Source organism: Buttiauxella sp. 3AFRM03 (assembly GCF_003675305.1).
GTDB classification, from domain to species: domain Bacteria; phylum Pseudomonadota; class Gammaproteobacteria; order Enterobacterales; family Enterobacteriaceae; genus Buttiauxella; species Buttiauxella ferragutiae.
Genome location: NZ_CP033076.1, coordinates 3857322 through 4318694 on the forward strand (window position 1 = coordinate 3857322; position 461373 = coordinate 4318694).

Annotated in this window: 385 protein-coding genes, 10 tRNA genes, 3 rRNA genes, 1 other RNA gene, 10 pseudogenes, 1 riboswitch and 1 other annotated feature (1 of these 411 cut by a window edge); of the genes and pseudogenes, 241 read left to right on the top strand and 168 right to left on the bottom strand. The window is 50.8% G+C overall.

What is annotated here, in order from left to right; genetic code table 11:
* A protein-coding gene (gcvP, locus tag D8682_RS19520; protein WP_121814926.1) for an aminomethyl-transferring glycine dehydrogenase crosses the window boundary here: on the top strand, positions 1-145 show its 3' end. The gene continues 2729 nt to the left of window position 1, outside the view; only the last 145 of its 2874 coding nucleotides appear in the window; the start codon falls outside the window, past its left edge; it ends in the stop codon at positions 143-145.
* Between the two features lie 191 nt (positions 146-336).
* The gene (locus D8682_RS19525; RefSeq protein ID WP_121814927.1) at positions 337-1080 is read left to right on the top strand and encodes an SDR family oxidoreductase; all 744 of its coding nucleotides are present in this window, start codon (positions 337-339) and stop codon (positions 1078-1080) included.
* A 52-nt stretch (positions 1081-1132) separates the two neighbouring features.
* Here the strand turns inward: D8682_RS19525 and D8682_RS19530 are convergent, their stop codons facing one another.
* The 4 genes from D8682_RS19530 to D8682_RS19545 all read right to left on the bottom strand — a co-directional run bounded on the left by D8682_RS19530 (position 1133) and on the right by D8682_RS19545 (position 4456).
* The gene (locus D8682_RS19530; protein WP_064543638.1) at positions 1133-2524 is read right to left on the bottom strand and encodes a cytochrome-c peroxidase; all 1392 of its coding nucleotides are present in this window, start codon (positions 2522-2524) and stop codon (positions 1133-1135) included.
* A gap of 244 nt (positions 2525-2768) precedes the next feature.
* Positions 2769-3011, bottom strand: a complete 243-nt coding sequence (locus tag D8682_RS19535) for a pentapeptide MXKDX repeat protein (RefSeq protein ID WP_121814928.1) — start codon at positions 3009-3011, stop codon at positions 2769-2771.
* Positions 3012-3046: 35 nt separating this feature from the next.
* Positions 3047-3835, bottom strand: coding sequence for a molybdopterin-dependent oxidoreductase (locus D8682_RS19540; protein WP_064543642.1), 789 nt, complete (start codon positions 3833-3835; stop codon positions 3047-3049).
* A gap of 9 nt (positions 3836-3844) precedes the next feature.
* The gene (locus tag D8682_RS19545) at positions 3845-4456 is read right to left on the bottom strand and encodes a cytochrome b/b6 domain-containing protein (RefSeq protein WP_121814929.1); all 612 of its coding nucleotides are present in this window, start codon (positions 4454-4456) and stop codon (positions 3845-3847) included.
* 143 nt (positions 4457-4599) lie between these two features.
* Here D8682_RS19545 and D8682_RS19550 point away from each other — a divergent pair, with 143 nt between their 5' ends.
* Together D8682_RS19550 and D8682_RS19555 are read left to right on the top strand one after the other, a co-directional pair.
* Positions 4600-5310 carry a response regulator transcription factor gene (locus D8682_RS19550; RefSeq protein WP_074388527.1) on the top strand — a complete coding sequence of 237 codons (711 nt, stop codon included), beginning with the start codon at positions 4600-4602 and terminating at the stop codon, positions 5308-5310.
* Positions 5311-5313: 3 nt separating this feature from the next.
* The gene (locus D8682_RS19555; RefSeq protein ID WP_064543647.1) at positions 5314-6780 is read left to right on the top strand and encodes an ATP-binding protein; all 1467 of its coding nucleotides are present in this window, start codon (positions 5314-5316) and stop codon (positions 6778-6780) included.
* A gap of 43 nt (positions 6781-6823) precedes the next feature.
* Here D8682_RS19555 and D8682_RS19560 read toward each other — a convergent pair whose 3' ends face one another.
* Positions 6824-8257, bottom strand: a complete 1434-nt coding sequence (locus D8682_RS19560) for a 6-phospho-beta-glucosidase (RefSeq protein ID WP_121814930.1) — start codon at positions 8255-8257, stop codon at positions 6824-6826.
* A 311-nt stretch (positions 8258-8568) separates the two neighbouring features.
* Positions 8569-9558: a tyrosine-type recombinase/integrase gene (locus D8682_RS19565; protein ID WP_121814931.1), complete on the bottom strand. Its 990-nt coding sequence runs from the start codon at positions 9556-9558 to the stop codon at positions 8569-8571.
* Positions 9559-10311: 753 nt separating this feature from the next.
* Between D8682_RS19565 and D8682_RS19570 the strand changes: the two genes are divergently transcribed.
* Positions 10312-12987 (top strand): tetratricopeptide repeat protein, encoded by a 2676-nt coding sequence (locus tag D8682_RS19570; protein WP_121814932.1) that lies wholly within the window; start codon positions 10312-10314, stop codon positions 12985-12987.
* Positions 12988-13376: 389 nt separating this feature from the next.
* On the opposite strand, the gene D8682_RS19575 is transcribed toward D8682_RS19570, so the two are convergent.
* Together D8682_RS19575 and D8682_RS19580 are read right to left on the bottom strand one after the other, a co-directional pair.
* On the bottom strand, positions 13377-14060 hold the full coding sequence (locus D8682_RS19575) for a DUF4875 domain-containing protein (RefSeq protein WP_121814933.1): 684 nt from the start codon (positions 14058-14060) through the stop codon (positions 13377-13379).
* A gap of 200 nt (positions 14061-14260) precedes the next feature.
* A complete protein-coding gene (locus D8682_RS19580) occupies positions 14261-14989 on the bottom strand; it encodes a MurR/RpiR family transcriptional regulator (protein WP_121814934.1) in 729 nt (242 codons plus the stop codon).
* A 171-nt stretch (positions 14990-15160) separates the two neighbouring features.
* On the opposite strand from D8682_RS19580, the gene D8682_RS19585 reads away from it, so the two are divergent.
* The gene (locus D8682_RS19585; protein ID WP_064543654.1) at positions 15161-15814 is read left to right on the top strand and encodes a hemolysin III family protein; all 654 of its coding nucleotides are present in this window, start codon (positions 15161-15163) and stop codon (positions 15812-15814) included.
* 151 nt (positions 15815-15965) lie between these two features.
* Here the strand turns inward: D8682_RS19585 and ygfZ are convergent, their stop codons facing one another.
* Entirely contained in the window at positions 15966-16952 is a 987-nt protein-coding gene (gene ygfZ / locus D8682_RS19590) for a tRNA-modifying protein YgfZ (RefSeq protein ID WP_064543657.1), read from the bottom strand.
* Positions 16953-17199: 247 nt separating this feature from the next.
* Here ygfZ and sdhE point away from each other — a divergent pair, with 247 nt between their 5' ends.
* Together sdhE and D8682_RS19600 are read left to right on the top strand one after the other, a co-directional pair.
* Complete coding sequence (gene sdhE / locus D8682_RS19595; protein WP_064513590.1) at positions 17200-17466, top strand: FAD assembly factor SdhE; 267 nt, start codon at positions 17200-17202, stop codon at positions 17464-17466.
* Positions 17447-17869, top strand: coding sequence for a protein YgfX (locus D8682_RS19600; RefSeq protein WP_064543659.1), 423 nt, complete (start codon positions 17447-17449; stop codon positions 17867-17869). The genes sdhE and D8682_RS19600 overlap by 20 nt, the downstream gene beginning before the upstream one ends.
* 7 nt (positions 17870-17876) lie before the next feature.
* On the opposite strand, the gene fldB is transcribed toward D8682_RS19600, so the two are convergent.
* Positions 17877-18398 carry a flavodoxin FldB gene (fldB, locus tag D8682_RS19605; protein ID WP_064543777.1) on the bottom strand — a complete coding sequence of 174 codons (522 nt, stop codon included), beginning with the start codon at positions 18396-18398 and terminating at the stop codon, positions 17877-17879.
* 113 nt (positions 18399-18511) lie between these two features.
* Between fldB and xerD the strand changes: the two genes are divergently transcribed.
* The 11 genes from xerD (at position 18512) to D8682_RS19660 (ending at position 29684) form a co-directional block, all read left to right on the top strand.
* Positions 18512-19408: a site-specific tyrosine recombinase XerD gene (gene xerD, locus D8682_RS19610; protein ID WP_074388528.1), complete on the top strand. Its 897-nt coding sequence runs from the start codon at positions 18512-18514 to the stop codon at positions 19406-19408.
* A 24-nt stretch (positions 19409-19432) separates the two neighbouring features.
* Complete coding sequence (gene dsbC / locus D8682_RS19615) at positions 19433-20149, top strand: bifunctional protein-disulfide isomerase/oxidoreductase DsbC (protein ID WP_064543661.1); 717 nt, start codon at positions 19433-19435, stop codon at positions 20147-20149.
* A 7-nt stretch (positions 20150-20156) separates the two neighbouring features.
* Positions 20157-21890, top strand: a complete 1734-nt coding sequence (gene recJ / locus D8682_RS19620) for a single-stranded-DNA-specific exonuclease RecJ (RefSeq protein ID WP_121814935.1) — start codon at positions 20157-20159, stop codon at positions 21888-21890.
* 109 nt (positions 21891-21999) lie between these two features.
* A protein-coding gene (gene prfB / locus D8682_RS19625) for a peptide chain release factor 2 (RefSeq protein ID WP_121814936.1) occupies positions 22000-23098 on the top strand; the annotation gives its coding sequence in 2 pieces (ribosomal slippage) (positions 22000-22074 and positions 22076-23098; 1098 coding nt in all).
* A gap of 9 nt (positions 23099-23107) precedes the next feature.
* On the top strand, positions 23108-24622 hold the full coding sequence (gene lysS / locus D8682_RS19630) for a lysine--tRNA ligase (protein ID WP_121814937.1): 1515 nt from the start codon (positions 23108-23110) through the stop codon (positions 24620-24622).
* Between the two features lie 130 nt (positions 24623-24752).
* Complete coding sequence (actS, locus tag D8682_RS19635) at positions 24753-25517, top strand: amidase activator ActS (RefSeq protein WP_064543669.1); 765 nt, start codon at positions 24753-24755, stop codon at positions 25515-25517.
* Positions 25518-25994: 477 nt separating this feature from the next.
* Positions 25995-26068: transfer RNA gene (locus D8682_RS19640), tRNA-Gly, on the top strand.
* A 164-nt stretch (positions 26069-26232) separates the two neighbouring features.
* Positions 26233-27447: a tyrosine-type recombinase/integrase gene (locus D8682_RS19645; protein ID WP_121814938.1), complete on the top strand. Its 1215-nt coding sequence runs from the start codon at positions 26233-26235 to the stop codon at positions 27445-27447.
* Positions 27448-28233: 786 nt separating this feature from the next.
* On the top strand, positions 28234-28431 hold the full coding sequence (locus tag D8682_RS19650; protein WP_121814939.1) for an AlpA family transcriptional regulator: 198 nt from the start codon (positions 28234-28236) through the stop codon (positions 28429-28431).
* Positions 28431-28862: a hypothetical protein gene (locus D8682_RS19655; protein WP_121814940.1), complete on the top strand. Its 432-nt coding sequence runs from the start codon at positions 28431-28433 to the stop codon at positions 28860-28862. Before D8682_RS19650 ends, D8682_RS19655 begins: the two co-directional genes overlap by 1 nt.
* A 12-nt stretch (positions 28863-28874) precedes the next feature.
* Positions 28875-29684 (top strand): antA/AntB antirepressor family protein, encoded by an 810-nt coding sequence (locus D8682_RS19660; protein ID WP_121814941.1) that lies wholly within the window; start codon positions 28875-28877, stop codon positions 29682-29684.
* 405 nt (positions 29685-30089) lie between these two features.
* On the opposite strand, the gene D8682_RS19665 is transcribed toward D8682_RS19660, so the two are convergent.
* On the bottom strand, positions 30090-30293 hold the full coding sequence (locus D8682_RS19665) for a YlcI/YnfO family protein (protein ID WP_121814942.1): 204 nt from the start codon (positions 30291-30293) through the stop codon (positions 30090-30092).
* A gap of 241 nt (positions 30294-30534) precedes the next feature.
* Between D8682_RS19665 and D8682_RS26805 the strand changes: the two genes are divergently transcribed.
* The 9 genes from D8682_RS26805 to D8682_RS19700 all read left to right on the top strand — a co-directional run bounded on the left by D8682_RS26805 (position 30535) and on the right by D8682_RS19700 (position 36042).
* Positions 30535-30729 carry a host cell division inhibitor Icd-like protein gene (locus tag D8682_RS26805; RefSeq protein WP_162303072.1) on the top strand — a complete coding sequence of 65 codons (195 nt, stop codon included), beginning with the start codon at positions 30535-30537 and terminating at the stop codon, positions 30727-30729.
* Positions 30722-30931 carry a hypothetical protein gene (locus D8682_RS19675; protein WP_121814944.1) on the top strand — a complete coding sequence of 70 codons (210 nt, stop codon included), beginning with the start codon at positions 30722-30724 and terminating at the stop codon, positions 30929-30931. Before D8682_RS26805 ends, D8682_RS19675 begins: the two co-directional genes overlap by 8 nt.
* Positions 30928-31209 (top strand): transcriptional regulator, encoded by a 282-nt coding sequence (locus D8682_RS19680; protein ID WP_121814945.1) that lies wholly within the window; start codon positions 30928-30930, stop codon positions 31207-31209. The genes D8682_RS19675 and D8682_RS19680 overlap by 4 nt, the downstream gene beginning before the upstream one ends.
* Positions 31206-31820 carry a hypothetical protein gene (locus D8682_RS19685; protein WP_121814946.1) on the top strand — a complete coding sequence of 205 codons (615 nt, stop codon included), beginning with the start codon at positions 31206-31208 and terminating at the stop codon, positions 31818-31820. Before D8682_RS19680 ends, D8682_RS19685 begins: the two co-directional genes overlap by 4 nt.
* Before the next feature lie 11 nt (positions 31821-31831).
* Complete coding sequence (locus D8682_RS19690) at positions 31832-34627, top strand: TOPRIM and DUF927 domain-containing protein (RefSeq protein WP_121814947.1); 2796 nt, start codon at positions 31832-31834, stop codon at positions 34625-34627.
* Between the two features lie 372 nt (positions 34628-34999).
* On the top strand, positions 35000-35167 hold the full coding sequence (locus tag D8682_RS26810) for a hypothetical protein (RefSeq protein ID WP_162303031.1): 168 nt from the start codon (positions 35000-35002) through the stop codon (positions 35165-35167).
* Complete coding sequence (locus D8682_RS26815) at positions 35157-35294, top strand: hypothetical protein (RefSeq protein WP_162303032.1); 138 nt, start codon at positions 35157-35159, stop codon at positions 35292-35294. Before D8682_RS26810 ends, D8682_RS26815 begins: the two co-directional genes overlap by 11 nt.
* Positions 35291-35731, top strand: coding sequence for a single-stranded DNA-binding protein (locus D8682_RS19695; RefSeq protein ID WP_121814948.1), 441 nt, complete (start codon positions 35291-35293; stop codon positions 35729-35731). Before D8682_RS26815 ends, D8682_RS19695 begins: the two co-directional genes overlap by 4 nt.
* 20 nt (positions 35732-35751) lie before the next feature.
* Positions 35752-36042 carry a PerC family transcriptional regulator gene (locus D8682_RS19700; protein WP_121815740.1) on the top strand — a complete coding sequence of 97 codons (291 nt, stop codon included), beginning with the start codon at positions 35752-35754 and terminating at the stop codon, positions 36040-36042.
* A 305-nt stretch (positions 36043-36347) separates the two neighbouring features.
* Here D8682_RS19700 and D8682_RS19705 read toward each other — a convergent pair whose 3' ends face one another.
* A complete protein-coding gene (locus D8682_RS19705; protein WP_121815741.1) occupies positions 36348-36932 on the bottom strand; it encodes a tetratricopeptide repeat protein in 585 nt (194 codons plus the stop codon).
* Between the two features lie 650 nt (positions 36933-37582).
* On the opposite strand from D8682_RS19705, the gene D8682_RS19710 reads away from it, so the two are divergent.
* The 3 genes from D8682_RS19710 (at position 37583) to D8682_RS19720 (ending at position 40522) form a co-directional block, all read left to right on the top strand.
* Positions 37583-38308, top strand: a complete 726-nt coding sequence (locus tag D8682_RS19710; RefSeq protein ID WP_121814949.1) for an HGGxSTG domain-containing protein — start codon at positions 37583-37585, stop codon at positions 38306-38308.
* A 539-nt stretch (positions 38309-38847) separates the two neighbouring features.
* Positions 38848-40089, top strand: coding sequence for a PAAR domain-containing protein (locus D8682_RS19715; protein ID WP_121814950.1), 1242 nt, complete (start codon positions 38848-38850; stop codon positions 40087-40089).
* Complete coding sequence (locus D8682_RS19720) at positions 40082-40522, top strand: DUF943 family protein (RefSeq protein WP_121814951.1); 441 nt, start codon at positions 40082-40084, stop codon at positions 40520-40522. The genes D8682_RS19715 and D8682_RS19720 overlap by 8 nt, the downstream gene beginning before the upstream one ends.
* A gap of 206 nt (positions 40523-40728) precedes the next feature.
* On the opposite strand, the pseudogene D8682_RS27475 reads toward D8682_RS19720, so the two are convergent.
* Positions 40729-40842: pseudogene (locus D8682_RS27475) on the bottom strand (replication initiation protein); the annotation flags it as partial.
* 373 nt (positions 40843-41215) lie between these two features.
* Here D8682_RS27475 and D8682_RS19730 point away from each other — a divergent pair.
* Positions 41216-41452, top strand: coding sequence for a hypothetical protein (locus D8682_RS19730; RefSeq protein ID WP_121814952.1), 237 nt, complete (start codon positions 41216-41218; stop codon positions 41450-41452).
* Positions 41453-41649: 197 nt separating this feature from the next.
* On the opposite strand, the gene D8682_RS19735 is transcribed toward D8682_RS19730, so the two are convergent.
* From D8682_RS19735 to D8682_RS27485, 4 genes and pseudogenes are all read right to left on the bottom strand, one after another.
* Complete coding sequence (locus tag D8682_RS19735) at positions 41650-42312, bottom strand: hypothetical protein (protein ID WP_121814953.1); 663 nt, start codon at positions 42310-42312, stop codon at positions 41650-41652.
* A pseudogene (locus D8682_RS27480) lies at positions 42312-44572 on the bottom strand (M23 family peptidase). Before D8682_RS27480 ends, D8682_RS19735 begins: the two are co-directional and overlap by 1 nt.
* Positions 44573-44670: 98 nt before the next feature.
* Positions 44671-44790, bottom strand: a complete 120-nt coding sequence (locus D8682_RS27240; protein WP_370090770.1) for a helix-turn-helix domain-containing protein — start codon at positions 44788-44790, stop codon at positions 44671-44673.
* A gap of 3 nt (positions 44791-44793) precedes the next feature.
* Positions 44794-45178: pseudogene (locus tag D8682_RS27485) on the bottom strand (recombinase family protein); the annotation flags it as partial.
* 224 nt (positions 45179-45402) lie between these two features.
* Between D8682_RS27485 and D8682_RS19750 the strand changes: the two are divergent.
* Positions 45403-45780: pseudogene (locus D8682_RS19750) on the top strand (DUF2280 domain-containing protein); the annotation flags it as partial.
* Between the two features lie 281 nt (positions 45781-46061).
* Here the strand turns inward: D8682_RS19750 and D8682_RS19755 are convergent.
* The 3 genes from D8682_RS19755 to D8682_RS19765 form a co-directional block, all read right to left on the bottom strand.
* Positions 46062-46433 (bottom strand): hypothetical protein, encoded by a 372-nt coding sequence (locus D8682_RS19755; protein WP_121814955.1) that lies wholly within the window; start codon positions 46431-46433, stop codon positions 46062-46064.
* 283 nt (positions 46434-46716) lie between these two features.
* The gene (locus D8682_RS19760) at positions 46717-47082 is read right to left on the bottom strand and encodes a DUF4440 domain-containing protein (protein ID WP_121814956.1); all 366 of its coding nucleotides are present in this window, start codon (positions 47080-47082) and stop codon (positions 46717-46719) included.
* A 2-nt stretch (positions 47083-47084) separates the two neighbouring features.
* Positions 47085-48464 (bottom strand): MFS transporter, encoded by a 1380-nt coding sequence (locus D8682_RS19765; RefSeq protein WP_121814957.1) that lies wholly within the window; start codon positions 48462-48464, stop codon positions 47085-47087.
* A gap of 106 nt (positions 48465-48570) precedes the next feature.
* Here D8682_RS19765 and D8682_RS19770 point away from each other — a divergent pair, with 106 nt between their 5' ends.
* Positions 48571-49467 carry a LysR family transcriptional regulator gene (locus tag D8682_RS19770; protein ID WP_121814958.1) on the top strand — a complete coding sequence of 299 codons (897 nt, stop codon included), beginning with the start codon at positions 48571-48573 and terminating at the stop codon, positions 49465-49467.
* A 4-nt stretch (positions 49468-49471) separates the two neighbouring features.
* On the opposite strand, the gene D8682_RS19775 is transcribed toward D8682_RS19770, so the two are convergent.
* From D8682_RS19775 to D8682_RS19790, 4 genes are all read right to left on the bottom strand, one after another.
* Complete coding sequence (locus tag D8682_RS19775; protein WP_121814959.1) at positions 49472-51727, bottom strand: EAL domain-containing protein; 2256 nt, start codon at positions 51725-51727, stop codon at positions 49472-49474.
* A gap of 125 nt (positions 51728-51852) precedes the next feature.
* The gene (locus tag D8682_RS19780) at positions 51853-53145 is read right to left on the bottom strand and encodes a diguanylate cyclase domain-containing protein (RefSeq protein WP_121814960.1); all 1293 of its coding nucleotides are present in this window, start codon (positions 53143-53145) and stop codon (positions 51853-51855) included.
* Positions 53146-53293: 148 nt separating this feature from the next.
* Positions 53294-53812, bottom strand: coding sequence for a hypothetical protein (locus D8682_RS19785; RefSeq protein WP_064543679.1), 519 nt, complete (start codon positions 53810-53812; stop codon positions 53294-53296).
* A complete protein-coding gene (locus D8682_RS19790; protein WP_121814961.1) occupies positions 53809-54594 on the bottom strand; it encodes a winged helix-turn-helix domain-containing protein in 786 nt (261 codons plus the stop codon). The genes D8682_RS19785 and D8682_RS19790 overlap by 4 nt, the downstream gene beginning before the upstream one ends.
* Before the next feature lie 627 nt (positions 54595-55221).
* On the opposite strand from D8682_RS19790, the gene D8682_RS19795 reads away from it, so the two are divergent.
* Positions 55222-55830 carry a helix-turn-helix domain-containing protein gene (locus D8682_RS19795; RefSeq protein ID WP_064543683.1) on the top strand — a complete coding sequence of 203 codons (609 nt, stop codon included), beginning with the start codon at positions 55222-55224 and terminating at the stop codon, positions 55828-55830.
* A 74-nt stretch (positions 55831-55904) separates the two neighbouring features.
* Here the strand turns inward: D8682_RS19795 and D8682_RS19800 are convergent, their stop codons facing one another.
* The 3 genes from D8682_RS19800 to D8682_RS19810 all read right to left on the bottom strand — a co-directional run bounded on the left by D8682_RS19800 (position 55905) and on the right by D8682_RS19810 (position 60922).
* The gene (locus D8682_RS19800; RefSeq protein WP_064543685.1) at positions 55905-57278 is read right to left on the bottom strand and encodes an HlyD family type I secretion periplasmic adaptor subunit; all 1374 of its coding nucleotides are present in this window, start codon (positions 57276-57278) and stop codon (positions 55905-55907) included.
* Entirely contained in the window at positions 57265-59436 is a 2172-nt protein-coding gene (locus D8682_RS19805) for a type I secretion system permease/ATPase (protein ID WP_202914349.1), read from the bottom strand. The genes D8682_RS19800 and D8682_RS19805 overlap by 14 nt, the downstream gene beginning before the upstream one ends.
* Before the next feature lie 142 nt (positions 59437-59578).
* Positions 59579-60922: a TolC family outer membrane protein gene (locus D8682_RS19810; RefSeq protein WP_121814963.1), complete on the bottom strand. Its 1344-nt coding sequence runs from the start codon at positions 60920-60922 to the stop codon at positions 59579-59581.
* 525 nt (positions 60923-61447) lie between these two features.
* Between D8682_RS19810 and D8682_RS19815 the strand changes: the two genes are divergently transcribed.
* Together D8682_RS19815 and D8682_RS19820 are read left to right on the top strand one after the other, a co-directional pair.
* Positions 61448-69904, top strand: coding sequence for a retention module-containing protein (locus D8682_RS19815; RefSeq protein WP_121814964.1), 8457 nt, complete (start codon positions 61448-61450; stop codon positions 69902-69904).
* A 58-nt stretch (positions 69905-69962) separates the two neighbouring features.
* Positions 69963-70181, top strand: coding sequence for a hypothetical protein (locus D8682_RS19820; RefSeq protein WP_064543693.1), 219 nt, complete (start codon positions 69963-69965; stop codon positions 70179-70181).
* 574 nt (positions 70182-70755) lie between these two features.
* On the opposite strand, the gene lapD is transcribed toward D8682_RS19820, so the two are convergent.
* Genes lapD through D8682_RS19845 form a run of 5 tightly spaced genes read right to left on the bottom strand, consistent with a single transcriptional unit; the run spans position 70756 to position 77337 of the window.
* A complete protein-coding gene (lapD, locus tag D8682_RS19825) occupies positions 70756-72693 on the bottom strand; it encodes a cyclic di-GMP receptor LapD (protein ID WP_121814965.1) in 1938 nt (645 codons plus the stop codon).
* Between the two features lie 9 nt (positions 72694-72702).
* Positions 72703-73380: a cysteine protease LapG gene (lapG, locus tag D8682_RS19830; protein WP_121814966.1), complete on the bottom strand. Its 678-nt coding sequence runs from the start codon at positions 73378-73380 to the stop codon at positions 72703-72705.
* Positions 73381-73396: 16 nt separating this feature from the next.
* The gene (locus tag D8682_RS19835) at positions 73397-74245 is read right to left on the bottom strand and encodes an amino acid ABC transporter substrate-binding protein (RefSeq protein WP_162303033.1); all 849 of its coding nucleotides are present in this window, start codon (positions 74243-74245) and stop codon (positions 73397-73399) included.
* 1 nt (position 74246) lies between these two features.
* Positions 74247-75152, bottom strand: coding sequence for an amino acid ABC transporter substrate-binding protein (locus D8682_RS19840; RefSeq protein ID WP_064543702.1), 906 nt, complete (start codon positions 75150-75152; stop codon positions 74247-74249).
* Entirely contained in the window at positions 75142-77337 is a 2196-nt protein-coding gene (locus D8682_RS19845; RefSeq protein WP_121814968.1) for a bifunctional diguanylate cyclase/phosphodiesterase, read from the bottom strand. Before D8682_RS19845 ends, D8682_RS19840 begins: the two co-directional genes overlap by 11 nt.
* A 1088-nt stretch (positions 77338-78425) precedes the next feature.
* Here D8682_RS19845 and D8682_RS19855 point away from each other — a divergent pair.
* The 9 genes from D8682_RS19855 (at position 78426) to D8682_RS19895 (ending at position 90519) form a co-directional block, all read left to right on the top strand.
* Positions 78426-80561 (top strand): EAL domain-containing protein, encoded by a 2136-nt coding sequence (locus D8682_RS19855; RefSeq protein WP_238392782.1) that lies wholly within the window; start codon positions 78426-78428, stop codon positions 80559-80561.
* 316 nt (positions 80562-80877) lie between these two features.
* Positions 80878-82977 (top strand): Cache 3/Cache 2 fusion domain-containing protein, encoded by a 2100-nt coding sequence (locus tag D8682_RS19860; protein WP_121814970.1) that lies wholly within the window; start codon positions 80878-80880, stop codon positions 82975-82977.
* Positions 82964-84022, top strand: a complete 1059-nt coding sequence (locus D8682_RS19865) for a chemotaxis protein CheB (RefSeq protein WP_121814971.1) — start codon at positions 82964-82966, stop codon at positions 84020-84022. Before D8682_RS19860 ends, D8682_RS19865 begins: the two co-directional genes overlap by 14 nt.
* Entirely contained in the window at positions 84019-85431 is a 1413-nt protein-coding gene (locus tag D8682_RS19870; protein WP_121814972.1) for a protein-glutamate O-methyltransferase CheR, read from the top strand. The genes D8682_RS19865 and D8682_RS19870 overlap by 4 nt, the downstream gene beginning before the upstream one ends.
* Before the next feature lie 8 nt (positions 85432-85439).
* A complete protein-coding gene (locus D8682_RS19875) occupies positions 85440-87584 on the top strand; it encodes a response regulator (RefSeq protein ID WP_121814973.1) in 2145 nt (714 codons plus the stop codon).
* A gap of 11 nt (positions 87585-87595) precedes the next feature.
* A complete protein-coding gene (locus D8682_RS19880; protein WP_121814974.1) occupies positions 87596-87958 on the top strand; it encodes a response regulator in 363 nt (120 codons plus the stop codon).
* Between the two features lie 11 nt (positions 87959-87969).
* Entirely contained in the window at positions 87970-89658 is a 1689-nt protein-coding gene (locus D8682_RS19885) for a diguanylate cyclase (RefSeq protein WP_238392783.1), read from the top strand.
* Positions 89655-90179, top strand: a complete 525-nt coding sequence (locus D8682_RS19890; RefSeq protein WP_121814975.1) for a chemotaxis protein CheW — start codon at positions 89655-89657, stop codon at positions 90177-90179. The genes D8682_RS19885 and D8682_RS19890 overlap by 4 nt, the downstream gene beginning before the upstream one ends.
* The gene (locus D8682_RS19895) at positions 90163-90519 is read left to right on the top strand and encodes a hypothetical protein (protein ID WP_121814976.1); all 357 of its coding nucleotides are present in this window, start codon (positions 90163-90165) and stop codon (positions 90517-90519) included. The genes D8682_RS19890 and D8682_RS19895 overlap by 17 nt, the downstream gene beginning before the upstream one ends.
* A 64-nt stretch (positions 90520-90583) precedes the next feature.
* Here the strand turns inward: D8682_RS19895 and D8682_RS19900 are convergent, their stop codons facing one another.
* Entirely contained in the window at positions 90584-91453 is an 870-nt protein-coding gene (locus tag D8682_RS19900; protein WP_202914350.1) for a hypothetical protein, read from the bottom strand.
* Positions 91454-91657: 204 nt separating this feature from the next.
* Between D8682_RS19900 and D8682_RS19905 the strand changes: the two genes are divergently transcribed.
* The 3 genes from D8682_RS19905 to D8682_RS19915 all read left to right on the top strand — a co-directional run bounded on the left by D8682_RS19905 (position 91658) and on the right by D8682_RS19915 (position 95007).
* The gene (locus D8682_RS19905; protein WP_121814978.1) at positions 91658-92695 is read left to right on the top strand and encodes a sensor domain-containing diguanylate cyclase; all 1038 of its coding nucleotides are present in this window, start codon (positions 91658-91660) and stop codon (positions 92693-92695) included.
* A gap of 22 nt (positions 92696-92717) precedes the next feature.
* Entirely contained in the window at positions 92718-93899 is a 1182-nt protein-coding gene (locus tag D8682_RS19910; RefSeq protein ID WP_064543728.1) for an acetyl-CoA C-acetyltransferase, read from the top strand.
* A 424-nt stretch (positions 93900-94323) separates the two neighbouring features.
* A complete protein-coding gene (locus D8682_RS19915) occupies positions 94324-95007 on the top strand; it encodes a porin (RefSeq protein ID WP_064543729.1) in 684 nt (227 codons plus the stop codon).
* 345 nt (positions 95008-95352) lie between these two features.
* Here the strand turns inward: D8682_RS19915 and D8682_RS19920 are convergent, their stop codons facing one another.
* A complete protein-coding gene (locus D8682_RS19920) occupies positions 95353-96528 on the bottom strand; it encodes an oligogalacturonate lyase family protein (protein WP_064543734.1) in 1176 nt (391 codons plus the stop codon).
* A gap of 379 nt (positions 96529-96907) precedes the next feature.
* Between D8682_RS19920 and kduD the strand changes: the two genes are divergently transcribed.
* Positions 96908-97669, top strand: a complete 762-nt coding sequence (kduD, locus tag D8682_RS19925) for a 2-dehydro-3-deoxy-D-gluconate 5-dehydrogenase KduD (protein ID WP_064543736.1) — start codon at positions 96908-96910, stop codon at positions 97667-97669.
* Positions 97670-97811: 142 nt separating this feature from the next.
* Here kduD and D8682_RS19930 read toward each other — a convergent pair whose 3' ends face one another.
* The 5 genes from D8682_RS19930 to D8682_RS19950 form a co-directional block, all read right to left on the bottom strand.
* Complete coding sequence (locus tag D8682_RS19930) at positions 97812-98942, bottom strand: oligogalacturonate lyase family protein (RefSeq protein ID WP_121814979.1); 1131 nt, start codon at positions 98940-98942, stop codon at positions 97812-97814.
* Between the two features lie 83 nt (positions 98943-99025).
* Complete coding sequence (locus D8682_RS19935) at positions 99026-100315, bottom strand: ABC transporter substrate-binding protein (protein ID WP_064543740.1); 1290 nt, start codon at positions 100313-100315, stop codon at positions 99026-99028.
* Positions 100316-100330: 15 nt separating this feature from the next.
* Positions 100331-101458, bottom strand: a complete 1128-nt coding sequence (locus D8682_RS19940) for an ABC transporter ATP-binding protein (RefSeq protein ID WP_064543742.1) — start codon at positions 101456-101458, stop codon at positions 100331-100333.
* Positions 101459-101471: 13 nt separating this feature from the next.
* On the bottom strand, positions 101472-102386 hold the full coding sequence (locus D8682_RS19945) for a carbohydrate ABC transporter permease (protein ID WP_064543744.1): 915 nt from the start codon (positions 102384-102386) through the stop codon (positions 101472-101474).
* The gene (locus tag D8682_RS19950) at positions 102379-103269 is read right to left on the bottom strand and encodes a carbohydrate ABC transporter permease (RefSeq protein WP_121814980.1); all 891 of its coding nucleotides are present in this window, start codon (positions 103267-103269) and stop codon (positions 102379-102381) included. Before D8682_RS19950 ends, D8682_RS19945 begins: the two co-directional genes overlap by 8 nt.
* A 699-nt stretch (positions 103270-103968) precedes the next feature.
* Here D8682_RS19950 and wzz(fepE) point away from each other — a divergent pair.
* The gene (wzz(fepE), locus tag D8682_RS19955) at positions 103969-105084 is read left to right on the top strand and encodes an LPS O-antigen length regulator Wzz(fepE) (protein WP_121814981.1); all 1116 of its coding nucleotides are present in this window, start codon (positions 103969-103971) and stop codon (positions 105082-105084) included.
* Positions 105085-105146: 62 nt separating this feature from the next.
* Here the strand turns inward: wzz(fepE) and D8682_RS19960 are convergent, their stop codons facing one another.
* On the bottom strand, positions 105147-105470 hold the full coding sequence (locus D8682_RS19960) for a cupin domain-containing protein (protein ID WP_121814982.1): 324 nt from the start codon (positions 105468-105470) through the stop codon (positions 105147-105149).
* 166 nt (positions 105471-105636) lie between these two features.
* Here D8682_RS19960 and D8682_RS19965 point away from each other — a divergent pair, with 166 nt between their 5' ends.
* Both D8682_RS19965 and D8682_RS19970 read left to right on the top strand, forming a co-directional pair.
* Positions 105637-106335: an aspartate/glutamate racemase gene (locus tag D8682_RS19965; RefSeq protein WP_121814983.1), complete on the top strand. Its 699-nt coding sequence runs from the start codon at positions 105637-105639 to the stop codon at positions 106333-106335.
* 204 nt (positions 106336-106539) lie between these two features.
* Positions 106540-107706: an MFS transporter gene (locus D8682_RS19970; protein WP_064543754.1), complete on the top strand. Its 1167-nt coding sequence runs from the start codon at positions 106540-106542 to the stop codon at positions 107704-107706.
* A gap of 1 nt (position 107707) precedes the next feature.
* Here the strand turns inward: D8682_RS19970 and D8682_RS19975 are convergent, their stop codons facing one another.
* On the bottom strand, positions 107708-108631 hold the full coding sequence (locus D8682_RS19975; RefSeq protein WP_064543786.1) for a LysR family transcriptional regulator: 924 nt from the start codon (positions 108629-108631) through the stop codon (positions 107708-107710).
* 233 nt (positions 108632-108864) lie between these two features.
* On the opposite strand from D8682_RS19975, the gene lysA reads away from it, so the two are divergent.
* Entirely contained in the window at positions 108865-110127 is a 1263-nt protein-coding gene (gene lysA / locus D8682_RS19980) for a diaminopimelate decarboxylase (protein ID WP_064543756.1), read from the top strand.
* On the opposite strand, the gene D8682_RS19985 is transcribed toward lysA, so the two are convergent.
* Complete coding sequence (locus tag D8682_RS19985; protein WP_121814984.1) at positions 110113-111135, bottom strand: LacI family DNA-binding transcriptional regulator; 1023 nt, start codon at positions 111133-111135, stop codon at positions 110113-110115. The two genes, lysA and D8682_RS19985, sit on opposite strands and share 15 nt — an antisense overlap.
* A 414-nt stretch (positions 111136-111549) precedes the next feature.
* Between D8682_RS19985 and D8682_RS19990 the strand changes: the two genes are divergently transcribed.
* The 5 genes from D8682_RS19990 (at position 111550) to D8682_RS20010 (ending at position 116217) form a co-directional block, all read left to right on the top strand.
* A complete protein-coding gene (locus D8682_RS19990; protein WP_064543759.1) occupies positions 111550-112887 on the top strand; it encodes a PTS sugar transporter subunit IIC in 1338 nt (445 codons plus the stop codon).
* Positions 112888-112894: 7 nt separating this feature from the next.
* Positions 112895-114322 carry a glycoside hydrolase family 1 protein gene (locus D8682_RS19995; RefSeq protein ID WP_121814985.1) on the top strand — a complete coding sequence of 476 codons (1428 nt, stop codon included), beginning with the start codon at positions 112895-112897 and terminating at the stop codon, positions 114320-114322.
* A gap of 89 nt (positions 114323-114411) precedes the next feature.
* Positions 114412-115185, top strand: a complete 774-nt coding sequence (locus tag D8682_RS20000) for an FCD domain-containing protein (RefSeq protein WP_064543761.1) — start codon at positions 114412-114414, stop codon at positions 115183-115185.
* Positions 115182-115631, top strand: a complete 450-nt coding sequence (locus tag D8682_RS20005) for a GNAT family N-acetyltransferase (RefSeq protein ID WP_064543763.1) — start codon at positions 115182-115184, stop codon at positions 115629-115631. Before D8682_RS20000 ends, D8682_RS20005 begins: the two co-directional genes overlap by 4 nt.
* A 163-nt stretch (positions 115632-115794) precedes the next feature.
* Entirely contained in the window at positions 115795-116217 is a 423-nt protein-coding gene (locus tag D8682_RS20010; protein ID WP_064543764.1) for a lysozyme inhibitor LprI family protein, read from the top strand.
* Positions 116218-116222: 5 nt separating this feature from the next.
* Here the strand turns inward: D8682_RS20010 and galR are convergent, their stop codons facing one another.
* Both galR and D8682_RS26820 read right to left on the bottom strand, forming a co-directional pair.
* Positions 116223-117230 carry an HTH-type transcriptional regulator GalR gene (gene galR / locus D8682_RS20015; RefSeq protein WP_064543766.1) on the bottom strand — a complete coding sequence of 336 codons (1008 nt, stop codon included), beginning with the start codon at positions 117228-117230 and terminating at the stop codon, positions 116223-116225.
* Positions 117231-117469: 239 nt separating this feature from the next.
* On the bottom strand, positions 117470-117865 hold the full coding sequence (locus tag D8682_RS26820; protein ID WP_064543768.1) for a hypothetical protein: 396 nt from the start codon (positions 117863-117865) through the stop codon (positions 117470-117472).
* Between the two features lie 56 nt (positions 117866-117921).
* Between D8682_RS26820 and aas the strand changes: the two genes are divergently transcribed.
* From aas to D8682_RS20030, 3 genes are all read left to right on the top strand, one after another.
* Positions 117922-120081, top strand: coding sequence for a bifunctional acyl-ACP--phospholipid O-acyltransferase/long-chain-fatty-acid--ACP ligase (gene aas / locus D8682_RS20020; protein WP_121814986.1), 2160 nt, complete (start codon positions 117922-117924; stop codon positions 120079-120081).
* Positions 120074-121267 carry a lysophospholipid transporter LplT gene (gene lplT, locus D8682_RS20025; protein ID WP_121814987.1) on the top strand — a complete coding sequence of 398 codons (1194 nt, stop codon included), beginning with the start codon at positions 120074-120076 and terminating at the stop codon, positions 121265-121267. The genes aas and lplT overlap by 8 nt, the downstream gene beginning before the upstream one ends.
* A gap of 116 nt (positions 121268-121383) precedes the next feature.
* Entirely contained in the window at positions 121384-122385 is a 1002-nt protein-coding gene (locus D8682_RS20030; protein WP_121814988.1) for a S9 family peptidase, read from the top strand.
* A gap of 71 nt (positions 122386-122456) precedes the next feature.
* On the opposite strand, the gene D8682_RS20035 is transcribed toward D8682_RS20030, so the two are convergent.
* The 4 genes from D8682_RS20035 to mutH form a co-directional block, all read right to left on the bottom strand.
* A complete protein-coding gene (locus D8682_RS20035) occupies positions 122457-123497 on the bottom strand; it encodes an NADP(H)-dependent aldo-keto reductase (protein ID WP_121814989.1) in 1041 nt (346 codons plus the stop codon).
* Between the two features lie 155 nt (positions 123498-123652).
* Positions 123653-123871 carry a YgdI/YgdR family lipoprotein gene (locus D8682_RS20040; RefSeq protein WP_064543789.1) on the bottom strand — a complete coding sequence of 73 codons (219 nt, stop codon included), beginning with the start codon at positions 123869-123871 and terminating at the stop codon, positions 123653-123655.
* A gap of 126 nt (positions 123872-123997) precedes the next feature.
* Complete coding sequence (locus D8682_RS20045) at positions 123998-124711, bottom strand: TerC family protein (RefSeq protein ID WP_121814990.1); 714 nt, start codon at positions 124709-124711, stop codon at positions 123998-124000.
* Between the two features lie 75 nt (positions 124712-124786).
* A complete protein-coding gene (gene mutH, locus D8682_RS20050; RefSeq protein ID WP_121814991.1) occupies positions 124787-125473 on the bottom strand; it encodes a DNA mismatch repair endonuclease MutH in 687 nt (228 codons plus the stop codon).
* Between the two features lie 686 nt (positions 125474-126159).
* On the opposite strand from mutH, the gene rppH reads away from it, so the two are divergent.
* From rppH to recD, 12 genes and pseudogenes are all read left to right on the top strand, one after another.
* Positions 126160-126690, top strand: a complete 531-nt coding sequence (gene rppH / locus D8682_RS20055; protein WP_034457550.1) for an RNA pyrophosphohydrolase — start codon at positions 126160-126162, stop codon at positions 126688-126690.
* A 12-nt stretch (positions 126691-126702) separates the two neighbouring features.
* Positions 126703-128949, top strand: a complete 2247-nt coding sequence (ptsP, locus tag D8682_RS20060) for a phosphoenolpyruvate--protein phosphotransferase (protein ID WP_064543797.1) — start codon at positions 126703-126705, stop codon at positions 128947-128949.
* A gap of 172 nt (positions 128950-129121) precedes the next feature.
* Entirely contained in the window at positions 129122-129997 is an 876-nt protein-coding gene (gene lgt, locus D8682_RS20065; protein WP_064543799.1) for a prolipoprotein diacylglyceryl transferase, read from the top strand.
* Between the two features lie 6 nt (positions 129998-130003).
* Positions 130004-130798, top strand: coding sequence for a thymidylate synthase (gene thyA / locus D8682_RS20070; protein ID WP_064543801.1), 795 nt, complete (start codon positions 130004-130006; stop codon positions 130796-130798).
* 184 nt (positions 130799-130982) lie between these two features.
* Positions 130983-131456: a prepilin peptidase-dependent protein gene (locus D8682_RS20075; protein ID WP_121814992.1), complete on the top strand. Its 474-nt coding sequence runs from the start codon at positions 130983-130985 to the stop codon at positions 131454-131456.
* Entirely contained in the window at positions 131447-132007 is a 561-nt protein-coding gene (locus D8682_RS20080) for a prepilin peptidase-dependent protein (RefSeq protein WP_064543805.1), read from the top strand. The genes D8682_RS20075 and D8682_RS20080 overlap by 10 nt, the downstream gene beginning before the upstream one ends.
* On the top strand, positions 132004-132438 hold the full coding sequence (locus tag D8682_RS20085; protein WP_064543807.1) for a YgdB family protein: 435 nt from the start codon (positions 132004-132006) through the stop codon (positions 132436-132438). Before D8682_RS20080 ends, D8682_RS20085 begins: the two co-directional genes overlap by 4 nt.
* Entirely contained in the window at positions 132420-132761 is a 342-nt protein-coding gene (locus D8682_RS20090; RefSeq protein ID WP_121814993.1) for a prepilin-type N-terminal cleavage/methylation domain-containing protein, read from the top strand. The genes D8682_RS20085 and D8682_RS20090 overlap by 19 nt, the downstream gene beginning before the upstream one ends.
* Before the next feature lie 7 nt (positions 132762-132768).
* Positions 132769-136149, top strand: a complete 3381-nt coding sequence (recC, locus tag D8682_RS20095) for an exodeoxyribonuclease V subunit gamma (RefSeq protein WP_121814994.1) — start codon at positions 132769-132771, stop codon at positions 136147-136149.
* Positions 136150-136359: 210 nt separating this feature from the next.
* A pseudogene (ptrA, locus tag D8682_RS20100) lies at positions 136360-139244 on the top strand (pitrilysin).
* Between the two features lie 167 nt (positions 139245-139411).
* The gene (gene recB / locus D8682_RS20105) at positions 139412-142972 is read left to right on the top strand and encodes an exodeoxyribonuclease V subunit beta (RefSeq protein ID WP_121814995.1); all 3561 of its coding nucleotides are present in this window, start codon (positions 139412-139414) and stop codon (positions 142970-142972) included.
* Entirely contained in the window at positions 142969-144804 is a 1836-nt protein-coding gene (gene recD / locus D8682_RS20110) for an exodeoxyribonuclease V subunit alpha (protein ID WP_121814996.1), read from the top strand. Before recB ends, recD begins: the two co-directional genes overlap by 4 nt.
* 155 nt (positions 144805-144959) lie before the next feature.
* Here recD and argA read toward each other — a convergent pair whose 3' ends face one another.
* Entirely contained in the window at positions 144960-146291 is a 1332-nt protein-coding gene (gene argA / locus D8682_RS20115; RefSeq protein ID WP_064543818.1) for an amino-acid N-acetyltransferase, read from the bottom strand.
* A 234-nt stretch (positions 146292-146525) separates the two neighbouring features.
* On the opposite strand from argA, the gene amiC reads away from it, so the two are divergent.
* Positions 146526-147782, top strand: coding sequence for an N-acetylmuramoyl-L-alanine amidase AmiC (gene amiC, locus D8682_RS20120; RefSeq protein ID WP_064543819.1), 1257 nt, complete (start codon positions 146526-146528; stop codon positions 147780-147782).
* Positions 147783-147902: 120 nt separating this feature from the next.
* On the opposite strand, the gene D8682_RS20125 is transcribed toward amiC, so the two are convergent.
* From D8682_RS20125 to D8682_RS20135, 3 genes are all read right to left on the bottom strand, one after another.
* Positions 147903-147979 (bottom strand) — tRNA-Met (locus tag D8682_RS20125).
* Between the two features lie 62 nt (positions 147980-148041).
* Positions 148042-148118: transfer RNA gene (locus tag D8682_RS20130), tRNA-Met, on the bottom strand.
* A gap of 62 nt (positions 148119-148180) precedes the next feature.
* Positions 148181-148257, bottom strand: a tRNA-Met gene (locus D8682_RS20135).
* A 208-nt stretch (positions 148258-148465) separates the two neighbouring features.
* On the opposite strand from D8682_RS20135, the gene mltA reads away from it, so the two are divergent.
* Both mltA and tcdA read left to right on the top strand, forming a co-directional pair.
* Positions 148466-149566 carry a murein transglycosylase A gene (gene mltA / locus D8682_RS20140; protein ID WP_064543821.1) on the top strand — a complete coding sequence of 367 codons (1101 nt, stop codon included), beginning with the start codon at positions 148466-148468 and terminating at the stop codon, positions 149564-149566.
* 83 nt (positions 149567-149649) lie between these two features.
* Positions 149650-150459, top strand: coding sequence for a tRNA cyclic N6-threonylcarbamoyladenosine(37) synthase TcdA (gene tcdA / locus D8682_RS20145; RefSeq protein WP_064543823.1), 810 nt, complete (start codon positions 149650-149652; stop codon positions 150457-150459).
* On the opposite strand, the gene csdE is transcribed toward tcdA, so the two are convergent.
* Together csdE and csdA are read right to left on the bottom strand one after the other, a co-directional pair.
* Positions 150450-150890, bottom strand: a complete 441-nt coding sequence (gene csdE / locus D8682_RS20150; RefSeq protein WP_121814997.1) for a cysteine desulfurase sulfur acceptor subunit CsdE — start codon at positions 150888-150890, stop codon at positions 150450-150452. The two genes, tcdA and csdE, sit on opposite strands and share 10 nt — an antisense overlap.
* A complete protein-coding gene (gene csdA, locus D8682_RS20155) occupies positions 150891-152096 on the bottom strand; it encodes a cysteine desulfurase CsdA (protein WP_121814998.1) in 1206 nt (401 codons plus the stop codon).
* A 194-nt stretch (positions 152097-152290) separates the two neighbouring features.
* On the opposite strand from csdA, the gene D8682_RS20160 reads away from it, so the two are divergent.
* From D8682_RS20160 to rlmM, 4 genes are all read left to right on the top strand, one after another.
* Positions 152291-152518: a YgdI/YgdR family lipoprotein gene (locus D8682_RS20160; RefSeq protein WP_064543829.1), complete on the top strand. Its 228-nt coding sequence runs from the start codon at positions 152291-152293 to the stop codon at positions 152516-152518.
* Between the two features lie 388 nt (positions 152519-152906).
* Complete coding sequence (gcvA, locus tag D8682_RS20165) at positions 152907-153824, top strand: glycine cleavage system transcriptional regulator GcvA (RefSeq protein WP_064543831.1); 918 nt, start codon at positions 152907-152909, stop codon at positions 153822-153824.
* Between the two features lie 49 nt (positions 153825-153873).
* Entirely contained in the window at positions 153874-154269 is a 396-nt protein-coding gene (locus D8682_RS20170) for a DUF423 domain-containing protein (protein ID WP_064543833.1), read from the top strand.
* Complete coding sequence (gene rlmM / locus D8682_RS20175) at positions 154262-155362, top strand: 23S rRNA (cytidine(2498)-2'-O)-methyltransferase RlmM (RefSeq protein ID WP_064543835.1); 1101 nt, start codon at positions 154262-154264, stop codon at positions 155360-155362. Before D8682_RS20170 ends, rlmM begins: the two co-directional genes overlap by 8 nt.
* A gap of 78 nt (positions 155363-155440) precedes the next feature.
* On the opposite strand, the gene xni is transcribed toward rlmM, so the two are convergent.
* Positions 155441-156211: a flap endonuclease Xni gene (gene xni, locus D8682_RS20180; RefSeq protein ID WP_064543844.1), complete on the bottom strand. Its 771-nt coding sequence runs from the start codon at positions 156209-156211 to the stop codon at positions 155441-155443.
* A gap of 220 nt (positions 156212-156431) precedes the next feature.
* Here xni and D8682_RS20185 point away from each other — a divergent pair, with 220 nt between their 5' ends.
* Entirely contained in the window at positions 156432-157616 is a 1185-nt protein-coding gene (locus D8682_RS20185; RefSeq protein WP_064543837.1) for a PLP-dependent aminotransferase family protein, read from the top strand.
* A 53-nt stretch (positions 157617-157669) separates the two neighbouring features.
* On the opposite strand, the gene kdgT is transcribed toward D8682_RS20185, so the two are convergent.
* Positions 157670-158662 carry a 2-keto-3-deoxygluconate transporter gene (gene kdgT, locus D8682_RS20190; protein WP_121814999.1) on the bottom strand — a complete coding sequence of 331 codons (993 nt, stop codon included), beginning with the start codon at positions 158660-158662 and terminating at the stop codon, positions 157670-157672.
* Between the two features lie 409 nt (positions 158663-159071).
* On the opposite strand from kdgT, the gene kduI reads away from it, so the two are divergent.
* Positions 159072-159908 (top strand): 5-dehydro-4-deoxy-D-glucuronate isomerase, encoded by an 837-nt coding sequence (kduI, locus tag D8682_RS20195; protein WP_120063204.1) that lies wholly within the window; start codon positions 159072-159074, stop codon positions 159906-159908.
* Between the two features lie 485 nt (positions 159909-160393).
* Here the strand turns inward: kduI and D8682_RS20200 are convergent, their stop codons facing one another.
* From D8682_RS20200 to queF, 4 genes are all read right to left on the bottom strand, one after another.
* A complete protein-coding gene (locus tag D8682_RS20200) occupies positions 160394-161758 on the bottom strand; it encodes an L-serine ammonia-lyase (protein WP_121815000.1) in 1365 nt (454 codons plus the stop codon).
* A 69-nt stretch (positions 161759-161827) separates the two neighbouring features.
* Entirely contained in the window at positions 161828-163126 is a 1299-nt protein-coding gene (locus D8682_RS20205) for an HAAAP family serine/threonine permease (RefSeq protein WP_064543846.1), read from the bottom strand.
* Positions 163127-163612: 486 nt separating this feature from the next.
* A complete protein-coding gene (gene ppnN / locus D8682_RS20215; protein WP_121815002.1) occupies positions 163613-164977 on the bottom strand; it encodes a nucleotide 5'-monophosphate nucleosidase PpnN in 1365 nt (454 codons plus the stop codon).
* A 115-nt stretch (positions 164978-165092) separates the two neighbouring features.
* Positions 165093-165935: an NADPH-dependent 7-cyano-7-deazaguanine reductase QueF gene (gene queF / locus D8682_RS20220; RefSeq protein ID WP_121815003.1), complete on the bottom strand. Its 843-nt coding sequence runs from the start codon at positions 165933-165935 to the stop codon at positions 165093-165095.
* A 67-nt stretch (positions 165936-166002) separates the two neighbouring features.
* Between queF and syd the strand changes: the two genes are divergently transcribed.
* The 8 genes and pseudogenes from syd to D8682_RS20260 all read left to right on the top strand — a co-directional run bounded on the left by syd (position 166003) and on the right by D8682_RS20260 (position 174414).
* Positions 166003-166551, top strand: a complete 549-nt coding sequence (gene syd / locus D8682_RS20225) for a SecY-interacting protein (protein WP_064543852.1) — start codon at positions 166003-166005, stop codon at positions 166549-166551.
* A 670-nt stretch (positions 166552-167221) separates the two neighbouring features.
* Positions 167222-167551, top strand: a complete 330-nt coding sequence (locus D8682_RS20230) for a YqcC family protein (RefSeq protein ID WP_121815004.1) — start codon at positions 167222-167224, stop codon at positions 167549-167551.
* On the top strand, positions 167551-168321 hold the full coding sequence (gene truC / locus D8682_RS20235) for a tRNA pseudouridine(65) synthase TruC (protein ID WP_064543856.1): 771 nt from the start codon (positions 167551-167553) through the stop codon (positions 168319-168321). The genes D8682_RS20230 and truC overlap by 1 nt, the downstream gene beginning before the upstream one ends.
* A gap of 27 nt (positions 168322-168348) precedes the next feature.
* Complete coding sequence (locus tag D8682_RS20240; protein ID WP_064543857.1) at positions 168349-168798, top strand: flavodoxin; 450 nt, start codon at positions 168349-168351, stop codon at positions 168796-168798.
* 337 nt (positions 168799-169135) lie between these two features.
* The gene (locus D8682_RS20245; RefSeq protein ID WP_064543859.1) at positions 169136-170497 is read left to right on the top strand and encodes an MFS transporter; all 1362 of its coding nucleotides are present in this window, start codon (positions 169136-169138) and stop codon (positions 170495-170497) included.
* Positions 170494-171861 carry an enolase C-terminal domain-like protein gene (locus D8682_RS20250; RefSeq protein WP_121815005.1) on the top strand — a complete coding sequence of 456 codons (1368 nt, stop codon included), beginning with the start codon at positions 170494-170496 and terminating at the stop codon, positions 171859-171861. Before D8682_RS20245 ends, D8682_RS20250 begins: the two co-directional genes overlap by 4 nt.
* A gap of 1 nt (position 171862) precedes the next feature.
* Complete coding sequence (gudD, locus tag D8682_RS20255) at positions 171863-173197, top strand: glucarate dehydratase (protein WP_121815006.1); 1335 nt, start codon at positions 171863-171865, stop codon at positions 173195-173197.
* 72 nt (positions 173198-173269) lie between these two features.
* Positions 173270-174414: pseudogene (locus D8682_RS20260) on the top strand (glycerate kinase).
* 51 nt (positions 174415-174465) lie between these two features.
* On the opposite strand, the gene barA reads toward D8682_RS20260, so the two are convergent.
* Positions 174466-177225, bottom strand: coding sequence for a two-component sensor histidine kinase BarA (gene barA / locus D8682_RS20265; RefSeq protein WP_121815007.1), 2760 nt, complete (start codon positions 177223-177225; stop codon positions 174466-174468).
* Between the two features lie 60 nt (positions 177226-177285).
* Between barA and rlmD the strand changes: the two genes are divergently transcribed.
* The 6 genes from rlmD to adhP all read left to right on the top strand — a co-directional run bounded on the left by rlmD (position 177286) and on the right by adhP (position 186229).
* Positions 177286-178599, top strand: coding sequence for a 23S rRNA (uracil(1939)-C(5))-methyltransferase RlmD (gene rlmD, locus D8682_RS20270; RefSeq protein WP_121815008.1), 1314 nt, complete (start codon positions 177286-177288; stop codon positions 178597-178599).
* Between the two features lie 53 nt (positions 178600-178652).
* Positions 178653-180881, top strand: a complete 2229-nt coding sequence (gene relA / locus D8682_RS20275; protein WP_064543865.1) for a GTP diphosphokinase — start codon at positions 178653-178655, stop codon at positions 180879-180881.
* 114 nt (positions 180882-180995) lie between these two features.
* On the top strand, positions 180996-181787 hold the full coding sequence (mazG, locus tag D8682_RS20280) for a nucleoside triphosphate pyrophosphohydrolase (protein ID WP_121815009.1): 792 nt from the start codon (positions 180996-180998) through the stop codon (positions 181785-181787).
* A 225-nt stretch (positions 181788-182012) separates the two neighbouring features.
* On the top strand, positions 182013-183653 hold the full coding sequence (pyrG, locus tag D8682_RS20285) for a glutamine hydrolyzing CTP synthase (protein ID WP_064543868.1): 1641 nt from the start codon (positions 182013-182015) through the stop codon (positions 183651-183653).
* A gap of 84 nt (positions 183654-183737) precedes the next feature.
* A complete protein-coding gene (eno, locus tag D8682_RS20290; RefSeq protein ID WP_064543870.1) occupies positions 183738-185042 on the top strand; it encodes a phosphopyruvate hydratase in 1305 nt (434 codons plus the stop codon).
* A gap of 170 nt (positions 185043-185212) precedes the next feature.
* Positions 185213-186229 (top strand): alcohol dehydrogenase AdhP, encoded by a 1017-nt coding sequence (gene adhP / locus D8682_RS20295; RefSeq protein ID WP_064543872.1) that lies wholly within the window; start codon positions 185213-185215, stop codon positions 186227-186229.
* A gap of 48 nt (positions 186230-186277) precedes the next feature.
* Here adhP and D8682_RS20300 read toward each other — a convergent pair.
* Both D8682_RS20300 and D8682_RS20305 read right to left on the bottom strand, forming a co-directional pair.
* A pseudogene (locus D8682_RS20300) lies at positions 186278-186490 on the bottom strand (M20/M25/M40 family metallo-hydrolase); the annotation flags it as partial.
* A gap of 98 nt (positions 186491-186588) precedes the next feature.
* The gene (locus tag D8682_RS20305; protein ID WP_064543921.1) at positions 186589-187416 is read right to left on the bottom strand and encodes a MurR/RpiR family transcriptional regulator; all 828 of its coding nucleotides are present in this window, start codon (positions 187414-187416) and stop codon (positions 186589-186591) included.
* Positions 187417-187593: 177 nt separating this feature from the next.
* On the opposite strand from D8682_RS20305, the gene D8682_RS20310 reads away from it, so the two are divergent.
* The 3 genes from D8682_RS20310 (at position 187594) to queE (ending at position 190631) form a co-directional block, all read left to right on the top strand.
* On the top strand, positions 187594-189150 hold the full coding sequence (locus tag D8682_RS20310) for a maltose/glucose-specific PTS transporter subunit IIC (RefSeq protein ID WP_064543876.1): 1557 nt from the start codon (positions 187594-187596) through the stop codon (positions 189148-189150).
* Positions 189147-189848, top strand: coding sequence for an N-acetylmannosamine-6-phosphate 2-epimerase (locus D8682_RS20315; RefSeq protein WP_121815010.1), 702 nt, complete (start codon positions 189147-189149; stop codon positions 189846-189848). The genes D8682_RS20310 and D8682_RS20315 overlap by 4 nt, the downstream gene beginning before the upstream one ends.
* A 111-nt stretch (positions 189849-189959) precedes the next feature.
* On the top strand, positions 189960-190631 hold the full coding sequence (gene queE / locus D8682_RS20320) for a 7-carboxy-7-deazaguanine synthase QueE (RefSeq protein ID WP_121815011.1): 672 nt from the start codon (positions 189960-189962) through the stop codon (positions 190629-190631).
* 184 nt (positions 190632-190815) lie between these two features.
* Here queE and queD read toward each other — a convergent pair whose 3' ends face one another.
* Positions 190816-191178 carry a 6-carboxytetrahydropterin synthase QueD gene (queD, locus tag D8682_RS20325; RefSeq protein WP_202914405.1) on the bottom strand — a complete coding sequence of 121 codons (363 nt, stop codon included), beginning with the start codon at positions 191176-191178 and terminating at the stop codon, positions 190816-190818.
* A 309-nt stretch (positions 191179-191487) separates the two neighbouring features.
* Here queD and cysJ point away from each other — a divergent pair, with 309 nt between their 5' ends.
* From cysJ to cysH, 3 genes are all read left to right on the top strand, one after another.
* Positions 191488-193293 carry an NADPH-dependent assimilatory sulfite reductase flavoprotein subunit gene (gene cysJ, locus D8682_RS20330; RefSeq protein ID WP_121815012.1) on the top strand — a complete coding sequence of 602 codons (1806 nt, stop codon included), beginning with the start codon at positions 191488-191490 and terminating at the stop codon, positions 193291-193293.
* Positions 193293-195005: an assimilatory sulfite reductase (NADPH) hemoprotein subunit gene (cysI, locus tag D8682_RS20335; protein ID WP_121815013.1), complete on the top strand. Its 1713-nt coding sequence runs from the start codon at positions 193293-193295 to the stop codon at positions 195003-195005. Before cysJ ends, cysI begins: the two co-directional genes overlap by 1 nt.
* Before the next feature lie 138 nt (positions 195006-195143).
* Positions 195144-195875 carry a phosphoadenosine phosphosulfate reductase gene (cysH, locus tag D8682_RS20340; protein ID WP_064543889.1) on the top strand — a complete coding sequence of 244 codons (732 nt, stop codon included), beginning with the start codon at positions 195144-195146 and terminating at the stop codon, positions 195873-195875.
* Between the two features lie 70 nt (positions 195876-195945).
* Here the strand turns inward: cysH and D8682_RS20345 are convergent, their stop codons facing one another.
* On the bottom strand, positions 195946-196986 hold the full coding sequence (locus D8682_RS20345) for an aminopeptidase (RefSeq protein ID WP_121815014.1): 1041 nt from the start codon (positions 196984-196986) through the stop codon (positions 195946-195948).
* 268 nt (positions 196987-197254) lie between these two features.
* Between D8682_RS20345 and cysD the strand changes: the two genes are divergently transcribed.
* From cysD to D8682_RS20405, 12 genes are all read left to right on the top strand, one after another.
* Positions 197255-198163 (top strand): sulfate adenylyltransferase subunit CysD, encoded by a 909-nt coding sequence (gene cysD, locus D8682_RS20350; protein WP_064543893.1) that lies wholly within the window; start codon positions 197255-197257, stop codon positions 198161-198163.
* An 11-nt stretch (positions 198164-198174) separates the two neighbouring features.
* A complete protein-coding gene (gene cysN / locus D8682_RS20355; protein WP_121815015.1) occupies positions 198175-199602 on the top strand; it encodes a sulfate adenylyltransferase subunit CysN in 1428 nt (475 codons plus the stop codon).
* Positions 199602-200207, top strand: coding sequence for an adenylyl-sulfate kinase (cysC, locus tag D8682_RS20360; protein ID WP_064543897.1), 606 nt, complete (start codon positions 199602-199604; stop codon positions 200205-200207). The genes cysN and cysC overlap by 1 nt, the downstream gene beginning before the upstream one ends.
* Before the next feature lie 51 nt (positions 200208-200258).
* Positions 200259-200588 (top strand): DUF3561 family protein, encoded by a 330-nt coding sequence (locus tag D8682_RS20365; protein ID WP_064543923.1) that lies wholly within the window; start codon positions 200259-200261, stop codon positions 200586-200588.
* Positions 200589-200811: 223 nt separating this feature from the next.
* Entirely contained in the window at positions 200812-201129 is a 318-nt protein-coding gene (gene ftsB / locus D8682_RS20370) for a cell division protein FtsB (RefSeq protein WP_064543899.1), read from the top strand.
* Between the two features lie 17 nt (positions 201130-201146).
* A complete protein-coding gene (gene ispD / locus D8682_RS20375; RefSeq protein ID WP_064543901.1) occupies positions 201147-201857 on the top strand; it encodes a 2-C-methyl-D-erythritol 4-phosphate cytidylyltransferase in 711 nt (236 codons plus the stop codon).
* Complete coding sequence (ispF, locus tag D8682_RS20380) at positions 201857-202336, top strand: 2-C-methyl-D-erythritol 2,4-cyclodiphosphate synthase (RefSeq protein WP_064543903.1); 480 nt, start codon at positions 201857-201859, stop codon at positions 202334-202336. The genes ispD and ispF overlap by 1 nt, the downstream gene beginning before the upstream one ends.
* Entirely contained in the window at positions 202333-203382 is a 1050-nt protein-coding gene (gene truD, locus D8682_RS20385; RefSeq protein ID WP_064543905.1) for a tRNA pseudouridine(13) synthase TruD, read from the top strand. The genes ispF and truD overlap by 4 nt, the downstream gene beginning before the upstream one ends.
* 553 nt (positions 203383-203935) lie before the next feature.
* Positions 203936-204454: a fimbrial protein gene (locus D8682_RS20390; protein WP_121815016.1), complete on the top strand. Its 519-nt coding sequence runs from the start codon at positions 203936-203938 to the stop codon at positions 204452-204454.
* Positions 204455-204504: 50 nt separating this feature from the next.
* Entirely contained in the window at positions 204505-205197 is a 693-nt protein-coding gene (locus D8682_RS20395) for a molecular chaperone (RefSeq protein ID WP_232886948.1), read from the top strand.
* A gap of 41 nt (positions 205198-205238) precedes the next feature.
* Positions 205239-207752, top strand: coding sequence for a fimbria/pilus outer membrane usher protein (locus D8682_RS20400; protein WP_121815017.1), 2514 nt, complete (start codon positions 205239-205241; stop codon positions 207750-207752).
* Positions 207753-207787: 35 nt separating this feature from the next.
* Complete coding sequence (locus D8682_RS20405; protein ID WP_232886984.1) at positions 207788-208822, top strand: fimbrial protein; 1035 nt, start codon at positions 207788-207790, stop codon at positions 208820-208822.
* A gap of 39 nt (positions 208823-208861) precedes the next feature.
* On the opposite strand, the gene D8682_RS20410 is transcribed toward D8682_RS20405, so the two are convergent.
* A complete protein-coding gene (locus D8682_RS20410) occupies positions 208862-209755 on the bottom strand; it encodes a LysR family transcriptional regulator (protein WP_121815019.1) in 894 nt (297 codons plus the stop codon).
* 763 nt (positions 209756-210518) lie between these two features.
* Here D8682_RS20410 and surE point away from each other — a divergent pair.
* The 5 genes and pseudogenes from surE to D8682_RS20435 all read left to right on the top strand — a co-directional run bounded on the left by surE (position 210519) and on the right by D8682_RS20435 (position 215766).
* Complete coding sequence (gene surE, locus D8682_RS20415; RefSeq protein WP_064543913.1) at positions 210519-211280, top strand: 5'/3'-nucleotidase SurE; 762 nt, start codon at positions 210519-210521, stop codon at positions 211278-211280.
* The gene (locus D8682_RS20420; protein ID WP_064543915.1) at positions 211274-211900 is read left to right on the top strand and encodes a protein-L-isoaspartate(D-aspartate) O-methyltransferase; all 627 of its coding nucleotides are present in this window, start codon (positions 211274-211276) and stop codon (positions 211898-211900) included. The genes surE and D8682_RS20420 overlap by 7 nt, the downstream gene beginning before the upstream one ends.
* A gap of 202 nt (positions 211901-212102) precedes the next feature.
* The gene (nlpD, locus tag D8682_RS20425; RefSeq protein WP_064543917.1) at positions 212103-213233 is read left to right on the top strand and encodes a murein hydrolase activator NlpD; all 1131 of its coding nucleotides are present in this window, start codon (positions 212103-212105) and stop codon (positions 213231-213233) included.
* Positions 213234-213413: 180 nt separating this feature from the next.
* Positions 213414-214406 (top strand): RNA polymerase sigma factor RpoS, encoded by a 993-nt coding sequence (gene rpoS, locus D8682_RS20430; protein ID WP_064543919.1) that lies wholly within the window; start codon positions 213414-213416, stop codon positions 214404-214406.
* 123 nt (positions 214407-214529) lie between these two features.
* A pseudogene (locus D8682_RS20435) lies at positions 214530-215766 on the top strand (IS3 family transposase).
* 103 nt (positions 215767-215869) lie between these two features.
* Here the strand turns inward: D8682_RS20435 and mutS are convergent.
* The 8 genes from mutS to D8682_RS20475 form a co-directional block, all read right to left on the bottom strand.
* Positions 215870-218431, bottom strand: a complete 2562-nt coding sequence (gene mutS / locus D8682_RS20440) for a DNA mismatch repair protein MutS (RefSeq protein WP_121815020.1) — start codon at positions 218429-218431, stop codon at positions 215870-215872.
* Between the two features lie 147 nt (positions 218432-218578).
* On the bottom strand, positions 218579-219544 hold the full coding sequence (gutQ, locus tag D8682_RS20445) for an arabinose-5-phosphate isomerase GutQ (protein WP_121815021.1): 966 nt from the start codon (positions 219542-219544) through the stop codon (positions 218579-218581).
* The gene (locus D8682_RS20450; RefSeq protein ID WP_064543934.1) at positions 219537-220310 is read right to left on the bottom strand and encodes a DNA-binding transcriptional repressor; all 774 of its coding nucleotides are present in this window, start codon (positions 220308-220310) and stop codon (positions 219537-219539) included. Before D8682_RS20450 ends, gutQ begins: the two co-directional genes overlap by 8 nt.
* 68 nt (positions 220311-220378) lie before the next feature.
* Complete coding sequence (gene gutM / locus D8682_RS20455) at positions 220379-220738, bottom strand: transcriptional regulator GutM (RefSeq protein ID WP_121815022.1); 360 nt, start codon at positions 220736-220738, stop codon at positions 220379-220381.
* A 63-nt stretch (positions 220739-220801) separates the two neighbouring features.
* Entirely contained in the window at positions 220802-221581 is a 780-nt protein-coding gene (gene srlD / locus D8682_RS20460; RefSeq protein WP_064543937.1) for a sorbitol-6-phosphate dehydrogenase, read from the bottom strand.
* A gap of 20 nt (positions 221582-221601) precedes the next feature.
* Positions 221602-221964, bottom strand: a complete 363-nt coding sequence (gene srlB / locus D8682_RS20465; RefSeq protein ID WP_064543939.1) for a PTS glucitol/sorbitol transporter subunit IIA — start codon at positions 221962-221964, stop codon at positions 221602-221604.
* A gap of 8 nt (positions 221965-221972) precedes the next feature.
* Positions 221973-222938, bottom strand: a complete 966-nt coding sequence (locus D8682_RS20470; RefSeq protein WP_121815023.1) for a PTS glucitol/sorbitol transporter subunit IIB — start codon at positions 222936-222938, stop codon at positions 221973-221975.
* A gap of 9 nt (positions 222939-222947) precedes the next feature.
* Complete coding sequence (locus tag D8682_RS20475) at positions 222948-223496, bottom strand: PTS glucitol/sorbitol transporter subunit IIC (protein WP_064543944.1); 549 nt, start codon at positions 223494-223496, stop codon at positions 222948-222950.
* A gap of 250 nt (positions 223497-223746) precedes the next feature.
* Between D8682_RS20475 and mltB the strand changes: the two genes are divergently transcribed.
* The 19 genes from mltB (at position 223747) to D8682_RS20570 (ending at position 238604) form a co-directional block, all read left to right on the top strand.
* On the top strand, positions 223747-224820 hold the full coding sequence (gene mltB, locus D8682_RS20480; RefSeq protein ID WP_064544056.1) for a lytic murein transglycosylase B: 1074 nt from the start codon (positions 223747-223749) through the stop codon (positions 224818-224820).
* A gap of 256 nt (positions 224821-225076) precedes the next feature.
* Positions 225077-225772 carry a metal ABC transporter ATP-binding protein gene (locus D8682_RS20485; protein ID WP_121815744.1) on the top strand — a complete coding sequence of 232 codons (696 nt, stop codon included), beginning with the start codon at positions 225077-225079 and terminating at the stop codon, positions 225770-225772.
* Positions 225769-226653 carry a metal ABC transporter permease gene (locus D8682_RS20490; RefSeq protein ID WP_121815024.1) on the top strand — a complete coding sequence of 295 codons (885 nt, stop codon included), beginning with the start codon at positions 225769-225771 and terminating at the stop codon, positions 226651-226653. Before D8682_RS20485 ends, D8682_RS20490 begins: the two co-directional genes overlap by 4 nt.
* A complete protein-coding gene (locus D8682_RS20495; protein ID WP_064543952.1) occupies positions 226650-227528 on the top strand; it encodes a metal ABC transporter substrate-binding protein in 879 nt (292 codons plus the stop codon). The genes D8682_RS20490 and D8682_RS20495 overlap by 4 nt, the downstream gene beginning before the upstream one ends.
* A gap of 128 nt (positions 227529-227656) precedes the next feature.
* Positions 227657-228166, top strand: a complete 510-nt coding sequence (gene pncC / locus D8682_RS20500; RefSeq protein ID WP_064543954.1) for a nicotinamide-nucleotide amidase — start codon at positions 227657-227659, stop codon at positions 228164-228166.
* A gap of 83 nt (positions 228167-228249) precedes the next feature.
* The gene (gene recA, locus D8682_RS20505; protein ID WP_064543956.1) at positions 228250-229314 is read left to right on the top strand and encodes a recombinase RecA; all 1065 of its coding nucleotides are present in this window, start codon (positions 228250-228252) and stop codon (positions 229312-229314) included.
* Between the two features lie 77 nt (positions 229315-229391).
* Positions 229392-229898, top strand: a complete 507-nt coding sequence (locus D8682_RS20510; protein ID WP_064543958.1) for a regulatory protein RecX — start codon at positions 229392-229394, stop codon at positions 229896-229898.
* 160 nt (positions 229899-230058) lie between these two features.
* Entirely contained in the window at positions 230059-232686 is a 2628-nt protein-coding gene (gene alaS / locus D8682_RS20515) for an alanine--tRNA ligase (RefSeq protein ID WP_121815025.1), read from the top strand.
* Between the two features lie 250 nt (positions 232687-232936).
* On the top strand, positions 232937-233122 hold the full coding sequence (gene csrA / locus D8682_RS20520; RefSeq protein ID WP_013574027.1) for a carbon storage regulator CsrA: 186 nt from the start codon (positions 232937-232939) through the stop codon (positions 233120-233122).
* Positions 233123-233447: 325 nt separating this feature from the next.
* Positions 233448-233540: transfer RNA gene (locus D8682_RS20525), tRNA-Ser, on the top strand.
* 4 nt (positions 233541-233544) lie between these two features.
* Positions 233545-233621, top strand: a tRNA-Arg gene (locus D8682_RS20530).
* Positions 233622-233817: 196 nt separating this feature from the next.
* Positions 233818-233894, top strand: a tRNA-Arg gene (locus tag D8682_RS20535).
* 61 nt (positions 233895-233955) lie between these two features.
* Positions 233956-234032, top strand: a tRNA-Arg gene (locus tag D8682_RS20540).
* A 58-nt stretch (positions 234033-234090) separates the two neighbouring features.
* A tRNA-Arg gene (locus D8682_RS20545) sits at positions 234091-234167 on the top strand.
* A 296-nt stretch (positions 234168-234463) separates the two neighbouring features.
* Complete coding sequence (yqaB, locus tag D8682_RS20550) at positions 234464-235030, top strand: fructose-1-phosphate/6-phosphogluconate phosphatase (RefSeq protein ID WP_064543962.1); 567 nt, start codon at positions 234464-234466, stop codon at positions 235028-235030.
* Positions 235027-235455 (top strand): YqaA family protein, encoded by a 429-nt coding sequence (locus D8682_RS20555; protein WP_064543964.1) that lies wholly within the window; start codon positions 235027-235029, stop codon positions 235453-235455. Before yqaB ends, D8682_RS20555 begins: the two co-directional genes overlap by 4 nt.
* 79 nt (positions 235456-235534) lie before the next feature.
* A complete protein-coding gene (gshA, locus tag D8682_RS20560) occupies positions 235535-237091 on the top strand; it encodes a glutamate--cysteine ligase (RefSeq protein WP_064543966.1) in 1557 nt (518 codons plus the stop codon).
* Between the two features lie 154 nt (positions 237092-237245).
* Positions 237246-237761: an S-ribosylhomocysteine lyase gene (gene luxS / locus D8682_RS20565; RefSeq protein WP_064543968.1), complete on the top strand. Its 516-nt coding sequence runs from the start codon at positions 237246-237248 to the stop codon at positions 237759-237761.
* An 87-nt stretch (positions 237762-237848) separates the two neighbouring features.
* Positions 237849-238604, top strand: coding sequence for a helix-turn-helix transcriptional regulator (locus D8682_RS20570; RefSeq protein WP_121815026.1), 756 nt, complete (start codon positions 237849-237851; stop codon positions 238602-238604).
* Here the strand turns inward: D8682_RS20570 and leuA are convergent.
* From leuA to D8682_RS20650, 15 genes are all read right to left on the bottom strand, one after another.
* Positions 238601-240271, bottom strand: a complete 1671-nt coding sequence (gene leuA / locus D8682_RS20575) for a 2-isopropylmalate synthase (RefSeq protein ID WP_064543972.1) — start codon at positions 240269-240271, stop codon at positions 238601-238603. The two genes, D8682_RS20570 and leuA, sit on opposite strands and share 4 nt — an antisense overlap.
* 143 nt (positions 240272-240414) lie before the next feature.
* Positions 240415-241953 carry a multidrug efflux MFS transporter permease subunit EmrB gene (gene emrB / locus D8682_RS20580; RefSeq protein WP_064543974.1) on the bottom strand — a complete coding sequence of 513 codons (1539 nt, stop codon included), beginning with the start codon at positions 241951-241953 and terminating at the stop codon, positions 240415-240417.
* Positions 241954-241968: 15 nt separating this feature from the next.
* Entirely contained in the window at positions 241969-243141 is a 1173-nt protein-coding gene (emrA, locus tag D8682_RS20585; protein ID WP_064543976.1) for a multidrug efflux MFS transporter periplasmic adaptor subunit EmrA, read from the bottom strand.
* Between the two features lie 134 nt (positions 243142-243275).
* A complete protein-coding gene (mprA, locus tag D8682_RS20590; RefSeq protein ID WP_064543978.1) occupies positions 243276-243806 on the bottom strand; it encodes a transcriptional repressor MprA in 531 nt (176 codons plus the stop codon).
* A gap of 84 nt (positions 243807-243890) precedes the next feature.
* Positions 243891-244232: an L-valine transporter subunit YgaH gene (gene ygaH, locus D8682_RS20595; RefSeq protein WP_064543980.1), complete on the bottom strand. Its 342-nt coding sequence runs from the start codon at positions 244230-244232 to the stop codon at positions 243891-243893.
* The gene (locus D8682_RS20600) at positions 244229-244969 is read right to left on the bottom strand and encodes an AzlC family ABC transporter permease (RefSeq protein WP_064543982.1); all 741 of its coding nucleotides are present in this window, start codon (positions 244967-244969) and stop codon (positions 244229-244231) included. The genes ygaH and D8682_RS20600 overlap by 4 nt, the downstream gene beginning before the upstream one ends.
* Before the next feature lie 124 nt (positions 244970-245093).
* Positions 245094-246269: an MFS transporter gene (locus tag D8682_RS20605; RefSeq protein WP_064543984.1), complete on the bottom strand. Its 1176-nt coding sequence runs from the start codon at positions 246267-246269 to the stop codon at positions 245094-245096.
* A 213-nt stretch (positions 246270-246482) separates the two neighbouring features.
* The gene (gene proX / locus D8682_RS20610; RefSeq protein WP_064543987.1) at positions 246483-247475 is read right to left on the bottom strand and encodes a glycine betaine/L-proline ABC transporter substrate-binding protein ProX; all 993 of its coding nucleotides are present in this window, start codon (positions 247473-247475) and stop codon (positions 246483-246485) included.
* Positions 247476-247529: 54 nt separating this feature from the next.
* Entirely contained in the window at positions 247530-248609 is a 1080-nt protein-coding gene (gene proW, locus D8682_RS20615) for a glycine betaine/L-proline ABC transporter permease ProW (protein WP_064543989.1), read from the bottom strand.
* Complete coding sequence (gene proV, locus D8682_RS20620) at positions 248606-249805, bottom strand: glycine betaine/L-proline ABC transporter ATP-binding protein ProV (RefSeq protein WP_064543991.1); 1200 nt, start codon at positions 249803-249805, stop codon at positions 248606-248608. Before proV ends, proW begins: the two co-directional genes overlap by 4 nt.
* Before the next feature lie 342 nt (positions 249806-250147).
* Complete coding sequence (gene nrdF / locus D8682_RS20630; RefSeq protein ID WP_121815028.1) at positions 250148-251110, bottom strand: class 1b ribonucleoside-diphosphate reductase subunit beta; 963 nt, start codon at positions 251108-251110, stop codon at positions 250148-250150.
* Between the two features lie 9 nt (positions 251111-251119).
* Entirely contained in the window at positions 251120-253267 is a 2148-nt protein-coding gene (gene nrdE, locus D8682_RS20635; protein WP_121815029.1) for a class 1b ribonucleoside-diphosphate reductase subunit alpha, read from the bottom strand.
* Positions 253240-253650, bottom strand: a complete 411-nt coding sequence (nrdI, locus tag D8682_RS20640) for a class Ib ribonucleoside-diphosphate reductase assembly flavoprotein NrdI (RefSeq protein WP_064543998.1) — start codon at positions 253648-253650, stop codon at positions 253240-253242. Before nrdI ends, nrdE begins: the two co-directional genes overlap by 28 nt.
* Positions 253647-253883, bottom strand: coding sequence for a glutaredoxin-like protein NrdH (gene nrdH, locus D8682_RS20645; protein WP_121815030.1), 237 nt, complete (start codon positions 253881-253883; stop codon positions 253647-253649). Before nrdH ends, nrdI begins: the two co-directional genes overlap by 4 nt.
* Positions 253884-254041: 158 nt before the next feature.
* Positions 254042-254473, bottom strand: coding sequence for a carboxymuconolactone decarboxylase family protein (locus D8682_RS20650; RefSeq protein WP_121815031.1), 432 nt, complete (start codon positions 254471-254473; stop codon positions 254042-254044).
* A gap of 132 nt (positions 254474-254605) precedes the next feature.
* On the opposite strand from D8682_RS20650, the gene D8682_RS20655 reads away from it, so the two are divergent.
* Both D8682_RS20655 and D8682_RS20660 read left to right on the top strand, forming a co-directional pair.
* The gene (locus D8682_RS20655; protein ID WP_121815745.1) at positions 254606-255937 is read left to right on the top strand and encodes a PLP-dependent aminotransferase family protein; all 1332 of its coding nucleotides are present in this window, start codon (positions 254606-254608) and stop codon (positions 255935-255937) included.
* A gap of 155 nt (positions 255938-256092) precedes the next feature.
* A complete protein-coding gene (locus D8682_RS20660; protein ID WP_121815032.1) occupies positions 256093-257244 on the top strand; it encodes an integrase core domain-containing protein in 1152 nt (383 codons plus the stop codon).
* A gap of 212 nt (positions 257245-257456) precedes the next feature.
* On the opposite strand, the gene D8682_RS20665 is transcribed toward D8682_RS20660, so the two are convergent.
* Entirely contained in the window at positions 257457-257783 is a 327-nt protein-coding gene (locus tag D8682_RS20665; protein ID WP_034457412.1) for a DUF883 domain-containing protein, read from the bottom strand.
* A gap of 160 nt (positions 257784-257943) precedes the next feature.
* On the opposite strand from D8682_RS20665, the gene D8682_RS20670 reads away from it, so the two are divergent.
* Complete coding sequence (locus D8682_RS20670; protein ID WP_121815033.1) at positions 257944-258285, top strand: DUF2002 family protein; 342 nt, start codon at positions 257944-257946, stop codon at positions 258283-258285.
* Positions 258286-258326: 41 nt separating this feature from the next.
* Here D8682_RS20670 and alaE read toward each other — a convergent pair whose 3' ends face one another.
* The 5 genes from alaE to D8682_RS20695 form a co-directional block, all read right to left on the bottom strand.
* Positions 258327-258782: an L-alanine exporter AlaE gene (gene alaE / locus D8682_RS20675; protein WP_064544006.1), complete on the bottom strand. Its 456-nt coding sequence runs from the start codon at positions 258780-258782 to the stop codon at positions 258327-258329.
* 379 nt (positions 258783-259161) lie between these two features.
* Entirely contained in the window at positions 259162-259341 is a 180-nt protein-coding gene (locus D8682_RS20680; RefSeq protein ID WP_064544059.1) for a hypothetical protein, read from the bottom strand.
* 209 nt (positions 259342-259550) lie between these two features.
* The gene (locus D8682_RS20685) at positions 259551-260075 is read right to left on the bottom strand and encodes a rhodanese family protein (protein WP_064544008.1); all 525 of its coding nucleotides are present in this window, start codon (positions 260073-260075) and stop codon (positions 259551-259553) included.
* A gap of 8 nt (positions 260076-260083) precedes the next feature.
* Positions 260084-260386: a helix-turn-helix transcriptional regulator gene (locus tag D8682_RS20690; protein ID WP_064544010.1), complete on the bottom strand. Its 303-nt coding sequence runs from the start codon at positions 260384-260386 to the stop codon at positions 260084-260086.
* Between the two features lie 79 nt (positions 260387-260465).
* Positions 260466-261128 carry a GntR family transcriptional regulator gene (locus D8682_RS20695; RefSeq protein ID WP_064544012.1) on the bottom strand — a complete coding sequence of 221 codons (663 nt, stop codon included), beginning with the start codon at positions 261126-261128 and terminating at the stop codon, positions 260466-260468.
* A gap of 356 nt (positions 261129-261484) precedes the next feature.
* Here D8682_RS20695 and D8682_RS20700 point away from each other — a divergent pair, with 356 nt between their 5' ends.
* Genes D8682_RS20700 through D8682_RS20720 form a run of 5 tightly spaced genes read left to right on the top strand, consistent with a single transcriptional unit; the run spans position 261485 to position 267652 of the window.
* Positions 261485-262726: an NRAMP family divalent metal transporter gene (locus D8682_RS20700; RefSeq protein WP_064544015.1), complete on the top strand. Its 1242-nt coding sequence runs from the start codon at positions 261485-261487 to the stop codon at positions 262724-262726.
* Between the two features lie 10 nt (positions 262727-262736).
* On the top strand, positions 262737-263507 hold the full coding sequence (locus D8682_RS20705) for a LamB/YcsF family protein (RefSeq protein WP_121815034.1): 771 nt from the start codon (positions 262737-262739) through the stop codon (positions 263505-263507).
* 12 nt (positions 263508-263519) lie between these two features.
* Positions 263520-264332 (top strand): putative hydro-lyase, encoded by an 813-nt coding sequence (locus D8682_RS20710; protein WP_232887281.1) that lies wholly within the window; start codon positions 263520-263522, stop codon positions 264330-264332.
* A gap of 1 nt (position 264333) precedes the next feature.
* On the top strand, positions 264334-265941 hold the full coding sequence (locus D8682_RS20715; RefSeq protein ID WP_121815035.1) for a 5-oxoprolinase/urea amidolyase family protein: 1608 nt from the start codon (positions 264334-264336) through the stop codon (positions 265939-265941).
* A complete protein-coding gene (locus tag D8682_RS20720) occupies positions 265922-267652 on the top strand; it encodes a biotin carboxylase N-terminal domain-containing protein (RefSeq protein WP_238392784.1) in 1731 nt (576 codons plus the stop codon). Before D8682_RS20715 ends, D8682_RS20720 begins: the two co-directional genes overlap by 20 nt.
* A gap of 228 nt (positions 267653-267880) precedes the next feature.
* Here D8682_RS20720 and D8682_RS20725 read toward each other — a convergent pair.
* The 4 genes and pseudogenes from D8682_RS20725 to D8682_RS20740 all read right to left on the bottom strand — a co-directional run bounded on the left by D8682_RS20725 (position 267881) and on the right by D8682_RS20740 (position 272543).
* A pseudogene (locus tag D8682_RS20725) lies at positions 267881-268578 on the bottom strand (IS1 family transposase).
* Positions 268579-268787: 209 nt separating this feature from the next.
* On the bottom strand, positions 268788-269687 hold the full coding sequence (locus D8682_RS20730) for a DUF2167 domain-containing protein (protein ID WP_121815037.1): 900 nt from the start codon (positions 269685-269687) through the stop codon (positions 268788-268790).
* A 514-nt stretch (positions 269688-270201) separates the two neighbouring features.
* Positions 270202-271377: an ISL3 family transposase gene (locus D8682_RS20735; protein WP_121815038.1), complete on the bottom strand. Its 1176-nt coding sequence runs from the start codon at positions 271375-271377 to the stop codon at positions 270202-270204.
* Positions 271378-271682: 305 nt separating this feature from the next.
* Positions 271683-272543, bottom strand: a complete 861-nt coding sequence (locus D8682_RS20740; protein WP_121815039.1) for a PA4780 family RIO1-like protein kinase — start codon at positions 272541-272543, stop codon at positions 271683-271685.
* Between the two features lie 236 nt (positions 272544-272779).
* Between D8682_RS20740 and D8682_RS20745 the strand changes: the two genes are divergently transcribed.
* Together D8682_RS20745 and D8682_RS20750 are read left to right on the top strand one after the other, a co-directional pair.
* The gene (locus D8682_RS20745; RefSeq protein ID WP_064544027.1) at positions 272780-273226 is read left to right on the top strand and encodes a DUF3828 domain-containing protein; all 447 of its coding nucleotides are present in this window, start codon (positions 272780-272782) and stop codon (positions 273224-273226) included.
* Positions 273227-273776: 550 nt separating this feature from the next.
* Positions 273777-274682, top strand: a complete 906-nt coding sequence (locus tag D8682_RS20750) for a LysR family transcriptional regulator (RefSeq protein WP_064544029.1) — start codon at positions 273777-273779, stop codon at positions 274680-274682.
* A 37-nt stretch (positions 274683-274719) separates the two neighbouring features.
* Here D8682_RS20750 and cobO read toward each other — a convergent pair whose 3' ends face one another.
* The 10 genes from cobO to glmS all read right to left on the bottom strand — a co-directional run bounded on the left by cobO (position 274720) and on the right by glmS (position 285780).
* Positions 274720-275322, bottom strand: coding sequence for a cob(I)yrinic acid a,c-diamide adenosyltransferase (gene cobO, locus D8682_RS20755; RefSeq protein ID WP_121815040.1), 603 nt, complete (start codon positions 275320-275322; stop codon positions 274720-274722).
* 9 nt (positions 275323-275331) lie between these two features.
* The gene (locus tag D8682_RS20760) at positions 275332-276984 is read right to left on the bottom strand and encodes a class I fumarate hydratase (RefSeq protein ID WP_064544033.1); all 1653 of its coding nucleotides are present in this window, start codon (positions 276982-276984) and stop codon (positions 275332-275334) included.
* A gap of 63 nt (positions 276985-277047) precedes the next feature.
* A complete protein-coding gene (gene glsA / locus D8682_RS20765; RefSeq protein WP_238392855.1) occupies positions 277048-278040 on the bottom strand; it encodes a glutaminase A in 993 nt (330 codons plus the stop codon).
* A gap of 61 nt (positions 278041-278101) precedes the next feature.
* Positions 278102-279409 (bottom strand): dicarboxylate/amino acid:cation symporter, encoded by a 1308-nt coding sequence (locus D8682_RS20770; protein ID WP_064544037.1) that lies wholly within the window; start codon positions 279407-279409, stop codon positions 278102-278104.
* A gap of 161 nt (positions 279410-279570) precedes the next feature.
* Complete coding sequence (locus D8682_RS20775) at positions 279571-279888, bottom strand: DUF4387 domain-containing protein (protein ID WP_064544039.1); 318 nt, start codon at positions 279886-279888, stop codon at positions 279571-279573.
* Positions 279885-281255, bottom strand: a complete 1371-nt coding sequence (locus D8682_RS20780) for an acyclic terpene utilization AtuA family protein (protein WP_064544041.1) — start codon at positions 281253-281255, stop codon at positions 279885-279887. The genes D8682_RS20775 and D8682_RS20780 overlap by 4 nt, the downstream gene beginning before the upstream one ends.
* Before the next feature lie 3 nt (positions 281256-281258).
* Entirely contained in the window at positions 281259-282500 is a 1242-nt protein-coding gene (locus tag D8682_RS20785; RefSeq protein ID WP_064544043.1) for a methylaspartate ammonia-lyase, read from the bottom strand.
* Positions 282500-283945 carry a methylaspartate mutase subunit E gene (locus D8682_RS20790; protein WP_064544044.1) on the bottom strand — a complete coding sequence of 482 codons (1446 nt, stop codon included), beginning with the start codon at positions 283943-283945 and terminating at the stop codon, positions 282500-282502. Before D8682_RS20790 ends, D8682_RS20785 begins: the two co-directional genes overlap by 1 nt.
* Positions 283946-283960: 15 nt before the next feature.
* Positions 283961-285349 (bottom strand): methylaspartate mutase accessory protein GlmL, encoded by a 1389-nt coding sequence (glmL, locus tag D8682_RS20795; RefSeq protein WP_064544046.1) that lies wholly within the window; start codon positions 285347-285349, stop codon positions 283961-283963.
* Positions 285349-285780 (bottom strand): methylaspartate mutase subunit S, encoded by a 432-nt coding sequence (gene glmS, locus D8682_RS20800; protein WP_064544048.1) that lies wholly within the window; start codon positions 285778-285780, stop codon positions 285349-285351. The genes glmL and glmS overlap by 1 nt, the downstream gene beginning before the upstream one ends.
* A gap of 676 nt (positions 285781-286456) precedes the next feature.
* Here glmS and cobA point away from each other — a divergent pair.
* Positions 286457-287227, top strand: coding sequence for a uroporphyrinogen-III C-methyltransferase (cobA, locus tag D8682_RS20805; protein WP_064544050.1), 771 nt, complete (start codon positions 286457-286459; stop codon positions 287225-287227).
* A 14-nt stretch (positions 287228-287241) separates the two neighbouring features.
* Entirely contained in the window at positions 287242-288318 is a 1077-nt protein-coding gene (cobD, locus tag D8682_RS20810; RefSeq protein ID WP_121815042.1) for a threonine-phosphate decarboxylase CobD, read from the top strand.
* Positions 288319-288929: 611 nt separating this feature from the next.
* Here cobD and D8682_RS20815 read toward each other — a convergent pair.
* Positions 288930-289916: an IS110 family transposase gene (locus tag D8682_RS20815; protein WP_121813607.1), complete on the bottom strand. Its 987-nt coding sequence runs from the start codon at positions 289914-289916 to the stop codon at positions 288930-288932.
* Between the two features lie 249 nt (positions 289917-290165).
* Positions 290166-291032 (bottom strand): L-threonine kinase, encoded by an 867-nt coding sequence (locus D8682_RS20820; protein WP_121815043.1) that lies wholly within the window; start codon positions 291030-291032, stop codon positions 290166-290168.
* A 433-nt stretch (positions 291033-291465) separates the two neighbouring features.
* Positions 291466-291641: riboswitch (cobalamin riboswitch) on the top strand.
* Positions 291642-291736: 95 nt separating this feature from the next.
* Here D8682_RS20820 and D8682_RS20825 point away from each other — a divergent pair.
* The 18 genes from D8682_RS20825 (at position 291737) to cobT (ending at position 306576) form a co-directional block, all read left to right on the top strand.
* Positions 291737-293116, top strand: a complete 1380-nt coding sequence (locus D8682_RS20825) for a cobyrinate a,c-diamide synthase (protein WP_121815044.1) — start codon at positions 291737-291739, stop codon at positions 293114-293116.
* Positions 293113-294072: an adenosylcobinamide-phosphate synthase CbiB gene (gene cbiB / locus D8682_RS20830; protein ID WP_064544065.1), complete on the top strand. Its 960-nt coding sequence runs from the start codon at positions 293113-293115 to the stop codon at positions 294070-294072. The genes D8682_RS20825 and cbiB overlap by 4 nt, the downstream gene beginning before the upstream one ends.
* A gap of 10 nt (positions 294073-294082) precedes the next feature.
* Positions 294083-294712 carry a cobalt-precorrin-8 methylmutase gene (locus D8682_RS20835; protein ID WP_064544105.1) on the top strand — a complete coding sequence of 210 codons (630 nt, stop codon included), beginning with the start codon at positions 294083-294085 and terminating at the stop codon, positions 294710-294712.
* Positions 294712-295848 (top strand): cobalt-precorrin-5B (C(1))-methyltransferase CbiD, encoded by a 1137-nt coding sequence (gene cbiD, locus D8682_RS20840; protein WP_064544066.1) that lies wholly within the window; start codon positions 294712-294714, stop codon positions 295846-295848. Before D8682_RS20835 ends, cbiD begins: the two co-directional genes overlap by 1 nt.
* Complete coding sequence (locus tag D8682_RS20845) at positions 295842-296447, top strand: cobalt-precorrin-7 (C(5))-methyltransferase (protein ID WP_121815045.1); 606 nt, start codon at positions 295842-295844, stop codon at positions 296445-296447. Before cbiD ends, D8682_RS20845 begins: the two co-directional genes overlap by 7 nt.
* Positions 296437-297006: a decarboxylating cobalt-precorrin-6B (C(15))-methyltransferase gene (locus D8682_RS20850; RefSeq protein ID WP_121815046.1), complete on the top strand. Its 570-nt coding sequence runs from the start codon at positions 296437-296439 to the stop codon at positions 297004-297006. Before D8682_RS20845 ends, D8682_RS20850 begins: the two co-directional genes overlap by 11 nt.
* Positions 296999-297772 carry a cobalt-precorrin-4 methyltransferase gene (locus tag D8682_RS20855; protein ID WP_064544073.1) on the top strand — a complete coding sequence of 258 codons (774 nt, stop codon included), beginning with the start codon at positions 296999-297001 and terminating at the stop codon, positions 297770-297772. Before D8682_RS20850 ends, D8682_RS20855 begins: the two co-directional genes overlap by 8 nt.
* A 27-nt stretch (positions 297773-297799) precedes the next feature.
* Entirely contained in the window at positions 297800-298525 is a 726-nt protein-coding gene (locus tag D8682_RS20860) for a precorrin-3B C(17)-methyltransferase (protein ID WP_064544075.1), read from the top strand.
* Between the two features lie 28 nt (positions 298526-298553).
* Complete coding sequence (locus D8682_RS20865; RefSeq protein WP_121815047.1) at positions 298554-299348, top strand: sirohydrochlorin cobaltochelatase; 795 nt, start codon at positions 298554-298556, stop codon at positions 299346-299348.
* Positions 299345-300052 carry a cobalt-factor II C(20)-methyltransferase gene (locus D8682_RS20870; protein ID WP_121815048.1) on the top strand — a complete coding sequence of 236 codons (708 nt, stop codon included), beginning with the start codon at positions 299345-299347 and terminating at the stop codon, positions 300050-300052. Before D8682_RS20865 ends, D8682_RS20870 begins: the two co-directional genes overlap by 4 nt.
* A gap of 113 nt (positions 300053-300165) precedes the next feature.
* The gene (gene cbiM, locus D8682_RS20875) at positions 300166-300897 is read left to right on the top strand and encodes a cobalt ECF transporter S component CbiM (protein ID WP_121815049.1); all 732 of its coding nucleotides are present in this window, start codon (positions 300166-300168) and stop codon (positions 300895-300897) included.
* A gap of 2 nt (positions 300898-300899) precedes the next feature.
* Positions 300900-301181, top strand: a complete 282-nt coding sequence (locus tag D8682_RS20880; protein WP_121815050.1) for an energy-coupling factor ABC transporter substrate-binding protein — start codon at positions 300900-300902, stop codon at positions 301179-301181.
* Positions 301168-301845 carry an energy-coupling factor ABC transporter transmembrane protein gene (locus tag D8682_RS20885; RefSeq protein WP_121815747.1) on the top strand — a complete coding sequence of 226 codons (678 nt, stop codon included), beginning with the start codon at positions 301168-301170 and terminating at the stop codon, positions 301843-301845. The genes D8682_RS20880 and D8682_RS20885 overlap by 14 nt, the downstream gene beginning before the upstream one ends.
* Before the next feature lie 8 nt (positions 301846-301853).
* Positions 301854-302669: an energy-coupling factor ABC transporter ATP-binding protein gene (locus D8682_RS20890; RefSeq protein WP_121815051.1), complete on the top strand. Its 816-nt coding sequence runs from the start codon at positions 301854-301856 to the stop codon at positions 302667-302669.
* The gene (locus D8682_RS20895) at positions 302666-304189 is read left to right on the top strand and encodes a cobyric acid synthase (protein ID WP_121815052.1); all 1524 of its coding nucleotides are present in this window, start codon (positions 302666-302668) and stop codon (positions 304187-304189) included. Before D8682_RS20890 ends, D8682_RS20895 begins: the two co-directional genes overlap by 4 nt.
* On the top strand, positions 304186-304737 hold the full coding sequence (cobU, locus tag D8682_RS20900; protein WP_064544089.1) for a bifunctional adenosylcobinamide kinase/adenosylcobinamide-phosphate guanylyltransferase: 552 nt from the start codon (positions 304186-304188) through the stop codon (positions 304735-304737). Before D8682_RS20895 ends, cobU begins: the two co-directional genes overlap by 4 nt.
* Entirely contained in the window at positions 304728-305486 is a 759-nt protein-coding gene (gene cobS, locus D8682_RS20905; RefSeq protein ID WP_064544092.1) for an adenosylcobinamide-GDP ribazoletransferase, read from the top strand. Before cobU ends, cobS begins: the two co-directional genes overlap by 10 nt.
* A gap of 31 nt (positions 305487-305517) precedes the next feature.
* Entirely contained in the window at positions 305518-306576 is a 1059-nt protein-coding gene (gene cobT, locus D8682_RS20910) for a nicotinate-nucleotide--dimethylbenzimidazole phosphoribosyltransferase (protein ID WP_121815053.1), read from the top strand.
* Between the two features lie 49 nt (positions 306577-306625).
* Here cobT and D8682_RS20915 read toward each other — a convergent pair whose 3' ends face one another.
* Entirely contained in the window at positions 306626-307276 is a 651-nt protein-coding gene (locus tag D8682_RS20915; RefSeq protein WP_162303035.1) for a Qnr family pentapeptide repeat protein, read from the bottom strand.
* 201 nt (positions 307277-307477) lie between these two features.
* Here D8682_RS20915 and D8682_RS20920 point away from each other — a divergent pair, with 201 nt between their 5' ends.
* The gene (locus tag D8682_RS20920; protein ID WP_121815055.1) at positions 307478-309088 is read left to right on the top strand and encodes an FAD-NAD(P)-binding protein; all 1611 of its coding nucleotides are present in this window, start codon (positions 307478-307480) and stop codon (positions 309086-309088) included.
* Positions 309089-309094: 6 nt separating this feature from the next.
* Here D8682_RS20920 and D8682_RS20925 read toward each other — a convergent pair whose 3' ends face one another.
* Positions 309095-309499, bottom strand: a complete 405-nt coding sequence (locus tag D8682_RS20925; RefSeq protein WP_121815056.1) for a dTDP-glucose pyrophosphorylase — start codon at positions 309497-309499, stop codon at positions 309095-309097.
* A gap of 202 nt (positions 309500-309701) precedes the next feature.
* Between D8682_RS20925 and D8682_RS20930 the strand changes: the two genes are divergently transcribed.
* Together D8682_RS20930 and D8682_RS20935 are read left to right on the top strand one after the other, a co-directional pair.
* Complete coding sequence (locus D8682_RS20930) at positions 309702-310697, top strand: type IV toxin-antitoxin system AbiEi family antitoxin (RefSeq protein WP_064544101.1); 996 nt, start codon at positions 309702-309704, stop codon at positions 310695-310697.
* The gene (locus D8682_RS20935; protein WP_121815057.1) at positions 310651-311460 is read left to right on the top strand and encodes a nucleotidyl transferase AbiEii/AbiGii toxin family protein; all 810 of its coding nucleotides are present in this window, start codon (positions 310651-310653) and stop codon (positions 311458-311460) included. Before D8682_RS20930 ends, D8682_RS20935 begins: the two co-directional genes overlap by 47 nt.
* A 113-nt stretch (positions 311461-311573) precedes the next feature.
* Here D8682_RS20935 and D8682_RS20940 read toward each other — a convergent pair whose 3' ends face one another.
* The 10 genes from D8682_RS20940 to D8682_RS20985 all read right to left on the bottom strand — a co-directional run bounded on the left by D8682_RS20940 (position 311574) and on the right by D8682_RS20985 (position 318157).
* The gene (locus D8682_RS20940; protein ID WP_121815058.1) at positions 311574-311864 is read right to left on the bottom strand and encodes a helix-turn-helix transcriptional regulator; all 291 of its coding nucleotides are present in this window, start codon (positions 311862-311864) and stop codon (positions 311574-311576) included.
* Between the two features lie 65 nt (positions 311865-311929).
* Positions 311930-312001, bottom strand: a complete 72-nt coding sequence (locus D8682_RS27490) for an ash family protein (RefSeq protein WP_121815748.1) — start codon at positions 311999-312001, stop codon at positions 311930-311932.
* A 508-nt stretch (positions 312002-312509) separates the two neighbouring features.
* Positions 312510-312998 carry a hypothetical protein gene (locus D8682_RS20950; protein WP_121815059.1) on the bottom strand — a complete coding sequence of 163 codons (489 nt, stop codon included), beginning with the start codon at positions 312996-312998 and terminating at the stop codon, positions 312510-312512.
* Positions 312999-313618: 620 nt separating this feature from the next.
* Entirely contained in the window at positions 313619-315949 is a 2331-nt protein-coding gene (locus tag D8682_RS20955) for a primase-helicase zinc-binding domain-containing protein (RefSeq protein ID WP_121815060.1), read from the bottom strand.
* Positions 315950-315959: 10 nt separating this feature from the next.
* Positions 315960-316283 (bottom strand): DUF5375 family protein, encoded by a 324-nt coding sequence (locus tag D8682_RS20960; protein WP_121815061.1) that lies wholly within the window; start codon positions 316281-316283, stop codon positions 315960-315962.
* Positions 316280-316537 carry a hypothetical protein gene (locus D8682_RS20965; protein ID WP_121814411.1) on the bottom strand — a complete coding sequence of 86 codons (258 nt, stop codon included), beginning with the start codon at positions 316535-316537 and terminating at the stop codon, positions 316280-316282. Before D8682_RS20965 ends, D8682_RS20960 begins: the two co-directional genes overlap by 4 nt.
* 69 nt (positions 316538-316606) lie before the next feature.
* The gene (locus tag D8682_RS20970; protein ID WP_121815062.1) at positions 316607-317044 is read right to left on the bottom strand and encodes a hypothetical protein; all 438 of its coding nucleotides are present in this window, start codon (positions 317042-317044) and stop codon (positions 316607-316609) included.
* Positions 317045-317047: 3 nt separating this feature from the next.
* On the bottom strand, positions 317048-317347 hold the full coding sequence (locus D8682_RS20975; protein ID WP_238392785.1) for a Derepression protein: 300 nt from the start codon (positions 317345-317347) through the stop codon (positions 317048-317050).
* Entirely contained in the window at positions 317340-317894 is a 555-nt protein-coding gene (locus D8682_RS20980; RefSeq protein ID WP_121815063.1) for a host cell division inhibitor Icd-like protein, read from the bottom strand. The genes D8682_RS20975 and D8682_RS20980 overlap by 8 nt, the downstream gene beginning before the upstream one ends.
* Entirely contained in the window at positions 317891-318157 is a 267-nt protein-coding gene (locus tag D8682_RS20985) for an AlpA family transcriptional regulator (protein ID WP_121815064.1), read from the bottom strand. Before D8682_RS20985 ends, D8682_RS20980 begins: the two co-directional genes overlap by 4 nt.
* A 558-nt stretch (positions 318158-318715) precedes the next feature.
* Between D8682_RS20985 and D8682_RS20990 the strand changes: the two genes are divergently transcribed.
* From D8682_RS20990 to D8682_RS21000, 3 genes are read left to right on the top strand one after another with little or no spacing between them, the layout of a single operon-like run.
* On the top strand, positions 318716-319519 hold the full coding sequence (locus D8682_RS20990; protein WP_202914351.1) for a capsid protein: 804 nt from the start codon (positions 318716-318718) through the stop codon (positions 319517-319519).
* A 2-nt stretch (positions 319520-319521) separates the two neighbouring features.
* The gene (locus D8682_RS20995) at positions 319522-319761 is read left to right on the top strand and encodes an ogr/Delta-like zinc finger family protein (RefSeq protein ID WP_121815065.1); all 240 of its coding nucleotides are present in this window, start codon (positions 319522-319524) and stop codon (positions 319759-319761) included.
* Between the two features lie 18 nt (positions 319762-319779).
* The gene (locus D8682_RS21000; RefSeq protein ID WP_121815066.1) at positions 319780-320355 is read left to right on the top strand and encodes a phage polarity suppression protein; all 576 of its coding nucleotides are present in this window, start codon (positions 319780-319782) and stop codon (positions 320353-320355) included.
* A gap of 376 nt (positions 320356-320731) precedes the next feature.
* Here the strand turns inward: D8682_RS21000 and D8682_RS21005 are convergent, their stop codons facing one another.
* From D8682_RS21005 to smpB, 9 genes are all read right to left on the bottom strand, one after another.
* The gene (locus D8682_RS21005; protein WP_121815067.1) at positions 320732-321403 is read right to left on the bottom strand and encodes a DUF2290 domain-containing protein; all 672 of its coding nucleotides are present in this window, start codon (positions 321401-321403) and stop codon (positions 320732-320734) included.
* Positions 321400-323481 (bottom strand): DEAD/DEAH box helicase, encoded by a 2082-nt coding sequence (locus D8682_RS21010; protein ID WP_121815068.1) that lies wholly within the window; start codon positions 323479-323481, stop codon positions 321400-321402. The genes D8682_RS21005 and D8682_RS21010 overlap by 4 nt, the downstream gene beginning before the upstream one ends.
* Positions 323471-324703: an integrase domain-containing protein gene (locus D8682_RS21015; protein ID WP_121815069.1), complete on the bottom strand. Its 1233-nt coding sequence runs from the start codon at positions 324701-324703 to the stop codon at positions 323471-323473. Before D8682_RS21015 ends, D8682_RS21010 begins: the two co-directional genes overlap by 11 nt.
* Before the next feature lie 205 nt (positions 324704-324908).
* Positions 324909-325271: a transfer-messenger RNA gene (gene ssrA, locus D8682_RS21020) on the bottom strand.
* Positions 325272-325328: 57 nt separating this feature from the next.
* Positions 325329-326492: an HlyD family type I secretion periplasmic adaptor subunit gene (locus D8682_RS21025; RefSeq protein ID WP_121815751.1), complete on the bottom strand. Its 1164-nt coding sequence runs from the start codon at positions 326490-326492 to the stop codon at positions 325329-325331.
* A gap of 7 nt (positions 326493-326499) precedes the next feature.
* Complete coding sequence (locus tag D8682_RS21030; RefSeq protein WP_121815070.1) at positions 326500-328686, bottom strand: type I secretion system permease/ATPase; 2187 nt, start codon at positions 328684-328686, stop codon at positions 326500-326502.
* A complete protein-coding gene (locus D8682_RS21035; protein ID WP_121815071.1) occupies positions 328683-330089 on the bottom strand; it encodes a TolC family outer membrane protein in 1407 nt (468 codons plus the stop codon). The genes D8682_RS21030 and D8682_RS21035 overlap by 4 nt, the downstream gene beginning before the upstream one ends.
* Before the next feature lie 139 nt (positions 330090-330228).
* Positions 330229-341496, bottom strand: a complete 11268-nt coding sequence (locus D8682_RS21040) for a BapA/Bap/LapF family large adhesin (protein ID WP_121815072.1) — start codon at positions 341494-341496, stop codon at positions 330229-330231.
* 772 nt (positions 341497-342268) lie between these two features.
* Positions 342269-342751 (bottom strand): SsrA-binding protein SmpB, encoded by a 483-nt coding sequence (gene smpB, locus D8682_RS21045; protein WP_064544275.1) that lies wholly within the window; start codon positions 342749-342751, stop codon positions 342269-342271.
* Positions 342752-342905: 154 nt separating this feature from the next.
* Between smpB and D8682_RS21050 the strand changes: the two genes are divergently transcribed.
* On the top strand, positions 342906-343343 hold the full coding sequence (locus tag D8682_RS21050; RefSeq protein WP_064544279.1) for a type II toxin-antitoxin system RatA family toxin: 438 nt from the start codon (positions 342906-342908) through the stop codon (positions 343341-343343).
* The gene (locus D8682_RS21055) at positions 343333-343623 is read left to right on the top strand and encodes an RnfH family protein (protein WP_121815073.1); all 291 of its coding nucleotides are present in this window, start codon (positions 343333-343335) and stop codon (positions 343621-343623) included. Before D8682_RS21050 ends, D8682_RS21055 begins: the two co-directional genes overlap by 11 nt.
* A gap of 147 nt (positions 343624-343770) precedes the next feature.
* On the opposite strand, the gene bamE is transcribed toward D8682_RS21055, so the two are convergent.
* The 3 genes from bamE to nadK form a co-directional block, all read right to left on the bottom strand.
* On the bottom strand, positions 343771-344112 hold the full coding sequence (gene bamE, locus D8682_RS21060; protein WP_064544285.1) for an outer membrane protein assembly factor BamE: 342 nt from the start codon (positions 344110-344112) through the stop codon (positions 343771-343773).
* A 226-nt stretch (positions 344113-344338) separates the two neighbouring features.
* Positions 344339-346000, bottom strand: a complete 1662-nt coding sequence (recN, locus tag D8682_RS21065; protein WP_064544288.1) for a DNA repair protein RecN — start codon at positions 345998-346000, stop codon at positions 344339-344341.
* Between the two features lie 86 nt (positions 346001-346086).
* Positions 346087-346965 (bottom strand): NAD(+) kinase, encoded by an 879-nt coding sequence (gene nadK / locus D8682_RS21070; RefSeq protein ID WP_064544292.1) that lies wholly within the window; start codon positions 346963-346965, stop codon positions 346087-346089.
* Between the two features lie 129 nt (positions 346966-347094).
* Between nadK and grpE the strand changes: the two genes are divergently transcribed.
* Complete coding sequence (gene grpE / locus D8682_RS21080; RefSeq protein ID WP_064544330.1) at positions 347095-347679, top strand: nucleotide exchange factor GrpE; 585 nt, start codon at positions 347095-347097, stop codon at positions 347677-347679.
* Positions 347680-347750: 71 nt separating this feature from the next.
* Here grpE and D8682_RS21085 read toward each other — a convergent pair whose 3' ends face one another.
* Complete coding sequence (locus D8682_RS21085; protein ID WP_064544296.1) at positions 347751-349037, bottom strand: HlyC/CorC family transporter; 1287 nt, start codon at positions 349035-349037, stop codon at positions 347751-347753.
* A 25-nt stretch (positions 349038-349062) separates the two neighbouring features.
* Positions 349063-349851, bottom strand: coding sequence for an inner membrane protein YpjD (locus tag D8682_RS21090; protein WP_064544299.1), 789 nt, complete (start codon positions 349849-349851; stop codon positions 349063-349065).
* Between the two features lie 297 nt (positions 349852-350148).
* Between D8682_RS21090 and ffh the strand changes: the two genes are divergently transcribed.
* From ffh to rplS, 5 genes and pseudogenes are all read left to right on the top strand, one after another.
* A complete protein-coding gene (gene ffh / locus D8682_RS21095) occupies positions 350149-351510 on the top strand; it encodes a signal recognition particle protein (protein WP_121815074.1) in 1362 nt (453 codons plus the stop codon).
* A 137-nt stretch (positions 351511-351647) separates the two neighbouring features.
* On the top strand, positions 351648-351896 hold the full coding sequence (gene rpsP, locus D8682_RS21100) for a 30S ribosomal protein S16 (protein WP_034457320.1): 249 nt from the start codon (positions 351648-351650) through the stop codon (positions 351894-351896).
* An 18-nt stretch (positions 351897-351914) separates the two neighbouring features.
* The gene (rimM, locus tag D8682_RS21105; protein ID WP_064544306.1) at positions 351915-352463 is read left to right on the top strand and encodes a ribosome maturation factor RimM; all 549 of its coding nucleotides are present in this window, start codon (positions 351915-351917) and stop codon (positions 352461-352463) included.
* Between the two features lie 45 nt (positions 352464-352508).
* Positions 352509-353277: pseudogene (gene trmD, locus D8682_RS21110) on the top strand (tRNA (guanosine(37)-N1)-methyltransferase TrmD).
* A 40-nt stretch (positions 353278-353317) separates the two neighbouring features.
* The gene (gene rplS / locus D8682_RS21115) at positions 353318-353668 is read left to right on the top strand and encodes a 50S ribosomal protein L19 (RefSeq protein WP_034457314.1); all 351 of its coding nucleotides are present in this window, start codon (positions 353318-353320) and stop codon (positions 353666-353668) included.
* A 56-nt stretch (positions 353669-353724) separates the two neighbouring features.
* On the opposite strand, the gene D8682_RS21120 is transcribed toward rplS, so the two are convergent.
* Positions 353725-354111, bottom strand: a complete 387-nt coding sequence (locus D8682_RS21120; RefSeq protein WP_083963307.1) for a DUF2799 domain-containing protein — start codon at positions 354109-354111, stop codon at positions 353725-353727.
* Between the two features lie 274 nt (positions 354112-354385).
* Between D8682_RS21120 and aroF the strand changes: the two genes are divergently transcribed.
* The 3 genes from aroF to D8682_RS21135 all read left to right on the top strand — a co-directional run bounded on the left by aroF (position 354386) and on the right by D8682_RS21135 (position 357541).
* Positions 354386-355456 (top strand): 3-deoxy-7-phosphoheptulonate synthase AroF, encoded by a 1071-nt coding sequence (gene aroF / locus D8682_RS21125; protein WP_064544312.1) that lies wholly within the window; start codon positions 354386-354388, stop codon positions 355454-355456.
* An 11-nt stretch (positions 355457-355467) separates the two neighbouring features.
* Entirely contained in the window at positions 355468-356589 is a 1122-nt protein-coding gene (gene tyrA, locus D8682_RS21130; RefSeq protein ID WP_121815075.1) for a bifunctional chorismate mutase/prephenate dehydrogenase, read from the top strand.
* A 76-nt stretch (positions 356590-356665) separates the two neighbouring features.
* Entirely contained in the window at positions 356666-357541 is an 876-nt protein-coding gene (locus D8682_RS21135; RefSeq protein WP_121815076.1) for an SMP-30/gluconolactonase/LRE family protein, read from the top strand.
* Positions 357542-357570: 29 nt separating this feature from the next.
* Here the strand turns inward: D8682_RS21135 and pheA are convergent, their stop codons facing one another.
* From pheA to bamD, 4 genes are all read right to left on the bottom strand, one after another.
* Positions 357571-358731 (bottom strand): bifunctional chorismate mutase/prephenate dehydratase, encoded by a 1161-nt coding sequence (pheA, locus tag D8682_RS21140; protein ID WP_121815077.1) that lies wholly within the window; start codon positions 358729-358731, stop codon positions 357571-357573.
* A 21-nt stretch (positions 358732-358752) separates the two neighbouring features.
* Positions 358753-358878: a sequence feature (Phe leader region), on the bottom strand.
* Positions 358830-358877, bottom strand: a complete 48-nt coding sequence (gene pheL, locus D8682_RS21145) for a pheA operon leader peptide PheL (protein ID WP_101706155.1) — start codon at positions 358875-358877, stop codon at positions 358830-358832. Its footprint overlaps the feature before it by 48 nt.
* 104 nt (positions 358879-358982) lie before the next feature.
* Positions 358983-359321 carry a ribosome-associated translation inhibitor RaiA gene (gene raiA, locus D8682_RS21150; protein ID WP_034457302.1) on the bottom strand — a complete coding sequence of 113 codons (339 nt, stop codon included), beginning with the start codon at positions 359319-359321 and terminating at the stop codon, positions 358983-358985.
* A 271-nt stretch (positions 359322-359592) separates the two neighbouring features.
* Positions 359593-360330, bottom strand: coding sequence for an outer membrane protein assembly factor BamD (gene bamD, locus D8682_RS21160; RefSeq protein ID WP_064544319.1), 738 nt, complete (start codon positions 360328-360330; stop codon positions 359593-359595).
* 130 nt (positions 360331-360460) lie between these two features.
* Here bamD and rluD point away from each other — a divergent pair, with 130 nt between their 5' ends.
* From rluD to D8682_RS21200, 8 genes are all read left to right on the top strand, one after another.
* Positions 360461-361441, top strand: coding sequence for a 23S rRNA pseudouridine(1911/1915/1917) synthase RluD (gene rluD / locus D8682_RS21165; protein WP_121815079.1), 981 nt, complete (start codon positions 360461-360463; stop codon positions 361439-361441).
* Positions 361438-362169, top strand: a complete 732-nt coding sequence (gene yfiH, locus D8682_RS21170) for a purine nucleoside phosphorylase YfiH (RefSeq protein ID WP_064544323.1) — start codon at positions 361438-361440, stop codon at positions 362167-362169. The genes rluD and yfiH overlap by 4 nt, the downstream gene beginning before the upstream one ends.
* Before the next feature lie 130 nt (positions 362170-362299).
* Entirely contained in the window at positions 362300-364873 is a 2574-nt protein-coding gene (clpB, locus tag D8682_RS21175; protein WP_064544325.1) for an ATP-dependent chaperone ClpB, read from the top strand.
* A gap of 472 nt (positions 364874-365345) precedes the next feature.
* Positions 365346-366885, top strand: a 16S ribosomal RNA gene (locus D8682_RS21180).
* 90 nt (positions 366886-366975) lie between these two features.
* Positions 366976-367051, top strand: a tRNA-Glu gene (locus D8682_RS21185).
* Between the two features lie 219 nt (positions 367052-367270).
* A 23S ribosomal RNA gene (locus D8682_RS21190) occupies positions 367271-370179 on the top strand.
* A 201-nt stretch (positions 370180-370380) separates the two neighbouring features.
* A 5S ribosomal RNA gene (gene rrf / locus D8682_RS21195) occupies positions 370381-370496 on the top strand.
* The 16S, 23S and 5S rRNA genes sit together here with 1 tRNA gene alongside, the layout of an rRNA operon.
* A 214-nt stretch (positions 370497-370710) precedes the next feature.
* A complete protein-coding gene (locus D8682_RS21200) occupies positions 370711-372015 on the top strand; it encodes an MFS family transporter (protein ID WP_121815080.1) in 1305 nt (434 codons plus the stop codon).
* Here D8682_RS21200 and D8682_RS21205 read toward each other — a convergent pair.
* The 5 genes from D8682_RS21205 to trxC all read right to left on the bottom strand — a co-directional run bounded on the left by D8682_RS21205 (position 372012) and on the right by trxC (position 377751).
* On the bottom strand, positions 372012-372335 hold the full coding sequence (locus tag D8682_RS21205; protein ID WP_064544334.1) for a YfiM family lipoprotein: 324 nt from the start codon (positions 372333-372335) through the stop codon (positions 372012-372014). The two genes, D8682_RS21200 and D8682_RS21205, sit on opposite strands and share 4 nt — an antisense overlap.
* Positions 372336-372393: 58 nt before the next feature.
* Positions 372394-373749, bottom strand: coding sequence for a CDP-diacylglycerol--serine O-phosphatidyltransferase (pssA, locus tag D8682_RS21210; RefSeq protein WP_121815081.1), 1356 nt, complete (start codon positions 373747-373749; stop codon positions 372394-372396).
* Positions 373750-373863: 114 nt separating this feature from the next.
* Positions 373864-376524 carry a protein lysine acetyltransferase gene (gene pat, locus D8682_RS21215; protein WP_121815082.1) on the bottom strand — a complete coding sequence of 887 codons (2661 nt, stop codon included), beginning with the start codon at positions 376522-376524 and terminating at the stop codon, positions 373864-373866.
* A gap of 32 nt (positions 376525-376556) precedes the next feature.
* A complete protein-coding gene (locus tag D8682_RS21220; protein ID WP_064544339.1) occupies positions 376557-377258 on the bottom strand; it encodes a tRNA-uridine aminocarboxypropyltransferase in 702 nt (233 codons plus the stop codon).
* Positions 377259-377331: 73 nt separating this feature from the next.
* The gene (gene trxC / locus D8682_RS21225; protein ID WP_064544341.1) at positions 377332-377751 is read right to left on the bottom strand and encodes a thioredoxin TrxC; all 420 of its coding nucleotides are present in this window, start codon (positions 377749-377751) and stop codon (positions 377332-377334) included.
* 211 nt (positions 377752-377962) lie between these two features.
* On the opposite strand from trxC, the gene D8682_RS21230 reads away from it, so the two are divergent.
* On the top strand, positions 377963-379024 hold the full coding sequence (locus tag D8682_RS21230; protein WP_064544343.1) for a tRNA/rRNA methyltransferase: 1062 nt from the start codon (positions 377963-377965) through the stop codon (positions 379022-379024).
* Positions 379025-379078: 54 nt separating this feature from the next.
* Here D8682_RS21230 and ung read toward each other — a convergent pair whose 3' ends face one another.
* Positions 379079-379759, bottom strand: coding sequence for a uracil-DNA glycosylase (gene ung / locus D8682_RS21235; RefSeq protein ID WP_121815083.1), 681 nt, complete (start codon positions 379757-379759; stop codon positions 379079-379081).
* A gap of 319 nt (positions 379760-380078) precedes the next feature.
* On the opposite strand from ung, the gene grcA reads away from it, so the two are divergent.
* Positions 380079-380462 (top strand): autonomous glycyl radical cofactor GrcA, encoded by a 384-nt coding sequence (gene grcA / locus D8682_RS21240; RefSeq protein WP_064544347.1) that lies wholly within the window; start codon positions 380079-380081, stop codon positions 380460-380462.
* Between the two features lie 145 nt (positions 380463-380607).
* Here grcA and srmB read toward each other — a convergent pair whose 3' ends face one another.
* Complete coding sequence (gene srmB, locus D8682_RS21245) at positions 380608-381930, bottom strand: ATP-dependent RNA helicase SrmB (RefSeq protein WP_121815084.1); 1323 nt, start codon at positions 381928-381930, stop codon at positions 380608-380610.
* Between the two features lie 133 nt (positions 381931-382063).
* Between srmB and D8682_RS21250 the strand changes: the two genes are divergently transcribed.
* Entirely contained in the window at positions 382064-382801 is a 738-nt protein-coding gene (locus D8682_RS21250) for a tRNA1(Val) (adenine(37)-N6)-methyltransferase (RefSeq protein ID WP_064544351.1), read from the top strand.
* Here D8682_RS21250 and nadB read toward each other — a convergent pair.
* Complete coding sequence (nadB, locus tag D8682_RS21255) at positions 382786-384402, bottom strand: L-aspartate oxidase (protein ID WP_064544353.1); 1617 nt, start codon at positions 384400-384402, stop codon at positions 382786-382788. The two genes, D8682_RS21250 and nadB, sit on opposite strands and share 16 nt — an antisense overlap.
* Before the next feature lie 354 nt (positions 384403-384756).
* On the opposite strand from nadB, the gene D8682_RS27495 reads away from it, so the two are divergent.
* The 12 genes from D8682_RS27495 (at position 384757) to acpS (ending at position 394198) form a co-directional block, all read left to right on the top strand.
* Positions 384757-384813: a hypothetical protein gene (locus tag D8682_RS27495; RefSeq protein ID WP_370090880.1), complete on the top strand. Its 57-nt coding sequence runs from the start codon at positions 384757-384759 to the stop codon at positions 384811-384813.
* 22 nt (positions 384814-384835) lie between these two features.
* Positions 384836-385411, top strand: a complete 576-nt coding sequence (gene rpoE / locus D8682_RS21260) for an RNA polymerase sigma factor RpoE (RefSeq protein WP_064544357.1) — start codon at positions 384836-384838, stop codon at positions 385409-385411.
* Positions 385412-385442: 31 nt separating this feature from the next.
* Entirely contained in the window at positions 385443-386090 is a 648-nt protein-coding gene (gene rseA, locus D8682_RS21265) for an anti-sigma-E factor RseA (protein WP_064544358.1), read from the top strand.
* Positions 386090-387046: a sigma-E factor regulatory protein RseB gene (gene rseB, locus D8682_RS21270; protein WP_064544359.1), complete on the top strand. Its 957-nt coding sequence runs from the start codon at positions 386090-386092 to the stop codon at positions 387044-387046. Before rseA ends, rseB begins: the two co-directional genes overlap by 1 nt.
* Positions 387043-387522, top strand: coding sequence for a SoxR-reducing system protein RseC (gene rseC, locus D8682_RS21275; RefSeq protein ID WP_064544361.1), 480 nt, complete (start codon positions 387043-387045; stop codon positions 387520-387522). The genes rseB and rseC overlap by 4 nt, the downstream gene beginning before the upstream one ends.
* Positions 387523-387727: 205 nt before the next feature.
* Complete coding sequence (gene lepA / locus D8682_RS21285) at positions 387728-389527, top strand: translation elongation factor 4 (protein WP_064544363.1); 1800 nt, start codon at positions 387728-387730, stop codon at positions 389525-389527.
* A 14-nt stretch (positions 389528-389541) separates the two neighbouring features.
* Positions 389542-390516 carry a signal peptidase I gene (lepB, locus tag D8682_RS21290; RefSeq protein WP_064544365.1) on the top strand — a complete coding sequence of 325 codons (975 nt, stop codon included), beginning with the start codon at positions 389542-389544 and terminating at the stop codon, positions 390514-390516.
* Positions 390517-390687: 171 nt separating this feature from the next.
* On the top strand, positions 390688-391368 hold the full coding sequence (rnc, locus tag D8682_RS21295) for a ribonuclease III (protein WP_064513123.1): 681 nt from the start codon (positions 390688-390690) through the stop codon (positions 391366-391368).
* Positions 391368-392270, top strand: a complete 903-nt coding sequence (era, locus tag D8682_RS21300) for a GTPase Era (RefSeq protein ID WP_064544367.1) — start codon at positions 391368-391370, stop codon at positions 392268-392270. The genes rnc and era overlap by 1 nt, the downstream gene beginning before the upstream one ends.
* Before the next feature lie 3 nt (positions 392271-392273).
* Positions 392274-393011 (top strand): DNA repair protein RecO, encoded by a 738-nt coding sequence (recO, locus tag D8682_RS21305; RefSeq protein ID WP_064544369.1) that lies wholly within the window; start codon positions 392274-392276, stop codon positions 393009-393011.
* A gap of 75 nt (positions 393012-393086) precedes the next feature.
* Positions 393087-393818, top strand: a complete 732-nt coding sequence (gene pdxJ, locus D8682_RS21310; RefSeq protein WP_064544371.1) for a pyridoxine 5'-phosphate synthase — start codon at positions 393087-393089, stop codon at positions 393816-393818.
* Positions 393818-394198, top strand: a complete 381-nt coding sequence (gene acpS / locus D8682_RS21315; RefSeq protein ID WP_064544373.1) for a holo-ACP synthase — start codon at positions 393818-393820, stop codon at positions 394196-394198. Before pdxJ ends, acpS begins: the two co-directional genes overlap by 1 nt.
* Here acpS and D8682_RS21320 read toward each other — a convergent pair.
* Entirely contained in the window at positions 394195-394455 is a 261-nt protein-coding gene (locus D8682_RS21320) for a YfhL family 4Fe-4S dicluster ferredoxin (RefSeq protein WP_064544375.1), read from the bottom strand. The two genes, acpS and D8682_RS21320, sit on opposite strands and share 4 nt — an antisense overlap.
* A 55-nt stretch (positions 394456-394510) precedes the next feature.
* Positions 394511-395359: a MurR/RpiR family transcriptional regulator gene (locus D8682_RS21325; protein WP_064544377.1), complete on the bottom strand. Its 849-nt coding sequence runs from the start codon at positions 395357-395359 to the stop codon at positions 394511-394513.
* Positions 395360-395485: 126 nt separating this feature from the next.
* Between D8682_RS21325 and murQ the strand changes: the two genes are divergently transcribed.
* From murQ to tadA, 4 genes are all read left to right on the top strand, one after another.
* Positions 395486-396379 (top strand): N-acetylmuramic acid 6-phosphate etherase, encoded by an 894-nt coding sequence (gene murQ, locus D8682_RS21330; RefSeq protein ID WP_121815752.1) that lies wholly within the window; start codon positions 395486-395488, stop codon positions 396377-396379.
* A 16-nt stretch (positions 396380-396395) separates the two neighbouring features.
* Entirely contained in the window at positions 396396-397763 is a 1368-nt protein-coding gene (locus D8682_RS21335; protein ID WP_064544379.1) for a PTS transporter subunit EIIC, read from the top strand.
* 3 nt (positions 397764-397766) lie between these two features.
* Complete coding sequence (yfhb, locus tag D8682_RS21340; RefSeq protein ID WP_064544381.1) at positions 397767-398405, top strand: phosphatidylglycerophosphatase C; 639 nt, start codon at positions 397767-397769, stop codon at positions 398403-398405.
* Between the two features lie 92 nt (positions 398406-398497).
* A complete protein-coding gene (gene tadA, locus D8682_RS21345) occupies positions 398498-398968 on the top strand; it encodes a tRNA adenosine(34) deaminase TadA (RefSeq protein WP_370090881.1) in 471 nt (156 codons plus the stop codon).
* Here the strand turns inward: tadA and mltF are convergent.
* Entirely contained in the window at positions 398853-400421 is a 1569-nt protein-coding gene (gene mltF / locus D8682_RS21350; RefSeq protein WP_121815753.1) for a membrane-bound lytic murein transglycosylase MltF, read from the bottom strand. The genes tadA and mltF overlap by 116 nt on opposite strands.
* Before the next feature lie 271 nt (positions 400422-400692).
* Here mltF and purL point away from each other — a divergent pair, with 271 nt between their 5' ends.
* The 5 genes from purL to glnB all read left to right on the top strand — a co-directional run bounded on the left by purL (position 400693) and on the right by glnB (position 409458).
* Positions 400693-404580 carry a phosphoribosylformylglycinamidine synthase gene (gene purL, locus D8682_RS21355; protein WP_121815085.1) on the top strand — a complete coding sequence of 1296 codons (3888 nt, stop codon included), beginning with the start codon at positions 400693-400695 and terminating at the stop codon, positions 404578-404580.
* A 1054-nt stretch (positions 404581-405634) separates the two neighbouring features.
* The gene (locus D8682_RS21360; RefSeq protein WP_202914406.1) at positions 405635-407071 is read left to right on the top strand and encodes a sensor histidine kinase KdpD; all 1437 of its coding nucleotides are present in this window, start codon (positions 405635-405637) and stop codon (positions 407069-407071) included.
* Positions 407068-407736, top strand: a complete 669-nt coding sequence (qseG, locus tag D8682_RS21365) for a two-component system QseEF-associated lipoprotein QseG (RefSeq protein ID WP_064544389.1) — start codon at positions 407068-407070, stop codon at positions 407734-407736. Before D8682_RS21360 ends, qseG begins: the two co-directional genes overlap by 4 nt.
* Complete coding sequence (gene glrR, locus D8682_RS21370) at positions 407733-409070, top strand: two-component system response regulator GlrR (RefSeq protein ID WP_064544391.1); 1338 nt, start codon at positions 407733-407735, stop codon at positions 409068-409070. The genes qseG and glrR overlap by 4 nt, the downstream gene beginning before the upstream one ends.
* Positions 409071-409119: 49 nt before the next feature.
* A complete protein-coding gene (glnB, locus tag D8682_RS21375; protein ID WP_002438074.1) occupies positions 409120-409458 on the top strand; it encodes a nitrogen regulatory protein P-II in 339 nt (112 codons plus the stop codon).
* 98 nt (positions 409459-409556) lie between these two features.
* Here glnB and hmpA read toward each other — a convergent pair whose 3' ends face one another.
* Positions 409557-410747, bottom strand: a complete 1191-nt coding sequence (gene hmpA, locus D8682_RS21380) for an NO-inducible flavohemoprotein (protein ID WP_121815086.1) — start codon at positions 410745-410747, stop codon at positions 409557-409559.
* A 346-nt stretch (positions 410748-411093) separates the two neighbouring features.
* Between hmpA and glyA the strand changes: the two genes are divergently transcribed.
* Positions 411094-412347 carry a serine hydroxymethyltransferase gene (gene glyA / locus D8682_RS21385; RefSeq protein ID WP_121815087.1) on the top strand — a complete coding sequence of 418 codons (1254 nt, stop codon included), beginning with the start codon at positions 411094-411096 and terminating at the stop codon, positions 412345-412347.
* Positions 412348-412382: 35 nt separating this feature from the next.
* On the opposite strand, the gene D8682_RS21390 is transcribed toward glyA, so the two are convergent.
* The 7 genes from D8682_RS21390 to D8682_RS21415 form a co-directional block, all read right to left on the bottom strand.
* Positions 412383-413369, bottom strand: a complete 987-nt coding sequence (locus D8682_RS21390; RefSeq protein WP_121813607.1) for an IS110 family transposase — start codon at positions 413367-413369, stop codon at positions 412383-412385.
* A 341-nt stretch (positions 413370-413710) separates the two neighbouring features.
* The gene (locus D8682_RS26830) at positions 413711-413884 is read right to left on the bottom strand and encodes a hypothetical protein (RefSeq protein WP_157092929.1); all 174 of its coding nucleotides are present in this window, start codon (positions 413882-413884) and stop codon (positions 413711-413713) included.
* Positions 413884-416814, bottom strand: a complete 2931-nt coding sequence (locus D8682_RS21395; RefSeq protein WP_121815088.1) for a hypothetical protein — start codon at positions 416812-416814, stop codon at positions 413884-413886. The genes D8682_RS26830 and D8682_RS21395 overlap by 1 nt, the downstream gene beginning before the upstream one ends.
* Positions 416815-416824: 10 nt before the next feature.
* Positions 416825-418258, bottom strand: coding sequence for an OprD family outer membrane porin (locus D8682_RS21400; RefSeq protein WP_370090776.1), 1434 nt, complete (start codon positions 418256-418258; stop codon positions 416825-416827).
* Positions 418259-418426: 168 nt separating this feature from the next.
* On the bottom strand, positions 418427-420625 hold the full coding sequence (locus tag D8682_RS21405) for an alpha-galactosidase (RefSeq protein ID WP_121815090.1): 2199 nt from the start codon (positions 420623-420625) through the stop codon (positions 418427-418429).
* Entirely contained in the window at positions 420622-422013 is a 1392-nt protein-coding gene (locus D8682_RS21410; protein WP_121815091.1) for an MFS transporter, read from the bottom strand. Before D8682_RS21410 ends, D8682_RS21405 begins: the two co-directional genes overlap by 4 nt.
* A gap of 215 nt (positions 422014-422228) precedes the next feature.
* Positions 422229-423425 carry an ROK family protein gene (locus D8682_RS21415; RefSeq protein ID WP_064544405.1) on the bottom strand — a complete coding sequence of 399 codons (1197 nt, stop codon included), beginning with the start codon at positions 423423-423425 and terminating at the stop codon, positions 422229-422231.
* A gap of 115 nt (positions 423426-423540) precedes the next feature.
* Here D8682_RS21415 and D8682_RS21420 point away from each other — a divergent pair, with 115 nt between their 5' ends.
* The 3 genes from D8682_RS21420 to D8682_RS21430 all read left to right on the top strand — a co-directional run bounded on the left by D8682_RS21420 (position 423541) and on the right by D8682_RS21430 (position 429158).
* Positions 423541-426816 (top strand): DUF5107 domain-containing protein, encoded by a 3276-nt coding sequence (locus D8682_RS21420; RefSeq protein ID WP_121815092.1) that lies wholly within the window; start codon positions 423541-423543, stop codon positions 426814-426816.
* A 77-nt stretch (positions 426817-426893) separates the two neighbouring features.
* Entirely contained in the window at positions 426894-428333 is a 1440-nt protein-coding gene (locus D8682_RS21425) for a sugar porter family MFS transporter (protein ID WP_064544408.1), read from the top strand.
* Between the two features lie 3 nt (positions 428334-428336).
* Positions 428337-429158 (top strand): aldose 1-epimerase, encoded by an 822-nt coding sequence (locus tag D8682_RS21430; protein WP_064544410.1) that lies wholly within the window; start codon positions 428337-428339, stop codon positions 429156-429158.
* 1 nt (position 429159) lies between these two features.
* On the opposite strand, the gene D8682_RS21435 is transcribed toward D8682_RS21430, so the two are convergent.
* Positions 429160-430203, bottom strand: coding sequence for a hypothetical protein (locus D8682_RS21435; RefSeq protein WP_232886325.1), 1044 nt, complete (start codon positions 430201-430203; stop codon positions 429160-429162).
* 261 nt (positions 430204-430464) lie between these two features.
* Between D8682_RS21435 and D8682_RS21440 the strand changes: the two genes are divergently transcribed.
* Positions 430465-431616 carry a 3-phenylpropionate MFS transporter gene (locus D8682_RS21440; protein WP_064544414.1) on the top strand — a complete coding sequence of 384 codons (1152 nt, stop codon included), beginning with the start codon at positions 430465-430467 and terminating at the stop codon, positions 431614-431616.
* On the opposite strand, the gene csiE is transcribed toward D8682_RS21440, so the two are convergent.
* Positions 431603-432883: a stationary phase inducible protein CsiE gene (gene csiE, locus D8682_RS21445; protein WP_064544416.1), complete on the bottom strand. Its 1281-nt coding sequence runs from the start codon at positions 432881-432883 to the stop codon at positions 431603-431605. The genes D8682_RS21440 and csiE overlap by 14 nt on opposite strands.
* A gap of 138 nt (positions 432884-433021) precedes the next feature.
* Between csiE and D8682_RS21450 the strand changes: the two genes are divergently transcribed.
* Together D8682_RS21450 and D8682_RS21455 are read left to right on the top strand one after the other, a co-directional pair.
* A complete protein-coding gene (locus tag D8682_RS21450) occupies positions 433022-433657 on the top strand; it encodes a DUF1007 family protein (protein ID WP_232886323.1) in 636 nt (211 codons plus the stop codon).
* Positions 433648-434631, top strand: a complete 984-nt coding sequence (locus tag D8682_RS21455) for a nickel/cobalt transporter (protein WP_121815093.1) — start codon at positions 433648-433650, stop codon at positions 434629-434631. Before D8682_RS21450 ends, D8682_RS21455 begins: the two co-directional genes overlap by 10 nt.
* Positions 434632-434766: 135 nt before the next feature.
* On the opposite strand, the gene suhB is transcribed toward D8682_RS21455, so the two are convergent.
* On the bottom strand, positions 434767-435570 hold the full coding sequence (gene suhB, locus D8682_RS21460) for an inositol-1-monophosphatase (RefSeq protein ID WP_064544422.1): 804 nt from the start codon (positions 435568-435570) through the stop codon (positions 434767-434769).
* A 119-nt stretch (positions 435571-435689) separates the two neighbouring features.
* Here suhB and trmJ point away from each other — a divergent pair, with 119 nt between their 5' ends.
* The 12 genes from trmJ (at position 435690) to D8682_RS21530 (ending at position 446864) form a co-directional block, all read left to right on the top strand.
* Complete coding sequence (trmJ, locus tag D8682_RS21465; protein ID WP_064544425.1) at positions 435690-436430, top strand: tRNA (cytosine(32)/uridine(32)-2'-O)-methyltransferase TrmJ; 741 nt, start codon at positions 435690-435692, stop codon at positions 436428-436430.
* Positions 436431-436560: 130 nt separating this feature from the next.
* Positions 436561-437049 (top strand): Fe-S cluster assembly transcriptional regulator IscR, encoded by a 489-nt coding sequence (iscR, locus tag D8682_RS21470; protein WP_064544427.1) that lies wholly within the window; start codon positions 436561-436563, stop codon positions 437047-437049.
* A 331-nt stretch (positions 437050-437380) separates the two neighbouring features.
* A complete protein-coding gene (gene iscS, locus D8682_RS21480) occupies positions 437381-438595 on the top strand; it encodes a cysteine desulfurase (RefSeq protein ID WP_121815094.1) in 1215 nt (404 codons plus the stop codon).
* Positions 438596-438638: 43 nt separating this feature from the next.
* Positions 438639-439025: a Fe-S cluster assembly scaffold IscU gene (gene iscU / locus D8682_RS21485; protein WP_015703172.1), complete on the top strand. Its 387-nt coding sequence runs from the start codon at positions 438639-438641 to the stop codon at positions 439023-439025.
* Positions 439026-439049: 24 nt separating this feature from the next.
* Positions 439050-439373: an iron-sulfur cluster assembly protein IscA gene (gene iscA / locus D8682_RS21490; protein WP_064544430.1), complete on the top strand. Its 324-nt coding sequence runs from the start codon at positions 439050-439052 to the stop codon at positions 439371-439373.
* Between the two features lie 61 nt (positions 439374-439434).
* Positions 439435-439950 carry a co-chaperone HscB gene (gene hscB / locus D8682_RS21495; RefSeq protein WP_121815095.1) on the top strand — a complete coding sequence of 172 codons (516 nt, stop codon included), beginning with the start codon at positions 439435-439437 and terminating at the stop codon, positions 439948-439950.
* Between the two features lie 13 nt (positions 439951-439963).
* Positions 439964-441814, top strand: coding sequence for a Fe-S protein assembly chaperone HscA (gene hscA, locus D8682_RS21500; RefSeq protein ID WP_121815096.1), 1851 nt, complete (start codon positions 439964-439966; stop codon positions 441812-441814).
* Position 441815: 1 nt separating this feature from the next.
* Positions 441816-442151, top strand: coding sequence for an ISC system 2Fe-2S type ferredoxin (gene fdx / locus D8682_RS21505; protein WP_034459208.1), 336 nt, complete (start codon positions 441816-441818; stop codon positions 442149-442151).
* 12 nt (positions 442152-442163) lie between these two features.
* The gene (iscX, locus tag D8682_RS21510; RefSeq protein WP_064544436.1) at positions 442164-442364 is read left to right on the top strand and encodes a Fe-S cluster assembly protein IscX; all 201 of its coding nucleotides are present in this window, start codon (positions 442164-442166) and stop codon (positions 442362-442364) included.
* A 70-nt stretch (positions 442365-442434) separates the two neighbouring features.
* A complete protein-coding gene (gene pepB, locus D8682_RS21515; protein WP_064544437.1) occupies positions 442435-443721 on the top strand; it encodes an aminopeptidase PepB in 1287 nt (428 codons plus the stop codon).
* A gap of 232 nt (positions 443722-443953) precedes the next feature.
* Entirely contained in the window at positions 443954-444730 is a 777-nt protein-coding gene (gene sseB, locus D8682_RS21525) for an enhanced serine sensitivity protein SseB (protein ID WP_121815098.1), read from the top strand.
* A 145-nt stretch (positions 444731-444875) separates the two neighbouring features.
* Positions 444876-446864, top strand: coding sequence for a M48 family metalloprotease (locus D8682_RS21530; RefSeq protein WP_162303036.1), 1989 nt, complete (start codon positions 444876-444878; stop codon positions 446862-446864).
* Between the two features lie 33 nt (positions 446865-446897).
* On the opposite strand, the gene D8682_RS21535 is transcribed toward D8682_RS21530, so the two are convergent.
* From D8682_RS21535 to D8682_RS21550, 4 genes are all read right to left on the bottom strand, one after another.
* Positions 446898-447671 (bottom strand): MurR/RpiR family transcriptional regulator, encoded by a 774-nt coding sequence (locus tag D8682_RS21535; protein ID WP_121815100.1) that lies wholly within the window; start codon positions 447669-447671, stop codon positions 446898-446900.
* A complete protein-coding gene (sseA, locus tag D8682_RS21540; RefSeq protein WP_064544601.1) occupies positions 447671-448522 on the bottom strand; it encodes a 3-mercaptopyruvate sulfurtransferase in 852 nt (283 codons plus the stop codon). Before sseA ends, D8682_RS21535 begins: the two co-directional genes overlap by 1 nt.
* Positions 448523-448628: 106 nt before the next feature.
* Positions 448629-449996, bottom strand: coding sequence for a 6-phospho-alpha-glucosidase (locus tag D8682_RS21545; RefSeq protein WP_064544445.1), 1368 nt, complete (start codon positions 449994-449996; stop codon positions 448629-448631).
* A gap of 11 nt (positions 449997-450007) precedes the next feature.
* Positions 450008-451552 carry a PTS transporter subunit EIIC gene (locus D8682_RS21550; RefSeq protein ID WP_064544447.1) on the bottom strand — a complete coding sequence of 515 codons (1545 nt, stop codon included), beginning with the start codon at positions 451550-451552 and terminating at the stop codon, positions 450008-450010.
* A 323-nt stretch (positions 451553-451875) separates the two neighbouring features.
* Between D8682_RS21550 and D8682_RS21555 the strand changes: the two genes are divergently transcribed.
* The 4 genes from D8682_RS21555 to D8682_RS21570 all read left to right on the top strand — a co-directional run bounded on the left by D8682_RS21555 (position 451876) and on the right by D8682_RS21570 (position 461139).
* The gene (locus D8682_RS21555) at positions 451876-456840 is read left to right on the top strand and encodes an alpha-2-macroglobulin (RefSeq protein ID WP_121815101.1); all 4965 of its coding nucleotides are present in this window, start codon (positions 451876-451878) and stop codon (positions 456838-456840) included.
* Positions 456841-456852: 12 nt separating this feature from the next.
* Positions 456853-459174 carry a peptidoglycan glycosyltransferase PbpC gene (gene pbpC / locus D8682_RS21560; protein WP_121815102.1) on the top strand — a complete coding sequence of 774 codons (2322 nt, stop codon included), beginning with the start codon at positions 456853-456855 and terminating at the stop codon, positions 459172-459174.
* 190 nt (positions 459175-459364) lie between these two features.
* Positions 459365-459796 (top strand): nucleoside-diphosphate kinase, encoded by a 432-nt coding sequence (ndk, locus tag D8682_RS21565; protein WP_064544453.1) that lies wholly within the window; start codon positions 459365-459367, stop codon positions 459794-459796.
* Between the two features lie 176 nt (positions 459797-459972).
* Positions 459973-461139: a bifunctional tRNA (adenosine(37)-C2)-methyltransferase TrmG/ribosomal RNA large subunit methyltransferase RlmN gene (locus D8682_RS21570; RefSeq protein WP_064544455.1), complete on the top strand. Its 1167-nt coding sequence runs from the start codon at positions 459973-459975 to the stop codon at positions 461137-461139.
* Positions 461140-461373: the final 234 nt, after the last annotated feature.

Sequence of the window (461373 nt, forward strand, 5' to 3'; positions counted from 1 at the left end):
CTGGACGCACCCGTACACCCGCGAACTGGCAGTGTTCCCGACAGGCCATGGCAACAAATACTGGCCGACCGTGAAACGCCTGGACGATGTGTTCGGTGACCGCAATCTGTTCTGCTCTTGCGTGCCGATGAGCGAATATCAGTAAGTTTTAACACCACCCTCACCCTAACCCTCTCCCTGATGGAGAGGGGACCCGTTCGGTTTTCTCCCTCTCCCTGATGGAGAGGGGACCCGTTCGGTTTTCTCCCTCTCCTTGATGGAGAGGGGATCTGTTCGGTTTTCTCCCTCTCCTGGGGGAGAGGGGCGGGGTGAGGGCGCTACAACGTTGGAGGTAAAATGGCCGTCGCATTAGTCACCGGCGCAAGCCGTGGTATCGGTAAAGCCACCGCCATCCTGCTGGCGCAATCTGGCTACAAAGTCGTCGTAAACTACCAGCGTAATAAACAAGCAGCCGATGAAGTGATTTCAACTATTCACGCGGCGGGCGGCGAAGCGATTGCTATCAAAGCGGATATCTCCGATGAACTGCAAGTCATGGCAATGTTTGTGGAAATCGACAACGCCTTCGGCCCCGTGACCGCGCTGGTCAACAACGCGGGCATTCTGTTCCAACAATCCACCATCGAAGAACTCACTGCTGAACGCATTAACTGCGTGTTAGCGACTAACGTCACTGGTTATTTTCTTTGTTGCCGCGAAGCCGTCAAACGCATGGCAATTCGCCATGGTGGAAATGGCGGGGCGATAGTTAATGTCTCGTCGGCAGCATCACGTCTGGGCGCACCTGGTGAATATGTTGATTATGCGGCGTCAAAAGGCGCGGTAGACACCTTAACCACTGGGCTTTCTGTGGAAGTTGCGGCGCAGGGGATTCGTGTCAATTGCGTGCGTCCTGGTTTTATTTATACCGAAATGCATGCTTCGGGTGGCGAAGCCGGGCGAGTTGATCGGGTAAAAGATCTCTTACCGATGAAACGTGGCGGCCAGCCAGAAGAAGTCGCTCAGGCCATCGTCTGGCTGCTTAGTGATAAAGCCTCCTATGTGACAGGCAGTTTCCTCGATTTAGCCGGCGGTAAATAAAAAAGGCAGTTGCCTGAAACTTCAGGTGAACTGCCTTTTCCTGCAAACGGTTTTAGTTAACCGGATAAGGCGTGTAGACACCGTTTAGCGTATTCAGAAAAGCCACAATGTCGTCGACATCGCTTTGCGGTAAGCTAGTTCCTACCTGATATTTCAGCATCAGCTTCACTGCTTCATCCATCGTTTCGACATCTCCGCGGTGGAAGTAAGGCGCAGTCAGGGCGACGTTACGTAACGTCGGGACTTTTTGGCGCAGACGGTCGCGCACATCGTTAGTGACATTCATGCGCCCGATATCTGCGGCAGTGACCTCACCAAAACCAAAGTCTTTCTTCAGTCCAAGCGGCTCAAACGAACGCCCGCCAAGTATTTTCCCGCTATGGCAGGTGGCACATTTATTGTCTTTAAATAGCTGATAACCGCGTTTCTGTTGCGATGTGATTGCGTTGTCATCCCCGCGCAGATAATTATCAAATGGCGAGTCCGGCGTAATAAGGGTCTTCTCAAACTCGGCAATCGCATCCGTTATGGACGTTCCCGAGAACCCTTGTGGATACACGGCGGTGAAGTCGCGTGTCAGGATCGGGTCTTTATTTAGCTTGTCGGTAATTTCATCCCAGGATTTCGAAGCCATTTCGATAGGGTTAAGCGGAGGTCCACCCGCCTGAGCCTGAAGATCGGCGGCACGTCCATCCCAGAATTGTTCGATATTGAATATCGAGTTATAGACGGTAGGAGCATTAATCGGGCCAATTTCACCGCCAACACCTCTGGATGTTTTACGTCCGTCCACACCACCTGCACCAAGCTGATGACAATGTGCACAGGAGATGGAGTTGTCGCCAGAGAGTCGTGGGTCATGGTAAAGGCGCATTCCCAGTGCGACCTTTTGAGCATCGACTGGCAAAGATTTGGGGATAGGTTGCACCGGTTCATTACGGCGATTATCTGCCATATCCGACGTAGTGTAATAATTCAGCCGCTGCTGTTTCACCCAATCAAGTAAAACGTTACGTTCCTCTTGATTCATCACACCAGCCCAATGCAGAGCATTATAACGGGTCGGAGGCATGGTCTGATGTCCCATCACCCACTCAATTTTAGTGATATCACTTTGCGGCGCTGCTTTATTATCAAGCAGGCTTTCACGAACCTGGGTCAGATTAAACGATTTGTAACCGAGTTGAATATCGTACTCCATAAGCTGTTTTGCCACAGGGAATGAAGCATAAAAGGGCAATTTGGTCGAAGGCGTGTGGCAATAGTCACAACCTTTTTCCTGCAATATATTCAGGACTTTTACATTATGTGGTGAAGGATTGGTTTGCGGAGGGAATGCTGCAGTTCTTTGATTATCATGGTGATAAACATAAGCCACCAGGCTAAAATAGCCGACGACTACACCCGCAATGGCTATCCCGGATAGTGTTATTATTTTTTTCATCTGGTTGTCCTTTCCATAGGTTGTCATACGCTTTTTATGCGTTTCCCATCATGTGAAAGAAAAGGATCTGACTCCTTGAGGATTATCAATCTATATAATTGGCAAGAGCTATTGTTTAAATAGGATTCGCCGATGAGCGAAAATAAGCTGAGTGTTTTCCCCTAAGATTGATCAATTAGAAAGTCAAAATGGCAGTTGCCTGAAAATTCAGACAACTGCCATTATCCTGATGTTGGTGTGAGAATTACTTTTTACCCATCTCGTCTTTAGACATAGAGTCTTTAGACATATGATCCTTAGACATGGAATCTTTCTTCATACCATCTTTAGCCATGCAATCTTTCTTCATGCCATCTTTGCCGCAGTCGTGAGACATTGCCATATTATCTTTAGACATAGAATCTTTAGACATATTATCCGCAGCATTAGCGCCAGCTACGCCAAAGAATAATGCTGAGCACATCAGAGCAGTGTAGAGTTTTTTCATTTTGTCTTTCCTTTACGTTTCATTAACTACATTGATTAACTTCCGCCAAACCAGTTATAACCCTGGTCTTCCCAATAACCACCGGGATAGCGGTTGGTGACTTCTATAACTTGAATATGTTTGGGGTTTTTGTAACCCAACTTGGTGGGCATTCTTAATTTCATCGGGAAACCATACTTACGCGGCAATATTTCACCATCGTAAGTCAGAGCAATAATGGTTTGTGGATGTAATGCGGTTGCCATATCAATGCTGGTGTAATAATCATCAGCACATTTAAAACTGACATAACGGGCATTTAAATCAGCGCCAATTCCTTTAAGGAATAAAGAAAACGGTACGCCGCCCCATTTACCAATCGCACTCCAGCCTTCAACACAGATATGGCGTGTGACCTGGCTAACCTGTGCCATCTGGTGCAGCTGTGCCAGCGTCCACGGGCGCTTATCTGCCACTAGTCCCGCAACCTCCAGGCGATAATCGTCGCCGTTAATGTTCGGCGCTTCGTCTTCGCTGTAAAAAGCATTAAAAGGGAATGGACGCGTCATCATGCTTTCGGGATAAACCGGTGCCAAATCATTGGCGTTAAATAACCAGCCTTGTACGCGGTCATTGAATCGTGAAATACGGCTTAAGCTATTTTCGACTGATTCATTACTGCTAATATCGCAGCCGGTCAGCATCATTAAACCACCGAGGGTTAAACCTTGCTTCAAAAAACGACGACGGCCTTCAGACGATAACTGTTTATTAATTTGCTGTGTCGCATCCTGAATAATTGCGGCCTTGTCAGAATCAGAAAAAATCTTATTATTTTTGCTCATTATTTTTCCCTATCGGCCACGCAACATCGCGAGTAAAGTTCGTGGAACCAGCGCCACCATAATCAGATGGATGACGACAAACCCCACCATTGCGGACATGGCATAAAAATGAATAAAACGTGCATTGTCATAACCGCCGAGTAATTCCCGCAATAACGGAAACTGTACTGATTTCCACACCACCAGACCTGAACTCACCAGAATGATCCCGTCGATCATCACAAACAGATACGCCAGTTTCTGCACAGTGTTGTAGTGGCTGAGATCCTCATGAGCCAGTTTTCCCCGTAGTGCGGCAATAAAATCATTGGCTAATGCACGCGGCGACAGAGGCCAAAATTTGTGTTTCAGGCGGCCGCTGAAAATATTAATCAGCAGGTAAATCACGCCATTAATACCAAATAGCCACATGCCTGCGAAATGCCACTGCAAGGCACCGCCTAGCCAGCCACCGAGCGTTAATTCAGCTGGAAAGGTAAAATTAAACAACGGTGAAGCGTTATATATCCGCCATCCACTTGTCACCATAATCAGCATGGCAAGGGCATTCAACCAGTGGCAAATCCTCAGCCACAGCGGATGAACTAGGGCGGGTTTAACCTGAAATATTGGCCTTTCCATCGTGTAATTCCGGTTATTGCGTTGAAATGATTGTGGCTGAAATCTGTTCTCCAAAACCTCACGAAAAGTTAAATTAAATGTGATAACTCGATGGGTGAATGTTGTATAGACTTGCTATCAACAGCGGATATAAGGCAGAAGTGATGAAAACCAAAAAATTATTAATCGTTGAGGATGACGAAAATATTGCTGAACTTCTGCAACTGCACCTGCGGGAAGAAGGCTATGAAATTGTGCATGCAGCAGATGGCACCCTCGGGCTGGAATTGCTCAAACAGGGTGGTTGGGATGCGCTGATATTGGATCTTATGTTGCCGGGCGTTGATGGGCTGGAAATCTGCCGCCATGCGCGAACCATGACGCGTTACACGCCGATCGTCATGATCAGCGCTCGCTCAAGCGAAACGCATCGCGTATTGGGGCTGGAGCTTGGCGCGGATGACTATCTGGCAAAACCTTTTTCAATGCTGGAACTCGTGGCGCGAGTTAAAGCGCTGTTCCGCCGCCAGGAAGCGATGAGTCAGAACCTGATGCAGGATGCCGGAACGCTGACTTTCGATCGGCTAACTATTGATCCCCTGGCTCGCGATGTGCGCCTCAGACAACAACCTGTTGAGCTGACACCGCGTGAGTTCGATCTGCTGTGGTTTTTTGCCAAACATCCCGGCAAAGTTTTCTCACGGTTGAATCTGCTTAACCAGGTTTGGGGCTATCAACACGAAGGCTATGAACACACAGTTAACACCCATATCAACCGTTTACGTATCAAGATTGAAGATAACCCCGCAGAGCCTGAATTCATTCTTACGGTGTGGGGAAAAGGGTATAAATTCATCGCACTGCGCAACGAGTAAACCATGCGAAAACTCTCTCTTTCACAGCGCCTGACTCTGGTCTTTGCCCTGCTACTCATCACCTCTTGCTCTTTACTGGGGTGGCTGCAAATCCGCACCAGCACGCAGTACAGCCAGGCGGTGGTTCAGCAACTTTCTGGCTCGCTTGCCGAGCATATCAACCAGAGCTACCCGCTGCTTGGGGAAGACGGGCTGAATGATGATTCAGTGCGCCGCTTGTTTGATCATTTGATGACGGTAAACCCAAGCGTTGAAGTTTATCTGCTGGATGAGAAAGGCGATATTATCGGCGACGCTGCGCCACCAAATCACATCAAACGCCATCGTGTAGATCTGCAACCAATTTTGACGGCACTCAACGAGAAACAATATCCGATCTACGGCGACGATCCTCGTAGTGTTGATGGCAAAAAAGTGTTCAGCGTGGCACCGATGTACCAGAACGGGGTAGTGAAAGGCTATTTGTACATTATTTTGTTGGGCGAAAATTACAATGTGCTGGCTAGTGATGCGCAATTTAATACGTTATTAAAAGTGGTTTTGCTTTCGATAAGTCTGGTTGCCTTGCTGGGACTTATCGTTGGCTGGCTGGCATTTCGCTGGATTACTCATCCGTTACGTTCGCTTTCCTGCCAGGTAAATGCACTGGAAGCCGGCGGCATGACCGAGATGAAGGCGATGGCCGAGCTGCCGCTGGAAAAAGTTCCGGGCCATGACGAAATCAGCCTGTTGCGCCAGGGGGTGATTATGATGGCCCGACGTATTTCAGATCAGTGGCATCGTCTTTCACAACAAGACCAGCTGCGTCGTGAGTTTATTGCCAATATTTCCCATGATTTGCGCACACCATTAACCTCGATGCACGGTTATCTGGAAAGCTTATCGGTGATGTCATCGACGCTTTCTGAAGCGGAAAAGCAACGTTATCTGGAAACCGCGTTAGCACAGAGCCAGAAAGTCCGCATCCTCGCACAGTCACTGTTTGAATTAGCTCGTCTTGAGTATGGCGTGGTGAAGCCGCAAAAAGAGCACTTCTGCCTCAGTGAGTTATTGCAGGATGTCTTCCAGAAATTCGAGCTGATGACGCAAACACGGCAGTTAAAGTTAGTGGCTGATATCCAGCCAGAGCTGCCATTAATTGACGCGGATTTGGGGATGATTGAACGGGTGCTAACTAACCTGCTGGATAACGCAATTCGTCATACCCCAGAGCAAGGTACAGTTGCGGTGCGCCTGTGGAAAGAGGGGCAAAAAGTGATGGTACAAATCAGTGACAGTGGGCCGGGCATCCCGCATGAGCTGAAAGAAGGATTGTTTGTGCGGCCTTCGATTATGAACCAGTCGCAGGTGAGAGTCGGCGGTTTAGGGTTGATGATTGTACGCCAGATGTTGCAGCTTCATGGCAGCGATATTGCGCTGGTAGAAAGGCCGGAAACCGGAGCGTGCTTCCGCTTTGCTTTGCCGACCTGAATAAAAACGCCCCGTAAACGGGGCGTTCAGGCGAGCAAATCAATCAGAGTTTTTCACCGTTACTGGCAATCACTTCTTTGTACCAGTTAAAGCTCTTCTTGCGCGAACGAGACATATCGCCGGTGCCATCGTCGTGTTTGTTCACATAGATAAAGCCGTAGCGTTTGTTGTATTGACCGGTGGTGAAGGAAACGCAATCGATGCAGCCCCACGGGGTGTAACCCATCAGATCCACACCATCGTAAGTGACCGCTTTCATCATCTCGGCAACGTGTGCTTTTAGGTAATCAATGCGGTAGTCATCATTGATTGAGCCATCTTCTTCCACTTTGTCGTAAGCACCGAAGCCGTTTTCAACGATAAACAGCGGTTTCTGATAGCGCTCATACAATTCGCAAAGTGCGTAGCGCAGGCCAACAGGGTCAATCTGCCAGCCCCAATCGGACGCTTTCACGAACGGATTCGGCACGCTGCCCTGGAAGCCAGATAATGCATCACCGGTGCCGCCGTCAGCTTTCACCGCGTTGGTCATGTAATAGCTGAAACCGAGGTAATCACACACGCCTTCACGCAGGATTTGCTCGTCGCCCGCTTCCATTTTGATGTTGAACTCGCGGCGTTCCCACTCGTTCAACACATAAGATGGGTAGTAGCCACGCAATTGCACGTCTGTAAAGACATAACGCTCACGCATGGATTCTTGCGCGTACATCTGATCTTCTGGTTTGCAGGAGAACGGATACAGCGGCACCATCGCCAGCATGCAGCCAATCTGCATTTCAGGATTAATGCGATGGCCAATCTTCACCGCCAGAGCACTGGCAACAAACTGGTGGTGCAGAACCTGGTACATCACTTCTTCAGGGTTATCGTGCTCGGTGTAAACCACGCCAGAACAGCAGTAGCCGAATAACGGTGCGCGCCAGTTACGCTGGTTGTTGATCTCGTTAAAGGTCATCCAGTATTTCACTTTGCTCTTGTAGCGTTCAAACACCACTTCGGCAAAACGAACAAAGAAATCAACGACTTTACGGTTAGTCCAGCCACCGTATTCGGTGACCAGATAATGTGGCATTTCAAAGTGGGAGAGGGTGATGACCGGCTCAATGTTGTACTTCAGCAGCTCATCGAACATGTCGTCGTAGAACTTCAGCCCTTCTTCATTGGGTTGCAGTTCATCGCCTTTCGGGAAAATGCGCGTCCAGGCGATTGAGGTGCGGAAACATTTGAAGCCCATTTCAGCAAACAGTGCGATGTCTTCTTTGTAATGACCGTGGAAATCGATGGCTTCATGGTTGGGATAATATTTGCCTGGCACCATTTCTTGAGTGATTTCACGCGGTACGCCGTGTGCGCCACCGGTCAGCACATCACAAATACTTGGGCCTTTACCTTCTTTGTTCCAGCCACCTTCTACCTGATGTGCAGCAACCGCACCGCCCCATAAAAAGTCTTTTGGTAAGGTCAATTTTTTCATATTTGTTAATCTCACTGTCAGTGCCAGAAATAATGTGGGATACATCACAAAATGGCAGTGTATTAATACGTTCTATTCTGGAGTCTAACAAATGAGAATTAATTGTCACGATATAACAAATCACGGTTAATGTGATTTGTTACATAGATAAAACAGGCTGTTATTTGTAGGGGCGTAAAAATAATGGGTTACGAATACTATCAATAACTTGAATACTTATTAAGGCTAATCAAAACCTATCAAAGCTTAGTGATTGGGTCAAAATGTGGATCTTCTGGATGTCCGTGTTTAATAAAACCATAACATTTTTGCTACTTGGCATGGGGGTGTTTTTTATTTAGTGGATTTAATAAAACAGCGTCATTTAAATAATCAGGCGCTAAATGAGAGTAAGCCATAGTTTGATTTATTGAAGCATGCCCGAGTATTTTTTGCAGGGTTAATATATTGCCGCCATTCATCATAAAGTGCGCTGCAAATGTGTGGCGTAAAACGTGGGTGGCCTGACCATCAGGTAAATCAAAAAGACGCTTAAGCAGGGCTCTGAACTGCCCGTAATGAGCGGCAGGGAACAGTAATTTTTTATCATTGTCGTCCGTTATCTCAACATACACATCTATCCCAATGGGCACCGTCCTGTTTAACCCATTTTTAGTTTGATTAAATGTGACTTTGTACCGTGTGACCGAACTGCGAGGAAGTGACGCAGCCTCCTCCCATCGGGCGCCAGTGGACAGGCAGAGCCGTGCAATTTTGAGGTTATCCCCGCTGAGCGAGCTGAGCAGCGTGTCGATTTCCTCATTTTCGAGGTAGTGCATTTCTTTTTGTGGATTTTTTACGCGCATAACCAGGGCAAGCGGGTGCTCTTTCGTGTAAATACCCAGCTTTATGAGAACGGTAAAAACGCCGCTCAATATCGCTTGTTCGCGGTTGATTGTTGCTGGGTTAATCCCCGCCTCAAGCCGTTTTTCCCGGTAATCCGAAAACTGTTTTTTGCCGAAATTCTCGGCGCGCGGATTCCGAATATCGTCACATATACGATTCAGCTCATTGTGTATTATCGAACCGGATGAGAGCCCCTGCCCGTGATGGGTCCACCATAAATTTATAAGTTCTTCCAGACTGTGGGGATCTGAACGTGAATTTGCCTGCCATTCTTTGTTGTTCTGGGTGGCTATCGTCCAACGCTCGAACTGCTGAGCCTCGCTTTTGGTTGGAAACTTACGGCGAACGCGCGGACCGCTTCGCCCCCGCGGCCTAATATCAACCAGCCAGCCGCCTTCAGTTACCTTAACACCCATGATCACCCTTATTTCATATTGACAAAGCAGAGAATAGTCACGGAATTAGATTATTTCCATAAACAAGAATAAATGTAAGAGACTAAATTTATTAGGATTTATGTATTAAAAAACTGATTTCCCATTGCGGACAGACCCATAACCCCACCTTGTGCAAATTTTGTAGATGGTTAACCTCATAGGCGCGCGATAGCGCCAGCAAGACACGCTGCCACCGTCACGCACTCAGTCAAACCCACTCGCCTCACCACACCCCGCACAGGCTGCACACGCCCCACGGTACGGAATGCCCACGCCACGGAAACGGCGCTACACCGCACCCGCCTGCACGGTTCGCGTATAAAAAATTTTTCAGTAAAAAGATCCCGAAAAGGATCACGCCAGCCCGCGCCGCCACTGGGCCGCAGGGAGGCAGGTATCCACTGAAAAAAATGAAATGAATTTCAGTGAATTACAGTAAACAGGACTCGGCGTCTGTCGGGTGTTTTTACTAACCAATTGATTAAAAAAGGATCGTTTGCTTTCCGTGGGGTTTTGTGGTCCGGATGGAGCTGCAATGTGTTGCGAAAAGTTATGATGCGGTACCCGATAAGGTCCATTTTGTCAGCCACCGCAACGGGTCAAAAAAACGACGTTATGCGGAGGTGATATTTAATTTAAGACAAAATAAAAACCATTCTCTTTATATGTCTTTTGTAGGATCGGTCGATATGGTTTTTTCTTTTCCGTTTCATTAGCTATCAGGCGCCCCAGATGACCCCGAATGAATTACAGCAAGCCCATGAACTGATTGAGTCTGAAATCAATATCCGGGATGACGCAGGCCTTTTACAACATATCGAACTGGTGCCACACCTGGTACAACATATTCAGTTGGCCCCACACCTGAACCCGCAAGAAGAGCCTGCTGTTCAACCCCTGATAGCGAAGACCCTGCTTAAGCTTGCCAGATGGTTCGATGCCAAAGGTGAGCCTGAGCAGGAAATAGCTCAGTATCAGGCATTGATAGCGCGCTTTGAGCACTCGCCGGATGATGTTATGCAGGGTTTTGTTGCCCAGGCCATGTTCCGTCTGGCTATTGCATATTATGAGCGGGGACGAGAGGAGGAAGAGCATGCTCAATATCAAATATTGATTGAACGTTTTGAGAAGTCACCAGATCGTGATGCACAGGCTATGGTCACTAAAGCAGTGTGCAATATGGCCGGAAGTGATTATGGCCAGCAAAAAATAACAGAGCGTCGGGATTTTATTGAGCGTTTCGAACACTCAACAGATAAAGCGGTGCAGATGCTGGTTGCACACGCCATGTTTACCATGGCCTTTTGCTGCTATATACAGGATCAGGAAGAGCAGGAAATGGCTTATTACCACTCTTTGCTCAGACACCACCAGGATTCGGCGGATGTTACCCTCCAGCGGCTGGTTGCAAAGACCCTGTTCAACTTAGCCAACAGGCTTGAATTTCAACAATTCCCCGATAAAAAAGTGACTCAGTACCAGGCTGTTGTCGAACGTTTTCAGGATTCAACGGACCCCGTCATTCAAAGTTGCGTGACCTCAGCTCTTCTTAATTTTAGCTTTTGGTACGATTTTCAGGGCATGCCTGAGCCAGAAATAGCGCAGTACCAGACATTGATTCAACGTTTCAGTGGTTCAGCAGATGCGGAAGTTCAGGGGGATGTCGCGAAGGCCATGCTCCATTTGGCAATCACCTATAAAGATCATGGGTTACCGGAGCGGGAAACAGAACAGCTGCGCACACTGATCGGGCGTTTTCAGGATTCAGCAGTCAGAGACGTTCAGGTGCTGGTTGCACAGGCTATGTACAACCTCGCACTCAGCTATGACGCTCAGGAACTGCTGGCGCGGGAAACAGAACAGCTACGCACACTCATCGGGCGTTTTCAGGATTCAATGGTCGAAGCTGTTCAGGTGGAGGTTGCAAAGGCTATGTACAGGCTGGCATGCACCTATGACGCTCAGGGGTTAACGGAGCAGGATACAGAACAACAGCGCACGCTGATTGAGCGCTTCCAGTATTTCCCGAACGAAGAAATTCAGATTAGTGTTGCAAACGCTATGTACAACCTAGCATGCACCTATGATGCTCAGGAGTTGCCGGTGCAGGAAATAGAACAACTGCGTACTCTGATTGAGCGATTTGAGGATTCATGGATCGGAGAGATTCAGATTCTGGTTGCAAGGGCCATGTACAGTCTGGCACTTACCTATGACGCTCAGGGGCTGCCGGAACAGGGAAAAGAACAGCTACGTACGCTTATTGGGCATTTCCAGGATTCCACGGTCGAAGGTGTTCAGGTTCGGGTTGCAAAGGCCATGTACAGTCTGGCACTTACCTATGATGCCCAGGGTCTGCTGGAGCAGAAAACAGAGCAACAGCTCACGCTGATTGAGCGCTTCCGGGATTCCACGGTCGAAGGTGTTCAGATTGAGGTTGCAAAGGCCATGTACAGTCTGGCATGCACCTATGATGCTTGGGGGCTGCCGGAGCGAAAAACAGAACAACTACGTACGCTTATTGTGCGCTTCCAGGATTCCACGGTCGGAGGTGTTCAGGTTGAGGTCGCACAGGCTATGTACAACCTGGCATACACCTATGATGCTCACGGGCTGCCGGAACAGAAAAAAGAACAACTGCGTAATCTGATTGAGCGCTTTGAGGATTCAGAGTACGAAGGTGTTCAGGTTCAGGTTGCAAAGGCTATGCTCAGCCTGGCACTTACCTATGACGCTCAGGGGCTGCCGGAACAGGAAACAGAACAACTACATACGCTTATTGCGCGCTTCCAGGATTCCTCGGTCGAAGGTGTTCAGGTTGAGATTGCAAAGGCTATGCTCAACCTGGCATGCACCTATGATGCTCAGGAGTTGTCGGAACAGGAAAAAAAACAACTGCGCTCGCTGATTGCACGTTTTCAAGATTCAGAGTTCGGAGGTGTACAGGTTCAGGTTGCAAAGGCTATGTACAACCTGGCATGCACCTATCGTGCTCAGAAGTTGCCGGAACAGCAAAAAGAGCAACTGCGCACGCTGGTTGAGCGCTTTGTGGATTCAGAACTCGAAGGTGTTCAGGTTCAGGCTGCACAGGCCATGTTCAGCCTGGCAAACTCCTATGATGCTCAGGGGCTGCCGGAGCAGGAAACAGAACAACTGTGCTCGCTGATTGCACGTTTTCAGGATTCAGAATTCGAAGGTGTACAGGTTCAGGTTGCAGCGGCCATGCACAACCTTGCACTGACCTACGACGATCAGGGGAAAACTGAACTGGGGACGGTGCAATATCGCAGTTTGATCGCACGTTTCCAGGATCTACAGGTTGAAGAAATTCAGGAGTATGTCGATCATGCCAAATCGAAGGTCTCAGTACCGGCAAAATCATGGCTAAAAAAACTCTTTAGGTGGTAAGTCACTCATGTCTGCACGGTATTATGAGAAAGCTCGTATTACGATTGAAACTTAGAGCGACTGCCGGCCCGTTTTACTACACTGCCACTTGCAGCCCTAATTTTTCTCCGTTGAATCACTTTGCTTAGCACCAGCAAAATTATTGGCGATGAAATCAAGCTACAGGCTCAAATACGCAGCATTACGCAACTGAGAAAGTCTTATAACTGATAACGTTATGAATTATAAGGCTTGATGATAGTTTTTAAAATAACTTGGGGGAAATGACATCCCAGCGTCAAAATGAGAAAACCCACGGCGGGCGAGGGTTTTCAGGGTGTTATGTGGTCCGGATGGAACTGTAATTCGCAGCAATAATTTATCTTAGCCCACTAAAAATAGAAGTGAACCTATTTTGTGATTTCTTCCCGAGTAATATAAGGCAGCGTCACTTGTTCGAGAGGAACCCGTAACTTTTTGGATATAAATAATTCAAGCTTATCCTCGTTCACTAGCCCGTGTTGCTTGAAAGAATCCTTATTTGCATGCCACTCTTTCATAATTGCCACATCTAAAGGCGTTAATTGCTGCTCACTGGCACTGATTTCCCATGCCTTACCATCACAATCTTTTCCACTGTTTCCGCAACCATCAGGCGTATAAGTCGCAATTGCTAACTGAGCCCCTTTATAAATAGTAAATTCATTTACCTCGAGGTGCACAGTAACCTGTTGCAGCAGGTGTTCTTTGAGATAAGCCTTTGCAGCAGCTTGCGCGGTTGCAGCTCTATCGGCCTGCGAACTCGCCATCTCTGAAACTATATGAATACGTGACCCACCCCTCTTGCCGACGCCATAGCTTACGCTTTCGAGTATTTTATAATCCCTGGCCGTACCGCCCTGAACGGTAAATTCATCCGCAGATGCAGCCCCCCCAGAACATGTGGTAAAGAATATTGCGATTAAAAATAAAAAAACCAACCCGATCAGTGCCTGCCATCGCTTAAAACCCAGGCGCTTAACGCCACACCCCGGACAAACTTTGGCAGATTTAGACACCTTTCTATTGCATTCCCTGCAGGTTGTTAACGCCATTTATGAAGCCCTCTATACAGTTAGTTTATTGACTGCAAGTGAGATACCTAAAAAAAATTTTTTCTTCATGCTGTTTTGAGTACAAAAAAGGACTATAAAAACAGAGACACTCCTTCGGCGAGGCCAAGTTGTGGATTGTTAATATAAATAATTTATATTTATCAGTATTTTACGTGAGAGCGCAAAAACAGGCTGTTTTTTTACGTCATTTTCTTGGCTAATTTACGGCCAATGGTTTCTAAAATATAAATAACCGGGATTTGCGTGGTGATGTCATAAACGCCACCAACACGGGTAAGCGGAATATGCCAGGAGATATTAAAGTCGGCAAGTTTTGCCAGTGAAGAGTTTTCGTGGCTAGTGATGGAGAACACCTTGCAGTTATGCAGACTGAACTGACTGGCGAAGCGCAGGATCTCTTCAGTTTCACCGGAGACAGAGAGGACAATCGCCAGTGCATTTTTAGCCATATCGTTGGTAACCGGAAAATAAGGGTCATCAATGTGGTTACTAAATTTACCGACATTAGAAAAGAAACGTGCACCATATTTAGCTAATGCGCCAGAGGTTCCTGCTCCGACAAATATAATACGTTCGGATGAACAAATAATATTTACCGCCTGGTCAATTAAATTATCAAACTCTTCATTGTTAGTGCTTTTAAAAAAGCTGATGATTTCGCTCGGGCCAAAATTAACCAATTGTTCATCATTTTGTTCAAGATATAATTTAAAACGAACGCGAAACTCGGAATAACCATCGCAATTTAACTTGCGGCAAAAACGCAGCACGGTAGTGGTAGAAACGCCGGTCGCATCGGCTAACTCGCGGATAGTCATGTACATCACTTTGTCACGGTTTTTAATGACATAGTTGTAGACCATCATTTCTAGTCCGTTGAGATTAGCAATTGCCGCATGAGTAAACATGGTATCTCTTCCTGAATGTTCCAAAGGATTAAGTGTCAGTAACAAGATTGTATCGGTAATTGTTATCACATCTGACAGATTTATTTTAGCGTACATGTGTTCGCTGGAATCATTCTCAGCTATTCTGGTCGAGATGAATTTTCCATCTATTGTTTCACCTGGAGTAGCCAAATGGCTGACAAACCATTGATCACTAAAGGATATTCACTGGCGGAGGAAGTCGCCAACAGCATTAGCCACGGTATCGGACTGGTTTTTGGGATTGTTGGGCTGGTTTTGTTACTGGTACAGGCGGTGGAATCCAACGCGAGTGTAACCGCAATAACCAGTTATAGCCTGTACGGCGGCAGCATGATCTTGCTGTTTCTCGCATCCACGTTGTATCACGCCATTCCCCATCAACGCGCCAAGCGCTGGCTCAAGAAATTTGACCACTGTGCTATTTACTTATTGATAGCCGGGACTTACACGCCATTTTTACTTGTTGGGCTGGATTCGCCTTTGGCGCGTGGGTTGATGGTCGTTATTTGGGGGCTGGCACTCGCCGGCATTCTTTTTAAGTTGACCATCGCGCATCGATTTAAAGTCTTATCGTTAATGACCTATTTACTGATGGGCTGGTTATCGCTGGTGGTGATTTACCAGATGGTGATTAAACTCGCTCCGGGCAGCGTAACGTTATTGGCTGCAGGCGGCGTGATTTACTCGTTAGGCGTCATTTTCTACGTCTGTAAACGTATTCCGTTCAACCACGCTATCTGGCATGGTTTTGTGCTGGGCGGCAGCGTTTGCCACTTCCTGGCGATCTATCTGTATATCCGTTAATTGTGGGTATGTATCAAACAAACAATACCCTAAATAATTCAAGATGCAGGCAGGCGACCAGGACGTAAGTCCCCAGGAGCATAGCTAACTATGTGACTGGGGCGCGCGGGTGCAGTCAACGCACCTGCAACTTGAAGTATGACGGGTATTTTTATTCATCTTCTAACGAATAAGGCAGCCGCTCGATAACAAGGTGGCTGCCGTTATCATCACGCACTCGCAACACACTGTCGGCTTCTAAATCGTTGTTCATCACGACTTGTACTAACACGCGGCCATCATCCAGTTGGCTGGCGGCGAGTACGGTGCCGGTGCGGCGCCAGTTGTCACCCATTTTCAGTTCCAGATCTTCACCTGCTTCTGGTAAGCGGCTGGCTTTCCCGGCCAGGAACCACAGAGCACGTTTGTTAGCGCCACGAAACTTCGCGCGAGCCACCATTTCCTGACCGGTATAACAACCTTTTTTGAAGCTGATACCGCCCAGAGCCTGAAGGTTGGTTGCCTGCGGAATAAACTGTGCGCTGTTAACCGGTTCAATAACCGGAATACCCGCTTCAATCTCTAAAGCCAGCCATTGTTGGCTGTCATTGCGTTGTGCTTCGCCCTGCAATTTATCGGCCAGTGCCTGCGCGGTGGCTTCATCGGTGACCAGCATAAAACGTTCGGCGGGCAGGTTAAACCATAGCAGTGTCGTCGCGCCTTCCTGAACCACTGGGTTTTCTGCGTCCGGCAAGGTTGTGAAAACATTGGCGAGTGCCGCACGAGCCTGGAACCCTGCAACGCCCAGAAGCACACTTTCATCATCAGGTGTGATGGTCACTTTGGAAAACACAGCATACTTTTTGAGTTCGACAAGCTGCGCGTCACGCAGATTACGACGTTCAATCAGCGCATAACCTTCGCCACGATGGAACAGGCGCAGGTTGCTCCACATTTTTCCTTTTGCGTCACAATGCGCGCAAAGCGTGTGCTGGTTTGCTGCCAGTTGTGCAACATCAGTGGTGACCTGGCCTTGCAGGTAGGTTTCTGCGTCGTTACCCGTCACGCTTGCCAGTGCCCAATCATCAAGCGTCATGAGTGTTAGCGGCAGGCGGGCTGCAGCCGTTGGCTGACGTGGAGGAAATGGAGTGAAAGCCATAATGATGTCCCTGGGTTTTGAGCATATGAATTGGCTCAATGGTAAAAGAGCCATTTGCCAATGCAAGCAGTTTGATAAGGTGAATTGTGCACTTACGGGATTTCTCGCAAGGTTAATGCAACTGCAACGCACAATAAAAATTTCTCACGATAAAGCGCGCAAACGGTAACATTCAGTTAATACGTGCCATGAAAACACGTTACACTAAGATTTGTACCTTCTTTGTCAGAGAACCAGGAAAGAGCACATGGATATCAATAACAAAGCCCGAATTCATTGGGCGTGCCGCCGGGGAATGCGTGAGCTTGATATTTCGATTATGCCATTCTTCGAATATGAATATGACTCGTTAAGCACTGAGGATAAGCAATTATTTGTCCGTTTGCTGGAAAGTGATGATCCTGACCTGTTTAACTGGTTAATGAATCATGGCAAACCAGCAGATACAGAGCTGCAACGGATGGTGACACTGATTCAGACACGGAATAAAGAACGTGGTCCTGTGGCAATCTGATCTTCGGGTCTCGTGGCGTGCACAATGGCTGTCCCTTTTGGTTCACGGTTTAGTGGCACTCTTTGTGCTGCTGATGCCGTGGCCGATGAGCTACACGCTAATTTGGATGCTGTTGCTTTCGCTGGTGGTATTTGACAGCGTTCGTAGCCAGCGCCGGATTCATGCTTGCCAGGGCGAAATGAAACTCCTGACCGACTACCACCTGCGGTGGCAAAACCAGGAGTGGGAAATGGTTGGTGCGCCATGGGTATTACGCAGCGGCATGATGCTGCGTTTACGCCGCGTGGGGCGCAAGCGCAGTCAACATTTATGGCTATCAGCCGACAGTATGGATACTGGCGAGTGGCGTGATTTACGCCGCCTGATGCTGCAACAACAGGCAAGCGGGAATGGGGAAGTTTGAGTCGCTGTCAGGCAAACTTCTCGGCCATTTCAGCGAGAATTTGCTCACACCAGTTTTGGATTCGCTCTTCGCTTAAATCGTACTGATTGGTTTCATCAAGTGCCAGGCCAACAAACAATTGCCCATCGGCAATGACAGGTTTCGGGCTAGTAAATTCATAACCTTCAGTTGGCCAGTAACCAATAAACTGCGCACCCCGTGGGGCGAGTTTATCGTGCAGCATACCGAGCGCATCAAGGAACCATTCGCCATAGCCGAGCTGGTCGCCCATGCCATAAAGCGCTACCGGCTTACCTTCGAGATTCAGATTATCCAGTTGATCCCAAATGGCCTCCCAGTCTTCCTGTAATTCACCGAAATCCCAGGTCGGGATGCCGAGAATCAACACATCGTACTGTTCCATCATGGCTGGAGCATCATCTTTAAGATTGTGTAGTGTCACCAGTTCCGGGCCAATGATGTCACGAATTTTTTCGGCAGCCATTTCGGTGTAACAAGTGCTGGAGCCATAAAAAAGACCAATGTTCATCGCATTAACAACTCTTTTAAAAACGTGCAGGATGGCAAGTGTACCAGATCCCATTGTGCATCAGGCATAATGGACACAATTCGCCAAAGGTGAGGCAAGTAAGTGAGGCTGTAGTGGAACAAGATCAGGCCCGAATAGAACAATTTCTTGATGCGCTCTGGCTTGAAAGGAATCTGGCACAGAACACGTTGGACTCCTATCGCCGGGATCTTAAAATGGTAGCGGAGTGGCTGGAACGCCACGATCTTGATTTGTTGAAGGTGCAAACCGGCGATTTACAGTCGCTGTTTGCTGAACGTCTTGAAGGCGGCTATAAAGCAACAAGTTCGGCGCGAATGCTGAGTGCGATTCGTCGATTATTTCAGTATTTATACCGTGAAAAATTGCGTGATGACGACCCAAGTGTGATGCTTTCATCACCAAAATTGCCACAGCGTTTGCCAAAAGATCTCAGCGAAGCGCAGGTCGATCGTTTGTTGCAAGCACCTTGCATTGACCAGCCTATCGAGTTGCGTGATAAAGCGATGCTCGAATTATTGTATGCTACTGGCCTGCGCGTATCGGAATTAGTGGGGCTGACCATGAGTGATGTCAGCTTGCGTCAGGGAGTTGTGCGAGTCATCGGTAAAGGCAATAAAGAACGCCTGGTGCCGATGGGTGAAGAGGCTGTTTATTGGCTGGAAAACTACCTGGAACATGGGCGACCATGGTTGCTCAATGGCGTGTCGATTGATGTGGTCTTCCCCAGCAATCGCGCGCAACAAATGACGCGTCAGACATTCTGGCACCGCATCAAACATTACGCAGTGCAGGCGGGTATCGATAGCGAAAAGTTATCACCCCATGTCCTTCGGCACGCATTTGCCACGCATTTACTGAATCATGGTGCGGACCTGCGAGTCGTACAGATGCTGCTTGGACATAGCGATTTGTCCACCACCCAAATTTATACGCATGTCGCGACGGAACGTTTACGTCAGCTGCATCAACAACACCACCCACGAGCGTGAGTGGTAGAAGATAAAGGAATCATCATGAAAAAGAGTTTATGGCTGCTCCCATTATTAGCGGCCTCTTTGTCCGGTTTTGTTCATGCAGACGATGCTGCAATCAAGCAATCTCTGGCTAAGTTAGGCGTGCAAAATGCTGATATTCAGTCAGCACCTGTAGCGGGCATGAAAACGGTATTAACCGATAGCGGTGTTTTGTATGTCACTGAAGATGGAAAACACGTTATCCAGGGGCCACTGTACGATGTCAGCGGTGCGCAACCGGTGAACGTCACCAACAAATTGCTGGTGGGCAAACTGAACGCGCTCGAAAAAGAGATGATCGTTTACAAAGCGCCGCAAGAGAAACACGTCATCACGGTATTTACCGATATCACCTGTGGCTATTGCCACAAGCTGCACGAAGAAATGAAAGACTATAACGCACTGGGGATCACCGTGCGTTACCTGGCCTTCCCGCGCCAGGGTCTGCAAAGCCAGACTGAAAACGACATGAAAGCCATCTGGTGTGCAAAAGACCGCAACAAAGCGTTCGATACTGCCATGAAAGGTGATGCCGTCGCTGGGGCAACTTGTGACATGAATATCGCCAATCATTACAACCTCGGCGTACAGTTCGGTATTCAGGGAACCCCTGCGATTGTACTGAGCAACGGTACTGTAATCCCTGGTTATCAGGGGCCGAAAGAGATGAAACAAATGTTGGATGCGCACCAACAACTCACCAACATAGGCGGGTAGTTAACGGGTGAAACAGCAAACACAACTTCGCCGTCGTACGGTCGATGAGTCAGTGGTGTTACCCCAGCAACTGCATCCACTTTTAAAGCGCCTTTATGCCAGTAGAGGCGTAAGCGGCGAGCAAGACCTGGAACGTAGCGTGAAAGGGATGCTGCCGTGGCAGCAACTTAATGGCATGGATAAAGCCGTTCAGATACTGCACGACGCTTTCCGTGAAGGCTTGCGCATTATCGTCGTCGGTGACTTTGATGCCGATGGCGCAACCAGCACCGCTTTGAGCGTGCTGGGGCTGCGTAGCCTTGGCTGCCAAAATGTTAGTTACCTGGTTCCCAACCGCTTTGAAGATGGTTACGGCTTGAGTCCAGAAGTGGTGGATCAGGCGCATGCGCGTGGCGCACAACTGATTCTGACCGTCGATAACGGCATCTCTTCGCATAGTGGTGTTGAGCGTGCTCATGCGCTGGGAATTCCGGTGGTGGTCACCGACCACCATTTGCCTGGGCCGGAGCTTCCTGCGGCTGAAGCCATCATCAACCCGAATCTGGTTGATTGCGAGTTTCCGTCAAAATCCCTCGCTGGTGTGGGCGTTGCCTTTTATCTGATGCTGGCGCTGCGTGCGCATTTACGCGATTGCGGCTGGTTTGAACAACAAGGCCTGGTGATTCCCAACATAGCAGAACTGCTGGATCTGGTAGCGCTAGGTACCGTGGCAGACGTTGTGCCGCTTGATACCAATAACCGTATTCTGACCTGGCAGGGGCTGAGCCGTATTCGTGCTGGCAAATGCCGCCCAGGCATTAAAGCTCTGCTGGAAGTCGCCAACCGCGAGCCGCAAAAGCTGGCGGCTAGTGATTTGGGCTTTGCCCTTGGGCCACGCCTGAATGCCGCTGGTCGTCTGGACGATATGTCCGTCGGTGTGGCGTTATTGCTTAGTGAAAACATTGGCGAAGCCCGCATGCTGGCTAATGAACTGGACGCGTTAAACCAGACGCGTAAAGAGATTGAGCAGGGCATGCAGGTTGAAGCGCTGACGCTCTGCCAACAGCTTGAACACAGCCATGATGAGTTACCGTATGGCCTGGCGATGTACCATCCCGAATGGCATCAGGGTGTTGTCGGTATTCTCGCCTCGCGCATTAAGGAACGGTTTAACCGCCCGGTTATCGCGTTTGCGCCCGCAGGCGACGGCACTTTGAAAGGCTCAGGCCGTTCGGTGCAAGGTCTGCATATGCGCGATGCCCTTGAGCGGCTTGATACCTTGTATCCTGGCATGATGCTGAAATTTGGCGGTCACGCGATGGCGGCTGGGTTATCTCTTGAAGAAGCGAAATTCGAAGAATTCCGTCAACGCTTTGGCGATTTGGTTGGGGAATGGCTTGATCCTGCGTTGTTGCAAGGCGTGGTTTGGTCAGACGGAGCAATCAGCGCGCAAGAAATGACGCTCGAAACCGCCGAGATGCTACGCGATGCCGGGCCGTGGGGGCAGATGTTCCCGGAACCTTTGTTTGACGGTAAATTCCGTCTATTACAGCAACGGCTGGTGGGCGAGCGTCATCTTAAAGTGATGGTTGAACCGGTCGGTGGTGGGCCATTAATCGACGGCATCGCCTTTAACGTTGATACCGCGTGCTGGCCGGATAACGGTGTGCGCGAAGTTGAGCTGGCCTTTAAGCTCGACGTAAACGAGTTTCGCGGAAATCGCAGTGTCCAGTTATTAATCGACCATATTTGGCCAATCTAGCCTGCTGACCTGGCTATAAGCGACTATAAAAAGCACCGTAAATCCGGTAAACTTTCCGGTCTACGACCGCATTTTCGTCTTCTGTCATCAACATAAGATAATACAGACCATGTTTGAAATTAACCCGGTAAAAAACCGCATCCAGGACCTCACAGAGCGCAGCGACGTTCTTAGGGGGTATCTTTGACTACGATGCCAAGAAAGAGCGCCTGGAAGAAGTAAACGCAGAGCTGGAACAGCCTGATGTGTGGAACGAACCTGAACGTGCACAAGCGTTAGGTAAAGAGCGTTCTGCGCTGGAAGCCATTGTCGATACCTTAGATCAAATGACTCAGGGTCTGGAAGATGTTAACGGCCTGCTGGAATTGGCTATCGAAGCCGACGACGAAGATACCTTCAATGAAACCATTGTTGAAATAGACCAGCTCGAAGCCAAACTGGCACAGCTAGAATTCCGTCGTATGTTCTCCGGCGAGTACGACAGCGCCGATTGTTATATCGACATTCAGGCAGGTTCTGGCGGCACCGAAGCGCAAGACTGGGCCAGCATGCTGATGCGAATGTATCTGCGTTGGGCAGAATCACGCGGCTTCAAAACCGAAATCATTGAAGAGTCTGATGGCGATGTTGCGGGTATTAAATCTGTGACTATTCGCATTCAGGGCGAATATGCCTTTGGCTGGTTGCGTACTGAAACTGGCGTGCATCGCCTGGTTCGTAAGAGCCCGTTCGATTCCGGTGGCCGTCGCCATACCTCCTTTAGCTCCGCTTTCGTGTATCCAGAAGTGGATGACGATATTGATATCGAAATCAATCCAGCGGATCTGCGTATCGACGTTTACCGTGCATCGGGAGCCGGTGGTCAGCACGTTAACCGTACAGAATCTGCGGTGCGTATTACCCACCTTCCGACCAACACCGTAACCCAGTGCCAGAACGACCGTTCGCAGCATAAGAACAAAGATCAGGCAATGAAGCAGATGAAGGCGAAGTTATACGAGCTGGAAATGCAGAAAAAGAATGCTGAGAAGCAGTCGCTGGAAGATAACAAATCGGATATCGGCTGGGGCAGCCAGATTCGTTCTTACGTACTGGACGACTCCCGTATCAAAGACTTGCGTACCGGTGTAGAAACCCGTAACACGCAGGCGGTACTGGATGGCGATCTGGACAAATTTATCGAAGCAAGTTTGAAAGCAGGGTTATGAGGAACCAACATGTCTGAACAACAAGTACAGGGTACCGAAGCGGTCGATTTAAATAATGAACTGAAAGCCCGTCGCGAGAAGCTGGCTGGTCTGCGTGAGCAGGGCATTGCTTTCCCAAATGACTTCCGTCGCAATCATACCTCAGACCAATTGCACGCAGAATTCGGCGCTAAAGAAAACGAAGAGCTGGAAGACCTGGGCATCGAAGTGTCCGTTGCTGGCCGTATGATGACTCGCCGTATCATGGGTAAAGCTTCCTTCGTCACTTTGCAGGACGTCGGTGGCCGCATCCAGCTTTACGTTGCGCGTGACGATCTGCCAGAAGGCGTTTACAACGAGCAGTTCAAAAAATGGGACCTCGGTGACATCCTCGGCGCTCGTGGCAAACTGTTCAAAACCAAAACCGGTGAGCTCTCAATTCACTGTACTGAGCTGCGTTTGCTGACCAAAGCATTGCGTCCGCTGCCAGATAAGTTCCACGGTTTGCAGGATCAAGAAGCGCGTTATCGTCAGCGTTATTTGGATTTGATCTCCAACGATGAATCCCGCAAGACCTTTAAAATTCGTTCTCAGATCATGGCTGGCGTCCGTAACTTCATGGTTAACCGTGGCTTTATGGAAGTTGAAACGCCAATGATGCAAGTCATCCCTGGCGGGGCTTCTGCGCGTCCGTTCATCACTCATCACAATGCGCTGGACATCGACATGTACCTGCGTATTGCACCGGAGCTGTACCTGAAACGTCTGGTTGTCGGTGGCTTCGAGCGCGTATTCGAAATCAACCGTAACTTCCGTAACGAAGGTATTTCCCCGCGTCATAACCCAGAGTTCACCATGATGGAACTCTATATGGCGTATGCGGATTACAAAGATTTGATCGAACTGACTGAATCTCTGTTCCGTACACTGGCGCATGAAGTGCTGGGTACTGCACAGGTGAAGTATGGCGAAGAGCTGTTTGACTTCGACCAGCCGTTCGCAAAACTGACTATGCGCGAAGCTATCAAAAAATACCGTCCGGAAACCGATATTGCGGATCTGGACGATATGGCTAAAGCACTGGAAATCGCCGCTGCCATTGGCATTAAAGTCGAGAAGAGCTGGGGTCTGGGCCGCGTAGTGACTGAGATCTTTGAAGAAGTGGCAGAAAGCCATCTGATTCAGCCGACCTTTATCACTGAATACCCGGCAGAAGTTTCTCCGCTGGCGCGTCGTAACGACGAGAACCCAGAAATCACCGACCGCTTCGAGTTCTTCATCGGCGGCCGTGAAATCGGTAATGGCTTCTCTGAGCTCAATGATGCAGAAGACCAGGCTCAGCGCTTTGCAGACCAGGTTTCTGCAAAAGACGCAGGCGACGACGAAGCGATGTTCTTCGACGAAGACTACGTGACGGCTCTGGAGCACGGCTTGCCACCAACAGCAGGTCTGGGCATTGGTATCGACCGTATGGTTATGCTGTTCACCAACAGCCACACCATCCGCGACGTTATCCTGTTCCCGGCTCTGCGTCCGGTTAAGTAAGTCGTTCAAGGGAGATGACCAGACTATGGTCGTCTCCCTCGCCCCTTTGGGGAGAGGGCCGGGGTGAGGGGATAAAAATACGCCACTCTCAGGCACTTTTTTGTTTTGCTATGATTTTAAGAGGATTAGTTTGCGCAAGGAAAGCACAGTCAGAAAGTGGGCACCGAATGCCATCGTCCTGCTAATCAGCCTATTTCTCGTCGCTTGCTCATCAGATAAAGCGGGCACCACTAAAGCATCCGCAGGAAGCTACAACGGCCCTGTTTACACCGTCAAACGCGGTGACACACTCTATCGAATCTCGCGCATGACCGGCTCAAGTGTCGGCGAACTGGCGCGTCTCAACGGTATTTCAGCCCCTTATACGCTGGAAGTTGGGCAAAAAATCCGCATTAAAAGCAGCTCTGGTTCTTCTTCCTCGAAAAAAACCGTCGTTGCGAAAACCTCTAAGCCAAGCTCCACTTCGACAAGCAGTGTTGCGAAAGTTGCACCACCTCCTGTTGGCTCAAAATGCTGGCGCTGGCCCACCAGCGGTAAGGTGACGGTGCCGTTCTCTAATAGCGATGGCGGTAATAAAGGTATCGATATTGCCGGGAAGCGTGGGCAACCGATTTACGCATCAGCCGCCGGAACGGTGGTCTACGTGGGCAACCAACTTCGTGGCTACGGCAACTTAGTGATGATTAAACATAACGAAGAGTACATCACTGCTTATGCTCACAACGAAACAACGTTGGTCAACACTAGCCAAAAAGTCACCGCCGGGCAGAAAATAGCCACCATGGGTAGTAGTGGTTCAGACTCGGTAAATTTACACTTCCAGATTCGCTATCGCGCGACCGCAATTGATCCTCAGCGCTATCTGCCGCCGCCAGGCAGTAAACCATCCTGCTAATGGTGAATTGCGTTGATTATTCAACGCAATGTCACCATGCGTCATCACCAATAATTTCTTCGGCTGGAATTAATCCAATATTTTTCAGAGGGTTTCATAGCCGATTCCGGTTTTGTCAAAATTAAACAAGTTAGCGCTATTTATTATATTCAGCCTGATTAAAAATTAAGCGGTGTACTTTGCTCCCTTTCACCACTACAGGACTGATTTATATGAAAAACTACTCTTTAATCCTTGGTGTTGTTTCTTGTTTGTTCTTCCTGACGGCAATGGCGTTTCTGCTGCTAAAAATTTCAGCCATTCCCGTATAACGCAGGAGAGGGCATTCATTATTCAATAAAAAGCAGGGGAGGTAAGCCTTGAGCATTGCTGTTCCTGGTGCCGAAAATAAAAACAATCGCTTAATAATCCATCACATAAACTAAAAATGCGCTTGCCAGTACAAGCTGAGCGTCTATAATGCCTACGCACTTCAAAGCGGGTGTAGTTCAATGGTAGAACGGCAGCTTCCCAAGCTGCATACGAGGGTTCGATTCCCTTCACCCGCTCCAAACATACCTCTCCCAACGTCTACTAAAGCCTACAAATCCCAGTAACCACAAGCCTTCTAACCTTTTCTCGTTATTTCTACGTCTACTAACATCTACCTGAATCTATACACACAGGTGTATAGTAATGTGAGTAGGATGGATGCGACTTTTTGGAGCTATACACAATGCCTCTCACAGACCTTGAAATTCGGCGTTCTAAGCCAATGGATAAAGCCTATACGCTTAGTGATGGGGCAGGGCTTTCCATGCTCATTGAGCCAAATGGGGCTAAAGGGTGGCGCTTTCGTTACCGCTTTGACGGTAAGCCTAAAATGTTGTCACTGGGTACTTACCCGACAATATCCCTTACCGATGCCCGACATAAACGAGATGAAGCAAAAAAGCTGGTGGCTTCGGGTATAAATCCGAGCGACGTCAGGAAGCAAGAGAAGCAATCTCGAATTGAGGTATCAGGAAACACATTTGAGAGCATAGCTCGTGAGTGGTACGGAAAGCGGATAGATCGTTGGTCAGCCGGTTATGCAGAAGAAATGATGAAAACATTCGAGAGTGATGTTTTCCCTTATATCGGTAATCGACCAATAACAGAAATAAAACCAATGAGCCTTATGGCTGTACTTTCTAAACTGGATGAGCGCGGCGCGACAGAGAAGCTTCGCAAAGTTCGCCAGCGATGCGGTGAGGTATGGCGTTATGCAATTATTACTGGCCGTGCGGAGTACAACCCGGCACCCGATCTCGCCAGTGCGTTCGCTCCACAGAAGAAAGAGCACTACGCATTTTTGAATCTAGGTGAGTTACCGGAGTTCTTCCGTACTCTGAATACCTACAGCGGCAGTATTGTTGTTAAGTTGGCTATGCGCCTTCAGGCACTAACTGGATTAAGACCTGGGGAACTACGCCAGGGTGAGTGGGCAGAAATTGATTTTGATAAACGTATTTGGGAAATCCCACCTTCACGAATGAAGAAGCGCCGACCTCATTGTGTTCCGCTGTCCGACCAGGCAATTGCTATTCTGGAACAAATCAAACCGATCACCGGTCATTACCAGTTTATTTTCCCCGGTCGCATTCATCACACCAAACCAATGAGCGAAATGGCTATGAACGTGCTGATTCGCCGTATCGGTTATGCAGGTCGAGTTACTGGCCACGGCTTCCGCCACACCATGAGTACCATTCTTCACGAACAAGGCTACAACACTGCGTGGATTGAAACCCAACTCGCTCACGTCGATAAGAATTCTATCCGTGGCACGTACAACCACGCCCAATATCTGGATGGTCGTCGTGAAATGCTTCAGTGGTATGCCGACTACATGGATAGCCTGGAACGAGGCGGGAATGTGGTACACGGTACGTTTGGTAAATCAGCATAAGTACTGGACGAGTAAACAGTAGTGTTCTATAGTACTACTTATTGGACGTTTATTGCTCTTTAAGGCTACTGGCTAGGGATGTTTCGTCCCTGTATCTATTTCATTATGGGTCACTGAAAGGTAGCGTTCTTTAAAAGAGAGCTCTGAATAAGAGCATTATTAATCGAGCGCTGGAAAGTGCAGGCTACTTTAACAACGGACATGGAGTCCTACGTCGCCGAAAAGGCGAAGCTCTTTAATAGTGTATAAGCACCAAGAAGCCCAAACAGCGGGGCAGGTGCGCCTAGCTATATCCGGGTAAGTCCGCATGGCAGGTAAACCGCTGCTTTATACAGATGATTACAATATACACCGCTCTTTAAAACCACTGGCTTCTCCCTGATACATGGAGAACCATCCTCTGCCGAGAAGGTGTTGGATGGATTATTAGTTACCTCCATGTTGCATGTGAGAGCCGCCGAAATGCGGTATACCCAGAAAGTTTGGGCAATAAAATGAAGCCAGTTTGGATTGCTGCCGAAGCAATATGTTCTTAAAAAATAGACTCCCCCAGGAATACCGGGGAAAAAATCTGGCGGGGTAATTCTGCTGCCAGTAAAAATGTATCGGCACCAATATGAAAATTTAAACCCTTTCAACAACTCCCTTTACAACAAACACGCAATTTAAATAACCGCACGTGATTTCACGCTGTGGGTATTGTCGTATCTAAAACCTAAGAATTAAGCCCATCCATTTTTGGTTGGGCTTTTTTATTGTCAAAATTCAATAAGTAAGAGGCAATAAATGTCAAAAACATTAATTCGATTATCAGAAGTTCTACGCCGAACAGGCTATAGCAAAGCATGGATCTATCGCCTGATGAGTCAACAGCGCTTTCCAGCAGCCATAAAAATTGGCTCACGCTCAATTGCTTTTGTGGAAAGTGAAGTGGATGAATGGATTAATCAGCGTATCGCTGAATCTCGCGGCGAGGTGGCGTAATGAAAAAAGACCGCCCAGAACAGCAGGCGGAATTGTCAGATATTTGCCTTGGTGATATTACGCCCACCGCAGATCTCACACAAGCGCCAAGACGCACACCGAAGAAGCATCGTGCACGTGATTTTATGCTGAACTCCGGGGTTAATGGTTTCACTGAAAACGAAATACTCCGCTACTGCCGTTTATCGTCTGGACGTAATTACTTTTCTGAGCTTGAACGCCAGCTTGATATTCAACTGGAGCGTATCGACGAGAAAAACCCAGATGGTATTGGCAGCCACTTGCGCTATCGCTTCACCTGCCGCGCTGATGTTCTGCGCGTTATCCAGTTTGTGAACCGTAACGCCAGTGCTGGGGGCTATATCGGCCTTTCATCTCAGCAGATTGACAACATCCTTTCCCTTTACCCGGAAGCGTTTAACGCCGCATAACGGAGCCTGAATATGAAACTCGAAAAACGCAGATTAACTTCTGAGGCCTCCCCTCAGCCAGCCACCAGCCTGGACGGTATTAGCAATAATGACTTTGCTGCCATTGTTCCTGTTATTTCCGGTCAAATTGGCGGGCGTGAAACCAATATTGCGAGCGCGAAAGCGTTACATAACGCATTAGGCGCAGGGCGTGATTTTACGAACTGGATTAAAGGGCGTATTGAGCAGTACGGCTTTATTGCTGGCGTTGACTACATCCGAGTAGAAAATTTGAGCACGCCAAAACGGGCGAGCACAAAATCTCGCCAGCAGGTTGAGCACGACTATCTGCTCTCATTGGATATGGCTAAAGAAGTGGCAATGGTTGAGCGCAATGAGCAGGGTCGCGCCGTTCGCCGTTACTTCATCCAGTGTGAGGAAGCATTAAGCCGCAGCGTACCGGAGATTGCCGCACAGTACCGTCGCCAGCTTAAAGCCCGTATTGGTGCCGCAAATCTGTTTAAGCCAATGTGTGCCGCACTTGATACAGCTCGAGCTGAGCAGGGCAAGCAGACATTGCCACGCCACTACAGCAACGAAAGCAACATGATCGCCCGCATTGTGCTGGGCGGGCTGACGGCTAAGCAGTGGGCGCAGGTTAGCGGTATTGCCGGTGAGCCTCGAGACAGCATGACTGCCGAACAGCTCGAGCACCTGACATATCTGGAAAGCACCAACATCACCATGATTGATATGGGCATGGCCTACGACCAGCGCAAAGCTGAGCTTATTCGTTTGTCTCAGCGTTGGTTAGCCAAGCGTCTGGGAGCCAATCATGCTTAATGCCGCCGTCCAGAGTAAGGGCTTCTCCCTGGCTGGCCTGTTATCAAATGTTATGGTCCAGGACTCAGCGAAAGTTTTCTTTCAGTGCTTAGCAAAACTTAGTCTGAACCTGTCAAAACCTGACATTCAATCAGCCGAAAGTTTGGCTGAGAACCTGTCAAAACCTAACATTCAGAATGCTGTTGCTGGTGGCACCCAAGGTTTTATTGCACTCACTACGCGAGGCGGGAAGATTAATCGGAAGTCACCACGCGAGGCAGGGAGTTTTTGCAACAGTACGCGCACGCGAGGGGGGTTTTTAGAGTCCATAAAAAAGGGCGATGACTTTTCCGAGTCCATAAAAAAGGGCAGCACCGCAGATGCCACCCCTTTGATTCAGAAGCAAAGCGCAAAATTGTGCTTTGGTTATTCTTCTGATGTTTCTGGCTTAACCTTGCGGCGTTCAGCTTTGAGTTTTCGCCCACAAGCATCAAGCACCCAGGAGGAAAAACTAGCATTAGGATTATCAGATTTTTCACTCTCTACGCTGGACTCAATGTCGGCTACCAGCTCGTGCGGAAAGCGAATCGCCTTCTTATCAGATTTGTTATTTTTGTTTCCTGTAGCCATTTCAAGCACTCATGTTCTGCTGTTAAGTGGTAGCACACCATACCGCAAATATAGCGCTAATAAAACTGTTGACGTGGTTGCACACCAAAATGTAAGGTGGTCGCACACCTTGTCCGCAGATAAGGCACAGGCAGTACACAAAATAGCGAAGCCCGGTAGTGCGTCAACACTAACCGGGCTTCTAACCACCACCGATAGGACATGTATCGAGGTAGCTATGTCAAATCGTACCACACCCCATATGGGGCGGGCATCACTCAGCCCGAACAAATTCACCTGGCGTTTTCTCGCTATTAATCGCCACGATAAAAAGGCCAAACCTTGCTGTCTCACAGTCGAAGCTGAAACAGAGCGAGAAGCCCGCAGTATTCTTGCGCCCCATTTCATCCTTTCGCTCGCTGCGCGTCTGCCTGTACTGGGGGTGGCCCATGTCTAAACTGCCTATTACTCAACATGCGCAATATGAATTTTCCCTCAGCCTTTTACACGGTATTCAGGCATCGCTAATCGCGCTGGAAAAATCCATGGAAAATATGGATAGCGAGGATATCAAAGCCGCTATTTCAGCGAATCGATTCATTGCTGCTGGTGCGTCAGATGCCCTTGTTGACTTGCGAAACTGGGAGGCAGGCAAATGAGCACAGCAAAATCAAGCCCTGTTGAGCAGCATTTCAATGATTACGAACGCATTCAGGCCGTTATCGGACGGCAACAGATGGTTATGCCGGTCACGCCAGAAAACCAATCCCGTGACAGTTTGATGCGCGTCAAAGCCGGTATTCACCATCTTTTAACTGAAGTTGTGCCGGGAATTGAAAACCAGCAAGACCGCCAGGAAGTTTATGCGTGGCTGGATGGTATGTATTCGATTTTGCGGATTGAAGAATTCAGCGCCCGCAGCGAGGCCCGGACATGAGCAGTCTATTGAAGTTTCCGAAAGCAAGCTCAGCTCAGGCCTTAAATCACATTGAAGCCACGCCGGAGGGTATCCGGCTTGATAGCAAACTTATCGGTTATACCACCGCTATTCGCCAGCTTGATGAGGGGCATTTCGATTATGCGCCACCTGATGGTATGCGCATCATTGCCGGAATTCATGAAGGTGAAGCGATGGGCTGGTTCGCCCCCACGACAGAGCAAATGGCGCTTATCTGGCGCTGGCTGATTACCTGCCTGTTTATCCATGAGCAGCAGGATAAAAACGGCACGGTGATAGTGGAAAACGAGGACGGCAGCACCAGCCAGGCAGTTATCTATTCCGGCGAGCATGGCGGCATGGCGATTTATCTCTCCACTGAACGTTGCTCACTGGCGACCCATATCGAGGGTATCGCCATTCAAAAATACGGTGCAGAGGCCGGGTTACAGCGGGCAATTCAGCTTTATCAGGGTATGGCAGAAGCCGATCCTGATGGTGGCGCACTGCGTTTATCTCAGTGGGGGCGCGACAGCCTCACTATGCTACACGACAACTTTATCCAGATGCTGAATACCGAAGGGTTGCCAGCAGCACCGACCGCGCACTGAGGGGCATTCTGATGCGTAATATCGACCTTATCCGCGAAGTCACTCACGCCGCCGCGGGCCAATGGCCTTCTGTACTGGCTGGCCTGAATATCGATGTTCCCGACTCACCCCGCAGGCATACAGCTTGCCCCGCTTGTGGCGGGCAAGATCGCTTTCGTTTCGATGATAACGGGCGCGGTAGCCATTTCTGTAACCATTGCGGGGCGGGCGATGGTTTAGACCTGATCCAGAAGGTGAACCGCTGCGACACCACTGAAGCGAGCCGCCTGGTGGCTGATGTGCTGGGTATTGATTACCGGGCAACCGAAACCGACCCGAAAGCAGCCAGCCAGAGAAGGGATCAACTCGACGCCGAACGCCAGCAATGTGAGCTGGAGCGCCAGCAGCAAACCACCGCAGACGCAGAACAGCGCCGGGCGACGTTTGCCACGAAATACCAGACACTGGCGCAGCAGGCAGCACCAGGCGAAAGCCAATACCTGATTACCAAAGGGCTGACGGGCTTCACCTTCCCCGTTCTCCACAATAGCTCGTTGCTGTTATCGCTGGTGGACGAGTTCGGGGACATTACCGCCGCGCAGATCATTACCCCACAGGGTGAGAAGCGCCTCGTATCAGGTTCGGCAAAGCGCGGGGCGTTCTATGTAGCTGACACCTCCGCTAATGTGTGGCCTGAGCCACCAGCCGTAATCATTGTCGAAGGGCTAGCTACAGCGTTAAGCATTCACCTGATGCGCCCTGACGTGATGGTTGTGTGCGCCGTTGATGCAGGAAATCTATTGCCGGTTGCGCAGGTCATGCGGAGGGAATATCCGCAGGCGCAAATCATTATTGCCGCCGATAACGACCATCACGGAGGAGCCTCCGAAACCGGAGCCACCAACACTGGGAAGATTGCCGCAGAGAAAGCCGCTTTATCCGTGGCGGGTTGGGTGGCACTGCCACCGACTGAGCACAAAGCCGATTGGAACGACTACCACCAGCAAAACGGGCTGGAGGCCGCTACACAGGCGTTTAATGAATCCATGTACCAACCGCAAGGGGAAAGCGTGAACCCAACGCTACAGGCCAGTGAGGACGGCAAGATTACGGCAAGGGATAGCGACCCGCTTAAACCGCGTATCGAAAGCCGGAAAGACGGTGTTTTCTGGGTAACTCCGAAGGTGGACAAGGAAAGCGGCGAGATCATCAATAACGAAAGCTGGTTAGCGTCACCTATGGACGTTATCGGTACCGGGCGCGATGACAAGGATCAGTACCTGATTATCCGCTGGCTGGCCTTTGGCACAGATACGCCGACAACCGCCGCTATCCCCCTGGCTGACATTGGAGAACGTGAAGGCTGGCGCACCATGAAAGCGGGAGGGGTTAATGTCACTACGAAAAGCAGCTTACGGGCAACGTTTGCCGACTGGCTACAGCGCAGTGGTTCGCGTGAATTATGGCGTGTTGCTCATGCAACCGGATGGCAGTGCGGGGCATACATCATGCCTGACGGGGAGATCATCGGTACTCCTACCCACCCAGTGTTATTCAGTGGTCGCAGTTCTGCCGCGGCGGGGTATAGCGTACAGGGAACCGCCCGGAGCTGGCGTGATAGTGTCGCGCATATGGCCTATGGCAATTACTCCATGATGACAGCTATCGCCGCAGCACTGGTAGCGCCACTAATCGGTTTATCTGGGGCTGATGGGTTTGGCATTCACTTCTACGAGCAATCAAGCGCGGGTAAGACCACCACCGCTAATGTGGCAAGCAGCTTATACGGCAACCCTGACTTATTACGACTGACCTGGTACGGCACAGCGTTAGGGCTGGCAAACGAGGCTGCCGCCCACAATGACGGGCTGATGCCACTGGATGAGGTTGGACAAGGAGCTGATCCCGTAAGCGTGTCACAGTCTGCCTATGCGCTGTTTAACGGTGTGGGTAAATTGCAGGGGGCAAAAGAAGGCGGTAACCGGGATTTAAAACGCTGGCGTACTGTGGCGATCAGCACCGGGGAAATGGACTTAGAAACCTTCATTGCCACGGCTGGGCGCAAGACCAAAGCCGGGCAACTGGTGCGGCTGCTTAATATCCCGTTGAGTAAGGCTGTACGCTTCCACGACCATCAGAACGGTAAACAGCATGCCGACGCACTGAAAGATGCTTACCAGCATCACCACGGGGCAGCCGGGCGCGAGTGGATTAAATGGCTTGCAGACCACCAGCAGCAGGCCATTGATACCGTGCGCGAGTGCGAAGCCCGCTGGCGCGGTCTTATTCCTGCTGACTATGGCGAGCAGGTTCATCGTGTAGGGGCGAGGTTTGCTATTCTGGAAGCCGCATTGATTCTGGGTGAGGTTGTCACTGGATGGGATGCCCAGACATGCCGTGATGCGATACAGCACAGCTACAACGCGTGGGTACGTGAGTTTGGCACCGGCAACAAGGAGCATCAGCAGATCATCGAGCAGGCTGAGGCATTTCTTAACGCTTTCGGCATGAGCCGGTTCGCCCCCCTCGACTACGATCCTCAGAGCATGCCAATCTCCGAGCTTTACGGGTACAGAGATAAGGGCGATAGATTTGATGATCCTGTGCTGTTCTACGTATTACCGACACCGTTTAAAGCGCAGGTGGCAAATGGTCATAACAAAGACGCTGTAGCAAAAGTGCTTCATGAAACGGGGATGCTAAAGAAGCCAGCCAGTGGAAAGAACTGGCAGATCAGAACGCCACGACTGAAGCACCTGAACGATGCGCGGCCGTGGGCTTACGTTCTGCTGTTTGCTCCTGAGCATGAAGAAGGTGAGAAAGAATAAAAACTCACGCATGAGCATAAATATAGTTGTCCCACTTATCCCAAAGCCTTTGCTTAATAGTTAAGCTTATGTTTTAGAAGGGTATTTGTCTTTAGGTCTGGGATGGGTCTGGGATAAAAACAGGGGTTTTTGGGACAACATCAGGCCGCTCTGGGATAACTTTTAGCGAGTGGCATTTAAGGAATTATTCTCTGGCTGGCAGTTGGGACAACTTTAAAACCCGCCGAGTTGTCCCAAAAAAGAGCCTGCTTATCCCAAAATGGAAATTAATAATCAATAAAATCAGTTTATTAAGTTTTCTGGGATAAGTGGGACAAGTGGGATAACTACTTTTATGTATATATACATAAAAATTCTGATGGAGTGCTCAACATGGATACTGAATACAAGATTGTTTCAACCACTCAGGCAGGCCCTGGCTGGTGGCTGATGTATGAGAGCGACGGGAAGCGATTTTATTACCCTGTAGCTGCATGGGCAAAGTGCGCGACATGGCAAAACGACCATACCGAGAATGTGAAAGAACCCAATGACGCCTGACGCTCGTCACTTGCTACATGTGCCAGTTCTTGATGGTTCGAGCCTGCTCTATCTGCCGGATACAAAGTTTTCCCCAGTGATGGGTAATGCGCCAACTTACTACGTTATTAACGAGGAATCGAAATGACAGCACAGATTTCCGCATACGGGCGGCTGGTGGCAGATCCCCAGACCCGCACCACAGCGAACGATAAGCAAATGACAATGGCACGGCTGGCGGTATCTCTGCCCTGCCATACGGGACAGAACGGAGAGGCTACATACTGGCTGGGCGTGGTGGCATTCGGTAGACAGGCCGAACTGCTGGCAAAGCACCAGAAAGGCGACCTTGTGAGCGTGGCGGGCAATATGCAGCTTAACCAGTGGGCAGGGCAGGACGGTGTGCAGAAAGAGCAACCACAGGTTATAGCCGACAGTGTGGTGAGTGCGAGAACGGCGCGTCCGGGTGGAAATAAAGGCTCACAGGGGCAGGCCACCAGCGCCCTGAATCATGCCCAACAGCAGCAGAACAGCGGCAATGATGACGACCAGACACCGCCGTTTAACGATGAAGTGCCATTCTGATGAGTGCGGAGGACAAACCAATGGTGAAAGACAGTAAGGCTGAGGCGCTGGAGGCTAAAGGGCTTTATCACCGTGCAGCCTCACGCTGGCTGGCAGTGATGGCGCTATGCACTGAGGAAACTGATCGTGACTGGATAACATGCCGCCGTGTGGAGTGCATGGAAAAGGCCAGGCGCCCGCCAGTCAAGGCAGACGATTACGGCGACCTTCACAGAGCCGTGACAGCGGCACAGCACCGCATGGGGATATCGCAACCAAACGGGAACGCATTCAGGCTACCCGAAAGCCGTAAGAAGCAGCGGGAGACGTAAACGCCAGGTTGATGCTGGTACGCAGCAAAACAGGGTTATTTTATTGCGTACCGACCACACGTTAGTGTGGGGTTAGGTCAGCGTTTAGATACGGGATAATCTGACCCTGTAAATAATCCAATGACTGCCCCACGTTTTCTCATATCCCGGATCGCGGATATTGTTCGGTATAACGTGTAGCTAACTTCTGCGCATCACTTAACTGCTCTGGCGTGATTTTTGCCGCAGTCTTATCACGCCAGCCTGACCGTTGGCGGCAGACACCGGGAGCCAGGCATAGAGTTGCCTGGCGTCTTGCGGCATCCCTAATTCATCATCCCAAGATTGTGTTTCGCATCGGCATTTCCCTGCTCAGCGGCCTTGCGATACCAGTCCACAGCCTGCTTGTCATCCTGTGTTACCCCTTCCCCCTCGGCGTACATCGCCCCAAGATTGTTTTGCGCATCGGCATCCCCCTGCTCAGCGGCCTTGCGATACCAGCCCACAGCCTGCTTGTCATCCAGCGCTACCCCTTCACCCTCATCGTACATCATCCCAAGATTGTTCTGCGCCCCGGCATGTCCCTGCTCAGCGGCCTTGCGATACCAGTCCACAGCCTGCTTGTCATCCAGCGGTACCCCTTCACCCTCATCGTAGCTCATTCCAAGATTGAACTGTGCCCCGGCATGTCCCTGCTCAGCGGCCTTGCGATACCAGTCTACAGCCTGCTTGTCATCCAGCGGTACCCCTTTACCTTTGTCGTACATCACCCCAAGATTGAACTGTGCTGTGGCATCTCCCTGCTCAGCAGAAGCGCGAATTTTCGCCGTATCTGCTGTCTCAGTGCTGGCTATTGCATTACCCAGAAAAGCGCTGCCCAGCACCAGTGTCGGTAAAATTTTCCGTAACATTATTATCACCACTAAAATCCAGTTATTTATGGTAAGTACAGCCCTCTTTGTATGCAGAGAGCGGGGAAATCCTCTTATACTGATGAATCACGATTTAATCATGAGTGAAAAATGCGCTCGACGATGACGAACCAGCAAAATACGGCAGCAATGATGTTCACATGGCTAATGCCTCGGTGGTTATCACTGCTTGTATGATGTGCAGGGGCTTAAATTTTCTGGTGCTAATTTCCCTGAAAATTGCGAATTGATGCGCAAAAAATTGCGCAGTGGAAACCTACTCCCTTGCAGACCGTGTCACGACTGGTTTCTTCGGGGCAAACATTGGGGCAAAAATAAAAAAATCGCCCCTGTTTTGGATTAATGATTTCGTTTATTGAATTGCGCAGTGCAGGCGTGATGTGATGGTTGTAACCACTTTGTGTAAAGCCTCCCCCCGTGAACTCTCACCAAAGCACCCACTCTTTAGCCCATGAGTACATGCTAATACTTACCTTTTCTTATTCAGGTCGTTACTCTATGTGATGTCTGGGTTCGTCAAGGTTTCCCCTGAACGTTACTCCATGCAATGCTAAGATTTGCTAAGGTTCCCACTGAGCGTTACCCCATGTGATCCTAAGATTTCCTAAGGTGTGCCGTCTGGTGGGTGTATGGATAAAGAGTTAAAGAGAAAACTGGCAGACATGCGCAAGCAGGCTGAAGAGCATCGCCACCAGCAAGACCAAAACCGGCAGCGCAGCAGCGAGCAGTGGAGTGCGTATTACTCTGTACCGCCACGATTCAGACCGCTATCCCCGCCAAAACCTTACCAGCAGTGGGTGCCATATCCGGAGCACCTTCTCGGTATCTCATGCGGAGCCACCACACGAGCGGGCACACCCTGCAAACTCACCATCATCTATTCTAACGGGCGCTGTAAGTACCATGGCGGCATGAGCACCGGTGCAAAAACGAAAGCAGGGATAAAGCGACAGCGCGAAGGTTACCGGAAATGGCTGGAGCGCCAGCGGGCAAGTAAAGCCGGACGCAAGCGTAGCCGGGTGTATGCCGGTGATGTTCCCTGTATCGACCTGCACACGCTCACGGCCATGTTGAACAGCGAGCCGGGCGTTATCCCCGTACCAGAACACGTAAGCCTTTCAGGGTTTGAGATTGAGCGCCACGGACCAGAACGGTTCACTGTCACATCTCTGGCGGGAATATGCGCCCCGCTCGAACTGGCTGCCACCCATCCTGCCCGTGGTGGTTTACGCTGGTGGTTTGTCTGCCCGCAATGCCATACGCGGCGCACAGCCCTGTATGTGACACCCGCCGCGTTAATCTGCCGTCAATGCGCCGGACTCCATTATGCCAGCCAGGGAAGCAAACAGGTATAGTGGTGTAGTCTGCCGGAATGATGGTTGCCAAAAGGCTGGTTGCCACCGTAATGCAGGCTTCAGAGTGGCAACTGATTGAGGCCGGTGGCCTGGTTCGCACCGAAACAGCGATTTCAGAATGCGGACCTGTCCAGACAATGACTGCTGTTTGCAGGGTATGCAGCAATCACTTATAGCCAGCCCATCTAACCCGCAACTTTCCACGGGTTATTTTTCTCTGCAAAACACCGTTACCGGTGCTTGAGGGAAATGACAGAGGGGAAAAGGTGAAGTACAAGCCCAGTAAGTGATGGGCCAGAACCGGGATAAAACTGCGAATTGCTAATGATGCGTTACAGATGGCGCTGTGGCGGTGAAAACGCCCGGAACAGTTTGAAAACCAGAATCTCGCTTAGGGGCGTGTCCACATTACATGGGTAAGATCAGTTTCCTTCCTGTTCTGTTCTTTGGACATATCCCGTTACCTGCTGAGCTTGAGGCTATGCGCTGATTGCGTATTATCGGTTTAACTTTAACCATATAAATCAGAAGGATTTGGTATGCCAGCAAAAGGCTGTTTTCTTTATCACCTGGATAAAACCACCTGCGGAGGGAGCATTGTTTCCGGCGCTTCCAATGAGACCTACGACATCGGTGGTATACGTCGCCAGCAGGCCAGGGTCGGAGACCCGGTAACGTGCGGTGTCCATGAAGGGCTGTTCCGTATCTGCGGCGGCATGGGTGATACCTACACCGTGAATGGTGCGCCGAAAGAATGGGCGGGTTCGATCGAGAGTTTCAGTTCCTGTCCGTGTCGTGCCCGGTTTGCCCCTTCGGTCAGTACGCACACTTATGATTACAACTGTAACGCCGGGCTGGCGGCGTCACGCGAGCAGGACGTGCGGAAGAAGAAGCTGATTGAGGCGAAGGCAAAAGGCCTTGAGCCAATGCCCCTGCCAGCCCTGATTTATCAGACGAAACGGCAGATGGATGACTATCAGGCGAAAGATATGCATCACGGTGATCTGGATATCCTGGCCCTGAGAAACACCTTCCGGCTTAACGTGGATGACGTTCCCATGAAGGTCAATCCGATGACCCTGAAGCTGAAAGAGCCGGAAGACCCTTTTGCTTTTGCATCGCCCTATGTACATCCCGATTTTCAACCAAAACCGATGCCGACGGTAAGCCGGGAACAGGCGGCGGCGCTGATGTTTGATGAGTTCCGGGAGCTGGCAAAACTGTTCTCATTCCAGGGGCCCTATAAAAATATCATCACCGAGATGATTGATCACATGCAGGAGAACAGTGGCACGCCGTACAGCAGCCTGCTACTGGACAGCGCGCTGAAAGAGCAGATCCTGAATGACCAGTCAGAGAAAAGTACCTTGCTGAAAATAAAAGATATTCTTGGTAAGAAAATAGACACTGAATACGGTTTTTATCCACTAAATGACAAGAGTGAATTATTTAACGGTATTGCAGAACAAACTATTTTACCTAAATTTAATCGTCTGATTGACCGGACTAACGGGCTGGTGATTTCCGTTCATGATACTTGGGCGACGCATATTACGCTGGAATCGCTGGAGGTGACAGGGAACAGCTACTGGGCGAAGGTGCATTACCGGATTCAGGATCACTTCGGGCTTGATGATACGGATGTTCAGAATGAATTGTTCTGGAAGTTTCGCATTTTTCGTCTGTGGTTTGTGCTTCAGCGCTGGGATCAATACGGCTATAAGCCGTTTATCACTGAGATGAATGCCACGGTAGACATCAGTGGGATACTGGATGAATAATCGACTGATAGCGGGCGTTATTGCGGCAGCGGCCTGTGGTTATGTACTTTGGCAGTATCTGACTCCGGTTGAAATTGTAGATGTGCATGGGAAGAATATGTGCAGCAAAATGTATGACTGCCATGGGGATATTCTACTTGTCAGACATTTTCCATACCTGAAAAACCGTCAGATAGCCTGGTGGGAAGCTAATAAGGACATGATACAGGCGAAATATGGTATTCCGCATAAGAGCGAAGATGGCTATTACAATGTGACTATCATGGGGTTTGGTGATGGTTATCGTACTGAACCGGACGAAAGTCTGCTGTTTTCGACTGATGAGGTATTCTGTTTTTATGACATGCCAACAGAGGTTCAATGTATTGACAGGAACCTTCTTTTTGACGTGGATCTGAGCCGGAATACTGGGCTTACATATGAGTCATACTAACTTTTTAGTTAGAGGGTGATTATTAAATCAAAAGGATCTCCATGAGATCCTTTTTTTCTGAGCGTAATCTCTTGCTCTGTAAACGAAAAAACCACCTGGGGAGGTGGCTTGATCGAAGGTTAAGTCAGTTGGGGAACTGCTTAACCGAGGTAACTGAGTATACGAGACCGCAATTACCAAATACTGTTCCTTCAGTGTAGCCGCAGTCAGGCCACAACTTCAAGACCTCTGAATACATCTCTCGTATACCCCAAGTTACCAATGGTTGCTACCAATGGCGTTTTTACGTGTCTTTCCGGGTTGGACTCAAGACGATAGTTACGGGGTTTGAAGTTCAGTGATGTAAAAAACCACGCTAAGCGGTATCAGAAATCGATTTTGATACTATTCGGTCTCAAAATGACCAAAAAACGATATTTGGAACCGCTTTTTTGCGCCAAACATGCCGTCTCATAAGTCTTGATATTTCAGATTGTTAGTTTCTTAACGTAGTTTTCCACACGGTTGGCCCTCGAACCCCAACTGTGCTTTTTCTGACGCGCTGCCGCTTGTCCAACACCTCACGACCCCGCAATAAATTGCGTACCCGTTCACCGTTTTCAGAGGTGGGCCGCGGGCCCACTTGCGGGACAGGGGATGTTTAGTCCCCGTGCTCTCTGGCAGACTACAGGGATTGTTTTATCAGGAGGTGTTATGTCACGACTGACCGAATTAACCCCGGCGGAGAAAAAATTCCTTGATGATGCCGTGGCGGAAGCGGAACGGGTTGCCGGGAAGAAGCTCAATCAGCCGAACAGGCATATTGTGCTTAACCAGGCGAGGGCGCAGATAGAGTCCGCCCGCTATGCGGCGAAGAAGCAGGCGGAGCGGGCAGAGGCGAGACAGGAAGCGGAGTTTACCTGGTCAAAACCGAAACCTTTCCGGCGCTGACAGGGCTCTTTCCGGCGGTTTCTGGGGGCAAGCGGGCTGAAACGGCCCGCCATGCAGTCCGGTGCATAGCCATTCACCCCTGCAAAATTCATCAGACGCGTTGCCTGGTAAGCTGTGGTTTTCGCTGTCTTCAGGCGAAAAACGCGCCCAGCGCGTTTTAGCGGTGCCGACAACGGATGTTATGTTTAATCTGGTCGTTACTTGGCCGGTTTTTCTGGCAGACCCATTTCGATGGTCTCAAGAGACTTGAGCATGTAGGGAGTGAAATCGACTTCTTTTCCGTCGACGATATTGATCATCGATCTTGAACCACAGAAAGCAGAATAGCTCTGATTTTGTATCAGACAGAATGAGATATATTTTTTTACCCCTTTCTTTTTTTCCCACAGGGGAATATTGCTGTCGATAACCGCATAGCCACGGGCATTGACGGACTGGATATTATACAGTTCCACAGGCTGTAGTTCGCTCAGACTTTTAATGCCATAAACCTCTTGAGATCGCTTGGTGCTCTCCTTGCTCAAGGTGTACTTTTTCTTTTCCCATAATCCTGTTTTTTCATCAAGATAGACCTTTTCAGGTAGGACTTGGTCAGGACCATATCCATTATTAGTAACATCAACAGAATACAGGCAAAGCCACGGGGTTTGGCCTGATGGTGGATATTTATTATGTTCAGGTGGATAGAATAATTTTAATGAAACAGTTCCGCAGCCAGCTGTATCTGCCAAGTAGTCATATCGATCCACCGTTTTTTGGTAAAAAGATAGGTCGCTGAATCTGTCTGGAATGGTAATCTCCGGCGTTATTTTTCCAGAGGAAAAAAAAGGGACTACCGCCAACAGTAATAATTTCTTCATCATCCTCTCCTTAGTTGGTTTGATTCAGGTTTTTCGTTGACAGGGGTGTTATTGCTGTCCGGGAATTTCTGCTCGGTGAGGACGGCTATTGCGCTGCCGTAGACACAGCATCGGGCATCAAAACCATTCAGCCCTTGATACTGCCTGTTGCCGACTTGGCTTGGCAGATTAACGGCTGCGCTGGCCTGCCAGAATGCCTGGCTCCTATAGTAAATTTTTATCCCACTCCCAAGGGGGGTAACGCTACACCGCTCCAGTACATGCTCGTTGTCGGCGTAGAAGGCCATATCCCTTGCCACCCAGTAAAATCCGGCGCTGCTGGTCGCCTCATAAAGGTCGTTGCTGACGTTATTTCGCCATTGGATAATATTTTCAGGTACGTGGTTTTCAGTATCAGACAGGTGATTGTCGGTGTAGCGAATGCCCCGGTGTAAATACAGGCGACTATATTCATTTATCAGGGTGTTTTTGATATTTTCAGCGCAGGTTCTTCCCTTGAAGCTGAAATAATCAAAGTAGTTTTCAGGATTAGTTAGCTGTAACAGGCCGCGCCCGTACCACGGGTAATACCAGATGTTGTAGCGGCGAATGACCTGATGTGTACGCGGGTCTGTTTCTGTATAACGGTAACCCTCTTCCATTGATCCCAGCCAGCCCGTTTCCTGAATACCGTTACCAAGAAAACAGGCCATACGCAGCGGGGTAGTTATCAGGTATTTTTGCATAGCCCTGTTTATGTGTGTGCGGATATTGTCCGCGACGCTCCCTGCTCCATCCCGGTAGGTGATGGCCTCCCAGCGGTAATCATTCCGTCGAACCATTCTTAACACGTTCCGGGGAACAACCTGCTTCAGCTCTGATTTGCTGAGCCAGTAACATTTGCGGAAATGGCTGATAAATGCGGCTGGGTGGAAATGCCACAGTCGGCCAGTGCCAAGTTCGCCCGTATCAAAGCACAGCGCAGAGGCATGCTCTTTGATTTTGCTGTAGTCCGTATCCGACATGGCGGGTACATCTTCACTGCCTTTTTTCAGCCAGGCATAGCGCTGGTCAAAGGTGGCTGGATTCCATTCCAGTGGAAAATGGCAGACAAGTTTGTCGCCCAGCTCGCTGAGGTGCCCGCTTTTCTGTAAATCCGCAATGAGCGGAGAATTGCACTGGCTGTTATTGTCCGTGTCATCGTCCACCATCCACCATCCACCATCCACCACCCCGTCCAGTGGGGAAAGTCGGCATCGCTGAATTTTTTTATGTCGGGAGAGGCCAGATTGACCATACCCGTACCACCGGGAAAACTGACGGTGCGCCACAGTGGAGCACTGGCAGGTGTCAGGGTTTCATGTTCAGTGTTGATGACCCGCCCGAAGCGGAGCAGCTCGAACCCGGCTGACGGATTTTGTGGATACAGGCGGCATGCAGTGCGGTACAGGCTGTATTCATAACCGACAGGTTTACCGTCATCATCATGCTTAATGCTGTCGGTATCCACCAGGGGATCGCCTACCGTGTCATAGATAAAATCACTGGTCGCATTTTTCCTTCGTGTGACCATTGTGCAGCTACCGTTTTCAAAGGTCATGCTGACGAACAACGGCTCTGTACTGGTATGAACCTTATTCAGATTGCCCGTATCTGGTGAACCTGCATCGGAAACCTGTTCATAAAACGGTATTCCTGCAGGCAGGTAAAAATGAATATCGCCGTAAATCGTGTCCGTTCTGCCGTCTGTTGCGATGTTCAGACCTGGAGTGGTTCGCCCAGTCAGTCTCAGCATGTTCTCGTCGTCACAGAACACCTGAAAATGGAAGGCATTCACGCCGTCCACCATGCCATTCATCCCGATAGGGTCTTTACGCCAGATTCTGGCACCCTCTGCCACTGCCGGGTCCAGTCGGTCGCGAAGGTGCATATACAGGGAATAGAAAACAATACTGCCGCTGTCACCTGAACCTATGGAGGTTTCATGTTTCAGCAGCACATATCCGTTATCAGTCTGCCCGTTGTAGTTCAGCGGGAATGCATCGCGCTTATCCGTTCCAGATGGCTTACGGAAAGAGACCACCACACCATCAGCAATCGCCCGGACCATTTCCGGGTGGTGGGTTTTGTCGGTATGGGTGACGTGTACACCACCATGCCAGGAACCATGCGCATTGAGTGGGAAGCTCCGCGTTGCGTCGATGGGAAGCATACTGTTTACCCATGAATCCTCACTGTCACCAGCGTTCTGTTCACGGATAAATGGCGGGCTGATTATCATGCTGACTCCCTGTCTGATTTTTAGAATTCATAAAAGCGCAGAATAGCGCAGTTTTATTTAAATAAGCATTGTCCACTTGCAAAGAAAATGCGGAATACTTACGCCTCACCAGATATTTTATAGACCGTGGAGCGGGCAATATTCAGTCGACGGGCTATTTCCGATGCGCCCAGGCCTTCCTGCCGTAGAGCCAGTACCTGTTCCCGGTTTGCGACCATTCAGTTTTGCTTCCTGTCTGCCTTCGTTTGTACGTTCCAGAATTCTCTGCTGCTCGGCCTGGGCTACAGCCGACAGAATGGTGGCCACCATTTCTCCCATGTCACCATCAGTACTGCTCCCGTCATCGATAAACCGGACAGCCGATTCATTGTAGGGCTGAGGTGGTATCCCTTGCTTGCCTCCAGCCAGCGCAGCCGCTGCCGCTTCCATTCGCTCCACCAGTACAAGCAGATGATTTTCAGGGTTGCTGTCTGGCCGGTTCAGTTTTTGACGTACTGCCTCAATCAGCCATGCCGTTTTATCGGTGCTTGACTCATTCACAGCAGAGTTGAACGCCCCGGCCAGTTCAGCAGGAACGCGGAAAGTAACAGACATTGACTTGCTCATGATGGTTACCTGATAAATAAACAGGTGGACATTTTACCAGTGTAAGACAGTGATGAAATTCAATATGCGGGGTTATCCCAGATGTAAACTTTAGAGCGGTACGCAAAGCAGAAGTACGCAAACAGGTACGCAGCGAAAACGCATTATCTGAACGCGTATTTATCAAAATGGAGCGTGGTAAAATTGGCATAAATTTATGACTGAGTATGACAAGGCGGTGATCAATGGCAGCACTAACAACAGCGGTTAAAGCCTACATAGTACAGGCGCTGGCCTGCCTCGATACACCATCCCAGGTAGTAAAGGCCGTCCAGGAAGAATTCGGTTTAGTTATCACGCGGCAACAGGTCGAATCGCACGACCCAACAAAGGCGAATGGTAAGAAGCTGGCGCAGAAGTGGGTTGAGCTTTTCCACTTCACCCGTGAGCAGCTTCAGAAAGAATTATCAGGCATTCCGATCGCTAACAAAGCAATCCGATTGCGTTCACTGGATCGAATGGCTTCTCAGGCTGAGAGTATGAAGAACTACCCATTGGCAGCAAAGCTTATTGAACAGGCTGCGAAGGAGTGCGGTGATATGTATACCAACAGGAAAAAGCTGTAACGGCCCAATGATGGTTTGGTATCCATGCTGGTGGTATCCACTCTGGTATCCACCGAAACGCATGGTTTCCACTGGTGAGGTTTCCAAGTTGGTTTCCACCGAAAAGGCTATTGATAATGGTAACCACGGTACCGAATACACAGCTCCCGACACCCAGAAGTGAAGTTCGCAGGCGTGAGGTTCGCACAAAGGTTCGCACCGAAATGACGTATTCCCATGCGAACCAAAGATGGTAACCAGCCCGGTAACCACTTTTGGTAACCACCGAAAAGCAGCATTTAGCCGACCCGCACCGCTTCCCCGTCTATGGCATCATGCTTACCGCCTTCATCACGACGCACAACACTGGAACCGGGCAACCCATACCGGCTACAGTTACACCAGACGCCTTTACCGCCACCTGATTGTGTCGTGTCCTGCCGCCGCTCATAACTGGTTATCTGCTCCAGCAAACCATCATTAACCATTGCCTCCAATGTGCGTCGGGTAGATTCAAGCTGATAACGGTTATCGTGACTGCTAAGGCCATGAAGCAACCAGGCTACACCGGACACATCGAACGGAGGCGCACCAATCTCACCCGTCACCCATTCCAGGCTATCCGGTTCGTAGTAGCTCAGGATTTCTTTTTTGCGGCTGGTCATTCTCATGGCGGGCAGATTCCTTAACGTGGGATACATCTATCCTACATTAAGGAATGTGCAGGCTTACGGTATATGAGGTGACCTGCGAAGGAGTCGAGTAAGTTTTCATTGGGCGAAAATTCATCATTTAACCGGCAAGCAAAAACAAATGTGTATAGAAATATGTATAGAATCAAAATTCAATATTCGCTGAATAGCTCTATCACTGATGTTGTATCGGTTTGTTCTACTCCCTTCACCCCCCTTGCGTCACCGTTTGAAAACCTCCAGTTCTGTCACTATGTATTACCTAAACAACCGCAGTCTCATGCAACAATTTCCACTTCGTATCGGTAAAGACGACGGTAGAGTAGCGCAGCGTGGGCTCTTGCCCTGGCAGGGTTTGCCTTTCGCTGTAGCTAACCAGCGCCCCAGTCAGCCAGTCTTCAACGATCTTAATTTCTTCGACGACAATTTTTAGCCCCGGTTTCGCCGCACTTTGCCCGCGGAAAAAGGCACTCAGCATCGCAAAATCCAGCTTTACACCGCTAGTGGTGATCATGGAAAACGACGGGGCGAAGCGTGCCAGCAGCGCTTCCACGTCACCTTCACCTTTGCCCAGCCAGTTTTCGATTGCGACGTGGGCATCAATGACTTCTCTGATATACGGGTTCATCTTTATTCCTTTTGAGCGTTAAGTTGGCGCACGATGGCGCGGTTGGGGATACGCAGACAGAGCATCGCAGGGATCAGCGCACTGGCGGCTGCCAGGTAAAAGCACCAATGCCAGGCTAACGTGGCAGGCATATTTTCCTGCAATTTATTAAGCAGCAAGCTTAATAGTGCTATACCCAGGCAGAAGCTGAGCTGGCGATTGATATTCCACAAGGCGCTGGCCTGGGCAAGCTGCGCATCGTTCACTTGCAGGAAGGCGCAGCTTTGCGCAGTGCTGCTGCATAGGCTCCCACCAAATCCCATCATCGCAAACGCCAACAGCAGCAATGGATACTGTTGTGCGCTCCCCACTTGGGACAGCACCAGAATCCCTAATCCTTGCATAATGCAGCCGGTAATCAGCAGAGGGCGCGGGCCAAAGTGGTTGAACTGTTTTCCGGTAAACGTTATCGCCATAAACGACGCCAGCGACCAGGGGATCATCAGGCTGCCGACATGCGTGGCATTCATGCCAAGCTGGTTCTGCAAATACAGCATTGCGACCAGATTTACGCCAATAAAGATGCCAGGAATGGCCTGGTAAATCATCATGGCGTTACGCAAAAGTGGGTTCAGTACCAACCGCAGATTAAGCAATGGATGGGAATGCCGCAGGCTGTGGCGCACATAACCTGCCAGCATCACCAGGCCACCGGCAAGCATAACCAAACCGGAAGCCAGCCCGTCGTCGCTCTCGGCAAGTCGGGTTAACCCGAGCAGAATTAGCAGCAGGGCGCTACAACCGCTGAGCAGGCCGATGGCATCAAGCGGCGTCCGCGTCTGTGTGCTGGATTCTCTGCGCAGCCAGAGTGCGGCAAGCAGTAGAGCAAGCAGCGCCAACGGCAGGTTGGCAAAAAAGACCCAGCGCCAGGAAAGCGTATCGACAATCAGCCCACCGAGTGCGGGAGAAATCGCCGGAGCAAGCAGGCCAACGAGCATAATTGCCGCCGACAGACCTGCTCTTTCGTGGGGGCGGTAAAGCTGGTAGGCGAGAGTCTGCCCCACGGGGATGAGCAGGCCACCACCCATGCCCTGTAACAGCCGCCAGCCGATTAGCTGCCCTATACTTTGTGCACAGCCCGCGCCCAGCGTCGCAACCAGAAATATTCCAAGCGAAAGCAGAAACACCCGATGCCCGCCCACTTTTTCTGCCAGCCAGGCACTGAGAGGAATCACCAGCGTCAGCCCGAGAATATAGGCGTTGCTCACCCAGGTCAGCTCGCTGACCGATGCCCCCAACCCGTGGCCGATGGCGGGATACGCGACGTTTGCGATAAACATATTGATTAAATCGACGAAAAAACCGAGCAGGTAGACAACGGCGACTTTAGTGCGATAGGGCATACCACCTCCGATTAGAGGGGAGGAGTGTAGCGACGCACAAAGGGAGGATAAATCACCGCCAGAGGATTACACTGTCAAAATTATTTTGACAGTGACAGAGTTCGAGATGCTTAATCTGCAAAGGCTAACGATATTTGTGGCGGTGGTAGAGGCGGGGAGTTTTACTGCTGCAGCCACGGCGCTTGGGCAAACCAAGGCAGCAGTGAGTTTTAATATCAAACAGTTAGAAGCTGAGCTCGGTGTGTCTTTGCTGGCTCGCAGCACCCGCCGGCTGTCATTGACCGACGTCGGAGAGCGCTTTTTCCTGCGTTGTCAGCGTTTGTTGGAGGAGGCGGAAAACCTGCTTGATAACGTCCAGCAGGATCATGGCGGGTTAAGCGGTGTACTGCGGATCACCAGCACGCCGGAATACGGTGCTAAGGTAGTGGTTCCTGCACTTGCTGCTTTCTCTCGCCTGCATCCACAGTTGCGTATTCAACACGTATCCTCTTCTTATCACGCTGATTTAATTGCCGAACGTTTTGACGTCGCCATTCGCCTGGGGCAGCTTGCGGATTCCAGCCTCCGGGCGGCTCCCATCGACAGTTTTGCTATTTATCCTGTTGCCTCACCTGTTTATCTCGCCGAACACCCGATAGCAAATTTGGCACAGTTAGCGCATGCGTCCTGGCTTGCCCACAGCAGGCTTAGCTCACCGCTGAGTTGGCAGGTGGTGACCCCGGAGCAGCAGGCGGTTTTATTTAAGGTCGAGAACCCTCCTGCGATTGTCGCAGACAGCGCAGGCGCGCTGCTTGCCTTCGCCACGCAAGGCTCGGGAGTTGCGCTGTTACCAGAATGGTTGGTGCGCTCGTCTCTTAAGCTCGGTGAACTGATGGCCTTGTTGCCGGACCACCAGTTTCCGCGCCAGAGTATCTATGCCCTTTACCCCAATACCCGCCACGTCCCCGAGAAAGTGCGTGTGTTTATCGATTTTTTGCGTGAGTGGGTCGACGCGGGAAAATAATTCGTTATCCCACTGCGGTATCTGGTAAGCCGGGTATCGCCGTTGCGGGCAAGCTTTCTATTGGCGCAGGTTTGCCAATTAAGTAGCCCTGGACATAATCAATGCCCATGCGATAAAGCGTTGTGCGAATGTCTTCTGTTTCAACAAATTCGGCCACCAGAGTCATGTTCTTAATGCGGGCTAGCTCGCAAATTGACTGCACAATTTTGTAGTCCATTTCACTGGAATTAATATTGTGGATAAAGCTCCCGTCTATTTTGAGAATATCCGCGCGCATGGTTTTTAACCGAGCGTAGCTGGCATAACCGGTTCCGAAATCGTCAATCGCAATTTTACAACCCAGGCGTTGTAAAGCATCCAGTGTTTTCTCTGCCTGCAAATTATTGGTTAACTCATCGGCCTCGGTGACTTCCAGCACCAGTTGCGCAGGTGAAATACCATGCTTAATCATCAACCTCTCAATATGGTTTGCCATATCAGTGCGGCAAATTGATGCCGGTGTCAGGTTAATGGCGTAGCGATGGTTTGGCCGTGAGTGACGAGTCTCATCCATAAATTTCATGGTGTTATGTAAAACCCATAAATCAATACTCGATGACATGCCAAACTCATTCGCCAGTGGCAGGAAGGTATTGGGGAAAATGAGTTCGTCGTTATTGCCACGCATCCTCAACAGGACTTCGTGATAGCAATCTCCCTTTTTACTTTCAATCGGTTGCACCATTAATACAAAACGGTCCAACTCCAGCGCCCGCTGCAACTGGTTCATCATGTCGACTTTGGTTTTCACCTGGTTTTGCACCTGGCGGCTACTTTGCTTTCTCAGGTCGACAGGCAGATTAGTGGTAAGTGAAATTTCGGCCAGTGTTCGTAGTTCACCGATTAATAAATACAGGTGTCCCACGGGGTAATTAATTATGCAGTAGCTACAACCGATTTGCGGATACAGTTTTACGCCATCGCGGATAAAACGAAAATCTTTGGCTTTGCTATAGATTTCCGCAATGCGTTTCTCAGCATGTAGAGGGCAAATTCGCATCACTAAATCATGGCCTGAACTCATATAAATAAGCTCATCCTTATCCAGAACGGGTTCTAAGTAGCGTGCTAACTGTTGTTTATATTGCACCTGCATGAGCAAACCATAATTTCGCCCTAACAACTCAAGGTCAGGCATATACAATTGGCATAAGACTGAGACCGTGTTTTGTTTTAAATCCGCTTCCAGTGCCAGCAAATTGGGTAAATGCACAACTGGGTCAATATACATCAAGCGCTGAGTCTTTAAATTCAAGACTCGCTGACGAGAAATATTGATTGCCATCAGGGTAATGGTTATTGAAAAGGCAGAGAAACAGGACGTGGCAACCGCAAGATGTAATGTGTAGTAAGCATCATGTGGGATGAATCTTTGAATATGGCTGCATAACACAATCAGCAGCACCCACCACACAATCGAGATAGCCGCATGGCCCAGACGCAACGTACCCCATATCATCAGCGGCAGTAATAATGTCAGCGTATAAATAGAATTCATCAGCGGCAATGAATGGCTGAGTGGGGCAATCATCAGTATCGTGAGTACCGCCAATGAACCGACTAAGCATGTCAGTTCCGGCAACCGCAAATCGTTGGCCACCTGATGACGAATTTTTTTCAGATATTTCAATGTGTAGGCAGGGGTTCTAATCGACCGAATGACCAGATATAGCATCGGCAAACCAATGATATTCCCCACTAACATTCCCTGATAGTTGATTAATGTTCGGGTCGTGAAAGGGCTGACATACATCATGGACGGATTCATCCCGAATAACCCTAAATAGAGCTCGGCATGAAAATAATTAAGAAATAGCGTAGCGTTAACCACTACCAGCCAAAAAATGCGTTGCCACGTCAGGTTATATCGCCCAAAACTTGCGCGGCCTCTTTTGCCAGTAAAGTAATAGTACCCCGCGCAGCAGATCGCTACTGAGGTAAAATAGTGCAGTATCGACATTAACGCGGGTTCTAAACCACGGTCCGGGTAAACGCGGTAAAAGATACACAGAATGATCCCGGGCAGTGCCTTAAAACCATAAATCACCGTCAGGATGGTGGTGAGAGCCATGTTCAGATAAAAGAACGGGATTTCAAAGCCATCCACCGTGCCATAGGTGCTCAAATACTGGGTGATGGGGTAGAGCATAAACGGTAGCACCAGGGGCAACGCCCACCATTTATCTTTATATCTGTTATATGCTGTAGAAAGTTTCATCATCAATGTTAGCTTTTCTTCACTAAATCCAGGTTTTGGAGTGATTCACAAGCATCCATTGCTTAAGAATGAGTATTTTGCTACTCGGTTGTGCTAATTCTTTACTGCTCTTCGTTTTTAAGTGCCGATTAACTCGGCAATGTCATCTCTATTTCATCATAAAATGTGATGCTATTTTTTCCTCGATTTTTGATGTAATACATCGCGACATCCGCTTTTTTAAGCAAAGTGGCGACATCATTACCATGCTCCGGGTAAATGGAGATGCCAATGCTGGCAGAGATAAAATCTACGCTAGTGGCTGAAAGCTCATAGGTATCAGCAATCCGCGCAAGCAACTTCTTCGCCAGTTGAATAACCACTTGTTTATCTTTTTGACAAACGACGACAATAAATTCGTCACCGCCAATTCTGGCGACAAAGCCTTCGCGACTGATATTTTCTTTGAGGGTTTGCGAAATTTTCACCAGCAGTTCATCCCCCACCGCATGACCCCAGACGTCGTTGACGCGTTTAAACCCATCCAGGTCGATAAACATGATAAACAACAGGTCTGTCTGGTTGGTGAAAAGGGTATTCAGATGTTTTTGCAGATACAGCCGATTGGGCAATTGCGTTAATGAATCATGCTGTGTCATTTGTTTAAGCTGCAAGTTCTTTTTAATTAACTCGCGCTTGAGTAGTTCATTACTTAAATGTTCTTTAAAATTAACAAACCAAATAAATATTGCCAGCAGAAATACCAGCGCGACAAGTACGATCAATGTCATGGCGATGGTATTTTCGATATAGTCATCCTTAGGCATTGATGACATCGGAATAGAGCCCATGTTGATGTCACATGACCCTAAAAAGTGCATGATGGCGACACCACAACACAACGTAAGAGTGGCACTTAGTCGATAGAAGTTGGCATAAATATCATTTTTGTTGGTAATGACCAACATGAGATGGGTCAGGCGCAACATGACTAACGATGTGATAAAAATCGCAATCAACGACAGGATGATTTTAGTATTGCTGACGTACCAATCGCCTGCATTGATGATAGCGGCCATCCCCAAATAGTGCATAGAAGCGGCTGTCGCAGAAAAGATTAAAGCAGGCAGAAGATAGTGTTGCCCACGCAGTCTTTTGAATAAAAAACACACAAACCCCAGCGAGCAACCGACTATAGCGATCAGCAATGAGGCCAGCGTTTTTTGAATGTTATAATTAATAACGTGGCTATGATGATGTGCCTGTATCACCATATAGTGCAAAACCCATATCCCGCAGCCCATTGTTGGGCCACTAAATAAAGGCCAGCAATAATGTTTTTTACGCGCGCCTGCTTTACATAGCCAAAAAGAGACATAAAAAGCTATGCCCGAAATAATTATAGCGAGTAAAACTAATGAAATATCATAATTAAATAACATATTTAACTTAAAATTTACTCTCAGGAGGCATGCTTATTTATTATAAACTGAATTATCCCGCAGCGTAATAGCGTTATGTAATAGCTTTATACTTAGGTAGGATAAATATCACCTTGGCACCAGGGGGCAATATTATCCTGGGCAAATCTTACTCGTCCTCAGGCAACATGTACTTCTGGCAGTATAAATAGGGAATACCTTCGCGGGTGATGAGATCGGCATCTTTGTTCAGGGTAAAGATATCGATATCTGTCACGCCAGCACTTTTGAGATAAAAGTCAGGGAGGAATTGCTGGAGTACCCCTGAAGGCGCGGTTTCGCGGTTTGATACGATTATCTGGCGAGATACCCAGACAGGGCTGAGCCCATAATCCGCATGGGTAAAGAGGATGGTTCGCTGGACGGTATACTCCTCCTGGGCACTTACATTAATGATGCCGTTAATGTGGGCAATGCCTTTGCCGTCGCCGGATTTAAAATCGATAATCCCACGGAAAGAAGCCTTATCTCTGTTTATCTGTAACGTCGCACGGCAGACGAGATTGTGTCGTGCGTCATTTGGCGGTTGATAAAGATACACCGCCAGGCCGGTTACAATCGCGACGCAGACTAAAAAAATGACGCGCGTCTGGGTTCGGAGTGAGGAGATCGCGGTGAATATCTTCATTGACTATCGTACCGAGGATAATAGACGGATTGGCAGGAATTACCGCGTGATAACTCCATACTGGTGGTGCATAGAATGACTGAAATATTTTTTGTTTCTGGATACGCAGTGATATAGAGGTAGTTATCGTCCTGGCACATATCAGGATGTTGCTGGATGAATTCCTTATGGCGGAGATGATTACTGGAATCTCCATTGAAAAAGTAATGGCATTGTCCATCATATTTCATTGGCGAAACATAGCCGGAAAAATATTGTTCGTTGAATACGCGGGGATAGATAATGATGCCGATGATTATCACGGTGGCGATAATCATCCACCATTCCGTCAGATTTAAAATAGAACGCTTATCATTTGTCGCTTTATAAGGTAGCGATTCAGTAATGGTTTCTGAGGGTGATGGTTCCGGTTGTGCTTCTGGCACTGGGTCCTGCTGTTCTTCCACGCTTATTTCTCGCTGGATGATAAGACCCTTACGTGGAACCGTGGTGATTATTTGTTTCTCAACATTCATTTGCGCAAAAGTTTTTCGCAAAGAAAGAATGCTTTGATAAAACGCGTTAAAACTCACCTGCCTGTGGCTTTCTCCCCATGCGAACGCGAGCAACTCATTCTGCGTGACAATGGCACCATGGTTTCTGAGCAGCAACAAAAGGCATAACGCAGCAGTTGGCTTGAGTTTTATCTGTTCGTGGCTATCCATATGCACCAGAGACTGCTTTGCAGGGATGAATAGTATTTTATTTTCAATGAGATAAAACAGATTATCTGCTTCGGGCATGCTCGTTAACTCAGGCTGGTATTTACACGTGTCATTATAAGCATATTGGTGCAGGGAATAACCTTATGTTTCATCTGACCTGCACCGCGTTGCGCTTTATTTCAGCTATTCACAATACTACTAACAAATAACACACACATAACGAACATTAAAACTAGCTTTAAATCAATATGTTACATATTTTTAGGTTTTCTTTTTTAATTGCAAAGAGAAAGATCCCGCCGCAAAGATGAAAAACATTACGTTAAACCCGCAGATAAATATACTCAGACACATAACGGCATAAAAGTTGACACCTGGAAGATGTTCTTCACGGTCAATGCACTCGATTGTGCCGCTAGAATATAATACCTGAGTGTTTTACTCGCCTTTACTCACCGCTAAATACCTCTGTTTATAACAATGGGTGAGTTATTGCGTATTATTTTACCAGGTAAACTATAAGTTTGATCATTTAAAGTCGCCTGGCAGCGGCCTTAAAAACGTTGGCTTATTAAGTGCAGGTTTGCCCTTATATCCTATATTGATATAAGTGAAGAGTAATGAGTTATCAAATTGCTTAAGGGCAGTCTCCTTCACTCAGTGAATGGAGATAATCTATATCCACAATCTAAGTAAGAGAAATTGATGTCCAGCCTTAACGTAGATGAATCGGTCATGCTCATTGGCGATGAATTAAAAAGATCGGAAAATGCGTATTTTTCGTTGCGAAAAAAACGTCAGCGCATTGAGCTAAGAAAGGACGGCAATTTATTTTTCCTGGAGAAAGGAACAGTCTCCGTATACCGAGTCGAAAATGATCTCGTCACGATAAGCCTCGCAGCTCCAGCAATACTTGGTCTGGCGCAGATGCGTAGTGAAGTGGCGTCGCATTATTTACGATGTGATTCTGACTGTGAAATGTGGGTCATGAGCACCGCGAATGCCAATGAGCTGCTGACGAAAAAGAGCTTATGGATTCACGCGTTTGATATTTTAACCAGCCATCTTCAGCGCTACTTCCAGCGTGAAAATATGCGTTCTCATAAAACTATCCGCGAAATTGTGACGGAACATGTGAAGCATATTTGGTCTCTTGAACCTGAGATCCGCGAAAAAACCTCGGTATATACCTTTATCCTGAGCCGCAACCATATCTCGCGCAGCGCGATTCATAAGGTTTTGCAGGAGTTAGTGAACGAGGAGAAATTGTCTTTGAATCGTGGGAAGTTGGCGTCTTGTAATTTTAATTCGTAATGTCGGGGGCGCAACACCTTCCCGACCTACGATTCTGGTAAAAAACCGCAACGTTACCCGTTGCGGTTTTTTTATTATCTTTCCCGTAATGCCTCAGCCTTTGCCCGAATAATCGGCTTCAGCAGATAACTCAGAATCGACTTCTTACCCGTCAGAATATCAACCGTCGCCACCATCCCCGGAATAATCAACATCGGGTGCTCTTTGCTCCCAAGGTAATTCTTATCGGTTCGCAGGCGCGCAACGTAGTAACTGTGGCCTTGCTTATCGGTGACGGTATCCGGGCTAATTTGCACCAGCTCACCGTTCAGGCCGCCATACGTGGTGTAATCGTAAGCGGTGAATTTCACCACTGCATGCTGTCCTGGGTGCAGGAAGGCGATATCGCGCGGCTGAATTTTCACTTCAATCAGCAACTTGTCATCAAGCGGAACAATCTCAACCAAATCACTGCCTGGCTGGATAACCCCGCCAATGGTATTCACCATCACCTGCTGCACAATACCGCGCACCGGTGAAACCACCATGGTGCGGTTCACCCGGTCTTCCAGTGCTTTGCCCGTTGCTTCGGCTTTACTCAGGTTGGTGCGCGCTTCATTGAGTTGCGATAACGCATCGCTCTGGAAGCGGTTACGGCTTTCACCAATCTTGTTCTCAATCTCTTTCGCTTCCGACGCAGACTTCGGCAGGGAAAGCGTAATAGAGTCCAGCATCCCTTTAGTTTCTACTTCGGTGCGGCGTAAACGCAGGATCTCGACTTTAGAAATCGCGCCAGACGCCAGCAACGGCTCAGACATTTTGATCTCTTGTTGTAGCAAACCGAGACTGTGTTTGTACTGATCCTGTTTCGACTTGAGGTCGCGCAGTTCCTGTTGTTTTTGCACCAGTTGTTCTTGCAAGCCTTCAATCTCATTCTGGAACTGGCGGTGACGGCTGTTAAACAAATCAACTTCGCCACGCGCCACTTGTGGGGCGAGCTTGACGATGTCATCTGAAATCACAAAGTCTTTGTCCTCCGCTTCTGCGGTCAGACGGTCAATCTTCGCCTGTAAGCCGAGCTTGTCCGCTTCGGTTTCGCCGACGTTTGACGCAAATCGCGTATCATCCAGGTGCAGCAGCGGTGTTCCGGCTTCAACGATTTGCCCTTCATGAACAAACAGTTCCGTAACAATACCGCCTTCTAAGTTTTGGATTTTTTGCAGACGAGAAGAAGGGATGGCCTTGCCTTCGCCACGCGTCACTTCGTCCAGCCTGGCGAAACCCGCCCAAATGAATGCCAGCACCACTAATGCCAGAATCGTCCATAGCGTCAGGCGGATAACACGCGGGGAATCATCAATAAGTGCATGACTTACCTCATTAATATTGTCAGCCTGATTTTCATCGCGCCCCTGAAAATAGCGGCGCAGCGGCTCACGATAACGGGAAATTAACTCAGCGAGACGCATTGATTTGCCCCTTCTTCAGCGCATCCATCACAATGGCTTTCGGGCCATCGGCAATAATGCGTCCTTTATCTACAATTATCAGGCGATCAACCAGCGTCAGCATCGACGCCCGGTGAGTCACCAGTAACAAGGTTTTATCGGCAACAAACGGCACCAGCGCCTGTTTAATCTTGTCTTCACTGGTGTTGTCCATTGAACTGGTCGGCTCATCGAGCAACAAAACTGGCGGCTCGAGTAACAATGCTCGTGCCAGCGCCACCGCCTGGCGTTGCCCGCCGGATAACTGCATCCCGCGTTCACCCACTTGCAGGTTGTAGCCATCAGGGTGAATGCGTGCGAACTCGCTCACGCCCGCAATCTCAGCGGCGCGCAGCATAGTTTCGTCATCGACATAACGCGCACCAGTGACCAGGTTATCGCGCAGCGTGCCATTAAATAGCTGAATATCTTGAGGAACGTAGCCAATGCTATGGCGCAGGTCGTTAACGTCCAGCTGGCGGGCGTCGACATCATCAATCAAAATATTGCCGCTGGAAGGCTGGTAAAGGTTGATGATGAGCTTGCTGATGGAGCTTTTGCCGGAACCGCTACGGCCAATAATACCGACGCGTTCGCCCGGTTGAATGGTCAGGTTTATCTTGTGCAGCGACGGGTTTTTCTGCTCGGGATAACTGAAATCGACGTCTTTAAACTCAATGCTGCCACGGAAGTTTTCGCGTTTCAGCGGATGCTCATGCTCGCGGCGTTCTTGCGGCATCGACATCATTTTTTCTGTGCTGTTGATGGTCAGTCGCGCCTGCTGATAACGGGCAATTAAACCGGTGAGTTGCCCCATTGGCATCAGCGCGCGGCCATTCAGCATGTAGCAGGCAATCAGGCCACCCATACTCAACTTGCCGCCAATAATCATATACACGCCAACAATAATCATCAGCACGCCGGACATTTGCTGGAACCAACCGGTCAGGTTACTGGCAAAACTCGACAGCGTTTTGACGCGCAATTCCAGGCGGCTTAAGCTGCCAAGCGTCTGTTCCCACTGGTACTGGCGCTCGCTCTGGGCGTTGTTCACTTTAATCGCATCAAGGCCGCTGAGTGTTTCAATCAGCAATGCCTGGCGTTCGCTGGCCAGGCTCATGGTTTTGGCAACGGCGGCATTCACCGGTTTCTGCAACGCCCAACTGATCAGCAGCGCGATAGGGAAGGTGAGCAGCGGGATCCACGCCAGCGAGCCGCCGATAATCGCGATCACCAGCAACAGCACCAGCGTAAACGGCAAGTCGATAAGCGTGGTCAGCGTCAGCGAAGAGAGGAAATCGCGCAGCGACTGAAATTCATGAATATTCTGTGCAAAGCTGCCGACTCGCGCCGGGCGGGCTTTCATCTCCATGCCGGTAATGCGCTCAAAAAGCGTGGCAGAGATAATCAGGTCACTCTTTTTCCCGGCAATATCGAGACAAATACCGCGCAGCATTTTTAAGATCAAATCAAACACGAACGCCAGGCAAATACCGACCGCCAACACCCATAATGTCACCGTGGCATGGTTCGGCACCACGCGGTCATACACGTTCATGGTGAACAGCGGCGTGCCCAACGCGATCAGGTTGATCAGCAAACTGGCGAGCACCGCATCCATATACAGATAACGCGACAGCATCAGCGTATCTTTGAACCAGGATTTGGTGCGCGGCAAGAAGGATTCAGACTGCAAATCAAACTCATGGCGCGGATGGGCAAAAATCACCTGTCCGGTGTAGCTTTCTTCAAGGATTGACGCATCAACGCGAATTTCACCACCTTCGCTTTCGCTTGGCATCACACGCGCGGAACCATCGGCGTTCCAGCCGAGCAATACCGCAGCTCCACCCTCGCGCAGCATCAGAATCGCCGGTAGCGACATGACCGGGATTTTATTAAGCGTGCGTTTAATGATGCGCGCTTTTAACCCGGCACGTGCCGCAGCACGCGGCAAAATGGTCAGCGTCAGGCGGTCGTTCTCCAGCGGCAAGCCACTGCTTAAAGTTGAACGGCTTGCCGATTTACCATGCAAAGTGCAAAGCACCAGCAGGCAATCGAGTAGGGGATCGTCATGGCGGCTGCGCGGATCATGATAATGCGACTCCTCCAGTGGAGGAGCCTCTGTCATTGTATTCATGGGTTACAACTTGTAAATTCATTGATGAGTTTTGTCGGATGAACGAAATAATTTTTGTCGGATGACGCTGCGCTTATCCGACCTACGCGAAACATTTTTGTAGGGTGGATAAGCGCAGCGTCATCCACCATTGAACGCGAAATTAATTAAGTTCTGGCAACGTATTATTACTCGCCGAATCAATTGGCTGAGCTGCTGGCGTTGGGCTAACTTTCAGGTCTTTTAATAATTCACCCATGCGCGCGGAAATTCGGTAGCCGGACGATATTTCCAGATAACGTAATTCAACCAGGCGGCGTTTAGATGAGAACACTTCGTTTTCACTGTCTAATAAATCCAGCAGTGTTCGTTCGCCGAGGCTGAATTGATCCTGATAAGCGGTACGCACTTTTACACTGCGGTCGGCATATTCTGCCGCTGCCGGTAATTGGTCGCGGGCATTTTTTAATGCCGTCCATGCCAGGCCAATTTCCTGATTCATTTGGCGCAGCGTGTTATTTCTCACGTCCTGTGCTTGTTTTTGCAAATAAGCACGGGAATCCATCGTGGCTTTATCGCTACCGCCCTGGTACAAGTTGTAATGCAGTTTCACCATCGCTTGCCACTCTTCGGCATGGGCACGCGTGGTATCGGTATCGTTACTCACGCTATGGGCAAGGGAAACATCAACACGCGGATAAAACGTTGATTTTGAAGCTTCATATTGCTGATGGGCGGCTTCAATATCGGCGTTAGCCGATTTCAACAGTGGGTTGTTGGCTTCCATCACCTGTTTAGCGTCCTTCAGGGATTTCGGCAGCGCAGCCGCAATATTCTCAGGCAAGCTCAGGTTTTCTGGCTCTCTGCCAGTCACGCTGGTAAACGATGTTTTGGCATCTTCAAGGTTGGTCTGCTCAGTCAGTAAATTGTTTTGAGCCTGTGCCAGACGAGCTTCTGCCTGCATTAAGTCGCCAGAACGCCCCACGCCTTGATCGGTGCGCAAACGAATCTGGTCGTAGATACGTTCATGGTTGGCTAAATCGTCTTGCGCCAAATGAACATATTCTTCGCGTTGCAACACATCGAGATAAGCCTGAACCACTTCTAATGCCGTGGTTTCGCTAATATTCATCACGCTAAAGGCGCGCGAATCAACGGTGGCTTTCTGGCGGCCCACTTCACTGGTGGTGGCAAAGCCGTCGAAGACATTCTGGTCAAGACTGACGGTGGCATCATTCGGGGAAAGATTCATCCCGTTATTATCACCACCGGCGCGCGTCGTCGCGTCGTCGAGGTTCTTTTGACCCGCTTCGGCATTTAAATTTAAAGAAGGGAGATAACCGCCGCGTGCCGCACGTAAATCTTGTTCCGCCGAATAGCGGCTATTTACCGAAGCGTTCACTTCTGGATGAGTGGATAACGCTTGCTTGACGGTATTCGGTAAGCTTTCTGCATTAACAGAATGTACAGATAAACAACCCAGGATAAAAACAAAAAACTTCTTCATTTTATGAAGCCTTATTACATGCGTTAACGATATCCCTATATCACGCTTTATATCCCCTTCATTCTTCGAGCTGCATATGCGTTGGCTGCGTTCACTCACCCGAATCACTTACCTTAGTAAGCTCATCGAGATTCCCTCGCTTGCCGCCTTCATGCAACTCGAATTATTTTGGGGAATTCCATTTCTGTTTTTAACACGAAACATCATATCAATTAACACGCGGTGTTTATCTGTCAGGCATTAAACAGACTTTCATTCGAAATGAAATTTAATGTTCTGTAATGTGATGTTTCACTTTGTGTCATTTTTGATTATATTTAGAACTCAGTCAAGCGCACGATAATAGAATTCTAATAACTGTGTTTTTTTCTACATTTATAAATTAGCGCCAAATGAGCAATGTCCATTAATGGGCATTTATGGCTATATTTGGCAATATTTAGTGAATGAAAGAATAATGTTATTAATTATTTAAATTATCGAAAAACAATACTAATAAAATCCAAAATAATTCGAGAGGGTACGGTGAGCAATTTACTCGGTGTAATCAAAGCAGTCATTGGTCAGGTTTATGTCATCGAAGCCGATGGCTCACAGCGTCTCTTGAAAGAAGGTGACAGAATCTACAGTGGTGAGGAAATTGTCACGGGTGCCAGCGGGGCGGTTAGCGTCGCTTTACCGGATGGTAAAACGTTGGATCTCGGGCGTAATAGCCACTGGACAGAGCATGGCCTGAATGCGGTAAGCAGCGCCGCACATGACACGCAAGATGTCGCCGCCCTGCAAAAAGCTATTGCCGACGGTGCTGACCCAACACAATCATTAGAAGCGACCGCCGCGGGTAACCAAGCGCCCGTGCAAATTGAAGGCGGTGGTGGCGGCCATACTCTGGTGCAATTAGATTTAACCGCGCAGGTTGTTGATCCAACAGCCGGTTTTAATACTCAGGGGCTGGGCGCGCCGACCTGGGAACATAACTTACCTGAAGGCGGCTTAAACGCTGGCTCACCTCCGGTTCTACCTCCGCAGGTTCACATCGACGAATTCGCGGGCAACGACGGTTACGTTAACAAAAATGAAATAAACCACGCCCACATTAGCGGCACCAGTAACCAGAAACATGTCACGCTGACTTTCACTGATAGCCAAAAAAACACATTGACGTTTGAGGTGGATGTTAAAGACGGGCACTGGACGGCGGACCCCGATTTAACCGCTCTTGCGGAAGGCGAAATTAACGTTATCGCCACGGCTACGGATATCTCCGGTCGCACCGCGCAAAGCACTACCGATGCGCTGATTGATACCGTCGACCTGCACGACACCATCACCATTGATGATGTTACCGCTGATAACGTGATTAATATCGCTGAATCCCATGAAGCGAAAACCTCCGTTCACGGCACCGTCGGCGGGGATGCCAAACCAGGCGATAAAATTACCCTGTTGGTGAATGGCCACGAATATAGCGACGTGGTTATCGACCTCGGGAATGGCGCACTGGGTTATCGCATCGACGTATTAACCCCAGACTTGCTGACTGACCCAAATATTCACGCCACCGTCACCTCAACTGATGAAGCCGGAAACACCACTCAGGCGTCGAGCGATCACCATGTTGATCTCGATTTCGATATTCATAATTCGATTACTATCGAAACCATTGCCAACGATGACATCGTCAACCGCAACGAATCGCGTATGCCGACGATGGTGACCGGTGTTGTGGGCGGTGATGCGCAAGCAGGCGACCCGGTAACGGTGACCGTCGGTGGCCGAGATTTCCACGGCGTGGTGGTCAACGATAACGGCCAGTTGCGCTATGAAATCCCGGTACCGAGCAGTCTGTTGCAAGAAGGCAATAACGACATTCAGGTACAGGTAACCAGCCATGATGCGGCGGGTAACGAAGCCACGGCAATCGAACACAAGAACCTGGTGCTCGACACCCAGGCTGAAGCCACCGTCACCATTGATAGTGTCACCAAAGACAACGTTCTTAATCACAGTGAACTGGACGCCGCAAAGCAGTGGGTTCACGGCACCGTCGGGGGCGATGCCCGCGAAGGTGATGCCATTGATCTGGAAATTAACGGTAAGCATTACAGCGGAAAAGTCATCTACATCAGCCCGAATCAACTCGGTTACCAGATAGCGGTCGAGCCACACGACTTTAGCAATAACAAGGGTGAAGTGGACGGCTCTGTGAAAGTCAGCGTTAGCGTTATTTCGCACGACGCCGTTGATAACGAAGTGATTGAAAAAACACAACATAAAGTTCAAATCGACAACCACGCTAACGCCACGATCACTATTGATGATGTCACGAAAGACAACGTGCTTAATCACGATGAACTGAATGCGGCGAAACAGTTTGTTCACGGCAATGTCGGCGGCGATGCGCGAGTGGGAGATGTGGTCGACCTTGATATTCGCGGCAACCATTTCACCGGCACCGTGGTGGATTTCGGTAATGGGGAATTAGGCTATAACATTGAAGTCGACTCTGCGGCGTTTAGCCGTAATCAGGGGGAAATCGACAGCAAAGTTAAAGTCCATGCCACCATTAAATCCCACGATGATGTGGGTAACGTGACCATTCAGACCACCGAACACACGGTTTATATTGATAACCACGCTAACGCCACCATCACCATTGACGCGGTCACTAAAGATAACATCCTCAATCATGATGAGCTGGCAGCGAAAACCCAGTTTATTCATGGCGTGGTCGGCGGTGATGCCCGTGAAGGTGATGTGGTTGATCTGGTGATTAACGGCACGCATTTCCGTGGCGAAGTGATTGCCATCGGCAATGATCAACTGGGCTATAACATCCCGGTCAACCCGCGCGTATTCAGCGATAACAAAGGTGAAGTGGACGGCTTTGTCAAAGTGATTGCCAGCGTCAAAGCACACGATGCGGCGGGTAACGAAGTGGTGGAAACCACGGAATATAAAGTTCAGATCGACAACCACGCCAATGCCACCATCACCATTGAGGATCTGACTGACGATAACATCCTCAACCACAATGAACTGAGCGCGCCGAAGTGGTGGGTGCACGGTGTGGTGGATGGTGATGCGGCGGTTAACGATCGCGTTGATATTGACATTAATGGCAATCCTTTTACCGGGGAAGTGTTTGATATCGGCAATGGTACATTGGGTTACCGCATTCCGGTTGATTCGCGAATTTTCAGCAATAACAAAGGTGAAGTGGACGACAGCGTCAATGTGCACGCCAAAGTGACCTCCCACGATGCCGCGGGCAACGTGACCATTCAGACCACCGATCACACGGTTTATATTGATAACCACGCCAACGCCACGCTGACCATTGACGATGTCACCGCAGACAATATCCTCAACCACGCTGAACTGGATGAGAAAGAGCACATCATCAGTGGCGTTGGCGGTGGCGATGCGAAGCCGGGAGATGAAGTGGTCATTGAAGTTAACGGTATGAAATTCACCGGCTACCTCGAAAATGACCTGAGCTACCATATTGCCGTACCGTCGGCGCAGTTCGCTGATAATAACGGCAAGATCGATGAAAACCTCACGTTCAAAGCGACAATTACTTCCCATGATCTTGCGCATAACGAAATTGTCGTTACCACCACGCACACACTGCATATTGATAACTTTGCGGTAAACGATTTCACCATCGATACCGTGGCGGGCGAAGACTGGGTTAGCAAAGCGGAATCTCAACAGCCTGTCATTATTCGCGGCGACGTCACCGGCGTGGATGCCAAAGATGGCGATCCGGTCGTGGTGCGGGTAGCAGGTGTGGAATATTCAGGTGAGGTGAAAACCGACGCTGGCGGCCATCTGTATTACGAAGTTCCGCTGCCTGCGGGCACGCTTCATGATGGGCTCGTCAATGTGGAAGTGTCTGTCACCAGCCACGATGCGCTCGACAACTATGTCACCACCACGCACACGCACGATATTGCGGTCGACACTAAAGCGGCAGCCAGCATTCATATTGATAAAGTGACGGTTGATAACGTGCTTAATCACGACGAACTGGCGCAGCCCAAAGTGATGATCACGGGTTGGGTGGATGGCGATGCCGCAGTCGGTGATAAGATTGTTATTGAGGTTCATGGCATTCCCTATCCAGGCAAAGTCATTGCTCTGGATAACGGAAAAATTGGCTTCCGTATTGAAGTTGATAGCGGCTCGTTCAGTGATAATTACGGCAAGATTGATACCGATGTGACCTTTAAAGCCACGATCACCTCCCACGACATTTTGGATAACGAAGTCACCAAAACCACCACTCACACCGTCCATATTGATAACCACGCCGTAGGCAATGCGACCATTGATCTGGTGACCGGCGATAACGTTATTAACCACCTCGAATCAAAACAGCAGCACACACACATCACGGGCACCATTACCGGCGAAATTAATGTTGGCGATAAAGTCTTCATCACCGTCAATAACATCAGCTATGAAACCACGGTCATCCAGCGGCCCCATCAAAACGGGGCGTTGGGCTACAGCCTGGATGTGGTCACCAAAGATCTGCTGGCCGACCCTTACCCAACGGTTCATGTGGTGGCGCACGATGCTGCCGGTAACGAAAATCACATCGACGTGACCTACCAGGTCGATATTGATCTGCAAGCGGAAGCGACGATTAACATCGATCCGGTAGCCGGCGACGATAAGATCAACGCTGATGAATCAACTCACGAATTCACCACGGTATCCGGCACCGTCGGCGGCGATGTTAAAGAAGGGGATTATGTCCACCTGGTGATTAACGGCAATGAGCTGACGGCGAAAGTGACCAAAGACGGCAATGGCAATCTGGTGTGGACCAAAGAGGTCAGCACCCACGACCTGATGGTTGATCCGCACTTTACCGCTTCTGTCACCGCCACTGATAACGCCAATAACGTGGCTACCGCGCAGGCGGACAGGACAGTGGAGGTTGATACCAAAGTTGAAGCGGTGATCACCATTGATAAGGTTTCGGGAGATGACACCTTAAATGGTGAAGAGCTCAACCATCACTACACGCTGGTGAGCGGCTCGCTGAGCGGTGAAATGAAGCCGGGCGACGAAGTGGTATTGAAGATCAACGGCCATGATTACCCAGGAAAAGTTGAGCAGGATGCTAATGGCGACATGGTTTACCACATCCTGGTAGAAACTACCGATCTTCATCAGGACCCGAATATTCACGCCAGCATCACGGTGGAAGATGATGCACACAACGTCGCTACTGCCACCGCATATCGGCCAATAAATATCGACGATCATGCCGATGCTTCGCTGACCATCAACACGGTTTCTGGCGACGATACTCTTAACCAACTGGATCAAAAATACCCGACCACTACCGTTTACGGCAGCGTGGGTGGCGAAGTCCATCAAGGCGATGTGGTACATGTTTTCGTCAATGGCCATGAATACACCGTCAAAGTTGAACCGCAGAAGTATCTCAATGGCGGCCTCGGTTATTCCGTTGAGGTGAAAACCTCCGGTTTGGTGGCCGACGGGCATATCGAAGCCTTCGTCAGCACCGTGGACAACGCCGGAAACACCATCACGGTACATGCCGATCACGACGTCAAACACGATGACCAGGCAGTTGCCACCATTACCATTGACAAGGTGACTGACGACGATGTGATTAATAATGCCGAAGCGCACCAGCCGCACACCACCATCACCGGTCAGGTGACGGGTGACGTTCATCTGGGGGATCAGGTCACTCTGGATGTTAACGGGGTGCACTACTACGGCGATGTTATCGATCTCGGGACTAAGGGCCTCGGTTACAGCATTGAAGTCAGCACCGATGATCTGATTTCTAAAGAGAACCCGACAATACATGCCTCGGTCACCGGCTACGATGAGGTGGGTAACACCGTGCTGGCTGAAGCCGACCACGATGTGGTGGTTGATACGCGTGCCGATGTCCACATTACGGACGATAGAGCCGATGGTGATAACGAAAACGGACCTGACCATTATTACGTGGCGGGGCGTGTCACAGGCCTGGATGTGCAGGAGCATGACCATGTTCTGATAACCATTGGTGATAAGACCTTTGACACCGAAGTGATCAAACTCAAGGGCGGTGGTTTAGGGTTTAACTATGCGGTTTCTCCATCCATTGTCTACGCTCATCCAGATATCCAGATCGAAGTCACCAGCACCGATAAGTTCGGCAACACGACGACGGCAGTTGATCATATCCAGGCGCATCTTCCTGCTTTCGTTAACAATAATGGCAATACCACGCCGCCGGATAACACGCCGGAGCATCACGATAAACCTCATGCGGAAATCACCATCAGCCCGATTGCTGGTAACGATGTTGTCAACCAAATCGAATCTGAGGCAGGTAAAACGGTGATCCGTGGCACCGTCAGTGGCGATGTGCAGCCTGGCGATCACGTCATGCTGCATATTGGCACGCAAAATATTGAGGTTGAGATTAAAGAACGCCCTAATTTGCCTGGTGAATTGGGCTATGAGATTGCAGTCGATACCCAATATTTGATGGATCACCCGGATATTTCGGTTAGCGTCAACGCGCACAATGAAGACGGTAAGACGATGAAAGTGGATGCACATAAAACTGTGCAGGTTGATACCGATGTGACGGCCGAAATCCACCTCGACACCATTGCGGGCGACGACATTATCAACATTGTCGAAGCCCAAAATGGGGTGACTACCGTCACCGGTACCGTCAAAGGTGATGGCATCCATGACGGCAGCAATGTGACGCTGATGATTAACGGTCACCAGGTGACCACCCAGGTGCATACCGACAGTAACGGGGAGTTGAGATTCAACCAGAAAGTCAGCATTGCCGATCTGCGCCAGGACCCGCATGTCTCCGTTAGCGTCACCGCGCATGATGACCAGGGCAACACTTTGACGGTGAGCGACGATAAAACCATCACCGTGGATACGGACGTTTCAGCCAATATCTTTATCGACATGGTCACTGACGATAACATCCTCAACCTGGCTGAAACCCAGCAGCCAAAAACCACCATCAGCGGCTATGTTTCCGGCGATGTGAAGCCGCATGAGCATGTCACGTTGAACGTGAATGGCGTGGAATATAAAGACGTTGAGATTGATGACAACCTGAAATATTCGCTTGATGTCTTAACTGATGATTTGAAGAAAGGCGACACCATCACAGCGCAAGTGACCGGCCATGATGATGCTCACAACATCACTGTCGGTCACGCCACACAGCATTATTCAACCGACCTCGCTGCTGCCGCGACCCTCACCATTAATACCGTTTCTGGTGACAATATCCTCAGCGCCAAAGATCTGGGCGCAGAATTTACCGGGATCAGCGGCACTGTCGGTGGGGATGCCGCAGTGGATGACAAAGTGACGGTGATACTTAATGGCATCCCGTATGACACTAAAGTGATCGAACTGCCGAATATGAACGGGCAGTTGGGCTACTCGCTGGATGTCAAAACTGACGATTTAAAAGTGGAGTTACAAAACCACCCGGATATCACGGTGACGGTATCCGGCAAAGACGACGCCGGTAATGACTTTAGCCAGAGTGCAAGCAAAGCGGTCAGCATTGACGACCACGCCGTGGTGACGCTGACCTTCGATAACGTCACGCAAGATAACATCCTTAACCTTGTCGAAAGTGGCAAAGCCACCACGGAAATTAGCGGCAAAGTCACTGGTGATGTGAAAGAGAATGACAAAGTTATTCTTACCGTTAATGGCCACGAACTGCCAGCAGCGCTGCACAGTGACGGGCATGGTGGGTTCATCTTCAAACTGGATGTGGCTACCTCTGAGCTGCTTGCCGATCAGACGATTACCTACCGAGTGACTGGTGAAGATGACGTCGGCAATACCTTAACGGTCGTCAAAACCAACGACATCACCATCGACCAGCAAGCGGCCAACAGCATCCATATCGACACTCTTGCCGGTGACGACAAGGTGAATGCTGCGGAGCATAGCAACCCTACCACCCTGGTCACAGGCACAATCACGGGCGATGCGCAGAACGGCGACACCGTGACGTTAACGCTTAATGGCACACGCCTGCCAGGCGTGTATACCCTGCATGATGGCCTGAAAACCTTTGAAATTCCGGTGGATAACCACCTCTTAAAAGAGGGGGATAACAAGATTGATGTCACGCTCACCGGGCAAGATAAGCCTGGTAACGTGGCGACCTCGACTGATACTCACCATATTGAGCTCGACACCCACGCCGACGCGGTGATCGCCCTAGATAAAGTCACCGGTGATAACCACATTGATGGCGATCGCGAAGCCCGTCACACCTTCACCCATATTACCGGCCACATCACCGGTGAAGTGCAGGATGGCGACCAGGTGACGGCAATGATCAACGGCAAGCCGCACCACACCAACATTTACTTAGAAAACGGTGAAATGAAGTATGACCTTCCGGTGCATACCTCGGAGTTTGCGGCCGGGCATAACAACGTGACGGTCGTGGTGACGGCGCACGATGCCAGCGGCAACCAAACCCCAATCTACCAGACGGTGGATGTCACGGTAGAGCCACCGCGCCACTCCGGCGACCAGCGAACGGACGTTGCAGACAAAGCCCATCACGCGGCGGCGCATGATCATGGTTTAAGCAACCTGTTTGATGACAGCCACGAACCGCTTACCTTTGCGCTGCATCCAGACGGTAAAGGCCTGCAAGGCGGGCAAGATCCTAAAGTCTTTACCGGAAAAGATGACCGCCACGACAGTAAACACGATCTCAGCTCGCTGGCTCATGAACTGCACGAAGTGAGCGACATTGCGCAGCTGATTAAAGGCGGCGCTGAACCTCATGGTGGCAAAGGCGATGCGGCAAACCCAACGCATCCGGTGCATAGCGTGGGGGATATGGGGCAGGATTCACATGGCTCATCGCACTACTCGCTGGATCACCTCATCGCAAAACCTGAGCATATTACTCACTAATTGATAGTCACCGCCCTTCACCGGGCGGTGAAATCACCGGCAATTTAAGGTATTAAAAATGAATGACGTTCAGCATCGTGAACTACTGCAAAAAAGCGACCTGGAAATGGTACGTGTTCTGGATGACCTGATTTTTCTGTTGATTCAGAAAGGGGTGATCACCATTACCGATTTGCCAGAGATGGCGCAGGTGAAGTTGATGAACCGTGCGCAGGCGCGCCAGGGGTTAGGTGGGCTGGAAGATTTATTGAATAGCGACGATAACGGAATTTTCTAGTGATTAAACCACCCTCACCCTAACCCTCTCCCTGAGGGAGAGGGGATTGAACGGTGCGGGCGCTATCTCTTAGTCACAACTTTGAAGAACAGTTCCTGCCAATTCGGAGAAGGTTCCGTTCACCAGGCGATTTAAGCCGGACCAGAAATTCAAGGTCAAAGTCAAAAACCAGGCCGGTTTTGACCTTGTTCCCGGCTTCAGTCGCACAGTTTTTTACCCTTCAGTCGGGGTCACGTGGCCGGGAGCCACGTGAGAGAGCGATCGTCGGGAACGAATCGCGAACGACCCCAAATGTTGGGTAAAAAACGGTGTTTACCGCTTTAGCGGCGATTGATTTGCCGGGCGCCTGGATTATCAAGGGGTTGGCGTTAACACCTTGATACGTTCACCGTTTGCAGGAATTAAAGAGATAACTGAACGCACGGGTGAACGGAAAACCTGCGAGGCTAACAGATCTCGCCCTGACAAGATTGCCAGAGCGAGATGTGACTAAGAGACAGCCTGCGAGCCAGGAGATAAGACGGTCTTCTCCCTCTCCTGTGGGAGAGGGCCGGGGTGAGGGCATTTACCCAAATTAAAACGGCGCAGGCTCCCCCAACAACTGGCCCATCGCGCCGTAAATCCCCACCTCTTGCAACACGCGCAACTCGCCTGCGGTTTCTACACGCTCGGCAATTAACGGCAAATCGATATTGTTGGTGGCACTGTGCAACACATCAATAAACAAGCGCTTATCGCTCTCAATATCAATATGGCGAATATAGCTGGAATCGATTTTCAGATACGCCAGCCCCCACTGCGAGAAATGGCCAATCATATCGAAGCGGCTACCGAAGTGTTGCAAACCCAGCCCACAACCAAACTGATTCAGCGACTTCACAAACACTTCCATCTGCGCAGGCTCCGGCAACTGGTTTTCGTCGAGTTCCAGAATTAACCGGTTGGCTAATGCGGAATTGACCTTCAACGGGTTCAGCAACTGCTTAATCGTGGCTTCATTGGCCAGCGAATGCCCCGACAAACTCAGCGCCAGCGAACCCGGGTAACTTTTCAGCTGCTTCAACGTCAGCGCCAGCATCACCTGATCAAGACGATGGCTCCAGCCAAAACGATGCACCCACGGCAGGAAACGCCCGGCAGTAATGCTATTGCCGTCTTCATCCACCATACGTGACAACACTTTGTAATGAATCACTTTCTTCGGATTTTTACAGTCCACTACCGGCTGGAAGAATAACTGGAACTGCCGTTGGCTCAGCGCATTATCAAGACGGGTAAACCACAAATGCTGATCTTCTGTCGCGGCATTGTCGATGGCGGGCACATCGTTTGTCTGGTGTGTGGTGCGCGTTTCGGCTTCGATTAATACGCGGTCAGCCTGCACGAACAGCGACTGCGGCGTATCGCCGGAATTAAAAGGCACCATTCCGGTATGCGCCACCGGGTTAATGTCCGACATGCCGGTGGCATAAAATGCCGAAAGCTGCTGGGTGAGGGCATGCTGCAAATTCAGCATCTCGGCGTGCGTCACGCCCGGGCACAGCAGCGCGAATTCGCCGCCACGGATACGCGCCAGAATACTATCCGCCTTGGCGTGCTGGCTTTTCACCACGCTCATCATATCGGCGACATGCTTCAGCAAATTATCAGTATGCGGGCCGCCAAAACGCTGGTTCAGGCCACTGAGATCCTGAATACGCAGTAGCAGCAAATAGCCCGGCGCGGTCTCTTCATCGCTCAAACGCGACTGCATTTGCAGGTCGAAGGCGCGGCGGTTGGCAACACCGGTTTGGCTGTCGAGATAGGCTTCATTGTGCAGACGTTCGCTGTGTTCAGCTTGATCCTCAAACAGCGATTTAAGCTTGGTGACCATCAGGTTCATCGCTTCGACGACACGGCGCAGCTCTGGGGTTTTCGGCAAATCGAGCTGTGTCAGATATTCGCGGCGGGTAATCGCTTGTGATTGTTCCACCATATAATTGAGTGGGCGTAACTGGCGGCGCAACAGCATGGCACCTGCCAGAATACACACGGCGCAACACGCCAGCATCCACAGCAAATTCGCCAGCGTGCTGTCCCATAAACGTTTGATGGCAAACACCGGATTGCTGACCACTTCGACGCGCGCCGCCTGTTGCCAGCCGCGCATAATCGTCGCTTCACCCGCTTGTGGTTTCACATCGACCAGGCCGACAAACCAGTGCGGCACATCCGGGATAGACGTAGACGTGCTGCGCTCCAGAATGGTTTTGCCGTTGCTCTGGTCAACAATGCGAATCGTATTGTAGTAGCCGCTATCAAAAATCGAACTGACCATCAGCTCAATCATCGCCGGATCGTCAACATGCGGGGTCAGCGACAGGCCTAATGCGGTGGCGGCATCCTGAGCATGAGACAGCAACTGATTAGTATATTGATCCCGCGAACTTTCGAGATTAACCACAAAACTGCCGCTGAAAATAATCAGCATAAAAACAAAGATAGCTATCAGAAGCTGTTTGAAAAGTGACACAGGCTTATCCTATTCATCAATCGGGAATCCTTCTTCGCGCATTTTTTTCAATACATCTTGCCAGCGAGAAAGGTGTTTACTATCCCCGACACGTTTATTATTTTGACTGCCAGGTAACCACAGTCCGCTATCATTAAAAGAGTAAACCGGTAATAAATCTGCACGTTGTGTTGCGGGTAAAATATTATTCGTCAAACTGTCTAAAACCACAGGGATCGCATTAGGTGTTTCATACCAGGTTAATACCATATGCGCGCGATTAAGACGGATGGCTTTAACGTAAGTAATCCGTGGTTTTTCGCCTGAAACACCTAACTGGCGTAATGTGAAATATTTAGCGATTGCATAATCTTCGCAATCTGCTTCCCCTTTTCGCAGCGATTCTATCGGCGTGGCCCAATAATCAATATTATTCCAGATATCGCTATCTTCGCGGTAATGCAGCTTTTGGTTAAAAAAGAGATTCACCGCGGTTAATTGTTCAGACTCACTTTTATTGCGTTGCTGCATAAGCAATTGCTGCCAGGCATCAATACGTTTTCCACCCTCAGGGCTGGCGGGGCCATAGAGGTTATCCGCGCGCTGTTGAATGGTGGTGAAATCCCAGGCGGCACGTAACGTGCTGCCCGCAAATATCAACAACACCGCGATGAATATTTTCGTAGGGTGGATTAGCGTAAGCGACATCCACCATTTCCCAGGCTTAATTTTTTAACACCACTTTTTGCGTCAACCACTTATTGGTCAACTGAGTATTCAGTGGTGAATCGAAAATGTGCTCCAGCGTTTTGTCAACAAACGCCACAAACAGCGGATCTTCTTTGCGCATCATGATGGCGTATTTCATCTTTTCACCGACAATCTCATGCGAAACCGTGAATGCTTCAGGCTTCTCGCTTTGGTTGATGAATGGATAAGCCAGGATATCATCCAGCACGACTGCTGCCGTGCGCTTCTGCGCCACCATATCGAAAGCATCGGCCATCGTATCTGAGGTAATAATCGACAGACTAAGATGTTTCTCACGATTTACCCGATTCAACTCTAACAGATCTTTAGAGCCCCGTGGCACGCTAACGGTATGGCCTTTTAAGTCATTAAGCGTCTGAATATTGTTTTGGCGTAGCGAAACAATACGCATATTGGCCGTGTAATAATCAATGGAAAACGACACACTCTTTTGTCTTTCAGGTGCATCGGTATTCACACTGCAATCAAAATCTATTTTACTGGAGTTAAGTGCTGAAACACGCTCGGTAAACAATGTGGGAATATAATGAATGTCGAGCTTTTTCAGCCCCAGCGAATGTTTTATTTCATCAGCGACTTTATTACACAGTGAAATGGTGTAGCCGGATACTTCGCCGCTATTATCCCGAAACGAAAAAGGCTCCAGCTGGCGATAGCCGATATTAATGATGTGGCTTGCTTTGATATGTTCAAGAGTGACGGAAGTGGGGGCGGCTGCCAGATAATGGGGAACACACATTAATGGCAACCACGAAACCGTTCGGAACAACAATTTAAGCTTGCTGGAAAATGTCTTTTTCATATTAGTACACATACTTAGCCGTTGTTGTGGTCAGTGCTTTGAGATCGGCCGACATCGGAATATTAAGATTTATGGCTTTCGGCGGGATCGGTGACAGGAACCAGCGCTGATAGAGTGCGGTAAAATCCTTACTGGTAATCAATGACAGCAACGTTTCATCGAGGAAGCTTTTGAATTCATTGTCATCGAGCGGCAGTAATAAACCTGCGGGGATCGGCGGGCTTAACGTTTCATCAGATATTTCTAATGAGTCCGGCTCCGGGGAAAGTGCCAGCATGCCTTTCAGGATCGCTGAACTGGAAACCAGCGCCGGTAATTCACCGCTTTGCACTTCTTCAAAGGCGGCGCGGTTATTGTTATCCAGTTCAATATTTAAGTTGAGATCGTTGGTTCTGTTTATATTATGCAATTGCTCAACATAGATAGTGCCACTTTTGACCAGAATGCTATGCCCGGCTAAATCTTCGATGGTGTCGGTGTGGTTATTTTTACGTGTAATAAAGCGGGTGCTGGAGAAGAAGTAAGGGATGGAAAACTCAGCTTTCTGGTGGCGCGCCTCAGAGTAAAAAGCCGGAATACACATAATATCGGTGGCATGGTTTTTGATTAACACAAACTGTGAGGCGGTGCTGCTTTTTATCCAGCGAACTTTCAGATCTTTTAATTTCAGTTTAGTTTTAATCGCCTCAACGACTTTATTACAAATCTCGATGGAATAGCCTGCTGGCTGTTTGTTTTCGACATAGGAAAAGGGGAAGGCGTCATCCTGGTAGCCGAGCGAGATGGTGTTGGTTTCGGTTATTTTTTCGAGCGTTTTCTTGCTATGCAGGTTGTGCGCCCGACACAACGGGCTACTCAGCAGCAGCAGCCCGAGAAAGAAATGGCAAAGCAAAGACTTAGACTGCATTGCAAATTTCCCCATCGATGACTCGGTTACCAAAAGTCGGTTGCAGATCTTTTTCTGGTAACGGTCGGCTGTAATAGTAGCCCTGCACATTCTGGCAAGAAATACGCCGCAAAATAGTCCGTTGTTGCTCGGTTTCCACCCCTTCTGCCGTCACGCTCATGCCATATTTTTGCGCAAACTGAATCAGCATCACCACCAGATATTGGCTGGCACTCTCTTTCTCGAGTTTCATAATCAGCGTGCGGGCAATTTTAATACGCGTAAACGGATAAATAAGCAGGTAATCCAGCGCCGCATATCCGGTGCCTAAATCATCCATCGCAATGGAAATACCCATCTCACGGATTTTCTTAAATACCGGCAGGGCAATCGACTGATCGAGTTTTTCTGACTCAGTGACTTCAATTTCCAGGCGATTAGCCGCCAGGCCGCTCTGTTTTAGGGCATCAATAATAATATCGATTAAGCCTGGGCCATGTAATTGATACGCCGAAATGTTAACCGCCACTTTGGTGGATTCTGGCCACTTAGCCGCCGCCATACAGGACTGGCGAATAATCCATTCGCCAAGACGGATAATTAAACCGGACTCTTCGGCGATATTAATAAAGTAGTCCGGGTAAATCATCCCCTTGGTCGGATGGTTCCAGCGGATCAGCGATTCGTAGCCACAAACGGTTTCATTTTCCAGATCGATAATCGGCTGGTAGTGCAGCACAAACTCATTGTTATCAATACCGTTGATTATTTCCTGATTCACAAACACGCTATTGGTGTGCTTCATCATCATGCCATCTTCAAAGAAGTGGTAGCAGCCACGGCCACTATGCTTTGAGGCATACAAGGCGAGGTCGGCGTTAATCATCAGCGTGGTCGCGCTGTTGCCCTGATCGGGGGCGGTAACAATGCCGACGCTACAGCTAATGGCGAATGTGTTGGTGCCGTAGGTGAATGGAATACTCAACGCGCGGACAATTTTTTGCGATAGCGCGCCCGCTTCCTGGCAATTGTCTGCTTTCACGCTCTGCAAAATCGCAAATTCGTCACCGCCTAAGCGTGCGGCAAAATCCATTGGGCCTAACAGCAAAGAAAGACGCTGTGCCACGCCGATCAGCACTTCATCACCCGCCGAGTGGCCGAAGGTATCGTTCACCGGTTTGAAGTTATCCAGATCAATCAGCAACAGGTTGAATAGCTGCCCGTTCTGATTCATTTCACGGATACATTTATCCAACGCCTGGCTAAAGGAAGCGCGGTTCGGGAAACCGGTCAGTGAATCATGGTGCGCCATGTACTCCATTTTTTGCGACATATCCTGCATGCGTTGCAGGTAATCACGCTCCACCATCGCAATACGGAGTTTTTCAATCGCTGCTGCTAACCGGCCGATTTCGTCATCCTGATCTAAGTAAGGGGTTATGTGGTCGGTTTGCTCATGAGCAATGCGCGTCAAAGAGTTAATCAACAGCGGTACCGGGCGGAACAGACGGCGCATAAACAGCGTCACCAGGGCCAGCGTGCCGAGCAAAATCAGCGCCAGAATCACCAGCGTTTTTTTGAGCATCGCGTCATAAGCCGCGTAAAGCTGGTTTTTGTTGCCAATGCTGCTGATCAAACTGCCAAGGATTTCGCCTGAAGGCGCAAGAATAGGGACGGCACTGATAAAGCACTCTTTGCCGTTGATGGTGGCAAAACCAATATAGTAGTTAACCAGCACATCAGTGGCGCGGTGTCCCTTGAAGCGGATACTGGCGTCTTGCGATTCTGAGTTGTTGCTGATGCCCTGGAAGCCTTTTTCAGGCGTGTAAAGGAACAGCCAGGTCGGGTTACGGGTTTGCACTGATGCCAGAGCCAGCACATCGACAGGGTTGTAACCGGTTTGGATTACCGAGTCGGGGTCACCCAATTTGTGTTCAGAAACAATGCGGGTTATTTGCCCCGTAGAGCTGGTCCCCACCGCGACATTGGTATACACGTTACGCACGATGTAGGTCATTATCTGGGCATTCGCTTCAGCCTGGTGTACCCATTGCTGGTAAGAGAAGCTGTCAATCAGCCCCCAGCCTGCACAGGCTCCCGCCCCAAAGGCAATAAGGATACCCGCCAGCAAAAACTGGGTAATTTTCCCGGCAATGGAATGGTGCCAACCTTTTACGCCTTTGAGCGAGATAAAACTTTTAGCCACTGATTACCAGCTTCCTGAGAATGATACTTGGGTTTGTCGGGGCTGTCGGATGACGCTGCGCTTATCCGACCTACGGTTATGGTTTTGTCGGATGACGCTGCGCTTATCCGACCTACGGTTATGGTTTTGTCGGGTGACGCTGCGCTTATCCGACCTACGGTTATGGTTTTGTCGGATGACGCTGCGCTTATCCGACCTACGGTTATGGTTTTGTCGGGTGACGCTGCGCTTATCCGACCTACGGTTATGGTTTTGTCGGGTGACGCTGTGCTTATCCGACCTACGGTTATGGTTTTGTCGGGTGACGCTGTGCTTATCCGACCTACGGTTATGGTTTTGTCGGGTGACGCTGCGCTTATCCGACCTACGGTTAAGATTTTGTAGGGTGGATAAGCGCAGCGTCATCCACCGTTTATTAGCCGATTGTTATGTGAGTTTTTTATTAATAGAGTTGTGTGTTGTATCAACAACAAATAACGGTTGTGTAACATCACTGCTGAAAAAATAAATAAAGACAAAACACGCGGCAGGACTATAGATAACCCTGATAGTCAAGTCAATCATTAAGAATACCCTTCAAACATTAATTGTTCTGTTGATTGATTCTCTTTAACAATGGCGTTAAATAAAGACGTTTGTCGCTGTTTGTTTTTGTTCTGAAATCCACAATATAAGACAGTTTTATATTAGTGTTAAAATAAATATTTTACTAATTATCAGTGTGTTAGGTTATTTTTGTGTTGGGGTTAATTAATTATCATCGTACTAATCAATGTCCATTTTTACCTATAAATGACTGTTCTTTTCTGAACAAAAAATGAATACAATCCAAAACGTTTTCAGTGTGCCGATGATTTTTAAGATTCATCATCTTCGGTATTATTAAAAAGAATAGTTAAAAATTATAGTTGTTAATTACTTGCTAATTTAACAGCGTATTTGTTTTTTTTTGATTATGTATTCTGCAATATTCTGTCCATTCTCCAAATCACATAAATAGCACTCTAAAGCATACAACACGGGTTAAATTCTTGGACTCTATAGCGAGCGATAGCACAGCGCATACTAATAAACGGTGGGGTTTACCGTTGATTCTTCCCTGCCTGCTTTACGCACTGGCGCAACTGCTCAGCAGCCATCTCATCGTTGATGACCAGGTTCTGGTGGTCTATGACCTCGAATTAGCGGCCATCTCCGCCGTACTGGTATTGTTTGGCTACCGCGCCGTAGCAGGCCTGGCTTTGCTCAGCGTATTAACCCTGTTATTGCGCCCTCTGACTGAATTTTATGAGCTGCTTGGCTATCTGGCCGCCGCCTTGATTAGCTATTTCTTCTATGCCAAAAGCACCGGCTGGCGTAGCCCATCCAGTTTTGGGCGCATCATTCTCACCAGTCAACGGCTCATCTGGCTGTGCTTGTGCAACGCCTTGCTCAATACCGTGTTTAGCGAAGTGGTCTGCCTGTTTACCACTTATCATCCCTGCGCTGCGATGGCGTTTGAGCATGTGTTTAACGCGGAAACGCTGGTCAGAATCCAGGGGGTGATGAACGGCTGCGTAACTGGTATTCCGCTGTTTTATACCGTGTTAAGGATTATCTGCCGCCCGAAATATGCCGCGATATGCCTGAAGTCTATCGGCGCACAGTTTTCAGAAAGCGTCGGGTACATCCGTTTTACGCTCTGGGCGGTATCGCTGCTTGTCTTGATGATTTTTCTCAACATCCCTTTCAAAGATAACGTCTTTTTTACCTTTTACAGCCTGATCCTGATTTTCCCGCTGATGCTGTGGAGCTCAGTGCGCATCGGCTATCTCTTCACCGCGCCAATCTGGACGGTGATGCTTATCATTTTGGCTAAGAATAACGAAAACTACATTGCCCTCAACGACGACTTCATGTTGCATCAGGTGCTGGTGTCGACGGCTATTTTTGTCTTTACGCTGACCATCGTCATCATGGGCGTATTGTCCAGATTCAATAAGTTACGTTTTGATCAGCTGCTGGAAATGGGGTTAACCGACCCGATGACCAACATGCCGAATCTGCGTGCCTTAAAGGCGGATATTAAACAGTCGCCACACTCCACGGTTGGCCTGATTCAGGTTCCAGAAATGGAACTTTTCTCACGCCGTTACGGTTTGCACTTTCGCGCCAGATACCAAAAAAAGCTCGCCGATCACCTGCGTAGCAATCTGCGAGGCGATGAGAAAATTTACTACCACGCGGGTTATGGCCTGCTGCTCAAGCTTGACGACCCAAGCTGGGGAAGGCTCAGCCTGCTGTATCAATCTGCCAACACCTTTCGTTATTCACATAACAATCAGCAGCTTGGTTTCCGCAGCGGCCTCGGTTATTGCCGGGCCACTCAGTTCTGTAATGACGTTTACAGCCTGACCGGAAAGCTGGGGATTGTTTCCGGGCTGTCGCTGGTCAATGGCAAACCTGAAAACCTTGAAGCGCAGTCCAGCCGCATTCTGGAAAGTTACATCGTCGGGCGCACTGATATTCGTACGGTGCTCCAAAAAACGCTGGATAACGACGCCTTCGTGTTAATGGCGCAGCCGATTGTCAGCACCCGTGGCGAAGAGCGCTACCACGAGATCTTGCTGCGTATGCTGGACGAAGAAGGGCGCTTTATTCCGCCGGACCGCTTTTTGCCAGTAGCGACCGAAGCGGGCCTCGCGCCGGATATCGATCTTTGGGTGATCCGCAACACGCTAAAAACCATGCAGCAGCAGCCGGATCGCAGCTTCTCGATCAATCTCGCACCGGTCACGGTGTGTCGCGCCAGTTTTGTTCACAGCGTGCAGTTGCTGCTGGCCGAGTTTGGTGTGGATCCGCAGCGCATCATCTTTGAGATAACCGAAGCAGACGCACTGTCCGATACCGAACAATCGCAGAACACCGTGCGTTCGCTCAAAAGCCTCGGTTGTCGGGTAGCAATTGATGACTTTGGTACCGGTTTTTCCAGCCATGCGCGGTTACGTGATGTCAGCGCGGATATTTTAAAAATCGACGGTTCGTTTATCCGTGAAATTACCGAGAGCGAAGTCAGCCACTACATTGTTGAGTCGTTTTGCCATGTTGCAAGAATGAAAAATATGCAGGTGGTGGCCGAATATGTTGAGAACGAAAGTATTCAGCTTTGCCTGGAAAGAATGAATGTCGACTGGTTGCAGGGTTATCACATTGGTAAGCCAGTGCCTTTGCTTACGCTTGTGTGATCCGATGGTGTCGGGGGCGCTGCGCTTGCCCGACCTACGAAACAGCCGTTGTAGGGTGGATAAGCGCAGCGTCATCCACCAGTTTTGATTAGTTGTAGGGTGGATGAGCGCAGCGTCATCCACCAGTTTTGATTAGTTGTAGGGTGGATAAGCGTAGCGTCATCCACCAGTTTTGATTAGTTGTAGGGTGGATAAGCGCAGCGTCATCCACCAGTTTTGATTAGTTGTAGGGTGGATAAGCGCAGCGTCATCCACCAATGAACAGCAATGAAACGAACAGCAGAACCTTCTTACACCACAATAAAAATGGAAACCCATGAGTCACTTATTTAAATTCAAGCGTCAGGAAGAGGCTGAATATTCCGCTACCAGGGAAAGTGGTCTGACAGCATGGCTGCATAAGTTACACGTGGGTGTCGCCATGAAGCTGGGGTTGATGCTGGTGGCGTGTATTGGCGTGTTGCTGGTTGGCGCGTCATTTCTGCTGTCGAATTATTTATCGAAGCAGCTGGAAAGCAATGCGCTGGAAGTGCTGCGTTCCAATACCCGGATATTCCATAACAATATTCTCACTGAATATAAACGCGTGACGCGCGACGCTGAACGCTACAGCAACGTTTATATCAACAACTATCAAAATATGTCTTCGGTACCGCTGCACTCAATGGATGCCGAGCCATTAAAAGCGCTATTAAATGACAAAAGCATTAATGCTCATTTCACTGAATTAACCAGTGTATTTGCCTCGACCTTTGTTCGCGAAGGCGATCAATTTGTGCGCGTCTCTACCTCGTTACAGGGCAAAGAGGGACGAATTGCCACCTCCACCGTCCTCAGCCACGACAACCCGGCGCTGGCCGAATTAGCCAGAAATAAACCTTTTACCGGCGTGGTGGTGTTATACGGCAAACAATTCATCAGCCATTACGAACCGATTGCCGATAAATACGGCCAGGTTGTCGGGGCGGTGGCGATTGGTTTTGACGTCAAACTGGCGCTGCAACCGGTGATTAAAGAGCTGCTGGCGGTGCATATTGGCGAAGGCGGTTACGCCTACGTGCTGGATGCCGGATTTAACCCCGGTCACATGGTGGCTCACCCAACATTAGCCAACCAGAACGTCGAGAATATTACTGACGCCCACGGCTACAAACGCTATGCCGATATTCTGGCGCGCAAAAACGGCACCATTTATTACGAAACCGTTAGCGGCTACGGCGCGGCACCGCGCAAGCGAGTCTCGGTGTTTGAGCATATTGAAGGGATTAACTGGATCATCGCCACCACCAGTTACGTGGATGACGTTGCCAAAAGCAGCAATCTGGTGCGTAACAGCCTGTTGCTGTTTAGCGTGCTGCTGATGCCGGTGATTTTGCTGCTGATTGCCGGAACCAGCCGCATCCTGATTTCCCGCCGTTTAAACAACGTGCTGAAAGTTTCGCAGTCTATTGCGCAGGGCGATCTGAGCGTTGATGTGCATGTTGATCACAACGATGAAATCGGTGATTTGCTCAGTGCCAATGAGAAGATGCGCGCCTCGCTGCATGCGCTGGTGGGCGAAGTGGTTTCCCATGCTCATCACGTTCATGAAGCGGCGTTAAACATTACCGAAGCGGTAGACGGGCAAGCCTCAACCAGCGTCGAAACGTCTTCCTCGGTGGCGGAAATTACTTCGACGATGGAAGAGTTGTCCGCCTCCTCAACGCAGATTGCCGAGCATTCGCGTGCGGTGGTCGATATTGCCAACGTCACGCTGGAAGACTGCAACAAAGGCTCCGACTCGATGGGTGAGTTGCTGACCCGCATGGCCGACATCGATAGCGACAACCAGCAAAGCATGCGTGAAATCATGATGCTCGGGAACAAGTCCAAAGAAATCAGCCGCGTGATGGTGATCATCAACAACGTGGCGGATCAAACCAAACTGATTGCTTTTAATGCGGCACTGGAAGCATCAAGTGCCGGTGAATCCGGCAAGCGTTTCTCAGTGGTGGCGGCAGAAATTCGCCGCCTGGCCGATTCAGTCACCGAATCGACTTTTGAAATTGAGAATAAAATCAGCGAGATTCAAAACTCGATTAACCGCCTGGTGCTCAACGCCGAAAAAGGCAGCAACAGCATTAAAGCGGGCACCAAAGCCTGCAAAGTGAGCGCCGACCGTTTGCATGACATTGTGGCGACCGCAGAACAAACTTCGACGGCGGCGATGCAGATTTCTCTGTCCACTCAGCAGCAGAAAACGGCGAGTAATCAGGTGGTGATGGCGCTGCGTGAAATCGTGGTCGCCAGTAATTACACCTCGCAATCCATCAAAGACATTCTTTCAATTAGCCAGGATATGACTCAGCTCTCCAAAGAGCTGAACCAGGCCACCGGGTCCTTCAAATTGACGGATAACCCTGATGACCCTACCTAAAATCCGCGTGCTGATCGTCGATCATGGCAGCGAGTCGCGAGACTCGCTGATCCGCCAGCTTGAGATGAATAAGAACATTGTCGTGGTCGGGCAGGCGGTGCAACGCGAACAGGCGGCGAGCCTGGTGCAAAAGATGGCGCCCAATCTGCTGGTGCTGACTTTAGGTGCGCCCGATAGCGAAAACGTCGAAACCGTCGAAACCATTATGGCGACCTGTGCGATTCCCATCATGGTGATGCGTTACTACGCCGACGCGCAGTGGGACACGGAATACATTACCCGTGGCGCGCTGGCGGTGGTCGACAACCAGGGGGAATCGCTGCAAGCGACCCAGGCTCTGCATCGCCAGGTTGAAATGCTGGTGGGCGTAAAGGTGATTCGCCATATCCAGGGGCTGCGCCATCATGCCGAGCCGCCAACAAAACCCGCCAGCGTAACCGAAGCCCCGCATCATCAATGGCCGTTTGTGCTGGCGATTGCCTGCTCAACCGGCGGGCCGCAGGCTTTGAGCAAATTGTTGCAGGCGCTACCGGCGGTGTTTCCCTGCCCGATTATCATCGCCCAGCATATCGCTGACGGCTTTGCGAAAAGCATGGTGCAGTGGCTGGATAGCGTCACCGAACTGGAAGTGCGTCTTGCCGGGGAGAATGACATTTTGACCGCGGGGCGGGTGTATATCTTGCCGCCTGAGCACCATCTGGTGGTTAAAAAACACCATCGTTTAGCCACCATTCCGCGCAAGACGAGTGATGTTTACCACCCAAGCTGCAACTTGCTGTTGGAGTCGGTAGCGGAAGTGTATGGCGAAAAATCCGTAGGGCTGATCATGACCGGTATGGGCAGCGACGGTTGTCGCGGCATTGAAGCCATTTTTCACAAGGGCGGTAAAACCCTCGCGCAAGATGAAGTCACTTCCGTAGTGTTCGGCATGAATAAATTCGCCATCGATAAAAACGTCATCCACAAAATTTTGCCGCTGGAAAAGCTGGCGGGAGCGTTGCTGGCGATGGCTCATCAAGGGAAATTCGAGGGCAAATTGCCATGATCCCCAATATTGCGGACTTCAAAGCGCTGATCAAAGACAGAGTCGGTCTGCATTTTTTTAACGGCATGGAAGGGTTGCTCAACACCGCTTTGTTGCAGCGTATGGGCGAGCGCGGGAAAGAGAGCAGCGAAAAGTACTATGAAAAACTCTGCGTCTCGACCAGCGAGTTCGACAAGCTTCTTAGCCTGCTGACCATCAACGAAACCTACTTTTTCCGTGAGCCGGAAGTGCTGGATATGGTCTGCGACAAGCTGGTGCCGAGAATGCTCGAGCAGCGCGGCGGCCCGGTGCGCATCTTAAGCGCGGGTTGTTCATCCGGTGAAGAAGCTTACTCGCTGGCGATTAAACTGCACCAGAAATACCACGACCATTTTGCCGCCCGTGTGGAAATTCACGGTTGCGACATCGACACCAAAATTCTCGACAAAGCGCGCGCGGCAAACTATTCCAGTTATTCGTTTCGCGGTGTTGATCCGCTTTTGCAGCAAAATTATTTCACCCGCAACGGCAACCAGTTCCAGTTACACGATCTGATTCGTAGCAAGGTGACGTTCCACCGTTCGAACATTGTCAAAGAGCAGCTACAGCCGAAGTTCGACATTATTTTGCTGCGCAATGTCTCGATCTATTTTGATGACGAAACGCGGCGTCTGCTGCAATTCAATTTGCTCACCATGTTACAACCCGATGGCGCGCTGTTCTTCGGCAATGCGGAAACGCTGGCCAATAACTTTGGCATCCTGAAATTAAAGCAGGAACACGGCCTGTTTTACTTCTGCCAGCCGAAAATTTCCCGTGCTCAGGTCGCCAGCGCCAGTGTGAAACCCGTCGTTATGCCTGCCGCTGCACCTTGTGTTGCGGTTCCCGTTCGTGCCACGCAACAGTGTGAAATCTGGATTAAAAAGGCGCTGGAGTGTGTGGCGGAAAAACGCTTTGCCCAGGCCGAAGAGTGGATAAGCCAGGTGCTGGATTGCGATATTCATCATCAGGAAGCGTTGGTTATCAAAGGGGCGATTGCGCTGGAAAAATGCGAATTCGAGCAGACTGCGCAAAGTGCACAACACGTTCTGGAACTGGATGAATGGTCGGCAGAAGCGAAAATGCTGCTGGGGCTGGCAATGATGTGGCAGCACCACACCCAGCAGGCGATTGCCTGGTTTAAACAGGTGGTTTATCAACAGCCTGGCTACTGGCCCGCGCATTATTACCTGGCGGAAATGTATCGCCAAAGCGAGCTGTATCGCCCGGCGCTGCGCACTTACCGCATCACTCTGCAATTGCTCAATGCGGAATTGAACAACACCAGCAACGCCTGCGCACTGCGGCTGCCGCTGTCATTTCCGAGTAATTCGTTTCGTTTTCTTTGTGAACATCAGTTGGCGCAGTTCACCGGTCAGGATGGGCAATAGAGAAGCGTATGGCTATCGATCTTAAAAAATTTGTGCTGCGCTTTATTGATGAAGCCAATGGCCATTTACACACCGTAAAAGAGGGCGCGTTTTTGCTCTCGTCCGGCGAAAGTAGCGACGCGCAAATCGGCGAGATGTTTCGTGCCGCCCATACCCTGAAAGGTGGCGCGCGGATGCTGAAGCTGCAAAGCATCGCTGACGTCACCCATCAGCTTGAAGAGATCTTAAGCGAGCTACGCGATAAAAAGCTCGCGCCGGACCAACAGCTTGGCACCTTGATCCTGCAAGCCTGTGATTACATTTCGGATCAACTGGCCCAGCTTTCGGCCACCGACGGCAACAATCAGTTACCGCCAGCCGATGAAGCCTTATGCGAGCGACTGGCGCGCGCCAGCCGTGGCGAAATGGATAGCAGTGCGGAGCAGAGCACGCCGCCGCCACTGGAAAAACCGTTCAGTGCGCTAAATCTTGAGGCGGTGGATAACGGGCTGAAACAGGCCAGTTCGGTGCGTGTCAGGCTCGAGAAACTCGATGACCTGATAAACATTTTGGGCGAAGTGGTCGCCAGCCATGACCGCCTGGAGCAGCAAGTGCAAAGCCTGGCGAACCTTGGGCCGCGGCTGGCGCAAATGGACGCAGCACAGCTTCGCCAGCAGATCGTGCAATTTAGCCGCCAATTTAAAGAAGATTTCCAGGTTCAGCATTTGCAGATGTTCGAACTGTACGACGTGGCGACCACCATCCGTATGTTGCCGGTATCGATGTTGTTCGAACCGGTTTCGACGCAGGTACGCGAACTGGCGACCGCGCTCAATAAGCAGGTGGATTGCCGTATTTTGGGCGGTGAAGTTGAGATCGACCGGCAGTTAATTGATCGCCTGTCTGAACCGTTAACACACTTGCTGCGTAACGCCATCGATCATGGCATTGGCGAGGCAGCGGAACGGCTGGCAGCAGGTAAATCGGCGCGTGGCACCATCACGCTGACCACCCAACAAGACGGGCGTGGCATCTTGCTGCGCGTGGAAGATGATGGCCGTGGTCTGGATTATCCCGGTATTCGTGCCAAAGCGGTGGCGCGGGGGCTGGTGGAGGCGGCGGTGGTCGATCAGCTTTCCGAGCAGGAATGTAACGAGCTAATTTTCCACCCTGGCTTTTCAACCAGCAAGATTGTCACCGAATTATCTGGCCGTGGTGTCGGGCTGGATATTGTGCGCAAAACCATTGTCGCGGATCTGCAAGGCACTTTGCAGGTACACAGCCGCGCCGGGGTTGGCACCACCTTTATTATCCGCTTGCCTATTTCGCTGGCGATGATGCGCATTTTGCAATTCGAGCAGCAGAACCATCTCTTTGGCCTCGCCGCGCAATATGTGGTGGAAGTGGTGAAATACTCGCGTGATGAAATCCGCGACATTGCTGGCCGTCCGGCGATCATTCTGCATAACGAATTTATCCCGGTGATTTCCGCCGCCGAGTTGCTGCGCATCCAGGACCGTCCTGCAAGCCAGACTGCGCCCGCGCCCATGGCAACCAGCTTGCTGCTGATCATCATTCAGAACCAGTTCGGCAAGATGGCGATGCTGGTGGATAACCTGCTCGACGAGCGCAACATGATGATTAAGCCGCTGCCGAAGCACATGCGCTCGCAGGCTTTAGTCTCCGGCATGGTGTTGTCGCCCGATAACCAACTGGTGAGTATTTTGCAGGTTCCGGTGCTGATGGAGATGGCGCAGAAGCGCGGGCAATCGCGAGCCACGGCGACAAAACCGCAAGTGCGGGCGAATGCCTGGCATGTGCTGATCGTCGACGATTCTATGAACACCCGTGAAATCGAGAAAAACGTGCTTGAAGCCCACGGCTATCAGGTGACGCTGGCTGAAGATGGTTTAGCTGGTTTGCAAAAAGCGCGGCTGACGCAATTTGACGCGGTACTGACGGATGTCGAAATGCCGGTGATGGACGGTTTCTCGCTCACCAGGGCGCTGCGCGCCGAAGAAAACTACCAGCATATCCCGATTATTATCGTGACATCACGAGCCAAAGAAGAAGACCGCCGCCGCGGGATCCAGGTCGGTGCGGATGCGTATATCGCCAAGGGTGATTTTGAACAAGATAGCCTGATAGAAACACTGAAAATGCTGCTGTGTTAAGAGAGAAAAAGATGCGTGTATTACTAGTGGATGATGACTTATTCGCGGCTGAACTGGCGGCGTTATTTCTGGAAATGAACGGCTACGACGTGCTGATTGCCGAAAGCGCTTTGAGCGCATTAGCCAACCTGGATTCTGACAGTTCGATTGAGCTGGTGATCAGTGATTTCCATATGCCGGAAATTACCGGGTTGGATCTGTTAGAGATGCTGCGTGCCAACGGCTGGAACAAACCGTTTGTGTTACTCAGCGCCAGCGAGATGACCGACATTACCGTTATCCCCGATTGTTGGGTGAAGAAAGACGAGAATATGGCGGAAAGACTGGTGGCGGTGGTGAATGAATTACTGATGCCAGTTGCGGCGGCTGAATAGATTACTCAATCATGATGAAACAAGAATTGACGCAAACCACGATGAATACCGCGCAGGATAAAATTGCTCGCCTACGCCAGCGCTTTTTGGAACGCATCCCGAAGATGCTGGGCCAGGCCGAAGAGCTGTTGGCTAAATTAAGCGCCCAGCCGAATGAAACGGACAGCAAGCAACTGCATCTGCTGTTGCACAGTATTCATGGCACCAGCGCTTCGTTTGGCTTCAGTAAAATCTCCAGCCAGGCGTCTGAAGGTGAGTATTTATTGGTGAATCATCCGCTTGATGAGGCGCTGTTTGGAAAATTAGCGCAGGTTATCAGTCAGTTGTATGCGTTGACGGAAGAGCAGGCGGAAAGCGCGCGTCGCGGTGGAGATGCGTTGGTTAAATTCCCGATTGCTGCCTCCAGCCAAGAAGAAGTGGCGATTAACCGCACCATCAAGCCCGTTTACCTGTGTGATGATGAAAGCGAGCAGGCCGAATTGCTGGCGACTCAGTTGCGTTGTTTTGGCTTCATTTGTTATGTCTTTACCAACACCGCCGATTTTACCAAGGCGGTGATTTCACAGCCGCCGTCGGTGGTGATTATGGATGTCAGTTTCCCCGAGCACGCCTATGGCGGCCCGCTGGCGATGTCGGATCTGAAAAAGAAAGTCGGCACGCCGTTCCCGGTGCTTTATCTTTCCTGTCACAGCCATTTCCACGCGCGGATTAATGCGATAAAAGCGGGCTGTGACGGTTACTACGTGAAACCCGCCGCCACCACCGATTTAGTGCAGGAGCTGCATCGTTTAACGCAGCCTTCGCTGAAAAAACCGTATCAGGTGTTGTTGATTGACGATGAGCCGGAAGTGGCGCAGTACAACGCAGAAATGCTGCGCATGGCGGGCATGGAAGTACACGTGCTTTCGCGAATTCCACATTTGCTGAATGTCCTGAATACCCATCCGATCGACATTGTGCTGATGGATTTCCATATGCCGGAATACAGCGGCGAAGAGCTGACCAAACTGATCCGCCAGATCCCGCAGCACATCGGTTTGCCTATCGCGTATCTTTCCAGCGAAACCAATAAAACCACCCAGTTTGGCGCGATGAGTACCGGTGCGGAAGATTTCATTATCAAGCAGGCCGACCCGCAGGAGCTGATTAACGCGGTGTCGATTCGCGCGGAAAGAATGCGCACCCTGCGTGCCCGTATGTCGCAAGACAGCTTGACCGGTTTGTATAACCACTCGACCACCACCCATTATCTGGAAAGTGCGATCACTGAATCCAAATATAGCGGCGTGCCTTTCAGCCTGGTGATGGTCGATTTAGATCACTTCAAAAGCATCAATGATACTTACGGCCATGTGGCGGGCGACCAGGTGATCCTCGGGATCTCACAGCTGTTTTCCCATCGCCTGCGCAGCACCGATATTGTTGGCCGCTACGGTGGTGAAGAGTTCGCGATCATTATGCCGGGGACCACCAAAGAGCAGGCAGCGGCGGTGGTGGAACGGCTGCGCCAGGGGTTTGAAAAGATTCACTTCTCGGTCAACCAGACGCGTTTTAGCAACACGTTCAGTGCTGGCATTGCCTCGTGGCTGCCGGGCGACGAAATCGACACCATCCGCGACCGTGCCGACCAGGCGCTGTATAGCGCCAAACAGCGAGGCCGCAATCGCTATTGCCTGGCTGAAGATAGGGAGGTCGCATGAGCGAGCCATTAGAGCAAATCCTCAGCCAGTATCAGACCGAAAAGCGCGAAATTACCAATGTCGACGAGCCGCAGTGCAGCCTGGTGTTATTTAAAGTCGCCGATAAGAACTTTGCTTTTTACGGCGCGCAAATCAAAGAGATTCTGGCCGACCGCCCGATTTCCTGGGTGCCAGGTTGCCCGCCCTCGCTTGAAGGGGTAATCAATCACCGTGGGCGCGTGGAGTCAGTGATTACCCTTAACTCGCTGATTGAAACGCCTGCGGCGGAGAACATCGCTAAGCGCACTATCCTGATGGGGCGTGGCCAGAAAATGCAAAGCGGGATTCTGGTCGACAAATTAGTCGATGTGCTGGACGTCGCGCAGAGCCAGATTCATCCGGCGGCTGAGCATTTATCTGCCGCCATGCAGAAAGTGGTAGTGGGGATTGTGCCTGTTGGGAAAGAGTATTTCGCTTTATTAGATTTGGATTTAATTTTTGAGCGTTACCTGGAAACCAGCGGTTATGACGCACTCGCTTAACCTTGCGAGCGTGCGTATCACGCTTGGGGATGTGCATTTTTATATTCCGGCAGACCAGGTGCAGCGTTGTGCGCTGGTGGATTATGAAACCGATGACGTCCCACGTTTTAGCCAATGGCTAGGTTTACCTGATGAGCCAGAGCAGGGTTTGCATCTGCATTTGTGGGTGCCCGCCAGCGGTGTGGCAGAGGGCTGGTATTTCTGGGGCGAGCTGGAAAATGTGACGCTACCAGCGAGTGATATTTTCCCACTGCCCGCGCTTATGCAGCACTGTTGCCAGCTCCCGGCGCTGCGGGCGTTAGTGAAAGATGAAAGTTTTAGCCCGTTGTTGAGTTGGTGAGACACCGTCACGTAGGGCGCGCAAGCGCAGCGCCCCCGCCAGCCTTTAAGGCTCACACTCTGATTTATTCAAGCTGGTTTACCGTAATTTCAGATTCTGAATTATCGCGACGGACAATGCCGTAAATTATTTTGTTTTCTACACTGCGATCATAAGCAATGCCTTGCCCGGAAATATCAGCCTTAATGGTATTGACCCAATTGAGCACTGATCCCATTTTTGGAATTTCCAGAACATATATAGCCGGGTTGTCATGCCCTGTTATATAGAGTTTGCCATCCTTTCCCCATGAGCCGCCAGAATTGCTCATGTCATCAAACAGATCAATTAAAGCATCGGGGAACACCCAGCTTTCCTGTACTTGCCACTTATCGTCGAAGCGCACAAGTTGGGTATTATATTTATTGCCGTATACCGAAGAGCTTTTTCCAAAGACACGATTGTAATTAGCAAAAGTCCCCCACCAAACCCCGTTCGCATCGCGATCAATCCAGGTTAGCGAGCCACGGTCAATACCGAAACTGTAACTGCTAACATGCGCCAATGTTGCGGTATCCCAGATTTCAACAGAACTGGTCATCGGCCACTGCGGGTAGTTTGTATGGGCTGCATAGAGCTTCCCATCGAATACCACACCGCTATCAAGATGGCTTAAAGGCCCCTCTTTTTCACCTTGCCAGCGTGCTAATTCGCGGCCGGTGTTTTTATCCATTTTTACGATGGTCTGATTGTTTATCGCATAAAATGCCTGGCCATCTACCGCAACAGCCTGACGAGCTTCCTTAACAGAATAACGCTTAATGGTGGTGGCCTGAGACGTCTCTGGAATTGCCTGTTCAGCAAGAGAGGAAAATGAGGCGAACAGGCAAAGTAAACATGCTGAAGTGTAATTAATTTTCATAAGTATCCTTACAGAATTATTAGTTTTCAGCATGCTAATTATCTTTTATTTCAGTGGTATGACAAAACAGAGCTATCAGTAGGGCGGGCAAGTGTTGCGCCCCCGCCAATAGGTAAAATTCGCCTCCGTACTCAATTCTCAACTCCGCCAGAAGCACTCATATTAAAAATATGTTAAAAACGAGCCTGAACTCGGCTTTCGTCTGCGCACTATTTTTAATACAGGTAATCATGCTTTATGTCTGACAATCTTATCGAGCGAATTTCCACGGCGTTAGAATCTGAATATACCCTCGAAGGTCTTGTCCGACAGCTGCTTGAAATGCTCGAACTGGTGACCAATATGGAGTCAACTTACCTGACTCGCATTGAACCGGATGGCAGCTTCCAACATATCCTTTTTTCCCGTAACACCCGGCAAATGCAGATTCCCGAAGGGCTTTCTGTGCCGTGGGGCGATACGCTTTGCAAGCGTGCGCTGGACGAAGGAAAGCGCTACACCAGCGATGTCGCCAGTGTCTGGGGCGATTCCCAGGCCGCGAAAGTGTTGGGTATCACTACTTATGTCAGCACGCCAGTTACCCTTGCGGATGGCTCACTTTATGGCACGCTTTGTGCGGCCAGCTCCGAACACCGGGTGTTGAATGAGCGCAGTGAACAAGTTCTGCAACTCTTCGCGCAGTTGATTGCTCAACAGATCCAGAATGAGCGGCTGTTACAGCAGTTACAGCAGGCCAATGTCGCGCTGACCACCGCCAGCTATACTGATGAGCTGACGGGATTGCCCAACCGTCGCGCTGTTTTTGAAGAGTTACCTAAACTCTTTTCCAGGGCGCGTGATGAAGCGCGTTACGTGCTGTTAGCCTTTACCGATCTCGATGATTTCAAACAGATCAATGATGTTTATGGTCACGATGCTGGCGATGATTTCCTGCGGGCAGTGGGGCAACGCCTGAAAGAGGGGGTTCGCGCTCACGAAGTACTAGGCCGGGTCGGTGGCGATGAATTCGTGGTCGCAGGCGTTGGGCCTGGTGAGTTTGACGAGGCGCAATTTGCGGCAGACGCCTTCAAAATTCGCCTGGCAAACTTGCTGATGGGCAAGTATCAGCTACATTCCAGTGTGATTAATTATGCTGGCCCAAGTATTGGGGTTGTCGCGGTTAATCCGGCGCTAACCGATCATGATCAGGCCTTGCGAGAAGCGGATACCGCGATGTATCTCGAGAAAGAACGGCGGCGGGATCTGGCCATTACTACATTAAACCCCCCTAAATAATTCTAATATTGCGGAGTTAATGATGAAAGACGTCGTTATCGTTGGAGCCGCTCGCACGGCCATCGGTTGTTTTCAGGGTGCACTTTCCCCACGCACAGCCTCCGAGTTGGGCAGTGCGGTTGTCAAAGCCTTGCTCGAGCGCAGTGGTGTGAGCGAACAAGAAGTTGACGAAGTGATTCTTGGCCAGGTGTTGACCGCTGGGGCCGGGCAAAACCCTGCCCGACAAACGGCGATCAATAGCGGTTTGCCGTGGTCTGTTTCGGCAATCACCATTAACGACGTGTGTGGCTCTGGCTTAAAAGCCTTGCACCTGGCGACTCAGGCAATTCAGTGCGGTGAAGCCGATGTGGTGATTGCGGGCGGTCAGGAGAATATGAGCCGGGCGCCGCATGTGCTGGCGGACAGCCGCAATGGCGCAGGTTTAGGCAACAGCCAACTGATCGACAGCCTGGTGCATGACGGGCTGTGGGATGCATTTAACGATTACCATATGGGCGTCACCGCTGAAAACCTCGCCCGCGAATATGGCATCAGCCGCGAAAGCCAGGATGCGTACGCTCTGGCGTCGCAGCACAAAGCGCGGGTGGCTATCGATTCCGGGCGTTTTAAAGATGAAATTGTGCCGGTGACGGTAGAGCTGAATGCCGGTAAATCGGTGATTGTCGATACTGACGAACAGCCGCAAACCGATGCCAGCGCGGAAGCTCTGGCGCAGCTGCGCCCAACGTTTGATAGCCAGGGCAGCGTGACCGCGGGTAATGCATCGTCGATTAATGATGGTGCCGCCGCGGTGTTAATGATGAGTGCAAGTAAAGCCGAAGAACTGAATCTGCCCGTGCTGGCGCGGATCCGCGCTTTTGCCAGCGTGGGTGTGGATCCTGCGTATATGGGGATTGCACCCGTGACCGCCACCCAGCGCTGCCTTGAGCGCGCGGGCTGGTCGCTTGATGAGCTGGATCTTATCGAAGCCAATGAAGCCTTTGCGGCACAGGCGCTTTCGGTTGGCAAAATGCTGGAGTGGGATGAGCGCAAGGTCAATGTCAACGGCGGCGCGCTGGCGTTGGGGCATCCGATTGGTGCGTCCGGCTGCCGAATCCTGGTTTCACTGGTGCATGAAATGATTAAACGCGATGCCAAGAAAGGGCTGGCGACATTATGTATTGGTGGCGGGCAGGGCGTAGCACTGGCCATCGAGCGCGATTAATTTCAGTTACACCGGGTGGATGCCGCTAACGCGAATCCACCCTGCATTTTCCATTTGTACAACTCATCTGCTTTCTCTCCTTCTTGAGTTATTAAACTCATCCTAATTTCATTCATATTTTTATGCCCTGGAATATCCTTAAGTAAATAAATTGAAAGTTTATTGAAATGTTTGCTTATTTATGGTTGCGAGCATTCCAATGTGATTTCTGTCGCGAAATTTTATAACTAGTTATTATTTTTCTTTATGTTTTCCGCTAAGTTTCGGACGCGATCGTTTATTTTTTTGATACCTGTCACACATATTGCCATGTGTGTATTTTGACATAAATTTTTACGATCCTGATCACTAAAATAATGTTCGTTTAAAAATAAACTTCAGTTTCATAAAAATGAAACGATATTTCAATGAAGGGAATGCGAACATGTTGAAGAAAGCTCTGGGTGTGGTTGTTCTTTGTGGTGTTAGTGTTGCAGCACAGGCAGTCACTGTTGATTTACGTCATGAATATATTGATGCTGGTACTAACGCAGACCGTGTTGCCGTTTCTCACCGTTTTGAAAATGGTTTAGGTTTCAGCGTTGAAGCAAAATGGAAATCTGGCGGCACCAATAAAGATGAACCATTTGCAGATTTGATTGGTAATGGTCATGAAGACCAAATTAGCTGGCGCTGGAAAGCATCAAATAATATCGCTATTACACCGGCATTAACGGTCGAAAGTACGGATAACCGTACCATTTGGAAGCCGAATTTACATGCACAATATAGCTTTGATAATGGTTTTTACGTGGCAGCACGTTACCGTTATGAATATACGCGCTACCCAAATGATGCTAAGAAAGATGATGATAAAGTGAACCGTGGCGATTTATGGGCAGGTTTCGTATTAGGCGACTGGCGTACTGAGCTGAACTATGTTTATGCGAAAAGCCAATATGAGATCCGTTCTAATAATAAGAAGGACTCTCAAGAATATAACGTGAAAGTGGCTTATAAATGGGATAAAAACTGGGCGCCGTATGCTGAGTTGGGTAATGTGAGCGGCAGTAAAACCGCAGATGAACGCCAGACGCGTTATCGTGTTGGTGTGGCCTATTCATTCTAATCGTTTCATTTTTAATTCCCTCTCATAAAGCTGTCTCTTAGTCACATCTTTGAAGGACAGTTCCTGTCAATTCGGAGAAGGTTCCGTTCACCAGGCGATTGATTTGCCGGGCGCCTGGATTATCAAGGGATTGGTGTTAATCCCTTGATACGTTCACCGTTTTCTGGAATTAAAGAGATAACTGAACGCACGGGTGAACGGAAAAACCTCTCATCTTACAGATCTTACCCTGACAAAATTGCCAGAGCGAGTTGTGCCTAGGAGACAGCCCTGAGGAAATATAAAGGCAAAAAAAAGCCCTCTCATAAAGAGAAGGCAAGGGCCTACACAGGACATACTCTTTTATCAGGCAGAAATTAATTCCGGGTTAGCAGGCATCTTCGCAATATATAGCGCAGGTTTACCGTCTTTATCGGAGCTGAAAAGAATGGCGCTGTCATCCGGAGTGAATGAAGGATGTGGATGCGTGACCTGGCGGCTATTGGCAAATGTTGCCCAGGAAGTATCATGACGAGCGACGCGGAAATACGCTTTTTTCGCAACATCGAAGGCATATAAATACGGGTCGTTATCGATGGTATAACCGCTGGTGTCTTTCACATCGACAGGCGTACCGGAACCATCGCCGACTAACAGCGAACCATCAAAGTTACTCATCAGATGTGAGCATGCAGGCATCTGCATCACTTCTGCGTTAACACCCGTGTCCGGGTTGTAGCTATAAATGGTGCGGCCTTGCTGGCCTTTAAGATAAGAAACGTACATCAGAGAAGAGCCGTTTGGCACCCAGAATTCATGTGTGCAGCTTTCACCTTCGGCATGCTCTTTCACTTTACGCACGTTGCTACCATCTTCGTTGACCATCCACATACGCGCATCTACCAGGTCATGCGGACCTTCATGGCAGAAGGCGACAGTGTTGTCGTCGAATGGGCGATAAATCGGATGGCCGAGCCAGTTTTTTTCCTGGTGGATCACTGCACTTTCACCGGTTTGTAGATCAACACGCAACAGGCGGCAGTTTGGACCTTTGTGGAAAAAGTCGTGGAAGATTTTCCAGTCGTTCAATGGAACCCAGTCGTCTTTGGAGATTTCGATTCCCACCAGTTTGCTGCAATCGCTGTTAGCCACCCAGGTGCCGTAACCAACCCAATCATCAGGTACGCGGTAAACTTCACGCTCAACCAGCGTCTCAAGATTCACTTCCAACAGCGTGCGCTCGTTCTTCACATAGTAAAGAGAGTTGTCATCAGGTGAGAGGAAGCCGCCAAAAGTGTTGTCGCCAGCGCCTTCGGTTAATTGCACCGCTTCGCCTGCGGCGATATCCAGCAGGTAGTAGTTCCAGTGGCCGTCAAATTCCCCGGCAAACAGTAGCTTGTTGCCATCATTGGTAAAGCATTTTTGATAGAAGTAATTACGATGACACGTGACTTCTGGTGGCGTTAAGCGGGTGACTTCGACGCCTGTGTCTGGGTCCTGACTCACTTCGTAAACCAGCTTAACCCGCATACCTTTAGCCATGATGCTCTCCTTTTACCTATCGGAATTGATGAACGAACAATGGGTGCTAATTTATCAAAATAATGTTTCAAAGTGTGTGATTGCATTCACTAAAAGTAATATCTGTCGTATGAAATGTTGCAAAGAAGGGCATCAGAACGTTGAGGTAAGCCGCTAAGCGTGATCGCTTTATCAAATATGAAAAGAACATCCTAAAATCTGAAACAACGTTTCATTTATAATTGAAAAGCAGTTTCAACAGGATTACTATTCACCCATCAAAGATTACGGAACAGTGTTTGCACCGTATGTAATTTATGAATTGCGCAGTTAGCGCGAACAATATTTTCCCCGAAATGCTTGCGCTAACAGCAGGCCCGTATAAATAAAGGAAACCTACATGATTCTGGATTCGTTCTCCCTACAAGGTAAAGTTGCAGTTGTTACTGGTTGTGATACAGGTCTGGGCCAGGGTATGGCTATCGGTCTTGCTGAAGCTGGTTGTGACATCGTGGGCATCAACATCGTTGAACCGGCTGAAACCATTGAGCGTGTTACTGCTCTGGGTCGCCGCTTCCTGAGCCTGACCGCTGACCTGCGCCAGATTGATGGCATTCCCGCTCTGCTGGAGCGTGCGGTTGCTGAGTACGGCCAAATCGACATTCTGGTAAACAACGCGGGTCTGATTCGTCGTGAAGATGCGATCAACTTCAGCGAAAAAGACTGGGACGATGTCATGAACCTGAACATTAAGAGCGTGTTCTTCATGTCTCAGGCTGTGGCTCGCCAGTTCATTGCGCAAGGCAAAGGCGGCAAAATCATTAACATCGCTTCTATGCTTTCTTACCAGGGCGGCATCCGCGTACCGTCTTACACCGCGTCAAAAAGCGCAGTGATGGGCGTGACCCGTCTGCTGGCGAACGAGTGGGCACAACACGGTATCAACGTAAACGCGATTGCCCCAGGTTACATGGCAACCAACAACACCCAGCAATTGCGTGCTGATGAAGAACGTAGCGCTGCCATTCTTGAGCGTATCCCTGCTGGCCGTTGGGGCCTGCCAGAAGATCTGAAAGGTCCAATCGTGTTCCTGGCATCTACTGCTTCTGATTACATCAATGGTTACACCGTTGCGGTTGATGGCGGCTGGTTAGCGCGTTAATTCGGATTGAAGTAAAGGTGGATGACGCTTGCGCTTATCCACCCTACGAAATCCATTCCTTTCGGTAGGTCGGGCAAGCGTAGCGCCCCCGACAAAATGAAACGAAATAGAAACCTCCTGAAGTCAGGAGGTTTTTTTATATCTATACCCTGGCTAAATACAATGCAGGCATGCCTTCTTCGTCGGAAGTGTAAAGCACCCACTGGTTATCCGGGCTAAATGACGGATGTGGATGTGTCACCTGCCGATCTCCATCAAGAACTTTCCACGATGTATTGTGCTGGCAAACCGCTTTCTGCGTCCCTTTCTGCAAATCAAACACCCAAATAAAAGGATCGTTAAGATCGATATTGCCGGTTTTATGTGGTGCACCATCACCGACGACCAGCGTGCCGTCGTGGTTACTCATCAAGTGTGAGCATGGGGGAATGGTTCGCAGCAGGCGATTCTCGAGAGTTAACGGGTTGGCACTCCACAAATAGCGGTGTGCATCACCTTCTTTGTGAGCGACGTAATAGAGCACAGTGCCATCTGGCACCCAAAATTCATGGGTAAAGCTTTCGCCTTGCTGATGCTGGCGCACTTTGCGCAGATTAGTGCCATCTTGATTAATCAACCACATGCGAGCATCGATGGCATCTCGCGGCCCTTCGTGACAAAACGCTACGGTTTGATCGTCAAATGGCCGGTAAATCGGATGACCTAACCAGCGTTTTTCTTGCAAGATGACTTGTTGCTCGCCGGTGTGTAAATCGATGCGGATCAGGCGGCATTCCGGGTTGGTGAAATAGAAATCACGGAATTTTTGCCAGTCAGTTAGCGGCGACCAGTCGCTTTTTTTGATCTCAATACCAACCAACAGGCTGCAATCCGAATTAGCAACCCAGGTACCGTAAGCCACCCACTGGTTATCAACTTGGTAAACTACATGCTCTTCGAGAGTCTCCAGGTCAACGCGGCGCAGTTCGCTGGTGTTTTTCACATACCACAACGATTGGCAGTCAGCTGACAGAAAGCCACCGAAAGTGTTGTCACCTTCACCTTCGGTTAACTGGGTCGCCATTTGTTTGTCCAGATCCAGCGAGTAGTAATTCCAGTGCCCTTCAAATGCGCCGCCGAATATCAACCGCTGACCATCATTACTGAAACATTTTTGATAGAAATAATTACGATGGCAAATGACATGTGGCGGGGTTAAACGCAAGACTTCTGCACCGGTTTCCTTGTCGCGTCGGGCGCGGAAGGAAAGTTGGATTTTCTTACCTTTAGCCATAACGACACTCCTGTTTAATCGTTAAAAAAATGCCCTGCCACGCAAGCGGGGCAGGGCATAGATAGCAAAACTAGCCTGCTTAATTAACGCATCGCACGTTTCAGGATGCGGTTACCCTGGCGCTCGAACTCAGCTGCAGTTTCTTCTACGGTTTTCTGGCCGTAGTCGATGTACTGCAAAGAGGTTCCGAACAGGGAAACAATCTGCGGATCGTCAAAGTACGGTGAGGTTGCCAGTTTGTTTGGCAGTGACTGCGCCAGTTTCAGACCTGCAACTGATGGGTCGTTATCTTTGATTACGCCATCAGTAGTCAGCTGGGTTACAGCCGCTTTGCTCAATGGCACACCGCGCTCCAGACCCAAAGCCTCCACGCCCGCCTTCTCGTTGAGCAAGAAGTTAATCAGCATCGCCGCTTCTTTCGGATGCTTGGTCGTTTTACTGATAGAGAACATTTGCGCAGGTTTGAAGAACAGACCGGCATCTGTCGCCCCTGGCAGCATTGGGTAAGAACCCAGTTCAAGCTTCGCTGGTGGCTTAAGGTTGTCGGAATATTTGTTAATGGTGGAGTTCCACATGTACGTCCCCGCCCACTCGCCTTCAATCCACGGCTTCATTTCGTACATGTTGCTCTTACCAAATGACGCATAGTATTTAGTGTCAGGCATCACGTGGCTGTCGATGAGTTTCTTGTACATGCCGAAGAACTCAACCCACTGCTCTTTGGAATAACCAAACTGCTTTTTGGTGGTGTCGATTTCAGGAATATTGTATTTCTGCACCATGTAAGAGCGCAGCAGAGCCAGCGTATCCTGGTGCTCTAACACCACCGGGAAGTATTGCTTGCCCAGTTTGCTCTCGAAGGTTTTACCCGCTGCCATCAGCTCTTCCCAGGTTTTTGGGTAAGCGATGCCTGCTTTCTTCCACGTTTCGTCGTTGAAATAGAACACGCGCGCGGTAACGGAAATTGGGATCCCGTTTAGCTTGCCGTCAACCGTGGTGGATTGCAGTTCTTTGGGATCAAACTGGGTTAAATCCAGATCACCTTTCACGGTATTAAGATCGTAGAAGCCAGTGCCGGTTTTAGAGAAAATTGGCAGCCAGTTCCAGTTAGTCTGCATCACGTCTGGCTCAGTACCGCCCGCGATTTGTGTGGTCAGACGGGACAAGTGGCCGTCCCAACCAGTGTATTCAGACTTCACCTTAATGTTTGGATGTTGTTTCTGGAACTCTTCAACTGCCTTCAGAGTCACCTGATGGCGTCCGTTGCCGCCCCACCAGGACATGCGTAAATCCACTTGATCTGCCGCGAATGCAGAACCAGCAGCCATGCCAAGGGTTGAGGCAATCAGGGTACTTAACAGCACTTTTTTCATTATCATAGACTCCTGTCAGAGTGAGATGTTCTGTTCTGTTTTTGCGTCGAAAATATGACATTTTTCCATGTCAAATTTGAAATACACCTTACGGTGAAGGCCCTTTTCAATCATTGGCTTAGCTTCATCGGAAGGGATGCGGCAGGTCATTTCGAAATCAGCGACTTTCAGGTAGATGAAGAATTCATGACCCATGTTCTCCACACGCACCATTTCACCGCTGGAATGGCTTTGGGCGAACGGTTCATCAGAGATTGAAATAAATTCAGGACGGATACCGAAGAAAATGTCCTGATCTTTGTATTCAGCGCAACGCTTTTGCTGGCGCTCGTTCAGCGCCAGCGTGTCTTGACCGACGCTAATTTGCAGACGTCCGTCTTTTTCGATCAACTTGCTCGGGCGAATGTTCATTTCTGGCGCACCGATAAAGCCCGCCACGAACATGTTTTTCGGGTAGTGATAGAGGTTATCTGGTGTATCCACCTGCATGATGTGGCCCAGTTTCATCACGCAGATACGGTCGCCCATGGTCATCGCTTCAGTCTGATCGTGGGTCACGTAAACGGTGGTGGCTGGCTTGCCGCTTTTCTTGAGTTGCTTATGCAGGTCGGAGATACGAATACGCATCGACGCACGCAGCTTGGCATCAAGGTTTGATAACGGTTCGTCGAACAAGAACACATCCGGTTTTTTCACAATCGCACGGCCTACTGCCACGCGCTGTGCCTGGCCGCCAGATAACTGGCGCGGCAGGCGGTCCATCAGCTCATCCAGCTCAAGGATTTTGGCCGCTTCATTCACTTGCGACTCAATCTGGTCTTTTGGCAGTTTGCTCAGCTTCAGGCCGAACGCCAGATTTTCACGTACCGTCATGTGCGGGTACAACGCGTAGTTCTGGAACACCATCGCGATACCGCGAGATTTAGGTGCCAGGTTGTTCACCACGCGGTCGCCGATTCTGACTTCGCCACCGCTGATGGTTTCCAGACCCGCCAGCATGCGCAGGGTGGTTGATTTCGCACAGCCAGACGGGCCGACGATAACCATGAATTCACCGTCTTCAATTTTCAGGTCGATACCATGAACCGCCTGGAAGCCGTTGGAGTAAACTTTTTGCAATTTGTTGAAAATAACTTCAGCCATGATATTCCCTCACTTAACCTTTAATTCCGCTGCTGGTCACGCCTTGTACGAAGTAGCGTTGAGCCAGGAAGAAGATGATTATCGATGGCAGAATGGAGATGCTCGCCATTGCCAGAATTTCGTTCCATGGAGCGCCTTCTGTCACGTCGATAGACATTTTGAGCGCCAGTGCAATTGGGTATTTGTCGACGCTGTACACATAAATCAGCGGCCCGATAAAGTCGTTCATTGACCACATGAACTGGAACAGGGCGACGGAGATAATGGCCGGTTTCAGAATCGGCACTACCACATACCAGAGCACCTGGAAGGAGTTACAGCCATCAATTTGCGCGGCTTCTTCCATATCGCGTGGTACGCCACGCAGGAACTGGATCAACATGAAGACAAAGAACCCTTGGGTGGCAAATGCCATTGGTAGCCACAGGGGTAAATAGCTATTCAACATGCCCATTTCACGGAACATCAGGTATTGCGGGATTAACAGCACAGTGCTTGGCAGCAACATGGTGGTAATCAACGTGGCGAACCAGAACTTCTTGAACGGGATTTCGAAACGGGCGAAGCCGTAAGCGACAATCGTTGAAGAGATAATGGTCAGCAGAACTTTGGGAATCACATACTGCATGGTGTTCAGCATGTAGTGACCAAAGGTGTACTCAGTACCGGTTTTCCAGCCGTTGACGAAACCGTCGCTGGTTGGGTTTGACGGCCACAGGCCCAGCGTGGTGAAGATCTCATGGTTCGGTTTAAACGCGGCAGAGAACATCCACACCAGTGGGTAGAGCATCAACAGGCCGACAATAATCAGCACCACATAGCGAATGCTACGGCTGATTTTTTCGCGACGTAATGTACGGGCGACTTCTTGCTCTGCCAATTCCGTCTGGCTTGGTGAACCGAGCTGGTTTGTTGGAATATCAGCCATTTTTGCCTCCCTTATCTGCGGAGTAGAACACCCAGTATTTCGATGACTTAAAGGCGATGGAGGCAAAGACCGCCACGACCAGGAACAGAACCCACGCCAGCGCTGCGCCATAACCCATATCGAAGTATTTGAACGCGGTGTCGTAGATATACAGCGAGAACAAGTAGCTGTAGTGAGTCGGGCCGCCGCCGGTAATGATGTATGGCGCGGTAAACTCCTGGAACGCCTGCGTGGTCTGCATGATGAAGTTGAAGAAGATGACTGGCGTAATCAAAGGAACCGTCACTTTGGTGAACATCTGCCATTTGGACGCGCCGTCGATCATTGCCGCTTCATACTGTGATTGCGGAACGTTTTGCAGCGCAGCCAGGAAGATGACCATCGCCGAACCGAACTGCCAGACACGCAGCAGCGTAACGGACATCAGCGCCAAAGAAGGCTCACCCAGCCAGTTCACTGGGTCCAGACCGAACACGCCAATAAAGCTATTCAGCAGGCCATCGATGGCAAACAGCGCACGCCATAAAACGGCAATCGCAACGGAGCTACCCAGAATAGAGGGGATGTAATACGCAGTACGGAAGAAACCGATGCCGCGCAGTTTAAAGTTCAGAACAAAGGCGATGCCCAGCGCGAATGCGAGTTTTAACGGGATAGTTAAAAACACGTAGGCAAACGTTACGCCCATGGATTTCCAGAAGAGTGAATCTTCGGTCAACATGTAGCGATAATTTTCAATACCGGTGAACACCGGTGGGTTCATCAAGTCGTACTCAGTAAAACTGAGGAAGAAAGATGAAACAAACGGGAAGGCAGTAAAGACTAACAACCCTATTATGTAGGGCGAAATCCATGCCAATCCCAGCATTCTGTTTTCATTCATACATACCTACCTGGTGGTCAATGGTTTAAAAATTGTTTGATACAAAAATGTTCTTGAAACTCATTGCCTCACCCAAGTGGAAAATCTGATGGGTCGAAAAGGGTTGGGCATCATCGTCATATTCATTCCCTGATAATTGATTGATAAATAAAAGATTAAAACACCATTGTGCTTATCGATTTTCTGTAATGGATAACAGGTTTCATAAACACGCGAACCATGGTTCTTGGTTTGTAAAACAGCGTTTTAATTTATCTTATTACGATTTGTAACTACGTCATTCAATTCATCAGAGAAATGTGATCGATGTCGAAACGCTGTTTTGATTATGTGAAACAGGCGAGGTTTTAGAGGCTTGTGTAAAAATGGACAGAATTTTTCTTGATTTAAAAACTACAAGAATTGAGGGTTGTTTTTAAGGCTATTCTTCGTGATAATGCCTACTCATAAGGAAAGTTTACGTTTCATTACAAGGTTGTGGCTTTGTTATTGATGCGTTAATAGATGGTAGAAATAACGTTGAAAACGCGTTTTTTTGCTCTCGATGATGACATGCACCAGGAAAAATATGCCGCCTTTATCCTCGCCTAAAACCTGACCTGTTCCGTTTTTTCTTAACGTCGCGTAACCGTTTTAATTTCCCAACTCAGGAAAGGTACTGCGCGTCCTTTTTCTTCATAAATAAAAAACCGGCCAGTTATGTCTTCTATTGAAATGAAAGCCAATCGCCTGGAAAATGTCTCTCCTTACCCGCTTGTGGCACCGCGCCATGAAGAGATTGACTTACTCGACTTGTTATCCACTCTGTTTGCCGCCAAAAAACAAATAGTCATTATTATACTATTATTTGCTTTGTGCGGGCTGGCAGCCAGCTTCCTGCTACCGCAAAAATGGACCAGCCAGGCGATTGTTACCCCACCTGAAACTGAAGAGGTTAGTGAGTTACACCGCGCGATGGTAAATCTCACCGTGCTTGGGGTCGAAACCAATCTGAGTTCCGTCAACTTGTATAATTCGTTTTTGAAGAAGTTTGATTCTCAGGAGCTTCGCGCACAATTCCTCAGCCAATCTCCGTATGTGCAGGCGCTGGTGAAGAATGGGGATGTCGATAACCCTGAATTGTACAAAGCCATCGTCAGGGCCTCGCAAAATTTTACCGCGATGGACAATAGTGACCCTAAAAAAACCACCAATATGCCTTACACCTCCTGGACCCTGGGTTTTACTGCGCCTGATGCTGATGATGCTCAGCAGGTGCTGCAAAATTACATTCAGTTTATTGCCGAACAAGTGAATAAAGACGTCATCGCTGATGTAAAAAATGCCGTTGAATTAAAAACAGCATATGAAAAAGACCGTCTGGCATTGGATCGGGTCAACCTTGAAAACCAACATAATGTGAACGTTGAGCGTTTGGGTTACTCGTTACAGGTGGCGAATGCTGCGGGCCTGAAAAATCCGGTATACAGCAATAGCCAGGCAGTGAAAGACGACCCTGATTACTCCATTTCGCTTGGGGCAAATGGCTTAGCCGAAAAGCTAAAAATTGAACAATCGATTAAAGACGTAGCTCAGTTGAATGTCTCAATACAAAATCGTGAGCATGTTCTGAGCGCATTGCAGGCGATAAATCTTGGCTCAGTTGATTTCACACCTTTCAAATACCAGATGCAGCCTTCGCTACCGGTAAAAAAAGATGGCGCCAGTAAATCACTGATTGTTGTGTTGGCGGCGCTGGTTGGCTTGATTGTGGCGGCGGGTTCTGTGCTGGTTCGTGGTGCGATGTCGTCTCGTATGAGAATTGAAGAAATATAATCGCTGATATTGCTGTATAAACGGCTGCTTCCAAAACCTGGAAGCAGCCGTTTTTTTGGCACTTACTTCAGAAAATCTTCACGGATTGGGGTGAAAGTATCCAAAAGTGTGCCAGCAGCCAGGCATACGCAGCCGTGCATCACGTGAGGTTCTTTATAGAGTGTGTCGCCCGTGGTCACACGGTGAGTTTCTTCACCGATGGTGAATTCAAATTCGCCAGACAGCACATAAGTTAACTGCTCATGTGGGTGATTGTGCATCGGGCCGATGGCACCTTTTTCAAAGTTAACCTGTACTGCCATCATTTTGCCGTCGTGCGCCAGGATACGGCGGCTCACGCCAGCACCTAAATCTTCCAGTTGAGTATCTTTAATAAAAGTGAACATCTTTCGATCCTTGGTTACGTGAAACATTGTTTCATTTAAATAATCGTAACCTGAAAATTCCCTTTGCGATAGTTGGCACCAGAGTTTTGTAAGGCCGATCACGCTTTCCTGCCTGATAATCTCTCTGTTATAACCAATGTCATGACAAAGAACAGGTGACGAAAAAATGAAAACAATTGGCTTGCTGGGTGGCATGAGTTGGGAATCGACAATTCCTTATTATCGATTGATTAATGAAGGTATTAAGACGCGTTTAGGTGGGCTGCATTCGGCAAAAATTGTGCTGCACAGTGTTGATTTTCATGAGATTGAAGCCTGTCAGGCCAGCGGTGAATGGGATTTAGCTGGCGATATGCTGGCGCAAGCAGCGCTTGGCCTGCAAAAAGCCGGGGCCGAAGGCATCGTGCTGTGTACCAACACCATGCACAAAGTGGCACACCACATTGAATCACGTTGCTCGCTGCCGTTCTTGCACATCGCGGATGCGACGGGGCGCGCCATTACTGCGCAAAATGTTCAGCGTGTTGCTTTGCTGGGGACGCGTTACACCATGGAACAGGATTTTTACCGAGACCGCCTGAATGCTGAGTTTGGCATTGAATCGTTAATTCCCCATGAAGAGCAGCGCCAGCGCATTAATCAGGTCATCTTTGAAGAACTGTGTCTTGGAAAAATCACTGCCGAGTCGAAGCACTATTATCAGCAAGTGATTAAAGAGTTGCAGAAGCAAGGCGCAGAAGGGGTGATTTTTGGCTGCACCGAAATTGGCTTGCTGCTTAACCAGCAAGATTGCCCATTACCAGTGTTTGATACTGCCGCCATTCATGCTGAAGATGCAGTGAAATTTATGCTTGCTGAGGTGTGATTTTTTCTTTTTTAATTTCAAAAAGATAAATGAAAAATCGAGTATCCTCAGCGCACGCCGGGTCATACCCGGCGTTTTTTGTGTTATTAATTTGTTAAGCAGCGCACGTTTTTTCAAACAAGCTGCACCTCTGACATCCTCGCATTCTGGCGGTTGAACCACGTTCTTCCGCCTTTTGTTATTTCTGCAACCTGGAGTTTTCCCATGCCTGTTTCCTTGCTGGCGCTGGCGATGAGTGCCTTTGCCATCGGCACGACGGAGTTCGTGATTATGGGCCTGCTGCCCGAAGTGGCCGGAGACCTGACGATCTCGATTCCCACTGCAGGCTGGCTGATTAGCGGCTACGCGCTCGGGGTCGCGATTGGCGCACCGATCATGGCGTTACTGACGGCACGTTTGCCGCGCAAACTTTCTCTCGTGCTACTGATGGTAATTTTTATCGTCGGCAACATCCTGTGCGCACTGGCGCTGAATTATCAATTCCTGATGCTGGCGCGCATTATTACCGCGCTGTGCCACGGTGCATTTTTTGGCATTGGTGCCGTGGTGGCAGCAAGCCTGGTCGCGCCAAATCGCAAAGCGTCGGCGGTGGCTTTGATGTTCACGGGTCTGACATTAGCGAATGTGCTTGGCGTGCCAATCGGCACCTGGTTTGGGCAACTGTACGGCTGGCGTTCGACATTCTGGGGCGTGGCGATTATCGGTGTGGTGGCGTTTATCGCGCTGATAGTTAGTTTGCCATCGCAAAAAGAGGAAACGCCTGCCGATCTGAAGCGCGAAGTGAGCGCCCTGGCGAACGGTAAACTTTGGCTTTCGCTGTCAATGACGGTCTTTTTTGCCGCCGCGATGTTTGCCTTATTTAGCTATATTGCGCCGATGCTGTTGCAGGTCACGGGCATTACAAATCAGGGCGTGAGCTGGACGTTGTTCCTGATTGGTGCGGGGTTAACGGTTGGCAATATTCTTGGCGGCCGACTGGCCGACTGGCGCGTTTCATTTAGTTTGATCTTAAGCTTCAGCCTGATTGCGATTTTCTCGTTGCTGTTCCGCTGGACCAGCCACGGTATGTGGCTTGCAGAAATCACGCTGTTTCTCTGGGCAATGGCGGCATTCGCCACCGTTCCTGCGCTGCAAATCAATGTGGTGCTACACGGCAAAGATGCACCCAACCTGGTGTCGACGTTGAACATTGCAGCTTTTAACGTTGGCAATGCGCTAGGTGCGTGGGTTGGCGGAGCCGTGATTGCTCATGGTTACGGCCTGACCGCCGTACCGGTTGCGGCGGCAGGACTTGCTGCTATTGGGTTGGTCATCTGCCTGATTAACTTCAGCAATGGCACTGGTCATCAACTGCCAGTAACAGAACACTAATTCAGGCATCCAACAACGCGCTAAGTGGCTCGGTGTAGATTTGCATGCTGTTTTGCAAATGTTCGCTGAATGCCGTGACCAGCGCAGAAGCAGGGCGGTGCAGTGGGCGAATCAGGCTCACGGTAAACGGCACCGCCACGCTAAAGCGCCGCGCCACAACGCCACTGGAAGCATAATCCAGAGCGGTCAACGGATTGACCACGGAAACCCCAACTCCCGCCCGTACCATCGCACACACCGACGCTGCACTGTGCGTTTCCATCACCATTCGTCGCTTAACGTCGTGTTCCTGAAACAGTGAATCCAGAAGCTGCCGATAACTGTCGGTACGCGACAAGCTGATGTAGTTTTCTCCGGCAAAATCTTGCGGTGTCAGCACTTTTTTATCGGCGAGGCGATGCCCGGCAGGCAGAACACAAACTTCGTTAAGCGTCAGCAAAGTCTGGCGGTCAGTTCCGGCAGGCGTCACGGTGTTTTCGGTCAGGCCCAAATCATGGCGTTGTGCCGATAGCCATTCTTCCAGCAACGGCGATTCTTGCGGCACAATATTCAGACTTAGTTCCGGATAGCGTGCCAAAAACGGTTGCACCAATACCGGCAAGAAAGATTGTGAAAACACCGGCAGGCAGGCGATAGATAGCTCGCCCTGGCGAAATTCGCGCAGGCTTTCTGCGGCACTCAGTATTCTGTCCAGCCCGTACCAGGAGCGCTGCACTTCTTCAAACAAGCGCAAGCCCTGAACGGTAGGGTGCAAGCGCCCACGGCTACGTTCGAATAATTGCAGGCCAATCAACTTCTCAAGTCTTGCCAGTTCACGGCTGACGGTGGGTTGCGAAGTATGCAGCAATGCTGCTGCTTCGGTGAGGTTACCGGCAGTCATTACCGCATGGAAAATTTCGATGTGGCGTAAGGTGATTGAGGGCATGTTTTGGCCTTTGTGTTTTGGGTCAGCAATGAGCGCCCTCACCCTGGCCTTCTCCCCCAGGAGAGGGACTCAAGGAGATTGGTCTGGTTTTCTTCCCTCTCCCTCAGGGAGAGGGCCAGGGTGAGGGGAGATATATCCATATCATAAATGAATAGACTTGGCAGAAAACGATATTTTTTCTACTCTTCAATCTATGGCGTAATACAAAAAAATGAATTGTTGCCGGAGTCACCATGCCACGCCCACTGAATAACCCTGAAACTGCGTTGAATGCGCAAAACTTGCTGGCATTGCCTGCTGAATTTGGTTGCCCGGTCTGGGTATACGATGCAGAAATTATTCGCCAGCAAATCGCGCAACTGCGCCAGTTTGATGTGATTCGTTTTGCCCAAAAAGCCTGTTCCAACATTCATATTTTGCGCCTGATGCGCGAACAAGGCGTGAAGGTCGATTCGGTTTCGCAGGGCGAAATTGAACGGGCGTTAGCGGCGGGATATCAGCCGCTGGAGAACAAAGACGACATCGTTTTTACTGCCGATATGATTGACCAGCCAACTCTGGCGTTAGTCGCCGAACAGCAAATCCCGGTTAACGCCGGTTCCGTTGATATGTTGCAGCAGCTTGGCGAAGTGTCGCCGGGGCATCGTGTCTGGTTGCGCGTCAATCCAGGCTTTGGTCACGGTCACAGCCAGAAAACCAATACTGGCGGTGAAAACAGCAAACACGGTATCTGGCATGCGGATTTACCGCAGGCGCTGGAGGTGATTCAACGCTACAAACTGCAACTGGTCGGCATTCATATGCATATTGGTTCAGGCGTTGATTACGGGCATCTGGAACGTGTTTGTGGCGCGATGGTGCAACAGGTGATTGATTTTGGTCAGGATCTGGAAGCTATTTCCGCAGGCGGTGGTTTGTCGATTCCCTATCGCGAAGGCGAAGAAACCATCGACACCAATCATTATTACGGTTTGTGGAATGCGGCTCGTGAAAAAATCGCTCAACGTCTGGGGCATCCGGTGAAACTGGAGATCGAACCTGGGCGTTTCCTGGTGGCGGAATCGGGCGTGCTGGTGGCACAAGTGCGTTCAGTGAAAAACATGGGCTCGCGCCACTTCGTGCTGATTGATGCCGGTTTTAACGATTTGATGCGCCCGTCAATGTACGGTAGCTATCATCATATTTCTGCGTTAGCGGGGGATGGACGTGAGCTGGCGACGTTGCCACTGGTCGAAACCGTGGTCGCCGGTCCATTGTGTGAATCCGGCGATGTGTTTACCCAGCAAGAAGGTGGCAAAGTGGAAACCCGTGCGCTGCCACCGGTGCAAGTCGGCGACTATCTGGTGCTGCACGATACCGGCGCGTATGGCGCATCGATGTCGTCCAACTACAATAGCCGCCCGCTGCTGCCGGAAGTATTGTTTGATAACGGCAAAGCGCGGCTGATTCGCCGCCGCCAGACGGTGCAGGAGTTGTTGGCTTTAGAGCTTATCTAAACTGTAAAACGGGCCAGGCCCCACGGATTCCCGCAACACCAGCTTGCCAACAAACGGTGGGATCGCCTCGAGCGACTCGCCGTTTGCCAGTTTTATTGCCTGATTGATAGCCGTGATGATCATGTTATCGATAGGCAAATAAACGCTGGATAACGCAGGCTCCAGCCACTGCGCGCTCGGCGCATCATCAAAACCAAACAACGAAATATCTTGCGGAATGCGCACTCCAGCCTGATGCAGCGCTTTCGACGCACCCAGCGCCATATCGTCGTTGCAGGCAAACAGTGCAGTAAACGGGACGCGGCTTTCCAGTAACTCCAGGCACAGCTTGTGGCCAAGCTCCATGCTGGAATCGCCGTATTTCACCCGATCTTCGCTAAAAGCAATGCTATGTTTTTGCAGTGCTTGCCGATAGCCCATCAGGCGCGCCTGGCCGGTTGGCGTGGAAATCGGTACGGTGATACAGGCAATATCGCGATGGCCCTGCTGAATTAAATAGTCTGTCGCTTTAAATGCGGCATCTTGTTGTTCGAAGAAAACGCAGCGATCGCGCGCCTGGCTCACATCGCGGTTAATCACCACCAGCGGCACTTTGATGCTATTCATTAGCGACAATAATGTACGTTCACTCATAAAACGGGTGTACAGCACAATGGCGTCACAGTGCCGGTCTACCAGCATTTGCACGGCTTCGAGTTCTTTCTGCGGTGTGTCGTGCCCATCGGTGACAATCAGTTGCTTTCCCCACACTTCAGTCTGGCGCGAGGCTTGTTGTAACAGTCGGCCAAAGTAGAAGCCATCAAACGTCGATACCACCAGACCCACACTATTACTGCTGCGATTGGCGAGCGATCGCGCCAGAAAATTAGGGCGATAACCTAACTCTTCCATAGCGCTAAACACCTGTTCGCGGGTGGTCTCTTTGACTTGCCCAATCCCGTTGAGCACGCGTGATACCGTTGCTTTGGAAACGCCTGCGCGTAGCGCGACATCCAGCATTGTTACCATCAATTCATTCCTGAGTAAGACGCTTAGCCGCGTGGTCGCATAATTTCGCTAGTTTATCACGCTGGGCTGATGAAACATCGTGCTTGCGGCTTCGCTATGCCATTTGGCGGAGCGGATCACGCTTTTGTACCCGTCATACTTCAAGTTGCAGGCGCGTTGGCTGCTTTCAATCACCCGAATCACTTACTTTAGTAAGCTCATCGGGATTCCTTCTTTTGCCGCCTTCCTGCATCTTGAATTATTTAGGGTATGAATTTATTTGGTATGCCAAATTGGTTTTATTGGAATTCCAATATAACGATGTGGGACATTTATCACGGAATTGTTAGGCGGTTGATCCTATTTTTGGCATACCAAAACGTTCGTTAAACATCACCCTACATAATAAAAAACGACAACACAGAGGTATACCCAATGGCATTACAGGAAAAGTTAATCGACTCGCTGGGGAGTTTCGCCACGAAATTCAACAGTTACCGTTATATTATGGCGATCAAAGCCTCGTTCATCACCCTGATGCCAGTGATTATTGTCGGGGCGTTCTCGGTACTGATTTCTAACATGGTGCTGGACCCGAAAAACGGCCTGGCCAGTTTTTCTGCATTGTCGTTTCTGGCACAGCTGAAACCAATCACCGCGGCGATTAACTACGCCACGCTTAACTTTTTGAACATCGGTGCGGTGTTCCTGATTGGTATCGAATTGGGGCGCATCAACGGTATTAAAAGTTTGTTCCCCGGCTTGCTGGCGGTGATTTGCTTTATTTGCGTGACGCCAACGACCATCGAAATGATGGTCGATGGGCAAATGCACATGGTGAAAGATATTCTGGCACGCCAGTTTTCTGATACCCGCAGCCTGTTCCTCGGCATGTTTATTGCCATTTTGTCGGTTGAAGTTTACTGCTGGCTGGAAAAACGCGAAGGGCTGAAAATCAAAATGCCTGATACCGTTCCGCCAAATGTCTCTGCCTCTTTCTCTGCATTAATTCCTTCAATCATCACCGTTACCGCCATCGCGACTTTCGGTTTCATCTTCCATCAGACCACCGGCATGTATCTGTATGACGCGGTGTATCAGGTGGTGCAGCAACCGCTGGAAAAAGTGGTGCAGAGCCTGCCGGGTATTTTGCTGCTGATGTTTGTCGCTCAGCTGTTCTGGGTTATCGGTATTCACGGTAACCAGATGATCAAACCTATCCGTGAACCGCTGCTGCTTGGCGCGATTACCGTCAACATGAGTGCTTTTGAGCAAGGTAAAGAGATCCCCAATATCATCACCATGCCGTTCTGGGATGTGTACATGAGTATTGGCGGTTCGGGTTTAACCATCGGCTTGCTGATTGCGGTAATGATTGCCACTAAACGCAAAGAAATGAAAGAGATAGCTAAGCTCTCTTTCGGCCCCGGCATTTTTAATATCAACGAGCCGGTGATTTTTGGTATGCCGATTATGCTAAACCCAATTTTGGCTATTCCCTTCATTATTACCCCACTGGTAACCGGCACGATTGGCTACTTCGCCACCGCAATGGGTTTTGCTGGTAAAGCGGTAGTGATGGTGCCGTGGACCACACCGCCGTTGATTAACGCCTGGCTCTCTACCGCCGGTTCGATGGGCGCGGTGGTGACACAATTGGGCTGTATTCTGGTTTCCGTGCTGATTTATCTGCCGTTTGTGAAAATTGCCTCTCGCCGTGCTGAGCAGGCGCAGTTGCAGGCCGAACAGCAACAACTTGCCAAAAACGCGTGAGGAAGGCATGAGCAACGTAAAAGTCACTATCCCAAAAGATTTTATCCTCGGCGCTGCGGCATCAGCCTGGCAAACCGAAGGCTGGAGCGGCAAAAAAGAAGGGCAGGATTCCTGGCTGGATGCCTGGTACAAAAACGACCGCCATGTGTGGCACGAGGGCTATGGCCCAGCAGTCGCCACTGATTTTATCAATCGCTATCGTGAAGATGTCGCATTGATGAAACTGGCGGGGCTGACGCATTACCGCACCTCAATTAACTGGTCGCGTTTTTTCACCGATTATGAAAAGGGCATCGTCGACGAGGAATATGCGCAGTATTACGACAATCTGATCGACGAAATGCGCCGCACCGGCATTGAACCGATGATCTGCCTCGAACATTATGAACTGCCCGCCACGCTGTTCGAAAACTATGGCGGTTGGGCGTCGAAAAAAGTGGTCGAGTTGTATGTGTTGTATGCGGAAAAAGTCTTTGCCCGTTACGCTCACAAGGTGAATCGCTGGTTTACGTTTAACGAGCCGATTGTAGTGCAAACCCGCGTCTATCTGGATGCGTTACGCTGGCCATACGAGCAAAATACCCATAAGTGGATGCAGTGGAATCACCATAAAAACCTCGCTACGGCGAAAGTGGTGAAACTGTTCCGTGAGAAAGGTTACAGCGGAACCGTGGGCTGCATTCTTAACCCGGAAGTCACTTATGCGCGTTCGAGTGCTGCCCATGATCGGCAAGCCGCGCAGATTTACGACCTGTTCTACAACCGGGTATTTTTAGACCCGTTAGTGCATGGTGAATATCCTCAGCAGTTGTTCGAACTGCTGGAAAAACATGACGTGCAATGGGATTTCAACGAACAGGAATTAGCGATTATTCGCGAGAATACTGTCGACGAGCTGGGTATCAACCTGTATTACCCGCATCGTGTCAAAGCGCCGTCGCGCGCCTGGAACCCAGAAACGCCATTCCATCCCGCTTATTACTACGAGCCGTTTGAATTGCCAGGGCGGCGCATGAATAAGTCGCGCGGCTGGGAAATTTATCCACGCATTGTTTATGACATGGCGATGCGCATTAAAACCGAGTATCGCAATATCCCGTGGTTTGTGGCGGAAAGCGGCATGGGGACGGAAAACGAAGCGCAATTCCGCAATGCCGATGGCGTGATAGCGGATGATTATCGCATCAGCTTTATCAGCGAACATTTGTACCAGGCGCTGCGTGCCCGCGAAGAGGGCGCAAACTGCCAGGGTTACATGCTGTGGGCCTTTACCGATAACGTTTCGCCAATGAACGCTTTCAAAAACCGCTATGGTTTGATTGAAATTGATCTGCAAAATAATCGTGCGCGGAGGGCGAAAAAGTCAGCCCATTGGTATCGCTCTTTAAGTGAGTCGCGCACTTTACAGCTCAATATTGATGATGAATGGAAATAATCATTCAGCAGCTTAATTTGATAAGCTAGCAGGCATTAATCAGCGGCAGTACGTTATGCCGCTGAGAATCGACAAATACGGGTGATATCGTGGACAAGGTAGTGCTTTCGCCAGAAAAAAAACAATACCAGGAAATTGGTGAGGATCTGCGCGCGCAAATCATGCAGGGATTGTATCCGGTCGGTTCGCGTTTGCCGCCTGAACGTAACATTGCCGAAACGTACGGTGTCAGTCGCACCATTGTTCGTGAAGCATTACTGATGCTGGAATTGCAGGGCACGGTCGATATTCGCCAGGGATCGGGTGTGTATGTGACGCGCGTTCCGGCAGAAAATGAAGCGGAAGAAGAAGCTTTTTTCAGTAGCGATATTGGTCCCTTTGAAATGCTGCAAGCACGCCAGTTGCTCGAAAGTAATATTGCGGCCTTTGCCGCAAAAATGGCCACCAAAGCGGATATCGATAACCTCAAACGTATCCTTGAACAAGAACAACGTGCCATTGCGATGAATGACCTGAGCCAGGACAACTGCAAGATGTTTCACCTGGTTCTGGCAGGGGCGTCGCAAAACCAGATGTTGTTGGCGACGGTAGAAAGTATCTGGCGTCATCTTGATAGCAGCCCGATGTGGCAGCAATTACGTGCGCATATCGACACCCGTAGCTATCGCCTGAAATGGCTGGGTGACCTGCAAACCATTCTGGCAGCGCTGCGCCGCCGCGATGTGATGGGTTCGTGGCAGGCGATGTGGCAGCATTTAGAAAACGTTAAAAACAGCCTGCTTGAACAGTCTGACTCCGATGCACCAGATTTTGATGGCTACTTATTCGAGTCGGTTCCCATTTTCCAGGGGAAGTTGATGTGAAGATTCTGCCACTCTACGCCGTACCACAATATGGGCCGCAAGTGACGGACTGGCTGTGGCAAGCGTTTGGCACCTCTGATAGCCGTGACTTTTTCGCCTCAATTGTGGCAACCAGCCAGCGAGAAGGGGAAATGCCGCTGACATTTGTCGCTGTAGAGGGGGACAAGTTAGTAGGAACGGTAGGGTTGTGGCGCTGCGATTTAATTAGCCGCCAGGATCTCTATCCGTGGCTCGCGGCGTTATACATTGATGAAAAGCAGCGTGGCCGCGGGTTAGGCGCACAATTGCAACAGCACGTTATTGAATATGCCCGTACGCTCGGCTACCCCCAGTTGTATCTCTATTCGGCCTGTAAAGATTACTACGAGCGTTTTGGCTGGCAGTATATCGGCGACGGACTAGACTACCCGAGCAAGTCTGTGCACCTTTATCGGTTTACTCTTTAAATCTCTCTTCCCTGAGTGCTCACTCACCAATTGTCTGAATTGTTGCCCATCACCATCGTAATACGACCGAAACCTCGCCTGCACTACTGAAAATCAGTAACATTATTCTCACATCTGTGAGGGCCGAGGTTTGGTGGCCTTATATCAACAACAAGGAGCGGAAATGAAGCTTAACTCAATTCAGTCAATGGTAGCGGGAACGGTGTTAGTTGCGATGACTTCGCTGCCAGCGGTTGCCGCTGAGTCTGCCCAGGCGCTTTACAAACAATGCGAAGCGAAAGAATCGACTGCCGAGCAGCGTGAATGTTATCCGGCCGTGGTGAAGCAATCTGAGGCCGAACTGGTCGCAATTGAGAAAAAGACGCGGGCGGATCTGGTCGAGCTTGAGAATATGAGCGAAGGGAGCAAGTCACTGCAGCCTGTTAAGGCATTCGACAATGCAGAGCGTGCGTATCGTGAGTTTCGCACTGCCGAAAGCCATCGCGTGTTGACGTCCTACGGTTCAGGTAATGGCGGCGGTCTTGCCGCTTACCAAACAATCATCGAAATGAACCTTTCGAGAATCAAACAGTTGAGTGATGATTAATATCATTACTCTCCTGAATAAGTAATCACCGAATGGCGGCGTACCAGCGTTGGGCTGAACATATGCGTGATTTCAGGTAACTCACGTTTTTCAGCCAGCGCCAGGGCCAGTTCTGCGGCCTGCGCCGCCATGGTGATGATTGGGTAACGAACGGTTGTCAGGCGCGGGCGTACGTAGCGTGAGATCAACACATCATCGAAGCCAATCAGTGAAATCTCTTTTGGTACATCAATCCCGTTGTCGTTCAACACGCCCATCGCTCCTGCGGCCATGGAGTCGTTGTAACACGCAACGGCGCTGAAATGTCTTCCACGACCTAACAACTCTGTCATTGCCAACTCGCCGCCGCTTTCATCAGGTTCACCGTAAGTCACTAACCGCTCGTTAACCGGTAAACCGTGTTCGGTTAGTGCGTCGTAATAACCTTGCAAGCGGTCCTCTGCATCTGAAATCTGGTGGTTGGAACAGAGGTAGCCAATTTTGGTATGGCCTTGTTGAATCAGATGGCGTGTGGCAAGCCAGGCGCCGTAGCGGTCATCCAGCGCCACACAGCGCTGCTCGAAACCGGGAATAATGCGGTTGATAACTACCATGCCCGGCATCTGCTTCATTAATGAAATCAGTTCGCTATCAGGGATTTTTTTTGCATGAACCACCAGGGCGGCACAACGATGGCGGATGAGTTGCTCAATTGCCTGGCGTTCTTTTTGTTCGTTGTGGTAACCGTTACCAATCAATAAAAAGTTGCCGGTACGATAGGCGACTTGTTCGACGGCTTTGACCATCGCGCCGAAGAAGGGATCGGATACATCACCCACTATCAAACCAATAGTTTCAGTAGTTTGCTGAGCCAGCGCTCGCGCATTTGCGTTAGGGTGGTAATTCAGTTCTTCCATCGCACTGGTCACCGCCAGACGTGACGCCTCGCTGGCTTTTGGTGAATCATTAATGACACGAGATACCGTGGCGACAGAAACGCCTGCCAGTTTTGCTACATCCTTTATTGTCGCCATCGAAAGTGTTCCTGAGTGGGTAAGCGTTTACACAATTTTAAGTGTTACGGAAAAGTCGTGCTACTTCAAGCGCGCAACTGTATTCATCGTCGCAAACTCATGCAAAAAACGGCCATTTTTAGTGTAATCGTTACACTTATTTGCCGCTGAAATTTAAGCGCAACGGGAGTGATTGTCATGTTCTGGATTTTTAATGATTTCAGACTAAATCTTTGCTTACAGTTTGCATCGCGCTGTTGCTATTTCGACATGGCGAAGACTGACTCGCCACTGCTACATTTGAAGTCCCAGAGGTATTGATAGGTGATGTCAGCTTCTAATTGCTGATCACATGAATTACACCAACCTGCGCGGATGCGCAGGTTTTTTTTGCCCAAAATTTGCCTGCCTGTAACAAGACTCAATGTTTTAAACACCTGGTTGCACTTTCCGCTAATTCCCTTGCTCTTTCTCGCTGGTGAGCCTGCCAGGAGTGCGCCACAATTCAAATCCCAGAGGTATTGATTGGTGAGAATTCCAGGTACGTTGTTGAGTACCATTCTTTTGCACCAACCTGCGCAGATGCGCAGGTTTTTTTTTGCTTTATTTTCAGAGTTCGTGTTCCTCGAAACTATCGCTCCTTTGAAGTTAGTCATGTAATCTGCCACTACACTTAAGTGCCTGCGGTTTATTCATGACAAAGGGAGTTGCTATGCTATTTGGTTTTTTCCGTACGTTATTTCGTATTCTGTTCAGAGTGCGTCTTTATGGTGATCCTCAAGTTCTCTCCCAATCGCGCGTTCTGATCGTCCCTAACCACGTATCCTTCATTGATGGAATTTTGTTAGCGTTATTTTTACCCGGACGCCCGGTATTCGCCGTCTATTCTTCTATCAGCCAGCAGTGGTACATGCGTTGGCTGAAATCACTGATTGATTTTGTACCGCTCGACCCAACCAAACCGATGTCGATTAAGCATCTGGTTCGCCTGGTGGAACAGGGCCGACCGGTGGTTATCTTCCCGGAAGGGCGCATTTCGGTGACCGGTTCGTTGATGAAAATCTATGAAGGGGCGGGGTTTGTTGCCGCTAAATCGAATGCGACGGTTATCCCGATTCGTATTGATGGCGCTGAGCTGAGCTTCTTTAGCCGCCTGAAAGGTCTGGTAAAACGCCGCGTATTCCCTCGTATCAACCTGCATATTCTGCCACCGACTTCGATTGCGATGCCGGATGCGCCGCGCGCCCGTGACCGCCGTAAAATGGCGGGTGAAATGCTGCATCAAATTATGATGGAAGCGCGGATGGCGATACGTCCTCGTGAAACATTGTACGAAGCGCTACTTGCCGCGCAGCGTCGTTACGGTGAGCGCAAAAACTGTATTGAAGATATCAATTTCAAACCGGATACCTACCGTAGCCTGTTAACTAAGACGCTGTTTGTCGGGCGTATTTTGGATAAATACACCGCACAAGGAGAAACTATTGGCCTGATGTTGCCGAATGCGGCGATTAGTGCCGCGGTGATTTTTGGTGCTTCTTCTCGCGGGCGAATTCCGGCGATGATGAACTACACCGCAGGTGTGAAAGGGTTGACCAGTGCCATTACCGCGGCGCAACTCAAAACCATTTTCACCTCCCGTCAGTTCCTCGACAAAGGCAAGTTATGGCATTTGCCGGAGCAACTCACGCAGGTGCGCTGGGTGTTTCTGGAAGATTTAAAAGCTGATGTCACGCTTGCCGATAAACTTTGGATTTTTAGCCATTTATTAATGCCGCGTTTGGCACAGGTTAAACAGCAACCCGAAGACGCCGCGATGGTGTTGTTTACCTCTGGTTCTGAGGGCAATCCAAAAGGTGTGGTGCATAGCCATAAAAGTTTACTGGCGAACGTTGAGCAAATTCGCACTATCGCGGATTTCACCGCCAACGACCGTTTTATGTCAGCACTACCGTTATTCCACTCGTTTGGCCTGACCGTCGGCTTATTCACGCCGTTGCTCACCGGTGCCGAAGTCTTCCTCTATCCAAGCCCGCTGCATTACCGCATTGTGCCGGAACTGGTTTATGACCGTAACTGCACCGTATTGTTTGGCACATCCACCTTCCTCGGCAACTATGCCCGTTTCGCTAATCCTTATGACTTCTACCGTCTGCGTTACGTGGTGGCGGGAGCAGAAAAGCTCCAGGAAAGCACTAAACAGCTCTGGCAGGATAAATTTGGCCTGCGCATTCTGGAAGGTTATGGCGTGACCGAATGTGCGCCAGTGGTTTCAATTAACGTCCCGATGGCGGCAAAAGTTGGCACCGTTGGGCGTATTCTGCCCGCGATGGATGCCCGTCTGATGGCGGTGCCTGGTATTGAAGAGGGTGGGCGGCTGCAATTGAAAGGGCCAAACATCATGAAGGGCTATCTGCGTGTCGAAAATCCAGGTGTGCTGGAAGCGCCGTGTGCTGAAAATGCGCAGGGGGAAATGGAGCCGGGTTGGTACGACACGGGTGATATTGTCCGGTTTGATGAGCACGGCTTTTGTGTGATTCAGGGGCGCGCTAAACGCTTTGCCAAAATTGCCGGTGAAATGGTTTCGCTGGAAATGGTCGAGCAATTGGCACTGGGTGTTTCGCCTGAGAAAATGCACGCAACGGTTATCAAAACTGACGCAGCAAAAGGTGAAGCTCTGGTGATGTTCACCACGGATAATGACCTCAGCCGTGAAAAATTGTTGCAACATGCGCGTGCAAACGGCGTGCCTGAGCTGGCGGTTCCCCGTGATATTCGCTTCCTCAAACAGTTACCTTTACTCGGCAGCGGCAAACCTGATTTTGTCAGCCTGAAAGTGCTGGTAGACCAACCGGAGACAGAGAATGCGTGATAGCGCCGTGAACGATACCTCTATTTGGTCCAGAGGTATGATGGCAGTAACAGGCGCGCAGTTTTTATCGGCGTTTGGTGACAATGCTTTGCTATTTGCCACGCTGGCGGTACTCAAACAGCAGTTCTATCCCGACTGGAGCCAACCGGTTTTGCAGATGGTGTTTGTCGGTGCTTACATTTTGTTTGCTCCGTTTGTCGGCCAGGTGGCGGATAGCTTTGCCAAAGGGCGAGTGATGATGTTTGCCAACTGCCTCAAGCTCATCGGCGCGGCGGTTATCTGTTTTGGACTTAATCCCTTTGTCGGTTACACACTGGTGGGAATAGGTGCTGCGACATATTCACCGGCTAAATACGGGATTCTTGGTGAACTTACGACCGGTGACCGCCTGGTGAAGGCAAATGGCTTGATGGAGTCATCGACCATTGCTGCGATTCTGCTAGGTTCTATGGCGGGCGGTGTACTGGCTGATTGGCATATTGTTGCGGCACTGGGCGTTTGCGTGCTGGTGTATGCTGGGGCGGTCGTCGCTAATATGTTTATTCCGAAACTTGCACCGGCGCGTCCTGGTCAGTCATGGCGCTTTACTCCCATGACCCGAAGTTTCTTCAATGCTTGCCGCACGTTATGGCAGAACGGTGAAACTCGTTTCTCATTAGTGGGAACCAGCTTGTTCTGGGGCGCTGGTGTGACATTGCGTTTCTTGTTGGTGTTATGGGTACCGGTAGCGCTGGGCATTACCGATAACGCGACGCCAACTTACCTGAACGCGATGGTCGCAGTGGGCATTGTGGTGGGAGCCGGGGCTGCGGCTAAACTGGTGACGCTTAAAACCGTGGCGCGGTGCATGCCTGCAGGGATTTTGATTGGCGTTGGCGTGTTGTTCTTTGCCATGCAACACGCGTTGCTACCGTCTTACATGTTGTTAGTGCTGATTGGTATTTTGGGCGGGTTCTTCGTTGTCCCGCTCAATGCGCTACTGCAGGAGCGGGGTAAACATTCGGTAGGAGCAGGGAATGCCATTGCGGTACAAAATCTCGGTGAAAATGCCGCGATGCTGCTGATGTTAGGGCTTTATTCACTGGCGGTTAAAATCGGTGTACCCATTGTCGGCATCGGTATTGGTTTCGGAGCTGTATTTGCGCTGGCCATTACTGGGTTGTGGGTTTGGCAGATTCGCCGTTAATAACTTGATCCATCTTCGAATAGAAGTTTGAATTGTTAAACTGTAAAATAAGCTGTTCTACAGTCTCGAAAATATACAGTGAATAAACTCATTTTTTCAATGATAAGGATTATCGAATGTTTTTATGTAATAAAACGCTTTTAGCCACCATTTTCACGGGGGTGCTATTAATAACTGGTTGTGATCAAAATACACCTAAAGCAACAACTGAAAAATCGCAAGTAGCAAAAGAGGATACTTTGGTGGTGGCTCGAGCTGGGTTTAAAACTAAAATTATCGAAACCAATTTTGAAGGAGATAGTGCGCCAATCACACCTCCTGCAGAGGTTTTCAATCTTATTCATTACCCAGCAAAAGATGGCGCGATGGCCGCCTTTATTACTCCTGATCCAAAGGATAACGTGAAACATCCTGCGGTTATTTGGCTGGTGGGCGGTTATGGCGGTATTGGAAGCGACGATTTTTTCTGGGCTGAACAACCCAAAGACAATGATCAAACCGGTAGCGCATTTCGCAAAGCCGGCATTACCATGATGATCCCTAGTTTTCGTGGTGAAAATGGCAACCCAGGCCGCTATGAGATGTTTTATGGCGAACTGGATGATTTGGAATCAGCCAGATCATGGCTAGCCAGTCAGCCATGGGTTGATGCAAACAGAATTTATGTGGTTGGTCACAGTACCGGCGGTACCCGAGCGTTACTTGCCAGTGAGCTATCCGATAAATATCGTGCGGTATTTTCGCTGGGAGGGATCCCTGATCTGAAAAAACGCATCGAAGGTGGGAAAATGATGGTTAACGTTCCATTTGATCAAACCAACCCTCAAGAATTCAAATTAAGATCGCCGCAATTCTTTATTTCTTCTATTAAAGTGCCGACCTTCTATTTTGAAGGTGAAGAATATTATTGGTCTGAATTTGATGAAATAAAGGCATCAGCTAAAGCGCAACACATACCATTGCAAGTCTATAAAATTAATGGTGGCGATCACTTCAATATTATTACCCCCGTATCAGAGACTATTGCAAAAAAAATACTCTCGGATACGGATAGTAAAACTTCAATTTCATTCGATGCAACGGATATTAAAAGTATAGAAAGTAATATTCATCATTAAACTGATAATGCTTCTGGTCGTTTTTTTGGGTTTCCTGCGGGCGAGATAATATGCCCGCAGGAAAACTATTATTACGGTGCCGGGTAGGTATAAACCCGGTTCACCGCTTCCAGTTCTTCAATCACTTCTTCACTTAAATCCAGATGCAGGCTTTCAAGGTTGGTTTTCAACTGCTCAAGCGTAGTTGCGCCCAACAGTGTGCTGGCAACAAATGGTTGGCGGCGAACAAAAGCCAAAGCCATTTGGGCGGGATCCAGATTGTGTCGTTTAGCGACATCGACATAAGCCGCAACTGCATGCTGAGCTTGTTCACCGCTGTAGCGTGTGAAACGACTAAACAGTGTGTGGCGCGCACCTGCAGGTTTGGCTCCATTGAGATATTTCCCGGTCAGTGTACCGAACCCCAGGCAGGAATAGGCCAGTAGCTCAACACCTTCACGCTGAGTGATCTCCGCCAGCCCCACTTCAAAGCTGCGGTTTACCAGACTGTACGGGTTTTGGATGGTGACAATGCGCGGTAAATCATGTTTTTCAGCCAGTTGCAGGTAACGCATAACGCCCCATGGCGTTTCGTTGGATACACCGATGTAGCGGATTTTCCCGGCTCGCTGGAACTCAGTCAGTGCTTCCAGGGTTTCAAGCAATGTGACCGGCACTGCGTTATCGGTCCACGTATAACCCAGCTTGCCAAAGCAGTTGGTGGCGCGTTGCGGCCAGTGAACTTGATAGAGATCGATATAGTCGGTTTGCAGACGCTTCAGGCTGGCATCCAGCGCATCACGAATGTTCCTGCGATCCAGCATTTGGTTTGGGCGAATGCCAACATCATTATTGCGGCTTGGGCCGCTGACCTTGGTGGCAATGATCAGCTTCTCGCGATTCGCGCGCTGCTTTAGCCAGTTACCGACATAGGTCTCTGTTAACCCTTGTGTCTCCGGGCGTGGCGGTACAGGGTACATTTCTGCGACATCAATCAGGTTAACGCCCTGGTGTACTGCGTAATCAAGCTGTGCATGTGCGTCGGCTTCGCTGTTTTGCTCACCAAACGTCATGGTTCCCAACCCTAGCGTACTTATTTCAAGGGCGCTGTGGGGGATACGGTGATATTGCATAGCCGCTTTCCTTATTCTTATGTCTTATCGGTCAGGCGAGCGCCCGACAAAAAATGGACTATAAACATGGCAGAGGGGGAGCAAAAGCGGAAGAGGGTAAGTGAAGAAAAAGTGTTACAGGCCAGCGAGGCGCTGACCTTTAAAGGCTGTATTTTCTAGCGTTCAATGATTTGTGAAACATCATCGCGATTAATTTGCATCTCGTTGCCTTGCTGATCGCGATAGCTGACTAAGCCTGTGTCGTCATCGACTTTGGGTTTACCGTCAGTCAGGATCATACGGCCATCTTTGGTCGCCATCACGTAATCACTGCTACAACCGGAAACCGCAAATGCCAGACCGACAGCGGAAATAAGAACTGCCCATTTTTTCATCGTTATTCGCCTCGTGTGGTTTGGTATGACCTATACAGTCTAGTAATAACTCGACTAGCCAGAGATGATAAGCAGTAAATTCTTAAAAGAAACAGAGGGGAAGCCAGAATGCTTCCCCTGCGTACGCTACAGCGGGTTCTTTTTGTTACGAATCAAATTCAATGTCTCTACGGCTATTGAGAAGAACATCGCAAAGTAGATGTAACCTTTCGGCACATGAATATCAAAACCTTCAAGAATCAGTGTGAAGCCGACCAGCAACAAGAATGACAGCGCTAACATTTTCACCGACGGGTGACGTTCAACAAAATCACCAATCGATTTTGCGGCGAACATCATCACCATCACGGCAATAATCACTGCCGCCATCATGATGAACAGATGATCGGACAGGCCGACGGCAGTAATAACCGAGTCGAGGCTGAAAATAATATCCAGCAGCATAATTTGCACGATGGCACCGAAGAAAGAGTGAACGTTAGTTTTTATGCTCTCTTCCTCGCCTTCAATGGACTCGTGGATTTCTTTGCTCGCTTTCCAGATTAAGAACAAGCCACCCAATGCCAAAATAAGGTCTCGCGCCGAGAATTCATGACCCATGATGCTAAACAGCGGGTGAATTAAGTGTGTCATCCAGGCGATAGAGGCCAGCAAAACCAGACGCATAATCATCGCGGCGCCCAGTCCCAGGCGGCGAGCTTTAGCCTGTTGAGCTTGAGGCAACTTCGCCACGACTAATGAGAGAAAAATGATATTGTCGATACCCAGAACAATTTCCAGAATCGTCAGAGTACCCAGCGCCATCCACGCATTAGGATCAGTAATCCATGCAAACAACATTAAAAAATCCTGCCTGAAATTTATAAAACGCCAATTATAAACTCCAGCAAGGATCTGGGTGCAAGTTAAATGAATCTACAACGAGAAATGATTAGCTAGCAGAGCCGCTGTAAAGTTCTTTTTTAGATAAAAACCGCGTGGTAACGTCAGAATTGGTGCGCCGTCGGCACCCACCGCATCAGTTAACGCTTTACTGTTGGCAGCTTTCGGACGCAACTGCAGTACTTCACCATGACGGGCAGTGATACGTTCGACCTGGCCCAGCACAATTAAATCCATCAACTCTTCCCAATCCAAACATAGCTGCCGCTCTTCTTCTGCTGAAGGTGCCCACAATAATGGTGAGCCGATATGCCTTTCCGCCAGCGGAATTTGCCGCTCTCCTTCAACAGGGATCCACAGCACGCGTTTTAGCTTGTGGCGCACATGGCTGGTTTCCCAAACCACGCCAGTATTGCCGGTGAGTGGGGCAACACAAACAAAAGTGGTTTCCAGTGGGCGACCGAGTCTATCAACTGGGATCGTTTTTAATTCGATACCTAGTGCTGCGAAATCTTGCTCGGGTTTGCTCCCAGCACTGGCACCCAGCCACAATTCAAGTAGAACTCCGATCCAACCTTTGTCACGTTTCAGATCTTTAGGGATCGGCAAATCGGCTAACGTCGCCAATTCACCCAGCGTATATCCCGCGAGTTTCTGGGCTTGAGCCAGTAAAATCTGTTCGTTTTCTGGAGGGTTAAGTAAAGGACGAAGTGCTTCCATTGTGCCTGATTGCCGATCGGTTAAAAAATGAACGTGGTTTACCCACAAGATGGAAATAGTTTAGCGTGTCGGGGGTAAGAATGGCAATCTACTGACTTTTAATCATTTTTATCGTCAAAAAGGAGAGGTTTTGGATTCTGTAAAAACCTTTTCCCATTCTGGTCACTGGCAATGAACAGGATCTTACACTGGGTTATCCACAGAAAAATGGGATAACTGGTAAAAAAGCTCACTACTGGTTCGATTTACAGCCTTGACTGGGGGGTAAAACCCATTTTTTCACCAGTTTGTGACTAACTTGTTGGCACAATCTGTGGATAAAAACGTCATTGGTCGATCTTTCATCAGTGTGAGATTCTGGCATGTGACGATCATCACACTTTCTGGGTGTAAGTTGATTTATTATTGGTTATCTAACTGAAATTTATGTTTTTTTTATTTATGGAAATCACGATGAATTTAGACTTATCCTAAGTTGTCCCGAGAGTATCAGGTAGTTCTTCACAGTTATATCCACAGAAAAAGTGAATAAATCCCATGCTCCAAACTGGCTAATGTTTATAACTCGGTCATATTTTGTGAGTTATTCAATTGTTATTCCTTCTTGCAACCGTTACACAGTGGTTTACCGTCTAGCGCTTGTATGAAACAATCGCCCTAATCTAAGTTTGTTTTGAGGTAGTCCGGTGATCGATGATGATGGCTACCGCCCGAATGTTGGTATCGTAATCTGTAATCGGCAGGGTCAAGTGATGTGGGCCAGGCGTTTTGGTCAACATTCCTGGCAGTTTCCGCAAGGTGGCATCAATCCTGGCGAATCCCCGGAACAGGCAATGTACCGGGAGCTTTTCGAGGAAGTGGGGTTACAGCGAAAAGATGTCCGAATACTCGCCTCGACCCGAAACTGGTTACGTTACAAGTTACCTAAACGTTTGGTGCGTTGGGACACAAAGCCGGTTTGTATCGGCCAGAAACAAAAATGGTTTCTCTTGCAGTTGATCAGCAGCGATAACGATATCAATATGCAAACCAGTAGTACCCCAGAGTTTGATGGCTGGCGTTGGGTTAGCTATTGGTATCCGGTTCGTCAGGTTGTCTCCTTTAAACGCGATGTTTATCGTCGGGTGATGAAAGAGTTTGCCAGCGTCGTAATGCCGCTGCAGGAAGTTGCGCCACCACGTAATAACGCGCCTGCCTGGCGACGTAAAAGAGGTTAAGTCACGCGAAAAATGCTTACCCGTTTGCGAGAAATAGTCGAGAAGGTTGCCAGCGCTCCGCGCCTCAATGAGGCGCTGGATATTCTGGTTACAGATATCTGCCTTGCGATGGACACCGAGGTATGCTCGGTTTATCTCGCAGATCATGACCGGCGTTGCTTTTACCTGATGGCGACGCGCGGCCTTAAAAAGCCGCGTGGTCGCACCATAACACTCGCATTTGATGAAGGCATTGTCGGGTTGGTCGGGCGCCTTGCTGAGCCGATAAACCTTGCTGATGCGCAAAAACACCCGAGCTTTAAATATGTTCCCGCAGTAAAAGAGGAACGTTTTCGAGCCTTCCTTGGGGTGCCAATCATCCAACGACGCCAGTTATTGGGTGTGCTGGTGGTGCAACAACGTGAGCACCGGCAATATGATGAAAGCGAGGAGTCCTTCCTCGTCACACTCGCCACACAAATGGCCGCCATCCTCTCTCAATCACAGTTAGCCGCCTTATTCGGCCAGTACCGCCAGACACGTATTCGGGCATTGCCTGCATCGCCGGGCGTGGCGATTGCTGAGGGCTGGATGGATTCGACGCTCCCGTTAATGGAGCAAGTTTCTGAAGCGTCGACACTGGATACCACGCTTGAGCGAGAGCGCCTTACTGCCGCACTGGAAGAGGCGTCTAACGAGTTTCGCCGCTACAGCAAACGCTTTGCAGCTGGGGCTCAGAAAGAAACGGCAGCTATCTTTGATCTCTATTCGCACCTGTTAACCGATGCCCGGCTTCGTCGAGAATTATTCGAAGAAGTGGACAAAGGCTCGGTTGCGGAATGGGCAGTTAAAAAAGTTATCGAAAAGTTTGCGGAGCAATTCGCAAGCCTGACTGACGGCTACTTAAAAGAACGAGCAGGCGACCTGCGTACCCTCGGCCAACGCTTGTTATTCCATCTCGATGACACCATTCAGAGTGCGAACACGTGGCCTGAACGCTTTGTCTTAGTGGCCGATGAGTTATCCGCAACCACGCTCGCCGAGTTGCCGCAAAACCGCCTGGTTGGTGTGGTGGTGCGCGACGGTGCGGCAAACTCCCATGCCGCCATCATGGTACGTGCGTTGGGCATCCCAACAGTTATGGGGGCGGATATTCAGCCTTCGGTATTGCATCGCCGTACTTTAATTGTCGATGGCTACCGTGGTGAATTGTTGGTTGACCCGGAAACGGTGCTGTTGCAGGAATACCAGCGCCTCATTACCGAAGAGAACGAACTTACCCGCCTGGTAGAGGATGACGTTGATAGCCCGGCAGCGCTGAAAAGCGGTGAGCGTGTCCAGGTCATGTTGAATGCAGGTCTGAGCCCTGAACATGAACAACTGCTTGGCAGCCGCATTGATGGCATTGGTCTGTATCGCACCGAAATCCCGTTCATGCTGCAAAGTGGTTTTCCATCGGAAGAAGAGCAAGTCGCCCAGTATCAGGGGATGTTGCAAATGTTTAACGATAAGCCCGTCACGCTGCGAACGCTTGATGTGGGGGCGGATAAACAATTGCCATACATGCCAATCAGTGAGGAGAACCCGTGTCTTGGCTGGCGTGGGATACGCATCACGCTTGACCAGCCCGAAATTTTCCTGGTGCAAGTGCGAGCTATGCTGCGTGCCAATGCTGCCACTGGCAACCTGAGTATTCTGTTGCCGATGATTACCAGCATCGATGAAATAGACGAAGCGCGTCGTCTGATAGACCGCGCTGGGCGCGAAGTAGAAGAAGTACTCGGTTATGAATTACCAAAACTGCGTATTGGCATCATGGTGGAAGTCCCATCAATGGTGTTCATGCTGGGCCATCTTGCCAGCCGGGTTGACTTCATCTCTGTCGGTACTAATGACCTGACGCAATATTTACTGGCCGTTGACCGTAACAATACTCGCGTCGCAAGTCTGTATGACAGCCTGCATCCGGCTATGCTGCGCGCATTGAATCACATTGCCAAAGAAGCTGAACGTCACGGCATCGATCTCTGTCTGTGCGGTGAAATGGCCGGCGACCCAATGTGTGTTGCGCTGTTGGTTGGCATGGGTTATCGCCATTTGTCGATGAACGGCCGTTCAGTGGCTCGTGTTAAATATTTGCTGCGCCACATTAGTCTGGAAGAGGTGCAATTGCTGTCACAGCGTAGTCTTGAGGCTCAGCTAGCGACAGAAGTGCGCCACCAGGTCGCGTCTTTCATGGAGCGTCGTGGTATGGGCGGTTTGATTCGCGGCGGGCGCTAAGGCGCCTGTCGTTTCCTTTCACTTCTGGTATTACATATCTTTTACAACTTCCGCGACTTAACCCTGGTACCCTTTGTGCTATGATCCGCTGCTTTCGGAGCGCATCCGCACAGATGCGTACTTGCAACCCATCGTCGGCTTTCGGTGGGGTAACAATGGTTTGTGGTGACAGATGAATAGTGGCTATCTGCATTTCCCTGAATTTGACCCAGTGATTTTTTCCATTGGGCCAGTCTCTTTGCACTGGTATGGCGTGATGTACCTGGTCGGCTTCGTGTTCGCCATGTGGCTTGCTGGCCGCCGTGCCAATAAACCAGGCAGCGGTTGGACGAAAGATGAAGTCGAAAACCTGCTGTATGCTGGCTTCCTGGGGGTATTCCTCGGTGGGCGCCTTGGTTATGTGTTCTTCTACAACCTGCCTACTTTTCTTGCCGATCCACTGTACCTGTTTAAAGTCTGGGATGGCGGCATGTCCTTCCATGGCGGGCTGGTCGGTGTTATCTGCGTAATGATTTGGTTTGCGCGCCGCACCAAGCGTTCATTCTTCCAGGTTGCTGATTTTATCGCACCGCTGATTCCATTTGGCCTGGGTGCGGGTCGCCTTGGCAACTTCATCAACGGCGAACTCTGGGGCCGCGTCGATCCGAGCTTCAAGTGGGCCATGTTATTCCCGGGTTCTCGCAGTGAAGATATTGGCCTGCTGGCGACACACCCGGAATGGCAGTCGTTGTTTAACACCTACGGTGTCTTGCCACGCCATCCTTCCCAGCTTTACGAAATGGTTCTGGAAGGTATCGTACTGTTCATTATCTTGAACCTGTATATCCGCAAGCCACGCCCGATGGGGGCCGTTTCCGGCTTGTTCCTGATTGGCTACGGTGCATTCCGTATTATCGTTGAATTCTTCCGCCAGCCAGATGCGCAGTTTACCGGTGCGTGGGTTCAGTACATCAGCATGGGGCAAATCCTCTCGATTCCGATGATTGTGGCCGGTGTGATTATGATGGTTTGGGCGTATCGTCGCCGTCCACAGCAACAGCTTTCGTGAGGAAACATGCAACAATATCTTGATTTGATGAAACATGTGCTGGAAAACGGCACACCAAAAGATGACCGTACCGGCACGGGTACGTTGTCGGTTTTCGGTCATCAAATGCGCTTCAATTTGCAAGATGGTTTCCCTCTGGTTACCACTAAACGCTGCCATTTACGCTCCATCATTCATGAACTGCTGTGGTTCCTGAAAGGCGATACCAACGTTGCCTATTTGCACGAAAACAACGTCTCCATCTGGGACGAATGGGCAGATGAAAATGGCGATCTTGGCCCTGTGTATGGCAAGCAATGGCGCTCATGGGCAACCCCTGATGGCCGCCATATCGACCAGTTAACCACCGTGATTAACCAGCTTAAAAACGACCCAGATTCGCGCCGCATTATTGTTTCGGCGTGGAATGTGGGTGAACTGGATAAAATGGCGTTAGCTCCGTGCCATGCGTTCTTCCAGTTCTACGTGGCTGACGGCAAACTTTCTTGCCAGCTCTACCAGCGCTCGTGCGACATTTTCCTGGGTCTGCCGTTTAATATCGCCAGTTATGCTTTGCTGGTGCATATGATGGCGCAGCAATGTGGCCTTGAAGTGGGGGATTTTGTCTGGACGGGCGGTGATACGCACCTGTACAGCAACCACCTTGAGCAAACTCGCCTGCAATTAACACGTGAGCCGCGAGCACTGCCAAAACTGGTAATCAAACGTAAACCTGAATCTTTGTTTGACTACCGTTTCGAAGATTTCGACATTGAAGGCTACGATCCGCACCCAGCGATCAAAGCTCCTGTCGCTATCTAACGAGTGACAGCCTGCCATAACCGGTGCCATTTGTGCGCCGGTTTTTTTTGCCTGTGCAATGGTATTGCGAGCCTCCTTCCAGCACTTCTGCAACCTAAAGCAACCACAAATCTTTCCTTCGAGAAGCCTCGAGAATAAAACGTTTGCCAGTAGCCAGGAATTTTATGGCTGGCACACTGCCGCCATGAAAACAAAACAGTACGGATTTAGCCTGATAGAAATGATGGTGGTGATGGCCATTGTCGTGATGCTTAGCGCGGGCGGAATGTACGGCTGGCAACAATGGCAACAACAGCAGCGCATGTGGATAACCATCCAACAAATTCGTCATTTATTCGAACAGCTGCGCAGTGATGCCTCCTGGCATAATCGTGACCATTTACTCACGGTGAATCGTCACGGGAAAACGTGGTGCCTGTCCAGCAAGCTCATTGAAGCAACCCAATGCCTGTCTGCAGGGCGGTGGCGGTTGGCTCAACCTTTTGCTGATGTCGATATTACCGAAGTAACAGCAGGGCTTGGATTTTATGGCATCAGAAGTACCGCCTGGCCGGGCCACGTTACGTTGCAAAGCGCGACAGGAAAATGGCGCGTGGTGCTCTCAGCTCAGGGGCGGATCCGGGTGTGTGACGTGACAGGGAGTAACAAATGCAGCTAAACCAGCAGGGATTTACCTTACTTGAAACTCTCATCGCGATGGCTTTAAGTAGCATTGTCTTGCTGGGGGCTGGCCGTTTATTTCCGGTGCTCCAACGCGCGGTATTACAACAATATCAAAAAGAAACAGTGCAAGAATCGCTGTGGCAACTGGCGTTTAGTTTGGGGAAACAGCTACAGCGGGCGGGTTATTGCCACGGAAATTGTACGGGGCAGGGGCTGGTGCTGAGCAAAGGGGGAGAATGCGTTTTGTTGCAATGGGATAGCAACAGCAACGGACGTTGGGAACCTGCTAGTCATGCACAAACAGAACAGACAGGTTTTCGGCTCAATGGTACTGACCTGGAAGCTTTACGCGGAGCGACTCGTTGCGAAGGTTCTGGCTGGGAAAAATTATCCGATCCAGCCACGATGGTGATACAGAAATTTACTGTTACCCGTTTGGCACGCCAGGCCATGTCATCTTTGTTGATTATCGATCTCGCTGCAGCCTCCAAAAGTGGTCGAAATCCAGTGTCTCTGCGTCATATAGTCGTGGGGTATAACCAGTGAACAAGCGGTTCGAACGGGGTAACGTCACCCTCGGGTTTGTCCTGTTACTGTTCGCTTTGGGGATGCTAATACTGAGCGGATTACAGCAGCAGTTAAGCCACCAAAAATTTCTGGTCGCCAGTGAGGTCGGTTTTCTTAAACAATATGCCAGTGCTGTCTCGGCTCAATCCTGGGGGAGTCAGTTATCGTGGCAACCACAGCAATCCTGGCATTGCCAGCAACAGACCGAAAACGGCTGGAAAGCCTGTGTGCGAATGCAAGAAAAAAATGAAGCTGTTATGGCGGCGTTCGGTATTGTCTCTGGGCAAAAAACGCCACTGATTCTTTGGGAATGGGGAACACTGGTCAACTCACGCTGGTCAGCAGTGCCGCATGGCTGGCTGGATTTCTGCCCGTTTGATGAGGTGACACGATGCCAGCTTCCCCAATGAAACCATTACAGCAAGGCTTTAGCCTGGTGGAAGTGCTTTGTGCTATGGCATTGTTTTCTGTGGTGATGTTGGCTTTACTTGGTTATCACCGGGTGTTGCAGCAGGGTTTTCAGTCTCAGTGGCAATTCCGACAACTTTGGCGGCTTGCGGTGGAAATGAGTGAACCAGAATCGCCCTTACCAACTGATGAATGGAAAGTCAGTCGGCAGCAGACATCCACGGCTGGATGTGTCAGCATCGACGTTACGATTAAGAGTCCGGCAGGGCGAACTGGGCAGTTGTCACAGTTACATTGCCTGAAGAAAGAGAAAAGTCAGGAGTAGCGATTCTATGTTGCGTGTTTACCATTCCAACCAGCTGGATGTGCTTGAAGCAATTATGGAATTTATTGTGGAACAGCGACCCTTACCAGATCCCTTCGAGCCCGAAGTGGTATTGGTACAAAGTACTGGTATGGCGCAATGGCTACAAATGACGCTGGCGCAAAAATTCGGTATCGCGGCAAACATCAGCTTCCCGCTTCCGGCGAGCTTTATATGGGATATGTTTGTGCGCGTGCTGCCAAATATCCCTGAGCAAAGTGCGTTCAACAAACAAAGCATGAGCTGGAAGTTAATGACGCTCATCCCGACAATGCTGGAACAGAGCGAGTTTGCCCTGCTTAAACAGTATCTTGAAGAAGATGACAACGGTCGAAAACTCTCTCAGCTAGCTTCAAGAATTGCTGACCTTTATGACCAGTATTTAGTTTATCGCCCAGATTGGCTAAGCCAGTGGGAAAAGGGAGAACTTGTCGACAATGTGGGCGAAGCTCAATTGTGGCAGGCTCCACTATGGGCGGCTTTGGTGCGCCATACGCAAGAACTTGGGCAACCAGAATGGCACCGTGCCAATCTGTATCAACGTTTTATTAAGGCTCTTGAATCTGCCAGCGAATGCCCGCCAGGTTTGCCATCCCGGGTTTTTATTTGTGGGATTTCAGCATTACCACCTGTTTACCTTCAGGCGCTGCAAGCCCTGGGTAAACACATTGATGTGCACTTGCTGTTTACCAACCCTTGCCGCTATTACTGGGGCGATATTAAAGACCCGTCTTATCTTGCCAGGCTTATCAGCCGTCGCCGTCGCCGTCGCAAACACACTCAGGAAGACATTACGCTGCCACTTTTTAAAGACAGCAATACGGCTTCTGCACTGTTCAACGACGACGGTGAGCAAGATATTGGCAACCCATTACTGGCCTCGTGGGGGAAATTAGGGCGAGACTACACATACTTGTTGGCCGAGCTGCAGCATTTCGAAGAAATAGACGTTTTTGTCGATATCGAACCTAATAACCTGCTGCGTAATTTGCAGTTCGATTTGCTTGAGTTACAAAACAATGCGGTCACAGGACTTACCATCGAAGAGTTTGAACACAGTCATAAGAAACGTGTCCTTGCTCAAGAAGACCATTCCGTCACCTTCCACGAGTGCCATAGCCCGCAACGCGAAGTAGAAGTGTTGCATGATCAATTGTTGGCGATGCTGGATGCTGATCCAACGTTGACACCGCGCGATATCATCGTGATGGTGGCTGATATCGACAGCTACAGCCCGTTTATCCAGGCCGTATTCGGTAATGCCACAGGCGAACGTCGTTTGCCATTTGCGATTTCTGACCGGCGGGCAAGACAAGCTCACCCGGCGCTACAAGCATTTATCTCCTTACTTTCACTACCTGACAGCCGCTTTGCCGCACAGGATGTTCTTGCTCTGCTTGAAGTTCCCGCACTGGCTGCCCGTTTCTCCATTAATGAAGAAGGGCTGCGTTATTTACGCCTGTGGGTGAATGAATCAGGTATCCGTTGGGGTATTGATGACGACAACGTTCGTGAATTAGATCTTCCGGCTACCGGGCAACATACCTGGCGCTTTGGTTTAACGCGCATGTTGCTGGGTTATGCAATGGATAGTCAGGCGGGTGAGTGGCAGTCGATCCTTCCTTATGATGAATCGAGTGGCTTAATCGCTGAACTCGTAGGGCAACTGGCTGAGCTGTTAATGCAGCTGAACATTTGGCGGCGCGAGTTATCTGTGGCGCGTCCATTGGCAGAATGGACGACCGTTTGCCGTGACATGTTGGCGAGCTTCTTCCTGCCTGATACCGAAACAGAAGGTGCTCTGGCGCTGATTGAACAGCAGTGGCAAGACATCATCAAATATGGTCTTGAGTCGCATTATCAGGAAAGCATCTCCTTAATTTTATTAAGAGAGGAGCTGGCGCAGCGGCTAGATCAAGAGCGTATTAGCCAACGTTTTCTGGCTGGGCCGATTAACTTCTGCACCTTGATGCCGATGCGTTCTATCCCGTTCAAAGTGGTGTGCTTGCTTGGCATGAATGACGGGGTGTACCCACGCGCGTTGGCACCACTTGGCTTTGATTTAATGAGTCAGAAGCCTCAGCGCGGCGACCGTAGCCGCAGGGATGACGATCGGTACTTGTTCCTCGAGGCACTTAACTCAGCACAATTGCGCTTCTATATCAGTTATATCGGGCGCTCTATTCAGGACAACAGTCAGCGCTATCCTTCTGTATTAGTTGATGAACTCCTGGATTACATCGCCCAAAGCCATTGTTTGCCGCAAGACACTGAACGAACCTGCGATGACAGCAGTGAGCGTGTGAAAAAACATCTGGTTCAGCAGCATAACCGTACCCCATTTGAGGCGGGGAATTTTATCCCTGGTCTATCGGCACAAAGCTATGCCAGGGAATGGTTGCCTGCCGCCAGCGAGCAAGGGGAAGCACAGGTTCCGTTTATTCAGTCATTACAAGAAGTTGTTCATGACGTCATCACTCTGGATCAACTACAACGTTTCTGGCGACATCCGGTGCGTGCCTTTTTCCAGATGCGTTTGGGTATCAATTTCCGTCTTGAAGAAACCGACCTCCCTGATGCGGAACCTTTCACATTAGATAGCCTTGAACGCTTCCAGATGAACCAGGAATTACTGAATACGCTGGTTCAGGAAGATGACACTCAGCAATTATTCCGCCGCTACCGGGCTGCTGGCCTCTTGCCATATGGCGCTTTTGGCGAAATTTTATGGGAAAGCCAGTTAACAGAAATGGAAGAACTGGCGCAAAAAGTGAGAGCCGAGCGGCAAAATGGCAACAGCCAGGAAGTGTCGCTGCTCATCGATGGAACAAGCCTGGAAGGCTGGCTGTCGGATGTGCAGGAAGACGGCCTGCTGCGCTGGCGGCCATCAATCCTCAACCCAGCACATGGTTTGCAATTGTGGATTGAGCATGTGGTTTGGTGTGCGATGGGAGGGAGTGGTGAAAGCCGTTTGTTCGGGCGGGATTCGACCGAGTGGAAGTTCCCCTCACTTGATGTTGAGCAGGCAAAAAACTATCTCCAGCAACTTATTGATGGTTATCGGAAAGGGTTAACGCAACCGCTACTCCTCCTCCCAATTAGTGGGGGGGCGTGGATAAAAGCCTGTTACGAACCGGCGAATGATGCCATTTTATGGGACGAGCAAACGCAACAGAAAGCCAAAAGTAAGCTATTGGCCGCCTGGGAAGGGAATCAGAGAGTCGAAGGTGAAGGGGCCGATATGTGGCTACAACGCTTGTATCGAACGCTGGAACCTGACTACTACGAAGCCATCATTACCGAGGCTGAGCGTTACTTGCTGCCGCTGTATCGTTTTAACAAAGCATAAAGTCCAGTATAAAAATTGCACAATTTCGTGGGTTCATCTATGATGCGCAACTTGCTCAGGATTGGCGAAAAAAGCATCAATTAAAATAACAAATTTGTTTGAAAATTGTTAATGATGAGTGAATTATACCTTTTGTACTGTAGATCACAGGCATACATAGCATGTGAAGTATGACGGGTATAGGAAGTTTCGTGATTATGAGGTTCGTGAATGCCTAGATGTAGCACCTGGTTAAAATCGCTTTTCTTGTTAGTCGCTCTTTGGGCACCATTAAGTCAGGCAGACACGGGTTGGCAACCCATCCAGGAAACTATCCGTAAAAGTGAGAAAGACACTCGTCAATATCAGGCTGTACGTCTTGATAACGGTATGACGGTTCTGCTGGTATCCGATCCGCAAGCCGTTAAATCATTGTCTGCGTTAGTGGTTCCGGTTGGATCCTTAGAAGATCCCGACGACCATCTTGGCCTGGCTCACTATCTTGAACATATGACGCTGATGGGCTCTAAAAAGTATCCCGAGCCGGATAGCCTGTCAGAGTTTCTCAAAAAGCATGGTGGCAGCCATAACGCCAGCACCGCAACTTACCGCACCGCGTTTTACCTTGAAGTGGAAAACGATGCGCTAGAAGGGGCGGTCGATCGTTTGTCTGATGCTATCGCTGAGCCAAACCTCGCCCCAGAATATGCTGAACGTGAACGCAATGCGGTCAATGCCGAGCTGACTTTAGCCCGTGCTCGTGACGGTATGCGCATGGCGCAAGTCAGTGCCGAAACCATTAACCCTGCCCACCCTGGCTCACGTTTTTCCGGTGGTAATCTGGAAACTCTGCGCGACAAACCTGGCAGCAAGTTGCTGGATGCGCTGGTGGCTTTCCGTGATAAATATTATTCCGCAAACCTGATGAAAGCGGTTATTTACAGCAATAAGCCATTGCCTGAATTGGCAAAGATTGCTGTGGAAACCTATGGACGGGTGCCGAATAAAAATATCGAACGGCCGAGCATTGACGTGCCCGTCGTGACAGACGCACAAAAAGGCATAGTGATTCACTACGTGCCGGCATTGCCGCGCAAGGTGGTGCGAGTTGAATTCCGAATCGACAACAATAGCGATAAATTCCGTAGCAAAACCGATGAATTGATTGGCTATTTGATTGGCGTCCGTAGCAACAACACCCTCTCTGATTGGCTGCAAAAGCAAGGCCTTGCAGACAGTATTCGTGCCGACTCCGATCCTATAGTTAACGGCAATAGCGGCGTGTTCGCCATTTCCGTGTCATTGACGGATAAAGGTCTTGCCCAACGTGATGAAGTTGTGGCGGCTATTTTCAGCTATTTAAATCAATTGCGTGAAAATGGTGTCGATAAAAGCTATTTCGATGAGCTTTCCCATGTGTTGGATCTCGACTTCCGTTATCCGTCAATTAGCCGCGATATGGATTACGTGGAATGGTTAGCTGACACCATGCTGCGCGTTCCGGTTGAACATACGCTGGATGCCGTAAATATTGCCGATCAATACGACCCGGCAGCCATCAAAGCTCGGCTGGATATGATGACGCCACAGAATGCGCGCATCTGGTATATCAGCCCGAAAGAACCACATAACAAAACCGCTTATTTTGTTGAAGCGCCTTATCAGGTCGATAAAATTACCCCACAAGTATTCAGCGACTGGCAGCAAAAAACCGCGGCAATTAAGCTGGAATTGCCTCAGTTGAACCCGTACATACCGGACGATTTTACGTTGGTTAAACCAGAAAAAACCTACGCTCACCCAGAGCTGTTGGTGAAAGAGCCTGGTTTACGCGTGCTGTATATGCCAAGCCACTATTTTGCCAGCGAGCCTAAAGCTAATGTGACGATGGTGCTGCGTAATCCACAGGCCATGGACAGCGCGAAAAATCAGGTGCTATTTGCCCTGAATGACTATCTGGCGGGAATTGCCCTGGATCAGTTAAGCAACCAGGCTGCGGTGGGGGCATTGGTTTCTCAACCAACGCTAACAGTGGTTTGATGGTGAATGCCAATGGCTACACCCAACGTTTACCGCAGCTTTTTGAAGCGCTGTTAAAGGGTTACTTCTCCTATACACCGACCCAGGAACAACTGGATCAGGCGAAGTCATGGTATACCCAAATGATGGATTCGGCAGACAAAGGCAAAGCTTACGATCAGGCTATTATGCCGGTGCAAATGGTGTCGCAGGTGCCTTATTTCCAACGTGAAGTTCGCCGTGCGCTGTTGCCAGAGCTGACCTTGAAAGATGTGCTTGATTACCGTGACGCCTTAAAAACCAATGCGAAACCTGAGTTTTTAGTGCTGGGTAACATGTCTCCTGAGCAGGCAAAAGAGCTGGCGCATAACGTACAAAGCCAGCTTGCCACCAAAGGAAATGAATGGTGCCGCAATAAAGACGTGCTGGTGGATAAACAACATTTAGCGATGTTCGAAAAGGCGGGTAGCAGCACGGATTCAGCGCTGGCGGCGATTTACGTGCCGAAAGGTTATGATGAAACCGTAAGTACCGCTTACAGCTCAATGTTAGGGCAAATTATTCAGCCGTGGTTCTACAACCAGTTACGCACTCAGGAGCAGTTGGGTTATGCAGTGTTCGCCTTCCCGATGTCGGTTGGGCGTCAATGGGGGGTTGGTTTCTTGCTGCAAAGTAACGACAAACAACCTGCATATCTGTACCAACGTTTTAAGGCGTTTTACCCCACAGCCGAGCAAAAGCTGCGTAGCATGAGTCCTGAGGATTTTGCGCAAATTCAACAGGGCATGATCAGTGAAATTATGCAGGCACCGCAAACCTTGTCTCAGGAAGCTTCGCAACTGAGCAAAGATTTCGATCGCGGAAACCTGGACTTTGATTCGCGTGATAAAGTAGTCGCCGAAATTAAAAAGCTGACTCCGCAGAAACTGGCTGATTTCTTCCACCAGGCCGTGATTGAGCCGCAAGGAATGGCAATTTTGTCGCAAATTTCTGGCAGCAACAATGGCAAGGCAGAGTACGCCGCTCCGGAAGGATGGAAAACCTGGAAGGAGGTCAGCGGGTTGCAACAGTCGTTGCCGCTCGTAGAATCTAAGTGATATACCCGTCATCCTTCAAGCTGCAGGGTGTTGGCTGCACTCACAAACCCCAGTCGCTTACTTAAGTAAGCTCCCGGGGATTTGCTCCCTTGCCGCCTACCAGCAGATCGAATGCTAACGGGTATAGCAGCCAACACACCTGCAATTTGAAAGACAAAGGGTAAATAATGACCGGAACCACGCAGCCTCTTAATCCCCTGAGTTTACCTTTGACGGGGGAGAGGCTGATTGAAGCCTCTGCCGGTACCGGAAAAACATTCACCATTGCAGCGCTGTATTTGCGCCTGTTACTTGGCCTGGGTGGGAAAAATGCCCATCCTCGTCCACTCTCCGTCGAAGAATTATTGGTCGTAACGTTTACTCAGGCTGCGACCGAAGAACTCCGTGGCCGTATTCGTGCCAATATTCATGAATTACGTATCGCCTGCGTTCGTAACCGTACTGAAAATCCCCTGTTCCAAAGCTTGCTGACGGAGATCCCCGATCTTCACCAGGCTGCACAAATTTTGCGTCTTGCTGAACAGCAAATGGACGAAGCCGCCATCTTTACCATCCATGGTTTTTGCCAAAGGATGCTCAGCCTGAATGCCTTTGAATCAGGTATGTTGTTCGAGCAACAGCTTATTGAAGATGAATCGCTGTTGCGCCGCCATGCATGTGCTGATTTCTGGCGTCGCCATTGTTATCCACTGCCAAAGCCGGTAGCGCAGGTGATGGCTGAGGAATGGGCGGGGCCTGAAGAGTTGCTCCGGGATATAAATAGCTGGTTGCAAGGTGAGCAGCCGGTACTGAAGCAACCGCCTGCCGATGATGAAACGCTGCTGGCGCGTCACCAAAAGATCATCACTGCGATTGAGGATGTAAAAGCACAATGGCGTGCAAGTGCTGACGACATCGTGCAGATTCTCAGTGAAGCGAAAATTGATCGCCGTAGCTACAGCAGTAAAAACTTACCTAACTGGTTGAATATTGTTGGCACCTGGGCGCAAACAGAAACCATGACCTATAAATTGCCCGAGCAACTCGAACGATTCTCTCAATCGATGTTGGATGAGAAAACAAAAGAAGGTCAGCCGCCACAGCATCCGGTTTTCAGAGCAATTAACTCGTTATTAGGCGAACCGCTGACGCTGCGTGATTTAGTCATTGCCCGCGCGATGGCGGAAATCCGTTATACGGTTCAGCAGGAAAAACGCCGTCGAGGGGAGCTGGGATTCGACGATATGCTGACTCGCCTTGATGAGGCATTGCATAAACCCGGTGGCGATGCGCTAGCTGCTGCTATTCGCGGGCGCTTCCCGGCGGCGATGATTGATGAATTCCAGGATACTGACCCGCAGCAATATCGCATCTTCAGGCGTTTGTATATCAATCAGCCGGACACCGCGCTATTGCTTATTGGCGACCCAAAACAGGCGATATATGCATTCCGTGGCGCGGACATTTTTACCTATATGAAAGCGCGTCATGAGGTAAGTGCCCACTACACGCTCGACACCAACTGGCGCTCATCTCCAGGGATGATAAGCAGTGTGAATACCCTGTTTCAGCAATTGGATAATCCCTTCTTATTCCAGCAAATTCCTTTCTTAGCGGTGAAAGCCGCAGCCAAAAATAGCGGTCTGCGTTTTACCCTCAAAGGTAAAAATCAGGCGGCGATGTCGTTCTGGGCGCAATCGGGCGATGGCTGCGGAGTGAGTGATTACCAACAAACCATTGCGATGCAGTGCGCGCAGCAGATACGGGATTGGTTAAGCGCCGGGCAGCGCGGCGAAGCGTTGCTGTGGAAGGGGGAAGAATCTCGACCGGTACGGTCATCGGATATTACTATTCTGGTTCGAAGCCGTGGCGAGGCATCTATTGTGCGCGAAGCCCTGGCGAGCCTGAACATTCCGTCCGTCTATCTTTCAAACCGCGACTCGGTATTCGCAACACCGGAAGCGCGTGAAATTTTGTGGATTTTGCAGGCGGTGCTGGCTCCAGAAATGGAAACCGCGCTGCGCAGTGCAGTCGCGACCAGTATGTTAGGTCTCGATGCCCGCATGATTGAAGCGCTTAACGAAGATGAAAACGCCTGGGATCAACTGGTCGAGGAGTTTTCAGAGTATCGGCACATTTGGTTGCGTCGGGGCGTCATGCCCATGTTACGTGCGCTCATCGCCCGCCGCCAAATTGCCGAAAATTTACTGGCTACACCAGGTGGCGAGCGCCGTCTGACCGATATTCTGCATATCAGCGAATTGCTACAAGAAGAAGCCTCACAGACTGACAGCGAACATGCTCTGGTCCGTTGGTTGGCGCAGCAAGTTGCCGAACCTGATAGCAACGCTTTCAGCCAACAATTACGTCTTGAAAGCGACCGCCATTTGGTACAAGTCGTCACTATTCACAAATCGAAAGGGCTGGAATACCCGCTGGTCTGGTTACCGTTTATCGCCAACTATCGTGCGCAGAACAGCGGTTTGTATCACGACCGTTCTACATTCGCGCCGTTGCTGGATTTAAGCGACGATGCTGAAAGCCTGAGTCTCGCTGAAGAAGAGCGCCTGGCAGAAGATTTACGTCTGTTGTATGTGGCTCTGACTCGCTCTATCTGGCATTGCAGTCTCGGTGTTGCCCCGTTGTTTAAAGGGAATCGCGCCAAAAAAGGAGCCAGTGACCTGCATCTTGGGGCATTAGGTTATCTTCTGCAAAAAGGTGAAGCGAAAGATGCTGCGGGTCTTCAGGCTTGTTTGCAGGAACTGGCGAGCGAGTCGATTAGCATTGAAGAACCAGGGTCTGAGGATTTCACGCCATGGCAACCCGTGAGTGCTGAACTTCCGCAACTTAGCGCCCGAATGATGAAAAGACAGGTGGCGGATAACTGGCGTGTGACCAGTTATTCCGGTTTGCAACAGCATGGCAGTAGCCTGGCACAGGATTTATTGCCGCGACTGGATGTCGATGCTGCAGGGGCTGCGCCGGTACAAAGTGAGTCATTACTCACTCCGCACACCTTCCCTCGCGGGGCCGGACCTGGCACATTCCTGCATAGCTTATTCGAAGGCATTGATTTTACTCAGCCACTTGATGAAACGTGGATGGCTAAGCAGTTAGACGAACAAGGTTTTGGCGAGAAGTGGCAGCCGGTGTTAACCGACTGGTTAAGCACAATTTTACAGGCTCCGTTGAATGAAACGGGCGTGTCTCTCAACCAATTAACGCCACGAGAGAAACAGGTCGAACTGGAGTTTTATCTGCCGATTGAGAGTGATTTACAGGCCACGCAACTGGATACCCTGGTGCGTGAATATGATCCGTTATCGTCAGGTTGCCCACCGTTAAACTTCAGGCAAGTGCGTGGCATGCTGAAAGGGTTTATCGACCTGGTGTTCCGCTGGCAAGGGCGCTATTACCTGCTGGATTATAAATCGAACTGGTTAGGCGAAGACAGCAGTGCTTACACTCAGGAAGCTATGGCTTCGGCAATGCAATCTCATCGCTATGATCTGCAATATCAGTTGTATACCCTGGCGCTGCACCGTTATTTGCGCCACCGCATTGCTGATTATGACTACCAGACTCATTTCGGGGGAGTCATTTATCTTTTCTTGCGCGGTGTTGAAAGCCACGGCTCGTCGCAGGGGATTTTTGCCACCCGCCCTGATGAACAATTGATTGTGAAAATGGACGCACTCTTTGCAATGAAAACGGATGTCGCGGCACAAACGGACGAGGTGACGCCATGAAAATGTCTGAGCTGTTACAGCAGGCTGTCGAGCAAAAGCTGTTGCGCGCACTCGATGCGCAGTTTGCCATGATAATTGCCGGTGACGAGCAACCCGCCGTGATGCTGGCCGCCGCGTTAGTCAGCCATGATGCCGGTGAAGGTCATGTCTGCATTCCTCTTTCTCGTTTAACGCCCGAGTTCTGTTTTGCCGGGCGACAACCCGATTTTGCAGAGCAACTGTTTTCCCTGGCTGCACTAAAGTCCGGCTGGCGCGAGGCGCTGCTTGCTTCTGAAGCAGTGAGTGAGCATGAAGGTGCTACGCCGCTGAAGCTGATTGGTGAGCGGCTGTACCTCAATCGGATGTGGCAAAACGAAGTGTCGGTAGCACGGTTTTTTGGTGAGGAAAATCGTGTTATTACTCTCGACGGAACACAGGTCATCCACGTTCTGAATCAACTGTTTGAACCGATGGCTGATATCGACTGGCAAAAGGTGGCGGCAGCTGTCGCCCTGACGCGGCGCATTTCTGTGATTTCTGGTGGGCCGGGAACCGGCAAAACCACTACAGTTGCCAAATTGCTCGCCGCCCTGGTGCAGCTTTCGGATGACAAACCTTTGCGTATCCAACTTGCGGCACCCACCGGGAAAGCTGCGGCGCGGCTGACGGAATCGCTGGGTTCGGCCTTGCGCCGCTTGCCGCTGGATGACGCGCAGAAAGCGGCATTACCGAACGACGCCTGTACGCTGCACCGCTTACTGGGAGCGCAACCCAACAGCCAACGCTTGCGTTACCATGCCGGGAATCCTCTGCATCTTGATGTGCTGGTGGTTGATGAAGCTTCGATGGTCGACTTGCCGATGATGGCGAAATTGATCAACGCAATGCCTGCCCATGCGCGCGTGATTTTCCTCGGCGACCGTGACCAACTGGCTTCAGTAGAAGCGGGTGCGGTGCTTGGAGATATATGCCACTTCGTCACGCACGGATATTCACCGGAGAGAGCCACTGAGTTAAGCCACCTGACGGGCTATTCACTGCCTGCGGGTGAGGGCAGCCAGGCGAGCGTATTGCGTGATGGGCTTTGTTTGCTGCAAAAAAGCTACCGCTTTGATAGCAAGTCCGGCATTGGGCAACTGGCGTTTGCCGTTAACGCCAGCGATGTGAAGCAGGCCAGAGAGGTCTTCTCAAAAGGTTTTGGTGATATTTCGAAACAGTCGCTCCGTGAGACTGAAGATTATGCGCGGATGATTGCCGACACGGTGGAAGGTTATCGGCCCTATCTTGAGTTGATGCGTAGCCATGCAGATCCCGCGGTGATTCTTGACGCCTTTGGCCGTTATCAGTTGCTGTGTGCGTTGCGGGAGGGGCCGTTTGGCGTTAGTGGCCTGAATAACCGTATCGAACTGGCACTGATTCAAAAACGATTGATTGAGCGGCCAAACCCGACGGTATCGCGCTGGTATAACGGCAGGCCAATTATGATTTCCCGTAACGACAGTTCGTTGGGGTTATTCAACGGCGATATTGGTATTGCTCTGGACATGGGGGAGGGGCTGCGCGTCTGGTTCCCGATGCCGGATGGCAACATCAAATCTGTGCAGCCGAGCCGTCTGCCTGGCCATGAAACCGCATTCGCCATGACGGTGCATAAATCTCAAGGGTCGGAATTCGAGCACGCCGCACTGGTTTTGCCAAATCAATACACCGCAGTGGTGACGCGTGAGTTGGTCTACACCGCAATCACTCGTGCTCGCAATCAATTGTCTTTGTACGCCGATGATCGGGTGTTAGAAAAAGCGATTGTAACGAAGACGGAACGTCGTAGTGGATTGATGGAAAGTTTTAGCTAGCCTTTTCAGGGCTAGCTTAGGGTGCTGACAAAGAAGGAAAAAACGTGGTTTTTCCTTCTTTGTGGTTATTAGCCGAAAATCAATAAATTGATTTTCCTTGTTTTTTATTTGGTGATATATGTTCGCTTTGCGAAAGAATAAGGTTTGTCATCAACCTAAGCTAAATCAGCCATCAACACTTTCGAGCGGCGCTGGTAGTTGTACATCTCTTTTTTGCTTTCTGGCAGCAGTTCAACATCAACCGGCATAAAGCCCCGTTCCTGGAACCAGTGAATGCTCCGGGTTGTCAGCACGAACAGTTTGCTCAGCCCCATTTGACGGGCTTGCGTAGCAATACGCTGCAACAAAACTTCACCGCGTGATGAACTGCGATAATCAGGATGAACTGCAACGCAGGCCATTTCACCAATGCCCTCTTCCTGGAACGGATAGAGTGCAGCACAAGCGATGGTCAGGTTGTCGCGCTGAATAATGGTGAACTTGTCGATCTCCATTTCCAGTTGCTCACGCGAGCGGCGCACCAGAATCCCTTGCTGTTCCAGCGGACGAATCAGCTCCAGAATACCGCCGATATCGTTGATGGTGGCACGACGAATTTGCTCCGCACTCTCCATCACAATCTGCGTACCAATGCCATCGCGGGAGAACAGTTCCTGCAACAGCGCACCATCTTCTTGATAGCTGATTAAATGACTGCGACGCACGCCGCTGCGACAGGCTTTCACTGCACCACGCAGAAAACGCACGGTGCCAGAGTGATAGTCCCCGGCTACTTCAAGCTCTTCAATGCGTTTTTGTGCATCGTTAGGGAACAGTTCTGAAACGATATTGCCGTTGTCATCGATAACGCCCTGAGAAGAGCAGAAGCCAATCATTTTTTCGGCTTTCAGTTTGACTGCAAGTTGCGTGGCAATCTCTTCTGAAGTGAGGTTGAAGCTTTCGCCCGTGACGGAAACCGCGACCGGGCCCATTAGTACGATTGCGCCGTTATCAAGCTGACGGTGGATGGCTTCTTCGTCGATACGACGAACACGGCCACTGTGGCAATAATCCACGCCATCATCCACGCCCAACGGTTGCGCGATAATAAAGTTGCCGCTGACGACGTTGATATGCGCCCCTTGCAACGGTGTGTTGCCAAGGCTCATGGACAAACGTGCTGTGATATCCAGTTGCAATAATCCTGCTGCCTGTTTTACCAGCTCAAGGGTTTTTGCATCAGTGACACGCGTATGTTTGTGATAGATAGGTTCATGATTATGCGAAGCCAGATTGGCATCTATTTGCGGGCGCGCGCCATACACCACCACCAGACGAATTCCCAGGCTGTGTAACAGCCCAATATCATTGACGATACTGGAAAAGTTCTCGTGTTCAATGGCTTCGCCGCCAAGCATAATGACAAACGTTTTTCCCCGATGGGCATTTATATAGGGAACAGAATGGCGGAATCCCTGTACCAGTTCGGTTCTACGTTCCTTCACCACGGCAAGCCCTCATTGCATGATTATTCGTAATTTCTGTATTTTTATTCTTTTATTGCTTCAGGTGCAAGCAGGATTTACCGCAAAGCAGAAATTTCTGCATCTGGCTTGTCAGGGGCTTGATTGCGAATGTTTACCCTTTTATGAGTGACAGTATGGGGATGTTTCGCTAAAGTTTTCGGCTCAAAAAATAAATGTCGTTATTTGGTTCACGGAAAAACACCGCTCAGGAGAGCTATGTCTGATTCCCGTTCTTTAATTAGTCGTCGCCGCTTATTGCAGGGCGCAGGCGCTATGTGGCTACTGAGTGTCAGCCAGGTTGGCTTTGCAGCCTCGAGCCTGGTCGTGGCGGTGCGTGTCTGGCCGGCATCGTCCTACACTCGTGTCACACTGGAATCGAACAAAGAGCTTAAGTATAAGCAGTTCGCACTGAGCAACCCCGATCGGGTGGTGGTGGACATTGAAGGTGTGAATTTAAATTCAGTATTGAAAGGTATTGGCGGCCAAATTCGTGGCGACGATCCTTTTATCAAATCAGCGCGTGTCGGGCAGTTTGATCCGCAAACTGTGCGCATGGTTTTTGAGCTCAAGCAGAACGTCACGCCGCATCTTTTCGCCCTGGCACCGGTAGCAGAATTTAAAGAACGCCTGGTGATGGATCTCTATCCGGCCAATATGAACAGCGAGCAAGATCCGCTGTTAGCCCTGCTGGAAGATTACAACAACGGCAAACTGGACAAAGATGCGCCACCGTCACCTGAACAAGGGCCGAAGCCGGGTAAAGCCGGGCGCGACAGGCCAATTGTGATCATGCTCGATCCTGGGCACGGCGGGGAAGATCCCGGTGCCATCGGGCCAAATAAGACGCGCGAAAAAGATATTGTGCTGCAAATCGCTCGTCGCCTGAAAGCGCTTATTGATAAAGAAGCGAACATGAAAGCCTATATGACGCGTAACGAGGATGTGTTTATCCCGTTAAAAGTCAGGGTGGCGAAAGCGCAGAAGCAACGTGCTGATTTATTTGTTTCTATTCATGCGGATGCGTTTACTTCAGGCGCGGCACGCGGCTCCTCGGTCTTTGCACTTTCAACCAAAGGTGCCACCAGTACGGCGGCAAAATTCCTTGCTCAAACACAGAACGCTGCCGACTTGATCGGTGGGGTGAGTAAGAGTGGTGACAGGTATCTCGACCACACGATGTTCGATATGGTGCAGTCGTTGACCATCAACGATAGCCTTAAATTCGGCAAAGAAGTGCTGACCCGATTGGGTCGAGTGAACAAGCTGCATAAAAACAGTGTTGATCAGGCTGGCTTTGCCGTGCTGAAAGCACCGGATATTCCATCGATTCTGGTGGAAACCGCATTTCTGAGTAACGTTGAGGAAGAGCGCAAACTGCGTACTGCAACTTTCCAGCAGGAAGTTGCGGAGTCAATTCTGGCAGGGATTAGGGCGTACTTTGCGGATAGTTCGCGATTAGCACGGCGTGGATAGAGCCAATTTATTGTCGGATGACGCTTGCGCTTATCCGACCTACAACTGCATTTCGTAGGGTGGACATCAAATCACCCGGATTTCAGATACAAAAAAACACCCGTTAAGGTGTTTAAATGTTGGTTGCGGGGGCCAGATTTGAACTGACGACCTTCGGGTTATGAGCCCGACGAGCTACCAGGCTGCTCCACCCCGCGTCCGTAAACTTCTTTAGTACCCAAATGATTTTCATCATTGCGCTAAACTTCAGCGTCTTAGTTGGTTGCGGGGGCCAGATTTGAACTGACGACCTTCGGGTTATGAGCCCGACGAGCTACCAGGCTGCTCCACCCCGCGTCCGTATAACTATTTACTGCTAATGGTTTTCACCACCGCGCTAAACTCAGCGACTTTTTAATTGGTTGCGGGGGCCAGATTTGAACTGACGACCTTCGGGTTATGAGCCCGACGAGCTACCAGGCTGCTCCACCCCGCGTCCGTGGAAGCGCACTATACTCTGCTCGGCTTTTGATGCAACCCTTTTTTTAAAAAATACCCGATTTGTCTCATCTAACTGATAATAATTTAATTTAAGTACAAATAACGAACACATCTGGGCTGTGCGAGGCGCAACTCGTTTAAATCTTGCGGCGTGTTTGCTATCTTCCCGTGGCGTAATGCGGCATAAACAGGGCGAGGAAGTAATGATAGGACGTTGGACGAAGTACATTGTAACTGGGGTAATGGTTGCCATTCTGGCTGGCTGTTCCTCGAAACCGACAGATAAAGGTCAGCAATATAAGGACGGGAAGTTCACCCAGCCATTTTCCCTGGTCAATCGCCCGGATGCGGTAGGGGCGCCCATTAACGGTGGCGACTTTGCTGAGCAAGTTAACCAGATTCGTTCTGCCTCTCCTCGCCTCTATAATAGCAAGAGCGATGTTTACGGCGCGGTTCAGCAGTGGCTGCAGGCCGGTGGCGATACCAGTAAGTTGAGCCAGTACGGGATTGACGCCTGGCAGATGGAAGGTGCTGACAACTACGGCAACGTGCAATTCACCGGCTATTACACACCAGTCGTGCAGGCGCGTTACACCCGTCAGGGTGAGTTCCAGTATCCGATTTACCGCATGCCACCAAAACGCGGACGTTTACCTTCCCGTGCCGAAATCTACAGTGGTGCCCTGAGCGACAGCTACATTATTGCTTACAGCAACTCCTTAATGGATAACTTCATTATGGATGTGCAGGGCAGTGGCTATATCGATTTTGGCGATGGCCAGCCATTAACCTTCTTTGGTTACTCAGGCAAGAATGGCCACGCTTATCGCAGTATCGGTAAGGTGCTTATCGACCGCGGTGAAGTAAAGAAAGAAGATATGTCGATGCAAGCCATTCGTCACTGGGGTGAAACTCATAGCCAGGCCGAAGTACAGGAACTGCTTGAGCAGAACCCATCTTTTGTCTTCTTTAAACCTGCAAGCTTCGCGCCAGTGAAAGGGGCGAGTGCCGTACCGTTAATTGGCCGTGCCTCTGTCGCATCGGACCGCTCGATCATTCCAGCAGGCACCACGATTCTGGCAGAAGTCCCGTTACTGGATAACAACGGTAAATTCAGCGGGCAATATGAATTACGCGTGATGGTAGCACTGGATGTTGGTGGTGCGATTAAAGGCCAGCACTTTGATATCTACCAGGGGATTGGCGCGGATGCCGGTCACCGAGCAGGTTGGTACAACCATTATGGTCGCGTTTGGGTACTGAAAAACGCACCAGGTACTACCAACAGCGTATTTACTGGTTAAATTTTCCCCCTGACGGGCTGTATAATCAGCCCGTCGTCTTTACCCGCAAGAACACCCGCAAAGATTTTTCCGAGGATAACGTAATGTCTGTAGTGTTGACTGATGCCTGGCTGCAACGCTTTGGTGGTACTGCTCGTTTGTATGGCCGCAATGCCCTACAACTGTTTGCGGATGCGCATGTTTGCGTGATTGGCATTGGTGGCGTCGGCTCCTGGGCGGCAGAAGCACTGGCACGTACCGGTATCGGTGCGATTACGCTTATCGATATGGATGATGTTTGCGTGACCAACACCAACCGCCAGATTCACGCATTGCGCGATAACGTCGGGCAGGCCAAGACCGAAGTGATGGCGGCGCGTATTCGTGAAATTAACCCGGAATGCCGCGTCACGGTAGTGGATGACTTTATTACTGCGGAAAATACCGCGCAGCTGCTTAATCAAGGTTTTAGCTACGTTATTGACGCTATTGATAGCGTGCGCCCTAAAGCGGCTCTGATCGCTTACTGTCGACGCAATAAGATCCCGCTGGTTACAACCGGTGGAGCAGGCGGGCAAATCGATCCTACGCAGATTCAAGTGGTCGATCTGGCGAAGACTATTCAGGATCCGCTGGCAGCAAAACTGCGCGAAAGACTAAAAAGTGATTTTGGCGTGGTGAAGAACAGTAAAGGAAAGCTCGGTATTGATTGCGTGTTTTCCACCGAAGCGCTGGTTTATCCGCAGGCTGATGGTTCAGTGTGTGCAATGAAAAGTACCGCCGATGGCCCGAAACGTATGGACTGTGCATCCGGTTTTGGTGCGGCAACGATGGTCACCGCCAGCTTTGGTTTTGTGGCGGTGTCCCATGTTTTAAAGAAAATGATGGCAAAAGCGGCGCGGAATCAGGGCTGAACCGCGGTACGAACGGCTTGCGCTAATGCCGCAAGCCCGCTGCTGCGCGAGGCGCTTAGCTGATTGCGCAGCCCTAAATCATCGAACAGGGTGAGCGGATCGTCATTCAGCAACTGTTCAGCCGTTTTCCCCTCGATTGCTGTGAGTAACACCGCCAGCAAACCGCGAACAATTCGCCCCTCACTATCCCCATAGAAATGCAGCGTGCCATTTGCCTGCAGGCTGTGACCCAACCAGACTCGGTTTTCACAGCCTGCAATTTCTATCTCATCGCGTTTGAGGTCTGCGGGAAGTGCCGGAAGTTGTTTCCCCAGCAGTATCAGCTGGCGATATTTATCTTCCCACTGCTGCAACGGAGCAAAAGTGTCTCGTAAACTGTCAGCGGTGATCGATGTGCCAAAAGGGTGACCGGCTAAAAATCCACTTGTCATTTAATCCACCAAAATTTCCAGCGCGTTGTCGATGGCTTTGACCAGCGCATCGACATCAGCCTGCGTATTGTAGGGGGCAAAAGAAGCACGCAAGGTGCCAGCAACACCCAATGCGGCAAGCAAAGGCTGAGCACAATGCTGGCCAGCACGCAGTGAAATGCCCGATTCAGCCAACAGTGTAACCATGTCGTTGTGGTGAACACCTTCAAAATCAAATGCTAACAGGCTCGAGTCCTGGCAGCGGAAGCTGCGAAAACCCGGTCGCTTTGCCAGTTCTGCTTCGGCAAGCGTCGCCAGCCCACGGCTATATGTTTCAGCTTCGGTTAAATCAACGCTTTCGAGCCACTCAAGTGCTGCACTCAGGCCAATAACTCCCGCAACGTTTGGCGTACCCGCTTCAAAACGATATGGCACAGGCTGCGTTTTAAAGCCTTCAAATGAGACATGCGTAATCATTTTCCCGCCGCCTAGCCACGGAGACATCTCTTCGAGCAGCGCAGTTTTTCCATAGAGCGCACCGATGCCGGTTGGGCCATACAGTTTGTGGGCGGAGAAAGCGTAAAAATCGATATCTAACGCTTGTACATCCGGTGGGCAATGCACCACACCTTGTGCGCCGTCAACCATGACAGCAGCGCCTGCTTCATGGGCAAGTGTAATCGCTTTGGCCAGATCCGGGCAGCCGCCGGTGACGTTAGACATTTGCCCCAACGCGAGGATTTTGGTTCGTGCGTTAAGTAACGCGGGCAATTTGCTTAAATCGGCGAGGTAATCTTTGCCAAGCGGTAGCTTGATAATTTTCGCGCCAGTTTGTTCTGCAACCATTAACCACGGCACAAAGTTGGCGTGGTGCTCGGCTTCGCTAACAATAATTTCGTCGCCAGCTTGTAGGCGAGGGCGTGCGTAGCATTGAGCGACCATGTTGATCGCTTCGGTAGTGCCACGTGTCCAGACGATGTCTTTGCCCGAAGGTGCGTTGAGCAGCGCAGCGACGCTATCACGAGCGGCTTCATAACGCTCAGTAAGGCGTTGTGCTTCGGCAAATTGGCTACGATGAACATTACCGGCGCTCAGGCTATAAAACTGCTGAGTCGCTTCAATGACGGCGAGAGGTTTAAGGGTGGTTGCGGCACTATCGAGATAGACACCAGCATCAGCCAGCGCCGGAAACTGGCTGCGAAAACTGGCGGGATTGAATGTTTTCATGATTTTCCTCGTATCACTATGAGACGATCGTGGCGCATTTGTCTTAATCGCACAAGGGATCAATGACCTTCGGAATAGTCTGCTTAGCCAGGCAAGCTCGTGAAAGAGGGTTATGCTGAATAATGTTAGGTGAATCTTTCACCCTGGTTATTTTTAAGAGTTAATCAGCATTAATCGCTACTAAGGAGAAGAATATGAACAAGGCAGCCGCAGCAGTATCAGCAGGTCTAATGGTTCTTGCTCTTTCAGCATGTTCAAGCCCGAACTACGTGATGCACACCAATGATGGTCGAAGCATCGTCGCTGATGGCAAACCTCACACCGATGACGAGACAGGGATGATTCAGTACAAAGATGCTAATGGGAACAAACAGCAGATTAACCGTACTGACGTCAAAGAGATGGTTGAGTTGGAACAGTAATCTTTTTGCTCAAACTTCAGGTTGTTCAAACTACAGATTACTCAAACTACAGGCAAAAAAAAGCACCGCAATTAGCGGTGCTACATTAATCACTATGGACAGACAGGGTAAATGTACAGGAAGTGAAAAAGGGGTAGCGAAGCTACCGGGGTCTGGAATGCCAGACCAATTGCAAACACAACAACACAACATCACAACCGTAAGCCAAAAGCCCTCCGAAACACGCATTCCAGATAACTTTTCGTTCCGGCTCAGGAAGTGACGCCACTATAGGTATTTGCTGGTGCATCCTCAACGGACAATTTATAATGGCTCAGATAAAAAAAACTAATAGGTTAATTAAGTTCACCTATTTGTTAATAGACTTTAACATTTAAGCCAATCAACTATGTCCAAGCGTTTGCCACCTTTAAATGCCTTACGTGTCTTTGATGCTGCAGCTCGTCACCTGAGTTTTACTAAAGCGGCCGAAGAATTATTCGTGACTCAGGCCGCCGTGAGCCACCAGATAAAGTCCCTGGAGGATTTTCTGGGCCTAAAATTGTTTCGTCGTCGCAACCGCTCGTTGCTGCTGACGGAAGAAGGGCAGAGTTACTATCTGGACATCAAAGAGATATTCTCACAGTTAACCGAGGCCACTCGTAAGCTGCAGGCTCGTAGCGCCAAGGGGGCGTTAACGGTCAGTCTGTTGCCAAGTTTTGCCATTCATTGGTTAGTGCCACGCCTCACTAGCTTTAATACAGCTTATCCGGGAATCGACGTTCGTATACAGGCGGTTGACCGTCAGGAAGATAAACTTTCAGATGATGTCGACGTCGCGATTTTTTACGGACGCGGCAACTGGCCGGGCTTGCGTGTGGAAAAACTGTACGCAGAGTATCTGCTACCGGTTTGTTCACCCATGCTGTTAACGGGCGACAAGCCGATCAAAACCCCAGAAGATTTAGCCCATCATACTTTGCTGCATGATGCGTCTCGTCGTGACTGGCAGACCTACACCCGCCAATTGGGGGTAAGCCATATCAATGTGCAGCAAGGTCCGATATTTAGCCACAGCGCGATGGTGCTGCAGGCTGCGATTCACGGGCAAGGCATTGCTTTAGCAAATAATGTGATGGCGCAATCGGAAATTGAAGCGGGTCGTTTGGTTTGCCCATTCAATGATGTTCTGGTGAGTAAAAATGCCTTTTATCTTGTTTGTCATGACAGCCAGGCAGAACTGGGTAAAATAGCGGCCTTCAGGCAGTGGATTCTGGCGAAAACCGCGAGCGAACAAGAAAAATTCCGTTTTCGCTACGATCAATAAGCAAACCAGTGCGTAGGCATGCCACTACGCCTTACTTTAGGGTTACACCATGACCAGCCGATTCATGCTGATTTTTACTGCGATTAGCGGTTTTATCTTTGTCGCCCTCGGCGCCTTTGGGGCACATGTATTAAGCAAAACGCTTGGTGTTGTTGAGATGGGGTGGATTCAAACCGGTCTCGAATATCAAGCATTTCATACATTAGCGATTTTTGGTCTGGCCGTTGCCATGCAGCGCCGGATCAGCATTTGGTTTTACTGGAGCAGCGTATTTATGGCGCTCGGTACTGTTCTATTCAGCGGCAGTCTTTATTGCCTGGCGCTGTCTCACTTACGCCTGTGGGCGTTTGTTACTCCCGTCGGTGGGATGAGTTTTCTCGCCGGTTGGATCTTGATGTTGATTGGTGCAATGCGCCTGAAACGTAGGGGCGCAAGCCATGAATAAAGTTATTTTGTACTGCCGACAAGGTTTTGAGAAAGAGTGTGCGGCAGAGATTACCGATAAAGCCAACCAGCGTGGCGTGTACGGTTTTGCACGTGTAAAAGAAAACAGCGGTTATGTGGTTTACGAATGTTATCAGCAAGATGATGCTGACAAACTGGCGCGTGAATTGCCGTTCAGGGATTTGATCTTTGCCCGTCAAATGTTCGTTGCCAGTGAACTGCTTAAAGATCTTCCAACCGACGATCGCATTACACCGATCACCGGCATGTTGACGGGTATGGTCGAGAAAGGCGGCGATCTACGCGTGGAAGTGGCCGATACCAATGAAAGCAAAGAACTGATGAAGTTCTGCCGTAAGCTGACAGTGCCATTGCGCACCAGCCTGCGCGAAGCCGGTATTCTGACCAACTACGAAACGCCAAAACGCCCGGTAGTGCATGTGTTCTTTATTGCACCGGGTTGCTGCTACACCGGTTATTCGTATACCACGAACAACTCGCCTTTCTATATGGGCATCCAGCGTCTGAAATTGCCTTCCGAGGCACCAAGCCGTTCAACGCTGAAACTGGAAGAAGCTTTCCATACTTTCATTCCTGCTGATGAGTGGGACGAGCGTCTGGCAAACGGGATGCACGCCGTTGACCTTGGAGCCTGTCCTGGCGGTTGGACTTACCAATTAACGCAACGCAACATGTGGGTTTGTTCCGTCGATAACGGCCCAATGGCGCAAAGCCTGATGGACACCGGGCAAGTGACCTGGTTGCAGGAAGATGGTTTTAAATATAAGCCAACCCGCAACAACATTTCCTGGATGGTTTGCGACATGGTTGAGAAACCGGCGAAAGTGGCGAGTCTGATGGCGACGTGGTTAGTGAATGGCTGGTGTCGCGAAACCATTTTCAACCTCAAGTTGCCAATGAAGAAGCGCTATGAAGAAGTGTCGCAAAACCTGGCGTTGATTCATGAAAAACTGGCAGAACATGGTATCAGCGCCGAGATTCAGGCACGCCAGTTGTACCATGACCGTGAAGAGGTGACTGTACACGTGCGCCGTATGTGGGCTGCAGTGGGCGGCCGTCGCGACGAGCGTTAATTTAATCACCCTCACCCCGGCCCTCTCCCTCAGGGAGAGGGGGAAAACCAGACGGTTCCCTCTTCCTGTGGGTGGGGGCTAGGGTGAGGGCGTTCCACCTGGTAAACGTAACTGCTGCAAATTCCCATCAAGCACCAGGTCCGTCTGCAACTTTGCCACCTGGCGGCTGATAAAAGCACTTTCCCGATGCTGTTCTAACTTCTTACGCCACTTCTCCGGGACTTCATCCAGCCGTTCGTACAGTGCTTCCAGCGTAGAAAATTGAGTGATCAGTTGTGTGGCACTTTTCGGCCCGATCCCCGGAACGCCGGAAATTTTGCTGCTGCTTATCCCCGCAAGTCCCCAGAAATCAGCGAGCTGTTCAGGCTGCACGCCATATTCCTGCGCAATAAACGGCGCGTCGAGCCAGCGTTTTTGGAAATAGTCGCGGATTTGAATGGTTGGCGCGAGTAACTGGCAAAAACCTTTATCAGTCGAGACAATGGTGGCGCGATGCCCACTTGCTGCTACTTTTACAGCGAGGGTTGCTGCCAGATCATCTGCTTCATTTCCTTGAGAATGCCAACACGCCACGCCTCTTTTGGCGAAGGCTGCACGTAATATTGGCATTTCTTGATGTAAGGTATCTGGCATTGGCGCACGGCCAGCTTTATAGTCTGGCAAGACCTGATGTCGCCAGCCTTCGCGGCGGTCCTCGTCATCAAACACGGCGACAGCGTGGGTGGGCTGACTGTGTGTTATCAGCGCATCCAGAGCGTGCAGGCAAGTATCAACGCAGGGTGAGCCTTGAACCGCATGAATCCGGCGTATTAAATTCAGGGCATCAACGATAAGTAAATGAATCATCATGGATATTTCGCTTTCAACATTCGCTTTGCACACACTAACATTTCTGTGGGGTGACCGCGAATACGAAAGGTTGATTCAGGAAAGCCGCTCGCAATAAATACATTGCTAACAAATTAGGTTGCTATGTAATACCCATTAGCATTCGAGTTGCAGCCAACACCCCTGCGGCTTGAAGGATGATGGGGATATTTTTAATGAATAAAAAATCAGAGATAACAACATGAGTCATAGTTCACACCTTGCACAACGTATTCAGGCCCTACAACCTTCAGCAATCAGAGAATTGTTAAAGCACAGCAAAATGCCAGGCGTTATTTCCCTTGCTGGTGGCATTCCTTCCAGTGAGTTATTCGATAAAGAAGGTCTGGGCATTGCGACACAAAAAGTGGTCGCTGAGAACTTTAACGACGCGTTTCAGTACGGTTTGACTGAAGGTACTGTCGAATTGCGTCAGCAATTAGTCGGGTTGTGCCAGGAACGGGGAATTACCACCAACCCGGAGCAGCTGCTGATTACCTCTGGTTCACAGCAAGCACTGGATTTGTTGATGCGTGCGTTAGTGAACCCTGGCGATGTTTTTGTTGTTGAACGCCCGACTTATCTGGCAACACTGCAAATTCTCAGCCTGAATGAAGCCGATGTGAAATCAGTTGGCAGCGACGAGCACGGTATGAAAGTCGATGAGCTTGAGGAATTGCTGAAAACCACGCGTATCAAAGGCGTCTATCTGGTGCCAACGTTCGGTAACCCAAGCGGCACAACGTTGAGTGCCAGCCGTCGTGAGCAACTGGTCAAACTGGCCGAAGAGCATCATTTCGTCATCGTTGAAGATGACCCGTACGGTGCGATTAGCTTTACCGATACCCGTGAGAAAACCTTGCTGCAAGTCGCCACTGAACGTGGCAGCCAGGAAAACGTGGTTTATACCTCGACGTTTTCTAAAATCCTGGCGCCAGGGCTGCGTGTTGGCTGGATTGTGCTGCCAGAGTGGATGAAGCAAAAAGTGGCTATCATTAAACAAGCTACCGATTTGCACGCCAACTCATTTACGCAATCACTGGTATCGGCGTACCTCACGCTGGATCGTCTGAACCCGCAGATTGAGCTGATTCGCGAAGCGTATAAGAAGAAGTGCTTGAGTTTATCGAAGTTCTTACATCAGGAACTGAGCGAGCACATTACCTTTAACCAGCCGCAGGGCGGGATGTTCCTGTGGGCAGCTTTCCGCTATGAATTTGATACCACGCGTTGGTTACAGCAGACACTGGAAAAAGGCGTGGTGTATGTGCCTGGTGAGTTCTTCTTTAGCGATCATGCAGACAAAAAAACGCTGCGTTTCTCTTACGCTACGGCCACAGAAGAACAGCTTTATGATGCTGTTCAGCGACTGAAGTCCGCGCTATAAAATAAAAAATGGAGCCGAAAGGCTCCATTTTATTATGCAATTAAAGAACAATATTAATGAGATAACTCGACTGGCTCATCGTCATTATTATTTTTGGCAGTACCACCCATACGTTTTGAATACAGTGCGGTAATAATTGGCACCAGAATCGCGGTCACAATCACGCTGGCTGCAACCAGCGCTGTTGCTGAAGCTGCAACCGGTGCAAATGATGGGTTGATCTGCGCAATGATTACCGGGTTTGCCACTGCAGCACCTGCTGCGGAAGAGGCGGCGATACCTGCTGTACCGTTGCCGCCACCAATGAATTTATCTGCCAGAATCAACGGAATACCGGTGATAATGATAACTGCCACACCCAGAATGATACCTAGCAGGCCAGTGTCCCAAATCACACCCAGGTTGATGGTGTTACCCAGCGCAAAGCCGAAGAATGGAATCAGTACCGGCGTTGCTTTGCTGAAGAAAGTACGGAAATCGTGGTCAAGGTTACCTAATGCAAAACCAATCAGGAATGGCAGGGTTGCACCGATAAAGTGGTGCGGTTCAAAAGAGCCCAGACCGGCTGCACCCAGAATAACCATGGTCATCAGTGGGCCAGATTCCAGCGACATCAGAACAAAAGCACCCGATTCTTCTTTAGTACCATACTGGTTCATCAGGCTCGCATACAGGCCGCCGTTGGTCATGTCCATCGCAGAAACGAGGGCCAGAACAGACAAACCTGCAAACATCCCCGTCTGAATGCCACCTTCAGGAATAAACGAGGCGGCAACCATTGCCACAACCCAGGCCACGGCAATTTTAGTCAGAACCAGCGTACCGGACTTACGCAGTACCGTGCCGGTTGCACGTAGATCTATAGAGGCTCCAATACAGAAGAACCAAACCGCCAGAATGGGAACGGTGCCAGTGATCATCCCTTTAGTAAATGAACCAAAATATGCGCCAGTGTCTGGAGCGAAAGTATTCAGCATTGCCCCAAGTAACAACGGGACTAGCATCATCCCACCAGGAATGCGTTCAATGGTGGCTTTAATTTTCATGGTAATTCCTTATTATTTTTTCATTATATACAAAGTGTTAATGAAAAAATTTCGTAATAATTAACGGTGAGAGCCGTTTGTATTCCTTGGTTGTATAGAGTGTCAGGTCAGTGATGTTGTTTGCTCTGAATGGCTGTTTCATTAACCTTATCGAGTGATTTACCGTAGCATCATGCCTCGGTGATGATCTCTCCAGACAAACTATCCATCCATTGGAATGATGATTCAATCAAATTGAAACGATATTTCAATTTGGATCACATTATTTTTCTATTCAGGTGATAAACTGTCTAAGTGGTGCGGTTAAATGTGGATTCTTTGTGATCAACAATATTTTAATTGCTAAATTTTTATTAATAGTAATGAGTGTTTCTTTTATTACGCTCATTAATCCCAGTAAGGAAAAGTAATGGACATTCGTCAAAGCATTCATAGTGATCATGCAAAAACCCTGGATACTGCGGGCTTACGTAAAGAGTTTCTGATTGAAACCATCTTTACCGCTGATGAGTACACCATGACTTACAGCCACATCGACCGCATCATTGTTGGTGGTGTCATGCCCGTCACTCGCACTGTGAGTGTTGGCGGTGAAGTCGGTAAGCAGTTGGGCGTAAGCTACTTCCTTGAGCGTCGCGAGCTGGGGGTTATCAACATTGGCGGCCAGGGCACCATTACTGTCGATGGGACTTGCTATGAAATCGGTACCCGCGATGGTTTATATGTGGGTAAAGGCGCTAAAGAAGTGGTGTTTGCCAGCATTGATCCGGCAAACCCTGCACGTTTCTATTACAACTGTGCTCCTGCTCATACCACTTACCCAACTAAGCGTGTGACTCCAGCCGATGTTGCTCCGGTGACTTTGGGCGACAGCGTTACCAGCAACCGTCGTACTATTAACAAATACTTCGTTCCAGATGTGCTGGAAACCTGCCAGTTGAGCATGGGTTTGACCGAGCTGGAACCAGGTAACCTGTGGAACACCATGCCTTGCCACACGCATGAGCGCCGTATGGAAGTTTATTTCTACTTCGGTCTGGAACAAGATAGCTGTGTCTTCCACATGATGGGCCAGCCGCAAGAAACTCGTCACATCGTGATGCAGAATGAGCAAGCTGTGATTTCCCCGAGCTGGTCAATTCACTCAGGTGTGGGTACGCGTGCGTACACATTTATCTGGGGTATGGTGGGTGAGAATCAGGTGTTCGATGATATGGATCACGTGAAGGTAGGCGACTTGCGCTAGTCGATTTTTGGGTGAGGAGTTGTTTGTTTCCCCTCACCCTAACCCTCTCCCAAAGGAGAGGGGATTGTCCAGTTTTCTCCCTATCCTAAAGGCTGTCTTTTAGTCACATCTTTGAGGGCCGCTTCCTGCCAAGCCGGAGAAGGTTCCGTTCACCAGGCGAAAGTGTATTTATGTCGCCACGGAACCGGTGAACGTCTTAGGGTAACCACCGTCGTCACCCTAAGAACCCGGACTCCCGGCGATTGATTTTCCGGGCGCCTGGATTATCAAGGGGTTGGCGTTAACACCTTGATACGTTCACCGTTTTCTAGAATTAAAGAGATAACTGAACGCACGGGTGAACGGAAAATCAGCGAGGCTTGCAGATCTTACCCTGACAAAATTGCCAGGGCGAGTTGTGTATAAGAGACAGATCCTAAAGGAGAGGGGATTGTGCGGTTTTCTCCCTCTCCCGTGGGAGAGGGGCGGGGTGAGGGCAATGATCCCTAATCGCAGGAAACTTTCATCGCCAGGCCACCGCGTGATGTTTCACGGTATTTGGCGTTCATGTCCTTGCCAGTTTCGTACATCGTTTCAATGACTTTATCGAGACAGACTCGTGGTTCACTGGTACGGCGCAGTGCCATACGAGCCGCATTCACTGCTTTCACCGCAGCAATCGCATTACGCTCGATGCATGGTACCTGAACTTGTCCGGCAACCGGGTCGCAAGTCAGACCGAGGTTGTGTTCCATACCAATTTCAGCCGCAATACAAACCTGAGTAGGGCTACCGCCCAGTAACTCAGCAAGACCCGCCGCCGCCATTGAACAGGCCACGCCAACTTCGCCCTGGCAGCCCACTTCGGCTCCTGAAATCGAAGCATTCATCTTATACAACGAACCAATTACACCTGCGGCAAGGAAGTATCGTGCACAAGAGTTAGTGTTCACTTCACGGATAAATTTGTCGTAATAGGCCAGAACCGCAGGAACGATACCGCAAGCGCCGTTAGTCGGTGCGGTGACAACACGCCCACCTGCGGCGTTTTCTTCGTTCACCGCCAGTGCAAACATGTTAATCCAGTCGACAACTGCCATTGGATCGGAGTTGTTCTTATCGCTGCTGACCAACATTCTGCGCAATGCCGCAGCACGACGAGGTACGCGCATCTTCCCCGGTAGCACGCCTTCGGTGGTGATACCACGTTCAATACCGCTGCGCATCACATCCCAGACATTGGCAAAGTGCGCGTCGATTTCAGCCTGTGGGCGCATTGCACGTTCGTTAAGCATCATCAAACCAGACAGCGAAAGCCCGGTATCTTTGCAATGACGCTGTAAATCAACCGCGCTTTTATACGGATACGGGACGGCAACTTGTTGAGTGTCTTCCACACCAAAATGCGCTTCATCAACGATAAAACCGCCGCCGATAGAGTAATACGTTTGGCTGTAGATAACGCTTTCGCCCGCGAGCGCGGTAATGCGCATCCCGTTTTCATGCAGTGAAAGGTTGTCTTCGTGGAAGTTCATGCAGCTATCGACCGGGAATTCCACTTCATGCTGACCGTTGGCTAACAGCAGACGACCGTGTGTATTCACATCCTGAATGAAATCAGGGATAGCATCGATATCGACAGTGTCCGGCAGATTACCTGCCAGGCCCATAATAATGGCGATATCGGTATGGTGACCTTTACCGGTGAGGGAAAGTGAACCGTAGACATCTACGACGACACGGGTGACGTTGTGCAAAATCCCTTGCGTTTTCAAATCGTCAGCAAATTGAAAACCGGCTTTCATCGGGCCGACGGTATGGGAACTGGATGGGCCAATACCGATTTTGAAAATATCGAATACGCTAATCATGTTGCGTCCGTTGCCTGAGTAACTTTAGAAGCGAAAAAACCGCCCGCATGAGCAGGCGGTTTAGAGCGGTTAGATGAACAGAGAGTATAAAGAGTAAGAGATAGCAGAAATAGCGACCAGACCCATAATTACCACAAATACATTACTGATATGACCACTGTATTTGCGCATGGCTGGGACTTTCTGAATCGCGTACATCGGCATCAGGAACAGAATCATCGCGATGATTGGGCCGCCGAGGGTTTCAATCATACCCAGAATGCTTGGGTTCAGAGTGGCAACAATCCATGTTGTCACCAGCATAAAGATCGCGGTAATGCGGTTCAGTTTACTCACTTCAATGCTCTTACCTTTACCACGCAGGGATTTGATAATCATCCCGTTGAAGCCTTCACGCGCACCTAAGTAGTGGCCGAGGAAGGATTTGGTAATGGCCACAATCGCGATAATCGGTGCCATCCAGGCAATAACTGGCGCGTTAAAGTGGTTAGCCAGGTAAGACAGAATTGAGATGTTCTGTGCTTTTGCTTCAGCCAGGTTTGCTGGAGACAGGCTCAGTACGCAGCTGAATACGAAGAACATCACGGTAATCACCATCATGATGTGTGCGTATGACAGGATGCGAGAACATTTCTTCTCAGCGTCTTCGCCGTATTCATTACGTTTTGCTACCGCAAAAGCAGAAATGATAGGTGAGTGGTTGAAGGAGAACACCATCACTGGGATTGCCAGCCACAAAGTCATCCACAGGCCGCTGCCTGTTGCCGGTGAGGCGCTGAAAGACATAGTTTCAAATGCGGCACTGCTCCAGTTAGGAATCAGATACAACGCCAGAACCATCAGTGCGGCAACAAACGGGAACACCAGAATGCTCATCGCTTTAACAATCATCTGCTCGCCGAAACGAACGATGGTCATCAGGCCAACGATTAGCAGCAGAGATAACAGCGCACGTGGCGGTGAAACCATACCCAACTGGTGAGTGATGAAGCTATCGACGGTATTGGTGATTGCTACGCTGTAGACCAGCAGAATCGGGTAGATAGCAAAGAAATAAAGCAGAGTGATGACTTTACCTGCCCCCACACCGAAGTGTTCTTCAACAACTTCAGTAATGTCTTCACCAGGGTTTTTGCCTGACAGCACGAAGCGAGTCAGCCCGCGGTGGGCGAAGAAGGTCATCGGGAATGCCAGAATCGCCATGATGAACAGCGGAATCAGGCCGCCAACGCCGGCGTTAATTGGCAGGAATAATACGCCTGCGCCAATCGCTGTGCCATACAGGCCCAGCATCCACATGGTATCGGACTTGCGCCATGAGCTTTTGCTCTCGGCTGCGGCAATACTGCCGGTTTGAGTGGTTTCCATCTACTACTTCTCCAAAGGAACATATTGATTCGAAATCTGAGTCAACCGCGATGTATTGCCATTGACCACTGAAACTAAATGCTGTTTCACGGCGCTTTTATAGTAATTTTTGCCAGTGATAATCAGAGGGCGGAAAGATACATTCATGACGTCAATTCATCAGTGATCAAGATCGCAATTGTAAGAATCCACTATTTGTGTGGTTTTTTTGCAGTTTTTATGTCTGCATTTGAGATTTTGATTGATATTTATACCCTTAAAAGTGTTTTATTTTAGATAATAAACCGTCGTTTCATTTTTATCGTGTAGCGTAATTGTCTGTATAAACACGGTTTCTGGAACGAGTGCGCACAAAATCATCACCTTTTGTGTAGATGAATATGCTGATACCGGTAACACTATGGTTGGAGGAATTGACGGTAATTTGTCAGAAAAAGTGGGAGAAATTCAGGAAAAAAAAGGGCGGAGTTGCTCCGCCCTGGGGATTCAGGTACAGATTTCGTAGCAAGGAATGTAGGCACTGCCTGGTAATTTCATGCGGTGCTGGGCAACAAAGCCTTTCAGCAGATCGTCCATGCGCTTCATCATTTGTACGTCGCCGTGGATTTTATACGGCCCGTACTGTTCAATTGCGCGGATCCCACCTTCTTTAACGTTACCCGCAACAATGCCAGAAAACGCCCGGCGCAAAGAGGCGGCCAGTTGTTCTGCCGGTTGATCCGGGTACAACTTGAGGTTAGCCATGTTTTCATGGGTTGGCTCAAACGGGAGTTGTAGATCTGGCACAATACGAATCGACCAGTTAAAGCTGTAAGCATCGCCAGTTTCACGGCGATTCTCTTTCACTCTTGGCATCGCTTTTTTCATCTGACGTGCCACTTCAGCCGGGTCGTCGATAATGATTTGATAATGACGACGCGCCTGCTCACCCACGGTATTGACGATAAATTCGTCCAGTACGCGGAAGTAATCAGCACTCTCTTTTGGTCCGGTTAAAATTAATGGCAGCACTTGATCGTGATTGTGCGGGTTCATCAAAATACCGAGCAGATAAAGCAGCTCTTCTGCAGTACCCACGCCACCCGGGAAGATGATGATGCCATGCGCGATACGAACAAACGCTTCAAGGCGTTTTTCGATATCCGGCATGATGATCAGCTCGTTCACCAGCGGGTTTGGTGGCTCAGCAGCAATAATTGACGGTTCCGTCATACCGATAAAACGGCTTTCTCTGTAACGTTGCTGCGCATGACCCACCGCTGCACCTTTCATGGGCGCTTCCATCGCACCTGGGCCACAACCGGTACAGATGTTGAGCTCACGCAGGCCTAATTGAGTACCGACGCGACGCGCATAGAGATATTCGTTTTCGTTAATGGAGTGGCCGCCCCAGCAAACGACAAGGTTTGGCGCTTCGCCAACATGTAGTGCGCGGGCATTGCGTAAAATCGAGAACACCATATTGGTGATATTGGCAGGGTCTTCCAGGTCGAGATTCTGGAAGCGACCAGCGCTAGAAAGCTGGCCGTTGACGAACAAAATATCGCGCAACACGGCAAACAGGTTAGCTTGCAAAGCCCGGATGATTCGCCCATCGACAAAAGCGTCATCAGGCGGATTTATGAGTTCGAGTTTGACACCACGCTCACGGCGCAAAATGTTGATATCGAAGTTTTCGTAACGCGACAACAGCTCTTTACTGCTATCCGTCTGGCTTCCTGAGTTAAGTACGGCAAGTGAACAATTGCGAAACAGTTGATAAAGGTCGCTACTGGCCGTGCGTTTAAGCATATCGACTTCCAGTTGCGACAACATATCCATTGAGCCTAGCGGGCTAATATGTGTAATCAAGTTAACTCCTTACGAAGCGTAAAGTGCTGCTCCCAATGATTACAATAGCCCTGGCGCGTTGAATTTAACAACCTGAAAACTACATTCCCTCCGCAGGCTGCGAGGTGTTTCGCACTTATTGACGAACCAGACGGCCAAATGCCGGATGGAAATCGGTATTTGTACGCCACGGGTTGATGTCCAGACCGCCGCGACGAGTGTAACGTGCATACACGCTCAGGCTTTGCGGCGCACAGAAATGCTGGATGTCGTTGAATATGCGCTCAACACACTGCTCGTGGAATTCGTTATGCTGGCGGAACGAAATGAGATAACGCAGCAGCTTTTCGCGGTCGATACGTGGGCCACGGTAGCGAATTTGAACAGAGCCCCAATCCGGCTGATGGGTAATCAGGCAGTTGGATTTCAGCAGATGACTGACCAGCGTTTCTTCGACAATCTCATCGCCCGCCGCACCGCTCAGGTAATCGGCGTTAAATTCGTAATTCTCAATCGTGATATTTTGCTCATCAATACACTCGCCAGTGAACGCGGCGATCTCCTGGCCTTCAAGCTCATGCAGGCGGAATAGCACCACGCTGACGTCGCCTTGTGCACAGGCACTTAAATCGCGTCTTAAGGCTTCTTCGACGGCTTCCCAATCGGCAAATTGCGTCTGGTTAAAGCTGTTCAAATAGAGTTTGAAGCTTTTGGACTCGACCAGGTTTACGCTGTTGGCATCAAGCTGTACATGCCCAACGGCGACCTGCGGCAAACCGTTGCTGTTTAGCCAGGACAGTTCGTATAGCGTCCAGATATCGCCGCCACTAAACGGTAGGTTATCCGCCTGTAGGCCGAGTGGATCACGATTCAGGCTACGTGGTACGGCTTGTAATAACGACGGTTGGTATTGATCCTGGTAAGCGGTTGGCTTACCTAGCGTCAGGCCGCTCAGCGCCTGGTGTTTTTCATAAGACATGTGTCACCGATAGAATGCAGGTACAATTGGTCTTTATTGTACCGCACCTTGAGAGAGTGAGAAATTGGTGGATAACGACGTACGTCAGGCGCTGGAAGATTTTACGAATCGCTTTTGTCACGCATGGCGTGAACAGGCTGGGGGATGGCCCGCGAGTGAAGAACTCTATGGTGTACCTTCACCATGTATCGTGACGACAACCGGTAATGATGTGCGCTGGCAACCACAGCCTTTTACTCCTGCAAACGATCTCAGCGCAGTCGAACGGGCGATGGATATAGCTCTGCAAGCTGGTGCGCATCAGTTTTATACCACTCAGTATGCTGGCGACATGCCCGCTTTGTCTGGTCATCAGGCATTAACGCTTTTGCAGGCCTGGAGCGAAGAGGATTTTCAGCGCGTTCAGGAAAATCTGATTGGCCATCTGGTGACACAAAAGCGCCTGAAGCTCTCTCCGACTCTGTTCCTTGCTACCACGCCTGACGAAATGGAAGTGGTTTCACTTTGCAATCTCACGGGAGAAGTCGTGCTGGAAAAAATCGGCACTAAACAGCGGACAACACTCGCACCGTCATTGAGTTTGTTCCTTCAGGAGCTTCAACCGCAGGTCATTTAAGCGTTGATCGCTGCTGAGTTTGTGAGAGATCTCTTACACAAGCTGTAAGAGATCTCTAACTTTTCATTCGGAGTTTTATTGATAATTAATGTAATAGTTGTTATTTATTAATTGGTTGCGTTGATTTCTTGTCGCTTTTGAATGAAAGGAAACGTAAGCATTGGTTGTGAGTGCCTTGCGAGATTGAACGAAATAGAGGATTCTATGTCCGTCGACAGGATGTCGGGAAATGAAGGAGATGTCAGGATGATGTCACTTCATTGAAGAAGGGGAACACACCAGGATGGTGTTACACGGAAGGCTTCATGATGAAGCAAGGAGCACTCAGGAAGAGTAAGGGACACCTCCAGGATGGAGAATGAGAACCGAGCCAGGACGTTCGGTGGGTCTGGAAGACTAAAGGATATTGCATCAGGACGATGCCGGAACACCTCAGGATGATGGTAGCAGGACGCGAGTACGATGGATTGTAGGTCAGGAGACCACAGGACATAGTTGTCACGGACGAGCAGGGAGCAACAAAAGTAGCCGGATTAGCTGCGAAACGAACCGGGAGCACTGTTTATACAGTGCTCCCTTTTTTTATGCTTTTTTCACCCGCACTAAGAAATCATGAAAGTAAGAAGTGGTATGCTTGCCGGCTTCTTTTTAACTGATGCCTGAGGTTTTCATGGAACGCCACGCGCTGGTTCGCCAGCATCTACAGATCATCGAACAGGTTTTGCGTGACCATCAACTTTGGCAGGGCTGCGCCCCGAGTGCCGAAGCCTTTGAAAGCACGCAACCATTTTGCCTGGATACTCTGCAACCGACCGAATGGCTGCAATGGGTTTTGATCCCGCGTATGCACGCCCTGATTGAGGCGCAACACCCTTTGCCCGCTGATTTCGCCGTAGCACCCTATTACGAAATGGCGCTCGATGCGGCACACGCTGGCCGTGAGCCGCTATTAAAAGCCCTGCAAGAACTCGATGCGCTGTTTGCGAGCGACAAATCCTGATGCTGGAAATTATTTATCAGGATGAATGGCTGGTGGCGGTGAACAAACCCTCGGGTTGGTTAGTCCACCGAAGCTGGTTGGACAGGCATGAAACCGTGTTTGTGATGCAAACCGTGCGCGACCAAATCGGTAAGCACGTCTTTACCGTTCACCGTCTCGACAGGCCCACTTCCGGCGTCTTATTGATGGCGCTTTCCAGTGAAGTCGCGCATTTGTTATCCCAGCAATTTGAAAATCACCAAATCCAGAAACGCTACCATGCGGTTTCTCGTGGCTGGCTGGAAGATGAAGCGGTGCTTGATTACCCGCTGGTTGAAGAGCTGGACAAAATCGCCGATAAAAAGGCGACACAGAATAAAGACCCGCAACCAGCAGTTACGCATTATCGCGGTCTGGCAACGGTTGAAATGCAAGTCCCGGTTGGCCGCTACCCAACGGCACGCTATAGCCTGGTAGAACTGGAACCTAAAACCGGTCGAAAACACCAGTTACGCCGCCATTTATCGCATTTACGCCATCCCATTATTGGTGATTCCAAACATGGTGATTTGCGCCAGAACCGTGGTGCTGCCGAGCATTTTGGCTGTGAACGTTTAATGTTGCACGCAAGTCAGCTTTCGTTGACTCACCCGATTACCGGTGAACCTTTATGCTTAAGGGCAAATCTTGATGATACCTGGATGCAGATGATGTCACAGTTTGGCTGGCGCGGATTGCTCAGTGATATAGAAAGGGTTGAGTTTGTGGCGAGCAACGGCCAGGATGAATAATACAGCCGTAACGCAAGGAGTTAACTGATGGCCGAAGTGGGGATTTTTGTCGGAACAATGTACGGAAACTCGCTGTTGGTGGCGGAAGAAGCCGAAGCGATTCTAAAAAAGAAAGGTCATAAAGCCACAGTATTCGAAGATCCTGAGCTGGCAGACTGGCAGAAATATCGCGACCAATATGTGCTGGTTGTCACTTCAACCACCGGTCAGGGCGATTTGCCAGACAGCATCGTCCCTCTGTTTCAGGCAATTAAAGATGAAGTCGGATACCAGCCTGAATTGCGTTACGGTTTGATAGCGTTAGGTGACAGCAACTACGAACATTTTTGTGGTGGCGGTAAACAATTCGATACCTTGCTACAAGAGCAGGGCGCAAAACGCATTGGCACCGTGTTAGCCATTGATGCCAATGATCATCCTGAGCCAGAAGCTGTCTCCAACCCATGGGTTGAGCAGTGGGCTGCGTTGTTAGATTAAGCCAATATCCTGGGTGGATTAGCGCCAGCGACATCCACCACTTTGCAGTGAACCCTGAACGTGATTTACCCCTCCTGGTTATAGTGTTGTTTCAAAAATCGTGAACCATCCCGCAACGTGTTGGACAGACGCCATAAAGTGCTCATTTAGCGAGCGGTAAACTTGTGTCTTTGCACGATGAGGCGTTGTAACTCCCTTCATATACTTTCTCTCGGTCAAATATAAAAACCACAGATACAGATTCACAAAAATACTGTGGACAGGCCAATACCTCATTCTGATAACCCTACAAGTGCAGAATGGACTGTAGCTAAAAGCTATGTTTCAGGAGTGCCACATGAATACAATTAGCCAGGCAGCGAGCGTTGCTGAAAAAAGAACCAACGCTCGTTATTGGATAGTAGTAATGCTCTTCATCGTCACCTCGTTTAACTATGGCGACCGCGCCACGCTATCGATTGCCGGTTCCGAAATGGCAAAAGATATTGGCCTTGACCCGATTGGCATGGGTTATGTGTTCTCTGCATTTTCATGGGCATACGTCATCGGGCAAATCCCCGGCGGCTGGTTGCTGGATAAATTCGGTTCAAAACGCGTTTACTTCTGGTCGATCTTTATTTGGTCGATGTTTACCTTGCTGCAAGGTTTCGTCGACATCTTCAATGGCTTTGGCATCATCATCGCGCTGTTTACCTTGCGCTTCCTGGTGGGGCTGGCCGAAGCACCTTCTTTCCCTGGCAACAGCCGAATCGTCGCAGCGTGGTTCCCGGCACAAGAACGCGGCACCGCGGTGTCCATTTTTAACTCCGCACAGTATTTTGCCACCGTTATCTTCGCGCCAATCATGGGTTGGCTGACCCACGAAGTGGGCTGGTCACATGTGTTCTTCTTTATGGGCGGGCTGGGCATCATCATCAGCTTCGTGTGGCTAAAAGTGATTCATGAGCCGAATAACCATCCAGGCGTAAATCAAAAAGAACTGGAATACATCGAAGCCGGCGGCGCGCTGATCAACATGGATCAGAAGAAAGCCAAAGAACATATCCCAATGGCGCAGAAGTGGGGGCAGATCAAACAGTTGATCGGATCACGCATGATGATTGGGATCTATATCGGCCAGTATTGTATCAACGCCTTAACTTACTTCTTCATTACCTGGTTCCCGGTTTACCTGGTACAGGAAAAAGGGATGTCGATACTGAAAGCCGGTTTTGTGGCTTCTGTTCCAGCGGTGTGTGGGTTTGTCGGCGGTGTGCTCGGTGGTGTGATTTCAGACTGGCTGATGCGCCGCACCGGTTCGTTAAATATTGCGCGTAAAACGCCAATCGTACTGGGGATGTTGCTCTCCGTCAGCATGGTGTTCTGTAACTATGTCGAATCAGAAATGATGGTTGTCGGCTTTATGGCAATGGCGTTCTTCGGCAAGGGTATTGGGGCACTGGGCTGGGCTGTTATGGCCGATACCGCACCAAAAGAGATCAGTGGCTTGAGCGGCGGCCTGTTTAACATGTTCGGTAATGTCTCCGGCATCGTGACGCCAATTGCTATCGGTTACATTGTCGGCACAACCGGTTCATTTAACGGCGCGCTGATCTACGTTGGGGTTCACGCAGTTATCGCGGTACTGAGCTACCTGGTCATTGTTGGCGATATCAAACGTGTTGAACTGAAACCTGTCACGGTAGGGCAATCATCATGAATACTCAGGCAAGCCCGATTATTACTGATATGAAAGTCATTCCGGTGGCGGGGAATGACAGCATGCTGCTGAATATTGGCGGTGCGCACGGCGCCTTTTTCACCCGTAATATTGTGGTGCTCACTGATAACGCCGGGCATACCGGTGTGGGTGAAGCGCCAGGCGGCGAAGTGATTTATCAGACGCTGGTGGATGCGATACCGCAGGTCGTCGGGCAAGAAGTTGCGCGAATGAATCGCGTGGTGCAAAACGTCCACCAGGGTAACCAGGCAGCGGATTTCGATACCTTCGGTAAAGGTGCATGGACGTTTGAATTACGAGTAAATGCAGTGGCGGCGCTGGAAGCCGCACTGCTCGACTTACTCGGCAAGGCGTTGAATGTCCCGGTTTGTGAGCTATTAGGGCCTGGCAAACAGCGCGATGAAGTCACTGTGCTGGGTTACCTGTTCTATATCGGCGATCGCAACAAAACTGATTTACCGTATCTGGAAGGGCAACATGCCCGTCACGACTGGTACGAGTTACGCCATCAGGAAGCGTTGGGTAGCGAGTCGATTGTGCGGCTTGCAGAAGCTGCGCATGACCGTTATGGATTCAAAGATTTCAAACTCAAAGGCGGTGTACTGCCTGGCGAGCAAGAACTGGATGCCGCAAGTGCACTGAAAAAGCGTTTCCCGGATGCACGAATTACCGTTGATCCGAATGGGGCATGGCTACTCGATGAAGCCATCGCGTTGTGCAAAGGCATGAGCGATGTGCTGACCTACGCTGAAGATCCCTGTGGTGCGGAGCAAGGTTATTCCGGACGCGAGATCATGGCTGAATTCCGCCGTGCCACAGGTTTACCGGTGGCGACCAATATGATTGCCACCAACTGGCGTGAAATGAGCCACGCAATCATGCTCAATGCCGTCGATATCCCGTTAGCCGACCCACATTTCTGGACGCTCAGCGGTGCTGTTCGTGTGGCGCAGATGTGCGATGAATGGGGCCTGACGTGGGGTTGCCATTCCAATAATCATTTCGACATCTCACTGGCGATGTTTACCCACGTTGGCGCAGCGGCGCCTGGCAAACCGACCGCCATCGACACGCACTGGATTTGGCAGGAAGGTGACCAACGCCTGACGAAAAACCCGCTGCAAATCGTTAACGGCAAAATTGCTGTTCCGGACGCTCCTGGATTAGGTGTGGAACTAGACTGGGAACAGGTGCAGAAAGCCCACGAAGTGTATAAATCCCTTCCGGGTGGCTCGCGCAATGACGCGACGGCAATGCAATATCTGGTGCCGGGCTGGAAGTTTGATCGTAAACGCCCGGCATTTGGCCGCAACTCATCCATCTTGATGAAAAGGAATAAATAACATGACAACCTCAACCCCGAAAGTCACCGCAATGCAGGTTATTCCTGTTGCGGGTCACGACAGTATGCTGATGAACCTCAGCGGTGCGCACTCGCCATTCTTCACCCGTAATATTGTGATTATCAAAGATAACTCAGGCCATACCGGCGTGGGTGAAATTCCGGGTGGCGAGAAAATCCGTCAGACCCTTGAAGAAGCCGCCGCGTTGGTGATTGGCAAAACTCTGGGCGAATACAAGAATATCCTCAACCTGGTGCGTGCAGAATTTGCCGACCGTGATTCTGGTGGCCGTGGGTTACAGACCTTTGATTTACGCACCACCATTCACGTGGTGACGGGTATTGAATCGGCCATGTTGGATTTGCTTGGGCAGCATTTGGGCGTGAATGTGGCATCTTTACTCGGCGATGGGCAACAGCGTAGCGAAGTCGAAATGCTCGGCTATTTGTTCTTTGTCGGCAATCGCAAACAAACACCACTGTCCTATCAAAGCCAGCCTGATGAGAAATGCGACTGGTATCGCATTCGCCACGATGAAGCGATGACGCCCGATTCAGTGGTGCTCCTGGCAGAAGCGGCCTATGAAAAATATGGTTTCAATGACTTCAAACTTAAAGGTGGCGTATTAGCCGGTAGCGAAGAAGCCGAAGCGGTGACCGCGCTGGCAAAACGTTTCCCACAAGCGCGTGTGACGCTGGACCCGAACGGTGCCTGGTCGCTTGACGAAGCGATTAGCATTGGCAAGCAACTGCGGGGTGTGCTGGCGTATGCAGAAGATCCGTGTGGCGCGGAACAAGGTTATTCAGGCCGTGAAATTATGGCTGAATTCCGCCGTGCGACTGGTCTGCCGACCGCAACCAATATGATTGCCACCGATTGGCGTCAGATGGGCCACACGCTTTCGTTGCAATCAGTCGATATTCCGCTGGCTGACCCGCATTTCTGGACCATGCAAGGTTCGGTACGTGTCGCGCAGATGTGCCACGAATTTGGCCTGACCTGGGGCTCGCATTCCAACAACCACTTCGACATTTCGCTGGCAATGTTCACCCATGTCGCCGCCGCAGCACCTGGTAAAGTCACCGCGATCGACACGCACTGGATTTGGCAGGAAGGCAATCAGCGCCTGACAAAACAGCCTTTCGAAATTAAAGGCGGCATGGTGCAGGTGCCAACTACCCCTGGCCTGGGCGTGGAGTTGGATATGGATCAAGTGATGAAAGCGCACGAGCTTTATCAGCAACATGGTCTGGGCGCGCGCGATGACGCAATGGCTATGCAGTACTTGATCCCACAATGGACTTTCAATAATAAACGACCTTGCATGGTGCGTTAGACTATAGCTAATCCTTCTTACAAAAGAGATTTTGTAGGTTGGATTAGCGTAGCGACATCCGACGGAAGGCACATGAAAATTGTAATCGCACCAGATTCATACAAGGAGAGCCTCAGTGCTCTGGAAGTAGCGACACAGATTGAAGCAGGGTTTCGGGAAATCTTCCCTGAAGCCTGCTATGTGAAGTTACCCATCGCTGATGGGGGGAAGGGACTGTTGAGGCGATGGTGGCCGCAACAAACGGTGACATCATTGAAGTGGATGTCACTGGGCCACTGGGTGACCCTATCCACTCTTTTTATGGAATTTCAGGCGACCGGCAGCAAGCCTTTATCGAAATGGCAGCGGCGAGTGGTCTGGAGCAAGTTGCACCTGAACTGCGTAACCCGATGAATACCACGTCGTGGGGAACGGGTGAGTTGATTCGTTATGCGCTCGACAGCGGCGTGCAAAGTATCCTGATTGGGATTGGCGGCAGCGCTACCAACGACGGTGGTATCGGCATGGTACAGGCGCTGGGCGCGCGTTTGCTCGACAGCGACGGCGAGCCATTGGGACTGGGAGGCCGGGAAGTTGCGCGCCTGGCCTCCATCGACATTTCCGGGCTGGATAAACGGCTGAAAGCGTGTCGTATCGAAGTTGCGTGTGATGTCACTAACCTGTTGACCGGCAAGGAAGGGGCGTCGGCGGTATTTGGCCCACAAAAAGGCGCCACTCCTGAAATGGTCACTAAGCTCGACCAGGCGCTGGAGCACTACGCAAAAATCATTTCCCGTGATCTCGATATTGACGTCATGATGCTTTCCGGTGGCGGTGCGGCGGGAGGTATGGGCGCGGCACTTTTTGCTTTCTGCGGTGCGCAATTGCAACAAGGTATTGAGATAGTCACTAGAGCGTTGAAACTAGATGAACTGGTGCGTGATGCAGATCTGGTGATTACCGGAGAAGGCCGTATTGATAGCCAGTCAATTCATGGCAAAGTGCCGATCGGCGTGGCAAAAGTAGCGAAGCGCTATAATATCCCGGTTATTGGGATTGCCGGAAGTTTAACGCCAGATGTAGCCGTGGTGTACGGCCATGGCCTGGATGCAGTTTTCAGCGTGTTGTATCGCATTTGTACGCTGGATGAAGCATTGAACGAAGCCGGAGATAATCTGCGAATGGCTGCACGAAATATCGCGGCAACCATTGCGATAGGTAAACACAAAACCTTCTGAATCCGCCCTGGTCGGATTAGCGATATTCGACATCAATCACCCACACGGCGCCTAACCGAACATCCGTTGGGCTTCTTTCGAGACATTATTCATCTCATCGAGTAGCTCAAAGAGTTCAGGCTCCAGATCTTCTGGCTTCACGCCACTGCGCAGTTCATGTTCCAGCGTCAGGCAGAGGTTTTTCAACCGTGGCACACCGCTGTAGCTACAGCTTCCGTGAAGTTTATGAATGATATCAACCAACTCCTGCGGGTTTTCCCCGACCAGTTGTTCTTCAACGGTATTGCGGACTTCAGGTAAGAATGCCAGCAGCATCTGGAGGAGATCGCGCGCCAGATCTGGCTTGTTGGCGGCTTGTTGCAATGCGAGTCGCCAATCAAGAGTCTGGTTTGGGCTACTAGTTTGCGCAGCAGAATCGACATTCGCCACCAACGCAGGTGCGGCTATCGCCCCCGGTTGATAACGTAACAGCAGGCTATACAACTTTTTCTCTTCGATTGGCTTGGCAAGATAGTCGTTCATACCCGCGCTTAGCAGCTTCTCTTTTTGCCCTGCCATGGCGTGTGCCGTCACCGCGATAACCGGCGTTTGCTGGTGGTGTGGCAATTGACGAATGACTTCGCAGGCGCGAATACCATCCATCTCAGGCATCTGAATATCCATCAGAATGATGTCTATCTGCATCTGTTTTGCCCGCTCAATGGCTTGTAAACCGCTGCCACACAGCTCAACGTTTTGCACATGATCATCGAGCAATGCGCCGATCAGTTTTAGGTTGGCTGGGTTGTCATCAACGGCCATAACCGTCAGCGGTAATTTTTTGTTCTCAATGTTATCAGCCAGTGCCGGGTGCGCATTGAAGATGTGCTCAGCCAACAGCGGCAGCAGACGCGGTGCGGTGACCGGTTTCAGTAAGCAAGCAGCAACGCCTTCTTTTTTAAGCGATTCAGCATCAATCTGGCAATGGCTTGGCAGAGCCAGAATCAGGCAGTCTGTCATGGTGACGGCTTTCGCCAGTTTTGGATTTTTAATGGATAGCGTGTCACGGAAGGTGACCGGCATACCGAGCAGCATAATGTCGTAGTGCGCTTCGGCGAGGGCGGTAAACGTTGGGCTATACACCACCTCAAGCGGCGTATTGGCTAAAATGTTGAGCGTGCTTTGTGCCGCAGAAGCATTTTGTTCGATATACGCAATGCGTTTGCCCGCCAGATTCTCGGTCGAATAACCGTCCAGCACCGCGTTAGAGTTCAGGTCCAGATTGATATAAAACCAGAAAGTAGAACCTTGATTTGGCTGGCTATGGAACGAGATATCCCCGCCCATTTCACTGACCAATTTCTGAGTGATAACCAGCCCCAGCCCGGTGCCACCATGACGCCGTGAAATACTGGCATCAGCCTGACGAAACGCCTGGAACAGACGCGACTGCTCCTGTTCAGGAATACCAATACCAGTATCATGAATGCGCATCTCAACCTGGACTTTATTGTTTCCTTGCGAGCGCTTCTCGACCACCAAATCAATATTGCCGTTCTCGGTAAACTTAATCGCATTCCCCACCAGGTTAGTCACTACTTGCTGCAAGCGCAGTGGGTCGCCAATCACGTTATCCGGCACATCGTTTTTAATGTTCAGCGTCAGCTCCAGACCTTTGTCATGGGCCGAATGCGCCAGCAATGTCACGACTTCATCGAGCGTATTACGCAGCGGGAATGGAATGCTTTCCAGAATCAGTTTACCCGCTTCCAGTTTGGAGAAGTCCAGCACGTCATTGATGATGGTGAGCAGGTTATTGGCTGAACGTTCGATGGTATACAGATGGTCGCGCTGGGTGGCATTCAAATCTGTTTTCAGCGTCAAACGAGTAAAGCCAATCACCCCATTGAGCGGCGTGCGCAGTTCGTGCGACATATTGGCGAGGAATTCAGACTTAATACGTGCAGCTTCCTGCGCGCGTTTCTTGGCGAGATCCAGTTCAACGTTCTGGATTTCCATCTGCTCAAGTGTTTCGCGCAGGTCAGAAGTGGCCTGGTCAATATTGTGCTGCATCTCTTCGTGATAGGCGGTCAACGACATCGCCATCGAATTGATACCGTTTTTCAGCATATCCAATTCGCCGAGCATGAAACCTTCGACGCGGCTATCGAGTTGACCGCGGCGTATCCGGTCGACGGTATTCACCATGTTACGGATTGGCCCTGTGACATCGCGCATCAGGCGATAAGCGAACAGCATGGCAATGCCAACGCAGAACAACATCATCAACGTCGAGATAAAAATTTCCCGGTATTGCTGCAAACGCACCGATTTCAGGTCGAGCTCAATCGCGACATAGCCGAGCGAATTGCCCGCAGGCTTAGCGTCGGTCACTTCAGATTCGTCTGGTGAATAACTTTCAGAAATAATGGGCGTGCGCAGAATGATTGAATCACCGTGGCGTGAAATGCTCAGGCTGTGCGGCGGTTTTTCATGGTTTGGTAGCTTCAGTACCGAAGCATTTAACTGATAATTCGAGGTGACAAACAGCTTGTTGTTTTCATCGAATACTGAAATTGCCCGCACAATATCGGAGTGGCGGCGGTGCAACACACTGACCAACTGGCGTATCGATTCGCGGCTATGGAAACTCATGCCATATTCGCTGGCAACTGCCAGCGGCTCGATAATGTTGGCACCCGAGTCTTCGAGCTGACGCTGCAAGTCGTTGTAGCGATGGACGACAAAAAAGATACTGAGCAATAAACCGATCATTAATGTCGGTGCCAGAATCAGGATCATCATGCGTGCGCGCAGGCTGTAGTTGGTCATGGGGTTCCGATATGGGACAATTGAAGCAATAGTTAATATTTTGAGAGAGCATACAGGCTCATGGCGCAATTCTACTCTGCAAAGCGACGGGTTACGACTCGTCAAATCATAAGCGTGACGGTTAACGACCTTGATCCGTTTGGTCAGGGCGTTGCCCGCCATAACGGTAAAGCGCTTTTTATCCAGGGTGCACTGCCTGGCGAACAGGTCGAAGTCACGGTTACTGATGACAAACGTAACTTTGCACAGGCTAAAGTTAAGCGACGTTTAAATGATAGCCCGCAACGTGTTGCGCCGCGTTGTCCGCACTTTGGCGTTTGCGGAGGGTGCCAGCAGCAACATGCCAGCATCGAATTACAGCAGCAAGCAAAATCCCGTGCGCTTGCCCGCATGATGGGGACGCGTGAAACCCCTGCGGTGGTCAACGAAATAATTTCTGGTTCGCCATGGGGTTATCGTCGCCGTGCGCGCTTGGGGTTGAATTACCTGCCTAAAACACAAACCTTACAGATGGGATTTCGCAAGTCGCAAGACAGTGAACTGGTGAATATTCACCATTGCCCTGTTTTGGAACCCCAACTTGAGGCATTGCTGGAACCTTTGCACCAATGTTTATCAACATTAAAAGCGGTGCGTCGTTTAGGCCATGTTGAACTGGTACTTGCAGATAATGGCCCGCTGATGGTGTTGCGTCATTTAGATGCACTAAATGACGACGACAGGCAAAAACTGGAACGCTTTTCGCATTCTACTGGCGTCGCGCTGTTTTTAGCGCCGGACAGTGAGACACTCACGGCGCTGGGTGAGGACGAGCCTTGTTATCATTCAGACGGGCTACGCTTAACGTTCAGTCCGCGCGATTTCATTCAGGTGAACGATGGTGTGAACCAGCAAATGGTTGCGCGTGCTATTGAATGGCTGGATATTCAGCCAACTGACCGCGTGCTGGACCTGTTCTGCGGAATGGGAAACTTTACGCTCCCGCTCGCAACCCGCGCTGAAAGTGTCGTTGGAGTGGAAGGCGTTGCTGCGCTAGTGGCGAAAGGCGAATATAATGCTCGATATAATTCGCTGAAAAATGTCACATTCTTCCATGAAAACCTGGAAGATGATGTGACTCGTCAACCCTGGGCTGCCCAGGGTTTTGACAAAATATTGCTCGACCCCGCACGAGCGGGTGCACCAGGCGTCATGCAACACGTGATCGCACTTGCTCCTAAGCGAGTGGTCTATGTTTCATGTAATCCGACAACACTTGCCCGTGATAGCGAGGCATTGCTGGCAGCGGGTTATCAACTGCGCCAATTGGCAATGCTGGACATGTTCCCGCATACCGGGCATCTGGAGTCGATGGCGCTGTTTGAGCGAAATTAAGTATTTGGATCAAGTCGTGTGAATGATTCAAGCCCCACCGAAGAGGACGGACAATGGTTGCGGTAAGAAGTGCACATCTCAATAAAGCTGGCGAATTTGCGCCCGATAGATGGATTGCTAGTCTCGGGATCACCAACCAGCAGTCATGTGAACGCTTAGCCGAAACCTGGCGGTATTGCGAGCAACAAACCAAAGGCCATCCTGACGCGGAGTTGCTGTTGTGGCGCGGCGTTGAAATGGTCGAAATCCTGTCGATGCTGAGCATGGACAACGATACGCTGCGAGCCGCCTTGCTGTTCCCTCTTGCCGACGCGGGCGTGGTCACCGAAGAGGTGATGCGCGAAAGCATCGATAGCCAGGTCGTCACGCTGATTCACGGCGTGCGCGACATGGCCGCCATCCGCCAGCTAAAAGCCGCACATACCGATTCAGTCTCTGCTGAACAGGTTGATAACGTGCGTCGCATGTTGCTGGCGATGGTGGACGATTTCCGCTGCGTGGTGATTAAACTCGCAGAACGCATCGCTCACCTGCGTGAAGTGAAAGATGCGCCGGAAGACGAACGCGTTCTGGCGGCAAAAGAGTGCACCAATATCTATGCGCCGCTTGCCAACCGCCTGGGCATTGGCCAGCTCAAATGGGAGCTGGAAGACTACTGCTTCCGCTATTTGCATCCCGATGAATACAAACGTATCGCGAAATTGCTGCACGAGCGTCGTATCGACCGTGAGCATTACATCGACGAGTTTGTTAGTGCGTTGCGTAAATCGATGAAAGAAGAGGGCGTGAAGGCTGAAGTGTATGGCCGCCCGAAACACATCTACAGCATCTGGCGCAAGATGCAGAAAAAATCCCTCGCCTTTGACGAGCTGTTTGATGTGCGTGCGGTGCGCGTGGTGGCGGAGCGTTTACAGGATTGCTACGCGGCACTCGGCATCGTGCACACCCATTATCGCCATATGCCCGACGAGTTTGACGATTACGTCGCCAACCCGAAACCCAACGGTTATCAGTCGATTCACACCGTGGTGTTGGGGCCAAATGGCAAAACTATTGAAATCCAGATCCGAACCAAGCAGATGCATGAAGATTCGGAACTGGGGGTTGCTGCCCACTGGAAGTACAAAGAGGGTAATGCCAAAAGCGGCAGTTCGGGCCACGAAGACCGCATTGCGTGGTTGCGTAAACTGATTGCCTGGCAAGAAGAAATGGCCGACTCCGGCGAGTTGCTGGATGAAGTGCGCAGTCAGGTGTTTGATGACCGCGTGTATGTGTTTACCCCGAAAGGTGACGTAGTGGACTTGCCTGCCGGTTCCACGCCACTGGACTTTGCCTACCACATTCACAGCGATGTTGGGCATCGCTGCATCGGTGCGAAAATAGGTGGCCGCATTGTGCCGTTTACCTATCAGCTGCAAATGGGCGATCAGATTGAAGTTATCACTCAGAAACAGCCGAACCCAAGCCGTGACTGGCTGAACCCTAACTTGGGTTACATCACCACCAGCCGGGGCCGCGCGAAAATCCACAACTGGTTCCGTAAACAGGATCGTGACAAAAACATACTGGCCGGGCGCCAAATCCTTGATGATGAAATTGAGCATCTGGGTATCAGCCTGAAAGAAGCCGAAAAATCGTTGCTGCCACGTTATAACTTCAATGAAGTTGAAGAGTTACTGGCGGCCATTGGTGGTGGGGATATTCGTCTTAACCAGATGAGTAACTACCTGCAATCGCAGTTTAATAAGCCGACTGCAGCTGAACAGGATGAGCAAGCTCTTCGCCAACTGAAGCAAAAAACGCATACACCACAATCGCGCAGCAAAGATAATGGCCGTGTGGTGGTGGAAGGTGTTGGCAATCTGATGCACCACATTGCACGTTGCTGCCAGCCGATTCCTGGCGACGAAATCGTCGGCTTCATTACGCAGGGGCGTGGGATCTCTATTCACCGTGCAGACTGCGACCAGTTGGCGGAACTGCAATCCCATGCGCCAGAACGTATTGTTGATGCGGTTTGGGGGGAAAGCTATTCCAGTGGTTATTCGCTGGTGGTGCGTGTGACGGCTAATGACCGTAGCGGCCTGTTGCGAGACATCACCACCATTCTGGCGAACGAAAAGGTCAACGTTTTGGGTGTTGCAAGCCGTAGCGATACCAAACAGCAACTGGCGACCATCGACATGAATATCGAAATCTACAACCTGCAGGTATTAGGCCGTGTACTGGGTAAATTGAACCAGGTGCCGGATATCATCGACGCGAAGCGTTTGCACGGCTGATTTATTGCCCCTCACCCCGACCCTCGCCCCTTTGGGGCGAGGGAGAAAAGATCGTTCCCTCTCTATCAGGGAGAGGGCCAGGGTGAGGGTTGTTTTTATTTGTAAGGATTCCTAATGACTCAAATTACCCGCCTGCTGAATATCATGAAGCGCCTGCGCGATCCGGAAACGGGTTGTCCGTGGGATAAAGAACAAACCTTCGCTACTATCGCACCCTATACCCTGGAAGAAACCTACGAAGTGCTCGACGCCATCAACCGCGAAGATTTTGATGATTTACGCGGTGAACTGGGCGATTTACTGTTCCAGGTGGTGTTTTACGCGCAAATGGCTCAGGAAGAAGGGCGCTTTAATTTCGATGACATCTGCGAAGCCATCAGTGACAAACTTGAACGTCGCCACCCACATATCTTTGCTGATGCTATTGCTGAAAACAGCACCGAAGTGCTGGCTCGCTGGGAACAAATCAAAAGCGATGAGCGTGCTGAAAAGGCGCAACATTCTGCGCTCGATGATATTCCTCATTCCTTACCTGCTTTGATGCGTGCGCACAAAATCCAAAAGCGATGCTCAACCGTTGGCTTCGACTGGACCACTCTTGGCCCTGTGTTAGACAAAGTCTATGAAGAGATCGACGAAGTGATGTTTGAGGCAAAACAGGTTGTCGTTGACGAAGCGAAACTGGAAGAAGAAGTCGGTGATTTATTGTTCGCGACCGTTAATCTTGCGCGTCATTTAGGCACCAAAGCGGAGACTGCTTTGCAAAAAGCTAATCTGAAATTCGAGCGCCGTTTCCGCCAGGTGGAACAGATTATCGCCGCCAGGGGCCTGACAATGACCGGTGTTGACCTGGAAATCATGGAAGAAGTCTGGCAAGAAGTTAAACGCCAGGAAACTGAAATTTAACGCGTTTTTGTGGTCAAACACATTTAATGGCAATTTCAATTTAACAAGCGATTGATTTACGTCAAAAACATTTATTCCAGACGGGCTATTTTCAGTGCCCTGACAAAGTGCGAGGTCAGGGCTTTGCAGACAGAATGAAAGTTTGTGGCGCCGATACTGTTCGGGTATACTACTTTCCCGTCCTGGTACTCCCATCGTCTTTAAACCTAACTTCTCAGGTTCAGCATGACAACGAACTATATTTTTGTGACCGGCGGGGTCGTTTCCTCTCTGGGTAAAGGCATTGCCGCAGCCTCCCTCGCAGCTATTCTCGAAGCCCGTGGCCTCAACGTATCCATCATGAAACTCGATCCGTACATCAACGTCGATCCGGGTACCATGAGCCCTATTCAACATGGGGAAGTGTTCGTTACAGAAGACGGCGCTGAAACCGACCTGGATTTAGGTCACTACGAGCGTTTCATTCGCAACAAAATGACGCGTCGTAACAACTTCACCACTGGCCGTATTTACTCAGATGTTCTGCGTAAAGAACGCCGTGGCGACTATCTGGGCGCGACTGTCCAGGTTATTCCACACATCACGAACGCTATCAAAGAACGCATCCTTGAAGGTGGCGAAGGCTACGATGTTGTTCTGGTTGAAATCGGCGGTACTGTAGGTGATATCGAATCCCTGCCGTTCCTCGAAGCGATTCGCCAGATGGCTGTCGAAGTGGGTCGTGAGCACACGCTGTATATGCACCTGACTCTGGTGCCATACATGGCCGCTGCCGGTGAAGTGAAAACTAAACCGACTCAACACTCCGTAAAAGAACTGCTTTCCATCGGTATTCAGCCAGATGTGCTGATCTGCCGCTCTGACCGCGTGGTTCCGGCAAATGAACGTGCGAAAATTGCATTGTTCTGTAACGTCCCGGAGAAAGCGGTTATTTCTCTGAAAGATGTCGATTCTATCTATAAAATTCCAGGCCTGTTGAAATCACAGGGGCTGGACGATTATATTTGTAAACGATTCAGCTTGAACGTTCCTGAAGCTAACTTGTCCGAATGGGAACAAGTTATTTACGAAGAAGCGAATCCGACAAGCGAAGTTACGATTGGTATGGTCGGCAAGTACATTGAACTGCCAGATGCCTACAAATCTGTGATTGAAGCGCTGAAACACGGTGGTTTGAAAAATCGTCTGACCGTTAACATCAAGCTGATTGACTCGCAGGATGTTGAAACTCGCGGTGCTGAAGAAATGCTGAAGGGATTGGATGCTATCCTTATCCCTGGCGGTTTCGGTTACCGTGGTGTGGAAGGCAAAATCGCCACCGCGCGCTATGCTCGTGAACAGAACATTCCGTATCTGGGTATTTGCTTAGGTATGCAAGTGGCGCTGATCGAGTTCGCACGAAACGTTGCAGGTATGGCTAACGCCAACTCAACTGAATTTGTGCCAGACTGTAAATACCCGGTGGTTGCCTTAATCACCGAGTGGCGAGACGAAGAAGGTAACGTTGAAGTTCGTACTGAAAAGAGCGACTTGGGCGGCACCATGCGTCTTGGCGGCCAGCAGTGTCAGTTGACCGATGGTAGTCTGGTGCGCCAGATGTACGGTGAACCGACAATTACTGAGCGTCATCGCCATCGTTATGAAGTCAACAACATGTTGTTGAAACAAATTGAAACAGCAGGTCTGCGCGTTGCGGGCCGTTCCGGTGATGACCAACTGGTAGAAATCATCGAAGTACCAAATCATCCGTGGTTTGTTGCTTGCCAGTTCCACCCGGAATTTACTTCGACTCCGCGTGATGGCCACCCACTGTTTGCAGGCTTTGTGAAAGCTGCAGGTGAGTACCAGAAGCGCCAGGAAAAGTAAGCAGAAAGTTAGAACGACAACGCGCGAATGTTTCGCGCGTTGTTTGTCTGGAGTTTTAGTTTAACTTGTACTGAGGAAAATCTAATGTCCAAAATCGTTAAAGTCATCGGTCGTGAAATCATCGACTCCCGTGGTAACCCGACTGTTGAAGCTGAAGTTCATCTGGAAGGCGGTTTCGTAGGTATGGCTGCTGCACCATCAGGTGCTTCAACTGGTTCCCGCGAAGCGCTGGAACTGCGCGATGGCGACAAATCTCGCTTCCTGGGCAAAGGCGTTCTGAAAGCCGTTGCTGCAGTTAATGGCCCGATCGCTGCGGCTGTAACTGGTAAAGATGCGAAAGACCAGGCTAACATCGATAAAATCATGATCGACCTGGACGGTACCGAAAACAAATCTAACTTCGGTGCTAACGCAATCCTGGCTGTTTCTCTTGCTGCTGCTAAAGCTGCTGCTGCCTCTAAAGGCCTGCCGCTGTATGCACACATCGCTGAACTGAACGGCACTCCAGGCAAATTCTCTATGCCACTGCCTATGATGAATATCATCAACGGCGGCGAGCACGCTGATAACAACGTTGATATCCAAGAGTTCATGATTCAACCAGTTGGTGCGAAAAACCTGAAAGAAGCCATCCGTATGGGTTCTGAAGTTTTCCATACCCTGGCTAAAGTTCTGAAATCTAAAGGCATGGGTACTGCTGTTGGTGACGAAGGTGGCTATGCGCCAAACCTGGGTTCCAACGCTGAAGCACTGGCTGTAATCGCTGAAGCGGTTAAAGCTGCAGGTTACGAGCTGGGTAAAGACATTACTCTGGCTATGGACTGTGCTGCTTCTGAATTCTACAAAGACGGTAAATACGTTCTGGCTGGCGAAGGCAACAAAGCTTTCACCTCTGAAGAATTCACTGCATTCCTGGAAGATCTGACCAAACAGTACCCAATCGTTTCTATCGAAGACGGTCTGGACGAGTCTGATTGGGATGGTTTCGCACACCAGACTAAAGTTCTGGGCGACAAAATCCAGTTGGTTGGTGACGATCTGTTCGTAACTAACACCAAAATCCTGAAAAGAGGTATCGACAACGGTATCGCTAACTCCATTCTGATCAAATTCAACCAGATCGGTTCTCTGACCGAAACTCTGGCTGCGATCAAAATGGCGAAAGATGCTGGCTACACTGCAGTTATCTCTCACCGTTCAGGCGAAACTGAAGACGCTACCATCGCTGACCTGGCTGTTGGTACTGCTGCAGGCCAGATCAAAACTGGTTCTATGAGCCGTTCTGACCGTGTTGCTAAGTACAACCAGCTGATTCGTATTGAAGAAGCTCTGGCTGCTGCGGGCACACCAGCTCCGTTCAACGGTCTGAAAGAAGTTAAAGGTCAGTAATTCGTTACTGCTTTAAATTCTTACAAAAAACCCGCTTCGGCGGGTTTTTTTATTTCTATTTTTGCTGGCTCCTGAACAACATATAGCCGATCTCACTAGTAGAGTTTGCAGTTCCCCCACCTGTCGACCAGGCTTACGGGGACTTTTCACTCACAGGTCAGGAGACCGACATGAAAGCAGCAGTTGTTAATAAAGATCACTCTGTAGGGATCATCGACAAACCTGTTCGAGCCCTTAAACACGGCGAAGCATTGCTGACAATGGAATGCTGTGGCGTATGCCATACCGATTTACATGTGAAAAATGGAGATTTTGGTGATGTAACAGGCATTACGCTGGGGCATGAAGGCATTGGCGTAGTGAAAACAGTTGGCCCAGGGGTGACTTCCCTGAAAGTGGGCGACCGCGCAAGCGTTGCCTGGTTCTTCCGCGGCTGCGGCAACTGTGAATACTGTAATACTGGCAATGAAACGCTGTGTCGCAGCGTCACCAACGCGGGTTATACCGCCGATGGTGGCATGGCTGAAGAGTGCATTGTCGTTGCCGATTACGCGGTAAAAGTCCCTGATGGACTTGAATCTGCGGCGGCCAGCAGCGTGACTTGTGCTGGTGTCACCACTTACAAAGCGGTGAAAGTCTCGCATATCAAACCGGGGCAGTGGATTGCGATTTATGGCCTTGGCGGCCTTGGCAACCTCGCGCTGCAATACGCTAAAAACGTCTTTAATGCCAAAGTCATTGCCATCGACGTCAATGATGCACAGCTCGAATTCGCCAAAGAGTGTGGCGCGGATTTGGTCATCAACTCACGCAATGAAGATGCGGCAAAAGTCATCCAGGAAAAAGTAGGCGGTGCCCATGCTGCGGTAGTGACTGCGGTGGCGAAAGCGGCATTCAACTCTGCGGTAGACGCTGTTCGTGCGGGTGCGCGTATCGTTGCGGTCGGTTTACCATCAGAATCCATGAGCCTGAACATTCCACGTCTGGTACTTGATGGTATCGAAGTCGTCGGTTCTTTGGTTGGAACGCGCCATGATTTAGCTGAAGCCTTCCAGTTTGCTGCCGAAGGAAAAGTGGTTCCTAAAGTGACCATGCGTCCACTTGAAGATATCAATGCTATCTTCAAAGAAATGGAAGACGGTAAAATCAAAGGCCGCATGGTGATTGATTTTAAAACCAAAAAGTAAGCTATGTGATTAGCTAAAAGTGGCCGGGAAACCCCGGCCATTGGTTTTTTAAAGCGACTGAATCACCCGCTTAAGCAGGCGGATTCTTGGCTCAATGCTATCCAGTTCCAGATACTCTGACACACTGTGGAAACCGGCACCTATTGGCCCGAAACCGTCCAGAGAAGGGATACCCAACGCTGCCGTATGGTTAGCATCAGAGCCACCACCGACGGACTTCCACTTCACGTCGATACCTTCTGCGACACCGGCCTGCTCAACCCGTGGGTCACTAAACCGGTTTTGTAGGGTGGATAAGCGATAGCGCCATCCACCATTTGCGTCAGTTTGTCGGATGGCACTGCGCTTATTACCCGATATCAGATAAGCAATGGCAGCGTGGCGCTGGCGGTTTGCTGGCTTGTGGCGGCGTATTGGTTATCGTGAGTAATCAGCTCTCCCACCAGTACCTCCACCAACAACATGGCTCCCACTTTGGCGTTTAACGCACCGGCGCTTAATGGGCCTTCTGGTTTAGCGGCAACCAGCAACAGATCGGCAAGATCGGCGAGAGGGCTGCGCAATGTGTTACTAATCAGCAGCACACAGGCATGGCGCTTTTTGGCGAGTTTCACCACATGCATTAAATCTTTGGTGGAACCGGAACTCGAAATCACCACTACCAGATCACGCTCGCTAAGCGTTGCTGCATTCATCGCTGCGCGGTGCATATCGCTAAACAACTGTGCAGGTTTGCCTAAGCGCAGCAATTTGTAATGCAGGTAATCCCCCATAATTGCGCTGGCTGCAACGCCATAAATTTGCACCGAAGTGGCACGATGCAGGGCAATGCCCGCCTGTTGCAGCACCTCGCGATTGAGCAGTTTCCCGGTATCTCTCAGCGCCTGCACAGACTCTTCGATTAACTCATCAATACTGTCTTCGCTCACGGGAGCGGGAGGCTGCTGCTGTTGAACATCCAGCGCCAGCGCCATCTTAAATTCGGTATATCCCTTGCAGCCTAAATGGCGGCACAGGCGAGTGACGCTGGCCTCGCTGGTTTCACTTTCACGCGCCAGCTCGGTGATGGTCAGATACAGCACCTTCTGCGGCTCGCCAAGAACGAACTCGCCTAGTTTTTGTAACGTTGGGCTGTAACCTGGCAGACCCTGACGCAAGTGCAGCAATAAATTTTCGTTTTCTGTCATCGGACCCATCCCACGGCCTTACTTAATTACTGGACATAGTGTGGAGGAAAGCGGCCCCGCAGTGCCAGCAGATTCGGTTAACTGTGATGTGGATCGTATTGATGGTGAAAATTTTCACTTGCTACGTCTTATTGTGGTAATAATTTTCATCACAGTAATTTGGCAGGAAGAAAATTTATGTCAATCTTTAGCGGTACCTCTTCTGGGGGCTGGTTTGAAAAGGCCCAGCGTTTTGGCAAGTCGTTCATGTTACCTATCGCTGTTTTACCGGCAGCCGGGCTGTTGCTGGGGATTGGCGGTGCGCTGTCTAATCCCAATACTGTTGCGGCCTATCCCTTCCTGGATGTCGCCTGGTTACAGGGTATTTTCACCATCATGGCGAGTGCGGGTTCAATCGTGTTTGCTAACCTGGCGGTGTTATTTGCCGTCGGCGTGTCTGTAGGGCTGGCAAAAGGGGATAAAGGCACTGCGGGTCTGGCGGCATTACTGGCTTATCTGGTAATGAACGCTACCATCAATGCGTTGCTGACATTAAGCGGCACACTGGCGGCAACCAATCCAGGTGCGGTCGGGCAGGGGATGGCATTAGGTATCCAGACGCTGGAAACCGGCGTTTTTGGTGGCGTGGTCATCGGTATCGTCACTTCACTGCTGCATAACCGCTATAACAAAATCGCGCTACCGCAATTCCTTGGTTTCTTCGGTGGTTCACGTTTTGTGCCGATAATCAGCTCGCTGGTCGCTATCCTGGTTGGCGCGGCGATGACCGTCATCTGGCCGCATTTCCAGAAACTCATTTTTGGCATGGGCGGCCTGGTGGATGCCACCGGTTACCTCGGGACATTTATCTACGGCTTCGTGCTGCGTATGCTCGGCCCATTCGGTCTGCACCATATCTTCTACCTGCCATTCTGGACGACGGCGCTTGGCGGTACCGAGATGGTTAACGGTCAACTGGTTGAAGGCACACAGCGCATCTTCTTTGCCCAGTTGGCTGACCCGAACACCCAGCAGTTCTACATCGGCACTTCACGTTTCATGTCTGGCCGCTTTATCACCATGATGTTTGGCCTGGTGGGTGCGTGCCTGGCGATGTATCACACTGCGAAACCTGAGAATCGCAAGCGTGTGGCGGGGCTGTTACTTTCTGCGGCGTTAACCTCTTTCTTAACCGGTATTACCGAACCTATCGAGTTCTCTTTCCTGTTTATCGCCCCGGTGTTGTACGTGATCCACGCGTTGTTCGATGGCCTGGCATTTATGCTGGCGCACATGCTGCACATCACCATCGGCCAGACATTTTCTGGCGGTTTTATTGATTTCATTCTGTTTGGTGTGTTGCAGGGCGAAGCTAAAACCCACTGGATGTACGTCCCGCTTGTCGGTATTCCGTGGTTCTTCCTGTACTACTTCACCTTCCGTTTCGTGATTACACGCTTCAATTTCAAAACGCCGGGCCGTGAAGATGCGGGAACGGAAAGCGTGCAGGTCACAGCAGGCGAGCGCCCGTTGCAAGTCATCATCGCGTTGGGCGGCAAAGAGAATATTGTCGAGCTTGATTGCTGTGCCACTCGTCTGCGCGTCACGTTACATGATGGTTCACTGGTTGATGAGGCCCTATTAAAAGAGACCGGCGCTCGTGCCGTTATCCAGCGCGGCAATGGCGTACAGGTGATTTACGGCCCGCACGTCACGATTATTAAAAATGAAGTAGAGGAGATTCTCGCCATATGAAACCGTCCATGTTGTCGCTGATTGAGGGAAAACTGATTGTTTCCTGCCAGGCGTTGGAAAATGAACCGTTACACAGCTCGTTTATTATGTCGAAAATGGCGCTGGCAGCCGCACAAGGTGGTGCTTGTGCGATTCGCGCCAACAGTTTGCCAGACGTTCAAACAATCATGGAAACAGTTGATTTACCGGTGATTGCGATCATCAAACGTGATTATCCGGGCAGCGATGTTTACATCACGCCAACTCTCAAAGAGGTGGATGAGTTAATGGCCGCAAACCCGGCGATGATTGCGCTGGATGGCACCGGGCATGAACGCCCTGGCCAACAGGACTTGCGCGGCCTGGTGGCGGCAATTCGCCAGCGTTATCCGCAGTTGCTGTTGATGGCGGATATTGCCACCGTTGAAGAAGCTCGTGATGCCGCCGCACTGGGTTTTGATTGTGTTGGCACCACGCTACATGGTTATACCGCTGAAACGAAAGGGCAAATTCTGGCGACGAATGGCTGCCAGTTCTTGCGCGATGTTCTGGCGGCGGTCGATGTGCCGGTTATTGCTGAAGGGAATGTGGAAACGCCGGAAATGGCTGCGCATTGCCTGGCTCTCGGGGCTCATGCGGTGGTAGTCGGCGGGGCGATTACTCGCCCGCAGCAAATCACACGCCGCTTCGTAAATGCCATCGCAACTTCCAGGTTGTGATGGCAGTGACAGGCCCAGTCTCCCCCTGATTGGGCCTGTCACACCGTTACGCATGATCTCAACCGTCACTTCTGCGATAATCACTCTTTACGCCCATTATTTGAGAAGACTATGCAGTATCTGATTAACGAGATGTTCCAGACCCTGCAAGGGGAGGGCTATTTTACTGGTGTGCCCGCCATTTTTATTCGCCTGCAAGGCTGCCCGGTGGGCTGCGCGTGGTGCGATACCAAACACACCTGGGATAAACTCGCGGATCGTGAAGTCTCTTTGTTCAGCATCCTTGCTAAAACCAAAGAAAGCGACAAATGGGGCAACGCTAGCCCTGAAGATTTGCTGGCGATTTTCCAGCGCCAGGATTACACCGCGCGCCATGTGGTGATTACCGGCGGCGAGCCATGCATTCACGATCTCACACCATTAACTTCGCTGTTTGAGCACCACGGTTATAGCTGCCAGATTGAAACCAGCGGCACGCATGAAGTGCGTTGCACTGCCGGAACCTGGGTGACCGTTTCCCCGAAAGTGAATATGCGTGGTGGTTACGACGTACTGTCTCAGGCTTTAGAACGTGCCGATGAAATTAAACATCCGGTGGGGCGTATGCGGGATATCGAAGCGCTGGATGAACTGTTAGCGACCCTGGTTGACGATAAAAAACGGGTGATTGCGCTTCAGCCTATCAGCCAGAAAGAAGATGCGACGCGTCTGTGTATCGAAACTTGTATCGCCCGCAACTGGCGGCTTTCAATGCAGACGCATAAGTATTTGAATATCGCTTAAAACCAAAAAGGCACCTCTACGGTGCCTTCAGATTGCTGACAAAGGGTGATAAATGTGTTTTGTAGGGTGGATAAGCGTTAGCGTCATCCACCATTTACGCCAGTGGTGTCGGATGACGCTGCGCTTATCTGACCTACGAAGAAGTTTGTCATCAGTCTCAAGGCACCTTTACGGTGCCTTTCTTTTAACCCTTATACACGCAACCGGCGGTACAGGTTTCTTTCACCATCACTGAACTTAGCAGCGGCACAAGCGGCTTCATTTCGTCCCAAATCCATTTTGCCAGCACTTCGCTGGTTGGATTCTCAAGCCCAGGAATATCATTCAGATAGTAATGATCAAGCCTGTCATAAGTCGGTTTAAACGCCGCCTTCAGCTCAGAAAAATCCATAATCCAGCCGGTATACGGATCAACCTCGCCAGTGATTTCCAGGCGCACCATAAATGAATGACCATGTAAGCGACCGCATTTGTGGCCTTCTGGTACATGTGGCAGGTGGTGAGCGGCTTCGAAGGTAAAATCTTTAAACAGGGTGGTGGACATAATTAAGTCTCTTTCATACAAAATAACCGCGGCATAGTACAGGAAATGACTATTTCACGCATTAACTATACCTGCCAGGCGGGTGCCAACTCCCCCTGATAGTATTTTTCTTTCTGTTATCTTTTATTTTTCATTAAGTTAACTAATCACTTTTAACGTTATGGATTACCCGTAAAAGTGGTTAGTCGTTTTGGTTATTTGTTATTTCTATCCCTTCTTTAATTGTTATTATCGCGATGGTTACCCTTACACCATTCCCGTTTATTCGTTCGATATTAAAAACGGATCTTTTGTTACTGGAACTCACAACGCATGACAATTCAGGCCCCACCGACCGCACTGTTACCGCTAACCCCGGAGCAACTGGCACGCCTCCAGGCGGCGACGACAGATTTCTCGCAGACTCAACTGGCCTGGTTATCCGGCTATTTCTGGGGAATGATTAATCAACAACCTGGTACTGTTGCGGCAGCTCAACCTGCTGCGGCTGAAGTTCCGGTCATTACGCTGATTTCTGCATCGCAAACCGGTAACGCGCGCCGCGTCAGCGAACAACTGCGCGACGATTTACTGGCGGCTAAACTAAACGTTAACCTGGTTAACGCGGGCGACTATAAATTCAAACAAATTGCCCAGGAAAAACTGCTGATTGTTGTCACTTCAACGCAAGGCGAGGGCGAACCGCCGGAAGAAGCCGTGGCGTTGCACAAATTCCTGTTCTCGAAAAAGGCACCAAAACTGCCAGGCACTGCGTTTGCAGTCTTTAGCCTTGGCGACACCTCTTACGAATTCTTCTGCCAGTCGGGTAAAGATTTTGATAACAAACTCGCGGAACTCGGCGGTGAGCGCCTGTTGGATCGTGTGGATTGTGATGTCGAATTCCAGCCAGCCGCCGCGCAGTGGCGGGCAAAAATTGTCGACGTTCTGAAATCCCGCGTACCGGCAGAAACTCCGGCGCAAGCGGCAGTCACCGCCACGGGCGTTGCCAACGAAATCTTCACCAGCCCGTACAGCAAAGAAGCGCCGCTGACCGCAACGCTTGCGGTTAACCAGAAAATTACCGGTCGCGATTCTGAAAAAGACGTGCGTCACTTTGAGATTGACCTGAGTGATTCCGGTTTGCGTTACCAGCCGGGGGATGCGCTGGGCGTCTGGTACCAAAACGATCAAGCATTGGTGAAAGAGCTGGTCGAACTGCTGTGGCTGAAAGGCGATGAAAGCGTCACTGTCGATGGCAAAACTTTGCCACTGAGCGAAGCGCTGGAGTGGCATTTCGAGCTGACCATCAATACCGCCAACATCGTTGAGAAGTATGCGCAGGTTACCCGCAACGCCGCGTTGCTGGATCTGGTGGGTGATAAAACCAAATTGCAGCACTTTGCTCACAACACGCCGATTGTCGACATGGTGCGTTACGCGCCAGCGGAATTAACTGCTGAGCAGCTGATTGATTTACTGCGCCCGCTGACGCCGCGCCTGTACTCGATTGCTTCTTCGCAGGCTGAAGCGGAAAGCGAAGTGCACATTACCGTTGGCGTGGTGCGTTATGACATCGAAGGCCGCGCCCGTACTGGCGGTGCTTCTGGTTACCTTGCTGACCGCCTTGGGGAAGATGGCGAAGTACGTGTGTTCATCGAACATAACGATAACTTCCGCCTGCCTGCCAACCCGGAAACGCCGGTGATTATGATTGGCCCTGGCACCGGCATCGCACCATTCCGCGCCTTTATGCAGCAGCGTGAAAGTGATGGGGCAACCGGTAAAAACTGGCTGTTCTTCGGCAACCCGCACTTTACCGATGATTTCCTGTATCAGGTTGAATGGCAGCGTTACGTCAAAGATGGCCTACTGACGAATATCGATCTGGCCTGGTCTCGCGACCAGCAACACAAAATATACGTACAAGATAAACTGCGCGAAAAAGGCGCGGAACTGTGGAACTGGATTAAAGAAGGTGCCCACATTTACGTCTGCGGCGATGCCAATCGCATGGCTAAAGACGTTGAGCAGGTTTTACTGGAAGTGGTAGCCGAGTTCGGTGGCATGGATACCGAAACGGCCGATGAATTTTTAAGTGAGCTGCGCGTTGAGCGCCGTTATCAGCGAGATGTCTACTAATGAGCGAAAAACACCCAGGACCATTAGTGGTCGAAGGCAAACTGTCTGACGCCGAGCGCCTGAAACGCGAAAGCAATTACCTGCGCGGCACTATCAAAGAAGATTTGCAGGACGGGCTGACCGGTGGCTTCAGAGGCGACAACTTTTTGCTGATCCGCTTTCACGGCATGTATCAGCAGGATGACCGTGATATTCGTGCAGAACGTGCAGAACAAAAGCTCGAGCCGCGCCATGCGATGATGCTGCGCTGCCGTCTGCCGGGTGGGATTATCACCACCGAGCAATGGCGTGCGATTGATAAATTTGCCGAAGATAAAACCATTTACGGCAGCATTCGTCTGACTAACCGCCAGACTTTCCAGTTCCACGGCATTCTGAAAAAGAACGTGAAACCGGCGCACGAAATGCTGCACGAAGTTGGGCTGGATGCGCTGGCAACCGCTAACGACGTGAACCGCAACGTGCTGTGTACCTCAAACCCGGTGGAGTCTGAGCTGCACCAGGAAGCGTACGAATGGGCGAAAAAGCTTTCTGAACATCTGCTGCCGCGCACCCGTGCTTATGCCGAGATCTGGTGGGATCAAGAGAAAGTCGCCACCACCGACGAAGAGCCGATCCTCGGTGAAACGTATCTGCCGCGTAAGTTTAAAACCACGGTGGTGGTACCGCCGCAGAATGACGTCGATCTTCATGCCAATGACATGAACTTCATCGCCATTGCCAAAGACGGCAAGCTGGTGGGCTTCAACCTGCTGGTGGGCGGCGGTTTGTCCATCGAACACGGCAACAAAGCAACCTATGCCCGCACCGCGAGCGAGTTCGGTTACATTCCGCTTGAGCACACGCTGGCGGTGGCGGAAGCCGTTGTCACCACACAACGCGACTGGGGCAACCGTACCGATCGTAAAAATGCCAAGACCAAATACACCCTTGAGCGTGTTGGCGTGGAGGTGTTTAAAGCCGAAGTTGAACGCCGCGCAGGCATCAAATTCGAGCCGACTCGCGCGTATGAATTTACCGGACGTGGCGATCGTATTGGCTGGGTAAAAGGCATCGACGACAAATGGCACCTGACGCTGTTTATCGAAAATGGCCGTATCCTGGACTACCCGGACCGTCCGCTGAAAACCGGCCTGATGGCGATCGCGAAGATCCACAAAGGCGACTTCCGCCTGACGGCAAACCAGAACCTGATCGTCGCTGGTGTACCGGCCAGTGAAAAAGCAGCTATCGAGAAGATCGCCAAAGAAAGCGGCCTGATGAACGCGGTGAAACCACAGCGTGAAAACTCAATGGCCTGCGTTTCCTTCCCGACTTGCCCGCTGGCGATGGCCGAAGCTGAACGCTTCCTGCCGCAGTTTGTGACTAAAGTTGAAGAAGTGCTGGAAAAACACCAGGTGCCAGATGAACACATCGTCACGCGTGTTACCGGCTGCCCGAACGGCTGTGGCCGCGCGCTGCTGGCGGAAATCGGCCTGGTGGGCAAAGCGCCAGGCCGCTATAACCTGCATATTGGCGGTAACCGCATCGGCACGCGTATCCCGCGCATGTACCGTGAAAACATCACTGAGCCGGAAATTCTGGCCTCCATTGATGAGTTGGTCGGGCGCTGGGCGAAAGAGCGTGAAGCTGACGAAGGCTTCGGTGATTTCACCATCCGCGCCGGGATTATTCGCCCGGTACTGGACCCGGCCCGGGACTTGTGGGACTAGCACTATTCTTCTCCTTCTCCTGGGGGAGAAGGCCGGATGAGGGCGTCTGGGCTTACTACGTGCGTAAGCACTCGACATGGGTCGCCCTCACCCTAACCCTCTCCCCAGGGAGAGGGAATACTATTTAGCGAGGTATCTATGCCTGTACTCGATCTAAAAGCGCTGAACGAACTCCCTAAAGTCGAGCGCATCATGGCCCTGGCGGAGGTCAACAGCCAGCTTGAAAAACTTAGCGCCGAACAGCGTGTCAGCTGGTCGCTGGAAAACTTGCCTGGTGAGTTTGTACTCTCCTCGAGTTTTGGGATTCAGGCAGCAGTGTCTCTGCACCTGGTCACCCAACAGTTCCCGGATATTCCGGTGATCCTCACCGACACCGGTTATCTGTTCCCGGAAACCTACCAGTTCATTGATGAACTCACCGATAAGCTGAAGCTGAATCTGCAAGTCTTTAGCGCGAAGGAAAGTGCCGCGTGGCAGGAAGCGCGTTACGGAAAACTGTGGGAACAGGGCGTTGAAGGCATTGAGAAATACAATGATATCAACAAAGTTGAGCCGATGAACCGTGCGCTGCATGAACTCAACGGGCAAACCTGGTTTGCTGGTTTGCGCCGTGAACAATCGGGCAGCCGTGCCCATTTACCGGTGCTGGCGATTCAGCGTGAAGTGTTTAAAATCCTGCCGATCATCGACTGGGACAACCGCCAGGTTTACCAATACCTCACCGCCAATGGCCTGAAATACCACCCGTTGTGGGATCAAGGCTACCTTTCCGTGGGCGATACCCACACCACGCGTAAGTGGGAAGAAGGCATGGCTGAAGAAGAGACGCGTTTCTTTGGGCTTAAGCGCGAGTGTGGTTTGCACGAGTAGTTATCTGATTGTTGTATATAAAAAACCCTTCGCGCTATGCAGAAGGGCTTTTTATTGGTTAAACAAAGAATTAATGCTTCGCCTTAGCCAGCTCCTTCACCAATGGCAACATCACGCGCACTACGTCACGGCTGCGTTTTTCAATGCGCTGCGGTAGCCACTTATCCAGATATTGCTGGTTATCAATTAAGGCATTATGCCAACTGGTTCCATCGGGGAACGCTTTGCTTTTTACGCGTTGCTGATAGCCATCTTTCTTACCCAGCGACCAGTTGGTGGCTTCCACTGAAAGCACCGGGATCCCGGCTTTATCAAACACTTCAGCATCGTTACAGCAGGCAGTACCTTTTGGATAATGGGCATTAAGTCCAGGATTGGTCGTGGCCTTAATATTTAACTGCCGTGCCAACGCTAATGCGCGGTCACGTGTCATTTTAGTGACGGCGGTCGGCGTCGATTTACCGCTGTTGAAATAGAGCTTTTCGCCGACAATCAGACTATCGAGATTAATCACCAGCAGGGTGTTTTTCTTGTCGCTGGCACTCATGCGTTTCAGGATATCTTCCGCGCCCAACGAACCAAGTTCTTCACCGCTGGTGGCGATAAAACGGATGCCGTAGCGTGTTGGTATATCTTTCAGGCGGGTGGCAAGCTCCAGCATCACGCCCAGGCCTGAAGCATTATCATCCACGCCTTGTAGCGTTAAACCGCCAAGGTTGTTATTCACGTCGTTGTCATTGAGCGGCGAAAAAGTATCGAGATGCGCCATGATGATGATTTGCTGCGGTTCAATACCTTCACGAGCGGCGATCACCGAGCTTGCGCTGACGTTATGCCAGTTCTGATGACCGTCTTTGCTGGTGTAAAGGTAACGGGTGTTGAAGCGGCGAATATCGCTTTGGTAGCCAAGCTGGCTAAATTGTTGATTCAGGTAATCCGCGGCCATCATTTCCGCCGGGCTGCCTGTCATTCGGCCTGGGAAAACGGTCGCGATGTGGCGCGTTTGTTGGTCGGCAATGTTGCCCATCGTGGTTGCGTTGGCAAACGCAGGCAAGGTACAGCAAATTCCTAACGCCAGGCTGGTAAGCGTTTGGCGCAATGCGGAAAACATAGTGAGTCCCTTTTAAACCGGAAAATTTTTTGCCTGCATAGTATGAAACTGTGATGGAGACTACACAATTTCTATCGTTCCGAAACCCAGGATAATTCGAGGGTTAAGCACATTTTGTCATTTGCTTTTGCATCTCGTTATTCTTTTGTGGAACTAGTCATTCCAATTAGTAATTTCATAACAAATCAACCTCAGCCGTATAGTCCCTGCATGAATTTAAAACGGCGGGCCATGACCCACCGTACTAAACCTCGGTTAAGGGAAGGTTATGGACCAAAAACGACTCACACACTTACGGCAACTGGAGGCAGAAAGCATCCATATCATCCGTGAGGTTGCCGCCGAATTTTCCAATCCGGTAATGATGTATTCCATCGGTAAAGACTCATCGGTGATGTTGCATTTGGCCCGTAAAGCCTTTTATCCAGGCACACTTCCGTTCCCGCTGCTGCATGTCGACACCGGCTGGAAATTCCGCGAAATGTACGATTTCCGTGACCGTACCGCGAAGAATTACGGTTTTGAATTGTTGGTGCATAAAAACCCGGAAGGGGTGGCGATGGGCATTAACCCCTTCGTGCATGGCAGCGCCAAACATACTGACATCATGAAAACCGAGGGCCTGAAGCAGGCGCTGAGCAAATACGGTTTTGATGCCGCCTTTGGTGGCGCTCGTCGTGACGAAGAAAAATCACGCGCTAAAGAACGTATCTATTCATTCCGTGACCGCTTCCATCGCTGGGACCCAAAAAACCAGCGCCCTGAACTGTGGCACAACTACAACGGCCAGATTAATAAAGGCGAAAGCATTCGTGTGTTCCCGCTTTCCAACTGGACCGAACTGGATATCTGGCAGTACATCTTCCTGGAAAATATCGAAATCGTGCCGCTGTATCTGGCAGCACCGCGCCCGGTTCTTGAGCGCGATGGCATGCTGCTGATGGTGGATGATGACCGCATCGATTTGCAGCCAGGTGAAGTGATTGAGCAGAAAATGGTGCGCTTCCGTACCCTGGGCTGCTGGCCGCTAACCGGTGCCGTTGAATCCGAGGCGCAGACGCTGCCGGAAATCATCGAAGAGATGCTGGTTTCGACCACCAGTGAACGTCAAGGGCGGGCAATTGACCGCGACCAGGCAGGCTCCATGGAGCTTAAAAAACGCCAGGGTTATTTCTAAGGAGCCGCCAGATGAACACCACTATTGCACAACAAATTGCTGATGAAGGCGGCGTAGAAGCCTACCTGCATGCGCAACAACACAAAAGCCTGCTGCGCTTTTTGACCTGCGGCAGCGTCGATGACGGTAAAAGTACCCTGATTGGCCGCCTGCTGCATGACACGCGCCAAATTTATGAAGATCAGCTTTCATCGCTGCATACCGACAGCAAACGCCACGGCACGCAGGGTGAAAAACTGGATCTGGCTTTGCTGGTGGACGGCTTACAAGCCGAACGCGAGCAGGGCATTACCATTGATGTGGCCTACCGTTATTTCTCGACCGAAAAACGTAAATTTATTATTGCTGATACCCCTGGGCATGAGCAGTACACCCGTAATATGGCGACCGGTGCATCAACCTGCGAGCTGGCGATCTTATTGATCGATGCGCGTAAAAGCGTGCTGGATCAAACGCGCCGCCACAGTTTTATCTCCACACTTTTGGGGATCAAACATTTGGTGGTGGCGGTCAACAAAATGGATCTGGTGAATTACAGCGAAGAGACTTTCGAGCAGATCAAACAAGATTACCTGACCTTTGCCGAGCAACTTCCGGCGGATCTGGATATTCGCTTTGTTCCGTTGTCGGCGCTGGAAGGCGATAACGTGGCGACGCAAAGCAACAGCATGCCGTGGTATTCCGGCCCAACGCTGCTGGAACTTCTGGAAACCGTCGAAGTGAAGCGTGTGGTTGAACAACAGCCGATGCGTTTCCCGGTTCAGTATGTGAATCGCCCGAATCTGGATTTCCGTGGTTATGCAGGAACGCTGGCATCCGGCGTGGTGAACGTCGGGCAGCGTGTGAAGGTTCTGCCGTCGGGTGTTGAATCTTCCATTGCCCGAATTGTGACTTTTGATGGGGATTTGCAACAAGCTGCTGCGGGCGAAGCCATCACTTTGGTGCTGAAAGATGAAATCGACATCAGCCGCGGTGATTTGCTGGTTGATGCCAGCGATGCGCAGCCTGCGGTGCAAACCGCGAAAGTCGACGTGGTGTGGATGGCAGAACAAGCGCTGGTCCCGGGCCAAAGCTACGACATTAAAGTCGCAGGCAAGAAAACCCGCGCTCGCGTCGACAACATCCATTATCAGGTTGAAATTAACAGCCTGACGCAGCGCGTCGTCGAAAACCTGCCGCTCAATGGAATTGGCCTCGTTGATTTAACGTTCGACGAACCTCTGGTGCTGGATAAATACCAGGATAACCCGGTCACGGGCGGGTTGATTTTCATCGACCGACTGAGCAACGTGACAGTCGGTGCCGGAATGGTGCGTGAACCGCAACAAGATGTGTATCAGGAGCCGTCAGCCTTCAGCGCTTTTGAGCTGGAACTGAACGCGCTGGTGCGCCGTCATTTCCCGCACTGGGGCGCACGTGATTTGCTGGGAGGCAAATAATGGCTGAGCACGACGAAAACGTCGTCTGGCATGCGCATCCGGTGACGGTTGCGCAACGTGAAAAGCTTCATCAGCATCGCGGTGCGGTGCTGTGGTTTACCGGGCTGTCTGGCTCGGGTAAATCCACCATCGCGGGGGCGCTTGAAGAAGCGTTGCACCAGCTTGGTGTGAGCACCTACTTACTGGATGGCGACAATGTGCGTCACGGTTTGTGCAGTGACCTCGGTTTTAGCGATGCAGATCGTAAAGAAAATATCCGTCGTGTCGGCGAAGTTGCCAACCTAATGGTGGATGCGGGACTGGTGGTGCTGACGGCATTTATCTCTCCGCATCGTGCAGAACGCCAGATGGTTCGTGACCGTGTCGGTGAAGGGCGGTTTATCGAAGTGTTTGTTGATACACCACTTTCTGTCTGTGAAGCGCGTGACCCAAAGGGTTTGTACAAAAAAGCCCGTGCCGGAGAGTTACGGAATTTCACTGGAATTGACTCGGTTTACGAAGCGCCAGTGAACCCGGAAATATACTTAGACGGCGAACAATTGGTAACAAATTTGATTGCGCAATTATTAGACCTGTTGCGCCGTGACGTTATTATCAAATCCTAAGACATTTCCAGGCACATCATGCGCCTGGTTTGCATGGTTTACGGATTCGTTATGCGCAATAGCACCAACCTGGCTATGACATCTACATCGGCTGAAGCTAGCCCCAGTACCGAAGAAACGACCTGGTCATTGGCTGGGGCGTTCATCGGCTTTTTGTCGTGGTTGCTGGCATTGGGTTTGCCCTTCTTGATTTATGGCCCTAATACCCTGTTTTTCTTTCTGTATACCTGGCCTTTCTTCCTCGCATTATTGCCTGTTGCCGTGGTGGTAGGGATTGCTTTGCATTCTCTGTTGCATGGCCGCTTGATCTTTAGCTGCATCGTAACCGTGCTGGCGGTGGGGCTGATGTTTGGCATGCTTTTCCTGTGGCTGATGGGTTAACGCAATATACCCGTCATCCTTCAAGCTGCAGGGGTGTTGGCTGCAATTCGAATGCTAACGGGTATAAACTTTTTATGACTGCAAGGCCGCTAACTCACCTGCAAACGCGCATGTCGGCGCAATCTGTGATAAATTCTGCCGCAAATACGAAGGCTCGCTTTGTACCCAGAGCGCAGCCAGATAAAATTTTGTGCGATGATTGTGCCGTTTTTCAGGGGGCTGGATGGGTAAACTAACGCTACTATTGCTGGCCTTGTTGGTCTGGCTGCAGTATTCGCTGTGGTTTGGAAAAAACGGCGTACATGATTACACCCGCGTGAGTGACGACGTTGCCGCACAGCAGGCGACGAACGCCAAACTCAAAGCGCGTAACGATCAGCTGTTTGCTGAAATCGACGATCTTAATGGCGGGCAGGAAGCCATCGAAGAGCGCGCACGTAACGAGTTAAGCATGACCAAACCAGGTGAAACCTTCTTCCGCCTGGTACCCGATAGCTCTAAGCGCCTGGGCAATTCTGCAGGGCAGAACAATCGACAATAACGCGTAAGTGAATCTACATGGCAGACTCCTCCCCGGACGTAATTGCCGTGGTGCCGGCAGCAGGTATCGGCAGCCGCATGCAAACGGAATGTCCTAAGCAATATCTAAAAATCGGCGATAAAACTATTCTGGAACACGCGGTGGCAAGCCTGATGGCCCATCCACGCGTGGCACATGTCGTGATCGCTATCAGCCCTACCGACCGCTGGTTTACCTCTTTGCCTCTTGCTACCCATCCCCACGTGACCGTCATAAACGGCGGAGCGCAGCGTGCTGATTCGGTTCTTGCCGGGTTAAACGTGGTGCAAGACGCGCAATGGGTTTTGGTGCACGACGCAGCGCGTCCTTGTTTACATCAGGATGATTTGGCCCGTTTACTGGCGATTACTGAAACCAGCAAAATTGGCGGCATTCTGGCCGCACCGGTGCGCGACACCATGAAACGCGGCGAGCCGGGTAAAAACCTGATTGCCCATACGGTGGATCGCGAAGACTTGTGGCACGCCTTAACGCCCCAGCTTTTCCCTCTGGAATTATTGCGCAGCTGCTTGCAGCGTGCGCTCGATGAACACGCCTCAATTACTGATGAAGCCTCAGCGCTTGAATATTGTGGCTTCCATCCCGAATTAATTAGCGCCCGCGCCGATAATATAAAAGTGACTCGTCCTGAAGACCTGGCGCTGGCGGAGTTTTACCTCACGCGGTTAACCCAAACGGAGCAAGAATAATGCGTATTGGACATGGTTTTGATGTACACGCCTTTGGAGGCGTTGGCCCAATTATCATCGGTGGCGTGCGCGTACCGTTCGAACAGGGGCTGCTCGCACACTCTGATGGCGATGTCGCATTGCACGCATTAACCGATGCTCTGCTGGGGGCTGCCGCGCTGGGGGATATTGGTAAATTATTCCCGGATACCGATCCGGCGTTTAAAGGCGCAGACAGCCGCGAATTGCTGCGTGAAGCCTGGCGCCGTATCCAGGCGAAGGGCTACACGCTCGGTAACGTCGATGTGACGATTATTGCCCAGGCGCCGAAAATGGCTCCGCACATCCCGCAGATGCGCGTATTTATTGCCGAAGATTTGGGCTGTCATATGGATGACGTCAACGTCAAGGCGACCACCACTGAAAAACTCGGTTTCACTGGCCGGGGTGAAGGCATTGCTTGCGAAGCGGTCGCTTTGCTACATAAGGCACGTAAATAATGGATATGCAGAATCTGACCTGGCTGCACGGTAAACCGCAAGGCACAGGGTTAATCAAAGCCAATCCAGAAGACTTCGTGGTTATTGAAGACTTAGGTTTCGGCCCGGATGGCGACGGTGAACATCTGCTGTTACGCATCCTGAAAAATGGCTGCAATACCCGCTTCGTGGCTGATGCACTGGCTAAGTTTTTGAAAGTGCACGCTCGTGAAGTCAGTTTTGCCGGTCAGAAAGACAAACATGCGGTGACTGAACAATGGTTTTGCGTGCGTCTGCCAGGTAAAGAAATGCCGGACATGCGCGCGTTTGAACTTGAAGGTTGCCAGGTGCTGGAATATGCCCGTCACCGCCGTAAATTGCGTCTGGGGGCGTTGAAGGGAAACAGTTTCACACTGGTGCTGCGCGACATTAGCGACCGTGCGGAGCTGGAACAACGCCTGAATGCCATTCTTCATCGTGGTGTGCCTAACTACTTTGGCAGCCAACGTTTTGGCATTGCGGGCAATAACCTGCATCAGGCTTTACGCTGGGCGCAAAGCAACGCGCCAATACGTGACCGTAATAAGCGCAGTTTTTATCTGTCCGCAGCCCGTAGCGCCATGTTTAACCAGATTGTCAGCGAGCGCCTGAAGAAGCCTGATTTTAACCAGGTTATCGACGGTGATGCGCTGCAACTGGCAGGTCGCGGCAGTTGGTTTGTTGCCACGCCGGAAGAACTGCCTGCATTGCAAAGCCGCGTTGATGACGGTGAGCTGCTGATAACTGCGCCGTTACCGGGCGACGGTGGCTGGGGCACGCAAAATGCGGCTCTGGAGTTTGAACAACAGTGTGTAGCCGAAGAAACTGATTTGCAGGCGCTGCTGGTGCGCGAGCGTGTTGAAGCGGCGCGTCGTGCCATGCTGCTGATGCCGAAAGATCTCAACTGGAACTGGTGGGATGACATCACCGTTGAGCTGAATTTCTGGCTGCCTGCCGGCAGTTTTGCCACAAGCGTAGTACGCGAATTGATGAACGTGGCGAGTCACTACGCCGACATTGCTGAATAACGGGTTTTGTTGTCATCTCAACCTCAGGGGAATGAATATTCATTCCCCTTTTTATTTTCTTCGTACTCATCGTTATCCTGCTAACATTATATGGCAGTATTATCTCGGCACTGATTATTGCTCTGTAATGTGTATTAAAAACTATATTCGCATTAAAACTGCCATTAATTCGCCTTTGATACCTTTTTACTAAAAGTGAAATTGTTATTTTCACTTTGCGATGGTTTTATTCTTTGCTTGTTCAATAATGCGTAAAAATAGACATTTATTTTGTTTTATGGAATGCAATGATAATCTTATGTAGTTGATTTAATTGTGCTTAATGGTTTCTTGTTATTTGTTTTATTTTCCACGATATGTGACCGAAAACGATCTCTCTGGCTTGCCCAGCTGGATTGCAATTTAACTTTATGACTCCTATAGTCGCTGTCCATATTCTCTGGGTGGTTTTTTATTCATTCAGTTGGCAGTCATTTTTATATTTATAACCATCTCTTTATGCGATTTAACTATCGGGAAAGGGATGTTCGTCATGTAAAAAAGAGGGGTTTGTATGAAGTGTTTTAAATTAAAATTAGTGGCAGCCGCACTGGCTCTGGGCGGGATGGTTTCTGCGGCAAATGCTGCAGACGGTTCCGTTCACTTTACCGGTGAAATTACGGAAACGGCTTGTAACGTGACTAATGGTGCCGGGAAAATCATTCCTGTTGCTCTGGGTAAAGTGGCAAAAACCAGTTTAGCTACCGTGGCTGCAAAATCATCTTCTGTCCCTTTTACCATTGACCTGGATAATTGCCCTGACACTAATGCCAACATCCGTTTTAGTGGTACCGCAGATTCAGTTGATAAAACTTTATTAGCTATTGATTCGACCAGTGTTGCGAGCGGTGTCGCTATTGAAATTGATTCTGATACCGGGCAGAAAATTGCCATGTATGCACCGTCAACCGATTTCAAATTAGCTCCAGGTAAAAATAAACTGAAATATCAGGCGAGTTATGTAGCGACCAATTCGGCTGTGACAGCCGGCAGCGTGGTTGCCACTTCGCAGTTCACCATCATTTATAACTAAGTTTATGCGTTAACGGGCAAGGATGCCTGACTGATACAGTTGGGGCAGCTATGTTAGTTTTTGTTAAATATCGTGCTATGGCATGGTTTGCCATGCTGGCAGTCATTGTTTTATTTCCATTAATCTCTCACGCCGGAATTATCGTCGGTGCCACGCGTGTTGTTTATCATGCTGAAAATAAAGAAGCTGAATTAAAAGTTGAAGCAACCAAAGATGCAGGAGCTTATTTAATTCAGTCATGGGTTGATACCGGTGATGAAAAGGTTAAAGCCCCTTTTGTGATTACGCCGCCTTTATTTCGTATCGACGGTGGTGAAGAAAACCAGCTGCGTATTATCTACTCCGGAAACCCTTTGCCTGGCGACCGGGAGTCGCTGTTTTGGGTCAACGTGCGTTCTATTCCTGAAACCGATAGCGAAATCACAAACAAACTACAAATTGCTATCAAAACCCGCATGAAACTGTTCTATCGCCCGGAAGGGCTGGGTAATCCACCTAAAGATTTTGCGGAAAAGCTGACGTTTAGCCGCAGTGGAAATACGCTGACAGTGGTCAATAACTCTCCCTGGTACGCCATTTTTAACCAGTTAACGCTGGGCGGAAAACCGATTAAAAATGCCGAATGGGTAGCACCGCACAGTTCGGTTAATTTATCGCTGGCGGGAATGTCCGGAAACCAGCTGAGCTGGAAGTTAATCAATGATTATGGCGGTGCCAGCGATCCCGGCAGCACCACGCTTTAAGAAACTGAATTTTTCCTTTATCAGCCAGGAAATATAAAATCATGCGTTATTTCCGCATATTTCACCGTGCTTATTTTTCGGCATTGCACTGGGTTGTGCCATTCGCTGCACTCCTGGCTGTAATTCCCCAAGGGGCAAATGCGAAGGCCTGGTTTAATCCGGCATTACTGGAATTAGACTCACCGGAAAAACCGACTGTTGATATTTCTCTGTTTGAAGAACAAGGGGCGCAACTACCGGGAAATTATCGTGTTCACATTATGGTGAATAGCGATAAAGTCGCTGATGAGAATATTGAGTTTGTGACCGGGGATGATAAAAAACTGGTTCCGGTGTTAACGCCAGCTCAACTGAAGAAGTGGGGCGTTAATCTCCATTCCACAGAACAGTTAGCCGCGGCACCTTTAGATAAAGCGATATCTTCGCTGGCAGAAATGATTCCACAAGCCAGCAGTACGTTTGCCTTTACCAGCCAGACGCTGAAACTGAGTATTCCCCAGGAAAATATTGATAGCAAAGCGCATGACTTTATCGACCCTGCACAATGGGATGACGGTGAGGCGGTGTTATTTACCAACTATGCCTGGTCGGCCTCGCAAAATAAAAGCAAGCATGGTGAGAATAGCAATAACGGCTACCTGAATCTGCAATCGGGAGTGAACCTTGGTGCGTGGCGTCTGCGTAATTACAGCAGTTTCAGCTATGGCCAGGGAGGCGAGAAATGGTCGTCGATGAACAGCTATTTGCAGCGCTTTTTCCCAGCGTTGGGCGGTGTGTCTCTGACAATGGGCCAGACCTATACGCCGGGGGATATTTTTGACAGTGTGCAATACACCGGCGTGCAACTGGCGACGGAAGAAGGGATGCGCCCTGATAGCCTGCGCGGCTTTGCACCGGTTATCCACGGTATCGCTAACTCCAATGCCAAAGTCACCATTCGCCAAAATGGCTATGTCATTTATCAGAACTTTGTTCCGGCTGGCCCTTTCCAGATAACTGACCTTTATCCCACCGCGTCGGGTGGCGATTTGGATGTGACGATCACCGAAGCCGATGGCAGCGAGCGCCACTTTGTGCAGTCTTTTGCTTCGATACCCAATATGCAGCGTGAAGGGAGCATGAAATACACCTGGTCAACGGGGCGTTATCGCAGTAATAGCGCCTCCAGCGATCCGCTGTTTAGCCAGGGCACGCTGACCTACGGTTTATCCAACTATGTAACGCTCTACGGCGGGGTGATTGCTGCGGCAAACTATTTCTCTGCGATATTCGGCTCGGGGATTGGCTTAGGTATTCTGGGTTCTATTGCCGTGGATATGAGCCACGCTAAGTCGCGTTTCACCGATTCGCCCGATGCACAAGGCCAGTCGTGGCGCTTCCAGTATTCCAAAGAGTTTGAAGCGACGAATACCGCCGTGACTCTGGCGGGTTACCGTTATTCAACCAAAGGTTATTACACCTTCGAGGAAGCGGCGGATCGTGAAGGGCAGGTGCAGGACTGGCAGGGAAACAAACGCAGCCGGATGCAGATTAATATCAGCCAGTCATTAAGCGACCACAGTAATTTTTACCTTGCCGGGACGAAGGATGATTTTTGGGGTTCCACCGAGGCACAGCAATCGCTGAGTGCGGGCGTGCGTGCCACGACGCAATGGGCAAACTTCGGTATTGCTCTGTCCTGGGTACATGATGATTACCATAGCGATAACGATCGCCAGATTGCTTTTGATATCCAGATCCCACTGGAAAAGTTGCTGCCTAAAGCGTGGGCGCAATACAGCGTCGCCACTAATACCCACGGCACCACGCAGCATCAGGTTGGCGTGAACGGTACGCTGCTGGAAAACGATCAATTACAGTATTCAGTGCAACAAACCTACGGCAACCGCCAGCAACAAAATGGTGGTAACGCGCAATTAGCGTGGCTTGCACCTTATAGCGACCTGGCGTTGGGTTACAGCTATGGCGACGACACCCAGCGCATTAACTACGGCATGAATGGCGCAGTGGTGGTGCATCGCCATGGGATCACGCTTGCTCACACGCTCGGCGAAACCTTCGGCCTGATTGAAGCACCTGGTGTGGAAAATCTCGAAATAACCAGCAGCCAGAACGTCTACACCGATTCACGCGGTTATGCCGTCATCCCTTACTTAACGCCATGGCATTACAACGACATCAACCTTGATACCCACAAACTGGCCGGCAATGCAGATATAGACGCGATTCACCGCGATGTTGTGCCCACCAAAGGGGCAATGGTGGTGATGCGTTACAAAACCCATTTGGGTCAGCGCGCCTTAATGACCATACACATCGGCAAGGGCGTGGTGCCATTTGGCGCAACAGTGACGCTGGAAGGCACGGATGAAACCGGCATCGTCGGCGATAACGGCGTGGTGTTCCTCAGTGGCCTGGCGGATAGCGGCAATTTGCATGTGGTGTGGGGGAAAGGGCGGGTCAACGAATGCCACGCGCCATATCGCCTTGCATCGCCGGGTAAAAATCAAACGCACATCCTTTCTGGTGATGCGCAATGTTCTGGAGGTACCTAATGAAACGAGTCTTTCTGGGGCTGATTGGCTTGCTGATGATGACCCTTGCTCCACACGTTTGGGCGGCTGCGTGTCAATCTATTGGCGCGACACAGGAATTCAATTTTAATTACGTTAAAAATATTACTGACCCGGACCAAAACGTCATCAGTAAGACCGCGTATCAGCAAAACTGGAATTCGCCAAATAATCTCTATTATGGCCGTTGTGCTTGCCAGGATACCCGAACCGTGAGGAAGGTCCATTATCGCGCTGTGAGCTCTTTATCACGCCCGGTCCCTTCAACCATTGCGACGCCAGATCCCAATAAACACTGGTATGTGATCCCGAATGATAAAGGTGACGGATACCTTGGCGTTGCTACGCAGGTGTATATCGCCGGTAACCGCAAGCAATTTTATAATGTGCCTTTCACGATGGATAACAATTATCCGCAGACTACTCTTTGCCCGACGACGCAAACTAACGCTAACCGGATTCAATTTGGGACTGGGGCGCAGGGGAAAATTAGCCTGATGTTTATTCGGCCTTTTATTGGCCACGTTACTATCCCAAAAGTAAAAATTATTGATCTGTTTGCCGCAACAGATAGCAGCTCATTTTCGGGAATGCCGATTGCCAGTGTCTATGTGAGCGGTGATGTTACGGTGCCGCAGAGTTGCCGAATCAATGACGGAAAAGCCATCGAAGTTCCATTCGGACAAATTGCGGCGAAAGATATTTTGACTAAAGGCAAGGCGCCGGACGGTTTTACTAAAAGGCAGATAATCGTCAATTACCAATGTACTAATATTGCCGATAGGGTTGCGTTGGAATTAACTATGGAAGCGGTGCCAGCAACAAGTTTACCCAATGCGGTGGCTACTGATAACCCCGATATTGGTGTGATGGTTGGCGATCAAAATCTGCAGCCTTTTATTTCGCGCGTCACGAAAATACCGGTTACATTTTCATCACAGACTCAGCAAGGTTCCACCACGCTTTATGCCTGGCCAGTCAATACCACTGGCAAACGTCCACAGCGTGGGCCATTTAGTGCTACCGCTTCGTTAAATATTAATTTGAAGTAATAAAAAAGCCAGGTGGTTATTCCCCCTGGCTTTTTTATTTTATGAATGGGTAATATCTTGTTTGAGTTGATTAATTAACGTGGTGATGTTGATGTCGTTGCTGCGATTTTTATGATAATGAGCATAAATAGTGCCGGTCGGTTTTTCATTGGGTAGTGGCAGTATCTGAACATCAGCAAACTGGGCAAATCCTGCGGCAAATTGCTCGGCACACAGCAAAATATAATCAGATGTTGTCGTCATCACTAATAAGTTCAACATTGAATTACTTGAGTAAATCGGTGGCTTATACACACCCAATAAAACATTATCTTCAATTAATGACGGCCACAGATTATAAGAAAGATACTCTTCATTTCTGAGTTCTTCCATCGTGAACCCCGGTTTTATACGCGGGTGCCCAGTTCTACAAATCACTCTTGGTGTAATATCAAATAACGGCTCGTTGACAATTGAACTGTCTGAATGCCTTTGTGGTGTCAGGCTTAAATCAATGCGGCGTGATCGTAATTGATTAATATCTCTGAGCAAATCGCCATCATGTGTTTCACAGGTTAATTCAAATTGTTCTAAGCACCGGCCATTCTTCTGCAATGTCGAGGTGACATAAAACTCTAATACCGGAGATAACGACAGGCGTAATGATGCACGGTCATTAAGTTTTTTGGCATAAGGTTTTGATACTTTAATCGCGAGTTCGACATGTTCTACCGCCCGCGTTAAGTTTGATGCGATAGTCAAGGCTAAAGATGTGGGTTCAAGCCCATTTTTGGTCCTGATAAATAAAGGGTTGTTAAATGTTTCACGCATTTTATTGATGGCGCGACTGACTGATGGAATAGAAGTTTCTAATAGTGCCGCAGCATTAGTTACGCTACGAGTGTCCATGACCATCAGGAATATTGAGATGGTTCCCATGTTCAAGGTGTGCATGTATTAGCCTTCATTATCTTAATTTTTGCAATTCCAGAGACATTAAATAGAAGCATAAAATAATTCACTGTTTGTTAAGAGTGATAATATTAAAAAAATTCCCAATAAGAACCAAAGTATACACGTGATACCTGCTAACTAAAAATTTATAGCTACAGTTAGCCGTGAGAGCATGAATGTTTTTTGATACTTTTAACTGCTTTAATTATTTGATTAACAATGGTTTTTGTTTTTAATGTTTGTTGTGCTTACATAATCAATTAACTATTGGTTGATTAATCTAAATGCCATTTAAAATTAGTATAATATCCTGTCGGGGTGGTGTGGGATATAACGTATTTGCAACTTCATACGAAGAATTTGTCTTTCGAAAATGATTCTAAAATTAAAATAAATAACATTTTGGCTATTTTAAGTGGGGTCTACTCCGGTTGAAGCTGGCTACACTTCGAACTTTACGGGGGAAATCACCTTCAGCAGTGCTCCGTAAAGGCCACTAAGGCGTTGTTTTCGGCACATTCCTTGGGCCAGAAAGGGTGATTTAGTCAACATTGAATTGTATAGTGTCCCCTGGACAGGACTTTGTGGTGAATGTTACAAAATCAGCAACAATTTCATTACGGGTGCACTAAAATCAACAGAATGGGATAAAACAACAGGTTGGGGCGATTTTGAAGGTTAACAGAACGCACAGAGTTGTTATGCCGGGAACCAACGTGTGGTTTTATCTTTTTCATATAAAAAGAAGCTTTGTAAATCCAATATGAGAATACTTTTGAGTAACGATGACGGGGTCAATGCGCCGGGGATTCAAGTTCTGGCGGCCCGACTAAGGGAATTTGCTGATGTGCAGGTTGTTGCCCCTGACCGTAATCGCAGTGGGGCTTCAAACTCACTGACGCTCGAATCTTCATTGCGTACTTTCACTCTCGCCAACGGCGATATTTCGGTACAGATGGGCACGCCGACAGACTGCGTCTATCTTGGTGTCAACGCCTTGATGCGTCCGGCACCTGATGTCGTGGTTTCTGGAATTAACGCCGGGCCGAATCTGGGTGATGACGTCATCTATTCCGGCACCGTTGCGGCGGCGATGGAAGGGCGGCACTTAGGCATTCCAGCGCTGGCAGTTTCATTAAATGGCCATGAGCATTATGAAACTGCAGCCGCTGTCACTTGCTCGATTTTGCGTGCTTTATCGCGTGAACCGCTGCGTACCGGGCGTATCTTAAATATCAATGTGCCTGATTTGCCGCTTGATCAAATCAAGGGCATTCGTGTCACGCGCTGCGGTAGCCGCCATCCGTCAGATAAAGTTATTCCGCAAGAAGATCCGCGCGGCAATACGCTGTACTGGATTGGACCGCCGGGCGATAAATTTGACGCAGGCCCAGATACCGATTTTGCCGCTGTCGATGAAGGTTATGTTTCGGTCACCCCATTGCATGTTGACCTTACTGCACATAGCGCACGTGAGGTCGTTAGCCACTGGTTGAGTAAATCAGGAGTGGACGAGCAATGGTAAGCAAACGCGTAGAAGCTCTTCTCGCACAACTGCGTACTCAAGGCATCAAGGACGAAAAAGTTCTGGAGGCGATTGCGCAGGTACCGCGGGAAAAATTTGTCGATGAAGCGTTTGAGCACAAAGCCTGGGAAAACACCGCCTTGCCCATTGGTTCCGGCCAAACTATCTCACAACCTTATATGGTTGCCAGAATGACCGAGTTGCTGGAGCTGACTCCGGAATCGCGAGTGCTGGAAATCGGCACCGGTTCGGGTTATCAAACCGCGATTCTGGCTCACCTGGTGCATCATGTTTGTTCAGTTGAGCGCATCAAGGGCCTGCAATGGCACGCAAGGCGACGTTTAAAGCAACTCGATCTGCACAATATCTCCACCCGTCACGGTGACGGCTGGCTGGGTTGGCATGCACGCAGCCCATTTGACGCTATTATTGTTACGGCTGCACCACCGGAAATCCCCAGCGCGCTGTTGTCGCAGCTGGACGAAGGTGGAATTTTAGTCCTCCCGGTAGGCGAAGATCGGCAGTATCTGAAGCGCGTTCGTCGACTGAGTGGGGAATTTGTCATTGATACGGTAGAAGCCGTGCGTTTTGTCCCCTTAGTTAAGGGTGAATTGGCATAACCTGGAACTATCTTGTTTTTTTCTAAAGGTATTGGCGTAACGTTACGCGCAGCGAAATTTTAGCATCTGGCTGTATAACCATTAGCATTCGAGTTTCAGGTGAGCGTCTGCAGCCAACACCCCTGCAGCTTGAAGGATGATGGGTATTAGCACCAGTTCTGCCGTATTTTCATTAGCATATGATTGTTTTTTTGGGGGATAAATGAGCGCGGGAAGCCCAACTTTTACTTTACGCCGTATTGCGGCCTTGTCGCTGGTGAGCCTGTGGTTAGCAGGATGTACCAGCAATAACACTCAGGCACCGATCAGTTCGGTGGGCGGTAACGGCAATACCAGCAGCAGTTCTTCTGGCGGCATGCTGGTGACTCAGCCACCGAAAATGTCTACCCAAACCCAGAGCCAACAAATTCAGCCTGTCGCTCAGCAGCCTGCGATTCAGCCGGTGCAAACGCAGTCGGTCGCTTCCGAGCCAGTACAAACTGAAAATGGCCGCATTGTTTATAACCGCAAATATGGCGCTATTCCGAAAGGGAGCTATAACGGCGGTAGCACTTACACCGTTAAACGCGGCGACACTCTTTTCTATATTGCGTGGATCACCGGGAACGACTTCCGTGACTTAGCCCAACGCAACAATATCCCCGAGCCGTACGGCTTGAACGTGGGTCAGACCCTGCAGATTGGTAACGCATCCGGTGCACCAATTACGGGTGGAAACGCTGTGACTGCGGCCGATGCCAGCGCGCAGGGCATCACCCCTACCGCTGCGCAAAAAACCGCCGTAGTGGTTGCTTCTAAACCGGTAATTACGTATTCTGAGGATTCAGGTGAACAAAGTGCTAACAAAATGTTGCCGAATAATACAGGGACTGCGACAACTGTCACAGCACCGGTTACGGCACCTGTGGTTAGCTCTACGACTACTGTACCGACTGCCAGCAGCACGTCCGATAGCGCGCCAATTTCGACCTGGCGCTGGCCGACTGAAGGCAAGGTTATTGAGAACTTTTCTGCTAACGAAGGTGGCAATAAAGGGATCGATATCGCAGGCAGCAAAGGCCAGGCTGTTATTGCTACCGCTTCCGGGCGAGTGGTGTATGCCGGTAACGCGCTGCGTGGTTACGGTAATCTAATCATCATCAAACATAATGATGATTACCTGAGTGCCTACGCCCATAACGATACAATGCTGGTCCGGGAACAAGAAGAAATCAAGGCGGGGCAGAAGATAGCTACCATGGGTAGCACCGGAACCAGTTCAACACGTTTACATTTTGAAATTCGTTACAAGGGGAAATCCGTCAACCCGCTGCGTTACTTGCCGCAGCGATAAGCCGGTAAAGCACTTTACATGCACAAAGTCGTTTAAGTGATATCAAGGCGGCAACTGAGTGAATCCCCGGGAGCTTACTTAAGTAAGTGACTGGGGTGAATGAAGGCAGCCAACGCAGATAGCGCTTAAAAGACGAAGTGCAAGGTGCTTTACCCAGGGATCACGGGTAGGAGCCACCTTATGAGTCAGAATACGCTGAAAGTTAACGAGTTAAATGAAGACGCGGAATATGATGAGAATGGAGTTGAGGTCTTTGACGAAAAAGCCCTCGTAGAAGAGGAACCCAGTGATAACGACATAGCCGAAGAGGAGTTATTGTCACAGGGCGCCACTCAGCGTGTGCTTGACGCAACTCAGCTTTATCTTGGGGAGATTGGTTATTCCCCATTATTGACAGCCGAAGAAGAAGTGTATTTTGCCCGCCGCGCTCTGCGTGGTGACGTCGCTTCCCGCCGCCGCATGATTGAAAGTAACTTGCGTTTGGTGGTTAAGATTGCCCGCCGTTATAGCAATCGTGGTCTGGCTCTGCTGGACTTGATTGAAGAGGGGAATCTGGGGCTGATTCGTGCCGTTGAGAAGTTTGACCCAGAACGTGGGTTCCGTTTTTCAACGTATGCAACATGGTGGATTCGTCAGACCATCGAACGGGCAATCATGAACCAAACCCGTACGATTCGTTTGCCGATTCATATCGTGAAAGAGCTGAACGTTTATCTGCGTACCGCTCGTGAACTTTCCCATAAGCTCGACCATGAGCCAAGTGCGGAAGAGATTGCTGAGCAACTGGATAAACCGGTTGATGATGTTAGCCGTATGCTGCGTCTCAACGAGCGCATTACTTCAGTAGACACCCCGTTGGGTGGCGATTCTGAAAAAGCGCTGCTGGATATTCTGGCTGACGAGAAAGACAACGGCCCGGAAGACACCACCCAAGACGATGATATGAAACAGAGCATCGTGAAGTGGTTGTTTGAACTGAACGCTAAGCAGCGTGAAGTATTGGCTCGTCGTTTTGGTCTTTTAGGCTATGAAGCTGCAACACTGGAAGATGTGGGTCGTGAAATCGGCCTGACTCGTGAACGTGTTCGTCAGATTCAGGTTGAAGGTCTACGCCGTCTGCGTGAAATTTTGCAGACTCAAGGGCTGAATATCGAAGCATTGTTCCGCGAATAAATGTTCCGCGAATAATCGACTGTTCAAATAAAAAAGCGGTGACCCTGGTCACCGCTTTTTTTATGACTGTGACCCGTCCTAAATAGCGTTGACACATTTAACTCGCAGGCAGAGGAAAATGTGATGAACCAATATGTTAAACGCACACAACGCGATTACCCTCTATCCTTTAAACTGGCCGTTGTCGAACAGGTCGAAAAAGGGGAAATGACTTACCGTCAGGCGCAAGACCGCTACGGTATTCAGGGTAGCCACACCGTCATGACGTGGTTGCGCAGATACGGTCAACTCGACTGGCACTCCCCCTCTCTCGCAAGAAAGTGCGGAGCTACTATGCCCAAAATACCTCTTACTCCCGAACAACGGATCAAAGAACTCGAGCAGCAACTGGCTGAATCAGAAATAAAAGCCCAGTTTTTTGAAGCTGTCGTGAAGGTAATGAATACCGAGTTCGGAGCCACACTGACAAAAAAGCAGTTGGCCACCTTATCACGCAAGCACAAACGCCGGGACTCACAGTAATGCGTGCTTGCCGGTTCATGGGGATCAGCCGACAGGCGTGGTATCAATCCCTGCAACGTGAGCGCGGAAGAGAAAGACAGGCGCAGCATATCGTTGAACAGGTGACGACCATCCGGCTACACCAGCCCCGGCTGGGGACACGTAAACTGCATTATTTATTGCGACAGTAACCAGAGCCGGCACTCCATGTCGGTCGGGATCGTTTGTTCCAGATACTGCGTGGCGCACGATTACTGGTAATACCGAAACGGGCGTATCACAAAACGACTCAAAGCCATCATCGCTTTTATCGTCATCCTAACTTATTGAAGGCGGGAGAAAATCAGGTTGTTGCCAGCCGCCCGGAGCAGGTGTGGGTCGCGGATATCACGTACCTTCCCCTGCGTAAGGGAACGGCGTACCTCAGTCTGATAACAGACGTCTGGTCGAGAAAAATCGTGGGATATCATGTGCATGAAAGTCTGCATACCCATCATGTGGCTAAGGCGTTCAGAATGGCGCTGGTCAGCAGGCGTACAGCACATCCACTGGTGCATCACTCAGATCGGGGTGTGCAGTACTGTTCAACAGAATATCAGGCACTACACCAACGCCATGGGGTCATCTGCTCGATGACAGACGGGTATGACTGTTATCAGAATGCGCTGGCGGAACGGGTAAACGGGATATTAAAAATGGAATATCTGCTCGGGAAGCCAGAAGATATCGGACAGGCAAGAAAGATGGTCAGGGAGTCGGTGGAAATCTACAACACGCGGCGGCCACATCTGTCGCTAAAATACAAAACGCCCGATGAAGTTCATCGGGCGTTGTAAGGCCGAAAAGTGTCAACCTATAGCAGGACTAGTCACTGCATTCCTGAATACCCTCACCCATGGGAACATGGTTTTCTCCTTCTCCTGGGGGAGAAGGACGGGATGAGGGCGACCCGATGGTGGAAACTACACCAGACTCTTCAAACGATAAATCCACTCCAGCGCCTGGCGTGGCGATAGCGAATCGGGGTCTAAGGCTTCCAGCGCTTCTACCGCAGGCGAGGTTTCCTCGGCAACAGACAGCAACGACATCTGCGTGCCATCAACCTGCGTGGCTGCCGTATTGTTAGAAATTGTCTCAAGCTCGCGCAGTTTCTGACGCGCGCGCTTAATCACCTCTTTTGGCACACCAGCCAACGCCGCTACGGCCAGGCCGTAACTTTTGCTCGCCGCACCATCTTGCACACTGTGCATAAATGCGATGGTGTCACCGTGTTCGATGGCATCCAAATGCACGTTCGCCACACCTTCCATTTTTTCTGGCAGGGTCGTCAGCTCAAAATAGTGTGTTGCGAATAGCGTCAGCGCTTTGATGCGATTTGCCAGGCTTTCGGCACACGCCCAGGCGAGTGATAAACCATCATACGTCGACGTCCCACGACCAATTTCATCCATCAATACCAGGCTGTGTTCGGTGGCGTTATGCAGAATATTGGCCGTTTCGGTCATCTCCACCATGAAGGTCGAACGCCCGGAAGCCAGGTCATCTGCCGCACCCACACGAGTGAAAATACGGTCGATTGGGCCGATTTCCGCCTGCTGCGCCGGAACAAAACTACCGATGTAAGCCAGCAACACAATCAATGCAGACTGGCGCATGTAGGTACTTTTACCGCCCATGTTCGGGCCAGTGATAATCAGCATCCGACGTTGTGGCGCCAGGCTTAATGGGTTGGCGATAAACGGCTCGCTAAGCACTTGCTCAACCACCGGATGACGCCCGCCAACGACTTTAATACCCGGTTTATCTGTCAATTGCGGGCAGGTGTAATTCAGGCTGTAAGCACGTTCCGCGAGGTTCACCAGCACGTCCAGTTCCGCAAGTGCTGTCGCACTTTGCTGCAACGCTTCGAGGTGCGGTAACAGGGCATCGAACAGTTGATCGTAGAGCTGTTTTTCCAGCGCCAGCGCTTTCCCTTTTGAGGTCAGCACTTTGTCTTCGTACTCTTTCAGCTCAGGAATGATATAGCGTTCAGCGTTTTTTAGCGTCTGGCGGCGAACATAGTGAATAGGTGCGTGATGGCTCTGGCTGCGGCTGATCTGGATGTAATAACCATGTACGCCGTTGAAGCCCACTTTCAGCGTATCCAGACCAAGTTTTTCACGTTCACGGATCTCAAGTTTATCGAGATAATCCGTGGCGCCGTCTGCCAGCGCGCGCCATTCGTCTAACTCTTCGTTATAACCTGGCGCAATAACGCCGCCGTCACGCACCAGTACCGGCGGTGCTTCTACTACGGCGTGTTCGAGTAGCTCGCGAAGCTCGGCGAATTCACCCATATTTTCGCGCAGCGTTTGTACGTAATCTGTTGGCACATCCGCCAGCATTTCGCGCAGCTCTGGTAACTGTTGGAATGCGTGGCGCATACGCGCTAAATCGCGCGGGCGTGCGGTGCGTAAAGCCAGACGCGCCAGAATACGTTCCAGATCGCCCACCTGGCGCAACACCGGTTGGATTTCCGCAGTACGGTCTTGCAGCGCGGCAATGGTTTGCTGGCGTTTTTGCAGCACATCGACGTTGCGGATCGGCATATGCAACCAGCGTTTCAGCATGCGGCTGCCCATCGCCGTGACGGTGCAGTCCAGCACTGAAGCCAGCGTATTTTCAAAGCCGCCAGCGAGGTTCTGGGTTATCTCCAGGTTACGGCGCGTTGCCGCATCCATAATAATGCTGTCTTGCTGGCGATCCATGGTGACAGAGCGAATATGCGGCAAAGAAGTGCGCTGCGTATCTTTAACGTATTGCAGTAAGCAACCGGCAGCACACAACGCACGATGAGCATTTTCGACACCAAAGCCCGTCAGGTCTCGCGTGCCAAACTGCATATTCAACTGCTGGCGAGCGGTGGAAATCTCAAATTCCCACAGCGGGCGACGGCGCAGACCGCGACGGCCTTCAATTAAGCGTGTCTCGGCAAAATCTTCGGCATACAGCAGCTCAGCAGGATTGGTACGTTGCAGCTCTGCCGCCATGGTTTCGATATCTTCTGGCTCAGACAGACGAAAACGGCCCGAGCTAATGTCGAGTGTGGCGTAGCCAAAACCTTTGCCCTCTTGCCAGATGGCAGCCAGCAGGTTGTCCTGACGTTCCTGCAGCAACGCTTCATCGCTGATGGTGCCAGGCGTAACGATGCGCACAACTTTGCGCTCAACTGGCCCTTTGCTGGTGGCGGGGTCGCCAATCTGCTCACAGATAGCTGCAGATTCGCCAAGATTCACCAGTTTCGCTAAATAGTTTTCAATGGCGTGATGTGGCACGCCAGCCATTGGAATCGGTTCCCCAGCGGATGCTCCACGCTTAGTCAGGGAAATGTCGAGCAGTTGCGATGCACGTTTCGCATCGTCATAAAAAAGCTCGTAAAAGTCACCCATGCGATAGAACAACAGGATCTCAGGATGCTGCGCTTTCAGGCGCAGGTACTGCTGCATCATCGGGGTGTGGCTGTCGAGGTTTTCCGTAGTAGTCATTTGATTTTATTAACCAACTTCACGATAAAATGAAGAAACGATCCTGAGTGTCATATCCAGGATCGAGGATGGGGCAAAGCGTATCACAATGGGGGTGGGGGTTAACATCTTATCGAAAAGGTTACGAGGCGGATCGAAAACTCGTATTTATAAAATCCCAGCCTGGTGGAAATCGTGCAGGTTAATCGCGCCGACCAGTTGACCGTTTTCATCGACTACGGGGGCCGCGCTAATGCGTTTTTTCATGAGCATTTCTTTAGCTTCAGTTGCACGTGTTTCAGTCTGTAGTACGGAGCAGTGAGTGGTCATTGCATCGCAAATGACAGCTTCAAGTTGACCGCCTTCCACCAGCCAACGGCGTAGATCGCCATCGGTGAATACCCCCACAACCTGTTGATGTGTGTTGGTCACGCATACCAGGCCAAGACCGGTGCGGCTCAGTTCGAGTAAGGCGTCCATGACCGTTGCGATGTCAGCGATGACCGGGAGCTGTTTTCCAGTGCGCATCAAGTGATGCACCCGGTTTAACAAGCGTGCCCCTAAAGCCCCCGCAGGGTGAGAGCGGGCGAAATCTTCTTCATTAAAACCGCGCTCCTGCATGACCGCCATGGCAAGTGCATCACCCATCATTAGTGTGTTAACCGCGCTTGACGTTGGGGCGAGGCGCATAGGGCAGGCTTCGCGTTCAACGGAGATGTCGAGTATTGCAAGTGCAGCTTTGGCGAGTGGAGAGTCTGATTTACCTGTTATAGCAATTAAGGTGACAGCTTTTTCCTGGAGGCGCGGGATGATTAAGTCCAGTTCTTTGGCGGTGCCAGAATAGGAGATGAACAGCATGATATCGCGGCTCTCGATCATCCCTAAATCGCCATGAAGAGCTTCAGCAGGATGAACGAAGAAAGCGGGAGTACCGGTGCTGGCAAGCGTGGCGGCTATTTTTTTACCAATATGCCCGGATTTACCCATACCTGAGACAATCACTTTACCTTCGCAGGCAAGCACCGCACGAGCTGCGTTAACAAATTGTTCGCCCAGTCTGTCAGATAAACGGCTGGCTTCGTACAGTTCTAACTCCAGTGTTTCTCGCGCGATGAGTATCATTCGTTCAGTCATGTTTTTCCTCTGTGATAATCACGTTGATTCCCTTTTCCTGCAAAGCCGTCAAAAACTCCTCGCTGATGCCGCTGTCGGTAATAATGGTGTGGACACTGTCCAGCCCACAAACAATGTTCGGGCTTTTGCGACCAAATTTTGATGAGTCAGCCATTAAAATCACCTGACGCGCTGCGTTGCACATCGCTTTACTGACGGTGTAAACCTCATTAAATGTGGTAACACCGGCATTCAGATCGATGCCATCGGTGCCCATAAAAAGTTTATCGAAGCTGAATTGTTCAAAAGCGGTTTCGGCCAGTTGGCCATGGAAAGAGGCTGATTTTTTGCGGAAGGTGCCGCCAGGCATCAGGATAGTTTGCTCGTTATCCAGTTCTGAAAGCGCATTAACAATATGCAGGCTGTTGGTCATGACGGTGATGTTATTAAAGCGCTGTAATAACGGAACCATTTGCAGCACCGTGCTACCGGCATCAAGAATAATCGAATCACCATCATGGATGAATGTTACTGCCACATCCGCGATTTGTTGTTTTTTATGAGTGTTGATTAAGGTCTTGTGGTCAATGGGGGGATCCGGTTCGTCCTTGTTCAGTACTACGCCGCCATAGGTACGGATAACCGTGCCTGCGTTTTCCAGCAGAACTAGATCTTTACGGATCGTGGTACCGGTGGTGGCAAAATATTGAGCGAGATCGTCAACAGAACTTTTCCCTTGTTTTTGCAGATACTCCAGGATTGCGGCCTGCCGATGGCGTGGTTTCATAAGCTCTTATTACCTTGCGCTAAATTTTAGTTTGATAATTTCGCAAGCAATAAGCGTTCGAAACGAAATTATCCATGTTTCATTTTAATCGCTAATGATAGAGCATTCTGACAGTTTTGATCATGGGGGAAGATCACATCAGGTTGCAATTCCTTTCGATTTATCCCATGTAGTTGTGACAACGGTAAGGGTCTGGCAAAAATAGTGATGCCTTTCATCATCAAACTGTCACAGATGTTTTGTTGTTCATCGAATGCCAGTGCAATGACCACCCGAGGCTTAAAACGCTCGCCAGAACGCCCGATACCTACGGCTCCTTTCTGGCATAACTGGTCGAATGCACGATTGAAATGGCGTATTTGCCAGCCACCCAAAACCAGTTGGCTCAGCCAGGCGATTACAGCGATTGCGATGAGTGCGTTAATCATAGATTTCTCTCGTTAGGGAGGTGAATAGCGCGTTTGCAGTCATACGGCTATCCACCCGTGGGTTTAAAACATCACCTGCCCGCCGGTAATGTTGATTGATTGCCCGGTGCAGTACGATGCTTTATCACTGGCATAAAACAGCAGCGTATTCAGCACATCCTGATAGTCGCAGCCACGCTTGAGCGGGACTTTGTCGATGTAATATTGCTCGACTTCATCCGCCGCAATGCCCAGTTTCTCGGCATATTGCGGGAGTAATGATTGAAACATTGGCGATTTCAACAGGTTGCCCAGCATCAAGGCATGCACGGTAATGCCGTACTCTGCTAAATCCAGTGCCAGTGATTGTGTCAGCCCTACGCCGCCGAACTTTGCCGCGCTGTAGCCGGAATTATGTTTGCTGCCCACTTTCCCGGATTTAGAGTTAATTTGGATGATGCGGCCATGTACGCCGTCGCGGATCATCAAGGCTGAAAACGCTTTGGCGCACAGAAAATATCCCACCAGATTGACCTGCAACGAACGGTCAAAATCGCCCAACGCGAAATCACCAATAAATGCCGCTTTGGCAATTCCGGCGCTATAGACCAGCAAATTCACCTGGCCGAAAATCTCGTCTACTCCGTTGGCGAGCGCGGTTACGCTCTGTTCGCTGGTGGCATCAGCGCCAAATCCCCAGGCCATGCCAGCACCGTACTGGTCGTTAATTTCCTGGGCGACGCGGGCCGCTTTTTCGCTTTGGATATCTACCACGGCAATTTTATAACCTTCCTTCGCAAGCCCATGGGCGAGAAACGCTCCGAGGGTTTGTCCTCCCCCAATGACAACGGCAACTTGGTTCATGCTCTACTCCTTTAATGTGCTTAGACTAAAAACTTCAACTGGCAGCCCGTTTCAATGTTGTGAGGTAGTGGCCCGTTAACATGGACGGTACCCGGGTATTCCGCCTGCGCTTCACCGTCGAAACGCAGGGTGATATGCCCCAGTTCCTGTAAATTTTGTTGAGCGACGTCGCCAACTGCGGTGACATCGTAATGCTGCCCGTTCAGTTCAAAACCGATACCGGGTTCAAGCGTGCCGCTCAATGCGCCGTGGCAGTGAATAAAACAGAAGTCCTGAATATCTGCTGGCGCGCCTTCGCTAAAAGTGATCAGCATGTTGTCATCCAGCGCTTCGCGGGCGGACTGGCCGATGTACGTGATAGTCGTTTGATAAATAGTTCGCATAATCCACCTTATTGATAGATAAAGCCGGACACGAGCCAGGCGATGAGCACGGTTGGCGCGCCCGTTAAAAAGCGGCCGACTAATACCGATGGCACGCCGACGCGCACCGTGTCTTGTCGGGCTTCAGCCAGAGAGAGGCCCACCGGGATGAAGTCACAGGCTGCTTGCGCATTGATGGCAAACAGCGCGGGGAGCGCCAGATGTGGTGGAATGTGACCGAGGCCAATTTGTACGCCAATCAGCACCCCGATAACCTGTGCGATAACCGCCCCAGGGCCGAGGAAAGGTGAGAGCAGCGGGAATGAACAAATCAGCGCCAGGGTTATCAGTCCGACGGGATTGTTGGCCAGCGGAGCCAGGCCGTGAGCAATCCAGTCGCCTAATCCTGAAGCCATGATGATGCCGATAAGCGCCGAGACAAACGCCATAAACGGCAGGATGGTTTTTAACACGGTATCGATGGTGTCGCGCCCGGCCTGAAACAGCACCGCTACGGCAGAGCCCATGCCCATGCCGACTTTTGCCAGCAATCCATCGCTTTGTTCCGTTATTTTCTTACTGGTGTCGTACTCACGAACCGGCGTTTTCGCGACGGACTGCGTTTCATCTGCTTGCCAGCTAATGTTTTCTTCGCGCACACCGGAAACGTAAATATCTTCAACGATGTACTGCGCCATTGGCCCGGACTTGCCGGTGGCATGGATATTAATGGTCGGGATGCGGCGTTTCGGGTACAACCCGCAGCGTAATGTTCCGCCACAGTCGATCACCGCCACAGCGATTTCTGCTTCCGGCGGCTCGCCTTCTTTAAAGCCGTCTACTGCTTCCCAGCCCGTCATTTCACTGAGTTTGTCGATAATCGCCGGGCGAGTCCCTGCGGTGATGTAGACGATTTTTTTTCCGGGTTCGACCGGCAGAATCAGCGGGCCGCCCCAGCCGCCCTGGCCTTTCTCAATACGAATAAGTTGCGTCATGATTTTTCCTTAAAGTCGCACCTGGCGTTCCAGTTCGATACCCATTTTCTTCTCGAAGATCGAGGTCGTGAGGTCGGTTATCCAGCCACGGAAGAAGTTAGTGATCAGACCGACAAGCAGGTAACTCACCGCGAGTGGACCCAGCGGCAAACCAAGTGTGGTCAGCCCGCTGGCGATCCCGAGGTACACAAATAGCTCGCCAGGATTGATGTGAGGGAAAAGGCCATTCATTGAGTGGCAACTGTATGAAGCGGCGGCGTAATAGCTCGGTTTGTATTTCTCCGGCATAAAGCGCCCCAGGCTTAGCGTCATCGGGTTGCAGAACACAAACGTACCGATGCAAGGCAGTAACAGGTAGCGGGAAACCGGGTTTCCGGCGCAGCGCTGCGCCATTCGTTCGATGCGATGCTGGCCGATGAAATTAATTAACGCGTTCATTATCACCAGCAGGCTTATTAGCAGCGGAAGAATACCGGTCACCATGCCGGTAAAAACTTCTCCCCCTTTTTGAAACAGGCCAATAAACCATTCAGCTCCATGGGTAATCATGTCGATCATTGTTATCTCCTGAAGGGTAAATGCTCACTCTGCGGTCAGTGGCAGCTCATAATAATCACTTTGAAACCTTCATGTATGTTATTTAGATCTCATTGTGAAACATAAATCTGTTAATTTGAAAGGTAATTTAATTTTAAATGGAAAATTTAATGGTGAACTGAAAGGAGTTAGAAAGGGGGATCCCTGATTATTGATTTTGATTTACCATAAGGAATACACATTCGTCGTCAGTCATATGGATATCCCTCACATGCGTTACTCCGTCGCGTTACTTCCACTTATCGTTTTGCTTGCTGCCTGTAGCAGTAAACCAAAAACTGAAACTTCGCCTCAGCAAGCTGGCGCGCCTTCAGGGGGGTTCTTGCTGCAACCGCAGCATGATGTGTTTATGCAGACGGGGGATTTTGCCAACAATCCTGAAGCCGAAAAATTCATCAATAAAATGGTGAGTGAGCATGGCTTTGACCGCCAGCAATTGCATGAAGTGTTATCTCAGGCCAAACGGCTGGATTACGTGCTGCGTTTAATGGACCAGCAGGCACCTACTACTGCACCACCTCCGGGCCCAAATGGGGCGTGGTTGCGTTATCGCGGCAAATTTATCACCCCAGATAACGTGCAAAATGGCGTGGCTTTCTGGAATCAATACGATAGTGCGCTGAAACGCGCTTTCCAGGTTTACGGCGTGCCACCAGAAATTATTGTTGGGATTATCGGCGTGGAAACTCGCTGGGGCCGCGTGATGGGTAAAACACGCATCATCGATGCGCTGGCGACCTTATCCTTTGCTTATCCACGCCGTGCGCAATACTTCTCTGGCGAACTGGAAACCTTCCTGTTGATGGCGCGTAACGAAGGTGATGATCCGCTGGCACTGAAAGGTTCATTTGCCGGGGCGATGGGTTACGGCCAGTTTATGCCTTCGTCGTTCAAAGAGTACGCGGTTGATTTCAACGGCGACGGTCATGTGAATTTGTGGGATCCCGAAGATGCGATTGGCAGCGTGGCAAACTATTTCAAAGGCCACGGTTGGGTGAAAGGGGATTTGGTGGCGGTGCCAGCTAACGGCCAGGTACCGGGGTTAGCCAACGGCTTTAAGACCAAGTATTCCGTTTCCGCGCTGGCGCAATCCGGTCTGAGCCCAACGGCTTCTCTGGGTAACCACCAGGAAGCCAGTTTACTGCGCCTGGATATGGGCGATCGTTACCAGTACTGGTACGGTCTGCCAAACTTCTACACCATCACCCGTTACAACCACAGCACGCATTACGCAATGGCGGTATGGCAGTTAGGCCTGGCTGTTGCGCAGGCTCGCGTTCAGTAATCTTTACCCCGCCTTGTTCTGAGGCGGGGTTCTTTCTCCAGCACTTCCCATGAAGGTTTTTCCCGATCGTCGATCAGGAATTTACATCGTCATCAATTTATTTTATGTTATGTTATAACAAATCAAATTGAAGGCTTTTTCCCGCAATGAATCCTTTACGGACACTTTTCACCGTGGCGGCATCAGCCCGGTTTTGTGCAGTCTTAATGCTGCTCGCCGGTTTATGGCTGGCTATTCGCTGGGCGATTGCACTGCCATGATCTCGTTGAATCAAGTGGTATTGGGTTATCAGGGAAGGGCGGTGACACCTGCACTTACCGGCCATATTGTGCAAGGCAGCATGACCGCCATTATTGGTGCCAACGGCACCGGGAAATCGACCCTCCTTAAAACATTATTGAAGTTACAGGCACCGGTATCGGGGCAACTGCAGTTTACCGATGGGTGTGCTCCGCGCATTGCGTGGTTGCCGCAACTGGCTGAAATGGAAAGACAGTTTCCTGTCACGGTTTACGATGTGGTGTGTATGGGGGCGTGGCCTGCCCGCAGCCTGTTTTCCGCATTGAAGCGTCAACACCGCCTGCGGATAGCCGATGCCATCGAACGAGTTGGCTTGAGCGCTTACCGCCATCAGCCTATCGAAATGCTTTCTGGCGGCCAGTTTCAGAGAATGCTGTTTGCTCGCTTACTGGTGCAAAATGCGCCGCTGGTGCTGCTCGATGAGCCTTTTACCGGGGTCGATTCGCAAACCAGCGATTTCCTGATGTCGTTAATCTGCCAAATGAATCAGGCGGGCCAAACGGTACTGGCTGTGCTGCATGATAACCAACGTGTTAGCCAGCATTTCCCACAGGTTTTATTGCTTACACAAGATCATTTCCATTGGGGGGACGCTGCTGAAGTGTTACCTCGTTATTCGCAAGTCAGTAATAATCTGGCGTTATCCGCATGATTTATCATTTCTTCTTGGAACCGTTTATTGATTACGGTTTTATGCGCCGCGCGCTCGTTGCGTGCCTGGCTTTATCACTGAGCACCGCTCCGTTGGGGATTTTCTTGCTGCTAAGGCGTATGAGCCTGGTGGGGGATGCACTTTCTCATGCCATCCTGCCGGGCGTTGCGGTGGGCTATTTGCTGGCAGGTATGTCGCTGGTTGCCATGGGGATTGGCGGCTTTGTTGCGGGGGTGCTGGTGGCATTAATTTCCGGCCTGGTGAGCTCACGAACCCAACTTAAAGAGGATGCTAGTTTTGCAGGTTTTTACCTCGGCTCGCTGGCGTTAGGCGTCACACTCATTTCGCTTCGCGGCTCCAGTGTTGACCTGCTGCACCTTTTATTTGGCTCAATACTGGCCGTCGATAATCAGGCAACAATCTTCGTTGGCGTGATTGCCAGCGTAACGTTACTTATCCTGGCGGGTTTATATCGCGGGCTGGTGATGGAAACCTTTGACCGCAGCTTCTTGCAGGTCAATAACCGCCAGGCACCTCATCTTATTCATGGTGTTTTTCTTGCGCTGCTGGTGCTTAACCTGGTCGCCGGATTTCAAATCCTCGGCACGCTGATGTCCGTCGGGCTAATGATGCTGCCAGCGGTTTCGGCGCGCTGCTGGGCGAAAACGCTACCTGGGGCGATGTTTATTGCGGTGGTCTGCGGTTTGTTATCGGCATGGATTGGGCTGGCATGGTCTTTTGCCGCCGCACTGCCTGCTGGACCGGCGATTGTTCTGACGGCAAGCGTTGGCTTCTTTATCTCAATACTTTTCGGTTCGCGCAGCGGACTGGCTCGGAGCCTTTGTAGAGGCTGGATAACAACAAGCAAGGGGATTAAATGAAACGTTTTGGGATGATGATGTCATTGGTGCTGGCTTGTTCCAGCCAGGCGGCGCTGGCGAAAAACCTCAATGTGGTCGCCAGTTTCACGGTGCTGGCTGATATGGCGAAACAAGTCGGCGGTGAACATGTCACGGTAAAAAGCCTGGTCGGGCCAAACGGTGATCCGCATAGTTTTGAACCCTCGCCGCAAGACAGCGTCGCGCTAAGCAAAGCTGACGTGGTTATTGTCAGCGGGCTGGGAATGGAAGGGTGGATGGACCGTCTGGTGAGCGCATCAGGTTATAAAGGCAAAGTCATTGTTGCTTCTGAAGGTATTTCCAGCCGCAGCATGGTCGAAGACGGTAAACAAATTACTGACCCGCATGCCTGGAACAGTGCTGAGAATGGCGCGGTCTACGCACAGAATATTATGAAGGCGCTGATGGCGGCAGACCCACAAGATGCGGCGGCAATCAATGAAAGCGGCAGCGAGTACGTTACGCGCCTGAAACTGCTGGATAGCTGGGCCAAAACACGCTTTGAATCGATTCCTAAATCGCACCGTAAAGTGCTGACCAGCCATGATGCCTTTGGCTATTTTGGCGCAGAGTATGGGGTGGCTTTCCTCGCGCCTGTTGGCTTCTCGACTGAAGCTGAAGCGAATGCCAGTGATGTCGCTGGGCTAATCAAACAGCTCAAAAACCAGCACATCAAAACATACTTCATTGAGAACCAGACTGACCCCCGTCTGGTAAAACAAATTGCTGCCGCGAGTGGTGCACAACCGGGCGGTGAACTTTATCCTGAAGCATTGTCTGATGCCGACGGTCCAGCCAGCACTTATGAGATGGCTTTTAAGCATAATGTGGAAGCCATCGCTAACAGTATGAAATGATTTATCCGGCCAGCATTCGCTGGCCGTTCTTTTCTCTGGAAGTGCCTCGCGTTATTGAATGTAATCCTCTGAAAGCGCGGTTAAGTGCTATCGTGTGACCCTGCGATATGTCTACAATCGGAGCCAATATGACAGAGAAAACATTGCGCCAATTAAGCCACCAGTTGGGCGAAGCGCTTGGGCAGCTTGGTGCCACCATCACGACGGCGGAATCTTGCACCGGTGGCTGGATTGCCAAGGTGATTACTGATGTTTCAGGCAGTTCCGCCTGGTTTGAACGTGGCTTTGTTACCTACAGTAACGAAGCTAAACATCAAATGATTGGTGTGGATAGCGGGACGCTGGAAACCCACGGCGCAGTCAGTGAAGCCGTGGTGCGTGAAATGGCTCAGGGGGCGTTATATGCCGCCGCTGCGGACTACGCGATTGCTGTCAGTGGTATCGCCGGACCAAATGGTGGCAGCGAGGAAAAACCTGTCGGCACCGTGTGGTTTGGCTTCAGCTCAAAGCTTGAAGGCACTGTCGCTCGCCATCAGCTTTTTGAAGGTGACCGTGATGCCGTTCGCCGCCAGGCCACGGAATATGCAGTGCAAACCCTGTGGGAAGAATTTCTCAAAAATAAGCTTGATACTGTATGACCATACAGTATAATTGGCACAACAAAACAGCATAGTAAGCAGCGTGGCGCACTTGTGTATCACCCTGCATGACAGGAGTAAAAATGGCTATCGACGAAAACAAACAGAAGGCGTTAGCGGCAGCACTTGGCCAAATTGAAAAACAATTTGGTAAAGGCTCCATCATGCGTCTGGGTGAAGACCGTACCATGGATGTGGAAACGATCTCTACCGGTTCACTTTCACTGGATATTGCTCTGGGAGCCGGTGGCTTACCAATGGGGCGTATCGTTGAAATCTACGGACCAGAATCTTCTGGTAAAACGACGCTGACTTTGCAAGTTATCGCCGCCGCTCAACGTGAAGGTAAAACGTGTGCGTTTATCGATGCCGAGCACGCTCTGGACCCGATTTACGCTAAGAAACTGGGCGTTGATATCGACAACCTGCTGTGTTCCCAGCCTGATACCGGCGAACAAGCTCTGGAAATCTGTGACGCATTAGCACGTTCCGGCGCTGTTGACGTCCTCGTGGTTGACTCCGTTGCTGCTCTGACACCGAAAGCTGAAATTGAAGGCGAAATCGGTGACTCTCATATGGGCCTTGCGGCACGTATGATGAGCCAGGCAATGCGTAAACTGGCGGGTAACCTTAAGCAGTCCAACACATTGCTTATCTTCATCAACCAGATCCGTATGAAAATTGGTGTGATGTTCGGTAACCCGGAAACCACAACCGGTGGTAACGCCCTGAAGTTCTACGCATCTGTCCGTCTGGATATCCGCCGTATTGGCGCGGTAAAAGATGGCGATAACGTAGTGGGTAGTGAAACCCGCGTTAAAGTGGTCAAAAACAAAATTGCTGCACCATTTAAGCAAGCTGAATTCCAGATCATGTACGGCGAAGGCATTAACTTCTACGGCGAACTGGTTGATTTAGGCGTGAAGCACAAGCTGATTGAAAAAGCAGGTGCCTGGTACAGCTACAACGGTGAGAAGATTGGCCAGGGTAAATCAAACTCCAGTAATTTCCTGAAAGAAAACAAGCCAATGGCTGTTGAAATCGAGAAGAAACTGCGTGATATGCTGCTGAATAATCAAGATGGCACACCAGACTTTGTTGTTGATGACCATGACAAAGACGTTGCTGAAACCAAAGAAGACTTCTAAATACTAGTAAGGGCTGCCACGGCAGCCCTTGTCTTTATCTGCTTTACTGCACTTTTCTTCTATACAGGTTATCCGTCATGCCTGAACCTATTACTCCTTCTACTCGCCGCAGCGCCTGGTCCCGCTTATTAGACAAAGCCACTCGTATCCTGGCGATGCGCGATCACAGCGAACAAGAACTCCGCCGTAAACTTGCTGCACAACCCACGTTTCCCGGAAAACCAAGAGCGGAAGAAGACCCGTTTACTCCTGAAGATATCGAAAAAGTTATTGCCTGGTGTTATGAACACCGCTGGCTGGACGATGCTCAGTTCGCTTCGCGTTTTATCGCAAGCCGCAGCCGCAAAGGTTATGGCCCGCAACGTATCCGTCAGGAATTGCAGGGTAAAGGTATCGCGCGTGAACTGAGCGAAGCCGCCATGGAAAATTGCGAAATAGACTGGCAAGAGATGGCGCGAGACATTGCCGAGCGAAAATTTGGTGAGCAACTTCCTACGGAATGGAAAGAGCGGGCCAAAGTGCAGCGCTATCTTCAGTATCGTGGTTTCTTTATGGAAGACATCCAGGCCGTTTATTCAAGATAAATACCGAAATTTTGCAGATTAGGCATACACGGGATTTTACTTCCCTCATCAGAAAACTTATCTTATTCCCACTTTTTCCAGGTAAACAGGTCAAGGCCAAAGTATCAAAATTGGCTATGTCAGGTTTGCAACTCCTCGTTAGCTTGATTTCAGGATAATTATGAGCAAGAGCACCGCTGAGATCCGTCAGGCGTTTCTCGATTTTTTCCATAGTAAAGGCCACCAGGTTGTAGCGAGCAGCTCCCTGGTTCCGAATAACGACCCTACTTTGCTGTTTACCAATGCCGGGATGAACCAGTTCAAGGATGTATTCCTTGGTCTCGACAAACGTAACTATTCCCGTGCCACAACGTCGCAACGTTGTGTCCGCGCTGGTGGTAAACACAATGACCTGGAGAACGTCGGTTACACCGCTCGTCACCACACTTTCTTTGAAATGCTGGGTAACTTCAGCTTTGGTGACTACTTCAAAAATGATGCCATCAACTTCGCCTGGGAATTATTGACCGGCGAACAGTGGTTTAACCTGCCAAAAGATCGTCTGTGGGTCACGGTTTACGAGACTGACGACGAAGCGTTTGAAATCTGGGAAAAAGAAGTTGGCGTTCCGCGCGAACGTATTATTCGCATTGGCGATAACAAAGGTGCAGCTTACGCATCTGACAACTTCTGGCAGATGGGTGACACCGGCCCATGCGGCCCATGCACCGAAATCTTCTTTGACCACGGCGACCACATTTGGGGCGGCCCTCCGGGTAGCGCTGAAGAAGATGGCGACCGTTATATCGAAATCTGGAACCTTGTGTTCATGCAGTTCAACCGTCAGCAAGATGGCACTATGTTGCCATTGCCGAAGCCGTCTGTTGATACGGGGATGGGGCTGGAGCGTATTGCCGCTGTTCTTCAGCACGTTAACTCCAACTACGAAATTGATTTGTTCAGCCAGCTGATTAAGTCTGTTGCCGAAGTTACTGGTGCAACCGATCTGAACAGCAAATCACTGCGTGTTATCGCTGACCATATTCGTTCTTGTGCGTTCCTGGTTGCTGATGGTGTTACGCCATCCAATGAAGGCCGTGGCTATGTGCTGCGCCGTATCGTTCGTCGTGCAATCCGCCACGGCAACATGCTGGGCGCTAAAGAAACCTTCTTCTACAAACTGGTTGGCCCATTGGTTGAAGTGATGGGGGCAGCGGGTGAAGAGCTGCAACGTCAGCAAGCATTGGTTGAACAAGTTCTGAAAACCGAAGAAGAGCAGTTTGCCCGTACCCTGGAACGTGGCTTAACGCTGTTGGATGAAGAACTGGCGAAACTGAAGGGCGATACGCTGGATGGTGAAACCGCTTTCCGTCTGTACGACACCTATGGCTTCCCGGTTGACCTGACTGCGGATGTTTGCCGCGAACGTAATCTGAAAGTTGACGAAGCTGGTTTTGAAGCGGCGATGGAAGAACAACGCCGTCGCGCACGTGAGTCCAGCGGTTTTGGCGCTGACTATAACAGCATGATCCGCGTAGATTCTGCCACTGCTTTCAAAGGTTATGATCACACGGATTTAACCGCGAAAGTCACTGCGTTGTTTGTTGACGGTAAAGCCGTTGAACAAGTGACTGCGGGCCAGGAAGCGGTTGTGGTGCTCAACGAAACACCATTCTATGCAGAGTCTGGTGGCCAGGTTGGTGATAAAGGCACAATTAAAGGTAACGGTGTGGACTTTGCCGTTAACGATACGCAGAAGTATGGCCAGGCTATCGGTCATCTTGGCAAATTAGTCTCTGGTGTGGTGAAAGTGGGCGACAGTGTAAAAGCTGAAGTTGATGAAGTGCGTCGTTCACGCATTCGTCTGAACCACTCTGCAACTCACTTGTTGCATGCTGCATTGCGCCAGGTACTTGGCACGCATGTCGCGCAAAAAGGTTCTCTGGTTAACGATAAAGGCCTGCGTTTCGACTTCTCCCATTTCGAAGCAATGAAACCGGCTGAAGTTCGCGCAGTAGAAGATATCGTTAACGGACAAATTCGTCGCAACCTGCCAATCGAAACTAACGTCATGGATCTGGAAGCTGCTAAGGCTAAAGGTGCAATGGCGTTGTTTGGTGAGAAGTATGATGACCACGTGCGTGTGCTGAGCATGGGTGATTTCTCGACCGAACTGTGTGGCGGTATTCACGCCAGCCGCACTGGCGATATTGGTTTGTTCCGTATCGTGGCTGAGTCTGGTACTGCTGCGGGTGTGCGCCGTATTGAAGCTGTTACTGGCGAAGGTGCGCTGGCTAATCTGCATGCACAAAGCGAACAGCTCAATGATATTGCTCAGTTGCTCAAAGGCGATAGCCAGAATCTGAACGAGAAAGTGCGTTCGGTACTGGAGCGTACCCGCCAGCTTGAAAAAGAACTACAGCAATTGAAAGAACAGCAGGCAGTGCAGGAGAGTGCAAACCTTTCCAGCAAAGCCGTCGATGTAAAAGGCGTGAAACTCCTCGTGAGTGAACTTGCCAACGTTGAACCGAAGATGCTGCGTACTATGGTTGATGATCTGAAAAATCAGCTTGGTTCGGCAATTATCGTTCTGGCGACGGTATCAGAAGGTAAGGTTTCTCTGATTACTGGTGTCTCTAAAGATGTCACTGACCGTGTGAAGGCGGGAGAACTGATTGGAGTTATCGCTCAGCAAGTTGGTGGCAAAGGGGGCGGTCGTCCAGATATGGCTCAGGCTGGTGGCACAGATGCAGCCGCATTGCCGGGTGCTCTGGCCGGTGTTGAAGCTTGGGTCTCGGCTAAGCTCTAAGTAAAAAAATAAAGTGCAGACAGACGCTATAACTCATTTAGGTTATAGCGTCTTCTTAAATTTGCACATACTCAATAATGATAAAGTCAGGTTAAAGTTGCGTATATCGGCTAGACTTATTCATAACAGAATGTAATGTCGTGGTGAGTGACACTTTATGTGTTTGTCACTACTTACTTTTTGTCGTATATGATGGAGAACGCCGGGATACAGAGAGACCCGACTCTTTTAATCTTTCAAGGAGCAAAGAATGCTGATTCTAACTCGTCGAGTTGGTGAGACCCTCATGATTGGGGATGAGGTGACCGTGACAGTACTTGGGGTAAAAGGTAACCAGGTTCGTATTGGTGTTAACGCCCCGAAGGAAGTTTCTGTACACCGCGAAGAGATCTACCAACGTATCCAGGCTGAAAAATCGCAACAAACGAGTTACTAAAGTTACTGCGTCTCGCTATCTGCTAGCGAGACGCTTCATTTAGAGCACTATTTTCTTCGCTTTATCTCGCAATCCCTCCTGTTTCTTCTGTCATGCCCACAATTTCTTACTTATCCCGAATGCTTTCGTACCTCTATAAACCCCATCTTGTTAGTTGATAAAACACTCTTTTTGCCGTGAATTCACCCTAATTGTGCGCGAAGTGTGCAATTGAAACTGAGTTGGGAAAAATTGTTTGACTTATAAGTGCGGGAAAGTAATATGTGCGCCACGCAGTGCCGATGAGCAGAAACAAGTTCAACGGTACACCTCGAAAGAGGCGTGTGGTGAGGTGGCCGAGAGGCTGAAGGCGCTCCCCTGCTAAGGGAGTATGCGGTCAAAAGCTGCATCCGGGGTTCGAATCCCCGCCTCACCGCCATTTTGCACCCATAGCTCAGCTGGATAGAGTACTCGGCTACGAACCGAGCGGTCGGAAGTTCGAATCTTCCTGGGTGCACCATTCTTCCTACTACCATTTTGCACCGGTAGTGTTGCAAAGAAAGTTAATTTCTTAGCGAACAACAGGGAGGAAAACGTTGCTAAAGCAACGGCCCGTAAGGGCAAGCACCGCGAGTAACGCTCCGGATGCACCATCTTGTTGATGTTGTTTAGAACAACAAACAGCATTAAGTCAGCAGTAAAAGAAGTAATCCTGTGCACCCATAGCTCAGCTGGATAGAGTACTCGGCTACGAACCGAGCGGTCGGAAGTTCGAATCTTCCTGGGTGCACCATCTTCTTCGATGTTACGGCAAGTTAAGTAACATTGAATCAGTAGTAAAGCAGTAACCCGATGCACCCATAGCTCAGCTGGATAGAGTACTCGGCTACGAACCGAGCGGTCGGAAGTTCGAATCTTCCTGGGTGCACCATCTTTCTCTGATTATCTTAACGATATTCACGAGAAGCGCAGTAAAGCATCACCCTGATGCACCCATAGCTCAGCTGGATAGAGTACTCGGCTACGAACCGAGCGGTCGGAAGTTCGAATCTTCCTGGGTGCACCATATTCCCCCCAAATACCAGCAATGGTACCGCTTCAGAGAAATTCGATTTCTCAGCAAGCACAAGGGAAGATAACGTTGCTTCAGCAACGGCCCGAAGGGCGAGCCTTCGGCGAGTAATCTTCCTGGGTGCACCATATTCCCCCCAAGTTTTACCTTCTGAATTTCAAAAACAAACTCCCAGTAACACCACACAAACCCATTAGTCACCTTCTGTACTATCTCAATTACAAATAAGCGACAATATTATTGGTTTACGCTAAAGTAACGCCTCAATATTGAGTGATGTGAGGGATGAGATGTACGAACGTTACGACGGCCTGATTTTCGATATGGACGGAACCATCCTCGATACCGAACCAACACATCGTAAGGCGTGGCGTGAGACGCTAGCGGGCTATGGCATGCAGTTTGATGAGCAAGCTATGGTTGCGTTGAATGGCTCCCCAACCTGGCGTATCGCGCAGGCGATTATCGAACTCAATCGTGCAGATCTTGATCCTCATCGTCTGGCGCAGGAAAAGACGCAGGCCGTAAGGGCTATGCTTCTTGATACTGTGCGCCCGCTTCCTCTCATTGATGTCGTTAAATCCTGGCATGGGCGTCGTCCTATGGCTGTCGGTACCGGTAGTGAAAGCGATATTGCCGAAGCGCTGCTTAATCATTTGGGTTTACGTCAGTATTTCTCCGCTGTTGTCGCGGCAGATCACGTTAAAAACCATAAACCTGCTCCCGACACTTTTTTACTGTGCGCCAAATTAATGGGTGTTGCTGCGCATAAATGTGTGGTGTTTGAAGATGCAGATTTTGGCCTGGAAGCAGCACGTGCCGCTGGTATGGATGGCGTGGATGTCCGTTTGCTGTGAGTGAAACACTGTCATTTGTTTCACTGTTTACCAGCAGTTTTCTTAGCGCAACATTGTTACCAGGAAGCTCAGAAGCTGTTCTGGTGGCGTTATTAGTTGCAGGTTCTGGGCCAACCTGGTTACTCATTTTAATAGCAACAATGGGTAATAGCCTTGGCGGCTTAACTAACGTTATTCTTGGACGTTTTTTCCCGTTGCGGGAACAATCGCGCTGGCAAGGAAAGGCAACTGCCTGGTTGGTGCGTTTTGGTCCGGCAACGTTATTACTCAGCTGGATGCCTTTAATTGGCGATCTACTGTGCCTGTTGGCTGGCTTATTACGAATGAGCTGGGGACCGGTAATCTTTTTCTTATGCCTTGGTAAAGCGCTTCGCTATCTCGTTGTCGCGGCTGCAACGGTACAAGGCATGGCGTGGTGGCACTAATTGGGTGATCTGATAATTATCATCACCATTTAAAACAATTATGCTTAATAAAAATGAATTCTACAGGCGGGAGGTCAATTTGATCCCGAACGTATCACAGGCGCTGGCCTGGCTGGAACAGCATCCTCAGGCAGTAAAAGGTCTTCGTCGTGGTCTTGAGCGTGAAACGCTGCGCGTCACGCCAGATGGTCAGTTGGCAACAACCGGCCACCCGGAAAGTCTAGGTTCAGCGTTTACCCATAAATGGATCACCACCGATTTCGCGGAAGCGCTGCTGGAGTTTATCACTCCGGTTGATGGTGACATCGACCATATGCTGACCTTCATGCGTGATATTCATCGCCATGTCGCCCGTCATTTGGGTGAGGAACGCATGTGGCCTCTGAGCATGCCGTGCTATATCGACGACGGTCAGAATATCGAACTGGCGCAGTATGGTTCATCCAACAACGGGCGTTTTAAAACGCTCTACCGTGAAGGATTGAAAAACCGTTACGGTGCGTTGATGCAGACTATCTCCGGCGTTCACTACAACTTTTCGTTGCCGTTTGAATTTTGGCAGGCGCGGTTGGGCGTAGAAGATGCCCAGAGCGGCAAAGAAGCGATTTCCGCCGGATACTTCCGCCTGATTCGCAACTACTACCGTTTCGGTTGGGTGATCCCGTATTTATTCGGTGCATCGCCGGCGATTTGCTCGTCTTTCCTGCAAGGGAAAGAAAGCTCGCTGCCATTTGAAAAAACCGAGTGTGGCATGAATTACCTGCCATACGCGACGTCACTGCGTTTGAGCGACCTCGGTTACACCAACAAATCTCAGAGCAATCTTGGCATTACGTTTAACGATCTGGAAACTTACGTCGCCGGATTAAAACGTGCCATTAAAACGCCTTCGGAAGAGTACGCGAAGATGGGAGTTGAGAAGGACGGTAAACGCCTTCAAATCAACACCAACGTGCTGCAAATCGAAAATGAACTCTACGCACCGATTCGCCCTAAACGTGTCACAGCGGAGGGTGAGTCGCCTTCTGACGCTCTGATGCGCGGTGGGATTGAATATATCGAAGTGCGTTCACTGGATATTAACCCGTTCTCTCCGATCGGGGTTGATGAGCAGCAAGTTCGCTTCCTCGACCTGTTTATGATTTGGTGTGTGCTGGCTGACGCGCCTGAAATGAGCAGTGATGAATTGCTTTGCACCCGTAAAAACTGGAATCGCGTGATTCTGGAAGGGCGCAAACCAGGCCTGACGTTGGGTATGGGTTGTGAAACCGCACAGCATCCGTTGCCTAAAGTGGGCAAAGACCTGTTTGCTGATTTACGGCGTGTCGCGGAAACGCTGGATGGTATCGCTGGCAATACGGAATACCAGGACGTGTGTGACCAACTGGTCGCCTGTTTCGATAATCCTGAATTAACGTACTCAGCACGAATTCTGCGGTCTATGATTGATAATGGCATTGGCGGAACTGGGCTGGCATTGGCTGAGCAATATCGTCAGATGCTGATCCAGGAGCCGCTAGAGATTTTGACCGAAGATGTATTGCAGAAGGAGCATGACGCTTCGTGGCAACGTCAGCGGGAAATTGAAGCTAAAGATACCGAACCGTTCGACGTGTGGCTCGCAAAACACGCGTAGTACAAAAGAAAAAGGCCACAATCAATGTGGCCAAAATATACATCTCTGAATCAGGGATGATGATAATAAATGCGCGTCTTTCATATACTCAGAGTCGTCCAGGAAAGAATGGTTCATTTTATTTTTAAATTAAATCACTATCGGAGGTGATCAGATGCCGTTGTTGGATAGCTTCACAGTCGACCATACCCGCATGGGCGCGCCAGCAGTGCGTGTGGCCAAAACAATGCACACGCCTCATGGCGATACAATCACTGTATTTGATCTGCGTTTCTGCATCCCGAACAAGGAAGTGATGCCAGAAAAAGGGATTCATACACTTGAACACCTGTTTGCAGGATTTATGCGTGATCACCTGAATGGGAACGGCGTAGAGATCATCGATATTTCACCTATGGGTTGCCGCACAGGTTTCTACATGAGCCTGATTGGTGTGCCAGAAGAGTCTCGAGTTGCTGACGCATGGAAAGCGGCAATGGAAGATGTTCTGAAAGTGAAAGAGCAAAACCAGATCCCAGAGCTGAATGTTTATCAGTGTGGGACTTACCACATGCACTCGTTGCAAGAAGCACAGGACATCGCGCGCCATATTCTTGAGCATGGTGTGAGTGTGAACAGCAACGAAGAGTTGGCTCTGCCAAAAGAGAAACTTAAAGAGCTGCACATCTAGTCAGAAGCCTCATAAAAAGGAGCTCATCGGCTCCTTTTTATATTCCTGCGCTATGCTACCTTTATCTTTTCGCTCATAAATAACGCTATGTCTACCACTCTCCAGTTCAACTTCGCGATGCGTCCGCTGGTTCCCTTTGCTCATGATTATCCACATGGCGCGACGGAGCCCTGGCATAGCCATGACTGCGCACAACTGCTGCATACTTTAAGTGGCGTGGTGCGGATAGAAACGGAACAAGGGTATTGGGTTGTGCCGCCCAGTCGTGGTGTATGGCTCCCGGCGGGAACACGTCATCGGCTTCAGGTCACAGGACAAGTCGCGGCCAGAACGTTGTTTATCGATCCTTTTGCTCGCGCGGATTTACCCTCGGTCTGTCAGGTTGTGCAGGTTTCTAATTTACTGCGTGAGTTGATCATAAGCTCGCTGGATCTACCAGGACGGTACGAAGCCGGGAGCAGGGAGGAGAGAATCTACGAGCTGATCCTCGATGAAATCCGCGTGATGACAGTGATGCCTTTTAATCTGCCGGAACCGCAGGCACCCACGATTCAGGCGCTATGCCGTCAGGTTCAGGCTGAACCAGGTAAATCATGGACCACCACAGTGGCTGCCGCCCAGCTCAACATGAGTGAACGAACCTTACTGCGCCATTTTCGCGAGCAAACTGGTATGGCGTTCAGCGAATGGGTACGACGCGCACGGCTAATGGAAGCACTAAATCGCCTGGCTCAAGGGCAATCGGTTCTGCGGGTGGCGCTGGATCTTGGCTATGAAAGCCACAGTGCATTCAGCGCCATGTTCCGACGGACTCTGGGCGTATCCCCAAGTGAATACTTCTAGTTCGAAGATTTTATCGGCAAGGCGTTAAGCAAAGCCTGTAGCGAAGCCCGCGCAACATCATTGTCGATACCGACTCCCCAGCAACTTTCACCATTGGCAAAAGTACAGCGTATATAGGCAGCTGATCGGCTCTCGCTATGTCTTCCAAGTGTATGCTCATGGTAGTCCTCGATAGAAAAAGCGACCTTGAACTGCGATTTTAGAGCATCAGCGGTGGCAGAAAGTAGCCCGTTACCTTTGCCCTGCAACGTCAATATTCCTTCTGGTGTCTGGACGCGCGCCTGCAGTGAAAGACCTCCTTCTGTCTGACTTTCACTGCGGTATTCCAGTAGTTGCCGATCAGCGAGTTGATGCGGCCCGTACAACTTGCGGAACAACTGCCAGAGGGCGTTAAGAGTCATTTCGTTACCGTCCCGGTCGGTCTGTTCCTGAACGTGGCGGCTGAAGTCCTGTTGCAACCCACGTGGTAATACCAGCCCGTGGTTTTGTTCCAGTATCCACGCCGCGCCGCTTTTACCAGACTGGCTGTTAACGCGGATCACCGCCTCGTAACTACAGCCAATATCGTTCGGGTCTACAGGAAGATACGGCATCTCCCAAAGCGGAGAAGAGGATTGCTGCCGGGCCGTGAAACCCTTTTTGATAGCATCCTGATGCGAGCCTGAAAAGGCTGTAAATGCCAACTTTCCGGCATAGGGATGGCGAGGGTGCACCGGTAACTGATTGCATTGCTCCACCTCTTCGACAACATGCTTTATGTCGCTGAAATCGAGCTGCGGTGAGACCCCCTGGCTGTATAGATTCATAGCCATGGTTACCAGACAGACGTTACCGGTGCGTTCGCCGTTGCCGAACAAACAGCCCTCTACACGGTCAGCTCCCGCAAGTATCGCCAGTTCAGCACTGGCCACACCGCTTCCCCGGTCATTGTGAGGATGGACGCTGATACACACCGCGTTACGCCGCGAGAAATGGCGACAGAAGTACTCAATTTGGTCGGCATAGACGTTCGGGGTATTCACTTCGACGGTTGCAGGTAAGTTGATAATCATCGGCCTTTCGCAGCAGGGCTCCCAAACATCCGCCACCGCCTCGCAGATTTGCAGCGCGAAATCAGATTCGGTGAAGCAGAAGGTTTCCGGGGAGTATTCATAACTCCACTGTGTTTGCGGGTTTGCCTCGCACAATGCCCGAATCTGGCGCGTCGCACTGACGGCCAATTGGATGATCTCCTCTTTGCTCTGACGGAATACCAGGCGGCGGAAAAGTGGGGCAGTGGCGTTATAGAGATGCAGTGTCGCGCGACTGGCACCCTCAAGAGCGGCAAAAGTGCGTTCAATCAAATCGGTACGTGCCTGGGTCAGCACCTGGATTGTGACGTCGTGCGGTATCCGCCGTTCTTCAATTAGCTGGCGAACAAACTGGAAGTCCGTTTCTGATGCTGACGGAAAAGCCACTTCAATTTCCTTAAAACCGCATTGGAGCAACAGTTCCCAGAAGCGCAGTTTGCGCAGGCCGTCCATGGGGTCAGCCAGCGCCTGATTACCGTCGCGCAGGTCGGTGGAAAGCCAGCGTGGGGCATGCGTGAGCTGTTTGTTTGGCCATTGGCGGTCAGGTAGGTGAATCGGGGGATGGGGCTGATATTTTTGCGATGGGTCGTACAGCATGTCGGTTTTCCTCGGCGTGGGTCAGTCTTTATCCTGACGACTTTAGGCTGGGCTTACTGGCGCAAAACTGACAACCTGTGCTGCAAAACCGCCAGACGACAGACAGAGAAAAGGGGCCAATTGGCCCCTTTTGTGTTTCTGACTTAGTGCGCTCCACCGCCGCCACCACCTGCACCAAACGGTGGTCTGGCAAACCAGATTAGACCCAGTAACAGAATAAATATTCCTGCAGAAACCCAGAAAATCTCATTGGCTGAGATAATCAGCCCCTGATTGGTAATCTGCTGCGCAATATAGCCAGAGGCTTGTTGCGGCGACATCCCCAGATTTTCCAGTTTTGAATACATCTCCTGCGCATTCGGGTTAAACGGTGAAACGGACTCCGTTAACTGCGCGTGATGTAGCGCTTCGCGGTTAGTCCACAGCGTCGTGGTTATCGACGTACCAATCGAACCGGCAAGGGTTCGGGTAAAGTTCGACAGACTCGACGCTGCGGCCATACGTTCAGGCGGTAGCCCGGAAAGCGTGATTGTCGTCAGTGGCATAAAGAAGCACGCCACGGCAAAGCCCTGAATAAACTGCGGCCAGGCCGACGCGCCGAAATCCATTCCCGGCTCGAAGGTATATGCACGCCAGTAGAAACAGACGGCATACATAATAAAGCTGAACGTCACCAGGCGCCGCATATCGAGCTTATGAGCAAAACGCCCGATAATCGGCGACAGCAATACAGGAAGAAGCCCGACCGGTGCCGATGCCAGACCCGCCCAGGTTGCCGTGTAGCCATATACCTCCTGCAATAGCTGCGGCAGTAACACAATTGCGCCGAAGTAGAGCATGTAGGCGAGACTGATACACAAGCAACCAATGGTGAAGTTTCGCGACTTAAACAACGACAAGTCGACTATCGGGTTGTCGTCCGTTAGCTCCCAGACAATCAAGAAACTTATCGTCACCACCGCGACGATTGTCAGAACGACCACTTCCGTTGAGTTAAACCAATCCAGCTCTTTACCGCGGTCGAGCATGATTTGCAGGCTACCAATGCCCACCACCAACAGCGCAAGGCCGATGGCATCAATACGGCGCTGCTCGGTTTTGGTTTCACGCCCACGCAAGGTTTGCATCGTCAGCAGAACGACCAGCGCGCCGATAGGCACGTTGATAAAGAAGATCCAACCCCAGTGGTAGTTATCACTGATAAAACCACCGAGGATTGGCCCACAAATCGGTGCCACGATGACCGTCATCGACCACAGCGCCAGCGCGATACTTCGCTTAGCAGGCGGGTAGTTATTGAGCAGCAGACTTTGCGACAGCGGAATCAACGGCCCGGCAACGATCCCCTGGATAACGCGGAAGAAGATCAGCATCTCCAGACTTTTGGACACGCCGCAAGCCCATGAAGCCAACACGAAGAGAATCGTCGACCACATAAACAACTTCACTTCACCAAAGCGCTTAGCAAGCCACCCGGTGATAGGAATTGAGATGGCGTTTGCCACCCCAAATGAAGTGATAACCCAGGTTCCCTGGCTCAGTGACGAGCCAAGGTTACCGGCAATGGTCGGAATGGCCACGTTGGCGATGGTCGAGTCCAGCACCTGCATAAAGGTCGCCAATGACAAGGCGATGGTCATGATGACCAGCGGTGCCCCTTCTAGCGGTTTTTGTTGTGCCATACAACCTCCGCTTTGTTAACCCGCATTGGCCTGGATGATGTTATTGATAAGCTCGTTGGCAGGCGCAAGATTCAGCTCGCGCGCATTGCTTTCATACACCGGAGAGTGACGAGTGGTGTTTGCCAGCATACTGCCATCGCGGTTACTGGTATCCACCGTCACCAGCGTCGACAAACCGATACGCAGCGGATGTTGTTCAAGCTGTTTGGCATCCAGTTCAATACGAACCGGCAAACGCTGAACCACTTTAATCCAGTTACCGGTGGCGTTTTGTGCAGGAAGCAGAGAGAACGCGCTGCCGGTACCCATATCCAGGCCAACAACTTTACCGGTGTACTCAACTTTGTCGCCGTAAATATCACTGACGACCGTCGCCGGTTGGCCAATACGCATATGCGCAAGCTGCGTTTCTTTGAAGTTTGCATCAACCCACAAACCACTCGCTGGCACGATAGCCATCAGCGGTGTGGTCGGGCTAATCTGTGCACCAACTTGCACCACACGGCGTGAAACATAGCCGGTCATTGGGCTGACAATCTTAGTCCGTTGCAGTGCCATCCAGGCGTTACGTAACTCGGCAGCCGCTTGTTTAACACTTGGCTGTTCTTCGAGTTTGGTTCCGAGGATCATGGCCTGATTGGCATTATATTGTTGAATGGCAACATCCAGTTGCGCTTGAGCCGATGCGACGGCATCTCGGGCGTGTTGCAACTCTTCACGGCCAATCAGGTTTGCATTCCCCAGCGGCACGCGGCGATTCAGGTCGCTTTGAGCTTGTGCCAGAGAAGTCTTTTGCAGCTCAATATTGGCCTGATATTGCTTACTGTTAATCATTAACTGACGAGTCTGGCGCACGCTTGAAGCCAGCACGGTTTGTGCTTGTTCAAAGGCTTGCTCAGCGTCAGCCTGGTCCAGCGTCACCAGAACATCGCCCTGTTTAACGAAGTCGGTATTATCTGCCCAAACTTTAGTTACGCTTCCGGAAACCTGGGACATTATCTGCACCTGATTACCGGCCACATACGCATCATCCGTGTTTTCGTAGTGACGTAATACTAAGAACCAGTAAATCCCATATGCCACAGCAATAATGACAAACAGCAAGGTCAACACAAGTAAGGCACCTTTACGTTTGCCTTTCTTGTTACCCGGCTGCTGCGAGGTTTGAGTCTCCGCATGTGCGCTCATGCTTATCTCCACACTTTTTTATTATAGTGATCGGCTGAGCCGACCTGTTAGATCCAACAGGCCAGCAAGGTAAGTTGCTGGCCTGTCAGTATTCATCTTTTTTGGGATACTACGATTTAACGCGATGACGGCACTTAGCGCACGGCTTCAAGTACAGTCTGGTTTTCGTCCATTTCATCAAGGCGGGTCAGCAGTTTGCGGGTGATCTGTTCCAACTGCTCTTTTTCCGAACCACTCAGCGTGGACCACAGCTCATGTAAGCAGTGGTGCTGCGGTGGTAACACCTGACGCAGGAACTCCTGACCTTTTTCGGTTAAATGCAGATGCAGGCAGCGGCGATCGTTATCGCTTTCACGGCGTTCAATCCAGCCACGCTTTTCCAGTTCATCGGCAATACGAGTCGCGTTAGTACGGGAAGACCCCAAAGCACAGCTCAATTCAGAAGGCTGGATGCTGTGGTTTTCCTGCGATTCAAGAGTAATTAACGCCATAAACAGCGTCTCGTTAATCCCCTGAGCTTTCAGCATTTTATTGCGGTTTTCCAAAAGCTTGCCCTGCATGTGCATGCAAAGGCGCGTCAGCAGGACTTCCTGGTACGGGAATTCCTCATAGCGTTTGGCGCGAAATTTTAGCATTTGTTCAATGGGCGTAAACGAACTATCCATTTTGGCATAACCTCATTAGTTTCGGTCGATATAATAACGATGGTGACAAATAAAGTAAATGTATTGTTGATACGTTTTTATTGGTCAGACTGATATCACCATCATGAGTTTCCAGGTTAATCCATAACCCAGAGCACTTAATAATGTCGGGACAATGATGCTGCGAGTTTTATAAAAACTCAGCCCGAGAATAATAAAACCGACAAGCGTCGGGACCAGACGTTGCGCGTTCTGCATAATCTCCGGAACACTAGAAACCACCAGCAACGCACAAATCGATGCGATTCCGATACTGTCGAGCAGTATGCCAGTGGCGCCGCGTTTGGCCGGACGAGTGGTATTTGCCCGGATACGCAGAGGCAAATAACGAAACAGATAGTTGGCAAGGCCGACCAGCAAACCCAGCAAAAGTACTTGTGTACTCATCCGTGTTCACCTTGATAAAACGCCTGTACTAATGCCGCCATACAGCCACAGACAATCCCTGCAAGAATCGCCACCGGAATAGAAACCAGCGTCACGCCCAACAATGCGCCAGCAAGCGAAGCGGTAACCGTCCATGATTGTTTACGCTGGAACGACGCCAGCATGAAACTCATGAACAGGGCGGGCAACATAAAGCCTAAAGCCGCTTCAACAGCGGGCAGGTGGTCCAGCAAACCATTACCAGACCAGGCTCCCAGCGCGGTGCCTAAAACCCAGGAAAACCATGAACTAAAGGCGATACCGATCATCCAGTTTTCGCTCCAGCGCCGGTTATCACGCACCAGTTTGGCGGTGGCGGCGGCAAAAACTTCGTCGGTCAGGCCGAAGGCCCAAATCGCGGTTTTAGGTTTACTCAACTGGCGGGTGATGCGCTGACGCAGGGAAGGGCCATACAACACGTGGCGCACATCCATTGCCATCACCGTTAAGGCGGCGACCCACAGAGAACTACCCGCAGCCAGTAACGCAGTTATCACAAACTGGCTGGCCCCGGCATAAATAATGCAGGAGAAAAACAAGCTTTCGAGTGGCGTAAATCCCAGCTTCGTGGCATTAAGCCCAAACGCAAACGCGACCGGAATATAACTGATGACAATCGGTAAACTGTCTTTCAGCCCTTCAACCCAGGTGGCATCGCTGTGATTATTATCTAATGGAACTGTTGCAGGACTATCCATATTAAATATTTATAAGTTTCTTACGTTAAAGTCACTCGAATTAATAAACGGGGATAACCTTAACAGACTGGTACGACCCTTAATACCCCAAATTATTTCTGGCGGTTGTAAAGAAATAGTGACATCACGGTTGGCGGTGATAACCACGCCACCACACTACTAAATTTAGTAGGGCGACAATCGCACCGGCCACGCACACGCCATTCCATCCGGCATGTTGATAAGCACTGGCGGAGATCAGCGAACCTGCGGCCCCGCCAATAAAGTAGCTGGTCATATAACCGGCGGTCAGACGATTTCGCGCATCCGGCATCATGCGGTAGATAACCGTCTGGTTAGTGATATGTACGCCCTGAACGGTTAAATCCAGCACCAGAATCCCGATGATCAATGCGATAACGGAATACTGCCCCATCGCGGTTGCAATCCAGGACACTAACAACAGCACCAGCCCAATAGTCGTGGTGAGATGGGCTTTGCCTTTGTCCGCAAACCCGCCAGCGGGACGCGCACCCAAAGCACCCGCAGCACCCGCGAGGCCAAACAAACCAATCACGCTTTCCGAGAAATTAAAGGGCGGTGACGCCAGCAGAAACGCCATCGACGTCCAGAGAATACTGAAGTTGGCAAAGGTCAGGCAGCCGAGCAAAGCGCGGGTCCGCAGCAGCGGAGTTTTGATAAACAAGCCGAATACCGACGACAACAATTGCGGATAATTCAGATGGGTGTCGGATTTCACTTTTGGTAAACCACGCCACAAAGCCAGCGCCATCACCACCATTAATACACTTGCAACCCAGTAAACGGTGCGCCAGCCGCCAATACCTGCCAGTAACCCGGCTACAGTACGTGCCAGCAAAATCCCCAGCAGCAGCCCGCTCATAATGGTGCCGACCACTTTGCCGCGCTTTTCCGGCTCCGCAAGCGTTGCTGCCAATGGCACAAGAATCTGGGCGACCACCGAGAACAAGCCGGTGAGTGCGGTGCCAAGAATCATCATCCACAGCGTCTGGCTGAGGGCGACAATCACCATCCCACCCGCGGCGAGCAGCGTCATAAACACAATCAACCCACGGCGTTCAAACATATCGCCCAACGGCACCAGGAACAGCAGACCTACGGCATAGCCTAGCTGCGCTGCGGTAACGATAAACCCGGCCTGATTAATTGAAAGGGAAAATGCCGTCGCGATAGTGTCGAGCAGGGGTTGCGCATAATAGTTACTGGCAACGGCCAAACCCGTGGCGAGAGACATCAGGACAATCAGAGCGGGGCTCAGTCCTTGAGTGGATGTTTTCATTGTTATTTTTCAGCTTGTGATGATGGAGCGGGAATAATAGCTAAAAATAAGGTAGGCAGGGGTCGGATTGTGCGCTTTGTTTTTGATTGGGACGCCCTCATCCCGACCTTGTCCCCCAGGAGAAGGGGAAAACTGGCATCAGTATGAGAAAGAGAGGGAGAGCGCCGGACTATTCCCTCTCCCGTGGGAGAGGGTTAGGGTGAGGGCAAAAACTTACTTCGTCGCCAAAGCCTCATTCACCCAGCCATCAAACTCGGCCTGGTGTGCTTTAATCCAGCCATCGACGTGACCCTGAATATCCGCTTCTGACGCTTTACCGTTGTGCATCATTGCATTCTCGGCGTTGATATCCGCCAGTGGCAGCTTCATCAGACTAAACAGCTTCGCCGCCTGCGGGTTTTTCTCAGCCCAGGCTTTGTTCGCCACAATGTGCATGGTATTTACCGGGAAACCATAGTTCGCGCCATTCGGCAGTTTGGTATCCACGTCTTTCTGTTTGCCTGGCATAGAAGAGAACGGCACTTGCAGCCACACCACATCTTTGCCCGGAACCATCACATCACTCACCCAATATGGCGTCCAGGTGTAGTAGATAACCGGCTTGCCTTCTTTGTGACGCGTAATGGTATCGGCAATCATCGCCGAATAGTTACCCTGGTTATGTTCCACGGTATTCGTCAGGCCGAAAGCGCCAATCTGGTGATTGATAACCGCTTCGCAGCCCCAACCAGGTGTGCAGCCAGTTAAATCGGCTTTACCGTCGCCGTTGGTATCAAACAGTTTGGCAATCTTAGGATCTTTTAGCTGCTCGATATTGGTTATCTTATATTGCTCGGCCGTTTTCTTATCTATCAGATAACCCTGAGCGGCACCCTGAACGTAAGTACCTTCACGATAAAACTTCTTATCGCCGCCAGCAGCGTCGTACATATCGTCGTGCAACGGCTTCCAGTTAGTGGCGATAAATGTGGTATCGCCTGCGGCCATGGAGGTGTAGGCCACGTTGTAATCCACTTCACTCGGTTTATTCACCGTATAGCCCAATTTTTCCAGGGCGCGGCTCACCAGCAAAGTCTGGAATGATTCTTCTGAGATAGTGCTTTGCGCAGGTTGAACCGTAATGCCTTTTCCCGGCAAATCAGCGGCAAAAGCGCTGGTGGTCATCAGAGTGGCGAGTGTTGCGGCTAAAATAGTTGTGTGTCGCATCATGCTTCCTTATCGGTGATGGGGCGTGAGGCGGCACGCATGCCGCCATCATGTTTATTTGATGAAGGGACGGGTCAAAAGACCAATTGGGCCGGTGTTAAACCAGCGGCGGTTGCCACGGCTGCGTGAATCGCGGCCAATGGACTGAGTTAAACGGTCGAGAATAATGGCCAGAATTACAATGCCGACGCCGCCAACGGTCGCCAGACCCATATCAAGGCGACCAATACCGCGCAGCACCATCTGACCAAGACCGCCGACGGCAATCATTGACGCGATAACCACCATCGAAAGTGCCAGCATCAGCGTCTGGTTGACGCCCGCCATAATGGTTGGCATCGCCAGCGGTAACTGAACTTTGAACAGCATCTGACGTGGGCTTGCGCCAAACGAACGAGAGGCTTCAATCAAATCTTCCGGAACCTGCTTAATTCCCAGAATCGTCAGGCGCACAATCGGTGGCAGGGCAAAGATAATCGTCACCACCACACCCGGCACGTTACCGATACCGAACAGCATCACAATTGGCACCAGGTAAACAAACGCTGGTGTAGTCTGCATGGCATCTAATAACGGACGGATAATCTTCGCGGCCCGTTCGCTTCTGGCAAGCCAAATACCGAGCGGTAAACCAATAATCATGCAGAACAGCAGGGCGGTCAGAACCAGCGCCAGCGTCACCATTGCTTGTGACCACGCGCCAATCGCGCCAATCGCCACCAGTGAAACCAGCGTCGCGATCCCCATCCCGAGGCTCGACATCTGCCACGCAATCAGCGCAAACAGAACGATGGCAACCGGGGCGGGCATCCCCAGCAAGAAATGCTGGAAGCCGCTCAGTATATAATCCACCGGCACGCGAATGCCCTGGAACAGCGGACGGAAGTGCGTAACCACCCAATCGATGCCGTGCGTCACCCAGCTATCGAGCGGGATCAGCGTCTTATGAAAGGGATCTAAAATATTAAAATGTTCAGGCTGCGGGGCAGGCGCTGAATTCAGCCAGTCTGCACTGCTACTGGCTGCGGGTGTTGAGGCCGCCTGGCTTCCCCACGCATCGGCGGTCGCTGCGGCCTGATTGGTTGTTGCGTCGGCAGCCGCACTGCCGGTATCCCACGGATTTTCTGCACTCATTGACTTACCCCCTCACGATCTAACGCCTGCAGCAGAACCCCTTTCGAGATAATGCCCACGTACTGACTCTCTTCCCCAACAACCGGAACCGCGCACGGTGCCTGGCCGACATGGGTGAGTAGATCACTCAGTGAAGTCTCTGCGGAAACGGCCGCTGGAGATTCGAGGTAAGCATTGTCCAGACCCTGGCCCGCAGCTAACGCGGCTTTCAGTGAATCAGTGGAAACAATACCGAGGAATTTTTGCCCGCGTTCAATGACATAACCAAATTCACGGTCTTCATCTTGCAGCAATTTCAGCGCGGATCTTGGGCCGAAACCGGCAGTTTTACGCAACAGGCCAGCCGGGCTACGACGGGCAATATCCTTAGCGCTAAATACCTGGCTAATATCTACGCCACGGAAGAAGGTGCGCACATAATCATTCGCCGGATTATTGAGAATTTCATCCGGCGTACCGACTTGCACCACTTCACCACCCTGCATAATGGCAATTCGGTCGCCAATACGCATCGCTTCATCCAGATCGTGGGAAATAAATACGATGGTACGCTGATGTTTCGCCTGCAATTTAATTAACTCGTCCTGCATTTCAGTACGAATTAAAGGATCGAGGGCAGAGAAGGCTTCATCCATCAATAATATATCGGGATTAATCGCCAAAGCACGAGCCAAACCCACACGCTGACGCATACCGCCAGAAAGCTCATCGGGATAAGCGTGGGCATAATTTTCCAGCCCAACCTGACGCAGTGCATCAAGCGCTTTTTCCTGACGTTCTTTCAACGCAATACCGGCTAATTCCATGCCGAATCCAGCGTTATTTAACACCGTCATATGAGGCATCAAAGCAAAGGACTGGAATACCATGGAAATCTTATTTTTACGTACTTCACGGAGTTCCGCTTCTGATATTTTGGCAATGTCTACGCCGTCAATCAGTACCTGTCCACGGGTTGGTTCAATCAGGCGATTGAGAAGGCGAACCATGGTGGATTTACCGGAACCCGATAACCCCATGATGACAAAAATCTCGCCTTCTTCAATGGCCAGACTGGCGTCTTTTACGCCAAGCGACAGCCCTGTTTTCTCCAGTAATTCTGCTTTTGAAATACCTTTTTCTATATATTTGAATGCGCGCTGTGGATGCTCACCAAATACTTTATATAAATTCTTCACTTCAAGTTTAATTGCCATGCAATAAAGTTATTCCTGTATTTATATATTTATACACAATTCCTGATGGAAATATTCACTGCATATACCCTAACATACTTAGAATCTGAGGCAACCCTCCATTTCCGATATATCCAATATCCGCACGGCGCATGTGGTCGGCATTTCCCATGAGTAAAGGGCTGAGGGTAAATATGAAAAAGATGATATTTTTTGTAACCGGAGGCGAAATTAGCCTGAATGAGACGAGGTTCACAATAATATCCATGGCGGATAAGCATCACTCTATCCGCCATAAATAAACGCAAAATTTGGTGGGTTATGTGTTCGATTATCCGCTGTAGATTAATCTATTTTTCTTAATTAGAAGTCCCAATCTTCGTCCTGAGTCTCCACCGCTTTCCCCATCACATACGACGAACCCGAGCCTGAGAAGAAGTCATGGTTTTCGTCGGCGTTGGGAGAAAGCGCTGCCAGAATTGCAGGGTTCACTGCGACCATTTCAGGCGGGAACAGCGCGTTATAGCCGAGGTTCATCAGTGCTTTATTGGCGTTATAGCAAAGGAACGCTTTGACCTCTTCCTGCCAGCCGACATTGCCATACAACGCATCGGTATACGCCACTTCATTATCGTAAAGATCCATCAGCAACTCGAAGGCGAAATTCTGCAATTCGCTCTGTCGTTCAGCGCTTTGCTGCACAAGATTTTTCTGAAATTTATAACCGATGTAATAGCCATGCACCGCCTCGTCACGAATGATCAGACGAATCAGATCTGCGGTGTTGGTCAACTTGCCACGGCTTGACCAATACATCGGCAAATAAAAGCCTGAATAAAATAAGAACGACTCCAAAAATACGCTGGCGATTTTCTTCTTCAACGGGTCATCGGCATGATAATGCGCGAGGATAATTTGCGCTTTGCGCTGGAGTGGTTCATTGGCTTCACTCCACGCATAAGCGGCATCAACATCTTTGCTCTGGCAAAGTGTCGAGAAAATCGAACTATAAGAACGAGCATGCACCGCTTCCATAAAACTCACGTTCGACAACACCGCTTCTTCATGGGGTGTTATTGCGTCAGCCATTAATACGGGTGCGCCAATGGTATTCTGAATGGTGTCCAACAACGTCAACCCAGTAAATACGCGGATCGTCAGCTGCTGTTCATCGTTGCTAAGTGATTGCCACGCCGGAATATCGTTCGACAGCGGGACTTTTTCCGGCAGCCAAAAATTACTGGTCAGGCGGTTCCATACCTCGAGATCTTTCTCATCCTCGATAATATTCCAGTTGATGGCGCGCACGCGGTTTAACTGAGTCATCTTCTCCCCTTATAAAGCGCAGGACACGCAGCCCTGGACTTCGGTGCCTTCCAGTGCCATCTGACGCAAGCGAATGTAATACAGCGTTTTAATGCCTTTTTTCCAGGCATAAATCTGCGCTTTATTAATATCGCGGGTGGTGGCGGTATCGCGGAAAAATAGCGTCAGCGACAAACCTTGATCAACGTGGCGTGTGGCTTGCGCGTAGGTGTCGATTATCTTTTCCGGGCCAATATCGTAGGCATCCTGGTAATACTCGAGATTCTCATTGGTCATAAACGGGGCCGGATAATAAACGCGCCCGGTTTTGCCTTCTTTGCGGATCTCAATACGCGAAACAATCGGGTGAATACTCGACGTTGCGTGGTTGATATACGAAATAGAACCCGTTGGTGGAATGGCCTGCAAATTCTGGTTATACAGGCCGAACTCCATCACATCATCACGCAACTGCTGCCACTGCCTGCGAGTGGGGATGGTGATACCGGCGTTGGCAAATAACTCGCGAACTTTTTGGGTTTTCGGCTGCCAGTTTTCTTGCAGATATTGCTGGAAATATTCACCGCTCGCATAGCGTGATTGTTCAAAACCTGCAAAACGTTGTTTGCGTTCCCGTGCCAGCAAATTCGAGGCGCGAATGGCATGCCAGGTCACGGTGTAAAAATAGATGTTAGTGAAATCCAACCCTTCCGCAGAGCCATAAGCAATGCTTTCGCGTGCCAGATAACCGTGCAGATTCATCTGCCCGAGGCCAATCGCATGGGAGGCGGAGTTGCCCGCTTCAATCGACGGCACCGAGCGAATGTGGCTCATATCGGAAACCGCCGTCAGCCCACGAATGGCGGTTTCTATAGTCTGAGCAAAATCTGCGGAATCCATCGCATGCGCGATATTCAGTGATCCGAGATTGCAGGAAATATCGTGGCCCACATTCTGGTAATCGAGGTTTTCGTCATAGGTCGACGCGCTATTGACCTGCAAAATTTCTGAACACAGGTTGCTCATATTAATGCGCCCGGCAATCGGGTTGGCGCGGTTGACCGTATCTTCAAACATGATGTACGGATAACCGGACTCAAACTGGATTTCGGCCAGTGTCTGGAAGAAATCGCGCGCGTTAATAAAGGTCTTGCGGATGCGTTCGTCTGCCAGCATTTCAAGGTACAAATCGCTGACCGCAATATCGCCAAACGGCTTGCCGTAAATACGCTCGACATCGTAAGGCGAAAACAGCGCCATCGGCTGGTTGTCTTTCGCTAACTGGAAGGTGACATCCGGGATCACCACGCCAAGTGAGAGCGATTTGATGCGGATCTTTTCATCAGCATTTTCGCGTTTGGTATCGAGGAAACGCAAAATATCGGGATGATGGGCGTGCAGATAAACCGCGCCCGCGCCCTGGCGCGCACCGAGTTGGTTGGCATAAGAAAACGCATCCTCCAGCATCTTCATTACCGGGATCACCCCGGACGACTGGTTTTCAATGCGTTTAATCGGTGCGCCGACTTCGCGTAAATTCGACAGCAGAAATGCCACACCGCCACCGCGTTTCGACAGTTGCAGCGCTGAATTCACCGCGCGGCCAATCGACTCCATATTATCTTCGATACGCAGCAGGAAGCAGGAAACTAGTTCGCCGCGCTGCATCTTCCCGCAGTTCAAAAACGTCGGTGTTGCAGGCTGGAAGCGGCCACTGAGCATTTCATCCATCAGCTGAACTGCCAGTTTTTCATCACCTTGCGCCAGCGTCAGCGCCACCATACACACGCGGTCCGGGAAATGTTCCAGATACTCTTTGCCGTCATAAGATTTCAGCGTGTAGCTGGTGTAATACTTCCAGGCACCCAAAAAGGTCTGGAACTGGAAACCGCTGCGATGCGCTTTCTCAAACAATTCCACCACAAAACGGCGCTGATAACGTTGCAGCACCGCGTTGTCGTAATAGCCTTCCGCCACCAGCCCGTCCAGACGCGCTTGCTGGCCAGAAAACTGGCGCGAGCGGGGCAGCACATGCTGTTGATGGAATTGCTCGACCGCCAGTTTATCTTTCTCAAACTGGATGCGCCCTTCGGAATCATAAAGATTCAACATGGCATTGAGCGCGTGATAATCCGCGCTTTCCGCTGCCATTACGCTGATAGCTTCTGTCGTTGCCAAAATTCTTTGACTCCCTTACGCACGTTTTCAATGTCTTGCCCGGTGCCCAGTAGCTCAAAACGATAGAGATACGGCACCTGGCATTTTTGGGCGATCACGTCACCTGCCCGGCAAAATCCTTCGCCGAAGTTGCGGTTGCCGCTGGCAATCACACCGCGCAACAACGACCGATTCATCGGGTTGTTTAAAAAACGAATCACCTGAGCGGGAACGGCTCCGGCAATCCCGCCGCCGCCATAGCTCGGCACGATCAAAATGTACGGTTCCGTCACTTCCAGTCGCTGCTTGAAATCCAGCGGAATGCGCACGGCGGGCAGCCCGAGGCGTTCGACAAAACGCAGGGTGTTTTCCGAGGTGCTGGAGAAGTAGACGAGGTTGCTCATGCGAGGGCCTGGCTGCGCAGGCGGTTGATCATATCCGGCCTAAACCCGCTCCAGCTTTCCTGTTCGGTGATAACAACTGGCAACTGGCGATAACCCAGCGTGCGTAAATCGTCCGCCGCTTCTGGGTTTAAATCGAGGTTAATCAGCTCAAAAGTGAACCCGCGGCTTTCGATAGCACGTTTGGTGGCGTGGCATTGGACACAGTCATTTCGGGTGTATATGGTAATGCGCATGATTCTTATTCTCTCTGGTGTTGAGAATATGAATACTAGATGTGGGTGAGAAAATTATCAACCATACAAGATATAGTATTTTCGATAAGAGGGAGGGAGTGGCGTGGTTTTCACCCTCTCCTTTGGGAGAGGGCCGGGGTGAGGGGAAAACTCAAAAACTACATACGCATACCGATCGCCAGGCGGTTAAACGCATTCATCAGGCTCGCGGCAAAAGTCAGATCGCTAATCTCTTGTGCAGTAAAGAATTGCAGCAGCGGCTGGTACACCGCATCTTCCGCACCACCTTCGGTAATCATGGTCACCGCTTCAGCCCAGGCCAGCGCCGCACGCTCTTTGTCGCTGAAGTGATGGCTCACTTTCCAGCCCGCCAGCGCATCCAGTTTGGTCTGGTCCACGCCATCTTTGCGCAGGGCTTTTGAGTGCATCTCCAGGCAATAAGCACAACCGTTAATCTGCGAGACACGCAGGAAAACCAGCTCAATCAGTGTTGAACCCAGCGAGCTGGACTCCAGACCTTTCAGCGCTTGCAGCATCGGCTTAAACACAGCAGGGGAAAGGTCAAAATAGGGTTGGCGTAATTCTGTCATGGTGTTGTTCCTCATGTTGGTGTGAAAGCAATTTAGCACTATGATGGACTACTAAAGAGAGCCATAAATTAACTAATAAAGCAGGCCATAATGGCAAAATCGAATCAACTGGTGGTCAGCGCTCACCACGCCATCCCGCGTTATCAACAAATTGCCAGGCAACTCAAACAGGCAATCAGTGATGGTGAGCTGGTGGCCGGAAGCCGTTTGCCGTCGAGCCGTACTATGGCACTTGAACTTGGCGTGGCGCGGGCGACAGTGGAAAACGCCTATGGCGAACTGGTGGCACAAGGTTGGCTGGAAAGGCGCGGCCAGGCGGGAACCTTCGTCAGCCCTTCAGCCACTTCGGGGGCAAATAACGTTGCCAATACCTCGAGCCAGCCGCAAGGTGCGCCACGTCCGTTTCAGATGGGGTTACCAGCCCTTGATGGATTCCCGCGCGCACTCTGGGCGCGGATGATGGGGCGGCGTCTGCGCCTGCAAACCCGCTATGACCTGATGCTGCCAGAGGCTAACGGCGAATCGACACTGCGCCAGGCTATTGCCGATTATTTGCGATTTTCGCGCAGTATTGACTGCCAGCCGGAGCAGGTATTTATCACCGCCGGATTTCAGGCCGCCATGCGTCTGGTGGTGCATACCCTGGCAAAACCTGGCGACGGAATATGGCTGGAAGACCCCGGTTATCGCTATGTGCGCCCGGTTTTTGCTGAAGCAGGAATGGCGCTACATCCCGTCCCCGTCGATAACGAAGGGATGCAGATTGATTACGGGTTAGGTCATTTCCCTGACGCTCGTTTTGCGCTGGTTACTCCCGCTCACCAAAGCCCACTTGGCGTGGCGTTGTCACTGGCACGCCGCCATCAGTTGCTGGACTGGGCAGCAGCGAATCAAAGCTGGGTGATTGAAGACGATTACGACAGCGAATTCCGCTACCATGGCAAACCACTGCCACCGATAAAAAGCCTCGATGGCCCACAACGGGTGATCTACGCGGGGACGTTCAGCAAATCGCTATTTCCCGCGCTGCGCGTCGCCTGGCTGGTGGTGCCGCAACAGCAAGTCGAGGCGTTTTCACAACATACTCATTACTTACCCTGCACCGCGCCGTTGTTGATTCAGCAAACCATTGCCGATTTTCTCCGCGAAGGCCATTTCTGGCGTCATCTGAAAAAAATGCGTCTGTGCTACAGCGAACGGCGAGTATGGCTGGAACAGGCACTGCAACAGCAAGGTTTTGATGTGGTTCCACAGGCCGGAGGCATTCAACTGGTGATGCGTGTCGGCGGCGATGATCGTGCGCTTGTGGCGAAAGCTCGCGAAGCCGGGCTGGCGGTGCAGGCATTAAGTGACTGGCGGATGGTGTCAAAAGGGGAAGGGGGAATTCTGATGAGTTTTACCAATCTCACATCAATGGCGATGGCACTCAAAGTGGCGCAACAACTTCGTGACGCGATTTTCTGACTGCACCTCTTCCCAGGTCGGATAAGCGCAGCGTCATCCGATACAACTGGCGTAAATGGTGGATGACGCTAACGGTACAAACCGGGCACATGGGTAACACTTTAGACCGGACACATGGGTAACAGTTATAAACGGTATAGCAGAGGAGACTCACTATGCCCTGGACTGAGACCCGACCCATGCAACGTCTTGATTTCATCCGTGCCAGCCAGACTGGCACGGAGCCTTTCTCCACTCTGTGCCGCCGCTTCGGCATCAGCCGCAAAACTGGCTATAAATGGCTGCAGCGCTTTAACCCTGATGACCCGGCCTCTCTTTTTGACCAGCCCCGTACCCGGCTCACACATCCTGAACGCCTGCCGCCCGGGATTGTTCAGCAGCTTATCGATGTTCGCGTAAAACACCCCGACTGGGGACCTAAAAAAATCCGCGCCTGGCTGATTAATCACCAGGTGCCGTTTGATGTGCCAGCCGCCAGCACTATCGGCGATATCCTGAAGCGTGAGGGGCTTGTCATCCCCCGCACTCATCGTCGCCGTACGCCCGGAAACCGGCAGCCACTGACGACCATCAGCGAGGTCAATCAGGTCTGGAGTGCCGACTTCAAGGGCAAGTTCCGCCTGCTCAGCCAGCAGTACTGTCACCCCTTCACCCTGACCGATAACCACAGCCGGTATCTGCTGTCCTGCGAGGGAACGTTCCGGGAAAGCGAGTCCTTTGTCCGGGGCTGCCTGGAGCGGGCGTTCCTTGAATACGGCCTGCCGGAGGTACTGAAAACCGATAACGGTCAGCCTTTTGCCGGCACCGGTATCGCCGGGCTGAGTCGCCTCGCAGTCTGGCTGATTAAGCTCGGTATCCGGCCGGAACGCATCCGTAAGGGTCATCCTGAAGAGAACGGTCGCCATGAGCGCATGCACCGCTCCCTGAAACACAGCCTGAGCTTCGGTAACCGGAGGGCTTCGCTCGAAGCACAACAGGCCTGGTTCGACAGTTATCGCCGGGAGTTTAATCAGGAGCGGCCGCACGAAGCGCTGGGCGGCCTGACGCCGGGCGGTATCTGGGTACCGTCACCGAGGCGATGGGATGGAAAAACGCCGGAGGTGAGCTATCCGGAAGGGGCACGGCTTTACAGGGTGCGAACCAAAGGTGACATCTACATCGGCAAACGGTTGTTCCTGAATCAGGCGCTGAGAGGGGAATATGTGATGCTGGAAGAGCGTAGCGACGGGCTTGAAGCGATAATATTTAACCAGATGGACCTTGCTTACTACGACAGACGTAAGCAAAGTATCATCCGGATAGATTAGGCAGAATGTGTTACCTATGTGGCCGGTCTGATCTGTAACCTATGTGACCGGTCATACACTAATGCTTATCCACCCTACAAAGTCAAAATCGAACCGTAGGTCGGATAAGCGTTAGCGTCATCCGACATAACTGGCTTATCACCCCACAAGAAAGTAAAGACCCCGGCAGAACCGGGGTCAGACGCATATTTGTTATCACTACACTTTTGTGGCTAACGACGGGACGCTAATAAAGCCCCGATGAAAATACCTACGGCGGCGCTAATACCCACGCTTTGCCATGGTTTGTCGCGCACATAAGTATCGGCACAACCTACCGCATCACAGGCGGCTTGTTTCACACGGGTGCGACCATGAAGGCGAGCTCGTGTCTCTTTGAGCAGAGATTCCGCTTTTTTGCGGGCGGCTTCCCCTTCTTCTTTAACATCGCTACCGAACGATTTAAGAACCTCTTCCAGCGTGTCGGCCAGTTGGTTCACGTCACGGTTAATATCATCAACACCTTCGTCTACATCATTTCGATTTACACGGTTAAACATTAGTTTCTCCCTTGTTGCGATGTACTTCTCAGTGTAGACCATAATTTTTAGTCATGAGACAGGTCACGCGCTTTTGCGGTCTTTATGGACTAATCTGAAAGCGCTAGTAATGCTGGATATTGTAATGTTGCGCTGCAATAGAAGATGATGAGGACAAATTATGTATTTACGACCCGATGAGGTGGCCCGCGTTCTTGAAAAAGTCGGTTTTACCATGGATGTTGTCACACCAAAAACATACGGATATCGCCGTGGTGAAAATTACGTTTATGTGAATCGCGAAGCGCGTATGGGGCGAACTGCGTTGATTATTCACCCAACCTTAAAAGAACGAAGCCAGACACTGGCGGACCCTGCCACGGATGTTAAAACTTGCGATCACTACCAGCATTTTCCACTCTACCTTGCTGGCGAAACTCATCAGCATTACGGCATTCCGCACGGTTTTAGTTCACGCATTGCGCTGGAACGTTATTTGTCTGGTTTGTTTGGCGAGCATTAATCGAAACCGGTGTTGTTGCGCGTCACGGCGCAACGCTAACCTCAAGCCCCAGCTTTTGCATTCCGGTAACCGCTGATGCGGAATAAGCGACGGCAATAATCCAAAAAGTAGCCATACGCGGCACCCATAAACATCGACACCACAATGTTAGAACTGACTGCTGCAGCTATCTGGGTCCAGTCAGCACCGACCGACCACAAAATGGCGACGTAAACCGGTGACTGGAAAGTCACATAAGCCAGCACATCAGCAAGATTTTTCGCCCAGTTAGCTTTGCTATAACGTTTAGTCAAACGCATGAAAGCATCGCGATATAAACCGTAGGGCCAGGCAATCAGGATATTCACCGGGATGGCGACCAGCCTTGATGAGAGCGACTGCTCAAAGCTCATGCCGGAGAGAAAAATCTCTATCATCATGTTCACAACCGAGCAATACACTACCATCGCAAAAGTATCTGCGACTGCATGACGCAGGCGTGACTCAGGAGAAAACATTCTTCCGACTCCTAATGAAAATTAGATATATACACTGCCAAGTAGACATGATGGCAGTGCTAATGCGTGGCTTATTTTGATTTGACTAGATTATATCGCTGGTTGAAATCGTACAATTAGTGATTAATTTTTATTTAATCGCGTTTTGTCAATAAAATCCGCTAAATGGCACATAAAAGGCAGGGTTTCATGATTTTGTCGCTTCGTTATTAATTTTCATTTAAAAATCACTGGGTTAATTTTTCGTCAGTCGCAGCGGTTTTTCGGGCTATTCAGAGCCTGAATTTTTGTTGTGGGGTTGTTTATATAACGATGAGTGGGGCGGGGTAATTATGTGGTTTCAGGCGGGTGAACTGTAGCCCGCCTGATCATAGCGGCATTAGCAAACGCCAAAATCGTCGTCTTCTTTATACAAAACCACGTCTTCTGCTTTTAGCGTGACCTTTTCGCCGCTCAAAATATTCCTCGGGGTACAGAACAAAGTATCGCCCTGAACATCCAGCACTTCATACTTCGGGCCACCTTTCTTGGGTTGCACCAAATCGCCTGCCTTGAACATAATTAACCTCATTCAATTGAGAGAAATGAATTACGTATACCCGTCATCCTTCAAGCTGCAGGGGTGTTGGCTGCACTCACTTACCCAAATCACTTACTTAAGTAAGCTCATCGGGATAAGCTCCCTGGCCGCCTGGCTGCAACTCGAATGCTAACGGGTATATACCGTTAACCATAGCCCAAAATAACGGGACAAAAAGCCGAACTCACTCAGTGCTTATTCCAGGGCATTACTGCCAGCAAGCGTGCCATGCCGCAAAAACCGCTGATACCCGCAAACAGCAAACCCGCACCGACAAAACCCGACAGTAAATAGAATCCTGGGTGAACAACAAACCCCAGAATCACACCCGCAAGTACCAGGCTTCCGGCGGCAATTTGCACCTGGCGCATTAACGGCAACGGCTGTGATTTATCTTCGAGAATTTGCTGGCCATCTTTCTTCCAGGCCGTTAATCCCCCTTCCAGCAGCAGCACTTTTGCGGGGGCCACGGCATCAACCAGTTTCTGGGCATTTTGCGTGGTGCGCATGCCGGACTGGCAATAAAAAATTACCGTATCGAAAGGGTCAAACGGGCCAAGTCTATCGCCATTTTCGATGGCAGAAAGCGATAGTAAATGTGCCTCGGCAATATTCTCACGCGCATATTCATCACGCTCGCGGATATCAATCAACGCCGCACCTTTGGTGAGCAGCGCTTTGGCATCGCTTGGGGAAATAGTCTGGATAGTCATGCTGTTCCTCACGGACAATAAATGGCTTTAAGCGTGCCAATGATCTCCCGAATGGCATCACTTTTAATGAAATAAAGAATGCGCTGCGCCTCGCGGGTACTGTCGATAAGCCCTTCATTGCGCATACGGGCAAGATGCTGAGAAGTGGCAGATGGACTTAGCCCAGTCGCCGTAGCCAGCTCGCCTGCTCCGGTGCCGGGGGAATCGAGCAACATGCAGAGGATCAGCAGCCGATTGGCGTTACTCATTGCTTTGAGTAGCTTTGCGGCATCGCTCGCGCTGGCCTGGAGTTTTAGCAGTTCGGGATTCATGGTTTTAGTTTAGCACTTACTTAATTAAGCAAATGCTAAACTAAAGGATGGGAAAATGCACGTGATTGTTAGCCATTGATCAGGATGATTGTTGATGCCTGGCCCAGGCCGCCAGTACCGTGCGCTCGGATAGCTCAAGGTACTCCGCGAGCGTACGGGCGGCTTTTTCATTTTGGTCATCAACCAGCAGCGCAAGGATGTGGGCATTCTTCTCAATATAAGGGGCATAGAGAATTTCGGGATCGTTAAGATGCCCGAATACTAGCCGGAGTTCTGCGGAGATATTGCGGTACAGGCGCGTCAGGCGCTCGCTGTCGGCCAATTCGACAATCGCCGTGTGGAACTTCATATTTGCCGTCCCCACCTGCCGCCATTCGCTGGTCTGGCGGTACTCCCGCGCTTCTTGCACAGCGGCTTCCATTTTGGCAACGGCTGGATGCAGCGGATAGGCATGGGTGAGGGCGTCGCACTCAATCAGCCGACGAATACGGTAAATATCGAGAATTGCCGCCATATCCGGCACTGCCACACAAACCCCGCGATTAGGCTCGTAACGCAGCAACCCTTCCTGGGTCAGCATGCGGAACACTTCACGCAGCGTATTGCGCGAAATATCCAGTTGTTCGCTGAGGGCAGCTTCCGAAAGGCGCGCGCCGGACGCGAGTTCGCCAACGATAATCTTCTGGCGGATAGTCTCGGCGATTTTCTCGCTCAGCATTTGAGTGGCGGCATCTTTCTTCATGTTGTTCTGCGGTAACCTGGTGAGCGGCAATTTTCACATATTAGCCTGGTAGCGGCAAGGCATTGAGACTGCGGGATTATTTCAATTCCATGCACTATAAAAGCGCATAACTGCATTTCTATGCACTCCACTGGTGCAATACCTCACTTTCTTTACGCCGCCGATCGGGAAAAAGTGATCGGCGTCGGTTTTTTATCATCCGGTTTTCGATTCTGTTTGTCTAATTAATCAACACTCACTAGCTTATTGTTCAACAATAATTTAATAGTTGATTAACAATTTCTGCTTTTACCTCAACGATGGTCTGTTTATTGCTTAACAGACAGGGTTATAATTCTAATAACGGAGAGAGTCAGATGGCAGCGCAAGAACTCGAAAATAAATCCTTTGTCCAGAAGCGTCGTTCCTCGCTGCTGGCGGCAATATTCCTGATGGCGACCTCGGCGATTGGCCCTGGTTTTATCACGCAAACGGCCACTTTTACCGCCACCATGGGCGCGGCATTTGCCTTTGGTATTCTGGCCTCGATCGTCATCGATTTTGTGGTGCAACAGAATATCTGGCGCGTGGTGACTGTTACGCGGATGCGCGCCTCTGACGTTGCCAACGAAGCGCTACCTGGCAGTGGTTACTTACTGGCGGTGCTGGTGATATTCGGTGGGCTGGTCTTTAACGTCGGTAACATTGCCGGTGCGGGTCTGGGCCTGAATGCCATGTTTGGTATATCACCAAAATGGGGTGGGCTGCTCAGCGCACTGCTGGCGATCTACATCTTCTCCTCGCAGCGCGCCAGCAGCGCAATTGACCGCCTGATTATTGTCCTCGGCCTGGTGATGATTGGCCTGACGCTGTATGTCGCGTTTGTCTCTTCCCCGCCGGTCGGCGAAGCGCTGCGCCAGAGCGTGTTTCCGGATACGATGAACTTCGCCATGATCACCACCATCGTCGGCGGCACCGTGGGCGGATATATCTCGTATGCGGGTGCGCATCGCCTGTTAGATAAAGGCATGACCGGTGTCGAAAATATTGAAGCGGTTTCTTCGGCGGCGACCAAAGGGATTCTGGTGGTCGGGTTGATGCGTTACGTGTTGTTCCTCGCCGTATTGGGCGTAGTCGCCAGCGGCGTAACGTTAGACATTTCCAGCCAGGTGGCGAACCCGGCTTCTCAAGCCTTCCAGCACGCTGTGGGTAGCTTTGGTGTGCGCATCTTTGGTTTTATCTTCTGGGCAGCGGCACTCACCAGCGTGATTGGCGCGGCTTACACTTCAGTCAGCTTTATGACTGTTTTTAATAAGAAAATGACTGAACGCCAGCGCAATATCGCGACCATTATCTTTATTGCTGTCTCATTAGTGGTGTATGTGTTGCTGGGGACAGCTCCGGCGGCGTTGCTGGTGTTTGCGGGCGGTTTCAACGGGCTTATCTTGCCAATCGGTCTGACGATTTTTGTCTACGTCGGCTGGAAACGTGCTGATTTAATGTCGGGTTATGTCTACCCGCGCTGGTTGCTGTGGACGGGTCTGGTGACCTGCGTGCTGACCTGGTACATGGGCGCACTCTCCGTTGGCGCTATTTTCGATTTCCTGAAAGTTGTCTGAGGAAAAGCAGATGTTAAAGACCATTGATCTCAATAGCGATTTAGGCGAAAGCTTCGGGCAGTGGACCATGGGTGACGACGCCGCCATCCTCAAAGTGGTGAGTAGCGCTAACGTCGCCTGTGGTTTCCACGCCGGTTCCCCGGCGGGCATTCTTGAAACGCTGAAAGCGGCAAAAACGCAGGGCGTAACGGTCGGCGCGCATGTTGCCTATCCGGATTTAGTCGGCTTTGGCCGCCGTAACATGGACATCGCCAGCGACGAACTCACCGCCGACGTGATTTACCAGATTGGCGCACTGCAAGGGCTGGCACGCGCTGCGGGCACTCAAGTGCGCTACGTCAAACCGCACGGTGCGCTGTACAACACCATTGCTTATCACGAACGCCAGGCGCTGGCGGTGATCGACGGCATTCTGGCGGTTGACCCGCAGTTGCCACTGGTTGGGCTGGCGGGTTCTCCGGTGCTGCAACTGGCGCAGCAAAAAGGGTTGAAAACCATCGCCGAAGCGTTTGCAGACCGTGCTTACCACGCCGACGGTACGCTGGTTTCGCGCCGCGAAGCGGGATCGGTACTGCACGATGCACAGCTTGTGGCGCAACGAATGCTGCAACTGATTACCGAAGGTGGTGTTGAATCCATTGAAGGGAAATTCACGCCGATTCAGGCCGACTCTATATGTGTGCATGGCGACAGCCCAGGCGCGATTGCTATGGCGAGCCAGATCCGCACCTTGCTGGAAGCGCAGGGCATTGCTATCCGCTCGTTTATTCCTCAGGCGTAAGGAGCGGCAGCTATGCAGAATAAGTTAATGAAAGCCAGCCAACAGGCGATTGCCGCCGCACGAGAAGCGCGCCAGGCGATTCGTCACGGTTTTGATAAACCTACCGCCGGAATGGCGCCAGGCATGACCCAGGCGAACATGATTTGCCTGCCGCGTGACTGGGCGTTTGATTTCCTGCTCTATGCCCAGCGCAACCCACAAAGCTGCCCGGTGCTGGATGTGATAGAAGCGGGCGGGCATCAGACCGTGCTGGCGGAAGGTGCCGATTTGCGCACCGACATTCCGCGTTACCGTGTCTGGGAGCAGGGTAAGCTGGCGGATGAAATCACCGACGCGCGCGCTGTCTGGGAAAAGCACCCTGACCTGGTCACCTTCTTAATTGGTTGCAGCTTTACCTTTGAAACGCCACTGCGTGAAGCGGGTATTGAAGTACGCCACATTACCGATAACTGCAACGTGCCGATGTACAAAACTAACCGCCTTTGCCGCCCCGCAGGGCGTTTACAGGGCGAACTGGTGGTTTCCATGCGCCCGATCCCGGCAGACAGGGTGGCAGACGCCGTGATGATCAGCGGCCGTTTTCCCGCAGTGCACGGTGCGCCGGTTCACATCGGCGAGCCGCATCTGTTGGGTATTAGCGATATTTCACGTCCAGATTTTGGTGATGCTGTGCGTATCGAAGCAGGTGAAATCCCGGTGTTCTGGGCATGCGGCGTGACTCCGCAAGCTGCGGTGATGAAATCGGGAGTGCCATTTGCCCTCAGTCACGCGCCAGGACACATGTTTATTACTGATGTACCGGATGCCGCCTGGCAGGGAGCGTGAAGTGAGATTTTTAGCCGTTAACTTAAGTAGCTTCCTGGTCGAACTGGATACGCTTGATGAAACACTGGCGTTGTTCGATGCGCTCAGCGCCGCGCCGGAAAAGGGGATCGAGGAGATCATTCCGGCAGCTCGAACCTTGTTGATCCGCTATCAGCCGATGCAAACCAGCATGGCGCAACTTGCTGGCAAAATCTCGCAGTGTTCTTTGCAGCATAAGGAAGCCCGCCACGGTCAACAGGTGACTATCCCTGTGCACTACAACGGCGAAGATCTTCCGGCAGTAGCGGAACTGATGGGTATCGCGGTGCAGGAAGTCATCCGCCGCCATCAGGAATCACTGTGGAACGTGGCGTTTACCGGCTTTGCGCCAGGTTTTGCCTATATGGTGTCTGACACTGGCGGCTGGCAAACACCGCGTCGCAGCACACCTCGCACCCGCATTCCCGCAGGTTCCGTGGCGCTGGCTGGGGAATTTAGCGGTATCTATCCACAAGCTAGCCCCGGCGGTTGGCAGCTTATCGGCCAGACTGACCTGCAAATGTGGGACTTAACGCGCGCGCAGCCCGCACTGCTGTTGCCGGGTAGCCAGGTGCAGTTTGTGGATGGCGCCGCAGGTAAGAAAATGGTTTCTCTGCCTGCCGTTGTTGCGCCACAAATTGCCCCCGCGAGTGACGCACCAACGCTGACCGTGCTGGCGACAGGCCTGCAAACCTTGTGGCAGGACAATGGCCGCAGCGGCAAAGCGGCGCTGGGTTTATCGGAATCCGGCGCGATGGATAAAACAGCGCTGCACACCGCAAATCGTATTGTTGGCAACCCGAGTGATTCACCTTGCCTCGAAATCACACACGGTGGTTTCCGCGCCCGGGCAAATGGCGATGTGGTGATTACCCTGACCGGTGCGCCATGCCCGTTGACCCTGAAAACGGCGGACGGCGAGCGTTATCGCGTGGAAAGTTATTGCCCACTCAATTTAGCCGCCGGAGATGAAATTCACGTTGGTACGCCAGTTCGCGGGTTACGCAGTTATCTGGCGGTGCGCAGCGGGTTTGTGGTCGAACAAATTCTTGGCAGTGCCGCGCGTGACAGCCTGGCGCAGTTAGGGCCAGCCGCGATTGCTGTTGGTGACATTTTACAGACTGGCGCACATTCGCACTGTAACGCCGTTTTGCTGGATGAACTTCCACAATCTGCCCTTCCTGCGGTGGGTGAAATAGTTACGCTGGATATTGTCGCAGGCCCGCGCACCGACTGGTTCACCGCCGATGCACTCGCTCGTTTAACCGCGCAGGACTGGCTGGTCACGCCACAGTCTAACCGCATCGGTTTGCGCCTCGCAGGTGAGCAACAACTGGAGCGCCGTCAGCACCAGGAGCTGCCGAGTGAAGGCACTTGTAGCGGCTCGATTCAGGTTCCTGCCAGCGGGCAACCGGTGCTGTTTTTGCACGACCACCCATTGACCGGTGGCTATCCGGTGATTGCTGCGGTGGCAGAATATCATCTTGATTTGGCAGGGCAAATTCCGCCCGGCGCTGCCATTCGCTTTAACATTATCCAACCGTTTATCGAAATAACAGGGAGTAATGCCCGTGACCACCTCGCCGCATAAAGTTCTGATCGCCAACCGTGGCGAGATTGCCGTTCGCATCATTCGTGCCTGCCGTGATTACGGTGCGCAGGCGGTGGCGGTGTACGCTGACCCGGATGCCAACGCGCTACACGTGCAAATGGCTGATGAAGCCTGGGCGCTACCAGGCACTAGTTCAGCAGACACCTACTTAAACATTGCAGCGCTGGTGGAGGTTGCAAAGCGCAGCGGTGCAACAATGGTGCATCCTGGCTACGGTTTTTTGTCTGAACGTGCCGAGTTTGCTCGCGCCGTACAGGAGGCGGGGCTTATCTGGATTGGTCCGCAGCCGGACACTATCGAGAAACTCGGCGATAAAGTGCAGGCGCGTAAAATCGCCATGGAAGTGGGAGCTCCGCTGGTCAAAGGCACTACAGATCCGGTGAATGGCGCGGGAGAAGTGCTCGATTTTGCTGCCACGCACGGTTTGCCGGTAGCGATTAAAGCTGCCTTTGGCGGTGGTGGGCGCGGCCTGAAAGTGGCCTGGAAACTGGAAGAAGTGGCTGAACTTTATCATTCCGCAACACGCGAAGCGCTAACGGCATTTGGCCGTGCAGAATGTTATGTCGAACAATATCTCGACCGTCCACGCCATATTGAAGCTCAAGTTATCGCGGATAAACACGGCAATGTGGTGGTGCTTGGCACGCGTGATTGCTCGCTCCAGCGCCGTAACCAGAAACTGGTGGAAGAAGCGCCCGCACCGTTTATTAGCGATGCCCAGCGCCTGCAAATCCACAGTGCCGCCCACGATATTTGCGCCCATGCGGGCTACGTTGGCGCTGGTACCGTGGAGTTTTTATTAAGCCGCGACGGTACGCTTTCGTTCCTCGAAGTGAACACCCGTTTGCAGGTAGAACATCCGGTCACCGAAGAAACTACCGGCCTTGATATTGTCGTGGAACAACTGCGCATTGCGGAAGGTTTACCGCTCAGTATTCTGGAAACCCCAGTCCCGCGTGGACACTCGTTCGAATTCCGAATTAACGCTGAAGATGCTGGCAAAGGCTATTTACCGACACCTGGCAATATCACGGTATTCCGCGCACCAGGCGGGCCTGGTATTCGCCTCGACACTGGCGTTAATGCGGGCTCAACCGTCCCAGGCAATTATGACTCGCTGATGGCAAAACTCATTGTCACGGGCAGCAGCCGTGAACAGGCCATTGCCCGTGCACGTCGCGCCCTGCGTGAGTTTGAAATCGACGGTGTAGCCTCAGTGTTGCCATTCCACCGTGCGGTGATGGATGACGCTGATTTCACCGAAGGCTTCAAGGTGCATACTCGCTGGATTGAAACTGATTTTGCCGGGCGCATTGAATTTGCACCGCGTCAGACGCCCAAGGCCAATGAAACTTTAACCCGCACCTGGATTGAACTTGATGGCCGTCGCGTGCAACTGGGCTTACCTGCGAGCCTGTTTAGCGGTGCGGCATTGTCTCAGCCAGGTCAAGCGCACCCGCCAGTGAACGAGCCGGTAAACGACGCGGCAGTTGAAGCACCGATCTCCGGTGTGCTCCATAGTTGGCTGGCAGAAGAGGGCAAAACGGTGCAGCAAGGGGAAGTGATTGCGGTAATGGAAGCGATGAAAATGGAAGTTCAGGTCGTCGCACATCGCAGTGGAACCCTGAAACAGCAGGCGACAACGGGGGATTTAGTCGAAGCTGGGCGCTCACTCGGTGATATTAGTTAGAATCTTACGGCGGGTGAACAGCCCGCCTGAATTACCCTACTAATATTTATAGGTATCATGCTTTTCAGAGTATTTGTTATTGATATGTGTTGGTGGTAGTCCAGCGTAAGAATATACTGGACACGTTTTAGATGGACTGAAATATACCCACAGTTTTTAGAACACATAATGGAATAACATGAAAAATATCTTCTTTTTTGGGTCGTGTATTCAATATGGTGAATTGCATTACAATACATAATGTTCTCGCTCGATAAATGTACCAATGATCTTGTCATGCATTTCTGTCGATTTTGAGTACCCCAGTGTCTTGCGGTTTAGTCGTTTCAATCTGTTGCGAAGGTTCAGGTTTTCACGCTCAATACGTTGCGTGTAAAGCTTACCCGTAATATGTTTTTCATTCGGTAACACGTCATAAGCACTGAAATTATCTGTGCATCAGAAGGCCACATTAAAACCTGACAGCAACCCCAGTAACTGACGAAGCGTTTTCTTGCTCCGGTGACCAAAAGCATGGGCAATAATACGTTTGAGACGAGGTTCCCATGCGTACCACAGCCAGCGTTGCTTCTTTTTATTGCCGACAAATGACCACATTTCATCCACTTCGTAAATGGGCTGAATTTGCAGATTACCCAGTGGAAGAAAGGTTACGTTTTGCGGTGAGAGTTTTTTAGTGTACGCACAACGGCATTAATGCTGATATTCAATGCCCGAGCGGTGTCGCGGATACCGGCATTATTCATGGCAAGATCAATAATTTGAGTCTTCATACCCTGTTGGCAGGCATGGTACTCATATTCAAGTTGAAAGCTCCGACAGCACGCCTGGCAGCGATAACGTTGATGTCCGGAACTCCCCTGTCCGTGTTTTTTTACTGGGGCTGTTTGCTTACAAAACGGACATTTTACATCAACCTTAGCCATCAGAATCCCTTTGATAAAAACGATGAGTTTATCTGATGATCTCCGGATTGAATACACGACCGCTAATAACAGAAAAAATATAAGGTATACTCAAACTACACTGTGAATTAGCTTGTTTGATAATTTATCAAACAAGCTATTCATAACTTTATCCTGAGACTGGATTACTCTCAATTATGCTCCAGTAGATAGTATATCTGATTAAGAATTTATGATTTTTTTCTCCCAAATAAAAATTTGGCCAACACAGCGAAAGCAGCAATGATAACCACAAAGAACTTCTTAACGAATAAAATAACCAGCCCCAACATACCGACTTTCTTTGCAGCCACCGCAGCACCACCGGCAACCAAAGCACCTAGAGTATATGTTGATGTAGTATCCCAGAAACGGCGATCTTGATAGCGGTGACCTTCAGCAAAAGAGACTATTTTTAGTAAATTTGAGGCTTCTTTCTTAATGGTCGGTAATTGTTCGGCAGAAGCAATAATATTAATATTAAAGACTCCATAGCGCCCAAGATTTCTTATGTAGTAGTTTATAAATTCGCCAGAATCCTTACTGTGCAGTCGTAAAGCCCAATAAATGGTATGAGACGACGGATCATAATGGGGGGGTTCAGCCCAACCAATGAGATGAAGAGCCTCATAACCATGACGCTCTCTTACTTTATTTTCCTCAATATTGCTTTTCTTCATATCTTTGAGAATAAGATCATAATCGATGGAATTTGCATCCTCATCAGAAATATAACTATCGCTTTCAAAAAATAGTTCAGCGCCCCAGCCTTTATCATCAAATGGTGAGGTATCAGCAGGTACAATCATCCCAAGAAGAGAAGGTTCATCAGGTGATGTTGGCGGATTACCCCACCCGTCAACCAGTACCTTTTCCGCATCCTCCGGTGATAGATACCGAAATTTTACTCCGGGTTTAACAACCACACTTTTATCCATTAAACTAACAACATCCTGTTTATAATTTAATGACTCGTCTAGTTTTTTATCCTCTGGGTCCATGTCCGCGTGAACTGTCAACAGGGGAAATACTGCCAGAAACATAACTATCAAGCATTTTTGCAAAATATATCGTACACGGTGAAATATCATTTTCATTTCCTAAATAACATTAGTCTTATGCATTGAAATACGTTGTTAATATATTTCTTATTCACATTGCCAATTCAGCTTCAGCGAAATATTTTTTTTGCCACCAATAGCGTGTTAGCTACAACTTGTGAAGGATGCCATCAATATAAACACTATCTTTTAACACGCAGAAAAACCAGGCACCCTTTAACATTAGTTAATAAAAACCACCAACCGTCCTCTAGCCTATCTATTGGCAGATTGCCAAACACTCAAAGCAATGAAAAAATAAATACTATCAATTAAACTGATGCATAAAATAAAATATTTGTTTATTTTTAAACAAATATTCGTATGGATTCTATAATGATTCGGTTACATAAAATAAATAGCGGCGCAAAATAGTAATTCACATTGAGGGAACTCAGGGGGACTGTTTGATCCTACCCGCGAATAGTGGACACGCGATTAAGTGAGTGAACTCCCAACAAGAGGTGACTCATGACAAAACCAGCATCAATTCAAAAAAAAAGGTTCATCGCGCCTTACCGGGGAACGCTGCTTTTATCTTCATAAAAAAGTAGTCGTTATCCCGGTACCCATATGCCATACGTTTTATCACTTTTATCACTTTTATCACTTTTATCACTTTTATCACTTTTATCACTTTTATCACTTTTATCACTTTTATCACTTTTATCCTGTTGTTCATCCCCTCCAGCACGCTGGTATTCAGACGATGGGTGGCACTCGCGATTATGCCGTTCACGTAACACTTCAGCTTATCCGCGAACTGCTGCAACGCCTTAATGCCACTTTCCTGTGACTGCCTGTGCCACTCATTCCAGCGACGCTGCGCAACCTCCTCATCCGGCGCATACCACAGCTCTTTCAGCGCCGTTTTCATCACGTACACCGTATTTAACGGCTGGTTCGCCGCCAGCAACTCTGCCAGTTTCACCTCATGACCGTCCGGTAGATTCTCCGCATTACGCAACAGCAACCAGCGGCTGCGTTTAATGACCTTCCGTGCTTTTTTGTCGTCACGCAGCTGATTTGCCTGGTCGACCCTCACTCTGTCGATGACTTCCCGGCCGAACTTCGCCACCACATGGAACAGGTCATAGACGACTTCCGCCTGCGGACATTGCTCTCTCACCTCCAGGTCCAGGGCTGTATTCATATCCATCGCGACAGATTCGATAGCGGCACAGCCTTCCTGCCCCAGCCAGGTGAAGAACGGGCGGACGGCTACACGACTACGACCTTCGCCAACCCACAGCACCTGTTGCGTATCTGCATCCACCACAACCGTGGCATAGCGATGACCTTTAAACAGCGCGAACTCATCTATTATCAGGCGGCGGAGAGTATGCCGTTCAGGCTCCCGGAGTTCCCGCCGCAGGCGTCGGCAGTCGATATTTTTAATGGTGTGCCAGTGCAGACCCGTCAACTGTGCCACATGTTTAATGGGCAATAACCGGGTGAGCGTTTCCACCCAGGTGGCTAACGAGGACGTGTAACGCTGGCGTTCAGGCAACCATGAGATGTGCTCAGTGGCAATCCCGCAGCGAGAGCAGCGCAGACGGCGGCAGGAGGGCGCAAAATCGGAGTCAGGCTGAAGAGTAATAAGCAGAGCATCCGGTGCAGGATGCGTGAAAGAATCAATAGTGAAACCTTCCCAGAAGAGGGAAGAAAGATTAGCATTCATGGCAGACGGCGGTTGAGTGGCAGGTTAGTGTTTTGGCGAATACAAAACTAACCACTTTTACCGCCGTTTTCTATTGGTTCACGCTTAACCGCGATGAACCAAAAAAAAGCCCACATAACTTTCGCTATGCGGGCCTTTAATTTTCTATACCCGTCATACTTCAAGTTGCAGCGTTGTTGGCTGCACTCATAATCCATGAGGCTCACCCTTCGGGCCAGCGCAAGCGCTGTTCAAATCTGTTCCAGACAGATTTGTTGCTCCCTTGCCACCTACCTGCAACTCGAATTATTTAGGGTATAAGGTGATTATTCGTATTGCTGGTCGCGCTCTTTGGCTGCGCGTTGACGGTCGTAAAACTCATCTTCCGCAGCAATAATTTCATCAATCAGTGAACCCATATCCACATCATGGGCTTCTTCGATGAATAGCCCCGTTAGCGGTGTTTCTGGGGTTAATTTTCCGTCTTCATATAACGCCCAGATCTCTTTCGCATAGCGTGTTTGCAGTAATTGCGGGGCGAACTGGCCGTAATATTCGGTGATGTTATTCACATCACGTTCAAACATGGATTCAGCATGGTTGTTTGCTGCGGCGTCCACCGCTTGTGGCAAGTCGATAATCACCGGCCCTTGCGCGTCTTGCAGTACGTTAAACTCCGATAAATCGCCATGCACCAGGCCCGCACACAACATGCGTACGATATTGCGGATCATGGTTTCGAAATCAGCCAGCGCACTTTCTTCGCTCATCGCCACATCGCTCAGACGTGGAGCCACCAAACCTTCAGCATCGGTGACCAGTTCCATCAATAACACGCCATCAATACACATATATGGCTGTGGCACGCGCACCCCGGCGTTTGCCAGGCGGAACAACGCTTCCACCTCAGCCATTTGCCAGGTTTCTTCTTGTTGCTTGCGTCCGAACTTTGAGCCTTTCTGCATGGCACGGGTGTTGCGAGAATTGCGGACTTTGCGCCCTTCCTGATACTGCACAGCTTGCTTAAAGCTACGCTGCATAGCTTCTTTGTACACTTTGGCGCATTGGATCTTGTCACCGCATAAAACGGTGTAGACGTCGGCTTCTTTGCCACTTTTCAGGCGCTGAAGTACATCGTCGATCAGGCCATCATCAACCAGCGGTTGGAGTCTATTTGGGATTTTCATGCGGCTTTATACCTTATTTCAGCCATTTTTCGTATCAATAACACAGACGGCGATAGCAGAAAAAGTGGACAATATTTGCCACGGAATCGGAAAGTTAACGTAACTGTCTGTATTCATTTGCTTGTCTGCAATTGTAGGGCGGATAAGCGCGAGCGACATCCACCGTTTACCCCAGCGATGTCGGGTGAAGCTATGCTTTCCCGAACGACACCAAAGTTTGATTAAAGGTACTCAGAATGAAAATTTTAACCGCTTTCATGCTGTTGGTCTCCACTTCAACGCTCGCCGCCAGCGATTACGACCAGCCTATTAAACTGGCACAGGAATTCAACCAATGGTACCTGCAACAAATCAGTCAGAATAAAAATCCTCTTACCGATGGCCATGATATTGATAAATATGTGACTAAAAGCACGCTGGAAAAACTACGTTCAGCCATCGGTAACGAAGCTGAATTTTACGACGCCGACTTTTTTATTCGCGCCCAGGATTTTGGCGAAGACTGGCCGACGAACGTCACCGTAGTATCCAGTGACTATGACCCCGTTTGCTTCAACATTTATGTTTCCTACGGCAAAAAACAGCAACACACCGTTATTGACTGCATGGTAAAGGAAGCCGGAACCTGGAAAATCCAGTCTGTTGCAGGCCAGACCATACTGAGAAATGAAAACGTGAAGTAGCGGGAAAAAGGTCACTAAAGTGGTGTTGTAGGGTGGATAAGCGATAGCGTCATCCACCATTTTAGCCTGTTTTTCGGACGGTGCTGCGCTTATCCGACCAGGGAATAGGTTTGTCTTTTTTTCCACACTTTTCAACGTGATTTTTGCCTTCTTTAACATGGCGCTCATTAATCCAGCAAAAGAACCTTTATACTAATACACCTGTGTTTATCAATAATCCTCAGATATTTTTTTGGAAAAAGGTTTTATTAAAAATGGAAAGCTTTATAGAAGCTCTGTGGCGCGTTGTTATTTCGTTTAGAAATAAAACAAATGAACACAGAGTCACCGATATGGGTCTGGTAAAATAATGACTCACTTCACCTTTATTCTCAAGAATAATAAACATGCTATTAACATATTAACCGGATATAAAGGTTATACGGCCAGGCTGAAGCAAAAGATGAAAAAACAGCAATGAGATGAGAATTATCTTGCGTCAGTCCTTATGGGGTTGAGAAAGATAATTTCATCCCTAAACTATTTTAGTTCACTGCAAATGGAAGGCACGATGAGAGGAAAAATACCGAAGACCGAATTGCTGGTGACGTTTGAAGTGGTGGCACGTCACGAAAGTTATACTCGGGCAGCAGAAGAGTTGGCTTTGACACAGAGCGCTGTGTTCAGACAAGTAAACGCGTTGGAGGATTTTCTGCATACTGCATTATTTGACCATGCAAAAAAACGTATTCATTTAAATGCGGCAGGTAAGCATTATCTGAACATTGTTAAAGAAACGCTAAATAAACTTGAGCGTGATACTCATTCGATAATGGCCTGGCAACCTGCGGTTCAGGCTATTGAGTTAGCCGTCAATCCGACATTAAGCACTCATTGGTTGATTCCCAATTTACGCGAGTTCAATAAATTAAATCCCGATATTACGGTCAATATTCATTCACTGGCTAATATCGGCGATTTTCTAAACAATGATTATGACGCCGCTATTATGCGCGAAGATTTTTGTACACCATGGTCTGGAATGGAATATTTATTTGAAGAGGAGATTTTGCCCGTTTGTAGCAGAAGCCTGTTATCCCGACCTGATCAAAAATTCGCTGTCGATGACTTGCTGAATGAATTTCCTTTGTTGCATCAAAGTACCCGCACCACCGGTTGGCAAGAGTGGTTTGCGCTGTCGGATGTTAACAGCCCGCTGGTGAACAAAGGCCCGCGCTTTGACTTGCTCTCGATGTTGATTGCGGCGGTACGCTCAAATCTGGGAACCGCATTATTACCTCGTTTTGCTATTCAGCGTGATCTGGACAGCGGTGAAATGGTCATTCCTTGTGATGTTCCTATCCGTACCGGGAACCGCTTCATTTTGACATGGCGGGCAGAAAAAGCTGAGTCCCGACATTTGCAGATTCTTCGCGCCTGGTTACTGGAAAAATCACTGATATCTGAGCCAGCCTGATTGATGATGCCGCCCGGTTTTCACCAGGCGGCATACCTTACCAGTCAATACCAGATTGAGCCTGAATCCCGCTATCAAAGGCATGTTTTACCGGTCGGATTTCACTGACGGTATCTGCAATATCCAGCAACTGGCTGTGACAACCGCGCCCGGTCACCACCACACTTTGATGGGCGGGGCGATTCACTATCGATGAAATAACCTCCTGAATATCCAGGTAGTGATAAGCCAGCATATAGGTGAGTTCATCGAGTACCACCAGGTCGTAACGCGCATCGGCGAGCATGCGCTTACTTTCCTGCCAGACCGCGAGAGCAGCCTGGATATCTTCTTCTCTATTCTGGGTTTCCCAGGTAAAACCGGTGCCCATAATGTGGAATTCAACATTGTGCTGATGCAGCGTGTTGTATTCACCATTATCCCACTGGCCTTTAATGAATTGCGCGACCCCGACGGTTTTGCCATGGCCGATAGCGCGCGTCACTGTCCCAAAGGCTGCGGTCGATTTTCCTTTTCCGTTGCCGGTAAAAACAATCAGGATACCTTTCCTTTCGGTTGCCGCCGCCACACGGCTATCTACCCGCTCTTTGATCTTTTGCTGGCGCTGACGATGGCGTTCAGTATTGGTTCGCGTTTCCATAAACGCTCCTTAATGCTTTGCAGGGCAAGATGCGCAACTTTGCTTTTGCTCAAACTGTTCAAAGAAGTTATTGCCTTTATCGTCGACCAGAACAAAAGCCGGCAGGTTTTTCACTTCCATCATCCACACCGCTTCCATGCCCAGTTCAGGGTACTCAAGGCAGCGCAGGCTTTTCACATATTGCTGCGCCAGTAATGCCGCCGCGCCACCGATACTCCCGAGGTTAAAACCACCATGTTTGAGGCAGGCATCGGTCACTTGCTGGCTGCGGTTACCTTTCGAAAGCATGACCAGGCTGCCACCTGCTGCCTGGAACTGGTCAACATAACCATCCATGCGCCCGCCAGTGGTCGGCCCGAGCGAACCACACGGCTGGTTGTCCGGCGTTTTGGCGGGGCCCGCGTAATAGACGATATGGTTTTTCATGTAGTCGGGCATCGCTTCGCCCTTGTCCAGCCGCGCTTTGATTTCAGCATGGGCAATGTCGCGGGCGACCACGATGGAGCCGCTTAACGACACGCGTGTGCCAATCGGCAGCTTAGACAAGTCGGCCATAATCTCTTTTAGTGGGCGGTTCAGGTCGAGTTGCACCGTCTGGGCGCTATTCTCTGTACGCTGAGAATCCGGAATAAATTTGCCTGGATTGTGCTCGAGTTTTTCCAGCCAGATTCCCTGCTTATTGATCTTGCCTTTAATATTGCGGTCGGCAGAACAGGACAGCGCCATCGCGATTGGGCAGGAACCGCCGTGGCGTGGCAGACGGATAACCCGGATATCATGGGCGAAGTATTTGCCGCCAAACTGCGCGCCGATGCCAAATTCACGACTGGCATTGAGTAACGCGGTTTCCAGTGCCGTGTCGCGGAATGCCTGGCCGAGTTCATTCCCCTCGGTTGGCAGATTGTCGTAATACTTGGTCGAAGCCAGTTTGGCGACTTTCAGTGACTGGTCGGCCGACAACCCGCCCACCACAAACGCGATATGGTAAGGAGGGCAGGCGGCAGTACCCAGCGACTTCATTTTTTCAATCAGGAAGGCAGTCAGCTTTTCAGGCTGGAGAATAGATTTTGTTTCCTGGAATAGCGCCGCTTTGTTGGCAGAGCCACCGCCTTTGTTGACGAACAGGAAACGATATTCGTTGCCAGGTGTGGCGCTAATATCAATCTGCGCAGGCAGGTTGGTCTGAGTGTTGACCTCGGTGTACATGTCCAGCGGCGCATTCTGCGAGTAGCGCAGATTATTCTCCTGGAAGGTGGTGTAGATGCCTTTACTTAAGGCTTCTGCATCGTCGCCGCCGGTCCAGATAGACTGACCTTTACTCGCCACAATGGTGGCTGTCCCGGTATCCTGGCAATTTGGCAGCACACCTTTCGCCGACACTTCCGCGTTGCGTAACAGTTGCAGCGCAACGTATTTATCATTATCACTGGCCTGTGGGTCGTGCAGGATGCTGGCAATCTGCTTGAGATGGGCAGCACGCAGGAAAAACGACGCTTCGTAAAAAGCATGCTGCGCCAGTAGCGTTAAGGCCTCAGGGGCAACTTTGATGACCTCTTCACCGTCCAGCTCCGTCACCGTAATGTGTTGGCCGCTGAGCAATGTATATTCCGTATTATCTTTGCTTTGTAAAAACGGTTCCTGCCAGGCAAATGGTTTAGACATGTCGACTTCTCACTTATCAGTCATTAATGAAGGGCATCTGGTGCGATGCCCTTTTCTTCGGGCTTACTTCGCTAAAAAGAGATTGGATTGTGTCGCTTGCGCAACATACTCAATGGTTTGCTGGGCGCGAACGCTGTTGCCCGCGGAATCAAGCGGCGGAGAGTACACGGCGATGGCATATTTCCCCGGCACCACGGCGACCATGCCGCCGCCGACACCGCTTTTCGCCGGAAGGCCTACGGTGTAAAGCCACTTGCCGCTGCCGTCATAAAGCCCGGCAATAGCCATTTCCGCTAACACCTGCGGGACATATTTCTCGTTTAACAGTTGCTTGCCGGTGTAAGGCGATTTGCCATTATTGGCGAGCACCGCGCCCATTTTGGCGAGCTGCTCGGTGGTGACATCCACTGAACACTGACGGGTATAAATCTCTACGGCTTCACGGGTATCGCCATAGAAACTGTTATAGGACTCCATTAACTGCGCCAGCGCCTGATTGTGCTGGTTGGTGTCCATTTCAGATTTGAATACCGGCTCGTTGACGGTCAACGAGGCATCCGCCCACGCATTCAGGTTGTTGAGAATTTTGTTCCAGCGGTCGGTTTTATCTTTGGCTTCAACCAGGCTAACGGTGCTCATCGCTCCCGCATTGACCAATGGATTTTCTGGCGCGCCTTTGGTCAGCTCCACGGCTAAACCGGAATTGAATGGCAGCCCGGTGGCATTGGCACCGAGTTTATCCAGCACCTCTTTTGGCCCGTGCTGTTCCATCGCGAGCGCCATGGTGAAGACCTTGCTCAGGGACTCCATCGGGAAGGCTTTTTTGACATCACCTGTCTGGTAAATTTTGCCGTCCACCGTGGCGATGGTGATGGCAAAATTCTGTGGGCTGTAAGTGGCAAGCGCCGGAATATAGTCAGCGACTTTTCCGTCGTTATTATTTTTATATTTTTGATGCGCTTGCTTGATGAGTGCGTCGTAGTCTGGTGCAGTTTGCGCCAGCGTCGTGGTGCTGACTAAGAAACTGAGCGATAACACTGCTGCTAAGAGTTTTATTTTCACGTTGTAGCCCTGTGTTGTTGTGTTAAAAAAGGCCGACGAAAGTCGGCCTTGAATATCAGTACATGGTCACTTCAGATGCTTTAGTCGCCGGGTGTTCTAAGCCAGGCGTTTTGGCTGGAGCGTCACCACGGCAACCTTCACCGAAGTGTTCACCTTCCCAGCGGCCAACAATCGCAGCACCCATGGCGTTACTCATCACGTTAGTCGCTGAACGGCCCATATCGAGGAACGGATCGACACCCATCAGCAGAATCAAACCGGCTTCTGGAATATTGAACTGGTTGAGTGTTGCGGCGATAACCACCATCGATGCACGTGGTACACCGGCCATGCCTTTAGAGGTCAGCATCAGGATCAACAGCATGGTGATCTGCTCGCCCATACTCAGTTCAATGTTGCAGGCCTGTGCGATAAACACGGTGGCAAAAGAGCAGTAAGCCATTGAGCCGACGAGGTTAAAGGAGTAACCGATTGGCAGTACGAAGCTGGCAATCTTCGAGGAAACGCCAAACTTCTCCAGTTTATCGAGCGTACCCGGGAAAGCGGCTTCGGAGCTGGAAGTGGTGAAAGCCAGAAGGGCAGGTTCGAGGATTGATTTGGTCAGACGGCCAATACACGGCCCGATGAGCATAGTGGAAAGGCCAATCAGAATCGCCCACAGCATCCCAAGGGTCAGGTAGAACTCACCCATGAAGATACCGGCGCTGACCATCACACCCAGCCCACGTTCGGCAATCAAACCCGAGATCGCTGCGAAAACGGTCAGTGGCGCAAACAGCATCACATAGCCAGTCAGCTTCAGCATGACGTGCACCAGAGAATCGAGCACTTTCACGATTGCCTCGCCTTTCTCGCCGATTGCTGCCAGGCTGCAACCGAGGAAAATCGAGAACACCACAATTTGCAGGATTTCATTACGAGCCATCGCATCGACGATACTGGTTGGTACGGCGTGCGAGATAAACACTTTCAGAGTGAACGGTTCAGATTTAACCGCTGATAACGCTCCGACATCGTGCGGTACAAAGTTAATGCCAGCACCTGGCTGGAAGATATTAACAATCACCAGACCCAGTGCGATGGAGAGCAGTGAGGCACAAATAAAGAGGAAGAACGTTTTCGAGAATATACGCCCCAGCGTTTTAGCATCGCCCATTTTGGCAATGCCGACCACCAGAGTAGAAATAACTAATGGTGCAATAATCATTTTTACCATACGTAAGAATATGGTGGTAAAAATGGAAATATCGCCTGCGTACGATTTTGCCGCATCAGCCGATGCCATATTATTAATGGCCACGCCTGCGATCATACCTAATATAAGGCCTAGTATGATCATCTTCGTTAAACTAATTTTCTTCATGTTTACTCCATCGGATAATGGTTGGGTATTAAGGTGTAGGGCGGCGTGTACCCCGCAGCTACCAAGGCACACACCTGTTTATGACCAACCGCATGAATAATTTGGTGTGCTGGGATACAGCAATATTCCGCACACCATTTAATGTTGTTGTATTATTTTTACTACAGGTCGAACTGAATGCTTAATAATGGTGCATGTTGCTGGGCACCATAAACATCATTGTCACCGACGCTTCCTGAAATAATATCGCGAGGCATGACAATCTTTACCGCGTTGGCTGGGTCAAACCAGATAATGCGGTGAACAAATTCAGGCTCGACGTGATATAAATCGGCAATAAGCTGTGGTGTTAATTGCTCAGATGCTTTTACGCGCTGATAGTCTTCACGGGTTTTAAATAAAATATCTAATACCAGTTCGTACGGTCCGGCGTTTTTAGAACGAATGACCTGCGCCAATGAGCAGATTGACTGTTTCATGCCTGAACTCCTTCTGGCGTCACCTGTTCAAGGGTGAAATCAAAACGTAGGTCGTCGTTCGCTTCAATCAGGTGATAGATCGAGAACTCATACACTGGCCCGCTTTGAATGTCGGATGGCGAGAACGGGAAGGCGAGGTTGCCTGCGGTCGCCATGCGGTTTTCATAGCCGTAGTGCAGCAGGGTAGAGCGCACCAGCGAACAAACGCTGTTGGCGATCTCCTGAGTCGGCGCGACCACGTCCAACAAAATCCCCAGCTCATGTCCGGCTGTTTGCATCGGTTCATGGATACCCATGACACCGTTTTTGCCATACAGATGGAACGTGATGCGGATGCTGTCGTCATTGAGCGAGAGGTTGCTCGCCACGCTGGCTTTCACCTCTTCAAGAATGGTGTCGATGCCGGCAATCATAATCGGGTCGCGTGTCCCGGCGATGGTCAGGCAACGGAAACCGACCTGGCGCGCACCTTCGAGTTTCAGCGCATAAGGCGTTTCTTCGTGACGTGAACCGCTAACGTACACTTCACCGTCGTTAACGGCCTTGAAGCTACAGCCTTTCAGATTCAGCACGCCGCCAGGGCCTGGCAGGAAGTACGGATCCGACTTCTCATACAACGTGTGTGCTGCCGCTGAAGTCTCGGTAAATTTGCGCTTCGGATTGAATGTTTTGAGCGTAAAGCCGTGTTCATCAATGATGCCCATCGCGCAATCAGAACCGGAACCTGGCGTTGCGGCAATGGCCGCACATTCGAGGATCTTCCCGCAGTGCAGCGCCAGCCCTTCATCAAACCCTTTCATGATGGGCAGCGCGGCGAAGCAGGCCGGATCGTAAGCACGTCCGCCCAACACCACCTGCGCACCCGCTTCCAGCGCACGCTGGAAAGGTTCGATACCCATTTGCGCGACGATGTAAGTGCTCTCTTCAATCGCCTCGTGGGTCAGTTCAGGGACAAAATCCAGCGCGGTAATCGCACCGTTATCCAGCGCCTGATGAACCGTGGCTTTGTCGACATCCGACGGGATCAACGCCATCGAGAAGCTTAAATTCTCTTCTTGCGCGATCTCGAGGATTATCTGGCGGCACCATTCCAGATGCGGTGCGGCGCCGGAGCCTCCGGCGGTGCCAATCACCACCGGAATGTTGTGGTTAACACCCGCGGTGATCATATAGCGCAGATCGCGTTTAACGCCTGCCCGATCGGTGAACGGTTTGCCTGCCCCTAAATAATGAGGGCCAGGATCGGAGGATCCCGCGTCAACCGCAATCAGATCCGGTGATTCCAGCATGGCTTTGCGAAAGCTCTCTTCCGGGAAGCCATAACCCAGGATAGCCGTCGGTGACAAGATCTTAAATGTGCGTGCCATTTCTCAATCCTTTGTCTGCAACAGCGCAATAGTGCGGTTCATTTCGTTGAACACAATATTGAGCCCTTCATCGAAGCCCATACCAGGCTTTATCAACATACGCATTGGACGAGCGGCTAGCGCCACGTGTACGCAAGTGCGAGCACTGATCTCGGTTTCGTTACAGGTACCGCCCTGGTAGGCTTCCATACCGTGTTTGTTGCAATAGAGCACGGCGTCAACGATGTTGTGAATGCCACCCAGGTCCGGGGTTTTGATCTGCACCATGTGGCAACTGCCCGCATCGGTGAAATCAACGATATCCTGATAGGTGTTACACCATTCGTCGGCGACGATCTTCACACCGGAACCCAGACGAGTCAGCTCATGGGTAATCTCGGTCAGCATGCGGATCTGATCCGGTTTATTACCGGCATCCACCGGACCTTCAATGTACAGCGGCAGGCCCTGTGCTTCTTTTTCCAGGCTGGCGATGTACTCGGCGCAGCGCACCGTGTCCATATCGAAAATCAGGCCAATGGTGCCGTAGACGTCGATATGCAGGGTCGGTTGGTATTTCTCGCTGGTGCGCAGTTTCAGAATGCGGTCAGACAACCAGCGCACATATTCACGCAGTTTCTCACCGTGAAAACCGAGCTTCTGCTCCACGTTGTTGATCAGCGCATGCGGCAGGACATCCACACCTTTAAGGATCATTTTATCGACCGCGATATAGCGGTCATCGCCGCTCTGGCCGAATAATGGAATCGCTTCCGGAACGCATGGCAACTGCCATTCATTACAGACCACTTCCGCTTTCAGGCAGCCGGTTGCCAGCGCGGTGGCATCGAGCAGCGCCTGAGAAAGACCATAACGCACAGCGGTATGCAGCAGATGCCCGTCGATCATTAACGTGTCGAAGAAGCGCGCATTCGGCAGGAACGCATCGACATCGCGGCCTTCCAGCAACGGTTTGATATGGTCGTTGAGGAAAGGAATAAAGTTTGCCGCCAGGAACAGCGGGTCACGGCCACCCGCCCCTGAATATTGCACTGCCGCACAGTCGCCGACAGCAACCGCACCATTTTCAAGAATCAGTTGTACCGAAACGCATTCCCCCGCCTGACGCACCGCTGTGAAACCTGGCGTGACCGGTTCGCCGGTATAGATGAAGCCGTCATGACCGGCACCGTCTTTAATAGCTTGTTGATCGTCAAAATAAAATGAGGAGTAGCCTGCGGTGAAAAGCGCTTGTTTAATTTTCATCATGGTCTTCCTATTAATTTACTGTGGGATACAGCGTTGATGTCATCAATAACCATCTGGAATGAAGGTTTGCGGCCTTCGAATTGCGCGCGCTCTGCGACGTAATCGTGGTGCAGGGCCAGAATGTCTTCCGGCAGCGGAACCGCTCCGGCATCAAGAATACGAATGGCGCCATAGTTATCGCGCACCGGTAAAATTTTGCCTGCGTTACAGGAAGCCGGAGCGAATGGCACATCCAGTACGCCTGCTTCAAAGGCCAGCACCGTACCGCGAGCAATATCGCCATTGCCCAGCTCGAAGACTTTCTTCAGCACGGCACGCACTTCGCTCTTAATCAGAGACACTTCCTGATCGACGGCAGGGCATGGTGGGAATTTCTGGTCGCTGACCATGTTGAGCATCTGGCGTGAAGCTTTCAGACCCTGGGCGTTAGCCGCCGCGGTAGGGATACCGAAGGCTTCGTGTGGGCTCTTGGTGATCACCTTAGTGGCACCGGACATACCCGCTACCGCCGCACCCCAGGAGATAATGCCGAAGGCTTTAGCTTCGTCTTCCGGGAAGCCACCCATCCACTGGTGGAATACGGTGCTCAGCTCGTAATCGTCGAAGCCGTAGTTATGGAAATACTCATGAGACAACTCGCGCAGCGACTGAATCGCGGCGATGTCCTGAGTCAGGCTTCCCACCTGGCCGTAGCCGACGGTAATAGATTTCACGCCCTGTTCCAGCGCCAGCAAACCTTCAATGATCGCCACGGAATGCGACATGAATGGCGGGATAAGCGTGCCGGTCAGCGGGCCGAACGGTTCGCGGTTAATGCGAATACCATGTTCTTCATACAGGCCCATCAGACGGTCGCAGTACTGCCAGTCACGGATCGATTTTTCTAGCGTGACGCGCTTAGCGTAAGGAATGTTGTAGGAGATGCCGCCGCCTTCGTAGCTGGTAAAGCCACTGGCCATGGAGATCTCTGCCAGCAGGCGTGCATCCGGCGTACCGTGGCGAATTTGCAGCGGTTTTTCCAGCGTTTCGGTCAAACGACGGCAGGCAGCCACACCGTGGTTGACGACCGGCAGGCCGTTCAGCTTAGACGTCCCGGCTTCAATGGATTTCTGAATCCCGACGGCGGCTTCTTCGTAGCGGTTCAGACGGGTATAGGCATCAATGGTGGAAGGCAGCAGGTCACACTCTTCCTGCAACGTTTTGAGCAGTTCGATGTGCTCATCCATTAATGCCACGCCTGCACGTGGCTGGCTCAGGGTTTTGCCTTCCTGATCGGCTTTCAGCAGAGCGTGAGAGAAGCGTTTTTTCTCAGGAATTGTTTGTTGGTACTTCACGCCATCTTCAAAGTTTTCAACGTCCTTACCGGTATGCCAGGTCTGAAGAACCTGGTGCCGTTCGGTCATGAATTCATCATGGGTTAACTTTTTATTACGGAGTTCCATTCGTTGCTGCCTTATCTATAGGGTTAAACATTGAATGCTGGTGCGAGCGGCGAGCTGCGGATAAAGCCTGGCGACGTTTGCCAGCAGCGGTAACAAGCCTTTTGAATCGCGGTAATATTCAAATTGGGTGGGGAGCAGAATGCGTCTGCCGTCATCGTCAAGTTCTCGGTATTTCATCCAGTTGTGGATGTCGAACCGGTTGGCGCGTGAAAGCCATCCGCCGGACCCGACAACACGACGAACGGTGGTCAGGTCACGTCCCATCTGCAAATCGACACTACCCACGCAGGTGCACACCTGTTTTTTGGTGCCCGCATGACGTTCGCTGGCGTAGCCGACACACAACCCTGCCAGTACGGTGTCGAAATATTTTTCTTCCTCGTTACACGGCAGATAATCGGGATGCGCCACCAGATGTTGCAGATAGCGATAAAAAGCTTCCTGGCGTTGCGGCTGATGCGCGAAGAGCACGTTCACCAGTTCCCTGGTGCTTTCGCCGACCACCATGGCCGAGACACGCATCCCCAAATCACCTTCTACGGTGCGTTTGACGAAGGGTTCAGGCACGCCGTGCAACACGGTGTCAGGAGAAAGGGTATTGTTGCTGGTGGAGTAAATATCGGTGGTCGCGCCACCCATATCGATCAGCATGAATTCCTTCCACGAGCTGTCGGAATCGCTGATCGCTTTCACCAGTTCATAAACGGTCCACGGAGTCGGCATCGGCTCCTCACCCGTTTCCCCGACGATGACGTCCAGGCCTTTTCCTTTGACGATCCGTGATAAAAAGAGATCGCAAATCGCCTGCCGCGCGGCATACGGATTCGGGTGATCGAGATCCGGTAGAATGTTGTCTACCGTGGTCAGATCTTTATGCCCGAGGATCGTCTGCACATCGTCCTGAATGTCGCGGTTACCGGCGTAGATAATGGCGCAATCCAGGTTTGACTCTGCCAGCGCATGGGCGTTGGCCAGGCCGTAACTTTCTTCCCCACCGTCGGTGCCACCGGCAAAGAGCAGAATGTCGGGAGGTGTGGTTTCCAGCGCCTTGATGTCGTGGCGATTCAGCTTGTACGAGTAATACTGCGCGATTTTCGCCCCTGCTGAGTGGGCGGTGACTTTCGCGGATTCCAGGGTGATTGACGGCACCAGCCCCATTGCGGCAACGGCAAGACCGCCTTTCGCAGATGAGGAGTATTTCAGCGTCACTTCACCGCTGTTGAGCAGTGGGCGAGCATCGGCAACATTGAGCACCTGATTCAGGCTGGCAAAGAAACCGTCAGCCAGGTGGTGCGTTGTGGTTGGGGTCAGGACGTGGTTCACCAACGTTAACGCATCCCCCTCCCGAGCGAAGAGGGCTGCTTTGGTCCACGTCGAGCCGATGTCGACAGAGACAATTTGCATCAGATGGCCTCTTCAAGGCAGCGTTGGTCAATGTCGTTTGTTATCAGAGAACAAACACTTTCAAGATCGTGGCTTGGGGCAAAGACGCGGTTAAAGCCCATCTCTTTGAACTTGGTCTCGATATCCCCAAAGTCATGCTTGCCGACCACCAGGTTGCCGCCAACGTACAGCAGAATGTCGCCGATACCGCGTTCAATACAACGCTCGCGCAGACCGAGGCAGTCGATGTCACCGTGGCCATAAATTGACGACACCACAATCGCATCGGCACCCGTTTCGATAGCAGCATCGATATATTCATCCTGGCTCACCATCACCCCAAGATTGATTACGCGAAAATCATGGGCAGTAAAAACGCGATCCAAAACTTTATTGCCTACCGCATGGCAGTCAGCACCAATGACGCCAATAACAAGTGTTGATTTTTTCATTAATAATCCTCTGTAGGGCTGATAATCAGAAAGTAAGAGCTATTGCTATTATTTATTGCGCAGGCTGATTGCGCCTTTTAACTGAGCTGGAGTTTCTTTGTCTGATGTAATTGAAGCAATTGATCTATTTTCAGAATATCTTTCTAAAAATGATTGTTGTGAAGTGTGTTTTATAAATAATGTTTAATATCAGTATGTTATGATTATTTTTCCTGGGGTTTTTATTATTTTAATTATAATGGTGAACAGGTGTGTTTTCATGTTTGTGATCTGAATCTTATTTTGTGTTTAATCTAAATGCATTCATGAATAATAATTAATTAAGAAGGATCTATAAATAAAAGTGTGAATTGCTTAACGGTTTTTTATTTATTAAGTGTGTACTGCAGGTGCTATATAAATAGGTGTCAGGTGATTATGGGTTTTTTGGTTAATAAGATGTTAATATTGATGTGTTAATTTGCTATGTCGGCAGCAAACAGACTTAATTAAATTAATCATTAGTCTCTATTTGCCGATTTTTGATATTTGCGTATGAGATCTTTCTTTAAACTCAATAAATAATGAGAAGCCCATCAAGTATTTTTAAAGAAGACTCCTGAATAATGTGCGTGAATTTAAGCGCCAAATTACGATGTTGCCGTTAATTTTAATACTGACCATTTAGGATGATTCTATGAATGAAGGGAAAGTCTGGCTTGTTGGTGCTGGCCCCGGTGATGTTTCTTTAATTACCGTAAAAGGATTACATGCGATCCGTCACGCAGAAGTGATTGTTCACGACCGGTTAGTTAACCCTGAACTATTAAAACAGGCGCCAAAAAACTGTCTCATTATTAACGTTGGTAAAAACCCCAATCACCACCCGATTCCTCAGTCAGAAATTAATGCCATCCTCGTGGAATATGCCCGCATGAACAAACAGGTTGTCCGTCTAAAAGGCGGGGACCCGTATGTTTTTGGCCGTGGCGCGGAAGAAGTGGAAGAACTGGCCAAAGAAGGGCTGAAATTCGAGGTGGTACCTGGCATCAGTTCCGCGATTGGCGGCTTAGTGTACGCGGGGATCCCGGTGACGCATCGCGATTACGCCTCCAGTTTCCATATCATTACCGGCCATATGTGCCAGGGGAATGACCCGCAAAACTGGCATGCCTTTGCGCAGCTCGACGGCACGCTGGTTATCCTGATGGGAATGACCCGGCTGAGCGAAATTTGCCAGCAACTCATCGCCGGTGGAAAGTCAGCAGACACGCCAGCTGCGGTGGTGATGTACGCCAGCCAGGCACGCCAGCAAGTGGCGCGGGGAACACTTGCCACCCTTCATCTGGAAGTTGAGCGTCAACAACTTCACGCCCCGGCACTGATTGTTATCGGTGAGGTGGTGAATCTGCATGACGTGTTAGCGTTTACGGCCACCCAGATAGAGATCCAGGATATGGTCTGCTAATGCGGGAGCGGCCAATGAGTGAACATGGTGGGAATAGTGTCGAAATCGCCCAACAGCTCGGTATTGCGCCAGAAGCTCTGCTGGATTTCAGTGCCAATATCAATCCGCTGGGTTTATCTGCACGAGTTAAGTCGCTCATCACTACTCATCTGGAACTTATTGAGCGCTATCCGGATGTTGAATATCGTCACCTTCATCAGGCGCTGGCGTCGGCCAATCACTGCGATGTTGAACAGGTTATTGCCGGTAATGGTGCCACGGAACTGATTTACGGCCTGGTGCGCGCGTTATCGCCACGCAGCGCCATGCTTCTGGTGCCCGGTTTTGCGGAATACCGCCGGGCGCTGGCGCAGCAGGGTTGTCGGGTAATTGAATATCGCTTAGAAGAGTCACAGGGTTTTCAGCCCGATCAACAGCTGCTAGAAGCTGTTCGTCAACAACGGCCTGACTGCCTGTTTATTGCCACGCCGAATAATCCAACAGGGTTGATGCCCGATGCGCAGCTGTTAAATGAACTGGTAGAACTGTGTGAAACGAGCCAGATAGCGCTGATTGTTGATGAAGCTTTTATTGATTTTCTTCCTCAAGGATCAAGCCTGGCTGCGCGTTTGGCGGATTCGAATTATCTCTACCTGTTACGTTCGCTGACCAAATTTTTTGCCATTCCGGGTCTGCGGCTTGGCTATTTGCTAAGTGGTAACCGGGCGACTATTCGTCATCTGAAAGATAACCGCGAGCCCTGGTCGATAAATGGGCTTGCTTCACTCGTGGGTCAGCACTTATTGACTGATGACGATTACATCAATTTGAGCCACCAATATATTGCCCGCCAGCGGGAATATTTATGGCACGCCCTGAAGCAATTTACGTCACTGGTGGTCTGGCAACCTACCGCCAACTACTTGTTTTTCAAATGTACCCATCAACACATTAACCTGAAATCGGCGCTGTTAGCGCAGCGTATTCTTATTCGCCACTGTGAAAATTATCCGGGGCTTGATAGCCATTTCTATCGGGTGGCCGTTCGTCGCGAAGATGAAAACCGGCAGTTGATTCAGGCGCTGAGCCAGATATTAACGCCTGACTCATAAGTGAAACCTCTCCAGAGGTCGGATAAGCGCAGCGACCTCCGTCACCCTCGGCGTAACTGGTGGATGACGCTGGCGCTTATCCCCCCTACAACGGCTATCCCGTAGGCCGGATAAGCGCAGCGACCTCCGTCACCCTCGGCGTAACTGGTGGATGACGCTGACGCTTATCCCCCCTACAACGGCTATCCCGTAGGTCGGATAAGCGCAGCGACCTCCGTCACCCTCGGCGTAACTGGTGGATGACGCTGACGCTTATCCCCCTACAACGGCTATCCCGTAGGCCGGATAAGCGCAGCAACCTCCGTCACTCTCGGCGTAACTGGTGGATGACGCTGACGCTTATCCCCCCTACAACGGCTATCCCGTAGGCTGGATAACGCTGACGCTTATCCCCCCTACAACGGCTATCCCGTAGGCTGGATAACGCTGACGCTTATCCCCCCTACAACGGCTATCCCGTAGGCTGGATAACGCTGACGCTTATCCCCCCTACAACGACTATCCCGTAGGCCGGATAAGCGCAGCGACCTCCGTCACCCTCGGCGTAACTGGTGGATGACGCTGACGCTTGTCCCCATACAACGGCTATCCCGTAGCTACCGTCTTGGACGTCAAGCGGTAGCTGCATAATTTTCATCCCATGGTAATCGGGTTTTCAGTACGCCGAAGCACATATGTACCAGCTTACGCATCACTGCACCCAGCGCCGCTTTTTTCGCCTTACCTTTCGCTACCAGCCTTTCATATATCGCCTTCGCGGGTTTATTCCACCGGATTGCACTCAGGGCTGCTACATACAGTTTGGCTCTGACTATTGAGGGGCCTGTTTTTGACATATGTGCCCGCCCGCGTACCGAACTGCCGGACACTCTCTCCACCGGTGTTATTCCCAGATACGCTGCCACCTGCGAGGCACTTTTGAACGTCCCGTCTTTCAGTAGTGCCAGCATCTCCCGTCCCACCTGCTCCTTCACACATTTTATCGATTTCAGCAGCTCCAGATCGGCCTTCAGTCCCGGGTCGTTATCTGTGTGGTCAGTAATGAGCTTTTCTATCCGTTCCAGTTCATCACTCAGCCAGCCGTGTGTCCGCTCCAGTGAGCCTATGACCTCCCGTGGTGTCGAGGTTGAATGCGCTTTTTCAAGCCGGTTGGCCGTCCTCTGCACATCCTCTTTCAGCGCGTCGCGCTGACGCAACAACGCCCTGAGTTTACGGACTTCAACTGACGGTGGGACCCAGGCATCGGGATGCTTCAGCTCGCCATAACAGGCCAGCACAAATGCGTCCACTGTGTCATTTTTCGTGAGGATATCCATTCCGCAGGCAAACTCACGGACACGGTATGGATTGGCCATGCAGACAGAAATCCCCGCATCATGAAGCCCATACGCCAGATTCTCATGGTAGATACCCGTGGCTTCCATCACGACTGTCATATTATCAGAGGCGCATTTTTGGGCCTCCAGCCAGTCGATGATTTTGCGGGCCACACAGGGTTCATTGGTGAAGACTTTCTGCTTTTTCTTACCCTTAATACCGGCAACAAGCAGACAGACATCTATTTTATTTTTGCTGATATCAGCACCGAGAAAAGCCATATTTCATCTCCTTCCACGTGAACCAACACGCCATTCCAGCCTTGTACATGCGAAGTCAGAGCTTCTGGTTACCGTTCGGATTTTGAGTGGCGTGAAAGGTGAAACGGAGGGCTTAAGCTACGTCGGAAGATCGAGGTCTTCAGGTCGGATACAAGCTTCCTCCGTTTCATGTAACCGGTAGCTAACCAGCTACCGGTTCAAGATACAAGGTCGGATAAGCGCAGCGTCATCCGACACCATTAACGGTGATCACAGCAAGGCCACGCCGCCTTCGACCATCTTCAACAAGTGATGCATCGGCCAGTGTGGAGTTAAGCGTTTTTCCGTCAATAGCCCTATCACCCGCTCTACATCATGCTTGTTGCGGTCTAACAACAACCCCACCACGCTGCCGCTGTGCGCGACATTAATACCGTAGAGATCGCACTCTTCAACCAATGATAACAAGGCGTTAAATTCCGGTTTAGGCAAAATATTCTGGCTCGCCACGGCGCTAAGCGTGGCGGCTTCACCCATCAAACGTGGGTTGTTCTGCGCGCACGCTTGCTGAATTTTCCCCCAGGCTGTTTCCAGTTCAGGGGCATGCCGTTGCAGCAACGTGTTTCTTTCCATGCGGTGATAATCTGCAGTCCGCAAAGTCAGTGGGCTTTCAAGCACCAGCAGATCCAGCGCCGGTTGCGAGTCACAGGCGATGCGCGTCGCACCTTTGTTATGGTCAAACAACGTCAGGCTGCGAAAAATAGTGCTGTCGGTGGGTTCGAGTGCAACACACTGCGCCGCCAGTGTTTGTTCACTGAGTTCACGGCCTAAATAACTCGCGGTAGCGAGCGCCGTGGCGGCGATATCTGCGGTGCTACTGGCCATTCCCTTGGCGAGCGGAATCGTCGAGTGGCGCTCAATGCGTATTTCACGGCTCAACTCTGCGGGATATTGCCAGTGCGCCAGCAGCTGTTTCACCATTGCGCGCGACAGAGGAAGTTCGCTTGCTAGCGGAGCGCCAGTGGTGACTTCAACGGTGCTGTACCAGTCCACCGGACACGACACCAGCTTTTCGCCGCCAACAATCCACCCCTGGATAAGCTCGCCACAGGATGCAGGACACTGAGCTACTGCCACATTGACCACCTTTTTCACTCAATTATATCTGCGCGATAGTGACATGGCGCTTTATAGGATTTATTGATTTTCCACAATATAGCTTAATCCGCCATGGCGATAAAAAGAATAAAGATGTTATATCTGCGCGCTAATAATATGGCTTTGATTTATTTTCATATTAATATGATTTATTTTCATGAACTTATTTGTCTATTTGGTGTAAGGGTTATTTCATTTAAAAGTGAGGTTTTGTTATTGCTTTACGAAAAGGTAATTAATTGTGGGGCGTGTCAAAGTAAGCGAATTTAATTGGTCTGATAAATTGTCGTAGCGCAATAATTTAATTGCTTAGGCGCTATAACCTGTGTCGAGTTTTTATTTGGCGATATTCAACAGAATTCTTAAATTATGTTTCCACGTATGCGCAACAGTGAATTTACGGCATACGCGGTTAACTGCAATGCTAATAGATACACCACATTGTGTGGTTGGGAAGGGGGTTTAAATCCCCCGCAGCCCCCGCTGCTGTGATGCTGACGAACCCGTGATACCACTGATCGCAAGATTGGGAAGGACGGGTGAGAGTGACGCTAAGCCAGAAGACCAGTCTGTTAGCTAAAAACAACAACTTCGGTGGGAAGTGGGTTGCTCAGAAGCGTCGAGTCGCAAGACTGGGTCAACGCACATCCTGGCACCCGTACCGCCCAGAACAGGATTGGGGTATGGCAGCCAGGAAAAGGACATTCATTGTTGCAGGCACTTCCAGCGGATGTGGCAAAACCACGGTTACGCTGGGTTTGCTTAGCCTCCTCACACAGCGCGGATTGCGTGTACAACCCTGCAAAGTTGGCCCTGACTATCTTGATACTGGCTGGCATAGCGCCGTGACCGGGACTGCCTCCCTGAACCTTGACCGTTTTATGCTGCCGGTTGCCACGTTAAATGCGCTGTTTGCCGAACGTATGCAGCATGCGGATGTGGCGGTGATTGAAGGCGTGATGGGGCTGTTTGATGGCTACGGCATCAGTCCTGATTATTGCAGCACCGCAGGGATGGCGAAGCAACTGAACTGCCCGGTGATTCTGCTGGTCGATGGGAAAGCTGTTTCGACGTCGATTGCCGCGACGGTCATGGGGTTTCAACATTTTGACCCCGCATTAAAGCTGGCGGGCGTGATCGTCAACCGCGTGAATAGCGAAAGCCATTACCAGTTGTTGAAAAGCGCTATTGAACGCTACTGCGGCGTGCCGGTGTTGGGCTACGTTCCCCGTGTTGAAGGGGTTTCGTTACCGGAAAGGCATTTGGGGCTGGTCACCGCACGCGAGTCGGTCGTCAATTCACAACCCTGGGCAGACTTCGCCAGCCAGCTTGAAAAAACGCTGGATATCGACCAGTTGCTGGCACTCAGCGTCTGTGATGCGCTCCCTTCAGGGGCGTGGCCTGAACTGCCAGCCGCCGGCAGTGGAGCAGGGTTAACGCTGGCGCTGGCCGATGACGAGGCGTTCAACTTCTATTACCCCGATAACATTTCTCTTCTTGAGCGTGCTGGCGTGCGCATTGTGCGCTTCAGCCCGCTGCATGACAGCCAGTTACCGGAATGTCAGATGATTTGGCTCGGCGGTGGCTATCCGGAACTCTACGCCGAAAAGCTATCCGCGAACCACACCATGCGCGCTCAAATCCTCGCAGCCCACCAACGAGGCGTGGCGATTTATGGCGAATGCGGCGGCTTGATGTACCTCGGCAGTTCGCTACAAGACAGCCACGGCGCGACTTATCCGATGGTCGGCGCTATTCAAGGCCATAGCGCGATGGGCAAAAAATTAACCCGCTTTGGCTACTGCGAAAGCCGGGCGCTGGCGCCCACCTTGCTGGCTGACACAGGCGAAACGCTGCGTGGTCACGAGTTTCATTATTCTGAATTTACGCCGCAAATCCCTGCGGTGATGGCGTGCAGCAAAACCCGCGACGGCGCAGTTTTACAGGCGTGGTCGGGTGGCTGGCAGGTGGGAAATACCTTCGCCAGCTATCTGCATATTCATTTTGCCCAGCGTCCCACGCTGCTTAATCGCTGGATAAGTGCAGCCAGGAGAGCGAAATGACACTCCTGGCCTGGGCGGTGGCGTGGATTCTGGATCGTCTGCTGGGCGACCCTCACCACTGGCCGCATCCGGTGCGCTGGATTGGCGCACTGACAGCGTTGGCACAACGTATCGTCCGGCGTTACTGCCGTAGCGAAGCGGCCTTGTCCATCGGCGGTGGTTTGATGTGGCTCTGCGTGGTTGGCACCACCTTCGGCGTGGCGTGGGGGCTGCTGCATTTTGCCAATGCCATTCACCCCTGGTTGGGCTGGATTGTCGAAGTGTGGATGATTTTCACGGTGCTTGCTGCCCGCAGCCTCGATGACGCCGCGCGTGACGTGGAGCTGCCGTTAAGTGAGGGCAATCTCGAGGAAAGCCGCAAAAAACTCGCCTGGATTGTCGGGCGCGACACTTCCCAATTGCAAATGCCGCAAATCAATCGCGCGGTAGTGGAAACCGTTGCGGAGAACACCGTGGACGGCGTGATAGCACCACTGTTCTTTTTACTGCTCGGCGGCGCGCCACTGGCGATGGCCTACAAAGCCGTCAACACGCTGGATTCGATGGTCGGCTACAAACACCCAAAATACCGTGCAATCGGTATGGTTAGTGCGCGAATGGACGACCTCGCCAACTTCATTCCGGCGCGTATCAGTTGGTTATTGCTGAGTGCTGCCGCGTGGATGTGCCGCAACAATGCCATCGACGCGCTGCGTATTGGCTGGCGCGATCGCTACAACCACAGCAGCCCCAACTGCGGTTGGTCGGAGGCTACGGTGGCAGGGGCGTTAGGTATTCGTCTCGGCGGGCCAAATGAATACTTCGGGCAACGGATGGACAAACCCTGGCTCGGAGAGGCTTCCCGCGAGATAGCCGTTGGCGATATTTCAGCAACGATTCAATTGATGTGGGTGGCTTCCACGCTGGCGCTGCTGCTGTTTGCGCTGGCGCGGGTTATCTGGTCTGGAGCGGTTTGAGGGCAATATGATGAATTACATACAACAACCACAAGCGATTGAAGCCAAAAGCTTCGTCATTATCGACGAGATTGTCCGGGAAACCCGGCCAGAATACCGTTTTGCCAGCGAGCTGCACGAGGCGGTGATTAAACGGGTTATCCATACCACCGCCGATTTCGACTGGCTGGATATTTTATGGTTTTCCGAACATGCGCTGGACAACTTGTGCGCCGCGTTGCGCAGCGGCTGCACGATTTACACTGACACCACGATGGCGCTTTCCGGGATCAATAAAACGCTGTTAGCCAGTTTCGGTGGCGAGTGCCGTTGCTATATCAGCCATCCCCACGTTGTCCACCAGGCGAAAGAACTGGCGATCACGCGCTCTATGGCGGCGGTTGATCTGGCGATGCAAGAAGAAGGCGAAAAGATCTTTGTCTTTGGTAACGCGCCAACCGCACTGTTCCGCTTGCTGGAAAAGGCGACCCCGGTGCGTGCTGTGGTTGGCGTTCCTGTCGGGTTCGTCGGCGCCGAAGAGTCGAAAGATGCGCTGATTGCCAGCGACCTTCCGGCCATTGCTGCACGCGGGCGTAAGGGCGGTAGTAATGTCGCCGCCGCCATCGTCAACGCCGTGCTGTATCACCTGCGGGAGGCGTGATGAGCGAATCCTTCGAGGCACCGGTGTGGCATAACGGAAAAGCGTTACGCAAAGGCTATACCACCGGCTCCTGCGCAACGGCGGCGGCAAAAGTCGCGGCGCTGATGGTATTACGCCAGCACCTGATTCATCAGGTTTCTATTACCACGCCTTCCGGCGTGACGCTGTGCCTGAATGTTGAATCGCCACAAATCGAAGGGCAGCAAGCGATCGCCGCTATCCGTAAAGACGGCGGTGATGATATTGACGCCACCCACGGCATGTTGATTTTTGCCAGAGTCGCGCTGAACGATTCCGGCGAGATAACCCTTCATGGCGGCGAAGGGGTAGGCAAAGTCACCCGCAAAGGCATTGGCTTGCCCGTCGGCAGTGCCGCGATCAACCGTACGCCACGCCAGACCATTGAATCTGCGGTACGTGAAGTGATTGGCCCGTCGCGTGGTGCGCAGGTGGAAATCTTCGCCCCTGAAGGGGAGCTACGGGCGCAAAAAACCTATAACTCGCGCCTTGGCGTCATCGGCGGTATCTCGATTATTGGCACCACAGGCATTGTGACGCCGATGTCGGAAGAGAGCTGGAAGCGTTCTCTGGCGCTGGAACTGGAGCTGAAACGCGCAGCGGGTCTGGAGCGCATCGTGATGGTGCCTGGCAATCATGGCGAACGTTTCGTACGCGAACAGCTTGGCGTGGACAGCCAGTCCATCGTCACCATGAGCAACTTTGTTGGTTACATGATTTCGGAAGCGGTGCGCCTGGGCTTCCGTCAGATCGTGCTGGTCGGGCATCCGGGGAAGCTGATTAAGGTCGCCGCCGGAATATTCCATACCCACAGCCATATTGCCGACGCGCGCATGGAAATACTGGTCGCCCATCTGGCATTGCTCCACGCGCCTTACGAATTGCTGGCTGCCGTCAGCGAATGCGACACCACCGAAGCGGCGCAAGAGCACATTGACGCCTGGGGTTTCCAGCGCATCTATCACCATCTTGCCGAACGTATTTGTCTGCGGGTTGCCCAGACGCTGCGTTTTACCAGCCAGCCTCCCGTTTGCGATGCCGTGATGTTTTCTTTTGATAACCAACTGTTGGGTAGTAACCGCCCGTTGCAGGAGATAGCGGAGGATTTGCAATGCTGACGGTGGTTGGAATGGGGCCTGCGGGCGTGCAACTGATGACGCCCGCTGCCCGCCAGGCGGTTGCCGAAGCTGAAATTCTGATTGGCGGGAAACGCCATCTGGCGCAGTTCCCTGATTTCAGCGGTGAAACGCGCCAACTTGATGCCGACATCGCCGCTTTACTGAGCTGGATTGAATGCCAGACCGCGCGCCGCGTGGTGGTGCTGGCATCTGGCGATCCGCTGTTTTATGGCATTGGTACGCGAATGGTTGCGCACTTTGGAATCGATCGCCTGAAGGTGATCCCGGGGATCAGCGCGGCGCAATATCTTTGCGCGAAAACCGGCATCGATATGAATGACATCTGGTTAACCAGCAGCCACGGCAGAACAGTCGATTTCGAAGTCCTGGTCCGCCAGCCCAAAGTGGCGATGGTGACCGATAAATTGTGTGGCCCGCGAGAAATCGCCGCTGAGCTGGTCGCCAGAGGCGCCGGGCAACGCAGGCTGGTTATCGGTGAAAACCTGGCAATGGAAAACGAACGCATCCACTGGCTACGCGCCTGTGATGTCACTGCACAGTACGACATGAATGTCCTGGTGATCCTCAATGAAAGATGAACTGTTTTTACGCGGGGCAAAAGTCCCGATGACCAAGGAAGTGGTGCGCACCGTGGCGCTCGCCAGGCTTGCGTTGCATCAGGCCCGCCATTTTATTGATGTTGGTGCAGGCACGGGCAGTGTCTCGATTGAAGCAGCGCTCAGCCACCCTGAACTGCGGGTGACGGCCATTGAACGAAACCCCGATGCACTGACGCTACTGGCGGAAAACCGTCGCCATTTTGATTGCTGCAATATCGAGATTATCGCCGGTGAAGCTCCGGTGATGCTGGGGGAAAAAGCCGAGGCGATTTTCATCGGCGGCAGTGGCGGCAACTTGACGGAGTTAATTGACTGGGCGCTGGAGCAGCTCAACCCGCAAGGGCGGCTGGTGCTGACGTTTATCCTTCAGGAAAACCTCACCACCGCACTGGATCATCTTTCCTCCCGCGGCATGCACGATTTTGATTGCCTGCAACTACAGATTTCCGAGTTAACCGCACTGGGATGCGGGCATTACTTCAAACCCAATAACCCCACTTTTATGATTTCCTGCCAGAAGGAAAAGAATCATGGCTAAGACTTTTGATCCCCGCAGCGTTTGGTTTGTGGGCGCCGGGCCAGGTGACCGCGAACTGATTACGCTCAAAGGCTACCGCTTGCTGCAAGAGGCGCAGGTGGTGATTTACGCCGGTTCGCTTATCAACACTGAGCTGCTGGACTATTGCCCGAAAGAGGCGCAGTGCCACGACAGTGCGCAACTGCATCTGACGCAAATTATCGACCTGATGGAAGAAGGGATTAAGGCCGGTAAAACGGTGGTGCGCCTGCAAACCGGCGATGTGTCGCTCTATGGCTCAGTGCGCGAACAAGGCGAAGTCCTCGCCCGTCGCGGTATCCCGTGGCAAGTGGTGCCGGGCGTCAGTGCTTTCCTGGGGGCTGCGGCGGAGCTGGGTGTTGAATACACGGTGCCTGAGGTTTCGCAAAGCCTGATTATCACGCGCCTGGAAGGGCGCACGCCTGTGCCGCCGCTCGAGCAGATTGAACTGTTCGCCAGCCACCAGACATCAATGGCGATTTACCTCTCCGTGCAACGCATCCACCGCGTCGCCGAACGGCTGATTGAAGGCGGCTATCCGGCTTCGACGCCAGTGGCGGTTATCTATAAAGCGACCTGGCCGGAAAGCATGACCGTACGCGGCACCCTCGCGGATATTGGCGACAAAGTCCGTGACGCGGGGATCCGCAAAACCGCGCTGATTCTGGTCGGCGCATTCCTCGGCGAAGAGTTTCACTATTCACGCCTGTATGCCGCGGATTTCAGCCATGAATACCGCAAAGCCTGAGTTAATCACACTGGGAGTTTCACACTGATGTTAACCGTAATTGGGATTGGCCCTGGCTCGCAGGCCATGATGACCCTCGAAGCCGTAGAGGCGTTGCAGGCTGCTGAAATCGTGGTGGGTTATAAAACTTACACTCATCTGGTGAAGGCGTTCACCGGCGACAAGCAAGTGATCAAAACAGGGATGTGCAAGGAAATTGAACGCTGTCAGGCGGCGATTGAGCTGGCGCAAAGCGGGCGCAACGTGGCGCTGATTAGCAGCGGCGATGCCGGTATTTACGGCATGGCTGGGCTGGTGCTTGAGCTGGTCAGCAAACAGAAACTGGATGTGGAAGTGCGGTTGATTCCCGGCATGACAGCGAGCATCGCCGCCGCATCTTTGCTTGGCGCGCCGTTGATGCACGATTTTTGCCACATCAGCCTCAGTGATCTGCTGACACCGTGGGCGGTGATTGAAAAACGCATCATCGCCGCGGGCGAAGCCGATTTTGTCATCTGCTTCTATAACCCGCGCAGCCGTGGCCGCGAAGGGCATCTGGCTCGGGCTTTTGAACTGCTTTCCGGTAGCAAAAGCGCCCAGACGCCAGTAGGCGTGGTGAAGTCAGCCGGGCGCAAAAAACAACAGAAATGGCTCACCACACTCGGCGAGATGGATTTTGAACCAGTGGACATGACCAGTCTGGTGATTGTCGGCAACCACGCAACCTATATCGAGCAAGGGCTGATGATCACCCCGCGTGGTTACACGTTGTGACGCCTGGCTGAAACAAAAGGATTAAACCATGAAAAAAGCGCTTCTGGTGGTGAGTTTTGGCACCAGCCATCACGACACCGGTGAGAAAAATATTGTGGCGTGTGAACGCGACCTGGCTGCCAGTTGCCCTGATCGCTGCCTGTTCCGTGCCTACACCTCAGGGATGATCATCCGCAAGTTAAAACAGCGTGATGGCATTCATATCGATACGCCGTTGCAGGCGCTGCGCAAGCTGGCAGAGCTGGGTTATCAGGATGTGGCTATTCAGTCATTGCACATTATCAACGGCGATGAGTACGAAAAGATCGTCCATGAAGTGCAGGTGATGCGGCCATTGTTTGCGCGCCTGGTGATTGGCGCACCGTTACTCAATAGCTTCGCTGATTATTCGCAACTGATGGCGGCTTTACGCCTGCAAATGCCTGCGCTGGGCGAACGGGAAGAAGTGGTGTTTATGGGCCACGGTGCCAGCCATCACGCTTTTGCCGCTTACGCATGTCTCGATCACATGATGAAGGCACAGCAGATGCTCGCACGAGTTGGTGCGGTGGAAAGTTACCCGGAAGTCGGGCAACTGATTGACAACATGCTGGCCGAAGGCGTGCGCGCCGTTCATCTGATGCCGCTCATGCTGGTGGCAGGTGACCACGCCATCAACGATATGGCGTCTGATGAAGACGATTCGTGGAAATCACAGTTCTGCGCTGCGGGGATTCCCGCGACACCGTGGTTGCAGGGGCTGGGTGAAACCCCGGCGGTGCGCGCGATGTTCGTCGCACATTTACAGCAGGCGATTAAAGGTTCAATGGAGGAGGCAGCATGAGCGGAAAACTCTACGCAATTAGCACCGGCCCTGGGGCGAGCGACTTAATTACGGTGCGCGCGTCGCGGATACTTGCCTCGCTGGACGTGCTGTACACCCCCGCCGGACGTAAAGGTGGCGATAGCCTGGCGCTTTCTATCGTGCGCGAATATCTCGGTGAGCACACGCAAGTCTGTTGCCGCCATTTCCCAATGAGCGCGGACAGTGCCGAAAAAGAAGCGGTATGGGATGCGGTTGCCGCCGAACTGTACCGCGAAGTTGAGGCGGGAAAACGCGTCGGCTTTATTACCCTCGGCGATGCCATGTTGTTCAGCACCTGGGTCTTTTTACTCAAGCGGTTGCCGCATCCTGACTGGCTGGAAATTATCCCAGGCGTGACCTCTTTTGCGGCGATTGCTTCACGCTCTGGAACGCCGCTGGCGATGGAGTCGCAATCACTGGCGGTGATTTCTTGTACCTCACCGGAGGACGAGATTCGCCAGGCGCTGGAACGGCATGACAGCCTGGTCTTAATGAAGGTGTATGGCCGTTTTGCGCGAATTAAGTGCCTGTTGCAGGAAGCGAATTTGCTGGATAACGCGTTGATGATGGCCGAAGCGACACTGCCGAACGAGCAATGCTGGCGAAACCTGCGAGAGGTGCCGGATGACCAGGAGTTGCCGTATTTTTCGACCATTTTGGTGAACAAGCAGTGGCGTAATTAACTGAATCGGTGGATGACGCCTGTGGCTTATCCCCCCGACAAAATCAAACCAATGACGTAGACGTAGGTCGGATAAGCGCTGCGTCATCCGACAACAATGCTGAAGGGGAAATCATGGAATCGTTACTGAAAAAACTCTCACTAAGCGGCTTCGGCATGGGAATGCTGTTGCTCATCGTGCCGCAAGATGCGTTTGCCATGCACATTATGGAAGGTTTTTTACCGCCGATGTGGGCGCTGGCCTGGTGGCTGCTGTTTCTACCGTGCCTGTGGTATGGCCTGGTGCGCCTGCGCCAGATTGTTGCGAAAGACAGCAACCAGAAAGTGTTGTTGGCGCTGTGCGGCGCATTTGTTTTCGTGCTCTCGGCGCTGAAAATTCCGTCGGTAACCGGAAGCTGCTCGCATCCTACCGGCGTTGGGCTAGCGGTGATTTTGTTCGGGCCCGGTGTGGTGGCAATCCTCGGCGCGGTGGTGTTGCTGTTCCAGTCACTGCTGCTGGCTCACGGCGGTTTGACCACGCTTGGCGCTAACGGCATATCGATGGCGGTGGCGGGGCCGATTGTCGGTTATCTGGTGTGGAAACTGGCTTGCCGCGCAGGGTTACGTCGTGATGTCGGGGTGTTTTTATGCGCCATGCTGGCGGATCTCACCACTTACTTTGTGACCTCGGTGCAGTTGGGCGTTGCGTTTCCCGACTCGCAGGCGGGCATGGGCGGATCGACGCTTAAGTTCATGAGTATCTTCTGCCTGACGCAGATCCCGATCGCCATAGCGGAAGGGCTGCTGACGGTATTGATCTATGACCAAATCACGAAACGTAATTTGATCACGGCACAGGAGCATTAAGGATGAAAAAGACGATAGTTTTGCTCGCGATGGTGATTGCACTGGTGATATTGCCGTTCTTCATTGACCACAACGCTGAATATGGCGGTTCCGACGGTGAAGCGGAAAGCCAGATCCAGATTATTGCTCCGGATTACCAACCGTGGTTCCAGCCGCTGTATGAACCGGCAAGCGGTGAAATAGAAAGCTTGCTGTTTACCTTGCAGGGCTCTTTTGGCGCGGCGGTGATTTTCTACATCTTCGGTTACTGGAAAGGCAGACAACGTGCAACTGACCGGGCTTGACAGACTCAGCTACCAAAGTCGCTGGTACCACGTTTCACCGGTGCGCAAATTCTGGTTGTGGCTGGCGATGATGGTGCTGGCGTTTGCTCTGCCGCCGCTCGGCCAGGTTTGTTTGCTGGTGCTGGTCGCGGCGCTCACCTGCTGGTTACTGCGTATTTCGCTGTGGCGCTGGTGCCGATGGATGGCACTGCCGTTTGGTTTTTTGCTGGTGGGGGTGGTGACAATCCTGTTTAGCATCAGCCGCGAATCGACGGAGCTGTTGTGGAGTGTGCCGGTTGGCAGCGTCTGGATTGGCATCAGCCATGACGGATTGCTGATGGCGAATGCGACTGTCTGGCGCAGCCTGGCGGCACTGGCATCGACCTTCTGGCTGGTCCTCAATCTGCCTTTCCCGCAGCTGATTGTGCTGCTGCAACGTGCGCGGGTGCCGCGGTTAATGACCGAACAGATCCTGCTGACCTGGCGCTTTATTTTTATCTTGCTGGAGGAGGCGCTGGCTATCCACCGTGCGCAGACGCTGCGCTTTGGTTATCGCAGTTTGCCGCTGGGGTATCGATCGTTTGCGATGCTGGTCGGAATGCTATTTACCCGCGTGATGATGCGCTATCAGCAAATGGTGACGGTGCTGGATATCAAATTGTATCAGGGTGATTTTCACCTCTAAGGACAGCCATGCTAGCCACAGAATCTCTCTGGTTTCGTTACCAGGACGAACCGGTACTTAAAGGTGTTTCGCTGGATTTTTCTCGCCATTCGGTTACCGGGCTGGTGGGGGCAAATGGCTGCGGAAAATCGACATTGTTTATGAACCTCAGTGGCATTCTGAAGCCGCAAAAAGGGGCGGTGCTGTGGCAGGGCAAGCCGCTGGATTACAGCAAACGAGGGCTGCTGGCGCTGCGTCAGCAAGTCACCACGGTTTTTCAGGATCCGGAGCAGCAGATTTTCTATACCGATATCGACAGCGACATTGCGTTTGCGCTACGCAATATCGGGGTGGAAGAAGCAGAGATTACGCGGCGGGTCGAAGAAGCATTGACGCTGGTCGACGCGCACGCTTTTCGTCACCAGCCGATTCAGTGCCTGAGTCACGGGCAGAAAAAGCGCGTTGCCATTGCGGGCGCATTAGTGCTCCAGGCGAAATATCTGTTACTCGACGAACCGACGGCAGGGCTGGACCCTTCAGGGCGCACGCAGATGATTGAAATTATTCGCCGCATCGTCGCTCAGGGCAACCATGTGGTGATCTCCAGCCACGACATCGACTTGATTTACGAAGTGAGCGACGCGGTGTATGTGCTCAACCACGGCGAAGTTTTGGCGCAAGGGACGCCGGAAGACGTCTTTTCTCGTCAGGCCTGCATTGAGCAAGCGGGATTGACGCAGCCCTGGCTGGTCAAAATGCACCTCGAGCTGGGTTTACCGCTTTGTAAAAATGAAGCGGATTTCTTTGCCCGTATGCGGGCGACATATCTTCAGGAGGCGTCATGAAGCAGGCAATCATGTTGCAGGGAACGGCATCGGATGTCGGGAAAAGTGTTCTGGCTGCGGGGCTTTGCCGTATTTTCCATCAGGATGGCTGGCGAACCGCGCCGTTTAAATCGCAGAACATGGCGCTGAATTCCGGCATCACGCCGGAAGGTAAAGAGATGGGGCGGGCGCAAATTTTCCAGGCCGAAGCGGCGGGCGTGGTGCCGGATGTGCGCATGAACCCGGTATTGCTCAAGCCCACCAGCGATAGCAAAGCGCAGGTGGTGCTGATGGGGCAGGTGGCTTGCAATATGGACGCCGTCAGTTACCACGAGTACAAACCGCGCCTGCGGGAACAGGTGACGGCGGCGTATAACAGCCTGGCGCAAGAGTATGACGTGCTGGTGCTGGAGGGGGCGGGAAGCCCGGCGGAAATCAATCTGCGCGACCGCGACATCGTCAATATGGGAATGGCAGAAATGGCCGGATGCCCGGTTATCCTGGTGGCAGACATCGACCGTGGCGGCGTTTTCGCCTCTATTTATGGCACGCTGGCGTTATTGCAGGAGCATGAACGCTGGCGAGTAAAAGGCGTCATCATTAATAAATTCCGCGGTGACGTGGCGTTGCTCCACTCCGGGATTGAACAGATTGAGTCGTTAACCGGCGTCCCGGTGTTGGGCGTGATGCCGTGGCTGGATGTCGACCTGGAAGATGAAGACGGTGTGGCGCTGCAGCGCGGTAAATATTTGCACACCGAAAAGCGCGATATCGAGATTGCGGTGCTGCACTTACCACACATTTCCAACTTTACTGATTTCAATGCGCTGGCGGCGCAACCGGATGTCCGCGTGCGCTATGTCCGCCATCCAGAAGAACTGGACGGGGTGGATCTGGTTATCTTGCCGGGCAGCAAAAATACCCTCGGCGATTTGAGCTGGATGCGCGAACACGCCCTGGCGCAGAAGGTGCTGGAGCTACATCGCTGCCGCGTGCCGATCATCGGCATTTGCGGCGGTTACCAGATGCTCGGCGACACCATTATTGACGAGGTGGAATCCGGGCTTGGCACCTTACCAGGGCTGGGCTTGCTCAATACCGTGACCCAATTTGCCAGTAGTAAAACCACCACTCTGGTGGCGGCAGAAACTGCCGCGTCGTTGCCTGGCTGGCTGGCGCAGGCTTCGGGGATTGCGCTACGCGGCTATGAGATCCACATGGGGGAAACGCAATTAACATCGGACTGCCGTCCGGCATTGTTACTGCAAAAAAACGGCGAATCGATTGCCGACGGTGCAGTCAGCGATGACGGGCTGGTGTTTGGCACTTATCTGCATGGGCTGTTTGACAGTAACACCTTCACGCGCGCGGTGGTTAATGGGCTACGGGCGCGTAAAGGCTTAGCGGCGCTGACCAGCACAGTCGATTACGCGAGTTATAAATCCCAACAGTTTGACATTCTGGCAGCGGCCATGCGGCAAAACATTGATATCGAAAAAGTCTATCAAGTGATGCGTGAGCACCAGGAGGCAACGGCATGATTCTGGTCACTGGAGGTGCCCGCAGCGGCAAAAGCTCGCATACGGAACGGCTGGCCGCTGAGGATTGTGACCATGTTTTGTATATCGCCACTTCGCTGGTCACCGATGACGAGATGGCATCACGCGTGGCTCAGCACCAGGCGCAACGCCCACAACACTGGCGGACCTGGGAAGGGTTCCGCGATTTGGGCGAGGTGATTCGCCACCATCTGCAACCAGGCGAAGGCGTGATGCTGGAGTGCATCACTACTATGCTGGCAAACCTGCTTTATGAAGAGAGTGCAGGCGCTGAACCGGAGAGCCTGGATTTTGCGGCTCTGGAGGTGATTCTGCTGCGCCAGATTGACGACCTGATCGCCGCATGCCAGCAGTCGCCCGCGCCAATCTACATTGTGACTAACGAACTGGGGATGAGCATCACGCCGCAAAACCGCCTGGCTCGCCATTTTGTCGACATCTCTGGCAGGGTTAATCAGAAGCTGGCGCAGGCGGCAGATGAGGTGTGGCTGGTGGTGGCGGGGATTGGGGTAAAAATCAAATGTCGCTGAATATGTTGGCTGCGACCATGCGATTTATTACCCGCATTCCAGTACCAGAGAAGTGGGCTGACGGGGTAGAGTTCCGGCACTACGGCCAGGGCGTGCGCTATTTTCCCGTCGTTGGCTGCGTTGTTGGCGGGCTTGCCGCATTCGTCGCGGTGGTTGCCAGCCAGAGCGGTGGCGGCATTTATGTCGGTGCGCTGGTCTACGTTTTGGCACTCGCTTTTCTGACTGGCGGTTTTCACCTCGACGGGCTGGCGGACACCTGTGACGGCATTTTTTCTGCCCGTAAGCGCGAGCGTATGCTGGAAATTATGCGCGACAGCCGCCTGGGGACACACGGTGGCCTGGCGCTGATTTTCTGTATTCTCATCAAAACATTCGCCGTTATTTCGTTATCGCAATTTCCCGCTAAAGAACTTTTCACGCTGTTGCTCTGTGCACCAGTGGCTGGCCGCGCAGCCATGGTGCTGGCGATGTATAAGCAGCGCTACGCCCGTGCCGGTGAAGGGATGGGCAATATTTATATCGGCCAGATTAGCGGTTATCAGGCCGCCATCACCTTGTTGATTGGGGCGCTGATTGTCGGGCTATTCGCCGGAACGCGCGGGCTTATCGCCATTCTGGTGACTTATGTTGTGGTTTATGGCGTCGCATCCTATTTCCGCCGCCAGTTAGGCGGGCAAACCGGCGACACGCTGGGAGCCTCGGAAGAAGTGGGGGAAATGGTATTTCTGCTGGCATTGCTGTGGGCCTGAATGATGCGTTAAACAATTGAGGATAATAACGGTGCAAACATTAACGGAATTAGTGGCAAGCATCAGGCCGCTTGATCAACAAAAAATGGCGCAAGCGGCTGACTATATTGAAAGTTTAGCCAAGCCAGCAAAAAGCCTCGGGCGGCTGGAAGTGATGGCAACCCAACTGGCGGGTATGCGTGGGATAAGCCATCTGGATAACCTGCAAAAAGAAATTATTGTGATGTGCGCCGATCATGGTGTGTTTGATGAAGGAGTCGCTGTAACCCCGAAAGAGGTCACTTATATTCAGGCGTTGAATATGCAGAAAGGGCTGACCGGCGTGTGCGTACTGGCAAAAAACAGCCAAACCTCTGTTTTGCCGGTGGACATCGGCATTGATTGCGAACCGATCGCCAATATGGTGAGCCTTAAGCTGGCACGCGGATGCGGCAATATTGCGCAGGGGCCAGCCATGTCGCGCCAGGACGCGGAACAACTGCTGCTGGCAAGCGCTCAGCTGGTAAAAAAACGTGCGGAGGAAGGGGTGTCTATTTTTGGCGTCGGTGAACTGGGGATTGCCAACACCACGCCCGCTTCGGCGATGATCAGCGTATTTAGCGATTGTGATCCGCACGATGTGGTGGGGATTGGTGCCAATCTGCCACTCGATCAGTTGCAGCATAAAGAGTCGATTGTCAGAAAAGCTATCCACGTTAACCAACCCGACGGCAACGATGCGCTGGATGTGCTGGCAAAAGTGGGTGGATATGACCTGGTTGGGATGGCGGGAGTCATTCTCGGGGCGGGGGCGTGTGGCCTGCCGGTGGTGCTGGATGGTTTTCTCTCGTATGCGGCGGCGATTGCGGCGTGCCAGCTAGCGCCGGAAGTCAAAAGCTATTGTATCCCTTCACATTTCTCGGCAGAGAAGGGCGCACAACGTGCATTAGAACACCTTAACCTGAAGCCTTATCTGTATCTGGATTTGCGCCTCGGCGAAGGCAGTGGCGCAGCCATTGCGATGTCGATATTAAGTGCGGCCTGCGCGATGTATTGCCATATGGGATTACAAGCGAACAGCGGTTTTAGCCTGCCGGATTCACCGACGTAATTGGGGATGTGAGGGGATGGTGTATCCAGCCCCTTTCACCCTCACCAGGCTAACCGATAATCGTGATCCCCAGGCGCTCCATTATTTGGATCACCTGATAATTATCCAGTTTGACCCCTTGTAAATCGGTGCCGCGAACGTCCAGATTACCCAGTTCTGAATTGGTCAGGTCACAATGGGTAAAGTTGGCTGATCGCCAGTCGAAGGAAGAGAATTCACCGCCGGAAAGGTCAGAGCCACTAAAGGTCGCCCCCAGAATTTGAGCACCATTCCAGCGGTTTTCCCACAGCTCGCACTTCTCGAGCACCACCTTGCTAAAGTTGGCGTAGCTCAAGTTGGTTTTGGTTATGTAAGCACTGCAAAACCAGCTGCGGGTGGTGATCATATTCATGAAGCTTGCGCCACGAAAGTCTGCGCCTTGCGCCCGACAGTCGCGGATTTCGATACCCAGGGCGCTGGCATTTCTGAAATCTGCCATCGATAAATCACAGCTTTTGAAGGCTGCGTCTTTCAGTATTGCCCGGTTAAAATTACCGCCTTGCTGGCTTTGGCTTTCACGGTCATAAAACTGGCAGCCGACAAACTCGGTACCGGTCAGGTCAGTGCCTGAAAAGTCGCAGTTAAAAAAAGTGCTGTTCTCAATTTTCGCGCCAGTGAACTGATTGCGGCCAATCTTTGTACCATTCAAAGCCAGAGTCATAATAATTAACCTGTTTATTTGTACAGTGAAAATTTATTGTAACCCAAAGACGGAGCAGTAGAAAATCGCTCAGCGCACGTTTTTGTGTGTGGGTGTAACAGGGCAGATAAGCGTAGGGAATAATAGCCAATAAGTTGCCAGAAACCGTTGCGTGAACCTAATCTTAAACGATGGATTGGGTGAGCAAAAGTGTGAGCATTAATGAGAAAAGTGGCGATTATCGGCGCGGGGCCAACGGGGATTTATACTTTTTTCTCCCTGCTGAAGAATAAGACACCTGTAGCCGTTTCTGTCTATGAGCAAGCCCCTGAAGCGGGTGTCGGTATGCCTTACAACGATGAAGAAAACTCGCGCATGATGTTGGCGAATATTTCCAGCATCGAAATTCCGCCCATTTTTTCGACCTATATCGACTGGCTGCGCCGCCAAAGTGAAGCGCATCTGGCGCACTATGGTGTCGAACATGCTTCGCTTCATGTCCGTCAATTTCTACCGCGCATTCTTCTTGGCGAGTACTTTCGTGACCAGTTTTTAGCGTTGGTGGCGCAGGCAAAAAAACAAGGTTTTGATGTTGAAGTGCATGAGTCTTGCCAGGTCACTGACCTGCAAGCCACAGCAGACGGCGTCAGGTTATGGGCGCAAGGGGAGGCGGTGCCCCATTTGTTTGATCTTGCCGTTATCGCAACGGGGCATGTCTGGCCAGACGAAGATGCCGCGACACACAGCTACTTTCCTAGCCCGTGGTCGGGGCTGATGGAGGCGCATATTCCGGCGGGCAAGGTTGGCATTATGGGGACATCTTTAAGTGGCCTGGACGCCGCAATGGCGGTGGTTATCCAGCATGGCGAATTTATTGAAGATGATGACGAGCACTGCCGGTTCATTCTTGATGAACAAAGTACCGCGCTTAACATTGTGCTGATGTCGCGCTCTGGCATCCTGCCAGAAGCGGATTTCTACTGCCCGATCCCGTATGAACCTTTATTGGTTGCCACCGAACAGGCTATTAACGACGAAATTGCGGCCGGTTCAGACGGCCTGCTCGACAGGGTTTTCGGCCTGATGATGGAGGAAATCGAACGGGCTGACTCGACCTGGAGCGAGCGTATATCCCTCAATACTCTGGATGCCGACAGCTTCGCCAACACCTGGTTTTCCGACCGGAAAGAAAATAACCCGTTTAGTTGGGCCGAAGCCAATCTGCAGGAAGTCGAACGCAACAAACGCGACAAACGAACCGTGCTCTGGCGTTACGCCATTCTGCGTTTACATGAAGCGGTGCAGGAGATTGTGCCCCATCTTAACGAACAGGACAGCAAGCGGTTCGACGCCGGGCTTGCTCGCGTGTTTATCGATAATTATGCCGCCATTCCTTCACAATCGATTCGTCGGCTACTGGCCTTACGTGAGGCGGGGATCATCAGCATTCTCACACTTGGGCAAGATTATCAACTCGATGTCAAAGAGCACCAGACCGTGATTGCCGCACAAGGCGACAGATATGAGTTCGATGTGTTTATTGATGCTCGCGGGCAAAAAGCGCTGAAGACAAAAGACCTGCCGTTCCCCACTTTACGCCAGCAACTTGCCGCTAATGGTGATGATATTCCGGATGTTGGCGACGATTACACCTTGCTGGAACCGGCCTGCGCCCGTGGGCGTATCGGGTTTGGCGCATTGCCGTATTTGATGCACGACCAGCCTTTCGTTCAGGGGCTAACCGTTTGTGCGCAAATCGGTGCCGCGATAGCAAAAGCCCTTTCAAAACCCGCGCTCAGGCCGCGCAGAAAGCTGCCGTTTTGGGATGAGTGACCGACATTAGGATTGCAGGGCGGAAAACTCGAGCGCCAGACCGATGAGCGTCATATTTTGCACTGAGGGTTCCGCAGTTGCCGCAATCAGAGTGCCCTGGAATTTCAGTTTCTTGAACGGCCCATTAATGATGAGCCTTGCGCGCAGGCTGGGAAGTGCCTGGGAACTGACAGGATAAACAACGCGTCCTTTGATGGGGACAGGGATTTTTCGTAACTCAATGCGTTGCAGCACGCCGATATTGGCGTAGAGCACGGCAATCGGCGTGACGGAAACCAGCGGTTGTGCGCAGACACTAATAAAATCCAGCAGCAATTCTGGTTGCAGGTAATTTAACCCACCATGCGTTACGGTAACGCCTGGGATTTCCGGCATCGGGAAAGACAGCGGCAGGAGTGATGAATCAGTCATTGATCCCTTTCCATTATGATTTCGCCTTATTGACCCGATAAGAGTAGACCATCCTGAATGAGAAGAGCTTTGCCAATACCGCAGGAATAGTTTTGGTGAGGTGTTGCTTTTGCCATTTTTGAGAATCTACGTTGCTTCCCTTTTGATTTGTTCATAAACTAATTCTGTTCATGAATCATGAACTGTGGAAAGGTGTGAACAAATGAAAGAAGAACAGCTTTTGTCCGGGGTTTTAGAGAACCTGCCAAAAGGCTTCGAGTTGCAATATGAGCATAGCAACAATGGTGTACATGACGGTTGGGGCAAGTTAACGGGACCGAGTGGTGAAACGATGACATTTGCCCTGGAAATAAAGCAGATCCATCGTAAAGAATCGCTGATAGCTGCCCGTGAACAAATGGCTCGCTTTCCTGGAAATGTCCCTGCATTACTCGTGTGCAACCGACTGACGTCTACGTTGGCGGAATATTGTGCCGAGAGCCAGATTAATTTCATCGATACGGCGGGCAACGCCCATATCCAGGTTCCAGGATTATATCTGCTCAGAGAAGGGCGCTATGAAAAGAAACCCGTTGTTGCCAGTAGTCGTTTTGCGGAAGGAGTAATGAAACTTCTTTTTGTGCTGTTATCCAGCCCAGAAACCCTGAACGATACGTACCGCAGCCTGGCGGAGAAAGCGGGGATTTCCCTGGGGATGGTTAGCAAGGCTTTCGATTATCTTGAAGCACAGCGCTATTACCGAAAATCGCAGCAGGGGCGGCGTTTGATGAATGAAGAAGAATTACAGGTTCTGTGGCTTAAAGATTATGCCACTGCTCTGCGCCCAAAACTGGATTCTCTTTCTTTGTCTGCACCTGTTTCATGGGGTGAGATAGCGTTGGCGTCCGAGGAATACTGGGGGGGCGAAATTGCTGCCGCCCAGCTGAGCGGTGGATATCTGATTCCGGAAACAGGCGTGATCTTTACCCCTCATCATCTTTTACAAAGGCGGAAAGAACTGGGGCTAAAACCTGTTTCTGGCGGAAAACTGCAACTGATTTCCCGTTTTTGGAAGCACTTTGCACTGAGTCGCAAAGCAGAAGCGATGCTGTGCGTGGCAGAATTGTTGGTGAGCGGCGACGACAGAAACAGAGAAGCAGCAAGGATAATCAATGACAAATACCTTCACCTTAACGAATCCGATCTTTTCAGTTACTGAAACATTGCTAAGCCTGATTAACCGAATTTGTACCGCCCAGGAGATCCCGTTTTTTATTGCAGGTGCAACGGCGCGTGAAATTTTACTCCACCATGTTCACGGCAGGAGTATTGGTCGTCGAACTCGCGATATTGATATCGCTGTGTTTGTAGATGGCTGGCCGAGGTTTGATGTGCTTAAAAATGCCTTTATTGCTGAAGGTGCACATGCTGTCCGTGATAATGCTCATCGTATGATTTCCGAAGGGATCGAGCTGGATATTATTCCTTTTGGCGGAGTTGCTGAAGGGAGTCAAATTACCTGGCCGCCGGAGCGTGAGGTAATCATGTCCGTGGACGGATTTGCTGAGGTATTTAATCACACCGTAACAGTGCAACTGGGCAATGGGGAAAATCTGCCGTTTTGTTCCTTACCGGGATTAGCATTATTAAAACTTTTTGCCTGGCGCGATCGCGGGCATGGCAATGCGAAGGATGCGACCGATCTCTACAAGATTATTCGTGAATATGGCGCTATTGAAGATGAGCGTATATATGAATCCCCCATCGAAGGTGAAAAACTAGACTGGAATCCTGTGCGTATGGGCGCAATGCTGTTGGGCGGCGATATCGTTGCAATTAGCGAGCACACTTCTTTAGCCGAGTTGATGCGTCTTGATAGAGAACGTTTGACCGACGCTATAGTGCGGCAAACTGATGTGGGCGATATGACTGTTGAGCAGATTATGAATGATTTCTGGAACGGTATGATGAGTGGTGGTTGAGATACAAAACCCGCACGGCACAAAATATGCGGGTTTTCAGGATTTCGTCTGGAATTATTCAAGCTAATCACAGCGTCACCCGCACTGAGTTTCTGGCTGATGACGCTGATCGTTTATTTCGGATGATGGGTGCGCATTAGCCGAACGACAGGCTTGTGCGTTTGAGGATCAAAGTAGCGGCTCGGCCAGATGGTTTCGGCGGGTACGCCAATGGCTTTGCTTATTAGCAGTTCCCCTTTTGCCCACGGGCGGCTCAGCGCGTTGGCGAGAGTTGAAGAACTTAAACCTGCGGCGCGGGATTCGGCTGCCAGTGAGGTGCCTTTTTTACGTAGTGCCGCGATGATGTCGGCTTGATGCCAGTCTTGTTGAAAAGGCAGGAAAGTGGGGTTGTGTGAAAGTGTCATATTCGCATTCTCCGTTGCAAGCGATGATTGCTACCACCGGAGGTGCAAATCTCTTGGGTGGTAGCTCAGACGGAGTTTGCACTACCGGTCACAACGGATGCCGGCCAGCCCGAAGGCTGCCCCGCCTGAGCCACCATTGAAAAATTGCGTTATTACATTGAATTGTAACAGGCAACAGGTGTGCGCATGCCTCGACGTATAAACTGAATTTATAAATCGACGTTGTGATATCCAGGGTGCAAATCCCAGCTGCGGATTTTGCCGCAGCGGCGCTGACTATAACGTAAATCGGCAGTGTTAACCAACCCGCTAATAGGCGGAATGCGAGTTGTTTTCCAGACATTTTTCTTTAGTTGCAGGTGTTGCAGAAGAGGGACGCCCTCACCCTAACCCTCTCCCACAGGAGAGGGGACTGTCCGGCGATCGCCTTCTGCACAGGAGAGGGGGCTGTTCGGCTGAATCAACAGACACAAAAAAGCCCGCGTAACTTTCGTTAAGCGGGCTTTCGACTTCATCAAGTGGCTCTGGTAACCACTGACGGAGGATTTTGGTGGGCTGGGGGAATCTGAATAATTCTCTTAGTTTGTTGTTTGTATTGGTTTTTTATTAATTCAACTTTCATGTGTATACCTAAACGTATACCAATTAAATGATCTCTAGCTTAATAGTCTTGCACCAGCGAAGAGTGCTTATAGATTTGAATTTTGCTATACCTAACTGATTTCTCTCGTTTCTTGACCTTGAACCTGGTGCTTCTAAGGCAGTAATGACTTTTTCTCGCGGCGCTTCGTACATCGCCAAAGCATCATAATTTTCATCAAGTAAGACCAAAAGAACGGAATCAAAGGGTTTAGATATATCAATCGCCCCCAGCCTTGCGGAAACTTTTTTTGGATCAGGCATATAACGACCTTTGATTTGAATTTTATATTCCTTTCCGTTTAGAACCTCGATCGCATCATATCCAGATTGTCGCGCCTCACATAGAGACAACCCCAGAAGAGTCGCTGCTTCATACTCTGCAATTTCACCTGTGATACCGAGTGGTTTCTTAGTTAATTTGTAATACCTCAGAGCAACATTTTTAGCATCTTTAAGTATTGTTTTAATTTGATTTTGATTATCAGAAAGCAAAACTAATCCTCTTGGTAATACCGTTAAAATCAGATTTAACAAGTTACCAATTAAAGCGCTGATTTAATACGGTTATTATTGGGGTTCAAGCTGTACATATGTTGGTACGGGGTTTCAGGAGTTGATTGAACATTAATCTCATGAATTTAATATATTTTTATGTTCGAGACTTGCTTTGATATGCGTCTTCACATTTGATTGGTTGTATGAAATTAGTTCTCAATATCCTCCTGGATGATATCTAACCCCGTGGTCTGGTATGCCGGTACTATTTTCAGAAAAAATCTTTTTTTCCATTTAACTGTTCACTCTGTTCACCCTCTATTTTTGTCATTTAAAATCATAATGTTAGATGGTGATCATACGGTGAAGGGTGAACAGTCCATTGTTCACCTCTAATGGAATGACCTGGCACGAGGGGTTGTCGGGTTCTGATGCGCCTGAAGCATTTTCAGGAAAAAAACTTTTTTTCGGTTTAACTGTTCACTCTGTTCACCCTGCATTTTTATGATTTAAAATCATTATGTTAGGTGGTGAACAAACGGTGAAGGGTGAACAGTCGATTGTTCACCCCGGCCATGTTCAGGCGTAAAAAAACCGGCTTGCGCCGGTTATGTGGGTTAAATCGCGAGGGTGTCATCGCACTTGGGTAGCCAGTCGGGATTGCTGTCCTCTGTCAGCATCAGGTTGGTCTGTGTTCCCTGTTTCGTGTGCCGCTTCTCATAGTCCAGCCCATACTCTTTGAGCATCATCGGCAGTCCCAGCCCGAACATTTTCAGGCTCAGCACATTCTTGTAGCCGTTCGCCTCCATATAGGTCAGGTAGGCATGGTAAAGATAGTTACGGGGCTGTCGCGGCACGATATTGGCGTTACCCATAAACATGCCGTTTGGCTGTGCCAGCGCTTCGAGGTAGCCGCAGAAATCAAACACCGGATCAGCATCGCGCTTGATGTTAATCGCCTCGTCGGAGTTCTGCTGTGCCTGGAGCAAATTGCGCGCCGTCGCAGGCTGGCTGAACTGCTGCATAAGCTGGCGCACAATCACGGCCAGTTCTTGCGAGATTTTATCCCTGAGTTGCGGGTCGCGTTCTTCCGGGGCAATCTGCTCCGGGAAATGCAGAATGACACGACGACGGGAAACACCGCCGCTGCGGTCGGTAAAACGCATCGGGTTGTTGTTCACCGCCAGAATCACCGCCGGGATATGGGTCGAATACGCATCACGGTATTTCGGGTCGACCGAGACCGCATCGCCGCCGGTAATCGCTTTAATACCTGCACCGTCACCGCTCCATTTCTCCTGGTCAGGGAGAATAATCAGCGAGTAGCCAATGACCGCCGCACGTTCACGGGACGATTCAAGTGTTTCGATGGTGGCTGAGGTGGTGTTGTCCTTCCCGGCGAGCATGGTGGCAATCTCGGCCATGATACTTTTCCCGCTTCCCCCTGGTCCGGTCACTTCAAGAAAAAGCTGCCAGTCGTAGCGGTTCGCCAGCACCATAAACAGGGCGGCGAGAATAATGTCGCGCTTCTGTGCGTTCCGGCCTGCGGCACGGTCGAGCCATTGCCAGAAATGCGGCGCATCGCGCTCCAGCGTTTCCCCTGCCACCGGCGGGGTGAAATCCACATCACACAGGGTGCGCAGCCAGTGCGTTTTACTGTGCGGGTTGAAAATGCCGCTTGTTGTATCGAGCACGCCGTTTCGGAAACCGATTAAACGCCGTGCCGGGGCTTCGTGCTGCGCCAGTATCAGTTTCAGGGTATCGACCACTGCTGAGATTTTCCCCGACGAGAAACCCGCGCCGATACGCTGGAACAGTGCCGCCACATCGCGGGCAAACTGCGTGGAGGGCAGCACTTTCCAGGCACCCGCTTCATAGCGGGAAATAATCTCACCGTTCGGGTCAACCGCCAGCGCATGGCCGTAATGTTCGCTGACACGCATCGCCTTTTCACTGGTACTCATGGCGGTAAATTCAGCCTCGCTCATTTGCTCGAACGGACTCGCCTCCGGTGCCTTTACGGCCTCGTTTAGCGCATTGCGGGTGGCCTCTTCGCCGTACTGCATAAAGGCATCATTCCAGTCACCAAATACCGGCGGCAGCGCGACAATGCCCTGACAGGCACTGGCGGCGGCTGTGGCTTTGGTCTGTCCGTCGCCGTTGAGGTCACGGTCGGCGGCAATGATGAGCTGCTGCACCGGGTGGCGTTCCCGGACAAGGCTTGCCAGAGAAAGAAGGTTCACGGACGAAAGCGCCACCAGAACGGTATCGCCGGTGAGCTGGTTCACCGTCAGACCGGTGGCGTAACCCTCCACTAACCAGAGCCGTTTTGAGGCGGTGTTTTTCCCCTCGATGGTGTGGCAGGTGCCTTTCACCTGGCCGCCTTTGAGCGTGCGTTTGGTGCCGTCAGCATTAATCAGTTGCAGGTTAACCAGTTCCCCCTCCGGGGTATGCAGCGGCACAAGCACATCACCGGCGCGGTAATTGATGGTCGCCACTTTATGCGTGGTGGTCAGCACCTGACAGGCCAGAGGCGCTAAGCCCTTGCGGGTGAGATAGGCATTGCCGGTAGCCGTGCGGCTGGTCTCAAATAAACGGGTAGCCAGTGCTGCTGCTTCCTTCATGGTTTTCTCACTGTCCGGGGCGGTGGCAACTTCATCCGCTGGCACCGGCGGCAGGTTGCCGGTCACGCTGTTGACCTGGCTTGCCGCTTCCGCAACCGACACGGCCAGCACTTTTGAAACCAGGCTCAGGCCGTCACCGGCTCCGCACTGATTACAGAACCAGGTGCCGCGCCCGTCTTTATCGTCAAAGCGGAAACGGTCTTTACCCTGGCACACCGGGCAGGGTTGATGGCGGTTAAGCACCACATTCACGCCCAGCGCCGGGAGGATGTGCGGCCACTGGCCTTTAGCGGCGTTCACAGCTTCGGTAACTTTCATGTTCATTGTTTTTTCCTTACGGCTGCGCCGGTTGCGTTAAGTGGCGGGTGCAAAGTTCATCCATGACGGCCAGCCCGAGAAACGACAGCGCCGGTGTGGTTTTCAGTGCGCCGCTTTCCAGTAAGTCCTCCAGTAATGCACAGGCAATTTCCCGGCCTTTCTCCAGTCCGTGCTGGCGCAGATAAAACCCCTCAAGCTCACCGGCAATGGCATCCTCCACCGCGCCGAGCGTGAGCTGCGGATAGCGCTTCTGTTGCTGGCAGATATTCAGCCAGGCACAGGCCACGGTGCGACGGTAGAGCGCCGCGCGCAGAACGGGTGAAAGTGGCATTCTTTTCATTGGTTTTTCTCCGTAGTCATCCAGCTCATGTGGCAGCGTTCGACCACACCGTCGAGCTGCGTGGTCATCAGAAACAGCAGGGAAGCGAGTTGTGTCTGTTGCGCCGGGGGCTGGCTCAGCACGGTGCATTCCTGATGCTCCAGCAAATCACCGGCAAACTGGCCGACACGTAATAAATGTTCAAGGCAACGCAGGTCATCCAGCGTAATGGTGGCGTTAATTCCGGACGGTGTTACCGGCTGGCTGATATTCATGATTCGGTCTCCTGAGGGTGTGCGAAGCCCTGCGCAGGGGCGCACACAAAATGTTTAAAGTGTTTTTAATTACAGATAATGGCGGTAACTGTTATCCGGTTGTAGGCGGGGAATATCACGCCACGAATACACCACCGGTTTGTTTTTAATTACCGGTCTGTTCTCTTCCGGATAAATATCAATATTTTGCTCACGCCAGATTTGTAATACCGGGTCATTCGTTATTATTTTCAGCACGGTATAACGGTTCTCAGGGTTTCGCTTAAACACGTCAGGACGAATACAGGTAAATTCCCGCAAAAAACGCCCGAGCGGTATTTCAATCACCTGCCCGTCAGACTCAATACGGATAAGGATGGTGTAAGGCTTGCGGAACGGGTTCCAGACCATATCCGGGCAGCGGTAAGGCAAATCCCACGGAATGCCATCGGCCAGAATGCCCACCACCGTCACAGCGGCATAAATATCCGTGCGGTATTTTTCACCCGGCTGAGGAAAATCAAACATGATTTATTCCCCGCCGTGTAATTCTGACAGACCACCCTGCGACAGAAATTCCTGGCACAGCCCTTTCGCTTTTAATTCCTCCAGCACAAAACTGATGTCCTCGTGCAGATAGCTGAATATCTGCGGAATATAGAGCTGGTGTAAGCCGTTCATTTCCCGGCGCTGTAAATCACCGCCGACAAACTGCGATACGGCACTGGCGCGGTTGAGTTTGTGGTACGCCTCGATGCTCAGATGAGCAATGACAGGATTTTCGTTACCACGACGTGCTGAGACATTTTTAGATGGAGTTGCGTTATGCATGCGCCACCTCCGCAACAGGCAGACGGGCGGCAAAGGAAAGAATGTAATCACGGACAAGGGAAAGACGGGCGGTGTGCTCATCACCGGCGACGGTGCGGAGCATGGAAACACGGCTGGTGCGTTCGGTACGACGAACGGCGGCAAAAACAAAGACAAACTGCGGGTGAGTCGGGGTGAGGGTCGAAGCCATAAGGGCAACCTCCTGTGAATAGCGGTTAATGCCACCACCGGAGTTCCTACACTCATGGGTGGTGACCCGAACGGGGGTAGGAATACCGGCTTCACAGAATACCGGCCAGCCCGAAAGCTGCCCCGCCCGGATCACCATTATCTGACTGGAACCAGGGTGTAAACACCACAGTTCGAAAAATGGGTATACCTGAGCTACGACGTAAAAAAACACGCATGGCGCGTGTCGTGTCGCCTGTGAATTACACGGGTTCCTACGCCCGGCTGCCGATTTTGCGACAGCGAGAAAACTATAACCGCAAACCTGGAAGGGATGCAAGCCAGGGAAAGGGGCTTTTTGAAAACGGGGCTGATTCATGCGTCACATCCCCGGTTACGTTCTGCGATACGTTCTGACATCCAGACGGTGACTTCTGACTGAAGCCAGGCGACATTTTTTCCGCCGAGGGAGACCTGTGACGGGAACGCATTGCGGGCGATTAAATCGTAGAGCGTGGAGCGGGACAGCCCGCACTGGTGAATGACTTCCGGGAGACGTAAAAAACGTTCCTGAGTCGGGGCAGAAACAGGTGGCAGATGCGCGGCTGGCGCGGAAGATGGTGCGGAAAAAGCGGTGTGCATAAAGCTACCTCATAACAGTCCATAGAGATCCGGTCGTGTCCGTCCGGCTTCGGGTAGCTCTCTATTTTGTGAATATTTTCCCTCAATGCAACAAGGCCTTTTGTGTCATGCCACCACACAATTTTGATGAAAAAAACACCGCCTGCTGAATACTGTTGAATATGAGTCAATATTGGGGAGCTGACTGTGTTTTGAGAAAGTAAAACTACTTTTATCAATTGATTACAGGATTATTAAAAGGAATAAACATTCAAAAAGAGAATGAATTAGCAGGGTACGTTTATCAAAGGGTGAACAGTGGTGAACAGACGGTGAACAGTCAGGCTTCGATTGTTCACCCTCTAATATACTGTATTACTTATCTTTTTTTTAAAGGTGAACAGAGTGAATAGTTAATAGTAAAAAAATAATAAAAGAGGGGGGTATGTTCCTGCGACCTTTCCTCTGGCAAGCCGGTTTTCAGGTCTTCTTGTGCCATATCTGATACATCCGGTGTGGCTCACTGATGTTGTGCCATCACAGGCAGAATGACGTCAGGTTGAAAAAACGGAGAACTCAATGATGAAAACTGACTCATTCAACACGGCAACAAAAGCTACCAGTAGCGCGCAGGATGGAAAAACGCAGAACGGCGTCAAAAATGCGCTGAATACGCTGAACGGACAGGAAAGCCAGATTCTCACCGCCGCACTGACCCGCGACCTGAAATCCTTCGGCGAGGCGAAATCCCGGCATACCGCAAACATGCTTGAGCTTAATGAGATTGGCACCGCTATCAGCCGCAGCGAGAAGGAACGGCAAACCGCACTGGAGGAAAGTGAGGAAGCCGGGCAGAGCTGGCGTAGCCGGTTCCGTGCCCTCAAAGGTGCCATTACACCGGAAATGAAAAACGAGCACACTCAGCGGATTGCTAATCGCGAGCTGGCGGAGGAGTTCACCGCGCTGATTGGCGAACTGGAAACAGATAAAACCCGCACCATGCTTAGTGCCTGCGCATCAGGCAAGGCCTATGTTGAGGCACACCGTACCGCTTTCAGCACTTACGCTAATAATGAATGGAATGCGGCAATAAAAGACCTGAGTCCTGCGCTGATCCGGGCATTCTGTCTGCGCCTGCGTGAGCTGGATATTCAGGGGAATGAGGCACCGAAAAGAACGCTGGTACAGGAGCTGGGCGACCGCATTCTCAGCCAGAGCCAGCTCTACCATTTCAGCATGGAAAATGAACCTGTGCTTTCTCAGCTTGGCCTGTACCGCCCGGCACTCACCGGCGTCGATATGAATCTCTACGACAGCCCCATCAAACGGTCGATGATAGCCAAAGAGCTGGCAGAGAAAGCAGACAAAAAACAGGAGGGCTGATCATGATGCACTGCCCGTTCTGCAAAACCTCAGCGCATTCACGTACCAGCCGTTATCTGTCTGACAGTGTCAAACATCGCTATTACCAGTGCCAGAATGTGCTTTGCTCAGCGACGTTCCGGTCGATGGAGTCCGTTGAGTCGATTATTTGTCATCCGGTGACAGGAGATGAACCGGCAGATGAATTTATCCAGGGGGAAATGGATAAAGCACCGAAACAGCGACAGTCAGCGACACAATGACCTACCGGGGATGAATCAATGAGCGACACACCATTACAGCAGGCCTTTGCCGTGTGTCAGGCGAATAAAACCGCCTGGCAGAATAAAAAAGATGAACTGAAAGCGGCAGAGATTGCGCTGGATGAACAGCTTGCACCGGGACATCCCCGGAACGCGGAGCGGATTACTTATCTGAGTGAATATATCGACGTTAAACAGTGGGAAATCACCTGTGCGGCGGGGCGTTATATTCGCTCGCATGAAGCGGTACAGCACACCAGTATTTGCCATTCACTCGATGCGTTTATGAAGCAGAACGGGGTCGCGCTGGTCAGCACACTGGCACCAGAATTAATGGGGATTAATCAGCTTCAGGCGTCAGTCCGTGAGATGGCCATACGGCGAGCGACGCATTACATCGGGGAAGCCCTGCGGGATTATCTGGCGACCGGCCCGGAAATTCATTACACAGCGGAAAACAGCGATATTTTGACAGCCATCGGATTCAGGCCTGATAAGGCTTCACGGGCTGATAATCAGCAGAAATATACACCAGCACAAAACCATGTTTACGCGCACCGGCTGGCAGAACTGAACCAGCAACAATCCGCATAAAATTGACCTGAAAATCCCGCCATTTAATTCAATTAAACCATGCATTACGGTGCATGGTTTTGCATGTAAAACCCCGTATTTTTCACACCTCATCACCCCAGAGCTGGCGCGGCTCCGGGGTGTTCATGCATCTGCATTAAAAACCACCCATGAAGCGGGCAGGCGTGGCGGGGATAGCATTGCGCGCAGTGGCAAATAATTAATTTTTATAATTTAATCTGACTCAGCTGCATCTGCGTTCAATAGACGTACGATTAAAAATTGTGGTGCTTATGTTATTGAGCACAATTTGAATTTATAAATACAGAAAAAGCCGCTAAACAAGCGGCTTGAATTTTAGTTATCTTCAATTACATTTTTATACAAGGCGCAAAAATTACCCGACATAAAGGAACTTGCTCTCTTGGACTTTCCAAAATTCGTCTGAAGGTGCATCTAACGACTGTTTGAAAAAATCTATATGCTCTTGGATGAAATGTGATTCAGCATAAATCTTCCATGCTTTAGGATAAAATGATCTCAACACAAAAGCAGTAAATGAAATGGGGGTAAGTATTTTTTTTGTTGCAATTCGCCCATCATTTTCTGAACCAAAATGGAAGTGGCAATAAGGATGTGAATGTTCACAATAGTGATCACAATCGATGTCATATCTGATTGGCATGGGGGGGCAGTTTTTAGTATGTGTATCAACGTAGTTATCATATTCTTGACTAATCATAACCCTATACTCCTCAGCATGCTGCCATTCTTCTTCAGGGTAAAAAGTCATCATATATTCTTCATAGCTTAATGTTTTCACTGGTGTCATAAGATATGTATAACTATCCCTCTTAAAAATAAACAATGAACCATCATCCAGTTGAATATTAAACCATTTATTATATGTGCATTTCTCCCAGGCTTTTTCATAACCCAAAGAACGCAACTCACCGGGCATATGGTCAGGGTAAATGATATTATTGCTATAATTTCCCAAAAGGTTTGTGTTCCTGACGAGTTTCACAGACTCTCTGGCGGAATTATTAAATGTGGCGATAGGAATCATGATTTTTTTGTCCTTTTTGCCTCATACTCACGAATCATCGCTTTTAGTGCATCTATACTATGTGTCTCCATTAGTTTTTTGAAATCCTCAGATTCTTCATTGTTTTCAAATCGCTGAAGGTCGATCTCAATCTTATGTAGTAATTCCCCGGACGGATAAGTAAATTTCAGATATGGTACATTATCCTTCGCTTGTTGTATCTCATCGAATAATTCTAAAGCTGGATGCCCAATGCCTGTCATGCATAACCATCCCTTAGTTCTGGTCATCGCAGTGAATAAAAGATTTCTATTTTTAACATTGGGATTGTGATAGAGACATTCACTACCAATAATATAAACGCTATACCCCTCATTTCCCTTTGCTTTATGAATTGTTGAATACGTTATTTTGTTGTCAACAGAGAAGTCGCTGATGTTATATTTGTCAGCGTTAACGTTATTAACATCAATACTATATTCTGAAAGGTAATTGGTTAAGTTGTTGTAATAGTTTTTATAATGTTTATCGTCAGCGCAAATGACCAAAATATCAGAAGCATTCAACCCCTCCGAAACTATATCTTGATTTATTTTATGGGCAATCCATCTACATTCTTCATCAATATTACCAAGCGCTTGTGTAATAATTAATTTGTCTTTATCTGCATTATAAAGTGTTGGAGATGTTTCTTCTGTTCTATAAACAGAAACATCTTCTCCAGAATTGAAACGCTCACCATGTTCACCTTCGACTTGGTAGCCTAAATTCTTCCAGTCCTCTGGAGTCCTAATCGCTTGAACTGGCGTGTTGTATGTACCAAGTCCAATTGCATGCGCACAAACTAAAGTTGCACAAGGAGTTCTGTAACAGCTGTTTAAGAATTTATCGAGGCTCAATGTATTCCCTTCACCTAATATATCCTCAATGGAAGGGGCGCTAGTCTGGAAGATATTCTGGAAAACATCTAAACCAAATACCATTTTGTCTTGTCGCGCAAGTTTTAAACATAGTTGTAAAAAAGGACTGTCGAAGTCCTGTGCCTCATCAACAAACACATAATCATACTGTTCTTTTATTTCATAGTTTTCTAATAAATGACGGCAAGCGTATGAAAAAGGTTCTTTGGGTGCAATTCGTTGCGCTTCACCAAAATTAAGATACTTTGCTGAATTATTTATGCAAGTATTGTAATAAACTCCAGGTGTATTTCCCCCGCCCCATGCATGTAAAATATCAATTGAATTATCAAAATCAGGATCCAAATCATCAAATTGTCTGTAGAATCTCGTAATCAGACGTTTTACATGTTGATAAAGGGCTTTTGTGCTAAATGTATACAATATTTTTTTATTAGGGTTGCGCAAATGCGTGATTGCAACTTTCATTGCTAGTACAACAGTTTTCCCAGACCCTGCTAAACCTCTTATTCGCTCAATCCCATCCACTTCATTAACACAACTTCCTAATTGATTACTGTCGAACCTTGCAATAGATGATTCTAATTTGCTGATAATCTGAACTTTAGATTCTTCTGAGAAACCTTCTGTATCACGTGGTTTTACCCTGATTAAACCTTTTCCACCTTCAATAGTAGAGGCTGCTTCACTATAGATGTCCGCATCTACAGGTTCTTCAAGATTTTCAATGAAATTTTCAAGGGATGCTTTAGAAACAATGACTTCACTTTCTGTATCATAATCTTCACCAGCATTTACATATGGTGCAAAAATAGCTGATTCCACAGATATTTTTAAGTCTTTTCGGTTTTTTCTTAAGTTTTTTTGCTTTAATAGTCTTGAGTAAATTTGGCTGTATATATTTTCTAATGAGAGATCATTTTTAGGAAGTATGGTGGCAGCATCTCTTTCATGACAATCGGACAAATAGAATATTATAATTCCGTAAAGACGTGATACAAGCATCAACGGGGAGATAACCAGATTGTCTTCATCATCTTTATATAATGGGAAGTCATAATAAAGCTCTGATTCATGTAAGTGAAGTTTATGTTCTTGATCAAGTTCATTGAGCAAGTTAAACAATCTGCCAGCTTCTATATTATTGGATAGTTTTTCACGGTCTGCATTAAGCTTCATTAAAATGCTCCTTTTCGGCGATTTTTCTGGCAAATGATGAGTGTATTAAATCTCCCCACCACTGCATTAATTCTTGTCTATGGTCTAAATATGTAGATCTATTGTAAGCTCTTCTGACTTCATTTTTATCACTATGTGCAAGAGCTGCTTCAATTACATCGGGATTAAATCCAGCCTCATTCAATGCTGTACTAGCTATTGAACGTAAGCCATGTGCAACTAATCTACCACCGTAACCAATCCGTTTTAAAGCAGCATTAGCCGTTTGACTATTCATTGGCTGCTTTGGATCATTTCTGCTTGGAAATACATGCTCGCGATGAGCGCTGATAGGTTTCATGACTTCCAGAATCTCTAAAGCCTGTGTTGATAGCGGAACAATGTGCTCGCGCTTGGCTTTCATCCGTTCTGCGGGAATTGTCCATAACTTCGCATCAAAATCGATCTCTTCCCATCGAGTGCCTGAAGCCTCAGCAGGACGCACAAGTGTCAGGAGCTGCCATTCAATCAGGCAACGAGTCGAAACTGAAAGGTTAGACATGACAAGGGAGCGCATCAGCTTTGGCAGTTCTTCCGGTCGCAGCGTTGGCATATTTTGTTTTTTGGGCTTCTCAAAGGCCATTCCAACACCTGATGCAGGATTAGCATCAATCAGGCCGGTGTTGACTGCGTAAATCATAATTTCGTTGATGCGTTGTACCAGACGGCGAACTGTCTCCAGTGCTCCACGTGCTTTGATGGGTTCAAGTGCTTCAACTATCGAGCGGGCTTTGATTTCCTGAACAGGGATCTCCCCAATGGCTGGGAACACGTCTTTATCCAGAGAACGCCAAATATCTTTTGCGTAATCCGGGGTAACGCTTTTGCTTTTGAGCTGGAACCAGTTAGCGGCCACGGTGGAGAAAATACTGTCGAGGGCAATTTGCTGCTGTTCCTCTGTGACTTCGGCTTGAACCTGTGGGTCGATACCTTTGGCTAACAATGAAAGGTAGTCAGCTCGTAATGCTCGGGCATCCGCAAGCGAAAGGGCAGGGAAGGAACCTAAACCAACCATCGTTCTTTTTTTGGTGGTCGGTCGTTGATACCGAAAGCGCCAGAGCTTTTTTCCGGTCGTCTTAACGATGAGGAATAAACCCTCGCCGTCATGAAGCGTCAGCTCTTTCTCGCCCGCTTTGGCTCTTAGAACTTCAGTGTTAGTGAGGGGGCGCGTTGTCCGTGCCATATGGCCGCTCCTTCGTGAATTGGTATACGTTTTTAGGCCTACATCTTACCGTATACCTAAACGTATACCAATTATCACTGGATTCAGGCGGATCTTCTCGGATGGTTACGGACAAATAACAGATACAAAAAAGCCCGCAGGGCTTGTGCCATACGGGCTTCTAGGACTTCCTCGGACGACTCTGGTAATCGTTGAGGGAGAATTTTGGTGGAGCTGGGGGGAGTTGAACCCCCGTCCGAAATTACTACGCCGTCGGTACTACATGCTTAGTCTATCTTTACATTCGCCGGGCAACTGCGGGTAGACACGCCATTACCAAACTATCCTGATTAGTTTTAGTGCTTCAACCCCAGGCAAGGTTTACACACGATCTCTTTTGGGTTTGACTTCTCTTGATCCCCGTCTTAAGAGCGGAAGCTAGGGAGAGAAGGCTCTAAGCAGGGTATTAAGCTGCTAGTGCGTAGTTTTCGTCGTTTGCGACTATTTTTTTGCGGCTTTTTACGAGGCAAACCGCCCCTCGGCATGCACCTTGGGTTTCGCGAATCCCGTCGAATCCAGAATCAGCCCCACAAGTGTTTTGTAAGTATAACAGAGTTGTAGCATCACTTACTACCCCTTGAGTTTGTTAACGTTCACGTAGCGCTTCGCGGGCGCGGTTAAACGGTTTAATCAGGTAGTCGACAATGGTTTTTTGCCCGGTTTTGATGTCGACAGTGGCGACCATACCTGGCGAAATTGAAAAATGGTGTCCGGCTTTGTTCACCAGGTAGTCCTGTTGGGTGCGGATAAACACCCGGTAATAGACGATTTCTGGTTTCACTTTGTCCTGAATGGTGTCCGGCGAGATGGTTTCAACGATGCCCTCCAGCCCGCCGTAAATGGCGTAATCGTAGGCGGTGACTTTCACCAGCGCACGCTGGCCTGGGTGGATAAACGCGATGTCACGCGGTGAGAGGCGCGCTTCAATCAGCAAGTGGTCATCGAGCGGCACGATTTCCATCATTTCGCCGTTTGGCGGGATCACGCCACCAATGGTCGTTACCTGGATATTTTTGACGATGCCGCGCATTGGCGAGCGCACCGTCATGCGCGATACCGAATCTTCACGGCCTTTGATAACCGCTGAAAGCATATCCACTTCGGCGTTCGCTTTGGAAAGCTCCTCGCGGGCTTGTACGTAATATTGTGAACGCAGGTCGGTGATTTTGAGTTGCAGGTCGCTTTTTTGCCGCTGCAAGCGCAGCACTTCCACGTTACTGGCGGCACCGCTTTTTGCCAGCCGTTGGGTTATGCCCAGCTCTTGATTGACCGAAACCAGCGCGTCTTTAATATCCGCAGCCGAGTCGTTAAGTTGTGCGCGGCGGCTTTTATATAGCCGGGTTTCGGATGCGGTTAGCTCCGGCCAGGCTTTTAGCGAGTCGGGGAAGACCAGCGGCAGGTCGTTCACTTCTGCGTTCAACCGCACGCTGGATGCCAGTGATGCGCGGTAACGTGCGGCACTTTCGCCGACGTTCGATTGCGAACGCGTCGGGTCGAGTTGGGCAACGATTTGCCCGGCTTCAACTTTGTCGCCTTCGTGCACCAGCAACTGGGTGACGATACCGCCGTCGAGCGACTGAAGGATTTGCTCGCGCGAGCTGGGAACCACTTTTCCGGTGCCGGTCGAAACCTCATCAAGCGTGCCAAACCATGCCCAGACGCCGAGCAAAATAAACAGTAAAACGCTAAGAGTGATAATGCGGCTCGCGCCGGAAAACTCGCTTTCACGCTGGATATCCGGGTCGTCCATTGCGGCATCATGCTGACTGGTTTTCATTTTTCCACTCCCGTCCGTTTGCCTGTGCTGCGGCGCGGCTGTTACTCAGCGCCTGGGCTTTCGGTGCGTCCATCACCAGTTGTCCTTCCTTCAGAACCAGCACCCGCTCCACCAGCTCCAGCATCGGCACCCGATGGGTAGCGACAATCAAGGTGCGGTTGCCAAGCCAAAGCCCGAGGCGCTGAATAAATTCACGTTCGGTGTGGTCATCAAGAGAGGCGGTGGGTTCGTCGAGCAGTACGATGTTCGGCGAGCGCAGCAGCATACGCGCCAGTAAGATGGACTGACGTTGCCCGCCAGACAGCCCGGTGCCGCCTTCCATAATGCTGTGGTCGAGGCCTTTGGCCAGGTGCTTGACAAAATTGCCCGCGCCGCTGATTTCCAGTACTTCGAAGATTTCTTCATCGCTGGCGTGCGGTGCGCCCAGCGTCAGGTTTTCACGCAATGTGCCGTAAAACAGCCGCGCGTTCTGGCTCAGGAAGCCAATGTTGCGCCGTAAATCAGCCATGTCGATTTGCGTCATGCTCAGGTTGTCGAGCCGCGCATCGCCACTCATCAAATCGATGCCGCCCGCTAAGGCCTGAAGCAACGTGGATTTGCCCGCGCCGTTGCGCCCCAGCACCGCGATTCTTTCGCCAGGCTGGATCTCTAAATGTGAGATGCGCAGCGGAATGCGTTGGTCGTCGCTGTGGTAGCGGAACTGTGTGTTTTCAAACAGATAGTGGCCGTGGAAAATGTCCTGGTGCACCAGGCTTTCATCGCGTTGGGTTTCGACCGGCAACTGCATAATGCTGTCCAGCCCTTGCTTCGCCGCTTTCACTTGTTGCCAGCGCGCCAGCACGCCGCACAGGTTTGCCATCGGCGCAATCATGCGTGACGCCAGCATTGACGCGGCCACCATCGCGCCGGTGGTCATATCGCCTTCAATCACCAGCGGCGCGCCAAACAGGATTACCGCCGCGTAAACCAGGCTTTGAATGGTGATCCCCCAGCTGATCAACCCTTGCGAAATCTGGCGAGTCCGCAGGCCGGATTCCGCGGTAATACGGATGTAGCTGTTCCATTGTTGCAGGAAGCGGTTTTCTGCCTGCATCAGTTTGATGTCTTCCAGCCCTTGCACGCTTTCAACCAGCACCGCATTGCGCAAAGTGGCTTCGTGCGCCGACTGGTTCGCCAGCATCGCCAGCTTTTTTTGCAGCAAAATACCAGGCAGCACCATCAGGATGGCGGCGACGGGTGCAATCCATGCCAGTTGCGGCGCGATGATCGCCAGCACGATGATAAACATAAAGAAGAACGGTAAATCGACGAGGGTTGAGATGGTTGATGAGGTGACCATCTCGCGGATTTGCTCCAGCTCGCGAAGCTGCGAAATAAAGCTGCCGGTGGAGCGGGGAACCGCACTGTTACGCAGGCGTAGTGCATGGCTAAACACGCGGTCGGAAACCCGCATATCGGCGCGTTTGCCGAGTACATCCATAATATGGCCACGCGCCACGCGCAGCAGGAAGCCAAACACCACCGCCAGTAATACGCCGGACGCCAGCACATACAGCGTCGGGTAGGATTGCGCCGGAATCACCCGATCGTAGACCTGCATCGAGAAAATAATCCCGGCAAGCGATAACACGTTAACGAGGAACGCCGCCAGCATCACCGGGCCGTATGGCCGGAGATCCTGCATCACCAGCTCTTTTAACCAGTCCGGGCTAAAGCGCGAAATATACGCATCAACACGGCTGTCTTTCAGGGCCGAAAGCGGGCGCAGCGCAGCAACAAAACGGATGTCCGGCAGCAGTTCGCTGAGTGCCACGCGGTTGGTCTGGTGTTCGTCATCGATAAGGCAAATATCCACGGTATCTGCGCCGTCAAAATGCTCGATAACCGCCAGTTGGCCGTTTTTTAAATCCACCACTATCGGCAGCCGCCATTGGGCAATCGCCAGTTCCGGCACGTTCAGCAGGTGAAAAGAAAGCCCCGCCTGGCGCGATAACTGTGTGAGAGCCGCAAGCATGCCTTTGTCTTTAAACCACGGGGCGTTGGCCTGAATGGTGCCTGGCGAACAGACCACGCGGTAATGGGCGGCAACGTGGCTAATGGCTTGCGCCCAGTGGCTCAGTGACTGTTCAGTCAGCCGTTCATCAACAGCAGGGGGGATTTTGCTCATGGCTGGATCTCCAGTGACTGGATGGTGCGATGCTCCAGGCCAAATGCGTTGCGCAACCGGCCGCTGTTATACAGGCAGTTGAGCTGCAATTGATGAAGTTGGCTCAGGGTTTGTTGTTGAGCGAAGCGTGCCTGGAAAACTTCCTGTTCGGCGTTAAGCACATCCAGCAGCGGGCGCGAACCCAAACCGAGATATTGCTGTTGATACAGTTCGCGCGTTTGCGCGCTTAACTCTTCCTGGCGTTGCAGGACTTGAATGGCACCCATCAGGCCAAGCGCCTGGCTGCGCGATTCCATTAACTTCTGGCGAATATCCAGGCGTGTGCGCTGAACGCCGGATTGCGCGGCTTCAACAGCATGGCTTGCGGCGTTGCGGCGGGCGGTTAATCCACCCCCCTGATAAATCGGCATTTCAACTTTGATAAACGCCGAGTATTGCGTGCGATCCAGCACTTCGTGGCTGGCGTATTTGTCGTTGAGATAGTGCTGAACCTGCGGTTCCAGTGAAATGGTTGGCGTCATCTGCGCGTTGGCGTAATCCAGATTCGCCTGCGCGACGCTGGCCTGCGCCCAGGAGGCGAGAACGGCAGGCACTAAGCGGTCATCCGGTTTGGCAACGTCGCAGCTTTTGGCTAGTTTGTCCGGGAAATCGTTGCTAATACCGTTAAGGCTATTCCAGCCCAGCCAGCTCATTAACGTGGCCTGTGCGCTGTCGAGGTTGGCCTGGTATTGAATCAGTTGCGAGCGGGCGGATTCAATACGGGCGTTGGTTTGCACCACATCGGACATCGACGTGGCACCTTCGTTGTTGCGCTGTTCGGTCAAACGGCCAATCGCGCTTAATGCTTCGAGCTGATCTTTGGCGATATCGACCATTTGTTGCCACATCTGCGCCTGAACCAGGGAAACGGCGGTATCGTGGCCGACGTTATCAATGCTCACCAGCACGTTGGCCTGTTCTTGCGCCACGCCTGCGCTTTCGGCGCGTACCTGGCTTGAGACTTTGCCGAAGTCGTAGAGCATTTGTGAGATGGAAAGCACCAGCGACGGGCTGAAACCGCTGTCGGTGTAGCCGTTGCTGTAGCCGTTATTCATGCCCGCGCTGATTTGCGGATAGTATTTGGATTTCGCGACGTTGACCTGTTCGGACTGGCCGTAAAGTTTGCCGATGGCTTCGTGAATGCTCGGGTGCCAGTTTACCGCGCGGTTGACGGCGTCGTTGAGCGTGAGCGTTCCGGGCGCAGGCGCGTTGAGCGGCAGGGATGACGACCCGTCAAGGTTTGGCAGTTCGTGTTGTTGAGCAAGCCCCTCAGTGGTGATGAACTGTGGCGTCTCTTCGGCATGCGTTTGGGCTACACATAGGCTGCATGCCAGCCACAGTGCAAACGGCTGTAATTTTCCCATAGTTTGTCCCTTTTAAAAGTCACTACGTTCTAATTAGTGTTGCTATTGCTTGCCTGGTTTTGTCTGATTTTTGTCGGATGACGCTGCGCTTATCCGACCTACGTGTCGGGGGTAAGCGCTAGCGTCATCCACCACTTTTTTAGGTAATAATGTGGTGCTGCTGTACCAGTTCATCGAGCGTGACGTGCGTGTTCTCCAGGGTAACGAGCGTGGTTGAGTTGTAGGTGCCGCCTGTGCCGTCGCGATCAATGGAAATAACGGTGTTATTGCCGCTGGTGGTGACGTTGAGGTAATTGCCCAGTGTGGCGGCCTGCCCATTCCAGCCGGTCAGCAGGTCGTGAACGTTGATCGTGTCGCCTTGTGCCGCCGAGAAGTTGTGCCAGGTATCGGCACTGTTGCCGCCGGTCGCACTTGCGCTGGTTAACAGGTGATAAATCAGCGTGTCGCCATAAGCCGAGCCGGTAATCACATCGCTTTGCGCGGTGCTGACGAATTGCGGGCTCATATTGATGGTTAACGTGGCGCTGTCGCTCTGGCCGTTCTGGTCATTTAGCGTGTAGGTGAAGGTCTCTTTGGTGGTCATCGACGCCGGAGAAAGCCCGCTATTGAGGGTGTAGGTGTACGCACCATCAATCCCCATCACCAGCGTTCCGTAATGCCCCTGAATCGTGGCGGTTGAGTTGCTACTGGTTAGCGGATCAAGCGTGGTCGTCGTGCCGTTGAAGCCGGTAATACTCAGCAGGGTGTGAACGGTGCCGAGCTGATCGGCAGCACCTGAGGCTTCCGTACCGTCGTAGATATTGCCGTGAACCGTGTTACCGGCAAGCGTTGAATAGCTGTCCAGATCAATGGTGGTGCCGGTGATAGTTGGCGTGATGGTGATTTGTCCGGCACCAAGAACACCGACTCGCCCAGTGTAATTTAACGTGTAGGTACCCGATTGCAGATCCAGCCCTGCCAAATCAATATTCGCCACGCCGCCTAACAATATGCCACCGCTGAATGAGCCGTTTCTTACCACGGTTCCTGAGCTGTTAGTGATGTTCCAGTCAACGTTCAAGCCACCCAATGAAAGCAATGATTGCACAGTAAAATGTAACACTGGGTTATGCAGAACTTCGTTAGCGCCGACCGCAAAAGTCCCGTTGCCGCTTCCTGATGACGGGATTACCAGGGTTGTCCACGACGCCGACCCCACGCTGGTATCCGAATAAACCGCCGTATTTTGCGCGGTGTTCACCGCCATCACAGTGCTGCTGTCATCAAACGCATCCACGGTATGCGGCGTGGCAGTGACATTCAGCGAGGCGGTGTCGGTATCGCCGTTTGGTGCAGTAATGGTGTAAACAAAGCTGTCAGGCGTTTTGATGCTGTCCGCGCCCAGGCCGCTGTTCAGTTTGTAGGTGTAGTTACCCGCCGCATCAATGGTCAGCGTGCCGTATTCGCCAACAATAGTGGTGGTTCCGCTGGCCGCAATGGCGACGCCATTCACCTGAGTAATGTGGCTATCTACCGGATGAATATCATCATTCATCACATTGCCGCTGGTACTGGCTGTGACGCTCTCCACCGCATAAGTATGGTCTTGCAGAATATTCAGCGTATAGCCGGTTAGCGCCGCCACACCGCTGGCATTTTTGAGCAAGAACAGATACTCGCCACCTGGCAGCGTCAGGGTTAATTGCGATGAGGTGCCGCCCAGCAATGGCGCGGTAAGCCAGGTATTGACCACCCGATATTGCTCATACTGCTGAGTCACATCGTTGAACTTGTAGACATAGAGATCGAAGGTGGAGAGTAACGCGACCCCGCCAACGCTCGCCTGCAACGTCATGGTGCGCGTTGAACCTTCATCGACATCAAAGAGTATCGGGTTCGCCATATTGGCTAACGCGCTGAGGCTCAGCACATTTCCCACACCGACGCTCAGCACCGAGAAACCACTTTGCTGTGAAGCCCCGTGGTCTACCGCTTCCACATCGGTGTTGTAGGTCAGCGCCGCCGTGTTATCGGTGGCGGTCACGGTGCTGGCAGGTGTTGGGTTGCCGAGTGTCACCACCAACTGCGCCGAATCACTGACGCCATTATGGGTGATGGTGTAAGTGAAGTTTTCGGTGCTACCCAGTACCGAGGCAGAGGTGTCCGTCAGGGTGTAGGTGTAACTTCCGTCCTGGTTGATATGCAGCGTGCCGTATTCACCTGTGATATCCGCACCGCCTGCGCCAATCTGGGTGGTGACGCCCTGCGAGTTGGTCACCGATGTCACAACAGTGCCTGTCGGCGCGGTGTCCTGGCCGCTGTTCGGATCAATATCGGTGATCACGTTCCCCGGATGGGTCGTTTCCCCGCTGACTGTCCCGCCACTGATTTGTTCAATACTGACATCAAGGCTGGTGAAAGAACCGGTCGCCAGCAGGCTGGTGTTGTAGCTTAGTACCCGATAAGTGCCTTCTTCCAGCCCGGTGACATTCAGTGTTACGCCGCTGGCACCCAGCGTTAGCAGGTTGGCAAACTGTGGCAGTCGCGAATCGATTACCGTAGTCCAGGTTCCGCCGACAAATTGCTGAATCACCACTTCCATCGTGTTGAGCAGTGTCAGTACCACACCTGTAGCGGCGGCATCAATCGTGATATTGGCAGTGCCGCCCGCGTTAACCGTAAAGCCTACTTGCGCGGTATCGTTGCCGAGCACCTGTACTGTGTCGCCCAGCGCCCCGACCAACAGCACGCCGTAATCGCTGTAATGCTCTGGCGGTGAAACGACGGCGCTGCTGGTCAGCGCCAGGTTGACCACGTTGTCATCGGCGGCCAGTGGCAGAGTCGGTGCGGTTGCAGTGACCGATGGCGAGGTGTTGCCTGCCGCATCGGTGGCGGTGACGGATAACTGCTCTCCGCCAATTTCGCGCGTTGGCAGTGTCAGGGTGTAGCTTCCGCTGCCGTTAGCGGTGGTGGTGACAACGGTGCCGCCCGGCAAGGTAATGTTCACCGTGCTGTTGGCTTCCGCCGAACCGCTGATGGTGGTGCCGTCGGCACTGATGGTCGCCGTTGGTGTCAGTGGGGCGATGGTGTCAACGATCACGGTGAGCGCCGTTGACGGGCTGCCGGTGCCATTCGGGTTGGTGGCGGTAGCGGTGAAGGCGTGTGAACCTTCGGTGAGCGCAGATGGCGTGTAACTCCAGGTGCCGTCCGTCGCCACCACGCTGCCCATCAACACGCCATTGTTGTAGATACTGACGGTTGCACCGATGTCTGCCGTGCCGTTAATGGTCGGCGTGGCATCGTTGGTGCTTTGCCCGTTGTTAACCGTTCCGGTAACGGGAGCGAAATTATCCAACACTGTGGTAATCACCGGCACGCCTGGTAATGCAGTGTTTGGCGCAGCAAACCCAGCCGATGCACCCAGGTTACCCGCGCTATCTGTAGCCGCAGCTTGTAGGGATTCGCCGTTGGTTTGCGCGGGCGTTATCGTCACGCTGAACTTACCGTTACCGTCCGCCGTGGCGCTGCCGAGAACCGTTCCGCCGCTGGATATGGTGACGGTGCTGCCCGCTTCGGCATTCCCGGTGACGATTGTCCCGGTGGCGTTGACCACCATGCCCGTTGGTGCGGCAGGCGGCGTGGTATCGACAATAATCACCGCTGGCAGCGAGTTGGCGCTAGTATTGCCTGCCAGATCGGTGGCCGTCACGGTGAAGGTGTGGTTGCCTTCGGTCAGCGCGGTGGTCAGTGGGTAAGTCCAGTTGCCGCTACCGTCGGCAGTGACGCTGGTGACCAGGTTACCGTTATCGTAAATCGCCACCGTAGCACCTGCTTCGGCTGTGCCGTTAAGCGTTGGCAGCGTGTCGTTGGTGGTCTGGTTGTTGGCAACCGGGCCGGTCACGGTGCCGACATCGTCAACAACCGTGGTGATAAGCGGCGCGTTTGGCGCGCTGGTATCCACCGTGATGGTAAAGCCCGCGGTTGGGGTGGTGACGTTACCCGCCGCGTCGGTGGCGGTGAGGGTGAAGGTATGCGCGCCGGTAGCCAGCGGTGTGGCTGGGGTAAATGTCCAGGTGCCACTTGCCGGAACGGTCACCGTGCCAATTTGTATCGCTCCATCAAAGATAGCGAGGGTGCTGCCTGGTTCGCCGGTGCCGTTCAGCGTAGGGCGTGCGTCGTTGGTGATTTGTCCGTTGCTGAGTGAGCCGTTAAACCCAGCCACGTCGTCCACCACGGAGGTGAGCACAGGAGTGGTCGGCAGCACCGTGTCGATAGTTAGTGTGAAGCTTCCCGAAATCGCCCCGACGTTGCCCGCCGCATCGGTTGAGGTGGCGGTGAAAACATGGGTACGATCGGGTAGCGGATTGGGTGGTGCCAGGCTCCAGATCCCTTCCGCGCTGGCGGTGGTGGTAACGAGCAGGATGCCATCGTCGTAAACCTTAACCGTGGAGTTGGCTTCTGCGGTGCCGCTCAGTAATGGTTGGTTGTCGTTGGTCGACTGCCCATTCACCAACGCGCCAGTCACCGGGCCGACATCATCAGTTGCCTGGATGACGATCGGTGCGGTGGGAACGGCGGTATCCACGACAATATTGAACGCCCCTGAAGCCGGGCTGACGTTGCCTGCGGAGTCCGTCGCGGTCACCGTAAATGCGTGGTTGCCATTGGCGAGCGGTGACCCTGCTGGTGGCGTGAAACTCCATGTACCACCAGTGACGATTGCTGTGCCAATCAACGTGCCGTTGTCGTAGATATTGACGGTCGATCCGGCTTCTACCGTGCCGTTGATTTGTGGACGGGTATCGTCCGTCACTTGCCCTTTGGTTAAATTACCGGTGACTGTCCCTGCATCGTCCGCGACGGTGGTAATAGCTGGCGCAACAGGCGCTGTGGTGTCGATCACCACGTTAAACGCTGCGGATGGTGCGCTGACGTTACCTGCCGGATCGGTAGCGGTAACGGTCAGGTTGTGCGAACCGCCTGGCAGTGCTGAAGGTGGTGTAAAGCTCCAGGTGCCGCCAGCCCCCACGGTTGCCGTACCCAGCGGCGTTATGCCGTCATATACCGTGATCGTCGAACCGACTTCGCCGGAACCGGTGATAGCAGGGCGCGTTTCGTTGGTCGGCTGGCCGCTGGTAATTGGCCCAATATTTGGCGCGGTGTTGTCGGTGACGGTCAAAATGGCTGGCGCGGTTGGGGCGACAGAATCCACAACTACGCTGAAGGCTGCTGACGAGTTACTGATATTCCCGGCGGCGTCGGTGGCTTTGACCGTCAGGGTATTGTTGCCCTGGAGTAACTGATGACCGGCGTCCGGCGTGAATGACCATGTACCGGTGCCTGTGGCTGTTGTTGTGCCAAGAAGCGTGGTGCCAGAATAAACATTGATCGTGGCATTGGCTTCACTGGTGCCGCTGAGGGTTGGCTGCGTGTCTTTGGTGAGCTGGCCGTTGGTCAGGTTAGTCACCGGCTGAGTCTGGTCATCGACCACCAAAGTTATGGCTGGCACTACAGGAGCAGCGGTATCCACCACCGCAGTAAAGGTGGCTGGCGGGCTGACGTTGCCTGCCGCATCGGTAGTGACGAGCGTCAGATTGTGGCTGCCATCGGCCAGCGGCGTGGCTGGCGTGAACGTCCAGTTCCCCGCGCCATTAACCGGAACGGTGCCGATAACCGTGCCGTTTTCGCTGATGGTTAGCGTCGAGTTCGGGTCGGCGGTGCCGTTGAAGGTTGGCGTGTTGTCGTTAGTCGGCTGGCCGGAAACCACCGGGCCTGGCGTGCTGGTGTCGTCAACCACTGACGTAATAACCGGTGCCGCCGCGACGCTGGTATCAACAATCAGCGAGAAACTGGCAGGTGGAGCGCTGACGTTTCCGACAGCATCGGTTGCGGTGACGGTGATGGTGTGCGGACCCTCAGCCAGATTGGTTGGTGGCGTGAATGTCCAGGTACCGCCAGTGGTGACGGTTGCGGTGCCGAGTGTCGTGGTGCCATCAAGAATCGTGATCGTCGAACCTACTTCGCCAGTGCCGGTAAAGGTAGGGCGCTGATCGTTCGTGGCCTGCCCGCTGGTGATGATGCCCGTTACCGGAGCGACATCGTCGGTGACGGAGGTGATGGCGGGAGCGGTGGGTAACGTGGTATCAACGGTAATGTTGAAATTCGGCGTCTGGCCGCTGGACACACCGCCAACACTCTGGCTGACGGCAAAAGTATGCGGGCCATCTGCCAGCGGTGTAGTGAACTGGTAACTCCAGGCTCCCCCGGTTCCCGCCGCGAACGGGGTCTGGGCAATGCCGTCAATATAGAGGGTGATCATGGCACCGTCTTCAGCCACGCCGCTAAGTGTTGGCAGGTTATCGTTGGTGCTGGCACCGCTGTCGACTCTGCCAGTGACCGGCGCTACGTCATCCAAAACTTCAATTGTCGGCGGATGCGGAACATTCGTATCCGCGGCAATGAAGCCAGTCGGGCCACTCTGATTGCCAGCGGCATCCTGAGCAATTGCCTCTAGTTCTTCAGCGGTGGTTTGCGCAGGCGAAATTGTGACGGAGAAGGTTCCGGTTGTGGAATCAGCCAGGCCTCTGCCCAATACTGCATGGGTATTGGCATCCCTGATAATCACCGTGCTGCCGGGTTCCGCCGTCCCGTTTACCAGTGTGCCATTCGGATCTGCTGAACTTACCAGCGGAGCATCAGGTGGCAGCGTATCAACATGCAACGTAATTGGATTTGGTGATACGGCGGTATTTCCTGTGGCATCGCTGGCACTAAAGGTGAATGTGTGGTCGCTTACACCCGTCGGGAGTGTTGTCGTGAAGCTCCATGTACCATCCGGAGCAACAGTAACAATAGGGGGTGAAGTCACCACCGGTGTACCGTTATCTAAAACAGTAATGGTACTGCCTAGTTTACCTGTGCCGCTGAAGACTGGGGAGGTATCGTCGGTATAGCTGCCATTGACCAGCGAAGTGGTAATCACACCCACGTCATCGGCAATCTCCGTCACGACCGGAGCGGTGAGCGGCGTGTTATCGACAGTCAGATTAAAGATTGCTGACAATGGGCTGAGGTTGCCCGCTGCATCGGTTGCGGTGGCGGTAATCTCCAGTGCGCCGTTCGGCAGTGGGCTCGTTAGGGTGATAGTCCAGTTTGTGCCAACAACCGTTGTGCTACCCAGCACCGTGGTGCCGTTGTACAGCGTGATGATGTCACCATTCGCACCGGTGCCATGGAAGGTTGGGGTGTTGTCATCGGTGACCGCGTTGTTGAACAGCGGTTGTTGTACCGCACCTACGTTATCGTCGGCATTGACGATAACCGGTGCAGCAGAAGCGGTGGTGTCGACCGTAAAGGTAATAGCCGCAGAAGGCGGGCTGACGTTCCCTGCCGCATCCGTTTCTTTGACGGTCACGTTGTAAACCTGTTCGGTCAGCGGCGTGGTCGGAGTGAAGCCCCAGCTGCCGTCTGCCCGTACCGTGGTTTCGCCGAGTTTTGTGCTGCCGTTGAACACTTCAATTTTATCGCCAACTGTGCCGCCAGTGCCGGAGAAGGTTGGCGTGGTGTCGTTGGTGCTGCCACCATTGCTGACGGTGCCAACCACCGGAGCATGATCATCGGTGACCGTTGGTGTGCCTGGTGCGGCTGGTGGCGTTGAGTCGACGTTCAGCGTAAAGCCTGCGGAAGGTAAGCCAACGTTACCCGCGGGATCGATTGCCACGGCAGTCAGCGAGTGAGAGCCTTCAGCGAGCGCCGGAGAAGGGGTAAATGTCCATATGCCTCCAGCGGGAACCGTCACCGAACCAATCGGTGTGCTGCCGCCATTATCATAAATTTTGATTGTCGCCCCGACTTCGCCGGAACCGGTAAGGGTTGGCGTGCCGTTTTGCGTGCTGCCACCGTTGGTGACTGTCGCAGGGATTCCGCCCACTTCCCCTTGCGCGTTGGTAATGGATGGCGCAGCAGGCGGTGTGGTATCGACCGTCAGGTTAAAACTGGCGGCTGGGCTGGCGTTGCCTGCGGCATCGGTCGCCACAGCCGTTATGGTATGTGGCCCTTCGCTCAGTGGTTGTGTCGGGATAATGCTCCATTTACCATCGCCGCCCACCACGATAGAGCCGATAGCGGTAGGGCCATCATACAGCGTCACGGTGCTGCCAGCCGGGCCGGAGCCATTAAATTGCGGCAGGGTATCGTCGGTCGCCGAGTTGTTGGCAAGCGTTGCGGTAACCGTTCCGACATTATCTATTGCGCCGTCAATGGTGGGTGCAGACGGAGCGGTAATGTCGATGGTGATGACATATTCGGCGGAAGGCGCGGTGGTGTTGCCCGCCGCGTCCGTGGCGCTCACCGTGAAGCGGTGGGTGCTGTCGATCAACGTTGACGGTGTGTAACTCCAGGTACCCGATACACCGACCGTAAAGGTGGTCAGCGCGGTGGCGCCATCGAACAAAGTGACGACAGATCCGGGTTCGCCGGTACCGCTGATCGTTGGCGTCCTGTCGTTGGTGAAACCATTGTTTGGCACCGAACCGCTGACGGGGGCGAAGTCATCGCTGACCAGCGTAATGGTCGGCGCTTGCGGAGCAATGGAATCAACGGTGAGCGAAAATGCCGCTTCAGGGCTGACGTTGCCTTTGGCATCGGTGGCGGTGACGGTCAGGTTATGCAGGCCCTGTGCGAGTGCGGTGGTTGGGGTATAACTCCAGTTTCCGTGCTCATCGGCAGTGACGCTATTTAACAGCGTAGCGTTGTCATAAATTTTCACCGTTGCGCCAGCTTCGGCGGTGCCTGTGAGTTGTGGCTTATCGTCGTTGGTGGTTTGTCCGTCGCTGAGATGATCGGTCGTGTAAAGGGGGACATCATCCACCACGGCGCTAATCACCGGAGCATCCGGCGCGGTGGTGTCAGGTGCGGTAATCGGTGTTTCTGGCCCGGTGTTTCCAGCGTTATCTGTCGCAGAAACTTCCAGTTTTTCGCCAGCCGTTTGCGGCGGGAATATCGGAATACTAAAACTACCGTCTGAACCTGCTGTTCCAGTCCCCAGTGGGGTGCCGTCGCTGTCAGTGACATTAACCGTGCTGCCTGGCTCGGCGTCACCGGTCACCACTGACCCCTCATCGTTGATGTCCACATTGGTCGGTGCCCCAGGAGGCGTGCTGTCTTGTGCAAAGACGGTGCTGTTGTCACTTTTGTTGTCTGCGCTGTCTGTCGCTGAAACCAGTAAGGGTTCGCCGTTGGTTTGTGCTGAGGTTAACGGTGAAATATCAAACCTCCCGTCAGCGCCTGTGACGCCCGTTCCCAGAACGTTGCCGCTACTGTCGGTGACGATGATTTCACTGCCCGCTTCCGCGCTGCCGGTGACATGCAGGCCGTCTTGTGAAACCAGTAAATCACCCGGTGCTGCGGGCGGGGTGGTATCGACATTGACGGTAAAGACTGCCGAGGTGCCGCTAGTGCCGTACAGGTTGGTGGCGGTAAAGGTGAATTCTTGCGGACCGTCTGCCAGCGCGGATGGGGTATAGGTCCAGTGGCCGGTGCCGTCAGCGACAACGCTATCAAGCAGCAAACCGTTGCTGAAGATTTTAACGGTACTTCCCGCTTCAGCCGTGCCGCTCAGGGTTGGTGTGGTGTCGTCGGTGGCCTGGCCGTTGCTTAGAAGACCCATAGTGGCGCCGGCATTGTCGTCAACAGAATCCAGCACTGGCACGGTTGGGTACTGGGAGGTCGATGCCGTAAACGGTGTATCCGGGCCAACGTTACCGGCTTGATCCTCAATGTGTGCTGTCAGCGTTTCACCGTGAGTCTGCGCAGGGGTGATCCCAACAGTAAAATTACCGTCGCTGTCGACATCGGCATGGCCGAGTTCAGACCCATCGGCAGCCGTGATGGTAATGGTGGTTCCGGGTTCGGCGGTGCCAGAAACGGTGGTGCCGTCGAGGCTGACATTCTCAATGACGGCAGCGGCAGGTGGCGTATGGTCGACAATAAATATTGGGCTGGTGGTGGCGGAACTGACGTTCCCCGCAGCATCGGTTTGTACCACGATGATTTGGTGGCTACCGTCGGCCAGCGGTTGGTCAGGGGTAAAGCTCCATTTTCCGTCTTCGCCAACGGTGGCTTGCCCAACCTGGATGCCGTTATCATAAATGGTAACGGTGTCGCCCACTTCGCCGGTTCCGTTTAATCCCGGTCTGGTTTCATCGGTGTAGGTACCGCTGCTGATAATGCCGGTCAGCTTGCCGACATTATCCTGCAACTGCTCTAATTCAGGCGCGTCAGGGGCAACCGTGTCGATAGTGACGGTATAGGTATCCGAATGCGCACTTTCACCTTTGGCATTAATGGTAGTGACGGTAAAACTGTGAGAACCATCGGTTAACGCGTTGGCGGGGGTAAAGTTCCAGCCTCCGTTGGCATCAACCACTGCGGTGCCAATTTCGGTTCCATTGTCATAAATATGAACGGTGGTTCCTGGCTGACCCGCGCCCAGAAGTGTTGGGGTGTTGTCATTGGTTGGCGTAGTAGGGCTATTATTGGCAATGGTGCCGAATCCCGGAGTGACGTCATCCACCACGTTGGTGAGTGTCGGTGCGTCCGGTAACGGAATATTAGGCGCGGTCACGCTGCTATCAGGGCCAGTATTCCCGGCGGGGTCGGTGGCATGTGCCGTTAACTCTTCGCCACTAATTTGCGGATTTGTGAGCGGAATCGAAAAATTGCCATTACTGTCGGCAGTGCCGGTTCCGATCACCTGGCCGTTGGCATCGGTAATTGTCACGGTGCTGCCAGCTTCTGCGTTTCCGGTTATGGTTTTACCATCTGCCGAGACGCTCAGATTTGTTGGGGCTGCGGGCGGCGTGGTGTCATTACCGTTAGAGGGCTGGTTCGGCGAGTTGGGATTGCCGCCACCGTTGTTCGAGTTATTATCGTCACCTCCGTCACCTCCGTCACCTCCGTCACCTCCGTCACCTCCGTCACCTCCGTCACCTCCGCCGCCTCCACCTCCGCCACCACCGGCGGCCAGAGCAATACCGCCAGCGACGGCGACGCCACCCAAAATCCACGGCCAAATGGCTTCCCCATCATGTGATTCTGCACCTGTAGCCGCCATCAGCTCATCAATATTATTGATATGCTCGAAGTGAAATGCGGAGTCGGTATCTTGTACCCACCACAATGCGCCCTGGTCGTCTTCGAGCACTAATTGGTTGCCACCCTGGTCGGCGAAGGCGTAAAAGTTTTTTACGGTAATCACTTCGCCATCGTGCAGGGTAATGATCATATCGTGGCTGGAGCGCACGATACTGGCGATATCAGAGCGTTCAGCTTTGAGTTCAACAATGGAAGGGGAGTTCAGCGTAATTTCAGACGCTTCTACTTTATTCGTTACGCCAGTCAGCTTTGAGATGATTGATATTGAACGCATTGTTATCACTCCATTCTGTGTGAACGTGGGTGTAGTCTTCAGTCGCGCTTGCGCACGCAAATCATTCCCCTGAATAAAGTGTTAAAACGATCTTAACTATTTATAAAATTTAAGACGAACGAATCCAGGCATCAAAATAATGATGGCTAATGTTATTGATGAAAAATTTGTTGGTTACTGAAGCATTAATTTATATGAATATAAGATTCATACTTTCTTATCATTTTCATAAGGGGGTATTGAAGATATAGACAGGATTGGATAAAAGCGCAAATGAAGTGCATAAGAGAGGAACGTAAGTTTTTTTCAGGAGTTATGTGCGCATTGTATGAGTTTTAGTTATGACTATAAAGTGGTATTTTTATTGGTAATGCATTGATATTTATTTGCTTTGTTTCGTGATTGATGGCGGTTTTATTTAAGTTATTATCGATTGGTTCACTTTAAACTTAATCCAGAGTTAACAAAATACCGTCGTGATAATCATCTGCCTTACTGCGGTGAAGCCAGGGTGGACACTAAAAATTTAACTTTTGTTAGTATGTATTCATGCGGTGAATATAAAGGATAATTTATCCTTTCCGCTTGTTAGTCGACTAGCACAGTTTTAATCAATTAGGGGGTTATATTTTATAGAAGATGACTTGATGGAATGAGTTATGCGGATTAATAAATTTGGCTTTGGTAATAAATAATATTTAGGATAGGGGGAAGATAACTTTTCAGTATTAGCCCCCCGGAAGAAGGACTAATACTGTTTTTTAAAACCGTATTAACGACCCGCGTGCTTCATAATACGTGCTTTATCTACCGCCCACTCTTTGTCTTTTAAATCGTTGCGCTTGTCGTGCTGCTTCTTACCTTTCGCCACGCCGATTTTCACTTTGCACCAGGCATTTTTCCAGTACATCGACAGGGCGACAACGGTGTAACCATCACGGTTAATGCGCCCGTAAAGGTTATCAAGCTCACGTTGGTTAAGCAGGAGTTTACGGGTACGTGTTGGGTCGCAGACCACATGGCTTGAGGCCACGTTTAACGGAGTAAAGTTGGCGCCAAACAAAAATGCTTCGCCATCTACCAGTATGACGTAGCTGTCACCGATGTTGGCCTTCCCGGCACGCAGAGATTTTACTTCCCAGCCTTGCAGCACGAGTCCCGCTTCAAACTCATCTTCGATAAAGTATTCATGGCGGGCGCGTTTGTTTTGCGCAATGGTGGCTGAACCTGGTTTGTATGCTTTTTTCTTTGTCATAGTGCTGCTCAGTATAAGTAATCCAGGAGTTCAAATACACCCCGCTTCGCTGCGAGGATGAAGGCATATCTTAGCACGGCTCTGGGCTAAGAGTTTTTCTTTGCAGAGTGATAAATGTTATTATTTGCCCGTTTTGTGACTCTCAGGAAATGCTATGCCTCAGATTACCCGTACTGCGCTAGTGCCTTACAGCGCGGAGCAGATGTATCAATTAGTTAACGATGTGAAATCCTACCCTGATTTTTTACCGGGTTGCACTGGCAGCCGGATTCTTGACGCGTCGCATAATCAGATGACGGCGGCGGTAGATGTTTCCAAAGCGGGGATCAGCAAAACGTTTACCACGCGTAACTCCCTTACCGATAATCAAAGTATTTTGATGCATCTTGTCGATGGGCCATTCAAGTCATTGATGGGCGGCTGGAAGTTTACGCCGCTGAGTGCAGAAGCTTGCCGTATTGAGTTCCAGCTCGATTTTGAGTTTACCAATAAGCTTATCGAGCTGGCGTTTGGCCGTATCTTCAAAGAGTTGGCCGGGAATATGGTTCAGGCGTTTACCGTACGAGCCAAAGAGGTCTACAGTGTCGCCTGATATCGCTGTTGAAGTCGTTTACGCATTGCCTGAAAAGCAGTACTTGCTCAAGGTTAGAGTTGCAGAAGGTGCGACTGTTGAGCAGGTGATTTACGCGTCAGGTATTCTTGAACTGCGCACGGATATTGATCTTGCGAAGAATAAGGTAGGGATTTTTAGCCGCCTGGTGAAATTGACCGATACGGTTAATGAGGGGGATCGGGTAGAAATTTATCGGCCTCTGATTGCTGACCCGAAAGAGCTTCGACGCCAGCGAGCTGAGAAATCCGCTCAGAAGTAGCCAAAAAAAGGTGCCAATCAGGCACCTGAGACTGATGACAAAACTGGCGAAAATGGTGGATGATGCTAGCGCTTATCCACCCTACAACACCTGTTTAGTGACCTTGTCAGCAATCTGAGGTGCCCATATCGGCACCTTTTTTATTGGTTATTCGTTTACCAGCTTCGGCTTGTTGTCGATGTTGGTCAACACACCGCTGCTGTTGAAAGTCAGCGTCAGCGTTTGCTGAGTCACTTTCTCATGGCCTGGTTGCTGACGGAAGACATAGAACCAGGTACTTGTACCAAATGGATCAGTCATCATTGGCGTACCCAGAGCATACGCAACTTGCTGTTGAGTCATGCCAGTACGAATCTTTGACACGTCGTTTTGTGTCAGGTAGTTCCCCTGGTTAATGTCGGGGCGGTAAACCACTCGCTCCAGAGTGGAACAGCCTGCGGTCAGCATAAGAAGAACCGCTGCGGCAGCAGTCAGCGTTTTACAGCGCATAGTGATTTGATTCCTTTTCGGGCCCGAGCAGCACATGGCTCATTCATAATATGCCGATGATAATAAACCTTTACGCAGTTTAAAACATTAAGGCGCTTAACTCTGACCCTGGTACAGCAAAAAAGTTGGCTTAAAACCTGTTCAATTAACAATATGCTAGCTGAGTGATTGTTTTTTGAACAGCGCGCACAACAACTACCGGGTTGTGTATATAAAATCGTTGCCGTTAAGCCGCCAGCAACTCTTTTGCGTTGGCCAATGTGTTGCGTGTGACTTCGCTGCCACCAAGCAAACGAGCCAATTCTTGCAGGCGTGAGCGTTTATCCAGCGGTTGCATATGTGTTTCTGTCATTTCGCCATCGGTTTCTTTGCTGACAAAGAAGTGATGATGCCCACAACCTGCGACCTGTGGCAGGTGCGTGACACACATAACCTGAGTGGACTCGCCTAACTGACGCAATAATTTGCCGACCACCGCCGCTGTTGGGCCGCTGATCCCGACATCCACTTCATCGAAGATGAGAGCCGGGGTTTCCATTTTACGTGCGGTGATGACCTGAATCGCCAGTGCAATACGTGAAAGCTCGCCGCCGGAGGCCACTTTTGCCAGTGGCTGCAAGGGTTGGCCTGGGTTGGTACTGACGCGGAAATCAATACGGTCTGCACCTTCAGCGGTCAGATGGTTTTCATTAAATTCCACGTCAATAGCTAGCTTGCCGTGAGGCATTGATAACGAATGCATGCTTGCGGTAATCAACTCGCAAAGTTCCGCCGCATAATGTGCACGACGCTGATGCAATTCTTGCGCGATGTTCAGCGCTTGCTGGTGATGGACAGCCACTGCCTGCATCAGTTCATCCTGGGAGCTGGCCTGCTCATCAAGCTGTTGCAGTTCTTCGAGCAGCTGTTGATGGAACAATGGCAGTTCTTCCGGCGAAATATGATGTTTACGCGCTAGTGATATTTGCCTGGAGATACGTTGTTCCAGTTCATACAAACGGTTAGGGTCAAGATCCAGACGGTCGCAATAATGGCGCAGTTCATCGCTGGCTTCTGAAACTTGAATAGTTGCCTCTTCCAGCATCGTTAACACACCAGACAGTTTGCTATCCATCCCGGCCAGTTCTTCCATTAAATGACGTGCGCTATACAGCTGGCTTTGCAGGTTGTTGTCTTCACCATCCGCGAGGATCGCCAGTGCTTGCTGGCTAACAGAGATCAGTTGCCCGCTGTTTGCCAGCCGTTTGTACTCTTCATCAATTTGTTCAAACTCGCCCGCAATTGGAGAAAATTCATTGAGCTCTTTCAGTTGGTACTGAAGCAATTCAGTGCGCGCGGCACGCTCTTGAGCCTGTTGCTGATGCTGCGCAAGAGTTCGGCAGCTTTGATGCCATTCGCGGTAGCTTGTTGCCATTTTGGCGAGAAGTGCAGATTCACCCGCATAACCGTCAAGCAGGTATTTTTGGTGTTCTGGTTTTAACAAAAGCTGGTGGGCATGCTGGCCGTGAATTTGAATCAGCATCTGGCCGAGGTCACGCAACTGAGAAAGAGGAACCGCCGTGCCGTTGATGAAGCCTCGTGAACGGCCATCGCTGCTAATGACGCGACGCAGTAAACATTCACGTCCGTCATCAAGTTGATTTTCTTCCAGCCAGCGCAGGGCGGCAGGTGTGTCTTTCAGGGAGAAGCGGGCGCAGAGGTCAGCCCGGCTGGCACCCTGACGCACCATGTCGGCTTCAGCACGGCCACCGAGACACAGACCTAAGGCATCAATCGCGATAGATTTACCGGCCCCTGTCTCACCGGTAATGGCGGTCATACCGTGGTGAAAATCAATTTCCAGTTCACGAACGATAGCGAAGTTACTGATGGTGAGTTGTGCCAGCATAATTGCTTTCCTGTATGAAAAGACATGACTGTGTTTTCATACAGTATAAACTGGTTTTATATACAGTAAAGAGCCTGGGGCACTTTTTAGAACAATTTTTTCGACCAGCCGAGTTTAGAGCTCAATGTATTGAAATAGCTGTAATCTTTGGGGTGAATGAGATTGAGATGATAGTCGCAACGGCGGATCAGCACGTCTTCGCCTTCCTGAATAGGTAGCGCTATTTGGCTATCACAACTGATTTCCAGGTCGCTACGCATATGTGAAAAACGCAGGCGTATTGTGCTGCTACTGTTGATGACCAATGGGCGTGCAGAAAGCGTGTGCGGGAACATTGGCACTAGCGTGATGGCATCAAGCGATGGGGTAAGAATGGGGCCGCCAGCCGAGAGGGAATAGGCGGTAGAACCCGTTGGTGTTGAAATAATCAGCCCATCGGAACGTTGCGAGAACGCAAAAATTTCATCGATATAGACTTCGAATTCAATCATGTGCGCGACTTTGCCGGGGTGCAGCACCACCTCGTTAATCGCGGTACTCAGGCGAGTCGGCGTATCTTGCTGGCAAACCTGGGCTTCGAGCAAGAAACGGCGCTCGGCAATGTAGTGCCCTTCGAGCACATCGGCGAGTTGTTGCTGCGCGTTGTCTGGGTCAAGGTCGGTAAGAAAACCGAGATTACCGCGGTTGATACCGATGACTTTGATATCATAACGAGCAAGAACGCGGGCAGCGCCTAGCATATTGCCGTCACCACCGACCACAACCGCGAGATCGGCCTGTTGGCCTATTTCCGCCAGGGTACCGGTTTTTACGTTTTTGAGGTTAAGTTCCTGGGCAATTTGCTGCTCGACAATAACGTCGTAGCCTTTGGTGCAGAGCCAGCGATACAGCATTTCATGCGTGGTTAGGGCTGTAGGGTGACGTGGGTGCCCGACGATACCAATGCAGTTGAAATGTTTGTTCATTATGCTGATGGTCCTTATGCGCAGTGATGCAGTCGTTTATGACAATATGTCACGTTCCCTTGAATCCCGGAAACTGATCCCCATAATAAGCGAACCAGCGAGATGAATGCTAAAAACGCGGAGAAATTCATGAGTAGTAAAGATCAGAAAACACCAGACGAGCAAGTCTCGGACGAAATTGCAATGGAAAGCCACGAAGAAGTCGAGGCCGTAGAGGGTGCCGAAGTGGTTGATCCGCGCGATGAAAAAATTGCCGATTTGACTGCGCAACTGGAAGAAATTCAGCAGCGCGAGCGTGAACTGGCGTTACGCAATAAAGCGGATATGGAAAACCTCCGTCGCCGTACTGAGCTTGATATTGAGAAAGCGCACAAGTTTGCTCTGGACAAATTTGTCAACGAGCTGCTGCCGGTTATCGACAGCCTTGACCGTGCTTTGGAAGTGGTAGACAAGTCCAACACCGATTTAGCCGCCATGATTGAAGGCATCGAATTAACTCAGAAATCGATGCTGGATGTGGTGCGTAAATTTGGTGTGGAAGTGGTTGGCGAAACTAACGTGCCGTTCAACCCGGATGTGCATCAGGCCATTGCCATGGTTGAGTCTGAAGATGTGGCGCCAAACCACGTGCTGATGGTGATGCAAAAGGGTTACACCCTGAACGGTCGCACACTGCGTGCTGCGATGGTTTCTGTGGCTAAAGCAAAAGCGTAATTTGTTTTAATCGCTTGAAATAAAAAGCCAGCCTTTGCGGCTGGCTTTTTTGTGCCTGCTAGAAAGGCGATTTACTCTTGAACACTCTCGCGAAGCGGAGTGACAGGGGTGACGCGTACCTGCTTAATCATGTTGTCCTGCACGTCGAGAATATCAATATCGTAATGGCTTAAGCGCACACGCGTATCGATAGCTGGGATCTCTTGCAGTTCTTCAAGCAGCATACCGTTTACGGTACGGGCTTCGTCTTCTGGCAATGTCCAGTTGAAAGCTTTGTTGATTTCGCGCACGTTGGCACTGCCTTCAATAATCACTGAGCCATCGTTTTGTGGCATCACTTCTTCAGCCAGTGTTGGAGACATCGATGTCGTGAAGTCACCAACAATCTCTTCAAGAATATCTTCCACCGTTACCAGCCCTTGAATATCACCGTATTCATCTACGACCAGGCCGACTTTCTTCTTGTTACGCTGGAATTTTACCAGTTGAACGCTAAGCGGCGTTCCTTCCGGCACGAAGTAAATTTCATCAGCGGCACGAAGCAGCGTTTCTTTGGTGAACTCCTGCTTTTCGGTCATCAAGCGATAGGCTTCACGCACGCGCAGCATGCTCATGGCATTGTCCAGAGTATCGCGATACAACACAATGCGGCCATGCGGCGAGTGGGTGAGTTGGCGGACGATAGATTTCCAGTCGTCATTGATATCGATACCGACGATTTCATTTCTCGGCACCATGATGTCGTCGACGCTCATTTTTTCGAGATCCAGAACCGAGAGCAACATATCCTGGTTGCGGCGGGAGATTTTCGTGTGTGACTCATGCACCAGGGTACGCAATTCGTCTTTGTTTAACGCGCTACTCACGGTGCTGACGTTTTTGATACCCATCAGACGCATCAACATACGCGTGATGATGTTCAGTAACCACACCAGGGGCATCATCAGTATTTGCAACGGGCCGAGCAGGAAGCTGCTCGGGAAGGCAACCTTTTCCGGATACAGCGCGGCAATGGTTTTTGGCAGTACTTCAGCGAACACCAGAACCACGAAAGTGAGGATACCGGTGGCGATGGCAACACCCGCATCACCGTACAAACGCATGCCGACGATGGTGCCGATGGCTGAGGCCAGAATATTGACCAGGTTATTACCGATGAGGACCAGACTTATCAGGCGGTCTGGTTTGCGAAGCAGTTTTTCGACCCGTTTAGCGGCGCGGTTGCCCTGTTTGGCGAGGTGGCGCAGCTTGTAACGGTTAAGCGTCATCATGCCGGTTTCAGAGCCGGAGAAGTACGCTGAAACGACTACCATGATGATCAATGTGACAATCAACGTAGTCGTTGAGATCTGTTCCAAAAGGATTTCCTTTATAAAGACAACATTAGCCGACGAATTGTTGCAGGACGCGGCTACCAAAATAGGCGAGGGTCAGAATCGCTGCACCCGCGACGTTAAACCACACCACACGGCGGCCGCGCCACCCCTCATGATAGTGTCCCCACAGTAAAACGATGTAGACAAACCATGCGAGAATCGACAGGACCGCTTTGTCGACATTTTCCAGGCTGAAAAGATTTTTCAGATAAAACAGGCCGGTGCAAAGGGTTAACGTCAGCAGTACTACGCCGACTTGAGTGATGTGAAACATTTTGCGCTCAATGCTCATCAACGGCGGCATTTCAGCACGGAAGGCGAGTTTTTTATTTTTGAGCTGATAGTCAATCCAGGCCAGTTGCAGCGCGTAAAGTGCGGCAATAATCAGCGTGGCATAGGCAAAGAGCGACAAACCGATATGCACCATCATCCCCGGAGTTGTTTCCAGATGCGTGATGAATTCGTTGGGCATAAAGGTTGCCAGCGCCAGATTGATTAAGGCGAAAGCGTAAACAATCGGTAACAGCAGCCAGCCGCGATTTCGCGATGCCACAATCGTCATCACGGTGCAGATCATCAAACTGACTAATGAGCCGACGTTGAGCAGGCTCAGGTTTTGACCGCCGTCGGCGGCAAAAATACGAGCTTCAAGCGCCAGACCGTGGCATACAAGCGCGATAATGGCCGATATAATAGCGAAACGGCGCCATCCGCTGTTTTTTGTCAGCAGGCTTGGAATGATCAGCGCGAGGCTGCTGGAATAGGCTACAAGCGCAAGGATTGCGAAAACAGGCATATAAAGTGTCGGTCAATTAGCCAGAGATGAAAAAAAACAGTATAACGTTACCTGCCGCCTGCTCCAACTCTAACCGTTACATCACACCGAAGGCGGCTTCATGTTATATACCCGTCATACTTCAAGTTATGGGGGTGTTGGCTGCACTCACTTACCCCAGTCACTTACTTTAGTAAGCTCCTGGGGATAAGCTCTCTTGCCGCTTACCCACAACTTGAGCTATTTAGGGTATAATCCGCTAAATTCTGTTTTGTGTCGCAAGCTGCGGCCCTAAGTTACCACGTTAGGCAAAAGACAATGTTTGATAATTTAACTGACCGTCTGTCGCGCACACTGCGCAATATCAGCGGCCGCGGGCGGCTGACTGAAGAGAATGTGAAAGAAACATTGCGCGAAGTGCGCATGGCATTGCTGGAAGCTGACGTTGCGCTGCCGGTGGTGCGTGACTTTATCAGCCGCGTAAAAGAAAAAGCGGTTGGTCATGAAGTTAACAAAAGTCTGACCCCAGGCCAGGAGTTCGTCAAAATCGTTCGCGCCGAATTGGTTGCCGCGATGGGCGAAGAGAATGCCAGCCTGAATCTTGCTGCACAGCCGCCAGCCGTTGTGCTGATGGCGGGTTTGCAAGGTGCGGGTAAAACCACAAGCGTAGGTAAATTAGGTAAGTTCCTGCGTGAGAAGCACAAGAAGAAAGTGCTGGTGGTTTCTGCAGACGTTTATCGCCCGGCGGCGATCAAACAGTTAGAAACGCTGGCTGAACAAGTCGGTGTCGATTTCTTCCCATCTGATGTCGGCCAAAAGCCGGTCGATATCGTTAATGCGGCGCTGAAAGAAGCGAAGCTGAAATTCTTTGACGTGCTGCTGGTGGATACCGCCGGTCGCTTGCACGTTGACGAAGCGATGATGGATGAAATCAAGCAGGTTCATGCTGCGATTAACCCAGTTGAAACCCTGTTTGTTGTTGACGCCATGACGGGCCAGGATGCGGCGAATACCGCAAAAGCTTTCAACGAAGCATTACCACTGACGGGCGTCGTGCTGACGAAAGTCGACGGTGATGCGCGTGGTGGTGCAGCGCTTTCTATTCGTCATATCACTGGCAAGCCGATTAAATTCCTCGGTGTCGGTGAAAAGACTGAAGCGCTGGAGCCGTTCCACCCGGATCGTATTGCTTCGCGTATTCTGGGGATGGGCGATGTTCTCTCACTTATCGAAGATATTGAGAGCAAAGTTGACCGTGCTCAGGCAGAGAAGCTGGCTAACAAGCTGAAGAAAGGCGATGGGTTTGATCTCAACGATTTCCTTGACCAGCTTAAGCAAATGAAAAACATGGGCGGCATGGCGAGCATGATGAGCAAATTGCCGGGTATGGGGCAATTGCCGGATAACGTTAAGTCGCAAATGGATGACAAAGTCCTGGTGCGTATGGAAGCCATTATTAATTCCATGACGCTCAAAGAGCGTGCGCAGCCAGAGATTATCAAAGGTTCACGTAAACGTCGTATCGCGATGGGTGCGGGTATGCAGGTGCAGGACGTCAACCGTCTGCTTAAGCAGTTCGACGACATGCAGCGCATGATGAAAAAGATGAAGAAAGGCGGAATGGCGAAAATGATGCGCGGCATGAAAGGTATGATGCCGCCAGGTTTCCCAGGCCGTTAATTTCTGTAATTTTTGTTTTGCTTGTAAAACAAAAATTGATTTCCGCTCAGGAATGAGTACAATTTTCGGGCTTTTAATATGACACCAGGCTCCATCCCTCGATGGGGCCTGGTGTTTTATTCACTAAAGAGGATGTTATGGTAACTATTCGTTTAGCACGTCACGGCGCTAAAAAGCGTCCGTTCTACCAGGTTGTTGTTACTGACAGCCGTAATGCACGTAACGGTCGCTTCATTGAGCGCGTTGGTTTCTTCAACCCTATCGCTGGTGAAAAAGACGAGGCAACTCGCCTGGATCTGGATCGCATCGAGCATTGGGTTGGCCAAGGCGCAACCGTTTCTGATCGCGTATCTGCGCTGATCAAAGCAGCAAAAAAAGCAGCTTAATCTGTCACGGTGGTCATGATGAGCAATCAAATCGCTGCAAAGGCTCCTGTTAACCCAATAGTATTGGGCAAAATGGGCTCCTGCTATGGGATCCGTGGTTGGCTCAGAGTGTTTTCCTCCACCGAAGACGCCGATAGCATTTTTGACTATCAGCCCTGGTTTATCCAGAAGGCGGGTCAGTGGCAGCAAGTACAGCTGGAAAGCTGGAAGCACCACAATCAGGATCTGGTCATCAAGCTGAAAGGTATTGACGATCGGGATGCAGCGAATCTTCTGACCAATTGCGAAATTGTCGTCGATTCAACGCAATTGCCTCATCTCGAAGAGGGTGACTACTACTGGAAAGACCTTATGGGTTGCCAGGTTGTCACTACTGAAGGATATCAGCTCGGTAAAGTCATCGACATGATGGAAACCGGCTCAAATGACGTTCTGGTCATTAAGGCAAACCTGAAAGATGCGTTCGGCATCAAGGAGCGGCTGGTTCCGTTCCTCGATGGGCAGGTTATCAAGAAAGTCGATCTCGCTACTCAAACCATTGAAGTAGATTGGGATCCTGGTTTTTAAAACCTCCGGATTAACGGTAAAAGACGGCGTAATGGGGATTGGCTTGTGTTTATTGGTGTAGTTAGCCTGTTTCCAGAGATGTTCCGTGCAATTACCGACTTCGGGGTAACTGGCCGGGCAGTAAAAAATGGCCTGCTGAGCATCCAGAGCTGGAGTCCGCGTGACTTCACTTATGACCGGCACCGTACCGTGGACGATCGTCCTTACGGCGGCGGACCGGGTATGCTTATGATGGTAAATCCTTTGCGGGAAGCCATCCACGCAGCGAAAGCAGCGGCGGGGGAAGGTGCTAAGGTTATCTATCTGTCACCTCAGGGACGCAAGCTTGATCAAGAAGGCGTCTGTGAACTGGCAACAAATGAGAAGTTAATTCTGGTTTGTGGCCGTTACGAAGGGATAGATGAGCGCGTAATCCAAACCGAAATTGATGAAGAATGGTCAATCGGCGATTACGTTCTCAGCGGTGGTGAGTTACCAGCGATGGTATTGATTGACTCAGTTTCACGGTTTATTCCGGGAGTTCTGGGACATCAGGCATCAGCAATCGAAGATTCGTTTGCCGATGGATTGCTGGACTGCCCACACTATACTCGTCCTGAAGTGTTAGAAGGCATGGAGGTTCCGCCAGTTTTGCTGTCGGGAAACCATGCAGATATTCGACGTTGGCGCCTGAAGCAGTCGCTGGGCCGTACCTGGCTTAGAAGACCTGAACTTCTGGAAAACCTGGCTCTGACTGAAGAGCAAGCAAGGTTGCTGGCGGAGTTCCAACGTGAACACGCAAATACAGCAACATAAACATGATGGGATGGCGTAAGCCCCCGATTATCAGTTTACCCAGGATAAGAGACAAAATTATGAGCAACATTATTAAGCAAATTGAACAAGAACAGATGAAACAGGATGTACCTTCATTCCGTCCGGGTGATTCCGTGGAAGTGAAAGTATGGGTCGTTGAAGGTTCTAAAAAACGTCTGCAGGCATTTGAGGGCGTGGTTATCGCTATCCGTAACCGCGGTCTGCACTCTGCATTCACTGTTCGTAAAATTTCCAACGGCGAAGGTGTTGAGCGTGTATTCCAGACTCACTCCCCAGTAATCGACAGCATTACTGTTAAACGTCGTGGTGCCGTTCGTAAAGCTAAACTGTACTACCTGCGTGAGCGTACTGGTAAATCTGCTCGTATCAAAGAGCGTCTTACCAAGTAAGATTTCGCTAACGCGACATCCATATCAAGGGCTGCCATCTGGCAGCCCTTTTTTATTTAACGCATGAGCGATTGCTGCAATCCTTCTCGGCTGGCCTTTTCCCATACCGCGCGACGATCCGTAACATCAGGTAAGGTTTCACAACTGGCAGGAAATGATTTCCCATTTTGCCCCTGAACGGTTAAGAAATTGGGATCACAAATCCGCTGCTGGCCATCTGCATATCCTTTTAACCATTCTTCTCGATCGACATTTTCATCGTTATGCAAATGCGCAATGACGGGATTACTTCTTATGGGTTGTCCAGACATCGCATCATCCCAGCCAGCCTGATACCAGTCGGTGGGGGCCGGAGTTGGGGCATGGGTGTATGGGTCAACATAACAAGCAGACAGCAATAAGATTGGAATCAAGGCTAAACAGCGCATAGTGAGGATATCCATTTCAAACTGTATTAACTGAGCATAGAGCGCTTATGGCTTTGCATTACGCTATTTTCACAGACTGCATGCTTGAGCAGATAAATAGCGTGCTTATGCAGTCGTGTATAATTTAGTTTACAATAAGTGATGTTAAGTGTGCTTTAAGCGGCAATTATTTGATTGGTGTAATGTATTGTTTACGTATTTTGGATTGCAATCTTTACTAAAGCTGGTAAGGTAGTGCCATCCTCACTGAGGAAACGACTATCGCAAACGAGCTAACAGGAAAGCCATCATGCAAAAAGACGCGCTGAACAACGTTCATATTTCTGACGAACAGGTATTAATCACTCCGGATCAACTGAAAGCGGAATTCCCGCTTACTGCCTCTCAAGAAGCGCAGATCGAACACTCCCGTCAGACGATTTCCGACATTATCGCAGGGCGCGATCCTCGTCTGTTGGTAGTCTGTGGACCTTGCTCGATCCACGACCCTGATACCGCGATTGAATATGCTCGTCGTTTTAAAATTTTGTCTGAACAAGTTAGCGATAGTCTGTACCTCGTGATGCGCGTCTATTTTGAAAAGCCACGTACCACCGTTGGCTGGAAAGGGCTAATCAACGATCCACACATGGATGGCTCGTTTGATGTTGAAGCTGGTTTGAAAATTGCTCGTCATTTGCTGGTTGAATTGGTCAGCATGGGTCTGCCGCTGGCGACGGAAGCGCTTGATCCGAATAGCCCACAATACCTGGGTGATCTGTTTAGCTGGTCCGCAATTGGTGCCCGTACTACTGAATCCCAGACCCACCGTGAAATGGCATCTGGTTTGTCTATGCCAGTTGGTTTTAAAAATGGTACTGATGGCAGCCTGGGTACGGCGATTAATGCGATGCGTGCCGCATCTATGCCGCATCGTTTCGTTGGTATCAACCAGGCAGGCCAGGTCTGCTTGCTGCAAACTCAGGGTAACCCAGATGGTCACGTGATTTTACGTGGCGGAAAAGCACCAAACTACAGCCCGGCAGACGTTGCACAGTGTGAAAAAGAGATGGAACAGGCAGGACTCCGCCCAGCCTTGATGATAGATTGCAGCCATGGCAACTCAAATAAAGACTACCGCCGTCAGCCGGGCGTGGCTGAATCAGCCGTCGCCCAAATTAAAGATGGTAATCGTTCGATTATTGGCCTGATGATTGAAAGTAATATCCACGAAGGTAATCAATCTTCAGAGCAGCCACGCAGTGAAATGAAGTACGGCGTTTCTGTCACCGATGCTTGCATCGACTGGGAAACTACCGAGACTTTACTGCGTGAGATTCATCAAGATCTGAACGGTACGCTTGCGGCGCGTAAGGCATAAGAGGTTTTACTATGGTGGCTGAATTGACCGCGTTGCGCGATCAAATTGACGAAGTGGATAAGGCGTTGCTGGGGCTACTGGCACGCCGCCTTGAACTGGTAGCGGAAGTTGGCGAAGTCAAAAGCCAGTATGGTTTACCGATTTATGTCCCGGAACGTGAAGCAGCAATGTTGGCTTCACGTCGCAAAGAAGCCGAAACGCTGGGCGTTCCACCGGATCTGATTGAAGACGTACTGCGTCGGGTTATGCGTGAGTCATACTCAAGCGAGAATGACAAAGGCTTTAAAACCCTGTTTCCTGCACTTCGCCCGGTAGTTATCGTCGGTGGCGGTGGCCAAATGGGGCGCTTGTTTGAAAAGATGCTCACACTGTCTGGTTATCAGGTGCGTATTCTTGAAAAAGAAGACTGGGCTAACGCAGCAGAATTGATGGCTGATGCTGGCATGGTCATTGTTAGCGTGCCGATTCACATCACTGAACAAGTAATCGCTCAGTTACCGCGCTTACCTGATGACTGTATTCTGGTTGATCTGGCGTCGGTGAAGAATGGCCCTCTACAAGCTATGTTGGCAGCTCACCAGGGGCCGGTTCTTGGCTTGCATCCAATGTTTGGGCCAGATAGTGGAAGCCTTGCGAAGCAGGTCGTGGTGTATTGCGACGGTCGCCAGCCAGAAGCGTATCAGTGGTTCCTTGAGCAAATTCAGGTTTGGGGCGCGCGTTTGCACCGCTCTACAGCCGTTGAACACGATCAGAACATGGCGTTTATTCAGGCGCTGCGCCACTTTGCAACCTTTGCATATGGTCTGCATCTGGCAGAAGAAAATGTTCAGTTAGAGCAGCTACTCGCGCTTTCATCACCGATTTATCGCCTGGAGTTGGCGATGGTAGGTCGCTTGTTTGCACAAGATCCGCAACTTTACGCTGATATTATTATGTCGTCAGAAAGCAATCTGGAGCTGATTAAGCGTTATTACAAAAGGTTTGGGGAGGCTATTGGCCTGCTTGAACATGGTGATAAGCAAGCGTTCATCGATAGCTTCCGTAAAGTTGAACACTGGTTCGGCGACTACGCGCAGCGCTTCCAGAGTGAAAGCCGAACTTTGTTACGCCAGGCGAATGATAGCCGACCGTAGTCGTGAAATAGTCTTATAATCTAAAGCCATCAGGGAAACCTAATGGCTTTTTTTATTGGCAATTAAGGATAGAAAAATGGCTCAGCCGCAAGTTCTGTTCAATTACACCGGTCACTTACCTGAATGCCCAACCTGGAATGCTCAAGAAAGTTGCCTTTACTGGACGGATATTCTCGAAAACGAAATTCATCGCTATAACATCGCCAGCAAAAAGCATGATGTGATTCAGTTTTCCGAAGAGGTTGGCTGTTTTGCATTGTGCGAAACGGGTGGTTTTATTGTCGCGCTGCGAAGTGGAATTTATCTGACCAATCGCACCGGGCTTATTACTCGCAAAGTCTGTGATAACCCCAATAACCCGACATTAGCTCGTTTTAATGATGGTGGAACTGACAGGGATGGGCGTTTTTATGCTGGAACATTTTGGGGGCCTGGTGATTACAACGGAGCCTTGCTGTGCCGCGTGGATAACGACCTGACACCGCATGTCATTCAGCATGATATCCATGGTGCCAATGGTCTGGCGTTTAGTGCAGATAAAAAATGGATGTTTACATCAGACACGCCGAACCGTGTGATTTACCGAACTCCGTTAGACAAGCAAGGTGAGCCTGGCAAGCGTGAAGTGTTTAAACGCTTTGAACCGGGGCAGGGAATACCTGATGGTGCGGCGATTGACGAAGAAGGTTGCTACTGGACGGCATTGTTTGATGGCTACCGTATCGCGCGATTATCGCCTGATGGCGATGTGCTGGAAGAATATCAATTGCCGGTGCGCTGTCCAACGATGGTGTGCTTCGGTGGCGATGATATGAAAACGTTGTTCATCACGACGACGCGAGAAAATATGGATAACGTCGAAGTTGCAGAAAGGCCACTGTCAGGCGCGATTTTTACGCTTAAAGTCGCCGTTGCAGGAATGCCGAAACTGAAATTTAAAGTGAATGAGTAAGCCAGCTTCGAGCTGGCTTACTGCCAATTTTAAGCCGGATCAACAGGCACTACATTCTCACTTGGATAACAGCCAAGCACTTTCATAGAACGGGTAATTTCACCGAGTTCGCGAAGTGCTTTGCGCATTGCTTCATCGTTCAGGTTTGCCTGAACATCCAGATAAAACATCTCTTCCCACGGGTTGCCGTTAATTGGTCGAGACTCCAGTTTTGTCATGATCAAATTGTGATTACGCAACACCAGAAGGGCTTCAACCAACGCACCGGCTTGCTGACCTGTCGCCATGAGTAGTGTTGTTTTGGCTGGGACCTGGTCGGTGACTTCGACCGATTTGCGAGCGAGAACGATGAAACGGGTGATGTTTTGCGTCTGGTTTGCCAGATTACGTTCCAGAACTTGCAAACCATATAACGCCCCACCAGCCTCGCTACCCAGCGCCGCGACATGCGGTGAGTTTGCCTGCGCCACTTTTTCCATTGCCGCCGAGGTACTTTCGCAATATTCGATTTTCCAGTTTGGATACCGGTTAATGAATTGGCTGCATTGCTGGAAAGGCTGTGGGTGGCTATATACCGTCTGAATCGTGTCTAAATCGGTAGTGCCCTTCACTAACACGCAGTGGTCGATGGGCACGGTCATTTCAGCAACGATAGACAAGCTGGTGTGCTGTAATAAATCGTATACATCATTGATGGCGCCAGAGCTGGTATTTTCTAACGGTACGACGGCGTAATCGGCCTGGCCCGTTTCAACCTGGTTAAAGATGTCCTGGAATTTGGCACAGCCACTTTCAATGAATTGCTCAAAGTGGCGAGCAGCATACTGACGTGCAGCGAGGTGTGAGTACGAACCCTTCGGGCCTAAAAACGCGATTCTCGCTGACTGCGGATTGGTTTTATTAAGATGCTGCTGTAAAAGTGTTTGCTGCGTCAGAACTGAATCTTCAATGATGAGTTGGAACAAGCGTGTAATGTAATGGGCGTCCAGATTATGTGTTTTACCCAAAGTAATCAGACGCTCCAGCAAATCACGCTCGCGGTCGATATCTCGAACCGGGCGGTGAGTCGCGAGCTTGGCTTTTCCGACTTCAACAGCCAGCAAGCGACGCTCTGCCAGCAATGCCAGCAATTTTACATCCAGGGCGCTGATTTTATCGCGCAGTGCCAGCAACGGGTTTGTCTCACTCATAACGCTACCTTTTCGAAGTCCATAAAAAAGGCCTCCCGCTTGGGGAGGCCTGTTTGTTCGTCTTCGCATTCTTTATCACACGACGAATTGCCTCCCATTCAGGGGAAGGTAAAAAAGAATGCGAAGAAAAACGGAATTAATTTCATGGTTGGTTCCTGATAAGTCAGACAAGTAAGGTACTCGCTCTGTTTTCGCTCTGTCAATAAAAAACGCGCCCGGAGGCGCGTTGGTGTGATTGATAAAGCTAAAATTTACTCTTCTTCAATTTCCGCGATAGCAACGTCTTTCACTGAGCCTGCTGTGCGACGCGCTTCACCTTTGTGTTGCACTTTATTCAACTGCCGCTCCAGTTTGTTAATCAAATCGTTGATAGCCGTATACATATCATCGTGTTTGGCGCTCGCTACGAGCTGGCCGTTTGGCGTATTAATGGTGGCATCAGCCACGAAACCTTTCGGTTCTTTGGACAAAACAATGTGTGGGTTAATTAGATGAGTTTGCCACTTGTCCAGTTTAGTGAGACGGTCTGCGACGTGCTGACGAATAGCTGGGGTGATTTCCATTTGCTTGCTGGTAATGTTCATTGTCATAAAGTTACCTCTTGTCTTTCCCGTCTTGGTAACTCCAGCATACCTTTCTGAATGTCAAAATGTGTGATGTGAATCACACTATTTTGTCACTTTTTGTCAGTAAACCCTTTTTGTGAGGCAGGACAGGATCTCTGTTTTTAAAGCTTGTGGAACTTAAGAATAGCGTCCATATTTGATTGGATGACCTGACGCTAAACCGTTTCAGTTTTGTGTTTTCAGGCAATAAAAATGGCAGCCAGTTGGCTGCCATTTTGTTTTTCATCTCGGGTAATCAGTTGGTATTGCCGTTGGCCGCGATAATTTTTGCAACTTTTTCGGCTTGAGCCGGCATTTGCATTTCACGGTAGGCATTTTCCATCAACTTCAGACCATCACGTGTAGCCTGGGTATCAGGGAAATCACGCAGCATTCCTTCAACACGGTTAACTACTGCAACCCACGCGCCGCGTTTAGTGTAGTATTGCGCGACGGAAAGCTCATATTTCGCTAAACGATCTTTCAGGAACACCAGGCGCTTGCTGGCATCGGTGACATACTGGCTGTTCGGGTAACCTCGAACCAGCTTAGAGAAATCTTTGAAAGCATCACGCGCGTGTGCAGGATCTCGGTCTGAACGATCTACGCCAAAGAACCCTTGTAATGCGCTATCATCCAGTGCCATGTCCGTCAGACCGCGCATGTAAAGTACGTAGTCGATGTTTGGATGGGTAGGATTTAGGCGCATAAAGCGGTCAATAGCTGCCTGAGCCAGTGGCAAGTCAGCATTCTTGTAGTAAGCGTAAATAAGATCTAACTGCACTTGCTGCGAGTATGGCCCGAACGGATAACGGTTATCCAGCGCTTCCAGTTGCGTTATCGCCGCTTTAAAGTTACCGTCCTGCAACTTTTGTTGGGCAGTCGCATAAATCTCGGAAGGTGGACTATCAGGAACCTCATCCTTGGAACTGGAGCAACCAGCCAAAGCCAGGCTCAACGTGGCTGCTGCCACCAGATATTTCATACGCGTCATGACGTTTTGACTTTCCTCAGAATGTTATCCGGGAGGCTCTCAATACCAGCTCCCGATAAAGACCAGCTACAATAGCACACTATATTAAACGGCATTGCCGTAAAACCCAACGTTAACGAAGAAGCTGTCTATGGCACAACTAGTACAACTCAACGCAACAGTATCCGAATCGCAACTCGGTCAACGCTTAGATCAAGCTTTGGCCGAATTGTTCCCTGATTATTCACGTTCGCGTATAAAAGAATGGATTCTTGACCGGCGCGTGCTGGTCAATGGCAATATTAGCGACAAACCGAAAGAAAAAGTATTGGGTGGCGAAGCTGTCACTATCAATGCTGAAATCGAAGAGGATGTGCGCTGGGAACCACAAGATATCCCGCTCAATATCGTTTATGAAGATGACGATATTTTGGTGATTAACAAGCCGCGTGATTTCGTTGTGCATCCTGGTGCGGGTAATCCTGACGGGACCGTACTGAATGCGCTTCTGCATTACTATCCGCCGATTGTTGATGTTCCACGTGCGGGCATTGTGCATCGTCTGGATAAAGACACGACGGGTTTGATGGTCGTGGCGAAAACCGTTCCTGCGCAAACTCACCTGGTTGAGGCTTTGCAATTACGTGAAATCACGCGTGAATATGAAGCGGTTGCCATTGGTCATATGACGGCAGGTGGCACGGTTGAAGAACCTATCAGCCGACATTCGACTAAGCGTACTCATATGGCTGTGCATCCGATGGGGAAACCTGCGGTGACGCATTATCGAATCATGGAACATTTCCGTGTGCATACGCGTCTGCGCCTGCGTCTGGAAACGGGTCGTACTCACCAGATTCGTGTTCACATGGCGCATATCACTCATCCATTGGTTGGCGATCAGCTGTACGGTGGCCGCCCGCGTCCGCCAAAAGGTGCGTCAGAAGAGTTTGTCAGCGTGCTGCGTAAGTTTGACCGCCAGGCTCTGCATGCAACCATGTTGCGTCTTCATCATCCAATCAGCGGTATGTTGATGGAATGGCATGCGCCAATCCCTCAGGATATGGTTGAGCTGATTGAAGCGCTGCGTGCTGATACGGAAATCCATAAGGATCAACTGGACTGGCTATGAGCAAACTGATCGTCCCGCATTGGCCGCTTCCTGAAGGGGTTGCCGCGTGCAGTTCGACACGTATTGGCGGTGTAAGTCAACCGCCTTACGACTCGCTTAATCTGGGGGCCCACTGCGGTGATAACCTGGATGATGTCGAAGAAAACCGTCGCATGTTTTATAGCACTGCCGACTTGCCTTCAAAACCGGTTTGGCTAGAGCAAGTGCACGGTACAGACGTGTTAAAACTTACTGGCGAACCTTATTTGTCAAAACGTGCAGACGCTTCTTATAGCGCAACAGCGGGTACGGTTTGTGCGGTAATGACAGCAGATTGTCTGCCAGTGCTATTCTGTAATAAGGCTGGAACCGAAGTTGCGGCTGCTCATGCTGGATGGCGTGGCTTGTGCGAAGGCGTTATTGAAGAAACTGTGGCTTGTTTTAAAGATGCGCCAGAAAACATTATGGCGTGGCTTGGCCCGGCTATTGGTCCTGATGCATTTGAAGTTGGCCCTGAAGTGCGTGAAGCGTTTATGGCTAAAGACATTCATGCTGATAGTGCTTTTCGCCCGTCAGGGGAAAAATACATTGCTGACATCTACACCCTGGCTCGTCAGCGTTTGTCTGCAGTAGGCATTAACCATGTTTATGGCGGCGATCGTTGTACCTACAGCGAAGCGGGTGATTTTTTCTCATATCGACGCGACAGAACCACAGGCCGTATGGCAAGTTTCATTTGGCTGATATAACCTATTGAATCAAGACGATCCAGTGCGGGTAATTAACGCTTCAAATATTTCAGGTCATTAACCTTGAATAATTGAGGGATGACCTCATTTAATCTCCAGTAGCAAATTTGACCTGTATATGGGAGGAGTTATGCGTCTGGATCGTCTTACTAATAAATTCCAGCTTGCTCTCGCCGATGCCCAATCCTTAGCTCTCGGGCACGACAACCAATTTATCGAACCTCTTCACTTGATGAGCGCACTGCTCAATCAGGAAGGTGGATCCGTACGTCCTTTACTGACTTCAGCTGGCGTCAACGCTGGCAAGTTGCGTACCGATATTGAGCAAGCTTTAAGCCGTTTACCACAAGTTGAAGGCACGGGCGGTGATGTTCAGCCTTCGCAGGATTTAGTTCGTGTATTGAATCTATGTGACAAACTGGCGCAAAAACGAAATGACAACTTCATTTCGTCAGAGTTATTTGTTCTGGCAGCACTTGAATCTCGCGGAACATTAACAGATTTACTGAAATCAGCGGGTGCTACCACGGCAAATGTGACAGCAGCAATTGAGCAAATGCGTGGAGGCGAAAACGTGAACGACCAGGGTGCCGAAGATCAACGTCAGGCATTGAAAAAATATACTGTCGATCTGACCGAGCGTGCGGAACAGGGCAAGCTTGATCCCGTTATCGGTCGTGATGAAGAAATTCGTCGCACTATTCAGGTATTGCAGCGCCGTACCAAAAACAATCCCGTACTTATTGGTGAACCAGGCGTTGGTAAAACGGCCATTGTTGAAGGTTTGGCGCAGCGCATCATTAATGGTGAAGTGCCTGAGGGGCTAAAAGGCCGTCGGGTGTTAGCGCTGGATATGGGTTCGCTGGTAGCCGGTGCGAAATATCGTGGTGAATTTGAAGAGCGTCTTAAAGGTGTACTGAATGACCTTTCTAAGCAGGAAGGTAATGTCATTCTGTTTATCGATGAATTGCACACCATGGTTGGCGCGGGTAAAGCGGATGGCGCTATGGATGCGGGTAACATGCTCAAGCCAGCCTTGGCTCGAGGTGAACTGCACTGCGTCGGGGCGACAACGCTGGATGAATATCGCCAGTATATAGAAAAGGATGCCGCGCTTGAGCGTCGCTTCCAGAAAGTGTTCGTTGCCGAGCCTTCTGTCGAAGACACTATCGCTATTTTGCGTGGGTTGAAAGAGCGTTACGAACTGCATCACCATGTACAGATTACTGACCCGGCTATTGTGGCGGCGGCAATGCTGTCGCATCGCTACATTGCCGATCGTCAGTTGCCGGATAAAGCCATCGACTTGATTGACGAAGCGGCTTCCAGCATCCGTATGCAGATTGACTCGAAACCAGAAGAGCTCGACCGTCTTGACCGCCGTATCATCCAGCTCAAACTGGAACAGCAGGCATTGAAGAAAGAGTCAGACGAAGCCAGCCAGAAACGTTTGAGTATGCTTGAAGACGAATTAGGGCAGAAAGAGCGTGAATATTCAGTGCTGGAAGAAGAGTGGAAAGCTGAAAAAGCGTCACTTTCTGGTACGCAGACGATTAAGGCTGAGTTAGAGCAGGCAAAAATCGCCATTGAGCAGGCGCGCCGTGCAGGCGACCTGGCGCGAATGTCTGAGCTGCAATACGGGAAAATACCGGAGCTTGAGAAACAGCTTGCAGCGGCAAGTCAGAGTGAAGGGAAAACCATGCGTCTGCTGCGTAACAAAGTTACTGATGCAGAAATTGCGGAAGTGCTGGCGCGTTGGACGGGGATTCCTGTGGCTCGCATGCTTGAAGGTGAACGCGAGAAACTGCTGCGTATGGAACAACAACTTCATACCCGTGTTATCGGGCAGAATGAAGCTGTTGAAGCCGTTTCAAACGCAATTCGCCGTAGCCGTGCCGGTTTGTCTGACCCGAATCGCCCAATTGGTTCGTTCTTATTCCTTGGGCCAACGGGCGTGGGTAAAACTGAGCTGTGCAAAACGCTGGCAAACTTTATGTTTGATAGCGATGACGCAATGGTGCGTATCGATATGTCCGAGTTTATGGAAAAACACTCCGTATCTCGTTTAGTCGGTGCACCTCCAGGCTACGTCGGTTATGAAGAAGGTGGCTACCTGACTGAAGCGGTTCGTCGTCGCCCTTACTCTGTCATTCTTTTGGATGAAGTAGAGAAGGCACACCCGGATGTGTTCAACATTTTATTGCAGGTGCTGGACGACGGGCGTTTGACTGACGGGCAGGGGAGAACTGTCGACTTCCGTAATACGGTTGTAATTATGACGTCTAACTTGGGCTCTGACTTAATTCAGGAGCGCTTCGGTGCGCTGGACTACGGTCATATGAAGGATCTGATTCTTGGTGTTGTCAGCCAGAACTTCCGCCCAGAGTTTGTTAACCGTATAGATGAAGTCGTGGTATTCCATCCGCTCGGTGAGAAACATATTGCTTCTATTGCGCAGATTCAGTTGCAGCGTTTGTATAAACGCCTTGAAGAGCGTGGCTATGAAGTCACTATCTCTGAAGATGCGTTGAAGCTGCTTAGCGAGAATGGTTACGACCCGGTATATGGTGCAAGACCATTGAAACGTGCTATCCAGCAGCAAATAGAGAACCCGCTGGCTCAGCAAATCCTCTCAGGTGAGCTGATTCCAGGGAAAGCAGTTCATCTGGAAGTAAAAGACAATCATATTGTGGCAGTGCAGTAAGTCACAAAAAAGATAAAACGAGCCCTCCGGGGCTCGTTTTTGTTTAAAAACCAGGCGATATTGTATCTCTCGATTGCGTTATGATTAAAAGTTGAGCTAACGATAAGTTTTTTGAATTTTATACTTGTCAGCTCCCAGAAAATCCCTATACTGCGCCTCCACTGACACGGCACAACGGCTTACAAACCGGCCCGTCAGCCAGATGAAAAGCGAAAATAAACGCTTGACTCTGAAAGAGGAAAGCGTAATATACGCCACCTCGAGTTAGCAAGCGAAAGCGCCTAACTCACTGCTCTTTAACAATTTATCAGACAATCTGTGTGGGCACTCGCAGGATTGATATCTCAGATACCTTCGGGTATCAAAAAAATATCAAGTCTTGAAGAGTGACCAAGCAGTAATTCATTTAGTTGAATTATTACGAAAGTTAATTTTTGAGCACCGCTTCACGAGTTGAAGCAAATCAAGCTTTTAATTGAAGAGTTTGATCATGGCTCAGATTGAACGCTGGCGGCAGGCCTAACACATGCAAGTCGAGCGGTAGCACAGGGAGCTTGCTCCTGGGTGACGAGCGGCGGACGGGTGAGTAATGTCTGGGAAACTGCCTGATGGAGGGGGATAACTACTGGAAACGGTAGCTAATACCGCATAACGTCTTCGGACCAAAGAGGGGGACCTTCGGGCCTCTTGCCATCAGATGTGCCCAGATGGGATTAGCTAGTAGGTGAGGTAATGGCTCACCTAGGCGACGATCCCTAGCTGGTCTGAGAGGATGACCAGCCACACTGGAACTGAGACACGGTCCAGACTCCTACGGGAGGCAGCAGTGGGGAATATTGCACAATGGGCGCAAGCCTGATGCAGCCATGCCGCGTGTATGAAGAAGGCCTTCGGGTTGTAAAGTACTTTCAGCGAGGAGGAAGGCATTGTGGTTAATAACCGCAGTGATTGACGTTACTCGCAGAAGAAGCACCGGCTAACTCCGTGCCAGCAGCCGCGGTAATACGGAGGGTGCAAGCGTTAATCGGAATTACTGGGCGTAAAGCGCACGCAGGCGGTCTGTCAAGTCGGATGTGAAATCCCCGGGCTCAACCTGGGAACTGCATTCGAAACTGGCAGGCTAGAGTCTTGTAGAGGGGGGTAGAATTCCAGGTGTAGCGGTGAAATGCGTAGAGATCTGGAGGAATACCGGTGGCGAAGGCGGCCCCCTGGACAAAGACTGACGCTCAGGTGCGAAAGCGTGGGGAGCAAACAGGATTAGATACCCTGGTAGTCCACGCCGTAAACGATGTCGACTTGGAGGTTGTTCCCTTGAGGAGTGGCTTCCGGAGCTAACGCGTTAAGTCGACCGCCTGGGGAGTACGGCCGCAAGGTTAAAACTCAAATGAATTGACGGGGGCCCGCACAAGCGGTGGAGCATGTGGTTTAATTCGATGCAACGCGAAGAACCTTACCTACTCTTGACATCCACAGAATTCGGCAGAGATGCCTTAGTGCCTTCGGGAACTGTGAGACAGGTGCTGCATGGCTGTCGTCAGCTCGTGTTGTGAAATGTTGGGTTAAGTCCCGCAACGAGCGCAACCCTTATCCTTTGTTGCCAGCGGTTCGGCCGGGAACTCAAAGGAGACTGCCAGTGATAAACTGGAGGAAGGTGGGGATGACGTCAAGTCATCATGGCCCTTACGAGTAGGGCTACACACGTGCTACAATGGCGCATACAAAGAGAAGCGACCTCGCGAGAGCAAGCGGACCTCATAAAGTGCGTCGTAGTCCGGATCGGAGTCTGCAACTCGACTCCGTGAAGTCGGAATCGCTAGTAATCGTAGATCAGAATGCTACGGTGAATACGTTCCCGGGCCTTGTACACACCGCCCGTCACACCATGGGAGTGGGTTGCAAAAGAAGTAGGTAGCTTAACCTTCGGGAGGGCGCTTACCACTTTGTGATTCATGACTGGGGTGAAGTCGTAACAAGGTAACCGTAGGGGAACCTGCGGTTGGATCACCTCCTTACCTAATAGATACGAACTTGCGTAGTGCTCACACAGATTGTCTGATAGAAGTAAATGAGCAAAAAGCGATATCCTGCAAAGGATTATTCGTGTCCCCATCGTCTAGAGGCCCAGGACACTGCCCTTTCACGGCTGTAACAGGGGTTCGAATCCCCTTGGGGACGCCATCTCCGATAATGTGTGAAAGACATTATCACCGAATATCTCAAAACTAACTCAGTGAGTTATGTTTGAGATATTGCTCTTTAAAAATCCGGAACAAGCTGAAAATTGAAACGACATGTCGTCTCATTCCTCCGTAATAAGGAATGGGAATACGATATGTTCGAGTCTCTCAAATTTTCACAACATACGATTGTGTCTTACGAGACATCTTCGGGTTGTGAGGTTAAGCGACTAAGCGTACACGGTGGATGCCCTGGCAGTCAGAGGCGATGAAGGACGTGCTAATCTGCGATAAGCGTCGGTAAGGTGATATGAACCGTTATAACCGACGATTTCCGAATGGGGAAACCCAGTGCAATTCGTTGCACTATCGTTAAGTGAATACATAGCTTAACGAAGCGAACCGGGGGAACTGAAACATCTAAGTACCCCGAGGAAAAGAAATCAACCGAGATTCCCCCAGTAGCGGCGAGCGAACGGGGAGCAGCCCAGAGTCTGAATCAGTTTGTGTATTAGTGGAAGCGTCTGGAAAGTCGCAGGGTACAGGGTGATACTCCCGTACACAAAAATGCACATACTGTGAACTCGAAGAGTAGGGCGGGACACGTGGTATCCTGTCTGAATATGGGGGGACCATCCTCCAAGGCTAAATACTCCTGACTGACCGATAGTGAACCAGTACCGTGAGGGAAAGGCGAAAAGAACCCCGGCGAGGGGAGTGAAACAGAACCTGAAACCGTGTACGTACAAGCAGTGGGAGCCTCTTTTATGGGGTGACTGCGTACCTTTTGTATAATGGGTCAGCGACTTATATTCTGTAGCAAGGTTAACCGTATAGGGGAGCCGCAGGGAAACCGAGTCTTAACTGGGCGTTAAGTTGCAGGGTATAGACCCGAAACCCGGTGATCTAGCCATGGGCAGGTTGAAGGTTGGGTAACACTAACTGGAGGACCGAACCGACTAATGTTGAAAAATTAGCGGATGACTTGTGGCTGGGGGTGAAAGGCCAATCAAACCGGGAGATAGCTGGTTCTCCCCGAAAGCTATTTAGGTAGCGCCTCGTGAACTCATCTTCGGGGGTAGAGCACTGTTTCGGCTAGGGGGCCATCCCGGCTTACCAACCCGATGCAAACTCCGAATACCGAAGAATGTTATCACGGGAGACACACGGCGGGTGCTAACGTCCGTCGTGAAGAGGGAAACAACCCAGACCGCCAGCTAAGGTCCCAAAGTCATGGTTAAGTGGGAAACGATGTGGGAAGGCACAGACAGCCAGGATGTTGGCTTAGAAGCAGCCATCATTTAAAGAAAGCGTAATAGCTCACTGGTCGAGTCGGCCTGCGCGGAAGATGTAACGGGGCTAAACCATGCACCGAAGCTGCGGCAGCGACGCTTATGCGTTGTTGGGTAGGGGAGCGTTCTGTAAGCCGTTGAAGCTGGACTGTGAGGTCTGGTGGAGGTATCAGAAGTGCGAATGCTGACATAAGTAACGATAAAGCGGGTGAAAAACCCGCTCGCCGGAAGACCAAGGGTTCCTGTCCAACGTTAATCGGGGCAGGGTGAGTCGACCCCTAAGGCGAGGCCGAAAGGCGTAGTCGATGGGAAACAGGTTAATATTCCTGTACTCGGTGTTACTGCGAAGGGGGGACGGAGAGGGCTATGTTAGCCGGGCGACGGTTGTCCCGGTTTAAGCATGTAGGCGGAGAGTTTAGGTAAATCCGGACTCTTATTCAACGCTGAGGTGTGATGACGAGGTACTACGGTACTGAAGTAACAAATGCCGCACTTCCAGGAAAAGCCTCTAAGCATCAGGTAACATCAAATCGTACCCCAAACCGACACAGGTGGTCAGGTAGAGAATACCAAGGCGCTTGAGAGAACTCGGGTGAAGGAACTAGGCAAAATGGTGCCGTAACTTCGGGAGAAGGCACGCTGTCGGTAGGTGAAGTCCCTTGCGGATGGAGCTGAAGGCAGTCGAAGATACCAGCTGGCTGCAACTGTTTATTAAAAACACAGCACTGTGCAAACACGAAAGTGGACGTATACGGTGTGACGCCTGCCCGGTGCCGGAAGGTTAATTGATGGGGTTAAGCGCAAGCTGAAGCTCTTGATCGAAGCCCCGGTAAACGGCGGCCGTAACTATAACGGTCCTAAGGTAGCGAAATTCCTTGTCGGGTAAGTTCCGACCTGCACGAATGGCGTAATGATGGCCAGGCTGTCTCCACCCGAGACTCAGTGAAATTGAAATCGCTGTGAAGATGCAGTGTACCCGCGGCAAGACGGAAAGACCCCGTGAACCTTTACTATAGCTTGACACTGAACACTGGTCCTTGATGTGTAGGATAGGTGGGAGGCTTTGAAGCGAGGACGCCAGTTCTTGTGGAGCCAACCTTGAAATACCACCCTTTAATGGCTGGTGTTCTAACGTAGACCCGTAATCCGGGTTGCGGACAGTGTCTGGTGGGTAGTTTGACTGGGGCGGTCTCCTCCTAAAGCGTAACGGAGGAGCACGAAGGTTAGCTAATCACGGTCGGACATCGTGAGGTTAGTGCAAAGGCATAAGCTAGCTTGACTGCGAGAGTGACGGCTCGAGCAGGTGCGAAAGCAGGTCTTAGTGATCCGGTGGTTCTGAATGGAAGGGCCATCGCTCAACGGATAAAAGGTACTCCGGGGATAACAGGCTGATACCGCCCAAGAGTTCATATCGACGGCGGTGTTTGGCACCTCGATGTCGGCTCATCACATCCTGGGGCTGAAGTAGGTCCCAAGGGTATGGCTGTTCGCCATTTAAAGTGGTACGCGAGCTGGGTTTAGAACGTCGTGAGACAGTTCGGTCCCTATCTGCCGTGGGCGCTGGAGAATTGAGGGGGGCTGCTCCTAGTACGAGAGGACCGGAGTGGACGCATCACTGGTGTTCGGGTTGTCATGCCAATGGCATTGCCCGGTAGCTAAATGCGGAAAAGATAAGCGCTGAAAGCATCTAAGCGCGAAACTTGCCCCGAGATGAGTTCTCCCTGACCCTTTAAGGGTCCTGAAGGAACGTTGAAGACTACGACGTTGATAGGCTGGGTGTGTAAGCGTAGCGATACGTTGAGCTAACCAGTACTAATGATCCGTGAGGCTTAACCTTACAACACCGAAGGTGTTTTGGTTGAGAGACTAAGCATTTTGATTTTCAGCTTGAACCGAGATTAAGTTGATGGTTGTGTGAATAACGCAACGGTTAACAAAACAGACAAAATCGTAGGGAACGATTTTGAACAACGCTTAGCGTTGGCCCCGAAGGGGTGAGTATCAGGATGATACGAATAATAAGAATTCAAAGAATATGCCTGGCGGCACTAGCGCGGTGGTCCCACCTGACCCCATGCCGAACTCAGAAGTGAAACGCCGTAGCGCCGATGGTAGTGTGGGGTCTCCCCATGCGAGAGTAGGGAACTGCCAGGCTCCAATTAAGTTAAAAGCCCTGTACTGACGTACAGGGCTTTTTGCTGTCTGCGATTTATGAAATTCCTCAACAGAAATCCAAAAGATTAACTTGTTCACAGTTTTTGGCACTGCAACATCAATACCAGATAATTCTATATAACATCTGCATTACCACCTGCTTTACTGGATCTGTGGAATTTGTTCCGATTCAGGAAGACAGGAGATTAATAAAGTGACCGAAGCAACAACAACGCATCAGGATAAAACTATTATTACTAGCTCAGATTCGCGCCGGCGTATTCGGTCGATTGTAGGCGCGTCATCAGGGAATCTGGTTGAATGGTTTGATTTCTACGTTTATTCATTTTGCTCTTTGTATTTTGCCCATATCTTTTTCCCCTCAGGTAATAACACAACACAGCTTCTACAAACAGCAGGCGTATTTGCAGCAGGGTTCTTGATGCGACCAATTGGCGGCTGGCTGTTTGGTTACATTGCCGATAAGCATGGGCGTAAAAACTCAATGCTGATTTCAGTATGCATGATGTGTTTTGGCTCGTTGGTAATTGCCTGTTTACCAGGATATTCCATCATTGGGACTTGGGCTCCTGCACTTCTATTGCTGGCACGTTTATTCCAGGGGTTATCCGTAGGCGGTGAGTACGGCACGAGTGCGACTTACATGAGTGAAGTTGCCATTGAAGGGCGAAAAGGTTTTTATGCGTCTTTTCAATATGTAACGCTTATTGGCGGGCAACTTTTAGCATTGTTGGTGGTTGTTGTACTTCAACAAATACTCAGCGAAGGCGAATTACGTGAATGGGGGTGGAGAATTCCTTTTGCACTTGGTGCCGTGCTGGCAGTGGTTGCTCTCTATTTACGTCGCTCACTTGATGAGACCTCAGATAAATCTACACGGGAACATAAAGATGCAGGTAGCCTGGTGGGGCTGTGGAAGAACCGCCGTGCCTTTATTATGGTTCTTGGATTTACAGCCGGTGGTTCGCTAAGCTTCTACACTTTCACCACCTATATGCAGAAATATTTAGTAAATACCGCTGGAATGCACGCCAATACAGCCAGTGCATTAATGACGTTTGCATTGTTGATATTTATGTTGGTACAACCCTTCTTTGGTGCGCTGTCTGACAAGATTGGGCGGCGTAATTCCATGCTCTGCTTTGGTGGCCTTGCTACAGTAATGACTGTACCTATTCTTACCGCTTTGCAAAACGTAAATTCACCGTATGCAGCATTTGGTCTCGTTATATTAGCTTTGCTGATAGCCAGCTTTTACACTTCTATAAGCGGTATTTTGAAAGCAGAAATGTTTCCACCTGAAGTTCGAGCATTAGGTGTTGGCCTGTCCTATGCGGTAGCGAATGCGTTGTTTGGTGGTTCGGCTGAATATGTCGCACTTTCACTGAAATCGGTAGGAATGGAAACCGCATTTTTCTGGTATGTCTCCGTGATGGGAGCAGTGGCATTCCTGGTATCACTGCTGTTGCACCGTAAAGGGAAAGGGATCAAACTTTAATATTTGGCGAGTTGCCAGATAGCGTAGCCGGTGGCGGCACCGGCTATATCCCATGTGAAATCTTTCCAGCTCCATCCACTTCCAGCGGGCCGGCTATCCCAGAATTCTTTTGTTGCGCCCAGGCTGACCGAAAATAAGAAACCGAAATTTGCGCTACGGGAATCGCTCCAGCCCTGATGTTGACCATACTCATTACCTGCTGCGGATAATATAGCCGATGCAATAAAGTGCTGTGCTTTGTCCTGGCCATGCCACTGGTCTTGCGCCATATGGCTGCAACCGCTGAGAAGTACTATCGAAGGGAGTAAAAGACGCTGCATTCATGATCCTCTGGCTATAAAAAAACCCTGCAAGCAGGGCTTTAAATATAGCGATGAATTACAGAATGCGACTGATCAAGCGGTCGATACGGATTCTACGCAGGCGGCGGATAAGCTTACGGACTTTCTCCGGATATTCCGAGATGCTTTGTAGGTCACGATAGTGTTGAACTACCGTCGTGTGAGTACGGATTAATTCTAATTCATGGTCACGCTGTACAGCCAGTTCCTGTTTAGGGTCATGAATTAGAATCGCATTCTCCAGATCCAGTCGCCATGCTCTCGGGTTAAGGTTATTACCCGTCAATAGCATCCACTCATCATCTATCCACATGCCTTTGAGATGGAAAGTATTGTCGTCATCTTTCCACAGACGTACCACCAACTGGCCACTGTTCACGTAGTACTGTAAGCGACTCAGGAAACGGCGAAGATTAATTTCATAAAGATAGGGTAACGCACCAATTATCTTAAACGGCTGATCTTCTGGAATATAAAAATCATTCGCTGTCTTATCACCGACAATAATCTCGACTTGTTTTCCTTCGCGTAACAGCTCAATGATGCTACGTACCAGTACCGCGGGTAGGTTGAAATAAGGCGTGCAGATAACCAACTTGCGTTCGGTACACGGCATTAAATGATAGATAGTTTTATTGAGCAGACTGGCTTTACCCAGCCCAACCAGCGGCGTAACGGCAAGTTGCTCGTTATCGGCATTGCCCTGAAAATGGAAACTGGCATCGCGTAATTCCTGACGGAACAAGCGGATATCATTTTTGATTTCTGGGCTTTTGGGTCTGTGTTGTTTGTCTAATCGATGTACTGCACGACCACCCACCAGATTTTCGTGCATCCAGTTATACATGACGTCGGAAAGCTGAGGGTTACAGATAACCTGATAGCGGTCATAACGATATTTGTCATGCTGATGCAGATAAACATCATTAATACTCGCGCCGCTATAAATCACGCAATCATCAACAATAAAACCTTTGAAGTGTAGAACACCTAACGCTTCGCGGGTATTTACAGGCACGCCATAAACTGGAATTTCTACGCCGGGATATTCCTCGGTCATACGATGATACCAGTCAGCATTGGTGTTGGTTGCAGCAGCGCCAATGCGGCCTCGTTGAGCACGATGCCAATCCACCAGAACGGTCACTTCAATTTCCGGGCGTTGTTGCTTGGCCTGGTAGAGAGCATTTAGCACGGCTTTACCGGCATCATCTTGCTCAAGATATAAAGCAACAATACAGATGCGGCGGGTGGCGCTCGCGATTTTTTGCAGCAGAACTTCACGGAAATCTGCTGGGGAGAAAAGAGTCTTTACATCATCAACTGACTGAGAAAGCTTCGGCAATTGGGCAAGGTGTTGTTGATGTTTATTACGTTTAAATTTAGACAACATCACAGTGCGTATCTTCTCTATTCATTGGATGGCCTTCTGCAAAATCCAGACGTCAGAACTTGCTGATAATACCACTACTGACCCGCAAAGTGAGTAAGTTTTCCAGTACCTTACTCACGAATCCATGCTTTTTATCAATGGAAGAGTCAGACTGACGATGCCATCTTCCAGTTGTATATCGACATCAAATCCGAGTTTTCGCGCCAAAGAGACCATACCTCGGTTGTTTGGCATGGTAATGCCATTCAATCTTTGCAGCCCATGTTCGCCGGTGTAACTAATCAGTTTTTCCAGCAGACGCCGCCCTAACCCGAGTCCCTTCAAATCGGAACGTACAAGCACAGCAAACTCGGCATCAATGTTGTCGGGATCTGAGATCGCACGAGTCACACCGATTATCTCCGGTGATCCGTTTAGCTCACGAATAGCCACAAAAGCCATTTCTCGATCGTAGTCGATCTGGGTCATATTGGCTAAATCTTCATGGGTAAATTCGTTGATCTCGCTGAAATAGCGATAGTAAAGATCCTCTTTGGTTACCAGGGAAATAAACTGTTGCAACAAAGGTTCATCTTCCGGGAGGATCGGGCGGAACAGACATTGTTCGCCATTCTTGAGAGTGATGCTTTCTTCCAGCTGGTACGGATATGGGCGTATTGCAAGGCGGCTTTCCGGATCCCCCTCAAACTTATCGAGTTGCAATGTGACATCCAGAAGCGTGAACTCATTGCCTGAAGCCAATAGTGGGTGAATATCCAGGCGACGAATCTCCGGGCAATCAACGATTAAGTTTGAAACCTGAACCAGGATCTGGCTAATACCTGGCACATCCAGCGGGCGTAATGCACTGCGTCCACGGATTTTGCCGCTTTTTATCGCCTGAATAACAAGGTAGCGGGCAAGGTTCATATTGAGTGGTGGAAGAGCCACAACAGCCTGCTGGTCCGGACGCCACTCAACGCCACCTTCGCCCAACATTATCAGCGGGCCAAACACCGGATCGTGCTCAACCACGATTCGGAGTTCCTGAGCGCCAGCACGGTTAGCCATACTTTGTACCAATAGCCCATGGATACGAGCTTGCGGCCACGCCATTTTCACGCGGTCAATAATTGCATCAGCGGCTTGCTGAACCTCAGCGGCGGTTCTTAGATACAGCATTACCCCCTGAACTTCAGATTTATGCGGAATATCTGGGGAGCGTAGCTTCAGCGCGACCGGATAACCTATTTGTTCGGCAATATGCACTGCTTCTGCACTGTCACCGGCAATCCAGGTGGGTAGCGTATTCAACCCATAAGCCTGCAAAATCGGACGTACTTCGTGAGTATCGAGCGACGTCGCACCTTCGCTTAATGCTTGCTGGATAAGAAGATGGGCATCGCTGGCATTGGCTTTCAAATTGGCGGGTAGCGCTGGGGTTTCACGCAGTTGTTTCTGATTTCTGCGATATTCCACCATGTGCATAAAGGCGGTGACTGCACCTTCAGGGGTACGGTAAGTGGGAATGCTTGCGTCGCTGAATAATCGCCTGGATTCCTGCGAGGAATACTCGCCACACCAGTTGGTGATCAAAGTTATATATTTGCTACGCGGATGACGGTGTATTAACTCAATTAAGGCCGTGGCACTTTCGGTTCCCGGGGCTGCTGCACTCGGGGCATGAATAATCATTAATGCGTCAAAGTCCTGGCTATCAAGCAGGGTTTCCACTGCCCGGAGATAGCGCTCAGGTGTCGCATCGTCGCGTAAATCAAGCGGGTTTCCAGTTTCAACACTGATTGGCAACACACTTTTTAGCTTACCGAGGATTTCGTCACTCAGGGTCGCAAGTTTACCGTTGCGTAACCATAATTCGTCCAGCGCCAGTGCCGCGGGCGCCGCACCATTACTGATAATCATTAAGCGTTCACCGCGCAGTGGGCGCATGTGGCTTAATGTTTCTACAGCTGAAAAGAGTTCATGAGTGTCTTGAACGCGCAATAAACCGGCTCGTTGAATGGCTGCGTCCCACGCTGCATCAAGCCCAATATGTGTTTTGAGCAACTCCTGGGCTTTGCCACTTCTTCCGCTTTTAATCACCAGAATGGGTTTGTTACGTGAAGCACTTCGTGCCGCCGAGACAAAACGTCGCGCATCGCTCAGGTGTTCGAGATAAAGCAAAATCGCACTGGTTTTGGTATCGCGAGCCAGATAATCCAGCAGCTCATCAACATCAATATCCAGACTGTCACCCAGCGCAATAAACCACGAGAATCCCATTTCTCGTTGTTGAGCCCAGTCAAGAATGGTGTTGGACACAGCTGCAGATTGCGAGATGAATGCCAACTTGCCCTTCTGAATCGGAACGGGTGAGAAACTCGCATTAAGGCCTTGCCATGGCGCAAGCAGCCCAAGGCTATTTGGACCGAGCAAACGCATTTGCCATTGATTAGCACAAGCTAATAATTCGGGAAGTTGTTCTGGTGGAGCGGAGAGAATAATGCAGGCTTTACACCCTTTTTCTCCCAGTGATTGCAGTAATTCCGGGTTACGTTTCGAATGAGTGCAAATTACCGCAAGGTCAGGGGGGAAGGGGAGGCTTGCGATATCTGGCCAGGCAAGAACACCACACACCGCTTTATGGGTTGGTGTCACTGGCATTACCGGGCCATTAAAGCCTCCGGCCAACAGATTGCGCATCATTAAATAACCGGCCCGATCTGTTTTTGCAGAAGCTCCGACAACAGCGATTGATTTGGGGCGCAGTAGCGCCTCCAGCCCACGTTGACTCATTGTTCTCTCCCCTGAGAATTAACCCAGTGAGTTTAAACGCTTTCTGGCTCCGCTGCTGTGACACTGGATTGATGATGAGGTTTACCTGCCAGATATCGTTCACGGAACAACGTAAAATGCTCTGTCAGCCCGACGGCTGCGTGCTCATCGTCTGCAAGTGCGAGCAACGCTGCAGCAACTTCGGCGGTGCAGTATTGTCCATCGGCATGGGCTTCACGCAGTCGGTAGGCAGAAACAATACTCAAATCCACAGAAATGACCGGCAGATTATCCAGATATGGGCTCTTGCGGAACATCTTACGGGCTTCAGTCCATGTGCCATCGAGCATGATAAAAAGTGGTGGTTTGCCACTTTTTGGAGGCGTAGTCAGGACTTCTCGCTCAATGCTTGCATAAGATGCAGGGAACACAACCATTGGTTGGTAATCTGGGGAGCTGACTAAATCGAGCAGTGCCTGTGGTGGTTCTGTTCGTGACCACTGGAATGCTTCAGTGTCTGGCAAAATATCTGCAATAAGTCGCCCGGTATTACTCGGCTTCATTGGCTCTGTGTCAAACATAACCAGGCAGAAACGGCTTCGTGCATTCTGTGGCTGTAGTGTTTCACACAGGCATTGTTTTAGCGGCAGCAGGCAGCGCTGGCAACGGCGGATGCGGTTACCACGAGCAAGAAATGGACGAGTTGCACGCGCCAGGCGTTCGGCACGAAGACGTAAGACGGCGTTTTCAGTCATCAGATAAACAAGCTTAAAAACGCCATTCTAACGTAGATGAAGTTCACGGGTACAAAGAAACGTACCTGTGAACTTAGAGATTTTCGTTCAGCCAGCTATCAAATGGTGCTTTCGGCATTGCTCCGTTTAGCATGTCGACCATCTCACCTTTTTTGAAAACCATAATGGTCGGAATGCTGCGGATACGAAAACGTGCGCTAAGTGCAGGCTCCGCTTCGGTATTAACTTTAACGAAACGTACTTTGCCACTGCGTTCTTCGGCTACGTCTTCGAAGATTGGCGCGAAGTTGACGCAAGGGCCGCACCATGGCGCCCAGAAATCTACAACTACCGGTAAGTCGTCTTGCAGCAATTTATCCAGGGTTTCGCTGGTGGCATTAATAACCTCACCATCGAACAGTTCATGACCACAACGGCCGCATTTAGCACCGTCATCAATACGCTCATCGGGGATGCGATTAATTGCCTGGCAGGCGGCACAAACGGTATTCATAACTAACCTCTAAAGGATGTGTTGTCCAAAAATGACGAAAATCACAGATGATGTTTCTCATATGTTAAATATTATTGGCGATTAGTCGAGTGCCAGCCAAGTGATTTATTCGATGGCTACAATAGTTGCCGGCTTTTGACCAAAGTTAATGGCTAACCAGTGCCACATCGGGTAATCTGCGCGCCACGCGCTCAGCCAGGTGGAGAAAAGCATGAACGACGAATTTAAAGGTAAAAGCGGCAAGGTCAAAGTGATGTATGTCCGCGGTGACGATGACAGCGAAAAACGCAGCCAAAACCCGCGCACAGGTAAAGGCGGTGGGCGTCCAGCAGCACCGTCACGGGGTGAGGGCCGTCGTGGTCCACGTCGCGATGATAAACCTGGCGCAGGGCGCGAGCGGAATCGTAGTGACGATCGTGAAGATCGTGGTGATAATCCATGGCGCACGGTTTCACGACCGCCAAGAGAAGAAGTGTCTGATGCAGGCGAGCAAATGGGTGCCAATGGCAGACCTATTGTTGACCCTGAAATCATTCGCCGCCAACGTGCGGAAGAAACACGTGTTTACGGTGAGAACGCATGTCAGGCTCTGTTCCTTAGCCGCCCTGATTGCATCGTACGCGCCTGGTTTATCCAGAGCGTGACCCCGCGTTTCAAAGAAGCATTACGTTGGATGGCTGCAAACCGTAAAGCCTACCATGTGGTAGATGATGCGGAGTTGGTAAAAGCATCCGGTACAGAACACCACGGTGGCGTTTGCTTCATCATTAAAAAGCGTCGCGGCATTACTGTTGACAGCTGGTTATCTAAAGCTGGCGAAGAAGATTGTGTACTGGCGTTGGAAAACGTTGCTAACCCGCACAACCTCGGCGGCATTATGCGCAGCTGTGCACACTTTGGTGTGAAAGGCTTATTGGTGGAAGATGCAGCAATGCTGGAGTCTGGCGCTGCAGTTCGTACTGCCGAAGGCGGTGCAGAGCATGTTGAAGCTATCAGCGGCGAGACTTTCGAAGAAGGTCTGGAGCAGTTCCGTAAAGCCGGTTACGCGATAGTCACAACATCAAGCCACAAAGGGACTCCGCTTTTCAAAGCTGAGCTGCCGAAGAAAATGGTTTTGGTGTTAGGTCAGGAACGCGAAGGTGTGTCTGACGCAACCTTTGAAAATGCTGACATGAGCGTTGCTATCACAGGTACTGGTAACGTTGAAAGTCTGAACGTATCAGTGGCAACCGGTGTGTTGCTGTCTGAGTGGTGGCGTCAAAACAAAGCGTAATGCATTGTTAATGACTGATTTGAAAAGCCAGCGAAAGCTGGCTTTTTTGTCTGTTTAATCTGGTAATACCGGCGTCCAGTTTATTGCTGGCTGGTTATGTTCCATCAGATATTGATTGGTTTTCGAGAAGTGGCCGCACCCCAGAAAACCACGGTGTGCCGACAAAGGTGACGGATGAGGGGCTTGTAATACATAGTGGCGGTTCCGGTCAATAAAGCTGCCTTTCTTCTGTGCATGTGACCCCCACAGTAAAAAGACGACGCCTTCGCAGTGTTCGTTAATCAGCGCAATCACCTTATCTGTGAATGTTTCCCAGCCTAATTTCGCATGCGAATGCGCATTACCCGCCTCGACGGTTAATACCGTGTTGAGTAAAAGCACGCCCTGACGCGCCCAGCTTTCGAGATAACCATGGTTTGGTTGCACAAAATCAGCAATGTCGCTCTGCAACTCTTTGTACATATTCTTTAAAGAGGGTGGCACAGCAACCCCCGGCAGAACAGAAAAAGCCAGGCCATGCGCTTGCCCAGGACCATGGTAAGGATCTTGCCCAAGAATCACGACTTTCACATCAGCCAACTCAGTAAATCGGAAGGCTTTGAAGACGTCTTTCTGAGGTGGATAAACCGTCACCCCTGCAGCACGTCGTTCAGCAACGGTTGCCAGAGTATTCGTGAAGTAGGGTTGTTGCTTTTCTTGCGCTAGCACATCGTGCCAGGTGAGGGGGGTAGTCATCTCGCTCTCCTGCGATTCGTAATGCGACTAGCTTAACGGCTTCTTTCTTCTAAGGAAATGAATCAGCAACGGAAGCGCCATAAACTTAAAAAAAGTTGAAAATTTACATAATTTTTAATTTTCACGAGCCTCGCTAAGTTGATGTAAAACAAATAAATGATATCATAGGCACATTGATGGCATGGATTTAATTGATTTAAATCAAGGTTTGAAGCTGGTTTGGCTAGTATAAAGATCAGTAACGCAACAATGGTTTTACCAATGAGCCAGTTTATGGCCCGAAATAGAATCACAAAATTAGCCCAAAGGGAGAAATAAAATGATTACTGGTATCCAAATTACTAAAGCTGCAAATGATTCACTCTTGAACTCTATCTGGCTGTTAGACAGCGAAAAAGGTGAAGCGCGTTGTGTATGTGCTAAAGCTGATTTTGCAGAAGACGAAGTTGTCGCAGTGAGCAAATTGGGTGAGTTCGAATATCGCGAAATCGGCGTGGAAGCAAAACCTGAAGTTCGTGTAGAAGGTGGCCAGCATCTGAACGTGAACGTTCTGCGTCGTGAAACTCTGGAAGATGCTGTTAAGCACCCAGAAAAATACCCACAGTTGACCATTCGTGTGTCTGGCTATGCGGTACGTTTCAACTCACTGACTCCAGAACAACAGCGTGACGTTATTGCTCGTACTTTCACTGCAAGCCTGTAATTCTTAAAATATTTAAAAAGCCGGTGGCAGTTGCACCGGCTTTTTTTATGGTTCTGGTTCAAGAATGTAACGGAACGGTTAAAACTCTAACTCAAATCATAAAAAAACCGCCTCCTGGGAGACGGTTTCTATAGCTGCTGACGAATTATTCAGCGGATTCGGTTTTCGCACTGCTTGGTTTACGGCGCTTACCGACATTCTTTTTATCGCGTAGACGGACCTTCACACGCGGCTTTTCTTTATCGTCTTTTTTCTTTTCTTCACGCTTAGCGAGCACTTTCTTCGACGGCTTACCAGTGAGCTTCTCACTTGGTGCACGGGTCGTTGGGCGCAGCTCTTCAATTATGCGCGATTTCATGGGTTCTTTCATGTAACGCGTCACTTTGCCAAGTAGCAAATGGTCATGCGCTTCAACCAGAGAAATAGCGATTCCTTTGAGGCCAGCACGGCCTGTACGCCCAATACGGTGCAGGTAAGTATCGGCTGTACGCGGCATATCAAAGTTGAAGACATGGCTGACTTCTGGAATATCAATACCACGTGCGGCAACATCTGTAGCGATCAATACGTTCACGCGGCCATCAGTCAAACGCTTGATAGCTTCGGTACGCTTCATCTGCACCATTTCGCCTTCGAGGTAGCAGGTGTTGATACCCGCTTCACGCAGCCAGGCAACCAGCTCATGCACACGGTCACGTTTGCGAACAAAAACGATCGAACGGGTGGTATCCGGCTGTTTCAGCAAATGCACCAGCAGTGCAGTTTTGTGCTCAACGTTGTCGGCGCGGTAGTACCACTGGTGGATTTTCTTGCGCTCGCGTGTTGATGATGTCGCGGAAACTTCAACTGGATCTTCTAACAAACGTTCTGCGAAATTCTTAATCGCATCGCCTTCCAGCGTTGCAGAGAACAGCATGGTTTGTTTGCGCCAGCGAGTTTCAGCAGCAATGGTTTCAATATCCTGCGCAAAGCCCAGATCCAACATGCGATCGGCTTCATCAAGAATCAGTGTCTCTACTGCACGGCAATCAAAGTTTTCTTCTTTAATGTATTGCAGCAGGCGACCCGTTGTTGCAACAACGATATCCTGGTTTTCGCTGAACACTTCAGCGTGGTTCATATATGCCACGCCACCCGTGATGGTTGCGATATCAAGATGGGTATGTTTTGCCAGTTCACGAGCATGATCGGCTACTTGCATTGCCAGTTCACGTGTTGGCGTGACAATCAAAATACGTGGTGGTCCAGACTTCTTACGCGGGAAATCGACCAAATGCTGTAACACAGGCAGCAAATAAGCGGCTGTTTTACCGGTACCGGTTGGTGCGGAACCAAGGACATCACGCCCTTCAAGTGCAGGTGGAATGGCGGCAGCCTGAATAGCTGTCGGGCGGGTAAAGCCCTTGTCCTGGAGCGCGAGCAACAAGCTCTCGTCAAGTTCCAGTTCGGAAAAAGTGGTTACAGTCATGGTCTTCCTCTATGTAGGGCGCCGATTATAGACGTTATGGCTGCGATCTTCATCTGTTTGTGTGGATAACTGATGCTTTTCCTGGCAGCGACTTTCCCCTATGCTACACCCGTTTCTCTACAGGGTAGCTAAGATGTGCAGTCAAAAAGCAGTATTGCGTCGTGATGGATTCACCTTCAAACAGTTCTTTGTAGCGCACGATCGATGCGCAATGAAAGTCGGTACCGATGGCACATTGCTGGGCGCATGGGTACCCGTAGCAAATGTGAAAAACGTGTTGGATATTGGCACCGGAAGCGGCTTGCTGGCATTAATGCTAGCGCAGCGCACGCCTGACAATGTCACGATCGATGCAGTAGAACTTGATCCTGTTGCCGCTGAGCAAGCTGCGGAAAACGCCGCAGGGTGCAAGTGGTCTTCGCGTATCTCAGTTCATTGCGCTGATATTCGTGAATGGGCGCAACAAGCCACGCAACGTTACTCGTTAATCGTCAGCAACCCGCCATTTTTTTCCCAGGGCAGTGATTGTGCTTCGCCGGAGCGCGCTCAGGCTCGCTATACCACAACGCTTGATCATAACGCGTTGTTGAGTAGTGCCGCACAGTTGATCACTGAAGATGGTTTTTTCTGTGTGATCATGCCTGAAACGTCGGGAACGGCTTTTTGTGAACTGGCAAAAACACAGGGATGGTTTGTACGTTACCGTACGGATATCGCAGATAATGAAACTCGCTTGCCGCATCGTGTGATGTTGGCACTGTCACCAACTGATGGTGAGTATTTTACCGAGCGTTTGACGATTCGTGGGCCAGACCAACACTATTCCGAAGGTTACTGTGGCCTGACCCAGGACTTCTATTTGTTTATGTAAAGCGGTGAAAGAATGCTTGGCCCAGAATTTTCAGCCAAATCCGGGTAGTCCAGCGTGTAGTGCAAACCCCGGCTTTCTTTACGCATCATGGCACAGCGCACAATTAACTCGGCAACCTGCACAAGGTTGCGCAGTTCCAGTAAATTGTTCGACACGCGGAAGTTGGCATAGTACTCGTCAATTTCCTGCTGCAACATGGTAATTCTGCGCAATGCTCGCTCCAGTCGGCGCGTGGAACGCACAATACCGACGTAATCCCACATAAATAAACGCAGTTCATGCCAGTTATGCTGGATAACGACCTGCTCATCAGGATTATCGACCCGGCTGTCATCCCAGTCAGGTAATGATCTGGAAATACGCGCGTATGGCATACGCTTCATAATATCTTCTGCAGCAGACCAGCCATAAACCAGGCATTCTAACAACGAGTTCGACGCCATACGGTTTGCACCATGCAGACCGGTATAAGTCACTTCGCCAATAGCGTATAGCCCATCAACGTCAGTACGGCCATTTTCATCAACCATCACACCGCCACAGGTGTAATGGGCAGCGGGCACCACAGGTACTGGTTCTTTAGTCAGATCGATACCCAGCCCCATCAACTTTTCGTAAATCGTTGGGAAATGGTGGCGCACAAACTCTTCGGGCTTGTGGCTAATATCCAGATACATGCAATCGGCACCCAGACGTTTCATTTCATGGTCGATGGCACGAGCGACGATATCACGCGGAGCCAGTTCGCCACGCTCATCAAAATCTGGCATAAAGCGACTGCCATCTGGGCGCTTGAGGTAAGCACCTTCACCGCGCAATGCTTCGGTTAGCAGGAAATTACGAGCCTGAGGATGGAAGAGGGCTGTTGGATGGAACTGATTAAATTCCAGATTGGCAACGCGGCAACCTGCACGCCACGCCATGGCAATGCCATCACCTGAAGAAATATCTGGATTAGTGGTGTACTGATAAACCTTCGACGCGCCGCCAGTGGCTAAAACCACGGCTTTCGCACGGCAAGTTTCCACTTTCTCGCGATTACGGTTCCAGATCCAGGCCCCCACGACACGTCGCGTGCCAGGCAGACCGATCTTGTCTGAAACAATAAGATCTACGGCGTTACTACGTTCGATAACACGAATATTTGGATGGCTCAGTGCTTTGCCGACTAGTGTGGTTTCAACTTCTTTGCCAGTGGCGTCTGCAGCATGGAGAATACGGCGATGGCTATGCCCACCTTCGCGAGTTAAATGATAGCTTTCCGCGCCATTAGCCTGGATCTCAGTGTCAAACAACACACCTTGATCGATTAACCATTGCACGCAATGGCGTGCGTTACTGGCGACAAACTCCACCGCATCTCGATCGCAAATTCCGGCGCCTGCAATCAGCGTATCTTCGACATGTGAATCGATGCTATCCGTTTCATCAAACACCGCGGCAATGCCACCCTGAGCATAAAACGTTGAGCCTTCATTAATTGGCCCTTTACTCAGAACAATAACTTTGCAGTTTTCGGCAAGCCGTAAGGCTAGAGAGAGGCCAGCAGCTCCGCTACCAACGATTAATACATCACAAGCGAGTTCGGAATTTGCGTTCATCGTGTTTAATTTACTAAACAAAGGTCAGGCCAGCATATCACCCGATGTGGGCTGTAACACGTTTTTTTTAAACTGGTGTTATATGAACTAAACAAAAGTAAGGCAAAGCTCAGTTTCATCCGAATAATAGTGTCTTTAAGCACTTTTTCGTGCCAGTTCACTGTTAGTGGCAGATTTTCTAATGAAAAATCATCATTCATGCGATACTCTGCATGAATCTAGCGATCGCCTTTTCGGACAAAAAAGGTGCCACCATTTGTGCCATGAAACTTATAATCAAGAAGAGATAATTCGTGGGACAGATCAGGAAAACAACGGCGTAATGGAACTTTGCTCAAATCGAGTGCTCCAACCGTGAACTTGCTCATTTATGCAGAGTTCGGGTGGCTTTTCAATTACGCGTGGAAATAGGTTTGGGGAGACATTACCTCGGATGAGTGAGCAGTTAACGGATCAGGTCCTCGTCGAACGGGTCCAGAAGGGAGACAAGACGTCATTTAATTTACTGGTGGTTCGCTATCAGCATAAAGTGGCGAGTCTGGTTTCCCGATATGTACCTTCAGGAGATGTTCCTGACGTGGTGCAGGAGTCTTTTATCAAAGCTTATCGCGCACTGGATTCATTCCGTGGCGATAGTGCGTTTTATACATGGTTGTACCGCATCGCGGTCAACACGGCAAAAAATTATCTGGTTGCTCAGGGTCGTCGTCCTCCATCAAGCGATGTGGACGCAATTGATGCGGAAAACTACGAAAGTGGCAGTGCATTGAAAGAAATTTCGAACCCTGAGAACTTAATGTTGTCTGAAGAACTGAGACAAATAGTTTTCCGTACTATTGAGTCACTCCCGGAAGATTTACGCATGGCAATTACGTTGCGGGAGTTGGATGGTTTGAGCTATGAAGAAATAGCCGCCATCATGGATTGCCCGGTAGGGACAGTACGTTCTCGTATTTTCCGTGCGCGGGAAGCTATTGATAATAAAGTTCAACCGCTTATCAGGCGTTGACGATAGCGGGTTACTGGAAGGGTAATTAGGCATGCAGAAAGAACAGCTTTCCGCTTTAATGGATGGGGAAACTCTGGATAGCGAACTGCTAAGTGTCTTGTCACAAGACAAATCATTGCAGCAAAGCTGGGAGAGCTACCACCTAATCCGCGATACTATGCGCGGCGATACCAGTGAATTGCTTCATTTTGATATTGCAGCCAATGTTATGGCGGCAATCGAAAATGAACCAGTGCGTCATGTCACGCCACTTATTACTGAACAGCAGCCTGAACCTCAGCAATGGCAGAAAATGTCGTTCTGGAAAAAGGTACGTCCGTGGGCCAGCCAGCTTACCCAAGTGGGTGTTGCAGCATGCGTATCGCTTGCGGTAATCGTTGGTGTGCAGCAATATAATGGCCAATCTGACAATCCTGCGCAGCCTGAAGCTCCTGTGTTCAACACTTTACCGATGATGGGTAAAGCGAGCCCGGTAAGCTTGGGTGTTCCGTCTGACAGCACTGCAAGTACTGGTCAGCAGCAGGTACAGGAACAACGTCGACGTATCAATGCTATGCTGCAAGATTACGAATTGCAGCGTCGTTTACACGCCGAGCAACTCCAGTTTGAACAGGCACAAACCCAGCAAGCTGCGGTACAAGTGCCAGGAAACCAAACGTTAGGAACTCAATCGCAGTAATGAAGCAACTTTGGTATGCACTGTCTCTTATGACAAGCAGCCTGTTGTTCAGCTCAAATGCCTCGGCGGACACAGTTTCGTCCGGGGCGTTGTTGCAGCAAATGAACCAGGCGAGTCAGTCACTCAATTATGAGTTGGCATTTATCAGTATTAATAAGCAAGGGATAGAGTCCTTACGCTATCGCCATGCAAGACTTGATAATCGTCCACTTGCGCAATTGCTTCAGATGGATGGCCCACGCCGAGAAGTTGTCCAGCGTGGCAGTGAAATCAGCTATTTTGAACCAGGGCTTGAGCCGTTTACGCTCACTGGTGATTACATTGTTGACTCGCTTCCATCAATCGTCTACACCGATTTCAAACGCTTAACACCTTATTACGACTTCATTTCTGTCGGACGCACTCGTATTGCCGACAGGCTTTGCGAAGTAATCCGAGTCGTGGCACGAGATGGCACGCGTTACAGCTATATGGTGTGGTTGGACTCGGAAACCAAATTACCTATGCGTGTTGATTTGCTGGACCGTGATGGTGAAACGCTGGAGCAATTCCGCGTTATTTCCTTCAACGTCAGCAAAGAAGCCAACGGCATGATGCAAAGCCTGGCGAAGGCGAATTTACCGCCATTGCTGTCAGTGCCGGGTGCTGAAAAAATCAATTTTGCCTGGGCACCGACCTGGTTGCCGCAAGGTTTTAGTGAGGTCTCCAGCAGCCGTCGTCCATTGCCGACTGTTGATGTTCCTATCGAATCTCGCCTGTATTCTGATGGTCTGTTCAGCTTCTCGGTCAACATTAGCCGTGCAGCCAGCAATAGCACCGATCAGCTACTGCGCACCGGGCGCCGCACGGTGAGTTCTGAAGTTCGGGATAAAACTGAAATTACGATCGTCGGTGAGCTTCCGCCACAAACAGCGAAACGTATTGCTGACAGTATCAAATTCAGGACAGCGCAATGATCAAGGAGTGGGCTACCGTTATCTCCTGGCAAAAAGGTGAAGCACTGTTAAGCTGTGACGTAAAAGCGTCATGCAGTAGCTGTGCTTCGCGCGCAGGCTGCGGCAGCCGCATTCTCAACAAACTCGGCCCACAAACCAGCCACACCTTGTCTGTTGCTTGCGATACGCCGCTGGTGGCGGGGCAAAAAGTCGAATTGGGTATTGCTGAAGGCAGCCTGATAGGTTCTGCGTTGCTGGTTTATATGTCCCCATTGCTGGGCTTATTTCTGGTTTCGGGAGTGTTTCAGGCGCTGTTTGGTACCAACCTTGCGGCGATTTGCGGTGCTGTTCTGGGCGGCGTGGGCGGTTTTCTGATCGCGCGCGGGTTCTCATTAAAGCTCAGCCGCCGTGAAACCTGGCAACCTGTTATTCTCAGTGTCGCACTACCACCAAATGTTCTTAGAGTCGAAACGACGACTCCTGCGGATAGCCAGTAGAGTCTCCGATATCCGCAATCTGTTAGACACACTTTCTATAGGTCTTTCATCTCTCAGCTACGCTTGCATGATGACCTGTTTCCTCGCTTTCTCGTTGTAGTGTAGAATGCGGCGTTTCAGGCAAAAGACAGCCATTGACATCACGCTCTGTACAGCGCATTGCGCCGAGCTTTCCCGGATTTGTAAGGCATAAAAACCTCTAACTATGAAGAATATACGTAACTTTTCTATTATTGCCCACATCGACCACGGCAAATCGACGCTGTCTGACCGTATTATCCAAATTTGCGGCGGCTTGTCTGACCGTGAAATGGAAGCTCAGGTTCTTGACTCCATGGATCTGGAGCGTGAACGTGGTATTACCATCAAAGCGCAAAGCGTAACGTTGGATTACAAAGCATCAGATGGCGAAACCTATCATCTGAATTTCATCGACACCCCAGGCCACGTTGACTTCTCTTATGAAGTTTCCCGTTCTCTGGCAGCCTGCGAAGGTGCGCTGCTGGTGGTCGATGCTGGTCAGGGCGTAGAAGCTCAGACCCTGGCAAACTGCTATACCGCCATGGAAATGGATCTGGAAGTGGTTCCAGTTCTGAACAAAATTGACTTGCCAGCTGCCGATCCTGAACGCGCTGCGCAGGAAATTGAAGATATTGTTGGCATTGATGCCGCTGATGCGGTGCGCTGCTCGGCTAAAACCGGCTTTGGCGTAACAGATGTACTTGAACGTCTGGTGCGTGATATCCCGGGCCCAGAAGGTGATCCAGATGCGCCATTACAGGCACTGATCATCGATTCCTGGTTCGATAACTACCTCGGCGTTGTTTCTCTGGTTCGTATCAAAAACGGTACCATGAGAAAAGGCGACAAAATCAAAGTTATGAGCACCGGCCAGGTCTATAACGCTGACCGTTTGGGCATCTTCACGCCAAAACGTGTTGATCGCGATGTACTGGGTTGTGGTGAAGTTGGCTGGTTGGTTTGTGCGATCAAAGACATTCTCGGCGCACCGGTTGGCGATACCCTGACCCTTTCGCGTAACCCAGCAGATAAAGCGCTGCCAGGTTTCAAAAAAGTGAAACCACAGGTTTATGCGGGTCTGTTCCCGGTAAGCTCTGACGATTACGAAAACTTCCGTGATGCGTTGGGTAAATTGAGCCTGAACGATGCCTCCTTGTTCTTTGAGCCAGAAAGCTCAACGGCACTGGGCTTCGGCTTCCGTTGTGGCTTCCTTGGTCTGTTGCACATGGAAATCATTCAGGAACGTCTGGAACGTGAATACGACCTTGACCTGATTACCACAGCGCCAACCGTAGTTTACGAAGTTGAAACCACCAGCGGCGAAACAATTTATGTTGATAGCCCATCTAAGCTGCCAGCACTGAATAACATTGCTGAACTGCGTGAGCCAATCGCTGAATGTCATATGCTGATGCCACAGGAATATCTGGGCAGCGTCATCACTCTGTGTATCGAAAAACGTGGCGTACAGACCAACATGGTCTACCACGGTAACCAGGTTGCGTTGACTTACGAAATCCCGATGGCAGAAGTAGTACTCGACTTCTTCGACCGTCTGAAATCAACATCCCGTGGCTATGCTTCTCTGGACTATAACTTCAAACGTTTCCAGACCTCTGACATGGTACGTGTTGATGTACTGATTAACGGCGACCGTGTTGATGCTCTGGCATTGATCACTCACCGTGGCAACTCGCAGTTCCGTGGCCGTCAGTTGGTTGAGAAAATGCAGGAGCTGATCCCACGTCAACAGTTCGATATTGCGATTCAGGCGGCAATCGGCGCACATATTATTGCGCGTTCTACCGTGAAACAGTTGCGTAAAAACGTTCTGGCGAAATGCTACGGCGGTGACGTAAGCCGTAAGAAAAAGCTGTTGCAGAAACAGAAAGACGGTAAGAAGCGTATGAAGCAAGTCGGTAACGTCGAATTGCCTCAGGAAGCGTTCCTCGCCATTCTGCATGTCGGCAAAGACAGCAAATAAATTAAGGAGTTGGCATGGCGAATATGTTTGCGCTAATCCTCGTGATAGCGACGCTGGTAACGGGCCTTTTATGGTGTATCGATAAATTTATCTTTGCGCCAAAGCGTCAGGAAAAACAGGCGGCAGCGCAAGCTGCCACTGGTGATGCACTTGATAGCAAAACGCTAAAAAAAGTGGCACCTAAGCCAGGTTGGTTAGAAACGGGGGCATCCGTATTCCCGGTGCTCGCTATTGTCTTGATCGTGCGTTCGTTTATCTATGAACCGTTCCAGATCCCATCAGGATCAATGATGCCAACGTTATTAATTGGCGACTTTATTCTGGTGGAGAAATTTGCCTACGGCATTAAAGATCCGATTTACCAGAAAACGCTCATTGAAACGGGTCATCCAAAACGCGGTGATATTGTGGTCTTTAAATACCCGCAAGATCCTCGTCTGGATTACATCAAGCGTGCTGTTGGTTTACCGGGCGATCGCGTCAGTTACGATCCCGTTGCAAAAGAAGTCACGGTCCAGCCAAATTGCAGTTCTGGCCAGGCATGTGATAACGCTCTGCCAATTACTTACAGCAACGTAGAGCCGAGCGATTTCGTTCAGACCTTTGCGCGCCGTAACGGCAGTGAAGCGAATTCTGGTTTCTTCCAGTTGCCGCTGAACCAGACCAAAGAAGACGGTATCCGTCTGTCTGAGCGCAAAGAAACGTTGGGTGATGTAACTCACAACATATTGACGGTGCCAATCGCTCAGGATCAACTGGGGATGTACTACCAGCAACCAGGCCAACAACTGGCGACCTGGATTGTTCCACCAGGCCATTACTTCATGATGGGTGATAACCGCGATAACAGCGCTGATAGCCGTTATTGGGGCTTTGTTCCTGAGGCAAATCTGGTAGGTAAAGCGACGGCAATCTGGATGAGTTTTGAGAAACAAGAAGGTGAATGGCCAACGGGTGTTCGTTTAAGCCGTATTGGCGGAATTCATTGATCAATTAAATCTATTCAGATAACGACTTTCTATGTCGTTATCTATAGAATATCCCCCCGTATTAAGGTTGGCTCCTCTTAGAGGAGCCACGGCAAACGAAACAGCGTTGGTTCTCTTTTTCAGGTCTGTTCCGTGTGCTGAATAATTGACGCATTCATTAATTGGTATCGCATGAACCCCATCGTAATAAATAGGCTGCAGCGTAAGCTGGGCTACACTTTTGTACATCAGGATCTGTTGCAACAGGCATTAACGCATCGCAGTGCCAGCAGCAAGCACAATGAGCGTCTGGAATTCCTGGGTGACTCAATTCTTAGCTACGTTATCGCAAACGCGCTTTACCATCGTTTCCCTCGTGTTGACGAAGGCGATATGAGCCGTATGCGTGCGACGCTGGTGCGCGGCAATACGCTGGCAGAAATTGCCCGCGAATTTGAATTAGGCGAATGTCTGCGCCTTGGGCCGGGTGAATTGAAAAGCGGTGGTTTCCGCCGCGAATCTATTCTGGCCGATACCGTCGAAGCCTTAATTGGTGGTGTTTTCCTCGACAGCGATATCCAGAACGTTGAGCGCTTAATTCTTTCCTGGTATCAATCTCGTCTGGATGAAATTAGCCCAGGCGATAAGCAAAAAGACCCTAAGACGCGTCTGCAAGAGTATTTGCAGGGTCGCCACTTGCCACTGCCATCTTATTTGGTGGTGCAGGTTCGTGGTGAAGCGCACGATCAGGAATTTACCATTCACTGTCAGGTGAGTGGCCTGCCTGAGCCGGTCGTTGGTACCGGTTCAAGCCGCCGTAAAGCGGAACAGGCTGCAGCTGAGCAGGCGCTTATCAAGCTGGAGCTGGAATAATGAGCGAAGAACAAACCTTTTGCGGATTCGTGGCCATCGTTGGTCGCCCGAATGTCGGCAAATCCACGCTGCTAAACCAGTTGCTTGGGCAAAAAATCTCTATTACTTCCCGTAAAGCGCAGACCACTCGTCACCGCATTATGGGCATCCATACTGAAGGTCCGTATCAGGCGATTTACGTCGATACCCCAGGGCTGCATATGGAAGAAAAACGTGCCATCAACCGCCTGATGAACAAAGCTGCCAGCAGCTCCATCGGTGACGTTGAGCTGGTTATCTTTGTGGTTGAAGGCACTAAGTGGACCGCAGATGACGAGATGGTGCTTAACAAACTGCGTGACGCGCGAGCGCCGGTAATTCTTGCGGTGAACAAAGTCGATAACGTTCAGGATAAAGGCGTTTTGCTGCCGCACCTGCAATTCCTCGGTAGCCAGATGAACTTCCTCGATATCGTGCCTATTTCTGCTGAAAACGGCATGAACGTGGATACTATCGCCAGCATCGTGCGTAAACGTCTGCCAGAAGCGATTCATCACTTCCCGGAAGATTACATCACTGACCGTTCTCAGCGTTTCATGGCTTCTGAAATCATCCGTGAAAAGCTGATGCGTTTCCTTGGCGCGGAATTACCGTATTCCGTGACCGTTGAAATTGAACAGTTTGTGACTAACGCTCGCGGTGGTTACGACATCAATGGTTTGATTCTGGTTGAACGTGAAGGCCAGAAGAAAATGGTGATTGGCAACAAAGGCGCCAAAATCAAAACCATCGGTATCGAAGCGCGTAAAGACATGGAAGACATGTTTGAAGCGAAAATTCACCTGGAATTGTGGGTGAAGGTTAAATCCGGCTGGGCAGATGACGAGCGCGCGTTGCGCAGCCTCGGCTACACAGACGACTAACCAATGGAAGGCTGGCAACGGGCTTTTGTCCTGCATAGTCGCCCCTGGAGCGAAACCAGCCTTCTGCTAGACCTCTTTTCTGAAGAGTCCGGGCGCGTTCGTTTAATTGCGAAAGGCGCTCGTTCTCGCCGCTCTAACCTTAAAGGGACTCTACAACCCTTTACCCCTTTGCTGGTTCGCTGGGGCGGTCGTGGTGAAGTCAAAACACTGCGTAGCGCCGAAGCTGTCTCACTGGCACTTCCACTTAGTGGTATTACGCTCTACAGCGGCCTGTACGTGAATGAACTGGTTTCACGCGTGCTGGAAGATGAAACCCGTTTCTCTGAATTATTTTTCGACTACCTTCATTGCATTCAGGCATTAGCGGGAACCAGCGGCTCGCCGGAACCGGCATTGCGCCGATTTGAATTGGCTCTGCTGGGGCACCTGGGATATGGCGTGGATTTCCTGCACTGCGCAGGAAGCGGGGAAGAAGTCAGCGACACCATGACTTATCGCTATCGTGAAGAGAAAGGGTTTATCGCGAGCCTGGTGGTGGATAACCGTAGTTTCACTGGGCATGAACTCAAAGCTCTCGCCAATCGCGAATTCCCTGATATTGCATCCTTACGCGCCGCGAAACGTTTTACCAGAATGGCGCTGAAACCTTACCTCGGTGGCAAACCGCTTAAAAGCCGCGAATTATTCCGCCAGTTTGTGCCTAAAATTCCACCACTCAAATCACCGCAAGACCCGCAATAACGTCTGGTCGTAGCCATGCTTTCCTTACCCGGTGTAAACTGCCTGAACTCAAACCGTTCTGACCCGAGGAAAGGCATGTCTAAATTACTGTTAGGCGTCAATATCGATCACATCGCAACTTTACGTAACGCACGTGGCACGGCATACCCAGACCCAGTGCAGGCGGCATTTATCTGCGAACAAGCAGGGGCTGACGGTATTACCGTTCACCTGCGTGAAGATCGCCGGCACATCACCGATCGCGATGTACGCATCTTGCGCCAGACCCTCGACACACGTATGAATCTGGAAATGGCCGTTACCGAAGAGATGCTTGATATTGCTTGCGAAACCAAGCCTCATTTCTGCTGCCTTGTGCCAGAAAAGCGTCAGGAAGTGACTACCGAAGGCGGGCTAGATGTCGCCGGTCAACTGGATAAAATGCGTGATGCCTGCAAACGGCTGGCCGATGCTGGCATTCTGGTTTCACTGTTTATTGATGCTGACCACGCGCAAATTGATGCAGCGGTAGCTGTTGGTGCGCCATATATCGAAATTCACACCGGCTGCTACGCTGATGCAAAAGACGACGTGACTCAAGCCAAAGAACTGGCGCGTATTGCCGAAGCAGCAACCTATGCCGCCGGAAAAGGCCTGAAAGTGAACGCCGGACACGGGCTGACTTATCACAACGTCAAAGCTATTGCCCGTTTGCCAGAAATGCATGAGCTGAATATCGGCCATGCAATAATTGGCCGTGCGGTAATGAGCGGTTTGAAAGAAGCGGTAGCAGAAATGAAACGTCTGATGCTGGAAGCACGTAGCTAATGGCTATTCTTGGCCTTGGCACCGATATCGTGGAGATAGCGCGTATCGAAAGCGTTATCTCACGTTCCGGCGACCGCCTGGCGAAGCGTGTGCTTAGTGCCAATGAATGGCTGCAATACCAGGCGCACCAGCAGCCGGTGCGCTTTCTTGCCAAACGCTTTGCAGTAAAGGAAGCTGCAGCCAAAGCGTTTGGGACAGGAATTCGCAATGGCCTGGCGTTTAATCAGTTCGAGGTTTTTAACGATCCACTAGGCAAACCGCAATTACGGTTTTGGGAAGAGGCGGAACGAGTCGCGCAAAGAATGGGCGTGCGCTCAGTGCATGTTACGCTTGCCGATGAACGGCACTATGCGTGTGCAACGGTAATTATTGAGAACTAAAGTTTGTCTGCATGATGCAACTGAACGAACTTGTCCCACAGTTGCTCCTGGTTCTCAATATGCGCCGGATCGCTAATGATAGTATTCGGGATCGGACAGACTTTCTGGCAGGTTGGCGTTTCGTAATGCCCGACGCATTCAGTGCAGCGATCGGTGTTGATCTCATAAATGCTCTCCCCCATGGAAATAGCTTCGTTCGGGCACTCCGGCTCGCACATATCGCAGTTAATACATTTTTTAGTGATGAGCAGTGCCATGGGAAGATCTCGATAACAACAGAAACAGGGCGGGCATTATACGCCCAATCACCGGTCAAACCAGTTTTTTTACCAGTGCTTCACTGTGGCGAATTCGCCCCGGCGCGTGCTCCAAATCCCTTTGTACCAGCGCCATAAACAGAAGGTCGGTCAGCATCATTTGCGCGCTGGTGGATGAAATTGCCGCGCTGCGTGTCGCCTGTTCTTCAGCGATGGTATACAGGCAAAGAGTGGCGCGTTGTTGTAAAGCGTTAGGTGTAAAACCGGTAATCGCGAGGATTTTTGCTCCGGTACGCAGGGTTTCATCAGCGGCAAGATTTATCTCACGCCGTTCACCAGAATAGGAAATAGCCAATAGCACGTCGTCACTGCTTGAAGCTTGGGCCGTCGCCAGTAATGCATGCATGTCTTGCTCCGCCACCGCATTAATACCAATTTTCATCAGCTTCCAGGAAAAATTCTTGGCAACCAGGCCAGAGGCGCCAATACCTACCAGCAGCACCCGGCGTGCATTGCGCAACATATCCACACTCGCTAGCAGTTTTTCTTCACTGTTGACATCAAGCGTGGCACGCATCGCGGCCAAATTATCCTTAATCAGCTTTTCGCCCACTAACCGCAGTGGGTCATCACCCAATATCAGATTATGAACAGGCACAGATTGTGGTTCCTGGCCGCTGGCCAGCGCTTCACTGATTGCCAGTTTCAGAGCAGGAAAACCTTTGAACCCCAGTTTTTGGGAAAATTTCACCACGCTGGACTGGCTGACACCTGCCTCGGTGGCAAGCTGCTGTGAACTTAAATGGCGCGCGTAGTCGGGCTTCTCCAGCAAAAAGTCAGCCAGTCTACGGTCGCTTTGTGCCAGGGTTGGGTAGCGGCTTCGAATACGCAATAAGCAGTTCATGTCCTCTCCAGTCCGTCGGGTCAATTATGTGAGCGGCTCCATAATAACGTAAATTACGCTCGCCTGAATGAATTTAATATTCCATCATGTAGAAACTTTAAGGAATTAAATATTCAAAGGCACATGATGAATCTCGGCTCACTCGTTTCTGAAACTCGTAATCCACAAACCATGGATCTCGATTGTCTCTCTACACTTGAAATGGTCCAGCGCTTTAATCAACAGGATGCCCTGGTGGCAGAGGCTGTTGAGAAAACATTGCCCGAAGTTGCCAAAGCCGTTGATGCTGCCGCTGTGTCGCTTCAGGCGGGTGGCCGTTTGATTTATATGGGCGCGGGAACTAGCGGACGGTTAGGTGTGCTGGACGCCTCAGAATGCCCGCCGACTTTTGGCGTGCCACACGGTCTGGTGATTGGTTTAATCGCTGGTGGCCCTGGCGCATTACTGAAAGCCGTCGAAGGTGCTGAAGACAACCAGCAATTGGGCGAGGACGACCTGAAAGCCCTGGAGCTAACCGCCAACGACATGGTGGTTGGGCTTGCTGCGTCAGGCCGCACGCCGTATGTGATTGGTGGCCTGCGTTATGCGCGCAATCTTGGCTGTCGTACCGCAGCGATTTCCTGTAATCCAGGTTCTGCCATTGCACTGGAAGCTGAAATTGCCATTTCTCCGGTCGTCGGCCCGGAAGCCCTGACGGGTTCCACGCGCCTGAAATCAGGCACTGCGCAAAAACTGGTGCTGAATATGATTTCCACTGGCGCGATGGTGAAACTGGGTAAGGTTTACCAGAACCTGATGGTCGATATGAAAGCCACCAATATTAAGCTTGTGGATCGGGCGTGTCGTATTGTCATGGAAGCGACCGGAGCCGCTCGTATTGATGCTGAAAATGCGCTCAAACAAACAGATTACGAAGTGAAGCCCGCCATTCTAATGATACTCACTGGTGTGGATGCGCAGACGGCTTACACGCGTCTGGCAGACAGCAATGGTTATCTTCGCCCAGCACTGAAAAACTAAAAGCAGGCACTGAATCATGGATATGACAGCAACTCTTGCCAGTGAAATATTGCTTGGAATCGGTGGGCAGGCAAATATCGCCCGTCTGGAAAACTGTATGACACGCGTACGCGTCGAAGTACATGACGATAACCAGCTTGATATTGCCCGTCTGAAGAAACTGCCGGGAGTTAGTGGCTATGTGAAACAAGGAACGCAGCATCAGCTTATTGTTGGGCCGGGTCGTGCAGCTCAGGTAGTCGATGCCATGCGTGAACTGTTGCAAAGCAATGGCCAAACGCTCTTAGCAGAAGACGATATTGCACAGAATAAAGCTCAGGCGAAAGCGCGTTATCAGGCTCCGATGAGCGAAGCGCTGCGTAAACTGGCCAACGTCTTTATTCCATTGATTCCAGCTTTTATTGCTTCAGGGCTTATCACCGGGATTATTAATATCCTCAAACGCCCGGATATTGTGGGTGACCTTGCCACGCAGTATCCGAACATTCTCGGCTTACTTGCCATCTTCGGTAGTGCCGTGTTTGCTATCATGAATATTCTGGTGGGCGTAAATGCCGCTAAAGTATTCGGCGGCTCAATGGCGATGGGCGGCGTGATGGCCGGGATTCTTTCCAGCCCGCAACTGGCGCAAATCCACCTGTTTGGCGAAAACCTGCAACCGGGGCGCGGCGGGGTTATCGCGGTGTTGCTGGTGGTGGCGCTGATGTGCTGGATTGAAAAACGGTTACGCAAGTTATTGCCAGGTTCAATTGAGCTGATCCTCAACCCACTGCTGACCACCTTAATTACTGCATCGATTGCGATTGTGGCGTTACAACCGCTGGGTGGCCTGATTTCTGATGCGATTGCCCACGGTGCGACCCTGGCAATTGATAAAGGTGGACTGGTGGTCGGTGCAATACTTTCTGGCGTCTTCCTGCCGCTAGTCTTGTCGGGGTTACATCAGGGACTGGTGCCGATTCATGTTGAGCTTATCCAGACACACGGCCAAAACGCTTTGCTGCCCATTCTGGCGATGGCCGGTGTCGGGCAGGTCGGGGCGGCACTGGCGGTATTGCTGAAAACGCGTAACCAACGCCTGAAAAAACTGATTAAAGGCGCATTACCCGTTGGGTTGCTGGGTATCGGTGAACCGTTGATTTTCGGGGTAACGTTGCCGTTGGGTAAACCATTTATCGGCGCCTGTTTAGGCGGCGCGGTGGGTGGGGCGCTCATCAGTTACTGGAAAGTGGCGACTGTCATCACCTTCGGAATTTCAGGTTTACCGCTGGCATTAACCATTGTTGCCGGAAAAGTGATGTTCTATCTGTTAGGCTTTCTGATAGCGGTTATCGCCGGGTTCTTATTTACATGGTTTATGGGCTTTAATGATCCAGAGGAGTAACGTTTGGCAACTCAGAGTGAGCGTCGGGTAGTTTTTTTCGATTTAGATGGCACGCTGCATCAGCAGGATATGTTCGGCAGCTTCTTGCGCTACTTGCTGCGCCATCAGCCCCTCAATCTGTTACTTGTCATTCCGCTTCTGCCGGTGATCGGTGGCGCGTTATTGTTTAAGGGGCGCGCCGCTCGCTGGCCAATGAGCCTGTTGTTGTGGGGCGCAACCTTCGGTCACAGCGAAACGCGCCTCAAGCAACTGGAAACGAATTTCGTGACGTGGTTCCGTGAGCGCGTGACTGCATTCCCCGTAGTACAACAGCGCCTGACCGATTACCTGACCAGTTCAGATGCTGATGTCTGGCTTATCACCGGCTCCCCACAACCGCTGGTGCAGCAGGTTTATTTCGATACGCCGTGGCTGCCAAAAGTGAAGCTTATCGCCAGCCAAATCAAGCGCTCCCACGGTGGGTGGGTACTCACATTGCGTTGCCTCGGGCATGAAAAAGTGTCACAGCTGGAACAACAAATCGGCACGCCACTGCAACTCTACAGTGGTTACAGCGACAGCAATCAAGACAACCCGCTACTCTTTTTCTGCCAGCACCGCTGGAGGGTTACACCGCAGGGTAATCTCCAGCAACTCGAATAATTCCGTCTCTTGTAACGACTGTGTATAATGCGCCGCCCTAAGCTAGCCCGGAGAGTCCCTTGTCAGAAAGTGAATTTACCCACGAACACTGGATGCGTCATGCGCTGACCCTTGCACGTCGTGCGTGGGAAGAAGGTGAAGTTCCGGTTGGTGCGGTGCTGGTGCATAACAACCAGGTGATTGGCGAAGGCTGGAACCGACCGATTGGTAGACACGATCCGACAGCGCATGCGGAAATTATGGCGCTGCGCCAGGGTGGGTTGGTGTTGCAAAATTATCGCCTGCTGGAAACCACACTTTACGTCACCCTTGAGCCTTGCGTCATGTGTGCAGGCGCGATGGTTCATGGCCGCATCGGCCATTTAGTCTTTGGCGCGCGTGATGCCAAAACTGGCGCGATTGGATCGCTAATGGATGTGCTGGGCCATCCTGGTATGAATCACCAGGTTAATGTGACTGAGGGCGTAATGGCAGCAGAGTGTTCGGCAATGTTGAGCGATTTTTTTCGCGCTCGTCGCCTTGAGAAAAAGGCCCTAAAGGAAAAGGCCCGAAGTGCGGAGTAGCCCGATCTTCAGCGTCAGCGACGGGATCTTGTAGTGCATTTTCTTCTTCTTGTTTTTCCGTTTGCGCTATCAGTTTCTCTTTTTCGAGCAAATATCCCACCAGGCTAATGTAATATTTGCGGATATTCTCCACATAGGCATACGCCTCATGACCACGGGCGTAACCATACTTTGTTTTCGAGTAGTACTGTTTTTGGCTAAGTAGCGGCAGGCGCATTTTGACGTCCGCCCAGCTGTCCGGATTACCTTTTTGCTTCGCCGTCAGTTGACGGGCATCCAGCATATGAGCGTATCCCATGTTATAGGCGGTCAGCGCAAACCAAATTTGTTCATCCTTTGGCACACTGTCAGGGACTTTCGTCATCATATCTCTCAGATAACGGCTTCCTCCTTCAATACTTTGCTCTGGATCTAACCGGTCAGTCACTCCAAGGCTTTGTGCGGTATTTTTGGTCAGCATCATCAACCCACGCACACCGGTTGGCGAGGTCGCCTGGTTATCCCAATGTGATTCCTGATAGGAGATGGCAGCCAGCAAACGCCAGTCTATTTCGGTGGCATGTTTTTCAAAGAGTGGCTGTAGCTCTGGCAGCACGGAATCTACCGCTTTGAGGAAGGTGCGGGTATCGACATAATCAAAATCGCCAACATGGCCGAGATATTTTTCTTCGAGGCGCGCAAAGGTATCGTCGCTATTGAGACGGTTATAAAAGTCGAGCAGGGCAGCGGAAAGGCTGTCGTCGCTATCTAATGCGCTAAACCACGTCACCGGCTGCTCGTCGGTGATATCCAGTGCGACAGCCAACTGTGGATGAACGCGCTGGAAGGTGCTGATTGCCACGGAATCGGCAATGGTAAATGCAATCTTCCCATCCACGACTTGCTGCATCAGCTCTGTACTGCTGAGCTGATTATCAATGCGCCAGCTTAAATCCGGGTATTTCTGTTGTTTAAGTTTGTTCAATGCGCCCAGCGATGTGACACCAGGTGACAGCACCAGCTGGTTTTCTTTGATGCTCGCCAACGTCTTTGGGCGTTGGCTACCCATGCGATAAACCATCTGCTGGGAAACGGAATAATATGCCGGCCCCGCCTGGTAATGCTGGCTACGTTGTGTGTCATACACCAGACCCGCTGCGATAATATCGGCCCGGCCACTATCAATGTCGTCAAACAGTTCCTGAATATTTGGGCGAACAGTCACTTCCAGCTTCACGTCCAGATACCTGGCAAACTGTTCCGCCAGCTCATAATCGAGGCCAATTTTTTTACCCTGATAAAGGGTGTAGGTCAGCGGAGACTCAATAGTACTGACGCGCAAAACCCCCCGCGCTTGAATGGCGGCGATGCGGTTTTCGGCTTGTCCGAACCAGGGAATGGAGGGCCAGAGCGCCACTGCCAGCAACACGGTTACGGCACCGATAAGCAGATAATTAATCTTAAATCTTTTCAAGTATTTAATCTGCAACGAGGCGTCGAGTTTTCGCTAACAACAGAGCATCAAAAATGGAGGTTATACAATAAGGTGTGGCGCATTTTGCTTAACAAAACGCCACTGTGCAACTTATTCAACATTTATGGCTAAATTCTCGCCACTGAAAACTAATCCGTTTATTTATACGCAAACGGTTTCGTCAAGGCCGCGGATTCTCTATAATGGCGCCCGTTTTCCCCTTGCGCCCACTGAAGCGTCCCCCTGGCGTTTCGAAGACGAGAGATCTTTGATGATGGAAATTCTGCGTGGTTCGCCCGCTTTATCGGCATTTCGTATTAACAAATTACTGGCCCGCTTTAATGACGCCAACCTTCCGGTCAGCGACATTTATGCCGAGTATGTTCACTTTGCCGATCTTGACGCGCCGCTGAGCGCTGATGAGCAAGCCCGTCTGCAACGGTTGTTGAAATATGGTCCAACCCTTGCCGACCACGCCCCGACCGGCCACCTGATTCTGGTCACGCCGCGTCCTGGTACCATCTCACCCTGGTCCTCTAAAGCGACTGACATTGCCCATAACTGCGATTTAGCCAAAGTTAAGCGTCTGGAACGCGGTGTGGCTTATTACGTGTCTGGTAGCTCGCTGACAGATGCACAGCGCCAGCAAGTTGCCGCACTACTGCATGACCGTATGATGGAAAGCGTGTTTGACTCGCTCAATGATGCCCAGCAACTGTTCTCTCAACATCAGCCTGCTCCAGTGCAAAGTGTTGATCTGTTAACGCAAGGTCGCGAAGCGCTGGTTGAAGCTAACATCCGTCTGGGTCTGGCACTGGCAGAAGACGAAATCGATTATTTGCAGGATGCGTTTAGCAAACTGGGGCGCAACCCGAACGATATCGAGCTGTATATGTTCGCGCAGGCTAACTCCGAACATTGCCGCCACAAAATTTTCAACGCCGACTGGATTATTGACGGCGTAGAACAGCCTAAATCGCTGTTTAAAATGATTAAAAACACCTTTGAGAAAACCCCGGACTACGTGTTATCGGCTTATAAAGATAACGCCGCAGTGATGGAAGGTTCGGTCGTCGGGCGTTTCTTTGCCGATCATGAAGCGGGCCGCTATGACTACCACCAGGAAGATGCGCACATCCTGATGAAAGTCGAAACCCACAACCACCCAACTGCTATTTCCCCATGGCCGGGTGCGGCGACCGGTTCCGGTGGCGAAATCCGTGATGAAGGTGCGACAGGCCGTGGTGCTAAACCTAAAGCCGGTCTGGTCGGTTTCTCGGTTTCCAACTTGCGTATTCCTGGCTTTGAGCAGCCGTGGGAAGAAGATTTTGGCAAGCCAGACCGTATCGTAACGGCGCTGGATATTATGACCGACGGCCCATTGGGCGGTGCGGCATTTAACAACGAATTTGGTCGTCCGGCGCTGACGGGCTACTTCCGTACTTACGAAGAGCAAGTCAACAGCCACAACGGCGTAGAACTGCGCGGTTACCACAAGCCAATTATGCTGGCGGGCGGTATTGGCAACATTCGTGCTGACCACGTTCAGAAGGGCGAAATCACCGTTGGCGCGAAACTTATCGTGCTCGGTGGCCCATCCATGAACATCGGTTTGGGTGGCGGTGCTGCTTCTTCTATGGCTTCAGGTCAGTCTGACGCGGATCTGGATTTTGCATCCGTACAGCGCGACAACCCAGAAATGGAACGTCGTTGCCAGGAAGTTATCGACCGTTGCTGGCAGTTGGGCGATGCCAACCCAATCCTGTTTATTCATGATGTCGGCGCGGGTGGCCTCTCCAACGCAATGCCAGAACTGGTGAGCGATGGTGGGCGTGGTGGGCGTTTCGAACTACGTGACATTCTGAACGACGAGCCGGGCATGAGCCCGCTGGAAGTATGGTGTAACGAATCCCAGGAACGTTATGTCCTGGCGGTTGCTCCAGACCAGTTGCCGCTGTTTGACGAACTGTGCCGCCGCGAACGCGCGCCGTACGCCGTCATTGGTGAAGCCACCGAAGAAAAACATCTGACACTCAACGATAGCCATTTCGACAACCAGCCGATTGATATGCCGCTGGACGTTCTGCTTGGTAAAACGCCAAAAATGGAACGTAACGTTGAAACCCTGAAAGCAACAGGTGATGCGCTGGATTGCCGCAATATCACCATTGCTGATGCGGTCAATCGCGTGCTGCACTTGCCGACCGTGGCAGAAAAAACCTTCCTGGTCACCATTGGCGACCGTTCGGTAACCGGTATGGTTGCTCGCGACCAGATGGTTGGGCCGTGGCAGATTCCGGTCGCTAACTGTGCGGTCACCACCGCGAGCCTCGATAGCTACTACGGTGAAGCGATGTCTCTTGGCGAACGCGCACCAGTTGCATTGCTGGACTTTGCGGCATCAGGTCGCCTGGCGGTTGGTGAAGCACTGACTAACATTGCGGCGACGCAAATTGGCGCGCTGAACCGAATTAAGCTCTCGGCAAACTGGATGTCCGCAGCCGGTCACCCTGGTGAAGACGCCGGTCTTTACGAAGCCGTGAAAGCCGTGGGTGAAGAACTTTGCCCAACGCTCGGCCTGACTATTCCGGTGGGCAAAGACTCCATGTCGATGAAAACCCGCTGGCAGGAAGGTAACGAACAGCGTGAGATGACTTCTCCGCTGTCGCTGGTTATTACTGCATTTGCCCGTGTGGAAGATGTTCGTCGTACCGTGACGCCACAACTGCAAACTGAAGATAATGCCTTATTGCTTATTGATTTAGGCGCAGGCCACAACGCATTGGGCGCTACCGCGCTGTCTCAGGTTTACCGTCAACTGGGCAACAAACCTGCGGACGTGCGCAGTGCTGAACAACTGAAAGGCTTCTTTAACGCGATTCAGGCGTTGGTTGCCGAGCAGAAATTGCTGGCCTACCACGACCGTTCTGACGGCGGCCTGCTGGTGACACTGGCCGAAATGGCCTTCGCGGGTCACTGCGGCGTGGAAGCTGACATCGCAACCCTCGGTAAAGACCATCTGGCAGCACTGTTCAACGAAGAGTTGGGCGCAGTGATTCAGGTTAAAGCTGCTGACCGTGATGCGGTTGAGAAAACCCTGGCAGAGCATGGCCTGGCTGATTGTGTTCACTTCCTCGGTAAAGCCGTGGCGGGTGACCGTTTCACGCTGACGGCTGACGGCCACGCGGTATTTAGCGAAAGCCGAACGACGCTTCGCATGTGGTGGGCAGAAACCACCTGGCAGATGCAGCGTCTGCGCGACAACCCAGAGTGTGCCGATCAGGAACATGAAGCGAAAGCCAATGACAACGATCCTGGCCTGAACGTTAAATTGAGCTTCGATATCAAAGAAGATATCGCAGCACCGTTTATCGCGACGGGTGCGCGCCCGAAAGTTGCCGTACTGCGTGAGCAGGGCGTTAACTCACACGTTGAAATGGCTGCGGCCTTCCATCGTGCGGGCTTTGATGCCATCGATGTGCATATGAGTGACTTGCTGGCAGGCCGTCGCGGTCTGGAAGATTTCCAGGCGCTGGTAGCTTGTGGTGGCTTCTCTTACGGCGACGTACTGGGCGCAGGCGAAGGTTGGGCGAAGTCCATTCTGTTTAACTCCCGCGTGCGTGATGAGTTCGAAACCTTCTTCCACCGTCCACAAACCCTGGCGTTGGGCGTGTGTAACGGCTGCCAGATGATGTCGAACCTGCGTGAACTGATTCCGGGCAGCGAGCTGTGGCCGCGTTTTGTGCGCAACCATTCAGACCGCTTTGAAGCGCGCTTCAGCCTGGTGGAAGTCACTTCTAGCCCGTCGTTGCTGCTGCAAGGCATGGTGGGCTCGCACATGCCAATCGCGGTTTCTCACGGTGAAGGGCATGTTGAAGTACGCGATACGGCACATCTCGCGGCACTCGAAAGCAAAGGTCTGGTGGCGCTGCGCTTTATCGACAACTTCGGCAACGTGACACAAAACTACCCGGCGAACCCGAACGGTTCACCAAACGGCATCACGGCGGTCACCAACGAAAGCGGGCGCGTCACGATTATGATGCCACACCCGGAGCGCGTGTTCCGTACCGTTAGTAACTCCTGGCACCCTGCTGAGTGGGGCGAAGATAGCCCGTGGATGCGTATTTTCCGCAATGCGCGTAAGCAACTGGGTTAATTAACCACCCTCATCCTGACCTTCTCCCTGAGGGAGAAGGGACTTTGACTTTCCCCCTCTCCTGGGGGCTGTCTCTTAGTCACATCTTTGAGGGCCGCTCCCGACGGCTGGACCCTGCCACCTGGAGTCAAAATGGAGGCGATTTAAGCCGGACCAGAAATTCAAGGTCAAAGTCAAAAACCAGGCCGGTTTTGACCTTGTTCCCGGCTTCAATCGCACCGTTTTTCGCCCTTCAGTCGGGGGCACGTGGTCGGGAACCTCGTGAGAGAGCGATCGTCGGGAACGAATCGCGAACGACCCCGAATGAAGGGTAAAAAACGGTGTTTACCGCTTTAGCGGCGATTGATTTGCCGAGCGCCTGGATTATCAAGGTGTTGGCGTTAACACCTTGATACGTTCACCGTTTTCAGGAATTAAAGAGATAGCTGAACGCACGGGTGAACGGAATACCTGCGAGGCTAACAGATCTTACCCTGACAAAATTGCCAGGGTAAGTTGTGTATGTATAAGAGACAGCTCCCGTGTGAGAGGGCCGGGGTAAGGGCAAACAAATATGTCCCCAATCCCCGACACTACCTCACCCTGAATGTCTCCTAAAGGAGACATTTATCTTATTGATTTAAAGTGGTTTAATTTTTCATTAATAATATTGTTGCAAATTAGCGACACCATGTGCAAAAAACAAACAAATTCATAAACAAGCATTACTGCAAATAAACATAATAAAAACATTTAGTTGTCTATTTTGTAGCAAATGTGGCACACATACTGCATAATACTGCGCAGTGGCTCATTCACCTTCTTATGTCAGCCCCCGCAAGGGTAGTGCTACATAAACCATAGAATGACGCACACAAGGTGCCTGCCGTCCGACTTTTGATTATTGCCAGCTTCGTGCTGCTTTATCATGCTCCGGGCGAAACGTTGAGTAAGGCACCGCCTGATTTCAGAACAAAGGCAGAGATTATTCTCTGCCTTTGTCATTTCTGAACTTTAAACTCCCCCCATTCCCAGCTAGCATCGAATTATTCACAATCCCAATGAGATGAAGCTATTGAACCAGTGGCATTTTTTCCCGCGCTCTTTACGCCAGCTTGTGATGATGGCTTTTTTGTTGGTGTTGGTGCCGCTGCTGGTTCTGGCATGGCAAGCCTGGCAAAGCCTCAACGCACTTAGCGATCAAGCGGCACTCACCAACCGCACTACGCTGGTGGATGCCCGTCGTAGCCAGGCTATGACGAACGTGGCGCTGGAAATGGAACGTAGCTACCGGCAGTACTGTGTGCTGGATGACGCCACGCTTGCCACGCTTTATCAAGGGCAGCGTAAGCGTTATGCGCAAATGCTAGAAGCCCATCAAGGGGTTTTACCGGACAATCAACTTTATAGCGCTCTACGCCAGTCGCTAAACGATCTTGCCGAAATACAATGTAAAAATAGCGGGCCAGATGTCGCCGCTTCTGCACACCTTGAAACCTTCGCTACCAAAAATGCCGAAATGGTACAAGCCACACGCGCGGTGGTCTTTTCCCGTGGGCAACAACTTCAGCAAGAAATCGCCGAGCGCGGGCAATTCTTTGGCTGGCAGGCGCTGGTTTTGTTTCTGTTGAGTTTCGCGTTGGTAATGATCTTTACGCGCATGATTATCGGTCCGGTAAAAGGCATTGAGCGGATGATTAATTTGCTTGGCGAAGGGCATTCACTGGGCAATACGGTATTGTTTAAAGGCGGGCCGCGCGAACTGCGTTCTGTCGGGCAGCGGATTGTCTGGTTAAGCGAGCGCTTGTCGTGGCTCGAATCCCAGCGCCATGAATTTTTGCGCCATATTTCCCATGAACTAAAAACGCCACTCGCCAGTATGCGTGAAGGCACCGAACTGCTTGCCGACCAGGTCGTCGGGCCACTGACTAACGACCAAAAAGAAGTGGTAGAAATTCTCGATAATAGTAGCCGTCACTTACAAAAATTGATTGAGCAATTACTGGATTACAACCGCAAACTAGCGGATGTTCCGGTCGAACTTGAAAAAGTTGAGATCAAACCGCTGATGGATGTGATTATCGCCGCTCACAGTTTGCCAGCACGGGCTAAAATGATGCGTACCGAGTGCCACTTTAGCCCGCAGGCTTGCCTCGCGGAACCCATGTTGTTAGCCAGTGTGCTGGATAATCTCTATTCCAATGCGGTGCACTATGGGTCTGAATCCGGTACCATTTATCTGCGAAGCTCGCAGGTCGGAAACATGCTACTGATTGATGTCGCGAATACCGGCGACCCCATTCCGGCTGCAGAGCGAGAGATGATTTTTGTACCTTTTTATCAGGGAAGCCACCAGCGTAAAGGTGCGGTAAAAGGTAGCGGTCTGGGTCTGAGTATTGCCCTGGATTGTATTCGTCGCATGCGTGGCGAATTGCACCTGATTGACGATGAAACGGCAGATGTTTGCTTCCGGATCGAGTTACCTGTATTTCCCGAGAAAAATAAAAAATGAAAGTGACGATTTTTAGTCCGCTGTCAGCATTGCTACTGCCCTTGTTGCTGGCGAGTTGTGTACAAAACACAGCACCGAAAGATGTTAAACACCCGCCACACGTTGAAGAACCAGAACAACAACTGGCTGATTACCTGTCGACGAATTGTGATGATATCTGGCAAAACCAAAGCCAGGATTCCATGAGCAACCCGCTGTACTGGCTGCGTGCGATGGATTGCTCTGAACGTTTAGCGCCCGCAGAAGCACGAGCGGAAGCCCGTCGCTGGCCGGCCGATAACTGGCGTGACACTTTCAAGCGCGGCATTTTGCTCTCTAACGCCAAAATTTCCCCCACTGAACGTCGTCGTTACATGACGAAGTTGGATGCCATGACCGCTGATGTCCCGGCGCAAGTGCGTTCGTTGTTCCAGGTCTGGCGTGATGGCCAGGCTTCTCTACTGGCGCTTTCTGACGAACGCTCGCGCTATAGCAAATTGCAGCAAAGTTCAGACAATGAACTCGATACGCTGCGTGAGCAGCAGCAACGGCTCAGAAGCCAGTTAAGTTTGACCACCCGGAAACTGGAAAACCTTACGGATATTGAACGCCAGCTTTCGAACCGTAAACCGGCCGTTGCCGAACTACCGGACAACACCAAACCCGCGCAGGAGGCGAAACCATGACACAGCGTAAACCCGCCAGATTGCTGTTGGTTGATGACGATCCTGGTCTGCTAAAACTTCTTGGCATGCGTCTGACCAGCGAAGGTTACACCGTCTCAACCGCGGAAAGTGGTGCTGAGGGGTTGCGTCTGTTGGGTCGAGAAAAAATCGACTTGGTTATCAGCGATCTGCGAATGGATGAAATGGATGGGATGGCATTATTTGCCGAAATCCAGAAAGTGCAGCCAGGGATGCCGGTCATTATTTTGACCGCCCACGGCTCTATTCCTGACGCGGTTGCCGCCACACAGCAGGGTGTTTTTAGCTTCCTGACCAAACCCGTTGATAAAGACGCGCTCTACAAAGCCATCGACGATGCGTTGTCGCACTCGCACATCGCCGGAGATGAAATGTGGCGCGATACTATCGTCACCCGCAACCCAGTCATGCAGCGTTTACTGGAACAAGCACGCATGGTCGCGCAGTCTGATGTTAGCGTGCTGATTAACGGGCAAAGCGGTACTGGTAAAGAAATTCTCGCCCAGGCGATTCATAACGCCAGCCCACGCAGCAAAAAGGCCTTTATCGCCATTAACTGTGGCGCGTTGCCGGAACAATTGCTGGAATCTGAACTGTTCGGCCATTCACGCGGCGCATTCACCGGCGCAGTCAGCAGCAGAGAAGGGCTGTTCCAGGCGGCAGAAGGCGGGACATTGTTTCTTGATGAGATTGGCGATATGCCGATCCCGTTACAGGTTAAATTGTTACGTGTGTTGCAGGAACGCAAAGTGCGCCCATTGGGCAGTAATCGCGACCTCGATATCGACGTACGTATCCTGTCGGCAACTCACCGTGATTTACCCAAAGCGATGGAGCGCGGCGAGTTTCGTGAAGACTTGTTCTATCGCCTGAATGTGGTGAGTCTCAAGATCCCGGCACTGCATGAACGCGCCGAAGATGTACCGTTGCTGGCAAATCACCTGTTACGGCAATCAGCCGATCGCCATAAACCTTTCGTGCGTAGTTTCTCGACCGACGCCATGAAACGCCTGATGGCAGCAAGCTGGCCGGGTAACGTGCGCCAGTTAGTCAACGTGATTGAACAGTGCGTGGCCCTGACTTCCGCTCCGGTTATCAGCGAAGCGTTGGTTCAACAGGCGCTGGAAGGGGAAAACACCGCACTGCCGACTTTTGTCGAAGCGCGTAATCAGTTTGAGCTGAATTACCTGCGCAAATTGCTGCAAATGACCAAGGGAAATGTCACTCAAGCGGCACGCATCGCGGGGCGTAACCGGACAGAATTCTACAAACTACTCTCACGGCATGAACTCGATGCCAATGACTTTAAAGAGTAGTCTGTGGTAGTTTGAGCAATCGACGAAGTGCGGGATGACAGAGAGAATTATGAAAAAAATTGATGCGATTATTAAACCGTTCAAACTGGATGACGTGCGCGAAGCGCTGGCAGAAGTTGGCATCACCGGCATGACGGTCACGGAAGTTAAAGGTTTTGGTCGTCAGAAAGGGCATACCGAACTGTACCGTGGTGCTGAGTACATGGTGGACTTCCTGCCGAAAGTGAAAATTGAAATTGTCGTGACCGACGATATCGTCGATACCTGCGTGGACACCATTATTCGTACCGCGCAAACCGGTAAAATCGGCGATGGTAAAATCTTTGTCTTTGACGTGGCGCGCGTGGTGCGTATCCGTACTGGGGAAGAAGACGACGCCGCGATTTAATCCGCATCGTTTGCCCTCACCCTAACCCTCTCCCTCAGGAGAGGGGATTTTCTTTTCTCCCTCGCCCCTTTGGGGAGAGGGTCGGGGTGAGGGGAAAATCACATCACCTTATGCGGGCCAAAACACTCATAGTTAATTCGGCTCTGCTCAACGCCCAACGTCACTAACTGCTCCGCTGCAAAACGCATAAAGCTCACCGGGCCGCATAGGTAAAACTGCATATCCGGCGTATTGATTTTGCTCTCCAGTGCAACCAAATCCATCAAGCCTTCGCTATCGAATTTTGACTGTGCACGGCAGTCCGCGCTCGGTGTGCGGTACCACACGTGGCTATCAAAACGTGGCAACTGCGCACCCAGCACATTCACTTCGTCGGCAAACGCATGCACGTCGCCATGCTCTGCGGCGTGGAACCAGTTTACGGGGGCGTGATGGGCATTTTTCGCCAGCGTATCCAGCATCGCCAGCATCGGGGTCTGGCCGACGCCTGCGGAAATCAACGTCACTGGAGTTTGTGCGTTGACGTTCATAAAGAAATCACCCGCCGGAGCGGCAAGATGCAGTTCATCGCCTACTTGTGCGTAATTGTGCAGCCAGCTTGAAACCTGGCCCTGGTCTTCACGTTTCACCGCAATGCGATAGCTTTTACCATCTGGCTTGCGGGTCAGTGAATACTGGCGAATTTCCTGATGCGGGAACCCTTCTGGTTTCAGCCACACGCCGAGGTATTGGCCAGGCTGATAATCCGCGACCGGTTTGCCATCCGCGGGTGCAAATTCAAAACTGGTGATAAGCTGGCTTTGCGGCTCTTTTGCCACAATGCGGAAAGCACGCGTGCCTTCCCAGCCGCCATTTTTCGCCGCGTTATCCTGGTAGATTTCCGCTTCACGGTTGATAAATACACCCGCCAGCACACCATACGCCTTGCCCCACGCATCCAGCACTTCCTGGCCTGGGCTGAACAGCTCATCCAGCGTTGCTAACAGGTGGCCGCCGACGATGTCGTACTGCTCTGGTTTAATCTGGAAGCTGGTGTGCTTCTGGGCGATTTTTTCTACCGCAGGCAGTAACACCGCCAGATTTTCAATATTCGTCGCATAAGCACAGATGGCATTAAACAGCGCTTCACGCTGATCGCCATTGCGCTGGTTACTCATATTGAAGATCTCTTTTAGCTCAGGGTTATGGCTGAACATACGATCGTAAAAGTGTGCGGTAAGTTTTGGGCCGGTTGCTGCAAGCAGGGGAATGGTGGATTTCACAACAGCGATAGTCTGGGCATCAAGCATGGTATAGCTCCATTTTCTGACATTAAAATTTAATAGTGCATTTAAAATGCATCTTATAAAACTCTCCGCTAAAAAAAAAGCACTACATTGTAAATGGATACTGACTGAGTCGATTCGGCTCACAGAACGTGAAATTTATGCATGTTGATGATGAATTAATATCCGCTGAAATAGCTTGCCACTTTCCCCTTCAAACCCTTGCAGGACGCCAAGCCAATCGTTTGCGTAAAAACCTCTGTCAAGGCCTATCACCCAGCACTGTTTCGGTTTACACTGTTGCCCGTCGCCCAAAAGGGCACCCTCGTTGCTGTAAATTTTTACTGTTAGCTGAGTTTAGGAGATGCGGATGTTAAAGCGTGAAATGAACATTGCCGATTATGATGCCCAACTGTGGCAGGCTATGGAGCAAGAAAAAGTACGTCAGGAAGAGCACATTGAACTGATCGCCTCCGAAAACTACACCAGCCCGCGCGTGATGCAGGCTCAGGGTTCTCAGTTAACCAACAAATATGCAGAAGGCTACCCAGGCAAACGCTACTACGGCGGTTGCGAATATGTTGACGTGGTTGAGCAATTGGCTATCGACCGTGCAAAAGAGCTGTTCGGCGCTGATTACGCTAACGTGCAGCCGCACTCAGGTTCACAGGCTAACTTCGCGGTCTACACCACGCTGCTGGAACCAGGCGACACCGTTCTGGGTATGAACCTGGCGCACGGCGGCCACCTGACTCACGGCTCCCCGGTAAACTTCTCCGGCAAGCTGTACAACATCGTTCCTTACGGCATCGATGAATCCGGTCATATCGATTACGCAGATCTGGAAAAACAAGCCAAAGAACACAAACCGAAAATGATCATCGGTGGTTTCTCTGCTTATTCTGGTGTGGTTGACTGGGCAAAAATGCGTGAAATCGCCGACATGGTTGACGCGAAACTGTTCGTTGATATGGCACACGTTGCGGGTCTGATTGCCGCAGGCGTTTACCCGAACCCGGTTCCACACGCTCACGTTGTGACTACCACTACGCACAAAACGCTGGCAGGCCCACGCGGTGGTTTGATCCTCGCTAAAGGCGGCAGCGAAGAGCTGTACAAGAAACTGAACTCTGCAGTATTCCCAGGCGCGCAGGGCGGCCCACTGATGCACGTCATCGCGGGTAAAGCTGTCGCACTGAAAGAAGCGATGGAGCCAGAGTTCAAAACTTACCAGCAGCAAGTGGCTAAAAACGCGAAAGCGATGGTTGCTGTGTTCCTGGAGCGTGGCTACAAAGTGGTGTCTGGCGGTACTGACAACCACCTGTTCCTGCTGGACTTGGTTGATAAAAACCTGACCGGTAAAGAAGCCGATGCTGCATTGGGTCGTGCGAACATCACCGTCAACAAGAACAGCGTACCAAACGATCCGAAGAGCCCGTTTGTGACTTCCGGTATCCGTATCGGTACCCCTGCGGTGACTCGTCGTGGCTTCACTGAAGCTGACGTTCGTGAACTGGCTGGCTGGATGTGTGATGTGCTGGATAGCATCAACGACGAAGCGGTTATCGAACGCACTAAGCAAAAAGTTCTGGATATCTGCGCACGTTTGCCTGTTTACGCATAATCCCTGACTTGTAAGAGTAGCTACCGTCTTGGACGTCAAGCGGTAGCTGCATAATTTTCATCCCATGGTAATCGGGTTTTCAGTACGCCGAAGCACATATGTACCAGCTTACGCATCACTGCACCCAGCGCCGCTTTTTTCGCCTTACCTTTCGCTACCAGCCTTTCATATATCGCCTTCGCGGGTTTATTCCACCGGATTGCACTCAGGGCTGCTACATACAGTTTGGCTCTGACTATTGAGGGGCCTGTTTTTGACATATGTGCCCGCCCGCGTACCGAACTGCCGGACACTCTCTCCACCGGTGTTATTCCCAGATACGCTGCCACCTGCGAGGCACTTTTGAACGTCCCGTCTTTCAGTAGTGCCAGCATCTCCCGTCCCACCTGCTCCTTCACACATTTTATCGATTTCAGCAGCTCCAGATCGGCCTTCAGTCCCGGGTCGTTATCTGTGTGGTCAGTAATGAGCTTTTCTATCCGTTCCAGTTCATCACTCAGCCAGCCGTGTGTCCGCTCCAGTGAGCCTATGACCTCCCGTGGTGTCGAGGTTGAATGCGCTTTTTCAAGCCGGTTGGCCGTCCTCTGCACATCCTCTTTCAGCGCGTCGCGCTGACGCAACAACGCCCTGAGTTTACGGACTTCAACTGACGGTGGGACCCAGGCATCGGGATGCTTCAGCTCGCCATAACAGGCCAGCACAAATGCGTCCACTGTGTCATTTTTCGTGAGGATATCCATTCCGCAGGCAAACTCACGGACACGGTATGGATTGGCCATGCAGACAGAAATCCCCGCATCATGAAGCCCATACGCCAGATTCTCATGGTAGATACCCGTGGCTTCCATCACGACTGTCATATTATCAGAGGCGCATTTTTGGGCCTCCAGCCAGTCGATGATTTTGCGGGCCACACAGGGTTCATTGGTGAAGACTTTCTGCTTTTTCTTACCCTTAATACCGGCAACAAGCAGACAGACATCTATTTTATTTTTGCTGATATCAGCACCGAGAAAAGCCATATTTCATCTCCTTCCACGTGAACCAACACGCCATTCCAGCCTTGTACATGCGAAGTCAGAGCTTCTGGTTACCGTTCGGATTTTGAGTGGCGTGAAAGGTGAAACGGAGGGCTTAAGCTACGTCGGAAGATCGAGGTCTTCAGGTCGGATACAAGCTTCCTCCGTTTCATGTAACCGGTAGCTAACCAGCTACCGGTTCAAGATACAAGGTCGGATAAGCGCAGCGTCATCCGACACAACTGGTGGATGACGCTAACGCTTATCCACCCTACAAAACACATTTATCACCCTTTGTCAGCAATCTGAAAGCCCACATCATGTGGGCTTTGTTGTTTTTAGCGTTACTGCCGATCGCGCGTAATTGCCGAACATTTCTCAGCAATAGTCACGGTATCGCCATTTTTTGTTGCCTGGTTACACTCGTCCATTGGCGACATCGGCGGTGGCGTGTTAACGGTCTGGGCGGCACATCCGCTTAATAATATCCCGCAAAGTATGACTCCTGCTTTGAACATCACTTCACTCCTGATTTGAAAGGCGCGCGGCTATAAAGGGCAAATAACAAATCCTGGTTGGTAGCAGTCTGCCAGGTTTTTCCGTTGTCCACAGAATGGCGAAGTTCTCCGTTGGCGTAGGGATTATTTGTGCTTACCCAGAGGCTGTAACTGTTTTTTCCCGTAGGTTGAGAGGTTGATCCCTGTGAGCTGAAAATCAGCGCATAGCGTTTATGGATATCCAACCCCGTCAGACGCGGCCAGAGGGAGTAAACCGCCGGCCTGGACGGCAGATTAAACGGTGGCAGGGCTGCCGAAAACAGCGTTTGTGCCGGGTTACCTTTGCTATCGAGCAAGACAATCTGAATCCGGAAGTTATCTCCTGGCACCGCATCCACGTAGCGTTCAAACAACCAAAAATCGAGCTTTGGCAGATCGGGCTGTTGCAGGGTGAAGGTCTGCATCAATTGCTGCTCGCCCTGCATGTCTGTCCGTTCGCTGCCCGGCGCAATACTTTCCTGCACGATGTGCATGGCGGGGACTGCCGTGGTGTGCTGATAAACCTCAATTTCAGGCGCGTTAAGGTTCCCTTCGTGGTTTTCAAACTGAACTCGCAGACGACGAGCGCTCATCTCCGGTAACGAAAAGGTACGCTTATCACCGAGGATAAAGCCACGCGTTAACGTGTGCCATGCGCCGCCTTCCTGATAAGCCAGCGCATAATTGCGTATCGCAAACGGTGCAGGCTCTTTAACCACTATCTGGTTAAATTGCGTCAGCTTGTCCAAATCCAGTTCATAGCTGTTTATTCCTGCGGTAATCGTTTTGCCCTGCGCGAGGTTATCAGGCACCGGAATCGTCACGCCAGATTGTTTACTGAAGTGGAGCAGCGCGGTAGCCCCTCCCGCCAGCGGGTAGCTCACAACGCCGAGTTTTTGCTGCCAGCTTTGCCCGCTATAAAGTTCGGTTATCTGCCACTTGCTGCCTGCTTTAAGCCCCAGTGATGCAGGCGTGAGTTGCAAGGTTTGCGGTTTGCTCTGCCAGTTGGTTAGCCCAACATACACGCCGCCTTTATCGTCTTTTCGCACCAGCATCGCTGGGCTATGTTCGCCCGCGTGGTAGAAATTATTCATGGAAACTGGCCGTGCGGCACTGCCATCGGCGGCAACCTTCAGTAAGGCTTTATTTTCCAGCCATGCACTGCGGTCTTCATCGACAAACGGCAGATTATCGCCAACCAGCCAGTGGCCGCCGCCGAGGGCTACCGTGGTGGCAAGGCGCTGTGCGGCTAACTGGCCGTAGCGGTTATTACCCTGAATGATGTACTCCGGCAGGAACATATCGGCATCGTTATAATCGTATAGCGTGCCGTTGCTCCACCAGGAGGCTGCGCTGTTAAAGGCCTGGCGTTCGATACCACTGTAGTTTGCAACGCCCAGCGAAGTATCGCAGGCAGCGCGGCGGCCGTGAGTAAACGCGGCGGGCAGCAGTGGCGCAATGGATGCATTCAGGAATACCGGGCGGCCACTTGCCAGTACTTCGTCACGCATAATCTTCATGCCGATGCGGTAGTTCTGAATGCCGTTTACCGCCGGGTTGTGGTGTTTCCCTTCATACAAACCCATATCCAGGAAATCGAGCTTGATGTAGTCATACCCCCATGCGAGATAATTTTTGATATTACGCCGCACAATGTACTGCGCCGCCGGGTGTGACATATCCAGCGCGTAACTGCCCAGATAGGTTTTCACCAGTTGTCCTTTTTCATCATGCAGGCAGGCGTCGCGATGGCTATAACCCGTGTCGTCTACCGGCAGATCCAGCCAGTTTTCATAGATGGCAAATGGCGTCAAATAGCCGCCCGCTTTCAGCCCCTTCTTATGCACATAGTCGGTGAAGGTTTTCATTCCCTCGGGATAGCCATCAGGCTGAAAACCACCGTCCATATTGATGTACTCGTACCCCAGCGGTTTGAGATTTTTAGCAACATAATCGGTGATGTCATACATATCCCGCGCTTTACCGTAGCTATCGTGCGAGTAAAACGCGTTAAATCCAACGGGCACCGCACCCTGCCAGTTGAGGCGGGGTTCACCCTGGTTGTAAGCTTTGCCGTAGCTTTCCAGCCCGTCGCGGTAGTCGTTGAAGTAGCCGATAAAAAACAGATCGGAGCTAACCTGTTTGCCACTTTGGGTTCCGCCCCAGTTATAAAGTGCGAATTCGCTGAGCGCGCCATTCGCCTGCTGTGCTTCCCCCAAAAGCTGGCTACTTTTCCATTTCTGCACGCTTGCAGCCCCGGCGACTAAACCGTGGTGGTTGGTATTGTCGAATAGCGCGGTGACCCAATGGCTGACACCGTTGAACTTCACCATCGGTTCATCAGGGTTGGCAAAGCGATCCGTTCCGTTCTGGCTCAGGCCAAAATGATTTACCGCCGCTACGCCAAAGTCGAAATTATTGGAGTAGGGCGTGGTGTAAATTCGTTTATCGCCGCCTTCTCCAATATCGGCAAACGAGGCGCTGATGGGCGTAAGTTTTGTCACGTGCAGATTTTTTTGTGCCGATACCTGCATGTCGCTGAGCAGCCAGCTTTTATCGTTAAAAAACCAAAAACGCACCGTCAGAGTGGTGCCGTCGGCAAAGCGGTTGTTCAAGGTAAGTGTTTCACCTTCACCGCGAGCCGGGTCTTTTACTTTCTGCCAAAGCGCGCTGCGGCCTACCGCTTTGGCACTGTCCAGACTTGCCTGGCTTAATTGTGCCGTACTACGAAATGTTTTGATAACGGGGACATTGCCCCACAGCAAATCCCCCGTTCCCCGGTTAAGATCGTAATGCAATTTATACTCGCCGTGGCGCACCGTAACCTGCTGCCCCTGCTGAGAAAACTCGGCGGCGTGGGCGGCGTTGAATGTGATCAGGCATGCCAGAGTAAAGACTATTTTGTTGATCATTTTTCACACCTTAAAAGATTGAAAACGGTGCAATGACATTGAATTTGATATCAATTTCATCCTGAAACATATTGTTGTAGCCACCGCTGTAGTTTGGGTTGCTGCCGTGGTTGTCGTAATTGATGTAATGGAGATTGAACAACGTGCCTTTCAGGCGACCCGTTTGCACGACGTGGGCAATATTGAACGTCCAGGCCGATTCGTCGATGCGTTGGCTCTGGTCAGCCAGTTCGTCGTTGACGGTACACGTCGTGCAGGGCTTGCCGCCCCAGCCATAGGCGTAGCCTGCGCCAACCGCCCAGCCGGGAAGTTCGTAATTTTTCAGGTCATACGTCACGCCCGCGAAAACGGAGGTTTCACCGTTGGCGTCGAAGTCAGAAGCCGCATCCCACCAAATATCCAGCCGCCCGTTGGAGCTGGCGTAAGCCGGGGTAATACGTTGCAGGAAGAAGCCCTGATTTCCTTCGGCCTTGACGGTTTGCGCCTCCAGACGGAAATCCAGCGTGTCGAGTGTGTAGCCGAGCGTGATGCCTTGCAGCCAGGCCAGCCCTTCGTATTCGTCATTGACCGAGCCGTAGGCGGCAATGGAATTGTCACCGACCTGATCTCTGGCGCCGTAAAACTGATAACTCAGGCGCAGATCGTTGCCCGCGACAGGGAAGCTGTATGAAAGCTTGGTCATGTACTGATCCATAAAATCAGCGGCCTGCGCCCAGGAGGTTTCCAGCACCAGCTTATTTTTAAAGTCGTAGCGCATACCGAGGGCATGAACATAATCGATTTTGGTGGTGTTATCCGCGCCGCGGAATTCATACATTTCGGTGTACCACGGCGCTTTGTATTTATCAGACCAGAAATAAGAGCTGGAAAGCGCGCCGTACTGACCGAAGTCCCAGCTACCGCCCATTTCAGCGCCCTGATACGCACCGGGAACAAATCCCCAGTGCACGGCAAGCAGCGTTTGGCCGGACGGCTGGATGTAACCGGCTCGCATCCAGTAATCGTCATGTTTTAATTTCAGCGCGGCTTTGTAGAGATTGAAACCGCCTTTGTCCCCGGACCAGTCTTCATCCCAACGCTGGTTTGCCGAACTTAAACTGATTTCATTGGGGTGTGCGGCATTGCCGGTGGCGAGGTTGACGGCGGCAAACCCGGCGACATCAAGGCCAATAAAACCCCCGGCATAACCTGAAACAAAATCGAGATTAGCGTTAAAGGTCGCGTGGTGAAGGTCTTCGACGTAATGGCCGTAATCCGGGCTGCCCACGGTCATATCGCGTTTGTCACGGTAACGCTGCGAGTAATAAATTCCTCCGGATAAATGAGAGTCGTCCACGAAACCTTCGGCCTGGACGGGGGCCGATATCATCAGGGTGGGGGTTGTTGCCAGTATTGCGGCAAACAGGGGCCGTAAGGATATGTCACGCATAGGGAATCCTTCCATGAATATACCCGTCATACTTCGAGTCGCAGGGGTGTTGGCTGCACTCACAAACCCCAGTCACTTACTCAAGTAAGCTCCTGGGGATAAGCTCCCTTGCCGCCTACCTGCAACTCGAATTATTTAGGGTTTAGAATAAGTAAGGAATGGGGCGATAAGCCCCCTAAAAAACTATTGCAGGCGCTTCAGGTGCCAGATACGGCTGGTGTAGTCGCGGCTAAGCGGTGGATCGATATAAATCCCCCGATACATCAGCTCATCCCCGCCAATAGGCTGCGGCTGGTCGTCTACCTGATAAGTAGCCTGCGCATCCAGTCCGGCAAGGCGCACTTTACGTAATGGCGCAGAAGCCTCGCTGACAAGAGAAAATGCCATCAGCAATGCCTCGCTTTTATCCGGCGAGACAAACATCCACGCGGCAAAGTCCGGGTTCTGCCACGGGCTAACCAGCCGCCAGAAAGTGCCGAACTGCAACAGTTCGCGATGCTGCTTATAAAAAGCAATTTGTTCGCTCACCGCTTTGTCGCGCTCGGTATCGCTGCGCATCAAATCCAGCATCAGCCCATAGTTGCCGCTCATTGCCACTGCGCCCCGCATCTCCATGCTGGTGGAGCGCCCCATTTGGTGATTGGGGACTTCCGATACATGTGCGCATTGCACAATCGGCGGGTAGAGCAGGCTGGTGGAATACTGAATATGCACGCGTGAAGCGGCGTCGGTGTTATCGCTCACCCACGCCTGCGCCATGTAATGCAACATCCCCGGGTCGAAACGCCCACCGCCGCCCGCGCAGCACTCAAAAAGAATATGCGGGAAGCGAGTGGTGAGAGCCTCGAGCAGTGCGTACAGCCCAAGTATGTAGCGGTGCGCCGTTTCCTGTTGGCGCTCGGGGCTGGCCGTGTGCGACCCCACTTCGGTCATATTGCGGTTCATATCCCATTTAATGTAATCAACAGGATGCTGCTCGAGGAAGGTGCTCATTTGCTCAAGAATATTGTTGCGCACTTCCGGGCGACCTAAATCGAGAATGTACTGGTTACGGCCCTCGGAAAGGGGCTGCTCGCCTGCGCTAAGTACCCAGTCAGGATGTAACGCAAACAGCTCACTGCGGCGGGAAATCATTTCTGGCTCAAACCACAGGCCAAACTTCATCTCCATTGCGTGCACCTGGTCGATTAACGGGCGCAGGCCGAGAGGGAATTTTTGCTGATTGACAAACCAGTCGCCGAGCGATGAGGTATCGCCGTTTCGCTCGCCAAACCAGCCGTCGTCAAGCATGAGCAGTTCCACGCCAAGCTGTTTTGCGTTGTGGGCAAAGTGCAGCAGCTTTTCTTCATTAAAATCGAAGTAGGTGGACTCCCAGTTATTCGCCAGAATCGGGCGCGTTTGATGGCGATGCTGGCCGCGTACCAGGTTATCGCGATATAGCCGATGCAGCGCCTGCGAAAGCCCGTTAAGGCCGCAATCGCTCCAGGCCATTACCGCTTCTGGCGTCTGGAAGCCTTCACCCGGTAGCAATTGCCAGCCGAATCCGTGCGGGTTAATACCTAACAACACGCGAGTTTGTTTAAAGGCATCGACCTCGGTGCGGGCGGTGAAATTGCCGCTATAGACGAGGTGCATTCCCCAGGCTTCACCTTGCATTTCGGTGGTTTCCGCGCGCACCAGGCCGATAAACGGTTGTTGATGCGTGCTGCTGGCTCCGCGTTTGCTGTCCAGGACGCTAATGCCTGGGTTGAGCGGCTGGCGATGCCACTGGCGCTCGCGCGCCCAGGCTCCGGGAAACTGAATCTGCTCAAATTCGCCATCCGGGAAATCAACGGCACAACTCAGAGCGCGCAGCAGGCGTAACGGCTTATCACCTTTGTTAACCAGCCGCGCCGCGCGGGCAATAACCGGGAGGTCGCGAAACACCGTATAGCTCAACTCAACCTGCAAATGAGTCACCGGATCGGCAAGCGTGATAACCAGCGTTTCAGCTTCGTCAGGCGTTTCTACCCACGTTGCTGGCAGCCCTTCAGGGCGGGGTTTACCGGCAACTATCTGATGCGAAAGGTAGTGCAAATTGCTGACCTGGTTGCCATCCGCATAGCGCACCTCAAATGCCGGTTCGCGATAATCCCCTGCGCCGTGGCCGGGATACTCCTGCAAAACGGTATCGAGTGAAAATGTTCTGTCCGGCCAGTTTGCTGGCGTGGGTGAAAATGACGAACGATCAAGTTTTGGATAATCGTGATACTGATTAAACGTGGCAATGCGTTTGCCCCAGTAGCAGTGAACCAGATAACGTTGGTGTTCAATCCCCATCACATAGCTAATCTGCTGATTGTGAAGGTGAAATGTTTGCTGTTGCGCATTCCAGGTAATCATACTTTCACCTCTTCAGGCTTGCTGGTATTACGTTGATGAATATCGTCGAGAATTTCATAAAAGCGTTTCTCGGTAATTTCATAACCGGCTAGTGGGATCAGGCTAATCAGCGTTAACGCACCAGGAATTAAGGTAAATAACAGGCCAATCCACATGGCTGTTTCCACCGCCTGTACCTGGTGAGGAATATAACCCGCCCACGACAGCATAAATCCGCCAATGGCACCGCCGATAGCGCCGGACAATTTGGTTTTAAAAATATTCAGTGAAAACACCATGCCTTCGGAGCGGTTGCCGCTGCGCCATTCGCCATATTCCACACAGTCTGCCACCATGGAATAAAGCGATATTTGCCCCACGCCACCACAGAATGGTGCCAGTGCGCCAATGATGAAAATAAGGGTGATGTTGGTCTGGAAAAAGAACAGCAACATACAGGCGGCAGCCATAATCGCGCTGCTATATAGTGCGGTATTCTTCTTGCCTATTTTTGCGGAAATAAACGGCGAGACGACCGCGCCAGCAACCTGAGCAATCATTGAAACCGTGAGGAAAATACCCAGCATCATTTCGGCATTCAAATTATAAATGAAGAAATAAAGCTGGAAGGTGCCGCGAATAACACCAATCATTTCTAATAAAAACATACCGGTCAGCAGCAGACGTAACGGGCGATGTTGTTTTAATAAAGTCCAGAATCCTTTAAAACTTTGCCGTTCTTTGCGTGGTACGGAATATTTTTCTTTGACACCAAAGAATGTAATCAACATGCAGATTAAGAAAATAGCGCTGTAAATCACCGCCACGCCTGCCCAACTACCAACAAATTTGACCAACCACAGCGTTGCGGCACTGACAGAGAGAAAGCCAAAGGTGGCAATGGTGCGCGGGATAGTGATGACTTTACTGCGCTCGGTCGGGTCCTGCGTGATGGCGGCGGACAATGACCAGTAGGGAATATCGATAATGGCGAAGCAAATACTCCACAAAATATAGGTGGAGTAGGCATACGCCAGCTTTCCTGCTTCAGATAAGTCTGGGCTTAAGAAACAGGCGACCGTCGTCAGCGATACCAGAATACTGCCAATCAGAATCCATGGTCTGAATTTCCCCATTTTGGTGTGGGTATTATCTACCAGAATGCCAAGGGCAATATCTGTTGCACCATCAACCAGGCGAGCGATTAAAAATAATAATCCGACGGCAGCGGCTTTAATGCCAAAACTATCGGTGTAATACAACATTAAGTAAATAGCGATAAACGCGTACATCACATTTGCGCCGTAACTGCCAATGCCATAGGAAATGGCGGTAGTCCAGGACACTTTGTCACGTGGATATCTATCTTTTTCAGTACCAGAACCTTCACTTGAATGGGCTAATTCCATTCGAACCACTCCTGTGTTAATGGAACAATTAACTCGGAAAGATATTCGGTAAATTAAGCTGATATGCCGAAGGTGGCTAAGCGTAGTGGATTAAAATCGGTGGGACTTTGCGCGGGGGTTTATATTTAACTAAACAGAGATTACTAATAATTGCAGTGAATTATTGAAATATGTCGGGTGGAAAAACAGGTTTAATATTTTCCACCCAGGTTTTGCTACTCTGCTTCCAGTGCATTTTCGACATATAAATAGCCAATTCCCATTATTTGCTGGGCACGAGTTAGCTTGCCAAAATTAATCTGCGTTGCTTTCACTTTCAGCGCATCGCCATGATCAAAGGGATTAAAGCCAATCTGCCGGTCAACGGTTGCCAGCCATTCATCACCAAACGCACAGCTTCTGCCGTAAAACCAAATCTGATTGATATTCAGGATATTGAGAAAATTATACAGACTCAGCCCAATGGCATTGGCGGCGCTCTCAACCCAGCGCCGCACCTGCTCGTTGCCATCGTGCCAGGCGGCAATTAATTGCGTTGACGTCAATGTTTCAGGGTCAAGTTTAGGCGAGCTGGGTTGCGATTTAAGCCAGATGCGTGCCTGTTTTTTCAGCGCGCTAAGCGAGGCGACGGTTTCAAGGCAGCCGTACCTTCCGCAATCACACGCCATGCCGTCCGGGTTGACAATCGTGTGGCCAATTTGCCCGCTGCCGTACAGGCTGCCACGGTAAATCTGCCCGTTGATCACAAACGATGAACCGATACCGTAATCCACATTGATGACACAAAAATCCTGGCGGCTTTCCGGATTCTGCCATTTCTCCGCTAGCGCCAGCATCACACAATCGTTATCCACACGTACCGTAATACCCAGTTTTTCTTCCAGCAAGTATTTGATTTCAATCGGTTCACGCCACGGTGCTTGCGGCATGGTTTGTGAAACACCTGTCACCGGATCGACTTGCCCGTGTATGCCCAACGCCAGGTTAATGGTTTTTTTCGGCCAGTTTTTATGATGATGACGCCAGATATTCTCAATCGCTGCCAGCAAAACCTGCGGCGTGGCAGCATTGACATGAATACGTTCAAATTCGCCCAGTGGCGAAAGTTGCGCATCGCACAGTTGGCTCTCAATGCTGGTGGGTGTCACATTCATGCAAAGAATGAAATCACCGTCGGGTGGGATTTGGTAACTGCCGCTGTTAAGGCCGCGATTACTGAGATTTTCAGTGGAGTGGTTGAGCTTTCCATCATTCACTAACTCATCAAGAATCTTACTGACCGCAGGGATAGAAAGACCGGTGTACTGGGAAAACTGCGACTTACTGAGCCGCTTATGCTGCCACACCAGCTTCATCATGGTCTGGCGATTAACCTGCCGCACCCGCTGATTGTTCAGCCCTGAAATCTGCATTTCACTTAACTCCGTTAACTATATTGCGTGAGCATTAAGCGTTTTAAGCCGCGATGAGTTCCCTACACTGCAAACATATCCTATTTAACTGTTTAATGTTTACTGGAGATGCGAAATGTACGGAGCCGTTAACGTCTGGCAAGAGACTATTGCTTTACCCACCTGGACCACCGGTGCGGAAGACCCGAATCCGATGTTTTTAGAAAACCGTGTCTATCAGGGATCTTCAGGCGCTGTTTATCCTTACGGTGTGATTGACACTCTCACCGGCAAGCGTGAGATGCGTGATTACAAAGCCGTGTGGATTGAAAACGATTTTATCAGGGTCATGCTGCTCCCGGAGTTGGGTGGCCGTATTCACCGTGCTTATGACAAAGTGATGGAGCGTGATTTCGTTTACTACAACGAAGTGGTGAAACCCGCGCTGGTGGGATTAGTGGGGCCGTGGATCTCCGGCGGCATTGAATTTAACTGGCCGCAGCACCACCGCCCAACCACCTTTATGCCGGTGGATGTGACTTTCCAGCAACATGAAAACGGCGCACAAACGGTGTGGCTCGGTGAAGTGGAGCCGATGCGCGGTTTGCAGGTAATGACCGGCTTTACGCTCTATCCGCAAAAAGCGCTGATTGAAATCACCGGCAAAGTATTTAACGGCAACGCCACTCCGCGCCATTTCTTGTGGTGGGCGAACCCGGCGGTGAAAGGGGGCGATGAGCACCAAAGCGTGTTCCCGCCAGATGTCACGGCAGTATTCGACCACGGCAAACGCGACGTATCGGCCTTCCCGATTGCCCACGGCACTTACTATAAAGTCGACTATTCCGCAGGCGTGGATATCTCACGCTACAGAAACATTCCCGTTCCAACGTCGTACATGGCGGATAAATCGGATTACGATTTTGTCGGCGCATACCATCACGGTGAACAAGGCGGCCTGTTGCACATCGCCGATCACCATGTTTCACCGGGTAAGAAGCAGTGGACATGGGGCAATTGCGATTTCGGCCAGGCCTGGGATCGTAATCTGACGGATGAAAATGGCCCATACATTGAACTGATGACCGGGGTGTTCACCGACAATCAGCCAGATTTCACCTGGATTGCGCCGTATGAAGAAAAAATCTTCGTGCAGAATTTCCTGCCGTATAGCCAGCTTGGTACGTTGCAGAATGCCAACACCCAGGCGGCAATTAAACTGGAGCGCCACAATGGCGAACTCCGTCTTGGTGTTTATGCCATCGCGCCGCTGACAGGCGCCACGCTTGAAATTGAATCGGCTGGCAGCCTGTTTTGGAAAACAGCGCTGACGCTGCAACCGGCGCAGGCGTGGCAGGAAACTCTCGCAGACAGCTGGCCGCAACGCCTGACCCTGAATTTGCGAGATGCGCAGGGCAAGCTGATTCTCACTTATTGCGAACATGTTGCAGAAGACTTGCCGCTGCCACAGCCCGCCTGCGTTCCTGCCAAACCGCAAGAAATTACTAACTGCGACGAGTTGTATTTTATCGGCCAGCATCTGGAGCAGTATCTGCACGCCAGTCGTTCGGCATTCGATTACTACCAGCGTGCGCTGGCGTTAGATCCCGAAGATTACCGCTGCAACGTGGCATTAGGGCAGCTTGAATTTAACCGTGCGAACTGGGCGCTTGCTGAGCAGTTGGCAGATGCGGCACTGAAACGCGCCCATCGCCTGAACAAGAACCCGCAAAACGGCGACGCCAGCATGTTACGCGGTGCGGCAAAAGAGAAGCAGGGCGACTTTGCAGGCGCGTTTGATGATTACTTCAAAGCGAGCTGGAGTGGCAACTGCCGTGATGCGGCTTTTTATGCCCTGGCGCGCCTGGCGCTGCGCAAAGGCGATGACGCCCAGGCGCTGGCGTTTGTGAATCAAAGTCTGAAATTTAATGGCAGTAATAACCTGGCGATGGGGCTAAAAGCCCTGCTGTTACAGCAAACGGGTGCCGTAAAACAGGCACAACAGTGGATTGACCAGCAGCTTGAAGAATATCCGCTGAGCTACGTGCTGCATTACGCCCGTTGGGCCAGCACGCAAAACGAAACTGATAAAGCAGAACTGCTGCGAGTCACCGGACGGCGCGGGATCAACGCCAGTGTTCTGGCGGGGTGGCTGGTGAGTTTGGGTCAGGAAACGGCGGCCAAAAAAGTGTTGAGCGTTCTCGATGCCCAGGAAGCGATGCCGCTGTTGTGGCAAGCCGCTCTGGAAACTGACCACGCACAACAACTGGCTTTGGTGAAACAGGCGCAGCAAGTCTTTGCTCGCAAAGTGCGTTTCCCCAACACGCTGGATGAAGTGCAAATGCTGCAACGCTTGCCGCACGATGGCTTCGCGCAATATCTGCTGGGTTGTTTCTGGTACAGCAAACGTCGTTATGGCGAAGCTGTCGCCTGCTGGGAGTTTGCGGCGCAGCAGTTGCCTGAATTTGGCGCGGTGCAGCGTGTGCTGGGCATTCATGCGTGGAATAAACAACACAATGCGCAAGTGGCGGAACAGTATCTGCAACATGCGGTTGAACTTGAACCGGAAAACGCCCGCTTCCTGTTTGAACTCGACTATCTGCAAAAACTCACTGGCCGCTCAACCGAGCAGCGGCTCGCACTCCTTGCAGTACGTCGCGATGTGGTCCTCAAACGCGATGATCTGACCGCTGAATTACTCAGCTTGTGGAACATTCATGGTGAAACTGACGCGGCAGCCCAGGTGTTGGCGCAGCGTAAATTCCATCCGTGGGAAGGCGGGGAGGGCAAAGTCACCGGGCAGTATCTGATTAACCTGCAACGCCGGGCGCTGAACGCGATTGCTAATAAGCAGTATGGCAAAGCGGAAGAACTGCTACAGCAGGCGCTGAGCTATCCCGAAAACCTTGGTGAAGGGCGCTTAGTCGGCCAGAGCGATAACGATATCTGGTATCTGCTCGGCTGGTGTGCACAGCAACTTCAACAATCGGAGCGTGCGCAGCGCTATTTCGAACGCGCGCTGGAAGGGGGGGCCACTCTGGAAGCCGGGCGCTACTACAACGATCAGCCGGTCGATTACCTGTTCTATCAAGCGATGGCGTTAAGCCGTATCGGTGACAAAAACCAGGCCGAGGTGCAATTCCGCAGCTTTATTGCCTGGGCGGATGAACATTTTAACCACCATTCTGAGCCAGATTTCTTCGCCGTCTCGCTACCTGATCTGGTCGCGCTGGATGCCGATCGTCAATCTGCACATCAACAGCACTGCCTGTTTGTCGCCGCCCTTGGGCATCTTGGACTGGAGGAATATCCCGAGTTTGAATCAGCACTGAAAGCCTTGCTGTCGCAAAACCCGGCTCACGATAAAGCTCATTTATTGCAGCTTGCGGTGCAGCGCGGTGTGTTTGCCTGAGCGTTGAAATAACAATAAACGGCGGGAGAACAATCCCGCTCCTCTGTATCTCTACAAGATTTTATTGAGGAAACAACATGATTAATGCACCGACACAATTACGCATGGGGTATGTCTGGACTATCTGTCTGGTCGCCGCCTGCGGAGGTTTGCTGTTTGGTTATGACTGGGTGGTGATTGGTGGGGCGAAACCGTTCTACGAAGCCTATTTTTCGATTACCGATCCGGCTCAATCTGGCTGGGCGATGAGTTCTGCCCTGGCTGGATGCATTTTTGGCGCATTGATTTCTGGCTGGAGTGCGGACAAATTCGGGCGCAAAGTCCCGCTGATTATGTCGGCTATCCTGTTTAGTGCCTCGGCCTGGGGTACGGCGATGGCCAGCAACTTCGATATGTTTGTGGTGTTTCGTATCGTTGGCGGTGTGGGCATCGGCCTGGCTTCAGCGTTAAGTCCGATGTACATCGCAGAAGTCAGTCCGGCGGAAAAACGCGGCAAGTTTGTTGCCATCAACCAGTTAACTATCGTGGTGGGCGTGCTGGCGGCTCAGTTGATTAACCTGATGATTGCCGAACCGGTGACCTCAACCGCGACCATGCAGCAAATCACTGAAAGCTGGAATGGGCAAGTCGGTTGGCGCTGGATGTTTGGTGCGGAACTGGTTCCCGCGCTGGCGTTTTTAGTGCTGATGTTCTTTGTACCTGAATCACCGCGCTGGCTGGCTCGCGCCGGTAAAAATGAACGTGCTCACCAGATGCTCAAACGCATTGGTAACCAGAAATATGCCGATGAAACGCTCAATGACATTCTGCAAACTCTGAACAAAGACACGCAAAAAGTTTCCTGGAGTGCGTTGTGGCAGCCACAGGTCAAACCGATCATTATCATCGGTATGGTGCTGGCGGTGTTCCAGCAGTGGTGCGGCATTAACGTAATATTCAATTATGCGCAGGAAATTTTTGCCTCTGCCGGGTTTGATATTAACAGCACGTTGAAATCCATTGTGGCGACCGGTTTGGTTAACCTGATCTTCACCCTGGCCGCATTGCCGCTGGTGGACAAAATTGGTCGTCGCAAACTGATGTTGTTTGGCGCAGCGGGTTTAACCATTATTTATGCGTTAATCGGCGCGGCATATGGCCTGGGTATTATGGGGTTGCCGGTGTTGATTCTGGTTCTGGCGGCGATTGCGATTTATGCACTGACGCTGGCACCGGTGACCTGGGTGCTGCTTTCAGAGATTTTCCCGAACCGTGTGCGAGGACTTGCGATGTCTATAGGGACGCTGGCCTTGTGGGTGGCGTGTTTCCTGTTGACCTACACCTTCCCATTATTGAATGCGGGGCTGGGGGCGGCGGGGAGTTTCCTGCTGTACGGTGTGATTTGCGCAGCTGGCTTTATCTACGTGCGCCGTTATGTGCCTGAAACCAAAGGTGTCAGCCTTGAAGCGCTGGAAAAACGCATGGCGGACCAATACGGCGCAGAAGCGAAAGCGCGTGCGCAAAGAACGGCGCATTAAACTATGGAAACCTTATTACTCGAAAATGAATTTCTGCGTTTAACCGTCGCCCCGCAAGGGGCGGCAATTCTCAGTCTGGATTCTCTGGAACATCAGCAGGCGATTTTGTATGGCGGTGAAAAAGCCTTGTTCCCGATGTTGCCGCTGGCAAACCGGGTCGCCGGGAATAGTTTTACCCTTCATGGCGAGAAAATCGAACTGCCGCAAAGCCCGGCGGATAAGCAATTCTTTCTGCATGGCGACGGCTGGCTGAAAGACTGGCAGGTCGAAAAGCATGATGTTTTGCAACTCGTCCTTACCCTTGAAAGTCAGTATGACTGCGGGTTTGACTATCACGCCCGGCTGATTTACCGGCTAGAAGGAAAACGCTTTATTGCTGAGTTGGAATTGACTCACCAGGCCAACAAACCGATGGTTTATGGCCTCGGCTTTCACCCCTTTTTCCATCTTACGCCTGCTACGCAAGTGCAGTTTTCTGCCACTGGATTCTGGCCGGAGGGTGCTAATCATTTACCGCAGCAATGGTGTGGCGAATTGACGCCGCAAACCAATTTCATCAGCCCGAAAACCCCGGACAACCAGTGGCTGAATGTCGGCTATTCCGGCTGGAGCGGTAGTGCGTTGATTGAAACGGGCGAGATGCGTGTGCAGTTAAAATGCGCCACGCCGTACTTGATGGTATTCCGCATGGCCGACGAGCCGTTTATTTGCCTGGAACCGCAAAGCCACCCGGTGAATGCCCACAATATGGCTGGGCTTCCGGGGCTGGTTTTGCTGGCAAACCAGCAATCAACGGCGTTAACCATGGAGATTGCGCTTTTGTAGATCAGAAACTGTAGCCCATTTTTAAATAGATGCCCTGGTTGTCATCTTTACCCATCGCGTACTCGAGATTGACGACAATCCCCGCTTCGGGTTTAAGCAAATACTGGACGCCTGCGCCCCACGCCGGGTACAGGTTTTCACTGTCGCCACAGTTGAGTTGCTCACCGCTGGTGGAGTCACCATAAAGACAGGCGGCACCGGCAAATACCGTTGCGGTCCAGCGTTCTGCCAGTTTGTAACGCTCTTCAATCTCGATGGAAGACATGTGCTGAGCGAGGTATTCACCGGGCGTGTAACCACGAATATAAACCGGGGAATAGGCGCCAGCTGGCGCATCGTTGGAAAACTGGTGGCGGCTGCGCACGGCAAAGACGTTGCCATCGCCGTGTTGCCAGTAACCACGGTAATCGACGCGCCAGATATCAAAGTCTTGTTCGCCGCCCAACGCTTCCCGATACGCCATGTTATTAACGTTGAGATACCAGCCTTTGGTGGCTTTAAAATCGCTGTCGCGGGAGTCGTGCATGATGACCGCACCCACACCGCCGGACTTGTAACCGACCAGCCCCATTTCATCGAGGATTTCGCTCGACGAAGGATCTTGCCCTTGCAACTCATAGTTGGAATAGGCACCTTGCGCACCGATGAACCAGTCGCCCTCGACACGATACAGGTAGCGCAAAAAAGCGAAACTGTAGTTGTCGTTGGTACTTAGCGGCTGGCCGGATCCCAAATAGTTTTCGTAGTCGTTGTTAATATCACCGACCATCATGCCACCCAGAATACGGTGGTGATCTTCACCAAACGACGTTTTGGCAAAGGCGTTGGCAATCAGTGATTGCGAAGTGGTGTATTTGGCTGACACCCCGAACATCGAAGGGCGCGATTTTTCATCGAAGCGGTGCATATAGGCCACCATCCCACCCGCGGCAGTATCGAGTTTTGGGCTGGAGCTGAATAGCGGAACAAACAACCACGGCGATGGCGTCTCTTTTTTGGCTTCAGCAGAGGATGGCTCAGCGGCAGTAGCCGGTAACGTGAGCATCGACAAAGTCAGGATTAAGCCCCTGAAAAGGGTAGTGTTAGACATGAATACAATGAACTTTTGATTCGAATTTACGGTGCGTGATTTTAATGGAATGAGTATCCGTTAGAGTTAAGCGTTTCATCCAAAAATAAATTACACAGTTAAATCCGATACATAGATCATAACAATATAGTTCATGTGTGTTATTAGTCTGTTAATGATTGCTTGCAAGCCTGTCGGTGCTCGGCGACACTAACGCCGTCCAAAACGGGAGGGATCATGGTTTTGCATTCAACGCGCTGGCTGGCGCTCAGTTATTTTACCTACTTCTTTAGTTACGGGATTTTCCTGCCATTCTGGAGTGTCTGGCTTGCCGGAGTCGGTCTGCCTCCAGAAACTATCGGTTTGTTGCTTGGGGCCGGTTTAATCGCCCGTTTCCTCGGCAGTTTGCTGTTGGCACCTCGTGTGACCGATCCTTCCCGGCTGATTTTTGCCCTGCGTCTTCTTGCCTTACTGACACTGCTATTTGCCGTGGCTTTCTGGTTTGGGCAAACCGCCACCTGGCTGCTGGTGGTGATGGTCGGCTTTAACCTGTTTTTCTCACCGCTGGTGCCGCTTACCGATGCGCTTGCTGGAACCTGGCAGCGACAAATCACCATGGATTACGGGCGCGTGCGCTTGTGGGGCTCGCTGGCATTTGTGATTGGTTCGGCGATGACCGGCAAACTGGTGAGCGTGTTTAGCTATCAGGCGATTCTTGTACTGCTGAGTATTGGTGTCGCGTCGATGCTTGTCGGCATGCTGCTGCGCCCATCAGTGATGCCGCAAGGTGAAACCCGCCATAGCGAAGGCGCGGGTTGGCCTGCGTGGAAGAAACTGGTGCTCGGTTCCTGGCGCTTCCTTGCCTGCGTGACGTTATTACAAGGTGCGCACGCGGCATATTACGGGTTCAGTGCAATTTACTGGCAAGGCGCGGGATATTCCGCCTCGGTGGTTGGCTATTTATGGTCGCTGGGGGTCGTGGCAGAAATTGTAGTTTTCGCACTCAGCAAAAAGTTGTTCCGCAACTGGAGCGCGCGCGATTTGCTGCTGCTTTCGGGGATGACCGGGATTCTACGCTGGAGCCTGATGGCGTACACGACCGAGTTGCCGTGGCTGATTGCCGCGCAAATCCTGCACTGTGGCAGTTTCACCGTCTGCCATTTGGCGGCGATGCGTTATATCTCCGCGCGTGAAGGCAACGAAGTTATCCGTTTGCAGGCGGTCTATTCTGCCGTGGCGATGGGCGGGGGTATCGCGATTATGACGATGTTCTCCGGCTACCTTTATCAGCACATGCAGGGCGATGTATTCTGGATTATGGCGCTGGTGGCCGTACCTGCACTATTCATACGACCGCGCCCCATCGCGTATTGTGTTAACACTCAATAATCTTACGGATCTGCTGCTGCTGGTGTTCGCCCAGCGGCAGCGTGACGTGAATCAGCGGCGGGGAAAAGAGCGGTAACGAAGTGGAATAAGGCGTAATCACCAGCACCACTTCTTTCGGCGCTCCCTCTTTCTGATAGCTGTGAATGGTCAGATGTTTAATATTGAGCGGCAGCAAGGTCAATTCGCGAAGCTGCTGTTCAATATTCTGCTCAAGTTCCATATTGTTGCCGGTCAGCAGTAAAACCTGCTTCTCATGTAAGTCACTTTCCTGCATTAACCACGCCCCAAAAATCACCGCCACCAGACCGACTTCTTCGTCAGAAAAACGCATTTCAAAATGCGCTTCAAAGTCGCGGAACACTTCTCGCGTGGTGCGCATTAGCCGCGGATATAAACGAGTAATTTCTTCAGGCAGGCTGTTATCGATGCCGATACCGTACTGGCAGCGATCCAGTGCCTGAGCAAGATGAATATACAACTGGTCGCTCAGGCCTTGTTCATCACTAAACGACATTCCCCCTTGCTCACGAAAACGCGTAATCATCCCGCAAATTGCGGTACGCAGGCGTAAGTCTTGCTGATGGTTATCGCGAATCGGATCGGGAGTGCGCAGTAACTGGAATAACAACGCCAGGAATAGCTGCTCGTTTTCATTGGCCGATTGCATCACCCGGCGCTTCCAGTGGCGGGCAATTTCAAGCGCGGCCAGATACTCCGGGCGCATTTGCGTCCATATCCGTTGTTGCTCGGTGAATTCAGGCGTTATCCCCGCATGATGCTGATGCAGGCAGTACTGCAAAAATAGCGTTAAAAACTGCACGTCACGACTATCAAATTGACGTTGCAAGCGTCGTGAGCACAGACCAATCAGTGCCTGGAGATTCTTTTCATCGTATAGCGCGGTCAAAATCCCTTGTTGTTTAAGCTGGATTTTGAGCGCTGGGGTAAAATGTTGTTGCACAAAGTGTGGGCTTAATCGTAGCGCACGGCGTAACCAGTGCAGTAAGCACAGACGACGGTCTAAAGGCGTACCCTCAATCCGGTAGCTACCATCCTGTTGTGTGATAAGCCTCAGCCGGTGATAGCGCTGGATTTCATCCCCCGTGTCGGCTATATCTTGCAGGGCTTTAGTCCCATCAACCCCGTTGAGTCTGGCGAGGATCTCTGGAGTCACGGTGTATCCCGGTAAGTAAAGCAACAAAAGTAGGTGGCAGCGACGCTGCGGACTGGAGAGTACAGATGGTGGAGAGGAGAGCAGTGTCATCATCCGCATTACCAAGTCAAAGTTGATTAATGCTAAGCGTAGCTAAAGCTTTTATCGCACAGAGTCACATTTGAGCTTTTTAATTACGGAATTTTGACTGGCTCACAGAATTTTAAGCTTGAGAGAATAATGAGCAGGAAAATGTGTAACAGAGTTGTTCTTTTTGCCTTAGGTACGGCGCTTTTTAGCCCGTTAGCATTGGCCCATCCGCACAGCTTTATTACGCTTGTGACCACGGTTATAACCAAAGATGACCAGCTAACGGGTCTGAAAATGCAGTGGACAATGGATGAAATTACTTCAGCAGATCTACTGTATGACGCCGGTGACGCAAAGCCTGATTCACCGGTCTGGAAGAAGCTCGCCGCCGAAGTGATGGCCAATGTTTTAGGGCAACATTACTTCACTGAATTCTGGCACAACGGCCAAAAAGTGACGTTTAACAATTTACCACCCGAGTACGGGCTGGCACGGGTAGGGCATCAGGCAGTGTTAACCTTTGTTTTACCGCTGGCACATCCGCAGCCGTTAAAAGGGCAAACATACCAATTCGCGACCTTCGACCCGAGCTATTTTGTCGATATGAGTTACGACCGTCCTGAAGATGCCAAAGTGCCGAAAACATTAGCCGCACTTTGCAAAATCTCGGTCAAAACACCGCAACCGACTGAAGATATGCAGGCGTTTGCCTTGTCGTTAGATAAAGCCGATGCGCCACCAGAAGATATGGAACTCGGTAAACAATTTGCTCAACAGGTTACGTTGCAATGTCAGTAATTCCTTCAGCTCGAACCTCTTCACGCCGCTGGATACAACTGTGGCCGCTGGCTCTTTTCCTGCTTGTCTGTGCGGTTGGGCTGTACAGCCTGTGGCACTACTGGCCGCAAATTATCCTTAATAGTGCAATTTGGCAGAAAGCAATTAACCAACAAATGAGCGCACTTTTGCGTGAGGTTGCCGAAAACCCGGAGCGAGCGGGTTGGTCATTACTGTCGTTTAGCCTGGTTTACGGTGTGCTGCACGCGTTAGGGCCGGGGCATGGCAAAGTGGTGATCGCCACTTGGCTTGCCACCCATCCTTCGCGTTTGAAAAGCAGCCTGAAACTGACTTTTGCCGCTGCCTTAATGCAGGGAGGCGTGGCTATTGCGTTGGTAACGGTGGTGCTGGGGATTCTGGAATTGCCATCACGGGAACTGCATACGAGCAGTTTCTGGTTGGAGAAAAGCAGTTATTTGCTGGTGGGGATTTTAGGCTTGATGTTGTGTGGTCGCGCCTTACGAAATTTACACCGCGTTTTGCGAAAACCGAAGCGCTTTACCTCGTTCACGCCGCATCATGTTCACGACGAAAAATGTGGTTGTGGCCATCAGCATTTGCCGACAGAAAAACAGCTTGATGCAGGAGAGGACTGGCGTGCCCGCGTGATGATTGTGCTGTCGATGGGGATGCGCCCGTGTTCCGGTGCCATCATGGTGCTGCTGTTTAGTAAAGTCATTGGCGTGTATAGCTGGGGAATGTTGTCGGCATTGACGATGGCTGCCGGGACATCAATTACGATTTCTGGGCTGGCGTTTCTGGTACACGGTTTCCGTCAGCTTGCGGTGCGAGTGAGTGGTAACAAAGCCCCGGTTTTATGGCGACAAGTAGCCTGGGCGACACTGGCGTTAGCGGGCGGTGGGATTTTAGTTTTAGCGGCGGCGGTGATGTGGCTGAGTGCTCAACCGGTAATGCGCGGGATACGACCGTTTTAGTCCTTGATTAAAACAACCCTCACCCCGGCCCTCTCCCTGAGGGCGAGGGGGAAAACCGGACATTCTCCTCCCCGAAGGGGGAAACCGAACAGTCCCCTCTCCTGGGGGAGAGGGTTAGGGTGAGGGCTTTAAAGATTAACGCTTCAGCGCTTCGCTCAATTCATCACGCATTGTTGCCAGCATGGCTTTAACAACACGTGGATTACCTGCAACGATGTTGCCGCTGGTCAGGTGGTTATGGCCGCCGGTGAAATCACATACCAGGCTACCAGATTCGCGAGCAATCAGTTCACCTGCTGCGAAATCCCACGGCTTCAGGCCAATCTCGAAGAAACCATCAACGCGGCCAGCCGCAACGTATGCCAGATCCAGTGCAGCAGAACCGGTACGACGGAAGTCAGCACACTGCGTGAACAGTTTGGCAACGATGTTGATATATGGAGTGGCGTGTTGCTTCAGTTTGAATGGGAAGCCGGTTGCCAGAATAGTGCCGTCAAGATCGCGTGCATTGCTGCCGCGCAGACGGTAACCGTTCAGCTGTGCGCCTTGACCGCGAACGGCTGTGAACAGCTCATTACGCATTGGGTCATAAACCACAGCAACTTCGGTGCGGCCTTTAACACGAACAGCAATAGAAACAGAGAAGTGTGGCAAACGTTTGATGAAGTTTGAAGTGCCATCCAGAGGATCGATAACCCATTGCACATCCTGCTCGGTACCCGCCAGTTCGCCTGATTCTTCAGCGATAATGGTGTGTTGCGGGTAGGATTTGCGGATAATTTCGATAATCAGGCGCTCGGCCTCTTTATCTACGTTAGTCACAAAATCGTTGCTGCCTTTCTGGCTCGCTTCTACAGCGTCAGGGGTTTCGTAGTTCTTGGCAATTAAATTGCCCGCCTTGCGCGCAGCGCGCACGGCGATGGTGAGCATCGGATGCATCGGTCTCTCTCTGGATGTTAAAGAACGGGAAAACGCGGCGGAGTATAGCAGAGCGTTCGGAATATGTCCCAGGGTTATGATAGGATATCGCGATAATCTTTTCAGGCTATGAGTCAATAATGCTGCAAAACGTACGTATAGTGCTGGTTGAAACCTCCCATACCGGCAACATGGGCTCTGTAGCCCGTGCGATGAAAACCATGGGGCTGACCAATCTTTGGCTGGTCAATCCGCTGGTTAAACCTGACTCTCAAGCTATTGCGCTTGCTGCGGGTGCCAGTGATGTTATCGGTGAAGCTAAAATTGTCGATACCCTTGATGAAGCGTTGGCTGGCTGTAGTCTGGTGGTTGGCACCAGTGCGCGTTCGCGTACATTGCCGTGGCCGATGCTCGATCCACGCGAATGTGGTTTAAAGAGTATTTCTGAAGCGCAACATGCGCCAGTCGCCATTGTTTTTGGCCGCGAGCGTGTAGGCTTAACCAATGACGAATTGCAGAAATGCCACTACCACGTGGCGATTCAGGCAAACCCGGAATATAGCTCGCTGAACCTGGCGATGGCGGTGCAGATCCTGGCTTATGAAATTCGTATCGCCTGGCTTGCGACTCAAGAAGAAGGCAAAGAAGCGGTCGTTGTTGAAGACGAAACACAGTACCCGGCGGTTGACGATCTCGAGCGTTTTTATGGTCACCTGGAACAAGTGTTGCTGAAAACTGGCTTTATTCGCGCAACACATCCAGGCCAGATTATGAGTAAGTTGCGCCGCCTGTATACTCGTGCACGCCCGGAAATTCAAGAACTTAACATCCTGCGCGGCATGCTTTCTTCTATTGATAACGAGAAAAAACACGGCAAATAATACTTGAGTAAATTACTAGGTTAAATAGTTGACCAATTTACTCGGGAATGTCAGACTTGCGACCTGCTATGTGACAATCACATTTATAAAAAACCCCCGGTTCGAGGGGCGATTTGAGGTTATGTAAGACATGAGACTGACATCGAAAGGACGTTATGCCGTGACCGCAATGCTTGACGTTGCGTTGAACTCCGAATCAGGCCCGGTACCGTTGGCTGATATTTCTGAACGTCAGGGAATCTCTCTCTCCTACCTGGAGCAGTTATTCTCCCGTCTGCGTAAAAATGGCCTGGTTGCCAGCGTACGTGGTCCAGGCGGCGGTTATCTGCTGGGTAAAGAAGCAAACAGCATTGCAGTCGGCGAAGTGATTAGTGCCGTCGATGAATCTGTAGATGCTACGCGTTGCGCGGGCAAAGGTGGTTGTCAGGGCGGCGATAAGTGCCTGACTCACGCACTGTGGCGCGATCTGAGTGACCGTCTGACCGGTTTTCTGAATAACATCACCTTGGGTGAGCTGGTGAATAACCAGGAAGTGCTGGACGTCTCTGGCCGTCAGCATAATGAAAACCATCGCAGTACGCGCTCTCAAGACGCAATCGACGTCAAACTGCGCGCCTAATTTACCCATCATATTTCGGGTTGCAACTGTGTTGGCCGCACTTGTTCACCCCAGTCACTTACTTGATGTAAGCTCCTGGGGACTCTCAAGTTTGCCGCCTTGCTGCAACACGAACTATTTAGGGTAAAGATAAAAAAGAATTTTAGAATCTTTGTCATTTTTTAAAGAATGACAATCCCCAAAATATTTCAAGTTGCAGGCAGGCGGCAAGCGAAGGAACCCCGATGAGCTTAGTAAACTAAGTGATTCGGGTGAGTGAGAGCAGCCAACACACCTGTAACTTGAAAGATGAAGGGGATTTCGCATTGAGTGATGTACGGAGTTTAAAAGCATGAAATTACCGATTTATCTCGATTACTCTGCCACTACGCCAGTTGACCCGCGTGTTGCGCAGAAAATGATGCAGTTTTTGACTATGGACGGAACCTTCGGTAACCCGGCTTCTCGTTCGCACCGTTTCGGTTGGCAGGCGGAAGAAGCTGTTGATATCGCCCGTAACCAAATCGCTGAACTGGTTGGTGCAGACCCGCGTGAAATCGTCTTTACCTCCGGCGCAACTGAATCCGATAACCTCGCTATTAAAGGTGCCGCTAACTTCTATCAGAAGAAAGGCAAGCACATCATCACCGTAAAAACCGAACACAAAGCCGTGCTGGACACCTGTCGTCAGCTTGAGCGTGAAGGTTTTGAAGTGACTTATCTGGCACCGCAGAGCAACGGTATCGTTGACCTGAACGTGCTGGAAGCGGCGATGCGTGACGACACCATTCTGGTTTCCATCATGCACGTGAACAACGAAATCGGCGTGGTACAAGATATCGCGGCAATCGGCGAAATGTGCCGTGCGCGTGGCATTATCTATCACGTAGATGCGACTCAGAGCGTGGGTAAAATGCCTATCGACCTGAGCACTCTCAAAGTTGACCTGATGTCCTTCTCTGGTCACAAAATCTATGGCCCGAAAGGGATCGGCGCGCTGTATGTTCGTCGTAAACCACGTATTCGTATCGAAGCTCAGGTACACGGTGGCGGTCACGAGCGCGGCATGCGTTCTGGTACTCTTCCTGTTCACCAGATTTCTGGCATGGGCGAAGCTTACCGTATCGCAAAAGAAGAGATGGAAACAGAAATGTCCCGTCTGCGCGTATTGCGTAACCGTCTGTGGAATGGCGTGAAAGATATGGAAGAAGTGTATCTGAACGGTGACCTGGAACATGGCGTTCCAACTATCCTCAACGTGAGCTTTAACTACGTTGAAGGTGAGTCACTGATTATGGCACTCAAAGACCTCGCGGTTTCTTCCGGTTCGGCCTGTACTTCAGCAAGTCTTGAGCCATCCTACGTGCTGCGCGCACTGGGCATGACTGATGAACTGGCTCACAGCTCTATCCGTTTCTCTTTGGGTCGTTTTACTACTGAAGAAGAGATCGACTACACCATCGAACTGGTACGTAAGTCCATTGGCCGTCTGCGCGACCTTTCTCCGCTGTGGGAAATGTTTAAGCAGGGCGTGGATCTTAATTCCATCGAATGGGCTCATCATTAATTGTCCGTCACGGACGTCGATATCGGATTCTGGAGAATAAAAAATGGCTTATAGCGAAAAAGTAATCGATCACTACGAAAATCCACGCAACGTGGGTTCTTTTGACAACAGCGATGACAGCGTCGGTTCCGGCATGGTGGGTGCGCCTGCTTGTGGTGACGTGATGAAGTTGCAGATTAAAGTCAACAATGAAGGTATTATTGAAGACGCTCGCTTCAAAACCTACGGCTGTGGCTCTGCCATTGCTTCCAGTTCGCTGGTAACCGAATGGGTTAAAGGTAAATCTTTGGATGAAGCGCAAGCAATCAAAAACACCGACATCGCAGAAGAACTTGAACTGCCACCGGTGAAGATTCACTGCTCAATCCTTGCAGAAGACGCTATCAAAGCGGCTATCGCGGATTACAAAAGCAAGCGTGAAGCTAAATAATTATTGTTGAGTAGAGGTTGTTGTATGTCGATTACCCTTAGCGACAGTGCTGCCGCACGTGTGAATGCCTTCCTGTCCAATCGCGGAAAAGGCTTTGGTTTGCGCTTAGGCGTTCGCACCTCAGGCTGCTCCGGTATGGCTTATGTTCTGGAATTTGTTGACGCACCGATGGCAGATGACACCGTGTTCGAAGACAAAGGCGTGAAAGTGGTCGTCGATGGTAAAAGCCTGCAATTTTTAGACGGCACTGAGCTCGACTTCGTCAAAGAAGGTCTTAACGAAGGGTTTAAATTTACTAACCCGAACGTGAAAGATGAGTGTGGCTGCGGTGAAAGCTTCCACGTCTGATACTCGCCAATCCCCCGTGTAACTTCACGTTGCGCGGGGTCTAAAGTTACCCGAGCCTGTTATGGACTACTTTACCCTCTTTGGGTTACCGGTAAGTTTTGCCCTCAATACTGAGCTGCTGGCTACCCGTTACCAGGAGCTGCAACGTCAGTTCCACCCTGATAAATACACCAGCCGCCCTCAGGCGGAGCAACTGCTGGCGGTCCAACAATCTGCGACCATCAACCAGGCCTGGCAAACGCTGCGTCATCCACTGCCGCGCGCCGAGTACATTCTCTCCCTCAACGGTTTTGACCTGGCGAATGAACAGCATACCGTGCGCGACACCGCGTTTTTGATGGAGCAACTCGAATTACGCGAAGAGCTTGATAACATTGAGCACGCCAAAGATAGTGACCGCCTGGAATCCTTTAGTGCCAACGTTAATGCAATGGTGAAAACCCGCATGGCGCTAATGGTGCAGCAACTGGATAATCAGGACTGGACGCAGGCGGCGGATACGGTGCGTAAACTGCGTTTTCTCGATAAACTGCGCAGCCAAATAGAACAACTCGAAGAAAAGCTGCTCGATTTTTAACTGGAAGCTCAATATGGCGTTATTACAAATTAGTGAGCCGGGCCTGAGTGCGGCACCTCATCAGCGCAAGCTGGCGGCGGGCATCGACTTAGGTACTACCAATTCACTGGTTGCAACTGTTCGTAGCGGGCAAGCCGAAACGCTGCCTGACCATGAAGGGCGTCACCTGTTACCTTCTGTGGTGCACTATCAGCAACAAGGCCTGAATGTGGGCTGGGATGCGCGTGCGCAAGCCGCAACCGACCCGGCGAACACCATCAGCTCGGTAAAACGTCTGATGGGCCGCTCGCTGGCCGATATTCAGGCGCGCTATCCGCATCTGCCTTATTCACTCCAGGCGAGTGAGAATGGCCTGCCGATGATCAACACGCCAGCTGGGCTGCTGAACCCTATCCGTATTTCATCCGACATCCTTAAAGCCCTTTGCGCACGCGCCACCGAAGCGCTGGAAGGCCAGCTTGATGGTGTGGTGATTACCGTTCCGGCGTATTTCGACGATGCACAGCGTCAGGGCACCAAAGATGCCGCGCGTCTGGCCGGCCTGCACGTGCTGCGTTTGCTGAATGAACCGACTGCGGCAGCGATTGCCTACGGTCTGGACTCTGGCAAAGAGGGCGTTATCGCGGTTTACGATTTAGGCGGCGGTACGTTTGATATTTCCATCCTGCGTTTAAGCCGTGGCGTGTTTGAAGTGCTGGCGACCGGCGGTGATTCTGCACTAGGCGGCGATGACTTTGACCACCTGTTAGCCGACTGGTTACGCGGGCAAGCAGGCGTTGCTGACCGTAGCGACGACCGCGTGCAGCGCCAGTTACTGGACGCCGCCATTGCCGCGAAAATTGCTCTGAGCGATGCCGAAACTACCACGGTAGAAGTGGCTGGCTGGACGGGTACCGTGACCCGCGAACAGTTCAACGAACTGATTGCAGCCCTGGTTAAACGTACTTTGCTGGCTTGCCGTCGCGCGTTGAAAGACGCAGGCGTGGAAGCTGACGAAGTACTGGAAGTGGTAATGGTTGGCGGTTCAACCCGCGTGCCATTAGTGCGCGAACGTGTCGGCGAGTTCTTTGGCCGCACGCCGTTGACGTCCATCGACCCGGATAAAGTTGTCGCCATCGGTGCTGCCATTCAGGCGGATATTCTGGTGGGCAACAAGCCGGACAGCGACATGCTGTTGCTGGATGTGATCCCACTGTCGCTCGGCCTCGAAACCATGGGCGGCCTGGTAGAGAAAGTCATTCCACGTAACACCACTATTCCGGTGGCGCGTGCGCAGGACTTCACCACCTTTAAAGACGGCCAAACGGCGATGTCGATTCAGGTGTTACAGGGCGAGCGCGAACTGGTACAAGATTGCCGTTCGTTGGCTCGTTTTGCACTGCGCGGTATTCCGGCAATGCCTGCGGGCGGGGCGCATATCCGCGTCACCTTCCAGGTTGATGCGGACGGCCTGCTAAGCGTCACCGCCATGGAGAAATCCACAGGTGTTGAAGCTTCTATTCAGGTGAAGCCTTCTTATGGCCTGAGCGACGGCGAAATTGCCTCAATGATTCAGGACTCCATGAGTTTTGCTGAGCGAGACGTGCAAGCGCGCATGCTTGCGGAGCAAAAAGTTGACGCGGCCCGCGTGCTGGAAAGCCTGCAAGGTGCGTTAGCCGCAGACGCCGCGCTGTTAAGCGCCGCTGAACGTGCAGATATCGACGCGACAATAGTGGCACTCCATGCCGCTGCTGCGGGTGACGATATCAATGCGATTGAACAAGCCATTAAAAACGTAGACAAACAAACCCAGGATTTCGCCGCACGTCGTATGGATGAATCAATCCGTAAGGCGCTGAAAGGCCACTCCGTGGACGAGGTTTAACATGCCAAAGATTGTATTTCTGCCTCATCAGGATTTGTGCCCAGATGGCGCAGTATTGGAAGCGAATGTCGGTGAAACCATTCTTGATGTTGCCCTGCGCAACGGTATCGAGATTGAACACGCCTGTGAAAAATCCTGTGCTTGCACCACTTGCCACTGCGTAGTGCGTGAAGGTTTCGACTCCCTGGCTGAAAGCACGGAAGACGAAGACGACATGCTGGACAAAGCCTGGGGTCTTGAGCCGGAAAGCCGCTTAAGCTGCCAGGCTCGCGTCACAGACGAAGACCTGGTCGTTGAGATGCCGCGCTACACCATCAACCATGCGCGTGAGCATTAACAGGAGTCGCAAATGGGATTGAAATGGACCGATAGCCGCGAAATCGGCGAAGCACTGTACGACAGTCGCCCGGATCTCGATCCGAAGACGGTACGCTTCACCGATCTGCATCAATGGATCTGCGACCTGGAAGATTTTGACGACGATCCAAACGCATCCAATGAAAAAATTCTGGAAGCAATTCTGTTAGTCTGGTTAGATGAAGCAGAATAAAAATAAGCGGGCTGCCTCTGGCGGCCCGTTTTTATATGTAGCATGAGCTGAAAAATATAAGGAAAAGAACATGACAGAAGCCATGAAAATTAGCCTTTCCACGTCGCCTGCCGATGCGCGTTGGGGCGAAAAAGCCGCTTATAGTATCAACGACGAAGGGATTACCCTGCACCTGACAGGCAAAGATGACCTGGGGTTAATCCAGCGTGCTGCCCGTAAAATTGACGGCCAGGGCCTGAAGCATGTGCAACTGGCAGGTGACGGCTGGGATGTAGAAAAAAGCTGGGCATTTTGGCAAGGCTATCGCGCACCAAAAGGTACGCGTAAAGTTGACTGGGCAGTGCTGGGCGAAGCAGAGCAAAAAGAGCTGAATAACCGCCTGAAAATCATCGACTGGGTACGTCATACCATCAATACACCAGCCGAAGAACTTGGCCCAGAGCAACTGGCTTCACGCGCCATAGACCTGCTGTGTGATGTGGCATGCGATAACGTTTCTTACCGCATCACTAAAGGTGAAGATCTGCGCGACCAGAACTATATGGGTATCCATACTGTTGGCCGTGGTTCAGAGCGTGCACCGGTTTTACTGGCGCTGGATTACAACCCAACAGGCAACCCGGATGCACCGGTTTATGCCTGCCTGGTGGGTAAAGGTATTACTTTCGACTCCGGCGGCTACAGCATCAAGCAAAGCGCGTTCATGGACTCCATGAAATCGGATATGGGCGGTGCGGCCACCATCACCGGCGCACTGGCATTTGCGATTACTCGTGGCCTGAACAAACGCGTCAAACTGTACCTGTGCTGTGCAGATAACTTGATTAGCGGCAATGCCTTTAAATTGGGCGACATCATTAAATATCGCAACGGCAAAACTGTTGAGATTATGAACACCGATGCGGAAGGCCGCCTGGTACTGGCTGACGGCCTGATTGACGCGTGTGCGCAAAAACCAGAATTAATCATCGACTGCGCAACCTTAACGGGAGCGGCGAAAACGGCACTGGGTAACGATTACCACGCGCTGTTCAGCTTCGATGATGAACTGGTTAATCGCTTGATGGCGAGTGCTGCGGCAGAAAACGAACCGTTCTGGCGTTTGCCACTGGCTGAGTTCCACCGCAACCAGTTGCCGTCCAACTTTGCCGAGCTGAACAACACCTCCAACGCCTCCTTCCCTGCGGGTGCGAGTACGGCGGCGGGCTTCCTGTCTCACTTCGTGGAAAACTATCACGAAGGTTGGCTGCACATCGACTGCTCTGCAACTTATCGTAAAGGTGCGGTTGAGCAGTGGTCTGCTGGCGCAACCGGCATTGGTGTGCGTGCGATTGCAAATCTGCTGGTTAGTCAGTAATTCGCTTTTCGCCCTCACCCCGACCCTCTCCCCCTGGAGAGGGGGAAAACGGCCAATTCCCTCTCCCTCAGGAGAGGGGGAACACCGATCAATTCCCTCTCCCCCAGGAGAGGGGGGACACCGATCAATTCCCTCTCCCCCAGGAGAGGGGGGACACCGATCAATTCCCTCTCCCTCAGGGAGAGGGTTAGGGTGAGGGTTGTTTGCCCCACAGACTCATTCTGGAACCACCATGTCAGAACTCAAAAACGAACTCGAAACGCTGCTTGAACAGGCGGCCACTGAACCTGCTCACCGCCCGGCATTTTTCCGCGTGTTACTGGAATCCACCGTTTGGGTACCGGGTAGCGCCGCTGAAGGCGAAGCCATTGACGCCGGTAGTGCCGTCGAATTGCAGCACTGGGAAAAAGACGATGGCACCTCTGTCATTCCGTTTTTCACCTCTGTTGAAGCGTTACAACAAGCCATCAGCCACGAGCAGGCATTTGTTGTGATGCCAGTGCGCACGCTGTTTGAAATGACGCAGGGCGCGACACTGTTTCTGAACGCTAAACTGCCGACCGGCAAAGAATTTACCCCGCGTGAAATCACTCATTTAATCAGCGATGAAAGCGATCCTTTAACCCAGCAGGAAGTGCTGGATGGCGGGACATCGTTGCTGCTTTCCGAAGTGGCTGAGCCACCGGCGCAAATGGTCGATTCATTAACTACGCTGTTCAAAAACCTGAAAACTGTAAAACGTGCGTTCATCTGCTCTATCAAAGAACGTGCTGACGAGCAGCCAAACCTGCTGATTGGTATTGAAGCTGAAGGGGATATCGAAGCGATTATTCGCCAGGCTGGAAGTGTCGCGACTGATACGTTACCAGGCGATGAGCCAGTTGATATTTGCCAGGTGGTGGAAGGCGAAAAGGGCATCAGCCACTTTATGATGGCGCACATTACGCCATTCTACGAACGCCGCTGGGGCAGTTTCTTGCGAGATTTTAAAACCAATCGGATTATCTAAAAAAATAAAAACAGCACACGCATGGTGCTGTTTTTATTACCATGTAAATTTTTCAGAGTTTGGTGCCTTGCATTTATAATTACCTGCGAGCAATATTATTTTATAATGTTTAATATTCTTATTTTCAATGACCGGGATGGTTGTGATGAAAAACAAAGGGTTCTTGTATATATTTGTTATTCCAGTGTTAATTACGCTTTATGGGTTTTTCCAACTGTATCGGATGAATGATGGAGTTTCGCCTTCAGATTACGGTTATGATTATAATGAAATGGCTTTACGGCATTTTTTATCAACAATAGGTTTGATATCGTCACTGCTTAGTTTATTTATCAGTGGTGCCGCGATGGCACTCTGCCGCTATAGTACAACTGTTGCCAGAAAATCCCAGAACACACTGGTTATCATGTTTAACCGCTGCCGAAAAGTATTCCCATTCATGATGTTGGGGCAGATTGTTTTTTGTGGTCTCAGTATAATATTTTATGCCTTTTCAGAAATTGCCTGGATCGTTTCTGCATTTGAAATGGATACCGGGAGTTATAAATTACTTACCCTGATTGGAATGGGGGTATTAGGTGTTTTATGGATATTAATAAAAAGTCTCATTAATATTAAAAATTGTTTTGCCATGTTCCAACCCACACCTTCATTAGTTATTGGACATAATGTTTCTGAACAACAGGCTGCTGGCCTCTGGCAATGGGTTCGGGAGCTGGCTGCGAAAATTAATGCAGTCATTCCGGATAATATCGTTGTGGGTATGGAAGAGTGTTTTTATGTTACCGCTAATTCAGTGCAGCTTGTTGATGGTGAGCATTTAACCGGTAATACGTTGTATTTTCCTGTCACTTACGCACGCTTTATGAGTGAAGATGAAATTGCTGCGGTCGTCGGCCATGAACTGGGGCATTTTACCGGGCAAGATACCCAGTACAGTTTGCGTTTTACACCACTGTACAGCGGCCTGCAAAATAGTCTGGAACAGGTTGCTATTAAAGCGATGGGCAATTCATGGATAGATAACATCGTTATCTATCCTGCTCTTTATATCGGGAATTATTTCCTCAAGAATCTCGACGAAACAGTTAATTACTGGAGCCGTATCCGTGAGCATGCTGCCGATGCTGTTGGTGCAAAAGCCAGTAGCGAGCAGGCGTTTTCTAGCGCATTACTGCGCATTTGTGCATTGAGCGATGATATTAGCCAGCAAATTCATCGGCTTTATCAAGGGAAGTTTAACGACCCCGATCTGGCTGCCACAGTCTTTGAAGCTCTGAAATCAAGAGAAACTATTGATGCGAAAGCACAGCTTGAAAACAGTACCATCCATCCACTAGACAGTCACCCACCCACAAGCTTACGCATTGCGGCCCTGAATGTGCAGGTTGATGATGCACTGCTCATACAAGCTTCTCGTCCAGTCAGTGAACATGACTATCATAATATGGATAAGTGGTTTGCAGACCCTCAAGGCTTATGTCAACAACTCACACAGGCTCTCAAAAAAGAACTGGGTGAACAGGGTGAGCAAATTCGCAAAGAGTTGGAAGCCGTCTCTCAAATCGTCGCCCCAGAAGAAACGCTGACATTTCGCTTAGGCAAAAAAAACGTTTGGTTTATGGGGGGATTTGCAATGGTATTATTTATTATCGCTGCATGGGTTACATCTCTTATCTTTTCAGGCCCTGGTGCTGCCGGTTCAACGCAAGTAAAGGTAGCGGCATGGACAGCTGGCTTCTCACTATTCTTTGCTCTTGCTTCTGTGGCCATGTACAGGAAAACGCTTCAACCGCTATTTACCTTGTCCAATGACAGTATCTTGAGTGTACAGCTCAATAAACCTGTCATGCTTGTTGATATAGAAGATATTTCAATGCGAGTGATTCAGAGTAATTGTTATTTGGATCTCATTATGCGCGAGGATGCGGAATTGCCCATTTCTTTACTGGGGCGTTTTTCTCGATCCATTGCCGTCGTTACCAAAAAACATAAAATAACCATGATCATTGCCGGGACGCTGCTCAAAGAAGGCTGCAACGAAAAGATAAGCTTTGATGAATTGTATGAATTATTAGCGAAATATCTGCAGGCTGCACATGCGCGTAGAGTTCTTATTGAGTTGAATAGTTAAACGAGAATATTCTGGTGCAGGTAAAACTGATATTTAGTTTATTGCCTGCGCCAGCAGTAAATCCATTAACAGCAACAGATTCGACTCAAACGAGGTGATCCCAGAAGCTTCTGCTGCATAGTGGACTGCCTCGTCATACAGTTGAAAATGCACATCCGCCAGTTCGGACAGACTGTTCGGCGACGCGCGAGTAAATGCCACAATCGACATCCCAACATTCTGTGCAATCCGCGCTTTATCCAGTACCTGTTCGGTTTCACCGCTGCGTGAAATGGCGATAAACACCTGATACTTCGACGCGTTACTCAGAAAAATGCCTCGGCTATCGGCTGGCCCGGAAATAAACGCAGTTTTCCCCAGCACCTGAAGTTTCTTGGTGAGGTATTCGGCAAACAGATAGGAAAAACCCGCGCCGTATAAAAAGAAGCTCTCTTTTTCGCGTAACAGCGCCGCGAATTGCGCCATTAGCTCGGGCGTCACCCAACGAAAGGTTTGCCGGTAGTTAGCCACAAATTCATCGAATAAAACCGGCAGGGCGCCTGCGGGTGGTGCGGGTTGTTGAGCAATATGCGGTGTATTGGAAAGCAGTTGCTTACAGTGCCAGATAAACTCGCTGTAACCGCTAAATCCAAGCTTCTGGCACAGCCGCATAATGGTCGCGCTGGAGACAAACGTCGCCTGGGCAAGTTCGCGAACCGTGATTTTGCCGACCAGCAATGGATGGTTGGTCAAATGCGAAAGAACACGGTACTCAGCGCGGGTTAAAGACTCTCCGCGCTCGAGCAAGCCTGCCAGGCGGTTGTCCATTACAGTGATTGTGCAGGTTCAACAGGTAAATCAGAACGGGCACCCCATTCACTCCAGGAGCCGTCGTACAGAGAAACACCGTTGACGCCAAGCGTCGTTAACGCCAGCACGACCACCGCCGCAGTGACACCTGAGCCGCAACTGGCGATAACCGGTTTATCAAAACTCACACCCTGGCGGATGAAAATTTCATTCAGCTCATCAGTGGTTTTCAACTGACCATTTTCTACCAAATCACTCCATGGCACGTTTAAGGCACCCGGAATATGACCACGTCTTAAACCCGGACGCGGCTCGTCCATTTGTGCATTAAAGCGTGGGGCAGGGCGAGCATCGACGATTTGTGCGGTGCCTTCATGGCTGACCAGCAGCACATCGGTCAGACGTTTAATCACTAGTGGGTCGAAATTCACATCGAACTCGCCTTCGGGTAATTCAACATCACCTTTTTCCAGCGGTAATTCTTCGCGCTGCCAGTCGGCGAGCCCCCCGGCCAGAATCGAGACTTTCTCAACGCCAAAAGTCCGCAGCATCCACCAGGCGCGTGGGGCGGAAAATAGGTTACCTTCATCGTAAACAATCAGATGTTTATCCTGGCTGATACCCAGCTCGCGCATGGCGACAGCAAAGGCTTCAGGGCGCGGCATCATATGCGGCAGAGGACTGGTGTGATCGGACAGGGCTTCGATATCAAAAAATACCGCACCGGGCAGATGGCCTGCACGGTATTCACCTGCGAGATCACGATGCTCCTGGCCTGGAGGCGCCATGCGAGCATCAATAATCTGGATATTCTCATCATTAATATGTTCTGCGAGCCAGTCGCCCGCAACGAAGAAAGTGGTGGACATGGTTGCCTCCGAATCGTCATTGATTAACGGATTGTCGGTGTTTTTAAGCAAACCGACAAGCAACCATATCCACTGCTGCGAAGTGTGCCGTAAATATTAGATAAAGTTACGCTTTCACCGCTTCGCCATCTTTCCAGGCTTGTTGCAATTGCGGCCAGTAATCACGATTGGCTTCAATCATATCGTCGAGAATCGCTTTCGCATGCTGCATGGTTGGCACAGTACGGTTAAGCGTAAATGCCTGTAACGCCTTCTCGTAGCTGCCTTCGATGGTGGCTTCAACCAGCAACTGCTCTGAGGCTAACTGCTGCATTAACAATGTCTGGTGGAACAGCGGAACCGCGCCCATGCGCACCGGTTCTGGCCCTTCGGAAGTAATATAAGCAGGCACTTCCACCATGGCATCGTATGGCAGGTTGGCAATGGCACCTTTGTTTTCCACAATCACCAGGTGGCGCTGGCGTAAATCAAAGGCCAGCGAACAGGCAACATCAACAATAAACGCACCGTGCACACCAACGTGGAAGGCATCCGGCAAAATACCGGTTTGCTTATATTCGGCGGCGGCGGCAAACAGTTTCTTCTCGCGCCCATCCATCACTTCGTTAGCGCGGGTGTAGTCCGGGTTTTGATGCTCAACGATGTCGTTTGGCATCAGGTAATACTGCAAATACGGGTTTGGCAGGAATTGCGGGAAATGGTCCATAATCGGCTTGATGTGACGCCAGGTTTTTACCCAAGACGGATCGGAATGCTGCGGATCGGTTTGCGCAGCATCTTCGGTCAGCAGGCCAAATTTCGCAATATGGCGGCGCAATTCCGGCAGGCGATCTTCCCCATCAACCAGCACACGGGTAAACCAGCCAAAATGGTTGAGGCCGAAGTAATCGACTTCTAATTTATGGCGGTCAACACCGAGAATGGCACCCATATTGCGCATCGCGGCGACCGGCATATCACAAATATTAAGTACTCGCGCTTTTGGGCGCAGGCGACGCACGCCTTCGGCAACAATCGCCGCAGGGTTGGAATAGTTAACAATCCACGCTTTTTGATGCGCGTAACGTTCGACAAAATCACACAATTCCACCATCGGCAAAATGGTGCGCAGGCCATATGCCAGCCCGCCAGGCCCACAGGTTTCTTGCCCTACCACGCCATGGCGTAGTGGGATTTTTTCATCCTGCTCGCGCATTTTGTACTGGCCAACGCGCATTTGAGCGAAAACAAAATGGGCACCGCTAAAGGCAACTTCCGGGTCGGTGGTGACGGTAAATTTAATGCTTTGGCTATGGTCGCGAATCACTTTCTCAACCACCGGAGCAATCACTGACTGGCGCTCGCCATCAATATCATAGAGGCGGATTTCAGCTAATGGGAAATCGGCCAGGCGCACCATCAGGCTCTTAACAATGCCCGGTGTGTAAGTACTACCGCCACCGGCAATGGACAAAATAAACGGGGGTTTAAACATCATTAGCTCCTTTAGAGATAAGTCTCTACTGCTTCACGCATTTTTTTGACATGCAGCCCGTAGACCACCTGAACGTTATTACCTTGCTTAATCACCCCTTTCGCGCCAGTCGATTTCAGGCGGGGTTCGTCGATAACTGTCACATCACGTACCGTCACTCGCAGGCGGGTGTAACAGTTGTCGACCACTTCGATATTGGCTCGTCCACCGAGGCCCTCAATAATGGCTTCACCTAATCCATCGTTGCTGCCTTTGGCCTGATACTCTTGTTTGCTATACAGTTTTGTTTCTTGCTCGTCGTCCTCACGGCCCGGCGTTTTCATGTCGAAACGGCGAATCAGGAAGCGGAACACCAGGAAATAGATGACCGACATCGTCAGCCCGACGACGATATACATCGGCCAGTTGGATTTCTCAGTCCCCAGCGGCAGGTTATAAAGAATGAAATCGATAATGCCGTTGGCACCGATGGCGTGAACGCCCAGCAAATAGAACAGCATCATGCCGATGCCGGTCAGAACCGCATGCACACCAAACAACAATGGGGCGACAAACAGGAAGGAAAACTCCAGTGGCTCCGTGACCCCAACCAGCATGGATGTCAGCGCTGCCGGGATGAGAATGGCTTTCGCTGCCGCTTTGCGTTCCGGTTTCGCCGTCATATACATGGCGAGTGCTGCCGCAGGGAGGCCGAACATTTTGCTGATTCCGCGTGCGTCCCACACCACAGTACTGCTCAGTTGATGCACGCTCGGGCAGGCCATTTCTGCGAAGTAAATATTGCGCGCGCCCTGGTAAATATTGCCGCAAACATCGGCCGTGCCGCCTAATTCGGTATACAGGAATGGGGTATAGACCAGGTGATGCAGGCCGGTTGGCACCAGGATGCGTTCCAGGAAACCGTAGATGGCAACGCCAAACGCTCCGGCGCCTTTAATCGCCAGCGCCAGTGCGCTGATGCCATGCTGAGCAAACGGCCAGAGTTCGCTCATCACTACACCGAGTAACATCGAGACGGGAAGCATGATAATGGCGACAAAACAGTGCCCTGAGTAAATCGCCATCGCACCAGAAAACTGTACGCTGGAATAACGGTTGTACAAATATCCCGACAGTGCGCCCGTGAGGATCCCTGCGAAAACGCCCATCTCAAGCACCTGGACACCCAACACCATGCTTTGCCCTGCGGCACGCATTTGGTCGGCAGGAGCCAGTTCGCCTTGAAGCTGTAACGTTACGTTCATCGCATTAATGAATACGATAAAAGTAACCAGACCAATTAATGCAGCATACCCTTTGTCTTTGGCCGCCAGACCAATGGGAATGCCTACGCCAAATACCAGCGCCAGGTTCGCCAGAACCGATACCGCGGATTTGGAGATGAGAACGCCAGTGTGTTGAATGGAAGGGTGGCCGAGGAAGGGTAAATATTCTGCCAGGTTGCCATTGCCCAATACATTACCGAACGCGATAAATAAACCGACGATCGGCAAAATAAGCACCGGGCCGTAGAGTGATTTTCCGAAATTTTGTAGAGCGTTAACGGCACTTTTCATTTAGCAGTCTCTTATTATCACTTTGGCTAAACACCGCGTTGAGGCAGCGACTCAGCTTGAAATGTAGCAAGAATAAAGACTGCTAATCCAGCTATCTTATTGTTTTAAAAGCAAATGACTCACAAGGTAACATGTAACGTTTCAGGCTGTGATCATGCTTCCACTTTGCATCCAAATTTCAGTTGAAACCGTTGCACAATAAAACGTTTCCTTTGCGAGAAAGTACGCAATGCCGAATCTTCATACTTTCGTTTTTTTAATGTACCCGCATAATACATGTACTACGTAGTGAGTTAATGGGCCTTATCGGCCAGGGATAAAACATGAAAGCAATACGTCTGGGTGCGCTGGTAGCGGCGCTCGTAGCAGCTTTGGCACTTTCAGGGTGCGACAATAACGATAAACCTCAGCCAGCAGCGAAAAGCGATAGCACGGCTCAGCAAAGTACTGCTCCTGCGGCGAAGCCTGATGCCTCGCAACTCGAAAAGTTAGCTAAAGACTCTGCGGGCAAACCGCTTAAATTGCTCGATGCCTCCGAGGTACAACTCGATGGCGCAAGCACGTTAGTCATGACTTTTTCAATTCCACTCGATCCCAATCAAGATTTCTCCCGCGTGGCCCATCTGGTGGACAAAACCAGCGGTAAAGTCGATGGTGCGTGGGAACTTTCAGCCGACCTGAAAGAATTACGTTTGCGCCATCTTGAGCCGAAACGTGAACTGATATTGACCGTTGATAACAGCTTGCTGGCTCTCAATAAAACGACTTTTGACAGCCACTTCGAAAAGAAAATTTCGACCCGCGATATCCAACCAAGCGCGGGGTTTGCCAGCCGGGGTTCATTGCTGCCAACCAAAGTGATGGCAGGTTTACCGGTGATGGCACTCAACGTTGATAAAATCGACGTCAATTTCTACCGGATAAAAAGTGAATCTTTAAGTTCATTCATCAGCCAGTGGCAATACCGAAACTCAGTGTCTAACTGGGAATCTGACAATTTACTCAAGCTTACGGAACTGGTTTACAGCGGCAGGTTTGATCTCAATCCGGCACGCAATACCCGCGAAAAACTCCTGCTGCCATTAGGCGAAATTAAACCGCTGCAACAGCCTGGTGTCTACATCGCGATAATGAGTCAGGCTGGTCATTACAGTTATAGCAATGCTGCAACCTTGTTTACGTTGAGCGACATCGGTGTGTCAGCACACCGCTACCATGATCGGTTAGATGTCTTCACGCAAAGCCTGGAAAATGGTGCCGCGCAATCCAGCGTGGAAATCTCCTTGCTTGATGAAAAAGGGCAAACACTGGCACAAGCGAAGAGCGATGGCGATGGTCACGCTAAGCTGGAAAAACCAGGTAAAGGCACAATCTTGCTGGCGAGAACAGGCGAGCAAACTACGCTGCTGGATTTAAGCCGCCCGGCGCTGGATCTGGCTGAATTTGATATTGCCGGGGAAACCGGCTTCAGTAAGCAGTTCTTTATGTTTGGCCCACGCGATCTTTACCGCCCTGGTGAAACGCTACTGCTGAATGCCTTGTTACGTGATGGCGACGGTAAAGCACTACCTGCGCAGCCGGTAAAACTCGAAGTGGTGAAACCAGACGGCCAGGTCGCCAGGACGCAAGTCTGGCAACCTGAAAATGGTTTGTACAAATTTAGCTATCCATTGAACCCGAATGTGCAAACCGGCAACTGGCAAGTACGTGTGAATACTGGCGATAACCAGCCACGTATCTGGTCATTTAAAGTTGAAGACTTTATGCCGGAGCGCATGGCGCTCAACATCACTGGTAGTAAAGAGCCTGTCAGTCCTGATGATTCTGTGAATTTCGAAATTGTCGGTCGCTATCTGTATGGTGCGCCAGCAGCCGGTAATAATCTGCAAGGGCAACTGTTCTTACGCCCACTGCGTGAAGCGGTGTCTGCATTGCCTGGGTTCCAGTTTGGTGACATCAACGAAGAAAACCTCACTCGTAATCTGGATGAAGTCCAGCTCCAGCTTGATGAGCAAGGTAAAACTACCGTCAGTGCAGACAGCCAATGGTCTGACGTTCATTCACCGTTACGGCTGGTGCTGCAAGCCAGTTTGCTGGAATCAGGTGGCCGTCCAGTGACGCGTCGCGCTGAACAAGCTATCTGGCCAGGCGCTGCGTTACCGGGTATTCGTCCGCAATTTGCCAGTAAAGAAATTTACGATTACCGAACCGACAGCACCCGTACTCAACCTATCGTTGACGAAGACACTAACGCCGGTTTTGACATCGTGTACGCCAATGCTAAAGGGGAAAAACTGGCGGTTTCGGGGCTGGATGTACGGCTCATCCGTGAGCGCCGTGATTACTTCTGGAGTTGGGAAGAGGGCGAAGGCTGGCAGTCACAATATGACCAGAAAGATCTGGTAGAAGCAGAGCAAAAACTCACGCTTGCCGCGGGTGAAACCGGCAAAGTGGCTTTCCCCGTTGAATGGGGTTCTTACCGTCTTGAAGTCCGTGACCCGGAGACAAACATTGTCAGCAGTATGCGTTTTTGGGCGGGTTATAGCTGGCAAGATAACAGTGACGGCGCAGGCGCTGTACGCCCAGACCGTGTGACGCTGAAAATAGACAAACCAGCTTATAAGCCAGGTGACACCATCAATCTGCATATTTCCGCCCCAGCCGCCGGTAAGGGCTACGCGATGGTGGAATCCAGCGATGGCCCATTGTGGTGGAAAGAAATTGATGTGCCAGAAAAAGGGCTGGATATTGCTATTCCGGTCGATAAAAGCTGGCAGCGCCATGACCTTTATCTGAGTACCCTGGTGATTCGTCCTGGTGATAAGAGCCGTGCGGCAACGCCGAAACGTGCTGTTGGTATTTTGCATCTGCCACTGGGTGACGAAAGCCGCCGCCTGGCACTGGCGCTGGAGGCTCCGGCCAAAATGCGCCCGAATCAAAATCTCACCGTAAAAGTTAAAACCCAGCCGATTAATGGCGAAATGCCGAAGCAAATTAATGTGCTGGTATCCGCTGTTGATAGCGGTGTGCTGAATATTACTGACTACAAAACGCCAGATCCTTGGGAAGCCTTCTTTGGTCGCAAACGTTATGGCGCAGATTTATATGATATCTACGGTCAGGTGATTGAAGGGGAAGGGCGCTTAGCCGCGTTACGCTTTGGTGGTGATGGCGATGAAGGCGATGCACTAAGTCGCGGGGGTAAAAAACCCGTTAACCACGTCACTATCATTGCTGAGCAAGCTCAACCAGTACAACTGAACGAGAAGGGTGAAGGAATCGTCACGCTGCCGATTGGCGACTTTAACGGCGAGTTACGGGTAATGGCGCAAGCCTGGACCGATGACCGTTTTGGTAACAGCGAGCAAAAAGTAGTGGTTGCGGCACCTTTGGTGAGCGAACTGGCGGCACCGCGCTTTATGGCAAGTGGTGACAGTAGCCGCCTGGCAATGGATCTCACTAATCTTACCGACCAGCCGCAACAACTGAACGTAAACCTGAAAACCAGTGGTTTGATTTCGCTGGACTCATCTGCTGAGCAAACAGTGCAACTGTTACCTGGTGCACGTAAAACCCTGTTTATCTCAGTCCATGCGTTGGATGGTTTTGGTGACGGGCAGCTCACTGCGCAAATCAGTGGCATAAACTTACCTGGCGAAACATTCAGCGCACTGCAAAAACAATGGAAATTGGGCGTACGGCCTCCGTTCCCGGCGCAAAACATCAATAGCGGTGCGGTGCTAGCTGCGGGTGACGTCTGGGATATTCCACCGCAGCATATTTCCGGTTTGGCACCAGCAACGCTTGAAGGACAAATTCTTCTCAGTGGCCGTCCACCGTTGAACCTGGCGCGTTATATCCGGGAACTGAAAGCCTATCCGTATGGTTGCCTTGAACAAACAACCAGCGGTCTGTTCCCTTCGCTTTATACCAATCAGGCGCAACTCGCGGCTCTGGGGATAAAAGGAACCAGCGATGAACAGCGCCGTGCCGCCATCGACCTGGGGATTTCTCGACTGCTTGATATGCAGCGTGATAACGGCAGCTTTGGCTTATGGGACAAAGAAGGGCCAGAAGAATACTGGTTAACGGCGTACGTCACTGATTTCCTGGTGCGTGCCAGTGAGCAAGGTTATAGCGTGAATACAGATGCGCTGACTAAAGCAAATCAGCGTCTGTTGCGTTATTTGCAGGATTCAGGGCTTATCGCGTTGCGTTATAGCGATGACTCTGCGGGCAGTAAATTTGCGGTTCAGGCCTACGCCGCACAAGTATTGGCACGTCAGCAAAAAGCACCGCTCGGGGCGCTGCGTGAGCTTTGGTCGCATCACAGCTCAGCCCGTGCCGGATTGCCATTGGTGCAATTAGGCGTGGCGTTAAAACTGATGGGTGATGCTCCGCGAGGCGATGAAGCTATCAAGTTAGGTTTGCAAACTAGTCGCAGCAATGAGCGTATTTGGTTAGCTGACTACGGCAGTGAACTGCGTGATAACGCGATGATGCTGAGCCTTCTTGAAGAGAACAAATTGCTGCCGGACCAGCAGAATAACTTGCTTGTGAATCTCTCTAACCTCGCTTTTAGCCAACGCTGGTTGTCGACTCAGGAAAGTAACGCACTATTCCTGGCTGGCCGTAACTGGCAAACCGCAAAAGGGGAGTGGCAATCGCAGGTTTCCTTTACTGACGAACCACTGGCAAGCGGGCAATCAATGACTCGTAATTTGACTGCTGAACAACTTGAGCGTTTGCAAGTGACTAACACCGGTACAGGTAATCTTTATCTCCGCTTAGACAGCGTCGGCTATCCACAACGGGCTCCAGCGCCATATAGCAATGTGCTGCATATTGAGCGCCATTTCCTGGATGCTAAAGGCAATAGCAAATCGTTGTCAGAACTGAAAAGCGGTGAGTTAGTGATTGTCTGGTTAGATGTATGGGCGGATAAAAATGTGCCTGATGCACTGGTGGTCGATTTACTGCCAGCGGGGCTTGAGCTGGAAAACCAGAACCTTTCTGAAAGTAGTGCCAGTTTAGGTGAAGGTGATAACCAGGTTCAGGGCTTACTGAGCCAGATGCAGCAGGCTGATATCCAGCACCTGGAGTTCCGTGATGATCGCTTTGTGGCTGCATTACCACTCAATGAAAGCCAGCATGCCACTCTGGTTTATCTGGCGCGGGCGGTCACTCCCGGGACTTATCAGGTGCCGGTTTCACAAGTGGAATCGATGTATGTTCCGCAGTGGCGGGCTACAGGAGCCAGCACTGGTTTGCTGACAGTTCATCCGTAACTGGCCTTGCGAATGTTAAAAGCTTTATTCTGGCGGCGCCGCTACCTTTTGGTTGTGGTGCCGCTCTTTATTTGTCTGGGAATTTGGCTGGCAGACCGGATTTGGCCATTGCCGTTGTCACAGGCGAATCCTGCACGTGTCGTGGTTGCAGCAGACGGCACGCCGCTGTGGCGCTTTGCCGATGAGAAAGGCATCTGGCGTTATCCGGTCACGCTGAATGATGTCTCTCCCCGCTATCTCGAAGCTTTGATCAACTACGAGGATCGTTGGTTTTGGGATCATCCAGGGATCAATCCACTTTCGATTTTACGAGCGGCCTGGCAGGATCTTCGCAATGGGAAAGTGATCTCAGGTGGCAGTACGTTGACGATGCAAGTCGCGCGTTTGCTTGATCCGCATCCTCGTACGTTTGGCGGGAAAATCCGCCAGGTCTGGCGAGCGTTGCAGCTTGAATGGCATCTTTCAAAACAAGAAATTCTCACTATTTACCTTAATCGAGCCCCCTTTGGCGGCACGTTACAGGGCGTAGGGGCGGCCAGTTGGGTCTATTTGGGTAAGTCCCCGCAACAACTTAGCTATGCGGAGGCGGCCTTATTGGCAGTACTTCCACAGGCGCCTAGTCGTTTGCGCCCGGACCGCTGGCCAGAACGGGCTCAGACCGCGCGTAATAAAGTGCTTCTTCGTATGGCAGAACAAGCCGTTTGGGAACCTCAGCAGGTTAAGGAATCGCTGGAGGAACCGGTATGGCTGGCCGCACGGCAGATGCCGCAACTGGCTCCGCTGCTGTCGCGCTATCTGGCAAATCGCAGTCCCGCTCAGAAAATCACGACCACCATCGACGCATCGTTACAGCGTCAACTGGAAGAACTAGCCCTTAACTGGAAAGCACAATTGCCTTCGCGATCATCACTGGCGATGCTGGTCGTCGATCACACCACCATGGAAGTGCGCGGTTGGGTAGGTTCGGTCGATATCAATGACCAAAACCGTTTCGGGCATGTTGATATGGTGACGGCCATTCGTTCACCCGGTTCGGTGCTGAAACCCTTTGTTTATGGCCTGGCGCTGGATGATGGGCTGATACATCCCACTTCGTTGTTACAGGATGTGCCACGCCGTTTCGGCGATTACCGGCCAGGAAATTTCGACACCGGTTTTCATGGGCCAGTGAGTATGAGTGAGGCTCTGGTGCGCTCGCTTAACCTTCCTGCTGTTCAGGTATTGGAAGCGTATGGGCCAAAACGGTTTGCAGCACAACTGCGTAATGTGGGGCTGGATCTGCGTTTCCCGGCTGGCAGTGAGCCCAATCTTTCGCTCATTCTTGGTGGTGGGGGGGCGCGACTGGATCAGTTAGTTGCTGCTTATAGCGCTTTTGCTCGCCATGGTCGCGCGGCGCATCTACGTTTGCAACCCGACCAGCCATTACTTGAGCGTCCTTTGATGTCTGCGGGAGCCGCGTGGATTATTCGTCGAGTTCTGGCAGGCGAAGCGCAGCCGCAACCGGATGCCACTTTGCCTGCTGTGGTGCCTTTGGCCTGGAAAACGGGCACCAGTTACGGCTATCGTGATGCGTGGGCTATCGGAATAAATCCCCGCTATCTCATTGGTATTTGGACCGGACGCCCTGATAGCACGCCGGTTGCTGGGCAGTTTGGATTAGGCAGCGCCGTGCCACTGCTAAACCAGGTTAATAATCTGCTGCAAGCCACTTCCGCTGTTCAGCAAGCGCGTTTACCGGTTGACCCGCGTCCGGCAACGGTTTCTGCCGGTGAAATTTGCTGGCCGGGCGGGCAAAACCTGGCGGCTGGAGACAGCAATTGCCGACGCAGACTATCGGGCTGGTTACTGGATGGTAGCCAACCGCCAACACTAGAAGCTCCGGGGCAGGAGGGGATTCAGGGGTCGAGAAAGGTAATATGGCTGGATGAACAAGGGAAACGTGTGGCTGCCGATTGCCCGGGGGCAACACAACATACTATTGCACTATGGCCCCTGCCGCTTGAGCCATGGTTACCGGAGGGCGAAAGAAGAGTCGCTCGTTTGCCTGCGGTCTCGGAACAGTGTCCACCACAGCAGAAAGATGAAGTTACGCCTTTATTGTTGTTAGGGGTACGCGAGGGCGCTATTTTGAAACGTCTGCCGGGTGAGTTGCGCCTGGTGCTCCGCCTTAGCGCTCAGGGGGGCCAGGGCGATCGCTGGTGGTTTTTGAATGGCGAACCGGTCAGTGAAAACCAGAACGGAATTGCGCTGAATCTGGATAAACCGGGTAAGTATCAGGTATTGGTCCTTGATGGCGCCGGGCAGATTGCCGCTGCTCATTTCACATTGCAGTAGAGTAATAGTGTGATTTTTAGGCGTTTAGATGAGAAGTGTTGCCGATGTTCGTTTTATTTTAAAAAAATGTTACCTGCATCCATAGGCAACTCGAGACTTGCTCATTATAATCGGCGCCAAATCATAACCGGGTATCCCCTAAATGAAGAATGGTGGGGACCGGGCAAACAGAACAGACACAGAGGTAATCATGGCTATTGAACGTACTTTTTCCATCATCAAACCAAACGCGGTGGCAAAAAACGTTATTGGTAATATTTATGCTCGTTTTGAATCCGCAGGGTTTAAAATTGTTGGCGCCAAAATGTTGCACCTGACTTCAGAACAGGCTCAAGGCTTCTATGCTGAGCACACAGGTAAGCCATTCTTCGATGGTCTGGTTGCGTTCATGACTTCTGGCCCAATCGTGGTTAGCGTTCTGGAAGGTGAAAACGCCGTTCAGCGTCACCGTGACATTCTGGGCGCGACTAACCCAGCAAACGCTTTGGCAGGGACTCTGCGCGCAGATTACGCTGATAGCTTCACCGAGAACGGCACCCACGGCTCTGATTCTTTAGAATCTGCTGCTCGTGAAATCGCCTATTTCTTCGCTGAAGGCGAAGTTTGTCCGCGCACTCGTTAATTAGCACTATCTGTTAAGCGGCCGTTACATTTTATTTGTATGTACATCGCTTTCAGTCATGGCATCTGAGCCATAGAATTTGTACAATGCTACGCCCCGGATGAGCTTGCTCTCTGGGGCGTATCTTTTTAACCCTCCTGGGGCCGTAACGTGTAACAACGAGGCCGGAAGAAAATATGTCAGAGCAAATTGTCACTCCTGAGACGCCTGTTTCAGTCGTTTCCAACAAGTCAGAAAAAATTAACCTGTTGGATCTTAACCGCCAGCAACTGCGTGAGTTCTTCGCTGATATGGGCGAAAAACCTTTCCGCGCTGATCAAGTCATGAAATGGATGTATCACTATTGCAGTGATGATTTCGATGACATGACCGACATCAACAAAGTTCTGCGCAACAAACTTAAAGAAGTCGCTGAAATCCGCGCTCCTGAAGTTGCTGAAGAGCAACGTTCTGCCGATGGCACCATCAAATGGGCAATCAGAATCGCTGATCAACTGGTCGAAACCGTGTATATCCCTGAAGAAGACCGCGCCACACTGTGCGTTTCCTCTCAGGTTGGTTGTGCCCTGGAATGTAAATTCTGCTCAACCGCTCAGCAAGGTTTTAACCGTAACTTGCGTGTTTCTGAAATTATTGGCCAGGTATGGCGTGCGGCGAAAATTATCGGTGCACAAAAGAAAACCGGCGTACGTCCTATCACCAACGTGGTGATGATGGGCATGGGTGAGCCGCTGCTGAATCTCAACAACGTGGTTCCAGCAATGGAAATCATGCTTGATGATTTCGGTTTTGGGCTTTCTAAACGTCGCGTAACGCTTTCCACATCGGGTGTAGTTCCGGCTCTGGATAAATTGGGCGATATGATTGATGTAGCACTTGCTATCTCTCTTCATGCACCGACCGATGATATTCGTGACCAAATCATGCCGATCAACAAAAAGTACAACATCGAGACTTTCCTGGCGGCTGTTCGTCGCTATCTGGAGAAATCCAATGCCAACCAGGGCCGTGTCACCGTGGAATACGTTCTGCTGGATCACGTCAACGATGGTACTGAACATGCGCATCAACTGGCTGAATGTCTTAAAGATACGCCGTGTAAAATTAACTTAATCCCATGGAACCCGTTCCCGGGGGCACCATACGGACGCAGTTCCAATAGCCGAATTGACCGTTTCTCGAAAGTACTGATGAGCTACGGTTTCACAACCATCGTGCGTAAAACGCGTGGCGATGATATTGATGCGGCTTGCGGCCAGTTGGCAGGTGAAGTGATTGACCGTACCAAACGTACGTTGCGCAAACGTATGCAGGGTGAACCTATTGATGTTAAAGCAGTCTGATAAGCATTCATTTTGAACAGACTGGCGCCATGCAGTCATGCCGCTGTACGGCGCAAAAAACACGTAGTGATATCTTGCAGTTATGCAAGGTTCGCAAGCGTGTTTAAGATTAATAATTACTGTGCGTTTCACCGCACTTTAAGGCAGTATGTAGCGGCACAACAATAGTTTAGGCGCATCTATTTAAGCCATCATGGGTCGCAATCCACTGACAACATTCAAAATGATGTCTAT

Excerpts from the sequence above, each read along its gene's own strand:
- D8682_RS21000 (WP_121815066.1), top strand. The coding sequence starts at position 319,780 with ATGAGCGACACACCATTACAGCAGGCCTTTGCCGTGTGTCAGGCGAAT.
- D8682_RS19905 (WP_121814978.1), top strand. The coding sequence starts at position 91,658 with ATGTCTGACAATCTTATCGAGCGAATTTCCACGGCGTTAGAATCTGAA.
- D8682_RS20495 (WP_064543952.1), top strand. The coding sequence starts at position 226,650 with ATGAAACGTTTTGGGATGATGATGTCATTGGTGCTGGCTTGTTCCAGC.
- aas (WP_121814986.1), top strand. The coding sequence starts at position 117,922 with ATGCTATTTGGTTTTTTCCGTACGTTATTTCGTATTCTGTTCAGAGTG.
- rlmM (WP_064543835.1), top strand. The coding sequence starts at position 154,262 with ATGAATAAAGTTATTTTGTACTGCCGACAAGGTTTTGAGAAAGAGTGT.
- nrdH (WP_121815030.1), bottom strand. The coding sequence starts at position 253,883 with ATGCGCATTACCATATACACCCGAAATGACTGTGTCCAATGCCACGCC.
- D8682_RS19805 (WP_202914349.1), bottom strand. The coding sequence starts at position 59,436 with ATGAATACAATGACAGAGGCTCCTCCACTGGAGGAGTCGCATTATCAT.
- sseA (WP_064544601.1), bottom strand. The coding sequence starts at position 448,522 with ATGTCCACCACTTTCTTCGTTGCGGGCGACTGGCTCGCAGAACATATT.
- D8682_RS20940 (WP_121815058.1), bottom strand. The coding sequence starts at position 311,864 with ATGACACTTTCACACAACCCCACTTTCCTGCCTTTTCAACAAGACTGG.
- barA (WP_121815007.1), bottom strand. The coding sequence starts at position 177,225 with ATGACCAACTACAGCCTGCGCGCACGCATGATGATCCTGATTCTGGCA.
- D8682_RS20510 (WP_064543958.1), top strand. The coding sequence starts at position 229,392 with ATGCCTGAACCTATTACTCCTTCTACTCGCCGCAGCGCCTGGTCCCGC.
- cobU (WP_064544089.1), top strand. The coding sequence starts at position 304,186 with ATGATTCTGGTCACTGGAGGTGCCCGCAGCGGCAAAAGCTCGCATACG.
- nrdI (WP_064543998.1), bottom strand. The coding sequence starts at position 253,650 with ATGAGCAACCTCGTCTACTTCTCCAGCACCTCGGAAAACACCCTGCGT.
- rseB (WP_064544359.1), top strand. The coding sequence starts at position 386,090 with ATGAAGCAACTTTGGTATGCACTGTCTCTTATGACAAGCAGCCTGTTG.
- ptsP (WP_064543797.1), top strand. The coding sequence starts at position 126,703 with ATGCTTACCCGTTTGCGAGAAATAGTCGAGAAGGTTGCCAGCGCTCCG.
- D8682_RS19715 (WP_121814950.1), top strand. The coding sequence starts at position 38,848 with ATGCCAGCAAAAGGCTGTTTTCTTTATCACCTGGATAAAACCACCTGC.
- D8682_RS20205 (WP_064543846.1), bottom strand. The coding sequence starts at position 163,126 with ATGGAAACCACTCAAACCGGCAGTATTGCCGCAGCCGAGAGCAAAAGC.
- D8682_RS20970 (WP_121815062.1), bottom strand. The coding sequence starts at position 317,044 with ATGTTTGATTTTCCTCAGCCGGGTGAAAAATACCGCACGGATATTTAT.
- truC (WP_064543856.1), top strand. The coding sequence starts at position 167,551 with ATGCTGGAAATTATTTATCAGGATGAATGGCTGGTGGCGGTGAACAAA.
- rnc (WP_064513123.1), top strand. The coding sequence starts at position 390,688 with ATGAACCCCATCGTAATAAATAGGCTGCAGCGTAAGCTGGGCTACACT.
- D8682_RS20030 (WP_121814988.1), top strand. The coding sequence starts at position 121,384 with ATGTTTTTATGTAATAAAACGCTTTTAGCCACCATTTTCACGGGGGTG.
- D8682_RS21090 (WP_064544299.1), bottom strand. The coding sequence starts at position 349,851 with ATGCCTGTTTTCGCAATCCTTGCGCTTGTAGCCTATTCCAGCAGCCTC.
- gudD (WP_121815006.1), top strand. The coding sequence starts at position 171,863 with ATGACAACCTCAACCCCGAAAGTCACCGCAATGCAGGTTATTCCTGTT.
- alaS (WP_121815025.1), top strand. The coding sequence starts at position 230,059 with ATGAGCAAGAGCACCGCTGAGATCCGTCAGGCGTTTCTCGATTTTTTC.
- D8682_RS21030 (WP_121815070.1), bottom strand. The coding sequence starts at position 328,686 with ATGAGCAAAATCCCCCCTGCTGTTGATGAACGGCTGACTGAACAGTCA.
- D8682_RS20410 (WP_121815019.1), bottom strand. The coding sequence starts at position 209,755 with ATGCACACCTTGAACATGGGAACCATCTCAATATTCCTGATGGTCATG.
- ffh (WP_121815074.1), top strand. The coding sequence starts at position 350,149 with ATGTTTGATAATTTAACTGACCGTCTGTCGCGCACACTGCGCAATATC.
- glrR (WP_064544391.1), top strand. The coding sequence starts at position 407,733 with ATGACACAGCGTAAACCCGCCAGATTGCTGTTGGTTGATGACGATCCT.
- glnB (WP_002438074.1), top strand. The coding sequence starts at position 409,120 with ATGAAAAAAATTGATGCGATTATTAAACCGTTCAAACTGGATGACGTG.
- D8682_RS19885 (WP_238392783.1), top strand. The coding sequence starts at position 87,970 with ATGATGAAACAAGAATTGACGCAAACCACGATGAATACCGCGCAGGAT.
- D8682_RS26815 (WP_162303032.1), top strand. The coding sequence starts at position 35,157 with ATGACGCCTGACGCTCGTCACTTGCTACATGTGCCAGTTCTTGATGGT.
- pheA (WP_121815077.1), bottom strand. The coding sequence starts at position 358,731 with ATGAGTGAGACAAACCCGTTGCTGGCACTGCGCGATAAAATCAGCGCC.
- iscX (WP_064544436.1), top strand. The coding sequence starts at position 442,164 with ATGGGATTGAAATGGACCGATAGCCGCGAAATCGGCGAAGCACTGTAC.
- D8682_RS20850 (WP_121815046.1), top strand. The coding sequence starts at position 296,437 with ATGAAAGATGAACTGTTTTTACGCGGGGCAAAAGTCCCGATGACCAAG.
- D8682_RS20080 (WP_064543805.1), top strand. The coding sequence starts at position 131,447 with ATGCAGCTAAACCAGCAGGGATTTACCTTACTTGAAACTCTCATCGCG.
- raiA (WP_034457302.1), bottom strand. The coding sequence starts at position 359,321 with ATGACAATGAACATTACCAGCAAGCAAATGGAAATCACCCCAGCTATT.
- D8682_RS20475 (WP_064543944.1), bottom strand. The coding sequence starts at position 223,496 with ATGATCGACATGATTACCCATGGAGCTGAATGGTTTATTGGCCTGTTT.
- D8682_RS19820 (WP_064543693.1), top strand. The coding sequence starts at position 69,963 with ATGAATGACGTTCAGCATCGTGAACTACTGCAAAAAAGCGACCTGGAA.
- D8682_RS20395 (WP_232886948.1), top strand. The coding sequence starts at position 204,505 with ATGTTAGTTTTTGTTAAATATCGTGCTATGGCATGGTTTGCCATGCTG.
- mltA (WP_064543821.1), top strand. The coding sequence starts at position 148,466 with ATGATAGGACGTTGGACGAAGTACATTGTAACTGGGGTAATGGTTGCC.
- ygaH (WP_064543980.1), bottom strand. The coding sequence starts at position 244,232 with ATGAGTACACAAGTACTTTTGCTGGGTTTGCTGGTCGGCCTTGCCAAC.
- D8682_RS20075 (WP_121814992.1), top strand. The coding sequence starts at position 130,983 with ATGAAAACAAAACAGTACGGATTTAGCCTGATAGAAATGATGGTGGTG.
- D8682_RS21050 (WP_064544279.1), top strand. The coding sequence starts at position 342,906 with ATGCCTCAGATTACCCGTACTGCGCTAGTGCCTTACAGCGCGGAGCAG.
- D8682_RS20160 (WP_064543829.1), top strand. The coding sequence starts at position 152,291 with ATGAACAAGGCAGCCGCAGCAGTATCAGCAGGTCTAATGGTTCTTGCT.
- proV (WP_064543991.1), bottom strand. The coding sequence starts at position 249,805 with ATGGCAATTAAACTTGAAGTGAAGAATTTATATAAAGTATTTGGTGAG.
- D8682_RS20245 (WP_064543859.1), top strand. The coding sequence starts at position 169,136 with ATGAATACAATTAGCCAGGCAGCGAGCGTTGCTGAAAAAAGAACCAAC.
- D8682_RS26820 (WP_064543768.1), bottom strand. The coding sequence starts at position 117,865 with ATGACTAACTTCAAAGGAGCGATAGTTTCGAGGAACACGAACTCTGAA.
- thyA (WP_064543801.1), top strand. The coding sequence starts at position 130,004 with ATGCAACAATATCTTGATTTGATGAAACATGTGCTGGAAAACGGCACA.
- D8682_RS20890 (WP_121815051.1), top strand. The coding sequence starts at position 301,854 with ATGCTAGCCACAGAATCTCTCTGGTTTCGTTACCAGGACGAACCGGTA.
- D8682_RS20980 (WP_121815063.1), bottom strand. The coding sequence starts at position 317,894 with ATGAATCAGCCCCGTTTTCAAAAAGCCCCTTTCCCTGGCTTGCATCCC.
- D8682_RS19690 (WP_121814947.1), top strand. The coding sequence starts at position 31,832 with ATGCGTAATATCGACCTTATCCGCGAAGTCACTCACGCCGCCGCGGGC.
- D8682_RS19580 (WP_121814934.1), bottom strand. The coding sequence starts at position 14,989 with ATGTTTACTCATGCGGCAATTGCTAATCTCAACGGACTAGAAATGATG.
- D8682_RS20815 (WP_121813607.1), bottom strand. The coding sequence starts at position 289,916 with ATGGCTTTTCTCGGTGCTGATATCAGCAAAAATAAAATAGATGTCTGT.
- cobD (WP_121815042.1), top strand. The coding sequence starts at position 287,242 with ATGAGTGAACATGGTGGGAATAGTGTCGAAATCGCCCAACAGCTCGGT.
- hscB (WP_121815095.1), top strand. The coding sequence starts at position 439,435 with ATGGACTACTTTACCCTCTTTGGGTTACCGGTAAGTTTTGCCCTCAAT.
- D8682_RS20925 (WP_121815056.1), bottom strand. The coding sequence starts at position 309,499 with ATGACTGATTCATCACTCCTGCCGCTGTCTTTCCCGATGCCGGAAATC.
- D8682_RS21450 (WP_232886323.1), top strand. The coding sequence starts at position 433,022 with ATGTGTAACAGAGTTGTTCTTTTTGCCTTAGGTACGGCGCTTTTTAGC.
- hmpA (WP_121815086.1), bottom strand. The coding sequence starts at position 410,747 with ATGCTTGATGCCCAGACTATCGCTGTTGTGAAATCCACCATTCCCCTG.
- D8682_RS19575 (WP_121814933.1), bottom strand. The coding sequence starts at position 14,060 with ATGGCGTTAACAACCTGCAGGGAATGCAATAGAAAGGTGTCTAAATCT.
- leuA (WP_064543972.1), bottom strand. The coding sequence starts at position 240,271 with ATGCTGTACGACCCATCGCAAAAATATCAGCCCCATCCCCCGATTCAC.
- D8682_RS20570 (WP_121815026.1), top strand. The coding sequence starts at position 237,849 with ATGTCTACCACTCTCCAGTTCAACTTCGCGATGCGTCCGCTGGTTCCC.
- D8682_RS19930 (WP_121814979.1), bottom strand. The coding sequence starts at position 98,942 with ATGGCTAAAGGTAAGAAAATCCAACTTTCCTTCCGCGCCCGACGCGAC.
- cysC (WP_064543897.1), top strand. The coding sequence starts at position 199,602 with ATGGCTGAGCACGACGAAAACGTCGTCTGGCATGCGCATCCGGTGACG.
- D8682_RS19565 (WP_121814931.1), bottom strand. The coding sequence starts at position 9,558 with ATGGGTGTTAAGGTAACTGAAGGCGGCTGGCTGGTTGATATTAGGCCG.
- D8682_RS21035 (WP_121815071.1), bottom strand. The coding sequence starts at position 330,089 with ATGGGAAAATTACAGCCGTTTGCACTGTGGCTGGCATGCAGCCTATGT.
- ftsB (WP_064543899.1), top strand. The coding sequence starts at position 200,812 with ATGGGTAAACTAACGCTACTATTGCTGGCCTTGTTGGTCTGGCTGCAG.
- D8682_RS19840 (WP_064543702.1), bottom strand. The coding sequence starts at position 75,152 with ATGCAGTCTAAGTCTTTGCTTTGCCATTTCTTTCTCGGGCTGCTGCTG.
- mprA (WP_064543978.1), bottom strand. The coding sequence starts at position 243,806 with ATGGATAGTTCGTTTACGCCCATTGAACAAATGCTAAAATTTCGCGCC.
- gutM (WP_121815022.1), bottom strand. The coding sequence starts at position 220,738 with ATGATTAACGCACTCATCGCAATCGCTGTAATCGCCTGGCTGAGCCAA.
- cysJ (WP_121815012.1), top strand. The coding sequence starts at position 191,488 with ATGACAATTCAGGCCCCACCGACCGCACTGTTACCGCTAACCCCGGAG.
- lgt (WP_064543799.1), top strand. The coding sequence starts at position 129,122 with ATGAATAGTGGCTATCTGCATTTCCCTGAATTTGACCCAGTGATTTTT.
- D8682_RS19940 (WP_064543742.1), bottom strand. The coding sequence starts at position 101,458 with ATGGCTGAAGTTATTTTCAACAAATTGCAAAAAGTTTACTCCAACGGC.
- D8682_RS21335 (WP_064544379.1), top strand. The coding sequence starts at position 396,396 with ATGGATATGACAGCAACTCTTGCCAGTGAAATATTGCTTGGAATCGGT.
- nrdF (WP_121815028.1), bottom strand. The coding sequence starts at position 251,110 with ATGACTCAGTTAAACCGCGTGCGCGCCATCAACTGGAATATTATCGAG.
- D8682_RS19530 (WP_064543638.1), bottom strand. The coding sequence starts at position 2,524 with ATGAAAAAAATAATAACACTATCCGGGATAGCCATTGCGGGTGTAGTC.
- D8682_RS19560 (WP_121814930.1), bottom strand. The coding sequence starts at position 8,257 with ATGAAAAAATTGACCTTACCAAAAGACTTTTTATGGGGCGGTGCGGTT.
- D8682_RS21410 (WP_121815091.1), bottom strand. The coding sequence starts at position 422,013 with ATGGAATTAGCCCATTCAAGTGAAGGTTCTGGTACTGAAAAAGATAGA.
- ung (WP_121815083.1), bottom strand. The coding sequence starts at position 379,759 with ATGACTACCCCCCTCACCTGGCACGATGTGCTAGCGCAAGAAAAGCAA.
- D8682_RS19555 (WP_064543647.1), top strand. The coding sequence starts at position 5,314 with ATGCGAAAACTCTCTCTTTCACAGCGCCTGACTCTGGTCTTTGCCCTG.
- D8682_RS19985 (WP_121814984.1), bottom strand. The coding sequence starts at position 111,135 with ATGGTAACAATGCTGGATGTCGCGCTACGCGCAGGCGTTTCCAAAGCA.
- D8682_RS19795 (WP_064543683.1), top strand. The coding sequence starts at position 55,222 with ATGTCCAGCCTTAACGTAGATGAATCGGTCATGCTCATTGGCGATGAA.
- D8682_RS21135 (WP_121815076.1), top strand. The coding sequence starts at position 356,666 with ATGGCTCAGCCGCAAGTTCTGTTCAATTACACCGGTCACTTACCTGAA.
- D8682_RS19765 (WP_121814957.1), bottom strand. The coding sequence starts at position 48,464 with ATGCCCTATCGCACTAAAGTCGCCGTTGTCTACCTGCTCGGTTTTTTC.
- lapG (WP_121814966.1), bottom strand. The coding sequence starts at position 73,380 with ATGTCGCTTACGCTAATCCACCCTACGAAAATATTCATCGCGGTGTTG.
- D8682_RS19960 (WP_121814982.1), bottom strand. The coding sequence starts at position 105,470 with ATGTTCACTTTTATTAAAGATACTCAACTGGAAGATTTAGGTGCTGGC.
- pbpC (WP_121815102.1), top strand. The coding sequence starts at position 456,853 with ATGTTAAAAGCTTTATTCTGGCGGCGCCGCTACCTTTTGGTTGTGGTG.
- D8682_RS19760 (WP_121814956.1), bottom strand. The coding sequence starts at position 47,082 with ATGAACCCGTATATCAGAGAAGTCATTGATGCCCACGTCGCAATCGAA.
- D8682_RS19645 (WP_121814938.1), top strand. The coding sequence starts at position 26,233 with ATGCCTCTCACAGACCTTGAAATTCGGCGTTCTAAGCCAATGGATAAA.
- iscS (WP_121815094.1), top strand. The coding sequence starts at position 437,381 with ATGAAATTACCGATTTATCTCGATTACTCTGCCACTACGCCAGTTGAC.
- D8682_RS20420 (WP_064543915.1), top strand. The coding sequence starts at position 211,274 with ATGGTAAGCAAACGCGTAGAAGCTCTTCTCGCACAACTGCGTACTCAA.
- grcA (WP_064544347.1), top strand. The coding sequence starts at position 380,079 with ATGATTACTGGTATCCAAATTACTAAAGCTGCAAATGATTCACTCTTG.
- D8682_RS19900 (WP_202914350.1), bottom strand. The coding sequence starts at position 91,453 with ATGCTGAAAACTAATAATTCTGTAAGGATACTTATGAAAATTAATTAC.
- cbiD (WP_064544066.1), top strand. The coding sequence starts at position 294,712 with ATGAGCGAATCCTTCGAGGCACCGGTGTGGCATAACGGAAAAGCGTTA.
- D8682_RS20995 (WP_121815065.1), top strand. The coding sequence starts at position 319,522 with ATGATGCACTGCCCGTTCTGCAAAACCTCAGCGCATTCACGTACCAGC.
- D8682_RS20665 (WP_034457412.1), bottom strand. The coding sequence starts at position 257,783 with ATGTTTAACCGTGTAAATCGAAATGATGTAGACGAAGGTGTTGATGAT.
- D8682_RS19875 (WP_121814973.1), top strand. The coding sequence starts at position 85,440 with ATGGCTATCGATCTTAAAAAATTTGTGCTGCGCTTTATTGATGAAGCC.
- purL (WP_121815085.1), top strand. The coding sequence starts at position 400,693 with ATGATGGAAATTCTGCGTGGTTCGCCCGCTTTATCGGCATTTCGTATT.
- csdA (WP_121814998.1), bottom strand. The coding sequence starts at position 152,096 with ATGAAAACATTCAATCCCGCCAGTTTTCGCAGCCAGTTTCCGGCGCTG.
- D8682_RS19895 (WP_121814976.1), top strand. The coding sequence starts at position 90,163 with ATGACGCACTCGCTTAACCTTGCGAGCGTGCGTATCACGCTTGGGGAT.
- emrA (WP_064543976.1), bottom strand. The coding sequence starts at position 243,141 with ATGAGCGCACATGCGGAGACTCAAACCTCGCAGCAGCCGGGTAACAAG.
- D8682_RS21230 (WP_064544343.1), top strand. The coding sequence starts at position 377,963 with ATGAACGACGAATTTAAAGGTAAAAGCGGCAAGGTCAAAGTGATGTAT.
- rlmD (WP_121815008.1), top strand. The coding sequence starts at position 177,286 with ATGGCGCAATTCTACTCTGCAAAGCGACGGGTTACGACTCGTCAAATC.
- D8682_RS20915 (WP_162303035.1), bottom strand. The coding sequence starts at position 307,276 with ATGACTCTGGCTTTGAATGGTACAAAGATTGGCCGCAATCAGTTCACT.
- nadB (WP_064544353.1), bottom strand. The coding sequence starts at position 384,402 with ATGAACGCAAATTCCGAACTCGCTTGTGATGTATTAATCGTTGGTAGC.
- D8682_RS20170 (WP_064543833.1), top strand. The coding sequence starts at position 153,874 with ATGACCAGCCGATTCATGCTGATTTTTACTGCGATTAGCGGTTTTATC.
- D8682_RS19675 (WP_121814944.1), top strand. The coding sequence starts at position 30,722 with ATGTCTAAACTGCCTATTACTCAACATGCGCAATATGAATTTTCCCTC.
- D8682_RS19550 (WP_074388527.1), top strand. The coding sequence starts at position 4,600 with ATGAAAACCAAAAAATTATTAATCGTTGAGGATGACGAAAATATTGCT.
- pncC (WP_064543954.1), top strand. The coding sequence starts at position 227,657 with ATGACAGAGAAAACATTGCGCCAATTAAGCCACCAGTTGGGCGAAGCG.
- D8682_RS20790 (WP_064544044.1), bottom strand. The coding sequence starts at position 283,945 with ATGGAACTCCGTAATAAAAAGTTAACCCATGATGAATTCATGACCGAA.
- D8682_RS19915 (WP_064543729.1), top strand. The coding sequence starts at position 94,324 with ATGTTGAAGAAAGCTCTGGGTGTGGTTGTTCTTTGTGGTGTTAGTGTT.
- proX (WP_064543987.1), bottom strand. The coding sequence starts at position 247,475 with ATGCGACACACAACTATTTTAGCCGCAACACTCGCCACTCTGATGACC.
- D8682_RS20960 (WP_121815061.1), bottom strand. The coding sequence starts at position 316,283 with ATGAAAAGAATGCCACTTTCACCCGTTCTGCGCGCGGCGCTCTACCGT.
- eno (WP_064543870.1), top strand. The coding sequence starts at position 183,738 with ATGTCCAAAATCGTTAAAGTCATCGGTCGTGAAATCATCGACTCCCGT.
- pssA (WP_121815081.1), bottom strand. The coding sequence starts at position 373,749 with ATGTTGTCTAAATTTAAACGTAATAAACATCAACAACACCTTGCCCAA.
- ndk (WP_064544453.1), top strand. The coding sequence starts at position 459,365 with ATGGCTATTGAACGTACTTTTTCCATCATCAAACCAAACGCGGTGGCA.
- glmS (WP_064544048.1), bottom strand. The coding sequence starts at position 285,780 with ATGAAAAAATCAACACTTGTTATTGGCGTCATTGGTGCTGACTGCCAT.
- D8682_RS20470 (WP_121815023.1), bottom strand. The coding sequence starts at position 222,938 with ATGACGCAACTTATTCGTATTGAGAAAGGCCAGGGCGGCTGGGGCGGC.
- qseG (WP_064544389.1), top strand. The coding sequence starts at position 407,068 with ATGAAAGTGACGATTTTTAGTCCGCTGTCAGCATTGCTACTGCCCTTG.
- D8682_RS21455 (WP_121815093.1), top strand. The coding sequence starts at position 433,648 with ATGTCAGTAATTCCTTCAGCTCGAACCTCTTCACGCCGCTGGATACAA.
- D8682_RS19680 (WP_121814945.1), top strand. The coding sequence starts at position 30,928 with ATGAGCACAGCAAAATCAAGCCCTGTTGAGCAGCATTTCAATGATTAC.
- D8682_RS20250 (WP_121815005.1), top strand. The coding sequence starts at position 170,494 with ATGAATACTCAGGCAAGCCCGATTATTACTGATATGAAAGTCATTCCG.
- D8682_RS20780 (WP_064544041.1), bottom strand. The coding sequence starts at position 281,255 with ATGGCACGCACATTTAAGATCTTGTCACCGACGGCTATCCTGGGTTAT.
- lysS (WP_121814937.1), top strand. The coding sequence starts at position 23,108 with ATGTCTGAACAACAAGTACAGGGTACCGAAGCGGTCGATTTAAATAAT.
- D8682_RS20975 (WP_238392785.1), bottom strand. The coding sequence starts at position 317,347 with ATGCATAACGCAACTCCATCTAAAAATGTCTCAGCACGTCGTGGTAAC.
- mutS (WP_121815020.1), bottom strand. The coding sequence starts at position 218,431 with ATGACTACTACGGAAAACCTCGACAGCCACACCCCGATGATGCAGCAG.
- csiE (WP_064544416.1), bottom strand. The coding sequence starts at position 432,883 with ATGATGACACTGCTCTCCTCTCCACCATCTGTACTCTCCAGTCCGCAG.
- bamE (WP_064544285.1), bottom strand. The coding sequence starts at position 344,112 with ATGCGCTGTAAAACGCTGACTGCTGCCGCAGCGGTTCTTCTTATGCTG.
- ispD (WP_064543901.1), top strand. The coding sequence starts at position 201,147 with ATGGCAGACTCCTCCCCGGACGTAATTGCCGTGGTGCCGGCAGCAGGT.
- D8682_RS19785 (WP_064543679.1), bottom strand. The coding sequence starts at position 53,812 with ATGAAGATATTCACCGCGATCTCCTCACTCCGAACCCAGACGCGCGTC.
- D8682_RS20760 (WP_064544033.1), bottom strand. The coding sequence starts at position 276,984 with ATGTCTAAACCATTTGCCTGGCAGGAACCGTTTTTACAAAGCAAAGAT.
- D8682_RS20315 (WP_121815010.1), top strand. The coding sequence starts at position 189,147 with ATGAAACCGTCCATGTTGTCGCTGATTGAGGGAAAACTGATTGTTTCC.
- D8682_RS19975 (WP_064543786.1), bottom strand. The coding sequence starts at position 108,631 with ATGCCCTCAATCACCTTACGCCACATCGAAATTTTCCATGCGGTAATG.
- tyrA (WP_121815075.1), top strand. The coding sequence starts at position 355,468 with ATGGTGGCTGAATTGACCGCGTTGCGCGATCAAATTGACGAAGTGGAT.
- D8682_RS20040 (WP_064543789.1), bottom strand. The coding sequence starts at position 123,871 with ATGAAAAAATGGGCAGTTCTTATTTCCGCTGTCGGTCTGGCATTTGCG.
- D8682_RS21320 (WP_064544375.1), bottom strand. The coding sequence starts at position 394,455 with ATGGCACTGCTCATCACTAAAAAATGTATTAACTGCGATATGTGCGAG.
- D8682_RS20305 (WP_064543921.1), bottom strand. The coding sequence starts at position 187,416 with ATGACAGAAAACGAAAATTTATTGCTGCACTTGCGTCAGGGTCTGCCA.
- D8682_RS21400 (WP_370090776.1), bottom strand. The coding sequence starts at position 418,258 with ATGGAAGGATTCCCTATGCGTGACATATCCTTACGGCCCCTGTTTGCC.
- clpB (WP_064544325.1), top strand. The coding sequence starts at position 362,300 with ATGCGTCTGGATCGTCTTACTAATAAATTCCAGCTTGCTCTCGCCGAT.
- D8682_RS19540 (WP_064543642.1), bottom strand. The coding sequence starts at position 3,835 with ATGAGCAAAAATAATAAGATTTTTTCTGATTCTGACAAGGCCGCAATT.
- D8682_RS19660 (WP_121814941.1), top strand. The coding sequence starts at position 28,875 with ATGAAACTCGAAAAACGCAGATTAACTTCTGAGGCCTCCCCTCAGCCA.
- smpB (WP_064544275.1), bottom strand. The coding sequence starts at position 342,751 with ATGACAAAGAAAAAAGCATACAAACCAGGTTCAGCCACCATTGCGCAA.
- D8682_RS19780 (WP_121814960.1), bottom strand. The coding sequence starts at position 53,145 with ATGTTATTTAATTATGATATTTCATTAGTTTTACTCGCTATAATTATT.
- D8682_RS20935 (WP_121815057.1), top strand. The coding sequence starts at position 310,651 with ATGACAAATACCTTCACCTTAACGAATCCGATCTTTTCAGTTACTGAA.
- sseB (WP_121815098.1), top strand. The coding sequence starts at position 443,954 with ATGTCAGAACTCAAAAACGAACTCGAAACGCTGCTTGAACAGGCGGCC.
- emrB (WP_064543974.1), bottom strand. The coding sequence starts at position 241,953 with ATGGCACAACAAAAACCGCTAGAAGGGGCACCGCTGGTCATCATGACC.
- pat (WP_121815082.1), bottom strand. The coding sequence starts at position 376,524 with ATGAGTCAACGTGGGCTGGAGGCGCTACTGCGCCCCAAATCAATCGCT.
- D8682_RS21205 (WP_064544334.1), bottom strand. The coding sequence starts at position 372,335 with ATGCAGCGTCTTTTACTCCCTTCGATAGTACTTCTCAGCGGTTGCAGC.
- D8682_RS20895 (WP_121815052.1), top strand. The coding sequence starts at position 302,666 with ATGAAGCAGGCAATCATGTTGCAGGGAACGGCATCGGATGTCGGGAAA.
- D8682_RS19665 (WP_121814942.1), bottom strand. The coding sequence starts at position 30,293 with ATGGCTACAGGAAACAAAAATAACAAATCTGATAAGAAGGCGATTCGC.
- proW (WP_064543989.1), bottom strand. The coding sequence starts at position 248,609 with ATGAGTGCAGAAAATCCGTGGGATACCGGCAGTGCGGCTGCCGACGCA.
- D8682_RS20605 (WP_064543984.1), bottom strand. The coding sequence starts at position 246,269 with ATGAAAACATCCACTCAAGGACTGAGCCCCGCTCTGATTGTCCTGATG.
- D8682_RS20200 (WP_121815000.1), bottom strand. The coding sequence starts at position 161,758 with ATGATTAGCGTATTCGATATTTTCAAAATCGGTATTGGCCCATCCAGT.
- D8682_RS21555 (WP_121815101.1), top strand. The coding sequence starts at position 451,876 with ATGAAAGCAATACGTCTGGGTGCGCTGGTAGCGGCGCTCGTAGCAGCT.
- dsbC (WP_064543661.1), top strand. The coding sequence starts at position 19,433 with ATGAAAAAGAGTTTATGGCTGCTCCCATTATTAGCGGCCTCTTTGTCC.
- iscU (WP_015703172.1), top strand. The coding sequence starts at position 438,639 with ATGGCTTATAGCGAAAAAGTAATCGATCACTACGAAAATCCACGCAAC.
- D8682_RS19730 (WP_121814952.1), top strand. The coding sequence starts at position 41,216 with ATGTCACGACTGACCGAATTAACCCCGGCGGAGAAAAAATTCCTTGAT.
- D8682_RS21010 (WP_121815068.1), bottom strand. The coding sequence starts at position 323,481 with ATGAAGCTTAATGCAGACCGTGAAAAACTATCCAATAATATAGAAGCT.
- tcdA (WP_064543823.1), top strand. The coding sequence starts at position 149,650 with ATGTCTGTAGTGTTGACTGATGCCTGGCTGCAACGCTTTGGTGGTACT.
- cbiM (WP_121815049.1), top strand. The coding sequence starts at position 300,166 with ATGGAATCGTTACTGAAAAAACTCTCACTAAGCGGCTTCGGCATGGGA.
- D8682_RS19775 (WP_121814959.1), bottom strand. The coding sequence starts at position 51,727 with ATGATGAAACTTTCTACAGCATATAACAGATATAAAGATAAATGGTGG.
- sdhE (WP_064513590.1), top strand. The coding sequence starts at position 17,200 with ATGGATATCAATAACAAAGCCCGAATTCATTGGGCGTGCCGCCGGGGA.
- nlpD (WP_064543917.1), top strand. The coding sequence starts at position 212,103 with ATGAGCGCGGGAAGCCCAACTTTTACTTTACGCCGTATTGCGGCCTTG.
- D8682_RS19965 (WP_121814983.1), top strand. The coding sequence starts at position 105,637 with ATGAAAACAATTGGCTTGCTGGGTGGCATGAGTTGGGAATCGACAATT.
- D8682_RS21545 (WP_064544445.1), bottom strand. The coding sequence starts at position 449,996 with ATGTTTAAACCCCCGTTTATTTTGTCCATTGCCGGTGGCGGTAGTACT.
- D8682_RS20700 (WP_064544015.1), top strand. The coding sequence starts at position 261,485 with ATGGCAGCGCAAGAACTCGAAAATAAATCCTTTGTCCAGAAGCGTCGT.
- D8682_RS21530 (WP_162303036.1), top strand. The coding sequence starts at position 444,876 with ATGAAAAACAAAGGGTTCTTGTATATATTTGTTATTCCAGTGTTAATT.
- D8682_RS20785 (WP_064544043.1), bottom strand. The coding sequence starts at position 282,500 with ATGAAAATTAAACAAGCGCTTTTCACCGCAGGCTACTCCTCATTTTAT.
- D8682_RS19920 (WP_064543734.1), bottom strand. The coding sequence starts at position 96,528 with ATGGCTAAAGGTATGCGGGTTAAGCTGGTTTACGAAGTGAGTCAGGAC.
- relA (WP_064543865.1), top strand. The coding sequence starts at position 178,653 with ATGGTTGCGGTAAGAAGTGCACATCTCAATAAAGCTGGCGAATTTGCG.
- D8682_RS20825 (WP_121815044.1), top strand. The coding sequence starts at position 291,737 with ATGGCAGCCAGGAAAAGGACATTCATTGTTGCAGGCACTTCCAGCGGA.
- D8682_RS20965 (WP_121814411.1), bottom strand. The coding sequence starts at position 316,537 with ATGAATATCAGCCAGCCGGTAACACCGTCCGGAATTAACGCCACCATT.
- D8682_RS20405 (WP_232886984.1), top strand. The coding sequence starts at position 207,788 with ATGATGACCCTTGCTCCACACGTTTGGGCGGCTGCGTGTCAATCTATT.
- ygfZ (WP_064543657.1), bottom strand. The coding sequence starts at position 16,952 with ATGGCTTTCACTCCATTTCCTCCACGTCAGCCAACGGCTGCAGCCCGC.
- cobO (WP_121815040.1), bottom strand. The coding sequence starts at position 275,322 with ATGGAAACGCGAACCAATACTGAACGCCATCGTCAGCGCCAGCAAAAG.
- D8682_RS20730 (WP_121815037.1), bottom strand. The coding sequence starts at position 269,687 with ATGATATTTCACCGTGTACGATATATTTTGCAAAAATGCTTGATAGTT.
- D8682_RS20230 (WP_121815004.1), top strand. The coding sequence starts at position 167,222 with ATGGAACGCCACGCGCTGGTTCGCCAGCATCTACAGATCATCGAACAG.
- pdxJ (WP_064544371.1), top strand. The coding sequence starts at position 393,087 with ATGTCTAAATTACTGTTAGGCGTCAATATCGATCACATCGCAACTTTA.
- era (WP_064544367.1), top strand. The coding sequence starts at position 391,368 with ATGAGCGAAGAACAAACCTTTTGCGGATTCGTGGCCATCGTTGGTCGC.
- D8682_RS19685 (WP_121814946.1), top strand. The coding sequence starts at position 31,206 with ATGAGCAGTCTATTGAAGTTTCCGAAAGCAAGCTCAGCTCAGGCCTTA.
- D8682_RS20955 (WP_121815060.1), bottom strand. The coding sequence starts at position 315,949 with ATGAACATGAAAGTTACCGAAGCTGTGAACGCCGCTAAAGGCCAGTGG.
- D8682_RS21435 (WP_232886325.1), bottom strand. The coding sequence starts at position 430,203 with ATGCTCACGTTACCGGCTACTGCCGCTGAGCCATCCTCTGCTGAAGCC.
- D8682_RS20490 (WP_121815024.1), top strand. The coding sequence starts at position 225,769 with ATGATTTATCATTTCTTCTTGGAACCGTTTATTGATTACGGTTTTATG.
- srmB (WP_121815084.1), bottom strand. The coding sequence starts at position 381,930 with ATGACTGTAACCACTTTTTCCGAACTGGAACTTGACGAGAGCTTGTTG.
- D8682_RS19770 (WP_121814958.1), top strand. The coding sequence starts at position 48,571 with ATGCTTAATCTGCAAAGGCTAACGATATTTGTGGCGGTGGTAGAGGCG.
- nadK (WP_064544292.1), bottom strand. The coding sequence starts at position 346,965 with ATGAACAAACATTTCAACTGCATTGGTATCGTCGGGCACCCACGTCAC.
- cysN (WP_121815015.1), top strand. The coding sequence starts at position 198,175 with ATGAACACCACTATTGCACAACAAATTGCTGATGAAGGCGGCGTAGAA.
- D8682_RS19835 (WP_162303033.1), bottom strand. The coding sequence starts at position 74,245 with ATGAAAAAGACATTTTCCAGCAAGCTTAAATTGTTGTTCCGAACGGTT.
- rimM (WP_064544306.1), top strand. The coding sequence starts at position 351,915 with ATGAGCAATCAAATCGCTGCAAAGGCTCCTGTTAACCCAATAGTATTG.
- D8682_RS20045 (WP_121814990.1), bottom strand. The coding sequence starts at position 124,711 with ATGTTGTTTGCATGGATTACTGATCCTAATGCGTGGATGGCGCTGGGT.
- cysH (WP_064543889.1), top strand. The coding sequence starts at position 195,144 with ATGCCTGTACTCGATCTAAAAGCGCTGAACGAACTCCCTAAAGTCGAG.
- D8682_RS19755 (WP_121814955.1), bottom strand. The coding sequence starts at position 46,433 with ATGAGAATGACCAGCCGCAAAAAAGAAATCCTGAGCTACTACGAACCG.
- D8682_RS20345 (WP_121815014.1), bottom strand. The coding sequence starts at position 196,986 with ATGTTTTCCGCATTGCGCCAAACGCTTACCAGCCTGGCGTTAGGAATT.
- D8682_RS21415 (WP_064544405.1), bottom strand. The coding sequence starts at position 423,425 with ATGCAGATTTCAGGGCTGAACAATCAGCGGGTGCGGCAGGTTAATCGC.
- D8682_RS19880 (WP_121814974.1), top strand. The coding sequence starts at position 87,596 with ATGCGTGTATTACTAGTGGATGATGACTTATTCGCGGCTGAACTGGCG.
- D8682_RS20865 (WP_121815047.1), top strand. The coding sequence starts at position 298,554 with ATGAAAAAAGCGCTTCTGGTGGTGAGTTTTGGCACCAGCCATCACGAC.
- D8682_RS26810 (WP_162303031.1), top strand. The coding sequence starts at position 35,000 with ATGGATACTGAATACAAGATTGTTTCAACCACTCAGGCAGGCCCTGGC.
- D8682_RS20400 (WP_121815017.1), top strand. The coding sequence starts at position 205,239 with ATGCGTTATTTCCGCATATTTCACCGTGCTTATTTTTCGGCATTGCAC.
- grpE (WP_064544330.1), top strand. The coding sequence starts at position 347,095 with ATGAGTAGTAAAGATCAGAAAACACCAGACGAGCAAGTCTCGGACGAA.
- xni (WP_064543844.1), bottom strand. The coding sequence starts at position 156,211 with ATGATGATTCATTTACTTATCGTTGATGCCCTGAATTTAATACGCCGG.
- gcvA (WP_064543831.1), top strand. The coding sequence starts at position 152,907 with ATGTCCAAGCGTTTGCCACCTTTAAATGCCTTACGTGTCTTTGATGCT.
- D8682_RS19650 (WP_121814939.1), top strand. The coding sequence starts at position 28,234 with ATGTCAAAAACATTAATTCGATTATCAGAAGTTCTACGCCGAACAGGC.
- D8682_RS21390 (WP_121813607.1), bottom strand. The coding sequence starts at position 413,369 with ATGGCTTTTCTCGGTGCTGATATCAGCAAAAATAAAATAGATGTCTGT.
- D8682_RS20485 (WP_121815744.1), top strand. The coding sequence starts at position 225,077 with ATGATCTCGTTGAATCAAGTGGTATTGGGTTATCAGGGAAGGGCGGTG.
- lysA (WP_064543756.1), top strand. The coding sequence starts at position 108,865 with ATGCCACGCCCACTGAATAACCCTGAAACTGCGTTGAATGCGCAAAAC.
- D8682_RS21535 (WP_121815100.1), bottom strand. The coding sequence starts at position 447,671 with ATGGACAACCGCCTGGCAGGCTTGCTCGAGCGCGGAGAGTCTTTAACC.
- D8682_RS19705 (WP_121815741.1), bottom strand. The coding sequence starts at position 36,932 with ATGTTACGGAAAATTTTACCGACACTGGTGCTGGGCAGCGCTTTTCTG.
- glmL (WP_064544046.1), bottom strand. The coding sequence starts at position 285,349 with ATGCAAATTGTCTCTGTCGACATCGGCTCGACGTGGACCAAAGCAGCC.
- queF (WP_121815003.1), bottom strand. The coding sequence starts at position 165,935 with ATGTCTTATGAAAAACACCAGGCGCTGAGCGGCCTGACGCTAGGTAAG.
- recO (WP_064544369.1), top strand. The coding sequence starts at position 392,274 with ATGGAAGGCTGGCAACGGGCTTTTGTCCTGCATAGTCGCCCCTGGAGC.
- luxS (WP_064543968.1), top strand. The coding sequence starts at position 237,246 with ATGCCGTTGTTGGATAGCTTCACAGTCGACCATACCCGCATGGGCGCG.
- cysD (WP_064543893.1), top strand. The coding sequence starts at position 197,255 with ATGGACCAAAAACGACTCACACACTTACGGCAACTGGAGGCAGAAAGC.
- D8682_RS20705 (WP_121815034.1), top strand. The coding sequence starts at position 262,737 with ATGTTAAAGACCATTGATCTCAATAGCGATTTAGGCGAAAGCTTCGGG.
- mutH (WP_121814991.1), bottom strand. The coding sequence starts at position 125,473 with ATGGAAGCACTTCGTCCTTTACTTAACCCTCCAGAAAACGAACAGATT.
- cysI (WP_121815013.1), top strand. The coding sequence starts at position 193,293 with ATGAGCGAAAAACACCCAGGACCATTAGTGGTCGAAGGCAAACTGTCT.
- D8682_RS21005 (WP_121815067.1), bottom strand. The coding sequence starts at position 321,403 with ATGATTCCTATCGCCACATTTAATAATTCCGCCAGAGAGTCTGTGAAA.
- D8682_RS20670 (WP_121815033.1), top strand. The coding sequence starts at position 257,944 with ATGTATTTACGACCCGATGAGGTGGCCCGCGTTCTTGAAAAAGTCGGT.
- tadA (WP_370090881.1), top strand. The coding sequence starts at position 398,498 with ATGCGTCATGCGCTGACCCTTGCACGTCGTGCGTGGGAAGAAGGTGAA.
- D8682_RS20740 (WP_121815039.1), bottom strand. The coding sequence starts at position 272,543 with ATGAAAATCCCAAATAGACTCCAACCGCTGGTTGATGATGGCCTGATC.
- acpS (WP_064544373.1), top strand. The coding sequence starts at position 393,818 with ATGGCTATTCTTGGCCTTGGCACCGATATCGTGGAGATAGCGCGTATC.
- D8682_RS20600 (WP_064543982.1), bottom strand. The coding sequence starts at position 244,969 with ATGGATAGTCCTGCAACAGTTCCATTAGATAATAATCACAGCGATGCC.
- D8682_RS20650 (WP_121815031.1), bottom strand. The coding sequence starts at position 254,473 with ATGACAGAATTACGCCAACCCTATTTTGACCTTTCCCCTGCTGTGTTT.
- kduI (WP_120063204.1), top strand. The coding sequence starts at position 159,072 with ATGGACATTCGTCAAAGCATTCATAGTGATCATGCAAAAACCCTGGAT.
- murQ (WP_121815752.1), top strand. The coding sequence starts at position 395,486 with ATGAATCTCGGCTCACTCGTTTCTGAAACTCGTAATCCACAAACCATG.
- D8682_RS19695 (WP_121814948.1), top strand. The coding sequence starts at position 35,291 with ATGACAGCACAGATTTCCGCATACGGGCGGCTGGTGGCAGATCCCCAG.
- recA (WP_064543956.1), top strand. The coding sequence starts at position 228,250 with ATGGCTATCGACGAAAACAAACAGAAGGCGTTAGCGGCAGCACTTGGC.
- D8682_RS21120 (WP_083963307.1), bottom strand. The coding sequence starts at position 354,111 with ATGGATATCCTCACTATGCGCTGTTTAGCCTTGATTCCAATCTTATTG.
- D8682_RS20855 (WP_064544073.1), top strand. The coding sequence starts at position 296,999 with ATGGCTAAGACTTTTGATCCCCGCAGCGTTTGGTTTGTGGGCGCCGGG.
- D8682_RS20745 (WP_064544027.1), top strand. The coding sequence starts at position 272,780 with ATGAAAATTTTAACCGCTTTCATGCTGTTGGTCTCCACTTCAACGCTC.
- D8682_RS21430 (WP_064544410.1), top strand. The coding sequence starts at position 428,337 with ATGGAAACCTTATTACTCGAAAATGAATTTCTGCGTTTAACCGTCGCC.
- D8682_RS20750 (WP_064544029.1), top strand. The coding sequence starts at position 273,777 with ATGAGAGGAAAAATACCGAAGACCGAATTGCTGGTGACGTTTGAAGTG.
- recB (WP_121814995.1), top strand. The coding sequence starts at position 139,412 with ATGACCGGAACCACGCAGCCTCTTAATCCCCTGAGTTTACCTTTGACG.
- kduD (WP_064543736.1), top strand. The coding sequence starts at position 96,908 with ATGATTCTGGATTCGTTCTCCCTACAAGGTAAAGTTGCAGTTGTTACT.
- trxC (WP_064544341.1), bottom strand. The coding sequence starts at position 377,751 with ATGAATACCGTTTGTGCCGCCTGCCAGGCAATTAATCGCATCCCCGAT.
- lplT (WP_121814987.1), top strand. The coding sequence starts at position 120,074 with ATGCGTGATAGCGCCGTGAACGATACCTCTATTTGGTCCAGAGGTATG.
- D8682_RS20090 (WP_121814993.1), top strand. The coding sequence starts at position 132,420 with ATGCCAGCTTCCCCAATGAAACCATTACAGCAAGGCTTTAGCCTGGTG.
- D8682_RS20930 (WP_064544101.1), top strand. The coding sequence starts at position 309,702 with ATGAAAGAAGAACAGCTTTTGTCCGGGGTTTTAGAGAACCTGCCAAAA.
- fdx (WP_034459208.1), top strand. The coding sequence starts at position 441,816 with ATGCCAAAGATTGTATTTCTGCCTCATCAGGATTTGTGCCCAGATGGC.
- D8682_RS20690 (WP_064544010.1), bottom strand. The coding sequence starts at position 260,386 with ATGAATCCCGAACTGCTAAAACTCCAGGCCAGCGCGAGCGATGCCGCA.
- D8682_RS19790 (WP_121814961.1), bottom strand. The coding sequence starts at position 54,594 with ATGCCCGAAGCAGATAATCTGTTTTATCTCATTGAAAATAAAATACTA.
- D8682_RS20870 (WP_121815048.1), top strand. The coding sequence starts at position 299,345 with ATGAGCGGAAAACTCTACGCAATTAGCACCGGCCCTGGGGCGAGCGAC.
- mltB (WP_064544056.1), top strand. The coding sequence starts at position 223,747 with ATGCGTTACTCCGTCGCGTTACTTCCACTTATCGTTTTGCTTGCTGCC.
- iscA (WP_064544430.1), top strand. The coding sequence starts at position 439,050 with ATGTCGATTACCCTTAGCGACAGTGCTGCCGCACGTGTGAATGCCTTC.
- D8682_RS20880 (WP_121815050.1), top strand. The coding sequence starts at position 300,900 with ATGAAAAAGACGATAGTTTTGCTCGCGATGGTGATTGCACTGGTGATA.
- D8682_RS21250 (WP_064544351.1), top strand. The coding sequence starts at position 382,064 with ATGTGCAGTCAAAAAGCAGTATTGCGTCGTGATGGATTCACCTTCAAA.
- D8682_RS19535 (WP_121814928.1), bottom strand. The coding sequence starts at position 3,011 with ATGAAAAAACTCTACACTGCTCTGATGTGCTCAGCATTATTCTTTGGC.
- D8682_RS20770 (WP_064544037.1), bottom strand. The coding sequence starts at position 279,409 with ATGAAGAAAATTAGTTTAACGAAGATGATCATACTAGGCCTTATATTA.
- D8682_RS19995 (WP_121814985.1), top strand. The coding sequence starts at position 112,895 with ATGAGCAACGTAAAAGTCACTATCCCAAAAGATTTTATCCTCGGCGCT.
- csdE (WP_121814997.1), bottom strand. The coding sequence starts at position 150,890 with ATGACAAGTGGATTTTTAGCCGGTCACCCTTTTGGCACATCGATCACC.
- D8682_RS21325 (WP_064544377.1), bottom strand. The coding sequence starts at position 395,359 with ATGAACTGCTTATTGCGTATTCGAAGCCGCTACCCAACCCTGGCACAA.
- D8682_RS20985 (WP_121815064.1), bottom strand. The coding sequence starts at position 318,157 with ATGCACACCGCTTTTTCCGCACCATCTTCCGCGCCAGCCGCGCATCTG.
- D8682_RS21420 (WP_121815092.1), top strand. The coding sequence starts at position 423,541 with ATGTACGGAGCCGTTAACGTCTGGCAAGAGACTATTGCTTTACCCACC.
- D8682_RS20660 (WP_121815032.1), top strand. The coding sequence starts at position 256,093 with ATGCCCTGGACTGAGACCCGACCCATGCAACGTCTTGATTTCATCCGT.
- aroF (WP_064544312.1), top strand. The coding sequence starts at position 354,386 with ATGCAAAAAGACGCGCTGAACAACGTTCATATTTCTGACGAACAGGTA.
- D8682_RS20920 (WP_121815055.1), top strand. The coding sequence starts at position 307,478 with ATGAGAAAAGTGGCGATTATCGGCGCGGGGCCAACGGGGATTTATACT.
- rluD (WP_121815079.1), top strand. The coding sequence starts at position 360,461 with ATGGCACAACTAGTACAACTCAACGCAACAGTATCCGAATCGCAACTC.
- recC (WP_121814994.1), top strand. The coding sequence starts at position 132,769 with ATGTTGCGTGTTTACCATTCCAACCAGCTGGATGTGCTTGAAGCAATT.
- D8682_RS26830 (WP_157092929.1), bottom strand. The coding sequence starts at position 413,884 with ATGTTCAAAGCAGGAGTCATACTTTGCGGGATATTATTAAGCGGATGT.
- ispF (WP_064543903.1), top strand. The coding sequence starts at position 201,857 with ATGCGTATTGGACATGGTTTTGATGTACACGCCTTTGGAGGCGTTGGC.
- D8682_RS19870 (WP_121814972.1), top strand. The coding sequence starts at position 84,019 with ATGATCCCCAATATTGCGGACTTCAAAGCGCTGATCAAAGACAGAGTC.
- D8682_RS20365 (WP_064543923.1), top strand. The coding sequence starts at position 200,259 with ATGCGCAATAGCACCAACCTGGCTATGACATCTACATCGGCTGAAGCT.
- D8682_RS20240 (WP_064543857.1), top strand. The coding sequence starts at position 168,349 with ATGGCCGAAGTGGGGATTTTTGTCGGAACAATGTACGGAAACTCGCTG.
- D8682_RS20185 (WP_064543837.1), top strand. The coding sequence starts at position 156,432 with ATGAGTCATAGTTCACACCTTGCACAACGTATTCAGGCCCTACAACCT.
- queE (WP_121815011.1), top strand. The coding sequence starts at position 189,960 with ATGCAGTATCTGATTAACGAGATGTTCCAGACCCTGCAAGGGGAGGGC.
- recN (WP_064544288.1), bottom strand. The coding sequence starts at position 346,000 with ATGCTGGCACAACTCACCATCAGTAACTTCGCTATCGTTCGTGAACTG.
- iscR (WP_064544427.1), top strand. The coding sequence starts at position 436,561 with ATGAGACTGACATCGAAAGGACGTTATGCCGTGACCGCAATGCTTGAC.
- adhP (WP_064543872.1), top strand. The coding sequence starts at position 185,213 with ATGAAAGCAGCAGTTGTTAATAAAGATCACTCTGTAGGGATCATCGAC.
- rseC (WP_064544361.1), top strand. The coding sequence starts at position 387,043 with ATGATCAAGGAGTGGGCTACCGTTATCTCCTGGCAAAAAGGTGAAGCA.
- D8682_RS20775 (WP_064544039.1), bottom strand. The coding sequence starts at position 279,888 with ATGAAACAGTCAATCTGCTCATTGGCGCAGGTCATTCGTTCTAAAAAC.
- D8682_RS19720 (WP_121814951.1), top strand. The coding sequence starts at position 40,082 with ATGAATAATCGACTGATAGCGGGCGTTATTGCGGCAGCGGCCTGTGGT.
- rpoS (WP_064543919.1), top strand. The coding sequence starts at position 213,414 with ATGAGTCAGAATACGCTGAAAGTTAACGAGTTAAATGAAGACGCGGAA.
- D8682_RS20680 (WP_064544059.1), bottom strand. The coding sequence starts at position 259,341 with ATGTTCAAGGCAGGCGATTTGGTGCAACCCAAGAAAGGTGGCCCGAAG.
- galR (WP_064543766.1), bottom strand. The coding sequence starts at position 117,230 with ATGGCGACAATAAAGGATGTAGCAAAACTGGCAGGCGTTTCTGTCGCC.
- D8682_RS19865 (WP_121814971.1), top strand. The coding sequence starts at position 82,964 with ATGACCCTACCTAAAATCCGCGTGCTGATCGTCGATCATGGCAGCGAG.
- bamD (WP_064544319.1), bottom strand. The coding sequence starts at position 360,330 with ATGACGCGTATGAAATATCTGGTGGCAGCAGCCACGTTGAGCCTGGCT.
- D8682_RS21570 (WP_064544455.1), top strand. The coding sequence starts at position 459,973 with ATGTCAGAGCAAATTGTCACTCCTGAGACGCCTGTTTCAGTCGTTTCC.
- D8682_RS19525 (WP_121814927.1), top strand. The coding sequence starts at position 337 with ATGGCCGTCGCATTAGTCACCGGCGCAAGCCGTGGTATCGGTAAAGCC.
- D8682_RS20860 (WP_064544075.1), top strand. The coding sequence starts at position 297,800 with ATGTTAACCGTAATTGGGATTGGCCCTGGCTCGCAGGCCATGATGACC.
- D8682_RS21395 (WP_121815088.1), bottom strand. The coding sequence starts at position 416,814 with ATGATCAACAAAATAGTCTTTACTCTGGCATGCCTGATCACATTCAAC.
- D8682_RS20695 (WP_064544012.1), bottom strand. The coding sequence starts at position 261,128 with ATGAAGAAAGATGCCGCCACTCAAATGCTGAGCGAGAAAATCGCCGAG.
- D8682_RS21440 (WP_064544414.1), top strand. The coding sequence starts at position 430,465 with ATGGTTTTGCATTCAACGCGCTGGCTGGCGCTCAGTTATTTTACCTAC.
- D8682_RS19655 (WP_121814940.1), top strand. The coding sequence starts at position 28,431 with ATGAAAAAAGACCGCCCAGAACAGCAGGCGGAATTGTCAGATATTTGC.
- D8682_RS19810 (WP_121814963.1), bottom strand. The coding sequence starts at position 60,922 with ATGAAGAAGTTTTTTGTTTTTATCCTGGGTTGTTTATCTGTACATTCT.
- pepB (WP_064544437.1), top strand. The coding sequence starts at position 442,435 with ATGACAGAAGCCATGAAAATTAGCCTTTCCACGTCGCCTGCCGATGCG.
- D8682_RS20450 (WP_064543934.1), bottom strand. The coding sequence starts at position 220,310 with ATGAAACCACGCCATCGGCAGGCCGCAATCCTGGAGTATCTGCAAAAA.
- D8682_RS21550 (WP_064544447.1), bottom strand. The coding sequence starts at position 451,552 with ATGAAAAGTGCCGTTAACGCTCTACAAAATTTCGGAAAATCACTCTAC.
- D8682_RS19970 (WP_064543754.1), top strand. The coding sequence starts at position 106,540 with ATGCCTGTTTCCTTGCTGGCGCTGGCGATGAGTGCCTTTGCCATCGGC.
- surE (WP_064543913.1), top strand. The coding sequence starts at position 210,519 with ATGAGAATACTTTTGAGTAACGATGACGGGGTCAATGCGCCGGGGATT.
- D8682_RS20990 (WP_202914351.1), top strand. The coding sequence starts at position 318,716 with ATGATGAAAACTGACTCATTCAACACGGCAACAAAAGCTACCAGTAGC.
- D8682_RS20685 (WP_064544008.1), bottom strand. The coding sequence starts at position 260,075 with ATGACTATCCAGACTATTTCCCCAAGCGATGCCAAAGCGCTGCTCACC.
- rpoE (WP_064544357.1), top strand. The coding sequence starts at position 384,836 with ATGAGTGAGCAGTTAACGGATCAGGTCCTCGTCGAACGGGTCCAGAAG.
- csrA (WP_013574027.1), top strand. The coding sequence starts at position 232,937 with ATGCTGATTCTAACTCGTCGAGTTGGTGAGACCCTCATGATTGGGGAT.
- D8682_RS20390 (WP_121815016.1), top strand. The coding sequence starts at position 203,936 with ATGAAGTGTTTTAAATTAAAATTAGTGGCAGCCGCACTGGCTCTGGGC.
- D8682_RS19710 (WP_121814949.1), top strand. The coding sequence starts at position 37,583 with ATGGATAAAGAGTTAAAGAGAAAACTGGCAGACATGCGCAAGCAGGCT.
- D8682_RS26805 (WP_162303072.1), top strand. The coding sequence starts at position 30,535 with ATGGGGCGGGCATCACTCAGCCCGAACAAATTCACCTGGCGTTTTCTC.
- D8682_RS20010 (WP_064543764.1), top strand. The coding sequence starts at position 115,795 with ATGAAGCTTAACTCAATTCAGTCAATGGTAGCGGGAACGGTGTTAGTT.
- D8682_RS19860 (WP_121814970.1), top strand. The coding sequence starts at position 80,878 with ATGAGTCACTTATTTAAATTCAAGCGTCAGGAAGAGGCTGAATATTCC.
- D8682_RS19950 (WP_121814980.1), bottom strand. The coding sequence starts at position 103,269 with ATGAATGAAAACAGAATGCTGGGATTGGCATGGATTTCGCCCTACATA.
- yfiH (WP_064544323.1), top strand. The coding sequence starts at position 361,438 with ATGAGCAAACTGATCGTCCCGCATTGGCCGCTTCCTGAAGGGGTTGCC.
- pyrG (WP_064543868.1), top strand. The coding sequence starts at position 182,013 with ATGACAACGAACTATATTTTTGTGACCGGCGGGGTCGTTTCCTCTCTG.
- yqaB (WP_064543962.1), top strand. The coding sequence starts at position 234,464 with ATGTACGAACGTTACGACGGCCTGATTTTCGATATGGACGGAACCATC.
- cobA (WP_064544050.1), top strand. The coding sequence starts at position 286,457 with ATGAATGAAGGGAAAGTCTGGCTTGTTGGTGCTGGCCCCGGTGATGTT.
- D8682_RS20835 (WP_064544105.1), top strand. The coding sequence starts at position 294,083 with ATGAATTACATACAACAACCACAAGCGATTGAAGCCAAAAGCTTCGTC.
- D8682_RS19945 (WP_064543744.1), bottom strand. The coding sequence starts at position 102,386 with ATGGCTGATATTCCAACAAACCAGCTCGGTTCACCAAGCCAGACGGAA.
- D8682_RS21425 (WP_064544408.1), top strand. The coding sequence starts at position 426,894 with ATGATTAATGCACCGACACAATTACGCATGGGGTATGTCTGGACTATC.
- D8682_RS21220 (WP_064544339.1), bottom strand. The coding sequence starts at position 377,258 with ATGACTGAAAACGCCGTCTTACGTCTTCGTGCCGAACGCCTGGCGCGT.
- cbiB (WP_064544065.1), top strand. The coding sequence starts at position 293,113 with ATGACACTCCTGGCCTGGGCGGTGGCGTGGATTCTGGATCGTCTGCTG.
- D8682_RS21015 (WP_121815069.1), bottom strand. The coding sequence starts at position 324,703 with ATGGCACGGACAACGCGCCCCCTCACTAACACTGAAGTTCTAAGAGCC.
- D8682_RS19935 (WP_064543740.1), bottom strand. The coding sequence starts at position 100,315 with ATGAAAAAAGTGCTGTTAAGTACCCTGATTGCCTCAACCCTTGGCATG.
- rpsP (WP_034457320.1), top strand. The coding sequence starts at position 351,648 with ATGGTAACTATTCGTTTAGCACGTCACGGCGCTAAAAAGCGTCCGTTC.
- D8682_RS19910 (WP_064543728.1), top strand. The coding sequence starts at position 92,718 with ATGAAAGACGTCGTTATCGTTGGAGCCGCTCGCACGGCCATCGGTTGT.
- cobS (WP_064544092.1), top strand. The coding sequence starts at position 304,728 with ATGTCGCTGAATATGTTGGCTGCGACCATGCGATTTATTACCCGCATT.
- rseA (WP_064544358.1), top strand. The coding sequence starts at position 385,443 with ATGCAGAAAGAACAGCTTTCCGCTTTAATGGATGGGGAAACTCTGGAT.
- D8682_RS19735 (WP_121814953.1), bottom strand. The coding sequence starts at position 42,312 with ATGAAGAAATTATTACTGTTGGCGGTAGTCCCTTTTTTTTCCTCTGGA.
- gutQ (WP_121815021.1), bottom strand. The coding sequence starts at position 219,544 with ATGACTGAACGAATGATACTCATCGCGCGAGAAACACTGGAGTTAGAA.
- srlB (WP_064543939.1), bottom strand. The coding sequence starts at position 221,964 with ATGCGAACTATTTATCAAACGACTATCACGTACATCGGCCAGTCCGCC.
- D8682_RS19800 (WP_064543685.1), bottom strand. The coding sequence starts at position 57,278 with ATGCGTCTCGCTGAGTTAATTTCCCGTTATCGTGAGCCGCTGCGCCGC.
- D8682_RS20845 (WP_121815045.1), top strand. The coding sequence starts at position 295,842 with ATGCTGACGGTGGTTGGAATGGGGCCTGCGGGCGTGCAACTGATGACG.
- D8682_RS20710 (WP_232887281.1), top strand. The coding sequence starts at position 263,520 with ATGCAGAATAAGTTAATGAAAGCCAGCCAACAGGCGATTGCCGCCGCA.
- kdgT (WP_121814999.1), bottom strand. The coding sequence starts at position 158,662 with ATGAAAATTAAAGCCACCATTGAACGCATTCCTGGTGGGATGATGCTA.
- hscA (WP_121815096.1), top strand. The coding sequence starts at position 439,964 with ATGGCGTTATTACAAATTAGTGAGCCGGGCCTGAGTGCGGCACCTCAT.
- alaE (WP_064544006.1), bottom strand. The coding sequence starts at position 258,782 with ATGTTTTCTCCTGAGTCACGCCTGCGTCATGCAGTCGCAGATACTTTT.
- trmJ (WP_064544425.1), top strand. The coding sequence starts at position 435,690 with ATGCTGCAAAACGTACGTATAGTGCTGGTTGAAACCTCCCATACCGGC.
- D8682_RS21405 (WP_121815090.1), bottom strand. The coding sequence starts at position 420,625 with ATGATTACCTGGAATGCGCAACAGCAAACATTTCACCTTCACAATCAG.
- recD (WP_121814996.1), top strand. The coding sequence starts at position 142,969 with ATGAAAATGTCTGAGCTGTTACAGCAGGCTGTCGAGCAAAAGCTGTTG.
- amiC (WP_064543819.1), top strand. The coding sequence starts at position 146,526 with ATGTCTGATTCCCGTTCTTTAATTAGTCGTCGCCGCTTATTGCAGGGC.
- D8682_RS20735 (WP_121815038.1), bottom strand. The coding sequence starts at position 271,377 with ATGAATGCTAATCTTTCTTCCCTCTTCTGGGAAGGTTTCACTATTGAT.
- fldB (WP_064543777.1), bottom strand. The coding sequence starts at position 18,398 with ATGAACATTGGTCTTTTTTATGGCTCCAGCACTTGTTACACCGAAATG.
- D8682_RS27240 (WP_370090770.1), bottom strand. The coding sequence starts at position 44,790 with ATGGTCGCAAACCGGGAACAGGTACTGGCTCTACGGCAGGAAGGCCTG.
- srlD (WP_064543937.1), bottom strand. The coding sequence starts at position 221,581 with ATGAACCAAGTTGCCGTTGTCATTGGGGGAGGACAAACCCTCGGAGCG.
- suhB (WP_064544422.1), bottom strand. The coding sequence starts at position 435,570 with ATGCATCCGATGCTCACCATCGCCGTGCGCGCTGCGCGCAAGGCGGGC.
- lepA (WP_064544363.1), top strand. The coding sequence starts at position 387,728 with ATGAAGAATATACGTAACTTTTCTATTATTGCCCACATCGACCACGGC.
- D8682_RS21025 (WP_121815751.1), bottom strand. The coding sequence starts at position 326,492 with ATGGACGACCCGGATATCCAGCGTGAAAGCGAGTTTTCCGGCGCGAGC.
- D8682_RS19545 (WP_121814929.1), bottom strand. The coding sequence starts at position 4,456 with ATGGAAAGGCCAATATTTCAGGTTAAACCCGCCCTAGTTCATCCGCTG.
- glyA (WP_121815087.1), top strand. The coding sequence starts at position 411,094 with ATGTTAAAGCGTGAAATGAACATTGCCGATTATGATGCCCAACTGTGG.
- D8682_RS19585 (WP_064543654.1), top strand. The coding sequence starts at position 15,161 with ATGGCTGACAAACCATTGATCACTAAAGGATATTCACTGGCGGAGGAA.
- D8682_RS19890 (WP_121814975.1), top strand. The coding sequence starts at position 89,655 with ATGAGCGAGCCATTAGAGCAAATCCTCAGCCAGTATCAGACCGAAAAG.
- D8682_RS19700 (WP_121815740.1), top strand. The coding sequence starts at position 35,752 with ATGGTGAAAGACAGTAAGGCTGAGGCGCTGGAGGCTAAAGGGCTTTAT.
- D8682_RS21040 (WP_121815072.1), bottom strand. The coding sequence starts at position 341,496 with ATGCGTTCAATATCAATCATCTCAAAGCTGACTGGCGTAACGAATAAA.
- mazG (WP_121815009.1), top strand. The coding sequence starts at position 180,996 with ATGACTCAAATTACCCGCCTGCTGAATATCATGAAGCGCCTGCGCGAT.
- lepB (WP_064544365.1), top strand. The coding sequence starts at position 389,542 with ATGGCGAATATGTTTGCGCTAATCCTCGTGATAGCGACGCTGGTAACG.
- D8682_RS19990 (WP_064543759.1), top strand. The coding sequence starts at position 111,550 with ATGGCATTACAGGAAAAGTTAATCGACTCGCTGGGGAGTTTCGCCACG.
- D8682_RS20310 (WP_064543876.1), top strand. The coding sequence starts at position 187,594 with ATGTCAATCTTTAGCGGTACCTCTTCTGGGGGCTGGTTTGAAAAGGCC.
- rplS (WP_034457314.1), top strand. The coding sequence starts at position 353,318 with ATGAGCAACATTATTAAGCAAATTGAACAAGAACAGATGAAACAGGAT.
- D8682_RS20035 (WP_121814989.1), bottom strand. The coding sequence starts at position 123,497 with ATGCAATATCACCGTATCCCCCACAGCGCCCTTGAAATAAGTACGCTA.
- D8682_RS19570 (WP_121814932.1), top strand. The coding sequence starts at position 10,312 with ATGACCCCGAATGAATTACAGCAAGCCCATGAACTGATTGAGTCTGAA.